This window comes from Streptomyces sp. NBC_01092, assembly GCF_045039535.1.
GTDB lineage: Bacteria > Actinomycetota > Actinomycetes > Streptomycetales > Streptomycetaceae > Streptomyces.
On the sequence record NZ_CP108659.1, the window covers coordinates 4,270,655 to 4,732,027 of the forward strand.

Annotated in this window: 379 protein-coding genes, 5 tRNA genes, 3 rRNA genes, 1 other RNA gene, 7 pseudogenes and 1 riboswitch (2 of these 396 only partly in view); of the genes and pseudogenes, 156 read left to right on the forward strand and 239 right to left on the reverse strand. The window is 70.3% G+C overall.

The features are described from left to right. The 9 genes from OG254_RS19265 to OG254_RS19305 form a co-directional block, all read right to left on the reverse strand. A protein-coding gene (locus OG254_RS19265) for a xanthine dehydrogenase family protein molybdopterin-binding subunit (RefSeq protein WP_405583351.1) crosses the window boundary here: on the reverse strand, positions 1 to 1,789 show its 5' portion. 521 nt of this gene lie to the left of the window's left edge; only the first 1,789 of its 2,310 coding nucleotides appear in the window; its start codon is at positions 1,787 to 1,789; its stop codon lies beyond the left edge, outside the window. After that, positions 1,786 to 3,465, reverse strand: a complete 1,680-nt coding sequence (locus tag OG254_RS19270) for a 2Fe-2S iron-sulfur cluster-binding protein (RefSeq protein ID WP_405583353.1) — start codon at positions 3,463 to 3,465, stop codon at positions 1,786 to 1,788. The genes OG254_RS19265 and OG254_RS19270 overlap by 4 nt, the downstream gene beginning before the upstream one ends. After that, positions 3,462 to 4,355, reverse strand: a complete 894-nt coding sequence (locus OG254_RS19275) for an FAD binding domain-containing protein (protein WP_405583355.1) — start codon at positions 4,353 to 4,355, stop codon at positions 3,462 to 3,464. The genes OG254_RS19270 and OG254_RS19275 overlap by 4 nt, the downstream gene beginning before the upstream one ends. 237 nt (positions 4,356 to 4,592) lie before the next feature. Then, positions 4,593 to 6,218, reverse strand: a complete 1,626-nt coding sequence (locus tag OG254_RS19280; protein ID WP_405583357.1) for a beta-N-acetylhexosaminidase — start codon at positions 6,216 to 6,218, stop codon at positions 4,593 to 4,595. A 1-nt stretch (position 6,219) separates the two neighbouring features. After that, positions 6,220 to 7,071, reverse strand: a complete 852-nt coding sequence (locus OG254_RS19285) for a carbohydrate ABC transporter permease (RefSeq protein ID WP_405583359.1) — start codon at positions 7,069 to 7,071, stop codon at positions 6,220 to 6,222. Between the two features lie 5 nt (positions 7,072 to 7,076). After that, positions 7,077 to 8,030, reverse strand: coding sequence for a carbohydrate ABC transporter permease (locus OG254_RS19290; RefSeq protein WP_405595075.1), 954 nt, complete (start codon positions 8,028 to 8,030; stop codon positions 7,077 to 7,079). Between the two features lie 41 nt (positions 8,031 to 8,071). Further along, on the reverse strand, positions 8,072 to 9,364 hold the full coding sequence (locus tag OG254_RS19295) for an extracellular solute-binding protein (RefSeq protein WP_405583361.1): 1,293 nt from the start codon (positions 9,362 to 9,364) through the stop codon (positions 8,072 to 8,074). A 205-nt stretch (positions 9,365 to 9,569) separates the two neighbouring features. Then, positions 9,570 to 9,857 (reverse strand): DUF3039 domain-containing protein, encoded by a 288-nt coding sequence (locus OG254_RS19300; protein ID WP_030054422.1) that lies wholly within the window; start codon positions 9,855 to 9,857, stop codon positions 9,570 to 9,572. A 29-nt stretch (positions 9,858 to 9,886) separates the two neighbouring features. Then, entirely contained in the window at positions 9,887 to 10,459 is a 573-nt protein-coding gene (locus OG254_RS19305; RefSeq protein ID WP_351190194.1) for a YqgE/AlgH family protein, read from the reverse strand. Positions 10,460 to 10,712: 253 nt separating this feature from the next. On the opposite strand from OG254_RS19305, the gene murA reads away from it, so the two are divergent. Continuing rightward, complete coding sequence (gene murA, locus OG254_RS19310; protein WP_351190197.1) at positions 10,713 to 12,053, forward strand: UDP-N-acetylglucosamine 1-carboxyvinyltransferase; 1,341 nt, start codon at positions 10,713 to 10,715, stop codon at positions 12,051 to 12,053. A gap of 262 nt (positions 12,054 to 12,315) precedes the next feature. Here murA and OG254_RS19315 read toward each other — a convergent pair whose 3' ends face one another. The 6 genes from OG254_RS19315 to OG254_RS19340 all read right to left on the reverse strand — a co-directional run bounded on the left by OG254_RS19315 (position 12,316) and on the right by OG254_RS19340 (position 19,448). Continuing rightward, positions 12,316 to 12,597: an HU family DNA-binding protein gene (locus tag OG254_RS19315; RefSeq protein ID WP_007382399.1), complete on the reverse strand. Its 282-nt coding sequence runs from the start codon at positions 12,595 to 12,597 to the stop codon at positions 12,316 to 12,318. 359 nt (positions 12,598 to 12,956) lie between these two features. After that, positions 12,957 to 14,381: an NAD-dependent malic enzyme gene (locus OG254_RS19320; protein ID WP_351190201.1), complete on the reverse strand. Its 1,425-nt coding sequence runs from the start codon at positions 14,379 to 14,381 to the stop codon at positions 12,957 to 12,959. Between the two features lie 344 nt (positions 14,382 to 14,725). Further along, positions 14,726 to 17,098, reverse strand: coding sequence for a HelD family protein (locus OG254_RS19325; RefSeq protein WP_405583365.1), 2,373 nt, complete (start codon positions 17,096 to 17,098; stop codon positions 14,726 to 14,728). A gap of 70 nt (positions 17,099 to 17,168) precedes the next feature. Then, a complete protein-coding gene (locus OG254_RS19330) occupies positions 17,169 to 17,951 on the reverse strand; it encodes a zf-HC2 domain-containing protein (protein ID WP_351190207.1) in 783 nt (260 codons plus the stop codon). Between the two features lie 59 nt (positions 17,952 to 18,010). Next, positions 18,011 to 18,532, reverse strand: coding sequence for a sigma-70 family RNA polymerase sigma factor (locus tag OG254_RS19335; protein WP_010039908.1), 522 nt, complete (start codon positions 18,530 to 18,532; stop codon positions 18,011 to 18,013). A gap of 319 nt (positions 18,533 to 18,851) precedes the next feature. After that, positions 18,852 to 19,448, reverse strand: a complete 597-nt coding sequence (locus OG254_RS19340; protein ID WP_405583367.1) for a CGNR zinc finger domain-containing protein — start codon at positions 19,446 to 19,448, stop codon at positions 18,852 to 18,854. Between the two features lie 175 nt (positions 19,449 to 19,623). Between OG254_RS19340 and OG254_RS19345 the strand changes: the two genes are divergently transcribed. Continuing rightward, on the forward strand, positions 19,624 to 20,154 hold the full coding sequence (locus tag OG254_RS19345; protein WP_405583369.1) for a DUF1772 domain-containing protein: 531 nt from the start codon (positions 19,624 to 19,626) through the stop codon (positions 20,152 to 20,154). A 109-nt stretch (positions 20,155 to 20,263) separates the two neighbouring features. Here OG254_RS19345 and OG254_RS19350 read toward each other — a convergent pair whose 3' ends face one another. The 3 genes from OG254_RS19350 to OG254_RS19360 all read right to left on the reverse strand — a co-directional run bounded on the left by OG254_RS19350 (position 20,264) and on the right by OG254_RS19360 (position 24,192). Further along, complete coding sequence (locus OG254_RS19350; RefSeq protein ID WP_405583371.1) at positions 20,264 to 21,412, reverse strand: uroporphyrinogen-III synthase; 1,149 nt, start codon at positions 21,410 to 21,412, stop codon at positions 20,264 to 20,266. Between the two features lie 155 nt (positions 21,413 to 21,567). Next, on the reverse strand, positions 21,568 to 22,950 hold the full coding sequence (locus tag OG254_RS19355; RefSeq protein ID WP_405583373.1) for a nitrate/nitrite transporter: 1,383 nt from the start codon (positions 22,948 to 22,950) through the stop codon (positions 21,568 to 21,570). A 213-nt stretch (positions 22,951 to 23,163) separates the two neighbouring features. Further along, a complete protein-coding gene (locus OG254_RS19360) occupies positions 23,164 to 24,192 on the reverse strand; it encodes a hypothetical protein (RefSeq protein WP_405583375.1) in 1,029 nt (342 codons plus the stop codon). Between the two features lie 208 nt (positions 24,193 to 24,400). Here OG254_RS19360 and OG254_RS19365 point away from each other — a divergent pair, with 208 nt between their 5' ends. After that, a complete protein-coding gene (locus OG254_RS19365; protein WP_405583377.1) occupies positions 24,401 to 24,616 on the forward strand; it encodes a hypothetical protein in 216 nt (71 codons plus the stop codon). Positions 24,617 to 25,558: 942 nt separating this feature from the next. On the opposite strand, the gene OG254_RS19370 is transcribed toward OG254_RS19365, so the two are convergent. The 5 genes from OG254_RS19370 to OG254_RS19390 all read right to left on the reverse strand — a co-directional run bounded on the left by OG254_RS19370 (position 25,559) and on the right by OG254_RS19390 (position 29,428). Further along, positions 25,559 to 25,999: a hypothetical protein gene (locus tag OG254_RS19370; RefSeq protein WP_405583379.1), complete on the reverse strand. Its 441-nt coding sequence runs from the start codon at positions 25,997 to 25,999 to the stop codon at positions 25,559 to 25,561. 14 nt (positions 26,000 to 26,013) lie between these two features. Further along, on the reverse strand, positions 26,014 to 26,343 hold the full coding sequence (locus OG254_RS19375; RefSeq protein WP_405583381.1) for a hypothetical protein: 330 nt from the start codon (positions 26,341 to 26,343) through the stop codon (positions 26,014 to 26,016). 168 nt (positions 26,344 to 26,511) lie between these two features. Then, positions 26,512 to 27,258: a class I SAM-dependent methyltransferase gene (locus OG254_RS19380; protein ID WP_405583383.1), complete on the reverse strand. Its 747-nt coding sequence runs from the start codon at positions 27,256 to 27,258 to the stop codon at positions 26,512 to 26,514. After that, a complete protein-coding gene (locus OG254_RS19385; RefSeq protein ID WP_405583385.1) occupies positions 27,255 to 28,727 on the reverse strand; it encodes an asparagine synthase-related protein in 1,473 nt (490 codons plus the stop codon). Before OG254_RS19385 ends, OG254_RS19380 begins: the two co-directional genes overlap by 4 nt. A 473-nt stretch (positions 28,728 to 29,200) precedes the next feature. Further along, on the reverse strand, positions 29,201 to 29,428 hold the full coding sequence (locus OG254_RS19390; protein WP_405583387.1) for a hypothetical protein: 228 nt from the start codon (positions 29,426 to 29,428) through the stop codon (positions 29,201 to 29,203). A gap of 150 nt (positions 29,429 to 29,578) precedes the next feature. Here OG254_RS19390 and OG254_RS19395 point away from each other — a divergent pair, with 150 nt between their 5' ends. After that, a complete protein-coding gene (locus tag OG254_RS19395; protein WP_405583389.1) occupies positions 29,579 to 30,919 on the forward strand; it encodes a tetratricopeptide repeat protein in 1,341 nt (446 codons plus the stop codon). Between the two features lie 445 nt (positions 30,920 to 31,364). Further along, positions 31,365 to 31,907: pseudogene (locus tag OG254_RS19400) on the forward strand (site-specific integrase); the annotation flags it as partial. Between the two features lie 150 nt (positions 31,908 to 32,057). Here the strand turns inward: OG254_RS19400 and OG254_RS19405 are convergent. Both OG254_RS19405 and OG254_RS19410 read right to left on the reverse strand, forming a co-directional pair. Continuing rightward, complete coding sequence (locus OG254_RS19405; RefSeq protein ID WP_405583391.1) at positions 32,058 to 32,429, reverse strand: DUF6188 family protein; 372 nt, start codon at positions 32,427 to 32,429, stop codon at positions 32,058 to 32,060. A gap of 2 nt (positions 32,430 to 32,431) precedes the next feature. After that, the gene (locus tag OG254_RS19410; RefSeq protein WP_405583393.1) at positions 32,432 to 39,664 is read right to left on the reverse strand and encodes a polymorphic toxin-type HINT domain-containing protein; all 7,233 of its coding nucleotides are present in this window, start codon (positions 39,662 to 39,664) and stop codon (positions 32,432 to 32,434) included. A 483-nt stretch (positions 39,665 to 40,147) separates the two neighbouring features. Between OG254_RS19410 and OG254_RS19415 the strand changes: the two genes are divergently transcribed. Beyond that, positions 40,148 to 43,636 carry a DNRLRE domain-containing protein gene (locus OG254_RS19415; RefSeq protein WP_405583395.1) on the forward strand — a complete coding sequence of 1,163 codons (3,489 nt, stop codon included), beginning with the start codon at positions 40,148 to 40,150 and terminating at the stop codon, positions 43,634 to 43,636. Positions 43,637 to 43,684: 48 nt separating this feature from the next. Here the strand turns inward: OG254_RS19415 and OG254_RS19420 are convergent, their stop codons facing one another. The 4 genes from OG254_RS19420 to OG254_RS19435 all read right to left on the reverse strand — a co-directional run bounded on the left by OG254_RS19420 (position 43,685) and on the right by OG254_RS19435 (position 49,548). Further along, a complete protein-coding gene (locus OG254_RS19420; protein WP_405583397.1) occupies positions 43,685 to 44,998 on the reverse strand; it encodes an acyltransferase in 1,314 nt (437 codons plus the stop codon). Beyond that, a complete protein-coding gene (locus tag OG254_RS19425) occupies positions 44,995 to 47,199 on the reverse strand; it encodes a glycosyltransferase (RefSeq protein ID WP_405583399.1) in 2,205 nt (734 codons plus the stop codon). Before OG254_RS19425 ends, OG254_RS19420 begins: the two co-directional genes overlap by 4 nt. Then, complete coding sequence (locus tag OG254_RS19430) at positions 47,199 to 48,284, reverse strand: hypothetical protein (RefSeq protein WP_405583401.1); 1,086 nt, start codon at positions 48,282 to 48,284, stop codon at positions 47,199 to 47,201. The genes OG254_RS19425 and OG254_RS19430 overlap by 1 nt, the downstream gene beginning before the upstream one ends. Before the next feature lie 298 nt (positions 48,285 to 48,582). Further along, positions 48,583 to 49,548 carry a LysR family transcriptional regulator gene (locus tag OG254_RS19435; protein ID WP_405583403.1) on the reverse strand — a complete coding sequence of 322 codons (966 nt, stop codon included), beginning with the start codon at positions 49,546 to 49,548 and terminating at the stop codon, positions 48,583 to 48,585. Positions 49,549 to 49,631: 83 nt separating this feature from the next. On the opposite strand from OG254_RS19435, the gene OG254_RS19440 reads away from it, so the two are divergent. Next, positions 49,632 to 50,945, forward strand: a complete 1,314-nt coding sequence (locus OG254_RS19440; protein ID WP_405583405.1) for an MFS transporter — start codon at positions 49,632 to 49,634, stop codon at positions 50,943 to 50,945. Positions 50,946 to 50,963: 18 nt separating this feature from the next. On the opposite strand, the gene OG254_RS19445 is transcribed toward OG254_RS19440, so the two are convergent. The 10 genes from OG254_RS19445 to ftsE all read right to left on the reverse strand — a co-directional run bounded on the left by OG254_RS19445 (position 50,964) and on the right by ftsE (position 61,598). Further along, positions 50,964 to 52,337 (reverse strand): cytochrome P450, encoded by a 1,374-nt coding sequence (locus OG254_RS19445; protein WP_405583407.1) that lies wholly within the window; start codon positions 52,335 to 52,337, stop codon positions 50,964 to 50,966. A gap of 83 nt (positions 52,338 to 52,420) precedes the next feature. Next, complete coding sequence (dacB, locus tag OG254_RS19450) at positions 52,421 to 54,013, reverse strand: D-alanyl-D-alanine carboxypeptidase/D-alanyl-D-alanine-endopeptidase (RefSeq protein ID WP_405583409.1); 1,593 nt, start codon at positions 54,011 to 54,013, stop codon at positions 52,421 to 52,423. Positions 54,014 to 54,062: 49 nt separating this feature from the next. Beyond that, positions 54,063 to 55,070, reverse strand: coding sequence for an alpha/beta hydrolase family esterase (locus OG254_RS19455; protein WP_405583411.1), 1,008 nt, complete (start codon positions 55,068 to 55,070; stop codon positions 54,063 to 54,065). Between the two features lie 84 nt (positions 55,071 to 55,154). Next, positions 55,155 to 56,177 (reverse strand): DUF4232 domain-containing protein, encoded by a 1,023-nt coding sequence (locus OG254_RS19460; protein ID WP_405583413.1) that lies wholly within the window; start codon positions 56,175 to 56,177, stop codon positions 55,155 to 55,157. Between the two features lie 67 nt (positions 56,178 to 56,244). Further along, positions 56,245 to 57,531 carry a hypothetical protein gene (locus tag OG254_RS19465; RefSeq protein ID WP_405583415.1) on the reverse strand — a complete coding sequence of 429 codons (1,287 nt, stop codon included), beginning with the start codon at positions 57,529 to 57,531 and terminating at the stop codon, positions 56,245 to 56,247. 101 nt (positions 57,532 to 57,632) lie between these two features. Beyond that, positions 57,633 to 58,001: a transfer-messenger RNA gene (gene ssrA, locus OG254_RS19470) on the reverse strand. Positions 58,002 to 58,118: 117 nt separating this feature from the next. Beyond that, positions 58,119 to 58,661 carry an SsrA-binding protein SmpB gene (smpB, locus tag OG254_RS19475; protein ID WP_351190349.1) on the reverse strand — a complete coding sequence of 181 codons (543 nt, stop codon included), beginning with the start codon at positions 58,659 to 58,661 and terminating at the stop codon, positions 58,119 to 58,121. Positions 58,662 to 58,720: 59 nt separating this feature from the next. Beyond that, entirely contained in the window at positions 58,721 to 59,887 is a 1,167-nt protein-coding gene (locus OG254_RS19480) for a S41 family peptidase (RefSeq protein ID WP_405583417.1), read from the reverse strand. A 68-nt stretch (positions 59,888 to 59,955) separates the two neighbouring features. Next, positions 59,956 to 60,873: a permease-like cell division protein FtsX gene (gene ftsX / locus OG254_RS19485; RefSeq protein WP_351190259.1), complete on the reverse strand. Its 918-nt coding sequence runs from the start codon at positions 60,871 to 60,873 to the stop codon at positions 59,956 to 59,958. 35 nt (positions 60,874 to 60,908) lie between these two features. Then, positions 60,909 to 61,598, reverse strand: a complete 690-nt coding sequence (gene ftsE, locus OG254_RS19490; RefSeq protein WP_405583420.1) for a cell division ATP-binding protein FtsE — start codon at positions 61,596 to 61,598, stop codon at positions 60,909 to 60,911. 252 nt (positions 61,599 to 61,850) lie between these two features. Here ftsE and OG254_RS19495 point away from each other — a divergent pair, with 252 nt between their 5' ends. After that, on the forward strand, positions 61,851 to 62,042 hold the full coding sequence (locus OG254_RS19495) for a hypothetical protein (protein ID WP_405583422.1): 192 nt from the start codon (positions 61,851 to 61,853) through the stop codon (positions 62,040 to 62,042). Positions 62,043 to 62,150: 108 nt separating this feature from the next. On the opposite strand, the gene OG254_RS19500 is transcribed toward OG254_RS19495, so the two are convergent. The 4 genes from OG254_RS19500 to OG254_RS19515 form a co-directional block, all read right to left on the reverse strand. Further along, positions 62,151 to 62,774, reverse strand: a complete 624-nt coding sequence (locus OG254_RS19500; protein WP_405583424.1) for an LPXTG cell wall anchor domain-containing protein — start codon at positions 62,772 to 62,774, stop codon at positions 62,151 to 62,153. 294 nt (positions 62,775 to 63,068) lie between these two features. Further along, positions 63,069 to 64,175 (reverse strand): peptide chain release factor 2, encoded by a 1,107-nt coding sequence (gene prfB, locus OG254_RS19505; RefSeq protein WP_405583426.1) that lies wholly within the window; start codon positions 64,173 to 64,175, stop codon positions 63,069 to 63,071. Between the two features lie 57 nt (positions 64,176 to 64,232). After that, positions 64,233 to 65,474, reverse strand: a complete 1,242-nt coding sequence (locus OG254_RS19510; RefSeq protein WP_405583428.1) for a serine/threonine-protein kinase — start codon at positions 65,472 to 65,474, stop codon at positions 64,233 to 64,235. A gap of 130 nt (positions 65,475 to 65,604) precedes the next feature. Then, on the reverse strand, positions 65,605 to 67,287 hold the full coding sequence (locus tag OG254_RS19515) for a protein kinase domain-containing protein (RefSeq protein ID WP_405583430.1): 1,683 nt from the start codon (positions 67,285 to 67,287) through the stop codon (positions 65,605 to 65,607). A 374-nt stretch (positions 67,288 to 67,661) separates the two neighbouring features. Here OG254_RS19515 and OG254_RS19520 point away from each other — a divergent pair, with 374 nt between their 5' ends. The 8 genes from OG254_RS19520 (at position 67,662) to OG254_RS19555 (ending at position 83,919) form a co-directional block, all read left to right on the forward strand. Next, positions 67,662 to 71,162: an FHA domain-containing protein gene (locus OG254_RS19520; RefSeq protein ID WP_405583432.1), complete on the forward strand. Its 3,501-nt coding sequence runs from the start codon at positions 67,662 to 67,664 to the stop codon at positions 71,160 to 71,162. 207 nt (positions 71,163 to 71,369) lie between these two features. Then, the gene (locus OG254_RS19525; RefSeq protein WP_405583434.1) at positions 71,370 to 72,752 is read left to right on the forward strand and encodes an ABC transporter substrate-binding protein; all 1,383 of its coding nucleotides are present in this window, start codon (positions 71,370 to 71,372) and stop codon (positions 72,750 to 72,752) included. Positions 72,753 to 72,756: 4 nt separating this feature from the next. Next, positions 72,757 to 74,103: a carbohydrate ABC transporter permease gene (locus OG254_RS19530; RefSeq protein ID WP_405583436.1), complete on the forward strand. Its 1,347-nt coding sequence runs from the start codon at positions 72,757 to 72,759 to the stop codon at positions 74,101 to 74,103. Positions 74,104 to 74,311: 208 nt separating this feature from the next. Continuing rightward, the gene (locus tag OG254_RS19535; RefSeq protein ID WP_405583438.1) at positions 74,312 to 75,217 is read left to right on the forward strand and encodes a carbohydrate ABC transporter permease; all 906 of its coding nucleotides are present in this window, start codon (positions 74,312 to 74,314) and stop codon (positions 75,215 to 75,217) included. A gap of 170 nt (positions 75,218 to 75,387) precedes the next feature. Beyond that, complete coding sequence (locus tag OG254_RS19540; protein ID WP_405583440.1) at positions 75,388 to 77,649, forward strand: CDP-glycerol glycerophosphotransferase family protein; 2,262 nt, start codon at positions 75,388 to 75,390, stop codon at positions 77,647 to 77,649. 194 nt (positions 77,650 to 77,843) lie between these two features. After that, positions 77,844 to 80,084 (forward strand): CDP-glycerol glycerophosphotransferase family protein, encoded by a 2,241-nt coding sequence (locus OG254_RS19545; RefSeq protein ID WP_405583442.1) that lies wholly within the window; start codon positions 77,844 to 77,846, stop codon positions 80,082 to 80,084. A 1-nt stretch (position 80,085) separates the two neighbouring features. Then, the gene (locus OG254_RS19550; RefSeq protein WP_405583444.1) at positions 80,086 to 82,248 is read left to right on the forward strand and encodes a CDP-glycerol glycerophosphotransferase family protein; all 2,163 of its coding nucleotides are present in this window, start codon (positions 80,086 to 80,088) and stop codon (positions 82,246 to 82,248) included. A 72-nt stretch (positions 82,249 to 82,320) separates the two neighbouring features. Then, positions 82,321 to 83,919, forward strand: a complete 1,599-nt coding sequence (locus OG254_RS19555; RefSeq protein WP_405583446.1) for a hypothetical protein — start codon at positions 82,321 to 82,323, stop codon at positions 83,917 to 83,919. Positions 83,920 to 83,942: 23 nt separating this feature from the next. On the opposite strand, the gene OG254_RS19560 is transcribed toward OG254_RS19555, so the two are convergent. After that, positions 83,943 to 84,356 (reverse strand): organic hydroperoxide resistance protein, encoded by a 414-nt coding sequence (locus OG254_RS19560; protein WP_405583448.1) that lies wholly within the window; start codon positions 84,354 to 84,356, stop codon positions 83,943 to 83,945. 119 nt (positions 84,357 to 84,475) lie between these two features. Between OG254_RS19560 and OG254_RS19565 the strand changes: the two genes are divergently transcribed. The 3 genes from OG254_RS19565 to galE (OG254_RS19575) all read left to right on the forward strand — a co-directional run bounded on the left by OG254_RS19565 (position 84,476) and on the right by galE (OG254_RS19575) (position 87,831). After that, positions 84,476 to 84,967, forward strand: a complete 492-nt coding sequence (locus OG254_RS19565) for a MarR family winged helix-turn-helix transcriptional regulator (protein ID WP_405583450.1) — start codon at positions 84,476 to 84,478, stop codon at positions 84,965 to 84,967. A gap of 192 nt (positions 84,968 to 85,159) precedes the next feature. Continuing rightward, positions 85,160 to 86,821, forward strand: coding sequence for a glycosyltransferase family 2 protein (locus OG254_RS19570; protein WP_405583452.1), 1,662 nt, complete (start codon positions 85,160 to 85,162; stop codon positions 86,819 to 86,821). A 29-nt stretch (positions 86,822 to 86,850) separates the two neighbouring features. Further along, a complete protein-coding gene (gene galE, locus OG254_RS19575; protein WP_351190288.1) occupies positions 86,851 to 87,831 on the forward strand; it encodes a UDP-glucose 4-epimerase GalE in 981 nt (326 codons plus the stop codon). A gap of 58 nt (positions 87,832 to 87,889) precedes the next feature. Here the strand turns inward: galE (OG254_RS19575) and OG254_RS19580 are convergent, their stop codons facing one another. Continuing rightward, positions 87,890 to 88,534 carry a response regulator transcription factor gene (locus OG254_RS19580; protein ID WP_405583454.1) on the reverse strand — a complete coding sequence of 215 codons (645 nt, stop codon included), beginning with the start codon at positions 88,532 to 88,534 and terminating at the stop codon, positions 87,890 to 87,892. Between the two features lie 13 nt (positions 88,535 to 88,547). Further along, positions 88,548 to 89,186 carry a TetR/AcrR family transcriptional regulator gene (locus OG254_RS19585; protein ID WP_351190292.1) on the reverse strand — a complete coding sequence of 213 codons (639 nt, stop codon included), beginning with the start codon at positions 89,184 to 89,186 and terminating at the stop codon, positions 88,548 to 88,550. Between the two features lie 252 nt (positions 89,187 to 89,438). On the opposite strand from OG254_RS19585, the gene OG254_RS19590 reads away from it, so the two are divergent. Both OG254_RS19590 and OG254_RS19595 read left to right on the forward strand, forming a co-directional pair. Next, positions 89,439 to 90,359, forward strand: coding sequence for an ABC transporter permease (locus OG254_RS19590; protein WP_405583456.1), 921 nt, complete (start codon positions 89,439 to 89,441; stop codon positions 90,357 to 90,359). Next, positions 90,352 to 91,191 (forward strand): ABC transporter ATP-binding protein, encoded by an 840-nt coding sequence (locus tag OG254_RS19595; protein WP_351190296.1) that lies wholly within the window; start codon positions 90,352 to 90,354, stop codon positions 91,189 to 91,191. Before OG254_RS19590 ends, OG254_RS19595 begins: the two co-directional genes overlap by 8 nt. A gap of 98 nt (positions 91,192 to 91,289) precedes the next feature. Here the strand turns inward: OG254_RS19595 and OG254_RS19600 are convergent, their stop codons facing one another. Continuing rightward, positions 91,290 to 96,221, reverse strand: coding sequence for an NAD-glutamate dehydrogenase (locus OG254_RS19600; protein ID WP_405583458.1), 4,932 nt, complete (start codon positions 96,219 to 96,221; stop codon positions 91,290 to 91,292). 783 nt (positions 96,222 to 97,004) lie between these two features. On the opposite strand from OG254_RS19600, the gene OG254_RS19605 reads away from it, so the two are divergent. Further along, positions 97,005 to 97,571 carry a DJ-1/PfpI family protein gene (locus OG254_RS19605; protein ID WP_405583460.1) on the forward strand — a complete coding sequence of 189 codons (567 nt, stop codon included), beginning with the start codon at positions 97,005 to 97,007 and terminating at the stop codon, positions 97,569 to 97,571. A 149-nt stretch (positions 97,572 to 97,720) separates the two neighbouring features. Here OG254_RS19605 and OG254_RS19610 read toward each other — a convergent pair whose 3' ends face one another. Together OG254_RS19610 and OG254_RS19615 are read right to left on the reverse strand one after the other, a co-directional pair. Further along, positions 97,721 to 98,386, reverse strand: a complete 666-nt coding sequence (locus OG254_RS19610) for an HAD family hydrolase (RefSeq protein ID WP_351190302.1) — start codon at positions 98,384 to 98,386, stop codon at positions 97,721 to 97,723. Positions 98,387 to 98,463: 77 nt separating this feature from the next. Continuing rightward, a complete protein-coding gene (locus OG254_RS19615) occupies positions 98,464 to 98,979 on the reverse strand; it encodes a DUF6912 family protein (RefSeq protein WP_405583463.1) in 516 nt (171 codons plus the stop codon). 327 nt (positions 98,980 to 99,306) lie between these two features. Here OG254_RS19615 and OG254_RS19620 point away from each other — a divergent pair, with 327 nt between their 5' ends. Continuing rightward, entirely contained in the window at positions 99,307 to 99,900 is a 594-nt protein-coding gene (locus OG254_RS19620; RefSeq protein WP_405583465.1) for an Rv3235 family protein, read from the forward strand. Positions 99,901 to 100,090: 190 nt separating this feature from the next. Here the strand turns inward: OG254_RS19620 and secA are convergent, their stop codons facing one another. Beyond that, positions 100,091 to 102,940, reverse strand: a complete 2,850-nt coding sequence (secA, locus tag OG254_RS19625) for a preprotein translocase subunit SecA (protein WP_405583467.1) — start codon at positions 102,938 to 102,940, stop codon at positions 100,091 to 100,093. A 271-nt stretch (positions 102,941 to 103,211) separates the two neighbouring features. Here secA and OG254_RS19630 point away from each other — a divergent pair, with 271 nt between their 5' ends. Together OG254_RS19630 and OG254_RS19635 are read left to right on the forward strand one after the other, a co-directional pair. Beyond that, positions 103,212 to 103,793, forward strand: a complete 582-nt coding sequence (locus tag OG254_RS19630; RefSeq protein WP_351190310.1) for a GNAT family N-acetyltransferase — start codon at positions 103,212 to 103,214, stop codon at positions 103,791 to 103,793. 87 nt (positions 103,794 to 103,880) lie between these two features. Beyond that, a complete protein-coding gene (locus OG254_RS19635) occupies positions 103,881 to 105,080 on the forward strand; it encodes a winged helix-turn-helix domain-containing protein (RefSeq protein WP_405583470.1) in 1,200 nt (399 codons plus the stop codon). A 2-nt stretch (positions 105,081 to 105,082) separates the two neighbouring features. Here the strand turns inward: OG254_RS19635 and OG254_RS19640 are convergent, their stop codons facing one another. The 7 genes from OG254_RS19640 to mtnA all read right to left on the reverse strand — a co-directional run bounded on the left by OG254_RS19640 (position 105,083) and on the right by mtnA (position 114,111). Then, positions 105,083 to 105,829: a response regulator gene (locus tag OG254_RS19640; protein WP_405583472.1), complete on the reverse strand. Its 747-nt coding sequence runs from the start codon at positions 105,827 to 105,829 to the stop codon at positions 105,083 to 105,085. 201 nt (positions 105,830 to 106,030) lie between these two features. Then, positions 106,031 to 106,723 carry a ribosome hibernation-promoting factor, HPF/YfiA family gene (gene hpf / locus OG254_RS19645; protein ID WP_405595078.1) on the reverse strand — a complete coding sequence of 231 codons (693 nt, stop codon included), beginning with the start codon at positions 106,721 to 106,723 and terminating at the stop codon, positions 106,031 to 106,033. Between the two features lie 315 nt (positions 106,724 to 107,038). After that, entirely contained in the window at positions 107,039 to 107,965 is a 927-nt protein-coding gene (locus tag OG254_RS19650) for a ComF family protein (RefSeq protein ID WP_405583474.1), read from the reverse strand. A 237-nt stretch (positions 107,966 to 108,202) separates the two neighbouring features. Next, entirely contained in the window at positions 108,203 to 110,041 is a 1,839-nt protein-coding gene (locus OG254_RS19655) for an LpqB family beta-propeller domain-containing protein (protein WP_405595080.1), read from the reverse strand. Continuing rightward, the gene (mtrB, locus tag OG254_RS19660) at positions 110,031 to 112,109 is read right to left on the reverse strand and encodes an MtrAB system histidine kinase MtrB (RefSeq protein ID WP_405583476.1); all 2,079 of its coding nucleotides are present in this window, start codon (positions 112,107 to 112,109) and stop codon (positions 110,031 to 110,033) included. Before mtrB ends, OG254_RS19655 begins: the two co-directional genes overlap by 11 nt. A gap of 1 nt (position 112,110) precedes the next feature. Beyond that, positions 112,111 to 112,800: a two-component system response regulator MtrA gene (mtrA, locus tag OG254_RS19665; RefSeq protein ID WP_015659998.1), complete on the reverse strand. Its 690-nt coding sequence runs from the start codon at positions 112,798 to 112,800 to the stop codon at positions 112,111 to 112,113. Between the two features lie 156 nt (positions 112,801 to 112,956). Beyond that, the gene (gene mtnA, locus OG254_RS19670) at positions 112,957 to 114,111 is read right to left on the reverse strand and encodes an S-methyl-5-thioribose-1-phosphate isomerase (RefSeq protein WP_405583479.1); all 1,155 of its coding nucleotides are present in this window, start codon (positions 114,109 to 114,111) and stop codon (positions 112,957 to 112,959) included. Between the two features lie 140 nt (positions 114,112 to 114,251). Between mtnA and OG254_RS19675 the strand changes: the two genes are divergently transcribed. The 5 genes from OG254_RS19675 to OG254_RS19695 are packed head-to-tail and all read left to right on the forward strand — an operon-like array spanning position 114,252 to position 119,898. Next, entirely contained in the window at positions 114,252 to 115,580 is a 1,329-nt protein-coding gene (locus OG254_RS19675; protein ID WP_405583481.1) for a hypothetical protein, read from the forward strand. A 4-nt stretch (positions 115,581 to 115,584) separates the two neighbouring features. Then, the gene (locus tag OG254_RS19680; RefSeq protein ID WP_405583483.1) at positions 115,585 to 116,394 is read left to right on the forward strand and encodes a DUF4129 domain-containing protein; all 810 of its coding nucleotides are present in this window, start codon (positions 115,585 to 115,587) and stop codon (positions 116,392 to 116,394) included. Further along, on the forward strand, positions 116,391 to 117,599 hold the full coding sequence (locus tag OG254_RS19685; RefSeq protein WP_405583485.1) for a DUF4350 domain-containing protein: 1,209 nt from the start codon (positions 116,391 to 116,393) through the stop codon (positions 117,597 to 117,599). The genes OG254_RS19680 and OG254_RS19685 overlap by 4 nt, the downstream gene beginning before the upstream one ends. Then, positions 117,599 to 118,588, forward strand: a complete 990-nt coding sequence (locus OG254_RS19690; protein WP_405595082.1) for an AAA family ATPase — start codon at positions 117,599 to 117,601, stop codon at positions 118,586 to 118,588. Before OG254_RS19685 ends, OG254_RS19690 begins: the two co-directional genes overlap by 1 nt. Then, complete coding sequence (locus OG254_RS19695) at positions 118,588 to 119,898, forward strand: DUF58 domain-containing protein (RefSeq protein WP_405583487.1); 1,311 nt, start codon at positions 118,588 to 118,590, stop codon at positions 119,896 to 119,898. Before OG254_RS19690 ends, OG254_RS19695 begins: the two co-directional genes overlap by 1 nt. 100 nt (positions 119,899 to 119,998) lie before the next feature. Here OG254_RS19695 and rrf read toward each other — a convergent pair. The 4 genes from rrf to OG254_RS19715 all read right to left on the reverse strand — a co-directional run bounded on the left by rrf (position 119,999) and on the right by OG254_RS19715 (position 126,734). Continuing rightward, positions 119,999 to 120,115 (reverse strand): 5S ribosomal RNA (rrf, locus tag OG254_RS19700). 85 nt (positions 120,116 to 120,200) lie between these two features. Then, positions 120,201 to 123,321, reverse strand: a 23S ribosomal RNA gene (locus tag OG254_RS19705). Between the two features lie 314 nt (positions 123,322 to 123,635). Continuing rightward, positions 123,636 to 125,161: ribosomal RNA gene (locus OG254_RS19710) — 16S ribosomal RNA — on the reverse strand. The 16S, 23S and 5S rRNA genes sit together here, the layout of an rRNA operon. A gap of 565 nt (positions 125,162 to 125,726) precedes the next feature. Next, the gene (locus OG254_RS19715) at positions 125,727 to 126,734 is read right to left on the reverse strand and encodes a stage II sporulation protein M (RefSeq protein ID WP_405583489.1); all 1,008 of its coding nucleotides are present in this window, start codon (positions 126,732 to 126,734) and stop codon (positions 125,727 to 125,729) included. A 130-nt stretch (positions 126,735 to 126,864) separates the two neighbouring features. Between OG254_RS19715 and OG254_RS19720 the strand changes: the two genes are divergently transcribed. After that, the gene (locus OG254_RS19720) at positions 126,865 to 127,830 is read left to right on the forward strand and encodes an RDD family protein (protein ID WP_405583491.1); all 966 of its coding nucleotides are present in this window, start codon (positions 126,865 to 126,867) and stop codon (positions 127,828 to 127,830) included. A gap of 91 nt (positions 127,831 to 127,921) precedes the next feature. Here OG254_RS19720 and OG254_RS19725 read toward each other — a convergent pair whose 3' ends face one another. Together OG254_RS19725 and ahcY are read right to left on the reverse strand one after the other, a co-directional pair. After that, entirely contained in the window at positions 127,922 to 128,536 is a 615-nt protein-coding gene (locus tag OG254_RS19725) for a hypothetical protein (RefSeq protein ID WP_405583493.1), read from the reverse strand. A 238-nt stretch (positions 128,537 to 128,774) separates the two neighbouring features. Beyond that, positions 128,775 to 130,232, reverse strand: a complete 1,458-nt coding sequence (gene ahcY, locus OG254_RS19730; protein ID WP_405583495.1) for an adenosylhomocysteinase — start codon at positions 130,230 to 130,232, stop codon at positions 128,775 to 128,777. A gap of 516 nt (positions 130,233 to 130,748) precedes the next feature. Between ahcY and OG254_RS19735 the strand changes: the two genes are divergently transcribed. After that, entirely contained in the window at positions 130,749 to 132,836 is a 2,088-nt protein-coding gene (locus OG254_RS19735) for a fructose-specific PTS transporter subunit EIIC (RefSeq protein WP_405583497.1), read from the forward strand. Positions 132,837 to 132,964: 128 nt separating this feature from the next. Continuing rightward, positions 132,965 to 133,630 (forward strand): signal peptidase I, encoded by a 666-nt coding sequence (lepB, locus tag OG254_RS19740; protein WP_405583499.1) that lies wholly within the window; start codon positions 132,965 to 132,967, stop codon positions 133,628 to 133,630. Between the two features lie 161 nt (positions 133,631 to 133,791). Here the strand turns inward: lepB and OG254_RS19745 are convergent, their stop codons facing one another. The 7 genes from OG254_RS19745 to OG254_RS19775 all read right to left on the reverse strand — a co-directional run bounded on the left by OG254_RS19745 (position 133,792) and on the right by OG254_RS19775 (position 141,720). After that, complete coding sequence (locus OG254_RS19745; protein WP_405583501.1) at positions 133,792 to 134,775, reverse strand: cation diffusion facilitator family transporter; 984 nt, start codon at positions 134,773 to 134,775, stop codon at positions 133,792 to 133,794. Positions 134,776 to 134,946: 171 nt separating this feature from the next. Further along, positions 134,947 to 136,098 (reverse strand): mannose-6-phosphate isomerase, class I, encoded by a 1,152-nt coding sequence (manA, locus tag OG254_RS19750; protein WP_405583503.1) that lies wholly within the window; start codon positions 136,096 to 136,098, stop codon positions 134,947 to 134,949. A 118-nt stretch (positions 136,099 to 136,216) separates the two neighbouring features. Beyond that, entirely contained in the window at positions 136,217 to 137,344 is a 1,128-nt protein-coding gene (locus tag OG254_RS19755; RefSeq protein ID WP_405583505.1) for an SIS domain-containing protein, read from the reverse strand. Positions 137,345 to 137,465: 121 nt separating this feature from the next. Beyond that, the gene (locus OG254_RS19760; RefSeq protein WP_351201417.1) at positions 137,466 to 137,636 is read right to left on the reverse strand and encodes a Trm112 family protein; all 171 of its coding nucleotides are present in this window, start codon (positions 137,634 to 137,636) and stop codon (positions 137,466 to 137,468) included. A 441-nt stretch (positions 137,637 to 138,077) separates the two neighbouring features. Continuing rightward, positions 138,078 to 139,442 carry a phosphomannomutase/phosphoglucomutase gene (locus tag OG254_RS19765; RefSeq protein ID WP_405583508.1) on the reverse strand — a complete coding sequence of 455 codons (1,365 nt, stop codon included), beginning with the start codon at positions 139,440 to 139,442 and terminating at the stop codon, positions 138,078 to 138,080. A 113-nt stretch (positions 139,443 to 139,555) separates the two neighbouring features. Beyond that, entirely contained in the window at positions 139,556 to 141,172 is a 1,617-nt protein-coding gene (locus tag OG254_RS19770) for an L-lactate permease (RefSeq protein ID WP_405595084.1), read from the reverse strand. 170 nt (positions 141,173 to 141,342) lie between these two features. Then, positions 141,343 to 141,720 carry a DUF3499 domain-containing protein gene (locus OG254_RS19775; protein WP_256333189.1) on the reverse strand — a complete coding sequence of 126 codons (378 nt, stop codon included), beginning with the start codon at positions 141,718 to 141,720 and terminating at the stop codon, positions 141,343 to 141,345. Between the two features lie 342 nt (positions 141,721 to 142,062). Here OG254_RS19775 and OG254_RS19780 point away from each other — a divergent pair, with 342 nt between their 5' ends. Further along, positions 142,063 to 142,506, forward strand: a complete 444-nt coding sequence (locus tag OG254_RS19780) for a metallopeptidase family protein (protein ID WP_093746253.1) — start codon at positions 142,063 to 142,065, stop codon at positions 142,504 to 142,506. Positions 142,507 to 142,542: 36 nt separating this feature from the next. On the opposite strand, the gene OG254_RS19785 is transcribed toward OG254_RS19780, so the two are convergent. The 3 genes from OG254_RS19785 to OG254_RS19795 form a co-directional block, all read right to left on the reverse strand. Further along, the gene (locus OG254_RS19785; RefSeq protein WP_405583510.1) at positions 142,543 to 144,069 is read right to left on the reverse strand and encodes a DUF5719 family protein; all 1,527 of its coding nucleotides are present in this window, start codon (positions 144,067 to 144,069) and stop codon (positions 142,543 to 142,545) included. Then, entirely contained in the window at positions 144,066 to 147,737 is a 3,672-nt protein-coding gene (locus OG254_RS19790; protein ID WP_405583512.1) for a glycosyltransferase family 2 protein, read from the reverse strand. Before OG254_RS19790 ends, OG254_RS19785 begins: the two co-directional genes overlap by 4 nt. 205 nt (positions 147,738 to 147,942) lie before the next feature. After that, the gene (locus tag OG254_RS19795; RefSeq protein WP_003975777.1) at positions 147,943 to 148,206 is read right to left on the reverse strand and encodes a WhiB family transcriptional regulator; all 264 of its coding nucleotides are present in this window, start codon (positions 148,204 to 148,206) and stop codon (positions 147,943 to 147,945) included. A 718-nt stretch (positions 148,207 to 148,924) separates the two neighbouring features. On the opposite strand from OG254_RS19795, the gene OG254_RS19800 reads away from it, so the two are divergent. The 4 genes from OG254_RS19800 (at position 148,925) to OG254_RS19815 (ending at position 152,969) form a co-directional block, all read left to right on the forward strand. Then, entirely contained in the window at positions 148,925 to 149,422 is a 498-nt protein-coding gene (locus OG254_RS19800; RefSeq protein ID WP_405583514.1) for a cysteine dioxygenase, read from the forward strand. A gap of 91 nt (positions 149,423 to 149,513) precedes the next feature. Continuing rightward, complete coding sequence (gene cofD, locus OG254_RS19805; RefSeq protein WP_405583516.1) at positions 149,514 to 150,473, forward strand: 2-phospho-L-lactate transferase; 960 nt, start codon at positions 149,514 to 149,516, stop codon at positions 150,471 to 150,473. A gap of 11 nt (positions 150,474 to 150,484) precedes the next feature. Continuing rightward, positions 150,485 to 151,807 carry a coenzyme F420-0:L-glutamate ligase gene (locus OG254_RS19810; RefSeq protein ID WP_405595087.1) on the forward strand — a complete coding sequence of 441 codons (1,323 nt, stop codon included), beginning with the start codon at positions 150,485 to 150,487 and terminating at the stop codon, positions 151,805 to 151,807. A gap of 160 nt (positions 151,808 to 151,967) precedes the next feature. Beyond that, positions 151,968 to 152,969 (forward strand): DNA-3-methyladenine glycosylase family protein, encoded by a 1,002-nt coding sequence (locus tag OG254_RS19815; protein WP_405583518.1) that lies wholly within the window; start codon positions 151,968 to 151,970, stop codon positions 152,967 to 152,969. Between the two features lie 232 nt (positions 152,970 to 153,201). Here the strand turns inward: OG254_RS19815 and OG254_RS19820 are convergent, their stop codons facing one another. Then, positions 153,202 to 154,284: a sugar phosphate nucleotidyltransferase gene (locus tag OG254_RS19820; protein ID WP_405583520.1), complete on the reverse strand. Its 1,083-nt coding sequence runs from the start codon at positions 154,282 to 154,284 to the stop codon at positions 153,202 to 153,204. Positions 154,285 to 154,474: 190 nt separating this feature from the next. Next, on the reverse strand, positions 154,475 to 155,947 hold the full coding sequence (locus OG254_RS19825) for an N-acetylmuramoyl-L-alanine amidase (protein WP_405583522.1): 1,473 nt from the start codon (positions 155,945 to 155,947) through the stop codon (positions 154,475 to 154,477). A gap of 140 nt (positions 155,948 to 156,087) precedes the next feature. Between OG254_RS19825 and OG254_RS19830 the strand changes: the two genes are divergently transcribed. From OG254_RS19830 to OG254_RS19845, 4 genes are all read left to right on the forward strand, one after another. Further along, a complete protein-coding gene (locus OG254_RS19830) occupies positions 156,088 to 156,849 on the forward strand; it encodes a TIGR03089 family protein (protein ID WP_405583524.1) in 762 nt (253 codons plus the stop codon). A 332-nt stretch (positions 156,850 to 157,181) separates the two neighbouring features. Then, positions 157,182 to 158,336: an LCP family protein gene (locus OG254_RS19835; protein ID WP_405583526.1), complete on the forward strand. Its 1,155-nt coding sequence runs from the start codon at positions 157,182 to 157,184 to the stop codon at positions 158,334 to 158,336. Positions 158,337 to 158,559: 223 nt separating this feature from the next. After that, entirely contained in the window at positions 158,560 to 160,365 is a 1,806-nt protein-coding gene (locus OG254_RS19840) for an LCP family protein (protein ID WP_405583528.1), read from the forward strand. Positions 160,366 to 160,785: 420 nt separating this feature from the next. Then, positions 160,786 to 162,363 (forward strand): LCP family protein, encoded by a 1,578-nt coding sequence (locus OG254_RS19845; protein ID WP_405595089.1) that lies wholly within the window; start codon positions 160,786 to 160,788, stop codon positions 162,361 to 162,363. Positions 162,364 to 162,384: 21 nt separating this feature from the next. Here OG254_RS19845 and OG254_RS19850 read toward each other — a convergent pair whose 3' ends face one another. Next, positions 162,385 to 163,413, reverse strand: coding sequence for a glycosyltransferase family 2 protein (locus tag OG254_RS19850; protein WP_405583530.1), 1,029 nt, complete (start codon positions 163,411 to 163,413; stop codon positions 162,385 to 162,387). Positions 163,414 to 163,555: 142 nt separating this feature from the next. Here OG254_RS19850 and OG254_RS19855 point away from each other — a divergent pair, with 142 nt between their 5' ends. Beyond that, positions 163,556 to 165,010: an LCP family protein gene (locus tag OG254_RS19855; RefSeq protein ID WP_405583532.1), complete on the forward strand. Its 1,455-nt coding sequence runs from the start codon at positions 163,556 to 163,558 to the stop codon at positions 165,008 to 165,010. Positions 165,011 to 165,022: 12 nt separating this feature from the next. Here OG254_RS19855 and OG254_RS19860 read toward each other — a convergent pair whose 3' ends face one another. Then, positions 165,023 to 165,580, reverse strand: coding sequence for an acyl-CoA thioesterase (locus tag OG254_RS19860; protein ID WP_405583534.1), 558 nt, complete (start codon positions 165,578 to 165,580; stop codon positions 165,023 to 165,025). A 119-nt stretch (positions 165,581 to 165,699) separates the two neighbouring features. Here OG254_RS19860 and OG254_RS19865 point away from each other — a divergent pair, with 119 nt between their 5' ends. Continuing rightward, positions 165,700 to 166,974, forward strand: a complete 1,275-nt coding sequence (locus tag OG254_RS19865; protein WP_405583536.1) for an LCP family protein — start codon at positions 165,700 to 165,702, stop codon at positions 166,972 to 166,974. Positions 166,975 to 167,038: 64 nt separating this feature from the next. Here OG254_RS19865 and OG254_RS19870 read toward each other — a convergent pair whose 3' ends face one another. Both OG254_RS19870 and OG254_RS19875 read right to left on the reverse strand, forming a co-directional pair. Beyond that, on the reverse strand, positions 167,039 to 167,401 hold the full coding sequence (locus OG254_RS19870) for a four-helix bundle copper-binding protein (RefSeq protein WP_351194392.1): 363 nt from the start codon (positions 167,399 to 167,401) through the stop codon (positions 167,039 to 167,041). A 217-nt stretch (positions 167,402 to 167,618) separates the two neighbouring features. Beyond that, the gene (locus tag OG254_RS19875; protein ID WP_351194394.1) at positions 167,619 to 168,776 is read right to left on the reverse strand and encodes an acyl-CoA dehydrogenase; all 1,158 of its coding nucleotides are present in this window, start codon (positions 168,774 to 168,776) and stop codon (positions 167,619 to 167,621) included. A gap of 188 nt (positions 168,777 to 168,964) precedes the next feature. On the opposite strand from OG254_RS19875, the gene OG254_RS19880 reads away from it, so the two are divergent. After that, entirely contained in the window at positions 168,965 to 170,308 is a 1,344-nt protein-coding gene (locus tag OG254_RS19880; protein ID WP_405583539.1) for a UDP-glucose dehydrogenase family protein, read from the forward strand. 170 nt (positions 170,309 to 170,478) lie between these two features. On the opposite strand, the gene OG254_RS19885 is transcribed toward OG254_RS19880, so the two are convergent. Further along, positions 170,479 to 170,979 carry a CGNR zinc finger domain-containing protein gene (locus OG254_RS19885; RefSeq protein WP_405583541.1) on the reverse strand — a complete coding sequence of 167 codons (501 nt, stop codon included), beginning with the start codon at positions 170,977 to 170,979 and terminating at the stop codon, positions 170,479 to 170,481. A 114-nt stretch (positions 170,980 to 171,093) separates the two neighbouring features. On the opposite strand from OG254_RS19885, the gene OG254_RS19890 reads away from it, so the two are divergent. Together OG254_RS19890 and OG254_RS19895 are read left to right on the forward strand one after the other, a co-directional pair. After that, positions 171,094 to 171,453 carry a VOC family protein gene (locus OG254_RS19890; RefSeq protein WP_405583543.1) on the forward strand — a complete coding sequence of 120 codons (360 nt, stop codon included), beginning with the start codon at positions 171,094 to 171,096 and terminating at the stop codon, positions 171,451 to 171,453. A 28-nt stretch (positions 171,454 to 171,481) separates the two neighbouring features. Continuing rightward, entirely contained in the window at positions 171,482 to 171,868 is a 387-nt protein-coding gene (locus OG254_RS19895) for a VOC family protein (RefSeq protein WP_405583545.1), read from the forward strand. A 17-nt stretch (positions 171,869 to 171,885) separates the two neighbouring features. On the opposite strand, the gene OG254_RS19900 is transcribed toward OG254_RS19895, so the two are convergent. Both OG254_RS19900 and OG254_RS19905 read right to left on the reverse strand, forming a co-directional pair. Then, positions 171,886 to 173,004 (reverse strand): dipeptidase, encoded by a 1,119-nt coding sequence (locus tag OG254_RS19900; RefSeq protein ID WP_405583547.1) that lies wholly within the window; start codon positions 173,002 to 173,004, stop codon positions 171,886 to 171,888. Between the two features lie 150 nt (positions 173,005 to 173,154). Then, a complete protein-coding gene (locus OG254_RS19905; RefSeq protein ID WP_351194407.1) occupies positions 173,155 to 173,514 on the reverse strand; it encodes a MerR family transcriptional regulator in 360 nt (119 codons plus the stop codon). A 76-nt stretch (positions 173,515 to 173,590) separates the two neighbouring features. Between OG254_RS19905 and OG254_RS19910 the strand changes: the two genes are divergently transcribed. Continuing rightward, entirely contained in the window at positions 173,591 to 174,745 is a 1,155-nt protein-coding gene (locus OG254_RS19910; protein ID WP_405583549.1) for an alkene reductase, read from the forward strand. Here the strand turns inward: OG254_RS19910 and OG254_RS19915 are convergent. From OG254_RS19915 to OG254_RS19925, 3 genes are read right to left on the reverse strand one after another with little or no spacing between them, the layout of a single operon-like run. Beyond that, positions 174,694 to 175,878: a dipeptidase gene (locus OG254_RS19915; protein ID WP_351194410.1), complete on the reverse strand. Its 1,185-nt coding sequence runs from the start codon at positions 175,876 to 175,878 to the stop codon at positions 174,694 to 174,696. The genes OG254_RS19910 and OG254_RS19915 overlap by 52 nt on opposite strands. 5 nt (positions 175,879 to 175,883) lie before the next feature. After that, positions 175,884 to 176,411, reverse strand: a complete 528-nt coding sequence (gene purE / locus OG254_RS19920; protein WP_351194412.1) for a 5-(carboxyamino)imidazole ribonucleotide mutase — start codon at positions 176,409 to 176,411, stop codon at positions 175,884 to 175,886. Next, a complete protein-coding gene (locus tag OG254_RS19925; protein WP_405583552.1) occupies positions 176,408 to 177,547 on the reverse strand; it encodes a 5-(carboxyamino)imidazole ribonucleotide synthase in 1,140 nt (379 codons plus the stop codon). Before OG254_RS19925 ends, purE begins: the two co-directional genes overlap by 4 nt. Positions 177,548 to 177,710: 163 nt before the next feature. Here OG254_RS19925 and OG254_RS19930 point away from each other — a divergent pair, with 163 nt between their 5' ends. Continuing rightward, a complete protein-coding gene (locus OG254_RS19930; RefSeq protein ID WP_405583554.1) occupies positions 177,711 to 178,268 on the forward strand; it encodes a GtrA family protein in 558 nt (185 codons plus the stop codon). Between the two features lie 66 nt (positions 178,269 to 178,334). Here the strand turns inward: OG254_RS19930 and OG254_RS19935 are convergent, their stop codons facing one another. Together OG254_RS19935 and OG254_RS19940 are read right to left on the reverse strand one after the other, a co-directional pair. Further along, positions 178,335 to 179,606: an ATP-binding protein gene (locus OG254_RS19935; RefSeq protein ID WP_405583556.1), complete on the reverse strand. Its 1,272-nt coding sequence runs from the start codon at positions 179,604 to 179,606 to the stop codon at positions 178,335 to 178,337. Between the two features lie 41 nt (positions 179,607 to 179,647). Next, positions 179,648 to 180,325: a response regulator transcription factor gene (locus tag OG254_RS19940; RefSeq protein WP_107905766.1), complete on the reverse strand. Its 678-nt coding sequence runs from the start codon at positions 180,323 to 180,325 to the stop codon at positions 179,648 to 179,650. 504 nt (positions 180,326 to 180,829) lie between these two features. Between OG254_RS19940 and OG254_RS19945 the strand changes: the two genes are divergently transcribed. Continuing rightward, complete coding sequence (locus tag OG254_RS19945) at positions 180,830 to 182,326, forward strand: oligopeptide:H+ symporter (RefSeq protein ID WP_405583558.1); 1,497 nt, start codon at positions 180,830 to 180,832, stop codon at positions 182,324 to 182,326. Positions 182,327 to 182,450: 124 nt separating this feature from the next. On the opposite strand, the gene OG254_RS19950 is transcribed toward OG254_RS19945, so the two are convergent. The 7 genes from OG254_RS19950 to OG254_RS19980 all read right to left on the reverse strand — a co-directional run bounded on the left by OG254_RS19950 (position 182,451) and on the right by OG254_RS19980 (position 189,539). Next, positions 182,451 to 183,758, reverse strand: coding sequence for a hypothetical protein (locus tag OG254_RS19950; RefSeq protein WP_405595091.1), 1,308 nt, complete (start codon positions 183,756 to 183,758; stop codon positions 182,451 to 182,453). Positions 183,759 to 183,820: 62 nt separating this feature from the next. Then, positions 183,821 to 184,906, reverse strand: coding sequence for a hypothetical protein (locus tag OG254_RS19955; RefSeq protein ID WP_405583560.1), 1,086 nt, complete (start codon positions 184,904 to 184,906; stop codon positions 183,821 to 183,823). After that, positions 184,903 to 185,760: a hypothetical protein gene (locus OG254_RS19960; protein WP_405583562.1), complete on the reverse strand. Its 858-nt coding sequence runs from the start codon at positions 185,758 to 185,760 to the stop codon at positions 184,903 to 184,905. The genes OG254_RS19955 and OG254_RS19960 overlap by 4 nt, the downstream gene beginning before the upstream one ends. Positions 185,761 to 185,791: 31 nt before the next feature. Further along, entirely contained in the window at positions 185,792 to 186,478 is a 687-nt protein-coding gene (locus OG254_RS19965; RefSeq protein WP_405583564.1) for an LPXTG cell wall anchor domain-containing protein, read from the reverse strand. A 232-nt stretch (positions 186,479 to 186,710) separates the two neighbouring features. After that, on the reverse strand, positions 186,711 to 188,075 hold the full coding sequence (gene serS, locus OG254_RS19970) for a serine--tRNA ligase (protein ID WP_405583566.1): 1,365 nt from the start codon (positions 188,073 to 188,075) through the stop codon (positions 186,711 to 186,713). 248 nt (positions 188,076 to 188,323) lie between these two features. After that, positions 188,324 to 188,917, reverse strand: a complete 594-nt coding sequence (locus OG254_RS19975) for an ATP-binding protein (protein WP_405583568.1) — start codon at positions 188,915 to 188,917, stop codon at positions 188,324 to 188,326. Between the two features lie 235 nt (positions 188,918 to 189,152). Next, positions 189,153 to 189,539, reverse strand: a complete 387-nt coding sequence (locus OG254_RS19980) for an STAS domain-containing protein (RefSeq protein ID WP_405583570.1) — start codon at positions 189,537 to 189,539, stop codon at positions 189,153 to 189,155. Positions 189,540 to 189,777: 238 nt separating this feature from the next. Between OG254_RS19980 and OG254_RS19985 the strand changes: the two genes are divergently transcribed. Beyond that, a complete protein-coding gene (locus tag OG254_RS19985) occupies positions 189,778 to 190,731 on the forward strand; it encodes an RNA polymerase sigma factor SigF (RefSeq protein WP_351194429.1) in 954 nt (317 codons plus the stop codon). A gap of 227 nt (positions 190,732 to 190,958) precedes the next feature. After that, positions 190,959 to 192,539, forward strand: a complete 1,581-nt coding sequence (locus tag OG254_RS19990; protein WP_405583573.1) for an RICIN domain-containing protein — start codon at positions 190,959 to 190,961, stop codon at positions 192,537 to 192,539. Here OG254_RS19990 and hutI read toward each other — a convergent pair whose 3' ends face one another. From hutI to hutU, 4 genes are all read right to left on the reverse strand, one after another. Next, positions 192,540 to 193,835 carry an imidazolonepropionase gene (gene hutI, locus OG254_RS19995; protein WP_405583575.1) on the reverse strand — a complete coding sequence of 432 codons (1,296 nt, stop codon included), beginning with the start codon at positions 193,833 to 193,835 and terminating at the stop codon, positions 192,540 to 192,542. After that, entirely contained in the window at positions 193,832 to 195,169 is a 1,338-nt protein-coding gene (locus tag OG254_RS20000; RefSeq protein ID WP_405583577.1) for a formimidoylglutamate deiminase, read from the reverse strand. Before OG254_RS20000 ends, hutI begins: the two co-directional genes overlap by 4 nt. Further along, positions 195,166 to 196,368 (reverse strand): allantoate amidohydrolase, encoded by a 1,203-nt coding sequence (locus OG254_RS20005; protein WP_351194640.1) that lies wholly within the window; start codon positions 196,366 to 196,368, stop codon positions 195,166 to 195,168. The genes OG254_RS20000 and OG254_RS20005 overlap by 4 nt, the downstream gene beginning before the upstream one ends. Before the next feature lie 74 nt (positions 196,369 to 196,442). Next, positions 196,443 to 198,107 (reverse strand): urocanate hydratase, encoded by a 1,665-nt coding sequence (gene hutU / locus OG254_RS20010; RefSeq protein WP_351194435.1) that lies wholly within the window; start codon positions 198,105 to 198,107, stop codon positions 196,443 to 196,445. A gap of 146 nt (positions 198,108 to 198,253) precedes the next feature. Between hutU and OG254_RS20015 the strand changes: the two genes are divergently transcribed. From OG254_RS20015 to OG254_RS20035, 5 genes are all read left to right on the forward strand, one after another. Next, positions 198,254 to 199,660 carry a diaminopimelate decarboxylase gene (locus tag OG254_RS20015; protein ID WP_405595093.1) on the forward strand — a complete coding sequence of 469 codons (1,407 nt, stop codon included), beginning with the start codon at positions 198,254 to 198,256 and terminating at the stop codon, positions 199,658 to 199,660. 181 nt (positions 199,661 to 199,841) lie between these two features. After that, positions 199,842 to 200,234, forward strand: coding sequence for a hypothetical protein (locus OG254_RS20020; RefSeq protein ID WP_147999679.1), 393 nt, complete (start codon positions 199,842 to 199,844; stop codon positions 200,232 to 200,234). Then, a complete protein-coding gene (locus OG254_RS20025) occupies positions 200,231 to 201,025 on the forward strand; it encodes a transcriptional regulator (protein WP_405583580.1) in 795 nt (264 codons plus the stop codon). Before OG254_RS20020 ends, OG254_RS20025 begins: the two co-directional genes overlap by 4 nt. A gap of 79 nt (positions 201,026 to 201,104) precedes the next feature. After that, complete coding sequence (locus tag OG254_RS20030) at positions 201,105 to 201,602, forward strand: roadblock/LC7 domain-containing protein (protein WP_405583582.1); 498 nt, start codon at positions 201,105 to 201,107, stop codon at positions 201,600 to 201,602. Between the two features lie 14 nt (positions 201,603 to 201,616). Continuing rightward, positions 201,617 to 201,991, forward strand: a complete 375-nt coding sequence (locus OG254_RS20035; RefSeq protein ID WP_147999682.1) for a hypothetical protein — start codon at positions 201,617 to 201,619, stop codon at positions 201,989 to 201,991. A 9-nt stretch (positions 201,992 to 202,000) separates the two neighbouring features. On the opposite strand, the gene OG254_RS20040 is transcribed toward OG254_RS20035, so the two are convergent. From OG254_RS20040 to OG254_RS20050, 3 genes are all read right to left on the reverse strand, one after another. Continuing rightward, positions 202,001 to 202,588, reverse strand: a complete 588-nt coding sequence (locus OG254_RS20040) for a hypothetical protein (protein ID WP_405583584.1) — start codon at positions 202,586 to 202,588, stop codon at positions 202,001 to 202,003. Between the two features lie 90 nt (positions 202,589 to 202,678). Beyond that, complete coding sequence (locus tag OG254_RS20045; RefSeq protein ID WP_405583586.1) at positions 202,679 to 203,611, reverse strand: MurR/RpiR family transcriptional regulator; 933 nt, start codon at positions 203,609 to 203,611, stop codon at positions 202,679 to 202,681. Beyond that, positions 203,608 to 205,128 carry an aromatic amino acid ammonia-lyase gene (locus OG254_RS20050; RefSeq protein WP_351194443.1) on the reverse strand — a complete coding sequence of 507 codons (1,521 nt, stop codon included), beginning with the start codon at positions 205,126 to 205,128 and terminating at the stop codon, positions 203,608 to 203,610. Before OG254_RS20050 ends, OG254_RS20045 begins: the two co-directional genes overlap by 4 nt. Before the next feature lie 141 nt (positions 205,129 to 205,269). Between OG254_RS20050 and OG254_RS20055 the strand changes: the two genes are divergently transcribed. The 5 genes from OG254_RS20055 to OG254_RS20075 all read left to right on the forward strand — a co-directional run bounded on the left by OG254_RS20055 (position 205,270) and on the right by OG254_RS20075 (position 209,087). Beyond that, positions 205,270 to 206,304: an ABC transporter ATP-binding protein gene (locus OG254_RS20055; RefSeq protein WP_405583588.1), complete on the forward strand. Its 1,035-nt coding sequence runs from the start codon at positions 205,270 to 205,272 to the stop codon at positions 206,302 to 206,304. Next, a complete protein-coding gene (locus tag OG254_RS20060) occupies positions 206,301 to 206,942 on the forward strand; it encodes an ABC transporter permease (protein ID WP_405583590.1) in 642 nt (213 codons plus the stop codon). The genes OG254_RS20055 and OG254_RS20060 overlap by 4 nt, the downstream gene beginning before the upstream one ends. Position 206,943: 1 nt before the next feature. After that, positions 206,944 to 207,606, forward strand: coding sequence for an ABC transporter permease (locus tag OG254_RS20065; protein ID WP_405583592.1), 663 nt, complete (start codon positions 206,944 to 206,946; stop codon positions 207,604 to 207,606). Positions 207,607 to 207,632: 26 nt separating this feature from the next. Further along, entirely contained in the window at positions 207,633 to 208,565 is a 933-nt protein-coding gene (locus OG254_RS20070; protein ID WP_405583594.1) for an ABC transporter substrate-binding protein, read from the forward strand. Positions 208,566 to 208,646: 81 nt separating this feature from the next. Continuing rightward, positions 208,647 to 209,087, forward strand: coding sequence for a hypothetical protein (locus OG254_RS20075; RefSeq protein ID WP_405583596.1), 441 nt, complete (start codon positions 208,647 to 208,649; stop codon positions 209,085 to 209,087). A gap of 450 nt (positions 209,088 to 209,537) precedes the next feature. Here the strand turns inward: OG254_RS20075 and OG254_RS20080 are convergent, their stop codons facing one another. After that, on the reverse strand, positions 209,538 to 210,926 hold the full coding sequence (locus tag OG254_RS20080; protein WP_405583598.1) for a cystathionine beta-synthase: 1,389 nt from the start codon (positions 210,924 to 210,926) through the stop codon (positions 209,538 to 209,540). 167 nt (positions 210,927 to 211,093) lie between these two features. On the opposite strand from OG254_RS20080, the gene OG254_RS20085 reads away from it, so the two are divergent. The 3 genes from OG254_RS20085 (at position 211,094) to OG254_RS20095 (ending at position 214,763) form a co-directional block, all read left to right on the forward strand. Continuing rightward, on the forward strand, positions 211,094 to 212,119 hold the full coding sequence (locus tag OG254_RS20085; RefSeq protein WP_351194456.1) for an SGNH/GDSL hydrolase family protein: 1,026 nt from the start codon (positions 211,094 to 211,096) through the stop codon (positions 212,117 to 212,119). A gap of 344 nt (positions 212,120 to 212,463) precedes the next feature. Next, complete coding sequence (locus OG254_RS20090) at positions 212,464 to 213,684, forward strand: acetyl-CoA C-acetyltransferase (RefSeq protein WP_405583600.1); 1,221 nt, start codon at positions 212,464 to 212,466, stop codon at positions 213,682 to 213,684. A gap of 296 nt (positions 213,685 to 213,980) precedes the next feature. Beyond that, the gene (locus OG254_RS20095; protein ID WP_405595095.1) at positions 213,981 to 214,763 is read left to right on the forward strand and encodes a hypothetical protein; all 783 of its coding nucleotides are present in this window, start codon (positions 213,981 to 213,983) and stop codon (positions 214,761 to 214,763) included. Between the two features lie 35 nt (positions 214,764 to 214,798). Here OG254_RS20095 and OG254_RS20100 read toward each other — a convergent pair whose 3' ends face one another. Continuing rightward, the gene (locus OG254_RS20100) at positions 214,799 to 215,110 is read right to left on the reverse strand and encodes a hypothetical protein (protein ID WP_405583602.1); all 312 of its coding nucleotides are present in this window, start codon (positions 215,108 to 215,110) and stop codon (positions 214,799 to 214,801) included. 94 nt (positions 215,111 to 215,204) lie between these two features. On the opposite strand from OG254_RS20100, the gene OG254_RS20105 reads away from it, so the two are divergent. Further along, positions 215,205 to 215,435, forward strand: coding sequence for a DUF4287 domain-containing protein (locus OG254_RS20105; protein ID WP_030049879.1), 231 nt, complete (start codon positions 215,205 to 215,207; stop codon positions 215,433 to 215,435). A 77-nt stretch (positions 215,436 to 215,512) separates the two neighbouring features. Here OG254_RS20105 and OG254_RS20110 read toward each other — a convergent pair whose 3' ends face one another. The 3 genes from OG254_RS20110 to OG254_RS20120 all read right to left on the reverse strand — a co-directional run bounded on the left by OG254_RS20110 (position 215,513) and on the right by OG254_RS20120 (position 218,002). After that, positions 215,513 to 216,409, reverse strand: coding sequence for a Bax inhibitor-1/YccA family protein (locus OG254_RS20110; protein ID WP_405583604.1), 897 nt, complete (start codon positions 216,407 to 216,409; stop codon positions 215,513 to 215,515). A gap of 203 nt (positions 216,410 to 216,612) precedes the next feature. Beyond that, a complete protein-coding gene (locus OG254_RS20115) occupies positions 216,613 to 217,788 on the reverse strand; it encodes a 4-hydroxybenzoate 3-monooxygenase (RefSeq protein ID WP_405583606.1) in 1,176 nt (391 codons plus the stop codon). 130 nt (positions 217,789 to 217,918) lie between these two features. Next, positions 217,919 to 218,002, reverse strand: a tRNA-Leu gene (locus OG254_RS20120). 393 nt (positions 218,003 to 218,395) lie between these two features. On the opposite strand from OG254_RS20120, the gene OG254_RS20125 reads away from it, so the two are divergent. Continuing rightward, positions 218,396 to 219,166, forward strand: coding sequence for an ABC transporter ATP-binding protein (locus OG254_RS20125; RefSeq protein WP_351194464.1), 771 nt, complete (start codon positions 218,396 to 218,398; stop codon positions 219,164 to 219,166). Continuing rightward, positions 219,166 to 221,697, forward strand: coding sequence for an ABC transporter permease (locus OG254_RS20130; RefSeq protein ID WP_405583608.1), 2,532 nt, complete (start codon positions 219,166 to 219,168; stop codon positions 221,695 to 221,697). Before OG254_RS20125 ends, OG254_RS20130 begins: the two co-directional genes overlap by 1 nt. A 72-nt stretch (positions 221,698 to 221,769) precedes the next feature. Here the strand turns inward: OG254_RS20130 and OG254_RS20135 are convergent, their stop codons facing one another. Beyond that, positions 221,770 to 223,062, reverse strand: coding sequence for a class I SAM-dependent methyltransferase (locus OG254_RS20135; protein ID WP_405583610.1), 1,293 nt, complete (start codon positions 223,060 to 223,062; stop codon positions 221,770 to 221,772). A 240-nt stretch (positions 223,063 to 223,302) separates the two neighbouring features. Further along, positions 223,303 to 224,691, reverse strand: coding sequence for an NAD(P)/FAD-dependent oxidoreductase (locus OG254_RS20140; protein WP_405583612.1), 1,389 nt, complete (start codon positions 224,689 to 224,691; stop codon positions 223,303 to 223,305). A 547-nt stretch (positions 224,692 to 225,238) separates the two neighbouring features. On the opposite strand from OG254_RS20140, the gene OG254_RS20145 reads away from it, so the two are divergent. Then, entirely contained in the window at positions 225,239 to 225,457 is a 219-nt protein-coding gene (locus OG254_RS20145) for a hypothetical protein (protein WP_405583614.1), read from the forward strand. A 97-nt stretch (positions 225,458 to 225,554) separates the two neighbouring features. Here the strand turns inward: OG254_RS20145 and OG254_RS20150 are convergent, their stop codons facing one another. The 13 genes and pseudogenes from OG254_RS20150 to OG254_RS20210 all read right to left on the reverse strand — a co-directional run. Then, the gene (locus OG254_RS20150; protein WP_405583616.1) at positions 225,555 to 226,508 is read right to left on the reverse strand and encodes an exopolyphosphatase; all 954 of its coding nucleotides are present in this window, start codon (positions 226,506 to 226,508) and stop codon (positions 225,555 to 225,557) included. Next, positions 226,505 to 227,107 carry a DUF501 domain-containing protein gene (locus OG254_RS20155; protein ID WP_405583618.1) on the reverse strand — a complete coding sequence of 201 codons (603 nt, stop codon included), beginning with the start codon at positions 227,105 to 227,107 and terminating at the stop codon, positions 226,505 to 226,507. The genes OG254_RS20150 and OG254_RS20155 overlap by 4 nt, the downstream gene beginning before the upstream one ends. Before the next feature lie 10 nt (positions 227,108 to 227,117). Beyond that, positions 227,118 to 227,609 carry a septum formation initiator family protein gene (locus OG254_RS20160; RefSeq protein WP_351194474.1) on the reverse strand — a complete coding sequence of 164 codons (492 nt, stop codon included), beginning with the start codon at positions 227,607 to 227,609 and terminating at the stop codon, positions 227,118 to 227,120. A 107-nt stretch (positions 227,610 to 227,716) separates the two neighbouring features. Continuing rightward, entirely contained in the window at positions 227,717 to 229,003 is a 1,287-nt protein-coding gene (eno, locus tag OG254_RS20165) for a phosphopyruvate hydratase (RefSeq protein ID WP_351194476.1), read from the reverse strand. Between the two features lie 327 nt (positions 229,004 to 229,330). Next, positions 229,331 to 230,020, reverse strand: coding sequence for a transglycosylase family protein (locus OG254_RS20170; RefSeq protein WP_405583620.1), 690 nt, complete (start codon positions 230,018 to 230,020; stop codon positions 229,331 to 229,333). 4 nt (positions 230,021 to 230,024) lie between these two features. After that, positions 230,025 to 230,224, reverse strand: a riboswitch (cyclic di-AMP (ydaO/yuaA leader). A 208-nt stretch (positions 230,225 to 230,432) separates the two neighbouring features. Next, complete coding sequence (locus OG254_RS20175; protein WP_405583622.1) at positions 230,433 to 231,497, reverse strand: transglycosylase family protein; 1,065 nt, start codon at positions 231,495 to 231,497, stop codon at positions 230,433 to 230,435. 166 nt (positions 231,498 to 231,663) lie between these two features. Beyond that, complete coding sequence (locus OG254_RS20180; RefSeq protein WP_405583624.1) at positions 231,664 to 232,944, reverse strand: cytochrome P450; 1,281 nt, start codon at positions 232,942 to 232,944, stop codon at positions 231,664 to 231,666. 106 nt (positions 232,945 to 233,050) lie between these two features. After that, entirely contained in the window at positions 233,051 to 234,043 is a 993-nt protein-coding gene (locus OG254_RS20185; protein ID WP_405583626.1) for a nucleoside triphosphate pyrophosphohydrolase, read from the reverse strand. A gap of 155 nt (positions 234,044 to 234,198) precedes the next feature. Continuing rightward, positions 234,199 to 234,843 (reverse strand): SurA N-terminal domain-containing protein, encoded by a 645-nt coding sequence (locus OG254_RS20190; protein WP_405583628.1) that lies wholly within the window; start codon positions 234,841 to 234,843, stop codon positions 234,199 to 234,201. Between the two features lie 236 nt (positions 234,844 to 235,079). Continuing rightward, positions 235,080 to 236,573 carry a protein kinase domain-containing protein gene (locus OG254_RS20195; RefSeq protein WP_405595097.1) on the reverse strand — a complete coding sequence of 498 codons (1,494 nt, stop codon included), beginning with the start codon at positions 236,571 to 236,573 and terminating at the stop codon, positions 235,080 to 235,082. Between the two features lie 38 nt (positions 236,574 to 236,611). Continuing rightward, complete coding sequence (locus OG254_RS20200) at positions 236,612 to 237,250, reverse strand: hypothetical protein (RefSeq protein WP_405583630.1); 639 nt, start codon at positions 237,248 to 237,250, stop codon at positions 236,612 to 236,614. Positions 237,251 to 237,484: 234 nt separating this feature from the next. Beyond that, positions 237,485 to 238,228, reverse strand: a complete 744-nt coding sequence (locus OG254_RS20205; RefSeq protein WP_405583632.1) for an N-acetyltransferase — start codon at positions 238,226 to 238,228, stop codon at positions 237,485 to 237,487. Between the two features lie 53 nt (positions 238,229 to 238,281). Then, a pseudogene (locus OG254_RS20210) lies at positions 238,282 to 238,704 on the reverse strand (HNH endonuclease family protein); the annotation flags it as partial. Positions 238,705 to 238,826: 122 nt separating this feature from the next. Here OG254_RS20210 and OG254_RS20215 point away from each other — a divergent pair. From OG254_RS20215 to OG254_RS20225, 3 genes are all read left to right on the forward strand, one after another. Further along, complete coding sequence (locus OG254_RS20215; protein ID WP_405583633.1) at positions 238,827 to 239,957, forward strand: tyrosine-type recombinase/integrase; 1,131 nt, start codon at positions 238,827 to 238,829, stop codon at positions 239,955 to 239,957. 359 nt (positions 239,958 to 240,316) lie between these two features. Then, positions 240,317 to 242,158, forward strand: a complete 1,842-nt coding sequence (locus tag OG254_RS20220) for a tyrosine-type recombinase/integrase (protein WP_405583635.1) — start codon at positions 240,317 to 240,319, stop codon at positions 242,156 to 242,158. Further along, positions 242,155 to 242,754: a DUF6262 family protein gene (locus tag OG254_RS20225; RefSeq protein WP_405583637.1), complete on the forward strand. Its 600-nt coding sequence runs from the start codon at positions 242,155 to 242,157 to the stop codon at positions 242,752 to 242,754. Before OG254_RS20220 ends, OG254_RS20225 begins: the two co-directional genes overlap by 4 nt. A gap of 115 nt (positions 242,755 to 242,869) precedes the next feature. Here OG254_RS20225 and OG254_RS20230 read toward each other — a convergent pair whose 3' ends face one another. The 3 genes and pseudogenes from OG254_RS20230 to OG254_RS20240 form a co-directional block, all read right to left on the reverse strand. Continuing rightward, positions 242,870 to 243,997, reverse strand: coding sequence for a DUF6183 family protein (locus OG254_RS20230; protein ID WP_405583639.1), 1,128 nt, complete (start codon positions 243,995 to 243,997; stop codon positions 242,870 to 242,872). A gap of 65 nt (positions 243,998 to 244,062) precedes the next feature. Next, a complete protein-coding gene (locus OG254_RS20235; protein ID WP_405583641.1) occupies positions 244,063 to 244,833 on the reverse strand; it encodes an HNH endonuclease family protein in 771 nt (256 codons plus the stop codon). Positions 244,834 to 244,915: 82 nt separating this feature from the next. Beyond that, positions 244,916 to 245,230, reverse strand: a pseudogene (locus tag OG254_RS20240) (HNH endonuclease); the annotation flags it as partial. Positions 245,231 to 245,528: 298 nt separating this feature from the next. Here OG254_RS20240 and OG254_RS20245 point away from each other — a divergent pair. Next, positions 245,529 to 245,711: an Rv0909 family putative TA system antitoxin gene (locus tag OG254_RS20245; RefSeq protein WP_405583643.1), complete on the forward strand. Its 183-nt coding sequence runs from the start codon at positions 245,529 to 245,531 to the stop codon at positions 245,709 to 245,711. 203 nt (positions 245,712 to 245,914) lie between these two features. On the opposite strand, the gene OG254_RS20250 is transcribed toward OG254_RS20245, so the two are convergent. Then, complete coding sequence (locus OG254_RS20250) at positions 245,915 to 246,796, reverse strand: SCO6745 family protein (RefSeq protein ID WP_405583645.1); 882 nt, start codon at positions 246,794 to 246,796, stop codon at positions 245,915 to 245,917. Between the two features lie 219 nt (positions 246,797 to 247,015). On the opposite strand from OG254_RS20250, the gene OG254_RS20255 reads away from it, so the two are divergent. Continuing rightward, positions 247,016 to 247,597, forward strand: coding sequence for a TetR/AcrR family transcriptional regulator (locus OG254_RS20255; protein WP_405583647.1), 582 nt, complete (start codon positions 247,016 to 247,018; stop codon positions 247,595 to 247,597). Positions 247,598 to 247,704: 107 nt separating this feature from the next. Continuing rightward, the gene (locus tag OG254_RS20260) at positions 247,705 to 248,130 is read left to right on the forward strand and encodes an SgcJ/EcaC family oxidoreductase (protein ID WP_405583649.1); all 426 of its coding nucleotides are present in this window, start codon (positions 247,705 to 247,707) and stop codon (positions 248,128 to 248,130) included. Between the two features lie 90 nt (positions 248,131 to 248,220). Here OG254_RS20260 and mfd read toward each other — a convergent pair whose 3' ends face one another. After that, entirely contained in the window at positions 248,221 to 251,751 is a 3,531-nt protein-coding gene (gene mfd, locus OG254_RS20265) for a transcription-repair coupling factor (RefSeq protein WP_405583651.1), read from the reverse strand. A gap of 411 nt (positions 251,752 to 252,162) precedes the next feature. Here mfd and OG254_RS20270 point away from each other — a divergent pair, with 411 nt between their 5' ends. Next, on the forward strand, positions 252,163 to 253,614 hold the full coding sequence (locus tag OG254_RS20270) for a DUF2079 domain-containing protein (RefSeq protein WP_405583653.1): 1,452 nt from the start codon (positions 252,163 to 252,165) through the stop codon (positions 253,612 to 253,614). A 111-nt stretch (positions 253,615 to 253,725) separates the two neighbouring features. Here the strand turns inward: OG254_RS20270 and OG254_RS20275 are convergent, their stop codons facing one another. Both OG254_RS20275 and OG254_RS20280 read right to left on the reverse strand, forming a co-directional pair. After that, positions 253,726 to 256,296 carry an ABC transporter permease gene (locus tag OG254_RS20275; RefSeq protein WP_405583655.1) on the reverse strand — a complete coding sequence of 857 codons (2,571 nt, stop codon included), beginning with the start codon at positions 256,294 to 256,296 and terminating at the stop codon, positions 253,726 to 253,728. Further along, entirely contained in the window at positions 256,293 to 257,081 is a 789-nt protein-coding gene (locus OG254_RS20280) for an ABC transporter ATP-binding protein (RefSeq protein WP_405583657.1), read from the reverse strand. The genes OG254_RS20275 and OG254_RS20280 overlap by 4 nt, the downstream gene beginning before the upstream one ends. 391 nt (positions 257,082 to 257,472) lie before the next feature. Between OG254_RS20280 and OG254_RS20285 the strand changes: the two genes are divergently transcribed. Continuing rightward, positions 257,473 to 259,050 (forward strand): MFS transporter, encoded by a 1,578-nt coding sequence (locus OG254_RS20285; RefSeq protein ID WP_405583659.1) that lies wholly within the window; start codon positions 257,473 to 257,475, stop codon positions 259,048 to 259,050. Here the strand turns inward: OG254_RS20285 and OG254_RS20290 are convergent. Beyond that, positions 259,012 to 260,169: an alpha/beta hydrolase family protein gene (locus OG254_RS20290; protein WP_405583661.1), complete on the reverse strand. Its 1,158-nt coding sequence runs from the start codon at positions 260,167 to 260,169 to the stop codon at positions 259,012 to 259,014. The genes OG254_RS20285 and OG254_RS20290 overlap by 39 nt on opposite strands. Positions 260,170 to 260,301: 132 nt before the next feature. On the opposite strand from OG254_RS20290, the gene OG254_RS20295 reads away from it, so the two are divergent. Beyond that, the gene (locus OG254_RS20295; protein ID WP_405583663.1) at positions 260,302 to 260,796 is read left to right on the forward strand and encodes a GNAT family N-acetyltransferase; all 495 of its coding nucleotides are present in this window, start codon (positions 260,302 to 260,304) and stop codon (positions 260,794 to 260,796) included. 33 nt (positions 260,797 to 260,829) lie between these two features. Here the strand turns inward: OG254_RS20295 and OG254_RS20300 are convergent, their stop codons facing one another. From OG254_RS20300 to OG254_RS20315, 4 genes are read right to left on the reverse strand one after another with little or no spacing between them, the layout of a single operon-like run. Beyond that, the gene (locus OG254_RS20300; RefSeq protein WP_405583665.1) at positions 260,830 to 264,573 is read right to left on the reverse strand and encodes a TIR-like protein FxsC; all 3,744 of its coding nucleotides are present in this window, start codon (positions 264,571 to 264,573) and stop codon (positions 260,830 to 260,832) included. A gap of 49 nt (positions 264,574 to 264,622) precedes the next feature. After that, on the reverse strand, positions 264,623 to 265,678 hold the full coding sequence (locus OG254_RS20305) for an AAA family ATPase (protein WP_405583667.1): 1,056 nt from the start codon (positions 265,676 to 265,678) through the stop codon (positions 264,623 to 264,625). Next, positions 265,675 to 267,324, reverse strand: coding sequence for a hypothetical protein (locus OG254_RS20310; protein ID WP_405583669.1), 1,650 nt, complete (start codon positions 267,322 to 267,324; stop codon positions 265,675 to 265,677). Before OG254_RS20310 ends, OG254_RS20305 begins: the two co-directional genes overlap by 4 nt. Continuing rightward, positions 267,325 to 268,266, reverse strand: a complete 942-nt coding sequence (locus OG254_RS20315; protein WP_405583671.1) for a TIR domain-containing protein — start codon at positions 268,264 to 268,266, stop codon at positions 267,325 to 267,327. Positions 268,267 to 268,552: 286 nt separating this feature from the next. Here OG254_RS20315 and OG254_RS20320 point away from each other — a divergent pair, with 286 nt between their 5' ends. From OG254_RS20320 to OG254_RS20330, 3 genes are all read left to right on the forward strand, one after another. Continuing rightward, positions 268,553 to 271,018 carry a hypothetical protein gene (locus OG254_RS20320; protein ID WP_405583673.1) on the forward strand — a complete coding sequence of 822 codons (2,466 nt, stop codon included), beginning with the start codon at positions 268,553 to 268,555 and terminating at the stop codon, positions 271,016 to 271,018. A gap of 225 nt (positions 271,019 to 271,243) precedes the next feature. Continuing rightward, the gene (locus OG254_RS20325; RefSeq protein WP_351194512.1) at positions 271,244 to 271,735 is read left to right on the forward strand and encodes a DUF485 domain-containing protein; all 492 of its coding nucleotides are present in this window, start codon (positions 271,244 to 271,246) and stop codon (positions 271,733 to 271,735) included. After that, a complete protein-coding gene (locus OG254_RS20330) occupies positions 271,732 to 273,342 on the forward strand; it encodes a cation acetate symporter (protein ID WP_405583675.1) in 1,611 nt (536 codons plus the stop codon). Before OG254_RS20325 ends, OG254_RS20330 begins: the two co-directional genes overlap by 4 nt. 49 nt (positions 273,343 to 273,391) lie before the next feature. On the opposite strand, the gene OG254_RS20335 is transcribed toward OG254_RS20330, so the two are convergent. From OG254_RS20335 to OG254_RS20345, 3 genes are all read right to left on the reverse strand, one after another. Next, positions 273,392 to 274,279: a cellulose-binding protein gene (locus OG254_RS20335; protein WP_405583677.1), complete on the reverse strand. Its 888-nt coding sequence runs from the start codon at positions 274,277 to 274,279 to the stop codon at positions 273,392 to 273,394. A 239-nt stretch (positions 274,280 to 274,518) separates the two neighbouring features. Continuing rightward, entirely contained in the window at positions 274,519 to 277,611 is a 3,093-nt protein-coding gene (locus tag OG254_RS20340) for an SUKH-4 family immunity protein (RefSeq protein WP_405583679.1), read from the reverse strand. Positions 277,612 to 277,619: 8 nt separating this feature from the next. Next, a complete protein-coding gene (locus OG254_RS20345) occupies positions 277,620 to 278,645 on the reverse strand; it encodes an SMI1/KNR4 family protein (RefSeq protein WP_405583681.1) in 1,026 nt (341 codons plus the stop codon). Positions 278,646 to 278,954: 309 nt separating this feature from the next. Between OG254_RS20345 and OG254_RS20350 the strand changes: the two genes are divergently transcribed. Both OG254_RS20350 and OG254_RS20355 read left to right on the forward strand, forming a co-directional pair. Beyond that, on the forward strand, positions 278,955 to 279,479 hold the full coding sequence (locus OG254_RS20350; protein WP_405583683.1) for a YwqJ-related putative deaminase: 525 nt from the start codon (positions 278,955 to 278,957) through the stop codon (positions 279,477 to 279,479). Between the two features lie 125 nt (positions 279,480 to 279,604). Next, complete coding sequence (locus OG254_RS20355) at positions 279,605 to 280,099, forward strand: SUKH-3 domain-containing protein (RefSeq protein ID WP_405583685.1); 495 nt, start codon at positions 279,605 to 279,607, stop codon at positions 280,097 to 280,099. A gap of 39 nt (positions 280,100 to 280,138) precedes the next feature. On the opposite strand, the gene OG254_RS20360 is transcribed toward OG254_RS20355, so the two are convergent. Next, the gene (locus OG254_RS20360) at positions 280,139 to 281,467 is read right to left on the reverse strand and encodes a histidine kinase (protein WP_351194520.1); all 1,329 of its coding nucleotides are present in this window, start codon (positions 281,465 to 281,467) and stop codon (positions 280,139 to 280,141) included. A gap of 263 nt (positions 281,468 to 281,730) precedes the next feature. Here OG254_RS20360 and OG254_RS20365 point away from each other — a divergent pair. The 7 genes from OG254_RS20365 to OG254_RS20395 all read left to right on the forward strand — a co-directional run bounded on the left by OG254_RS20365 (position 281,731) and on the right by OG254_RS20395 (position 287,255). Further along, positions 281,731 to 281,802, forward strand: a tRNA-Gln gene (locus OG254_RS20365). 123 nt (positions 281,803 to 281,925) lie between these two features. Further along, positions 281,926 to 283,374, forward strand: coding sequence for a bifunctional UDP-N-acetylglucosamine diphosphorylase/glucosamine-1-phosphate N-acetyltransferase GlmU (gene glmU / locus OG254_RS20370; RefSeq protein WP_405583687.1), 1,449 nt, complete (start codon positions 281,926 to 281,928; stop codon positions 283,372 to 283,374). Positions 283,375 to 283,449: 75 nt separating this feature from the next. Continuing rightward, positions 283,450 to 284,430, forward strand: a complete 981-nt coding sequence (locus OG254_RS20375; protein WP_405583689.1) for a ribose-phosphate diphosphokinase — start codon at positions 283,450 to 283,452, stop codon at positions 284,428 to 284,430. 170 nt (positions 284,431 to 284,600) lie between these two features. After that, positions 284,601 to 285,197, forward strand: coding sequence for a 50S ribosomal protein L25/general stress protein Ctc (locus tag OG254_RS20380; RefSeq protein ID WP_351194525.1), 597 nt, complete (start codon positions 284,601 to 284,603; stop codon positions 285,195 to 285,197). 97 nt (positions 285,198 to 285,294) lie between these two features. Then, positions 285,295 to 285,897 carry an aminoacyl-tRNA hydrolase gene (pth, locus tag OG254_RS20385; RefSeq protein ID WP_351194527.1) on the forward strand — a complete coding sequence of 201 codons (603 nt, stop codon included), beginning with the start codon at positions 285,295 to 285,297 and terminating at the stop codon, positions 285,895 to 285,897. Positions 285,898 to 285,962: 65 nt separating this feature from the next. Beyond that, positions 285,963 to 286,451: a hypothetical protein gene (locus OG254_RS20390; protein ID WP_405583692.1), complete on the forward strand. Its 489-nt coding sequence runs from the start codon at positions 285,963 to 285,965 to the stop codon at positions 286,449 to 286,451. A gap of 147 nt (positions 286,452 to 286,598) precedes the next feature. Continuing rightward, positions 286,599 to 287,255, forward strand: coding sequence for an LPXTG cell wall anchor domain-containing protein (locus tag OG254_RS20395; protein WP_405583693.1), 657 nt, complete (start codon positions 286,599 to 286,601; stop codon positions 287,253 to 287,255). A gap of 70 nt (positions 287,256 to 287,325) precedes the next feature. On the opposite strand, the gene ppc is transcribed toward OG254_RS20395, so the two are convergent. Next, the gene (gene ppc, locus OG254_RS20400) at positions 287,326 to 290,067 is read right to left on the reverse strand and encodes a phosphoenolpyruvate carboxylase (RefSeq protein ID WP_405583695.1); all 2,742 of its coding nucleotides are present in this window, start codon (positions 290,065 to 290,067) and stop codon (positions 287,326 to 287,328) included. 307 nt (positions 290,068 to 290,374) lie between these two features. Between ppc and OG254_RS20405 the strand changes: the two genes are divergently transcribed. Both OG254_RS20405 and OG254_RS20410 read left to right on the forward strand, forming a co-directional pair. Continuing rightward, positions 290,375 to 291,385: a fatty acid desaturase gene (locus tag OG254_RS20405; protein ID WP_351194532.1), complete on the forward strand. Its 1,011-nt coding sequence runs from the start codon at positions 290,375 to 290,377 to the stop codon at positions 291,383 to 291,385. After that, positions 291,382 to 292,059 (forward strand): TetR/AcrR family transcriptional regulator, encoded by a 678-nt coding sequence (locus OG254_RS20410; RefSeq protein ID WP_147999737.1) that lies wholly within the window; start codon positions 291,382 to 291,384, stop codon positions 292,057 to 292,059. The genes OG254_RS20405 and OG254_RS20410 overlap by 4 nt, the downstream gene beginning before the upstream one ends. A gap of 8 nt (positions 292,060 to 292,067) precedes the next feature. Here the strand turns inward: OG254_RS20410 and OG254_RS20415 are convergent, their stop codons facing one another. Both OG254_RS20415 and OG254_RS20420 read right to left on the reverse strand, forming a co-directional pair. Then, complete coding sequence (locus OG254_RS20415; protein WP_405583698.1) at positions 292,068 to 292,451, reverse strand: VOC family protein; 384 nt, start codon at positions 292,449 to 292,451, stop codon at positions 292,068 to 292,070. Next, the gene (locus tag OG254_RS20420) at positions 292,451 to 293,260 is read right to left on the reverse strand and encodes a trans-aconitate 2-methyltransferase (protein ID WP_405583700.1); all 810 of its coding nucleotides are present in this window, start codon (positions 293,258 to 293,260) and stop codon (positions 292,451 to 292,453) included. The genes OG254_RS20415 and OG254_RS20420 overlap by 1 nt, the downstream gene beginning before the upstream one ends. A 103-nt stretch (positions 293,261 to 293,363) precedes the next feature. Between OG254_RS20420 and tamR the strand changes: the two genes are divergently transcribed. Then, entirely contained in the window at positions 293,364 to 293,861 is a 498-nt protein-coding gene (tamR, locus tag OG254_RS20425; protein ID WP_059196100.1) for a MarR family transcriptional regulator TamR, read from the forward strand. Positions 293,862 to 293,969: 108 nt separating this feature from the next. Here tamR and OG254_RS20430 read toward each other — a convergent pair whose 3' ends face one another. Further along, the gene (locus OG254_RS20430; protein WP_405583702.1) at positions 293,970 to 294,743 is read right to left on the reverse strand and encodes a LuxR C-terminal-related transcriptional regulator; all 774 of its coding nucleotides are present in this window, start codon (positions 294,741 to 294,743) and stop codon (positions 293,970 to 293,972) included. A 271-nt stretch (positions 294,744 to 295,014) separates the two neighbouring features. Between OG254_RS20430 and OG254_RS20435 the strand changes: the two genes are divergently transcribed. Both OG254_RS20435 and OG254_RS20440 read left to right on the forward strand, forming a co-directional pair. After that, positions 295,015 to 295,476 (forward strand): GNAT family N-acetyltransferase, encoded by a 462-nt coding sequence (locus OG254_RS20435; protein ID WP_405595099.1) that lies wholly within the window; start codon positions 295,015 to 295,017, stop codon positions 295,474 to 295,476. A 41-nt stretch (positions 295,477 to 295,517) separates the two neighbouring features. Then, the gene (locus tag OG254_RS20440; RefSeq protein WP_405583704.1) at positions 295,518 to 296,420 is read left to right on the forward strand and encodes a sulfotransferase family protein; all 903 of its coding nucleotides are present in this window, start codon (positions 295,518 to 295,520) and stop codon (positions 296,418 to 296,420) included. A 46-nt stretch (positions 296,421 to 296,466) separates the two neighbouring features. Here the strand turns inward: OG254_RS20440 and galK are convergent, their stop codons facing one another. The 3 genes from galK to galT form a co-directional block, all read right to left on the reverse strand. Further along, positions 296,467 to 297,630, reverse strand: a complete 1,164-nt coding sequence (gene galK / locus OG254_RS20445) for a galactokinase (RefSeq protein ID WP_405583706.1) — start codon at positions 297,628 to 297,630, stop codon at positions 296,467 to 296,469. Positions 297,631 to 297,703: 73 nt separating this feature from the next. Further along, positions 297,704 to 298,666 carry a UDP-glucose 4-epimerase GalE gene (gene galE, locus OG254_RS20450; protein WP_147999745.1) on the reverse strand — a complete coding sequence of 321 codons (963 nt, stop codon included), beginning with the start codon at positions 298,664 to 298,666 and terminating at the stop codon, positions 297,704 to 297,706. Beyond that, a complete protein-coding gene (gene galT / locus OG254_RS20455) occupies positions 298,663 to 299,724 on the reverse strand; it encodes a galactose-1-phosphate uridylyltransferase (protein WP_405583709.1) in 1,062 nt (353 codons plus the stop codon). Before galT ends, galE (OG254_RS20450) begins: the two co-directional genes overlap by 4 nt. A 177-nt stretch (positions 299,725 to 299,901) precedes the next feature. On the opposite strand from galT, the gene OG254_RS20460 reads away from it, so the two are divergent. Together OG254_RS20460 and OG254_RS20465 are read left to right on the forward strand one after the other, a co-directional pair. After that, positions 299,902 to 301,593 (forward strand): sodium:solute symporter family protein, encoded by a 1,692-nt coding sequence (locus OG254_RS20460; RefSeq protein WP_405583711.1) that lies wholly within the window; start codon positions 299,902 to 299,904, stop codon positions 301,591 to 301,593. 20 nt (positions 301,594 to 301,613) lie between these two features. Beyond that, positions 301,614 to 301,958: a hypothetical protein gene (locus OG254_RS20465; protein WP_405583713.1), complete on the forward strand. Its 345-nt coding sequence runs from the start codon at positions 301,614 to 301,616 to the stop codon at positions 301,956 to 301,958. Positions 301,959 to 302,022: 64 nt separating this feature from the next. Here OG254_RS20465 and OG254_RS20470 read toward each other — a convergent pair whose 3' ends face one another. From OG254_RS20470 to OG254_RS20485, 4 genes are all read right to left on the reverse strand, one after another. Then, positions 302,023 to 302,733: a response regulator transcription factor gene (locus OG254_RS20470; protein WP_147999749.1), complete on the reverse strand. Its 711-nt coding sequence runs from the start codon at positions 302,731 to 302,733 to the stop codon at positions 302,023 to 302,025. Between the two features lie 305 nt (positions 302,734 to 303,038). Further along, positions 303,039 to 304,853 (reverse strand): PQQ-binding-like beta-propeller repeat protein, encoded by a 1,815-nt coding sequence (locus OG254_RS20475; RefSeq protein ID WP_405583715.1) that lies wholly within the window; start codon positions 304,851 to 304,853, stop codon positions 303,039 to 303,041. 83 nt (positions 304,854 to 304,936) lie between these two features. After that, positions 304,937 to 306,784: a hypothetical protein gene (locus OG254_RS20480; protein WP_405583717.1), complete on the reverse strand. Its 1,848-nt coding sequence runs from the start codon at positions 306,782 to 306,784 to the stop codon at positions 304,937 to 304,939. Between the two features lie 320 nt (positions 306,785 to 307,104). Next, the gene (locus OG254_RS20485; RefSeq protein WP_405583719.1) at positions 307,105 to 308,913 is read right to left on the reverse strand and encodes an ABC-F family ATP-binding cassette domain-containing protein; all 1,809 of its coding nucleotides are present in this window, start codon (positions 308,911 to 308,913) and stop codon (positions 307,105 to 307,107) included. A 202-nt stretch (positions 308,914 to 309,115) separates the two neighbouring features. Here OG254_RS20485 and OG254_RS20490 point away from each other — a divergent pair, with 202 nt between their 5' ends. Continuing rightward, the gene (locus tag OG254_RS20490) at positions 309,116 to 310,708 is read left to right on the forward strand and encodes a S8 family peptidase (protein WP_405583721.1); all 1,593 of its coding nucleotides are present in this window, start codon (positions 309,116 to 309,118) and stop codon (positions 310,706 to 310,708) included. A gap of 76 nt (positions 310,709 to 310,784) precedes the next feature. Here the strand turns inward: OG254_RS20490 and OG254_RS20495 are convergent, their stop codons facing one another. The 7 genes from OG254_RS20495 to rsmI form a co-directional block, all read right to left on the reverse strand. Continuing rightward, positions 310,785 to 311,906 carry a peptidoglycan recognition family protein gene (locus OG254_RS20495; protein ID WP_405583723.1) on the reverse strand — a complete coding sequence of 374 codons (1,122 nt, stop codon included), beginning with the start codon at positions 311,904 to 311,906 and terminating at the stop codon, positions 310,785 to 310,787. Between the two features lie 167 nt (positions 311,907 to 312,073). Beyond that, positions 312,074 to 312,991: a 4-(cytidine 5'-diphospho)-2-C-methyl-D-erythritol kinase gene (locus tag OG254_RS20500; RefSeq protein WP_405583725.1), complete on the reverse strand. Its 918-nt coding sequence runs from the start codon at positions 312,989 to 312,991 to the stop codon at positions 312,074 to 312,076. Then, positions 312,992 to 313,867, reverse strand: coding sequence for a 16S rRNA (adenine(1518)-N(6)/adenine(1519)-N(6))-dimethyltransferase RsmA (gene rsmA / locus OG254_RS20505; RefSeq protein ID WP_405583727.1), 876 nt, complete (start codon positions 313,865 to 313,867; stop codon positions 312,992 to 312,994). A 51-nt stretch (positions 313,868 to 313,918) separates the two neighbouring features. Further along, the gene (locus OG254_RS20510; protein ID WP_405583729.1) at positions 313,919 to 315,316 is read right to left on the reverse strand and encodes a ubiquitin-like domain-containing protein; all 1,398 of its coding nucleotides are present in this window, start codon (positions 315,314 to 315,316) and stop codon (positions 313,919 to 313,921) included. Positions 315,317 to 315,456: 140 nt separating this feature from the next. Continuing rightward, positions 315,457 to 316,338 carry a TatD family hydrolase gene (locus OG254_RS20515; protein ID WP_405583731.1) on the reverse strand — a complete coding sequence of 294 codons (882 nt, stop codon included), beginning with the start codon at positions 316,336 to 316,338 and terminating at the stop codon, positions 315,457 to 315,459. A gap of 47 nt (positions 316,339 to 316,385) precedes the next feature. Further along, positions 316,386 to 316,808, reverse strand: a complete 423-nt coding sequence (locus OG254_RS20520; RefSeq protein ID WP_405583733.1) for a hypothetical protein — start codon at positions 316,806 to 316,808, stop codon at positions 316,386 to 316,388. A 191-nt stretch (positions 316,809 to 316,999) separates the two neighbouring features. Continuing rightward, positions 317,000 to 317,848, reverse strand: coding sequence for a 16S rRNA (cytidine(1402)-2'-O)-methyltransferase (gene rsmI, locus OG254_RS20525; protein ID WP_351194567.1), 849 nt, complete (start codon positions 317,846 to 317,848; stop codon positions 317,000 to 317,002). A 62-nt stretch (positions 317,849 to 317,910) separates the two neighbouring features. Here rsmI and OG254_RS20530 point away from each other — a divergent pair, with 62 nt between their 5' ends. Further along, complete coding sequence (locus OG254_RS20530; RefSeq protein ID WP_405583735.1) at positions 317,911 to 319,662, forward strand: dolichyl-phosphate-mannose--protein mannosyltransferase; 1,752 nt, start codon at positions 317,911 to 317,913, stop codon at positions 319,660 to 319,662. 7 nt (positions 319,663 to 319,669) lie between these two features. On the opposite strand, the gene OG254_RS20535 is transcribed toward OG254_RS20530, so the two are convergent. Next, positions 319,670 to 320,620 (reverse strand): calcium-binding protein, encoded by a 951-nt coding sequence (locus OG254_RS20535; RefSeq protein ID WP_405583737.1) that lies wholly within the window; start codon positions 320,618 to 320,620, stop codon positions 319,670 to 319,672. 196 nt (positions 320,621 to 320,816) lie between these two features. Between OG254_RS20535 and OG254_RS20540 the strand changes: the two genes are divergently transcribed. Both OG254_RS20540 and OG254_RS20545 read left to right on the forward strand, forming a co-directional pair. After that, positions 320,817 to 322,454 (forward strand): penicillin-binding transpeptidase domain-containing protein, encoded by a 1,638-nt coding sequence (locus OG254_RS20540; protein ID WP_405583739.1) that lies wholly within the window; start codon positions 320,817 to 320,819, stop codon positions 322,452 to 322,454. 106 nt (positions 322,455 to 322,560) lie between these two features. Next, a complete protein-coding gene (locus OG254_RS20545) occupies positions 322,561 to 324,234 on the forward strand; it encodes a penicillin-binding transpeptidase domain-containing protein (RefSeq protein WP_405583741.1) in 1,674 nt (557 codons plus the stop codon). A 3-nt stretch (positions 324,235 to 324,237) separates the two neighbouring features. Here OG254_RS20545 and OG254_RS20550 read toward each other — a convergent pair whose 3' ends face one another. Next, the gene (locus OG254_RS20550; RefSeq protein ID WP_405583743.1) at positions 324,238 to 324,618 is read right to left on the reverse strand and encodes an SsgA family sporulation/cell division regulator; all 381 of its coding nucleotides are present in this window, start codon (positions 324,616 to 324,618) and stop codon (positions 324,238 to 324,240) included. Positions 324,619 to 324,784: 166 nt separating this feature from the next. Here OG254_RS20550 and OG254_RS20555 point away from each other — a divergent pair, with 166 nt between their 5' ends. From OG254_RS20555 to OG254_RS20575, 5 genes are all read left to right on the forward strand, one after another. Beyond that, positions 324,785 to 325,852, forward strand: coding sequence for an energy-coupling factor ABC transporter permease (locus OG254_RS20555; protein WP_405583745.1), 1,068 nt, complete (start codon positions 324,785 to 324,787; stop codon positions 325,850 to 325,852). Between the two features lies 1 nt (position 325,853). Further along, on the forward strand, positions 325,854 to 326,615 hold the full coding sequence (cbiQ, locus tag OG254_RS20560; RefSeq protein WP_405583747.1) for a cobalt ECF transporter T component CbiQ: 762 nt from the start codon (positions 325,854 to 325,856) through the stop codon (positions 326,613 to 326,615). Next, positions 326,603 to 327,364, forward strand: coding sequence for an energy-coupling factor ABC transporter ATP-binding protein (locus OG254_RS20565; protein ID WP_405583749.1), 762 nt, complete (start codon positions 326,603 to 326,605; stop codon positions 327,362 to 327,364). Before cbiQ ends, OG254_RS20565 begins: the two co-directional genes overlap by 13 nt. A gap of 187 nt (positions 327,365 to 327,551) precedes the next feature. Further along, the gene (locus OG254_RS20570) at positions 327,552 to 328,001 is read left to right on the forward strand and encodes an organic hydroperoxide resistance protein (protein ID WP_351194583.1); all 450 of its coding nucleotides are present in this window, start codon (positions 327,552 to 327,554) and stop codon (positions 327,999 to 328,001) included. Positions 328,002 to 328,037: 36 nt separating this feature from the next. After that, positions 328,038 to 329,210 (forward strand): serine hydrolase domain-containing protein, encoded by a 1,173-nt coding sequence (locus OG254_RS20575; RefSeq protein ID WP_405583751.1) that lies wholly within the window; start codon positions 328,038 to 328,040, stop codon positions 329,208 to 329,210. Between the two features lie 133 nt (positions 329,211 to 329,343). Here OG254_RS20575 and OG254_RS20580 read toward each other — a convergent pair whose 3' ends face one another. From OG254_RS20580 to OG254_RS20590, 3 genes and pseudogenes are all read right to left on the reverse strand, one after another. Then, a complete protein-coding gene (locus OG254_RS20580; protein ID WP_405583753.1) occupies positions 329,344 to 329,619 on the reverse strand; it encodes a DUF1876 domain-containing protein in 276 nt (91 codons plus the stop codon). 110 nt (positions 329,620 to 329,729) lie between these two features. Next, positions 329,730 to 330,029 (reverse strand): cytochrome P450, encoded by a 300-nt coding sequence (locus tag OG254_RS20585; RefSeq protein ID WP_405595101.1) that lies wholly within the window; start codon positions 330,027 to 330,029, stop codon positions 329,730 to 329,732. Beyond that, positions 329,941 to 330,303: pseudogene (locus OG254_RS20590) on the reverse strand (cytochrome P450); the annotation flags it as partial. The pseudogene OG254_RS20590 and the gene OG254_RS20585, both read right to left, overlap by 89 nt. A gap of 9 nt (positions 330,304 to 330,312) precedes the next feature. Here OG254_RS20590 and OG254_RS20595 point away from each other — a divergent pair. Beyond that, positions 330,313 to 331,782 (forward strand): metallophosphoesterase, encoded by a 1,470-nt coding sequence (locus OG254_RS20595; RefSeq protein WP_405583755.1) that lies wholly within the window; start codon positions 330,313 to 330,315, stop codon positions 331,780 to 331,782. Positions 331,783 to 331,814: 32 nt separating this feature from the next. Further along, positions 331,815 to 332,519, forward strand: a complete 705-nt coding sequence (locus tag OG254_RS20600; RefSeq protein ID WP_405583757.1) for a class I SAM-dependent methyltransferase — start codon at positions 331,815 to 331,817, stop codon at positions 332,517 to 332,519. Positions 332,520 to 332,628: 109 nt separating this feature from the next. Here OG254_RS20600 and OG254_RS20605 read toward each other — a convergent pair whose 3' ends face one another. Both OG254_RS20605 and OG254_RS20610 read right to left on the reverse strand, forming a co-directional pair. Beyond that, positions 332,629 to 333,474 (reverse strand): EamA family transporter, encoded by an 846-nt coding sequence (locus OG254_RS20605; protein ID WP_405583759.1) that lies wholly within the window; start codon positions 333,472 to 333,474, stop codon positions 332,629 to 332,631. Then, on the reverse strand, positions 333,471 to 334,016 hold the full coding sequence (locus OG254_RS20610) for a YbaK/EbsC family protein (protein WP_405583761.1): 546 nt from the start codon (positions 334,014 to 334,016) through the stop codon (positions 333,471 to 333,473). Before OG254_RS20610 ends, OG254_RS20605 begins: the two co-directional genes overlap by 4 nt. Before the next feature lie 159 nt (positions 334,017 to 334,175). Between OG254_RS20610 and OG254_RS20615 the strand changes: the two genes are divergently transcribed. Next, positions 334,176 to 334,967 carry a class I SAM-dependent methyltransferase gene (locus OG254_RS20615; protein ID WP_405583763.1) on the forward strand — a complete coding sequence of 264 codons (792 nt, stop codon included), beginning with the start codon at positions 334,176 to 334,178 and terminating at the stop codon, positions 334,965 to 334,967. Between the two features lie 88 nt (positions 334,968 to 335,055). Continuing rightward, positions 335,056 to 335,448 (forward strand): DUF3592 domain-containing protein, encoded by a 393-nt coding sequence (locus OG254_RS20620; RefSeq protein WP_405583765.1) that lies wholly within the window; start codon positions 335,056 to 335,058, stop codon positions 335,446 to 335,448. Positions 335,449 to 335,479: 31 nt separating this feature from the next. On the opposite strand, the gene OG254_RS20625 is transcribed toward OG254_RS20620, so the two are convergent. Then, the gene (locus OG254_RS20625) at positions 335,480 to 335,908 is read right to left on the reverse strand and encodes a MarR family winged helix-turn-helix transcriptional regulator (RefSeq protein ID WP_405583767.1); all 429 of its coding nucleotides are present in this window, start codon (positions 335,906 to 335,908) and stop codon (positions 335,480 to 335,482) included. Between the two features lie 62 nt (positions 335,909 to 335,970). Here OG254_RS20625 and OG254_RS20630 point away from each other — a divergent pair, with 62 nt between their 5' ends. Continuing rightward, positions 335,971 to 336,783: an alpha/beta fold hydrolase gene (locus tag OG254_RS20630; RefSeq protein WP_405583771.1), complete on the forward strand. Its 813-nt coding sequence runs from the start codon at positions 335,971 to 335,973 to the stop codon at positions 336,781 to 336,783. A gap of 67 nt (positions 336,784 to 336,850) precedes the next feature. Here OG254_RS20630 and OG254_RS20635 read toward each other — a convergent pair whose 3' ends face one another. Next, positions 336,851 to 339,085 (reverse strand): MMPL family transporter, encoded by a 2,235-nt coding sequence (locus OG254_RS20635; protein WP_405583773.1) that lies wholly within the window; start codon positions 339,083 to 339,085, stop codon positions 336,851 to 336,853. A gap of 130 nt (positions 339,086 to 339,215) precedes the next feature. Next, positions 339,216 to 339,815 carry a TetR/AcrR family transcriptional regulator gene (locus OG254_RS20640; protein WP_405583775.1) on the reverse strand — a complete coding sequence of 200 codons (600 nt, stop codon included), beginning with the start codon at positions 339,813 to 339,815 and terminating at the stop codon, positions 339,216 to 339,218. 165 nt (positions 339,816 to 339,980) lie between these two features. Between OG254_RS20640 and OG254_RS20645 the strand changes: the two genes are divergently transcribed. After that, positions 339,981 to 343,265, forward strand: coding sequence for a S41 family peptidase (locus OG254_RS20645; protein ID WP_405583776.1), 3,285 nt, complete (start codon positions 339,981 to 339,983; stop codon positions 343,263 to 343,265). 107 nt (positions 343,266 to 343,372) lie between these two features. On the opposite strand, the gene OG254_RS20650 is transcribed toward OG254_RS20645, so the two are convergent. The 4 genes from OG254_RS20650 to OG254_RS20665 form a co-directional block, all read right to left on the reverse strand. Further along, positions 343,373 to 343,528 (reverse strand): hypothetical protein, encoded by a 156-nt coding sequence (locus OG254_RS20650; protein ID WP_405583778.1) that lies wholly within the window; start codon positions 343,526 to 343,528, stop codon positions 343,373 to 343,375. A 92-nt stretch (positions 343,529 to 343,620) separates the two neighbouring features. After that, on the reverse strand, positions 343,621 to 344,505 hold the full coding sequence (locus OG254_RS20655) for an SDR family oxidoreductase (RefSeq protein ID WP_405583780.1): 885 nt from the start codon (positions 344,503 to 344,505) through the stop codon (positions 343,621 to 343,623). Continuing rightward, positions 344,502 to 345,446 carry an alpha/beta fold hydrolase gene (locus OG254_RS20660; RefSeq protein ID WP_405583782.1) on the reverse strand — a complete coding sequence of 315 codons (945 nt, stop codon included), beginning with the start codon at positions 345,444 to 345,446 and terminating at the stop codon, positions 344,502 to 344,504. Before OG254_RS20660 ends, OG254_RS20655 begins: the two co-directional genes overlap by 4 nt. Then, positions 345,443 to 346,948: a flavin-containing monooxygenase gene (locus OG254_RS20665; protein ID WP_405583784.1), complete on the reverse strand. Its 1,506-nt coding sequence runs from the start codon at positions 346,946 to 346,948 to the stop codon at positions 345,443 to 345,445. The genes OG254_RS20660 and OG254_RS20665 overlap by 4 nt, the downstream gene beginning before the upstream one ends. Positions 346,949 to 347,122: 174 nt before the next feature. Between OG254_RS20665 and OG254_RS20670 the strand changes: the two genes are divergently transcribed. Then, a complete protein-coding gene (locus OG254_RS20670) occupies positions 347,123 to 347,749 on the forward strand; it encodes a MerR family transcriptional regulator (RefSeq protein WP_351194644.1) in 627 nt (208 codons plus the stop codon). Here the strand turns inward: OG254_RS20670 and OG254_RS20675 are convergent. Further along, a complete protein-coding gene (locus OG254_RS20675) occupies positions 347,746 to 348,549 on the reverse strand; it encodes an exodeoxyribonuclease III (protein WP_351194602.1) in 804 nt (267 codons plus the stop codon). The two genes, OG254_RS20670 and OG254_RS20675, sit on opposite strands and share 4 nt — an antisense overlap. Before the next feature lie 77 nt (positions 348,550 to 348,626). Between OG254_RS20675 and OG254_RS20680 the strand changes: the two genes are divergently transcribed. Then, positions 348,627 to 349,103 (forward strand): GNAT family N-acetyltransferase, encoded by a 477-nt coding sequence (locus OG254_RS20680; protein WP_405583787.1) that lies wholly within the window; start codon positions 348,627 to 348,629, stop codon positions 349,101 to 349,103. A 3-nt stretch (positions 349,104 to 349,106) separates the two neighbouring features. On the opposite strand, the gene OG254_RS20685 is transcribed toward OG254_RS20680, so the two are convergent. The 8 genes from OG254_RS20685 to galU form a co-directional block, all read right to left on the reverse strand. Then, positions 349,107 to 350,339, reverse strand: a complete 1,233-nt coding sequence (locus tag OG254_RS20685) for an MFS transporter (RefSeq protein WP_405583789.1) — start codon at positions 350,337 to 350,339, stop codon at positions 349,107 to 349,109. A gap of 103 nt (positions 350,340 to 350,442) precedes the next feature. Next, positions 350,443 to 350,516: transfer RNA gene (locus OG254_RS20690), tRNA-Ala, on the reverse strand. A gap of 72 nt (positions 350,517 to 350,588) precedes the next feature. Beyond that, the gene (glpR, locus tag OG254_RS20695) at positions 350,589 to 351,842 is read right to left on the reverse strand and encodes a gephyrin-like molybdotransferase receptor GlpR (protein WP_405583791.1); all 1,254 of its coding nucleotides are present in this window, start codon (positions 351,840 to 351,842) and stop codon (positions 350,589 to 350,591) included. A 194-nt stretch (positions 351,843 to 352,036) separates the two neighbouring features. Beyond that, the gene (locus tag OG254_RS20700; RefSeq protein ID WP_351194609.1) at positions 352,037 to 352,684 is read right to left on the reverse strand and encodes a GNAT family protein; all 648 of its coding nucleotides are present in this window, start codon (positions 352,682 to 352,684) and stop codon (positions 352,037 to 352,039) included. A gap of 20 nt (positions 352,685 to 352,704) precedes the next feature. Beyond that, complete coding sequence (locus tag OG254_RS20705; RefSeq protein WP_405583794.1) at positions 352,705 to 353,241, reverse strand: molybdenum cofactor biosynthesis protein B; 537 nt, start codon at positions 353,239 to 353,241, stop codon at positions 352,705 to 352,707. After that, positions 353,238 to 353,732: a cyclic pyranopterin monophosphate synthase MoaC gene (gene moaC, locus OG254_RS20710; RefSeq protein ID WP_148000538.1), complete on the reverse strand. Its 495-nt coding sequence runs from the start codon at positions 353,730 to 353,732 to the stop codon at positions 353,238 to 353,240. The genes OG254_RS20705 and moaC overlap by 4 nt, the downstream gene beginning before the upstream one ends. 86 nt (positions 353,733 to 353,818) lie before the next feature. After that, the gene (glp, locus tag OG254_RS20715; protein ID WP_405583796.1) at positions 353,819 to 355,141 is read right to left on the reverse strand and encodes a gephyrin-like molybdotransferase Glp; all 1,323 of its coding nucleotides are present in this window, start codon (positions 355,139 to 355,141) and stop codon (positions 353,819 to 353,821) included. A 4-nt stretch (positions 355,142 to 355,145) separates the two neighbouring features. Continuing rightward, the gene (gene galU / locus OG254_RS20720) at positions 355,146 to 356,048 is read right to left on the reverse strand and encodes a UTP--glucose-1-phosphate uridylyltransferase GalU (protein ID WP_147999788.1); all 903 of its coding nucleotides are present in this window, start codon (positions 356,046 to 356,048) and stop codon (positions 355,146 to 355,148) included. Positions 356,049 to 356,109: 61 nt separating this feature from the next. Between galU and OG254_RS20725 the strand changes: the two genes are divergently transcribed. Next, positions 356,110 to 356,763 (forward strand): 5-formyltetrahydrofolate cyclo-ligase, encoded by a 654-nt coding sequence (locus OG254_RS20725; protein ID WP_405583798.1) that lies wholly within the window; start codon positions 356,110 to 356,112, stop codon positions 356,761 to 356,763. A gap of 73 nt (positions 356,764 to 356,836) precedes the next feature. On the opposite strand, the gene OG254_RS20730 is transcribed toward OG254_RS20725, so the two are convergent. After that, complete coding sequence (locus OG254_RS20730; protein WP_405583800.1) at positions 356,837 to 359,599, reverse strand: penicillin acylase family protein; 2,763 nt, start codon at positions 359,597 to 359,599, stop codon at positions 356,837 to 356,839. A gap of 255 nt (positions 359,600 to 359,854) precedes the next feature. On the opposite strand from OG254_RS20730, the gene OG254_RS20735 reads away from it, so the two are divergent. The 6 genes from OG254_RS20735 to mscL all read left to right on the forward strand — a co-directional run bounded on the left by OG254_RS20735 (position 359,855) and on the right by mscL (position 365,654). After that, a complete protein-coding gene (locus OG254_RS20735) occupies positions 359,855 to 361,351 on the forward strand; it encodes a potassium/proton antiporter (RefSeq protein ID WP_405595104.1) in 1,497 nt (498 codons plus the stop codon). Positions 361,352 to 361,678: 327 nt separating this feature from the next. Next, complete coding sequence (locus tag OG254_RS20740) at positions 361,679 to 362,971, forward strand: MFS transporter (RefSeq protein ID WP_405583802.1); 1,293 nt, start codon at positions 361,679 to 361,681, stop codon at positions 362,969 to 362,971. A gap of 67 nt (positions 362,972 to 363,038) precedes the next feature. Then, positions 363,039 to 363,362 carry an FmdB family zinc ribbon protein gene (locus tag OG254_RS20745; protein WP_351194617.1) on the forward strand — a complete coding sequence of 108 codons (324 nt, stop codon included), beginning with the start codon at positions 363,039 to 363,041 and terminating at the stop codon, positions 363,360 to 363,362. 109 nt (positions 363,363 to 363,471) lie between these two features. Then, positions 363,472 to 364,314 carry an S-methyl-5'-thioadenosine phosphorylase gene (locus OG254_RS20750; RefSeq protein ID WP_405583804.1) on the forward strand — a complete coding sequence of 281 codons (843 nt, stop codon included), beginning with the start codon at positions 363,472 to 363,474 and terminating at the stop codon, positions 364,312 to 364,314. Between the two features lie 197 nt (positions 364,315 to 364,511). Next, entirely contained in the window at positions 364,512 to 365,066 is a 555-nt protein-coding gene (locus OG254_RS20755; RefSeq protein WP_405583806.1) for a hypothetical protein, read from the forward strand. Positions 365,067 to 365,195: 129 nt separating this feature from the next. After that, complete coding sequence (mscL, locus tag OG254_RS20760) at positions 365,196 to 365,654, forward strand: large conductance mechanosensitive channel protein MscL (RefSeq protein ID WP_405583808.1); 459 nt, start codon at positions 365,196 to 365,198, stop codon at positions 365,652 to 365,654. Positions 365,655 to 365,658: 4 nt separating this feature from the next. Here the strand turns inward: mscL and OG254_RS20765 are convergent, their stop codons facing one another. Continuing rightward, entirely contained in the window at positions 365,659 to 365,841 is a 183-nt protein-coding gene (locus tag OG254_RS20765; protein WP_147999796.1) for a hypothetical protein, read from the reverse strand. A 190-nt stretch (positions 365,842 to 366,031) separates the two neighbouring features. Between OG254_RS20765 and OG254_RS20770 the strand changes: the two genes are divergently transcribed. From OG254_RS20770 to OG254_RS20785, 4 genes are all read left to right on the forward strand, one after another. Further along, entirely contained in the window at positions 366,032 to 367,270 is a 1,239-nt protein-coding gene (locus OG254_RS20770; protein ID WP_405583810.1) for a low temperature requirement protein A, read from the forward strand. Positions 367,271 to 367,650: 380 nt separating this feature from the next. Further along, complete coding sequence (locus OG254_RS20775) at positions 367,651 to 368,688, forward strand: P1 family peptidase (RefSeq protein ID WP_405583812.1); 1,038 nt, start codon at positions 367,651 to 367,653, stop codon at positions 368,686 to 368,688. A 158-nt stretch (positions 368,689 to 368,846) separates the two neighbouring features. After that, the gene (locus OG254_RS20780) at positions 368,847 to 370,061 is read left to right on the forward strand and encodes an Ig-like domain-containing protein (RefSeq protein WP_405583814.1); all 1,215 of its coding nucleotides are present in this window, start codon (positions 368,847 to 368,849) and stop codon (positions 370,059 to 370,061) included. 189 nt (positions 370,062 to 370,250) lie between these two features. Beyond that, entirely contained in the window at positions 370,251 to 370,997 is a 747-nt protein-coding gene (locus tag OG254_RS20785) for a DUF6227 family protein (protein WP_405583816.1), read from the forward strand. A 15-nt stretch (positions 370,998 to 371,012) separates the two neighbouring features. Here OG254_RS20785 and OG254_RS20790 read toward each other — a convergent pair whose 3' ends face one another. The 5 genes from OG254_RS20790 to OG254_RS20810 form a co-directional block, all read right to left on the reverse strand. Further along, positions 371,013 to 371,267, reverse strand: coding sequence for a hypothetical protein (locus OG254_RS20790; protein WP_405583818.1), 255 nt, complete (start codon positions 371,265 to 371,267; stop codon positions 371,013 to 371,015). 104 nt (positions 371,268 to 371,371) lie between these two features. After that, positions 371,372 to 373,432, reverse strand: coding sequence for a fructose-specific PTS transporter subunit EIIC (locus OG254_RS20795; protein WP_405583820.1), 2,061 nt, complete (start codon positions 373,430 to 373,432; stop codon positions 371,372 to 371,374). A 169-nt stretch (positions 373,433 to 373,601) separates the two neighbouring features. Further along, positions 373,602 to 374,549 (reverse strand): 1-phosphofructokinase, encoded by a 948-nt coding sequence (pfkB, locus tag OG254_RS20800; RefSeq protein ID WP_405583822.1) that lies wholly within the window; start codon positions 374,547 to 374,549, stop codon positions 373,602 to 373,604. After that, positions 374,546 to 375,307 (reverse strand): DeoR/GlpR family DNA-binding transcription regulator, encoded by a 762-nt coding sequence (locus tag OG254_RS20805; protein ID WP_351194633.1) that lies wholly within the window; start codon positions 375,305 to 375,307, stop codon positions 374,546 to 374,548. The genes pfkB and OG254_RS20805 overlap by 4 nt, the downstream gene beginning before the upstream one ends. A 187-nt stretch (positions 375,308 to 375,494) precedes the next feature. Then, positions 375,495 to 377,066 (reverse strand): MFS transporter, encoded by a 1,572-nt coding sequence (locus OG254_RS20810; RefSeq protein ID WP_405583824.1) that lies wholly within the window; start codon positions 377,064 to 377,066, stop codon positions 375,495 to 375,497. Positions 377,067 to 377,128: 62 nt separating this feature from the next. Between OG254_RS20810 and OG254_RS20815 the strand changes: the two genes are divergently transcribed. Continuing rightward, the gene (locus OG254_RS20815; RefSeq protein ID WP_405583826.1) at positions 377,129 to 378,094 is read left to right on the forward strand and encodes a helix-turn-helix transcriptional regulator; all 966 of its coding nucleotides are present in this window, start codon (positions 377,129 to 377,131) and stop codon (positions 378,092 to 378,094) included. A gap of 282 nt (positions 378,095 to 378,376) precedes the next feature. Here the strand turns inward: OG254_RS20815 and OG254_RS20820 are convergent, their stop codons facing one another. Both OG254_RS20820 and OG254_RS20825 read right to left on the reverse strand, forming a co-directional pair. Next, on the reverse strand, positions 378,377 to 378,955 hold the full coding sequence (locus OG254_RS20820) for a TetR/AcrR family transcriptional regulator (RefSeq protein WP_405595106.1): 579 nt from the start codon (positions 378,953 to 378,955) through the stop codon (positions 378,377 to 378,379). A gap of 461 nt (positions 378,956 to 379,416) precedes the next feature. Then, positions 379,417 to 380,415 carry an RNA polymerase sigma factor RpoD/SigA gene (locus OG254_RS20825; protein WP_405583828.1) on the reverse strand — a complete coding sequence of 333 codons (999 nt, stop codon included), beginning with the start codon at positions 380,413 to 380,415 and terminating at the stop codon, positions 379,417 to 379,419. 170 nt (positions 380,416 to 380,585) lie between these two features. Here OG254_RS20825 and OG254_RS20830 point away from each other — a divergent pair, with 170 nt between their 5' ends. After that, positions 380,586 to 381,116 (forward strand): N-acetyltransferase family protein, encoded by a 531-nt coding sequence (locus tag OG254_RS20830; RefSeq protein WP_351191386.1) that lies wholly within the window; start codon positions 380,586 to 380,588, stop codon positions 381,114 to 381,116. A 13-nt stretch (positions 381,117 to 381,129) separates the two neighbouring features. On the opposite strand, the gene OG254_RS20835 is transcribed toward OG254_RS20830, so the two are convergent. Beyond that, a complete protein-coding gene (locus OG254_RS20835; RefSeq protein WP_351191384.1) occupies positions 381,130 to 381,921 on the reverse strand; it encodes a class III extradiol ring-cleavage dioxygenase in 792 nt (263 codons plus the stop codon). A 119-nt stretch (positions 381,922 to 382,040) separates the two neighbouring features. On the opposite strand from OG254_RS20835, the gene OG254_RS20840 reads away from it, so the two are divergent. After that, a complete protein-coding gene (locus tag OG254_RS20840; protein WP_405583831.1) occupies positions 382,041 to 382,592 on the forward strand; it encodes a MarR family winged helix-turn-helix transcriptional regulator in 552 nt (183 codons plus the stop codon). A 116-nt stretch (positions 382,593 to 382,708) separates the two neighbouring features. On the opposite strand, the gene OG254_RS20845 is transcribed toward OG254_RS20840, so the two are convergent. Both OG254_RS20845 and OG254_RS20850 read right to left on the reverse strand, forming a co-directional pair. Then, positions 382,709 to 384,250 (reverse strand): MFS transporter, encoded by a 1,542-nt coding sequence (locus tag OG254_RS20845; RefSeq protein WP_405583833.1) that lies wholly within the window; start codon positions 384,248 to 384,250, stop codon positions 382,709 to 382,711. Positions 384,251 to 384,428: 178 nt separating this feature from the next. Then, on the reverse strand, positions 384,429 to 385,073 hold the full coding sequence (locus OG254_RS20850) for a TetR/AcrR family transcriptional regulator (RefSeq protein WP_147999811.1): 645 nt from the start codon (positions 385,071 to 385,073) through the stop codon (positions 384,429 to 384,431). Between the two features lie 303 nt (positions 385,074 to 385,376). On the opposite strand from OG254_RS20850, the gene OG254_RS20855 reads away from it, so the two are divergent. Further along, positions 385,377 to 386,657 carry a M6 family metalloprotease domain-containing protein gene (locus OG254_RS20855; protein ID WP_405583835.1) on the forward strand — a complete coding sequence of 427 codons (1,281 nt, stop codon included), beginning with the start codon at positions 385,377 to 385,379 and terminating at the stop codon, positions 386,655 to 386,657. A gap of 97 nt (positions 386,658 to 386,754) precedes the next feature. Continuing rightward, positions 386,755 to 388,437 (forward strand): IclR family transcriptional regulator C-terminal domain-containing protein, encoded by a 1,683-nt coding sequence (locus tag OG254_RS20860; RefSeq protein ID WP_405583837.1) that lies wholly within the window; start codon positions 386,755 to 386,757, stop codon positions 388,435 to 388,437. Between the two features lie 15 nt (positions 388,438 to 388,452). Here the strand turns inward: OG254_RS20860 and OG254_RS20865 are convergent, their stop codons facing one another. Next, positions 388,453 to 389,040, reverse strand: coding sequence for an NADPH-dependent FMN reductase (locus tag OG254_RS20865; protein ID WP_405583839.1), 588 nt, complete (start codon positions 389,038 to 389,040; stop codon positions 388,453 to 388,455). A gap of 235 nt (positions 389,041 to 389,275) precedes the next feature. Between OG254_RS20865 and OG254_RS20870 the strand changes: the two genes are divergently transcribed. From OG254_RS20870 to OG254_RS20880, 3 genes are read left to right on the forward strand one after another with little or no spacing between them, the layout of a single operon-like run. Continuing rightward, entirely contained in the window at positions 389,276 to 390,112 is an 837-nt protein-coding gene (locus OG254_RS20870) for a CPBP family intramembrane glutamic endopeptidase (protein ID WP_405583841.1), read from the forward strand. Beyond that, entirely contained in the window at positions 390,109 to 391,257 is a 1,149-nt protein-coding gene (locus OG254_RS20875) for a sensor histidine kinase (RefSeq protein WP_405583843.1), read from the forward strand. The genes OG254_RS20870 and OG254_RS20875 overlap by 4 nt, the downstream gene beginning before the upstream one ends. After that, on the forward strand, positions 391,254 to 391,913 hold the full coding sequence (locus OG254_RS20880; RefSeq protein WP_405583845.1) for a response regulator: 660 nt from the start codon (positions 391,254 to 391,256) through the stop codon (positions 391,911 to 391,913). The genes OG254_RS20875 and OG254_RS20880 overlap by 4 nt, the downstream gene beginning before the upstream one ends. A gap of 22 nt (positions 391,914 to 391,935) precedes the next feature. Here OG254_RS20880 and OG254_RS20885 read toward each other — a convergent pair whose 3' ends face one another. Next, positions 391,936 to 395,064, reverse strand: coding sequence for an AfsR/SARP family transcriptional regulator (locus OG254_RS20885; protein WP_405583847.1), 3,129 nt, complete (start codon positions 395,062 to 395,064; stop codon positions 391,936 to 391,938). 277 nt (positions 395,065 to 395,341) lie between these two features. Then, positions 395,342 to 395,675: pseudogene (locus OG254_RS20890) on the reverse strand (aspartate aminotransferase family protein); the annotation flags it as partial. Positions 395,676 to 395,761: 86 nt separating this feature from the next. On the opposite strand from OG254_RS20890, the gene OG254_RS20895 reads away from it, so the two are divergent. Further along, on the forward strand, positions 395,762 to 396,673 hold the full coding sequence (locus OG254_RS20895; RefSeq protein ID WP_405583849.1) for a LysR family transcriptional regulator: 912 nt from the start codon (positions 395,762 to 395,764) through the stop codon (positions 396,671 to 396,673). A gap of 134 nt (positions 396,674 to 396,807) precedes the next feature. On the opposite strand, the gene OG254_RS20900 is transcribed toward OG254_RS20895, so the two are convergent. The 8 genes and pseudogenes from OG254_RS20900 to OG254_RS20935 all read right to left on the reverse strand — a co-directional run. Beyond that, on the reverse strand, positions 396,808 to 397,503 hold the full coding sequence (locus tag OG254_RS20900) for a thioesterase II family protein (RefSeq protein ID WP_405583851.1): 696 nt from the start codon (positions 397,501 to 397,503) through the stop codon (positions 396,808 to 396,810). Positions 397,504 to 397,744: 241 nt separating this feature from the next. Further along, a complete protein-coding gene (locus OG254_RS20905; RefSeq protein ID WP_405583853.1) occupies positions 397,745 to 398,788 on the reverse strand; it encodes a GNAT family N-acetyltransferase in 1,044 nt (347 codons plus the stop codon). A gap of 81 nt (positions 398,789 to 398,869) precedes the next feature. Beyond that, the gene (locus OG254_RS20910; RefSeq protein WP_405583855.1) at positions 398,870 to 399,040 is read right to left on the reverse strand and encodes a hypothetical protein; all 171 of its coding nucleotides are present in this window, start codon (positions 399,038 to 399,040) and stop codon (positions 398,870 to 398,872) included. Positions 399,041 to 399,230: 190 nt separating this feature from the next. Next, positions 399,231 to 400,451 carry an ATP-dependent carboxylate-amine ligase gene (locus tag OG254_RS20915; protein ID WP_405583857.1) on the reverse strand — a complete coding sequence of 407 codons (1,221 nt, stop codon included), beginning with the start codon at positions 400,449 to 400,451 and terminating at the stop codon, positions 399,231 to 399,233. Beyond that, positions 400,391 to 400,972, reverse strand: coding sequence for a DegT/DnrJ/EryC1/StrS family aminotransferase (locus tag OG254_RS20920; RefSeq protein WP_405583859.1), 582 nt, complete (start codon positions 400,970 to 400,972; stop codon positions 400,391 to 400,393). The genes OG254_RS20915 and OG254_RS20920 overlap by 61 nt, the downstream gene beginning before the upstream one ends. A gap of 327 nt (positions 400,973 to 401,299) precedes the next feature. Further along, positions 401,300 to 402,307, reverse strand: a complete 1,008-nt coding sequence (gene gntD / locus OG254_RS20925; RefSeq protein WP_405583861.1) for a guanitoxin biosynthesis L-enduracididine beta-hydroxylase GntD — start codon at positions 402,305 to 402,307, stop codon at positions 401,300 to 401,302. Between the two features lie 17 nt (positions 402,308 to 402,324). After that, a complete protein-coding gene (locus OG254_RS20930) occupies positions 402,325 to 404,925 on the reverse strand; it encodes an amino acid adenylation domain-containing protein (RefSeq protein ID WP_405583863.1) in 2,601 nt (866 codons plus the stop codon). Positions 404,926 to 405,151: 226 nt separating this feature from the next. Beyond that, a pseudogene (locus tag OG254_RS20935) lies at positions 405,152 to 405,425 on the reverse strand (IS6 family transposase); the annotation flags it as partial. Between the two features lie 246 nt (positions 405,426 to 405,671). Between OG254_RS20935 and OG254_RS20940 the strand changes: the two are divergent. Next, positions 405,672 to 406,892, forward strand: a complete 1,221-nt coding sequence (locus OG254_RS20940) for a helix-turn-helix domain-containing protein (RefSeq protein ID WP_405583865.1) — start codon at positions 405,672 to 405,674, stop codon at positions 406,890 to 406,892. A 72-nt stretch (positions 406,893 to 406,964) separates the two neighbouring features. Here OG254_RS20940 and OG254_RS20945 read toward each other — a convergent pair. The 4 genes and pseudogenes from OG254_RS20945 to OG254_RS20960 all read right to left on the reverse strand — a co-directional run. Then, positions 406,965 to 407,084, reverse strand: a pseudogene (locus OG254_RS20945) (transposase); the annotation flags it as partial. 138 nt (positions 407,085 to 407,222) lie between these two features. Next, positions 407,223 to 409,295 (reverse strand): hypothetical protein, encoded by a 2,073-nt coding sequence (locus tag OG254_RS20950; RefSeq protein ID WP_405583867.1) that lies wholly within the window; start codon positions 409,293 to 409,295, stop codon positions 407,223 to 407,225. Beyond that, positions 409,273 to 410,559 (reverse strand): helix-turn-helix domain-containing protein, encoded by a 1,287-nt coding sequence (locus OG254_RS20955; protein WP_405583869.1) that lies wholly within the window; start codon positions 410,557 to 410,559, stop codon positions 409,273 to 409,275. Before OG254_RS20955 ends, OG254_RS20950 begins: the two co-directional genes overlap by 23 nt. Positions 410,560 to 411,002: 443 nt before the next feature. After that, positions 411,003 to 411,206 carry a hypothetical protein gene (locus OG254_RS20960; protein WP_405583871.1) on the reverse strand — a complete coding sequence of 68 codons (204 nt, stop codon included), beginning with the start codon at positions 411,204 to 411,206 and terminating at the stop codon, positions 411,003 to 411,005. Between the two features lie 466 nt (positions 411,207 to 411,672). Between OG254_RS20960 and OG254_RS20965 the strand changes: the two genes are divergently transcribed. From OG254_RS20965 to OG254_RS21010, 10 genes are all read left to right on the forward strand, one after another. Beyond that, entirely contained in the window at positions 411,673 to 412,773 is a 1,101-nt protein-coding gene (locus OG254_RS20965; RefSeq protein ID WP_405583873.1) for a GNAT family N-acetyltransferase, read from the forward strand. Continuing rightward, the gene (locus OG254_RS20970) at positions 412,766 to 413,143 is read left to right on the forward strand and encodes a nucleotide pyrophosphohydrolase (protein WP_405583875.1); all 378 of its coding nucleotides are present in this window, start codon (positions 412,766 to 412,768) and stop codon (positions 413,141 to 413,143) included. Before OG254_RS20965 ends, OG254_RS20970 begins: the two co-directional genes overlap by 8 nt. After that, positions 413,140 to 413,814, forward strand: a complete 675-nt coding sequence (locus tag OG254_RS20975) for a hypothetical protein (protein WP_405583877.1) — start codon at positions 413,140 to 413,142, stop codon at positions 413,812 to 413,814. Before OG254_RS20970 ends, OG254_RS20975 begins: the two co-directional genes overlap by 4 nt. Next, positions 413,811 to 415,097, forward strand: coding sequence for a hydroxymethylcytosylglucuronate/cytosylglucuronate synthase (locus tag OG254_RS20980; protein WP_405583879.1), 1,287 nt, complete (start codon positions 413,811 to 413,813; stop codon positions 415,095 to 415,097). The genes OG254_RS20975 and OG254_RS20980 overlap by 4 nt, the downstream gene beginning before the upstream one ends. A gap of 14 nt (positions 415,098 to 415,111) precedes the next feature. Next, the gene (gene blsE / locus OG254_RS20985) at positions 415,112 to 416,104 is read left to right on the forward strand and encodes a cytosylglucuronate decarboxylase (RefSeq protein ID WP_405583881.1); all 993 of its coding nucleotides are present in this window, start codon (positions 415,112 to 415,114) and stop codon (positions 416,102 to 416,104) included. A gap of 57 nt (positions 416,105 to 416,161) precedes the next feature. Beyond that, on the forward strand, positions 416,162 to 417,100 hold the full coding sequence (gene blsF / locus OG254_RS20990; RefSeq protein ID WP_405583883.1) for a CGA synthase-related protein: 939 nt from the start codon (positions 416,162 to 416,164) through the stop codon (positions 417,098 to 417,100). A 51-nt stretch (positions 417,101 to 417,151) separates the two neighbouring features. After that, a complete protein-coding gene (locus tag OG254_RS20995; RefSeq protein WP_405583885.1) occupies positions 417,152 to 418,315 on the forward strand; it encodes a DegT/DnrJ/EryC1/StrS family aminotransferase in 1,164 nt (387 codons plus the stop codon). Between the two features lie 35 nt (positions 418,316 to 418,350). Beyond that, the gene (locus OG254_RS21000; RefSeq protein WP_405583887.1) at positions 418,351 to 419,706 is read left to right on the forward strand and encodes an MFS transporter; all 1,356 of its coding nucleotides are present in this window, start codon (positions 418,351 to 418,353) and stop codon (positions 419,704 to 419,706) included. Positions 419,707 to 419,919: 213 nt separating this feature from the next. Further along, positions 419,920 to 420,243 (forward strand): hypothetical protein, encoded by a 324-nt coding sequence (locus OG254_RS21005; protein WP_405583889.1) that lies wholly within the window; start codon positions 419,920 to 419,922, stop codon positions 420,241 to 420,243. Positions 420,244 to 420,245: 2 nt separating this feature from the next. After that, positions 420,246 to 421,865: an ABC-F family ATP-binding cassette domain-containing protein gene (locus OG254_RS21010; RefSeq protein ID WP_405583891.1), complete on the forward strand. Its 1,620-nt coding sequence runs from the start codon at positions 420,246 to 420,248 to the stop codon at positions 421,863 to 421,865. 448 nt (positions 421,866 to 422,313) lie between these two features. Here the strand turns inward: OG254_RS21010 and OG254_RS21015 are convergent, their stop codons facing one another. Together OG254_RS21015 and OG254_RS21020 are read right to left on the reverse strand one after the other, a co-directional pair. Continuing rightward, a complete protein-coding gene (locus OG254_RS21015) occupies positions 422,314 to 422,700 on the reverse strand; it encodes a hypothetical protein (RefSeq protein WP_405583894.1) in 387 nt (128 codons plus the stop codon). A 118-nt stretch (positions 422,701 to 422,818) separates the two neighbouring features. Beyond that, a complete protein-coding gene (locus OG254_RS21020) occupies positions 422,819 to 423,265 on the reverse strand; it encodes a hypothetical protein (RefSeq protein ID WP_405583897.1) in 447 nt (148 codons plus the stop codon). Between the two features lie 510 nt (positions 423,266 to 423,775). Here OG254_RS21020 and OG254_RS21025 point away from each other — a divergent pair. After that, positions 423,776 to 423,848 (forward strand) — tRNA-Arg (locus OG254_RS21025). A 90-nt stretch (positions 423,849 to 423,938) separates the two neighbouring features. Here OG254_RS21025 and OG254_RS21030 read toward each other — a convergent pair. The 11 genes from OG254_RS21030 to OG254_RS21080 all read right to left on the reverse strand — a co-directional run bounded on the left by OG254_RS21030 (position 423,939) and on the right by OG254_RS21080 (position 430,401). Next, the gene (locus tag OG254_RS21030; protein ID WP_405583899.1) at positions 423,939 to 425,063 is read right to left on the reverse strand and encodes a tyrosine-type recombinase/integrase; all 1,125 of its coding nucleotides are present in this window, start codon (positions 425,061 to 425,063) and stop codon (positions 423,939 to 423,941) included. Beyond that, the gene (locus tag OG254_RS21035; RefSeq protein WP_405583901.1) at positions 425,063 to 425,275 is read right to left on the reverse strand and encodes an excisionase family DNA-binding protein; all 213 of its coding nucleotides are present in this window, start codon (positions 425,273 to 425,275) and stop codon (positions 425,063 to 425,065) included. The genes OG254_RS21030 and OG254_RS21035 overlap by 1 nt, the downstream gene beginning before the upstream one ends. Then, on the reverse strand, positions 425,275 to 426,669 hold the full coding sequence (gene repSA, locus OG254_RS21040; RefSeq protein ID WP_405583903.1) for a replication initiator protein RepSA: 1,395 nt from the start codon (positions 426,667 to 426,669) through the stop codon (positions 425,275 to 425,277). The genes OG254_RS21035 and repSA overlap by 1 nt, the downstream gene beginning before the upstream one ends. Before the next feature lie 4 nt (positions 426,670 to 426,673). Continuing rightward, positions 426,674 to 426,883, reverse strand: coding sequence for a hypothetical protein (locus tag OG254_RS21045; protein WP_405583906.1), 210 nt, complete (start codon positions 426,881 to 426,883; stop codon positions 426,674 to 426,676). Between the two features lie 5 nt (positions 426,884 to 426,888). Continuing rightward, positions 426,889 to 427,068: a hypothetical protein gene (locus OG254_RS21050; protein ID WP_405583908.1), complete on the reverse strand. Its 180-nt coding sequence runs from the start codon at positions 427,066 to 427,068 to the stop codon at positions 426,889 to 426,891. 93 nt (positions 427,069 to 427,161) lie between these two features. Further along, complete coding sequence (locus OG254_RS21055; RefSeq protein WP_405583911.1) at positions 427,162 to 427,527, reverse strand: hypothetical protein; 366 nt, start codon at positions 427,525 to 427,527, stop codon at positions 427,162 to 427,164. A gap of 16 nt (positions 427,528 to 427,543) precedes the next feature. Continuing rightward, positions 427,544 to 427,726, reverse strand: coding sequence for a mobile element transfer protein (locus OG254_RS21060; RefSeq protein WP_405583914.1), 183 nt, complete (start codon positions 427,724 to 427,726; stop codon positions 427,544 to 427,546). Between the two features lie 20 nt (positions 427,727 to 427,746). Beyond that, a complete protein-coding gene (locus OG254_RS21065; RefSeq protein WP_405583916.1) occupies positions 427,747 to 428,391 on the reverse strand; it encodes a DUF2637 domain-containing protein in 645 nt (214 codons plus the stop codon). Between the two features lie 79 nt (positions 428,392 to 428,470). Next, a complete protein-coding gene (locus tag OG254_RS21070; protein ID WP_405583919.1) occupies positions 428,471 to 428,638 on the reverse strand; it encodes a hypothetical protein in 168 nt (55 codons plus the stop codon). Positions 428,639 to 428,722: 84 nt separating this feature from the next. Further along, positions 428,723 to 430,069, reverse strand: a complete 1,347-nt coding sequence (locus OG254_RS21075; RefSeq protein WP_405583921.1) for an FtsK/SpoIIIE domain-containing protein — start codon at positions 430,067 to 430,069, stop codon at positions 428,723 to 428,725. 2 nt (positions 430,070 to 430,071) lie between these two features. After that, a complete protein-coding gene (locus OG254_RS21080) occupies positions 430,072 to 430,401 on the reverse strand; it encodes a hypothetical protein (protein ID WP_030966907.1) in 330 nt (109 codons plus the stop codon). Positions 430,402 to 430,590: 189 nt separating this feature from the next. On the opposite strand from OG254_RS21080, the gene OG254_RS21085 reads away from it, so the two are divergent. Continuing rightward, the gene (locus tag OG254_RS21085) at positions 430,591 to 431,349 is read left to right on the forward strand and encodes a GntR family transcriptional regulator (RefSeq protein ID WP_405583924.1); all 759 of its coding nucleotides are present in this window, start codon (positions 430,591 to 430,593) and stop codon (positions 431,347 to 431,349) included. A gap of 6 nt (positions 431,350 to 431,355) precedes the next feature. On the opposite strand, the gene OG254_RS21090 is transcribed toward OG254_RS21085, so the two are convergent. Next, entirely contained in the window at positions 431,356 to 431,976 is a 621-nt protein-coding gene (locus OG254_RS21090) for a nuclease-related domain-containing protein (protein ID WP_405583927.1), read from the reverse strand. A 1,213-nt stretch (positions 431,977 to 433,189) separates the two neighbouring features. Here OG254_RS21090 and OG254_RS21095 point away from each other — a divergent pair. The 7 genes from OG254_RS21095 (at position 433,190) to OG254_RS21125 (ending at position 440,317) form a co-directional block, all read left to right on the forward strand. Next, positions 433,190 to 433,657 (forward strand): hypothetical protein, encoded by a 468-nt coding sequence (locus OG254_RS21095; protein ID WP_405583930.1) that lies wholly within the window; start codon positions 433,190 to 433,192, stop codon positions 433,655 to 433,657. A 409-nt stretch (positions 433,658 to 434,066) separates the two neighbouring features. Beyond that, positions 434,067 to 434,255, forward strand: a complete 189-nt coding sequence (locus OG254_RS21100) for a hypothetical protein (RefSeq protein WP_405583932.1) — start codon at positions 434,067 to 434,069, stop codon at positions 434,253 to 434,255. Positions 434,256 to 434,557: 302 nt separating this feature from the next. Continuing rightward, positions 434,558 to 435,532: a hypothetical protein gene (locus OG254_RS21105; protein ID WP_405583935.1), complete on the forward strand. Its 975-nt coding sequence runs from the start codon at positions 434,558 to 434,560 to the stop codon at positions 435,530 to 435,532. A gap of 69 nt (positions 435,533 to 435,601) precedes the next feature. Beyond that, positions 435,602 to 437,659 carry an ATP-binding protein gene (locus tag OG254_RS21110; protein ID WP_405583938.1) on the forward strand — a complete coding sequence of 686 codons (2,058 nt, stop codon included), beginning with the start codon at positions 435,602 to 435,604 and terminating at the stop codon, positions 437,657 to 437,659. A gap of 5 nt (positions 437,660 to 437,664) precedes the next feature. Next, the gene (locus OG254_RS21115) at positions 437,665 to 439,293 is read left to right on the forward strand and encodes a hypothetical protein (RefSeq protein ID WP_405583941.1); all 1,629 of its coding nucleotides are present in this window, start codon (positions 437,665 to 437,667) and stop codon (positions 439,291 to 439,293) included. Between the two features lie 252 nt (positions 439,294 to 439,545). Further along, the gene (locus OG254_RS21120) at positions 439,546 to 440,112 is read left to right on the forward strand and encodes a Uma2 family endonuclease (RefSeq protein ID WP_405583944.1); all 567 of its coding nucleotides are present in this window, start codon (positions 439,546 to 439,548) and stop codon (positions 440,110 to 440,112) included. Between the two features lie 139 nt (positions 440,113 to 440,251). Beyond that, positions 440,252 to 440,317: transfer RNA gene (locus OG254_RS21125), tRNA-OTHER, on the forward strand. 545 nt (positions 440,318 to 440,862) lie between these two features. Here the strand turns inward: OG254_RS21125 and OG254_RS21130 are convergent. Beyond that, positions 440,863 to 441,702, reverse strand: coding sequence for an NAD(P)H-binding protein (locus tag OG254_RS21130; RefSeq protein WP_405583947.1), 840 nt, complete (start codon positions 441,700 to 441,702; stop codon positions 440,863 to 440,865). 92 nt (positions 441,703 to 441,794) lie between these two features. On the opposite strand from OG254_RS21130, the gene OG254_RS21135 reads away from it, so the two are divergent. Then, on the forward strand, positions 441,795 to 442,166 hold the full coding sequence (locus OG254_RS21135) for a winged helix-turn-helix transcriptional regulator (protein ID WP_405583950.1): 372 nt from the start codon (positions 441,795 to 441,797) through the stop codon (positions 442,164 to 442,166). A gap of 443 nt (positions 442,167 to 442,609) precedes the next feature. Here the strand turns inward: OG254_RS21135 and OG254_RS21140 are convergent, their stop codons facing one another. The 6 genes from OG254_RS21140 to OG254_RS21165 form a co-directional block, all read right to left on the reverse strand. Beyond that, a complete protein-coding gene (locus tag OG254_RS21140; RefSeq protein ID WP_405583953.1) occupies positions 442,610 to 443,221 on the reverse strand; it encodes a hypothetical protein in 612 nt (203 codons plus the stop codon). Next, a complete protein-coding gene (locus OG254_RS21145) occupies positions 443,218 to 443,793 on the reverse strand; it encodes an RNA polymerase sigma factor (RefSeq protein WP_405595108.1) in 576 nt (191 codons plus the stop codon). The genes OG254_RS21140 and OG254_RS21145 overlap by 4 nt, the downstream gene beginning before the upstream one ends. 200 nt (positions 443,794 to 443,993) lie before the next feature. Continuing rightward, entirely contained in the window at positions 443,994 to 444,515 is a 522-nt protein-coding gene (locus tag OG254_RS21150; protein ID WP_405583956.1) for a hypothetical protein, read from the reverse strand. Positions 444,516 to 444,587: 72 nt separating this feature from the next. Then, a complete protein-coding gene (locus OG254_RS21155; RefSeq protein ID WP_405583958.1) occupies positions 444,588 to 445,430 on the reverse strand; it encodes a hypothetical protein in 843 nt (280 codons plus the stop codon). A gap of 211 nt (positions 445,431 to 445,641) precedes the next feature. Next, on the reverse strand, positions 445,642 to 446,562 hold the full coding sequence (locus OG254_RS21160) for a hypothetical protein (protein ID WP_405583960.1): 921 nt from the start codon (positions 446,560 to 446,562) through the stop codon (positions 445,642 to 445,644). Positions 446,563 to 446,657: 95 nt separating this feature from the next. Then, on the reverse strand, positions 446,658 to 447,530 hold the full coding sequence (locus OG254_RS21165; protein ID WP_405583963.1) for an alpha/beta fold hydrolase: 873 nt from the start codon (positions 447,528 to 447,530) through the stop codon (positions 446,658 to 446,660). A gap of 108 nt (positions 447,531 to 447,638) precedes the next feature. On the opposite strand from OG254_RS21165, the gene OG254_RS21170 reads away from it, so the two are divergent. After that, the gene (locus OG254_RS21170; protein ID WP_405583965.1) at positions 447,639 to 448,196 is read left to right on the forward strand and encodes a CGNR zinc finger domain-containing protein; all 558 of its coding nucleotides are present in this window, start codon (positions 447,639 to 447,641) and stop codon (positions 448,194 to 448,196) included. A gap of 33 nt (positions 448,197 to 448,229) precedes the next feature. On the opposite strand, the gene OG254_RS21175 is transcribed toward OG254_RS21170, so the two are convergent. The 13 genes from OG254_RS21175 to OG254_RS21235 all read right to left on the reverse strand — a co-directional run. Further along, entirely contained in the window at positions 448,230 to 448,874 is a 645-nt protein-coding gene (locus OG254_RS21175) for a LuxR C-terminal-related transcriptional regulator (protein WP_405583968.1), read from the reverse strand. After that, positions 448,838 to 450,157 carry a sensor histidine kinase gene (locus OG254_RS21180; protein ID WP_405583971.1) on the reverse strand — a complete coding sequence of 440 codons (1,320 nt, stop codon included), beginning with the start codon at positions 450,155 to 450,157 and terminating at the stop codon, positions 448,838 to 448,840. The genes OG254_RS21175 and OG254_RS21180 overlap by 37 nt, the downstream gene beginning before the upstream one ends. Before the next feature lie 142 nt (positions 450,158 to 450,299). Next, positions 450,300 to 450,785 carry a MaoC family dehydratase gene (locus OG254_RS21185; RefSeq protein WP_405595111.1) on the reverse strand — a complete coding sequence of 162 codons (486 nt, stop codon included), beginning with the start codon at positions 450,783 to 450,785 and terminating at the stop codon, positions 450,300 to 450,302. 78 nt (positions 450,786 to 450,863) lie between these two features. After that, positions 450,864 to 451,895 carry a 2,3-diaminopropionate biosynthesis protein SbnB gene (gene sbnB / locus OG254_RS21190; RefSeq protein ID WP_405583974.1) on the reverse strand — a complete coding sequence of 344 codons (1,032 nt, stop codon included), beginning with the start codon at positions 451,893 to 451,895 and terminating at the stop codon, positions 450,864 to 450,866. A 54-nt stretch (positions 451,896 to 451,949) separates the two neighbouring features. After that, complete coding sequence (locus OG254_RS21195; protein WP_405583977.1) at positions 451,950 to 453,677, reverse strand: phytoene desaturase family protein; 1,728 nt, start codon at positions 453,675 to 453,677, stop codon at positions 451,950 to 451,952. Continuing rightward, complete coding sequence (fabG, locus tag OG254_RS21200; protein WP_405583979.1) at positions 453,677 to 454,405, reverse strand: 3-oxoacyl-ACP reductase FabG; 729 nt, start codon at positions 454,403 to 454,405, stop codon at positions 453,677 to 453,679. Before fabG ends, OG254_RS21195 begins: the two co-directional genes overlap by 1 nt. Then, positions 454,402 to 455,529 carry a beta-ketoacyl synthase N-terminal-like domain-containing protein gene (locus tag OG254_RS21205; protein WP_405583982.1) on the reverse strand — a complete coding sequence of 376 codons (1,128 nt, stop codon included), beginning with the start codon at positions 455,527 to 455,529 and terminating at the stop codon, positions 454,402 to 454,404. Before OG254_RS21205 ends, fabG begins: the two co-directional genes overlap by 4 nt. 9 nt (positions 455,530 to 455,538) lie before the next feature. Next, a complete protein-coding gene (locus OG254_RS21210) occupies positions 455,539 to 456,768 on the reverse strand; it encodes a beta-ketoacyl-[acyl-carrier-protein] synthase family protein (protein WP_405583985.1) in 1,230 nt (409 codons plus the stop codon). Positions 456,769 to 456,779: 11 nt separating this feature from the next. Further along, on the reverse strand, positions 456,780 to 457,031 hold the full coding sequence (locus tag OG254_RS21215; protein ID WP_147995324.1) for an acyl carrier protein: 252 nt from the start codon (positions 457,029 to 457,031) through the stop codon (positions 456,780 to 456,782). A 137-nt stretch (positions 457,032 to 457,168) separates the two neighbouring features. Continuing rightward, entirely contained in the window at positions 457,169 to 458,008 is an 840-nt protein-coding gene (locus OG254_RS21220; protein WP_405583988.1) for an ABC transporter permease, read from the reverse strand. Next, a complete protein-coding gene (locus OG254_RS21225) occupies positions 458,008 to 458,973 on the reverse strand; it encodes an ATP-binding cassette domain-containing protein (RefSeq protein ID WP_405583990.1) in 966 nt (321 codons plus the stop codon). Before OG254_RS21225 ends, OG254_RS21220 begins: the two co-directional genes overlap by 1 nt. A 1-nt stretch (position 458,974) precedes the next feature. Then, a complete protein-coding gene (locus OG254_RS21230; protein WP_147995321.1) occupies positions 458,975 to 459,181 on the reverse strand; it encodes an MbtH family protein in 207 nt (68 codons plus the stop codon). Between the two features lie 50 nt (positions 459,182 to 459,231). Next, positions 459,232 to 461,373: the 3' end of an amino acid adenylation domain-containing protein gene (locus tag OG254_RS21235; RefSeq protein WP_405583992.1), read on the reverse strand. Its footprint extends 5,217 nt past the window's final position; only the last 2,142 of its 7,359 coding nucleotides appear in the window; its start codon lies beyond the right edge, outside the window; it ends in the stop codon at positions 459,232 to 459,234.

A 461,373-nucleotide genomic window follows, 5' to 3' on the forward strand; every position in this document is an offset into this window, starting at 1 on the left:
CGTCCAACGCCTCCGTGACGGTGGTCGACAGGACACCGTCGTACGACGTGATCTTGCCGTCGGTGATCTGGAGCAGCTCGGTGGACATGCCGAACTTGTGCGCCAGGGGCTGGAGCAGCTGCGTACGGACCATCTTGGCGGCCCGCTCCACCGCACCGCCGGACACCCAGGTGTGGCGGCCGCGGCAGCCCGCGCCCGCCGGGGGCTGGTCGGTGTCGACGGGCGCCACGTGCACCTCGTCGATGCCCAGGGTGTCCTGGACGATCTGCCGGGCGAGCGTGGTGAAGCCCTGGCCGGTCTCGACGGCCGCGCACAGCACGGTCGCGATCCCGTCGTGGACCTTCACGGTCGCCGTGGAGACCTCGTCCGCCCCCTCGGCGCCGAGCATGTGCACCATGCCCAGGCCGTAGCCCACGCCACGCCGTACGGCGCCCGGTTCGCCGGCGCCCTCGGGGCCGCCGGGCAGCAGCCACTCGTCCTCGGGGGTGTCCTTGGGCAGGGCCGGGAGGGGGTAGTCGCGGACGGCCTGCAACAGCTCCGCCACCGGAGCCGGGCAGGTCACCGTCTGGCCGGTCGGCAGGACGTCACCCGTGGCCAGCGCGTTGCGCAGGCGCAGCTCCGCCGGGTCCACGCCGAGCTTCTTGGCGAGCTTGTCCATCTGCGCCTCGTAGGCGGCGCACACCTGCATGGCGCCCTCGCCGCGTACATGGCCGGAGGGCGGGTTGTTGGTGCGTACGGCCCAGCCCTCGATGAAGGCGTTCGGGACGACGTACGGGCCGCAGGCGAAGCCGACCGCGGCGGCGAGGGCCTCGGCGGACGTGTCGGCGTAGGCGCCGGCGTCCAGCAGGATCTGCGCCTCGACCTTGACCAGCTTGCCCTCGGCGTCCGCGTGGTGGCGGTAGCGCAGCAGGGTCGGGTGCCGGTGGGTGTGGCCGAGGAAGGACTCCTCGCGCGTGGCCGTCAGCTTCACCGGGCAGCCGGTCTTCAGCGCGAGCAGGCCGAGCGGGAGTTGGAAGCCCTGGTCCTCGCGGTCGGCGGTGGCGCCGGGGACGCCGGTGACGACGACCTTGACGCGCTCGGGCTCCAGGCCGTAGCAGGCGGCTGCCCGGTCGCGGTCGGTGTGCGGGTCGGTCGAGGCCAGGTAGAGCTCCACGCCGCCGTCGGGGCGCGGCACGGCGAGGCCCGCCTCGGCGCCGATGGGGGCCGGGTCCTGGCGGCCGATGCGGTACAGGCCCTCGACGACGATGTCGCCGGCCGCGTCCGGGTCGCCGTGGCGCAGCGGGATGTGCCGGATCAGGTTGCCGTCGGGGTGCAGCGGCTCGGCCTCGAAGGCCTGCTCGGGGTCGGTCACCGGGTCGAGCGTCTCGTACTCGACGATGACGGCCGCGGCGGCCAGGCGTGCGGTGTCCGGGTGGTCGGCGGCGACGGCGGCGATGGGTTCGCCGTGGTGGCGCACGACCTCGGAGGCGAAGACCGGGCGGTCGGCCTTGCCGCGGCCGAACAGCGGGCTGCCGGGCACGTCCTCGTGCGTGACGACGGCCCGTACTCCGGGCATCTCCCGCGCGTGGGTGGTGTCGATGGACTTGATGCGCGCGTGCGGGTGCGGCGAGCGCAGTACGGCCGCCCACAGCAGGCCCTCGGCCCACAGATCGGCCGCGTACGGGAACGTGCCCTCGGTCTTGGCGCGGGCGTCGGCGGCCGGAAGGGACGCGCCGAGGCCGTGCGGGATCGGCTCGGGGGCGGGTGCTGCCTCCGCGGCTGTGGTCGCGGTGGCGGCTTCGTTGCTCACGCCTGGCCTCCGTCCTGGCCGTAACCCTGGTCATGCGGTCCCATGGCACCGGGGGCCTCGAACGCCGAGCGGTGGATCCCGCCGGCTCCCGGGCCTGCCTGGTGAGGGATACGCGGCTCGTCCCCGTCCTGTTCGCCGTCGTCGGCGCCGGTGTACGCCTCGCGCTCGGCGACGACCTCCTTGACGGCCTCCACCACGCCCCGGTAGCCGGAGCAGCGGCACAGGTTGCCGCACAGGGCCTGGCGGGTCTCCAGCTCGGTCGGCGCCGGGTTGCCCTCCAGCAGGTCGTGCACGGTCATCGCCATGCCCGGCACGCAGAAGCCGCACTGCACTGCGCCGCATCGCGCGAGCGCGCGCTGCACGTCCGAGGGCTGCCCGTCCTCGGCGAGGCCCTCGACCGTACGGACCTCGGCGCCGGCCGCGGTCACGGCCGGCACCAGGCAGGACGCGACGAGCCGTCCGTCGACCTGGACGTTGCAGGCCCCGCACTCGCCCTGCGAGCAGCCGTCCTTGGCGCCCGCGAGGCCGAGCCGCTCGCGCAGCACGTAGAGCAGCGACTCGCCGATCCAGGCGTCCGAGACGGGCCGGTCGGCGCCGTTGACGCGCAGGACGTAGGAGGCCAGGGGGTGTTCCTCGCCGGAGGGTGGCGGCGCGTCGTCGTCGGCGCCGGCCCGCTCGGGCTCCTCGGCTCCGGCGTCGGCCTGCCCGCGCTCGGCGGCGGGTGCCGCGGGGCCCTGGGCGGCCTCTGTGGCGCCTTGGACGTCCGCGGAGTCCCTTGCGGGCTCACGGGTCCCGGGAGCGGCCTGTGCGGCCCCTGAAGCGCTTTCGGTGGAGTCCTCGACGGACGGCTCGGCGTGCTCCGGGGCGAACGCGGGCCGCTGCACGCGCGCGTGGGCTTCCGGGCCGCGCGCCGCGGACGGGTCCCCGTCCCGGCCGAACCCGGGCCGGGCTCCGGCGGGCCGTTCGCCGGCGCGTGCGGCGTGCGGGTCGTCCGCGTGAGGTCCGGCCTGTCCCGGGCGTCCGGGAACGTGCCCGGCACCCGCGGGCCGCCCGGGCGCGGGCGCGGTGGCGGGCGCCTCGCCGGCTGCCGCCGCGGCCTCCGCCTGCTGCCCCCAGGGCTGTCCGGTCGGCTGGGTCGCCCACGGCGCGGGCGCGCCGCCCGGCAGGGTGGTCGGCGGGGTGCCGCCCCACTGCTCGACGAGCGACGACGTGGTGAACTCGCCGGATTCGTCCGGAAGGTCACCGTCGGCGACGGGGATCGACCACTGCCCGGTGACGTCGTGACCGGGCGTGGCGGCGTCCTGGCCCGCCGCGGTCTCCGAGAAGTTCCACTGCTGGGTGGCCCCGGGGTTGTACGCGAACCGGTCGCCGCCCGCGCCCTGCGCGGCGGCGTTCGGGTCGGGCCACTGGGTGCCCTCGGCGGGCGCGCCCGCGGCCGGCCAGCCGCCGGGTGCCGCGGGGTCGGTGCCCGCGCCCGGCGTGACCGTTATCTGCGGCGGGACGTACCCGTGGCCGGGCGCGGCGAGCGGGCTGTCGGATGAGGCCAGGAGGGCGTCGATGCCCCCTTCGGGGAGCTTGACGAAGGCGGTGGCGCCGTCGTCGTACTCGCCCTGGGGCAGCGGGTCCCAGCGGCCCGCGCCCTGGGGCGTGCCCTCTCCGTGCCGGTCGTCGGTCACGACAGCGCCCTCCCCAGTGCTCGTCGGGCCAGCGCGGCGACGGTGCGCCGCAGGTGCAGTACGGCGGGCGGATGCTGGGTCACGGACCCGTCCTCGGCCGGGGCCGGGTCGGGGATGCAGGCCGCGGCGACGTACTCCCCGAAGGCGTTGAGCGCCTCGGGGACGATCGCGCGGCTGTTGTCCCAGTCGATCAGCTGGGCGACCCACTGCTCGGCCTCCAGGGGCCGCAGCGGCATCGGCGCTATGGCGCCGACGGCGCACCTGACTCCGCGCCGGGCGGGGTCGAGCACGACCGCGACGGACGCCATCGCGCGTCCCGGGCCGGTGCGGCCGGTGGCCTTGAGGAAGACCTGCGGGGCGTGCAGCAGCGGCACGCGCACGAAGCCGATGAGTTCACCGGGGCGCAGCATCTCCATGCCCGCCAGCAGGTGCGAGACCGGGATCTCCCTGCGGGCTCCGCCGGGGCCCGCGACGATCAGGGTCGCTTCGAGGGCGGCGAGGACCGGCAGCGCGTCACCGGTCGGGGACGCCGAGGCGATGTTGCCGCCGAGGGTGCCCGCGTTACGGATCTGCGGCGGGCCCGCGGCGCGTGCCGAGGCGGCCAGCGCCGGGATGAGGGCCGCGAAGTCGGGGCGGCCCATGCGCGCATGCGTGAGGCCGGCGCCGAGCAGCGCGTGGCCGTCCTGGTACTGCCAGCCGCGGATCTCGCTGATCCGGCCGAGACCGACCAGTGCGGCGGGCCTGAGCTGCCCGGAGTTGACGGCGGCCATGAGGTCGGTGCCGCCCGCGACGGGCACGGCGGCGGGCATGGTCGCGAGTGCCGCCACGGCCTCGTCCAGCGTCGTGGGCAGCGTGACGGCCTGCGCCGCCTGCGGTGCGTGCGTGGTCAAACCGGCTGCCCCTTCCCGCTGCCCCACCTGGTCCCACCTGTTGCTGCCGTACGGTACGTGCTGACAGGGCGGACGTGGCAACTCTGGCACATCTTCGCAGGGCACGAAGACAGGGGTCCGCTAGGCGGCATTCGCCCACCTGATCAGGGAGATGGTCCGTTTTCGCACGGCATCACCCGGCATCACCAGTGCGTACCGATTGACACTCTTCGGTGACCCCTTGCCGGTTTTTTTCCATTATCTGTTCGGGGGCGGCCCGTCGATCGGCCGGCCGAGCACTCCGGGGCGCCGCTGCCAGGGCCGCGGTCCCGTCGGTGGCCGGTAGGCGACCCCGAGGGCGTCAAGTCGCCCGTAGTGGGCGGCCAGTCGGCGTTCGAAGTCGGCGAAGTCCCGCCGCTCCGGGGCAGGCAGGCCGCTCCAGGCCACCTCGGCGAAGGCGGCGAGGCGCGGAAAGGTCTGGTAGTCCACGCGTGCCGGGTCCTCCATCACCTCGGTCCACACGTTGGCCTGCGCACCGAGCACGTGCCGGGCCTCGTCCGGCGTCAACTCCGGGGGCACCGGCTCGAACCGATAGACGTCCTCCAGGGTGCGCACATAGCCGATCGGCACCGGCTCGTCGGCGCCCGCGTCCTGACGGTGGTCCAGGTACACCTGCTGCTCGGGGCACATGACGACGTCGTGGCCCGCGCGGGCCGCCGCGATACCGCCCGCATACCCGCGCCAGGACGACACCGCCGCGCCTTTCGCGAGACCGCCCTCCAGAATCTCGTCCCAGCCGATGAGCCGGCGCCCGCGCGCGGAGAGCCAGCTGTCGAAGTGGCCGATGAACCACGCCTGGAGCTCGTCCTCGTCCTTCAGCCCGAGTTCCCTGATGCGCGCCTGCGCGGTCGGCGACTGCCGCCACTGGTCCTTGGGGCATTCGTCGCCCCCGACGTGAATGAACTCCGACGGGAACAGCTCCAGGACTTCCTCGAACACCCCCTCGTAGAAGCGCAGGGTGTTGTCAGTGGGGGCGAGTACGTTCGGATTGATCCCCCAGGTGTCCCAGACGGAGAGCGCGGAGGTGTCGATGACGTCGGTGTTGCCGAGTTCCGGGTACGCGGCGATGGCGGCCTGCGAGTGTCCCGGTACGTCGATTTCCGGGACGACGGTGATATGCCGCTCGGCGGCGTACGCGACGATCTCGCGGATGTCGTCCTGGGTGTAGTGACCACCGTGCGGCTTCTCCTCCCACAGCGGGGAGGCACGATGGCCGAATTTCGTGCGCGCCCGCCAGGAGCCGGCCTCGGTGAGCCGGGGGTACTTCCTGATCTCGACGCGCCAGCCCTGGTCGTCCGTCAGATGGAAGTGGAAGACGTTCAGTTTGTGGGCGGCCAGCAGGTCGAGGTAGCGCAGGACACCGTCCTTGGGCATGAAGTGCCGGGCCACGTCGAGCATGAGGCCGCGCCAGCGGAATCGGGGGGCGTCCTCGATCGTCACGTGCGGTACGGCCCAGGTGCGGTCGCGGCCGATCGGGGCGCTGCGGTACGCGTCGGGGCCGAGGAGCTGACGCAGGGTCTGGGCGCCCCAGAAGACACCGGCCGCGCTGCCGCCCTCGATCAGGACGCCGGTCGAGCCGCTGACGAGGCGATATTCCTCGGGGCGCAGCCCGGGGTCGAGCCGGAGCCCGATGCCGTCGCCGTCGGTGTCGTCGAGTTCCCACCCCTCGCGCAGGGGCAGCCCGGTGGCCTGGCGCAGCACGGCGCTCAGCCAGTGACCGACCCTCTCCGTCTCCGGGCCGGCATAGATCTGGGAGTACGCCGTCAGCCTGACCTCGCCGGAATCGGCGACGACAGCGCGGGGCATCGGAATCAGTTCAGTCACGTCAGTCCTTTACCGCTCCGCCCAGCCCCGACACCAGCCGTCGCTGCACGAGCACGAAGAAGATCAGTACCGGAATCGTCATCACCGTCGAGGCCGCCATCACCCCGCCCCAGTCCGGCTCGTCCGGCTTGTAGAAGACGAGCAGGGCCATCGGCAGGGTGGACTGCGAAGTGTCGCTGATGATGAAGGACTTGGCGAAGAGGAAGTCGTTCCAGGCGGAGATGAAGGAGAAAACGCTGGTGGCCACGAGCCCGGGGAAGACCAGCGGGAAAAGGATCTGCCACAGGAATCGCGACCGGCTCGCCCCGTCGATGTAGGCGGCCTCCTCCAGAGCCTCCGGGACGGCCTTCACAAACCCCCGCAGCATCCAGATCGCGAACGGCAGCGAGAAGGCGATGTGCGGCAGGATCAGCGAGCCGAGCGTGTTCAGTTGGCCGAAGTCCCGCATGAGGAAGAACAGGGGGATGGTGAGGGCCTCCACCGGCACCATCTGGGCCACCAGAAACATGATCAGCAAGGTGGTCCGGAAGCGGAACCGGAATCGTGTCACCGCGGTCGCCGCGAGAAACGCGATCAGCGCGGAGGCGATCACCACGGTGCACGCGACGACGAGGCTGTTGACGAAGTAACGGCCGAATTGGTTCTGCTCGAAGACCCGCCGGAAGGAATCCAGGGAAGGGTCCAGCGTCCACGGCCGCGGCTCGCTCGACTCGATCTCCCCGGCCGGTTTGAAGGCGCTGAGCACCATCCAGTACAGCGGAAAGGCCACCACCACGGCGATCAGCAGCGCGGACGCCTCGGCGAGCAGCCGCCAGGGCCGCCGTATGAAACCCAGGGAACCCGCGGAACGCACGGAACTCACAGCTCCTCCCCTTGCCTGCGCAGCAACCGCAGATAGACCAGCGTGACCGCCAGCAGGATCAGCAGCATCACCACGCCGATCGCCGAACCCAGGCTGTACTGCGAGGACGCGAACGCCTTCTGGTAGGCGTACACGTTCAGCACGAGGTTCTGACCGGCGATGCCGCCGCCGTTCGTCATCACATAGATCTGGGTGAACACCTTGAAGTCCCAGATGACCGACTGGATGGTGACGACCACCAGGATCGGCCGCAGCATCGGCGCCAGCACCGACCGCCAGATCCGCCACTGCGAGGCACCGTCCAGCTCGGCGGCCTCCAGCACCTCGGCCGGGACGGCGCGAATGCCGGCGTACACCGTCACCATCACGAACGGGAAGGAGCACCACACCACTTCGAGCAGCACGAGGAGGAAGGCGCTGAGCCGCCCGTACGTCCACGAGTGGTCGCCGAGCCCCAGCACCCGGTTCACCGGCCCGAAGTCAGGGTCGAACAGGAGCAGCCACACCGTCGACCCGGTGATGGCGGGCGTCGCCCACGCCCCGAGCGCGGCCAGCATCAACGCCAGCCGTGGCACGGCACGCACCCGCGTGAGCAGCACGGCGAGCGCACACCCGACGGCCAGCGTCGACACGACACACGCCGCCGCGAAGACGACGGTGGCCAGCAGCACCTGCCAGAACTGAGGGTCCGAGAACAGCTCCGAGTAGTTCCCGAGCCCCTCGAAGGTCGTCGGCTCCCCGCCACTGACCTGCGCCTGGGTGTACTGCAGGAACGAGATCAGCCCGAGCTGATAGATGGGGTAGACGAGCAGCCCACCGAGGACGACGAGGGCGGGGGCGAGATAGAGCCAGGGTGTCTTCTGACTCCGCCCACGAGGACCCCGGTAGGGGCGCGGGGCTGTGTTGAATTTGCGGCTACCGCCGCGTGAGCGCGAGAAACCACGATCCACCCGCACCCGCCGACGCTCCACAACCCCCGAGCTACTGGGCGTCACCCGACAGAGCCGAACGCGTCGTCCATCTTCTTCGCCGCATCCCCCGAAGCCCCGGCGACATCCTTCTTACCGCTGATGACCTCCTGGAACATCGTCGGCAGCACCGTCGCCGCGTCGATCTCCGACCACGCCGGCGACGCGGGCACGAACTTCGTCCCCGACCCCAGCGTCTCGACGAACGGCTCCACAAAGGGCTCCTCCTTCGCGGCAGCGTCCCGCACGTCCCCGAAGGTCGGCAGGAAGCCCATCGCCTCGAACATCGACGCCTGCGTCTTCTTCGAGGTGAGCTGCTCCATCAGATCGACGGCCAGCGTCCGGTGCGACGTGCTCTTCAGAACGCCGATGTTGTTGCCCCCGGCGAACGCCGGCGCGATGGACCCGGCCTTCACCCCCGGCAGCGGCACGACCGCGTACTTGCCCTTCACCTTCCCGGCCTCCACGGCCGCGTGGCTGAAGTCGCCGCCGATCGCCATGCCCGCCTTGCCGGCCGCGAACGCGGTGACCGTGTCGTTGCCGCCCATGCCCGCGCACTTGGCGGCGGGACAGTTGTCGTCGGAGAAGAGGGACGTGTACTCCTTGATGCCCTTCTGGGCGTCCGTGCTGTCGATCGCCGAGGCGTACGAGCCGCCCTTGCCCGTGGCGAGCTCACCGCCGTTGGCCCACACGAACGGCATCGCGCCGTAGGTGTACGCACCGCCCACCACCAGCCCGTACAGCTCGGGCTCGGCGGCGCGGATCTTGCGGGCCGTCGTCGCCAACTCGGTCATCGTCTTCGGCACTTCGAGGCCGAGTCGCTCGAAGACGTCCGTGCGGTAGTACAGGGCGCGGACACCGACGTAGAAGGGCGCGCCGTAGATCTTGCCGTCCACGGTGACGGACTGCTTGGCGGTGGGGTCGGTGTCCTTCGCCTCGCTCCAGTCGCCGAACTCCTGCGTGACGTCGAGGAGTCCGCCGTCCTTCACATAGCCGGCGGTGTCGGTGTTGCCGTACTCCATGACGTCGGGGGCGGACTTCGGGTCGTTGAAGGCGGCCTTGACGCGCTGGGCGCGGGTCTCGATCGGTATGTACTCGACCTCGACCTTGGCGCCCTTGTGCTCCTTCTCGAAGGCGTTGACGACGGAGTCGACGACCTTCTCCTTCGGCTTGTTGCCGACCTCCTGGAAGAGCCACACCCGCAGGGTGCCGGTCTTCTCGTCCTTGTCGGAGGAGGAGTTGTCGGAAGTCTGGGGGGCGCAGGCAGTGACGACCAGGGCCGCGAGCAGGAGAGCGAGGGGTGGGGACAGCTTCATGGAGTGATCCTCCGGGAGTGCGTTGCAACATATGCAATGACTGTTTCGCGCTGCACAACGGAGGCTATGGAGTACATGAACATGCCGACAAGAGGTCTCAACCACTTCGTGACACAACAAGGCCCCCGGGGCGCACTGGAACGCGCCCCGGGGGCCTCGAAAAGAACCTCAGGCCACTCGAAAGAACCTCAGGCCAAAGGCAGGGCTACTTCTTGTCGCCGCCCTTGCCCTTGTCGTCGCCGCCGGCGCCCATGGACTCGTAGATCTCCTTGCACATGGGGCACACGGGGTACTTCTTCGGGTCGCGGCCGGGCACCCAGACCTTGCCGCAGAGCGCCACGACGGGGGTGCCGTCGAGGGCGCTCGCCATGATCTTGTCCTTCTGGACGTAGTGCGCGAAGCGCTCGTGATCGCCGTCGCCGTGGGAAGTCTGCGGCGTGGGCTCGACGAGGGTCCCCGTACCAGTCCCGCGCTCGGGCTCGAGAGTGCTCATACCGCCAAGAGTACTGAAGCTCACATGCATCAGTTGAGCGACGGGTCGTCCGGATACGTGGCCACCATCGCGAGCTCGTTGCGCTGGCGCCGCAGCACCGAGCGCCAGAGTCTTTCCGGGGACGGCGAGGACACATCACCCGGTTCGGACTCCACGACGTACCAGGCGCCCTCCACCAGCTCGTCCTCCAGCTGGCCGGGGCCCCAGCCGGCGTACCCGGCGAAGATGCGCAGACTGCCGACGGCCGAGGCGAGCAGCTCCGGCGGGGCCTCCAGGTCCACGAGCCCGATCGCGCCGTGCACCCGGCGCCAGCCCAGCGGGGCGCTCTCGCCGTTCGCGTCGCCGGGGATGACCGCGACGCCGAGCGCCGAGTCCAGCGACACCGGACCGCCCTGGAAGACGACGCCGGGCTCGCCGGCCAGTTCCGCCCAGCCCTCCAGGATGTCGCCCACGTCCACGGGGGTCGGACGATTGAGGACCACACCGAGGGAGCCCTCCTCGTCGTGGTCGAGAAGGAGCACCACCGCGCGGTCGAAGTTCGGGTCCGCCAGGGCGGGCGTTGCCACGAGCAACCGCCCTGTGAGCGAGGACACCTCGGTCATGCCAGACATGATCCCGCATCTTCCCTCCATGTGGGGAGGCAATGCCGGTTCGCCAGTGAATGCAGCTCAGGGCGGAAAGTAGCGTCCCCCGGCGCACGGCAGGAGCGGTGACCGCTTGTGCCCGACGGCCAACCGTTCGTGTTGTGACAGAGCTATGACGTTCCTGAGCCCTCCTTGGGCTTACTGAAGGGGGGGCGGCGGCGATTACCCTTTCTCTTCCGGCCCCTGCCCAACTCATCGGAACGCGAGATACATGACCGTCAACGACGATGTCCTGCTTGTCCACGGCGGAACCCCGCTGGAGGGCGAGATCCGTGTCCGCGGTGCGAAGAACCTCGTACCGAAGGCAATGGTCGCCGCCCTGCTGGGCAGCGCGCCAAGTCGACTTCGCAACGTTCCGGACATCCGTGACGTGCGGGTCGTACGCGGCCTGCTGCAGCTGCACGGGGTCACGGTGCGTCCGGGTGAGGAACCGGGCGAGTTGGTGATGGACCCGTCGCACGTGGAGAGCGCGAACGTCGCTGACATCGATGCCCACGCGGGTTCGAGCCGCATCCCGATCCTGTTCTGCGGCCCGCTGCTGCACCGCCTCGGCCACGCCTTCATCCCGGGCCTCGGCGGCTGCGACATCGGCGGCCGGCCCATCGACTTCCACTTCGAGGTGCTGCGGCAGTTCGGCGCGACCATCGAGAAGCGGGCGGACGGGCAGTACCTGGAGGCTCCGCAGCGGCTGCGCGGCACGAAGATCCGGCTGCCGTACCCGTCCGTCGGCGCGACCGAGCAGGTGCTGCTGACGGCCGTGCTCGCCGAAGGCGTCACCGAGCTCTCGAACGCGGCCGTGGAGCCGGAGATCGAGGACCTCATCTGCGTGCTGCAGAAGATGGGCGCCATCATCGCGATGGACACCGACCGCACCATCCGCATCACCGGTGTGGACAGTCTCGGCGGCTACAACCACCGCGCCCTGCCGGACCGTCTGGAGGCGGCCTCCTGGGCGTCCGCGGCACTGGCGACCGAAGGCAACATCTACGTCCACGGCGCCCAGCAGCGCTCGATGATGACGTTCCTGAACACCTACCGGAAGGTCGGCGGCGCCTTCGAGATCGACGACCAGGGCATCCGGTTCTGGCACCCCGGCGGCCAGTTGAAGTCGATCGCGCTCGAAACGGACGTGCACCCGGGCTTCCAGACGGACTGGCAGCAGCCGCTGGTGGTGGCCCTGACGCAGGCCACGGGCCTGTCCATCATCCACGAGACGGTCTACGAGTCCCGCCTCGGCTTCACCTCCGCGCTGAACCAGATGGGCGCGCACATCCAGCTCTACCGCGAGTGCCTCGGCGGCTCCGACTGCCGCTTCGGCCAGCGCAACTTCCTGCACTCGGCGGTCGTGTCGGGCCCGACGAAGCTCCAGGGCGCCGACCTGATCATCCCCGACCTCCGCGGCGGCTTCTCGTACCTCATCGCGGCGCTGGCGGCCCAGGGCACGTCCCGCGTCCACGGCATCGACCTCATTAACCGCGGCTACGAGAACTTCATGGAGAAGCTTGTGGAGCTGGGCGCGAAGGTGGAGTTGCCGGGCAAGGCGCTCGGCTAGGCATCCCGGCTCCGGCCCCCGCGACGCCGGTCCCGGCCGGGGGTCCGGGGGTTGCCCCCCGGATGAGCACAGCATGGAGAAGCTCGTGGAACTGGGCGCGAAGGTCGAGTTGCCGGGCAAGGCGCTCGGCTAGGTCCAGCCCGGCCGGCGTTTGAGGCCATGGGTCAGGGAAACCACGATGGGGCGGCACCCGAGTAACGGGCGCCGCCCCATTGGCGTTTCTACAAGCCGCACACCGTCTCGTGGTGTACAGACGGCAAGATCACTTGCCCTTCGCGGCTTCCTTGAGCTTGCTGCCCGCGGAGACCTTCACGCTGTAACCGGCGGGGATCTGGATCGGGTCGCCGGTCTGCGGGTTGCGGGCGGTGCGAGCGGCACGGTGGGTGCGCTCGAAGGTCAGGAAGCCGGGGATGGTGACCTTCTCGTCGCCCTTGGCGACGATCTCGCCGACGGTCTCGGCGAACGCGGCCAGCACGGCGTCGGCGTCCTTGCGGGTCACCTCGGCGCGGTCGGCCAGCGCGGCCACCAGCTCACTGCGGTTCATGTTGTTACTCCCGTGTTCATTTGCCTTGAGGCGTGCCACGCGGCGGAGCCGCATGTCGGGCACAGCGATGTCGATGCTGCCAGGGTCCTCGTTGCGTCCCCGGACCCGGGTCCGTGTCAGACCCTCGCGCCCAGAGACGCATCCTGCCCCTACCTGCGGCGGGAAAGCCAATCCGGCGCCCGGAGGAGTCGTGAGAACACCCTTGGGAGTCACACGAAGAGAGGGCCCGAGCTTGGCCGTCACCATAAACGGCTCCCAGAGGCCCCAGGTTCCACGACGCGCCGTTACAAGGGCTTGCCGTGGCGATCCTCACAGCCCACGCACACTTTTCGGGGCTGTGAGGCACCGAACCCGTATGTTTACTCGCCCGACGCCACCGCGGACCCCGCCTTCGCGGCCTCCCGCACCGCGCCGGCGACCGCGCCCGCGACCTTGTCGTTGAACACGCTCGGGATGATGTAGTTCGGGTTCAGCTCGTCCTCGGTCACCACATCCGCCAGCGCCTTCGCGGCCGCGAGCATCATGTCGGTGTTGACCGTGCGGGAATGAGCGTCCAGCAGACCGCGGAAGACACCCGGGAAGACCAGCACGTTGTTGATCTGGTTCGGGAAGTCGGAACGGCCCGTGGCCACAACTGCGGCCGTCTGACGGGCGATTGCCGGGTCGACCTCGGGGTCCGGGTTCGCGAGCGCGAACACGATCGAGTTCTCGGCCATGGCGGCCACGTCGTCGCCGTCGAGCACGTTCGGGGCGGAGACGCCGATGAAGACGTCCGCGCCGCGCACGGCCTCCTTCAGCGTGCCGGTCAGGCCCTCGGGGTTGGTGTTGTCGGCGATCCAGCGCAGCGGCGAGTCGGCGGAGGCTTCACGCAGGTCATCGCGCCCGGCGTGCACGACGCCGTGGATGTCGGCGACGACGGCGTTCTTCACGCCCGCCGCGAGCAGCAGCTTCAGGATGGCCGTACCGGCCGCGCCCGCGCCGGACATGACGACGCGGATGTTCTCGATCGCCTTGCCCGCGACACGAAGTGCGTTGGTCAGGGCGGCGAGGACGACGATCGCGGTGCCGTGCTGGTCGTCGTGGAAGACGGGGATGTCCAGGGCCTCACGCAGCCGCGCCTCGATCTCGAAGCAGCGGGGCGCGGAGATGTCCTCGAGGTTGATGCCGGCGAACCCGGGGGCGATGGCCTTGACGATCTCGACGATCGCGTCGGTGTCCTGGGTGTCCAGGCAGATCGGCCAGGCGTCGATACCGGCGAAACGCTTGAAGAGCGCCGCCTTGCCCTCCATCACGGGCAGCGCGGCCATCGGGCCGATGTTGCCCAGGCCCAGCACGGCCGAGCCGTCCGTCACGACCGCAACGGAGTTGCGCTTGATGGTCAGCCGGCGCGCGTCCTCGGGGTTCTCGGCGATCGCCATGCAGACGCGGGCCACGCCCGGCGTGTAGATCATGGACAGGTCGTCACGGTTGCGGATGGGGTGCTTGGACTGCATCTCGATCTTGCCGCCGAGGTGCATGAGGAACGTACGGTCCGAGACCTTGCCCAGGGTGACGCCCTCGATGCCGCGGAGCTGCTCGACGATCTCGTCGGCGTGCGCGGTGGAGGTGGCGGCGATGGTGACGTCGATCCGGAGCTTCTCGTGACCGGATGCGGTCACGTCGAGGCCGGTCACCGAGCCTCCGTGGGACTCGACGGCTCCGGTGAGCTGGGAGACCGCGGTTCCGCTCGCGGGCACCTCCAGCCGGACCGTCATCGAGTAGGAGACGCTGGGCGCCGTTGCCATGGCCGACTTCCTCTGCTTTCACCGTGTGTCGCTGTATGCCGTCCGATCGTCGCACCTACCGCTGAGTAGGAGTTAGCCGGGCATGGATTGCGAACGTATTGTTCGCCACGCCCGCGCATGAAAAGAGACCCGCGTCACATCGTGACGCGGGTCTCTTCTACGTTCATGACACCGACCCGCCATGCTCGCCTCGCGGCAAGTGGTCGCTCGTAGCGACGAAGGTTGGGCCCGGGGGCTTGGATCGAGCCGGTGTCACACCCAGGCTAACAAACAGATCCCGTAAGGCCATTCCCGTACCGCGAGTTCATTTCCCGGCCGCCGGCAAAGCGCCCGTTCGGCCCCGCTCAGTCCCTCAGCAGGTCGGGCACGCCGGACGCGTCCGGCTCGTCCCGCTCCGCCGAGACCACCGTCAGCTGCTGGGTCGCCCGGGTCAGCGCGACGTACAGCACCCGCAGTCCGGCCGGTGACTCGTCCGCGATTTCCGCCGGGGAGACGACGACCGTGGCGTCGTACTCCAGACCCTTCGCCTCCAGGCTGCCGAGCGCGACAACGCGGTCGCCGAGCCCGGTGAGCCACTTGGCCGCCTCCTCGCGCCGCCGCATGGCGACCACGACGCCGACGGTCCCGTCGACCTGGTCGAGCAGCCGGGCGGCCTCCTCGCGGACGGTCTGGGCGAGGGAGTCCCGTACGACCGCGAAGCGCGGCCGTACGCCGGTGGAGCGCACCGCCGACGGGGACGTCGAGCCCGGCATGGCGAGGGCCAGTACCTTCGCGGCGAGCTCGGCGATCTCGGCCGGGTTGCGGTAGTTCACCGTGAGCTGGAAACGGCGGCGCGGGCGGGTGCCGAGGGCCTCGTCGCGTGCCTCGGCCGCCTCGTCCACGTCGGACCACGACGACTGGGCCGGGTCGCCGACGACAGTCCAGGTCGCGTGGCGGCCGCGGCGGCCCACCATCCGCCACTGCATCGGCGTGAGGTCCTGGGCCTCGTCGACGATGACGTGGGCGTACTCGACGCGCTCGGCCGCGAGGCGTTCGGCGCGCTCGCGCTGCGACTCCTCGCGCACCGGCATCAGCTCCTCCAGGCCGGTGAGCTGGTCGAGCGGGTCGAGATCGCGTCTCTTCCTCGGGCGGGCCGGAACGCCGAGGACCGCTTGGAGCTCGTCCAGCATGGCGATGTCGTGCACGGAGAGGCCGTCCCGCTTGAGCGAGCGGGCCACCTTGCGCGCCTCGCCGGGGTTGAGGATCCGGCGGGCCCAGCGGCCGAGGCGGCGCTCGTCGGCCATCGCCGCGAGGACCGCCTTCGGGGTGAGCTCCGGCCACCAGGCGTCGAGGAAGGCGATGAAGCTGTCCTCCGAGGCCACGTCCTCGTCGAAGGAGGAGCGCAGCTCGGCGACGAGTTCGGGGTCGGTGTGCCGGGAGGCGCCGCCGGACTGCGCCCACAGGGCGTCCAGCAGCAGCTTGCGGGCGCGCGGGCGCAGCAGGTTCACGGGCGCCGTGCCGCTCAGCGCGGTGTGGCGGATACGTTCCAGCGCGTCGGCCTCCAGCTCCAGGCGGCGCCCGAAGGCGACCACGCGCAGCCGGCTGGGCGGTCCGGCGGGCGTCGGCGCCTCTGCATCGGCGTCGTCGTCACCGAAGGCGAGCTGCCCCGCTCGATCCGCGCCGGCGCCCCCGCCACCCGACCCCAGCTCCAGCGCGCCCCGCGCCGCCTTCCGCAGCACCTTGAGCATGCGGTACGAGCCCTTGGCGCGGGCCGTGGCCGGGGAGTCGTACACGGTGGCCTCGACGCCGTCGACGAGCGAGCCGATCGCCCGGATGGCGACCTGGCCCTCCTCGCCGAGCGACGGCAGCACGCCCTCGGTGTACGCCACCAGCAGCGGGGTCGGCGAGACGATCAGGATGCCGCCCGCGTACCGGCGCCGGTCCTGGTAGAGCAGGTAGGCGGCGCGGTGCAGGGCGACGGCGGTCTTGCCCGTGCCGGGGCCGCCCTCGACGTACGTCACCGAGGCGGCGGGGGCGCGGATGACCAGGTCCTGCTCGGCCTGGATGGACGCCACGATGTCCCGCATGGTGTGGGTTCGGGCCTGGCCGAGGGCGGCCATCAGGGCGCCGTCGCCGATGACGGGCAGTTCGTGGCCGCCGAGGAAGGCCTTGAGCTCGGGGCGCATCAGGTCGTCCTCGACGCCGAGCACCTTGCGGCCCTTGGAGCGGATGACCCGGCGCCGTACGACCCGCCCGGGGTCGACCGGGGTCGAGCGGTAGAAGGGCGCCGCGGCCGGGGCCCGCCAGTCGATGACCAGTGGGGAGTAGTCCTGGTCGAGCACACCGATGCGGCCGATGTGCAGGGTCTCGGCGATGTCGGCGGTGTTGTCGTCGCGGACCGCGCCCTCGGCGGGCTCGACGGCGGTGTAGGCACCGTCCGGGCCCTTCTTGCCGTCCTTGCCGGTCAGCAGGTCGATCCTGCCGAAGAGGAAGTCCTCGAACTCGTTGTTGAGGCGGTTGAGGTGAACGCCCGCCCGGAAGACCTGCGCGTCCCGCTCCGCGAGCGCTCCGGGCGTGCCGACCTGGCCGCGCTTGGCCGCGTCGTTCATGAGGAACTCCGCCTCGTGGATCTTCTCCTCAAGACGGCGGTACACCTGATCCAGGTGTTCCTGTTCGACACCGATCTCTCGGTCCCGCAGGGAATCGAGCTCGGATTCCTGTTGAGCCTGAGCGGCCACCCGGGCCCCCTTCTGACGTGCTGGGCAGCCGTCAACCGTACGCGAAGGGGACCCGGAAAAGCTACGTCGACTACACGTCGACCTGGACGAGCTTCTTTCCGTCGAAGGTCATGACCTCGACGTGATCGACGTCTTCGGGGGCCATGGACACGCCACCGCTGACGTAGAGCGGGTTCCTGGCCTGCTCGGTCTCGGCATCCGGGATGCCGTAGCCCCACTTCGGGACGGACCAGGAGGCGGCCGTCTCACGCTCGCCGTCCTTGCTGACGAAGATCATGGAACACTTGAGCGGTCCCTTGACGCCCTTGAGCTCAAGGGCCGTCTCGGTGCCCCACAGCTTCTTCGACAGGGCGACGGTCGCGCTGGCACCGCTCGTCGAGTCGGTCCCCGAGACCTTGTTCTCGATGCCCGTGAACAGGTCCTTGGCGGGGTTGGCCGCCTGCACGGTCCGGTTGCCCTCGGTGTCTCCACCGCCGTCGCCGCCGGTCGCTGCCACGGCCGCGAACGGACCACCGACCATCAGCGCGACCGCCGCGGCGACCATGTAGAAGCTGCGCCGGCGCTTCTGGGCGCGGCGCTCGGCGACCTCGTCCACGAGGTTGTTCACCATGCGCGGGCTGGGCTTCGCCGACAGGGACTCGCCGATCGCGGGCGAACCGGAACCCGGCAGGTCCGCGAGAGCGGCCAGCATCGGCTCCATCCCGGCGAGTTCGTCCAGTTGCTGGGCGCACCATTCGCAGGTCGCGAGGTGAATCTCGAAAGCGGTTGCCTCGGCGTCGTCGAGAATCCCGAGGGCGTAGGCGCCGACGGTTTCATGCTCGTTCGGGCCCGGCTGTCCCTGCGTGGGGCTCATGGACCCAGACATACCCGAACCGCCCATCCCGAATCCCTGGTTTCCCCCGTAAACACTCATCACGCCGTCACCCCCCGCTCCTCCAGTGCCAGCTTCATCGACCGCAGGGCATAGAAAACCCTTGAGCGAACGGTGCCACTGGGTATGCCCAGTGTCTCGGCCGCCTCATTGACCGTACGTCCCTTGAAGTACGTCTCGACAAGAACCTCCCGGTGGGCGGGGGTCAGGTCGTCGAGTGCGTCCGACAGCGTCATCAGCCACAGCGCCTTGTCGATCTCGTCCTCCGCGGGGATGACCTCCAGCGGCGACGGATCGACCTCCTGCGGCCGGGCCTGCCGGCTGCGGTGGCCGTCGATGACGATGCGCCGGGCGACCGTCACCAGCCAGGGGCGTACCGATCCGGTCGCTCGATTGAGCTGTCCGGCGTTCTTCCAGGCACGGATGAGCGTCTCCTGCACAACGTCCTCTGCTCGTTGCCGGTCACCGGCGACCAGTCGAAGGACATACGCAAGGAGGGGTCCGGCGTGCTCTCTGTACAGCGCACGCATCAGCTCCTCATCAGGTTCCGAGGGCTGGGACATGCGATGTCGGGCCCTCGATCCACGTTCATTGGCCACGACGGAATCCTTGCGCACGCCCACCTCCGATGTCCGGGGGTTCCCCCAGTCGGTCGCTCGACTACCGGTACGGAAGCGGCCCGTTGAGTGTTCAAAGTGAGGCGACACTTTTCTTCGGAGTGACGTGACGAGCTGGACATGGCAGCACATTCCCACCGCGCGATCTTTACATTTCCGTCACATCGGCAAGATCACCTCCACGCTTCCCTACGGTCGCGTAGGTAAACGGCATGTAATCGAAATCACTTCGACAGCCGTTCCGCAGAAGCCGCATAACGGACAGTCAGGCTCGAGTGAGGGCCGCGCGACGACGATGCCGGGCCACCCTTTCGCGGTTCCCACAGACCTCACTGGAGCACCAACGCCTCCTGCGACCCCGTGATGTGTCGAGATAGACGATGGGGCAGTTGTCCCCTTCGCACTCCCTGAGCGCGGCCCGCGCGACGGGGTCGGTGAGCAGCTCCAGGGCGTCGCGCGCGACGGCCCCGAGCAACCCGGCGCACTCCGGCGGATGATCCAACTCCCTCACGAGCGTCCCGTCTTCCCCCAGTACGGCACGCGGGGCCGGGGGCGCGGCGCGGGCGACGTCGTTCACGCGGGCGAGAGCGAGGTCGTACGACGGCCAGGGCGCGGGGTTGAGGCCGCCTCGCACCAACTGTCCGATACGTCCGCGCACTTCACGAAAGCCGACGACCCAGGAGCCGTCGGCGTGAGCGAGCGGGGTGCCCGGTGGGACGAGACCGGCGCCGACGATCCAGGCGCGCAACACGTCGAGTGAGTCCAGGTGTTCCTCGGGGTGCGTGGTCGCGAGGAGATCCAGACAGATCCGCCCGGCGTCGAACCGCAGCTCGTACGCGTCCGTGGCCGTACCCAGTGCCATGTGCCTGTCACCGCCTAGGACTGGGGGGAGAGCTAGGGGAACCGTTCCCTCATACAGTGCCTGCCCCATCGCGGCGCCGGAACCCCTCGTACCGGCGGTTGGCGCTGGACGACCGCGTATGCGGATGCGCGTGACGGCCATGTTCGCCGGGCCTTCACGGCCGTTGACTGAGGGCATGACACGACGAAGCAACGCACTCGCCGGAACCGTACTGGGCGCGGCCATGGTCGCGACGGGCCTGATCGCCGGGGCCTTCTACATCTTCGCCTGCGCCGTGATGCCGGCGCTGGCGCGCACCGACGACAGGGTGTTCGTCGAGGTCATGCGCGACATCAACGACGTGATCCAGAACCCGGTGTTCCTGCTGAGCTTCCTCGGGGCGCTGGCGCTGACGGGGGTGTCGGCGTGGCAGCTGCGCGGGGAGCCGTACCGGTGGTGGGTGTGGGGAGGGCTCGTGGCGTACGGGTTGGCGTTCCTGGTGACGGTCGCCTTCAACATTCCGCTGAACGACGGGCTTGAGGAAGCCGGTGATCCGGGTGCCCTGCGGGAGGAGTTCGAGGGGGCGTGGGTGGCGTGGAACGTGGTGCGGGCGGTGTTGTCGACGGTGGCGTTGGGGTGTTTGGGGCGGGCGTTGGTGCTGTACGGCCGGGTCACGAGCGGTGCTGGTGGTCGCCGGCCGGCACCATCCAGCCCGTCCGGCGTTTGAGGACGAGGCCGTTCAGGCCGAAGCGGGGGTCCGGGGGCGGCAGCCCCCGGGGACGGCGACACCGACGCCGGGTGCCGCGTGTCAACGCCGGGCGCCCCACTACCCCCGCTCACGCGTCCGCGTACTTCGTATCGGCCGCCGGATCCAACGCCAGCCGATACCCCCGCTTCACCACGGTCTGGATCAGCTTCGGCGCCCCAAGAGCCGTCCGCAGCCGCGCCATCGCCGTCTCCACCGCGTGCTCGTCACGCCCGGCGCCCGGCAGCGCGCGCAGCAGCTCGGCGCGGGCCACCACCCAGCCCGGCCGGCGCGACAGGGCCCGCAGCAGGGACATCCCCGCAGGCGGCACGGGTCGCAGCGCGCCGTCCACCAGGACCGCGTGCCCCCGGATCTCCACCCGGTGACCGGCGATCGGCAACGAGCGGGCCCGGCCGGGAAGTTCCTGGCAGAGCAGCTGGACGAGCGGCCCGAGCCGGAAGCGATCGGGCTGGACCGTGTCGACGCCGAGCGCCTGGAGGGGCAGCGCGGTGACCGGCCCGACACAGGCGGGAACGACGTCGTGGGCGAAGGCGGCGAGCAGTTCGGGCAGCAGTCCCCGCTTCTCCGCCCGGGACAGCAGCGACGCGGCGGCGGGCGCGCTGGTGAAGGTGACGGTGTCGAGACCACGGGAGACCGCGGCGTCCAGCAGCCGGTCGACCGGGCCGATGTCCTCCGGCGGCAGCCACCGGTAGACCGGCACCCCGAGCACCTCCGCGCCCGCGGCTCTGAGCGCCTCCACGAACCCGGGCAACGGCTCACCGTGCAGCTGTATGGCGATGAGGCGTCCCTCGACGCCCTCCTCCAGCAGCCGGTCCAGCACCTCGGCCATGGACTCGCTCGACGGCGACCAGTCCTCCGTCAGCCCGGCGGCCCGTACCGCGCCCTTGACCTTGGGCCCGCGCGCGAGCAGTTCCACCTCGCGCAGCCGGGCCAGCAGGTCCTCGCCGAGCCCCCAGCCGTCGGCGGCCTCTATCCAGCCCCGGAAGCCGATCGCGGTCGTGGCGACCACGATGTCCGGGGTGCGCTGGATGATCTCCTTCGTCGCGGCGAGCAGCTCGCTGTCGTCGGCGAGCGGCACGATCCGCAGGGCAGGGGCGTGCAGGACTGCGGCGCCGCGCCGCTGGAGCAACGCTCCGAGCTCGTCGGCGCGGCGCGCGGCGGTCACGCCCACGGTGAACCCCGCGAGGGGCCCGTGGTCGGGTTGCTGCTGTTCGTACATAGGACTCGTCCCGCGCTCGAGTTGTCTTGCTTGCCTCAGGTGAGCCCACCGTCGGTGTTCCTGACCGCACCGATGGTGGTGACACCCTGCATGCCGATCGAGCCTGTCAACGGTGCGTGACAGGCTCGGTTCGGCTTGATGTCGGCGGTGTTACGTCACACCTCGGCGTAGCTGAGCTGCGGCTTTGCCTCCGTGGCCGCTGTGGCGTGGGTCTCCGAGGCGGCCGGGCGGCGAAGGTATACGGCCCAGGTGACCAAGAAGCAGAGGCCGTAGAAGGCGAGGAAGGCGACGAACGCGCCGGTGCCGGAGCCGACCGTCAGGAAGGACTGGCGGAAGGCGAGGTTGATGCCGAGTCCGCCGAGCGCGCCCACCGCGCCGATGAGGCCCATCGAGGCACCGGACAGGCGACGACCGTAGGACGCGGCCTCCTCACCAGTGAGCCCCTTGACGGCGGCCTTCGCCTGGAAGATGCCGGGGATCATCTTGTACGTCGAGCCGTTGCCGAGGCCGGTCAGGACGAACAGAGCGATGAACGCGGTGGTGAACAGTGGCAGCGACTTCTGCATCGAGGCCACGATGATGATCGAGGTCGCGGCGGCCATGGCTACGAAGTTCCACAGCGTGATCTTCGCGCCTCCGTACCGGTCGGCGAGCCAGCCGCCCACGGGGCGGATCAGGGAGCCGAGCAGCGGGCCGATGAAGGTGACGTAGGCGGACTGGAGCGGCGTACGGCCGAACTGGGTCTGAAGGACCAGTCCGAACGCGAAGCTGTAGCCGATGAACGAACCGAAGGTGCCGATGTAGAGGAAGGACATGATCCAGGTGTGGGCGTCCTTCACAGCCTCCTTGGCGGCGCCGGTGTCGTTCTTCACGGACGAGATGCTGTCCATCTTCAGCCACGCGAGGACTGCGGCGATCACGATGAACGGGATGTAGATCCCCAGGAGGACGCGCGGGCCGGCGCTGGCGCCGATCACCGCGAGACCGACGAGCTGCACCACGGGCACGCCGATGTTGCCACCGCCGGCGTTCAGACCGAGCGCCCAGCCCTTCTTGCGCAGGGGGAAGAAGGCGTTGATGTTGGTCATGGAGGAGGCGAAGTTACCGCCGCCGACGCCGGCCAGCATCGCGCACAGCAAGAACGTGTTGAACGAGGTCCCCGGCTCCATCACGACGAACGCGGCGATCGTCGGCAAGAGCAGCAGGCTCGCCGAGACGACCGTCCACATCCGGCCACCGAAGACGGCGACGGCGAAGGTGTAGGGCACCCGGACGATGGCGCCGACCAGCGTGGCCATCGAGACGATGAAGAACTTGTCGGCGGGGGTGAGCCCGTACTCCGGCCCCATGAAGAGCACCATCACCGACCACAGGGTCCAGATCGAGAACCCGATGTGCTCGGAGAGTACGGAGAAGAACAGGTTCCGGCGGGCGACCTTCTCCCCGGTCTCGTTCCAGAAGGTCTCGTCCTCGGGATCCCAGTGGTCGATCCAGCGGCCTCCCCTGCTCGCAGCGGGGGCTGTACTAGGGGCTGTCATGACGCCTCCACGATCTTCGGGGTTCGGTCGCGCTCTGAGCGGCTGATCCGAAGGTAGGGAGGGCGCGTTTCCTGCCTGTGGCGACGAGTGACCGGAAAGGAACTTTGCTCTCACCGGGTGAGGAAGGGGGATGAGAGGTTGGTAGACCGTGCCCCGATGTACGGGCCCTATATAGGAGCCCATACGAGCCCCTATATAGGGGAGAGCCAGGCGTCAGTGCTGCTGCGGGGGCTGCCAGTGGGGGTTCTGCTGGGGGTACGGCGGCTGCGGGGCGCCCTGCTGGGGGTAGGGCTGCGGGTTGGCGTACGGCTGCTGCGGGGGCTGCTGGGGGTACGGGCCGGGGGCAGGGGCGGGCTGGTTGCCGTACGGGGCTGCGGGCTGGGCCGGGTATGCGGGCTGGTGGTCGTAGGGACCGGCCGGGGGCTGGGCGCCGTAGGGGCCGGCCGGGGCGGGCTGATGGCCGTGCCCGTAGGAACCCGGAGCCTGCTGGTTGCCATAGGCGGCCGGGGCCGGCTGTTGCCCGACGTGGCCGGGGGCCGGCTGATGGCCATAGGAGCCCGGGGTGGCCTGATGGCCGTAAGGGCCCGGCGCGGGCTGGTGGCCGTAGGGACCGGTGGCGCCCCCGAACGGATTCCCATGCCCCGGCAGCTGCCCACCCGGCGGCAGATACCGCACCCGCCCGCTCTCGTCGGTGACCGGCATGAAGCCGGCGGCCTGGAGCCGGGCCGCGAATTTCGCGTTCCGCTTCCGCGTCACGACGAGCCCGATCCCGAGCAGGGCGATGAGCCCGGCCCACCCGAGACCGGCGAAGAGGATGGCATCGCCGTCCCCGCCGGTCTGCGCGACAGCGACCACGAACCCGAGGGTGATGCCGCCCGCCGCCCAGTACATCTTCTTCTCGGCGTGCTTGCCAGTGAGGTCGAAGTTAATGCGGGCCTTGAGGAGTTCGTGCGCATCGGGCACGAGGGGCGGCACCGAGACCCCGTCACTGGCGTTCGGGTACTGCGCCCAGTTCTGCGCGGCGCGGGCACGGGCCTGGGGGCTGGGGTCGGGCGCGATCAGCATCACGAGCGCGTTGTTCCGCCCGCCGCTCTGCCGCACGTCAACGTACTCGTACCCGAACTGCTGGGCGATGAAGGCGAGCTTGGCGAGCTTCTTCACGGAAGCCATGGGACTGGTGAGCTCGACGGGCTCCCCGGTCGCGATCAACCGCAGCATCTTCTGCACTTGCCGCTTGCTCATCAACACCAGCTCCCCACCGGCCCCCAGCCCCTGGGGCCACCCCGTTCACGTCCGCAACCCGGCCAGTGTTCCACGGGCCTCTGACATCGGGGAAACCTAGGCCACGGGGTTCCGGGAAAGATCGACCCGAACAACCGCACCCGTACCGTCACCACGCTCCTCCGCCGCGCCAGCCTCCACCGCTTGCGCTTCCACGACTTCCGCCACCTTGCTCCTGGAGCAGGGCGTCGAACTCGTCGTGATCAAGGAACTGTTGGGCCATGCCCACATTGGCGTCACCGCCACCGTCTACGCCCACGTCCGACTCCGCCTCCAGCGCGACGCCATCGACCTCCTCAGTAGCGCCCTCCGCACCCCCGCCGAGACAGCAAGTCAGCCCGACGACGGCGACGACTCGCCGCTCTGCGCAGCCCCCGTCCGCTGACGTTGCCGTCAACCGTTGCCGTCAAGATGCTCAAGAGGTCCCACCGGAAGGGTTCCGGTGGGACCTCTGGCGCCTTATTCACCTATGACGGGCCGCGTCTGCGATAGGAATTTAAGAATCCCCTTGAGAGGTGCAGTAAGATCCCTGCGATCAATCCCAGCCGCCTCCAGGTGCACGAGGATCTTCGAGCTTTCCTCGCACCCGGGAAAGGCATTCAAAAACTCAGCCACGCACGAGTCGAGGACATGGAATACGTGCCTCTCGATCTCGGAATCCCTACCACTACTCGCCAAGGTTTGCGGAGGAGCGGGAGGGGTTGCCATGATTATGCTTGGTGCACCATCCCCTCGCGTGTTCACCAGGGCCTGCGCAACCCCAATGCGCGGGGTTCCGCCATAGCGTTCATGAGCAAGCGGGAAGCTCAAGATCGCAGCGTCACAGTCCACTCCGGCCTCAGGAACTGATCCTACCCGGAACTCAACTCCCGACAGGCCGTGCAAGGCTTCCCTGCATGCCTCCACGATTCGTACAGTGGATGCCGCAACTACGTACCTCATCCGCAGCTCAAGCCGGTCATAATTGAAGGCCGGTGGTGCGAATCATGGTATACGGACCTTCTTTGGGATAGGCCGCATACGCCCTGCGAGAATATTCAGCAGCCCCTTTTTCCGTGAAGGAGAAACTTGACGCCCTGCGGGCTATTCCAAGTCTGATTTGCCGATATGTCTGCGAGTTCAGTAGCGGTGACGCCGCGCCAGAGATATATCCGACCCGGGGCCCGGATCGCCGCCAGCATTGTGAACCAGGACCGGCGTGTCACCGGCGAGTACATAGCACGTATGGATATCGCCGATTGCGAGGTCGAACGTGCACTGCCGCTCGACGAACTCGCGGGTTTCCAGCACAGACACCGCGGATCCGTCGGCCGTGCGTCGCGCCGTATTATTTGCCTTCCCCCTCGGAGGGCTCTTTGCGCTTCAATGTAACAGGATCAACCCCAAGGCGCCTGCTGACGATAACGCGATTGATAGCGCGAAGCCTACTCCCAATCCCCTTATCGCGACCAATCGCAGCGACAACTTCACCTAGCCTGCCGTAAACGAAATCCAACTGCTCCTCAAGTGTATCCGGGCGCAGAAATTGATCGGGGTTAATACTATCGAGATAGTGCCGCCAGACATACGGCCCCATCGATGGGGTTCCCCCCGGAGGGGTCAACGAAATAAACCATTCCCCTCGCTCACGCAAAGCATGAACTTCACAATCTGCCCGTTTGAATTGGACGAGAATATTGCCGAACCCCTCGTCCTCTCGCTCGCCGGATCGCACAAAGTCCTTACTCTCGAGCCAATCCGATAGAGCCCCGAGCCAGTCTTCGTTCATCTAGTAAATCACCCTCACGGAATCAACGTATCACCGGCATCGTTGAATTTGTATCCACGCCCAAGCAAGTAGTTCACCTCCCACTCGTAGGCAGACCCTGGTCTAATCTCATCAAAAGGGGTTTCCAACTTAAATGCATCGCCATTTCGAATTCCTCGATCCAGAAATTTCCTATTGGCCTCCATTTCCTGAGCGTCAGTAATTCGCCCCCTGGGACCTGAAGGAATCTCGAAGTATTGCCCTCCCTCTTTTTCGGCAACCTTCTTGTAATCTGGGTGATGACCAATTACTCGCGTGCAGTTATTTGCATTGTGTTCCAGTACCGGGGTCTCCCCCGCCAGCACATAGTACGTGTGCTACGCGACCCCTCTCTACCTGCTTCTTCGCAGGTCAGCGCGTGATTTGCGTTCCGCTGGTGTCCGTGGTTGTGCGGGGGAATCCGTGGGTGTTGCCGTCACTACTGCCGTCAGGAGTCGGGCGGCAGGCACTGGTGCCATTTCTCGCCCCGCCGGTCACCGCGGAGTTTGTCGGGCCACCGTGTACGCGGTTGGGCCGGTGAGTCCTCCAGTTGCGCCGTCGCTGATGTCCAGGACATCGAAGCCGGCACCCTCCGCGTAGCGTTCCAGCTCTCGGGGGAACAGGACGCGCCTGCGGATCTCGTCTCGCGCCTCGTCGCCTGAGGGGAGCGCCCAGTGCCGATGCATGGTGTTGATCTGGGTACGCAGGTCCCACGTGTGGCGGATGGTGACGGTGGCGGGGCCTCTCGGGGTGTCCACCGTGGCAGTGGTCGGCTCGGTCCGGGTGATCGGGGCGACGGGGGAACACAGCACGAGCAGCGCTCTTGGCCGGGCGTGGGCGGCGAAGGTGGCGAAGACCTGGCTGATCGCCTTGTTGTCGTGCACGTAGGCGAGGCTGTTGCCCATGCAGGTCACCACGTCCATGCGGATGCCGAGTCGTGCGGTGCGCATGTCGCCGGTGCGGATGTCCAGCCCGGGCCGGGCCTGGTGGGCGTAGTCGACCATGCCGGGCTGGAGGTCCACGCCGATGCACTCGAAGCGCTCGGCGAGGATCTCCAGGTCGCGGCCGGTACCGCATCCGAAGTCGACCAGGGTCCGGGCGTCCGGCCTGTGCAACTCGATCAGGGTCTGGCACATCTGCGCGCTCGTGCTGTCGGACTGGACCACGTCGTAGAGTGCCGGATCGCGGTACAGGAGGTTGGTGGCTTTCACGTGCTCGGCTTCCGTGTTGGGGCTGGTCACATGAGGCTTCGCAGTCCGACCTCCAGGGCGAGCACATCGCACAGCAGATGGGGGACGACCGGCGTGGAGTCGGCGTTCCTCCGCGCCTTGGCGAGAGCCTGGCCGTCAACGTAGCCGAGGTCCACCAGGATGGACTCCTTCAGCATGTCGTCCAGGACCGGCAAGCCGTAGGAACGTAAACCCTTCTCCAGGACGGCCAGGAAGTTCTCCGGTTCGGTCGGCGCGGCCACCCGCTCGGGCAGCCCGGCCCGCCGGATCCGCTCGCGGAACAACGCCTTGCCGCGCTTGTGCTCGTGCGGTAGCTGCTCCATGAACCGCACGATCCGCGGGTGCGCGAGCGGACTCACCGGCCAGATTCGGGCCCGGAGGAATCCGGGGTTGTGCATCCCGAACGCCATCAGGGCCGGTACGGGCAGCACCGGGATGGGGGCCAGGTGCTCGTTGACTTCGGCGAGCGCTCGGATTGCTTTGTCGCCGAGCCACGGAACAGGTTCCGGCGTCGGCAGTTCGGCCTGTGTCCTGGAGTGGTGGGCGTTGATCTCGTCCCCGCCGTTGCCCGTGAACATGACCTCGCACCGCCGGGCGGCTGCCCGCTCGCGCACGACATCGAACGCCTCCTGGTAGAAGGCTCCCGCCGGATCGTGCGGCTTGCACAGAGCGCGCACGCCTCCGGGGCAGAAGGGTGGGTGCCGCATGGCGGGGGTGGCCGTGTCCCGGAAGCCGCAGTGCTCCACAAAGGCCCGGCGCCGCTCGCCCTGTTGCCTGCCGGTGCTTCCTCCCACCAGCAGGCCGAAGCTGTGCACCTCGGGGAAGCGGGCTGCTTTCACGGCCAGGGCGACGTTCCCGGAGTCCGCGCCGCCGGACAGTTCGACGCCCACGCATCCGGATGCCGTCGGCGCCTGACGGATCACGTCGGTCAGCAACTCGTCCAGAGCGGCGAGTGGATCGACTCCGAGCCGCAGCGTACGTGGCTCAAGTACGTGTTCGGCGGGTTCGGGGTAGTGAATGCTGAATCCGTGAGGGGTGAGGGTGGCCGCTGCCCGTTCAGTGAGGCGGTAGACGCCTTCGAAGAGCGTCTCGGACGTGTAGCGGTGCTGCCGCGTCAGCGTTCGGGCGACGACGCGCGGCACCAGGCGGTCGGCCTGTATATACGGTCGCAGCAGTGTCAGGTCCCACGAGGCGTGCAGCTCGCCGGCCCTCTCGGTCAGATAGAGCGGGGCTGTGCCAAAGACACCCGCTGCCAGGCGGGCTTGTCCGGGCTCCATGGTCAGTGAGACGAAGTCGGCCTCGTCCCGCTTGCACTCCTTCACGCGGACCCGTACGCGCGGCGCTTGGGCGTCGTTGACCTCCATGACCAGAGTGGACACGTTCGCGGGCTCGATCCAGCTCTCGCCGTTGATCCAACGGCCGCCCTGTGATCTCCACTTGGGCTCCTGGAGATCGGCCAGGCGCAGACGCATCGACAGCATGTAGTCCCCTTCCGATGTCGTGCGGCGGGGCGGGGCCGCGAACGGCCCCGCCCCGCCTGGCGTCAGCCCTGGCTCACTTGCTGCAGTGGTCGCCGTTGTTGTCGCCGCCGCCCGGCATCTTGTCGAGCAGCGCGGCCTCGACGGCCGGGACGCCGGTGATCAGGTCGCCGGTGAACAGCTCGTCCACGTTCATCGTTTTCTCCCTTACGGTTTTCAGTGGACTCCGCGGCGGATGCTGCGGAGTTGGACCCGTCCGGCTGCCGGACCCTTGCGAAGAAGGCAGCCGGGCGGGGTGCCCACCGCTTCCGGCGGCGGGCCCTCCCTCGTCACAGGTGGGGAGCCTGGATGCGTGACGGGGAGGAGTCAGGTGGGTGGGGATGCGGCGGCCACGCCCAGGACGAAGCCGACCGATACAGAGATGGTGGTGATCACGAGCGGTCCGGCGTAGCTGCCGACGACTACAGCCAACCGATTCACAGCCGCTCTCCACGGCTGCGCTCGTTGACCTCGCGTACTGCGGCGCTCAGCCTCGCCGCCCCGTCCTCCGGCGTGGCACTGCGGTGCTGCGGGCAGCGACACGGCGAGAATCGATTCGAACCCGGCGGCATGTCTGCGCCCTCGTAGGTGTCGATCCTTAGCACCCCGTCCACGCCTCGCTCCTCGGTCATCCGGGAGAGACGGGCCCGTGCTTCGCTTCTCATCCATTGAGTCCCTCAGACGACGGCTGCGGCGAGGTCTCGCCGTTCCCTGCTGTCTCTACGCAACCGCACGACCACGCTCAGCGGTACCGTTGCCGCAGCACCAGGGCTTGAAAGCCTTGAAAGTTCGCAAGGTCACGGGGAGTTGAGGGCATGGCCAAGCGTGAACCGAACGTGACCCTCGGGCGCCTGCTCACCGAAAGCCGTTGGACTCAACGCCAGTTCGCCCGGGCGGTGAACCGCGTCGGCACTGAGACCGGAGTCCCTCTGCGTTACGACGAGTCGGCGGTGAGCCACTGGCTTGGAGGCACAGTCCCCCGCGGTGCGGTGCGCGCATGCATCCTCGAAGCCCTCTCCCGCCGCCTCGGCCGCCCCGTCACCCATGCCGAAGCCGGACTGCCCGTTCCACGCGATTACTCCTGCGCGGCTGCGGATACCGTGGAAGGGGTGATCGACCTGGGGAGGCTGGATATGGACCCGTCCCGCCGCAGTGTCCTGGGTGTCGGCCTGTTCTCCGTGGCTGTCACCATTCCCGGCTGGCCTGATGTGGTCGGGCGGGCCGATGCCATTCGGTCCGGCCGCACGACCCGCATCGGCATGAACGAAGTGGACATGGTCATCGCCATGACCGAGCGTGTCTCAGAACTGGACGACGAGTTCGGCGGCCGTCACGCACGACCCATGGCGGCCTCGTTCATGGTCAACACTGTGGCCTCTTACCTGCGCGCCGACGCATCCGAGGACGTACGCAAAGCAATGATGTCCGCCGCCTCGGACCTGCTCTACCTGACCGGCTACATGGCCGTGGACGAAGGGCTGCACGGTCTCGCACAGCGCTACTACGTAAAGGCCATGGAGCTGGCGGGCGCAGCCGAGGACCATCTGACGTACTGCACCACTCTGCGGGGCATGAGCGTCCAGGCAGTTGACCTCCGCCACGGAGCGAAGGCCATGGAGCTGGCCGACGCCGCTGCCGCCGCCTCCCCGAAAGCCGGCCCTCGGATGCTGGCCTTCCTCGTCGGCCAGCAGGCGCACGCCGCTGCGCAGACCGGCGACCGTACAGGCGCGCTGCGGTACATCCGGGAGGCCGAGGCGGCCATGGACCGTGCCGAGTCACGCGGAAAGGCGTTCGGCTCGTACGACCCCTCTTCGCTCAACTACCATGTCAGTCAGGTGCGTTACGAACTCGGCGACAAGGCCGGAGCTGTCGAAGCCATGCAACAGGCGGACCGGCTCCGCCCCAGCGTGTACCAGCGCACACGCGTACACCGTCGTGGCCTGTTGGCAGAGCGACAGTTGGAACTCGGCCACCTGGAAGCGGCCTGCGCCACCTGGCACCAGGCCCTCGACGACTACCCCAAGGTGCAGTCCGGCCGCGCCGACGACCGCGTGAAGGCGATGTTCGGCCTCTTGCGCCCTCATCTGAAGAACGCGACGGCGCTCGACCTGTACGACCGAGCACGGACGCTCGCACCACCGTCGCTGGTCACCTGATCCCTGTCGCACCTTCAAGCTCAGCCACAGAAAGTCAGCCACGACGGCGGGTGCGCCGAGAGATCACCCGCCACGTGTGCTTCTAGCACCCCCGCGCCGGCCTCAACCACGCCCCTTCGTTCCGTTACGGCATCCGCCCTGGTCCGGCATGGCCGTTTGGCAGCGGGCTGGGGCTGCTCGATCTGTGGCCTCGCCTGTGAACGCACGCCGACGACGATCGCGGCTTTCGGCTGCCGCGGCCTGACGTGGTGCTGTGCGGCGTTCGGCGGAGTCGGCCTGGCGGCGCCGCTGCGGGCCAATGCGGTTGCTTCCGGGATCAGGTTCGGCTCGCTTGCCTGCCCTGCGCGCCGAGTGGCCGGGTGGCGTCGCCAGTGGGGCGGCAGACAGGAGCGGGCGGCGATCACCGGCCGGCACGCGGCGACCCCGCGCAAGCGGGACGCCCCTCTTGGAACTCGGAGCGGGCACCGCCGCGATCCGCCGCACACTCCAGCGCACCAGCGCAGGTGGCCTCACCACACTGCCCACCAAGACCCGAGCCTCCGAACGCCGAATCGCCCTCCCCGCCTGCTGCATCCAGTCGCTGAACCGCCACCACGAACAGCAGCAGCGTGAGCGCGAGGCAGCAGGCACCGCGTGGCAGCCCAAGGGGCACGTCATCACCACTGCGCAGGGCGGATCGATCGACCCGACCAACCTCAGCCGTACCTTCATCACGCTCCTCCGCAAGGCCGGCCTCCGCCGCATCCGCTTCCACGACCTCAGGCACTCGACCGCCACCCTGCTCCTGGAACAAGGCGTCGAACTCGTCGTGATCAAAGAACTCCTCGGCCACGCCCACATCGGCGTCACCGCCACCGTCTACGCCCACATCCGACTCCGACTCCGACTCCGCCTCCAACGCCAGGCCATCGACGCCCTGAGCACCGCCCTCGACGGCCGGGCGAGCAGCCATGCGGCCCGGGGCGAAGGCGACGAACCACGAGCCTGAGCCGCCCTCGTCCGTTGACGTTGCCGTCAACTACTGCCGTCAGACACCTTTGTGGCCCCGCTGGGAGCTTCCCGGCGGGGCCACAAATTTGTTCTTGCATGCACCAGGAGAGGAGGTGCGAAGGTCAAGCTTTCCGGCTACCGCCGAATGTCATTCCCCACTCCACACTGCAATCTCCCCTCCAGGCATGCAGGCCACTCGCCTTCCCTTCGGCCCGACAAGCCCCCAGGCCTCATAATCGTCATCCGGTCGAACAGTCAGTTTCGTGCCGCTCTCGAATTCGATCACGAGATCCCCGACTCTTCCCACCTCAGCCTCAGTAATCACGTCACGGGCCAGTCGGACGAGATGGGGAGCAGCAACGTCCGGGGATTCTGGATCGAAAGACACATGGCCCCCGGCCGAGACTTGAAGAACCGCCTCGGTCTCGACGCGCAGTTCGCAATCCCCACTGGTCAGGACTGTGAGAGCCGCGTCAAAGCAGACACGGGTAACTGCTTGACCCCGAAGGTTCAGGTTCATTCCTACCACCCCACCGGAAGCGGATAAGTGCCGTCAGGATTCATCGGGATATGCGTATCCGCTTTCGAGCCGGGCTTTCCGTCGAGTCCGATCGGCTGGCCATGCTTGTTGGTGAAACGCACATAGCCATCCGGGTACCTTCCGGTCGGATTCATCACGCGAAGCATGTCAGCATTTCCGGTAGACCCAGGCTTCTGCCACACACTTCCCTTTCCGTTATCAGCTGCCCGTGCCACCCAGTCGTCACCCACTCCAGTGGGACGCTGAGGGCCGATGGCCGGAGTGCATGGTGTCGAATTGTGAACGAGAACCGGCGTCCCGCCCGCCAGCACATAGTACGTATGCAGGTCGTCAACCGTGAGGTTGTACGTGACGGCGTGCTTGCTGAAGGAACGGTTGGCGGTGACGACGACGGTGTCGCTCTCGTCGGTGAGCAGGGTCATTCCCGGCTCGAGGTCTCCCGCTTCGACCCACTCCTCCTCGGACGGGGACCAGAACGGATGCTCGTACGTGGCCGTCAGCTTCTCGACGCCGTCCGCTGTTGCGATGGACAGCTCGTTGAAGTGTTTGTCGTCCTCGGTGACGATGAGGCGGGTGACTCTCCTGGGCCCCGACTCTCCGGTTTCCGGGTCAGTGGCCAGGACCTTGTCGCCGGCTTCGACGTCCTCGATGTCCTTGGTGGTGCCGTCGGCCATGAGGACATCCGTGCCGGCCAGGAAGCACTTGCCACAGCCCCACTTCAGCTTCCCGACCCCGCGTGCACCAACATAAGTCATGATCGACTGGAAGCCCACGTTTCCGCAGATCGGGCAGGTGTCAACGGTGTCGATCTCGTCGACGTGCTTCCAGCCGTCGTAGAAATTACGGAGGGCGCTGCACTCATCGATCGCGCTGGTGCCGGCGGTGCATCGCTCTCGGAAATACAGCTCCACCAGCAGCTCATAGCTGAGATCACTGAAGTAGACGTTGTTCCGCTGGAGCTGGCCAATGCTCGGAAGCTTCTTCTGGAACTCCTGGTAGATCTTCGCCGGAGGCAGAGTCGGCTTGCCGTTTCCGAGGTCGACGACAACGGCCTGTCCCCCACCGCCACTGGTGCCGCCACCGCCGCCGCTGCTGCCGGGGCGAGAGCAGCTTCCGTTGTGGCAGCTACCCGCGCTGGGGTTTCCCGGGTCGATGGGGCCGTTGGTGATGATGTCGCCGGATCCGTCTCCCTTCGGGACACCGACGCCGCACTGGTCGGCGCGGCACAGGCCGGTGGGGTCGGAATGGGAAACCGGGCTGTTACCGGCGTACGCGTAGCCGTTCATCTGGAGCGGCTGTGTGAAGTCGATGACCGGGTCTGCGGACAGGAAGCGGCCGGAGTTCTGGTCGTACTCGCGGGCTCCGATGTGGGTCAGGCCGGTGGCCGCATCGTCGATGCCCACGCCCAGGTAGCCACGCTTGTTGGGCCAGTTCGTCGGCTTGGGGCCCCGGGCATCGCCGTACGGCTTGGACTCGCGGCGGGTGACGGGCTGGCCGCTCGACACCTCCACAGATGTGTTTGCCGTGCCGAGGTGGTCCGCGAGCAGGACGTTCAGCTTGTGGCCCGTCGTCGCACCGTTGGTCGTGGTGCGGGTCACCGTAGGTGCACCGGGTTGGGCGTAGGCGCGCGAAGCCTTGGTGATCGCGCCCGTGGAGTTCGTCGTCACCTCGGTGCCGCCCAGGTAGAGCGTCGAGCCCGACGGTGAGTTCTCCAGGAGGCGGTTGCCGGCCGCGTCGTAGACGTACGTCGTCTTCTTGCCGTCGTCCGTGATCGTGTCGAGCCTGTTCTCGGACGTCCAGGTGAGCTGCTGTGTAGTGGCAGGCAGGGAACGACTCTCGGTGTTGCCCACAACGTCGTACGTGTAACTGCTGCCCTTGCCCGACGGGTTGGAACTGATCGACTTCATCGTGTGCGGCTGCGCGGTGGTGCCGTAGCCGTATGTGTAGGTGACGTTCTTGGTCGTGTCCGCCGAGTCCTTTTCCGTCAGCGTGGCCCGATTGCCGAGCCAGTCGAAAGTGAAGGACTGGTGGTATGCCGTCGTGCCCGTGGCCACGGTCGCCGCGTCGGGAGCCGCGGCCGCCAGGGTCGACGACAAGGAAGCGTCCGGGCTCGACTTGTCGCTGGCCGTGTCCGCGGCGTGGGCGACGGGGCCGGAAGAATTCCGGTAGTCGGTGCGATAGCCCCACGTCGTGCCGTTCGACGCCTTGCATCCGGTGGCGTTGCCGGCCGGGGTGATGTCCGACGTCCAGGCGTTCACCAGCTCGCCCATGACGTCGTAGGTGAAGCACTGGGTGTCCCAGGTGGCGTCCGACAGCTCGCGGGCGTTCGACGTGATGGTGCCCGACGCGTCGTAGGAGTAGTGGCTGTCCGTGATGCGGTGCGGTCCGGAGGTCTCGCGGTCCGTGACCGTGCGCTGGAGGGTGCCGGTGTGCGGGTCGACGAAGTTGGTGGTCCAGACCCGGTAGGGCTGGGAGCTGGAGACCGTCCGCAGGACCTCGCCGAACGGCGAGTAGGTGGCGTCGGACGTGTACCAGGCGAGGCCCGAGGTCGACTCGGCCAGGCCGTCGCTGTCGTAGCGGGTGACTACCTTCTCCTTGGCCAGTCCGCCCACGGCAGGCAGGGTGACCGACTGCGGCTTACCTGTCTGGGTGTAGGTGTACGCGGACGCGTACGTGCCGGCCAGGCCCGTTGTCAGTGTGTTCGACGGGATCACCGTCTCGCTGCCCGTGGGCCGGTAATCGGTGTCGTAACCGGTGACCCGGTTGATGTAGTCGCCGCCCGACGAGTGCCGGGTCGAGGCGACCGGCTGGCCCAGCGCGCCCGGCAGGCTGTCGTACGTGAACGACTTGAGCGGAGAGGCGGTTGCCGAGCCCTCACGGACGAACCTGACCCGGCCGAGTTCGTCGTAATCCGTGTACGTCGTCCGCGACTTGGCGTCCGTCGTCTTGACCGGGCGGTCGGCGTCGTCGTACCAGACGTCCGTCCTGCCGGTGTCGGGGTCGGTGGTCGACGTCACGCGGCCCCGGGCGTCGTAGGTGTAGGTCCAGGCGTTCCCTGCCGGGTCGGTGACCTTGGTGCGATAGCCGCGGGCGTCGTACTCGTACGTCGTCTTGCGGCCACTGTTCTCGGAAGTGGCGGGGTTCCAGTTGCTACCGGCTGCGTTGTCCTTGTAGTGGCGGATCGCGGTGACCCGGCCGAGGGCGTCGCTGTACGTGCGTGTCTGAGGGGCGGTCGAACCCGACGGGTCCGTGAAGGCGCTCGTGTCGTCGTAAAAGGTGTACGAAACGTAGTCGGCCCTGTAGGTGTCGCCGTGATACGTGAGCTGAATCGACGGCCGTTCCAGACCGTCGTAGAGGTGTACGACCCGGCTCGGAATCAGCGCCTTCGATCTCGGTGCGAACAACTCGGACGTCGGCTCGCCCTTCGCGAGATAGCCGCTCGTCTGCTCAGCGACCAGGCCATGGTCGTCGTACTTCGTGTCGGTGATGATCCGACCGGGACCATGTGCCTCGGACTGGGTCTGGACCGGGCGCATCAGGCCGTCGTAGATCGTCACCTGACGGCTGTAAGTGCCGTCGTCCTTCAGCGTCTTCATGGTGACGGCAGCGGGCCTGGTCTCGGCCGACGTAGCCACCGCCGCCTGGTACGCGATCTCCACGTCCGGGGACTTGCCGCCCGAGGAACGCGACGGCGACCAGCCCTTCACCAGGCGGCCGAGTGCGTCGTACTCGCTGCGAGTGACCCGGCCGTTGGCGTCGGTGATCGTCAGTGGCAGACTGCGCCCCGGGTCGAAGGTCGTGGTGACGGCATGCCCCTTGGCATTGATCGTCTTCACCGAGGTGACCGGCCCGCCCGTGTCCGCAGGCGTGTACTGAGTCTCTGTGGTGCCGGCGTCCGGCTTGGTGACGGTGCGGATGCGGCCCAGCGGGTCGTACGTGGTTCTGGTGACGACCGAGTACGAGGTTCCGGCGCCGTTGACGCCGGCAGCGGAGGTGACCCGCCCCTTCGCCGGTGTCTCGCCGTACCCCAGGTCGTCGTAACTGTTCCGCACTGCAGTGATGAGCTTGGTCGCCGGATCCGCCGTGTCGTGGGCCGCGCAGGACGTGCCCGTAGTGCGCTGCTCCTTCAGCAGACCGATCAGCCAGGCGGATGTGTTGTGCACATACGACGTCTTGGTGCAGGTCTGGTCGGAGAGGGTCTCACCGGCGCTGCCGTTCGGTTTGACCACGGCGGTCTCGACCTGGGTCGGCAGGCCGTAGGTGTCGTCGACGGTCGTCAGGGTCCGGACGGCCCGCCAGCTTTTGTCGACCTGCTGGATCTGCTCCGTACGCTGGATCCCGCTGCGGTGCGCAAGCAGCGGTTCCATGTCCGTGCCGTTCTCGGTCTCACGTGGGCGGGACGCGGTCTGCTTCGACCAGGGGTAGTTGAGCGTGCGGCTGTGGATCCGCTTGTCGGCGTCCCGATACGTGATCGTCTCCGCGGTCATTCCCGCGTACTGCGGAGCGTCGTCGGCAAGCAGCGTGTGCGTGTCTGTGGAGTCCTTGACCGGGCCGCCCACTCCCAGGAAGTACCGGGTCTCGGAGTACGACTGGGCCTGCGGGATGTTCGGCTGGTTGCTGGTTCTGCTGCCCTTGGTGACGGCCACCTGGCCGTAGCCGCGCCAGACGCTGTGTGTACGCAGGGACGGGCGGGTGAACTCGTCGTCGCTCTTGGCCCAGGCGGGGTCCGTGTACCGGTAGGTGGTATGGATGGACTTGCCTTGGGGGGTGACCTTGTCGGTCTCGGTCACGGAGTCGACGACGTACTTGTTGAACCAGGACTTCGCGGGTGTCTTCTCATCGCCGTCGGGCGACCAGCGGACCGGGTAACAGGGGCCGTTCGACTCGCCCTTGTCCTCGGACGGCTCGGTGGCACAGCCGCCCTTGTACTCGACCTCGATGTCACCGCCGTACTCCGTGGCGACCGTGCCGATGCGCGGGCGTGTGAACGCGGGGCGTTGGTCGTTCGGGCCGCTGTGCACAAGGTTGGGCAGTTGGCGATCCTTCAAGCGATCGTGCAGGGGCGAGGTGGAACCGACGGAGTACTCGGCGAAGCTGACGCCGTCCTCGTGCTGGAGGGTGCCTGTGGTGTCGCCAGGGGCGAAGCCGCGACGAGTGATCGAGTTCAGCCAGAGGCCGGGAGAGGTGTCGTACCAGTTTTCGGGGAAGGACTGGTGAAGCTGGTACGTGTCGACCTTGCCGGGACTGGCCTGACCTGCGCGGGCGGCCTTCGTCGTCACCGAGTCCAGGCGCATCTGCGTCCAGAAGGACGGGAACGCCGGGCACATCTTCGACGTCGATTTGCAGTTGAGGTTGCCGGGCGTGTCCCACCAGGGCCGGTACGCGCCCGGGTCATCGGTCTTTGCGAAGTTGGTGGCAGTGCAGGCCGTCTCCGACTTCAGACAGCGCTGCTTGACGCCGAACTCGACCGTGGCGGACGGCTTGGTCAAGTCCGAGCGCATGCCGTACTCGATCAACGTCGGGTACGCATAGCGGTCGTACTGTTCGGGAGTCGTGAGCTTCTTCTTGACGGCGTAGTAGTTCGTCTCCTGCTTCCAGTTGACGACCATCGTGTTGCCGTGCACGTCGACGACCTTGTCAAGGCCCCAGCGCCAAGCCTGCTTCTTGCCGGTACCGCAGCGGGAGGCGGCGAAGGTGGTGGCGTGGCAGGGTTCTTCGGGATGGTTGCCGAAGACGGGCACCGTGGAGACGGAGTCGGTGTCGGCGTGGCCTCCGCCGACCTGGTTGAGGCCGAAGTAGTACTTCGTCCCGTCCCGGTGCGTGACGATCCAGTACTCGCCGTTGTTGTCTCCGTTGGTGCCGCCGGTCCGGCGCTCCACGCGGGTTCCGTCGTCGCTCTGGGGGCGGTAGATCTCCGTGTCGGTCTCGGGGTTGCTGCCCGCCGGTGCGTCTCGCACCAGTTCTACGCTCCGGCCGCCCAGCGACATCACGGCGTTGTACGACACCCAGCACAGATCGGACGTCTTGTCCTTCCCGGCCGTGTTGTTGGGTGTGCCGGACTTCATCGCCTTGCGGTCGTCCTGGCAGGTGCGATGGCTCCGCTCGATATGGCCGGGGTCGTAGTCCCAGCCCTCTCCGATCCAGGAAGCCTGGGGGGAGGACACGGCGACACGTCCATCCACCGTCTGGGAGTTGTAGTTCAAGGAGACGGTGGGGGCCGGGCCTGCCGGAGCCGCAGGCACCATCAGCGGGTACGACCAAGTGAACGCGCCGGAGGAACCGCCCGCCTCCCACTTGCCGTTGGAGCCCAGAGGCGTGGCCTTGAAGCTGCCTCCCGCGCCACCGCCGGAGTCGAGCGCACCGAGAACCGCGGCATCTCCGGTCGCGCCAACCGGCGTGGCCGAAGTGAGGTAGGCGGCCTGGGCGATGGAGGTGCCGGCAGCGTCGGTTGTTGCCGCCGAGGCCGGGGTCACGGTGCCGTCGGCTGCCGGGTCGACCGTCGCTGTGATCGACTCGGCCTTGGCGTCGTTGACCGTCTCCAGCTCTTCGTACTCCTGACACGCCTCCACGTCGGGCGACGTCAGATAGCACTCAGGGAACTGGACGAAGCGCAGGCGGGACGCCCAGTCGGCACCGTAGAGGTTCTTGAACCCGGTGTAGTCGAGTCTGACCGAGATCGGGACCGAACCGGAGTCAGGGGCCTGAACCTTGACGATGGCGCCGTCGACACCCTGGGAGACGGTCGCGGCGCGGTCATAGACCTGCACGGACCATGTGCCGGTGGGGGCCGGCTGCTCCGGTGCCTGGCCGAGACTGACGGGGAGATCCTCGGCAGGGGTCAGGGCGACCTGCCGGGCGGTCGTGCCCACGCGAGCCGACGCCTGGGTGGTGGCCGACGCCGGCGAATCGAAGTCGACCGGCGCGGAGTCCGCGGCCGGAGGGGTGGCCGTGCCGGCCGGAGCCGCTTGGCGGTCTTTCGGGATCTTGACCTTCAGAGTCTCCAAGTCCCGCTCGAAGGTGTCACCGACGACCGGTTCATCCTGGTCCAGCGCCACCAGGTCCAGGGTCTCGCGGCCCTTCTCCTCGACCGCCGGATCGGGAGGCAGCGCCAGCGACTGCGTGGGCAGCAGGCCCACCAACAGGGCGGCGCCGAGGGCGGGTACGACGGCCGTGCGCAGACGGCGGCGACGGACATGCGAAGAGCGACCGAACACGGCGAGGTCCCCCCGGACCACTGAGGCGGGACCAGGATCGGACCACGCGTGATGGCGTATCAGATAGCGCAGATTTTGTGACGATGCCATGAAGTTCCGCTAGATCAGCCGTGTAGATGTGATGACCGTCACGGTGTGTAGTGATCCATAGCGGTACGTGACACCCGGGTCTGGCATCTATCCGAGATAGCGAGAGGTATTACGCCTTCTCGATCATTCACGCTATTCGCCAATCTCATGGCAAATGGCGATCGAATCACATGCGCTAATGGCTAATTCGCCATGCTTTGCGCACAAGTCTGTGGTGGCGCAGTTGAGTTGATGCCCTTCGCGCACAACCACGGTTACGGCCACCGAGGTTGATCGACTCAAACCCGTCGCCGCTCGCAAAGCGTGACGACGGCCCGCTCATGGGTCATCATCGGCTCGCCCGGCCGCGCCCTGTTCCGCGCCGGTTCCAAGGGGGGAAGGGGAGCTCGCCCGATGACGCGCAAAACGCGCAACTGGCGTCGTATGCCCGGACGTCGGACCACCGCAGCCATAGTGACTGCGGCGCTCGCCGCTACCGGCATCACCTTGATCGGCTTCGGACTGGACGACCCTGGATCGCGCAGCGGGTCGGACCGAGCGGAGAAGGCGAAGTCGGTGACCGAGGCCGTCGCGAGCGCGCAGGCGGCGAAGACGGGCAAGTCCGTCGAGGTCACGGCGCTGCACACCGCGCGCTCCACCACGTGGGCACGGCCGGACGGCCTGATGGCCAAGAAGCTGTACTCGTCGCCGATCCGGGCCAAGGTGGGCGGTGAATGGAGGGACATCGACTACGACCTCCACCGAACGAAGGCTGGTTGGGAGCCCAGGGCCACGAACACGCGGATGGTGTTCTCGGCCGGATCCGGGCCACGTCATGGGAAAGAGCGCGCCTCGCGTTCCACCGTGCGCCGGGTCTCCCTGGTCCAAGGTCTGAAGCGCGCCGCTGACGACACCACAAGCCCTCTGGTCACACTGACCGTCGGCAGTCACGAAATCCAGCTCACCTGGCCGGGCACTGTCCCCGCCCCGATCATCGACGGTTCGCGGGCCCTGTATCCCGAGATCTTCCCGGGCGCCGACCTGGTGTTGACGGCCGACGACGACGGGTTCGCCCAGTTGCTGGTCCTTAAGAACCGCCAGGCCGCCGCCGATCCGCGGGCCCGGCAGATCTCGTACGGCATCACCTCTACCACCCTGAACTTCCGGCTGGACCCGGTCACGGGTGTCCTCACCGCGGAGGACGTCTTCGCCAACGAGGTGGCCATGTCACCGACCCCGCTGATGTGGGACAGCAGCGGCCAGCCGGCCGTCACCGACGGGTCGGTCGGCGCCACCGCCCAGCCGACCGCCTCGGAGACACCCGAACCGACCGAGTCGGCCGGCGAGGAGCCGACCGAGAGCCCGAGCCCCACCGAGGAGCTCATCGAGACCGACGAGCAGGCGGACACCAACCCCGAGACCCTGCCGGTTGCGACCGACGGGCCCGAGGCCTCGGTGTCCGAGTTCCCCCTGCCGTCGGCCCCTGCCGAGCCGACGCCGGCGCCCTCGCAGACCGGCTCGGCGGCTACGCTCAGTCTTCCCGGCCTCGACGGGCCCTCGCCCGACTCGCGCGGCGAACTGGTCGAGTCCGCCCTGACCGCGGCGAACTGGGCCCTCACCCCCGAGTCGGCGTTCCTCGACGACCCTGCCACCACGTACCCGGTCTTCATCGACCCGTCGGTCAAGAAGCACACGCAGAACTGGACCACCGCCTACAGCCGCCACCCCAATGCCACGTTCTACAACGGCAAGGGCTTCAACAAGGGCGGCACGCACGAGGCCCGCGTCGGCTTCGAGTCGGACACCTGGGGCACCTCGCGCTCGTACTTCAACATCGCCTTCGACAAAGACCTCAAAGGCACGAAGATCACAAGCGCGAAGCTGCGCATGCTGGAGACCTACTCGTGGTCGTGCAGCGCCCGTTCGATGAGCGTGCACCTCACCGGCCCGGTCAACGGGAAGACCAACTGGAAGAACGCCCCCAAGCTCCACGACGGCAACAAGTTCGCGACCAAGGCCTTCGCGCACGGCTACAAGTCCGGTTGCCGGGATGCGTACGAGACTTTCGACGTGCGCACGGCCGCGCAGAAGCGGGCCGACCAGGGCAAGGACACCATCACCTTCGGCCTGCGAGCCCGGGACGAGCACTCGCAGTACGCATGGAAGAAGTTCCAGGCCAACGGCGACAACGCCCCCGTCCTGGAACTCGTCTACAACCGCAGACCCACCATCGACTCCAAGTCGCTCGATCTCGGTCCGGACGCGAAGTGCACCACCACCGAGCCGTACGTCCGGATGGGCTCGGGCGACCTGACCTTCACCGCGCGGGCTTCCGACAAGGACAGCAATCTCGACTACATCGATTTCGACCTGTGGCCCACCGGCAAGTGGGAGGCGACGGGCGATCTGCTGGGCTCCACCGGCAAGCGCTCCGTCGGCGGTGACAAAGACACCGCTCTGCGGATGACACCGGGCTTCTCCACCAGCAAACTCAGCAACGGAACCCTCTACTCATGGCGGGTACGCGCCGTCGACGACGCCGGTGCCGGCTCGAGCTACGCGCCGGCCAAGACACCGTGCCGCTTCGTCCTCGACACCACCGTGCCCAAGCCGCCGAAGGTCAGCTCCACCGACTTCCCCAACGCCGACGGCAGCAACAACGGCTTCGGCAACGACGCCGAGGACGCCAACTGGTCCACCAAGAAGTTCGGCACACCCGGCTCCTTCACCTTCCGCGCCCTGAACACCGATGTCGTGCGCTATGAGTACGGCTTCAACTCAGCCAGCTACACCGGCAGCCTCCCGCGCACCAACGGCACGGCCACAAGCGTCAGCGCCCCGTTCGACAACGCCAAACCACCGAGCGCCGGCCCCAACGTGCTCTACGTCCGCGTCGTCGACGGCGCCGGCAACCCCTCAGAGGCGACCAAGTACTTCTTCTACGTCACGCCGCGCGACCAGGCCGACGCACCCGGCGACTTCACCGGCGACAAGTTGCCCGACATGATGGTGGTCACCCAGGCCGGCAATCTCGGCCTCTATCCCTCCCAGGCGACGGCGACCGACCTGAACAAGGGCTCCGGCGATCTGGTGAACCACTCGATGCCCGCTGCCTACCGCGACAACCCCGCGAAGGACCCCAACGGCGATGACCTACCGCCCTACGAGTCCGCCCCCAGCGGCCACTTCAAGGGCGCCCTGATCACTCACAACGGCGACATCTACGGCGGCGACGGCCTCCAGGACCTGGTCGTCCGGCTCGGGAGCAAACTGTGGGTGTACCCCGGCGACGGCTACGGCGCCGTCAACATCGACAAGCGCCGCGAGATCCTGCTGCCTGACGGCGCCCCCGACCCCGCCGCCCTGACCCAGTTCGTGTCGGCGGGCGATGTCACCGGAGAGGGGCGGACCGACTTCTTCGCCACCATCGGCGATGAGTTGTGGGTATTCACCGGCTACCACGGAGCGACCAACGACCAGGCCACCCGGCTGTCGACCTCAGGTTGGACCAGTCGCGACATCGTGACCGCGCAGGACATCAGCGGCGACGGCGTCACCGACCTCCTCTACCGCTCCGACACATCGGGCAAGCTCCAGCTCCGCAAGGGCATCGCCGCCTCCGGAGGCGGAGTCAGCCTCACCTCTCTTGGCAGCGCGGGGAGTTCGGCCGGAGGCGTGGACACCGAGTACGGCGCCGCCGGCTGGGCGGTCAGCAGCTTCCCACTGCTGATGGGCACCCCCGACACGAACGGCGACGCGGACACCACTCCCGACATCTGGGGTGTGAGGTCCGACGGATCGGTGCGCTTGTACGCGGGCGGCCCGAGCGCGGTCGTGCCGGGGTCCGGCACGGAAATCATCGCTCCGGCGAGCTACTGGAAGACACGCATCGCGATCGGGTAGCACGAGTCGCCGGCCGCCAGTGCACCGCACTGGCGGCCGGCCGTCCCCCTACCTGGCGTGTGTACGCCTCTTCCGGCTCCCGTTCGGCCACAGCCGCGGGCTTCGCTTCGCCGCGATGTCCTCGATCCAGCCGAGCGCCAGGATCGTGAGTCCGATCAGGGGCCAGACCAGGAAGAACATCCAGATCATGTACGTCGAGTCGAGTGCTGCCGTCGCTCGTTCGTCCTGCATGAAGGGGAGTTCGTACAGGCGGTCCAGGATGGGGACCGTGGCCATGATCAGGAGGTTGTGCCAGAGGTAGATCGTGACGGCGCGGTTGTTGGACAGCGTCACCAGCTTGTCCCACTTGGCGAGTCTGCCCGGCAGTTCCTGCCATGAGGGGGAGTACTGGAGCAGGATCACGACGAAGCCGAAGGACCAGGTCGCCTGGGCCAGCGGGATGTCGTTGAGGTCCCAGCCGTCCGGGCCCAGGTGGCCCGAGGCCCACCACAGACCGAAGGCCATCACGAGGACCGCGCAGGAGACGGCGACATAGCGCGGGATCTTCGCCAGGAAGCCCTCGTGGTGGGCGAAGCCCAGGACCCAGCAGCTGCCGTAGACGGCGAAGTCGGTGACCGCGTTGCCCGTTTCGCCGGGGATCGAGACAAGTCCCGTGCCCACGACGGCCGTCAGGCCCAGCGGGGCGAGCAGCGTCGGCCACGGCGCCCGGCGGAACGCCCACAGCAGCAGGGGGGACGCCACGACGAACCACAGGTAGGCACGCAGGTACCAGAGCGGACCCGCCGCCTGTACCGCCCAGGTGTCCTCCAGCAGGCCCGACTGGGAGCCGATGTGCCAGGGGAACGGCGGTGCGCCGATGGGGATGACGTAGTTGATCATCTCGACCAGGACCCATGAGCCGCCGTGGTCCGGGTCCTTCGTCGGGTTCCAGCCGCCGCCGAACATCAGCGCCAGCGCCACCGCGCTGAACGCCCACAGCGGAGGCAGGAGGCGACGGACACGACCCCTGATCACGCCCCACGCGGGACGGTTCAGGGAGCGGGCCATCAGCGCGCCGGCCAGCGCGAACATCACGCCCATGGACGGGAACAGCACCGTCAGCCAGGCCCAGCCGAAGAGGTGGTAGACGACCACGCGGACCAGGGCTATGGAGCGCAGCACGTCCAGGTAGCGGTCCCGGCCCGGCTTCTTGGGCGCGGGCGCGGCGGGTTCGGCGGGAGCAGGGGGTTCAGCCGGGCCGGCGCCCGGTTCCGGCTCCGTCAGGCGCTGCTGCGGGACGGCGGCGTACTGCGCGGTCGGCCACGCGGGCTCCGACGGCCGGGCCCCCGCGCCGGTGTCCGTCGGCTGGTATCCGTGCGTCATCCGACCGGCCTCCGATCACCGTCACGCGTGCCTGCCGTCCGCTGCCGCGGTACGGGTCCGCCGGGCGCCTCCACGACTCCGGTGCGGCGCAGCTTCTGCCAGCGCAGGCGGCCGCCGGTGAGGGCGGTGATCCAGGACTGGAGCAGGACGACGTACATGAGCTGGCGATAGAGGATCTGCTGGAGCGGGAGGGAGATGAGGTGGGTCATGCGTTCCTTGTCCAGGCGGAAGGCGTACGCGGCGCAGACCACCTGGATCGCCAGGACGCCCAGCCAGGCACCGATGGTCTTCTGCGTCGGCCCGAAGATCAGGCCGTAGAGGAGGAAGACGTCGATGAGCGGGGCCAGCAGCGGGGCCAGCACCATGAACAGGGACACCAGCGGCAGGCCGACCCGACCGAAGCGGCCGGACGGGCCCTTCTCCACCAGGGCCTTGCGGTGCTTCCAGATCGCCTGCATCGTGCCGTACGACCACCGGTAGCGCTGCGACCACAGCTGCTGCACCGACTCCGGGGCCTCGGTCCAGGCCCGGGCGTTCTCGGCGTAGACCACGCGCCAGCCGTCCCGGTGCATCGCCATGGTGATGTCGGTGTCCTCGGCGAGCGTGTCGTCGCTCATGCCGCCGACCCGTTCCAGCGCGGAGCGGCGGAAGGCTCCCACCGCGCCGGGGATCGTCGGCATGCAGCGCAGCATGTCGTACATCCGGCGGTCGAGGTTGAAGCCCATCACGTACTCGATGTGCTGCCAGGCGCCGATCAGCGAGTCCCGGTTGCCCACCTTCGCGTTACCGGCCACCGCGCCCACGCGCGGGTCGCCGAAGGGCTGCACCAGCTCGCGGACCGTGGCCGGTTCGAAGACGGTGTCGCCGTCCATCATCACGATGATCTCGTGACGGGCGTTCGCCAGGCCGCGGTTGAGGGCGGCGGGCTTGCCCGCGTTCATCTGGCGCACGACGCGGACGTTGGGCAGGCCCATCGACTCGACGATCCGTGCCGTGCCGTCGCTCGACCCGTCGTCGATGACGATCACCTCGACCGGGTGCTCGCTCGCCATCAGCGACCGGACGGTGTTCTCGATGCACTTGGCCTCGTTGTACGCCGGGACCAGCACCGACACCGGTTCGGTGACCGGCGATCCCCAGCGGAAGCCCTTGCGGCGCACCCGGCGTGCATGGACGGCCGACAGCAGCAGCATCAGGAGGAACCGGCTGATGACCAGGAAGCCGATCACCGCCAGGCCGACCACCAGCACGCCGGTGATGTTGTCCGACGCCTGGACCAGGAAGATCCAGGCCTTGCCCTTCCACCGGTCGAGGCCGGTGACCTCGGTGTGCGCGCTGGGGGCGCCGAGGGCCTCGGTGAGGTTGTCGAACTCGTAGCCCTCGGCCTTCATGTCCGGCAGGAACCGGTCCAGCGCCTGGACGGTCTGGTGCCGGTCGCCGCCGGAGTCGTGCATCAGGACGATCGCGCCCTTGCCGCCCTTGGGCGTGGCCCGGCGGATGATCTCGTCGACGCCGGGCTTGCGCCAGTCCTCGCTGTCGGTGTTGTTGACGACCGTGATGTAGCCGCGCTTGCCGATGTACTCGGTCACCGGCCAGGACTTGTTGTCCATGGAGTCGGCGAAGGACGAGTACGGCGGACGGAACAGGGAGGTGCGGATGCCGGCCGCGCCGCTGATCGCCAGCTGGTTCTGGGACAGCTCCCAGTCGATGCGCTTCTTCGACTGGAAGGACAGGTCGGGGTGGTTGAAGGTGTGCAGGCCGACCTCGTGGCCCTCCTCGACCATGCGCCGGACCAGGTCCGGGTGGCGCGAGGCCATGGTGCCGGTGACGAAGAAGACCGCGTGCGCGTCGTGCTTCTTGAGCATGTCCAGGACCTTGGGGGTCCAGGCCGGGTCCGGGCCGTCGTCGAAGGTGAGGACGAGCCGGTGGTCCTGCAGGCTGAGGCTCTCGGTGCGGCCGCTGCGGGTGTCGATGACGGGGCCGCCCTTGAGGATCTCCTCGGGCACCTGGTCGGAGGAGGCGGGCGGCCGCACGCGATGGTCCGCCAGAATCTCGCTGTGCACATACCCCCGCAGCATCAGCATCGCCATCAACGCGACGAGAACGAGCGAGGGCAGCAGCAGGCGCATGGGCACACGGCGGCGCCGGGAGCCGTCGGGGGCCGGTGTCGCGGGCCGGTGACGGCGGGTGCGGGATGCCATCAGAGGGTGTACTCCGGGGACGGGGCGGCGGGCGCGGCGGCGTTGGTGTCTGGCTCCTGCGCGATGGGCGTCGGGTCGCTGGGACCCTCCGCGACCGTGCCGGCTGCGGGATCGTCGGTGGTGGGGGTGTCGGTCGGCTCCTCGGTGGGGCCGCCGCCGTCCGTCGGGGTCGGGTCGGGGTCGCTGGTGGTGGGCAACGAGGTCGGATCGGGATCCGGCGTGGGGTTCGTGCCCGGGTTCGCGGCGGACTTCGAGGCGCTCGGCTTCGGGTCGGCGGAGGTACCGGGGTCGGCAGCGGTGGCCGAGGCGCCGGGCGCGGTGGCGTCGGCGTCCGGGGACGCGGTCGTACCGGTGCCGGCCGTCGGCGAGGTGCCCGGCGAGACGCTGCCGGTGGCGGACGGCTGCGGTGCCGACTCCGCGGGCAGCGGCGGGGTGTCGACCTGGCCGGCCGGCTTCTCCTTGGGGTTCTCGACGGGCAGCCACGGCGCGTCGGAGTTACCGGACAGCAGGGTGGCGACGATGACGACGGCGTAGACCGCGCAGGCGAGGCCCACCGCCATGCCGATCCGGCGGAAACGGCGGCTGCGGCGGCCGGACTCGTCGACGAACACCGGTCCGTCGGAGCCGTCGCCGCCACGCGGGGCGTCCTTGGCCGCGCGCAGCATGTTGTCCAGGTGGAGGCCGACGCCGTCGAGTTGGACGGTGACCTCGTGCGGGTCGTGGGTCGCGCCTGGGCCGCCGGTCCGCGCGGACCGCTCGGACTCACCGGGCCCGTCGCCCCACGGGTCGCGCACGGCGGGCGCCGGGAAGGCGTCGCCGCGGCGGGCCGACGGGCGGTCGAAGGCGGACCAGCCGTCCGCTCCGGCGCCGGCCCGGCCCGCGTCGGTCGCGGTGCCGGCGGTCCGGCGTACGTCCGCCGACCCGGCCGACGGAAGGACCGCGGTCTCGTCGGCGTCGGACGCGGACGGCCCCGAGCCGCCGCGCAGGACCTGTGTTTCGTCGGCGCCCGAAGAGGCACGCCTGCCACCGTGGAGGATCTCCGTCTCCCTTGCCTCGGATCGGGAGTGACGGCTCTGCCCGGGCACGCCTGCTACCTGGGTCTCCCCGGTAGCCGCAAACGCCTGGGTGTCACCTCTCGAACCCCCCACGGAAGAACCGCCGCCGGACCCGGACCCTGATGAGACATCGGGCCACTCCGGTTGGGCGTCTTCTCGCCACTTCTTCACATGCACGCACATCCCCCCACGGGACCGTTCCGGGTGCGCGCACGACACTGAGCACCCGTCGCCGTACCGAGCCCCCACCCGGCCGAGCGCCCCCCATTACCACAACGTGCTCAGGGCAAGAATGTAGCGCACGCGGAGGTTTCGTGGTTCCCACGTGTCAATTGAGACCATTCATCATGGCCGCATCGATGGCCGGAATCCATCCATCGGCGGGTGTGCGCAGCCACCCCTCCTCGGCCGAGACCTCGGCCGCGGCCCGTCGAAGGGCGTCGAACGCGGGGTGCACCAGCCCCTTCCGCCACACCAGTGACACCGGTGACAGCGGGACGGGATCGACGAGCGGGCGCCGCACCGTCGAGGGCATGGCCGGAAAGTCCACCACGGCGAGTATCGGGTTACGTGTCTTGGCCATGATCCGCTGGAACTCCTCGTCCCCGACGGCGAGGGGCGCGGGCGCGGCGACCTCGATGCCCCGCCCTTCGAACAGCCGGCGCGCGAGGTCGGTCCACTCCGGCGTACGGGGATTTCCGGCGCCCGCGTACACGACCTCGCCCGCCAGCGCGGCCAACGGCACCTGTGGCATTTCGGCCAGCGGATGGTCCTCGGGCAGCAGGATCGCCATCGGCTCGAAACGGACGGGCTGGTGGTCGAGGCCCGCCCTCAGCGCCGGTTCCAGGCCCGCGTACCGCCCGAAGGACGCGTCCAGCCGACCCGCCACCATCTCGGCTGCCGCGCCGGTGAGGCCGCTCTCGTAGCGGGCCATGAGTTCCTGTTCGGGGGCAAGCGCGCGGGCCCGGTGCAGCACCCTGCGAGGGGTGGCCAGGCCCGCTGAGTTCAGGTCCACCAGCAGGGGGCGGGCCTGGCCGAAGGCGGCGAGCAGGTCGTCCTGTGCCTGGAGGGCGCGGCGGGCGTACGGCACCAGCCGCTCGCCGTCGGCGCTCAGCGTGACCTGCCGGGTCGTCCGCACGAACAGCTCGGTGCCCAACTCCCGCTCCAGCCGCCGTACGTCCCGGCTCAGCGCCTGCTGGGCGACGTACAGACGCGCCGCGGCGCGCGTGAAGTGCAGTTCCTCCGCCACGGCGAGGAAGGCGCGCAGCAGGCGCGGGTCGAGATGAGCGGGCATGCCGGGAACTTACAACCCAGGTGCGTGAATGCCCACCCAGCAGGTGTTGGACCCCTTGATCGATCTCCGGCGACGGTGGATCCATGCCGCAACAGCCCTCGCCCCGACACCCCGACGCACGAGCCCCCCTGCTCACGGTCACCGCCGACACCCTCGTCGCCGTCGACTTCGGCCCTCGCACGAGGCGCCGCCCGCCCGGCCCGTACGGCCGCCTCTTCGCCCTCCCCGGCACCCGGGCCTTCACCCTCGCGAACCTGATCGCCCGCCTCCCCATGGGCATGTTCAGCGTGAGCGCGGTCGTGATGATCGCCGGGACGAGGGGGTCGTACGCCCTCGCCGGCGCGGTCACCGCGACCGGCCTCGCGGCGACCGCGCTTCTCGCCCCGTGGATCGCGCGGCTCGTCGACCGCTGCGGCCAGGCACGGGTGGCCGTACCGGCCACGCTGTGCGCTGCGCTGGGGAGCCTCGCGCTGCTCTTGTGCGTGCGGTACGACGCCCCCGCCTGGACCCTCTTCGCCGCCTACGCCGCCACCGCGACCACCCCCAACACAGGCGGCATGTCCCGCGCCCGCTGGGCCCGTCTGCTCAAGGGCGACCCCGACTCCCTGCACACCGCGAACTCCTTCGAACAGGCCGCCGACGAGCTGTGCTTCATGCTGGGCCCGGTGCTCGCGGCCTTCCTGTGCGGGGCGTTCTTCCCGGAGGCGGGGACGCTGGTCGCCGTGGTGCTCCTCGTGACGGGCGTCCTGGCCTTCGCGGCCCAGCGCTCGACCGAGCCGCCGCCGTCGGGCCGTACCGTCACCCGGGCCACGGCGGCCCCGACGTCCCCCTTCCGCTCCCCCGGCATGCCCCCGCTCCTGGCCGTCTGCCTCGCCCTGGGCGCCGTGTTCGGCTCGACGGAGGTCGTCACCCTCGCGTTCGCGGACGCACAGGGCCAGCGCACGGCGGCGGGCGTCGTGCTCGCCCTCCAGGCGGCCGGGTCCTGCGCGGCGGGCCTGCTGTACGGCCGGCTCCGGTTCGCCGGTCCCGCCGAGGACCGCTACCCGTGGTGCGTGGCCGCGATGACCGCGCTGCTGACGCTCCCCCTGCTCGCCGCGTCCCTCACCGGCTCGCTCCCCCTGCTGTCCGCCGCGCTGCTGATCGCCGGCATGGCCACGGCGCCGACCATGATCACCAACATGACGCTGGTCCAGCGCCGCACTCCGGACGGCCGCCTCAACGAGGGCATGACCCTCGCGGTGACCGCCCTGCTCGGCGGCATCGCGTGCGGCAGCGCGGCCGGAGGATGGGTGGTGGAACACCTCGCGCCGACGGCCGGTTACGGCGTACCGGTCACGGCGGCGGCGGTGGCCCTGCTCGTCGCCCTGGCGATGCCGGGAACCCGGAAGGCGGCCTGAGACCCGCCCGCGCGGCCCTCAGGAACGCGCCGTCACCCGCACCCGCGCGGGCCCCTTGGCCATCAGCGTGATCCCCGCCCCCAGCGGCACCTCGCCCTCCTGCGCGTCCGCCAGCTCGAACTCCCGCAGCAGCACCGCCAGCCCCAGCACCGACTCCAGCATCGACAGGTGCTGACCGATGCAGGCCCGCGGACCGCCCCCGAAGGGGAACCAGGCATAGCGCGGGCGTCCCGCCTCGGCCTCCGGCGTGAAGCGGGCGGGGTCGAAGCGCTCGGGGTCCGGCCAGTGGTCGGGGTGGCGCTGGGTGACCCAGGGGCTGACCAGGATGTCGGCGCCCGCGGGTATGCGTATGCCCTCGATCTCCGCGTCGGCGACCGAGCGGCGGCCGACCACGGGCGCGGACGGATACAGCCGCATGGCCTCCTTCAGCACCATGGTCAGATACGGCAGCTCCTCCATGTCCGCGGCCGTGGGCGGCCGTCCGCCGGGGCCGCCGAGCACCCGGTCCACCTCCTCGCGCACCCGTCCCTGCTCCTCGGGATGCCGGGCGAGGAGGTGCAGGGCGAAGGCGAGTGCGGTGGCGGTGGTCTCGTGGCCGGCGAGCAGGAAGATCAGTACCTGCTCGCGCAGTTCGTCGGCGTCCAGGCTGCCGTCCTCGACGTTCTCGGCGTGCACGAGGAGGGTCACCAGGTCGTCCCCGTCCTCCCGGTCCCGGCGGCTGGCGATGATCGCGTCGCACAGCGCGAACAGCTCCGACTGGAGGCGTGCGGCCCGGCGGTTGGCGGGGGTGGGCCAGGTGCGGGGCGCCTTGAAGGGGGAGAAGCCCCGCTTCAGGGAGTACTCCTGGAGCGGGGGCAGGGTGCGCTCGATGGTCTCGAACGCCTGCTTCACATCCGTGCCGAACAGGATCCGGCCGACGATGTGGAGTGCGAGGCGGTGCATCTCACCGACCAGCTCGACGGTTCCGCCGGGTGCCGCGCGCCAGGCGTCGGCCAGCGCTGCCGCCTCCTCGGCGACCTGCTGCCCGTATCCGTTGACGCGGCGCCGGGTGAACAGCGGCTGCACCAGCCGCCGTTGGCGAAGGTAGGTGTCGTCCTGGCTGGTGAGCAGGCCGTTGCCGACCGACTGGCGCAGTTCCTCGTAGAAGACGTTGTCCTTGCGGAAGTTGGCCGCCTGGGTCGCAAGGACCTGCTGGGCGCCCTCGGGTGAGAACACCGCGTAGATGTCGGAGCGCAGCCCGGGCGGGCCGGCCCGGAAGCGCACCACGTCACCGTGGTCGCGGCGGGCCCGCAGATACGCGGCGAGGGGGTCGTTCAGAAGGTCGCTCATCGAGCCCAGCAAGGGGCTCCCCGTCACGATCGGCGCCTGGGCGGCCGTCGTCGTCATCGCCATGGTTCCCCATCCCCTCGCCGTCCCACGGACTCACCCCGAGGTCGCAGCCACCTTCGCCCGCCGAAGTGGCCGACGGTCGGTGATCAGCAGACGTCCGGCTTGCGCCAGGCGCACTCGACGTCGGTGTTCGCGCCGCCACCCCGGATCGACGCCGAACCGGCCGCCTCGGCGGTCGACTTGGCCAGCGTAACCACGATGGCGTCCTCCAGCGGCTTCACGGACGAGGCGAGGTAGTTGTTGAGGACGATGCCGTAGACGAGTTCACGTCCGCCGGCGTCCGTGACGTACCCGGACAGGGCCGAGGCGCCCGTCAGCGACCCCGTCTTCGCACGGGCGTTGAGCGCGGCGGCCGTACCGCACATCCGCGAGCGCAGCGTGCCCCCGACGAACCGGTCCGGGGCGCAGGCGACGGGCAGGGAGCGGTACCAGTCGGCGTACCAGGGCTCCGAGCGCACGGCGAGAAGGAGCTCGACGAGCTGTCCGGCCGGGAAGTTGTCCATCCGCGAGAGCCCGGAGCCGTCGACCTGCCGCAGCTTGCCGGGGTCGACGCCGACGCCCTTGAGGTAGCCGCCGATCGCCGCGAGTCCGGCCTCCCAGCTCCCCTCCCCCGAGATCTTGACGCCCATGGCCTTGGTGAGGATCTCGGCGTGCATGTTGTTGGAGAGCTTCATGAACGGGATGAGCAGGTCCTTGAGCGGCATGGAGTCGTGCGAGGCCAGCCGCCGTGCCGCCGCGGGCGTCCGCAGCCCCGTCCGGGTGGGCCCGGCGACCTTGACGCCGTGCTCGGCGAGCGCGTCACGGAAGACGGCGGCGGCGTATCCGGTGGGGTCCCACACGGTCACCCATTCCGTGGCGCCGGTGCCGCCGACGGGTGTCGTGCCGCTGACGACGACGGTGTTCGTACCGTGCTCCCGCTCGACGGTGAGGTCGTTCGCCCCGCCGGCGGCGACCGTGGTGGCGTCCACCTCGATGTCGACGTAGTCGGTGTCGGGCGTGACGGTGACGACGGGTGCGTCGCCCGCCGAGGCGCCCGGCCGCACCGTCACGATCACGGTGCCGGTGTCGTAGTCGGTGTCCGGCGCCACGCTGAGGGCGCTGATCTGGGCGGAGTAGTAGGAGGACTCGTCGTCGGCGGCCCAGGAACGGCCCAGCCGGTGGTCGTCGAACCGGGTGTCGTCGGCGACGAGCCGCCCGTCGACCCGGGTGATGCCGGCGGCCGCGATCCGCTGGGCGAGCGCGTCGTAGTCGCCGGCGAGCAGGGTGGGGTCCCCGGTGCCGCGCAGATACAGATCGCCCTTGAGCCGGGAGCCGGACTGCCGCCCGGTGGCCAGTACGTCCGTGCCGAACCGGTGGTCGGGGCCGAGGATCTCCATCGCGGCGGCCGAGGTGGTGAGCTTGGTGTTGGAGGCGGGCATGAGCCGGGTGGAGGGCAGGTGCTGGTAGAGGAGCTCACCGCTGTCGGCGTCGGCGACCACGACGCCCGCCACGCCGCCCTCCATCCGCGGGTCGCCCAGAATGGTGTCGATGGCCTCCGGCAGGCCGGTCCGGTCGGAGTCCGCACCGGCCTGCGCGCCGGGGCCCAGGACGGCGGCGACGAGCGCCACGGCGGCGGGCCAGATCCACAGTCTGCTACGGGAGTTGGGGCGTCTCCCGGAATCTCTCACGGGTCTGCTCATGCCTCAGGAGCATCCCGGAGAACCGCCCGCGGCGACAGAGCGCCTCGGCTCAGCCCAGCCCCCAGGCCCGCCCCATCCGATACGCCCCGCACAGATTCACGTCGAGGACGTACGCCCCGGCGCTCCCGCACTGCTCGCTCCCGGTGCCCGGATCGACGGGCTGCCCGTGCCCCATCCCGGTGATGCCGTACGTCTCGACGACCGCTCGCCCGGCCGCGTCCCGGAAGACCTGGTGCGGATACCCGGCGACGGTGTCGCTGACGTCGGCGCTCTGGTCGGCGCCGTGCACATCGGTCCACTGCCGCATCAGGTCGGTCATGTTGACGGGCTTCACGGTGTAGTCGGCCGTGCCCTGGAAGGCGACGAGCGTGGGCCAGGGGCCGCCGTGGCCGGGCCGGGCGGCGCGCACCCGGTCCCCCCACTGCTTCGGGGTCTGCGTGGCGCCGACGTACATGCACACATACGGCGACCCGGCGGCCTGCGCACACCCGTACGGCAGTCCGGCCACGATCCCGCCGGACGCGAACTTCTCCGGGTACGCCGCCATCATCACGGCGGTCATCCCGCCCCCGGCGGAGAGCCCCGTGACGTACACGCGGGACGCGTCACCGGCGGTGTCGGCGATCTGCCGGTCGACCATCTGGGCGACGGAAGCGGCCTCGCCCTGGCCGCGCGCGATGTCGCCGCTCTGGAACCAGTTGAAGCAGGACGAGGCGTTGTTGGCGCTCTGCTGCTGCGGCAGCACTACCGAGAAGCCCCAGCGGTCGGCGAGCTGGAGCCATCCGCTGCCGGTGCCGTAGCCGGCGGCGTTCTGCGTGCAGCCGTGCAGCGCGACGACCACGGGCCGGCCGGCGGGCAGCCCGTCGGGGACGTAGCGGAACATGCGCAGGGCACCGGGGTTGGTCCCGAACCCGGTCACCTCCTGGAGCGAGGCGGCCGCGGCTCGGCCCGGGGTGAGGAAGGCGGCGATCAGGGCGACCAGGAGGGTCGCCAGGACGGAAACACGGACGGAAACACGGACGGGGATACGGCTGCTTGCGGCTCTGGTGGGTGTCATGCCGAGGGACCGTAGAAGCGTGAACCACCCGCCGATATGGGCTGGGACACCACAACAGCCGCCTCCGCCATGGTGGTTGGGGGTTCATCGGGGTGAGGGAGCTCCTCGCGGGGCGGTGGCGGCGGGGTCCCGGTAGGTGTCGTCCTTCTTCCACGGCCCGACGCCGAGCTTCCCCGTCGTCCCTAGGTCGAGTTCCGGCACCACCATCACGGGGTCGGCTCCGGGCTTCGCCCACACGCGGAGATAGGGCGCGTTCACCGGATCGCCGACCTGAGTGGTGTTGCGCCAGGCCAGCCCGGCGCGCGCGGCCTCACCCGGACGCAGCACGATGGGCTGCGGGCTGCCGCCCCCGCCGGTGCCGGTGCTGATCCGGTCGGTCCCGTCAAGGATCCGTACGCCGTCCACGGTGTCGTGGTCCTCGTCGTGGAGTTCGAGCTTCGGGTAGCCGTTGACCCGGTAGGGCTCGCTGCCGCAGTTGACCAGGTGCAGGCCGACCACGCGCAGCCCCATGGCCGCGTCCCCTTGGTCGGCGTAGAGGCGCACCCCGGACGCGGGGCACGGCCCGGAGGCGGACGAGGCCTCGTCGGCGGGAATTCCGCGCACCTTGACCACCTGTGCACCCGTCACCTCGGGTGCCGTCATCGCTGTCTGCGCCATGACGGCGGTCCCCTTGACGGTCCGCCCCGGCCCGACCGTCTCGACGGTCTTCTCGACGTTGTCGACCGCGCCCCCGGTCGGCGAGAGGAACCCGATGGTCACCGTGTAGGTGACCGTCTCCGTCTCCCGGTTGGTGACCTCGAAGTCCGCGCTGTAGTCGACGCCCGCACAGCCGCTCTCCGGCCCCCAGGCGAACAGCCGGGTGATCTTCACGCCGTCCTCGACGCCCTCGTAGGAAGAGGGCAGAGGCAGCGAGGTCGGCTTACCGGACGCGGTGACGGACGGCTCGGCGGGAGGCGCGCTTTCGTACCGCTGGAAATCCGACGGACACAGCGTCTCGGCCCGCACCCGTCCGTCGCCGTCGCCCGGTGAGGCGCTCTGGGAACCACACGCGGCGAGCAGCAGAACACCGGCCAGGACGGCGGGAGCGGTGCGGGAGGCGGTAGGCATCCGCTTACCTCACCAAGGCCGGACGCCACAGGCTGTGGCGGAACCCACACCTCCGGTCACAGGGGTGTCACAGATCACTTTGGACGAACCCATCGACCTGGGAGACGAGGTACTCGCCGTAGCCGAACCGCTCCCCAAGTGCCTGGTAGCGGGCGTACCGCTCCTGCGTGAGCGGCACCCCGAGCGCGAGCAGCACCCGCAGGAACAGGCGGTAGCCGAGGTCGGGATCCACCCGGGAGACGACCTGTTCCAGCGCCCGCGCCGCGGCGGCGCCCGGTACGCCCTGCCAGTGGGGCTGTACGGTCCTGGACCCCATCTCCGGCGCGAGGTCGCCGAGTTCCCGCAGCACCTCGTCCGCCAGGTCCGCGCGCACCGGCGCCGGTTCGGGGCGGTAGGCCGGCGCGGCCTCGCGCAGCCGCTCCCGGCAGACCTCGGCGATCCGCTCCAGCCATTGCCGTACGTCGATGCCGAAACGGTCGGGCCGGTAGCCGCAGTCGCCGGCGGCCAGCCACAGGGTGGTGAGCGTGTCGGTGGACAGGGGCGAGGCGTGCAGTCTCGTCACGTCGTCCAGCAGAACGGCGGCGGCACTGCCCGGCGTCTGCCGGATGTCGTCGGCGGCCGCCGACCCGCGCAGGACCTCGTCGACAGTGCCGTCGTGCCAGTGCGCGAACCGCACGGCGAGCTCCGAGAGACCGAAGTCCCAGTCGCTGTCGCGCCGGGCCGGGTCGAGGGGCGGCCAGTCGACCTCCAGGCCGTCATGGACGACCCCGTAGTGGTACTCGAAGGGCTCGCCGAGCTCCAGGAACCGGTCGTAGCGCGCCTTGTCGACCCGCACGGAACACGCCTTGAGGATCCGCAGCAACAGCCGGAACCCGAGATCCGCACCGGCCTCGACGACGGCCCGCCGCAGCGCCGGGACGACGCCGGGCAGCGGCACCGCCCGCACCAGGTCGGCCTCGACGGCCGCGATCTCGGCGAGTACGGCGTCCCGGATCTCCTCCTCCTCCACCAGCACGGGCCGAGGGGGTTCGCAGGACATGGTGCTCCGGTACTTCGCGGAACTCCTCGGGCGCTTCGGCGCCGGCGGCGGATACGCCTGCGACCATCCGCGCAGCCAGGAACGCACGGTCATGCCCTGACCGGCCGGATCGAACCGTCCCCGGTCGGCGGCCAGCCACAGGCTCCGGATCACCTCGTCCGGCAGGGCCGACTCCAGCAGGCTCCTGGCGTCCTCGCCGACCTGCCCGTCCCCCTCGGCCGGCGGCAGCTGCCCGTCCCCCGGCCTCCCGGCGAGCCCGCTCAGCCCGAAGTCCCCGTCGTACATCACGTAGTACGGCTCGTCCGGCCGCGTCATGGTCCCCCGTCCTGCGTGCTCTCGGCATGACAAAGGCCCCGCTGCCCGGAGGCGGCGGGGCCTTTGCCCACATGGGTTAGGAAGGTTCGGAAACCTCCCGATCGTGGAGATGGCGGGAATCGAACCCGCGTCCAACGGTGCAGAATCAGGGCTTCTCCGTGTGCAGTTCGCTGTGATTTTCTCGGCCCCGGCGATCACGCGAACAAGTCGCCGACGGGCCCAGTCACTGTTAGATTTCCCTCTTCACCCCGTGACCGGGATCAAGGTTTAGTTCCCTAGCTGATGCCAGGATCCGGGTCGGGAACAGCCCCGGGCTGACACTTCGCAAGTCGCTACTTAGGCAGCGAGGGCGAAGGAATCGCGCTTGGTGTTGGCGATTATTTTTTGCGACATATGGTTTACGAGATCATTGCCGCTTCCTCGACACGCTTCCCCTGTTTCAACAGCCGCTGTCGAAACCGATCATCCCCATGTTGTTTTTTCAATCCTCTCCGGAGACCGGAGAGAGGCGCACCCTCTGTGAGGTGCAGTGCCATCGTACGTGACCAGCGCACGCCGATGCCACCGTATTCCCAGGCCGCCGAGCCCTACGCGTCCCGCTGCTTGCGCTTGGCCGCCGCGATCGCCCGGTCCGACTCCCGCCGGTCCTGCTTCTCGCGCAGGGTCTGGCGCTTGTCGTACTCCTTCTTGCCTCGGGCCAGAGCGATCTCGGCCTTCGCCCGGCCGTCCTTGAAGTACAGGGCGAGGGGCACGATGGTGTGACCCGTCTCCTGGGACTTGGCCTCCAGCTTGTCGATCTCCTCGCGGTGCAGGAGAAGCTTGCGCTTGCGGCGCGCGGAGTGGTTGGTCCAGCTGCCCTGGTGGTACTCCGGGATGTGGGCGTTGTGCAGCCACGCCTCGCCCCGGTCGATCTGGACGAAGCCGTCGGTCAGCGACGTCCGACCCTCGCGCAGCGACTTGACCTCGGTGCCCATGAGCACCAGGCCGGCCTCGAAGGTGTCGATGATCGCGTAGTCGTGCCGGGCCTTCTTGTTCTGGGCGACGATCTTGCGCTTGCCGCCCTTCTCACCGTCCCTGCCCTGCGCGGCGGTGCCACCCTGCTTGGGCTGGGACTCCTTGGGTACGTACATTCCCTTGCTCATAGTGCCGTCCATTTTCGCACTAGGGAGGGGGTGCGTGGAAAGCCGATTTACGACTCGCCCAGCCCGCTGAGGACCGTCTCGGCCCGCCCGAGGACGCCCCGGTCGGCCTCCAGGTCGGGTGTGATGCCCCGGCCGTCGACGGCCCGCCCTGAGGGGGTGCGGTAGTGGCCGACGGTCAGCTCGGCGACGGAGCCGTCGGGCAGGCGGCTCGGCATCTGGACCGAGCCCTTGCCGAAGGTGCGGGAGCCCACGACGACCGCGCGGCCGCGGTCCTGGAGAGCTCCGGTGAGCAGCTCGGCGGCGCTCATGGTGCCGCCGTCGACGACCGCCACGAGGGGCCTGCCGGTGTCTCCGCCGGGCTCGGCGTGCAGGGCACGCTGGTCGCCGTCGACGTCGTAGGTGGCGACGAGGCCGCCGTCGAGGAAGGCGGAGGCGGCGGTGACGGCCTCGGTGACCAGGCCGCCGGAGTTGCCTCGCAGGTCGAGGACGATGCCGGTGGCGGCCGGGGCCCGGCGTACGGCGTCGCGGACCTCGGCGCCGGCGCCCTTGGTGAAGGAGGCGATCCTGATGACGGTGATCCCGCCGGGGAGTTCTCGAACCGTGACCGGGTCGACGGACAGCCGGGCGCGTCGCAGTGTGAGGTCCCACGCGTGCGTGCCGCGCTGCAGCCCCAGTTTCACGGCCGTACCGGCGGCCGCGTCCGTCGTGTCGCCCCTCAGTAAGGCGACGACCTCGGTGACCGGGCGCCCGTCGACCTTCGCGCCGTCGACGCTGCTCAGCCGGTCGCCCGCGCGGATCCCGGCGGTGGCGGCGGGCGACCCCGCCCGCACCTTCGTGACCTCGATACGGCCGTCGCGCTCGCGTCGCGCCCACAGCCCGACGCCGGTGTAGGCGCCGTCGAGGGCCTCTTCGAACTCCTCGTACTCGCCCTGGGAGTAGACGGCGCCCCAGCGGTCCCCGCTGCGGCTGACCGCCCGTTCGGCGGCCTCCACGGGGGACTGGCCGGCGGCCATGGCCTCGGCGGCCGCCTCGGCGACGTCCTCGTGCCGGCCCGCGGAGGCTGCCGAACGGGCCGTACCCGCCGGGGATTTCCGGTCAGGGCCGGGCAGCGAGCCGGTCGCGGCACCGGCGACCAGGACGCTGGCGAAGACCAATGTCAGGGCGGCCCCGCGGCCGAAGCGGCGGGGCTGACAGAACAGGTCACGACCTGACATGCCGGTGAGTCTAGGACAACGCAATGGGGCCGTACGGCGCCTTGCCCGTACGGCCCCATTGGCGTTGGTCACACCTTCAGGTACTTGCGCAGCGCGAAGAACGCCGCCAACGCCGGCATCAGCAGGCTTGTCGCGAGGATGAGCGGCAGCTTCGTCAACACCGCGTCCCAGCCGATGAAGTTGATCAGATTCAGCTTCTCCGACAGGGCCAGGCCGTGGTCGATGATGAAGTACCGCGCGACCACCAGGAACCCGCAGGCGACGGTTCCGCCGATGAGTCCGGCGACCGCGGCCTCCATGATGAACGGTGCCTGGATGTAGAAGCCCGAGGCGCCGACCAGCCGCATGATGCCGGTCTCGCGGCGCCGGCTGAAGGCGGAGACGCGCACGGTGTTCACGATCAGCATCAGCGCGACGACCAGCATCAGCGCCATCACCGCCCGCGCGGCCCAGTTCATGCCGTTCAGCAGCCCGAAGAGGTTGTCCAGGATGCCCTTCTGGTCCTGCACGGACTGCACGCCGTCGCGCCCGTCGAAGGCGGTCGCGATGACCTGGTACTTCTCCGGGTCCTCCAGCTTGATCCGGTACGACTCCTGCATCTGGTCCGGCGTGAGCGAGGCGGCCAGCGGCGAGTCGCCGAACTGCTCCTTGTAGTGCTTGTAGGCCTGGTCCTGCGACTCGTACGTCACCTTCTCGACGACCGACATCTTGTCCAGGTCGGAGAGGATCTCCTTCTTCTGGTCCTCGGTGACCGCGCCCTTGGCGCAGTTGGGGTCGGACTCGGCATCGCTCTTGTTGCAGAGGAAGACCGAGACGTTGACCTTGTCGTACCAGTAGCCCTTCATCGTGTTGACCTGGTCGCTCATCAGGAGCGACCCGCCGAACAGGGCGAGCGACAGGGCGACGGAGACGATGACGGCGAAGGTCATCGTCAGATTGCGGCGGAGACCGACACCGATCTCGGACAGTACGAACTGGGCGCGCATGGCGTCTCTTTCAGGCCTTTCCGGGACGGGTCGGGTCAGTGCTGGTAGCCGTAGACGCCGCGTGCCTGGTCGCGGACGAGGCGGCCCTTCTCCAGCTCGATGACGCGCTTGCGCATCTGGTCCACGATGTTCTGATCGTGCGTGGCCATCACGACCGTCGTACCCGTCCGGTTGATCCGGTCGAGCAGCTTCATGATGCCGACGGAGGTCTGCGGGTCGAGGTTGCCGGTGGGCTCGTCGCAGATGAGCAGCTTGGGCCGGTTCACGAAGGCGCGGGCGATGGCCACCCGCTGCTGCTCACCGCCCGACAGCTCGCCCGGCATCCGGTCCTCCTTGCCGCCGAGCCCGACGAGGTCGAGCACCTGGGGCACGGACTTGCGGATCTCGCCGCGCGACTTGCCGATGACCTCCTGCGCGAAGGCGACGTTCTCGCCGACCGTCTTGTTCGGCAGGAGCCGGAAGTCCTGGAACACCGTCCCCAGCTGGCGGCGCATCTGCGGCACCTTCCAGTTGGAGAGGCGCGCGAGGTCCTTGCCCAGAATGTGCACCTGTCCATGGCTGGCCCGCTCCTCGCGGAGGACCAGCCGCAGGAAGGTGGACTTGCCGGAGCCGGAGGACCCCACGAGGAACACGAACTCACCCTTCTCCACTTCCAGGGACACATCCCTGAGTGCGGGGTGGCTCTGCTTGGGGTAGACCTTGGAGACGTTGTCGAATCGGATCACGGATGCACCACGGGTCGCCGGGGGTAGATGAGCGTGACCATACGCGAACCGGGGGTGGGGGCGCAGTCGCCGAGAGGGGTTGCGGGAGGGTTGTGCGTTTTTGTCGCTGGTTGCCAGTTGATGGCCGGCGGTGCAGCGCCCCCGCGGGAGCGACCCGGCGCAGCATCCGCAGGAACCTGGCAGAGTGGAGGGGGGAACGTTCTCGGGGCTGAACCCGTTGAACCCCCGGAGGACTCGCAAGGAGGGTGGCGCATGACGTACGACCGATTGGTGTGCGCGAACTGTGCCGCGCCCGTGAGTGAGGGCCGCTGCCCTGTGTGCCGGGCGAACCGAGAGCGGCTTCAGCAGGACAACCAGTTCGCGGGCCTGAACCCGATGACGCTGATCGCCCTGCTGGCGGTACTGATCGCGGCGGTCGCCCTGCTGGCGCACCAGACCGCATAGGGCGGCGCACAGACCGTACGCGGACATGCCGAGGGGCCCGGAGCGAAGCACGCTCCGGGCCCCTCGGCCGTACGACGTCAGTCACACGGCGTAGACGTTCGGCTACCGTCAGGCAGCCGCACCGCCACGGCCACCGGCGAGGCGCGGCAGCACGCGGAAGCCGATGCCACCGGCGATCATGGTGGCGGCGCCGACCAGCAGGAACGTGGTCTGCGCGGCACCCGTCTCGGCGAGCTCGTCGCCGCCGCCCTGGGCAGCGGCGCTGCCGCCGGTACCCGTGCTGTCCGTGTTGGTGTCGGTCAGGGAGGAGGAACCCTCCTCCTGGGTGGAGGCGCCACCGTCGGGGTCGGTGTTGTTGCCCCCGCCGTTGTTCCCGTTCCCGTTCCCGTTGCCGTTCCCGTTACCGTTGCCGTTCCCGTTGCCCGGGTCGGTCGGCTCCGTGGTCGGGTCCTCGGTGGGCTCCTGCGGCTCCGTCGGCTCCTCGGTCGGCTCCGTCGGGTCCGTGGGCACGTCGGTCGGGACGTCCGTCGGGATGTCCGTGGGAATGTCCGTCGGCGGGTCGGTGGGAACCGGCGGCTCGGTCGGGTCCTCGTCCGCGCAGAGGATGCCGAGCAGGCAGTTGTCCTCGGCCTCCGCGGCAGAAGCGGCACCCGCAGCGGTCAGCGATGCGCCGGCCGCGATCACGGCACCGGCCGCGAGGCGCGCGATACGGATCCGCGTCTTCTTCGTCATTTGGTTGCTACCCCCAGTAGCCGATTCGTCAGTGAGGCATCGCTCCGGGGCAGGCCGTGATCGACGGAGGTAGTAGAACAAGAGCCCCCCGGTTCACATGCGCCCCAGAGATACGCATGCCACGCTTTACCCTTCCCATTTTTCAAGACAACGTCAAGGCCGTTGCGTGCGCGATGTCCAAGTACGGGTTCTTTGCTATGGGTTGGAAGCTGTGAGTGTGATGTAAAACCCAGACATGCAGGTACACAAAAGGCAACTGCCGCCGGGACGGCGACAGTTGCCTTGTCGACAAACTTACTTCTCCTGCTGCTTGCGCCAGCGAATTCCGGCCTCGAGGAAACCGTCGATCTCACCGTTGAAAACGGCCTCGGGGTTGCCGACCTCGAACTCGGTCCTCAGGTCCTTGACCATCTGGTAGGGGTGCAGCACGTACGAACGCATCTGGTTGCCCCAGGAGTTGCCGCCGTCGCCCTTGAGGGCGTCCATCGCGGCCTGCTCCTCCTGGCGACGCCGCTCGAGCAGCTTGGCCTGGAGCACGTTCATCGCGCTCGCCTTGTTCTGGATCTGCGAGCGCTCGTTCTGGCAGGAGACGACGATGCCGGTGGGGAGGTGGGTCAGCCGCACCGCGGAGTCGGTGGTGTTGACGCCCTGGCCGCCGGGGCCCGAGGACCGGTACACGTCCACACGCAGCTCGGACTCGTCGATCTCGATGTGGTCGGTCTGCTCGACCACGGGAAGGATCTCGACGCCCGCGAAGGAGGTCTGGCGGCGGCCCTGGTTGTCGAAGGGCGAGATGCGCACGAGGCGGTGGGTGCCCTGCTCGACCGAGAGGGTGCCGTAGGCGTACGGAACCTGCACGGCGAAGGTGGTCGACTTGATGCCGGCCTCTTCCGCGTACGACGTCTCGTAGACCTCGGTCTTGTAGCCCTTCTGCTCCGCCCAGCGCAGGTACATCCGCTGCAGCTTCTCGGCGAAGTCGGCGGCGTCGACACCGCCGGCCTCGGCGCGGATGTTGACGAGCGCCTCACGGGCGTCGTACTCACCGCTGAGCAGGGTGCGGACCTCCATCTCGTCCAGCGCCTTGCGGACGGTGGCGAGCTCGGACTCGGCCTCGGCACGGGTGTCCGGGTCGTCCTCCTCCTCGGCCATCTCGAAAAGCACGGCGAGATCGTCGATCCGCCCGCGCAGGGCCTCGGCCTTCCTCACCTCGGCCTGGAGGTGGGACAGCTTGCTGGTGATCTTCTGCGCCTCGTCCGGGTTGTCCCACAGGGACGGCGCGGCCGCCTGCTCCTCGAGCACGGCGATGTCTGCCCTCAGCTTGTCGAGGTCCAGAACGGCCTCGATCGACTCCATGGTCGAGGAGAGGGACTTGAGCTCTTCGGATACATCGACGACTGCCACGCCTCCAGCGTAACGGCTCCGCCAAGCGGCGAGGTCCGGGCGGCAGGGGCGAGGAGGCTACGGGTTTGCCGGGGCCGTGTTGTTCGTGTCCTGGGGCGTTGCGCCGGCGTCGTCCTCCGAGGTGGCCAGCCACGCGCCCACGCCCGCCGCGGCCACCAGCGCCACCGCCGCCGCGCCCAGCGCGACCCGGCGTCTGCGGGTGGCGGCCCGATGGCGGGCCGAGCCCGGCCGCGGGGCTCCGGCCGCCCTCGGCACCCGGGCCGTACCGCGCGCACCGCCGGCCAGCTCGTCGGGCGCCGGCACCCTCATCGACGTATGGGTGTCCCGGTTGGAGTCGGCGGGCTTGGCGCCCGGCACGAGCGGCACCGCGCCCCTGCGCCGCACCCGCTCCCCCTGCGGCGCCGCTTCCTCGGCGGCCGGGGCCTCGTCCTCCTCGGGCTCGGCGTCGGGCTCGTCCACGTCCAGCGGAGGCATCCCGGCGACCAGCGGCAGCAGCTCGCGCAGCCGCGCGCCCAGCTCGGACGCCCGCAGCCGCGAGGCCGGCGCCTTCGCCAGGCACTGCACGAGCAGCTGCCAGAGCTCGTCGGGGATGCCGGGCAGGGGGGCGACAGTCTCGGTGACGTGGCGCCGGAGCACCGCGCCCGGGTGGCCGCCGCCGAACGGCGTGAAGCCCGCCAGCAGCTCGTACAGGACCGTGGCGAGCGCGTAGATGTCGACCGCCGCCCGAGGGGGCAGGCCCTCCACGATCTCCGGCGCCAGGTAGTCCGGCGTGCCGATGATCTTCGTGGCGCGGGTACGACGCGGTGAGTCGATGAGTTTCGCCACACCGAAGTCCGTCAGCAGGGCCGGGTGGGAGCCGCCCGGCCCCAGCGGGCCCTGCATGTCCAGCAGGACGTTCTCCGGCTTGACGTCCCGGTGCACGACCCCGGCCGCGTGCGCCGCCGCGAGCCCGTCCGCGACGTCCGCGACGATCGCCACGGCAGCCTCCGGCGCCAGCCGCCGGTCCCGGTCGAGCCGGGTGCGCAGGTCCGTGCCGCGGACCAGGTCCATGACGAGCGCGAGGTCGTTTCCGTCGACCACCAGGTCGCGTACGGAGACCACGTTCGGGTGCTCCAGGCCGAGCAGCGCCGTCCGCTCCTGCACGAAGCGTCCGACGAGTTCCTGGTCGGACGCGAGATCCTCGCGCAGCAGCTTGACGGCGACGGGCCCCTCGGGCCCCTCACCCAGCCACACCGTGCCGGCGCTGCCCCGCCCCAGGATCTGGTTGGCGGTGTACCGGCTGCCGATCTTCCGTGCCAAGACTGCTCCTACCGACGCGTGTGTCGCTAAAACTACGCGTCCGAGGAGCCAACCTTCACCGCCCGGGCGGAAATCACCCGCCAGGTGTCGACAAATAACCAAACCAGCCGACGCCTACGGGTGCCTCCGGTCAGTTCGTGCCCGTGCCTCCGCCCGAACCCCCGCCCAGGTCCCCGATCCACCCGCTCACGGTGGAGACCCAGTCGCTCAGCTGCTCCCAGTAGCCCTTGCCGGTGCCGATCCACTCCTGCAGCGGGCTCAGCTCCCAGACCAGCCAGCCCGCGACGAAGAGGATGATGATCGTGAACAGGCATCCCTTGAGGCAGCCGAGCCCCGGGATCCGCATCGGGTTGGAGCTGCGCTGGCGCGGCTGACGCGGCTCGCGCTGGGGGCGCTGCGGCTCCGGCGCGGGCGGCGGCGGTGCGTACCGCTGGGGCTGCTGCTGCGGCTGGCGCGGCGGGGCGTACGGCTGCGGCTGGTGCTGCTGCGGATGGCCGTAGCCGCCCTGCTGCCCGTGCTGCGGCGGCCGCTGCTGGGGCTGCTGCGGGCGGGACACCTGGCGCTGGGGCCGGCGGCGCAGCGGGTCCTGGCTGGGGTCGAGGTACTGGACCTGCGTCTGCTCGTTGCGGTCCCGGGCCGCGCGCAGCTGGTTCTGCCAGGGGTGCGGGTCCTCGGGGCCGGGCTGCCCCGGCTGTCCCGGTGGCATCGGGGGCATGACGGCCGTCGGGTCGGCGGCGCCTCGGCCACCCGGACCGCCCGTGTTCGGCAGGACGGCGGTGGGGTCGGCTGCGCCGGGGGCGCCGGTGTGCGGCAGGACGCTGGTCGCGCCGTTCGGGTCGAACGAGCCCGCGCCGTGCTGCAGCACCTGGGTCGGGTCGGCCGAGCCCGGCACAGGGGCCGGCGTGGGGTCGGGGGCGAGCAGCGCGGCGACACCCTCGGCCGCCGCGATCTGCGCGGAGTTCGCGTGCACGCCGATGCCCTCGGCGACGACGCGCAGGCCGCGGGCGAGGTTCTCGGCGCTGGGCCGTTCGTCGGGGTTCTTGCGCAGGCAGCGTTCTATGACCGTCCACAGCGGGTCGGGGACCGTGGACGGGCGGCGCGGCTCGGCGCTCAGGTGCTGGTGCAGGACCTCCAGGGCGGAGCCGCCGCCGAACGGCGGGCGTCCGGTGAGCAGTTCGTAGAGGAGGATGCCGGCGCCGTAGATGTCGACGGCGGACGTCTGCGGGCGGCCCTCGGCGGACTCGGGCGCGATGTACGCGGGCGTGCCGACGAACTCGTGGGTGCGGGTCAGGCCCGGGGAGTCGGCGAGGCGGGCGATGCCGAAGTCGGTCAGCATCGGGTGCATCTGGCCGTTGTTCTGCTGGAGCAGGACGTTGGCGGGCTTCAGGTCGCGGTGGACGACGCCGTCGGCGTGGCTGGCGGCGAGTGCGTCGGCGATCTGGGCGGTGAGCAGGGACGCGGCGACCGGGGTCAGGGGGCCGTTCTCGCGCAGGTAGCGGTGCAGGTCGGGGCCGTCGATGAGGTCCATGACCAGGGCCAGCAGCTCACCCTCGACGACCAGGTCACGGACCCGGACGATGTTCGGGTGGGTCAGCCGCAGCAGGACGGACCGCTCCCGCAGGAACCGCATGACGATGTCGGCGTCACTGGCAAGCTCCTCCTTGAGGACCTTGATCGCGACGGTCTCGCCCGGCTGCCCCTGCACGGCCGCCTCGGCGCCCGCGCTCTCCCGCTGGCGGGCTCGCCAGACGGTCCCCGTGGCGCCACGGCCCAGCGGCTCCTCGAGGATGTACTTGCTGCCTACCGGCCGCACGTCGCGCTCCCTGCTGCTTGCCTACGTTCCGACCCACTGTAGTGCCGTGCCCCGGGGCACCGGCCTGTCCTCTTTCTGTGCGTCTTACGTACGGCGTCCCGTACATGTTCGAAGGAAAGACGCTCGGCTCTGTCTTGTGGTTGCCGCAAGCGGACGTGACCGATCTCAAGCGATCGCCCGCGGGTCAACTGTCAGGCACTTTTGCGGGCAGAGCCGACCAATCAAGATCACTTGCCTTCGGGCGGGGGGCGCGTTGTCAGTGGCAGGTGCGAGGATGCCTGACGTACTGGCCGATGTGCTCGTGTGGGGTGGGGAGGGCCCGTCCATCCGACGGGCGCTGGTCCGCGCCCGCGCAGAAGGGACCGCTGACGCCGATGCAGATCCGGCTGACCGTCGTAGACCCGCTGGCCCTGCCTTCCCCGGCGCGGGGCCGCGCCGCGAGCTGCGACGTGCTGGTCACGGCGCCCGCGGGCACGGCCCTGGCCGCGGTGGCGTCGGCGCTCGCCTCGGCGGTGTCCGCCGACGGGGGCACCTCCCGTCCGGGCGAGGCCGAGCGCGGGGGCGGCCCGGTCGTGCTGTACGCGGGCGCGGAGCGGCTCGACGACCGGCGCAGCACACTCGGCGAGCCCCCGCTGACGGACGGCGCGGTGCTGTCCCTGGGCGCCCCGGCGGCCCCCGAGCCCCACCCCGAGCTGGACGACGCCCCGACCCAGCTCCATGTGGTGGCGGGCCCGGACGCGGGCGGTGTCCATCTGCTGCACGGCGGCGAGATCCGCATCGGCCGCTCCGCCGACGCGGACGTCCCGCTCGACGACCCGGACGTCTCCCGGCTGCACTGCGCGGTCACGGTCGCCGCCGACGGCCGGGTCTCGGTCGCCGACCTCGGCTCGACGAACGGCACGACGCTGGACGGCGCCCGTCTGACCACCCGCCCGGTGCGCTTCGCGCCGGGCGCGCTGCTGCGGATCGGCGAGTCGGCCCTGCGGCTGACTCCGGCCGGCGGTCCGGGCGCCCGGGTGCGGACGGAGCCGGATGGGGAGGGGCATGTCCGCGTCCCCGGCGGGGGCGACCATCAGGACGACGTCCGCCCGCGGGTGCCGGACGACTCGGCCGTGCTCCACGCGCGCGTGGCGGACGGCGGCGACCCGGCCGCGCACTCGGCGGACCGGTCGGCCGCTCAGGAACACGATCCCGTCGAGCCGCCGATCGTGCCGGTCCAGGGCGGGGCTCCGCGGATCGAACGGCAATCCGGCGGGGCCGGGAGGCGGCTCCCGGGACCGCGCGGCGGCGACACCCATGGCGCGGGCTTCGGAATGGGCCCGCTCGGCGCGGGACACGGCGGCGAAGGCACCGGTGAGCCGTCCTCCACGGCCGCCGGGAGCGACCTCTCCGAAGGCGGCGCGGGCGGCAGCAGCCGTAAGGGCACCCCGCTGCGGGGCACCGACGTACCGCAGGGGGTGCGCAGGCGGGGCGGGCTCACGGCGTGGGCGCGGCGACTGGCCGGCGGGCGCGCGGAGCAGGACGAGGCCCCGGACGGGGCGTACGACGAGGACGAACCGCCGCAGGAGTCCGGGCAGCTCACGGCGGCTCGCGGCCCCCGGATGCCCGAGACCTGGCCGGACGCGGCGTCGCTGCTGCTGACGGCCCTGGGTCCCGGTCCCCGGCTGTGGGAGCGCGCCCCCGGTCATGCGGAGGCGCTCACGGTGCGGCTCGGCACGGCCGACCGGGCGACACCCGACGGCTCGGGGCTGCTGCCCTCCGTGCCGGTGACCGCCGATCTGCGGGAGGTCGGGGCTCTGGGCCTGGCCGGTCCGCGCGAGCGGCTCACCGGGCTGGCCCGCGCGGTGCTCGCCCAGCTCGCCGCACTGCACTCGCCCGACGCCCTGGACGTGGTCCTGCTCAGCGTGGACCGCGCGCGTCCCCTTCAGGAGCGCACCGCCGAGTGGGCGTGGCTGGGCTGGCTCCCGCATGTCCGCCCCGGGCACGGCCAGGACTGCCGCCTGCTGGTGGCCTACGACCGCGAACAGGCGACGGCCCGTACGCAGGAGCTGCTGCGGCGGCTGGAGGACCTGACGGCGGAGACGGCGCCGCGCGGCGGGGGCGCGGCGGGCCACGGCACGGCCGAGGTCGTGGCGGACGGCCAGGTCCCGGCTCAGCGCGCCGCTCGGCGCCCCTCGTGGGCGCGGGACGACGACCCGGCCGCGGCGGCGTTCGGGTTCCCGGGGCCGTACACCGTGGTCGTCGTGGACGGCGACCCCGGCGGCGCCGACGTGCGCGAGGCGGTGGCACGGCTGGCGCTGGAGGGGCCGCGGGCCGGGATACACGTCGTGTGCCTCGCGGAGACGGCCGCGGCGTCGCCCGCGTCGCCGGTGACGGACACGTACGAGGCGGCGTGCACGGTCTCGCCGACGTTCCGGGAGTGCGGTGCGGTCGCGCTGCTCAGCGGTGATGTGGCGACGGCGCTGCGGCTGATGCGGGTGGCGCGCGGCGGGGCCGCCGACCAGGGCGCCGTCGGCCGTGAGCGGCCGACGGACGGCACCGCCTGGGACGGCGCCGCTCAGCTGCTCGATCCCGCCGCTCCCGCCCATGGACCCGTCGGGCACGGCACGGTCGCCGCGGTGGACGCCGTTTCGCTCGCCTGGTCGGAGCGGTTCGCACGGGCTCTGGCGCCGTTGCGCACGGAGGGCGGCGCCGGCGAGCGGCACGCGCGCGTGTCCGTGCCGTTGCCCCAGGCGGCGCGGCTGCTCGACGAGTTGGGGCTGGCCCGGGCCACGCCCGCGTCGCTGATGGCGCGGTGGGCCGACGCGGCCGACGACCCCCAGGCCCTCGGCGGGCGCGCCTGCGCCGTGCTCGGGGCCGGGCCGCGCGGACCGGTGAGCGCCGACCTCGGCGTGGACGGGCCGCATCTGCTGATCGAGGGCCCGCCCGGCAGCGGGCGTACGGAGCTGCTGCGGGCCGTCGTCGCCTCGCTCGCGGCGGCCGAGCGGCCGGACCGGCTGGGCGTCGTGCTGATCGACGGCCGGGACAGCGTCGGCACGGGCGGCGCGCACGCCGAGGGACTGCGGGCGTGCACCGACATACCGCATGTGACCACGCACCTGGCCGCCAACGACCCCGTCCGCATGCGGGAGTTCGCCCAGTCGCTGAGCGCCGAGCTGAAGCGGCGGGCCGAGTTGCTCGGGCGGTCCGGTTTCGCCGAGTGGCACACGGGGCGTGAGCTGTCGGGCCGGATGGTCGCGCAGCGCGCGGCGGCGGCCGGCAGCGGCACGGCCGGTGACCTCACGGGCGATCTGGACACCCCGCCCAGTTCCACACTGCGGCTACGGCCGGGGGCGGGGCGACGGCAGGCCGAGGCCGTACCCCCGCTGCCCCGGCTGGTCGTGGTCGTGGACGACCTGGACGCCCTGATCTCCCCCGCGTTGGGGTCGACGGGCAGGCCGGCGGCCGGCTCGGTGATACGAGCACTGGAAGCCGTGGCGCGCGAGGGCGAGCGGCTCGGGGTGCATCTGGTGGCCGCCACCGCGGGCGGTGGCCGTACGGCGGACTCGGAGCCGGCGCGTCGGGCGACCCTGCGGGTGACCCTGGACGCGGTGGCCGCGGGCCCGGACGAACCGGCGCCGGGGCGCGGGCGGTTGACCTGGGCGGACGGCAGAGCGGTGCCGTTCCAGGGCGGCCGGGTCACCGGGCGCATCCCCCGCACGGCGACGCTGCGGCCGACGGTCGTGCCGTTGGAGTGGCACCGGATGGGCGATCCGCCGGCCCGGCGTCAGGTGCGCGAGCTCGGGAACGGTCCTACGGATCTGGCGCTGCTGGCCAGTGCGGTGGAGCGGGCGGCGCGGGAGGTGGCGGCGGCTGAGGTGCCGTCACTGCTTTAACGCCCGTGCGCATTTCAGCCGATGGTGGGGGTCTGGGGGCGCGGCCCCCGGCGACGCTCACCCCAACGCTGGGCACCTGGTCACGAGGCGGTCACGATCTCCTGCTTGACAGCGGACGCGGTCTTGCCGCCCCCAAACCCAGGGCGTAGACCAGATCACACGGGACAGCGCTCGAACGTTCGACGAGGCACGAAGAACGGGGCAGTGATGCGCAGCACGAGCAGCAAGAACCGGACACGCAGGGCCGCCAGAACCGCAGCAGCCGTCTTCGCGGGCGCCCTCGCACTCTCGCTCACCGCATGCGGTGGCGACGACGACAACGGCAGTGGAAACGAACCGGGCGGATCCGGCCAGGAGTCCGCCGACACCGTCACCCTTCCCAAGCTGGACGGCGAATCCCTCGAGGTCGCCGCCGTATGGACCGGTGCCGAGCAGGCAAACTTCAAGAAGGTCCTCGCGGAGTTCGAGAAGCGCACCGGCGCCAAGATCACCTTCGTGCCCGCCCAGGACCCGATCATCAACTTCCTCGGCTCGAAGGTCGCGGGCGGCCAGCCGCCGGACATCGCGATGCTCCCGCAGCCCGGCGCCATCAAGCAGGCCGTGGACAAGAAGTGGGCCAAGCCGCTGGGCGCCGACGCGGTCAAGGAGCTCCAGGAGAACTACTCGCCGGGCTGGCAGGACATCGGCAAGGTCGACGACAAGCAGTACGGCGTCTACTACAAGGCCGCCAACAAGTCCCTGATCTGGTACAACGCCCAGGTCTTCGAGAACGCGGGGGCCACCGAACCCAAGACGTGGGACGAGCTGCTCACCGCCGCCCAGACCGTCTACGACTCCGGTGTCACGCCGTTCTCCGTGGGCGGCGCGGAGGGCTGGACCCTCACCGACTGGTTCGAGAACGTCTACCTCTCCCAGGCCGGTCCCGAGAAGTACGACCAGCTCGCCAAGCACGAGATCAAGTGGACCGACCCGTCCGTGAAGGACGCGCTCACCACGCTCGCCCAGGTGTGGGGCAAGAAGGACTATGTGGCGGGCGGCGCGTCCGGCGCGCTGCAGACGGACTTCCCGGCGTCCGTCACCCAGGTCTTCACCGGCGGCGACCAGCCGAAGGCCGCCATGGTCTACGAGGGCGACTTCGCGCAGGTCAACATCGTCCAGGCCAAGGCGGCGGTCGGCACGGACGCGAAGGTGTTCCCGTTCCCGACCGTCGGTGACACCGCGCCGGTGGTCTCCGGCGGCGACGCGGCCGTCATCCTCCAGGACTCCGAGGCGGCACAGGCCCTGGCGACCTTCCTGGCCTCCCCGGACGCGGCGACGATCCAGGCGAAGCTCGGCGGCTATCTCTCGCCGAACAAGAACGTGGACAACTCGGCGTATCCGAACGAGGTGCAGCGCAAGATCGCCAAGGCGCTCATCGACTCCGGCGACGACTTCCGCTTCGACATGTCCGACCAGGCCCCGCAGGCCTTCGGCGGCACCCCCGGCAAGGGCGAGTGGAAGGCCCTGCAGGACTTCCTGAAGGACCCGTCCGACATCGCGGGCACCCAGCAGCAGCTGGAGTCCGACGCGGCCGCGGCGTACGGAAACTGACGCCATGGCGTCCGCGGAAGCGGCGGGGGGCACCGCGCCCCCTGCCGCACCCAAGTCGCGCAAGAGTGTGACCGGGACCCGCAGGTCCGTGGCGGCGCTGTTCCTGCTGCCCGCCCTGGTGCTGCTCGGCGCGCTCGTGGTGTACCCGATCGGGTACTCGCTGATCCGCAGCTTCTACGACCAGTCCGGCGAGGGCTTCGCCGGACTCGACAACTACGAGGCCCTGTTCACGGACGACGGCATCCGTACCGCCCTGAAGAACAACATCATCTGGGTGGTGTTCGCCCCGACCGTCGCGACCGCGCTCGGTCTGATCTTCGCGGTGCTGACCGAACGGGTGCGCTGGGGCACGGCGTTCAAGCTGGTCGTCTTCATGCCGATGGCGATCTCGATGCTGGCCGCCGGCATCATCTTCCGGCTCGTGTACGACCAGGACCCGGACAAGGGCTTTGCGAACGCGGTGTGGGTGGGCGTCCACGACACGTTCGCGCAGGCGTCCGCGTTCCCGAAGGCCCACCCGGGCCGGGAGTCGCCCCTGGAAGCGGCGCCGGGCGGCGGTTTCCTCACCAAGGCCACCGTCAGCGCCGGCACCCCGGTCGCCCTGCCCCTGGTCGGCGTCGCCCCCGACCAGATGCCGGACGACGCGCACAAGGCCGTACCGCCGAAGGCGGAGTCCGGCAAGGTCACCGGCACGACCTGGCAGGACTTCACGCGCGGCAAGGGCGTCGGCACGCTCGGCGGGGTCGACGCGGCCGAGCTGGGCTATGCCGGGATGAAGATCGAGGCGGTCAAGGACGGCAAGGTCGTGGCGTCGACGAAGGCGGCCGACGACGGCACGTTCACCCTGCCGGCCGCCGCCGACGGGGCCCGGCTCAAGCTCCCCGCTGACAACTTCAAGGAGCCGTACAACGGCCTGGACTGGCTCGGCCCGTCCCTCGTCACACCGTCCATCATCGGGTCGTACATCTGGATGTGGGCCGGATTCGCGATGGTGCTGATAGCCGCCGGCCTCGCGGCCATCCCGCGCGATCTGCTGGAGGCGGCCCGGGTCGACGGCGCCAACGAGTGGCAGGTGTTCCGCAAGGTCACGGTGCCGCTGCTCGCGCCCGTCCTCGCGGTCGTCACCGTCACCCTGATGATCAACGTCCTGAAGATCTTCGACCTGGTCTTCATCATCGCCCCGGGCTCCTCCCAGGACGACGCGAACGTCCTCGCGCTGGAGCTGTACCGCAAGGGCTTCTCCGAGGACCAGCCGGGCATCGCGAGCGCGATCTCGGTGTTCCTGCTGCTGCTCGTGATCCCGGTGATGTGGTTCAACGTCCGCAGGCTCAGGCGGGAGGGACGGCGATGAACGCGCACCTGACCGTCTTCTGGGGGTCCGGGGGCCGCGCGGCGGCAACCGCATATCACCTGCAACCCTCGGACGAATGGGGCACTCGGGCTTGCCTCGCGACGCCCCCGCCGGTCATCGGGACCGCCTTGCTTTTCTGCTGGGGGTCCGGGGGTTATCCCCCGGAAATGAGCAGTAACGTCCGCAGGCTCAGGCGGGAGGGACGGCGATGAGTACGGATGCCAGTGGGGTCAAACCCCCGCCGCTCACCGTCGTCAAGGGTGAGCAGTCCCTCGGCGGTCGGCTTGCCTCCTTCGTCAGCGGCGGGCTGGTGCGGGTGTTCCTGATCCTCGTCGGCCTGTTCTGGCTGGTCCCGACGATCGGGCTGCTGATCTCCTCACTGCGGCCGCCGCAGGAGATGACCGCGAGCGGCTGGTGGGAGGTCTTCAGCAAGCCCTCCCAACTCACCTTCGAGAGCTACGACAAGCTGCTCGGCAACAGCGACATCACCGACTCGATCCTCAACACGGTGCTGATCACGGTCCCGGCGACGGTCCTCGTCGTCGTCATCGGCTCGCTCGCGGGATACGCGTTCGCGTGGATGGAGTTCCCGGGCCGCGACTGGTGGTTCCTGGGCGTGGTCGGCCTGTTGGTGGTGCCGGTGCAGGTGGCGCTGATCCCGATCGCCGAACTCTTCGGCAGCATCGGCATCTTCGGGTCCCTGATCGGCGTGATCCTCTTCCACGTCGGCTTCGGGCTGCCCTTCGCGGTGTTCCTGCTGCGGAACTTCTTCGCGGAGATCCCGAGAGAGCTGCTGGAGGCGGCACGGCTGGACGGCGCCGGTGAACTGCGCCTGTTCTTCCGTGTCGTGATGCCGCTCGGCGGTCCGGCGATCGCCGCGCTCGGCATCTTCCAGTTCCTGTGGGTGTGGAACGACATGCTGGTCGCGTTGATCTTCACGGACGCCGACAGCCAGCCGATCACGGTCGCGTTGCAGACCCAGGTACGCCAGTTCGGCAACAACGTCGACGTCCTGGCGCCCGGCGCGTTCATCTCCATGGTGATCCCGCTGGTCGTGTTCTTCGCGTTCCAGCGGCAGTTCGTGTCCGGCGTGATGGCGGGCGCGGTCAAGTAGCCGCAGATCACGGGACGCTTGCGCGAGAGCGGCACGCCCGAGGGGGCGGGACGACACCGGCCCGCCCCCTGCCGGTCACTCACGGTCCCCCGTATGCCTGAGGACCCGTAACCAAGTCACTCCATCGGCCGTTCCCGGGCCGAACGCCCGCACCGATCGATGGATGTCCCTTGCCCAGGTTCAGTGTCATTGTCCCCGTGTACAAGGTGCAGGCGTACCTGCACGAGTGCCTGGAATCGGTGCTCACACAGTCGTACCCCGATCTCGAACTGATCGCCGTCGACGACTGCTCGCCGGACGCCTGCGGCACGATCATCGACGAGTTCGCGGCCCGCGACCCGCGCGTACACCCGGTGCACCTCACTCAGAACCAGGGCCTGGGCCCTGCCCGCAACGCCGGTATGGCCGAGGCGACCGGCGACTACCTGATCTTCCTGGACAGCGACGACAGCCTCACCCCCGACTCCCTGCAGGCGATCGCCGACCGGCTGAAGGAGACCGGCGAGCCGGACGTCCTGGTCCACGACTACGCGCGCACCTACTGGACCGGCGAGACGGTCCGCGACCAGCCCGCCGGCCGGCTCACCGAGGAGGGACCGGCGCCCTTCCGGCTGGCGGACCGCCCGAGTCTGCTGCAGCTGCTGATGGTCGCCTGGAACAAGGCCTACCGGCGGGAGTTCGTCGAGCAGGAGGGCTTCGCCTTCCCCGAGGGCTACTACGAGGACACGCCCTGGACGTACCCGGTCCTGATGACGGCCCGGTCGATCGCGACCCTGGACCGGGTGTGCGTGCACTACCGGCAGCGGCGCGGCGGCGGCATCCTCGGCACGGTCAGCCCGCGGCACTTCGACATCTTCGAGCAGTACGACCGCGTCTTCGCCTACGTCGACGCCCACCCGGAACTCGCCCGCTGGCGCCCGCTGCTGTTCCGGCGGATGGTGGACCATCTGCTGGTGGTGTTCGCCCGGCGCGACCGCCTCCCGCGCCGCAGCCGCGCCGCGTTCCTGCGCAGGGCCCGGACGTACTACCGCCGCTACCACTCCCCCGGCGTCCCGGTGCCGGCGCGCACCCGCGTCCACTACACCCTCGTCCGCCTGGGCCTGCACCGCGTCTATCACGCGCTGCAACTGACGGCGGCCCTGGTCCGCCGGACCGCCAAGGTCACCGGCCGGCTGCTGAAGCGGCTGCGCGCCGGTGCGCTGCGGCTGCACTACCGCCTCCAGCGCTGCCTTCCGGTGCGCGCGAGCCGCGCCGTCTTCGCCGCGCACGGCGTCCGTGGGCACGGCTGCCACCCGGGCGCCCTGGAGGAGGCGTTCCGCGCGCACGCCCCGCACATCCGCACGGCCTGGATCGCCGACGCCGAGCAGGACACCGTCCCCGACGGCACCCGGCGGCTGCGCCCCGGCACGGCCGCCTACTGGACGGCGCTCGCCCGCTCCAAGTACCTCGTGCACAACACCGGCTTCGACCACCGCCTGGTCAAGCGCCCCGGCCAGGTCCTGCTGCGCACCCAGCAGGGCACCCCGCTCAAGCACATGGGCCTTGACCTGCTTGAACGCCCGGCGGCAGGCGGGCACATGGACGCCGACGAGCTCCTCGACGACGTCGACAAGTGGGACTACGTCCTGTCCGGCAACCGCCATTCCACCCTGGTCTGGGAGCGGGTGTACCCGGGCCGGTACACGACGCTCGAATACGGCGGCCCGCGCAACGACGTGTTCCAGCAGGCCACTTCGGCGGACGTGACCCGGGTCCGCGAGCAGCTCGGCATCCCCGAGGGCGCGGTGGTGCTCCTCTACGCTCCCACCCATCGCGACTACCGCCGCACCCAGCACGTCACCCTCGACCTGCACCGCGTCGCGCGTCGCCTCGGCCCGCGCTACGTCGTCCTGGCCCGCGCCCACCCCCATCGCCACGGCGGCCCGCTCGTCGCCGGCGCGGGCCGGGTCATCGACGTCACCGGACACCCGAGCGTCGAGTCGCTGTGCCTCGCCTCGGACGCCCTGGTCACCGACTACTCGTCGATCATGTTCGACTACGCCAACCTGGACCGGCCGATCGTGATCCACGCCGACGACTGGGAGGCGTACGGGGCGGCCCGCGGCACCTACTTCGACCTGCGGTCCTCCCCGCCGGGCGCGGTGTCGCGCGGTGAGGACGAGCTGATCGACATCTTCGCCACCGGCCACTGGCGCGGCTCGCGCTCCGCCCAGCTGAGGGCGGCGTTCCGGGAGCGCTTCTGCCCGTACGACGACGGCCGCGCCGCCGAGCGGGTCGTCCGTCATGTGGTGCTGGGCGAGACCGGCAAGCCGTCCGTCGTACCGCTCGACAAGCGCCACCCCGTGCCGTCGCCGGCCGCGTCGCTCACGCACCTCCCGCTCGCGACCGTGCCGCACCCCGCGGGGCCCGTGACCGTCACCGAGAGACGCTGACCGGCGTATCCACCGAAGAGGAGTCCGTATGCCCTCCAGCCCGTCACGGCCCACACCGAGCCGACCGCCCACCGTGCGGCCCGCCGGGCGGCCCGGCCGAGGTCGCGCAGGCTGAGGCCCGCCCCGGCCTCCTCCCGCATCCGGCCGTCAGAACATCGCCGGAACATCGACAGAGCATCGACAGAAAGAGCAGTATGCCCCGCTTCAGCATCGTTGTTCCGTCCCATGGGGTCGCGGGGCGGCTGTCCCAGGCACTGGATTCGGTCCTGGCCCAGTCCTTCGGCGAGTTCGAGCTGATCCCGGTCTGCGACGGCCCGGACGCACCGGCGGCGGATGTCGCCACCGGGTACGCCGAGCGGGACTGCCGGGTGGCGCCCGTGCACTCGCCGCCGGCGGCGATGGGGGTACCTCCCTGCTCGAGCGCAGTCGAGAGCTTGGGGGAAGCCGGGGCGCGGGACGCCGGGTTGCGGGCCGCGACCGGTGACTGGCTGCTGTTCCTGGACGGCGACGACGTGCTGGTGCCGGGCGCCCTGGCGGCGCTGGACGCCCGGCTGGGCGAGACCGGTGACGTGGACGTCCTGTACTTCGAGCACGAGCGGACCCCGTGGTGGGTGGGCGAGCCGACCAACCCGGCCGCGCCGGTGCTCGCGGGCACGCCGGACGGGGTCTTCCCGCCCGAGCGGGCCCCGGAGCTGACGGGGGTGCGGCTGCCGGCGTGGAGTGCGGCCTACCGGCGTGCCTTCCTCACCGAGCGGCACCTCACCTTCCCAGGCGGCCACTTCACCGACATCGGCTTCGGCGGCCTGGTCGTGCTGAGCGCCGAGCGCGTGGCGGTGCTGCGCCAGGTCGTCGTACGGCATCTGCTGCGGCGGCAGGGCAGTCGGCTGGGCCTGCCCGGGGAGCATCACTTCGAGCTGCTCGACCAGGCCGAGCTGGTGCTCGCGCGAGCCGCCGAGCAGGGGCTGTCCGGGGAGCGGTTCGGGCCGCTGTTCGAGCAGCTCTTCGCGGCGGTGCTGAAGACGGCCGCCCATCCGCGCCGGCTGCCGGGCCGGCGCCGTGCCTTCTTCCGCCGGGCGAGCGAGCTGTACCGGCGCTACCGGCCCGCCGGGTTCCGGACTCCGGGCGGCAGCCTCGGGGTGCAGCACCGGCTGCTGGCGAGCGGGTCCTACCTGGCGTTCCGGGCGTTGCGCGGGGCCAACCGGGCGGTGACGAGGGCCGCTTCGGGTGTGCCGCGCCCGCGCGGGCTGCGCACCCGGCTACGCTACCGGCGTCAGCTGCGGCGCCGGCTGGACGGGAACCTCGCCGTGTACTGCGCCTACTGGGGCCGCGGCTATGTCTGCAACCCGGCGGCGATCCACGCCAAGGCGCGCGAGCTCGCGCCCCACATCCGCTCGGTGTTCCTGGTCGAGGCGGACCGGGCGCACACCGTGCCGAAGGACGTGGAGTACGCGGTCATCGGCAGCCGTGAGTACTGGGACGTCCTCGCCCGCGCCAAGTACCTGATCAACAACGCCGACTTCGCGGACGCCGTGGTCAAGCGCAGGGGCAGTGTCCATCTGTCGACCCAGCACGGCACCCCGCTGAAGAAGATGGGCACCGACCGGGCGACGTACCCGGTGGTGGCCGCGGCGACCGGCAGCCTCGCCGGGCTGCTGGCCCGCGTCGACCGCTGGGACTACAACCTGTCCGCCAACCGGCGCTCCACCGAGATGTGGGAGCGGGCCTTCCCCGCCGCGCACGAGACCTTGGAGTACGGCTGTCCGCGCAACGACGTCTACTGCACGGCGACCGCGGCCGACGTCGCGCGGGTGCGCGGCGAACTCGGTGTCCCCGAGGGCAAGAAGGCGCTGCTCTACGCGCCCACGCACCGCGACCACGCCACCGGCTTCGAGCCGGCCCTCGATCTTCAGGCCCTGTGCGAGGAGATCGGCGACGAGTACGTCGTGCTGCTGCGCGCCCACCACTTCTACGACCGGGGCGGCGCGCGCGGCACCGGCCGGGTCATCGACGTCACCGGACACCGCTCGTCCGAGGACGTGTGCCTGGCCGCCGACGCGCTGATCACCGACTACTCGTCGATCATGTTCGACTACGCCAACCTGGACCGGCCGATCGTCGTGTACGCCGACGACTGGGACGTCTACCGGGAGCTGCGGGGCGTCTACTTCGACCTGATGGAGGCGCCGCCGGGCCGGGTGGCGCGCACACCGGGCGAGCTGGCGGCCCTCCTGCGCGACGGGTCGTACGCGGACGAGGAGGCCGGGGCCCTGCGCGCCGCGTTCCGGGAGCGCTTCTGCGAGTTCGACGACGGGCGCGCCGCCGAGCGGGTCGTGCGCCGGGTGCTGCTGGGCGAGCCGCCCGAGGCGCTGCCGCCGGTGGTCCCGCTCGCCGAGCGCAGCCCCGCCCCCGCCGCGACGACCCTCGTGAGGAGCTGACGTGCCCCGCTTCAGCATCATCGTCCCCGTGTTCGAGGTGCAGGGCTTCCTGCGGGAGTGCCTGGACTCGGTGCTCGGGCAGTCGTACACCGACTTCGAGGTGATCGCCGTCGACGACCGCTCTCCCGACGGCTGCCCGGCCGTCCTGGACGGCTACGCCGCCCGCGACGCCCGGGTGCGCGTGCTGCATCTGGCGGAGAACGTCGGTCCCGGCCGGGCCCGCAACGCCGGTCTGGTGGAGGCGAGCGGCGACTACGTCCTGTTCCTCGACGGCGACGACCACTACACGCCGGGCCTGCTGGAGGCGGTCGCCGCGCGTCTGGAGGCGGCCGACGACCCGGACATCCTGGTCTTCGACCATGTGCGCACGCACTGGTGGGGCCGCGGCGGGCGCAGTTCGGCGGCGGACCTGCTGGCGGCGGCCGGCACGGGCACGGTCGGTGTCCGCGAGAACCCGGAGTATCTGCACCTGTTGCCGGTGGCCTGGAACAAGGCCTACCGGCGTGACTTCTTCCTCAAGCACGAGCTGGCCTACGCCCCCGGTCTCTACGAGGACGCGCCCGTCACCTACCGCTCGATGGTGCTGGCCGACCGCGTCGCCTGTCTGGAGCGGATCGGGGTCGAGCACCGGCAGCGCCGGCAGGGCGCGATCACCAGGACGCCGAGGCGGCGGCACTTCGACATCTTCCCGCAGTACGAGGGCCTGTTCACGTTCCTCGAAGAGCGCCCGGATCTCGCGTGGGCCCGCCCGCCGCTGTTCGAACGGGCCCTGGACCACATGCTGTTCGTGCTCGCGCGCGAGGACCGGGTGCGGCTCGGTCACCGGCCGGACTTCTACCGCGCGATCCGCTCCTTCCACGCCCGCCACCTGCCCGGCGGCTTCACCCCGCCCGACGGCCGGCGCGGCGAGGAGATGCGGCTCCTGGCGACGGCGTCGTACACGGGGTACGCCATGGCGCGCGGTCTGCGCGAGATGCGTGCGGTGGCCGGCGAGGGCGGGCGGCGGGTGGCGGGGGCGGCGACGCAGCGAACCCTGCGCGCCCGGTACGCCAGCCGGTCCAAGCCGCCGCTCGATCCGCGGCTGGCCGTGTACTCGGCGTTCTCGCACCGGGGCGTGCTCGGCGATCCGGCGGCGATCCATGCCAAGGCCGGTGAGATCGCCCCGCACCTCAGGGGTGTGTGGGTGGTCCGGGAGGACGCGGTGGACACCCTTGAGCCCGGCATCGACTTCGTGACGCCCGGCTCACGGCGCTATCACGAGGTCATGGCGCGGGCCACGTACTGGGTGAACAACGTCACCTGGCCCGGCGCCCTCGCCAAGCGCCCCGGCAGCGTCCACATCCACACCCACCAGGGCACCCCGCTCAAGTACATGGCGGCCGACCTGCTGACCAGGCCCGGCGCCCGGCACGGCGTCGACGTGCCGCAGATGCTGTCGCGGGCCGACCGCTGGGACCACAGCCTGGTGGCCAACCGGCACTCGGAGCTGGTGTGGGAGCGGGCGTACCCGTGTCACTTCGCGTCGGCCCGGACGGGCAGCCCGCGCAACGACGTGCTGGTGAACGCGGGTGCCGAGGCCGGTGAGGCCGCTCGTGCGCGGCTCGGCGTCCCGGCCGGGCACACCGTGGTGCTGTACGCGCCGACGCGCCGCGAGTACCGCCGGGGCGGCCATGTCGACCGGATCGACCTGGCCCGGTTCGCCCGGGACCTCGGCTCGGGGCACACGCTCGTCGTCCGGCTGCATCCGTCGCTGGCGAAGGGCATCGCGCGGGGGTTCGGCCTGGCCGATCTGCACGGGCGGGGCGTGCTGATCGACGCGACGGACGAGCCGCACGTCGAGGACGTCATGCTCGCCGCCGACGTCCTGGTCACCGACTACTCCGCCCTGATGTTCGACTACGCCAACCTGGACCGGCCGATCGTGATCCATGCCGACGACTGGGGGGCGTACACGGCGAGCCGGGGCGCCTACTTCGACATCACGGCCGACGCGCCGGGTCATGTGTCGCGCTCGTACCGGGAGTTGGCGTGGCTGTTCGCGTCCGGGACCTGGCAGGACGGGGAGTCGGCGCGGCTGCGGAAGGGGTTTAGGGAGCGGTTCTGCGAGTTCGACGACGGGCGCGCCGCCGAGCGGGTCGTACGGACGCTGATGCAGGGTTCTTGACGCCCGCCGCCAGGCTCACCCGATGAGGTGATGCGAGGCAATGCCGTTGACCCGACCGGGAACATACGACAAATGCCCCGAACCGATGCAACCTCCCACGTCGGAAAGGCGGCCGTCAGCACTCTCGTCCGGGGGACGGTGCGCGGTGCGACCGCGCTGCGCGGCTGCCGCGGCCCGCGTCCGACGCCGTACCAGGTCTTCGGCTTTGCGTTCTTCCTGGTGATGCTGCTGGCGTACTGGGCCGTGCCGCTGTGCTGCGACGCGGGCCAACACGCGGCGGTCGTGGAGCGTCTGAGGGCGGATCTGCTCCATCCGCGCCATCCGACGGCGGACCTGCCGGGCGCGGGCAGCCCGTCCTACTCGCCGTACGCGTTCGCGCAGGGCGTGTTCGCCCGGCTGACCGGGCTGGGCGGCTGGGAGGTGGTGCGGCTGGCCGGTGTGCTGAACCTGGTGGTGCTGCTGACCGGCATCGGCCGCTTCGTGCGGGTGCTGACGCCGCGGCCGTGGGCGCCGGTGCTCGCGCTGGGGACGATGACCCTGCTGTGGGGGACCGGGCGGGCCTGGTGGAGCGGATCCCTCAGCCTGATGTCGATGACCGGCAACCTCGGCTACCCGTCGGCGTTCGCCATCGGGCTCACCTTCTGGGCCTGGGCCTGGACGGGGGCGCGGGCCCGGGGGCAGGGGCCGGTGCGGTACGTCGGGCCGAGCGGACTGCCCGCGGTCGCCGGGTACGCCGGGCTGGGCGCGCTGTACGGGCTGGTCCTGCTGATCCATCCGGTCACCGCGGCGGCCGCGGCGTCGGGGGCGGTGGCGTTCGTCGCCGGGTGGCAGCGGGGGTGGGGGGCCGCCGTGGTCGTGCGGTGGGGGGTGACGGCGGGGACGGCGGTGCTCATCGCCTGGGCCTGGCCGTACTTCGATGTGTTCGCACTGGCCCGGGACCACAGCGTGGACTGGATGGACCGGCGGCCGTACGAGCAGCTCCCCGGGCAGTTCTGGCTGGCGCTGCTCGGGCTGCCGGCGCTGTGGCTGCGGTGGCGGGACTCCCGGCGCGATCCGCTGGTGCTGCTGTTCGGCCTCGACTGTCTGCTCGTGGCGTACGGCTGGATCAGCGGCCACTACTCCTACGACTCCTACGGCGGGATCCTCGGACTCACCCTGGTGCCGCTCCAGTTCGCGCTGGCGGTGGAGCTGGCGGCGCCCCGGCCGTGGAACAGGGCGCGCCGGGTGCTGGGCGGGGCCGCGGCGGCCGGGGCCTGTGTCGGGTTCCTCACCGTGCAGGGCGGGGCGGTGGTGCCGCGGGCGCTGGATCCGCTGGGGCTGGAGCAGCCGTCGCGCTGGCCGTCGTACGCCTGGGTGGCACGGCATGTGGGGAAGGGCGAGGTGGTGATCACCGACGGGCACTACGCCCCGCGCTCCGTCCCCGGGTACGGGCCGGACCTCGCCGCGCCGATCCGGCCCGATCCCGCCCTGGACGAGCGGGACCGGGAGCGTCGGATCGCCGATGTCCGCGCCTACCTCTCCCCTACGTCGACCCGCGCCGAGCGCACGGCCGTCGCCCGCCGCTACCACGCGCGCTGGCTGCTGCTGACGCGGTGGAAGCGGGTGCCGGGGGAGGCGGTGGTGGTGGCGTGGAGCCGGGAGACGGGGGAGGTGCTGGCGCGGATCGGATGACGGGCGCCGGGGTGGCGGGGGTCCTACTCGATGACGAGGTCGACCTCGATGTTGCCGCGGGTGGCGTTCGAGTAGGGGCAGACCTGGTGGGCCTGCTCGACCAGCTTGCGGCCGGTCTCCTCGTCCAGGGTGTCGGGAAGCTCCACGCGCAGCGTCACCTTCAGGCCGAAGCCCTCACCCTGCTTGCCTATGCCGACCTCGGCGGTGACGGCGGCGTCCGAGACGTCGACCTTGGCCTGGCGGCCGACGAGGCCGAGCGCGCTGCCGAAGCAGGCGGCGTAACCGGCGGCGAACAGCTGCTCCGGGTTCGTGCCCTGGCCGTTGCCGCCCAGCTCCACCGGCGCGGCCAGCTGCAGGTCGATCTTGCCGTCGTTGGAGACGGCGCGACCCTCGCGGCCGTGGGTGGCGGTGGCGACAGCGGTGTAGAGCGCGTCCATGGAAACCATCCCTCTCAAGTCACTTCCGGCGGCTCCGTTGACGGCCGCCGACGACGACAAGTAGAGCACACAATTCAATTGCGCACAACTAAGTGGCGGGCGCGAGCTACCCTGGAGTCATGACGACCACGCCCACGGCGGACTGGCTCCGCCTCGACCAGCAGATCTGCTTCTCCCTGAACGCCGCCTCACGCGCCTTCGGCGGCGTCTACCGCGTGGTCCTCAAGGACCTCGGGCTCACGTATCCGCAGTACCTGGTGATGCTGGTCCTGTGGGAGCACGGCGACCAGCCCGTGAAGAAGCTGGGCGAACACCTGCGCCTGGACTCCGGCACGCTGTCGCCGCTGCTCAAGCGGCTGGAGACGGCCGGCCTGGTACGCCGGGAGCGCAGCGCCCGAGACGAGCGCTCGGTGGAGGTGCGGCTGACGGAGGAGGGCGTCGCGTTGCGCGAGCGGGCGTTGCAGGTGCCGCGCCGGATCGCCGCGGCGACGGGCTTCGACGAGGACGCGATCGGCGAACTGCGGGAACGGCTGGATCTGCTCACCGCGGCACTGGACTCGGCGGCACTGGACTCGGCCGCGCTGGAGGAGCCGCGGGGGCGGGAGGCGTGACGGGCGACGCTGTAGGGGCCGCGCGGGCGGGAAGCTGATCGGCGCTCGGCGGACGCCCCAGCTCCCGTTCCCCGTTCCCCGGTGAACCGGAGCAGTGAACCGGAGCCCTGATGCCGCCGTCTTCCGGACCGGGCCGCAAGTCCCCTCAGCGGGCGGTCACCCGCCATTCCTACGACTCCGGAACGCGGCCCCATGCCCCCTCACTCCCCGCGCCCCGCGCCCGCACCGCAGGTCGGCGTCGTGGTCATCGGTCACAACGACGCCGCGCATGTGACGACCGCCGTGCGCTCGGCGCTGGCCCAGGGTCCCGTCGTCCGCGAGGTCGTCGCCGTCGACGACTGCTCGACGGACGACAGCGCGGAACTGCTCGCGCGTCTGGCCGTGGCCGAACCGCGCGTACGGCTGGTCCGGCGCCGGGTCGACAGCGGCGGCTGCGGCAGCCCGCGCAACACCGGTCTGGACCGGGTGACCTCGCCGTATGTGATGTTCCTGGACGGCACCGACGTACTGCCGCCGGGCGCGGTGGACGCGCTGCTCACGGCGGCGGCCGGGGCGGGTTCGCAGGTGGCGGGCGGACTGTGCGTGCGACGGGAACTGCCGGAGGGGCGCGAGGTGCCGTGGGAGGCGACCCTCTACGCCGCGCGCGCCGTGTACGAGCGCCCGGCACAGCGCCCGCGCCTGGTCCACGACACGCTCTGCGTGAACAAGCTGTACCGCACCGAGTTCCTGCGCGAGCACGGCATCCGCTTCCCCGAGGGCCGCTTCCCCTACGAGGACCTCGTCTTCAGCGCGCGCGTGCTGGCCGCCGGGCCGCGCGTCGCCCTCGTCCCGGACCCGGTGTACGTCCGGCACGTACGCCACTGCGCCGACCGGCCGTCGACCTCCCTCGACCGGGCCGGCATCGCCGACTGGCGGGCGCGCATGGAGGCGAGCCGGGCGGCGTACGAGATCCTGCTGGGAGCCGGGCGCAAGGAGCTCGCGCGGGAGGCGCGGGCGAGGTTCCTGGACCACGAGCTGCGGATGTACGCGCGCGAGCTGGGGCTGCACGAGGCCCCCTACCAGCGCGCGTGGTGGGCGCTCACGCGGGCGCATCTCGCCGAGTACGACGCGCCCGACTGGGAGCACCACCCCACCGCGCCCGGCTGTCTCGTCGGCCGTGTCGTCCTGGCCTCCCCCGAGCCGCGCGACCTGCCCCGCATCCGGGACCTCGCCTCCCGCCCGGCCCGCCTGCTCCCGCCCTACGCCCACGCCCCCGACGGCACCCCCGTCTGGTCGGCCGCCCTCCCCCAGGTCACCCTCGAACCCCTGCTGACCCGCCCCGTCCGCCTCCTCCCCCTCGCCGTCGACGCCGAACTACGGCCACGCGCGCGTGCCGCCCTCCTCCGGCTGCGTCTGCACGAGCTGTACGGCCGGGTGGCGCAGGCGGGACCGGAGGCGCTGGAGGTGGAGTGGCGGTGCCGGGTGACGGGGCGGACGGCGGGACCGCGTACGACGGTGGGGCTCGTGGCGTCGGCCGGTGAAGGCGAGGGCGCGGCCCGCGTGTGGGCGGCCGAAGTAACCGTTCGGTGGGCCGCGTTCGGGGCCGGCGGGGCGGGCGCGCCGAGGGCGCGTGCGTGGGATCTGCGGGTGCGGGTGCGCTTCCGGGGCGGTGCGTGTCGCGAGGTCACGGCGCAGGCACGCGCGGGCGCCGGTCTGCCGCGCCGTCGCGCCGTGATGAGCGCCCGGCACGCCGTCGTACTCGTCCAGCCGTACACCACACACTCCGGCGCGCTGGCCCTGCGCGTGACCCCCGGTTTGCCGCGGGCCATGTCAGTGGCCCGCGACAGGCTCCGCCGCCTGCTTCACTGTCACTGACACGCACCATGACGAGGGGACGGCCGTACATGACCTGGCTGATCACCGGCGGCGCCGGCTACATCGGAGCGCACGTCGTACGGGCGATGACCGAGGCGGGTGAGCACGCCGTGGTCTACGACGACCTGTCCACCGGCATCGCCGACCGCGTGCCGGACGCCGTACCCCTCGTCGTCGGCTCGACCCTGGACCGCGAGCGCGTCGCCCGCGCCATCGCCGCCCACCGCATCACCGGTGTCGTGCATCTCGCGGCGAAGAAGCAGGTCGGCGAGTCGGTCGAGCTGCCCCTGCAGTACTACCGGGAGAACGTCGAGGGCCTGCGCGTCCTCCTGGAGGCCGTGACGGCGGCGAACGTGACGTCCTTCGTCTTCTCCTCCTCGGCGGCGGTGTACGGCATGCCGGACGTCGACCTGGTGACGGAGGAGACGCCGTGCGTGCCCATGTCGCCGTACGGCGAGACCAAGCTGGCGGGCGAGTGGCTGGTGCGGGCGACCGGCCGGGCGACGGGCCTGTCCACGGCGTCTCTGCGCTACTTCAACGTGGCCGGCGCCGCCACCCCCGAGCTCGCCGACCTCGGTGTCTTCAACCTCGTCCCCATGGTCTTCGAGAAGCTGACGGAGAACGCGCCGCCGCGCATCTTCGGCGACGACTACCCGACCCCCGACGGCACCTGCATCCGCGACTACATCCACGTGGTCGACCTGGCGGAGGCCCACGTGGCCGCCGCCCGCGCCCTCCAGGCCTCGCCGGGCCATGACCTCACCCTCAACATCGGCCGGGGGGAAGGCGTTTCGGTGCGCGAGATGATCGACCGGATCAACGCCGTCACCGGCTACGACCGCCCGCCGACCGTCACCCCGCGCCGCCCCGGCGACCCGGCCCGCGTCGTCGCCTCCGCCGACCGCATCGCCACCGAACTGGACTGGAAGGCCAAGCACGACGTCCAGGACATGATCGTGTCGGCGTGGGCGGGATGGGTACGGCAGCATCCGGAGGCCGCACGCAGCTGACGCGACCTGACCGGCCACGGCCCGGGCCCCGGCCCCCTAGGCACCGGTCCGCCGTCGGCTACGCGTTGTTCAGATACGTCAGCACCGCCAGCACCCTGCGATGCCCGCTGTCGCTCTGCGGCAGGCCGAGCTTGAGGAAGACGTTGCCGATGTGCTTGTGGACGGCGCGTTCGGTGACGACGAGGGTCTTGGCGATGGTCGCGTTGTCGTGGCCCTCGGCCATGAGGGCCAGGACCTCGCGCTCGCGCGGGGTGAGGGAGTCGAGGGGCGACTCGGCGCGGCGGGTGAGGAGTTCGGTGACGACCTCGGGGTCCAGGGCGGTGCCGCCGGCCGCGACCCGCTCCAGGGCGTCGAGGAACTCGTCCACCCGGCCGACGCGGTCCTTGAGCAGATAGCCGACGCCGCCCGCGCCGCCCGCGAGGAGTTCGGCGGCGTACGACTCCTCGACGTACTGGGAGAGCACCAGGACCGGCAGCCCGGGCAGTTCCCCCCGCGCGGCGAGGGCGGCGCGCAGCCCCTCGTCGCGGAAGTCCGGCGGCATCCGTACGTCGAGCACGGCCGCGTCGGGTCGGTGCTCCAGCAGCGCGGGCAGGATCTCGGGGCCGGTACCGGCGACGGCCACGACCTCGTGCCCGGCCGACGTCAGCAGCAGGACGAGGCCCTCGCGCAACAGGGCGTTGTCCTCGGCGATCACGACTCTCACGGCACTTCCGCCTCTACAGAGCTCTGAGGGCATGTGCGGTGGCACGGGCCAGGGCGTCCAGGTAACCCTTGGGCACCTTGGGGCTGCGGATCACCACGGAACGCCAGTACAGCGGACCCGAGATCAGATCGAGGGCCAGCTCCTCGTCGATGCCCGCACGCACCTCGCCGCGCTTCTCCGCGGCCATCACGATGCCGCTGGCCACGCTCGCCTGCCCGTCCCGCAGCGCCTTCTGCACCGCCTCCGCGATCTCGGGGCTGCGGGCGGCCTCGGCCTGGAGGTCCGGGAGGATCTGCGACGCCAGCGGGTGCCGCAGGGCGCGCGCGGTCACCTGGTAGAGCATCCGCAGATCCCCTTCCAGGGAGCCGGCGTCGGGGACGGGCAGCCCCATCACCGCCACCGCCGACACCACGTCCAGCACCAGGTGCAGCTTGGAGGGCCAGCGCCGGTACACCGCGGTCTTGCCGACGCCCGCCCGGCGCGCGATGCCCTCGATCGACATGCGCGCGTAGCCGACGGCCGCCAGTTCCTCGAAGACGGCCGCCCGGATCGCCTCCGTCACGTCCTCCCGGAGCACGGCCGCCCCGGCGGGGGCCCGGCGGCGCGCAGGCGTCTGGGGCTGGTCGGCATTGGTCGTCATACGGACCAGCATAGGGCGTTACGACGATACGGTCCCGTCCCCACGTGACCGTCCTCCCCCGGCCGTCCCCACCCAGCCGTCCCCACGTGACCGTCCCTCCGTAGCCGTAACCTCGCTCACGTCACGACGAAACGGTTGCGTTCCGACGCCCCGTGGACCTACGCTCACGTTGCGACGATACGGTCCCGTCCCGACGTAAGAAAACGTGAAGAGTCACGTAAGAGAACGTCGCCGCACCCCTCCCCCCGAGCGAAAGCAGCGGATGTGAGCCAGGTCCTCGACACACCGCCCCCGACGACACCCGCCCCGGCCCACGCCGACCTCTCCGGCCTCGCGGCCCGGCACGGCCTCGCGGTCAGCGGTGCCCGCCCCTCCCTGCCCGAGTACGTCCGCCAGCTGTGGGAGCGCCGCCACTTCATCAGCGCCTTCGCCACCGCCAAGCTCACCGCCCAGTACAGCCAGGCGAAGCTCGGCCAGGTCTGGCAGGTGATGACGCCGTTGCTGAACGCGGCGGTGTACTACTTCATCTTCGGCATGCTCCTGGGCACCAGCCACGGCGTGCCGGACTACATCCCGTTCCTGGTGACGGGCGTGTTCGTGTGGACGTTCACCCAGAGCTCGATCATGGCGGGCACCCGCGCCATCTCCGGGAACCTGGGCCTGGTGCGGGCCCTGCACTTCCCGCGGGCCGCGCTGCCGATCTCCTTCGCGCTCCAGCAGCTCCAGCAGCTGCTGTTCTCGATGGCGGCCCTGTTCGTGATCCTGCTCTGCTTCGGCATTCCGGTCGCCGCGTCCTGGGTGCTGGTGCTCCCGGCGCTGTTCCTGCAGTTCACCTTCAACGCGGGCGTCGCGATGGTCATGGCGCGCATGGGCGCGAAGACTCCGGACATCGCCCAGCTGATGCCGTTCGTGCTGCGCACGTGGATGTACGCGTCCGGCGTGATGTTCAGCATCAGCCACGTCACGGGCGGCCACAAAGGCCTGCCGTCCTGGGTGCCCGAGGTCCTTCAGGCCAACCCGGCCGCCGTGTACATCGACCTGATGCGCTTCGCACTGATCGACAGCTTCCACGGGAGCCAGCTCCCGCCGCACGTGTGGGCCCTCGCGACGGGCTGGGCCCTGCTCGCCGGGGTCGGCGGCTTCATCTACTTCTGGAAGGCTGAGGAGACGTACGGCCGTGGCTGAGAACACGAACGGGAACATCCCCACCGTCGTCGCGGACGGCGTCGACATCGTCTACCGCGTCAACGGCACGGGGGCAGGCCGCGGCTCCGCCACCGCCGCCCTCAACCGGATCCTGCGCCGGGGGCAGGCCGAGAAGGCGGCGGGCGTGCGCACGGTGCACGCCGTCAAGAACGTCTCCTTCGTGGCGTACCGGGGCGAGGCCATCGGCCTCATCGGCACCAACGGCTCCGGCAAGTCGACGCTGCTCAAGGCCGTCGCGGGCCTGCTCCCGGTGGAGAACGGCCACATCTACACCGACGGCCAGCCCTCCCTCCTCGGCGTGAACGCGGCCCTGATGAACGACCTCACCGGCGAGCGCAACGTCTTCCTCGGCGGCCTCGCCATGGGCATGACCCGAGAGCAGGTCAAGCAGCGCTACCAGGAGATCGTCGACTTCTCCGGCATCAACGAGAAGGGCGACTTCATCACCCTGCCCATGCGTACGTACTCCTCCGGCATGGCGGCCCGTCTGCGCTTCTCCATCGCCGCCGCCAAGGACCACGACGTCCTGCTGATCGACGAGGCCCTCGCCACCGGCGACCGCTCCTTCCAGAAGCGCTCCGAGGCCCGGATCCGCGAGCTGCGCAAGCACGCCGGCACGGTGTTCCTGGTCAGCCACAACAACAAGTCGATCCGCGACACCTGCGACCGCGTGCTGTGGCTGGAGCGCGGCGAGCTGCGCATGGACGGTCCGACGGACGACGTCCTGAAGGAGTACGAGGCGTTCACCGGCGACAAGGCCGCCAAGCCGAAACCGCAGCCCAAGGCAGCGCCCGCCGCTGTTCCTTCCTGAGGCACGGCCCCAGATCACTTCCCAGAAACGTCAGGGCGCCCCGGACCGTCACGGTCCGGGGCGCCCTGACGCACGTAAGGCTCAGGAACTCATGCGGCTCACGTGTGCGTCCGCAGCAGCGTCCGCATGGTGCGCATCGCCACCGACAGGTTGGCCAGGTCGAAGGCGTCCGACCCGCGGATCTCCTCCAGCGTCGTGCGCGCCCGGCCGAGGATCGCGCCGTTCTTCTTCTCCCACAAGTTGAAGCGCTGCTCGGGCGTCGCGGTGCCGTTGCCGGCCGCCAGGACGTCCGAGGTCAGGGCCGCGTGGGCGGCGTAGAGGTCCTCGCGGATGGAGGCACGGGCCATGGACTGCCAGCGGTCGGCACGCGGCAGCTCGATGATGCGGTCCATGAGCTGGGCGATGTGCAGCCGGTCGGCGAGGTCGTAGTAGACCTCGGCGACATCCATCGGGTCCTTGCCCGTGCGGTCGGCCACCGAGACGATGTCGAGCGTCGGGAAGGCGGACGAGAACCCGGCGACCCGCGTGGCGACTTCGGCGGGGACACCGGCGGCGGTCAGCTCGTCGTAGATCTGCTGGTACCACTCCAGGTCCGCGCCGCGCAGCAGCTTCGGCAGCTGCGACCACACCTGCTCGACGCGGTCGGCGAAGAAGTCGACCGTCTCGGCGAGCTGGAGCGGCTGCTGGCGGTTGTTGAGCAGCCAGCGCGTGCCGCGCTCGACGAGCCGGCGCGAGTGCAGCCGGATCCGGGTCTGCACGTCGGCCTCGACCTTGTTGTCGAGCCCCTCGACCGCGTCCCACACCTCCGCCGAGCGGAAGATCGCGCGGGCCACGGTCTGCGCCCGGACGATCTCCTCCAGCGAGGCACCGGTCTCCTCGCGCAGCCGGTGCAGATACGTCGTACCGCCCGTGTTGACCGTGTCGTTGACCAGCACGGTCGTGGTGATCTCACGGCGCAGCGGGTGGCTGACGAGGTACTCGGGGAACTGCTCGCGCAGCTCGGTCGGGAAGTACGCGTGCAGCAGCGTGCTCAGGTACGGGTCGTCCGGCAGCGTGGTGTGCAGCAGCTCCTCGGCGACCGTGATCTTCGTGTACGCCATCAGCACGGCCGTCTCCGGGCCGGTCAGGCCGTGGCCGGTGCCGAGGCGTTCGCGGATCTGGCGGTCGGTGGGCAGGAACTCCAGCGCCCGGTTCAGGTGCCCCGCCCTGACCATGTGCTTCATGAAGCGCTGCTGGGCGTGGAGCATGGCGCTGGACTGGGCGAGGGCGTTGGCGATCGCCGTGTTCTGGGCGTAGTTGTTGCGCAGGACCAGACGGCCGACCTCGTCGGTCATCTCGGCGAGCAGCTTGTTGCGCTGCTTGACGGTCATGTCGCCCTCGGAGACCAGACCGTTGAGCAGGATCTTGATGTTCACCTCGTGGTCGGAGGTGTCCACGCCCGCGCTGTTGTCGATGGCATCGGTGTTGATCTTGCCGCCCTGCCGCGCGAACTCGATCCGGCCGAGCTGCGTCAGCCCCAGGTTGCCGCCCTCGCCGACGGCCTTGACCCTGAGGTCGGCGCCGTCGACGCGAATGGCGTCGTTGGCCTTGTCGCCGACGTCCGCGTGGGTCTCGGTCGAGGCCTTCACATACGTACCGATGCCGCCGTTCCACAGCAGGTCCACCGGCGCCTTGAGGATGGCCTTCATCAGCTCGGCCGGGGTCATCTTGGCGACCTTGCCCTCGATGCCCAGGGCCTCGCGGATGTGCGCGTTGACCGGGATGGCCTTGGCGCTGCGCGGGAAGACGCCGCCTCCGGCCGAGATCAGCTCGGTGTCGTAGTCCTCCCAGCTGGAGCGGGGCAGCTCGAAGACGCGGCGGCGCTCGGCGTAGGAGGTGGCCGCGTCCGGGGTCGGGTCGATGAAGATGTGCCGGTGGTCGAATGCGGCGACCAGGCGGATGTGCTCGCTGAGCAGCATGCCGTTGCCGAACACGTCACCGGACATGTCGCCGATGCCGACGACCGTGAAGTCCTCGCTCTGCGTGTCCACGCCCAGCTCACGGAAGTGCCGCTTGACGGACTCCCAGGCGCCGCGGGCGGTGATGCCCATGCCCTTGTGGTCGTAGCCGGCCGAGCCGCCGGAGGCGAAGGCGTCACCGAGCCAGAAGTTGTACTGCTCGGCGACCCCGTTGGCGATGTCGGAGAAGGTCGCGGTGCCCTTGTCGGCGGCGACGACGAGGTAGGTGTCGTCCTCGTCGTGCCGTACGACGTCCGCGGGCGGGACGACGTCGCCGGCCACCATGTTGTCGGTGATGTCGAGCAGCGCCGAGATGAAGGTCTTATAGCTCGCCACGCCCTCGGCCAGCCACGCGTCACGATCCACCGACGGGTCCGGCAGCTGCTTGGCGACGAAGCCGCCCTTGGCGCCGACCGGCACGATGACGGTGTTCTTCACCATCTGCGCCTTGACCAGGCCGAGGATCTCGGTACGGAAGTCCTCACGCCGGTCGGACCAGCGCAGGCCGCCTCGCGCGACCTTGCCGAAGCGCAGGTGCACGCCCTCGACGCGCGGCGAGTAGACCCAGATCTCGTACGCCGGGCGCGGCGCGGGCAGGTCGGGGATGGCCTGCGGGTCGAACTTCATGGAGACGTAGTCGTGCGGGTGACCGCCCGCCGCCTCCTGGAAGAAGTTCGTCCGCAGCGTCGCCTTGATCACGGTGAGGAAGGACCGCAGGATCCGGTCCTCGTCGAGGCTCGCCACCTGGTCGAGCGCCGCGTCGACCTCTTCGAGGAGCGCGTCCACGATCTCGTGGCCCGCACGCTGGCGGTCCGGCGACATCCGCGCCTCGAACAGGGAGACGAGCAGGCGGGTGGTGTGGACGTTGTTTCGGAGGGTGTCCTCCATGTAGTCCTGGCTGAAGGTGGAGCCGGCCTGGCGCAGGTACTTCGCGTACGCCCGCAGCACCATCGCCTGCCGCCAGGTGAGCCCGGCGCCCAGCACGAGGGCGTTGAAGCCGTCGTTCTCCGCCTTGCCGGTCCAGGTGGCGGCGAACGCCTCGGAGAACCGTTCACGCGCGTCGTCGCCGAGGTACTCGCCGCCGGCCGTCTGCGCCATACGCAGGCCGAAGTCGTAGATCCAGGCGACGCTGCGGTCGGAGCAGCGCAGCTCGTAGGGCCGCTCGTCGACGACCTCGACGCCGAGCCGGCTGAGGACGGGCAGGACGGCGGACAGGGAGACGGCCGCGCCCTTGCGGTAGATCTTGAACCGGCGCTCGTCGGGGGCGGCGCCGACCGGCTCGTACAGGCTCAGCGAGAAGTCGTTCTCCTCGGTGAGCTGCTCGATGTGCACCAGGTCGGAAACCGCGGAGCGCGGGGAGTGGTCGGCCTTGTAGCCCTCGGGGAAGGCGTTGCCGTAGCGGCGCAGCAGCTCGGCGGCGCGCTCCTCGCCGAGTTCGGCGTTGAGCGCGTCGGCGAAGCCGTCGGCCCAGGAACGCGCGGCCTCGACCAGGCGGGCCTCGATGCGCTCCTTGTCGGCCTCGGACAGCTCCGGCAGCTCGGTGCCCTGCGGGACCCGGACGACGAAGTGCAGCCGGGAGAGGATCGACTCGGTGTTCCAGGCGGTGAAGTCGACGCTGGTGCCGTCGAGCTCCTCCTTCAGGATGTCGATGATCCGCAGGCGCACGCCGGTGGTGTAGCGGTCGCGCGGGAGGTAGACGAGGGCCGAGTAGTAGCGGCCGTACTCGTCCTGGCGCAGGTAGAGCCGCAGCCTGCGGCGTTCCTGGAGGTAGAGGACGGAGGTCGCGATGCGCTGGAGCTCGGGGACCGGGGTCTGGAAGAGCTCGTCGCGCGGGTAGGTCTCCAGGATCTGGAGCAGGTCGCGCCCGTCGTGGCTGTTGGGCGAGAAGCCGGCGACCCGCAGCACGTCGTCGACCTTGCGCCGGACGACGGGCACGCGGCGGACCGACTCGGTGTAAGCGGCGGAGGAGAACAGTCCCAGGAAGCGGCGCTCGCCGACGACCTCGCCGTTCTCGTCGAACTTCTTCACCCCGACGTAGTCGAGGTACGACGGCCGGTGCACGGTCGCCCGGCTGTTGGCCTTGGTGAGGATGAGCAGCTTGTGCTCGCGGGCCTTGGCGCGCGCGTCGGCGGGCAGCCGCTCGAAGGACGGGCTGACGGGGTGGCTGTCGGTCTCGGAGTGCTGCGGGTCGGAGCGCAGGATGCCGAGGCCGGTGCCCGGCACGGCGGCCAGCGAGTCGTCCTCGCGCAGCTCGTACTCGCGGAAGCCGAGGAAGGTGAAGTGGTCGTCGGCCAGCCAGCGCAGCAGCTCGCGGGCCTCCTCGAACTCCTGGTCGCGCAGATCGGAGTGGGGCTCCCGGGGCAGCTCGTCGGCCATGCGCATGGCCAGATCCCGCATCTTGCTCCAGTCCTCGACGGCCTCGCGGACATCGGACAGGACGCGCAGCAGGTCGGCGGTGATCTGCTTCAGGTCGCCGCGGTCGGTCTCGCGGTCGATCTCGACGTGGATCCAGGACTCGGTGTGGGTGTCGTGCGGCAGCTCGCCGGAGGGCGGCGTGCTGAGCACCTCGATGAGCTTGCCGGTGAGGTCGCGGCGGACGAAGACCTGCGGGTGGATGACCACATGGATGCCCCGCCCCTGCCGCGTCAGCTCATTGGTGACGGAGTCGACGAGGAAGGGCATGTCGTCGGTGACGACCTCCACGACGGAGTGGCTGCACGTCCACCCGTTCTCTTCCACGGTGGGCGTGTGCACCCGCACGTTGGCCGTGCCCTGGGGGCGGTTCTCGGCCAGGCGGTAGTGCGAGAAAGCGGCACCGAAGATGTCGACCGGGTCGCGGTCGGTGAGGTCCTCCGGGGCGGTGTGCAGGTAGTAGCGCTGGAGGAACGAGAGCACGGTGTCGTGGTCCGGGGTGCCGGGGCTGCTCTCGTCCGTGGTCCCAGTCGGTAGGTACCCCCCGACCGGGCTGTTCTCAGCTACCCGGGCGGCCCTCTCGAGCAGCTCGGCCTTGGCTTCGTCCAGCTTGGTCTGCATTGTCCTCTGGCTCCTGTCGCGCGCCGTTGCGTGACGTTGAAGGAAGTACGGTCTCTTCCCCTCCGGTGTAACGCCGCGACGCGGGGTGTCCGGTCTGCTTCGACGCTATGCCGCGAGGTGAGATATGCGGGGGCATATGAGCCAATCTTGAGCTGCCCCGGGGGTGTGACGCTGCTCTCTGCGACGCCTGCGCCCGAGGTGTACATGGCTGCTTCCAGGGAGCCCTTCCGGCTCCCTCCCGCCCGCGAGGACCAGCGACCGCCGCCCGGTCACGGATGTCGTCCGTGCTCTCCGGGCGCAGGGCAGGGGCAACAATGCCCCCGCGAGCTATCGCGCTGATCACGCCACTAAGGCTATCGCTCCTTACAGGGCCCCCGTCATGAGCCGTATGTGTACAAAACCAGGGGGAGAACTTTGACGTTCTGCACAGGGTCAAACGGTGCGGGGAGGGCGTAACTGGCGGGGTCGGACAGCAAGGGGGAGCCTGAGATGTACGGCGGAGGCGGCGGCCGCGACCGGGAACGGTCCGGAATCACGCCACCCCATGGCAGCCCGTGTCCGAAAACAGCCGTGGGTCGAAGCCTGCCCGGGCGGCGAGCCGCGCTATGTGCCCACGAGCCGCGCTAAGTGCCCACGGCAGGGGCGTTCCCGACGGCACCCCGAACCGCACGCCCCCTTGGCAATCCCCCCGCCCGGAGGCACGTTGCCCAAGAGGCCGGTCCGACGGAGCCGCCGACCACGGCCGCGAAGCAGACCACGGCCGAGCAGAGGAGCGCACCCGACATGACAGCGAAGATCCTCATCGTCACCGGCGACGCAGCGGAGTCCCTGGAGGTCCTCTACCCCTACCAGCGCCTCCGCGAGGAGGGCTACGACGTCCACATCGCGGCCCCCACCCGCAAGAAGCTCCAGTTCGTCGTGCACGACTTCGAGCCGGGCTTCGACACCTACACCGAGAAACCCGGCTACACCTGGCCCGCCGACCTCGCCTTCTCCGAGGTCGACCCCGGCGACTACGTGGCCGTCGTCATCCCCGGCGGCCGGGCCCCCGAGTACCTCCGCAACGACCCCGAGCTCCGCAAGATCCTCAAGTCGTTCTTCGACTCCGACAAGCCGGTCGCGCAGATCTGCCACGGTCCCCTGCTCACCGCGGCGATCGACAGCCTCCGCGGCCGCCGCGTCACGGCGTACCCGGCCCTGGAGCTGGACATGCAGGCCGCCGGCGCCACCTTCCAGGACGCCGAGGCGGTCGTCGACGGCACCCTGGTCTCCGCACGCGCCTGGCCGGACCACTCCGGCTGGATGCGCGAGTTCCTGACCGTCCTGCGCTCGAAGGCACCGGTGAGCTGAGGACGGGGTCTCGCGGCGCGCGGGGCGCCGGGGACCGCGCGGGGCGACGAGGAACCGCAGGGCGCGGCGCTGGTACCGCCTCCGGGGCGTCGCGCACCCGCCGTGCCATGCCGCGCCACTGCGCGCTCACACAGCGAGCGGCCCCACGCTCACGCGGCCAGCCGCTCGGCCTCCGCGACGGCCTCCCTCAGTGTGTCCACCACCGGGACCCCGACCTCCTCCAGGCTCGCCCGGCTGTGCGACCCGCCGGTGTAGAGCACGGCCCGCGCCCCCACGTGCAGCGCCGCCACACCATCGTCGGCGGCGTCCCCGATCACCACCGTGCGAGCGGGATCCACGCTCGCGAGCGCCTTGATGTGCCGCACCATGTGCTCGGCCTTGCTGCCCCCGGACGGCCCGGTCCGGCCGTCGACCCGTATGAAGTGCTCCTCGATCCCGAACCCCCGCACGAGCGGGACGAGTTCGTCATGCCCGTACATGCTGAGGATCGACTGGCTGCGCCCCGCCGAGCGCCACCCCACGAGCAGGTCCGCGACGCCCTCGGTGAGCCCGCACCTCACCCGGTGCTCGTCGTAGTACCGGTGGAAGGTCTCGTCCATGACCAGCCACTCGGCATCGGTCGGCAGCCGCCCGAGCAACCGCTCGTAGAACTTCGGCACCGGCACGCAGTACAGCGTCCGGTACTGCTCCATCGTGATCGGCTCCAGCCCCAGCTCGGCGAACGCCGCGTTCGTCGCCCCGATGATCGCGTCATTGTCGTGGAACAGCGTCCCGTTCCAGTCCCAGACAATGTGCGCGTCTACGTGCTTCCCCATGTCCAAAACCGTACCCGCCACCACTGACAATCAAGAGAACAGCAGGTCAACGGGCCACCAGGACGCCGAGAGCCGACTCAGTCCCCCAGCCCGACCAGGTTCGGGATCTCCTGGGTCGCGTACCACAGCAGCTCATGGTCCTCGGCCCCGTCCACGACGAACTGCGCGTCGTCGTCCCCGCCGTCCGCCGCCTCCAGCACCCCGGCGGCCGCCGTCACGTCCGCCTCGGCGTCGCCTGCGTCGACGTGCACAGCCGCCGCCTTGGCGAGCGCCACGCCCGCGGCGATCCGCACCTCGCCCAGCGCCGCGGGGTCCAGCCCCCGGTCGGGGTCCGCGACGGCCGCCCCGTCGGGCACGTCGACGGCGACCACGACCCGGCGCCGCGGCGCCCCCGCGTCCGCCGCGAGCAGCCGCAGCGAGGCGAGCGCGGCCCGGTTCAGCGCCGCGTACTCCAACTCCTCGATGTCGTCGGAGAGATACCACTCGCGCAATGCGGGCGTGACGGCGTAGGCGACGAGCGGTCCGGTCCCCAGCTCTCCCGTCTTGTACGCCTCGGCGAGACCGGGGAGCGTCAGGGGGACGTAGGCGCGCATGGCTGACCGCTTTCGTGTTCGTAGGCTCCGCGAGCACCCGGAGAGGGCGATCCCGCGCCTCCCGGAGGGCCTTCAGGATACGTGCGCGTGTCCCCTTTCGAGTCCCCGCCGCCACCCTCCGCGGCGTCCACTCCGGTCCGGAAACTCACCCGGGGCGCCCTTGCCACTACTGGCTTCCGCGCCCGTTCATCACCCGGATAAGTGAAGATTCCTGCCGCCCTGAGCGGGGCCCCGCTTTCTTGCCGTCGGCCCCCTCGGCCCCGTACAAGATCACCAGCCAACGAAGTTACCGCCCGGTATTTCCCGGGCCCGTCGAACGGGGACTCCATGCACAAGGTCATGACCAGGACGCAGCACCGCCCCGGCACCCGCCCACCGACCCGCCGCGACACCCGCCGCCCCGCGGGCTCCCCGCCACGTACGCCGAGCGGCGGCATGCCCCGTACGGCGTCCCCCGGAGGCCGCCCACCCGGTTCCCCGGGCACGACGGGCCTGCGCGCCCGCACCAGGCCCACGGACACCCGCCCACCGACCGCGCCGACGTCAGCTCCGGCTCCCGACACGTTGCACACCGTCCCCCAGCCCCGCCCCACCGACGTCTTCGCCGACCGTCTGCTCCTGGTCCTGAGCGGCCAGCGCCCCGTCCACTCGATGCTCCGCCACACCGCCGGCCGCGCCTACGACGAACTCGCCTGGCTCGCCGAACGCGGCCCCCTGCGCACCCGCGGCGCCCGCCCCGTCGTTCGCGACATCGGCTACTTCGAGCCCCGCGAGGGCGCCATCGAGGCCTTCGCCCGCATCGGCGCCGGCGACCAACTGCGCGCCATGGCCTTCCGACTGGAGCAGGGCGGAGACCTCCGCTGGCGCTGCACAGCGGTGGAACTGGGCGGCCAACGCAGGCCGGGCGCAACCGACGCCTGACGGCCGCTGTAGGCCGCCGGAGGGGACGCGGGAGGGCGCGGGACGGCGGCCATCGGAGGGCGGCGCCGGAGGGCGCGCACAGGCGAAGGGCCGGGCTCCCAGAGGAGACCCGGCCCTTTCAGCCGCTGTGCCGACGCCGCACTCACCGTCGCCGTCTTCTCAACGGCGGCGCTGCGGCGTCCCGCCCGCGCTACTTCTTGCGGCGACGCCCGCCCCGCGACTGCTTGCGCCGCTCCGCGCGCGTGAGGCCGTCGGCCTCGGAGCGCACCGGCTCGTCGCCGTTGTCGAAGTCGCCCTCGACGATGTCACCCTCGCCGTCCACCTTGGGCGCGGTGTAGTGCAGCCGGTCCGGACGGCGCGGGGCCTCCAGGCCCTTGGCGCGGATCTCGGGACGCGCGCCCGCCTGCGCCGGCACCGCGTCCTTCTTCTCCAGGTCGGCCACCGGCTTGGTGTCCTCGACCGGGACCTCCTCGACCTGCTGCTCGACCTGGACCTCCAGGTTGAACAGGTAGCCGACGGACTCCTCCTTGATGCCCTCCATCATGGCGGTGAACATGTCGAAGCCCTCGCGCTGGTACTCGACCAGCGGGTCCTTCTGCGCCATCGCGCGCAGGCCGATGCCTTCCTGGAGGTAGTCCATCTCGTAGAGGTGCTCGCGCCACTTGCGGTCCAGGACCGACAGCACGACGCGGCGCTCCAGCTCACGCATGATCTCGGAGCCGAGCTGCGCCTCGCGCTGCGCGTACTGCTCGCTGACGTCGTCCTTGATGGACTCCGCGATGAACTCGGCGGTGAGACCGGCCCGGTCGCCGGCCGCCTCCTCCAGCTCCTCGATGGTGACCTTCACCGGGTAGAGCTGCTTGAAGGCGCCCCACAACCGGTCCAGATCCCACTCCTCGGCGAAGCCCTCGGCGGTCTCCGCGCTGATGTAGGCGTCGATCGTGTCGTTCGTGAAGTGCTGCACCTGCTCGTGCAGGTCCTCGCCCTCCAGGACGCGGCGCCGCTCGCCGTAGATGACCTCGCGCTGGCGGTTGAGGACCTCGTCGTACTTCAGGACGTTCTTACGGGTCTCGAAGTTCTGCTGCTCGACCTGCGACTGGGCGGACGCGATCGCGCGCGTGACCATCTTGTTCTCGATCGGCACGTCGTCCGGGACGTTCGCCATCGACATCACGCGCTCGACCATCTGGGCCTTGAACAGGCGCATCAGGTCGTCGCCGAGGGACAGGTAGAAGCGGGACTCGCCCGGGTCGCCCTGACGGCCGGAACGACCGCGCAGCTGGTTGTCGATACGACGCGACTCGTGCCGCTCGGTGCCGAGGACATAGAGGCCGCCGAGGTCCTTGACCTCCTCGAACTCCGCCTTGACCGCCTGCTCGGCCCGCTCCAGGGCGGCCGGCAGGTACTGGGCCCACTCCTCGATGTGCTCCTCGGGGTCGAGGCCCTGCTGACGCAGCTCCGCCTCGGCGAGGTCCTCGGGGTTGCCGCCGAGCTTGATGTCCGTACCGCGGCCGGCCATGTTCGTGGCGACGGTGACGGCGCCCTTGCGGCCGGCCTGGGCGACGATGATCGCCTCACGGTCGTGCTGCTTGGCGTTCAGCACCTCGTGCTGGACGCCGCGCTTGGACAGTTGCTGCGACAGGTACTCGGACTTCTCGACCGACGTCGTACCGACGAGGATCGGCTGGCCCTTCTCGTGCTTCTCGACGATGTCGTCGACGACCGCCTCGAACTTCGCGACCTCGGTGCGGTAGATCAGGTCCGACTGGTCCTTGCGGACCATCGGCCGGTTCGTCGGGATCGGGACCACGCCGAGCTTGTAGATCTGGTGGAACTCGGCGGCCTCGGTCATCGCCGTACCGGTCATGCCGCACAGACCGGGCTGTTCCTTGTCGTTGTGGTCGCGGCGCTTGTAGAGGCGGAAGAAGTTCTGCAGGGTGATCGTGGCGAGGGTCTGGTTCTCGTCCTTGATGTCCACCCCTTCCTTCGCCTCGATCGCCTGGTGCATGCCCTCGTTGTAGCGGCGGCCGGCGAGGATACGGCCGGTGTGCTCGTCGACGATCATGACCTCGCCGTCGATGACGACGTAGTCCTTGTCGTTCTTGAAGAGCTCCTTCGCCTTGATGGCGTTGTTCAGGTAGCCCACCAGAGGCGTGTTCACCGACTCGTAGAGGTTGTCGATGCCCAGCCAGTCCTCGACCTTGGCGACACCGGACTCGTGGATGGCGACCGTGCGCTTCTTCTCGTCGACGTCGTAGTCGCCGGTCTCCTCGAGGCCCTTGAGCGGGTTGCCGGCCTCGCCCTTCTTCAGGCGGGTGACCAGCTTGGCGAAGTCGCCGTACCACTTGGTGGCCTGGTCGGCGGGGCCGGAGATGATCAGCGGCGTACGGGCCTCGTCGACGAGGATGGAGTCGACCTCGTCGACGATGGCGAAGTTGTGGCCGCGCTGGACGAGTTCGTCCTTGGACCACGCCATGTTGTCGCGCAGGTAGTCGAAGCCGAACTCGTTGTTCGTGCCGTAGGTGATGTCGCACGCGTACTGCTCGCGGCGCTGGGCCGGTGTCATGTTGGCGAGGATGCAGCCGACGTTGAGGCCCAGGAACTTGTGAACGCGGCCCATCATCTCGGAGTCGCGCTCGGCCAGATAGTCGTTGACCGTGATCAGGTGGACGCCCTTGCCCGACAGCGCGTTCAGATACGCGGGCAGCGTGCCGACGAGCGTCTTTCCCTCACCGGTCTTCATCTCGGCCACGTAGCCGAGGTGGAGGGCCGCGCCGCCCATGATCTGGACGTCGTAGTGACGCTGTCCGAGTACGCGCTTGGCGGCCTCTCGGACGGTGGCGAAGGCCTCGGGCAGCAGGTCGTCCAGGCTCTCACCATCGGCATAGCGCTGCTTGTACTCATCGGTGAGAGCCCGCAGCTCGGCGTCGGAGAGGTCGACGAAGTCCTCTTCGATGGAGTTGACCTGGTCCGCGATGCGGTGCAGCTTGCGCAGGATCTTGCCTTCGCCTGCACGCATGATCTTCGAGAGGACGGACACGGGGGTTGGTCTCCTTGCCGGTCGGGCCTGGGACGGTCGGTTTCCATTTGACTTGGCTGAGCAACGGCCATCGTATGCGAGGACCCCGCCGCGCCGGGAGCCTGCCGGGGGTGACGAGCGTCCGCTGCTTCAAATCTCCGTCAAAGGGGACAACGGACGGGGGTCGTGGATGGTGCCGCGTTCCACCCATGAATTGTGCGAAATGCGATCGCGTGCTCACCCACCGCATATGCGTTGGCGCTTGCGACGAACCCGCGAGGAGAATCGGCCGATGGAACCCGTCACGCTCACCACCGACCGCCTGCTGATGCGCGCGGTAGGGCCGAAGGACACCGCCGCGGTGTACGAGGCCGCGCAGGATCCCGACATCCAGCGCTGGACCACGATCCCCTCGCCCTATTTGCGCGAGCACGCCCACAGCTTCACGGAAGAACTCGTCCCCGAGGGCTGGAAGAACGGCTCGATGTTCACCTGGGGCCTCTTCCTCCCCGAAGGGGAGGACCTGGTGGGCATGCTCGGCCTCACGATGCGTTCCATGAGCGAGGCCGAGATCGGCTTCTGGGGCACGAAGGAGCACCGCGGCCGCGGCTATGTCACCGAGGCCGTCCTGGCCGCGGCGCGCTGGGCCTTCGTCCAGCTGTCGATCGACCGCGTGGAATGGCGCGCGGAGGTGGGCAACAGGCCCTCCCGCGCGGTGGCCGAACGGGCCGGCTTCACCCTGGAGGGCACCCTCCGCTCCGCCATCGTCCAGGAAGGCGTACGCCGGGACTGCTGGGTCGGCTCCCTGCTGCCGTCGGACCTGGCGCTGCCGTCGACGGCCCCTTATCTGCCGCCGCGGAACCAGCCGGCCTAGCCGCTCCCGCCCGGGCCGCAAACGGCTCCCGCATGCAAATCCCCAGCTCACCCCGCGTTGTCAGTCCCAGCATCTAGGGTGCCGAGCATGACCACCCTGCGCCCCATCACCGACCTCTCGGCCGACGAGGCCCGCCGCATCGCGCTGCGCGCTCAGGGCTTCCTGGGTGCCCTCGACCGCAGGTCGGGCGTCCGCGGCATCCTCCGTCATCTCGGCGCGGTGCAGCTCGACACCATCTCGGTCCTGGCCCGCTCCCACGAGCTCATCCCGTACGCCCGCCTGGGCGCGGTGGGCCGCAAGACGGTCGAGAGGGCGTACTGGACCACTGCATCCGCCGGCGCGCCTCCAGCCCCACCTCACGCCTTCGAGTACTGGTCCCACGCGGCCTGCATCCTCCCCGTCGAGGAGTGGCCCCACTTCGCGTTCCGCCGCCGCGCCTACCGCAACCGGCCGCAGTGGAACCACGACCTCCCCGACGGCACCTACGACCAGGTGATCAAGCAGCTGCGCGCCGAGGGCCCCCTCACCGCGACGGAGCTGGGCGGGGCGAAGCGGACCAGCGAGTGGTGGGACTGGTCGGGCGCGAAGGTCGCCGTCGAGCGCGCCCTGATGTACGGCGAGGTGGTCTGCGTCGAGCGCCGCGGCTGGAAGCGCGTCTACGACCTCGCCGAGCGCGCCATCCCGCAGGCACTGCTGCACGACGAGCTCGACGACACCGAGTGCCTGCGCCGCCTGGTCCGCCTGGCAGGCCAGTCCCTCGGCGTCGGCACGCGTGCGGACATCGCCGACTACCACCGCCTCAAGGGCGAGCAGGTCGACGCGGTGATCGCCGACTCGGGTCTGGTCCCGGTCACGGTCGAGGGCTGGGGCAAGCCGGCCTGGGCCGACCCGGCGGCCCTGGAGACACCTCCGCGCGGCCGCCACCGGACGACGCTGCTGTCCCCGTTCGACTCCCTGATCTGGGAGCGGGCGCGCACGGAGCGGATCTTCGGCTTCACACACCGCCTGGAGGCGTACGTACCGAAGCAGAAGCGGGTCTACGGCTACTTCGCGATGCCGGTCCTGGCCGGCGGCCGTCTCGTCGGCCGTGTGGACCCGGCCCGCGAGGGCAGCACCCTGGTCGCCAAGCAGGCCACTCTGGACGGCCCGAAGGCGGTCCCGGCGGTGGCCCAGGCCCTGGTCGAGGCGGCGAGCTGGGTGGACTGCACGGACGTACGGGTGGAGCGGGTCGACGCACCCGACCTGCGCGAGCCGCTCGCCAAGGAGCTGGCCCGCCTGGTGGGCTGATCTCAGCGGATCTCGAGGATCTTCTCCCGCATCGCGTACACCACGGCCTCCATCCTGGAGTGCAGCTGCAGCTTCTCCAGGATGTTGCGCACGTGGTTCTTCACGGTGTTCTCGGAGATGAACAACTCCTTGGCGATATCGCGGTTGTTCATCCCGGTCGCGACGAGCTTGAGGACCTCCAGCTCGCGGTCCGTCAGCCGCGGCGCGGGCACGAGCCGGCGCTCGTCCGTCCGCTGGATCATCGACTTGAACTCGGTGAGCAGCTTCGACGCCATGGACGGGCTGATCTGCGACTGCCCGTCGGCCACCGCGCGAATGGCCGTGGCCACCTCGTCCGTGGAGATCTCCTTGAGGAGATAGCCGGTGGCGCCTGCCTTGATCGCGTCGTAGAGGTCGGCCTCCTCGTCGCTGATCGTCAGCATGATGATCTTCGCGCTGGGGGCCACCTCCTTGATGGAGGTGCAGGCCTCGATCCCGCCCCGCTTGGGCATCCGCACGTCCATCAGGATGATGTCCGGCAGCAGGTCGGCGGCCTTGTCGACGGCTTCCGCACCGTCTCCCGCCTCCCCGACGACCTGGATGTCCTCCTCGGCCGCGAGCACGATCTCCAGTCCACGGCGGAACAGGGCGTGGTCGTCGACGACGAGGACTCTGATCGGCTCCTTGCGTGGCGAGCCCGTGTCCTGGCCCATGCCGACGACATCGCCGTCGGCATCCTCGTCCCGCATCGGTCCGAAGCTGTCCGCCATCGTTCCTCCCCCTGAAGGCTGCGGCTGGTCGCGTGCCATCGCCAACCCAAGGCAGCGGCCCAACGGTTGGACCGGTACGGCCATGATTTCATGCCCGACCGGCACTGCGGTGACGTGCGGGGCGCGAAGTGGTCGCACACCGGTGCCCCTGGGGGCGCACACGCGCTCCAGGGGCACCGGCTCAGCTGTCAGCCGGGTGGGTCAGCCGCCCAGCGTGCCACCAGCCGCGGGCGATTGCCCCTGGGTGACCATCGGATCCGTGTTGAGGTGGATGACCCCGTAGTCATAGGCGTGCCGCCGGTAGACGACACTCGGTTCCTTCGTCTCGGAGTCGACGAAGAGATAGAAGTCGTGTCCGACCAGTTCCATCTCGTAGAGGGCCTGGTCGAGGGTCATCGGGGAGGCGACGTGCGTCTTCTCGCGTACGACGAGGGGCCCTTCGCCCTTCACTTCCAGCGAGCCGATCTTCTTGGTGGGAACGCCGTCCGGCTCGTCTTCCTGGAAGGTGTGGCCGTTGCCGTTGAGCGTCGCCGCGCCCGGAACGTGGTCGGGGACCTCGGCCGCCGTGAGTCGGCGTGCGCCTCGGCGCGAGTAACGCTTGTCGTGCTGCTTGCGAAGCCGGGCATCCAGCTTCTCGGCCGCCAGATCGAGTGCCGCGTACGGGTCGCTGGCCGCTGCCTCCGCCCGGATCACCGGACCGCGGGAGCGGAGCGTGATCTCCACTCGATCGCTGCGGTCGGCCTGTCGCGGGTTGGGCTCCTTGGACACCTCGACGTCGAGGCTGATCACCTTGGCATCGAGCCGCTGGATCTTCTCCAGCTTCAGCTTCTCGGCCACGTGCTTGCGGAACCGCTCGGGCACCTCGGTCTTGCGGCCTTTGACGACGATGTCCACGCAGAACTCCGTTCCCGGATCGCTCCGCTCCATCGGCGGAGCATCTCCCTTTTGCACCAGGTTCCGGGGAACCCCGGAACCTCGGACTCGGTGACTTCCACCTCCTCCTCCCCCATGGGCAAGATCTCCACCCCATGGCCGCGGTCGATTGCGCAAAACCCGCGGCACGGCATTCGGATATGACGGGGATGGCCTGCGCCTTTCCCTCACAACCGAACATATCTCGCCTGGACGGATGTCGTCACCCTCTACTGCGGCGTACCTCCGTTCAGGTGAATTGACCCTCTCGTTACCTGCAACGATGCAAGTTCTCAGTCAGTTCCGGTTTATTTCGAAGGAATCCGGAGGCGCGGCGACCACGGCCGCGCAGATCAGGTCATCAGGGCGTCCGGCGGCCATGATTCCCGGCACCCCACGCGTCCGCCGCACAGCGCCCTCCGTCGATCCGGCCTTCCGTTCCCCTGTGCTTTCCCGACTTCCCGCTCGATACACAACGGTTGCCCTGTCACCACACCCACCGGGCGCCTCGGTCCCCCATCCATACGCGTCCACCTCCTCCGCCGTTGCACCGTCCGGATCGCCAGGGCCCTCCTCCTCGGCCAGAGCGGCCCGCACGGCGCGCGCCGCCTCCGCCAGGGACGCACCCGTCGTCATGAGGTCGTCGACGAGCACGACCGCACCACCACCGGCGAGCAACCGGCCCCCGCCGGAAGCGACCGTCAGCGCGCCCGCGAGATTGTCCAGCCGCTGCCGGGAGTTGAGCCCCGACTGGTCCGCCACCGCACGCCCCTGCCGCAGCACGGCGAGCACCCGGGCCGGCGTCCCGGCCCGCCGCAGCTCACCCGCCGCCGCGAGCGCGATCCGTCGCGCCGGATCATGGCCCCGGGCCCGCACCGCACCCCGCGCGGACGGAACAGGCACGAGCAGCATGGGCGCACCCGCCTCCCCGGACGCCCGCCCCGCCCGCACGGCCCCGGCCAGGGCCGTCCCGAGCGGCGCCGCGAGTGCCAGCGCGCCGCGTTCCTTGTGGGCCAGCAGCATGGCCCGTACCTCGTCCGCGTACCGGGCCGCCGCGTGCACAACCGGCAGCCCGCACGGCTCCGGCACCGGTCGCACCCGGCTCGGTGCGGTCCCGCTCAGGACGGCACGGCACTTCGGACAGAGCACCGTGCGAGGCCTCCCACAGCCTCCGCACTCGGCCGGCAGCACCAGATCGGTGAGGTCCTGCCACCACCCCCGCATGCCCACCACTGTGCCAACGCCGGAGCCGACCGACCACCCCTGTGGATAACTCCCTGTGGAAAACTCCGGCCCCACTGCGCAGAGCTCTCCTACGGAATGGCACCGGCTTGCCCCCGAGATGCGGCTGCTGCCGCCGGGCAAAAGAATCGGCCGCTTTCGGCCGGAGTCCCACTCCGGCCGAAAGCGGCCGCCACGCTCACCGCCGTCGCACTTCGACGGCAGTCCTCGGACAAAACCTCACCCGGGATAAACCGGCGCGGTCCCGTCCGTCAGCACCTTCTGCCACTGGGCCCCGGACGGCAGCCGCACGATCCCGTCCTCCGAGTAGCCGACCAGCGGCAGCCGTGCGTCCTCGGACGCGGTGATCTCCTTCACCCCGCTGAGGGCTGCGGGCGCCGGTCCCTCCGGGGTGGATCCGTCGACCTGCACGTACCGCATGGTCTGCACGCCGCCCTTCTCCCGCCCGACCACGACGAGCCGGCTGTCACCGGCCCAGGACATGGCCGAGACCTCCTCCAACGCAGGCGTCGCGGACCGCAGTTCGCGCACCGAGACGGCCGAATGATCGCCCGCCTTCGCGTCGTCGCTCCGCTCGATCCGCCCGATCAGCAGCGACGACTTCTCACCCTGCTTCACCACGAGCGCGATCCGTACGCCGTCGGCGGCCACCCGCACGGACTCGATCCGTCCCTCCAGCCCAGGCGGCATGTTCACGGCCAGCGGGTCGCCCACGCCCTCCTTCAGCAGGAGCAGCCGGGGGTTGTCGGGATCCCGGTCGGCGACCCACAGATCACCCTGTGCGTCCCAGCTGGGCGCCGAGAGTCGCTCCTCCGGCGTCCGGCCCGCGCTGGTCAGCTCGGGCTCGCCGAGCGGGCCGTCCGGCACCAGTGCCCCGACGTAGAGGTTCTTGCCGTCAAGGCCGACGCCGGCCGCCATGTCCTCGTCACGCGACACCGCCACCGACTTCAGCTCCGCGTCGCCGTCGCCCAGCGCACCCGGCACGGGGTCGGGCTTCGTACCGTTGTACGCGGCGGCCAGCCTGACGAGCCGGTGTTCGGCGTCGAGGAAGTACAGATAGTCGGCGCGCTCCATCGACCCGCGCATGGCGACGGCCTCCGCGTCTTCCTCGGTCAGCGAGCACAGCTGCCGGCCGGCCGCCCGCAGCACGACCTCGTCCACGGTGGGCGTGAGGTTCTGCAGGGTGAACAGCAGCTGGGCCGCCATCTCCTTGCACTTGGTCAGCCCGACGCGTGCGGCCTTGTCGTTCAGGGGCACGGTCAGCCGGTTCTGGTCGTCGGTCGTCAGCGTCGTGACGTCCTTCAGCGCCGTACCGGTCGGAAAACTCGACCTGGCCACCGGATCGAGCCAGCTCGTGGGCCCCTTGAGCAGGGAGCGCACCGTCTGGGTCATGGGATCGACGTTCCGGCGCACGAAGACCGGATCGGCGACGGCCGCCGTGTGCGGGGACGTCCCGAGCGTGGTGTTCGTGGCGAAGTAGTACTTGTCGACGGACATGTAGTTGCGCTGGAAGTCCGTCCTGCCCATGACGACACCGCGCGGCGGCACGTCGATACGCCACTGCTTGGTCTTCTTGTCCCGCGTGAGGTGCATCGCCTCGCTGTAGTCCCCGCCGGCGGGCGCGTACGACTGCTGCGCGTCGACCGTGGCGACCTTGGCGCCGGTCAGCCGGTACGAGAGGTTCTCGGTCTCCTCCCGGCCGCCCACACGGTCGACGTCGGCGGCCGGTCCGTCGGCGAGCACCGTCGTGGACAGCAGGGGCCGCCAATTGTCCGACGCTTCTTTCGTCAGGTACTTGCGCGCGATCTCGTAGTCGGGATCGTCGCTGGTCAGCGCCTCCAGGAAGCCCGAAACGATCTCCGAGGACGAAGCGTCCTCGTGCGGCGGCATGGCGAAGACCCGCACCTGCGTGTCCTGGCGCGGCGTGGACTCCACGCCCCTCAGATCGCCGCTGTCGGGCATCGAGGCACACCCCGCCAGCAGTACGGCGCCACAGGCGACGTACGCCACCGCGCGCCCCGGCGTGCGCCGGGCGCCCCCCTCGCGGTCAGCGCCCACGAGATGCCTCCCCATGCTTGCTCGACTCCTCGCTGTGCCCTGCTTGCTCGCTCGGCGGCCCTTCCGCCTCGGGTTCGTCGTCCTGGCGCCGCGCGCCCGACGTCGGCCGCGGAACCACACGCGCGCCGTTGCCGGGCAGCGCCGTCGGATCGGCCTTGGGGACCGGGGAGGCTCCCGGGCGGGGCCCGATCGGGTCCCTCGACGGCATCGTGGACGCCTGGTCACCGTTGTGCTGCGCGGGCACTGTCGCGGCCTTGTCGGAGCCGCCGCGCGGCAGACCGGCGTCATTGAGTCCACGGTTGCGCCGCGAGTCCTTGGGCTCCAGGGGTATCGGCGAGCCCCGCAGCGGCTCGTCCGCCGTCCGCGGCAGCGTCAGCCGGAACTGCGAACCGCCACCCGGCTCACCCCACGCCTGGAGCCAGCCGCCGTGCAGGCGCGCGTCCTCCAGCGCGATGGACAGCCCCAGACCCGTACCGCCCGTCGTACGCGCGCGTGCCGGGTCGGCCCGCCAGAAGCGGCTGAAGACGCGTGTCGCCTCGCCGGGCTTGAGCCCGACGCCGTAGTCGCGCACGGCGACCGCGACCGCCCCGCCCGCCGACGCGAGCTTGACGACGACGTCCTTGCCCTCGCCGTGCTCGACGGCGTTCACGACGAGATTGCGCAGCACGCGCTCGACGCGCCGGGCGTCGGCCTCGGCCACGATGGGCTGCTGGTCGCCGACGACGCGTATCTGCGTGCCCTTGCGCTCGGCGAGCGGCTCGGCCCCGCTGACGACGCGCCGTACGACTTCCCTGAGGTCGATCGGCTCGGCCTCCAGCGCCGCCGCTCCCGCGTCGAAGCGGCTGATCTCCAGCAGATCGGCGAGCAGCGACTCGAACCGGTCCAACTGGTCGGCCAACAGCTCGGCCGACCGCGCGGTCACCGGGTCGAAGTCCTCCCGCGCCTCATGGATGACGTCGGCCGCCATGCGTACGGTCGTCAGCGGCGTCCGCAGCTCGTGCGACACGTCGGACACGAACCGCCGCTGCATCCGTGACAGGTCCTCCAGCTGCTGGATCTTCAGCTGAAGGTTCTGCGCCATCTTGTTGAAGGCCTCGCCGAGCCGCGCGATGTCGTCCTCGCCGGTGACCTTCATCCGTTCCTGCAGCCGCCCGGCCGACAGCCGCTCGGCGATCCCGGCCGCCATCCGCACGGGCGTGACGACCTGGCGCACCACGAGCCAGGCGATGGCCCCGAGCAGTACGACGACGAAGAGCCCGGCCGTGGCAAGCGTCCCCTTGACCAGGCTCAGCGACTTCTCCTCCTGGGTGAGCGGGAAGAGGTAGTAGAGCTGGTACGGGTCGCCGTTGGGGTCGTTGACCTGCTTGCCGATGACCAGAGCCGGCTGGGACTCCTTGTCGGCGGTGGGGTTGTAGATGATGCGGGTGTAGCTCTGGAACGCTCCTGTACTGCTGTCGATCCGCTCACGCAGGTCCTCGGGCACGCTGCCCGTCGGATTGACGTCACCGGAGGCTCGCGGCCCGCGCCCACCGGTGTCTCCGCCCGCGGAGGCCGGCAGGGTCACGACGTCGAAGGCGCCCTGGCCGCCACTGGAGAGCGAGGAGACGAGGTCGCTCATCCACTGGATGACGTTCTGCTCGGAGCGCTCGCCCGCAGCCGCGCCGTCGTCGACGGTGCCGGCCGCGGCCTCGTCGGCGCTCTTCTTGGCCGCCGCGAACCCACCCGTGGCCTGGCTCTGAGAGGCCTTCACCTTGGCGTCCAGCAGGCCGTTGCGCACCTGCCCGATGACGACGAAGCCCAGCAGCAGGACGACGCCGAGCGACATCAGCAGCGTAGTGACGACGACCTTGAGCTGGATGTTGCGCCGCCACAGCCGCATGACGGGCAGCAACGGCCGACGCATCCAGCGCAGCACGAGACGCAGGACCGGGCTGCCCTGGACTCCGCCCTGAAGCAGCCCACCCTCGAGAAACCGTCCCCAGCGGGAGCCCGCCGACTTCCGGCCGACAGGCCGCTCCGGACGGGCCCCGGTCTGTCCGGGGGCCGCAGCGGCACTGTCCCCGGACATGTCAGCTCGGCCCTGCCTTGTAGCCGACACCACGGACGGTCACCACGATCTCCGGCCGCTCCGGGTCCTTCTCGACCTTGGAGCGCAGCCGCTGCACATGCACGTTGACCAGCCGGGTGTCCGCCGCGTGCCGGTAGCCCCACACCTGCTCGAGGAGCACCTCACGCGTGAACACCTGCCACGGCTTACGGGCCAGCGCGACCAGCAGGTCGAACTCCAGCGGCGTCAGCGCGATCGACTGCCCGTCCCGCTTCACGGAGTGCCCGGCCACGTCGATGACCAGGTCGCCGATGGCGAGCTGCTCCGGCGCAGGCTCCTCCGACCTCCTGAGCCGCGCCCGGATCCGGGCGACCAGCTCCTTCGGCTTGAACGGCTTCACGATGTAGTCGTCGGCGCCGGACTCCAGGCCCACGACGACATCGACGGTGTCGCTCTTGGCCGTGAGCATCACGATCGGCACCCCGGACTCCGCCCTGATCAGACGGCACACCTCGATCCCGTCCCGCCCGGGGAGCATCAGATCGAGCAGCACCAGATCAGGCTTGGTCTCCCGGAATGCGGCCAGCGCCTTGTCGCCGTCAGCTACGAAAGACGGCTCAAAACCTTCACCACGCAGCACAATGCCGAGCATCTCGGCCAGTGCGGTGTCGTCGTCGACGACAAGGACTCGTCCCTTCATAAACGACATCATCCCATTCTCATAACAGTGGCGAAGGCAGTGGTGAGATAGGTCACCGGCCAGTGACCTTAGTCGTAGGTGGTCGCCACTGTCTGCCCTTGCCCCGACCACAGGGCGTGACCTTTGGGCAGGTCTGCCCCACTCTGCCCGCCCGACCGGTTCCCGCCTCTACTTCACAACGTCTGTCACCTGCTGCGACCGGGCACACAGCTCGGCCAGCGCCTCGGCCGTCACCGGCGACACCACTCCCTCCTCGGTGACGATCGCGGTCACCAACTCGGGCGGCGTCACGTCAAACGCCGGGTTGTACGCCTGCGTCCCCAGCGGCGCCACCGGAATCCCGCCTCCCGGCTCCCCGCCCGCCACCGGCGCCTGAGGCGCGGCGATCTCGGTCACCTCGAACCCGGGGCGCTGCTCGACCTCGATGGACGCCCCGTCCGACGTGTCCGGATCCACCGTCGTCAGCGGCGCCACCACGATGAACGGAACATGGTGATAGCGCGCGAGCACCGCGAGCGGATAGCTCCCCACCTTGTTCGCGACCGAGCCGTCCGCCGCGATGCGGTCCGCCCCGATCAGCACCGCGTCCACCTCTCCGGAGGCGAACAGCGAGCCCGCCGCGTTGTCCGTGAGCAGGGTGTACGCCATCCCGTTGCGCGCCGCCTCGTACGCCGTCAGACGCGCCCCCTGCAACAACGGACGCGTCTCGTCCACCCACAGCCTCCTGAGCTGCCCGACCCGATGAGCCGCGAGCGCCACCGCGAACGCCGTGCCCTCCCCACCCGACACCAGCGCTCCGGTGTTGCAATGCGTGAGGATGCGGTGCCCACCGCCGGGCAACAGCTCGTCCAGCAGCGCCAGCCCCCACTCAGCCATCCGCGCGCTGGCCTCGGCGTCCTCCTTGTGCAGCTCCCTCGCCGCACTCAGCGCCGCAGCGGCTGCCTGCTCGACGTCCCCACTGCCGACGAGCTCGGCCCGGTACGCGGCCTGGGCCCGACGCACACCGACGGCAAGGTTCACCGCGGTGGGCCGGGCGCCCGCCAGCGACTCCGCGGCGGCGTCCACGTCGTAGCCCCGCGCGGCGGCGAGCGCGACGCCGTACGCCCCGGCGATCCCGAGCAGCGGCGCCCCGCGCACGGCGAGCGACCGGATCGCCTCCACCAGCGCGGACGCGTCCGTACAGACCAGCTCGACCTCCTCGGCCGGCAGCCTCGTCTGGTCGAGAAGGACCAGTACGGGACCTTCGGGTGGTTCGTCCCATCGGATCGCCGGAATCTCGATCGGCCTGCTGTCCTCGCCGGATTGCGCGTGCTGATCAGCCATGTGGCCAGTCTGCCCCTTGTACGGCGGACAATTGAAGGTGCGCAGCCCATACCGCGGCCGGGACCCATCCGACCACCCCATGGCACGATGGCTGCCAACCTGCCACCGCGCCCGCGGACGGGCATCGTGAAGGAGCGACGATGAAAGACACTCCGGGCTGGGCCTCGCCCGGATCCGCCCCGTCCGACGGACAGGAACCCGGCGCGACCGGCCCTGCCGAGCCCGAAGACCGCCCCGACCCCGCGCAGCAGCCCGGAGCGGAGCCGCAGGGCCCCGGCCCGAAGTGGTCCAAGGAGCAGCCGCCACCCGCCCAGTGGTCCGCCCCGACCGGTGCTCCGGCGCCCGGCCAGACCCCACCGCCCCCACCGCCCGGCCCTGGCTGGGGCGCCCCTCCCGCCGGGCCCGGCGGTTACGGCGGCGGCCACCCCGGGGGCTACGGTCCCCCGGGCGGACACGGCGCTTGGGGAGGCGGCTGGGGCGGACCTCCGCCCGCGGCCAAGCCCGGCGTGATCCCGCTGCGCCCGCTCGGCGTCGGCGAGATCCTCGACGGCGCGGTCTCCACCATGCGCACCTACTGGCGCACGGTCCTCGGCATCTCCCTGACCGTCGCGATCGTGACGGAGATCCTCGTCATCCTCGTCCAGGGCTTCGTCCTCAACGACCGCACCAGCACCGAGGCCCTCAACGACCCGAGCGCCAGCCTCGACGAGCTGTCCCGCGCCATGGGCGACGCCATGCTGAACTCCAGCGTGATCTTCCTGATCTCGATGATCGGAGCGATCGTGGCGACCGCCCTGCTGACGACGGTCACCAGCCGCGCGGTGCTGGGCAAGTCCGTGACCACCGGCGAGGCCTGGCGCGACGCCCGCCCTCAAGTGGCGCGCCTCTTCGGCCTGCTCTTCCTGCTGCTGCTCATGACCTTCGGCGTGGTCTTCGTGGGTGCCCTGCCCGGCATCCTCGTGGCCGCCGCCGGCTCCGGTGACGCGGGCGTGGCACTCACCATCCTGGGCGTCATCGGCGGCTTCATCGTCGCGCTGTGGCTGTGGTTCCGCTTCTCCCTCGCCTCCCCCGCGTTGATGCTGGAGAAGCAGGGCATCGTCAAGTCGCTGAGCCGTTCCGCCAAGCTGGTCCGCGGCTCCTGGTGGCGGGTCTTCGGCATCCAGCTGCTGGCCACGATCATCGCGAACATCGTCGCGGCGATCGTCGTCATCCCCTTCACCTTCCTCGCCGCCGCGCTCAGCGGCGACGCCGGCGCCAACATCCTCGAAGGCACCACCGACCTCGGCTGGACGTTCCTCATCGTCAGCGGCGTCGGCTCGGTGATCGGCTCCATGATCACCTTCCCGATCACGGCCGGCGTCACCGTCCTGCTCTACATCGACCAGCGCATCCGCCGCGAGGCCCTCGACCTCGAACTGGCCCGCGCAGCCGGCGTCCAGGGCTACGGCACCGACACTCCGGGGAGCTGAACGGGTGAGCTTCGCGGGGGGAGTTCTCACAGCGGCGTCAGCGTTGCCGGAAACGGCCGTTCGCACGTTGCTCGGCGTAAGTGACACATCGGTCCGTGCACTGTCGCGCTCGGCCGACACGTCCGTGCTGTCGCTGCTGGCGCGCTCGGACGACGAGCCACCGCTGACGATCCCTCGCGACCCCGCACGGGAAGCGGCCCGGCGCGAGCTGTCCAAGGGCATGTACCACGAGAACGAACCCAGTTGGTTCCAGCGCACCCTGGACGCCTTCTGGGACTGGGTCGAGGACCTGTTCAGCAGCGCCTCGACCGTGACGCCCGGAGGACCGCTCGGCCTGGTCGTCGTCATCCTGGTCATCGTCGCGGTCCTCGGCGCCCTGTGGTGGCGCCTGGGCACCCCACGCCGCCAACCCACCTCCTCCGCCGCCCTGTTCGACGACCGCCCCCGCAGCGCCGCAGAACACCGCGCCGCCGCCGAGGCACACGCCGCCCAGGGCCACTGGAACCAGGCCGTCCAGGAACGCATGCGCGCCATCGTCCGCTCCCTGGAGGAACGCGCACTCCTCGACGTCCGCCCCGGCCGCACCGCGGACGAGGCCGCCGCCGACGCGGGCCGCTCACTGCCCGCCCACTCGGACCGACTGCGCGCCGCCGCCCGGGACTTCGACGACGTGACATACGGCGGCCGGACGGCAACCCAGCAGGCGTACGAACGCTTGGCTGAACTCGACCGCGACCTGAAGAACACCAAGCCCCAACTCGCGAGCAGCGCCCCCAGCACGACGCACAACGCCCGCCAGGGAGCCGCCGAATGACCACCGAGGCCACGCTCCCCTCGACCTCGACCTCGGCTTCGCCCACCACACGCCAGGTATGGACCCGCGCGCGAGGCATCGCCCTCGCCGTCGTACTTCTGCTGGCGGCGGCCGTCGTCATCGCCACGATCCGCTCGGACGCCCGGCACGGCGCCCTCGACCCACGCTCCGCCGACCCCAAGGGCAGCCGGGCCGTCGCCGAACTCCTCGCCGACCGCGGCGTGGACACGCGCGTGGTCACCACCCTGGACGAGGCACGCGACGCGTACGCCGCGGAAACGACCCTCCTGGTCGCCGCCCCCGACCTGCTGACCCACCGTCAACAGTCCTGGCTGCGCTCGGCCATCGCCGGCTCCGGCGGTCGCACGGTCTTCGTCGCCCCCGGCAGCTCGTCCGTCGAACGACTCGTCCCCGGAGTCACCGCGGACCCCGCCACCAGCCTCGACTCGGAGCTCGCCCCCGACTGCGCCCTGCCCGCCGCCCAGCGCGCCGGCTCCGCCGACCTGGGCGGCATCCGCTACACCACGACCCACCTCAACGCCGACGAGTGCTACCCCAGCGAGCGCCTGGCCACCCTCCTGCGCGTCCCCGACACCACCGGGAACGGCGACACGGTCGTCCTCGGCGCACCCGACATCCTCTACAACGAACGCCTCGACGAGCAGGGCAACGCCTCCCTCGCCCTCCAACTCCTCGGCTCCCGCCCCCATTTGGTCTGGTACCTCCCCTCACTCTCCGACACGTCGGCCGCCGACGAAGACGGCGAACGCAGCTTCCTCGACCTGCTCCCCTCGGGCTGGCTCTGGGGCACACTCCAGCTCTTCATCGCCGCAGCCCTGGCCGCCCTCTGGCGGGCACGCCGACTCGGCCCCCTGGTGCCCGAGAAACTCCCCGTCGCGATCCGCGCCTCCGAAACCGTTGAAGGCCGCGCCCGCCTCTACCGCAAGGCGAACGCCCGCGACCGCGCGGCCGCCGCTCTTCGCTCCACCACCCGCACGCGCCTCGCCCCCCTCGTAGGTGTCCCCGTCTCCCAGGCGCACGCGCCCGAGGCCCTGCTCCCCGCGCTGTCCGCCCACCTCCACAACCACGGAGACGGTCAGTCCCTGCACACTCTCCTCTTCGGCCCGCCGCCCGGCGACGACGCGGCACTCATCTCCCTCGCCGACCAACTCGACGCCCTCGAAAGAGAGGTACGCCGTCCATGATGGACCCGACCACTGACAACGCCGGGAACACCGGGGACCCGGGCACCGCCCGCGCATCCCTGGAGGCCCTGCGCGCCGAGATCGCCAAAGCCGTGGTCGGCCAGGACCCCGCCGTGACCGGCCTCGTCGTCGCCCTCCTCTGCCGCGGACACGTACTACTAGAAGGAGTCCCCGGGGTCGCCAAAACGTTGCTCGTCCGCGCGCTCGCATCCGCACTCGAACTCGACACCAAGCGCGTCCAGTTCACCCCCGACCTCATGCCGAGCGACGTGACGGGCTCCCTCGTCTACGACACCCGCACCGCCGAGTTCTCCTTCCAGCCCGGCCCGGTCTTCACCAACCTCCTCCTCGCGGACGAGATCAACCGCACCCCGCCGAAGACCCAGTCGTCCCTCCTGGAAGCCATGGAGGAACGCCAGGTCACGGTCGACGGCACACCCCGCCTGCTTCCCGACCCGTTCCTGGTCGCCGCGACCCAGAACCCGGTGGAGTACGAGGGCACCTACCCCCTCCCCGAAGCCCAGCTGGACCGTTTCCTCCTCAAACTCACGATCCCCCTCCCCTCCCGCCAGGACGAGATCAGCGTCCTCACCCGCCACGCCGAGGGCTTCAACCCACGCGACCTGCGCGCCGCCGGCGTACGCCCCGTGGCAGGCCCGGCAGACCTCGAGGCCGCACGCGCGGCCGTGGCCAAGACGACGGTCTCCCCCGAGATCACGGGCTACGTCGTCGACATCTGCCGAGCCACCCGCGAGTCGCCCTCACTCACCCTGGGCGTCTCCCCACGCGGCGCCACGGCCCTTCTCGCCACCGCCCGCGCCTGGGCCTGGCTGACCGGCCGCGACTACGTCATCCCCGACGACGTGAAAGCCCTTGCCCTGCCCACCCTCCGCCACCGCGTACAGCTCCGCCCGGAGGCCGAGATGGAAGGCGTCACCGCGGACTCCGTGATCAACGCGATCCTCGCCCACGTCCCCGTCCCCCGCTGATGGCACTCACCGGACGCGCCGCCCTACTAGCGGCCCTGGGCTCCCTCCCCGTAGGCATCTGGGACCCCAGCTGGACAGGCATCCTCGCGGTCAACGCCCCCTTGCTCGCGGCATGCGCCTGCGACTTCGCCCTGGCGGCACCCGTACGACAACTGCGCCTGACCCGCTCCGGCGACACGTCCGCACGCCTGGGCGAAACGGCCGACGTCACCCTCACAATCACCAACCCGTCCGGCCGCCCTCTCCGCGCCCATCTCCGCGACGCCTGGCCCCCCAGCAGCTGGCAGCCCGGCACGGAAATGGCGGCATCCCGCCAACGGGTGAACATCCCCGCAGGCGAACGCCGCCGCATCACCACCCGTCTACGCCCCACCCGCAGAGGCGACCGCCAGGCCGACCGCGTCACGATCCGCTCATACGGCCCCCTGGGCCTCTTCTCCCGCCAGGGCACCCACAAGGTCCCCTGGACGGTCCGCGTCCTCCCCCCGTTCACAAGCCGCAAGCACCTGCCGTCCAAGCTGGCCCGCCTGCGCGAACTCGACGGCCGCACCAGCGTTCTCACCCGCGGCGAGGGCACAGAATTCGACAGCCTGCGTGAGTACGTCCCCGGCGACGACACCCGCTCCATCGACTGGCGCGCTACGGCGCGACAGACCACGGTCGCAGTACGCACCTGGCGCCCCGAACGCGATCGCCACATCCTCCTGGTCCTGGACACCGGCCGCACCTCAGCAGGACGAGTCGGCGACGCCCCACGCCTCGACGCCTCGATGGACGCGGCCCTTCTCCTGGCCGCCCTCGCCTCCCGAGCCGGCGACCGCGTGGACCTCCTCGCCTACGACCGCCGAGTACGCGCCCTCGTCCAGGGCCGCACAGCGGGCGACGTTCTCCCTTCCCTGGTCAACGCGATGGCCACCCTCGAACCCGAGCTGATCGAAACGGACGCCCGAGGCCTTACGGCCACAGCTCTCCGTACGGCACCCCGCCACTCCCTGATCGTGCTGCTCACCACCCTCGACGCGGCGCCGATCGAGGAAGGCCTGCTCCCCGTCCTCTCCCAGCTCACCCAACGCGCCACAGTTCTGCTCGCATCGGTAGCGGACCCCCACATCGCCCGCATGGCAACGGCACGCGGAGACACGGACTCGGTCTACGAGGCCGCAGCCGCCGCCCAAGCCCAAAACGAACGCCACCGCACAGCGGACCAACTCCGCCGCCGCGGCGTCACGGTCGTCGACGCAACGCCGGAAGAACTCGCGCCGGCCCTGGCAGACGCATATCTGGCCCTCAAGACAACGGGGCGCCTGTAATTGGACCGCATTGCAATGGCCCTCCGCGGGAAGGGCTCATTGCGCGGCGCTTAAACGCAGAAAGGCCCACGCCATATGGCGTGGGCCTTTCCCAAAATTTGTTCGGCGGCGTCCTACTCTCCCACAGGGTCCCCCCTGCAGTACCATCGGCGCTGTAAGGCTTAGCTTCCGGGTTCGGAATGTAACCGGGCGTTTCCCTCACGCTATAACCACCGAAACACTATGAAACTGTGACCGGAAACCCCCAACCTGGGGGGACGTCGGTCGTTGCTTCAGAACCAACACAGTGGACGCGAGCCTCTATGGACAAGCCCTCGGCCTATTAGTACCGGTCACCTCCACACGTTACCGTGCTTCCAGATCCGGCCTATCAACCCAGTCGTCTACTGGGAGCCTTACCCCATCTAGTGGGTGGGAATACTCATCTCGAAGCAGGCTTCCCGCTTAGATGCTTTCAGCGGTTATCCCTCCCGAACGTAGCCAACCAGCCATGCCCTTGGCAGAACAACTGGCACACCAGAGGTTCGTCCGTCCCGGTCCTCTCGTACTAGGGACAGCCCTTCTCAATATTCCTGCGCGCGCAGCGGATAGGGACCGAACTGTCTCACGACGTTCTAAACCCAGCTCGCGTACCGCTTTAATGGGCGAACAGCCCAACCCTTGGGACCGACTCCAGCCCCAGGATGCGACGAGCCGACATCGAGGTGCCAAACCATCCCGTCGATATGGACTCTTGGGGAAGATCAGCCTGTTATCCCCGGGGTACCTTTTATCCGTTGAGCGACGGCGCTTCCACAAGCCACCGCCGGATCACTAGTCCCGACTTTCGTCCCTGCTCGACCCGTCGGTCTCACAGTCAAGCTCCCTTGTGCACTTACACTCAACACCTGATTGCCAACCAGGCTGAGGGAACCTTTGGGCGCCTCCGTTACTCTTTAGGAGGCAACCGCCCCAGTTAAACTACCCATCAGACACTGTCCCTGATCCGGATCACGGACCCAGGTTAGACATCCAGCACGACCAGACTGGTATTTCAACGACGACTCCCCCTGAACTGGCGTCCAGAGTTCACAGTCTCCCAGCTATCCTACACAAGCCGAACCGAACACCAATATCAAACTGTAGTAAAGGTCCCGGGGTCTTTCCGTCCTGCTGCGCGAAACGAGCATCTTTACTCGTAGTGCAATTTCACCGGGCCTATGGTTGAGACAGTCGAGAAGTCGTTACGCCATTCGTGCAGGTCGGAACTTACCCGACAAGGAATTTCGCTACCTTAGGATGGTTATAGTTACCACCGCCGTTTACTGGCGCTTAAGTTCTCAGCTTCGCCATGACGAATCATGACTAACCGGTCCCCTTAACGTTCCAGCACCGGGCAGGCGTCAGTCCGTATACATCGCCTTACGGCTTCGCACGGACCTGTGTTTTTAGTAAACAGTCGCTTCTCGCTGGTCTCTGCGGCCACCCCCAGCTCACCGAGTAAATCGGATCACCGGACATGGCCCCCCTTCTCCCGAAGTTACGGGGGCATTTTGCCGAGTTCCTTAACCATAGTTCACCCGAACGCCTCGGTATTCTCTACCTGACCACCTGAGTCGGTTTAGGGTACGGGCCGCCATGAAACTCGCTAGAGGCTTTTCTCGACAGCATAGGATCATCCACTTCACCACAATCGGCTCGGCATCAGGTCTCAGCCTCATGTGCGACGGATTTACCTATCGCACGGCCTACACCCTTACCCCGGGACAACCACCGCCCGGGCTGGACTACCTTCCTGCGTCACCCCATCACTCACCTACTACAGGTCTGGTCCGTCGGCTCCACCACTCCCCTTTGCCCGAAGGCTCCAGGGCGGCTTCACGGACTTAGCATCGCCTGGTTCAATGTTTGACGCTTCACAGCGGGTACCGGAATATCAACCGGTTATCCATCGACTACGCCTGTCGGCCTCGCCTTAGGTCCCGACTTACCCTGGGCAGATCAGCTTGACCCAGGAACCCTTAGTCAATCGGCGCACACGTTTCTCACGTGTGTATCGCTACTCATGCCTGCATTCTCACTCGTGAACCGTCCACAACTCGCTTCCGCGGCTGCTTCACCCGGCACACGACGCTCCCCTACCCATCACGATCCCCGTTGGGGGTATATATCGCAATGACACGACTTCGGCGGTACGCTTGAGCCCCGCTACATTGTCGGCGCGGAATCACTAGACCAGTGAGCTATTACGCACTCTTTCAAGGGTGGCTGCTTCTAAGCCAACCTCCTGGTTGTCTGTGCGACTCCACATCCTTTCCCACTTAGCGTACGCTTAGGGGCCTTAGTCGATGCTCTGGGCTGTTTCCCTCTCGACCATGGAGCTTATCCCCCACAGTCTCACTGCCGCGCTCTCACTTACCGGCATTCGGAGTTTGGCTAAGGTCAGTAACCCGGTAGGGCCCATCGCCTATCCAGTGCTCTACCTCCGGCAAGAAACACACGACGCTGCACCTAAATGCATTTCGGGGAGAACCAGCTATCACGGAGTTTGATTGGCCTTTCACCCCTAACCACAGGTCATCCCCCAGGTTTTCAACCCTGGTGGGTTCGGTCCTCCACGAAGTCTTACCTCCGCTTCAACCTGCCCATGGCTAGATCACTCCGCTTCGGGTCTTGAGCGCGCTACTATGTCGCCCTATTCGGACTCGCTTTCGCTACGGCTTCCCCACACGGGTTAACCTCGCAACACACCGCAAACTCGCAGGCTCATTCTTCAAAAGGCACGCAGTCACGAGATACGTGCAAACACGTATCCGACGCTCCCACGGCTTGTAGGCACACGGTTTCAGGTACTATTTCACTCCGCTCCCGCGGTACTTTTCACCATTCCCTCACGGTACTATCCGCTATCGGTCACCAGGGAATATTTAGGCTTAGCGGGTGGTCCCGCCAGATTCACACGGGATTTCTCGGGCCCCGTGCTACTTGGGTGTCTCTCAAACGAGCCGCTGATGTTTCGACTACGGGGGTCTTACCCTCTACGCCGGACCTTTCGCATGTCCTTCGCCTACATCAACGGTTTCTGACTCGTCTCACAGCCGGCAGACTGTGAAAGAGAGATCCCACAACCCCGCACACGCAACCCCTGCCGGGTCTCACACGTATACGGTTTGGCCTCATCCAGTTTCGCTCGCCACTACTCCCGGAATCACGGTTGTTTTCTCTTCCTGCGGGTACTGAGATGTTTCACTTCCCCGCGTTCCCTCCACTTGCCCTATGTGTTCAGGCAAGGGTGACAGCCCATGACGACTGCCGGGTTTCCCCATTCGGACACCCCCGGATCAAAGCCTGGTTGACGACTCCCCGGGGCCTATCGTGGCCTCCCACGTCCTTCATCGGTTCCTGGTGCCAAGGCATCCACCGTGCGCCCTTAAAAACTTGGCCACAGATGCTCGCGTCCACTGTGCAGTTCTCAAACAACGACCAGTCACCCATCACCCCCAACCTGAGCTGGAGTTCACTGGGACCGGCAACTGAAGGCAGCCATAACGGCCGTGCCCTCAGACACCCAACAGCGTGCCCGGCACACTCCCCGCTCCCCTCAACATTCCACGCTCCGAAGAGCAGTACTAGAAGGAGAAGACGATCAAGTGTGCCGAATAATCAACGTTCCACCCATGAGCAACCACCGTCGGACGTTTGCCGACGTAGTGGCCTCTGACCTCGTCCCGAAGGACTCGGTAAGAAGTGCTCCTTAGAAAGGAGGTGATCCAGCCGCACCTTCCGGTACGGCTACCTTGTTACGACTTCGTCCCAATCGCCAGTCCCACCTTCGACAGCTCCCTCCCACAAGGGGTTGGGCCACCGGCTTCGGGTGTTACCGACTTTCGTGACGTGACGGGCGGTGTGTACAAGGCCCGGGAACGTATTCACCGCAGCAATGCTGATCTGCGATTACTAGCAACTCCGACTTCATGGGGTCGAGTTGCAGACCCCAATCCGAACTGAGACCGGCTTTTTGAGATTCGCTCCACCTCACGGTATCGCAGCTCATTGTACCGGCCATTGTAGCACGTGTGCAGCCCAAGACATAAGGGGCATGATGACTTGACGTCGTCCCCACCTTCCTCCGAGTTGACCCCGGCGGTCTCCTGTGAGTCCCCATCACCCCGAAGGGCATGCTGGCAACACAGAACAAGGGTTGCGCTCGTTGCGGGACTTAACCCAACATCTCACGACACGAGCTGACGACAGCCATGCACCACCTGTACACCGACCACAAGGGGGGCACTATCTCTAATGCTTTCCGGTGTATGTCAAGCCTTGGTAAGGTTCTTCGCGTTGCGTCGAATTAAGCCACATGCTCCGCTGCTTGTGCGGGCCCCCGTCAATTCCTTTGAGTTTTAGCCTTGCGGCCGTACTCCCCAGGCGGGGAACTTAATGCGTTAGCTGCGGCACCGACGACGTGGAATGTCGCCAACACCTAGTTCCCACCGTTTACGGCGTGGACTACCAGGGTATCTAATCCTGTTCGCTCCCCACGCTTTCGCTCCTCAGCGTCAGTAATGGCCCAGAGATCCGCCTTCGCCACCGGTGTTCCTCCTGATATCTGCGCATTTCACCGCTACACCAGGAATTCCGATCTCCCCTACCACACTCTAGCTAGCCCGTATCGAATGCAGACCCGGGGTTAAGCCCCGGGCTTTCACACCCGACGTGACAAGCCGCCTACGAGCTCTTTACGCCCAATAATTCCGGACAACGCTTGCGCCCTACGTATTACCGCGGCTGCTGGCACGTAGTTAGCCGGCGCTTCTTCTGCAGGTACCGTCACTTTCGCTTCTTCCCTGCTGAAAGAGGTTTACAACCCGAAGGCCGTCATCCCTCACGCGGCGTCGCTGCATCAGGCTTTCGCCCATTGTGCAATATTCCCCACTGCTGCCTCCCGTAGGAGTCTGGGCCGTGTCTCAGTCCCAGTGTGGCCGGTCGCCCTCTCAGGCCGGCTACCCGTCGTCGCCTTGGTGAGCCATTACCTCACCAACAAGCTGATAGGCCGCGGGCTCATCCTTCACCGCCGGAGCTTTTAACCTCCACCCAGGAGAGTGGAAGTGTTATCCGGTATTAGACCCCGTTTCCAGGGCTTGTCCCAGAGTGAAGGGCAGATTGCCCACGTGTTACTCACCCGTTCGCCACTAATCCCCACCGAAGTGGTTCATCGTTCGACTTGCATGTGTTAAGCACGCCGCCAGCGTTCGTCCTGAGCCAGGATCAAACTCTCCGTGAATGTTTACCCGTAATCGGGTGCACACATCACGAGAGCGGAACAGTCAGGCGGAATAGGCCCGACCGTTCACAGCGTCCTCGCTGTGTTTATTTCAAAGGAACCTCGTCCCAACCGGAAGACCGGCCGGAGACGGGGTATCAACATATCTGGCGTTGATTTTTGGCACGCTGTTGAGTTCTCAAGGAACGGACGCTTCCTTTGTACTCACCCTCTCGGGCTTTCCTCCGGGCGCTTCCCTTCGGTCTTGCGTTTCCGACTCTATCAGACCGTTTCCCGATCCGATTTCCTCGGTGCTTTCCAGGTTCCCGCTTTCGCGTTTCCCTTTCCGGCGGTTCCGACTTTATCAGAAGTTCCGGGCCGGATTGACCAGCCACTCATTTTCCGATTCATCGGGAGAGGCTTCTCGGGAATCGAAGTTCCACTGAAGCAGATAGACACTCACTCTGCCAGGCGGGACTGTATCCACTTCCAGGCAACTGTTCGAATCTACCTCCCCACGAGCTCCGTGTCAACGGCTCTTGTGGGGCGAAGAGGAGACTAGCAGCTCAACAGGCGTGCCCGCACATCAAGCCGCCGTCGGAACGGTCGCGCTGCGTTCGGCCGCCTCGAGGTCACCCGTGTCTCCGGCACGCGCGGCACGGCCGCCAAGGACATAGACGTATGCGAGGAAGGCCAGTTCAGCGACGACGCCGATGGATATGCGCGCCCAGGTGGGCAGGCCCGACGGAGTGACGAAGCCTTCGATGGCGCCGGAGACGAAGAGGACCAGGGTGAGGCCTATCGCCATGCCGATCGCGGCTCGGCCTTCCTCGGCGAGAGCTGAGCGTCGGGTTCGCGGACCCGGGTCGATGAGCGTCCAGCCGAGGCGCAGGCCTGTGCCGGCGGCTACGAAGACCGCGGTCAGTTCGAGGAGACCGTGCGGCAGGACGAGGCCGAGGAAGGTGTCGAGGCGTCCGGCTGAGGACATCAGGCCGAAGCCGACACCGAGATTGAGCATGTTCTGGAACAGGATCCAGAGCACCGGGAGGCCCAGGAAGACGCCGAGGATCAGGCAGAGTGCGGCCGCCCAGGCGTTGTTCGTCCAGACCTGGGCGGCGAAGGAGGCCGCAGGATGGCTGGAGTAGTACGTCTCGTACTGGCCGCCGGGGCGGGTGAGCTCGCGTAGTTCGCTGGGGGCCGCGATGGTGGCCTGGACTTCGGGATGGGTGCCTATCCACCAGCCCAGGAGAACCGCCACCAGGGTGGACAGGAGGGCTGTGGGTACCCACCAGTGGCGCGAACGGTAGACCGCGGCCGGGAAGCCGTATGCGAGGAAGCGTGTGACGTCGCGCCAGGAGGCGCGTCGTGTGCCTGTCACGGCGCTACGCGCGCGTGCCACGAGCTGGCTGAGCCGGCCGGTCAGCTGGGGGTCGGGCGCGCTGGACTGGATCAGGGAGAGGTGGGTGGCGGTGCGCTGGTAGAGCGTGACGAGTTCGTCGGCCTCGGCACCGGTGAGGCGGCGCTGCCGCCCGAGCAGGGTGTCGAGGCGGTCCCACTCGGCGCGGTGGGCGGTGACGAAGACGTCGAGGTCCATCTGCTTTCCTGCTCCCCGGCTGTTCGTCAGCGACTCGTCGTGGACGTCAGCTTGTCGTACTGCGGCGCGATGCGCCCTCAGCTTGGCAGACTGGCCATTCCGGGGGCAGGTCAGGGGAAGGACGGATGGCGTGAGTGAGCTGGTGACGGGCGAGGCCGTGGCGCTGGAGTTGCGCCCTGCGAAGCTGCCCAGCAGGGCGCTGGCCGTGCTGCTCGATCTGGCCGTGGCCTTTGTCGCCTACCTTGTCGTGACCTTCGGCGTCTTGGCCGCCACCACTTCTTTGGATGAGGCGGCGCAAACCGCTCTGTCGATCGCGATGTTCGTGCTGCTGCTGGTCGGCGGGCCGATCGCGGTCGAGACGCTCAGCCATGGGCGGTCGCTCGGGAAGATGGCGTGTGGGCTTCGGGTGGTGCGTGACGACGGGGGGCCGATCCGGTTCCGGCACTCGCTGGTGCGGGGCCTCATCGGCGTGATCGAGATTCTGATGACGCTCGGTGTCGTCGCCGTCATCGCTTCGCTGGTGTCCGCGCGCGGGCGGCGGCTCGGTGATGTGTTCGCCGGCACTCTCGTCGTACGGGAGCGAGTGCCCCTCACGCGGACGGGCTTCGTTCCGCCGCCTCCGCCGTGGTTGGCCGGGCGGTTCTCGGGGCTCGACCTCTCAGCGGTTCCTGATGGCCTGTGGCTCGCCGTTCGTCAGTACCTGACGCGGATGCAGCAACTCGACCCACAGGTCGCATGGACTATGGGCGAGCGCCTCGCGGCGGACCTCGCGGGGCGTACGGGTGCTCCGGCTCCGCAGGGTGTGCCGCCGGCCGCCTATCTGGCCGCGGTTCTTCAGGAGCGGCAGGCGCGGGAAGCGCGGCGCGCCTTCGGCAATGGGTCGGCCGGGGCGTCTGCAGCCGCACCGCATCCGTGGGCACCTGCTGCTGCCGGGCCCGGCGCGGGCCTTACGCCGGTCGGTGGTCCGTACGCGGCTCCGGCTGGTGGGGATCATTCGCCCGCGGCGCGAGACGCCGTACGGCAGCCCTCTGCTCCGGTGCCGCAGGACGCGCCGCCGGACGACCGGCCTGCCACCGGATTCGCTCCCCCTGCCTGATCTCCCCAGCCGCGCGAGGGCTGGTTCCGGCAGCGGGCCCTACGGCTCCGCGAGCCCCGTCGCTCTGCCGCGTGCCTCTGACCCCTCTCGCTCAAGTGAACGTCGACGGCGGTGAGTCCAGGTCCTCCAGTTCGATGCCGGGGGCCGCCAGGACCACGTCGCCGGCGATGTGTACGGCGTGCTGCTCGCCCGTGTCCAGGGCTGTGACCTGGTATTCGTCCACGGCCAGGGGGGCGTTGTCAGTGGCGTGTGTTTCTCTTTTCACCAAGGCCCAGGACTGGTCCACGGTGCGGGGGGCGAGGACCGGATCCGTGAAGGTCACGAGGCGGACGCGGGTTGCCGAGGCGGAAGGGGTGAGGCGCAGGAGACGGGTGGTGGCGATGAGGAACGCCGGGGACGTGCCGGTGAAGGCGTGGGCGCGGACATTGCCTTCCGTGGCGTGAGTTCCGGTGGGGTCGGTGCGGACCCAGGTGACGCCGTCCAGGGCGGCGCCGCGTACCTGCCAGCCGCCGGCGTGGAGTTCGAGACGGATGGGTCGGCCGAGTTCGTCCAGGGTGAGGTCGACGGAGCCGCTGTGATCGCCCGCGGGGGTGGTCAGCTGGGAGACATAGCGCCAGCCGGAAGGGCCGGGGGCGCAGTGGAAGTGCTCTTCTGCGAGGGGGGTGTGATCGTGCGGATCGTGGAGCGAATAACGGCCGCGGGGCATCGGGGTCCTGGGGCTTGACGGACGGGCTGGTCCCGGCCACTCGATCGAGCCGATGAGGCTGCGTGGGCCGGCCATGTGGGCCAACGGGGCAGGCCCCCGGCACGGGGGTGCGGGGGCCTGCCTCGGAGGAACTGCCGCTGCGAAGCTCGCCGGTGCTGGTTCCCTGCGCGGGCGCGGGCCGTGAAGTGGTGCTCAGCGGCACCGCGTCTGCGAGGAACCGGCTCGGCGGTGGCTCGGCTCAGTAGCGGTAGTGGTCCGACTTGTACGGGCCCTCGACCTCGACGCCGATGTAGGCGGCCTGCTCGGGGCGGAGCGTCGTCAGCTTCACGCCGAGCGAGTCCAGGTGGAGGCGGGCGACCTTCTCGTCCAGGTGCTTGGGCAGCGTGTACACACCGGTCGGGTAGGCGTCCGGCTTGGTGAACAGCTCGATCTGCGCCAGCGTCTGGTCGGCGAAGGAGTTGGACATCACGAAGGACGGGTGACCGGTCGCGTTGCCCAGGTTCAGCAGGCGGCCCTCCGACAGCACGATGAGGACCTTGCCGTCGGAGAACTTCCAGGTGTGGACCTGCGGCTTGACCTCGTCCTTGACGATGCCCGGGATCTTCGCCAGGCCGGCCATGTCGATCTCGTTGTCGAAGTGACCGATGTTGCCGACGATCGCCTGGTGCTTCATCTTGGCCATGTCCGAGGCCATGATGATGTCCTTGTTGCCGGTCGTGGTGATGAAGATGTCGGCCTTGTCGACGACCTCGTCGAGGGTCGTGACCTGGTAGCCGTCCATCGCCGCCTGCAGAGCGCAGATCGGGTCGATCTCGGTGATGATCACGCGGGCGCCCTGGCCGCGCAGGGATTCCGCGCAGCCCTTGCCGACGTCGCCGTAGCCGCAGACGACCGCGGTCTTGCCGCCGATGAGGACGTCGGTGGCGCGGTTGATGCCGTCGATCAGGGAGTGGCGGCAGCCGTACTTGTTGTCGAACTTCGACTTGGTGACGGCGTCGTTCACGTTGATCGCCGGGAACAGGAGGTCGCCGTCGCGCTGCATCTCGTACAGGCGGTGGACGCCGGTCGTGGTCTCCTCGGTCACGCCGCGGATCTCGGAGGCGAGCTGGGTCCACTTCTGGGAGCCGTCGGTGATGGTGCGGTTCAGGAGTTCGAGGATGACGCGGTGTTCGTCGTTCTCGGCGGTGTCGACGGACGGGACCTTGCCGTCCTTCTCGTACTCGACGCCCTTGTGGACGAGGAGGGTGGCGTCACCGCCGTCGTCCAGGATCATGTTCGGGCCGCCGGTGGGGGTGTTCGGCCAGGTCAGGGCCTGCTCCGTGCACCACCAGTACTCCTCCAGGGTCTCGCCCTTCCAGGCGAAGACCGGGACGCCCTGGGGGTTGTCGGGCGTGCCGTTCGGGCCGACGGCGACGGCGGCGGCCGCGTGGTCCTGGGTGGAGAAGATGTTGCAGGACACCCAACGGACCTGGGCGCCCAGGGCGACCAGGGTCTCGATCAGGACGGCGGTCTGCACGGTCATGTGCAGCGAGCCCATGATGCGGGCGCCGGCCAGCGGCTGGGTGGCGGCGAACTCCTTGCGGATCGCCATCAGGCCGGGCATCTCGTGCTCGGCGAGGGTGATCTCCTTGCGGCCGAAGTCGGCCAGGGAGAGATCGGCGACCTTGAAGTCCTGTCGGTTCTCGACAGTCGTCATTACGAGCTGCTCCTCGGGGTTGGGGCGAGGGTGGGTACGGCTGGTCTGCGCGGCGGCGGACACAGGAGTGCCCGAAGAGGACACAGGCATGCCCGCGTACACGCAGCGCAGTCCGTCGGAGGCCCTCTCTCCCTCGGCCGGTCCACATCGGGACCGCCCGACCGCCATCAGCAGCGACGTCTGGCTCTGTCCCAAGCTACACCGGGACGCCCGGCCGCCCCCAGTCCGCCTCCGGACAGATCGCGCCATCGGGGTGGTCGGGAAGGGGGCGTCGAGGCGAGTCTCAGGGGTGGGTGGCAGGTCCGGTGACGGTCGGGTGGGGGAGCGATAACAGGACACCAACGAACGGTTCACAGGTGGCGACAGACCGGGACACTGCGGACTCTTTGCCCCTTTGAGCCTGCGGCGGGGTGGTGCAGGATGCCTGGAGATCGGAACGAGATCGGGAAGATCTGATCGATCTTGCGGGGCGCCCGGGAGGGCGTTTGCGCACGACAATGGCGTTAGGAGATCGACGTGACCAGTCCGGCCGGCCGTCCCCCCACGGGCAGCGGCAGTGGCGAGCAGAAGCGGTTGAAGCTGCTCGCGGTGACCGCGTGCCCGACCGGCATCGCCCACACGTACATGGCGGCTGAGAAGCTCGCGCAGGCTGCCGAGAGCCGCGGCATCGACATGAAAGTGGAGACCCAGGGATCCATCGGGGCTGAAAACGTCCTCGATGACAACGATGTCAAGCATGCCGACGGCGTCATCATCGCCGCGGACAAGGACGTGGACCTGAGCCGTTTCGCGGGTAAGCGGGTGCTGACCGTGGGAGTGGCGGAGGGTATTCGCCACCCCGAGCAGCTGATCGAGCGGGTGATGTCGGCGCCCGTGCACGCGGCAGGGAGCGCCCCCACGGCTCCCGCGGCGGGCGGTGGCAAGGAGCGGAGCGTCGGGTACAAGGCGCTGATGAACGGGGTCAGCTACATGATCCCGTTCGTCGTGGTCGGCGGGCTGCTGATCGCGATATCGCTCTCGCTCGGCGGGCACACGGACCCGTCGGGCGGTCTGGTCATCCCGAAGGACTCCTTCTGGATGGACGTGAACAACATCGGCGTCATCGGCTTCACGCTGATGGTGCCGATCCTGTCCGGTTACATCGCGTACGCCATCGGGGACCGGCCCGCTCTCGTGCCCGGCATGGTCGGTGGCTGGATCGCCAACACCGGTGAGCTGTACGACTCCAAGGCGGGTGCCGGGTTCATCGGGGCGATCGTGACCGGGTTCCTCGCCGGCTATCTGGTCTTGTGGATCAAGAAGGTGAAGGTCCCGAAGTTCGCGCGGCCGATCATGCCGATCATCGTGATCCCGATCGTGGCGACCACGGCGCTCGGCATGTTCTTCATCTACGTCATCGGCAAGCCGATCTCCTGGGTGTTCGAGAACCTGACCGACTGGCTCAGCGGGATGACCGGTACGAGCGCGATCCTGCTCGGGGCGATTCTGGGCCTCATGATCGCGTTCGACATGGGCGGGCCGGTCAACAAGACGGCGTTCCTGTTCGGCGCCGGGCTCATCGCGACCGGCAACCAGACGGTCATGGGCATGTGCGCGGCCGCGATCCCGGTCATGCCGCTCGGCCAGGGCCTGGCCACGCTGATACGCAAGCGGCTGTACACCGAGCAGGAGCGGGAGACCGGGCTCGCCTCGCTGTTCATGGGCTGCTTCGGCATCTCCGAGGGCGCGATCCCGTTCGCGGCGGCGCGCCCCGCGCAGGTCATCCCCGCCAACATGCTGGGCGGCGCGGTCGCCGGCGCGATCGCCGGAGTGGCCGGCGTCGAGGACGCGGTGCCGCACGGCGGGCCGATCGTGGCGGTGCTGGGCGCGGTGAGCGGTGTGCCGATGTTCTTCGTGGCCGTGGTGATCGGGTCGGTCGTCACCGCGTTGACGACGGTCGCCCTTGTCGACCTGCGTGAGCGCGGGCGGCGCGAGGACGCGGGAGTCGGGGCGGGTGTGCCCGAGGTTGCGCTGGTCGGGGCGGGCGTCGGAGCAGCGGGCGCTGGTGGTGGCGTAGAGGTCGTGAAGCGGGGGGCCGTACCCGAGCAGGGCGGTCCGGCCGAAGCGGTCGCAGAGGTCGACTCGGCCGAAAGCGACGACGTCTCGGGGGAGGTTCTCTCCGGGTATCTCACCGCGCAGACCCTGAAGGTCCGGATCGACGCCGGTGACAAGGAGGCCGCCATCCGCGAGATGGCGGAGTTGCTGGCGCGCAGCGGCAAGGTCGCGGATGTGGACGAGTTGGTGGCCACCGCGCTGCGGCGGGAGGCGCAGGGCACGACCGGGCTCGGGGAGGAGATCGCGATTCCGCATGCCAAGACGGATGCGGTGAGCGCGCCTGTCGTCGGGTTCGCGCGGTCCGCGCAGGGCGTCGAGTGGGACTCGCTGGACGGTACGAAGGCGAGGCTCGTGTTCATGATCGCCGTACCGGAGGCGGCAGCGGGCGATGAGCATCTGCGGATTCTGGCGCTGCTGTCGCGGAAGTTGATGGACGCGGAGTTCCGGGAGCGGCTGCTGGCGGCCGGGGACGAGTCCGCGGTGCTCGGTGTGCTGGGCGAGATCCGGTAGCCGGGGGTCGGAGCTAGGAGCGTCGTGTGCGGGCCCGCCGGCCATGGGGCTGTGGGCCCGCATGGACGGTTCACTGCTGACCGCTACCCTCAGCCGCCGCGGAGGTTCCGCCTGGGGAGGGAGTGCTGATGGGGCAGGCGCGAAGACTCGCGGTCTCGGCGTGGGTAGTGGGTCCGTTGGGGCTGGCGCTCGTGATTGCGTCCGTGCTGTGGCTGCGGACGGGCTATGTGCTGTCCAGCGTGTCGAGCGAGAGCATGCGGCCCACGTACGACATCGGCGACCGGATCGTCGCCGAGCGCGTCGGCGACGAGGTGAAGCGGGGCGACCTGGTGCTGTACACGGCGCCGGAGCGCTACGGCGAACCTGCCGTCATGCAGCGCGTCATCGGCGTCGGCGGCGACCGCGTCGTCTGCTGCGAAGGTATGGACACCGCGCGGGAGCGGATCACCGTCAACGGGAAGCCGCTCAGCGAGCCGTACGTGAAGGACGGCATCGCCGACGGGATGCACCGCCCGTACGAAGTGACGGTGCCCGAGGGGCGGCTGTTCCTGCTCGGCGACCACCGTCAGAACTCGCGCGACTCCCGTTTCTTCACCGAGGACCACGGCGGGACGGTGCCCGCCGGCGCGGTCATCGGCCGGGTGACCGACAGCCATGTGATGCCGCTGCTGCTTGCGGCGGCCACCCTGCTCGGGCTCCTTCTCGCGCTCGCCGGCCTCGGCCTCGGGGTCGCGGCACGCAACATTCGGCGGCGGCCGGCGGCGCAGGTTGCGTTGTGGCCGGAGCGGTGGTGACGATCCCGGTTCAGCGGTGGTGACGGTCCCGGTCCAAGGGATACGGGGGTACGGGGGGGTACGAGGGATACGTCGAGATACACGATGGGGCCCGCCGATCGACTCGGCGGGCCCGATCGCCGTACGGACAAATGCCCTACGGCGAGCAGTCGTACGGAACGTCAGTGCTCGGCGTCGCCGTGCTGTGCCGGTCCCCCGGGTGTCGCCTCGCGGTCGGCGCCCTTGGCGGCCTCGGTCTCGCTGTAGATGTCGGGCTCCAGGTAGATGACGCGGGCGATCGGGACGGCCTCGCGGATGCGGGCCTCGGCGGCGTTGATGGCGGAGGCGATCTCGGCGCCCGTGTCGCCCTGCGGGACGGCGATCTTGGCGGCGACCAGGAGCTCCTCGGGGCCGAGGTGGAGCGTGCGCATGTGGATGATGCGGGTGACCACGTCGCCATCGACGATGGCGGCCTCGATCTTCTCTTCGTCCTCGGCGCCCGCGGCCTCGCCGAGCAGCAGCGACTTGGTTTCGATGGCCAGGACCACCGCGATCAGGACGAGCAGGACGCCGATGCAGATGGTGCCGATGCCGTCCCAGACGCCGTCGCCGGTGAGCAGGGCCAGGCCGACGCCGCCGAGGGCGAGGACCAGACCGACGAGCGCGCCGAGGTCCTCGAGGAGGACGACAGGCAGCTCGGGGGCCTTGGCGTGGCGGACGAACTCCTTCCAGGACTTCTTGCCCCGCAGGACGTTGGACTCCTTGATGGCCGTCCGGAAGGAGAAGGTCTCGGCGATGATCGCGAAGACGAGGACGCCGACCGGCCAGTACCAGTGCTCGATCTCGTGCGGGTGCTTGATCTTCTCGTAGCCCTCGTAGAGGGCGAACATGCCGCCGACCGAGAACAGGATGATCGAGACGAGGAAGGCGTAGATGTAGCGCTCGCGGCCGTAGCCGAAGGGGTGCTGCGGGGTCGCCTCGCGCTTGGCCTTCTTGCCGCCGACCAGCAGCAGGGCCTGGTTGCCGGAGTCGGCGAGCGAGTGCACGCCCTCGGCGAGCATCGACGACGAGCCGCTGAACGCGAACGCAACGAACTTCGCTGCCGCGATCGCGAGGTTGGCGGCGAGTGCCGCCACGATCGCCTTGGTACCGCCTGACGCGCTCATGTGTCGCGTTGTCCCTTCGCCTTCGTCTTCGTACGCCCATGCGTCCGTACGCCGTCCAGGGCGTCGCCGAGGGAGCGCGCGGCCCCGCTCGGCTTTGCCCGTCCTTTGCCCGGTGGGCCATTGTTGCAGCCCGGTCCGACAATGGTGCGCCGGGTCGTGAGATGCCCTCGGTCAGGCGACGACCGTGGCCCGGAAGACCGTACCGGCTCCGGACACTTCGGCCTTTTCGCCCGCCGGCACGAAGACGGACTGACCGGGCGTCAGCTCGTGCTCCCCGACACGGACGGCACCCGCCGTGCAGAGCAGGATCTGCGGGGTCGCGCGCGTGAGGTCGTGCGCGACGGTGCCCTCCGGGAGGACGTAGCGGGACAGGCGGAACTCGTCGATCGGCGTCTCGTAGACCTCTTCGCCGTCCGGGGACGCCTCGGGGCGCAGCACGCCCGGGTCACCCGCCTCGAAGCGGACGACGCGCAGGAGTTCGGGGACGTCGACGTGCTTGGGGGTCAGGCCGCAGCGCAGGACGTTGTCGGAGTTGGCCATGATCTCGACGCCGAGGCCGCTGATGTAGGCGTGCGGGATGCCGGCCCCGAGGTAAAGGGCCTCGCCGGGCTGCAGGCGGACGTGGTTGAGGAGCATGGCGGCGATGACGCCGGGGTCGCCCGGGAAGTGGTGGGCGATGTCGGCGTACGGGGCGTACTCGCCCCCGAGGCGGGCGCAGGCGGCCGCGGCCTCGGCGACCGTGCGGGCCATCTCTTCGCGGTCGGCGCTGAGGATCGCGGTGAGCACCTCGCGCAGGGCCGCTTCCTCGGGGTGGGCGTGCAGCAGGTCGACGTACGGCTTGAGGGAGTCGACGCCGAGGCCGTCCAGCGCGTCGGCGGCCTCGATGGGGTCGCGGAAGCCGCACAGGCCGTCGAACTCGGTGAGCGCGCAGATCAGTTCGGGCTTGTGGTTGGCGTCCTTGTAGTTGCGGTGGCCCGCGTCCACCGGGATGCCGCGGCGCTCCTCGTCCTCGTAACCCTCCTTCGCCTGCTCCAGGTTGGGGTGCACCTGGAGGGAGAGGGGGGCGCCGGCGGCAAGGATCTTGAGGAGGAAAGGCAGGCGGGGGCCGAACTTCGCCACGGCCGCAGCGCCCAGCTCGCGCTCCGGGTCGGCCTCGATCGCCTCGACGAGCGTGCCGCGTTCGGTGCGCGAGGGTGCGCCCGGGTGCGCGCCCATCCACATCTCCGCCTGCGGTTCGCCGGTCGGCTCGACGCCGAGGAGCTTCGCGATCGCGGTGGTGGAACCCCAGGCGTAGGGGCGGATGGTGTTGTCGAGGCGGTCCATGCGGCTGTCTGCCTGCTCTCTTCGGGTAGGCGGGTTCTCTTCGTGCAGGACGCCTGTTCGCCTTGTATATGCCTGCCGGTTGCTGCGGCGTACGGCTGTCAGGGCGCCCTGAGACAGATCAGGCTCCCGAAGCGAGCGCCAGGTAAACGGCGGCGAAATCCGTGATGGCGATCAGTTCCGCGAGGGCCTCCAGCTCGCCGCCGGCCTCCGGCTCCAGTTCGCTGATCGGCGTGTCGTGGCTGAGAGCCAGCTCGCGAGCGGCGGGCGCGGCGGTGAGGCCGCCGATCGGACGGTCGCGCAGCAGGACCACGCGCGCGTGCAGGGCCGGTGTCTCCTCCACGCGGTCGCGGAAGAAGTCGTCGGGGTCCGCGCTCCCCGCGAGCCGGCCGGCGAGCAGGGCGTGGTACGAGGCGAGCGCCTCGGGCAGTTCGGCAACCAGGGCGGGGCGGCCGGAGAGCTCGGCGAGCGCGGCGGCGAAACGGCGGCCGGCCGGGCCCGCGGAGACGCCCTCGGTCCAGATCAGGGGGAGCGAGTCGGCGAGTTCGGTGGCGAGGGTCTTGGCGGGGTTGCTGTACGTCGCGATGGCGGGGCCGCAGCGCTCGGCGATGTGGTCGAGGCGGTCGGCGATCTTCTCGACCGCGTCGGGCGGGGCGGTGAGCATGCCGGTGCGGTCGAGGAGCGCCAGGAGCGGGGTGAGCAGCGCCCACAGGACGCCGGGGGCGGAGGCGGCGAGGGCCTCGTCCTCGTCGTACGGGGCGGTCGCCATCGGTACGAAGAGGCCGTGGTTGCCGTGCATCGCCTCGGTGAGCGGGGTGGCGGCGGGGGCCACGGCGACGACCGTGCAGCCGCGGCGGTACGCCTGCTCGGCGAGCAGGGCCAGGCCGGGCTCGGTGCCGTCGGGGGTGGTGATCAGCAGCAGGTCCACGGAGCTGGCCCAGCCGGGCAGCTCCCAGCGCAGGGCGCCCGCGGCGGGGGCGACGCCGGCCGGGGCCAGTCGGGTGACCGGGCTGGTGGCGCCGGCGAGAGTGCCGAGGAGGTCGGCGACGCAGGTGGCGGCGGCGCCGGGGCCCGCGATGAGGATGGCTCGGGGGCGGCCGTCCGGCTTCAGGTCGTGGACGCCGGCCTCGGCGGCGTGCCGGGCGGCGGTGCGGACGCGGGCGCCGGCTTCGGCCGCGCCGCGCAGCAGGGCACGGCGGTCGGCCTCGGCGAGTGCCTCCGGCGTGTCGAGCAGCGATTCGTCGAGCATGGGCGACAGCCTCCGATCGCCGGGGCGGGTTTGGGCGCTGGTGTGGCGGGGCGTTGTGCCGGGGCGGCGTCTGTACGGAGTCAGGTCGTCGTGCTCTTTGGCCCCGTGGCCGTGGGCCCGGTTACGCGGGGCGGCGGGCCTCGTCCACGAGCAGGACGGGGATGCCGTCGCGGACCGGGTATGCCAGGCCGCAGTCCTGGCCTGTGCAGATCAGCTCTGCGTCCTGCTCCTTGAGAGAGGCGTGGCAGGCCGGGCAGGCGAGGATCTCCAGGAGGCCGGCTTCCAGCGGCATGGCGGGTCCCTTCTGGGGCGGGGTGGGTGGTGCGTGCGGGTGTGCGGATGTGCCTGGTCAGCGTACCGCCGGTGGGGGCGGGGTGTCGGGGTTGGGCGGGGCTGTGTGGTTGCCGCCGGGTTTCTCGCCCCCGCCGCCCCTACCCGTCCCTCCCCCAAGCTCTCGGCTTCGCTCGAGCAGGGGGGACCCCCATCCAGGGGCTCTGCCCCTTCGACCCCGGCCGGTATCTTGCCGGCATCTGGGGGCTGCCGCCCCCAGGCCCCCGCTTCGGCCCTGAAAGGGCCTTGTCCTCGAACGCCGGACGGGCTGACATTGCCCGGACCGGCGTTGAAGGATGACGCCCCTGTGGGCGGGTGGGGGCTGGGGATGGCGTGGCCTCGGCCTCGGACGCCGGACCGGCCGAGAGATGCCGCCGGCGTCAAGATGCACCGCCTACGCCGCTCAACCCCTGATGATCGCCAATGCCTCGTCCCGTACCTTCGTCATCGTCCCCTCGTCCCGCGCCTCCGCGTTCAGGCGGAGGAGGGGCTCCGTGTTGGAGGGGCGGACGTTGAACCACCAGTCGGCTGTCGTTACCGTCAGGCCGTCCAGCTCGTCCAGTTCCACGCCCTCGCGGCCCTCGTACGCGGCCCTGATCGCGGCGAGGCGGTCTTGCTGGTCGGCGACCGTGGAGTTGATCTCGCCGGAGCCGGCGTAGCGGTCGTACTGGGCGACCAGGTCGGACAGGGGGCCCTCCTGGCCGCCGAGGGCGGCCAGGACGTGGAGGGCGGCCAGCATGCCCGTGTCGGCGTTCCAGAAGTCCTTGAAGTAGTAGTGGGCGGAGTGCTCGCCGCCGAAGATCGCGCCGGACTTCGCCATCTCGGCCTTGATGAAGGAGTGGCCGACGCGGGTGCGGACCGGGGTGCCGCCGTGCTCCTCGACGACCTCGGGGACCGACCAGGACGTGATCAGGTTGTGGATGATCGTGCCCTTGCCGCCGTGTCTGGCGAGTTCGCGCGAGGCCACCAGGGCGGTGACGGCGGACGGGGACACGGGCTCGCCGCGCTCGTCGACGACGAAGCAGCGGTCGGCGTCGCCGTCGAAGGCGAGGCCCAGGTCGGCCGACTCGTCGCGGACCCGCTTCTGGAGGTCGACGAGGTTCGCCGGGTCCAGCGGGTTCGCCTCGTGGTTCGGGAACGTGCCGTCGAGCTCGAAGTACATCGGGACCACGTCCAGCGGGAGGCCCTCGAACACGGTCGGCACGGTGTGGCCACCCATGCCGTTACCCGCGTCGACAACGACCTTGAGGGGGCGGATCGCGGTCAGGTCGACCAGGGAGCGAAGGTAGGCCGCGTAGTCCTCCAACGTGTCCCGCTGGGTGATCGTGCCCGGCGTCGCGGTCGTCTCCGGGGCGCCCGACTCGGTCCAGCCCTCGACCAGTTCGCGGATCTCGGCGAGGCCGGTGTCCTGGCCGACCGGGGCGGCGCCCGCACGGCACAGCTTGATGCCGTTGTACTGGGCCGGGTTGTGCGAGGCCGTGAACATCGCGCCCGGCAGGTTCAGGGCGCCCGAGGCGTAGTAGAGCTGGTCCGTGGAGCACAGGCCGATCTCGGTGACGTCGACACCCCGGGCCACCGCTCCGCGTGCGAACGCGCGGGACAGGCCGGGCGACGAGGGGCGCATGTCGTGACCGATCACGATCGCGCTCGCGCCCGTCACCTGGACGAAGGCTGCGCCGAAGAGCTCGGCCAGTGACTCGTCCCACTGGTCCGGGACGACCCCGCGCACGTCATACGCCTTCACGAGCTGTGACAGATCAGCAGCCACGGCCAACCCTTCTGAAAGTCCTGTCGGTCACCCCAAACTACCCGCCCGCACTGACACTGCGGCGGGTGCCCGGTGAGTGGACCCCGAGCCGTAACCTCAGGTCAGCGCGGACGTCAGGGCAGCATCCAGCCGAGGACCGGCGAACTCTGTCCGACCACGATCAGGCACATCACCAGCAGCAGTCCGAGGCTCCACGGCAGCACCCGCCGCAGCAGGTCCCCTTCCTTGCCCGCGAGACCCACGGCCGCGCACGCGATGGTGAGGTTCTGCGGCGAGATCATCTTGCCGAGCACACCTCCTGAACTGTTGGCGGCGGCCAGGAGTTCCGGCGACAGTCCCGACTCCCGCGCCGCCGTCACCTGCAACGCCCCGAACAGAGCGTTGGCCGAGGTGTCCGACCCGGACACCGCCACCCCGAACCAGCCCAGGACCGGCGAGAGGAACGCGAGCCCGGCCCCGGCCGCCGCCACGAAGTAGCCGATGGTGGCGGCCTGCCCGGACAGGTTCATGACGTACGCGAGCGCCAGCACGGACGTCACGGTCAGGATGGCGAACCTCAACTCGTGCACGGTGGCGGCCCACTCCCGGACGGCCACGCGCGCGTGCACCCCCAGAACGACGGCCGTGCACACCCCGGCGAGCAGCACGAGCGTGCCGCCGGTGGACACGATCGGCCAGCTGAAGACATTGCCGCTGACCGCTTCGCCGTCCGGGTTCACGACGTTCAGGAAGGGCCAGTCGTAGGTCTGGGTCGCGTCGGCCAGCCAGTCCTTGACCACGGGGATCTGGGCGATGGAGAAGATCACGACGATCAGCGCGTACGGCGCGTAGGCCCGCACGACCTCCCCGCGCGGATCGTCCTCGTCCAGCTCCTCGCTGCGCGACCCGGTCAGCACGGACGCGCGTACCGCCTCGGTGGCGGGCACGCGCGCGTGCGGCACGGCGACCAGGGCGCCCGCGCCGGCCAAGGCGGCCCCGATGTCGGCGAGTTGGGCGGAGACGTAGTTCGAGGCGGCGAACTGGGCGACGGCGAAGGCGAGGCCGCACACCACGGCGGGCACCCAGGTCTCCCGCAGCCCGCGCCGCCCGTCGACGAGCCCGACCAGCACGAGCGGCACGACGAGCGCCAGCAGGGGCGTCTGACGCCCGACCACGGAGGCGACGTCGTCCAGCGGCAGCCCGGTGACCTGGGCCAGGGTCACCACGGGCGTCCCCATCGCACCGAAGGCGACGGGCGCCGTGTTGGCGACCAGCGCGACCACCGCCGCGCGCACCGGCTCGAACCCGAGCGCCACCAGCATGACCGAGCAGATCGCGACGGGCGCCCCGAAGCCGGCGAGGGCCTCCAGCAGGGCCCCGAAGCAGAAGGCGACGACGAGTGCCTGGATGCGCGGGTCGTCCGACAGCCGCCCGAACGACCGCCGAAGGATGTCGAAGTGCCGCGTCCGGACGGTCATCCGGTACACCCACAGGGCGTTGACGACGATCCACAGGATGGGAAAGAGCCCGAAGACGGCTCCCTGGGCGCCGCTGGAGAGCGTCTGCCCGAGCGGCATGCCGTACGCGAGCCAGGCGACCAGGACGGCCGCCAGCAGCCCTGTGAGCCCGGCGAGATGGGCCTTCATCCGGACCCCGCCGAGCAGGACGAGCACGATCACCAGCGGCAGGGCCGCCACCAGGGCGGACAGTCCCAGTGAGCCTGCTACGGGCTCCAGTTCCTGGACGTACACGGGCGCCTCCCCGGATTCCGTCATACGGAAAGCGATTTCTCGTTCCGGCATACGGAATGGTCGTGTCCGCGACAACGGCCCGTCAATGCCCGTGCATCACTCAACGAAACGAGGCGTCAGGACAAGGGGGCAAAACCAAGAAGGGCGGGGAGGCGAAGAGGAATCAATCGTCAGTTGTCGGGCGAACGGAGCACCCTGAGGTGGCCGCGCCGCGCGACCTCCATTGGGTCGGCCCCACGGCCGCCGCCCCCGCCGGCCTGCGCCGCCCGCTCCTGCGGACGGGCCGCCTCACGCACCGCGTTGGCAAGCGCTTCCAGGTCGTCCCCGCTCGGGCGGGCCGGAGCGGAACTGTCCAGCAGGCGCACGACCTCCCACCCGCGAGGGGCGGTGAGGCGCTCGGAGTGCTCGGCGCACAGGTCGTAGCAGTGGGGTTCGGCGTAGGTGGCGAGCGGGCCGAGGACCGCGGTCGAGTCGGCGTAGACGTACGTCAGCGTCGCAACGGCGGGACGGCCGCAAGCGGTGCGCGAACAGCGACGTACAGGGCTCACGACGTTGGACGGTACCGCACTCTTGAGCGGGCCGCGACGACTCTCCCCCAGGTCACCCCACCGTGTCGTGCCGTGGAGCGCCCCACGCACCCCTCCCGTCCCAGCCTTCTGACCTGCATAAAAGCCGCGTTGCGAGATACCGGTGACTTGCAGAACCGGTCACCACTCGCCACAAAACCTAACAATTACCTCGACTTCGACGGTCTCGGAGAGAAGCGGAATCGAGCCCAAGCTTGGCTGGAATGGTCATCTGCCGACATGCCGTACGGGTGAGGGGACACCGCTCCCACCACCCGCCGCGATCGGACACGCACCGGCGGCGAGGACTACGCTTCATCAGTGATGGACACCCCTGTACCGCCCCGTGCCGCAGGCCCCGGGCCCCGCCGACGTGATCGACACGGACGGGGCATGCGCGGCCCTATCGCACCACCCCAGGTCCCGCTCGCCGCCAGCCGCGCCGACGTCTTCGCCGACCTGGTCCAGGACTCGGTGGAACGTCTGGAGCGCCGCTGGCCCCAGCTGACCGACATCGATTTCCTGGTCCTGGAGGTCCCCCGCCTGGACGGCCGCACCTGGAACGACGAGGCGGTCCCCCTGGGCGGCACGATCCCCGCCCGCGAGGGACGCCCCGCACGCGTCGTCATCTACCGGCGCCCGGTGGAGATCCGCACCAAGGGCCGGGACGAGCGAGCGGCCCTGGTCCACGAGGTGGTCGTGGAACAGGTCGCCGAGCTGCTGGGCCTCACGCCGGAGACGGTGGATCCCCGCTACGGCGAGGACTGACGACCGTCGGCAGTCGCCGCCCGGCGGGGCCGGGTGCTACTTCTGCAGCACCGACAGATCCTCATCCGCCTGGGGCACGGCCACCATGCCCCGGTCGTCCGGCAGCGCCTGCACGGTGAAGCCGGACACCCCGTCCTCCGTCACCGCCAGCGTGCGCGACGCGTACACCGGCCCGCCCGACACCGTCTCGACCGTCAGCGCGTACGTGCCCTTCAGGCCGCTCGGCACCGGGATCTCCACCTCCTGGGTGGTACCGCTCTTGACCGTGTACGTCTTCGACGCGGCCGTACCGCCCTCGCTGCCCGCCGACGCGGTCACCTTGACCTTCGCCGTACCGAACGGCGCCGTCACGGACAGCGTCGTGCCCTTCTCGCGGTTGTCGACCACCGTCGCGCGCGTACCGACGGCCCGGCTGGCCGGGATGAACGCCGTCTCCTGCTTGGCCCCCTTGCCACGCATCACGCGCAGCGCCGCGACCACCGGCACGGAGTGATCGGTGGGGGTCAGCACGAGCGACCCCGCCTCCCCGCGCATCACGTCACCGAGGTCCACCGCGCTGGTCATCCCGCCCTTGACGTGCAACGTCTCATTCCCGGCAGGCGTGATCGACCCGGACGGCGCAGCGAGCCGCACCTTCAGATCCGCGTCCGCCTCCCCCGGCGCGAACGCGACCAGCCGCACCGCCGTGGCGTCCTTGGGAATGCCGGGCAGCACCAGGCTCCCCGAGGGATCGGTCGACGCCGCCAGCCAGTCACCGCCGAGCTTGTCGTCCAGGGCCTGCACCGAGGCGCCCACGCGACCGCTGCGCACAGTCACGTGCACGGTCACGTTGTCCTGCTTCTCGCTGGTGAGCGTGGACAGGAGTATCGGCTCGCCGGAGTGCGGCTGAACCGTGATCCCCTCCCCCACCGTGGTCTCCAGGGCGCCGTCCTTGCCATGGAGCTCGATGTCGACGACGGCGGCGGAGTCGTCGGGGTTCGTCAGATGCACGTAGTCCGTGCGGTCGGGAGCCGTGCTGGCCCCCGGAAACCAGAACTCCGTGTCCGGCGCGGTGCAGTTGACGCCCTGGAGCCCACGCCCCGTGCCCGCCGCGACCTGCGTGGTCTGCTGCACGGTCCAGCCGGGCGCGAACTTCCCGTCGGCGGTCCCGACGAGCGCCGGTGAGTCGGCCCCGGAGGCGTCCTCGCTCACCGGCGTCCCCGGCTCCTTGGCCGCCAGGACGGGCTTGTCGGCCTCCGCGGGCTTGCCGCCCTTGTCCGTCTTCTCGTCCTTGCCGCCCTTGCCGTCGGCCGCGGGTCCCGACCCCTCCCCCGCGGACAGCAGTGCGGCCTTCCCACCGCTCGCCGTCCCCTTGGTAACCGGCGTGAACGAGGTGTACGTCGTCTCCGCGAGGTCCGAGGTGCTCGGCGCCGGACACACCAGGCTCGTGCGCTCCACCGGCAGCTCGGCAGCCGCCTTCGCGGTGTTCGCGCCCGACACGTCCGGCGACGTCAGCGCCGCGAGCCCGGTGACGGCGGCCAGGGCGCCGACGCCGGCGATCAGGGACAGGGTGGTGCGGTTCACTGCTGGCTCCCGTCGGAACGCTCGCTGCCGTGCTGCTGCTGTTGCTGCGCCGGGTCGTATGCGGCGTCGTAGCCCTGCTGGTAGGTCTGGTCGTACGAGGGGTCGTACGTCCCGCCCTGCGACTGACCGCCGTACGCGTACGGGTCGTACTGGCCGCCCTGATACGGATCCGCCTGATACGCCTGGTCATAGCCGTCGCCGGCCGGATACTGCTGCTGGCCGGCCTGGTACTGCTCGCCGCCGTAGTTGCCGTACTCGGCGCTCGCGTAGTGGGGTGTGTCCCACTCTCCGTAAGGGGTCTGCTGCGGAATCGCCGTGGACGGCTCCTGAGTCGGAGGGGGCGGGAACTCCTCGCCCTGGCCGCCCTCTTCGGCCTCGGCCTGGGCGCGCAGCCGGCGGGCCCGGCGTCCCTCGCCCGCCATGGCCTCGGCCGGGACGGGCGCCTCCTCGGGCAGGTCGTCGTCGATGTCACGACTGCGTCCGGGCAGCGCCATCACGACGAGCACGAGGGCGAGGAAGCCCTGGGCCCACAGCCAGGCGGTGTGGCCGATCGGGTCGTCGTAGGTGACGTCCAGCCTGCCGCCCTCGACGGGCAGTTCGAAGCCCTGGGCCCAACCGTCGACCGTGGTCGGGGTGAGCTCCTTGCCGTCCAGGGTGGCCGTCCACCCGTCGTCGGTGCTGTCGGCGAGACGCAGGACCCGCCCGTCGGCGCCGGCCGGAATCGTGGTGTGGATCTCGACGGGCCCGGCGGCGACCGGCGCGGGCTCACCGGCACCGGCCGCCCCCGATCCGGCACCCGCGACGATGGCCGCCCGGGACACCTGCCGGTCGATCCGCCACAGCGCGCTGCCGTTCTGCTCGCTCAGCCGGGACAGCCCCGGCGTGGCGTCCAGCACGCGCGTGACGTCGCGCGGCGCCCCCTTGTGGACGAGGACGTAGCGCACCGCGAACGCGCCCAACTGGTCCGCCTGGTCCGCGCCGGATCCGGCGACGAGGTTGGCGACGATCTTGTCGAGCTTGGCGTTCTCCCCGTCGGCCACGGCGAGTTCGGCGTCGCCGAGGCGGGCGCCGGAGCCGCGCACCAGCATGTAGCCGACGTGGGCCGAGGAGTCGCTGTCGAGGACGAGGGTGCGGGCCTGGTCGCGGGTGCCGCTCTCCTCGGCGACGAACGCGGGGACCTGCACGGGATCACGCCGCTCCAGCGGCCCGTCGGCGCCGCCGATCATCCAGCCGGCGGCGACGAGCAGCGGGCCCGCCGCCGCGGTGAAGGCGATCAGCGCGGCGACCGGCTGACGCCAGCCGAAGCTCTGCTCGGCCACGCGCGAGCGTGCCCCGTCGGCGCCGAGCAGCGCGGCGGCCAGGAGGGCGATGCCGTAGACGAGGGTCGCAGGACCGGCCCAGGTGGAGCTGTTGGACAGGACCGCGAAGACGAAGCCCAGCAGGGCGACCGCCCAGGCCGTCCGGATGCCCAACTGGCGCTCGGAGCGCAGCAGGGCGGCCAGCGCGGCCAGCACGACGCCGATGAGCATCAGCCCGCTGACGGTGCCGGGCCCGCCGGGGCTGGCGCCGAGGAGGTCCAGGGCGGAGGCGGCCGAGGAGCCGTACTCCAGACCGGCCTCGCGGAAGAAACCGAACGGAAGCAGCGACAGCGACCAGGGCGCGAGCACCAGCAGAGGCACGCCGAACTGGGCCAGGAAGCGCAGTCCGTACGCGGTGATCTCGGTGCGCCGCACCGCCAGCAGTCCGATGCCGAGGAGCAGCGCGATCGGCCACACGATCGGCGTGAAGGCCGTGGCGATCGTCAGCAGCAGTGCGTACGCCCAGGTCGCGCGCCAGCTGCCGCGCGCGCCGGAGCTGCTCGCCAGGCCGCTGGCCGCGATGCCCGCGCGGGCGATCAGCGGCAGCAGGACGGCGAGTACGGCGGTGCCGATGCGGCCGCCGGCGAGGGCGCCGGTGGCGGCGGGCAGGAAGGCGTAGACGACGGCCGCCCACGCGCGCAGCAGCCGCGACTCGACGAGCGGGCGGGAGGCGAAGTAGGCGGTGAATCCGGCCAGCGGCACCGAGCAGACCAGCAGCAGGGTGACCGCGAATCCGGTCGAGCCCAGCAGGGCGGAGGCGAGCATCGCCACGAGCGCGAGGTACGGCGGCGCGGACGGGGTGCCGCCGGCGCCCACCGGATGCCAGGCGTCGAGGTAACGGGACCACAGCTCGCCGGATTCGGCCGGGGCGGGCAGCAGGGCGCCGCCCGCGAGGGCACCGCTGCCGAGGAGTTGGCGGCAGGCGATCAGCGAGACGAACAGCAGCACCAGGAAGAGCACCGGGCCCGGCTTGCGGGCGATGCGCTTGAGGCGTGCGAACTGTTCTATCTCCAGGAAGTCGGCGTCGTCGCCGCCGGGTCCGGACTCGACCGCGCTGCCGTGCCGTCCCGCTCCGGAGGCCACTTCGGGGTCGGAGCTGCCGGTGAGGTTGCTCGCGACCTGCTCGACGGTGGCCCGCACGGTCGCGCCGGGCGGCGGGAACAGGGCCCGCAGCTCGCCCTTGTCGATGACGGGACTCCCGCGCCTGCGCCGTCCGGCGATGATCCGCTCGGGGCGCAGGAGGGTGCCCATGAGGCCGCGGATCTCGTCGAGGGCCTGTCCGGGGACCTTGCCGACGAGGTAGGCGAGGGTGCGCAGGACCGTGCCGAACACCAGGCGCAGGAGCACCCAGGGCAGCACGGCCGTACGCGTGTTGACGAGCAGGGTGTAGACGGCGCCCGCCTTGTCGACCTTGTGCGGTGAGGCGGCGGTGCGGCCCACGCAGTCGACGGTGCGGCGCTCACGGGAGGACGCCTCGGCGTGTCGTACGACCGCCTCCGGGGCGACGAGGACGCGGTGCCCGGCGGCCGTGGCACGCCAGCACAGGTCGACGTCGTCGCGCATGAGGGGCAGTCGCCGGTCGAAGCCGCCGAGCTCCTCGAAGACGTCGCGCCGGACGAGCATGCCGGCGGTGGAGACGGACAGCACGGGGCGCACGTGGTCGTGCTGGCCCTGGTCCTGTTCGCGGCGGTCCAGGCCGGTCCAGCGGCGGCCGGAGTTGGCGATGGTGACGCCGACCTCGAGGAGCTGGCGGCGGTCGTACCAGCCGCGCAGCTTCGGGCCGACGACGGCGACGTCGTCGCGCCCCAGCTCGTGTTCGTTCTCCACGACGCGCAGCAGCTGGGCCAGGGCGTCGGGTTCGGGGGCGCAGTCGTCATGCAGCAGCCACAGCCACTGGACCGGTTCCCCGTGCGGCAGTTCGGGCATGTCGTAGGCGTCGTCGCGCCAGCTGCGCGTGACCGGGTCCCAGCCGCTGGGCCGTTTCAGATACGGCAGCTCGTCCGGGGTGAGGTGGGGCGCGGTGCGGTGGGCCTCCTCGACGGCCTGGCCGAATCCGGTGCGCCTGGCGAGGTGCAGCACTCGGTCGGCGCCGAGGGCGTCGGTGACCAGCTGCGCGGACGGGTCCGCGCTGCCGGTGTCGGCCGCGACGGCGAACTGGACGGGGCGCTCCTGGCCGAGCAGCCCGGCGAGCACGTCGGGCAGCCAGCGGGCGCCGTCGTGGGAGACGAGCACCGCCGTCACCACATGACGCGGGAACTCAGGTGTGGCAGCGGCGTCGTGATGGGCTGCCGTGTGGCTGTGCACGGACATCGAGGTACGGGCCCCGGTTCGATGGACTGCGGTGGACGCCTGTGTCCCTGGGGGACAGCGGGGCGTCTCGGACGAGCGACCACACTATCGGCTGGGCATCACGGCGGCCCGCCGCCTGTGGATAACCCACCTGCGACGGGCCGTTCGAGACCTGTTCGAGACGTATATATGTGCGGATGCGGCCGAGGCAGGGCCCGCGCTGCCGTCAGACGGCCGCCTTCTTCAGCCGGCGGCGCTCCCGCTCGGACAGACCGCCCCAGATGCCGAAGCGCTCGTCGTTGGCGAGGGCGTATTCGAGGCACTCGGAGCGGACCTCACAGGCGAGGCAGACCTTCTTGGCCTCGCGGGTGGAGCCGCCCTTCTCGGGGAAGAAGGACTCGGGGTCGGTCTGGGCGCACAGCGCGCGCTCCTGCCAGCCGAGTTCCTCGTCCGCGTCGTCGACCAGCAGTTGCTGCACCAGCTCGGTCATGTGCGCCCCTCGTCTGTCTTTCGCGTCCCCGTGATGCGGCCGTTACCGATTCCGGCTGAACGACACGAGTGAAATTACAAGTGTGCTGCTCCGGGCGAGTCAAGCCGAGATCTGCTATTGAGCCCCTTATTCACTCTGCGGAACCAAGGCCTAGCGGAAAGTGTTCAAATCGGCATAAACCTTGACAGGCAGACAAGACCCCGGAGGGCGTACGCCTCTCCGCAGAGCCTGTACGGAAAAGGACGCCCAGAAGTTCGATCTCGTTGCACACACACGCAGAAGCGAACCGGATCACAGTCGGATCACAGGATCACAACGACGCTCGTGCGCCCGGTTGTGCGCCATGTGTCCCGACCGCCCCATGAACAAACCTTTCGCCACGGAGATGCACCGGATGAGGTGAAACCTGTCCCACAGGGCGGGCGCCGAGTTGACACCGAAGGGGCGAACCGATGTCCTTGTGGGCATGCTCGCGAACTCGGTACTCACCTCGACCCGCACCGCCGGGTCCCACGGTGCTGCCCGCGCTCGCTGTAGCTGTTGTTGCTGTTCCAGCTGTTGAGCCTCCCCGACCGCTCCGGCTGCCTCTGAGTCCACCGCGACTCGGCTGCTTGTTCCCACGCCCCGACCAGGGCCGCTGCGTCCCCCGCGATCCGGGCGGACGGCAACCGACACCCAGCCACCCCCCACTTCTTCCGCCAAGGAACCCACGCACCTCATGAACAGCGACAGCGACCTCCAGATCGCGGGAGACATCCTCGAAGTCCCGCACCTCCTCCAGCCGCCGCGCGAGCACCCGGCCACCGTCGCCGAGTTCGTCGGCCTTGCCCGCTCCATCGCCGCCGACCGCTCGCAGTGGGAGCACCTCGTCCGGTACGACGCCACCACGCGCTGGTACCACCGGCTGCGCACCGGCCCGGGCTACGAGGTGTGGCTGCTGTCCTGGGTCCCCGGGCAGGGCAGCGGCCTGCACGACCACGGCGACTCCTCCGGCGTCCTGACCGTCCTGGACGGCGCGCTGACCGAGCGCACGGAGCGCGGCACGCGCGCGTTGGCGGCCGGAGCGCAGCGGGTGTTCGCGCCGGGGTACACCCACGAGGTCGTCAACGACGCGCTGGAGCCGGCGGTGAGCCTGCACGTGTACTACCCGGGCCTGACCGAGATGCCGATGCACACGACCACCCCGGCGTGCGAGGCGCGTCCGGTGACTGCCTGACGCGTTGTCGTACCCGCCTGCAAGACTTGCCCTCCCGTCACCCGACCACCACCCCTCAACGAGTCAGCCTGGCGGCTGACACACTGTTTGAATGCGCATTGTGGTTCTGGCAGGCGGCATCGGTGGTGCCCGGTTCCTGCGTGGTCTGAAGCGGGCCGTGCCGGACGCGGACATCACGGTCATCGGCAACACCGGGGACGACATCCACCTCTTCGGGCTGAAGGTCTGCCCGGACCTCGACACGGTGATGTACACGCTCGGCGGCGGTATCAACGAGGAACAGGGCTGGGGCCGGGCCGACGAGACCTTCCACCTCAAGGAGGAGCTCGCGGCCTACGGCGTGGGCCCCGAGTGGTTCGGGCTCGGCGACCGGGACTTCGCCACGCACATCGTGCGGACGCAGATGATCGGCGCCGGATATCCGCTGAGCGCGGTGACCGAGGCCCTGTGCGACCGGTGGAAGCCAGGAGTCCGTCTCATCCCCATGACCGACGACCGCGTCGAGACGCATGTCGCGGTCGAGGTGGAGGGCGAGCGCAAGGCCGTCCACTTCCAGGAGTACTGGGTACGGCTGCGGGCCTCGGTGCCGGCGGAGGCGATCGTGCCGGTCGGGGCCGAGCAGGCCAAGCCCGCGCCCGGGGTCCTGGAGGCCCTCGCGCAGGCCGACGTCATCCTCTTCCCGCCGTCCAACCCGGTCGTCTCGGTCGGCACGATCCTCGCCGTGCCCGGCATCCGCGAGGCGATCGCCGACGCGGGCGTGCCGGTCGTCGGCCTCTCCCCGATCGTCGGGGACGCGCCCGTGCGCGGGATGGCCGACAAGGTGCTCGCGGCGGTGGGTGTGGAGTCGACGGCCGCGGCAGTCGCCGAGCACTACGGCTCCGGGCTCCTCGACGGCTGGCTCGTCGACACCGTGGACGCGGGCTCCGTGGAGCGGGTCGAGTCGGCCGGGATCCGCTGCCGGGCCGTACCGCTGATGATGACCGACCTCGACGCCACGGCGCAGATGGCCCGTGAGGCGCTGACGCTGGCGGAGGAGGTGCGGGCGGTTTGAGCGGCGAGGAGCTGAGCGGGGCGCCCGCGGCCGACGGCGCGCCCGGCTTCCGGGTGTGGGCCGTCCCCGGCATCCCCGAGGTCGCGCAGGGCGACGATCTGGCCAAGCTGATCGCGGCCGCCGAGCCCGGTCTCGTCGACGGGGACGTGCTGCTCGTCACCTCGAAGATCGTGTCCAAGGCCGAGGGCCGGATCGTGGAGGCGGGCGACCGGGAGTCCGCGATCGACGCGGAGACGGTACGGGTCGTGGCGCGCCGCGGCCCCCTGCGCATCGTCGAGAACCGGCAGGGCCTGGTCATGGCCGCCGCCGGGGTCGACGCCTCCAACACTCCCGCCGGGACCGTGCTGTTGCTGCCCGAGGATCCGGACGCGTCCGCGCGGGCGATCCGGGACGGGCTGCGGGACGCCCTCGGTGTCCGGGTGGGTGTCGTGGTGACGGACACGTTCGGGCGTCCCTGGCGCGCCGGGCTCACCGACGTCGCGATCGGCGCGGCCGGCATCCGCGTACTGGACGATCTGCGCGGCGGCGCGGACGCGCACGGCAATCCGCTCAGCGCGACCGTCGTGGCGACCGCGGACGAACTCGCCGCCGCCGGTGACCTGGTCAAGGGCAAGGCCGAGGGCCTGCCCGTCGCCGTCGTGCGCGGGCTGGCGCACACGGTGGCCGAGGACCACGGGGAGGGGGCGCGGGCCCTGGTGCGCTCCGCGCGGGACGACATGTTCCGGCTGGGGACGTCGGAGGCGGTACGAGAGGCGGTGACCCAGCGCCGTACGGTACGGGCGTTCACGGACGAGCCCGTCGACCCCGAGGCCGTACGAAGAGCGGTCGCTGCGGCGGTCACCGCGCCGGCGCCGCACCACACCACTCCGTGGCGGTTCGTGCTGCTGGAGTCGCAGGAGTCGCGGACGCGGCTGCTCGACGCGATGCGGGACGCCTGGATCGCCGATCTGCGGCGGGACGGCAAGAGCGAGGAGTCCATCGCCAAGCGGGTGCGGCGCGGGGACGTGCTGCGCAATGCGCCGTATCTGGTGGTGCCGTGCCTGGTCATGGACGGGTCGCACACCTACGGCGACGCGCGGCGGGACGGGGCCGAGCGGGAGATGTTCGTCGTCGCCACCGGGGCCGGGGTGCAGAACTTCCTGGTCGCGCTGGCCGGGGAGCGGCTGGGCTCGGCGTGGGTGTCGTCGACGATGTTCTGCCGGGATGTGGTGCGCGAGGTGCTCGGGCTGCCGGAGGACTGGGATCCGATGGGGGCGGTGGCGGTCGGGCATCCGGGGGAGGAGCCTCGGGCGCGGGCCGAGCGGGATGCGGGGGCGTTCGTTGAGGTGCGCTGATGTGGGCGGTGGGCTGATGTGGGTGGTGGGCTGATGTGGGTGGTGGGCTGATGCCGGCCATGGGGGCCATACGTTCGTAGGGCGCTTTCGGTACCGGCACTCGTAGGCGCTTTCCGGCGCTTACGCTCGTAGGACCTCCCGTACCCCTAGGACCTCATCCGTGGCAGGACGTTTCGACCCGCGACCCACGCGTACGACCGTGCGCGGTGGGCATGTCGGGGTGCCCGCGGGGATACCGCGTCAGGCCCCGGCTCCAGCGCGCATGCGTACCTGGGTGCCGGACTGGCCGCTCGATCTCGGGCTGGTGCTGGGGCCCTTGCGGCGCGGGCCTGGGGATCCGACGTTCCGGGCCATGCCGGACGGGTCCGTGTGGCGGGCCTGCCGCACGCCTGCCGGGGCCGGGACGCTGCGGGTCGTCGTGCGCGGGGCCGAGGTGCGGGGTGAGGCGTGGGGGCCGGGGGCCGAGTGGCTGCTGGAGCAGTTGCCCGAGTTGCTCGGGGCCGCCGACGATCCGGCCGTCTTCGTGCCGCGGCACCGGGTGGTGGCGATGGCACGGCATCGGCGGCCGGGGCTCAGGCTGACGCGGACCGGGCTGGTGATGGAGTCGTTGATTCCGTCGGTTCTGGAGCAGAAGGTCACGACCGATGAGGCGTATCGGGCGTGGCGGTTGCTGGTGCGGAAGTACGGGGAGCCGGCGCCGGGGCCTGCGCCCGGGCGGATGTGTGTGATGCCGGATGCGCGGACCTGGGCGCTGATTCCGTCCTGGGAGTGGCATCGGGCCGGGGTCGACAACAAGCGGGCGTCGACGATTTTGCGGGCTGTGCGGGTTGCTTCGCGGATGGAGGAGGCGGTGCGGATGCCTCCGGCTCAGGCGCAGGGGCGGTTGGAGGTCGTGGCGGGGATCGGGCCGTGGACGTCTGCGGAGGTTGTGCAGCGCAGTCATGGGGCGGCGGATGCGGTGACTGTGGGGGATCTGCATCTGCCGGGGATTGTGGGGTTTGCGTTGGCCGGGGATCGGGATGCGGATGACTCCGTGATGTTGGAGTTGTTGGAGCCGTATGCGGGGCAGCGGCATCGGGCGGCTCGGTTGATCTTGTTGAGTGGGCGGGTTCCGGGGCGGCGGGCGCCGCGGATGCCTCGGGGGGACATCGGGCTGTTGTGACGGTCTGTTGCCGCCGGGTTTCTCGCCCCCGCCGCCCCTACCCGTCCCTCCCCCAAGCTCTCGGCTTCGCTCGAGCAGGGGGGACCCCCACGGGCTGAAGGATGGCGGCCGGCGCTGAGAGATGACGCCCCCACGGGTGGGTGGGGGCTCGGGACGGCCAGGCCTTGTCCTCGAACGCCGGACCGGCTGACATTGCCCGGACCAGTGGGCGGGTGGGGTTCGGCCGGCCCCGTTACTGGTCCGGGGAGAATCTCAGGGCGCCTGCTGGTATGCGGGCGTCGCACCACACCCTTGCGCCGTCTCTCAGTTCGTTGTCGGCGCCGATGACCGCGCCGTCACCGATGACCGTGTCCGTGAGGATGGAGCGTTCGCCCACGCGGGCGCGGGTGCCGATGAGGGAGTCGGTGATGATGGCGCCGGGCTCGATGACGGCGCCCGGGAGGATCGTGCTGCCGAAGACGCGCGCGCCCTCGGCCACGAACGCGCCCTCGCCCACCACCGTGCCGCCCGTCAGCTTGGCGTCGGGGGCCACCCTGGCCGTGGGAAGGATGAGGCGGTCGCCGCAGCGGCCGGGGACCGCGGGGGACGGGGCCCGGCCCAGGACCAGGTCCGCCGAGCCGCGGACGAAGGCCGCCGGTGTGCCGAGGTCGAGCCAGTACGTCGAGTCGACCATGCCCTGGAGGTGGGCGCCTGCCGAGAGGAGGTCCGGGAACGTCTCGCGTTCGACCGAGACCGGGCGGCCCGACGGGATCGTGTCGATGACGGAGCGGCGGAAGACGTACGCCCCCGCATTGATCTGGTCGGTGACGATCTCCTCGGGGGTCTGCGGCTTCTCCAGGAAGGCGGTCACCCGGCCCGTGTCGTCCGTGGGGACCAGGCCGTACGCCCTCGGGTCCGTCACCTTGGTGAGGTGGAGGGAGACGTCCGCTCCCGTCGTCTCGTGCGTCCGCACCAGGGCCCGGATGTCCAGTCCCGTCAGGATGTCGCCGTTGAAGATCAGGACCGGGTCGTCAGGGCCGGAGTGGAGCCGGGACGCCACGTTGCGGATCGCGCCGCCCGTGCCGAGGGGTTCCTCCTCCGTCACGTACTCCAGACGCAGGCCCAGCGCGGAGCCGTCGCCGAAGTACGGCTCGAACACCTCGGCCAGATAGGACGTGGCCAGGACGATGTGGTCGACGCCCGCCGCTCTCGCTCTCGCCAACTGGTGCGTGAGGAACGGCACCCCGGCCGCGCGGACCATGGGCTTCGGCGTGTGCACGGTGAGCGGACGCAACCGAGTGCCCTTGCCGCCGACCAGGAGGATCGCTTCTGTCACCTGTCGTCTCTGCTTCCTGCCGGGACCGGCCGAACTGTCTTTCGGCCGGCCAGTTTATGCAGACCGTTGTGCGGCGCCCTCGACGGCAGTGCGGTATGACGACGCATCCCGCCTTCCTCCCCCGACGGCGGTGAATGCGCCCCCCGCGCCCGCCCGGTACATCCCCACATCCCCCGTGAAGCCCCCGGCCTCAGCGCCCCTGGAAGCGGGCCGCCGAGGCGCGGGCCGAGCCGAGCTTGAGATAGAGCAGCCGGCCGGGGCACTCCGTGGAGAAGCCGTCCCGGTGGCCGGAGATCGCATTCAGTCGTACGTTCTTTCCCTTTCGGTACAGATTGCCACCGCCGGACGTCAGGTATGTCTTTCCGCGCGGATTGGCGCCGTAGAGCCCCAGCTTCCAGGCGGTGAGCCGGGCGATGGCCTTCACCGAGGCCGCGGTCGGCTTGCTGGAGCCGAAGCTGCCGAGGACGGCGATCCCCATGCTGTTGGTGTTGAAACCGCGGGTGTGTGCGCCGAGGACCGCCTTCGCCACGCCCCCGGCGCGCCCCTCGTAGATGTTTCCGCACTTGTCGACGAGGAAGTTGTAGCCGATGTCGCGCCAGCCCATGCTCAGGACGTGGTAGCGGTAGATACCGCGAATGAGCGAGGGAGTCTGGGTGCACCAGTACTTGCCGCCGGAGGCGGTGTGGTGCACCCAGGCCACCTTCACCTTCTTCGTGTAGGCGAACTGCCGCTCCCGCCACTTCTCGTTGGCTCCCCAGCCGCGCCGGGTGACGATGCGCGGCCGCGGCCCGATGTAGGGCTTCGCCCGCTGCTCCTGCGTCAATTCGTTGCCGCGCAGCGCCAGCAGCTCCCGCTCGGTCTCGGCGCGCCCCAGCGCGGGGATCTCGGCGGCGCCCAGGGGCGCGAGTTCGGCGTTGGCGGCGGAGGCGGCGAGGGAGTCGGCGGCGCCGACCGTGTCGGGGTTCAGTGAGCCGGGGCGCGGGCCGGGCTCACCCAGCGCGGGGCCCGGCTCGCCCTGCGCCGGGGCCGGGCCGCCGGGGTCGACGAGTTCGAGGTGCAGGCCGGCCGGCAGCGCCGTGACGGCCGCGGGGTCGACCGCCGAGTCGTCACCGCCCTCGGGACCCTCCTCGGGCCTGGGCTCGGCGGACTCGGGGGTGACGCGCACCTGGACGCCGTCCGACTCCCCGACCCACAGGGGCGCGGTGGAGCCGCGTACGCCGGAGCCGCTTTCGGCGGTGCCCGGGTCGGCCGCGTGCTCGGCGTTGTGCGTCTCCACGTCCTGCCAGCCGGACCAGGTGCCGGTCGCGACCGCGCGGGTGCGGACCTGGACGCGGCCGTGGAGTTCGATGGCCGGGTCGTCCCAGATGACGCCGACCAGGGAGAAGTGACGTACGTCCCGTCGGGGCAGGCCCTGTTCATCGGGGTCGCCGACGGCACGGTCACGGGTGAGGGGGACTAGGGGCAGTGACTGGGTGCTGCCGGGGACGTAGGCCCCGGCGTCCGCACGCCGCACCGCCGATCCGACGGCCACCGCCTCCGCACTCCTGGCGGTTTCCGCTCCGAGCGCCGGGCGCGCGGACGCGGCGGCGGCGGGTGGGGTGAGCGGTAGGGCGAGAGCGGCCGCGCACGTGACACCGATCGAGGAAGCAAGGAATCCACGCATGCTCCTGATGTTGGACATAGTCATACAAAGCTGTCCATTGGGGAACTGACGGCGCGTCGGCCCGCGGCTCCGCCGAACCGGTGGCGGCCGGACGACCCGCAAGGGGGTGCGCGGGTACGCCTGCGCGTACCCTTGCGCGGGTGAACGCCACCGATCGCACCCCCGCCGACCTGCTGCGTTCCGCGCTCGCCGCGGATGCCGGACGCCCCCTGGTGACCTTCTACGACGACGCCACCGGGGAACGCGTGGAATTGTCCGTGGCCACCTTCGCCAATTGGGTGGCCAAGACCGCGAATCTGCTTCAGGGCGACCTCGGCGCCGGGCCGGGTGACCGGGTCACGCTGCTGCTGCCCACGCACTGGCAGACGGCGGTGTGGCTGCTGGCGTGTTCGTCGGTGGGCGCCGTCGCGGACGTGGGCGGGGACCCGGCGACGGCCGACGTGGTGGTGAGCGGGCCGGAGAGCCTGGAGGCCGCGCGGGCGTGCCGGGGAGAGCGGGTCGCGTTGGCGCTACGGCCGCTCGGGGGGCGCTTCCCGCAGCCGCCGGCCGGCTTCGCGGACTACGCGGTCGAGGTGCCGAGCCAAGGCGACCGGTTCGCCCCGTTTGCCCCGATCGACCCCGAGGACCCGGCCCTGATCGTGGCCGGGCGGGAGTTCAGCGCCGCCGAGTTGGTCGAACGCGCCCGGGCGGAGGCGCCGGCGCTGGGCCTCGCGGGTCCGGGCTCGCGGATCCTGTCGGCGTTGCCGTACGACACCTGGGAGGGCCTGAACGCCGGGCTGTACGCGGCGCTGGCCACGGATGGCTCGGTGGTGCTGTGCCGGCACGTCGACTCACTGAGCGAGGAGGCGCTGGACAAGCGGATCGAGGCGGAGCGGGTGACGGCGACGGCGACGGCCAGGTAGCTCTCGCCCGCCCCTGCCACTCCATCGCCCTCGGCACCGGCGCCTGCCCCGCTGGGGGCTGCCGCCCCCAGACCCCCGCTTCGGCCCTGAACGGGCCTCGTCCTCAATCGCCGGACAGGCTGAAAGATGCCGGCCGCGCCGAGAAGGGACGCCCCCCACCGCCGGAGGCCCCGTCACCCATTCAGCCCACCACCACCCACCCCCCACCCCTCATCCGCGCCATGGTCGTAGGAGCAGCCCACACCACACGCAGTAGGCAATGAGGGGTGGACCCAGCCGTGACCGACACCGCAGATGCGCACCGGGGGGCGTCGGCCGGCAGGAAGGGGCCTGTGCGGCGTTGGGTTCGGCGGGGGGCCATCGGGGTCGGGCTCGTGGTCGTCGTCGCGGGGGGAGTCGCCTGGGGCGTGTACGCCAAGCTCGACTCCAACATCACCCCGGACGAGGCCGCCGCCGCGGAGCTCGCCCGGTACGAGAAGGAGCGCCCCACCTCGCTCGTGCGCGGCGCCCAGAACATCCTCGTCATCGGGTCGGACTCCCGCGCCGGCAGCAAGAACCGCCGCTACGGCAAGGACTCCGGCACCGAGCGCTCCGACACCACCATCCTGCTGCACCTGTCCTCCGGCCGCCGCAGCGCCACCGCCGTCTCGATACCCCGCGACCTCATGGTCGACGTCCCCGGCTGCCGCCGCGCCGACGGCCGTCGTAGCGAGCCGATGTTCGCGATGTTCAACTACGCCTTCCAGGTGGGCGGTTCGGCCTGCACCGTCCGGACCGTGGAACGACTCACGAACATCCGCATGGACCATCACATGGTCGTCGACTTCCACGGCTTCAAGGAGATGGTCGACGCCCTCGACGGCGTCCGGATCTGCCTCGCGAAACCCATCAACGACAAGGCCGCCAAGCTCCGCCTCCCCGCCGGGAAGGTGACCCTCAACGGCGAGCAGGCCCTCGGCTACGTCCGTGCCCGCAAGTCCCTCGGCAACGGCAGCGACACCGATCGCATGGACCGCCAGCAGCGCTTCCTGGCCGCACTCGTGCACAAGGTGCAGAGCAATGACGTCCTGCTGAATCCGGTCCGGCTCTATCCGGTCCTGGACGCCGCCACATCCTCCCTGACCACGGACCCGGACCTGGCCAGCTTGCGTGGTTTGTACGAACTCGCGCGGGGGGTGCGCGACATCCCCACCGAACGCGTGCAATTCCTCACGGTTCCGAGGGAGTCGTACGTCTACAACTCCAATCGCGACCAGCTCGTGGAACGCGAGGCCGAGCGGCTCTTCGAGCGACTGCGGATCGACGCGCCGCTGGAAGTGGCGAATTCGTCCGAAAAGTCCCAGGGCCCGCCGCGCGATTCCTCGCACAACCGTTCCCGTGGCGACGGCGGGAAGTCCGATTCCAAGCGCCCTGACGAGCCCGCGGGACCCACTCCCCCGGCGCCCACTTTCCGGGGCAGCACCGCCGCCGAGAACCCCTGCGGGTAAAGCGCTCACCAAGTCCGCGAACCCCACTTCAAAGAAATGGGGCGGATTGCCCAGTTGTAGGGACGTGGAATTTGTCACCGTCGTCGCTCCACGCTGAACTGGGCGGATAGTGTGAGCGATCCGGTGCGCCCGCCCGTAGTTAGGCTTGCGCACTGTTTGACCGAGACCCGAGCGCCTTGGAGGGGTAGGCGCCGCGTGGCCCCGACGGAGGATTCTGACAACCGTGGACGCGCAAGGCCGTGGGCGGGCGGACGATATCGATCCCGCAGACCAATGGGTGCTCAATCCGAACACCGGTGAATACGAACTGCGACTGGCTCCTTCCGCTCCGCAGTCACCGGTCCCGGGACCCCGCAGAGCCGCTTCCCGCGCAGGCGCCGCCTCACGTTCGGCCGGCACCGCCGCCCAGGGCGCGGGGGGCGCCGGCGGCGGGGGCGGTGCGAATGGCGCCGTACGCAACAGGGCCGCAGCGCCTGGACGTGAGACGCGCCAGGCGCCGGGCCGTGAGGTCCCGCCGCAGCGCAGGCACAGGGGGGCACCGGAGGAACCGCTTCCGGGGCGGCGCAGTCGCCGGCCGGTGAAGAAGAAGAGCAAGGCGAAGAGGGCCGTGCTCTGGACCGGCGGCATCATGGCGTTCGTGGTCGTCGCCGCCGCTGCCGGTGCGTATCTCTACATCGAGCACCTCAACGACAACATCAACTCCGTCTCCGACGACGGCGCGAGCACCGGTGGCTTCTCGAAGGACAAGGCCATCAACATCCTGCTCATCGGCACGGACAAGCGCACGGGTGCGGGCAACGAGAAGTACGGCGACTCGGGCAGCGCCGGGCACGCCGACACCACGATCCTGCTGCACGTCTCCAAGGACCGCTCGAACGCGACCGCGCTGAGCATCCCGCGTGACCTGATCGTCGACATCCCGGACTGCCCGACCACGCAGGAGGACGGCTCCCAGAAGGTCATCGCGGGCGAGACCGGCGTCCGCTTCAACACCAGCCTCGGCCAGGAGGAGCGCACCCCCAGCTGCACCATGCGCACGGTCACCGAGCTGACCGGGATCAAGCCGGACAACTTCATGGTGGCCGACTTCAACGCGGTGAAGACGCTGACGTCGGCGGTCGGCGGTGTCGAGGTGTGCCTCGCCAAGGACATCGACGACCCCGACTCCAAGCTCAAGCTCTCCGAGGGCAAGCATGTGATCGAGGGGGAGCAGGCGCTGGCCTTCGTCCGCACCCGGCACTCCGTCGGCTTCGGCGGCGACCTGAGCCGGATCGGGCTCCAGCAGCAGTTCCTCAGCGCGCTGATGCGCAAGCTGAAGTCGAACGACACGCTCACCAGCCCGACCAAGATGATCAAGCTGGCCGAGGCGGGCACGAAGGCGCTGACCGTCGACTCCCAGCTCGACACCATCGACAAGCTGAAGGACCTCGGTCTGGAGCTGGGCAAGCTCGACACCAAGAACCTCACCTTCACGACGGTTCCGGTGATCGACAACCCGGCGGAGAAGGTGAAGACGACCGTCGTCCTGAACGATTCGACGGCGCCCCAGGTCTTCGAGGCGATCCAGAACGACGTCTCCTTCACCGAGGTCAAGCAGCAGAAGCAGAAGGAGGCCGCCGCCGTGGCCGCCCGGCTCAAGGGCACCAAGGCGGACGCCTCCGAGGTGCGGGTGCAGGTCATGAACGGCGGTGCGCCGGCCGGCAGCGCCCAGGAGACCCTCACCTGGCTGCAGACCGAGGAGGGCGTGGACAAGTCCGAGAACGCGGGCAACGCCCCGGCGTCGCTCGCGAAGACGACGCTGGAGTACGCGCCCGACCAGGCGGACCAGGCACGCCGGCTCGCCGACATCATGGGGCTGTCCGGCTCCGCGATGAAGCCCGGCAAGAGCGTGACCAACTCGCAGGGCCTGCCCACGATGACGCTGACGCTGGGCAAGGACTTCAAGGGCGCGGGTGTGTCGCTCACTCCATCGACGAAGGCGCCCGACGTGGAGAAGTCCACGGCGGACAAGGTCGAGTGCGCGAAGTAACCGGCCGGTAGCGGCTCAACGGGCCCGTCCCATCGCCCACTTGGGGTGGGAGGGGCCCGTTCCCGCACCCCCGGTCCGGGGGCCGGGGAGTCCGTCGTACGGAAACTGCGGCGCGGAACGCAACTGTCTTCGTCGCTCGTTGGTCTGATACACGACACGGGTGTGTCAGCCGGCGTTGGCCGGCAGCGCCGGGCGGCCGGATCCGGCCGGATTTTGCCGACGCGTGGCCAACCCGGCTCGGGCCCACAGAGGTCTGACAGGTAGCGAACCGGTGTCGGACAGGATGGCCTGACATGGTTCGCTCCGCACCGGACAGGGAGGTCCGACGCGGAGCGCGGCCATGCCGGGCACAGGGTGGGGAAGGGCGGAGAGTTGGCGCAGAGCAGTGTGCGAGGGGAGGCCCCCGCGGTGGACGACACCATGTCGCTCACCCCACAGGCCGACCAGGACACGCCGGCCGACGCGAGCGGCCGGCACAGTGGCGGGGGTGCCAAAGGCGGCCGGGGAACCGCCGGCAGGCCCCGCAAACGGCGCGTGCTGCGCTGGTCGGCGACGGTTGTGGCGGTGGTGATACTGGGCACCGCGGGTGCCGGCTATCTCTACTACCAGCACCTCAACGGCAATCTGAAGAAGGACGACCTCAACATCGGCGACGCGAAGGACCGCGCCGCCCAGAGCGAGGCGAACGCGGCCGGTCAGACGCCGCTGAACATCCTGCTGATCGGCTCGGACGCGCGCGACACCGAGGAGAACCAGAAACTCGGCGGCGCCAAGGAGACGTTCGGCGGCACACCGCTCGCCGACGTCCAGATGCTGCTGCACGTCTCCGCCGACCGCACCAACATGTCGGTCGTCAGCATGCCCCGCGACACGCTCGTCGACATCCCCAAGTGCACGGACCCGGACAGCGGGGACGTCCACGACGCCCGTGAGCGCGCGATGACGAACCAGACTCTCGGGCGCGGCGGACCGGGCTGCACGGTGGCCACGTGGGAGAAGCTCACCGACATCCACATCGACCACTTCATGATGATCGACTTCTCGGGTGTGGTGTCGATGGCGGACGCGATCGGCGGTGTCCCGGTCTGCGTCGACAAGAACATCCACTCCAAGAACAGCGAGGGCAAGGGCTCCGGGCTGAAGCTGGAGAAGGGCACCACGTACATCAAGGGCGAGCAGGCCCTGCAGTGGCTGCGCACGCGCTACGGCTTCGAGGACGGCAGCGACCTGGCCCGCGCCAAGGCGCAGCACCAGTACATGAACTCGATGGTGCGTGAGCTGCGCAAGAACGCCAAGCTGAGCAACCCGAACAAGCTGCGCAGGCTCGCCGAGGCCGCCACCAACGCGCTCACCGTCGATGACGGCCTGGGCACGGTCGCCAAGCTCTACGACCTGGCGGGCGAGCTCAAGAAGGTGCCGACGTCGCGCATCACCATGACGACGATGCCCAACCAGTACGTCGGTTCGCGCGTCGAGCCCACCGAGGACGCGACGAAGCTGTTCCGGCTGGTGCGTGAGGACATCGCGCTGGACGGCAAGGACAAGAAGAAGACCACCGAGGAGAAGGCGTCCACCGACCCGGCCGCGGCGGACGGCGAGATCGCCGTGCAGGTGCAGAACGGCACCCGGACCGACGTCCTCGCCCCGGTCTCCGGCCGTGCGACCACCGTCGCCGGACTGCTCGTCGACAAGGGCTTCACGCAGGCCGTGGCGGACTCCTCGACGACGCCGGTCGCGGACACCACCGTCGTGCGCTACCCGAGCGCCGAACTCGAAGGCGACGCCCGGCGGCTCGCCAAGGCCCTCGGCATCCCGACCAGTGCCGTGAAGAAGTCCACGGACGTCTCCGGCGTCACGCTCGTCGTGGGCGCCGACTGGCGGGAGGGCACGGCGTACAAGGCACCCAAGCAGGACGACAAGACGCCGGACACGGCCGAGGCCCTGAACGCCTCCGACACCAACGCGTGCATGAAGGTGGACCCGGACTTCACCTGGTGACGGGCGCCGCGCCCGGCGGGCTCAGCCGGCGCTGAGGACCGCCGGGCGGCGGGAGGCGATGACCTTCCGCGCCAGCGAACGCGGGCTGGTCAGAAAGCCGTAGCCCCAGGACATGTGCATGGTCGCGAGGGCGACGGGGATCTGCAGGCGTGCCTTCAGCGGCAGGCCCTTGCCGGCCGGGACCGAGCCCGCGACGATCGCCGCGAGATAGCCGCCGGGGATCACCAGGGCCCACGAGGTGACCAGCGCGCCCAGCACGAGGCTCGCCGCGATCGCGCAGACCGCCGTCGGCGGGGCGAGATAGCGCAGGTTGATGGATCCGGCGTGGTAGCGGGCGACGACATGACGCCAGCGGCCGTAGTCCTTGTACTGCTTGGCGAGGGCCTTCACGCTCGGCCTCGGGCGGTACGACACCTTCAGCTCCGGCGAGAACCAGATCAGCCCGCCGGCCTCCCGGATGCGGAAGTTGAGCTCCCAGTCCTGGGCGCGGATGAACTCCTCGTTGTAGCCGCCCTGCTGCTCCAGCGCCTCGCGCCGGAAGACGCCGAGGTAGACGGTCTCGGCCTGCTGCGCCTCGCCCCCCGTGTGGAAGGCGGCGTTGCCGACGCCGATCTTCGAGGTCATCGCGGCGGCGACGGCGTGCTCCCAGTCGTTCTCGCCCTCGGCGTGCATGATGCCGCCGACGTTCTGCGCGCCGGTCTCCTCCAGGAGCCGTACGGCGGTGGCGATGTAGTTCGGCGAGAGAATGCCGTGGCCGTCGACGCGGACGACGATCGGATGGCGGGAGGCCTTGATCGCGGCGTTGAGGGCGGCGGGCGTGCGGCCGGTCGGGTTCGGGACGGTGTGCACACGAGGGTCTTCCGCCACGAGCTCGGCGGCGATCTCGTCCGTGCGGTCCGAGGACGGACCGAGGGCGATCACGACCTCCATCTCGCCGGCGTACTCCTGCGCGAGGATCGCTTGGACGGCTCCGCGCAGATGCCGCTCCTCGTTCAGGACGGGCATGATGACGGACACGGCGGGGAGCTGCAGGTCGGGATTGGCGTTCATAGGGGCCTCACGTTACCGCGAACGGGGGACACCGGTGCGCCCCGCCGGGGCCGGTGCTCCGGGCAGCAGATCGTATGGCCCTACGGTGCTCACGGATCCCACGTTCGGCCCCCAGGGCAAGCCCCAGCGGAGGTATCGCCACATGCCCACGCCGCCCCGCCGCTCCTCAGCCCCCGCGCAGCGACGTCCGCAGCCGTCCCGCGGCAGCGAGCGGCCGGTCGTCCCAGTGCGGCGCAAGCGGCCGCGCTGGGCCATGCGGGCGGTGACGACGCTGTCCGTCATGGTGCTCGCCTCCGCCGGGATCGGGCACGCGGTGGTGTCCAGCCTGGACGCGAAGATCGAGCGCGTGGACCCGTTCAAGGACATGAAGAACCGGCCGCCGACCGGGCACGGGATGAACGTCCTGCTCGTGGGCACCGACGGCCGCGACCGCATCAGCGACGAGGAGCGGCGCAAGTACAAGCTGGGCGGCGCCCCCTGTCACTGCACCGACACGATCATGATCGTGCACATCTCGGCGGACCGGGAGCGGGCGAGCGTGGTGAGCCTGCCGCGCGACTCGTACGCCGAGGTGCCCGAGGGCGAGGGGCGCGAGGCGCATCCCATCAAGATCAACGCGGCGTACGCGGAGGGCGGTCCGAACCTCACCGTGCGCACGGTCGAGCACATGACCCACGTCAAGATCGACCACTATCTGGAGGTCGACTTCACCAGCTTCATGAAGACGGTGGACGTGCTCGGCGGCGTGCGGATCTGCACGGCCGAGCCGCTGGAGGACTCCTACACCGGCCTGGACCTGCCGGCCGGCTCGCACCGGCTGATGGGCGGTGAGGCGCTGCAGTTCGTGCGCGCGCGGCATGTCGACAGCGACTCCGACCTGGGGCGGGTACAGCGTCAGCAGCGGTTCATGGCGGCGCTGGTCGAGCGGGCGACGTCGTCGGGGATCCTGCTGAACCCGATGCGGTTCCGGGACGTGACGCGGGCGGTGCTGGGGTCGGTGCGGGCCGACAAGGAGTTCGGCACGGGCGAGCTGCTGGATCTCGGGCGGGCGATGCGGAACTTCTCGCCGTCGTCGTCGGAGTTCACGACCGTGCCGATCGGACAGCTGGGATACAACGTCAAGGGCCTGGGTTCCACGGTGAAGTGGGACACCGAGCGGGCCGAGCGCCTGTTCCGGGCCCTGCGCGAGGACGAGCCGCTGTCCGCGCGCCGGCCGGGGCGCAGGGCCGTCCCGGTGGAGGTCGCCCCGCAGCAGATCCACGTCCAGGTGGAGAACGGCACGAAGGACACCGGTCTCGGCAAGCGCGTCGACGCGGCGCTGGCGGGGATCGGGTTCCGTACGACGGGACGCCCGGAGGTGTCGGAGGACCGCTCGCTGAAGCGGACGGTCGTCGCCCACGATCCCGGCTGGGACCGCTCGGCGAAGTCCCTGGCCGCCGCGCTGCCCGGCAGCGAGCTGCGCGCGGTGAAGGGGCTCGGGCCGACGCTGAAGGTGATCGCGGGCGCGGACTTCAAGCAGGTGCGCAAGGTCCGCGCCGAGGACCCGTTGCAGGGCCATTCCGCGGTGGTGCGGGGGGACGAGACGGGGTGTTCCTAGACCCGGGACCGCTCAGTCCTCGTACCCCTCCGCGGCCCGCTTCTCGCGCAGTTCCTTGATCGCGCGGCGCCGGGCCAGGCGGTGGGTGCGGCGGATCTGGGCCTCCTGGTAACGGCGGTTGTCGCGCTCGGTCTCCGGTATCACCGCAGGCACCCGGCGCGGCTTGCCGTCGGCGTCGACGGCCGCGAACACGAGGTACGCCGAACCGACCTGGGTGGGCGGCGTCGACTCGTTCCAGCGCTCGGCCAGGACCCGTACGCCGACCTCCATCGAGGTCCGGCCGGTCCAGTTGACCTGGGCCTTCACATGGACGAGGTCACCGACGCGGACCGGTTCGAGGAACGCCATCTCGTCCATGGACGCGGTGACGGCGGGGCCGCCGGAGTGCCGGCCGGCCACGGCTCCCGCGGCGTCGTCGACGAGCTTCATGATCACACCGCCGTGCACCGTCCCCAGCAGGTTGGTGTCGCTGTGGGTCATGATGTGGCTGAGGGTGGTGCGGGACGCGGAGATCAGCTTGCCCGGTATCTCCGAATTGTCCGACTCCACTGCGGTGACCTGGTCTGTCATGACGTCCACCTTATGCCTCGTCGACATTCGCGGACTTTGTGTTGGGTTCGCAACAGCAGTGCCTCTATTTTCCGCCGAACCTTGTAAGACACCTGGGCGTGCCCTGCACACTGGGGCGCATGAATGACTGGCCCCAGGCATGGTCCGACGACAACCGCGGCAACCGCTACGGACGCGGCAGCGCAGGCGCACAGCCCGAGGGCGCGCGCGTCATGCGGCAGGTCCGCCGCGGCCAGACGGCGCCGCCCGGCCAGGGCTACGGCGGGGTGCCTCAGCAGCAGTCCTACGTCAACGGCCAGGGCCACGGGGGCTACGACGACGACGGCTACGACAGCGGCTACAACACCGGCCAGGTCTACGGCGGCGGTCCGGGCGACCCCGGCGGCCGGGGGACGCGAGAGCCGCGGCCCGCGCCGAACTGGCGGCGCCGTTTCAAGTGGACCGCGATAACCCTGGTGACCGTGCTGGTCGTGACGACCGTCGCCACCTACTTCTGGGCCGACTCCAAGCTCAACCGCGAGGTCGACCTGTCCAAGGTCATCGAGCGCCCCGAGGCGGGCGAGGGCACCAACTACCTCATCGTCGGCTCCGACAGCCGTGCGGGCATGACGGACGAGCAGAAGAAGGAACTGCACACCGGGTCCGCCGAGGGCAAGCGCACGGACTCGATGATGATCCTGCACGTCGGCAGCAACGGCGACACCCTGGTCTCCCTGCCCCGCGACTCGAACGTCAAGATCCCGTCCTACAAGGGCTCCGACTCCGGCAAGCTCTACGAGAGCACCGGCCGCGAGACGAAGCTGAACGCGGCGTACGCGGAGGACGGTCCCGAACTGCTGGTCCGTACCGTCGAGGCCAACACCGGTCTGCACATCGACCACTACGTCGAGATCGGCTTCGCGGGCTTCGCGAACATCGTGGACTCGGTCGGCGGCGTCGAGATCGACATCCCGCAGGACATCAAGGACTCCAAGTCCGGCGCGGACTTCAAGAAGGGGACGCAGACCCTGAACGGTCAGGAGGCGCTCGCCTTCGTCCGCACCCGGTACGCGCTGGCCGGCTCCGACCTGGACCGTACGAAGAACCAGCAGAAGTTCCTCTCGGCCCTGGCCAACCAGGTGGCGACCCCGAGCACCGTCCTCAACCCGTTCAAGCTGTACCCGACGATGGGCGCCGGCCTGGACACCCTGATCGTCGACAAGGACATGAGCCTGTGGGACCTGGCGTCCATGTTCTGGGCGATGAAGGGCGTCAGCGGCGGTGAGGGCAAGTCCATGAACATGCCGATCTCGGGCAACTCCGCGAACGGCAACCTCCAGTGGGACACCGCGAAGGTGAAGCAGCTGGTGGAGCAGCTGAAGAACGACGAGACGGTGACCGTCACCAGCAAGTGAGCGCACCCGCGACAGCGGTCGAGGGCACCCGGTGCGGGTGCCCTCGAGTGCTGTCAGGCGGTCGTCACATCGTGGCGCCCGCCATCGTGCGGCAGGTCGTGGCACAGCGGCGACACGCCTCGGCACATCGCATCATCTGGGGATCGTCCGGCATGGACATACACGCCTCGGCGCACATCTCACAGGCCTTGGCGCACATCGCGCACATCTCGGCCGACATCGGCGAGCGGCGCATCATCATGTCCGCGCACATCCGGGTCGTCTCGGCGCAGTCCATGAGCGCGCGCATGATCTGCATCTGAGCCTCGCCGCCCATCTGCATGACGGAGCTCATGGTCTCCTCGCAGATGCTGTGGCAGGTCATGCACGCGTCGACGCAGTCCTGCATCTCCTTGCTCATCGCAGGCATGGTCCGGGACTGGGTCATGGCTCCTCCTGGGGGGTGCGGGAGCCCAGGGCGGGCCCCGTGCCCTTCCGTCCTACGCCCGCCCACCGCGCCGCGCCATCGGGGGGACATGAACAATTCCCACCAGATGCCGCACAGGACACGATCCACCAGGTTCCACCGCAGGATCGGTCACAGGGGCCATACGAGTGAAGGGCGCCCGGAGTTCCGAGCGCCCTTCACGTCAAGTCCCGGGGGGTTACGGCAGGTTGCGCGCCATCACGATCCGCTGAACCTGATTCGTGCCCTCATAAATCTGCGTGATCTTGGCGTCGCGCATCATGCGCTCGACCGGGTAGTCACGGGTGTAGCCGTAGCCGCCGAGGAGCTGGACGGCGTCCGTGGTGACCTCCATGGCCACGTCCGAGGCGAAGCACTTGGCTGCGGCGCCCAGGTAGGTGAGGTCGGCGTCGCCGCGCTCGGAGGCCGCGGCGGCCTGGTAGGTCAGGGCGCGGGCGGCCGAGATCTTCATGGCCATGTCGGCGAGCATGAACTGGATGCCCTGGAAGTCGGCGATCGGCTTGCCGAACTGCTTGCGCTCCTGGACGTAGCCCTTGGCGTAGTCGAGGGCGCCCTGGGCGATGCCGAGGGCCTGGGCGGCGATGGTGATGCGGGTGTGGTCCAGCGTCTTCATCGCGGTGGCGAAGCCGGTGCCCTCCTCGCCGATCATGCGGTCCGCCGGAATGCGGACATTGTCCAGGTAGACCTCGCGGGTCGGGGAGCCCTTGATGCCGAGCTTCTTCTCCGGGGCGCCGAAGGAGACGCCCTCGTCGGACTTCTCCACGACGAACGCCGAAATGCCCTTGGAGCGCTTGGAGGGGTCGGTGACCGCCATCACCGTGTAGTACTCGGAGACGCCGGCGTTGGTGATCCAGCGCTTCACGCCGTTCAGGACGTAGTGGTCGCCGTCGCGGACCGCCTTCGTCTTCATGCCGGCCGCGTCGGAGCCGGCGTCGGGCTCGGACAGGCAGTAGGAGAACATGCCGTCGCCCTTGGCGAGCGGGGTCATGTACCGCTTCTTCAGGTCCTCGGAGCCGGAGATGATCACGGGCAGGGAGCCCAGCTTGTTCACGGCCGGGATGAGGGAGGAGCTCGCGCAGACGCGGGAGACCTCCTCGATCACGATCACCGTGGCAAGAGCGTCCGCACCCGCGCCGCCGTACTCCTCGGGGACATGGACGGCATGCAGGTCGTTGGCCACCAGCGCGTCCAGCGCCTCCTGCGGGAAGCGGGCCTCCTCGTCCACCGCGGCGGCGTGCGGCGCGATCTTCGCCTCGGCCAGGGAGCGGATGACGTCACGGAGCATGTCGTGCTCCTCGGACGGGCGGTACAGGTCGAAATCAGCCGATCCGGCCAAGGTCTCTCACGCTCCAAGGACGCTGAGTGGCAAGTGTGATGCTGGTGCTAATTACCGTTAAGTAACTCAAATTTTAGGGGGCGGTCCACGGGAGTGATACGTGAGCTTGGCGACAGCGGGAAGGTTGCCCTTCAGACCCTCCGACTATGCTCGGGCCCGCACGCCCCCGTCCCCCTTCTGGAGTACCCATGGCCCTCAAGATCACCGTGATCGGTACCGGCTATCTCGGCGCCACCCACGCTGCCGCCATGGCCGAGCTCGGTTTCGAGGTGCTGGGGCTCGATGTCGTGCCCGAGAAGATCGAGATGCTCGGCCGGGGCCAGGTCCCGATGTTCGAGCCGGGCCTGGAGGAGCTGCTGCGCAAGCACGTCGCCGGCATCGAGGGCTCGACCGGCCGGCTGCGCTTCACGATGGACTGGGCGGAGGTCGCCGAGTTCGGCGATGTGCACTTCGTCTGTGTGAACACTCCGCAGAAGCACGGCGAGTACGCGTGCGACATGAGCTACGTCGACTCCGCGGTCGAGTCCCTCGCCAAGCACCTGCGCGGGCCCAACCTGGTCGTCGGCAAGTCGACCGTGCCGGTGGGCAGCGCGGACCGGCTCGCGGCCCGCATCCTGGAGCTCGCGCCCGGCGGCGGCGAGGTGGAGCTGGCCTGGAACCCGGAGTTCCTGCGCGAGGGCTTCGCCGTCGACGACACCCTGCACCCGGACCGGATCGTGGTCGGTGTGCGCAGCGAGCGGGCCGAGGAGCTGCTGCGTGAGGTGTACGCGACGCCGATCGCCGACGGCTCCCCCTTCGTCGTCACCGACTTCCCCACCGCCGAGCTGGTGAAGACCTCCGCCAACTCCTTCCTCGCCACCAAGATCTCCTTCATCAACGCGATGGCGGAGGTGTGCGAGGCGGCCGGCGGCGACGTGGCCAAGCTCGCGGAGGCCATCGGGCACGACGACCGGATCGGCAAGAAGTTCCTGCGGGCCGGCATCGGCTTCGGCGGCGGGTGTCTGCCCAAGGACATCCGCGCCTTCATGGCCCGCGCCGGTGAGCTGGGCGCCGACCAGGCGCTGACGTTCCTGCGTGAGATCGACTCGATCAACATGCGCCAGCGCGGGCAGATGGTGGAGCTCACCCGGCAGGCGCTGGGCGGCGGGTCCTTCCTGGGCAAGCGGGTCGCGGTGCTCGGCGCCACCTTCAAGCCCGACTCGGACGACGTACGGGACTCGCCCGCGCTGAACGTCGCCGGGCAGATCCACCTCCAGGGCGGCCAGGTCACGGTCTACGACCCCAAGGGCATGGCCAACGCCCGCCGCCTCTTCCCGACCCTCGGCTACGCCGACAGCGCGACGGACGCGGTGCGGGGCGCCGATGTCGTCCTGCACCTGACGGAGTGGCGCGAGTTCCGCGAGCTGGACCCGAAGACCCTCGGCGAGGCCGCCGCGGCCCGCGTCATCCTGGACGGCCGCAACGCCCTCGACCCGCAGCTGTGGCGCAAGGCGGGCTGGAGCTACCGGGCGATGGGGCGGCCGACGGCCTAGCAGGCCGCCTGGTCAGGGGTACGGCACACCACTGACACCGGATCAGACGGCACCGGACACGGGTGACGCCGCTTCGGCCGAGGCTCAGTCGGCCGAAACGGCGTCCTTCGCATTCTGCCGCACACCGGCGCAGCACGCCGAATGAATCTTCAACGACCTTTCGAAAAGACTCACTTCGCTCGGTAGCGCCGCATCTTCGCGCGCGCCCCGCACACCTGCATCGAGCACCAGCGCCCGCGCCCCGCCGGGCTGCGGTCGTAGTACGCCCAGTGGCAGTCGGCCGCCTCGCATGCCTTGAGCCGGATCCAGGTGCCCTCGACCAGGGCGCGGGCGATGGCCGCCGCCACCCGGGAGCGCAGCGGCCCCTCGTCGGCGGGGGCGAGGGTGGCCGACCCGTCGGCGGCGTCGACCGCGACCACCAGCGGGCTCGCCGCCAGCAGGGCGCCCAGCGGGGTCGCCTCGTGGTGCGGCGGATGGCCGGCATGGGCCAGCAGGACCACGCGCAGGGACTCCCGCAGCTCCCGCGCCCCGGGCACGTCCGCCTCGGCCAGCCCGAAGCGCGCCCGGCCCTCCGCCGTGTCCAGCGAGTCGGCCCCCGACTCGATGTCCAGCGTGTTGACCAGGGACTCGACCAGCTCCAGGCCCCCCGGCGCGGGCGATCTCTCACTCATGGCTGCACGCTACCTCCCGATTCCCCTTGCGACGTTACCTCCAATGCGGGAGTATGCGGTAACGCGGTTACCTCTTGCCGACCGGTATGGGTAACAACCTTCAAGGAGGAAGTCATGGCCATCGCCGAACTGGGCGCCGTCGTCCTGGACTGTCCCGACCCCCGCGCCCTCGCCGACTTCTACGCGAGCGTGCTCGGCGGCAGCGTGGAGGGCGACGAGGAGTGGGTGGACCTGAAGGTGCCCGGCGGGCGGACACTGGCGTTCCAGGCCGCCCCCGGGTTCGTACCGCCGCAGTGGCCCGCGCCCGATCACTCGCAGCAGTTCCACCTCGACCTGACCGTCCGGGACCTGGACGCGGCCGAGGAAAAGGTGGTCGCCCTCGGCGCGAAGCCGCTGGACACTGAGGACCGCTCGCGCACGTTCCGCGTGTACGCGGATCCGGCAGGGCACCCGTTCTGTCTTTGCGCCTGCTGATCAAGTCCCCACAGCCGGGAGGATCCCCATGGCACCCTTGGCACGCCTGCGCAACGTCGTCATCGACTGCCCCGACGCGCGCGCCCTCGCCCGTTTCTACGCCGCTGTCGGCGGCGGCACACCGCAGGACGACGACCCCGAGTGGGTCGTGCTCCAGGTCCCCGGCGGGCCGCGGCTCGCCTTCCAGCCGGCGCCGGGGTACACCCCGCCGGAGTGGCCGCGGGCCGACCGCAACTCCCAGCAGTTCCACCTCGACTTCGACGCCGGGTCCACCTGGGAGGAGATGGAGGCGGCCCAGGAGAGGGTGCTGGAACTGGGCGCGCGGTTGCTGCACGCCGAGGACAAGGAGGACTTCCGGGTGTACGCCGATCCGGCCGGCCATCCCTTCTGCCTGTGCCGGATCGATGAGCCGTGAGCAGGCGACCCTGACGGCTATCCGTCCAGCTCCGCGATCTTCATCGTCGAGGGCGCTCGCCGCCGCTGCGCCTCCCGGGCCGTGAAGTCCGCCTCGCGCAGGACCCGTTGGACGTTGCCCCAGGTCAGCAGGGCGATATCGGCCTCCGACCAGCCACGGCGCAGCAACTCGGCGACGAGGTGCGGATAGCAGGAGGCGTCGGTGAGGTCCTGCGGATGGGCGGCCCCGGCATCGTAGGTGCCGGACAGGCCGACGCACTCTGGGCCTGCCACCTCACGCACGTGGTCGAGGTGGTCGGCGACGTCGCGGACGGATGGGCCGGTCTGCTCGGCGGTGAGCGGCACCATGCACAGGCCCCTGGCGGCGCGGAGCTCGGCGAGCAGGTCGTCGGGGAGGTTCGCCGGATGCGGGCGCAGGGCACGCGCGGCGGAGCGGGCGCACAGGACCGGCGCCTTGGAGACCGCGCACGCCCGGCGCATGGTGTCCTCGGAGGCGCCGGAGAGGTCGGCCAGCACACCGAGCCGGTTCATCTCCCGCAGCACCTCCTCGCCGAACCGGGTCAGCCCCGCCTCACTCGCCCAGGACACACCGGAGAGGGTGAGGGCCCGCAGCCCTAGCCCGTGCAGCGAGCGCAGGATGCCGAGCGAGTCACCGAGCGCGGCGGCTCCGGCCGGGCCCGGCAGGACGGCGACGCGGCCGCTGTGCCGGGCATCGGTGACCGGCCCCGGGGTGTCGGCGAGACGCAGGCCCTCGGGGTGGGCCCGTACGACGGTCTTCACCAGGTCCAGCTGCTCCAGCGTGGCACCGACGGCCCGGTCCCCGGCCAGTCCCTCGGGCAGGTGCAGCGCCCAGAACAGTGCGCCGACGTGGCCCTCGCGCATCCGCGGCACGTCGGTGTCGACGGCGCTCTCGCCGAGCTCCAGGTCGAACCAGGGCAGTCGGCGCAAGGCCCACGGCAGCCCGCTGTAGCCGTCGGCGACGGGATGCTCCGCGAGGACGGCATGGGCGAGGGCGAGCAGATCGGCGTCGGAGTCGGTGACGCTGCTGTCGTACGGCTTCCCGGCGAACGGGTCGGGCAGGTCACCGAGTTCGTCGACCTCTATGCCGGTGTCCAGGTCGTCCTTGAGGTCTGCCATGACGGTCTCCGTACGTGATCGGCGTCCCTGATCAAGCAGTACGGTTCACCGTCGCACGGACCCGAAAGGGCGTCCTGGTGGGCGATCCGTTCGGGGGTACCGCGCGGCGGCCGACATGGAACGGCGGGTCCGGGGGTAGAGGCGGCGCGGTCAGCGCTCCCGCGCCGCCTCGATGACCTCGTCCAGCGTGTCGCGGGACCGGACCAGGTCGGCGATCGTGCGGTCGATGCGCTCGCGCTCGGCGGTGAGGTCCTCGACCAGCCGGGGCGTGGCGATGGCGGAGGGGCCGCCGTCGGCGTCCCGCATGCAGGGCAGCAACTGGCCGATCCGGCTGCTGTGCAGCCCGGCGGCGAACAGCTCCTGGATCCGGATGACCCGGTCGACGGCCGCCTCCGCATAGTCGCGATGCCCGCCGGGGGTGCGCTCGGCGCGCAGCAGCCCCTGGGTCTCGTAGTAGCGCAGCGACCGCTCACTCACGCCGGTGCGCCGGGCCAGTTCACCGATCCGCATTCCGCGCCGCCCCCCTTGGTTCCCTGGTCCGTCCGGGCTTGAATCTGACATTGATGTCAACTTCTACGGTACGGCCATGACGCACACGACAGACAGGAACGCAGCCGCCCGATCCCTCCTCGCCCCGGCCCGCCTGGGCCCCCTCCCTCTGCCGAACCACCTCGTCATGGCCCCGCTGACCAGGAACCGAGCGGAACCCGACGGCACCCCCACTCCGCTCATGGCCACCTACTACGCCCAGCGCGCCTCCGCCGGCCTGATCATCGCCGAGGCCTCGACGCCGAACGCGACCGGGCAGACGTATCCGAACATCACGGCGATCCACTCGCCCTCACACGTGGCCGGCTGGCGGCAGGTCACGGATGCCGTGCGGGCGGCCGGCGGCGGCCCGATGTTCCTGCAGCTCCAGCACGGCGGCCGGGTCGGCCACCCCACGACCAGCGGGCTGACGCCTCTCTCGCCCTCTCCCCTGCCGCTCCCGGAGACGATCTTCACGCCCGACGGGCACCGCCCCGCCGTGGTCCCCCGGGAGATGACGGCCGACGACATCCGCGCCACCGTCGCCGACTTCGCGACCGCCGCCCGCAATGCCGTGGACGCCGGCTTCGAGGGTGTCGAGGTGCACTCCGCGAACGGCCATCTCCTGCACCAGTTCCTGGCCGGCAACACCAACCGCCGCACGGATGGCTACGGCGGCTCGGTGGGCGGACGGATCCGGTTCGTGCGGGAGGTCGTCGAGGCGGTCGCGGCCGCGATCGGACCGGAGAAGGTGGGCGTACGGATCTCACCCCGCAACACCGTCAACGGCATCGAGGAGACCGACACCGACACGCTCTACCCGGCGCTCGTGGAAGCGCTGGGCGGGCTCGGGCTCGCCTATCTGCACCTCGTGTACGCCGACCCGGCGGACCCGCTGTTCGGGCGGATCCGGGCCGGCTGGCCGGGCACCCTGATCGCCAACCCGGTGCTCCCCGAGCTGACCACGGACGCGATCGGCGAGGCGTCGGCCCGGCTGCTGGTGGCCGGGGCCGACCTGATCGCCCTCGGCCGTCCGTTCCTGGCCAACCCCGACGTGGTGCGGCGGCTCGCGCTCGGGGCGCCGCTCAACCCGGTGCGGGACCGGTATCTGATGTACACGGGCGGGGCGACCGGCTACACCGACTACCCCGCCCTCGACGATCAGCCGTCCAGTTCCTCGATGGTCGCGTTGGACGGACCCCGCGTCGCCTGAAGGTCCCGGGCCACGTCCTCGGCGGCGCCCAGCACCCGTACCGCGTTCTGCCAGGTCAGCTTGGCCAGGTCGGGCTTCGACCAGCCGCGGTCCAGCAGCTCGGCGATCAGGTTGGGGTAGCCGGAGACGTCGTTCAGGCCGTCCGGGGTGAAGGCGGTGCCGTCGTAGTCGCCGCCGATGCCGAGGTGGTCGACGCCGACGACCTCGCGCATGTGGTCCAGGTGGTCGGCGACGGTGGACACCGTGGCGATCGGGCGCGGGTTGGTCTCCTCGAAGGCGCGGTGCACCTTCATCGCCTCGGCGGTCGTGTCGAGGTGGTGGAAGCCGTGGGCGCGCATGTTCTCGTCGGCGGCGAGCGTCCAGTCGACCGCCGCCTGGAGCACGAACTTCGGCACGAACGTCACCATCGCGACGCCGCCGTTGCCGGGCAGCCGCTCCAGCACGTCGTCCGGGATGTTGCGCGGGTGGTCGCACACCGCGCGGGAGGAGGAGTGGGAGAAGATCACCGGGGCGGTGGAAGCGTCGAGCGCGTCGCGCATCGTCGTGGCCGCCACGTGCGAGAGGTCCACCAGCATGCCCTCGCGGTTCATCTCCCGGACCACCTCGCGGCCGAAGGCGGACAGGCCGCCCACGCCGGGGTCGTCCGTCGCGGAGTCGGCCCACGCGATGTTGTCGTTGTGCGTGAGCGTCATGTAGCGGACACCCAGCGCGTACAACGCGCGTAGCGTGGCAAGGGAGTTGGCGATGGAGTGCCCGCCCTCCGCGCCCATCAGGGAGGCGATACGGCCCTCCGCGCGCGCCGCCTCCATGTCCGCGGCCGTCAGCGCCGGGCGCAGGTCCTGCGGGTAGCGCGCCAGCAACTGCCGTACGCAGTCGATCTGTTCGAGGGTGGCGCTGACCGCCTTGTCACCGGCGTAGTCCGAGCGGACGTACACGGACCAGAACTGCGCGCCGACGCCGCCCTCGCGCAGGCGGGGGATGTCGGTGTGCAGATGGGCGTCCTGGTGGCCGGCGATGTCGCGGGCGTCGAGGTCGTAGCGGACCTGTTCGCGCAGCGCCCAGGGCAGGTCGTTGTGGCCGTCGACGACCGGGAAGTCGCGCAGGAGTTCCCGGGCTGCCTCCAGGGAGGTCATCGGCGTCACTTCCCCGAGCCGAAGCCGAAGCCGCTCGCGCCCTCTACCTTGGCGCGCAGGCGCTTGCCCTTCTCGGTGGCCTGGTCGTTCAGGTCCTGCTGGAACTCCCGCATCCGCTGGAGCAGGTCCTCGTCGTGGGCGGCGAGGATACGGGCGGCGAGCAGTCCGGCGTTGCGGGCGCCGGCGACGGAGACGGTGGCCACGGGCACGCCGGCCGGCATCTGCACGATGGACAGGAGGCTGTCCATGCCGTCGAGGTACTTCAGCGGGACGGGGACGCCGATGACCGGCAGCGGCGTGACGGACGCGAGCATGCCGGGCAGGTGGGCGGCACCTCCCGCGCCGGCGATGATCACCTTCAGCCCGCGCTCGGCCGCCTGCTCGCCGTACGTGACCATCTCGCGCGGCATGCGGTGCGCGGACACGACGTCGACCTCGAATTCGATCTCGAACTCGTCGAGGGCCTGGGCGGCCGCCTCCATGACGGGCCAGTCGGAGTCCGACCCCATGACGATGCCTACAACCGGGCTCATTCGGTAATGGTCCCTCTCAGGTAGCCGGCAGCGTGACGGGCGCGCTCCAGCACGTCGTCCAGGTCGTCGCCGTAGGTGTTGACGTGGCCGACCTTACGGCCGGGTTTTACGTCCTTGCCGTACATGTGGATCTTCAGCTGCGGGTCGCGGGCCATGCAGTGCAGGTACGCGGAGTACATGTCCGGGTAGTCGCCGCCGAGGACGTTGACCATCACGGTCCACCTGGCGCGCGGGCGCGGGTCGCCGAGGGGGAGGTCGAGGACGGCCCGGACGTGGTTGGCGAACTGGGACGTGCTCGCGCCGTCCTGGGTCCAGTGGCCCGAGTTGTGCGGGCGCATCGCCAGCTCGTTGACGAGGATGCGGCCGTCGCGGGTCTGGAACAGCTCGACCGCGAGGTGGCCGACGACGCCGAGTTCCTTGGCGATGGTCAGGGCCATCTCCTCGGCCCTGAGGGCGAGGGCCGCGTCGAGGTCGGGCGCCGGGGCGATCACGGTGTCGCAGACGCCGTTCACCTGCCGGGACTCGACCACCGGGTAGGCGACGGCCTGGCCGTGCGGCGACCGTACGACGTTGGCGGCGAGCTCGCGGACGTAGTCGACCTTCTCCTCGGCGAGGACGGGGACGCCGGCGCGGAACGGGTCGGCGGCCTCCTCGACGGAGTCGACGACCCACACGCCCTTGCCGTCGTAGCCACCGCGGACCGTCTTGAGGACGACCGGGAAGCCGTCGCCCTCTTCCGCGAACGCGGCGACGTCCTGCGGGTCGCTCACGATGCGGTGCCGGGGGCACGGCACACCGATCGCATCGAGCCTCGCGCGCATCACGCCCTTGTCCTGGGCGTGCACAAGCGCGTCGGGGCCGGGGCGGACGGGGATGCCGTCCGCCTCCAGGGCCCTGAGGTGCTCGGTGGGTACATGTTCGTGATCGAAGGTGATCACATCGCACCCGCGGGCGAACTCGCGCAGCGTGTCGAGGTCGCGATAGTCGCCGATGACGACATCGCTGACGACTTGCGCCGCGGAATCCTGCGGGGTGTCACTGAGGAGCTTGAACCTGATGCCCAGCGGGATGCCTGACTCGTGCGTCATACGCGCGAGCTGGCCCCCGCCGACCATGCCGACTACCGGGAACGTCACGCCCCTAGGGTATCGGCCGCTCGGGGGCGACCCTCTTACCGGACTTTTCCGCGTCTCTTCCCGGGCCTGTGAGGACACGCACAGGCAATCGCGAAGGGGGGTGGTTAGCATGGCTGGGTTGACGAAACCGACGACACATCGACCGACAGGAGCCTTCACGACCATGGGACGTGGTTCCTCGGGGCTTCATGCGTCGCCTCCGGTATCCGGCAGTTCAGTACGGCAACGACTCGACCGGCTGGTGCGTGAGGTCGCCAAGTTCGGTGCGGTGGGTGGCGCGGGGCTGCTGGTCAATCTCCTCGTGTTCAACCTGGTGCGGCATGTCACCGACCTCCAGGTGGTGCGGGCGAGCGTCATCGCGACGGTCGTCGCGATCATCTTCAACTACGTCGGCTTCCGGTACTTCACGTACCGCGACCGCGCCAAGAGCCGCCGTACGAAGGAACTGACTCTGTTCCTGCTGTTCAGCGCCGTCGGTCTGGTGATCGAGAACGGTGTCCTGTACGCGGCGACGTACGGCTTCGACTGGGACAGCCCGCTGCAGAGCAACGTCTTCAAGTTCCTCGGCATCGGTATCGCGACGCTGTTCCGCTTCTGGTCGTATCGCACGTGGGTGTTCCGTGCGATGCCCGTGGAGGAGTCGGCGGCTGCAGCGGAATCGTTCCTGGAGCCGCGGGAGCCTGCGGCGCAGGAGCGGCGAGTGGGGCAGCGGGTCGCCTGACACGGCTGTCGCCGTCTGCGGGCGCCGGGAGATCCTCCGGCTGCCCGATGTCTACTCGACCGACGTCTACCTGACCGTCGACCCCGAGTCCTGTGCCTTCTTCGGGGGCTGCGTGCGGGACAGGAACAGGGCTATCACCGGGGGCTTCGTCTGGAGCATTTCCAGGCGGCCGCCGTCGGCCTCTGCCAGGTCCCGGGCGACCGCGAGGCCGATGCCCGTGGAGTTGCGGCCGCTGATGGCGCGCTCGAAGATGCGGGCGCCGAGGTCGGCGGGGACGCCGGGGCCCTCGTCCGTGACCTCGATGACGGCCTGGTTGCCGGTGACACGGGTGCGCAGTGCCACCGTGCCGCCGCCGTGCATGAGGGAGTTCTCGATCAGGGCGGCCAGGACCTGCGCGACGGCGCCCGGTGTGCCGACCGCCTGGAGGTGGCGCTTGCCGGAGCTCACGATGGCCCGGCCCACGCTGCTGTAGGCCGGGCGCCACTCCGCCAGCTGCTGCTGGATGACCTCGTCGAGGTCGAAGGTGACGGCCGAGCCGGTGCGCGGATCGCGGGAGTTGGTCAGGAGCCGTTGGACGACGTCCGTGAGGCGCTCCACCTGCGTCAGTGCGATGGTCGCCTCGTCCTTCACCGTGTCGGGATCGTCGGTGAGGGTGATCTCCTCCAGGCGCATGGAGAGGGCCGTGAGGGGGGTGCGGAGCTGGTGCGAGGCGTCCGCGGCCAGGCGGCGTTCCGCCGTCAGCATGCGGGCGATGCGCTCGGCGGAGGAGTCGAGGACGTCTGCCACTCGGTCCAGCTCCGGGACGCCGTAGCGCTTGTGGCGGGGGCGGGGGTCGCCCGAGCCCAGGCGTTCGGCCGTTTCCGCGAGGTCGGTCAGGGGGGAGGCGAGGCGGTTCGCCTGGCGCACGGCCAGCAGCACCGCCGCGATCACGGCCAGGAACGCCACCGCCCCGATGATCAGCAACGTACGGCCGACCTCCCGCGTCACCGACGAGCGCGGCTCCTGCACGGTGACCGTCTCGCCCTCCTCGCCGGTCTCCGTGGCGCTGATGACGTCACCGGTGGGCTTGGTGCCCACCTCGATCACCGGCTTCTGCGGGATCCGGATCTCGGCGTAGCGGTCGCCCTGGATCTGGTCCCGCAGCACCTTGGCGTCCACGGTCTCTTCCCCGAGCAGCCGGCTGTCCACGATGCTGGCGAGCCGTACGGCCTCGGTGTCCACCCGCTCCTGTGCGGTGCTGGTGATCGTCCGCGTCTCGACGATCACGAGTGACACGCCGAAGACGGCGATCACGACGAGAACGACGGCGAGGGTGGACTGGATCAGTCGGCGGCGCATGTCCTGTTACTTGTCCGTAGGGCCGGTGGGCTCGGCTGGGCTCAGCTCTTCTCGAAGCGGAAGCCCACGCCTCGCACCGTCGCGATGTAGCGGGGGTTCGCCGCGTCGTCGCCCAGCTTCTTGCGCAGCCAGGAGATGTGCATGTCGAGCGTCTTGGTCGACGACCACCAGGTCGTGTCCCAGACCTCCCGCATCAGCTGGTCCCGGGTCACCACCCGGCCGGCGTCCCGCACCAGCACCCGCAGCAGGTCGAACTCCTTCGCCGTGAGCTGGAGCTCCTCGTCCCCCATCCACGCCCGGTGCGACTCGACGTCGATCCGGACGCCGTGGGTGGCCGGCGGCTGCTGGGGCTCGGCGGCGCCGCGGCGGAGCAGGGCCCGGACCCGGGCGAGCAGCTCGGCCAGGCGGAACGGCTTGGTGACGTAGTCGTCGGCGCCCGCGTCCAGGCCCACGACGGTGTCCACCTCGTCGGCGCGCGCGGTCAGGATGAGGACCGGCACGGTGTGGCCCTCGGCACGCAGTCGCCGGGCCACCTCCAGGCCGTCCATGCCGGGCAGGCCGAGGTCCAGCACGACCAGATCGATACCGCCCTGCATTCCCGCGTCGAGCGCGGTGGGGCCGTCCTCGCGCACCTCGACCTCGTACCCTTCCCGGCGCAGTGCGCGGGCCAGCGGCTCCGAAATGGACGCGTCGTCCTCGGCGAGCAGTACTCGGGTCATGAGGTGATGGTAGTCCGCCCATGACAAGAGCTGGAGTGTGATCGGCCGCCCGGATTCTCACCGGCCCCTGGCGTGACTCTTACCTTCGCCTGCTCTGGTACAGACCTATGCCGATGAAGTGCGATCCTGGAGAGGACCTTGGAAAGGGTGTCCGCGGTTCCATCGACACCTGTGATCCCAGTCTCAAGTCCTTCCATTTCAGGCAGTGTCCTGACGTATGGTGAATCTACGCCCGTAGCACTACGGGGACCTTCGGCGCACTTGACGCTGAGGGTCTCTTTTGTGTGCGGGACCGGCGCTCACCGGTCCCGAATGGAATGACCTGTGGCCGGGCCCCCGAAGGCGGGGGCGTGGATCCCGACGGTCGCCGTCATCCCCTCCGTGATCCGGAGCGGACTGCCCCTGGGCGTGGGGTGGACGGACGTGTCCGCCGGTGCCGGCCGCCCCCCACCGGGCGCGTGAACGTTCTACGTCGGTGCGCGTCCCGACCAGCAAGGATCGACCATGGCGTCAAGCCTGACGAAGGACTCGGCCCGCCCGGGCACCCCCGGCTCCGAGAAGACCTTCTTCGGCCACCCCCGCGGCCTGGCCACTCTCTTCATGACCGAGATGTGGGAGCGTTTCTCCTACTACGGCATGAGGGCACTGCTCCCGCTGTACCTGGTCGCTCCGGGCGGCCTGCACCTCAACCCGGCGACGGCCACCGCGATCTACTCGGTCTACGTGTCGATGGTGTACCTGCTCGCCATGCCCGGCGGCTGGTTCGGCGACCGGGTCTGGGGCCCGCGCAAGACCGTCACCGTGGCCGGCTGCATCATCATGCTCGGCCACCTCACACTGGCCCTGCCGTCCTCCGGCACGTTCTACGCCGGCCTCGGCCTGGTCGCGATCGGTTCGGGTCTGCTGAAGGCCAACATCTCCACGATGGTCGGCCAGCTCTACGACGGGCCGTCCGACGCCCGCCGCGACGGTGGCTTCACGGTCTTCTACATGGGCATCAACCTCGGTGCCTTCGCCGCGCCGCTGATCATCGGCACCATCGGTGAGAGCGTCAACTGGCACCTGGGCTTCGCGCTCGCCGCGCTCGGCATGGCGCTCGGCCTCGTCCAGTTCCTGATCGGCTCGCGCCACCTGGCGGAGCGCTCCAGCGTCGTCCCCACTCCGCTGTCCGCCGAGGAGAAGTCCTCGACCCTGCGCAAGGCGGCCATCTGGGCCGGTATCGCGGTCGTCTTCTACGCGATCGTCGGCATCTCCGGCAGCTACACGCTGAACTGGGTCCTCGTCCCGCTGACCCTGCTCGGCGTGATCATCCCGACGATGGTCCTGGTCCGCATCAAGCGCGACAAGGACCTGGACCGTGCCGAGCAGTCGAAGATGTCCGCGTACATCTGGTTCTTCGTGGCCGCGGCCGTGTTCTGGATGATCTACGACCAGGGCGGCTCGACCCTGTCGATCTTCGCCGACGGTTCCGCCGAGAACAGCGTCCTCGGCTGGGACTTCCCGGTCTCCTGGTACCAGTCGGTCAACCCGGTCCTGATCATGGCGCTGGCCCCGGTCTTCGCCTGGTTCTGGCTGGCGCTGAACCGGCGCGGCAAGGAGCCGAGCACGATCGTGAAGTTCGGCTCGGGTCTGGTCCTGGTCGGCGCGTCCTTCTTCCTCTTCCTGGCCCCGCTGTCGATCGCCGAGGGCGGTCACAAGGCGGCCGCGATGTGGCTGGTGGCGATCTACTTCACGCAGACCGTCGGTGAGCTGCTGCTCTCCCCGGTGGGCCTGTCGGTCACGACGAAGATGGCGCCCGCGAAGTACGCCTCGCAGATGATGGGCGTCTGGTTCCTGGCCGTCACCGCGGGTGACGCCACGACGGGTCTGCTCTCCATCGCCGGTGTCGACCTGAACAAGACGAACATCGTGGCCCTGGAGGCGACGCTCGCCGTCCTCGCCGGTGTCGCGGTGTGGATGTACCGCAAGAAGGTCAAGGAGCTCATGGGCGACGTCCGCTAGCGCGGGGCTTGAGCCGAACGGGGCCGCTGCAACCTCCCCGGGTTGCGGCGGCCCCGTCGGTTTTCCGACCGTGCGCCCGCGCGGCGGAGCCGCAGATTGATACAGCCCCGCGCCCCTGAAGATCTCAGCGCGTCCTGCGCCTCGGCATGAACGTGAACACCGCTCCCCCGAGCAGCAGTGCCGTGCCCGCCACCAGGCCCAAGGCCTTCAGGGCGTCATGCTCCTCCGCGCCCGTCGCCGCCAGCCCGCCGTTCGTCGACGAGCCGCCGGCGGAGCCTCCCGCCGAACCGCCGCCGGACGCCCCGCTCGCCTGCTCGCTCGTGTCCAGGGTCAGGGAGACCTCCGACTTGGCGGGGGTGCAGGTCGTCGTCGTGCCCAGAGCCTTGATCGTCAGGACGCCCGGGGAGAGGGTCGACTCGCCGCTCGCGCCCGGCTTGTACGTGCCCGTGAGGTCGGGGATCTCGATCGGCTCGCCCGCCTTGATGTCCTCGGAGTTGGTCGGGCCCTCGACATGGACGGTGCCCTTGTCGGCGCCGCCGAGGGCGACCTCCATGGACGGCTTGACCGAGTCCTTGGGGATGTCGGCGGGGCTGTCCATCACCGACTTCTTGAACTGGACCGTCAGGTCGAAGCTCCCGCCGTTCTTCTTGGCGTTGATCTGGACCGGCGAGGTCGCCTCCTTGTCGCCGATGGGCGTCTTGCACTTGTAGGGGACCTGGACCTCCTTGCCGGTGAAGTCGCTCTGGCCGCCGCCACCGCCCCCGGCCGCGCCACCGGTGCTCGTACCGCCGTCGTCCCCGCCCGTCTCGCTCTCACTCGGCGTCGGGCCGGAGGATCCGGTCGGCAGGCCGGTCGGCACGCTCGTCGGGAGCGTCGGGATCACCGTCGGCAGGCCGCCCGTCGTACCGCCCGAGCTTCCGCCGGCGTCCGTCACCTTGATCGTCGCCGCCTGCTTCACCGTCTCCTTGGGCGTGCACTTGGTGTCCGTGGAGATCGGCTTGTTGACGTTGATGTTGTACGCGTCCGGCGTCAGCGTCACCTCGCCCGGCGCCGTCAGCTTCAGCTTGCCCTTCATGTCGGACAGCTTCATGTCGCTGTTCTTGGGGATCGGCGGGTTCTCCCGCGGGCCCTGCATGGCGATGTCCCCGGTCTGCGCGCCGGCCGCCTTCAAGGTGCCCGTCGGCTGGACCGTGTTCGCCTCCAGGTCGAGGATGTTCGGGTTCTTCGACGCCGCCTGGACGAACTTCCAGACGACCTCCACCTCGTCGCCGACCTTCGCCTCGGCGGGCGCGGTGATCTCCACCTTCGTCGTGCCCTGGACCGGCGGCAGCCCGGAGATGGCGGGCGGGATGCACTCGGTCGCGTACGCCACCTCCGCCGCCTGGGCGGTCCCGGCGGACACGCCGAGCAGGACGCCCGCACCGCCGAGCATCAGGGCGACGCCCGCCGCACTCACTCTGCGGGGGCGGGCCGGTGTGACTCTCCTTCGCTTGCTCACGTGGATCCCTTCCAGGTCTGAGTCGGGGGACTCGTCGGGCTGTCGTCGTGCGGTGCGGAGAGCCGACCGGCCGTGCCCGGATCGCTGTCCGGTGCGAACCACGGCAGGGTCGATGAGGGGGAGGCCGCGTGCCTCGCCTCTTCCCGGGGCCGCAGCCCCGGCAGGCGCAGGGCGACCTCGGGCAGGCGCAGGCCCCTGCGGCGGGCCGACTTTCGCGGCCGTACCCGGTCCACCACCGCCATCCCGACCCGGAACAGCGCCGCCGGTACGACCAGACAGACCAGGATCCAGAACAGCGTCACGCCCCAGGGCCGGCCCACGCCCCAGGGCTGCTCGGCCATCACCTTGCCGCCGTACTTCAGGGAGACGGTGTAGTCGCCGTGCGCCCCGGCGGCGAGCTCCACCGGCAGCTCGATGCGTGCCTTGCGGCCCGGCTGGATCGTGCCGCGCCACTGCTGTTCCTCCCACTGCGGGGCGAACACGCCGTGGGAGGTGCCGACCTGGAAGACCGGGTTCTTGACGGCGGAGGTGCCGACGTTGCCGACCGTGAAGACGAGCGTGCGGGCCGGCGGGGCGCCGAACCAGGTGAGCAGGCCGCCGGAGCCGTCCAGCCGGGTGTCCGTGAGGACCGACAGGCGTCCGCCCGCCGACTCCGCGGGCAGCGGCTCGACCGCGTGTCCGGCGACCTGGAAGATCGCGTCGGCCTCGGCCTTCGCCCCGGTCACCGTCGCCACGTGCACGACGCACGGGCACGGCACGGGCGGCTCGGCCACGGGCAGCTTGCGGCTGAAGCGGCCCGCGGCGTCCGTCGTCACGGCCCTGCCGTCCGCGTTGGCACAGGAGTTGGTGCCGCCGGTCACCCCGGTCGACGGCACGGACTGGCCGCAGATCAGGAGCATCAGCAGCGCGCGGGGCCGCCAGCCGCTGCCGGTCACGGTGACCGAGCCGCCCGTCCCCGCCTGGGACTTGGACAGCTTCACGGCGGGCGGGCCGTCGGCCGCCGACGCGCTCACGGCCGCCATCGGCGGCAACAGCAGCGCCAGTACCGCCACCAGCGCCGGAATCCGCACCCTGCCGCTCACGTCCCCACTCCCGTCAACTCCGGCTGCCGCCAAGGCCGTTCGGCTTCGCTCGCCTCGCCGCCGTTCGGCCCCCGCCGCCTTCGGCGTCGTACGGCGAAGAGGGCGCCCGCCGCCGCGAGCGCCCCCGCGGCCCCCGCCACCGCGCCCCACGGCACGAACCGCACCGACGCCTGCGCGGTGTCGGCCGCCCCGCCCGCCGCCGTCACCGTCAGCCGCAGGTCGGCCGCGTCGAGCGCGGGCCGGTCGGGCCAGGGCTCGGTGAGCCGGGTGCGGCTGCCCGGGGGCAGGTCGACGGGCAGGGGGCGCGGGGCGCGGTCGAGGAGGCGGCCGAAGACACCGTCGGCGCGCACCGCGAGGCTCGGAGCGATGGCGGTCGTACCCCTGTTGACCAGCTCGTATGTGATGCCGTCGGCATTCACCGCCACATGCTCGACGGTCAGCGCGGACAGCTCCGGGCCGGTGACGCGCAGGCGGAGCGGGACGGTCTGCGCGCGGCCGTCGGTGTCCCGGGCGACGATCCCGCCCGCGCGGTCACCGGGGGCCGTGCCCGTCGGGACGCTCACCGTGAACGGGACCTCGGCACGGGTGCGGGCCGGGATCCGCACCCGGCTCTCGGCGAAGGCGATCGGCACGCCGGTGCCGGTCAGCCGTACGGTGACCGGCTCGGCGCCGCGGTTCGTCACGGACACCGTGTCCTGCTGGACCGTCCCGGGCCCGCCCTCGGTGTAGAAGGACGGGCGCCCGCCCCCGGAGGGCGCGACGAGCCAGGCATCGGCGGCGGTCGCCGTGGGGGCCACCGCCAGCAGGGACACAAGCAGCAGGGGCAGACACAGGACACGGGCGGCTGACGACATCGGCGGCTCCAGCGCTGTCATACGGGGGCGTTCAGCGGCGTGCTGTCTGCCCCCTGCGCGTCAGCCACAGCGCGCCCGCCGCACCCGCGAGCAGGACCGTGCCGCCCAGGGTGCCGAGGGCGATCGCCGAGTCCTCGGGGCCGGTCTGCGGGAGCTCGTCGCCCGAGCCGGAGCCGCTCTGGGGTCCGCCGTCGGCCCCGCCGCCGCCCGCCGCCGTCACGTCAAGGCTCAGCGACGGCTTGGGGCTGTTGGCCGGCGTGCAGGTGGTGGTCGTGCCGAGGGCCTTGATGGTGAGGATGCCCGCAGTGAAGGTGACCTTGCCGGTCTTCTTCGGGGTGTACGTGCCCGTCAAGTCGTTGATCTTGATGGGGGTGTTGGCGGGAATGGCCTCCTGGTTGGCGGGGCCGGTCACGTTCATGGTGCCGCTGTCGGCGCCGCCCAGCTTGATGGTGGCGCTCGGGCTCATCGCACCTTTGCCCAGCTCGACCGGGCTGGACGAGACGCCCTTCTGCCACGACATGGTGATCTTGTACCCGCTGCCGCTCTTGACGCCCTTGATGTCGATGGGCGAGACGGCGCTCTTGTCGCCGATCGGCGTCTTGCAGGCGTAGTTGACGTCGACGACCTCGGCCCTGGCCGCGGGGGCGGCCATCAGCACCGCCGAGCCGGCCAGGGCCGCGACGGTCGCGAGCGCGGCGGTTCGCTTCTGCTTCGACACGGTCCCCTCATTCCTGACGGCATATCAGATCGGCCGTCAAGGTACGCCCGGGGCCCCGAGGAAGGAAGACACGGTGCACACCGGAGTTGTGGCGATCCGGCGTGCACCGAGTGGAGGGGGTGACCCCCGGTACTGCATGCTCCCGGGGGACAACCCCCGGACCCCCAGCAGAAAAACAGGTCGGCCGACGTGACCGGTGCGGTCATCGCGAGGCAACCCGAGTAACTCAAGGTCAGGCCGCACCCAGCACCTCGGGCAACCCCCACCGCCACAGCGCCTCCGGCACGGCCACGGTCCCGTCCGCCCGCTGGTGCTGCTCCAGGATCGCGGGCACGAGCCGGCTGGTGGCGAGGCCCGAGGCGTTGAGGGTGTGGACGTACGCCGCCTTGCCGCCGCCGGCCGGGCGGTACCGGATGGCGCCGCGTCTCGCCTGGTACTCACGGGCGTTCGACACCGAGCTGACCTCGGCATACGCGCCGAGGCTCGGCAGCCAGACCTCCACGTCGTAGGTCTTGGCCTGCGCGGGGCTGGTGTCCCCGGCGGCGAGCTTGGTGACCCGGTGGTGGAGCCCGAGCCCGGCGACCAGCTCCTCGGCGCGGGCGAGCAGTTCGAGGTGCGCGGCGTCCGAATCCCCGGGCTTCGCGAACTGGAACAGCTCCACCTTGTTGAACTGGTGCCCCCGCAGCGTCCCGCGGTCCGCCGTCCGGTGGCTGCCGCTCTCCCTGCGGTAGCAGGGCGTGTAGGCGACGTACCGGCGCGGCAGGTCCCGCTCGTCGAGCGTCTCGCCGCGATGGAGGTTCACCAGGGCGGTCTCGGCGGTGGGCAACAGGAAGCGGTCGTCCACGCGGTAGACCTCGTCGGCGAACTTCGGGAACTGCCCGGCCGTGTACCCGGCCTCGTACGTCAGCAGATGCGGGGGCAGCACGAACTCGTAGCCTGCCCGGCGATGGGCGTCCAGGAAGTGGTTGAGCAGCGCCCACTCCAGGGCGGCGCCCTCGCCGCAGTAGATCCAGTGGCCGTTCCCGGCGAGGGCCGTGCCCCGCTGGTAGTCGATCAGGCCGAGCTCCTGGGCGAGGCGGACGTGGTCGCGGGCCGGGAAGGCGAAGGCGGGCGGGGCGCCCACGCTCCGCAGGACCTCGTTGTGCTCCTTGCCGCCCGCCGCCACGTCGTCGTCCGGGAGGTTGGGCAGGGCGTCGAGGAACTCCTGATGGCGGGCGGCGAGCCCGGCGAGGCCCGCCTCGGCCTCGGCGAGCCGCTCGGCCTGGGCCTTGGCCTCGGCCCGCAGCTCGTCCGCGGGGTCGTCGGTACGGCGTCGTACGTCGATCCCGGCCGAGATCCGCCGCCGCTCGCCGCGCAGCCGCTCCACGGCGGCGCGCGCCTCACGGAACTCGTCGTCGAGGGCGAGGAAGGCCGGGATGTCGGCGTCGGCGCCGCGTTTACGCAGGCCGGCGCGGACCTGGTCGGGGTGCTGTCGAATGAGGGTGACGTCGAGCATGGCGCTCTGCTCCGTCCGGTCGACCGGAGCGGCAGGGTCCGCCCCGGGGTGGTCCCTCGGGGCGTGGGCGAGAGGGTGCTCGCGGTGCCACCACGCCTTCATCGCCGTACGACGACCGTAGGGGCCGTACGACGATCTCGTCGGGCCCGATGACGGGGGCCGGCCGGCGGGGCATTTCCTCCCCGCACTCGGGAGTGGATTCACCAGGGACGCGAGGCCGCCTTCACAGCGATGGGCGGCTCTCTCGGCTCGCGGACCCGGCTACTTGTCTCCGTCAGCGCGTTGCAGGGAGCGTAGAGCAGCCTCTCGGCAGGGCGGAACCGATTTTCCACCGTGTCGGGAGGGGCGCCCTACGCCGGAGCGCCCAGCTCCGCCCACACCGTCTTGCCCGCGACGCCGGGCGTCCGCATGACGCCCCAGTCCAGGCACAGCCGCTGCACGATGAACATGCCGTGGCCGCCGGGACGCCCCGCGCGGTGCGGGGTGCGGGGTGCGGGCTGGCCGGTGCCCTTGTCGGTGACCTCGATGCGGATCACCTTGTTGTCGCAGGCGATCCACATCTCGTCCGGTCCCTCGGCATGCAGGCAGGCGTTGGTGACCAGCTCGGAGACCACGAGCAGCACGTCCTCGGCGGCGGCCCGCTGGTCCGCGGTGGCCGCGGGCATCCAGCCCCAGGCGTACAGCGCCTGCCGGGCGAAGTCGCGGGCGAGCGGGACGACCCCGCTGCGGCCCTCGAAGTCCAGCCGGCGGACCTGACGCCCCGCGGACGCCTCTGCGGACTCCTCGGGCCCCAGGGACGGCACGGCGCCCCCGTCGGACGCTCCCGCCGCCGACGCGTCCCGCTCGGCGGCCCCCGTCCCCGGCACGCCCCCCTCGGACGCCCCGGAAGCGCCGCTGGGCTCACGGCCGCGGTCGCCCGGCGAGAAAGGCCGGGTGGTGCTCATCAGCGCTTCACCTCACCGATTCACCAGTTCAACATTCACACGATTCACAAATCAGTACGCAGAGTCAGTACGTAGGTACATGCCCTTGCCTGATACGTCGGTCACAATCCCCACCCCCGGTGGCCGACATCACAGCCGACAGGTTCAGGGTGTCTCCTGCCCGAGCCTGCCGAGGGAACACCCCTGTATTCGGGCCGAATGATGTGACGTCTGATGCAGCGCCGGACGCCAGGGGTCAGCCCGAGCCGTCGGCCCCGTCCGCCAGGGCGTCTGCCAGCGAGTCGTGGACCGTGAAGACCGCCTCGGCCCCCGTGATCTCGAACACGCGGGCGACTACGGGCAGCATGCCCGCGAGATGCACCCCGCCACCGGCGGCTTCCGCCTTCAGCCGCGCCCCGAGCAGCACGTTCAGCCCTGTGGAGTCACAGAACTCGAGCCGCGAGCAGTCGACGACCAGTCGGCTGAAGCCTTTGTCGAGGCAGTCCTCAAGTGGCTCACGCAACAAATCGGCGGTGTGGTGATCCAACTCACCCGCCGGGGTCACGACGGCACTGGAGCCCTCTTCCCGCACCTCGACCAGAAGTCGGCCAGACTGTGCGCTGCCGACGGTCCCGCGGTCCATGCCGTCTCTCACTCCCGACGTCGTGGCTGCTGACTGACGCTCTCGAACACTACGCCTTCCCTACGTCCCCCAACACCCGAACATCCACACAGAATCGGACATTTCGGACCAGAGCGCACTTGCGGTGGGCTCCGGAAAGCGGGTAGGGCTAGTAGAGACACGTAACCGACTCGGCCGGCTTGGAGGCGCCGCACACCGCAGTGCACCGACAGGCTTCGGCAGCCATATGCCGAGAACGATGGAGGACATCATGTCACCCCGGCTCGACGCATCGCATACCCAGAACGCGACGTCGGCATCCCTACCGGAACATCTGGATCCCATCGAGCGCAGCAGCGACATGGTTCCCGAACAAGGCTTCGAACAGGGCCTCGATCAGGACGACGCACTCGCCGGACTTCCGGACATCCCGCCGTACGACGAGGTGGGGCCGGTGGACGCGCGGGCCCTGTCCAAGACCCTCTTCGAGCGGCTGGAGTCGCTGGAGGAAGGGACCCACGAGTACTCGTACGTCCGCAACACGCTCGTCGAACTCAACCTCGCGCTGGTCAAGTTCGCCGCCTCCCGCTTCCGCTCGCGCAGCGAGCCGATGGAGGACATCATCCAGGTCGGCACCATCGGCCTGATCAAGGCGATCGACCGCTTCGAGCTCAGCCGCGGCGTGGAGTTCCCCACCTTCGCGATGCCCACCATCATCGGCGAGATCAAGCGCTTCTTCCGCGACACGTCGTGGTCGGTGCGAGTGCCGCGCCGGCTTCAGGAGCTCCGGCTCGACCTGGCCAAGGCCGGTGACGAGCTGGCCCAGAAGCTGGACCGCGCCCCGACGGTGGCGGAACTGGCCGAGCGGCTGGAGCTGACCAGGGACGAGGTCGTCGAGGGCATGGCGGCGTCGAACGCCTACACCGCCTCCTCGCTGGACGCCCAGCCGGAGGAGGACGACGCCGAGGGCGCGCTGGCCGACCGGATCGGCTACGAGGACCACGGCATCGAGGGCATCGAGTACGTCGAGTCCCTGAAGCCGCTCATCGCCGAACTCCCGCCCCGGGACCGGAAGATCCTCTCCCTGAGGTTCGTCGCGGGCCTGACGCAGTCGGAGATCGGCGAGGAACTGGGCATCTCCCAGATGCATGTGTCGCGCCTGTTGTCGCGGACGCTGATCCGGCTCAGAAAGGGCCTGACGGTCGAGGAATGACCGGCCGGGGGCCTCTCCTCCCCCGTGCTGACGTGCACTGTGCCCGGTGCCCCGCCGAATTCGTCGGCGGGGCACCGGGCACAGTGCGTACGGATCTTTCACCGACAGCTCACGGGTTACCCACAGAAACCCTTTCCCCACGGCTTCCCTTCCTCCACTATGAGCCGTCATACCCGCCGGTAGGTCAGGACTCCGAGCGGGTCGCAAGGCTGCGAGGAGGCGGCGCAATGGCTCGGGCCGACGACGACAGGGATCGTGGCCGTGAGGAGGGTGGTCACGGGGTCCACGCGGGCGCGTCCGACGCACGGCTCACCGAACTGCTGCGCGCCGACACGGCCACCGCGTACACGGCGCTCCAGGAGCTGCGCGCCCGCCATCACGCGCATGTCCTCGCCTACGCCCGGCTGTGCACCCCGAACGACTCCACGGCACGGCAGTTGGCGGCCCAGGCGTTTGCCCTGGCGGCCCGTCAGACGGCGCGCGGCATCGACCCCGGCGTGCCCTGGCGGCACCAACTCCTGCTGCTGACCGCCCGGCTGGCCGGAACCTGGGCGATGGACGAGCGGGCTGCGGGCCTGGACCCGGGACTGCTGCTCGTGCTGAACACGGCCGGCCCCGCGGGCCCGGTGCCGCCCATGCTCACGGCGTTCCAGTCCCTGCCGCCGCGCACCCAGGGCCTGATCTGGTACGGCGTCGTGGAGGGGGAGCCGGTGGAACGGACCGCTTCCCTGCTCGGCCTCACCCGCGAGGACGTCACGTACGGCACGGACCCGGCGCTCCAGCAGCTGTCCCGGGCCTGCCTGCGGGCCCGCCTCGCCGCCTCCGACGACCCGGACTGCCCCGACTTCGGCCGCCTCATCGAGGAGTCCGTACGGCCGGACAGCCCCCGCGGCAGCGCCGACCTGCACGCCCACATGGCGCGTTGCGCGCACTGCACGACGGCGTACGAGGAGCTGTCGGCGCTGCGGGACACACCGCGCACGGCGCTGGCGGAGGGGCTGCTGCCGTGGGGCGGGACGGGGTATGCGGCGCGGGGCGCGGCTGAACGGGAGGCCACGGGCCGTACGGCGCAAGGGCGTTGGCCGCAGCAGCATCGGCCGGCGGATCGCCGCCGGGTCGTGCTGGTGTCGGCGGCGCTCGGGGTGGCGCTGCTGCCGCTGGTGGCGTTCCTGGTGGCGCAGGGCGGATCGCCTGCGCAGGATCCGGTGGGAGCGGCGAGCTCGCCGGTGAGCGTGCCACCGGTGGCGGTGACCGTGACGGCCACCGTCTCGGCGACGCCGTCGGCCTCCCCCTCGCCGTCACCGTCGCCGTCGCGCAGTTCCAAGTCCCCGTCCCCCACGAAGAGTGCGACGCCGACGAAGACGGCACGTCCGAAGCCGACGCCCTCCCCCACCCGGCCGCCGGGCGGCACGTTCGCCCAGGTGGTGAACGTCGGCTCGGGGCTCTGCCTGGATGTGGGGGGCGCCTTCTTCAACGGGTCCGATGTGGTCACGGCTCCCTGCGGTTCGTCCGCGACGCAACGCTGGCGCGTCGACACGTCCCGCGACGTCCTCCAGTCGGCCGCCGATCCCGACTTCTGCCTGGACAGCCGGGGTTCGACGGACCGCGGCGTCGGAATCTGGACGTGCGACTCCGTTCATGGGTCCAACGGGCAGAACCTGATGTTCCTGGTGGACGACTACGGGATGATCCGGCCCGCCATCGCCATCGACACGGTCGTGACACCGGCCGGCGGCGCCGGGGACGGGCTGTCGCTGGAGTCGGTGAGCGGGAGTGCGGGGCAGCGCTGGCGGGCCGGGGCCGCCTGATCAGACCTCGCGCACGCCGCTCCGCCACACCTCGCTGACCAGCGGGACGCCCGGCCGGTAGGCCAGGTGGACATGGCTCGGTGCGTCGAGCAGGAGCAGGTCCGCGCGGGCGCCCGGGGTGAGGCGGCCGATGTCGGCGCGGCGCAGGGCCGCCGCGCCGCCCGCCGTGGCGGACCAGACCGCCTCGTCCGGGGTCATCCCCATGTCCCGTACCGCGAGCGCGACGCAGAACGGGACGGAGGAGGTGAACGACGAGCCCGGGTTGCAGTCGGTGGACAGGGCGACCGTGACGCCCGCGTCCAGCAGGCGGCGGGCGTTCGGCCACTCGGCGCGGGTGGAGAACTCGGCGCCGGGGAGCAGGGTGGCGACCGTGTTGCCGCTGGCCAGGGCGTCGACGTCCGCGTCCGTGAGGTGGGTGCAGTGGTCGGCGCTGGCGGCGTCGAGTTCGACCGCGAGCTGGACGCCGGGGCCGTAGGAGAGCTGGTTGGCGTGGATGCGCGGGTGCAGCCCCTTCGCCTTGCCCGCCGTGAGGATCGCGCGGGCCTGGTCGCCGTCGAAGGCGCCCTTCTCGCAGAAGACGTCGATCCAACGGGCGTACGGGGCACAGGCGTCGAGCATCTCGCCGGTGACGAGGGCGACATAGGCCGCCGGGTCCTCGGCATAGTCCGGCGAGACGATGTGGGCGCCGAGGTAGGTGACCTCGTCGGTGTGGGCGGCGGCGATGCGCAGGGCGCGGGCCTCGTCCTCGACCGTCAAGCCGTAGCCGGACTTGGTCTCGAAGGTGGTGGTGCCCTGGCGCAGGGCCTCGCGGAGATAACGGGTGAGGTTGGCTTCGAGGTCCTCGTCGCTCGCCGCCCGGGTGGCCGCGACCGTCGTGCGGATGCCGCCCGCGCTGTACGCCCGCCCCGACATCCGGGCGTTGAACTCCTGCGTCCGGTCGCCCGCGAAGACGATGTGCGAGTGGGAGTCCACGAAGCCCGGGATCACCGCCCTGCCACCGGCGTCGACCCGATTGTCAGTGGCGGGTGCTTTGCTTTGATCACCGGTCCACGCGATGCGGTCGCCCTCGATGACGACGGCCGCGTCCTGGACCAGTCCGAGGGGGGATCCGTCACCGGAGGAGGGGTCGTTGGTGACCAGGGCGGCGATGTTGGTGATGAGCGTGCTGGCGGTGCTCGCGGAGTGGGCGGGGCTGACGGTCGTCGCGTTGCTCATGGCGTCCTTGGTTGCCTGGTCGGCGGTGGGGTCGGGTTCGGGGGCGGAGGCGGGCCGCGCGGGTGGGCGGCCCCTTGTCATCCGCGCAGGGCTGCGACGGCGTCCGCGAGGGCCTTCGGCACATCCGGTACGAGGGTGTGGACCCCGTCCCGTACGACGTGCCGACCTCCCACGACCGTATGCGACACGTCTGCTGCCGACGCGGCGAATACGGCCGTCTCGGCCCCGAGCCGCGCGAGCGGCCCTGCCGTCCTGACCGAGTCGAGCGCGATCGTGGTGAAGTCGGCGAGCGCACCGGCCTCCAGGGTGCCCGCGTCCTCCCAGCCGAGGGCCGCGTGGCCGTCGGCCGAGGCCGCCCGCAGCAGGGCCGCGGCCGTCCAGTGACCCCGGGTGCGGGTGCGCAGGCGCTCGTTGAGCTCCATCGCGCGCGCCTCTTCGAGCAGGTCGATCACGGCGTGGCTGTCGGAGCCGAGGGAGAGCGGTGAGCCCTCGTTCTGCAGGGCGACGGCCGGCCCGATGCCGTCCGCGAGGTCCCGCTCGGTGGTCGGGCACATACAGGTGCCGGTGCCGCTGCCGCCGATGAGGGAGATGTCCTCGGCGGTGAGGTGGGTGTTGTGGACGCCGGTGGTGCGCGGTCCGAGGATGCCGTGCAGGGCGAGGAGCTGGGTCGGGGTGCAGCCGTGGACCTCCAGGCACGCCTCGTTCTCGGCGGTCTGCTCGGACAGGTGCACATGGAGCGGGGCGCGCCGCTCCTCGGCCCACCGCGCCACGGTCTCCAACTGGTCGGCGGGCACGGCCCGTACGGAGTGGACCGCCGCGCCGATCCGTGCGTGATCCCGTTCCTTGAGAAGTGAAGAGCGTTCGGCCCAGGCCTCGGCGTCGCCGTCGGAGAAGCGGAGCTGGTGGCTGGTGGGCGCCTGCCCGAAGCCGGAGGAGAGGTAGGCGGTGTCGAGGAGGGTGATGCGGATACCGGCTTCGGCGGCGGCCGCGATGAGGGCCTCGCCCATCGCGTTGGGGTCGGCGTAGGGGATGCCACCCGGCGCGTGGTGGAGGTAGTGGAACTCGCCCACCGAGGTGATGCCCGCCAGCGCCATCTCTGCGTACACGGCGCGGGCGAGGGCGTGGTAGGTCTCGGGGGTGAGCCGGCCGGCCGTGGCGTACATGACCTCGCGCCAGGTCCAGAAGGTGCCGGAGCCGACCTGGACGGTGCCGCGCAGGGCGCGGTGGAAGGCATGGCTGTGCGCGTTCGCCAGACCGGGGAGGGTGAGACCGCGCAGGATCTCGGCGCCGGGGGGCGGGGTGGGGACGTCGGTGCGTACGGCGGCGATGCGGCCTTCGCGTACGTCCAGGGCGACGCCCGGCTCGACGTAGGTGTCGAGCCAGGCGTGCTCCAGCCAGTAGGTCTTCGATGTCACCTGCGGGCCAGCCCTTCCAGTACGTCGGCGAGTGCGAGGACCCCGGCCACGCAGTCGTCCTCGGCGGCGAACTCGGCCGGGGAGTGCGAGACACCCGTGGGGTTGCGTACGAACAGCATGGCGGTCGGGATGCGCCCGGAGAGGATTCCGGCGTCGTGTCCGGCCCCGGTCCCCAGGACGGGCACGGTGAGGTCGGTGGCCTTGCCCAGGATGCGGCCCAGTTCGTCGCGCAGGGCGTGGTCGAACTCGACGACGGGCGTGAAGGACTCGCGCACGATGTCGAGGTCGATGCCGTGCGCGTCCGCGTACTGGCGGGCCGCCTTCTCGATGCCGCCGACGACGGTGTCGAGACTCGTCTGGTCCTCGGCCCGGGAGTCGAGCCAGCCGCGCACCAGGGAGGGGATGGCGTTGACGCCGTTGGGCTCGACGGCGATCTTGCCGAAGGTGGCGACGGCGCCGGCGAGTTCGGCCTCGCGTCGGGCGGCGAGCACGGTCTCGGCGTAGGTCAGCATGGGGTCGCGCCGGTCCACGAGACGGGTGGTGCCCGCGTGGTTGGCCTCGCCCCGGAAGTCGAACCGCCACCGGCCGTGCGGCCAGATGGCGCTGGCGATGCCGACCCGGTCACCGGACAGGTCCAGCGCCCGGCCCTGCTCGACGTGCAGCTCGACGAAGGCACCGATGCGGTCGAGCCGCTCGGGGTCGGCGCCGATGGTGTCGGGGTCGTATCCGGCGGCCTCCATGGCCCGGGGCAGGCTGACGCCGTCGCCGTCGGTCAGCTTGTGGGCGCCCTCGACGGTGAGCTGTCCTGCGGTGAGCCGCGACCCGACGCAGGCGAGCCCGAACCGGGCGCCCTCCTCGTCGCCGAAGTTGACGATGGCGAGGGGCCTCGCGAGGTCCGCGCCCCGGCCGCGCAGTTCGTCGAGCGCGGCGAAGGAGGAGACGACACCCAGGGGCCCGTCGAAGGCGCCCCCGTCCGGCACGGAGTCGAGATGCGACCCGGTGACGACGGCGTCCCCGGCGGCGGGGTCCCCGAGCCAGGCCCACTGGTTGCCGTTGCGGTCGACCTCGTAGCCGAGCCCGCGGCTCTCGGCCTGGTCCTTGAACCAGGCCCGGCAGTCGAGGTCGGCGCCGGTCCAGGCGAAGCGCCGGTAGCCGTGGGAGTCGGGGTGCCGGCCGATGGGGAGGAGCTCGCGCCACATCTCGTGGAACGAGCTGCCGGTCGGGCCGGCGGTCCGCACGGACTGTGGACCGCCGGGCTCACCTTGGTGCTGGGTCACGCGTCGTCACCCTCGCGCATCGGAACCCGCACGCCGCGCTCGTCCGCAACCGACTCCGCGATGTCGTAGCCCGCGTCCACGTGCCGGATGACACCCATCCCGGGGTCGTTCGTCAGCACCCGCCGGATCTTCTCCCCGGCCAGCTTCGTGCCGTCGGCCACCGTCACCTGCCCGGCGTGGATGGACCGCCCCATCCCGACGCCGCCACCGTGGTGGAGGGACACCCACGACGCACCGGACGCCACGTTCACCATGGCGTTCAGCAGCGGCCAGTCGGCGATCGCGTCCGACCCGTCGAGCATCGCCTCGGTCTCGCGGTAGGGAGACGCCACCGAACCGCAGTCGAGGTGGTCGCGCCCGATCGCCAGCGGCGCGGCCAGCTCTCCGCTCGCCACCATGTCGTTGAAGCGCTCGCCCGCCTTGTCCCGCTCGCCGTAGCCGAGCCAGCAGATGCGCGCGGGCAGGCCCTGGAAGTGGACCCGCTCGCCGGCCAGCTTGATCCAGCGGGCGAGGGACTCGTTCTCCGGGAAGAGGTCGAGGATCGCCTTGTCGGTCTTGGCGATGTCGGCCGGGTCGCCGGAGAGGGCGGCCCAGCGGAAGGGGCCCTTGCCCTCGCAGAAGAGGGGGCGGATGTAGGCGGGGACGAACCCGGGGAAGGCGAACGCCCGGTCGTATCCGGCGAGTTGGGCCTCGCCGCGGATAGAGTTGCCGTAGTCGAAGACCTCGGCGCCGGCGTCCATGAAGCCGACCATGGCCTCGACGTGCGTGGCCATCGCCTCGCGGGCCCTGGTGGTGAAGCCCGCCGGGTCCTTGGCGGCGGCATCGGCCATGTCCTCGAAGGCGACGCCCAGCGGCAGATACGCCAGCGGGTCGTGGGCGGACGTCTGGTCCGTCACGATGTCGATGGGCGCGCCCATCGCGAGGAGCTGCGGGACCAGCTCGGCGGCGTTGCCGAGGACGCCGATGGACAGCGGGCGGCGGGCGTCGCGGGCCTCGGTGGCCAGCTGGAGCGCGTGGTCGAGCGAGTCGGCCTTCACGTCCAGGTAGCGGTGCTCGATGCGGCGCTCGATGGCGCGCGGGTCGCAGTCGATGCAGATCGCGACGCCGTCGTTCATGGTCACGGCGAGCGGCTGGGCGCCGCCCATGCCGCCGAGGCCGGCGGTGAGGGTGATCGTCCCGGCGAGGGTGCCGTTGAACTTCTTCGCGGCGACGGCGGCGAAGGTCTCGTAGGTGCCCTGGAGGATGCCCTGGGTGCCGATGTAGATCCAGGAGCCGGCCGTCATCTGGCCGTACATGGTGAGGCCGAGGGCCTCCAGGCGGCGGAACTCCTCCCAGTTGGCCCAGTCGCCGACCAGGTTGGAGTTGGCGATGAGGACGCGCGGGGCCCACTCGTGGGTCTGCATGACGCCGACGGGGCGGCCGGACTGGACGAGCATCGTCTCGTCCTGCTTCAGGGTCCGCAGCGTACGGACCATGGCGTCGAAGGAGCGCCAGTCGCGGGCGGCCTTGCCGGTGCCGCCGTAGACGACGAGCTTGTCGGGGTGCTCGGCGACCTCGGGGTCGAGGTTGTTCTGGAGCATCCGCAGGGCGGCTTCCTGCTGCCATCCCAGGGCACTCAGTTCCGTACCGCGCGGCGCTCGGACGGGGCGGGGTCCTGACATGGTCTGCCTCCCAGCGGACTGTGACTGCGAACTGTTGAGGTTGATATTCACATCCTGGCCGCCTGAATAGAGCTAGTCAATACATTGGTGCGCCAGCACCGCCGCGCCCCGGGTGTTTGGCTGGATGCATGGGCTCGTACAACGACATGACGGGGGATGTTGTGGGCAACGGAATCGAGATCCCGGCGTACGACGCGGACCGGGCGGCCCGGCGCGACGAGGCGGTGCGGGCGGCCGTGGAGCAGGGGCTCCTCGGGCCCGGCACCCCCATCGTCGGCCTGCTCGACGTCACCGGCATCCGGGAGTCGGCGGCGGCGCTGCGGGCGGCGTTCGACGCGGTGGCGGCGCCGGGCACACCCGTGCTGCACGCCTTCGCGGTGAAGGCGACCCCGCTGGTGCCGGTGCTGCGGCTGCTGCGCGAGGAGGGCATCGGCGCGGAGGTGGCCAGCCCGGGTGAGCTGGCTCTGGCGCGGGCGGCGGGGGTGGGCCCGGAGGCGACGGTCCTGGACTCGCCCGCCAAGACTCCGGCCGAGCTGCGCGAGGCGCTGGCGCTGGGCATCGCCGTCAACGCCGACAACCCGCAGGAGCTGGACCGCATCGACGCTCTGATGAGGTCGGCGGCCAGCCGCTCGCCGCTCGGGATCCGGGTGAATCCGCAGGTCGGCGCGGGTTCGATCGGGGCGACGTCCACGGCCACGGCGACCTCGAAGTTCGGGGTGGCGCTGCGCGACGAGGGGGCGTGGGAGTGGGTCGTACGGGCGTACCAGGACCGCCCGTGGCTGACCCGACTGCACGCGCACACCGGCTCGCAGGGCATCCCGCTGTCACTGCTGGCCCAGGGGGTCGCGGAGGCGTACGCGCTCGCCGAGGAGATCAACCGGCGGATCGGGCGGCGCCAGATCGACACGCTCGACATCGGCGGCGGACTGCCGGTGAACTTCGCCTCGGACGCGACCACGCCGACCTACGCGCAGTACGCGCGGCTGCTGAGCGAGGCGGTGCCCGGACTGTTCGACGGGCGGTACGGGCTGGTGACCGAGTTCGGCCGGTCCCTGCTGGCCAAGCACGGGACGATCGTGGCGCGGGTCGAGTACGCCAAGAGCGCGGGCGGGCGGGCGGTGGCGGTCACGCACGCGGGCGTGCAGGTGGCCACGCGAACGGTGTACGCGCCGGGGAGCTGGCCGCTGCGGATCGCCGTGTACGACGGCAAGGGACACCCGAAGGAAGGGCTGGCGGTGGTTCAGGACGTGGCCGGGCCGGCGTGCTTCTCGGGGGATCTGCTGGCCGAGGGGGCCGCGCTGCCGTTGCTGGAGCAAGGGGACTTCGCGGCCGCGCTGGACACGGGGGCGTACTACTTCGCGCACCACTACGCGTACAACTCCCTTGCCCGGCCGGGCGTTTACGGCTTCGTACCGAAGGACGCCGGGGACGGCGCCGGGGGCATCACCTTCGCGACCGTGCGTGAGCCGCAGTCGCTCGACGAGATCGTGGCCGAATCGGGAGGGGCGCACGCCTCCTCGCTCACCACCCTGCGGGCGCCGAGGAGCCGTTGACGCACCCGCCGCGCAGCGGTAGGCCATAGGTGATCAACTGGACGTAAAACAGGGCCAGTTGACCCACCTTAGTCACTGCGGGCATGTTCCACTGGAAAATGCCCGAACGCTCACTCGCCGCACACACGTTGCGTAGTTTGGCCGTCACTCAGCCGAACCCCGAGGCGGGAGGGGAGCGACGGTGCCCGGAATCGACGAGTGCTTGTTGGAGACGATGCGGCTGCCCGGTGCGCGAGGCGCCGCGCTGGTCGACTGGACCAGCGGGCTGGCCCTGGGCACCGTGGGCGATCCCCCCGGCGGCGATCACGAGACGGCGGCGGCCGAGGCGGCCGAGCTGGCGCGGCTGGCCGCCGAGCAGGGGGCGTTCGGACCCGAGGACGGCACGGGCACGGTGGATCCGCCGGTCGAGGACCTGATCCTCAGCAACCGGGACAGCTACCACGTGCTGCGGTTCGTGCCGACGTCGTTCGACAGCAGCGTGTTCCTGTACCTGTGGCTGGCCCGCGCGGACGGCAATCTCGCGCTGGCCCGCATCCGGCTCGGTGAGATGGCCGAACGGCTGGTGCTGGGATGACCGTGGTCGAAGCCACCCCGCCGCCGCGTCTGCCGGTCCGGGACCGGCAGACGGCTCTGAAGCAGGCCGGGGGCGGTGTCTCACCGATGCTGACCCGGCTCGCCGAGGAGCGGGCCACCGGCGTCCTGGACCGCGAGCACGGCACGCTCCACCTGGCCGAGGGCCGGGTCGTGCACGCCGAGAGCCCGCTCGCGCCCAGCCTCGGCATGCTCCTGACGGCACACGGCGCCCTCGACGCCGAGTCCTGGCAGGAGATCGAGGACAGCGCCGACGAGGGGCGGCTCCTGCGGTACGGCATCACGCCGGGCTCGCTGGAGCTGGCCCAGGTGAGCGCCCTGTACGACGCCGCGTACTTCGCGCTCGCCCCCAGCAGCACGCCCGGTCGCTTCCGCTACGGCGTCGCGCACTGGCTCGCCTCGGTGCATCCGGTGCCGGTCGCCGAGCTGGAGCGCGAGACGCTGCGCCGGCGCGCGCTGCTGCGCCGTATCTGGCCCGACCCGGCGACCGACGGCGCTCCCCTGATCCGGGCCGACCCGGTCGCGGCACCGATGGTGCCGTCCCGGCAGGCGGCCGTACTGGAGCGGGTGGACGGCGTTCGCCGGGCCGCGGACATCGCGCGGGTGCTGGGCCGGCCCGCGTTCCACACGCTGGTGCACATAAGGCGGCTGGCCGCGGCGGGGCTCGTGTCTCCGCAGCCACCGCCCGCTCCGGATCCCGTGCCCGACGACGCCGCCGCCGACCCTTACGTCGCGCTGCTGAAGAGGGTCAGGGATGCGCTGGAGGCCCTTTGACCGCAAACCCTTCGAGGACCGCGAGCCGGACGGGGTGCCTCGCCCACCGCAGCGGTCCCGCGCCGAGAGGAGAAACCTGATGGCGGCCGAGGCCCCGATCCTCGACGAGTTCCGCCGGCTCAGAGCCCGTGTGCCTCAGCTGACCGGGGCGCTCGCGGCCGGCGTGGACGGCCTCGTCCTCGCCCATGACACACCCGGCGTCGAACCGGACGGCCTCGCCGCGCTGACCGCCGCCGCACTCGGCGTCGCGGTGCGGGTGGCGGACGCGACCGGCCGGGGCGACTTCCGGGAACTGCTCATCCGCGGCACCGACGGCTATGTCGCGACGTACGCGGCGGGCCGCACCGCCGTGCTGACGCTGCTCGCCACGGACGGCGTCAATGTCGGCCGGCTGCATCTGGAGGGCCGGCGGGCCGGTGCCCGCATCGGGGAGCTCGTCGACGCGGAGGCGACGCCCGTGCGCAGAAGCCCTGCCAAGAGCTCCGCCAAGGACGCCGCCAAACCCATGCCCACCCGCACGAAAACCGCGCGTTCGGCACGCACCACCGCCAACGCGCGCACCACTACCGAAAGTTGAGAGGAAGACACGTCATGGCCAACACCGAGACCACGCTGAAGGAATGCCTCGCATCGATCGAGGGCGCGACCGGGGTCGCGCTCGTCGACTACACCAGCGGGATGGCGCTCGGCACGCTGGGCGGCAGCAAGAGCTTCGACCTCAATGTCGCCGCCGCCGGCAACACCGACGTCGTCCGCGCCAAGATGCGCACGATGGAGCACCTCGGCCTCAAGGGCGGCATCGAGGACATCCTGATCACCCTCAGCGACGCCTACCACCTCATCCGGCTGATCACCGGGCGCGGCGGCAACGGCCTCTTCCTCTACCTGGTCCTCGACGCCAAGCGCGCCAACCTGGCGATGGCCCGGCACCAGTTGAAGAAGATCGAGGAGGACCTGGAGGTCTGACGCAGGCCGCTACACCAGCGCCGCGGCGCGGCGGCGGGCCCCGCCAGGGGCCGCGTCGCCCGCGGCGATGCCCGTACTGCGGTAGCCCTTCACACCCTTGCCCACGGGGCGGCCGCCCCGGCCGTCGAGCCAGTCGACCCGCACCCACAGCAGGGCACCGTCGGCCCGCTCCCGCCGCCCGAGCCACGCCGCCTTGAGCCGGAGCCCCGCTCCGCACCCCGCCAGCAGCATCCCGCCGGCCGCCGGCGCCGCGAACGCGCTGCCCAGCGCGGCGAGGAAGGCCAGGACCAGCCACCAGCGGTGCCCCCGGCGCCAGTTGCGGACGGCCACCGCGCGGTCCTGGAGCACGTCGTGCTTGCCGGCGCGGGTGGCCGAGCGGATCAGCTCGGCGTACCGCTTGCGGCGCACGGACGCCACCACGACCGTCGTCACCATGAACAGCACGGCGCCCGCCATGACGCCGATCCTTCGGCCGGTGATGCCCGGCACCAGTACGCCGATGCCCGCCGCGAACACCCCGAGCCACCAAAGCGGCGCCGCCCCGGCCCGTACGACGACGGCCACCCGGGCCAGGCCCTGCCCTCCACCGCGTGTCACGTCCAGCCTCCCGTCCCACATCTGTCCAGCTGCTGTGCGCGCACGCTAGCCAGCCAACGTGAGACGAGCCTTAAGAACGCGGTCGAGAGGTCACTCGACGAACAGCCCCCGCGCCGCCGCCCCCGCGTCGAACTCCTCCAGTCGCGCCTGCGCGTCCGGCAGGTCGTCGCACATCGCCTCCAGCAGGACCCGGCCCAGCAGCATCGGCGCGCAGGCCGTGTCGAAGGCGAGGCCCGTGCCGACGGCGGCGGGCAGCAGCAGGTCGGACACCTTGGCGACCGGCGCGAACGCGGAGTCGGCCACCGTCACGACCGTCAGCCCGGCCTCCTTGGCGTACGCCAGGGTGTCCACGACCTCGCGCGGATGCCGGGGCAGGGCGAAGCAGAGCAGGGCGCTCGCGCCGGCGCGTACGGCGGCGTCGATACGGTCCTGGATCATCGTGCCGCCCTCGTGCAGCAGTCGTACGTCCGGGTGCACCTTGGCGGCGAAGTACGAGAAGCCGTACGCCTGGGAGGCGGCGGCGCGCAGGCCGAGCACCGGCAGGGGGCGCGAGGCGGCGAGCAGCCGCCCCGCCTTCTGCACCGGGCGCGGGTCGGCGAGCACCTCGGCCAGGTGCCGGAGGTTCTCGATCTCGGCCTCGACGGCCTGCTGGTACTCGTTGTAGGAGCCCGCGTCGGCCGCCTGCTCCACGGGCGCGACCTCGCGCAGGTGCCTGCGCAGCGCCGGGTAGCCGTCGAAGCCGAGGGCGACGGCGAAGCGGGTCACGGACGGCTGGCTGACGCCCGCCAGCTCGGCCAGCTCCACGCTGGACAGGAACGGCACGTCGGCGGCCCGCCGCACCATGCTGTGCGCGATGCGCCGCTGGGTCGGGGTGAGCCGGTGCCCCTCGAAGAGCGCCTGGAGCCGCGCGGCGGGGCTGTCCACCCCGTGGGACGCCCCCTGGGGCGCCTCATGGGACGCCCCGTCCGACGTCCCGCTCGACGTCCCGTCGGACGTCACGCTCGTGTCCCTGTCCGCGCTCATGCGGCGCTCCCCCTCCAGATCTCCGTGAACCGGTCCAGCAGTGCGGCCGCCGCCGTCACGTCGTCGGTGAGCGGCCGGTCGGCCAGGTCGTCGTCGAGCACCGACTCGGCCAGCGCCATCGCCCGGCCGACCGGAAGCTCAGGGTCGGGCTTGAGGCCGCGCAGCCGCAACGCCCGTACGGCGGCCACGAGTTCACAGCCGACGACGAGACGGTACGCCCGGCACGCACGCAGTGTCTGCCGCGCGGCGAGCGAGGCGAAGCTGGCCTGCTCCTCCACGCCCCGGGAGAGTACAGCGTGGCCGAGCGAGGCGGGAGCGGAGAAGGCACGCAGGTCACCGAGGGCGGCCGCGGCGGCGTACTCCAGGATCATCACGCCGGACGAGGCGGGCTCGTTGTCGGCGAGGAAGGGCTTCAGGCGGGTGTAGCCGGGCTCGTTCAGGGTCGACAGCCGGGACGTCGACAGCCGGGCCACCTGGGTCAGGGCCAGCCTGAAGTGGTCCAGGGCGAGGGCGAGTTGGGCCTGGTAGAAGCCGCCGTGATGGTAGGCGGCCATGTCCTCGGGGGAGATGAACGGGTTCTCGGCGGCCGCGTTGATCTCGACCGCGAGCACCTCCTCCAGGCCGTCGGCGGCGTCGTGCGCGGGCCCGTGGATCTGGGGCAGACAGCGGAAGCCGTAGGGGTCCTGGATGCGGCCGAGCGGCGGGGTCGGCCGGTCCTCGGCGCCGATCAGCTCCCGCATCCGGCGGGCGACCTCGGTGCTGCCCCGGTGCGGCCGGGCGGTGTGCACGGGGGCGGCGTACGCCTCGTGGGACCCGTCGACGGCGAGCAGGGACAGGGCGGCGACGACCTGGGTGGCGGCGACGAGCCCGCGCAGCTCGTGCAGGGCGAGGGCGGCCTGGCCGAGGGTGAGGGCGTTGCTGCTGATGAACGCGAGGGCGTCGTTGTTGTCGAGCGGCTGCGGCTGCGGGGCCCCGGAGCCGCGCCAGGGATGCTCGCCGGCCAGCGCGAGGCCGGTCTGGGCCAGCGCCGCGAGGTCGCCGGTGCCGACCGAGCCGAACTCGTTCACGACCGGGTGGGCGCCGCTCTCCAGCGCCTCGCACATCGCCGTGATGACGGTGGGGCGCAGACCGGCGCCGCCGGCCAGCAGCTGGTTGGCGCGTACGGCGAGCATGGCCCGCACCTGCCGGGCCGGCAGCTCCTCGCCGATGGCGCCGGCGTGGCTGCGCAGCAGGCGCAGGCCGTGTTCGGCGGCGGCGTCGGTGGGCACGTCCTCGTTCCGGTTGGCGCCCACACCGGTGGAGCGGCCGTAGACACGGCCGGTCGCGGCGATGAGGCGGGCGGCGTCCCAGGACTCCTCGGCCCGCTTCATCGCGTCGGTCGCGGGGACCGGCCGCGCGGTTCCGTCGGCGAGGCGCGCGACGTCCTCGACGCCGAGCCCGATCCCGTCGAGGACGACCAGGCCGGTGTGCCCAGCGGAAGACACCACTCCCAGCGTGTCCACGATCCGAGACGACATAAGGCCCAAACTCCCCTCAATCCGGACATCTGATCTTGCTCTTCGGTCATCCGTTACTTCGGATTTACACCAACCCGTTGACAACCTATTCAGCTACCGAGAACTCTGCATGACGTTATACAGCCGGGCAAGGGACATCTCATGATCCAGTTCGACGCGGTCCACAAGCGCTTCCCCAACGGCACGACAGCTGTCCACGATCTCTCCCTGGAGATGCCGGAGGGCGGCGTGACCGTCCTGGTCGGATCCTCCGGTTGTGGCAAGACGACCACATTGCGGATGATCAACCGGATGGTGGAACCGACCTCGGGCACCATCCGGGTCGGTGGCAAGGACGTCACCCGGCAGGACGCCGCCGAGCTGCGCCGCTCCATCGGGTACGTCATCCAGCAGGCGGGCCTGTTCCCGCACCGCACGGTGCTCGACAACGTCGCCACGGTGCCGCTGCTGCTGGGCCACGGCCGCAAGAAGGCCCGGGCCCGCGCGGCCGAGCTGCTGGAGACGGTGGGCCTCGCGCCCGACGCCGGCAAGCGCTACCCGCACCAGCTCTCCGGCGGCCAGCAGCAGCGCGTCGGCGTCGCCCGCGCGCTCGCCGCCGACCCGCCCGTGCTGCTGATGGACGAGCCGTTCGGCGCGGTCGACCCCGTCGTGCGCACCCAGCTCCAGGACGAACTGCTCAGACTCCAGAAGGAGCTGAACAAAACCATCGTCTTCGTCACGCACGACGTCGACGAGGCCGTACGGCTCGGCGACCAGATCGCGATCTTCCGCACCGGCGGCCATCTCGTGCAGTGCGCCTCCCCCGCCGAGCTGCTCGCCCGCCCCGCCGACGACTTCGTGGCCGACTTCCTCGGCGCCGAGCGCGGCCTGAAGCTCCTGAGCCTGAGGACCCTCGCGGACGTGCCGCAGGGCCCGGCACCGGAGGGCGGCGCCTGGAGCCTGGTGCTCGACGAGGCGAACAAGCCGCTGCACTGGGCGTCGAAGGACACCGAGATCCCCGTACGGCCGCTCCGGGACGGCGACTCCCTGCTCGCGGCCCTCGACGAGTCCATCGCCTCCCCCACCGGCCTGATAGCCCGCGTCGACGCCGACGGCATCCTCACCGGTGTCTCGTCCCGCGACGACATCCACGAGCACGCGGGCCAGGCGCACACGGAAGCCAGGGTGAGGGCATGACCATCGACTGGTCGTGGATAGGCGACCACACGGACGACCTCACCACCCTGACGATCTCCCACCTCCAGGCCGCGCTCACCGCCGTCTTCCTCGGCGTCCTGATCTCCCTCCCGCTCGCCGTGATCGCCCACCGGATCCGCCCCCTGCGCGGCTTCCTGCTGGGCCTGTCGAACGTCCTGTTCACGATCCCGTCGATCGCGATCTTCGTGCTCCTGCTCCCGGTCTCGGGCCTCACCCGCACCACGACCGTGATCGGCCTGACGGTCTACACCCTGGTCGTCCTGCTGCGGAACACGGTCGAGGGCCTGGACTCGGTGCCCGTGAAGGCGAAGGAGGCCGCGAAGGCGATGGGCACGCGCCCCCTGCGCACGCTCCTGACGGTCGAGTTCCCGCTGGCGCTCCCCGTGATCATGGCCGGCGTGCGGATCGCGACCGTCATGTCCATCTCCCTGGTCTCGGTCGCGACCTACATCGGCGACGGCGGCCTCGGCCAGCTCTTCACCGACGGCTTCCAGCGCAACTTCCCCACCCCGGTGATCGTAGGAGTGGTCCTCACACTGCTCCTGGCCGTGGTCGCGGACGCTCTGCTGGTCGCCCTGCAGTACGTACTCACCCCCTGGCGGAGGCGGCGAGCCTGACATGTACGAACTCTTCAAGAACCTCGGCGTATGGCTGACCAGCGGCGAGCAGTGGGCCGGCCCCGACGGCATCGCGCACCGCCTGGCCGAGCACCTCCAGTACTCCCTGCTCGCCACGCTCATCGCGGCGGCGATCGGCCTCCCCCTCGGCCTGCTGATCGGCCACACCGGCAAGGGCGCCTTCCTCGCGATCAACCTCGCGTCGTTCGGCCGCGCCCTGCCGACCGTCGGTCTGGTCGTGCTGGTCTTCCTGGCCAGCGGCCTGTCCATGACCCCGGTCTACGTCGCGCTGGTCGCCCTCGCGGTCCCCGCGATCGTCACCAACACCTACGCCGGGATAACGGCCGTAGACCCGGACGTGAAGGACGCGGCACGCGGCCAGGGCATGCGCGCCCACCAGGTCCTCTTCCAGGTGGAACTCCCGCTCGCCCTCCCCCTGATCATGACGGGCCTGCGCCTGGCACTGATCCAGGTCGTGGCCACGGCCACCATTGCCGCGTACGTCTCCTTCGGCGGCCTGGGCCGCTACGTCTTCGACGGCCTCGCCCAGCGCGACCTCGTGCAGGTGCTCGGCGGCGCGGTGCTGGTGGCCGTGATCGCCGTAGCCCTGGATCTACTCCTCGCCGCCCTCCAGCGCTTCCTCTTCCGCCACCGCACTGCCTAGGGACCCCCTCGATGAACCGACGTTCGATGAATCGACGCACTCTCCTCGGCGGCCTCTTCGCAGCGGCCTCCGTCCCCGCCCTCGCTGCCTGCTCCGGCGGCATCACCTCCCTGGACAACCAGGGCTCGACCTCCGGCGGCGGCGGCTCCAGCAAGGGCGGCCTCACCATCGGCACGGCCAACTTCACCGAGAACCAGGTGCTCGGCTACCTGTACGCGGCCGTCCTGGAATCGGCCGGCGTGAAGGTCACCGTCCGCCCCAACCTCGGCACCCGCGAGATCCTGATCCCGGCCCTCAAGGGCGGCGACATCGACCTGCTCCCCGAGTACCAGGGCGCCCTGCTGCACTACGTCGCACCCAAGGCGACCGCGACGGAGGAGGGCGAGATGCAGAACGCCCTCACCATCGCCCTCCCGAGCGGCCTCCAGGTGCTGCCGTACGGCATGGCCGAGGACTCGGACGCCTTCGCCGTCACCCGCGAGACGGCCGAGAAGTACGGCCTGACGTCGCTGGCCGACCTGAAGAAGCAGAACGGCAAGCTGGTGATCGGCGCGGCGCCCGAGGTGAAGAAGCGGGAGGTCGGCGCGGTGGGCCTCAAGGAGGTCTACGGGGTGGAGTTCAAGGAATTCAAGTCCCTCGACTCCTCCGGTCCGCTGGTCAAGGGCGCCCTGAAGAAGGGCGACGTGGACGTGGCGAACCTCTTCACCACCGACACCGACATCCAGGCCAACGACTGGGTGGTGCTGACCGACCCCAAGAACCTCATCCCCGGCCAGCACATCGTCCCGCTCATCGCCGACCGCAAGGCCGACTCCACCGTCCGCAAGGCCCTCGCCGCACTCGGCAACGCCCTGACCACCGCCCAGCTGACCGAGCTGAACCGGCAGGTCGACAAGGACAAGAAGGACCCGGAAGACGTGGCGAACGCCTACGCGAAGGAGCAGGGGCTGGTGAAGTAGCGGCGCAGTGCCGTACACCCCCTGACCAACAGGGGGGCTAACCCCAGTGCGGTCCACTCCCGGGCTGCTTACCTTTGGCTTATGACCGGAATGGACGCGCGGGACACCGAGCTCAAGAAGGAACTCAACGCCACCCTGCACGCACGCAGGGAACTGGGCGACGACTACGAGTCCGCGCTGGTCGACTCGTTCATGGAGAAGGTCGACCAGCGTATCGACGGGGCGGTCGAGCGCCGTATGCGGCGGCAGATGGCCGAGCAGCAGATGGTGGTGGCCCGCGGCTCGCGGTCACCGAAGCCGACGGACTCCTTCGGTGAGCGCTTCGGCTTCGGCATCGTCTCGCTGGTGCTGGCGATCCCGCTGTCGGCGATCGGCGGCGGCGTAGCCGACATCTCCGGGTTGCTGGTCGCCTGGGCAGGCATCGTCGGCGTGAACGTCGTCCAGGCGGCGCGCACCAACCCCGGCCTGTTCCGGGGCTGGCGCCGCAAGTCGGCCAAGCACGAGGACCGCTGGGAGGACTGAACTTCCCGGGATGGTGCAACGTCCCAAGCCCGTCCGGCGTTTGAGGACGAGGCCGTTCAGGCCGACACGGGGGTCTGGGGGCGTAGCCCCCGGACGGCGTCCGCAACGTCGGGTGCTCAGAAAGATGTGCGCGGGGACCGCCGCACCCCCGTTTCCGGGGGGCGGGACGACGGCGGTCCCCGCGAGGGACGCGGGCCGGGTCAGGGCCGGGCTTGCGCGTCCTTGGCGTCCATGGAGGTCCGGGAGCCGCTCCGGAGGTCCTTGGCGCCGTTCGGCGTCGGCTAGGGCGGGGAGCCGCTCCCGCCCTGCCGACACCCACTAATGTGCCGGACCCGTGTTAAGCCGGTGCTGCGCGGACGTGACGCGCTCGTACCAGTTCCGCGTCGCTCCGAGCGGCCCCTGTCACCGCAAGTTCGCCGCGGACACGGCTCGTTCACCGCAGGTTCGCCGCTACTTCCCGCCCTTGGCCAGGAAGGCCAGCAGGTCCTGCCGGCTGACCACACCGGTCGGCTTGCCCTCGACCAGCACGATCGCCGCGTCCGCCTCGCCCAGCACCTTCATCAGGTCCTCGACCGGCTCACCGGAGCCGACCTGCGGCAGCGGCGCCGACATGTGCTTCTCCAACGGGTCCTCCAGGGAGGCCCGCTTGGTGAACAGGGCGTCGAGCAGCTCCCGTTCGACGACGGACCCCACGACCTCGGCGGCCATGACGTCCGGGTGACCGGCGCCCGGCTTCACGATCGGCATCTGCGAGACGCCGTACTCGCGCAGCACCTCGATGGCCTCGCCGACCGTCTCGTCCGGGTGCATGTGGACGAGGGAGGGGATGGCGCCGTGCTCCTTGTCGTTGAGGACGTCGGCGACGCGCGCGCTCGGGCCCTCGTCCTCCAGGAAGCCGTAGTCGGCCATCCACTCGTCGTTGAAGATCTTGCTGAGGTAGCCACGGCCGCTGTCGGGCAGCAGCACGACCACGACATCGTCCGGGCCCAGCCGCTCGGCGACCCGCAGCGCGCCCACGACCGCCATCCCGCACGACCCGCCCACGAGCAGCCCTTCCTCACGGGCCAGGCGCCGGGTCATCTGGAAGGAGTCCTTGTCGGACACGGCGACGATCTCGTCGGCGACGGTCCGGTCGTAGGCGGTCGGCCAGAAGTCCTCACCGACGCCCTCGACGAGATACGGCCGCCCGGAGCCGCCCGAGTAGACGGAGCCCTCGGGGTCGGCGCCGATGACCTTCACCTTGCCGTCGCTGACGTCCTTCAGATAGCGCCCGGTACCGGAGATGGTCCCGCCGGTCCCCACGCCCGCCACGAAGTGGGTGATCTTCCCTTCCGTCTGCTCCCACAGCTCGGGGCCGGTGGAGTGGTAGTGGGAGAGCGGGTTGTTGGGGTTGGAGTACTGGTCCGGCTTCCAGGCACCGGGCGTCTCCCGCACCAGCCGGTCCGAGACGTTGTAGTACGAGTCCGGGTGCTCGGGATCCACGGCGGTCGGGCAGACGACCACCTCGGCTCCATAGGCCCGCAGCACATTGATCTTGTCCGTGCTGACCTTGTCGGGGCACACGAAGATGCACTTGTACCCCTTCTGCTGGGCGACGATCGCGAGCCCGACCCCGGTGTTGCCGCTGGTCGGCTCGACGATGGTGCCGCCGGGCTTGAGCGCGCCGCTCTCCTCCGCGGCCTCGATCATCCGCAGGGCGATGCGGTCCTTCACGGAACCGCCCGGGTTGAAGTACTCGACCTTGGCCAGGACTGTGGCCTGGATGCCCTTGGTCACGTTGTTGAGCCTCACCAGCGGGGTGTTGCCGACGAGACTGATCATCGAGTCGTGGAAATGCACCGTTGTCTCCGGATGCTGCAAAAAGGGTGGTCGTAGTGGTTACGCCAGCCTAGGCCCTGTGGCCGGACCGGGGCTGGTGAAGCCCAGTTCACTCGCCGTTGGGATTGGGCCACGGTCGGTGCGGGGCAAGCAGTTGATGTACGGCTATGAGGAGGTGGCGTCGACGCATGACGAGGATGTCGAGGGCAAGGGTTGCCCGACGGATCGCGGCGGGCGCCGCGTACGGCGGAGGCGGCATCGGTCTGGCCGGCGCCGCGGCCGTCGGTCTGGTGCTGGCCGAGGTGCGGATGGCGAGGCGGCACGTCGGCAACGGCACCAGCAACCACGTGCCGAACGCCGACGGCCGGTACGGCCACCTCTACGAGACCCCCGGCGAAGGGCCGCTGCGGCTGACGATGCTGGGTGACTCGACGGCCGCGGGCCAGGGCGTGCACCGGGCGGGCCAGACGCCGGGCGCGCTGCTGGCCTCGGGGCTGGCGGCGGTGGCGGAACGCCCGGTGCTCCTGCGCAACGCGGCCCTGCCGGGTGCCCGCTCGGACGACCTGGACCGCCAGGTGGCCCTGGTGCTGGCCGACCCCGCCCTCGTGCCCGACGTCTGCGTGATCATGATCGGCGCGAACGACGTCACGAACCGGATGCCCGCCACGCGCTCGGTCCGCCACCTGTCCTCGGCGGTACGACGCCTGCGTACGGCGGGCGCGGAGGTGGTGGTCGGCACCTGCCCCGACCTGGGCACGATCGAACCGGTCCAGCAGCCCTTGCGCTGGCTGGCTCGCCGGGCCTCGCGCCAACTGGCGGCCGCCCAGACGATCGGCGCGATCGAGCAGGGCGGCCGCACGGTGTCGCTGGGCGACCTCCTCGGCCCGGAATTCGAGGCGAACCCGAGGGAACTCTTCGGCCCCGACAACTACCACCCCTCGGCGGAGGGCTACGCCACGGCGGCGATGGCAGTCCTCCCGACGGTCTGCGCCACGCTGGGCCTGTGGCCGGCGGAAGAGGAACGCCCCGACGCCACCCGCCGCGAGGGCTTCCTCCCGGTGGCCCGGGCAGCGGCCGAGGCGGCCTCGGAGGCGGGCACGGAGGTCACGGCCGCCATGCCGACGGGCCCCAAGGGCCCCTGGGCCCTCTTGAAACGCCGCCGACGCCGCCGGGTACCGGAACCGGAGAGGGCCCCGGCGACGCCGTCACCATGAACCAGGATCTCGCCCCCGCCGCCCCTACCCGTCCCATCCTTCTGGGGCTCCGCCCCAGACCCCGCTCCTCAAACTCCCCCAAGCTCTTCGAGCAGGGGGGACCCCCAGAGGGGCTGACTTCAGCCCGTCCGGCGTTTGAGGACGAGGCCCCTTCAGGGCCGAAGCGGGGGTCCGGGGGCGGCAGCCCCCGGGGACGGGACGGGTAGGGGCGGCGGGGGCGAGGAAAGCAAGCGCTTAGAAAATTGCGGTCAGGGTCACACCCCCACGGCAGTGACCTCGCCCATACGTACGGGTAACTTCCATCACAGCCCCTGCCCGACCCCCGGTATGCCACTGGAGCCGTGATGCCCGAAGCCGTGATCGTCTCGACCGCCCGCTCCCCCATCGGCCGCGCCTTCAAGGGCTCCCTCAAAGACCTGCGCCCCGACGACCTCACCGCCACGATCATCCAGGCCGCCCTCGCCAAGGTCCCCGAGCTGGACCCGCGCGACATCGACGACCTGATGCTCGGCTGCGGCCTCCCCGGCGGCGAACAGGGCAACAACCTCGGCCGCATCGTCGCCGTACAGATGGGCATGGACCACCTCCCGGGCTGCACGGTCACCCGCTACTGCTCCTCGTCCCTCCAGACGAGCCGCATGGCCCTGCACGCCATCAAGGCCGGCGAGGGCGACGTCTTCATCTCGGCGGGCGTGGAGACGGTCTCCCGGTTCGCCAAGGGCAACTCCGACAGCATCCCGGACACGCACAACCCCCTCTTCGCCGACGCCGAGGCCCGCACGGCTGACGTCGCCCAGCAGGAGGGCACGACCTGGCACGACCCGCGCGAGGACGGCCTCGTCCCGGACGCGTACATCGCCATGGGCCAGACCGCCGAGAACCTCGCCCGCATGAAGGGCATCACCCGCCAGGAACTGGACGAGTTCGGAGTCCGCTCGCAGAACCTCGCCGAGGAAGCCATCAAGAACGGCTTCTGGGAGCGCGAGATCACCCCGGTGACCCTCCCCGACGGCACCGTCGTCAGCAAGGACGACGGCCCCCGCGCAGGCGTCACCATCGAGGGCGTGGCGGGCCTGAAGCCGGTCTTCCGCCCCGACGGCCTCGTCACCGCCGGCAACTGCTGCCCCCTCAACGACGGCGCCGCCGCACTCGTGATCATGTCCGACACCAAGGCCCGCGAGCTCGGCCTCACCCCGCTCGCCCGCATCGTCTCCACCGGCGTCTCCGGCCTGTCCCCGGAGATCATGGGCCTCGGCCCGGTGGAGGCCAGCCAGCAGGCCCTGCGCCGTGCCGGCCTCACCATCGACGACATCGACCTGGTCGAGATCAACGAGGCGTTCGCCGCCCAGGTGATCCCCTCCTACCGCGACCTGGGCATCGACATCGACAAGCTGAACGTCAACGGCGGCGCCATCGCCGTCGGCCACCCCTTCGGCATGACCGGCGCCCGCATCACCACCACGCTCATCAACTCCCTCCAGCACCACGACAAGCAGTTCGGTCTGGAGACGATGTGCGTCGGCGGCGGCCAGGGCATGGCGATGGTCATCGAGCGCCTGAGCTGAAACGGGCCGATTCGAGCCCCTAGGTAGTCAACTCACGACCCAGCGTGAGCGTTCGGCCCAGAACCCGGGAAACTCCAAGGTTCTGGGCCGTTTTGTGATCCAATCTCCCCCAGGATGTGACCTATCTCCCTTCGCGGAGGGATATACGCAGGTCAGAGCTGTTTCAGCACCAAACCCCAGGCCCAAAACCCTGCCCGTTTCGTGACGTTACGCACTGACAGCTGGATAGTCCGCCCTTCAAGCTGATGTAGGAAGTCGGGGGTCGACTTTGAACCGGGAGTACGTCAGTGAGCGCCATGCCGATCGCCTTGCTGCTCACCACGGCCGCCACCGGCGCCGTGGGCGTCGCCGTCCTGCGCACCGTCCTGGTGCTGCGCCGGCAGGTCGCGGCCCTGCACGCCGAGCTGGCACAGAAGAACGCCGCCGCGGCCCGCGGCCTCGTCCCGCAGGCCCGCCTCGCCGCGGAGGCCGATGAGATACGCGCCGCCGTGGCCGAGGCGCTCGCCGAGGAACGCGAGCGGGAGCTGGCCGAGGCGCGCGCCTTCTGGGCCGCCCAGGAGGCCCGTGACGCCTCGGACGCGCCCACGCTGCTGGGGCTGTCGGACAGCGAGCTGTTCCTGCCCCGCCAGGCCGACTTCGCGGGCCTGGAGCACCTGGAGCCGGTGACCGAGCCGACCGCGGAGCCCGACGAGTTCGCCGGGGAGTCCCCCGAACTGGCCGCGGCCCGCCGCCGTCACCCCTCCCACCCGGACTTCGTCCCGACGTCGTCACCGGTGGTGAACGACCACGAGCGCACGGTGGCCACCCTGGAGGACCTGGCCTCCTCCGCCACCGAACTGACCGACGTCCGCCCCGGCCCCCTGGGCACCCTCGACGTCTACGTCTTCGCCGACGGCACCACCCTGTGCATGACCCCGGGCCACCGCGAGACGGCGGAACGCCTGGCGGCGGCCCTGCGCGCCGGCGAGACGCCGGTACTGCTGGGCGGTTCGGGCATCTCGGGCGCGTACACGCTGACCTTCGCGTGCGGCGAGGAGAACGTCTACATCCTGGCCGACCGGGTCATAGCGTCCCTCTAGAAATCACGCCGGCCAGGGAGCGCACTCCCGGGGGATCACACCCCCGCCCGCTTCTGCGCCTCCTCCACCAGCCTCACCGCGTCCTCGACCTCACCCTCGCTCGTCAGTACGACCGCCAAGTCGTGGGCGGCGACGGTGATCTGGTCGGCCGCCGCGAACATCCCGGCATCGGGCATGACCCGGGGCTCGGCCCCCGGCGCCTCCAGGACCTGGGCCCGACGTGCCAACTCTCTGGCCAGCGCCAGCGCCTCGGCGGCCCCGTTCCGCTGCAGCCGGCTCTGCGGCGCCGCCCTCAACCGGTCGGCGAAGTGATCCACGGCTCTGGTCAGACGCGTCGTATCAACCACGCCGCGAGCGTACGCGACTGTTGCCAACGGGCGAACGCTCAGGCACGGTGACCTGAAGGACCGGCTTACATCCCCTTTGCGTCCGGAGGCGCCGATGTCCCACGTCCTCTCCGAGGAGACCCACCGCAACATGCTCGCCCGCATCCCCCACTGCACCGGTCGTGAAGTCTCCGACTGGCTGCGCACCGTAGAAGAAGGCCCGGCCCTCGTCCGCTTCGAGGAGAAGGTCAGCTGGCTTCGGCACGAATACGACCTCGCGTACGGCCACGCGAAGGCGATCGTCCACGAGTACGACCTGAGGAGGGCGGCGCGCAAATTCCTCTAGCGCGCATACGACGAAGGGCCCCGGTACGTACCCGGGGCCCTTTGCTGCAAAGCCGTCTTGCCGCAAACCGTCGCAGACTAGTCGCTGCTGTTGAGGATCGAGATGAGCCTCAGGAACTCCATGTAGATCCACACCAGCGTCAGGGTGAGACCGAAGGCCGCCAGCCATGCCTCCTCGCGCGGAGCGCCGTAGGCGAGTCCGTCCTCGACCTGCTTGAAGTCCAGGGCGAGGAAGCAGGCGCCGAGCAGGATGCCGATGACGCCGAACAGGATGCCCATCGGGCCGCTGCGGAAGCCGAGTCCGTCACCGCCGCCGAAGACGGCGAACAGCAGGTTGATCGCCATCAGCATGATGAAGCCGAGCGCGGCCGCCATCACGAAGCCGACGAAGCGGCGGTTGACGCGGATCCAGCCTGCCTTGTACGCCACCAGCACCGCGGCGAAGACCGCCATCGTGCCGAGCACCGCCTGCATGGCCGCACCGCTGGCGATGCGGTTGTCGACGACGCTGGAGACCACGCCGAGGAACACGCCCTCGAACGCGGCGTACGCCAGGATCAGCGCGGGTGTCGCCTTGCGCTTGAAGGACTGGACGAGCGCCAGGACCATGCCGATCAGACCGGCGCCGATGGCGATGCCGTAGGACCGGCTGATGTTCGCGTCGTCGACCGGCAGCAGCGCCCAGGCGAGGGCGGCCGTGACGATCAGGGTGCCGAGCGTGGTGCCGGTGCGCAGGATGACGTCGTCCAACGTCATCCGGCCGGTGGTGGCCGGGGCCTGCGGCGGTGCGCCGTACTGAAGGTCCTGCTGGGCGTAAGGGTTCTGCGCGTACGGGTTGCCGGCCTGCGGCTGGGCGTACGGGCCGCCCTGCGTGCCGACAGCGGTGCCCCCGGCCTGCGGCGCGGTGTTGAAGCCCGCGTAGCCGTTGTCGCGGCTGAACCCCCGTCGCGAGAAGACCGGGTTGCTGCTCCTCATTTCACTCCTCCATGGCCGCCATGCGCGGGCCTTGGCTCAAGAGTAATAGGTTGGCAAAGGATTGACCCTAGTACTTGGGGAGGATCTTTCCCTCGTCGTGCTGGCCAACACGCTACGCGGCCGGGTGATTCCCGGCCACGACGGGGCTCATTCATGACCAAGCTGCGACGTGGCCGGAACCGGCCGGAGATCATCCGTTTGCCTCACCCGAACGGGAACCCGGTGTACCCCTCCGCCAGATCCGTCTCGGCCGCCCTCGACGAGGCGATCCGCTCCAGCCGCGCCCGCTGGATCCGGTCCTCGAACGGCGTGGCACCTGGGGCACGGTGCAGCAGCGTCGTCATGTCGTAGGAGAACCGCTCGGCCTGCCAGACGCGGCGCAGACAGGTCTCGGAGTAGGCGTCGAGGAGCTCCGCCGAACGGGTCTCCCTCTCGTGCGTCAGCGCCCGCGCGAAAGTGACGACGTCACCAATGGCCAGATTCAGCCCCTTCGCGCCCGTGGGCGGCACGATGTGCGCCGCGTCACCGGCCAGGAAGAGGCGGCCGTGCCGCATGGGTTCGTGGACGTAGGAGCGCATGGGCGTGACCGACTTCTGGGTGATGGGGCCGCGCTCCAGGCGCCAGTCGTCGGCGGTCTCGAAGCGGCGCTCCAGCTCGTCCCAGATCCCGTCGTCGCTCCACGCCCCGGCGTCCGTGCCCTCCGGGACCTGGAGGTAGAGGCGGGAGACGGACGGGGACCGCATGGACAGAAGGGCGAAGCCGCGGTCGTGGCGGGCGTAGACCAACTCGTCGTGCGAGGGGGCGACGTCGGCGAGGATGCCGAGCCAGCCGAAGGGGTACGTCCGCTCGAAGACGCGGACCAGCTCCGCGGGGATCGCCTTGCGGGACACACCCCAGAAGCCGTCGCAGCCGACGACGTAGTCGCACTCCAGGACGTCCTCGACGCCCTCGTGACGGAACCGCACGCGCGGGCTGTCGGTGTCGGCGTCCTCCACCGCGAGCGCCTCGGCCTCGAACAGCAGCGGGCCGCCCTCCTTGAGTTGGAGGGCGATGAGGTCCTTGCAGACCTCGGTCTGGGCGTAGACCATCACGGACCGGCCGCCGGTGAGGGCGGGGAAGTCGACGCGATGGCGCTTACGGTCGTGGCGCAGTTCTATACCGTCGTGGCGCAGCCCCTCGCGGTCCATCCGCTCCCCGGCGCCGGCCGCGCGCAGCACGTCCACCGTGCCCTGCTCCAGGATTCCGGCGCGCTGGCGGTGCTCGACGTAGGCGCGGTCGCGGCTCTCCAGGACGACCGAGTCGATGCCGACGCCGTGCAGCAGCCGCGCGAGGAGGAGTCCGGCGGGGCCCGCTCCGATGATGCCGACGGTGGTGCGCATCGGTCGCTTCCCTTCTCAGCGTTCGCATGGTGAAGTTTCATTCACCACATCTCGATGCGAGTCTCCGGCCGCACCCGCCCGCTGTCAACGGGTGCGGTGAACTCTTGAAGCAAGAGAGGGGTCTCGGAAGTGCCCAGAGCCGGACTTGAACCGGCACGCCCGCGAAGGGGCAGCGAGGTTTAAGCTCGCCGTGTCTGCATTCCACCATCTGGGCAGGCCATGGGCTCCGCATCGAGGTCCCGAGCCTATCGGGATACATCCCCCGAACAGCGGACGGGCGGACCGATGTTGTCTTATTTTATTGACGTCTGAGGGTGCATCAGCCCACGGAACACGCCATCCGCACTTGCCAATAGCCTTCCGTGCGGCAGTCGGCGGCGCATACGGAATGACGGAATTTCACCGTCCAAACAAGGACGCTCCACCTGTTCCCGAACCGAACAGGTGTCAGGGGTGCCCGTCATCCTCAGGTATGACACGACCGCCTCCGGTCCATCCGCAGTCTGCCTTCGGAACCAGAACAGGGACGGACTACACGGCGTCCTCCGGCCGGGACGATGGACACGTCCTTCGAACACACCGCCGTCCCTTCAGGAGCGTTCTACTCGTGACCACCGCACCCATCGCAGACCGGGCCACCTCCGTGGCCGCGCGTGCCACGGATCTGTCGAAGATCTACGGACAGGGTGAGACCCAGGTGGTCGCCCTGGACCGGGTCTCCGTCGACTTCCGGCAGGCCGAGTTCACCGCGATCATGGGCCCCTCCGGCTCCGGCAAGTCCACGCTGATGCACTGTGTGGCCGGACTGGACACCTTCTCCTCCGGTTCGGTCCGCATCGGCGACACCGAGCTCGGCTCCCTGAAGGACAAGCAGCTCACCCAGTTGCGCCGGGACAAGATCGGCTTTATCTTCCAGGCGTTCAACCTGCTGCCGACACTGACCGCGCTCGAGAACATCACCCTTCCGATGGACATCGCGGGCCGTAAGCCGGACAAGCAGTGGCTGGACACGGTGATCCAGATGGTCGGTCTGCGGGACCGGCTCAAGCACCGCCCCGCCCAGCTCTCCGGCGGCCAGCAGCAGCGCGTCGCCGTGGCCCGTGCGCTCGCCTCCCGGCCCGACATCATGTTCGGCGACGAGCCGACCGGAAACCTCGACTCGCGCTCGGGCGCCGAGGTGCTGGGCTTCCTGCGCAACTCCGTACGGGAGTTGGGGCAGACGGTCGTGATGGTGACCCACGACGCGGTGGCCGCCGCGTACGCGGACCGCGTGATCTTCCTCGCCGACGGACGGATCGTCGACGAGATGTACCGGCCGACGGCGGACAACGTGCTCGACTTCATGAAGCAGTTCGACGCGAAGGGCCGGACCAGCTGATGTTCCGTACAGCCCTGCGCAACGTGTTCGCGCACAAGGCCCGGCTCCTGATGACCGTGCTCGCCGTGATGCTCGGCGTCGCGTTCGTCTCCGGCACCCTTGTCTTCGCGGACACCCTCTCCAACGCCTTCCGCAACCAGTCGGCGAAGAACTACGACGACACCGCCGTCGCCATCACCTCGTACGCGAACCCGGACGAAGCCAAGGAAGAGCCCGGCCTCTCCCGGAAGACCCTCGACAAGATCTCCGCGGTGGACGGCGTCGACGCCGTGTACGGCCGCGTCAGCGGCTTCGCCGGGGTCGCCGACCCCGACGGGAAACTGATCGGCGTCGGCTGGTCCAACAAGGGCTCCAACTTCACCCCCGGCAAGGACGGCAAGGACCCCGCCTACACGTTCACCGACGGCTCCGGCCCGGTGAAGGACGATCAGATCGCCCTGGACAAGGACTCCGCGACCAAGGGCGAGTACAAGGTGGGCGACCGGGTCCGGGTCGCCACGAACGGGCCGGTGCAGGAGTTCACCCTCAGCGGCGTGTTCACCACCGAGGACGGCGCCGTGAACGCCGGCGGCAGCCTCGTCCTCTTCGACACCGCGGTCGCCCAGAAGCAGTACCTCAAGGTGGGCTACTTCGAGGAGGCCACCGTCAGCGCCGCCCCCGGCGCGGACGACGCGAAGGTCCTGAGCGCGGTCAAGCCGCTGCTGCCGGACACCGCCGAGGCCAAGACCGGCCAGGCGCTCGCCGACGAGCAGGCCAAGCAGATCGAACAGGGCATGGGCAGTCTCAAGCAGGTGCTGCTCGGCTTCGCGGGCATCGCGTTGTTCGTCGGGATCTTCCTGATCTCCAACACCTTCACGATGCTGGTCGCCCAGCGCACGAAGGAGATCGCCCTGATGCGCGCCGTCGGTGCGTCGCGCAAGCAGATCACCCGCTCGGTGCTCGCCGAGGCCGCGGTGGTGGGCCTGGTCGCGTCGGTGATCGGCTTCGTCCTCGGCATCGGGCTTGCGGTGGGTCTGCGGTCCGGCATGGCCGCGTTCGAGATGAAGATTCCGGACGGCCCGCTGGTCCTGTCCGCCACACCGGTGCTCGCCGCGATCGGCGTCGGTGTGCTGATCACGATGCTCGCCGCCTGGCTGCCCGGCCGCCGGGCCGCGAAGATCCCGCCGGTGGCGGCCATGAACAGCGTCCACGCGGCGGCCACCACCAAGTCGCTGGTGGTGCGCAACTCGATCGGCGCGGCCATCACCGCCCTCGGTGCGGTCGGGATCGTGCTGGGTGCCTCGTCCGGCGGCGACGACGGCCGGATGCTCATCGGGGCGGGCGCGTTCTTCGCGCTGATCGGTGTGATCGTCCTGATCCCGCTGCTGTCCCGGCCCGTGATCGCGCTCGTCCGTCCGCTGCTCGTCGGTCCCTTCGGGGTGGCCGGGAAGCTGGCCGGCCTCAACGCGGTCCGCAATCCGCGCCGTACCGGAGCCACCGCCTCGGCGCTGGCGATCGGTCTGACGCTGGTGACCGGCCTGTCGGTGCTCGGTATCACGGTCGGCACGGCCATCGACAAGATGACCACGGACAACATCAAGGCCGACTACATGGTCTCGATGGCGAACGGCGGGGACCTCGACCAGTCCGCACTGACCGCGCTGGAGAAGGCCAAGGGCGTCTCCGCGGTCTCGCCGCAGCAGGACGCCTACTTCCAGGTCAAGGACGACTACGTGTCCGCCTCCGCGGTCACCCCGGGCGACATCCAGCAGGTCCTGAACGTCGACGTCGTCAGCGGCAACGTCGACTCGCTCGCCAAGGGTCAGATCGCGGTCGCAGAGAAGACGGCCAAGAGCAAGGGCTGGAAGACCGGCGACAGCGTCCACGTCACCTTCGACGACGAGAAGAAGGCCACGCTCACGGTCGGCGCCATCTACAAGGACAGCGAGTTCCTCTCCCCCGTCCTCGTCGACACCAAGGTGGTGAACGAGCACGAGACGAAGCCGTACATCCGGCAGATCTTCGTGAAGACGGAGGGCGGCGAGTCCGCGGCGAGCGAGAAGGTCCTCATCGACGCGCTGGGCGACAACCCCGCGATCAAGGTCATGGACCAGCAGGACATCCGCAGCGAGTTCGGCGGCGCCATCAACACCCTGCTGAACATCATGTACGGCCTGCTGGCGATGGCCCTGATCATCGCGGTGCTGGGCGTCGTCAACACCCTCGCGATGTCGGTCTTCGAACGGCAGCAGGAGATCGGCATGCTGCGGGCGATCGGTCTCGACCGCCGCCGCGTGAAGCGGATGGTCCGGCTGGAGGCCGTGGTCATCTCGGTGTTCGGCGCGGTGGTCGGCATCGGCCTCGGCTCGTTCCTCGGCTGGGCGATCGGCGAGACCATCGCCGAGCAGATCCCGGGCTACCGGCTGGTCCTGCCCTGGGACCGGATCGGCATCTTCCTGGTGCTGGCCGCACTGGTCGGCGTCCTGGCCGCGCTGTGGCCGGCCCGCAACGCGGCGAGGCTGAACATGCTGAACGCGATCAAGGCCGAGTAACCGGGCCCCGGCACACCGAAGGGCCGGGCTTCCCCACGACGGGGGAGCCCGGCCCTTGTCCGTGCCGACCTCCTACGTCCTCCACTCGCGGGCCCGCAGCGGCATCCCGGAAGCACCGGAATCGGGTGTCCGCAGGGCCAGCACCTGGTTGACGCCGATGCGGTTGCGCTCGAAGGCGAGCGCACAGGCCGCCATGTACAGCCGCCAGACGCGGGCGCGCCCGCCGCTGGTGAGCTTGACCGCCCGAGCCCACTCCGTCTCCAGGTTGGCGACCCAGCGGCGCAGGGTCAGGGCGTAGTGCTCCCGGATCGACTCGACGTCGCGCACCTCGAAGCCGGCGCGTTCGAGCTGGGCGACGGTGACGCCGATGGGCTGGAGCTCACCGTCGGGGAAGACGTAGGAGTCGATGAACTCGTCGACCTCGTAGGAGGATTCGTCGCGCTGCGGCCGCCGGCCGATCTGGTGGTTGAGCAGCCGCCCGCCGGGCTTCAGGAGCCGGTGCAGCACATCGGCGTACTCCAGATACCGCTCGGCGCCGACGTGCTCGGCCATGCCGATGGAGGAGATGGCGTCGTACGGCCCGTCCTCGACGTCCCGGTAGTCCTGTACGCGGATCTCCGCCTTGTCGGTGAGCCCCTCGTCGGCGATGCGCTTACGGGCGTAGGCCGCCTGCTCCTGGGAGAGGGTGATGCCGACGACGCTCACGCCGTACTCGCGGGCGGCGTGCAGGGCCATGGAGCCCCAGCCACAGCCGACGTCGAGCAGCCGCTGACCGGGCCTCAGGCCGAGCTTGCGGCAGATGAGGTCCAGCTTGTCGCGCTGGGCGGTCTCCAGGGTGCTGTCCGGGGCGGGCCAGTAGGCGCAGGAGTACACCATGGACGGGCCGAGGACGATCTCGTAGAAATCGTTGCCGACGTCGTAGTGGTGGCTGATGGCGCGCCTGTCGGTGCGCTTGGTGTGCAGATGGCCGTGCCGGCGCACCTCCTCGGGCGGCGGCGCGGGCGGAAACGGCAGTCCGCCGAGCTTGACGAGGCCGCGGACGGCGGCGCGCACCTCGGGGTCCCGAAGCGCCTGCGCCAGGCTCCGGGCGTCCTCGCCCCGCTCCCACACGAGCCCCGCGAGCAGATCGAGAGCCGTGTAGAGATCCCCCTCGATCTCCAGGTCCCCGGCGACCCAGGCCCGGGCGAGCCCCAGTTCGCCGGGCTTGAACAACAGCCGCCGCACGGCACGGCGGTTGCGTACGACGAGGGTCGGCGCGCCCGGCGGACCCGCCTGGGAACCGTCCCAGGCGCGGATGCGCACCGGGAGCGGCACTCCCAGCACCTGTTCGAGAAGCCCCTTCAGCCGCACCGCGGCGTCTGCCATGGCGAGCACCTCCGTGAAAAAGGATCCCGGAATGTCCAACACCACGTAAACACCTGCGGGGCCCGATGACAGTCCCCCACGCGCGTTACGGATGGGCAAAAAAGGTGCAGGAGCCACTCAGTTGGCCCGTCCGATGGCTCGTCCGACGCATGCGTCCGAGAACGCCGAAGGACCTCCCGCACCACGGATGGCGGGAGGTCCTTCGGTTGGTTCGGCGACCGGCGGGGCCGGCCGGCAGGGTCAGGAGGCCTTGGCCTTCTCGCCCTTGTCGGCGCTGCTCGCGGCGGCGACCGGGGCCGGCTTGGCGGCCTCGTAGAACTCCTCGCGCGGAGTCTCCAGCGCGCCGAGCGCCACGACCTCGCGCTTGAGGAACATGCCGAGGGTCCAGTCGGCGAAGACGCGGATCTTGCGGTTCCAGGTCGGCATCGCCATGCCGTGGTAGCCACGGTGCATGTACCAGGCGAGACGGCCCTTGAGCTTGATCTTCATCTTGCCCATGACGATCATCGCCACGCCCTTGTGGAGGCCGAGGCCGGCCACCGCGCCCTTGTTGGCGTGCGAGTAGTCCTTCTGCGGGAAGCCCCGCATACCGGAGATCACGTTGTCGCCGAGGGTGCGGGCCTGGCGCAGCGCGTGCTGGGCGTTCGGCGGGCACCAGGCGTTCTCGTTGCCCGCCTTGCGGCCGACGAGGTCCGGGACCTGGGCGTTGTCGCCGGCGGCCCAGATGTAGTCGGTGCCCTTGACCTGGAGGGACGGCTCGCAGTCGACGTGACCGCGGGGGCCGAGGGGCAGACCGAAGCGGCTGAGGGCCGGGTTCGGCTTGACGCCGGCGGTCCAGACGATCGTGTTGGAGTCGACCTCGAGGCCGTTCTTCAGCACGACGTGGCCGTCGACGCAGGACTCCATGGAGGTGGAGAGGTAGACCTCGACGCCACGGGCCTCGAGGTGCTCCTTGCCGTACTGGCCGAGCTTCGGGCCGACCTCGGGAAGGATCTTGTCGGCAGCGTCGACGAGCACGAACCGCATGTCCTCACGGGACACGCTGGTGTAGTACTTGGCCGCGTCGCGGGCCATGTCCTCGACCTCACCGATGGTCTCCGCACCGGCGAAGCCGCCGCCGATGAAGACGAAGGTGAGCGCCTTGCGGCGGATCTCGTCGTCGGTGGTGGAGTCGGCCTTGTCGAGCTGCTCGAGGACGTGGTTGCGCAGGCCGATGGCCTCCTCGATGCCCTTCATACCGATGCCCTGCTCGGCGAGGCCGGGGATCGGGAAGGTGCGGGAGACCGCGCCCATCGCGATGACCAGGTAGTCGAAGGGCAGCTCGTACGCCTCGCCGACCAGCGGGGCGATCGTCGCGACCTTGCGGTCCTGATCGATGGTGGTGACCCGGCCGGTGAGGACCTCCGCCTTGGGCAGCACGCGTCGCAGCGGGACGACGACGTGGCGCGGGGAGATGCTGCCGGCGGCGGTTTCGGGGAGGAAGGGCTGGTAGGTCATGTACGACCGGGGGTCGACGACCGTGACGGTCGCCTCTCCGTAGCGCATCTTCTTGAGAATGCGCCGAGCTGCGTACAGGCCTACGTACCCACCGCCTACTACGAGGATCCTGGGACGCTCCGTGGTGCTCATGCCATCGAGTATCCACCTGCCTCAGGGGGGTCGCTCGTGCGCCCCTTCACAAGCTCTTGCAGCCCCTGTGCTACACTCCCCGGCCCGCGTGACACAGGTCATGGTCACGATGGGGAACCGGGAAGCGCTATGCCCCGTTGTCAATGCCGCGTGAGCTGCCTCTCTGGGTCTTCGGGCCTCGCGTGAGCGGACCGCGACACCCTCCGGAGAGAGACTCCCGAAGCCTCTTTACACGGTCCATCTGAACATGTTCAAGGGGCCGTTCACCCCTCGGAAGGGTCAACCGACACCTATCCGTGGTCCGACAGGGCCGAATTCCTTGTGAAGAACTTCACGAACTTTCTTCGGCGGGTACCCGTGGCGGGTTGATCGGGGCCCCGAAAGCCCCCTCGGAGGCGCTCATACGCTAGCCGACCTGCTCAGCCGAAAGCTACCCACCGGTAGGGAAACGAGACCCGAACCACCCCGAGACGGCAATCTGAGGCACCGTCACCCGGTCGGCCACACTCCGCGCGAAATTGATCAGAAGGGCACATAACGTGCAGCCATGATCACCTCACAGAAGGCCCCCAAGCGGGCCGTCAAGCGAATAGTCTCGGTCGGCGCTGCCCTCGGCATCGCCCTTGCGCTGGGGACGGCGGTCGCATCCACCGCGGCAGCGACACCCGCCACCATGAACACCTCGGCCGTACAGTCCGCTCCGGCCTACGGCGGCCATGGTGACGACGGAGGGTGCAGCGGCCTCCTCGTCATCCTCTGCAACTGACGGACGGCTCGTACGGGCTCGACGCGGGCGGCCCCGGTCCCTCTTCACGAGGTACCGGGGCCGTTCCGCGTCCGCGCAAGTGCGTTGCCCGCTCGCCCTACTGGGGCGCCTGCGCCACCTCGAAGGCGATGCCGTCGAGGATGTCGTGCTCGCTGACGACGACCTCCTCGGCGCGGGTCCGCTCCATGATCGCGAGCAGCACCAGCGCGCCGGCCGCGATGACGTCGACCCGCCCCGGGTGCATGGAGGGAACGGCCGCACGCTCGGCGTGGGTGGAGTGCAGCAGCCAGTCGGTGATCTCGCGGACCCGGTCGACGGTGACCCGGGAGTGGTGGATGCGCGTGGAGTCGTACTCCGGCAGGTCCTGCGCGATCGCCGACACCGTGGTGACCGAACCGGCCAGCCCCACCAGCGTCTTCGCCTCGCGCAGCGGCACGCTCTCCTCGGCGAGGTCGAGGGCCGCCTCGATGTCGGCCCGCATCGCCGCGATCTGCTCCGCGGAGGGCGGGTCGGAGACGACGCCGTCGCGTACGAGATGACGCTCGGTCATCCGCACACAGCCGACGTCCACGGAGCGCGCGGCGCGCATGTGCTCCTCGCCGACGACGAACTCCGTCGAGCCGCCGCCGATGTCCACGACGAGGTAGGGCCGGTGCAGGTCCGCACGCCCCGTCAGCTCCTTCGTCGCGCCCGTGAAGGAGAACTCGGCCTCCTGGTCGCCGGTGACGACCTCGGGCGCGACGCCCAGGATGTCCACGACGCCGCGCACGAACTCGTCCCGGTTCCCGGCGTCCCGCGTGGCGGAGGTGGCGACGAAGCGCAGCCGCTCGGCGCCGTGCTCCTTGATGATCGCCGCGTAGTCACGGCACGCGGCGAAGGTACGCTCCAGCGCCTCGGGCGCCAGCCGACCCGTGCGGTCCACGCCCTGGCCGAGGCGCACGATGGTCATACGCCGGTCCAGATCGACGAGTTCACCACTGTCCGGATCGACGTCGGCGACGAGAAGCCGGATGGAGTTGGTACCGCAGTCGACGGCGGCGACGCGGGTCACTTGCTGTCCCCCTCGTTCGTGTCGTCCGCACCGAAGAAGCCGCCGCCGTTGGCGCCGAGCTCCGTGCTGAGGTCCTGCTGCGACGCGAACGGGGGCACGCACGATCCCTTGAGCCACCACTGAGGCAGCATCTCGATCGCCTCGTCGCCCAGAGGGTTGACCCCGGGCCCGGCGGCCAGCGAGTGCGCGACCAGGACATGCAGGCACTTCACCCGGTCCGGCATGCCGCCCGCGCTCGGGAAGCCCGTCAGCTCCTCGATCTCGTCACGGCGCCGGATGTAGTCCTCGTGCGCGGAGCGATACGCGGCGGCCAGCTCCGGGTCGGTCTCCAGCCGCGCCGACATCTCCTTCATCACGCCGTTCGCCTCCAGCGTGCCGATCGCCGAAGAGGCCTTCGGGCACGTCAGGTAGTACAGCGTCGGGAAGGGCGTGCCGTCGGGCAGCCGAGGCGCCGTCTCGACCACGTCGGGCTGCCCGCACGGGCACCAGTGAGCGATCGCGCGCAGCCCGCGCGGAGGACGGCCGAGCTGCTGCTTGAAGGCCTCGACGTCCGCGTCGGTGGGTTCGGTGCGCGGGGTGGGCGGCGGGGGCGTTTCCATGCCTGTCTTTCTATCGGTTCGGTTCTCGCTGGGCGGCGGCGTCGGCCTTGTCGACCCCGCTCCAGATCTTCGCGTACCAGGGAAGGGCGGCCGCGCTCTGGTCGGTCCGCGCCTTCTTGGCCGCGTCCGGGTCGACCACGATGTAACCGGTCTCCCCGGGCATCACATAGTGCAGCCGCTGCCGGATCTGCTGCTCGGCGTACTTGTCGTCCTGCCAGCGTGCCTTGATGTCACGCAGGTCCTCGACGCGCTGGGCGGCCTCCTCCTTCTGCCGCTGGAGGTCGGCGATCTCGGCGCGCTGGGAGACGTACTGCCTTATGGGGTAGGCCAGCGCCACGACGAGGGAGCAGACCACCAGCGCGAGCAGCGCGGCGCGCGAGGTGAGCCTGGAGCGCCGGGCCTGCCGCTTGGTCTGGGAGCGGTAGACGCGGGCCGCCGTCTGCTCGCCGAGCAACCGGATCCTGGTCGCGGTGGAGAAACGGTCCCGGTCCTTGACGGCCATCGGCTCTCCGCCTCCCCTTTCACGTGCGTACGTCCCCGCACACGGTACGGGACCGAGTACGGGGACGTACGTACGACGCTGCTCTGGGGCCTGTGTCAGCCCTTCGGTCAGCCCTTGAAGCGCGGGAAGGCCGAGCGGCCGGCGTACACCGCGGCGTCGTCGAGGATCTCCTCGATGCGCAGCAGCTGGTTGTACTTGGCGACGCGCTCGGAGCGGGCCGGGGCGCCGGTCTTGATCTGGCCGCAGTTGGTGGCGACGGCCAGGTCGGCGATGGTGACGTCCTCGGTCTCGCCGGAGCGGTGGGACATCATGCACTTGAAGCCGCTGCGCTGGGCGAGCTCGACGGCGTCCAGGGTCTCGGTGAGCGAGCCGATCTGGTTGACCTTGACGAGCAGCGCGTTGGCGGCGCCGTCGTCGATGCCGCGGGCCAGGCGCTCCGGGTTGGTGACGAAGAGGTCGTCGCCGACGATCTGGACCTTGTCGCCCAGCTTGTCGGTGAGGACCTTCCAGCCGGCCCAGTCGTCCTCGAACAGCGGGTCCTCGATGGAGACGAGCGGGTAGGCCGCCACGAGCTCCTCGTAGTACTCCGTCATCTCGGCGGCGGAGCGCTCCTTGCCCTCGAAGAGGTACTTGCCGTCCTTGTAGAACTCGGAGGCGGCGACGTCGAGCGCGAGGGCGATCTGCTCACCGGGGGCGTAGCCGGCTTCCTTGATGGCCTCGAGGATGAGGTCGAGGGCCTCGCGGTTGGAGCCGAGGTTCGGGGCGAAGCCGCCCTCGTCGCCGAGGCCGGTGGCCAGGCCCTTGCTCTTCAGGACCTTCTTGAGGGTGTGGTAGACCTCGGTGCCCCAGCGCAGCGCCTCGGAGAAGGACTCCGCGCCGATCGGCGCGATCATGAACTCCTGGATGTCCACGTTGGAGTCGGCGTGCGAGCCGCCGTTCAGGATGTTCATCATCGGCACCGGCAGCAGGTGCGCGTTCGGGCCGCCCAGGTAGCGGAACAGCGGCAGGTCGCTGGCCTCGGAGGCGGCGTGGGCGACGGCGAGCGAGACGCCGAGGATGGCGTTGGCGCCGAGGGAGCCCTTGTTGTCGGTGGCGTCCAGGTCGAACATGGCCTGGTCGATCAGGCGCTGCTCGGTGGCGTCGTAGCCGACCAGCTCGGGGCCGATCTGCTCGATGACGGCGAGGACGGCCTTCTCGACGCCCTTGCCCTGGTAACGGTTGGGGTCACCGTCGCGGAGCTCGATGGCCTCGAAGGCACCGGTCGAGGCGCCGGACGGAACGGCGGCACGACCCGTGCTGCCGTCGTCGAGGCCGACCTCGACCTCGACCGTGGGGTTGCCTCGGGAGTCCAGGATTTCCCGGGCTACGACGACGTCGATGGACGGCACGAGCATCTCCTTCTTCGGATGTGACGCGGGTACGCAGACCGCGGAGGGTGCTGCGAGACGAGCCTAACCGGCCCGGGGGCTTCGGCCAGTGGTCGACCGCCCCGTGGACAGAACCGAGAGCGAATTGTTTCCGAACGGAACAAAAACCCGCGGTGGCGGACACCGTGCCGGACGGCGGTCCGGGAGCCGGCGCAAAAGAAAGCCCCGCCCCGGTGCGTACGGGGGAAAACGCACCGAGGCGGGGAGCTCGCGGGGACGGGGGTGACCCTCACGACGCCTTCACTATCAGCACCACGGATATGAAGGCGCTGTGGTTCAACTGTCGCGCAGGTATTACTTCAGGTGCAGCTGCTGACCGGGGTAGATCAGGTTGGCGTCCTCGACGATGTCCTTGTTCAGCTTGAAGAGCTTCTCCCAGCCGCCCTTGACGTCGTGGTCCGCGGCGATCGAGCTGAGGGTGTCACCCTTGACGACCTTGTACTCGCCGTCGCCCTTCTTGACCTTCTTGCCGGTCGGGGTGGTGACGGTCTTGGTGCTCTTCTTCGCGGCCGGACGGTCGGCGGAGCGGGAGGCCGACTGCTGCTCGGTGGAGCGGGTGGTCGACTCGGTGCTCTGCGAGGAGCCGCCGGTGGAGGAGCCGGAGTACGCGGCGCTCGACAGGCCGACGCCGCAGTTCGGCCAGGCACCCTTGCCCTGGCCCGCGAGGACCTTCTCGCCTATCTCGATCTGCTGGGCCTTGGTGGCCTGGTCGGCGGTGGAGGCGTACTGGGTGCCGCCGTACGCGGCCCAGGTGGAGGCGGAGAACTGCAGACCGCCGTAGTAGCCGTTGCCGGTGTTGATCGACCAGTTGCCGCCGGCCTCGCACTGGGCGACGGCGTCCCACTCGGAGGCGGTGGCGGCCGAGGCGCTGCCGGCCGCCATCAGCGGGGCGGCGACGGCGGCGGCACCGGTGACGCCGACGACGGCGATGGCGCGAGCGGTCTTGGACGGACGACGGTGCTTGCCCTTGCTGGAAAACAGCATGGAGAGATCCCCTCACCGACGCCTGCGAGGTGAGCTGTCGGGTTCGGGCCGGTTGAGTTGCCCGGCCGCGCACGTCCGCCTTTCGGCTCGCGTTGCGCGGCTCCACCCCAAGCCGGCTCCGGCTGCGCGGCCCCGAAGGGCCTCAACTACCGGACCCGGCGCAAACCTTGGGTCCCCCGCTCCTGCCTACGGCGCTTTACGCGACGACTGTTCCCGTACGGCCGCCGGCAGGATTCGGCGTGACGGCTGTCGGGGCTCACTCTGGTGGCGAGCGGTCCCGACCGTAGACACGCGATTCGCGGAATGACAAAGACGATCAGGGCTTCTGAGATCTATCTCTCACTACATTCAAAACGGACATTCATCGCGAAATGTGACGCGAACTCCCGCTGTTTTTCGCCCTGTTCGACCGCTATTTGACAGGGACGTCCAGGGTCTGACCGGGGGCGATGTGGTTCGCGTCGACCCCTATGGCCTTCTGGTTCGCCTTGTACAGCGCACGCCACCCGCCGTCGAGGTCAAGGGAGTCGGCGATGGAGGCGAGAGTGTCGCCCTCGCGGACCTCGTACGAGGCGTGGCGACCGGTGGACTTGGTGGCCACCTCGGAGGTGTTCTCGTCGGCGCTGGGGCCGCGGTGCCGACCGGCGCCGGCCGTCACTCCCTCGACCGCGCCTTCGGTCGCGCCGTCGACCGAACTGGTGTCGACGAGACCCCAGGAGCCCGCATCCTGCGACCAGTTGTCCTGATTGTCCGCCTTGGGCGTCTCGACGGGCGAGCTCTTCGGCGACTGCAAGTCCGTCGCCTCGGGGGACGCATCGGGCTTCGAGGACTTGTCGGACTTGGAGGATGAAGACGGCGAAGAAGAGGACTTCCCGGGCGATTCGGACGAAGCGTCGGGAGTGCCGCTGGCCGACTTCGAGGGGTCGCCGGACGGCGTCGATGCGTCGGGGGAACCGCTGGAGTCGGAGGAGTCAGAGGAGTCGGACTCCGGCGACGCATCAGACGAATTCGACGAGCCGGACGAATCAAGCAATCCGGAGGATCCGGACACCTCGGAGGGCGAGTCGTCGTCCACTCCGGTGTCGAGGTCGATCGATCCGGACTTCTTGGTGAGCCCGTTGAGCACGGCGCACGTGCCCCAGGGGCTGGTCCCCTGGTCCGCGAGGATGTCCTGGGCCACGGCTATCTGCTGGGAGCGGCTGGCCAGGTCGGGGCTGGAGGCGTAGTCGAGACCGCCGTACTGCTCCCAGTCCTCCTGGGTCAACTGGAGTCCGCCGTAGTGTCCGTTGCCGCTGTCGGCGCTCCACGAGCCGCCGCTCTCGCACTCGGCCACCTTGTCCCACACGGTGCCGTCGGCGGCGCTCGCGCCACTGGCGCCGAGGAGCGGGATGGCGATTGCGGACCCGGTCACTCCGGCCGCGACGAGGAGAGCCGGAGCCTGACGGGGGCGACGGTGACGACCGTTCCCGGAGAGCATGCGGGGACCTTTCACGAGACAGCAGAGAACGCGGCGCTTGAAACCTGGGCGCCTTGTTGATCCGTGAACGTATAGGCAGACGATCACTTGTCACAAGTTAATGCCGCGTAGATCACGTGAAGATCACAGAATTGAGCGCGATTCACGTTTTCGGCGGTGGACACACTCACCCAACTGGGGTGAACTCCACCGGAAGCGTGCGCAGTCCGCGCATGATGAGGCCGCCGCGCCATCTCAACTCCCCTGGGTCCACTGCGAGTCGGAGGTCCGGGAGGCGGGTGAGGAGCGTGGCGAGGGCGGTCTGGCCCTCCAGCCGGGCGAGCGGGGCGCCGAGGCAGTAGTGGATGCCGTGGCCGTAACCGAGGTGCTGGTTGTCGCGGCGGCTGAGATCGAGCACCTCCGGGTCGGCGAACCGCTCCGGGTCACGGTCGGCCGCGGCCAGGACGACGAGGACGGGGTCGCCGGCCGCGATGTCCTGCCCGCCGAGGCTGAGCGGTTCGGTCGCGAAGCGCCAGGTGGCGAGCTCGACGGGGCCGTCGTAGCGCAGGAGTTCCTCGACGCCGGTCTCGAGGAGGTCGGTTTCCCGGGCGGCGAGGGAGGTCTGGAGGCGGGCGCGCTGCTCGGGGTGGGTGAGCAGGGCGTAGGTGCCGTTGCCGATGAGGTTGACGGTCGTCTCGAAGCCGGCGAACAGCAGGATGAAGGCCATGGCCGCGGCCTCGTTCTCGGTGAGGTGCTCACCGTGGTCGGAGGCGCGGATGAGGCCCGAGATGAGGTCCTCGCCGGGGTCGGGGGTGGCGGGAAGTGCCTCGCGCTTGCGGTGGATGAGGTCGGCCAGATACCCGCGCATCTTCTTCACGGACCGCGCGACCCCGCCCCTGGGGCCGCCCTGGTGCCGGATCATCATGCCCGCCCAGTCCCGGAAGTCGTCCTGGTCCTCGCGGGGGACCCCGAGCAGGTCGCAGATGGCGTAAATGGGGAGGGGGAAGGCGAAATCGTGGATGAGGTCGGCGCTCCCCTCCGCCGCGAACCGGTCGATGAGCTGATCGGTGAGCTCCTGCACCCGGGGCGCGAACTCGGCGACCCTGCGGGGCGTGAAGGCCTTGGAGACGAGCCGGCGCAGCCTGGTGTGGTCCGGTGGATCGATGTTGAGCAGATGCGTCATCAGCTCGGCCTTGCGCTCCCCCGGGATACCGGTCTTTCCCTTGGCGTGCGCGGGCTCGTCGTGGTGGGCCGGGTTCTTGGAGAGCCTGCTGTCGGCGAGGGCCTGCTTGGCGTCGGCGTACCGGGTGACCAGCCAGGCCTCCACCCCGCTGGGGAGCCGCGTCCGGCGCACGGGGGCGTGGTCCCGGAGCCAGGCGTAGGCGGGGTAGGGGTCCGTCGCGAACTCCCAGGTGAAGAGTTCGGGGGCCTCGGTGAGGGGGGTCGGGGGGTGGGGCTGGTTGGTCACTCCTTGACGGTATCCGGAGGGGGGAGGGGTGCGGCCGGGTGGTGGGCGAGCGTGCTCGGCCCGCAGGCCCCCGGCGTGCCGCCGCCGAGCCCCCGCCGTGCCGCTGTTAGGAGGACACCCCTTCCACCGCCCGTACCGCGTCCCGGTACGTCCGTGCCGCCACCCGCAGGGCCGCCTCCGGGTCCACGCCTGCCGCCTCGGCGCGGACCGCCATCGCGAGCAGTTCGTAGCCGAGGCCCTCGCCGGTGGGCAGCGGGACGTCCAGGCCCGCCGTGCGGACCCGGGACGCCAGCTTGGCCGCGAGGGCCAGGCCGGGCTGGCCGAGCGGGATGCCGTCCGTCACCGACTCGCGCTGCTTCTCGGCCGCCTTCGTGCGCAGCCAGTGCTCCTTGACCTCCTCGGGGGTCGTAGCCGTCTCGTCGCCGAAGACATGGGGGTGGCGGTGGATGAGCTTGGTGACGATGCCGGCGGCCACGTCGTCGATGGAGAAGGGGGCCTCCCCGTCTTCGGCGCGGCCTTCCTCGGCGATGCGGGCGTGGAAGACGACCTGGAGGAGGACGTCGCCCAGTTCCTCGCGGAGTTCGTCGCGGTCGCCGTCCTCGATCGCCTCGACGAGTTCGTAGGCCTCCTCAATGCCGTACTTCGCCAGGCCCTTGTGGGTCTGCTGGGAGGACCACGGGCACTCGACGCGGATGCGGTCCATGACCTGGACGAGGTCGAGGAGGCGGGCGCCTGGCAGGTCGTAGGAGGCGGGGAGCAGTTCCAGATCCGGCATGGACACACGGCCGCTGCCGGCGAGGCGGGCGAGGCCGTCGGTGAGCGCGGGCTCGCCCTCGCCGGTCGCCACGACCACGACTGTGCGGCCGCCGGCGCAGGCGTCGATCAGTTCCTCGGCGGTCGGGGCGGCCTCGTCGAGACGTATCCCGGCCTCGCGCAGATACGGCAGCTGCGGATGGGCGCCGTCCGCGCACAGCACTCGGTCGGCGGAGCGCAGTGCCTGCCAGGCGGGCCAGGAGAGCAGACCGGGGGCGACGCGGTGGCTGGTGGTGAGCAGGACGATGCGGCCGGGGGCTGCGGCTTCGGGACTGGTTGCGTTCACGATCCGAACGTAACCCAAGCGACCGACGACCCCCTGAGTTATCCACAGGCCGGGCGGCGGCTCCGGGATTGTCCACAGGGGGTGGGGTCCGGGCGGTGTCGCCGTCCCTTACGGCCGGGGCCGGGGGCGGGGGCGGCCCCGGCCCCGGCCGGTCGTCACATCGCCTGCGGTGTCCCCGCCGCCGTCACCTCGCGCACCCACGGCGTCTTCGCGTCCGCCCGGCTGCTCTTTTGGACGTCCCAGGTGCCGTAGCGCGGGTTGACGTCGATGGAGAGCTTCTTGGACGCCGCGGCCAGGGCGTTCCAGAAGGCCGGCTTGCCGGTGTCGGTGCCGAGGCTGGTGGCGAGCTTCTGCGCCTCCAGCTGGAGGCGGAGGTTGTCGTCGAGGCGCTGCGGCGGGATGCCGTACTGCTGGAGCCAGGCGGTCTCCAGGGCCTTGGATCCGCCGACCTGGCCCTCCAGGTCGGCGCGCATCTGCTGGATCTCCTTGCGGGTGACGCTCACCCCGGCGTCCTTTGCGGCCTCGTGCAGCACCTCGTCGAGGACCATGTTGTGCAGGACGTCGCGCGGGAGGCTGCCGGACTTGGCGATGACCTGCGCGTATGCGGCCTCGTCCGGTACGGCCGCGCGCTGGGCCTCACGTACCTCGCTCACCCTGTTCTCCAGCTGCGAGACGGTGATCCGCTGGCCGCCGACGACGGCTGCCGCACCGGGGTGCGCGTCGCTTCCGCAGGCGGTGAGCAAAGGCGCCGCGACGATCGCGGCGGAGAGGAGGAGCGCGGTGCGACGGCGGCGGTGCAAGGAGACCTCCCGAGGAAGAGCTTGTGCGACGGTGCACAAAGTCTTGCGGTGATCGATGGTAGGCAGTGGGCAAGCTCTGGCCAACCCATTGGACCAACGATTCACCAGGACTTCGGGCACCGCGCACGCCGCCATGCGGGGGTCAGCCCGTGGGGTTGGAGCCGCTCTGGCAGGGCGGCTGGGCGGGCAACGCGAACCCGAAAGGGCCACAAAGATCCTTCAACCCGCGGCAAAAACTAGCCGCGCACCTGCCCCAGCCACTGCAGGGTGCGCCGCACCTCCGCCGCGACGGGGTGGCCGGGGCCGTGCAGGCGCTCGACGTCCATCAGCAGGCGGGCCAGGGTGTCATGGGCGGCGGGACGGTCGCCCACGGCGAGCAGGAGGTGGCCGATGCGGCGGCGGACGTCGTGGGCGAGCTCGGGGTCGCCGGAGACGTACTGGTTCTCGTAGTACGGCAGCAGCGCGCGGTACTCGGTGAGCGCGGCGGCGGGCTGGCCGAGCTGTTCCAGGCACTGGGCGACGTCGTAGCGGAAGCGCAGGGCCTGCGGGTCGGCCTGACCGGCCTCGCCGGCGCGCTCGTCGGCGAGGCGGCGCAGTTCGGGCAGTGCGCGCCGGTACTGGCCGTCGTCCATGAGCGTGGCCGCGTACTGCTTGCGCAGGGTGCGCACGACCGGGGAGTGCTCGCCGTGCTGTTCGGCCGCGGTGGGCAGGATCGAACCCAGGATGTCGACGGCCTGGGTGATACGGCCCTCGCCGAGCAGGCGCTTGACCTCGTCGACGGCGCGCGCGACGTCCGGCTTCTCGGTGGCCGGAGGGACGGGGGTGGCGGGCGCGGGCTGCGGTGCGGGGGTGCGTGCACGGTCCGGCCAGGGGGCGTGCGGGCGCAGGAAGGGGCGGGTGGGGTCGAGCGGCGCTCCGGAGGGGGTGCCGCGCGCGGGCAGCAGCGGCGCCAGGTCCTCGTACACCTCCTGCGCGGAGGCGGGGCGGTGCTGCGGGTCCTTCGCGAGCAGCCGCAGGACCAGCGCTTCGAGTGCCTCGGGGACCTCGGGGCGGGCGCGGCGCACGGGCAGCGGCGGCTCGTACAGGTGCCGGTGCAGCACGCCGAGGGCGGTGGAGCCGGAGAACGGCACGTCTCCGCTGAGGAGTTCGTGCATGAGCACGCCCAGTGCGTACAGGTCGGTGTACGGGCCGACCGCGCCGCCCATCGCCTGCTCGGGGGCCATGTAGGCGGGCGAGCCGATGGGCGTGCCGGTGTGGGTGAGGCGGGTGGTGTCGGCGTCCATGACGGAGGCGACGCCGAGGTCGAGGACGGTGACCGTGCCGTCCTGCTTGACCATCAGATTGCGCGGCTTGAGGTCGCGGTGCACGATCGGCACCGCGTGCACGGCGCTCAGCACGGCGCACAGCTGCGCGGCGACGGCCACCGCCCACTCCCAGGGGTACTGGTCACGCCCGGCGAGATGAGCGGCGAGGTCGACGCCGTCGACGTACTGCATGACGAGGAACAGCTCCTCGCCCTCGCTGCCCGCGTCGTGCACCGTGACCAGCCCGGGGTGGTCGACCTGCGCGGTCACCCGGCACTCGCGCACGAACCGGCGGCGCAGTTCGTCCGCCTCCTGCCCGGCCACCTTGTCGGGGCGCAGCAGCTTCACCGCCACGCGCCGGTCGAGCCGGTCGTCGTAGGCCGTCCAGACCTGGCCCATGCCGCCCTGTCCGATGAGCGCGGACAGTGCGTAGCGGCCGGCGACGACACGTCCTGTCGTCACGGTCACCTTCCGCCCTCGTGGTCGCCGTCCTGGCGGGTGTCGTGCTTGCGCAGGTAGTCACTGAGCTCGTCGAGCTCGGCGCGCACCTGGTCGATGCGCGCGGGCGCGGGGCGCTGCGGCGGCGTGGGCGGCGCTGCGGGCGTCCGGGGCATCGGTGTCTGGGACATCGGCGTCTGGGGCATCGGCGTCCGGGGTATCGACGGCGACTGCGGAACCGTCGTGGCGGTGTACGGCGACTGGGGCTGCGGGTAGCCGTAGGCGGGGGACGGCGGCCGCTGCCCGGTGTTGCCGGAGAAGCGGAGCCGGTGGAAGTGGCGTATGTCCGCGGCGAGGTAGTACGCGATCGAGACCACGAGGCCGCCCAGAACGAGGATGAGGCCCAGCCAGCCGCCCGCGGTGTGTATCTCGTCGCCGGGCTCGGAACCCATCAGGTAGAGGCCGAGGAACTCCACCACGATCGACGCCGCGAACAGCCACCAGTCGAGCGCCTTGCGGGTCACGATGGCCAGGCGCAGCATCATCGTCCACATCAGCAGGCCGAAGCTCAGCACCGAGATCACGACGAAGACCACGCGCAGGAAGACCAGCCAACCGGTCGGCGGCGGCTGGATCACCGGCTGCGTGTAGCCGTGGCCTTGCATGGCTGCTCCTGGTACCTGAGGTGGTTGTACGGGGCCGACCGACCCTGCCCGGTGCGGGGCAACCTCGGTCGTGCGATTGTCGCTTCGAGCGTATAGGTCCACACCGACATAGGGTCACGGTTGTACCGAACCGTTGTCGTGCTGATCACTTCGTACGACGACGCAGGTCGCGCGGAGGCTCCGCTTCCGGCCCGGTCGCGCGCACCCGCTCGAACCCCGCCCGCCCCGGTCGCCTCAGAGCGGGTGCCGCATCCACACGTTGGGCTCGACGTACACCGCGTGGCCCCGCTCCGGCTCGCAGCGCACCGGCACCAGCGCGCCAGGCACCTCGACGTCGCCCGGGGTGTCGAAGGGCAGCCCGGTCCAGCGGCGCCACTGCTCCAGCGATCCGGCGACGGTCATGGAGGCCGGGGCGATGGAGTCGATCGTGGCTCCGGCTCGGGCGTGCACGCGCAGCCACGGGTCGTGGGGCAGGCCGTCGGTGCGTACCCGGTGGGCGTACTCCTCGATCGGGGTGTGCGGTTCGAGGTGCTTGGCGTTGGGCCGGACCGGTGCGACGACCTCGCGGAAGCCATGGGCGCGGGCGTTCTCCCGCATCGCGCGAAGCATCACGGCCGACAGGCCGCCGCCCAGCGCGTGCGGGGCGATGACGACGGAGATCGCGCTGACGGTGTCGGGGCGGACGCCGCCGCGCAGGTCGGCGAAGGCCCACACCAGGACCTCGTCCCAGCCCCGGGCGGGCAGCAGGCCGCGGCCCTCGGCGTTCAGGGCGAACGGAACGCTGAAGGCATGGGCGACCACCTCGCCCCGCTCGTCCTGCGCGAACAGCGCGTACTCGGGGAACTCACCCGGGATCCTGGCGTAGTGGGCGTTGCCCACGGGGTCGTGGACGACGAACTCCGGCCATGTGTCCGGCATTTCCAGGACCCGGTCGAGCATCTCCGGGCGTTCTGCGAGGCTCGCCACCGTCAGTTCCATGCCGGAACCGTATGTGCGCGGCGCCGGTGCCGGAAAGCCGTTTTCGGCCCGCGTCAGCCTCCGCACTGACGCAGCATCGTCTCCTTGTCGGCGGTGGTCACCGGAAGGTCGTACTTCAGCGACACCTGGGCGAAGCGCACCGCGTACGAGCAGCGGATCCCCTTGTTCGGGGGCAGCCAGGACGCGGGTCCGGAGTCGCCCTTGGAGCTGTTGGTCGGGCCGTCGACCGGTATGAGGTTGAGGGGGTCGTTGGCGATGTCCTGGCGCTTGCCCTTCGGCCAGCGGGAGGCGCCCATCTGCCAGTCGTACGACAGCGGCATCACATGGTCGATCTGCACGGTCGTGGCACGGGACTTGGCCCAGTCGATCGTCCGGCCCGTGTACGGGTCGTGCAGCGTCATGGAGGCCACGACGCAGTCGGAGCCGGAGCGGTGGCGGACGTCCTCGCCGTCGCGCTTGAGGAGGTCGTTGCGGGTTATCTGCAGCCACTTCATCGATGCGATGCACATGAGGCACAGCCGTAACCCATTCCTGTCCCTCGCCGTTATCGGTCATGCCGTGAGGCACATGAGCGACTTCGGAGACAGGAAGCAGATCCATGACGTTATGCACAGAGAAGGCCGTCTCGCCCACCACCGGCGAGACCACCTGGCTCCTGATCGACGAAGAAACGTACGCACCTCACCCCGAAGCCCGTGAGTTCTCCCTGTATCTGCGCGGAGCCGGGCGGTCACCGCAGACACAGCGCGCGTACATCCCCAGAATCGGCCGCTTCCTCAATTGGTGCGCAGAGCGGGGCACCGACTGGAGGACCGTCCGGCTCGGGGACATGAGTCTGTTCAAATTCCACATCGAACGGACACCGACCCAGTACGGACGGCCTCCGTCCGGCAAGACCGTCAACGCCACGCTCACGGCGGTGTGTGAGTTCCTCCGCTTCTGCGCCGTCCAGGGGTACGTGGATCACGAAGTCGCCGCGCGTCTCAGCGAGCCGCGCTTCCTCGCCCGCGCCCCGGCCGGCTTCGATCCCGGCGAGGGCGGCCAGCACCTGATGGTCAAAGCCCGCGTCCTGAAGGCGCCGGAGATCGAGCGGGCACCACAGACGCTCACTGGCGTCCAGACGGAGCAGGTCATCAACGCCGCTCGCACTGCGCGTGACCGGCTGCTGCTGACCGTCCTGGTGGAAGCGGGCCTTCGCATCGGCGAAGCCCTTGGACTGCGGCGTGAGGACATGCATCTGCTCCCCGACTCCACGCACCTGGGCTGCCGAACCGGTGGCGCGCACCTGCACGTCAGGCCCCGTCAGGACAACGTCAACGGGACGCGGGCTAAGGCCGGGCGCCCTCGCATGGTCCCACTCACACCGGAAGTGGTGCACCGATACCGCGATCATCTCGCCGAGCGTGAGCAGGTAGTCGGCGCCGCCGACTGCGACTACGTCTTCCTCAACCTCGTCGGCGTCCACGCGGGGCGTCCGCTCTCGTACTCCAATACCAAGCAAGTGATTGAACGGATCGGGAGGCGCTGTGGTCTGACCGCCCGGCCGCACATGATGCGGCACACAGCCGCCACCCGCTGGATCCGCAACGGGGTCTCCCCGGACGTCGTACAGACCCTCCTGGGGCACGCCTCCTCGGCGAGCACGGCCGTGTACCTGCACGCCCAAGACGAGGATCTGCGCGCAGCCGTCGCGGCCGTCGAAAGTCTCGCGCCGGAGCTGTTGCGATGACCATTGCGCTCCTCCGCTCCGCTGCCGTTTCCTCCGTCCCCGGCGTCCCGGAGTGGCCGTCATGGCTCGCGGCACGCCTCCCCTCGGGCTGGCGCACGGGTGAATGGGACCCCGTTCAGGCACTGTTCACTGCCGATCCCCGCAACCCGACGACCAGCGTGTTCGTCTGCTCCGTGGTCACCTGTGCCACTCATGTGGCGAGCAACGGATCCCGTTGCGATGCCTGCCGGAAAGCCCGATATCTCCTGGGGAACCCTGCGGGCTTCGACACCACGCACACCCCAGATCCAGCGCGCCGCAGGCCGAACACCTCCGCGAACTGGGCGATGCCGGGCGTCTCCCAGTTCTCGCTCGCGGATGTGAGCCCTGCAGTCCGCCAGGAACTCCTGTACGGGCTCCAACAACGAGACGACGCCGGGATCAGCCTGGTTCCCCAACGGGTACGCCGCATTGTGGCCGGCCTCCCCGCCGGACTCGGCTCGCTCCTCGACCTGGACGCCTCCTTCTCCTCCGGGCTTCCGGCTGCGACCTCCGGCGTCCTGAACGGTGTTCTCCTGCACGTCCGACGCGCACGCGTCGAGTTCGAGGGCACCGATCCGACCTCGGACGACGTATGGGAGTGCGCCCTCATCGGGCTGACGGCCGGGCGCGGTCGCAAGTACGCCGCTGTCCACGGCGACATCGACTTCCGTCCGGTACGTCAGCGCTGGCTGCGGGAACTGGTCAAGGAGTACGGCCGCACGGCACGCCCCAACGTCATGGACCTACGGCAGACCGTCTACGCGGCGACCATCGCGTCCTCCGCGCTGGCAGGCCGCCCCCACGGGGATGAGCCGGGGCTCCTCGCCATGGCTGACATGAACGCCGTAGTGGACACGTTCCGAATCACCAAGCGTCCCGAGGACGGACACGACTACTCCACCAGCCACCGCAGAGCCCTGCTCCGCCACTGGCGTACGTTCCTGGAATACGCCCGTCAGGCCGGGATGATGGACCACGTGCCCGGCGGGTTCGCGCTCAACCCCCGCTTCCACAGCATCGCCGCCGTGGAAGTGACCGAGGACGATCTCGGCCGTGCGATCCCCGAGCACGTCATCGCCCAGCTCGACGTGCACCTCGGTCTGCTGGGGACCTCGACGGGGTACGCGAGCGGCGGCTGGACGGCCGCCGACTTCGCGCGGATGTACCAGGTGGTCTACGCGGTCCTCCGGGACACCGGCCGACGTCCGGGCGAGGTCACCAGCCTGCACCGCGACTGCCTGGAGCGGGTCGACGGCAAGCCGACGCTGATCTACGACAACCACAAACGGCGACGCCACGGCCGTCGGCTGCCGATCTCGGAGAGCACCGCCCAGCTGGTCGAAACCTGGCAGAAAGAGCTCGATGCGCTACCGGCCGTACCAGCCTGCGCCCAGTGGCTTTTTCCCTCACCGGGACAGCGCAACCGTCCACGCCGGGGGCATCTGAACACTTCGCATTTCTGCAACCGGATCTTCCGGAACTGGGTCGACGAACTGATCCCTGACCTTGTGGACGACCGGCTCGACGAGGACGGCGCCCCGCTCGCGTACGACCGCACCCAGGTCGTTCCGTACGGCTTTCGCCATGCGTACGCCCAGCGCCATGCGGACGCGGGCACCCGCCCCGACGTTCTGCGGGAACTCATGGACCACCGTTCACTGGACGTGACCATGGGCTACTACAAGGTCTCACTCACCCGGAAACAGGAGGCCGTACGAACGGTCGCGGCGCTCGCCGTCGATCGGCACGGCACAGCCCACGGCTTCAGCGATCCTCTCGCCTACGAGGTGGAGAGCGTCGGGGTGCCGTACGGCGGGTGCACCGAACCGAGCAACGTCAAGGCCGGCGGCGGGCACTGCCGCATCCGCTTCCAGTGCGCCGGATGCGACTTCTACCGGCCTGATCCCTCCTACCTGCCTGCTCTGGAACAGCAGATCGCGGACCTGCGAGCCGACAAGGAGGCCGCCCTCGCGATGGAGGCCGCCGACTGGGTCGTGTGCAATCTCGACGACCAGATCCGCGCCTACTCGAAGTCGGCCGACGAGATGCGGCGGAAACTCGACGCGCTGCCCGCCGAGGAGCGGGCCGCCGTCGAATCCGCCTCACGCGAGCTGCGCAAGGCACGTTCGGCAGCGGCCTTCATCCCTCTGCAGGCGCTGACGACACGGAGCTCCGAATGAAAATCCCTGCTGCTTCCGGCGGCAACGACCGGAACGCCCGGGTCGAGCGCCTGCGCGTCAGCCGTGCCAAGGACAGCGAAGCCAAGACCAGGCGTGCACTCGACGCCGTGGACGGCCTTCTCCGCTCGGGACGACGGATCACCGTCACCCAAGTGGCACGGGAAGCCTCGGTGTCCACGTGGTTCGTCTACAACCAGCCTCAGGTGCACCAGGCCGTTCAGGACGGCATCACCGCCCAGCGAGCGCGGGGGCGCCAGAACTCCCTCACTCCGGAGGCATCTCAGGTGTCTCAGGCTGGGTTGCGGACGGATCTTGCACTGGCCCGCGAAGAGATCAAGGACCTCAAGAAGGAGCGCGATCGGCTCCGTAACCGGGTCAGGCTGTCTCTCGGCGCCGAGTTGGAGGGCGTGAACCGGAGTGAGCTGATCGAGCGGGTACAGCAGATCGAGCAGCGAAATACCGCGCTGGAGCAAGCGTTGTCAGAGGCCAGGGATCAGATCTCCACCCTGGAGAGCCAACTTCGTGAGGCGGAGGACGACCTCACCGCCGCGCGTGCCAGTCTCCGCCGTGCCATGCGGTCCGTTCCGTCCCCGTAACCCGTGCTGCATGGCCACACTTTGTGGTTGTCCGGTTCTCACGCCGTTAACCGGACAGCCACAAGGCACGTCGTCCCCACGGTCAGAACTTCACCGAAGCGGGTTCCGGGCATGCTCAATCGGTGTCCGTCGCGGCCAACACCGCCAGTCGTCGGCGTCCTGGAGAGACCGAGGCCAGGCCGATATCCCAGGCCACGCGCTCGAACCACTTGGTGTCGGCGCCGAAGCCGTACCAGGCGCACTCCCGTGCACATGCCTCGGACTCCTCCGCGGGGGCACCCTCGGCAGTACCGGAGAGGCCGGCCAGGGACTGCCACGCGGCCAGCCGTCCGTAAGCACCGCGTGCGCCGGAGTTATAGGCACCTCCCGTGGACGCGGCGGCGAAGAGGACCCTCCATGCCTGGTCCGGTGGGCAGGCCGCGACCGAGAAGGTGGTCCTCTTCCCTGCACCCTTCAGGCATTCCAGGCCCAGTCCCAGCAACATGCTCGGTACCGACTCGGCTGCCAGAGGGGCTGCCAGGTCGAAGACCCGCGCCTCGATCCGGCCGTTCGACTCCTCAGCCCAGTTCGCCACAGCGGTGCCGATGCCCTTGGTGGCGGCTTCGGTCGTTGTTTCCTCGACCGACGGCACATGCGCCCCGGCATCAGCCCGCATCTCGCGATTCGCCGACGAGCCGAACGGCATCGAGTGGCTGCCGCCGCGAGCGCTGTAGCTCGGCAAATCCGGCTGCCCTTCCACATCGGACAGCGTCAAGGCCAGCCATCCCAGCGGGTGGTGTCTCCAGTGTGGCGACGTCGCCCACCCTGCGATCCCCGGAGTCTCCGTGACGTCAGCGCCCCTGAGCACCAGTTCGTGGACGAGGCAAGCGCGCAGCTCCTCCGAGGCGTTCCCGCTGAACGCCACGGCTAGTTCCTCCACCGGTTGGCTGGAGGCCAGCAGGGAGGCCGCATAGCGGTCAAGCTTCCTGTCGGCGGTCTCCGTCGAGGAAGCCAGCCGCAGCGCCTCGGCGACATGTCCAGGGCCGGGCGTGGTGGCCAGCAGCCGGAACAGGTAGTCGAAGACGCTCCGGTACTGCCATATCCGCCCGGCGTCAGAGCCGTAAGCCCCAGCGAGAGCGATGCCGAGGTCCGTAAGGAAGGCAGAGTCCCCCAGCGCCAGCTTGCGGTCAGCCGTCTTCCACACGTCGGTGACACTCTTCAAGCCTGGCAGCTTCTTCACGATCTTCTGTATGTGGTCAGCCACGGTAGGCAGCGTATGTGTCCTGCAGTCCGGAAGCGATGGCATTTTCCCAGGTCACTGCTGCTCGATCAGCCTTCGCACTGCTTCAGCATCATCGCCTTGTCCGCCGTCGTCACCGGGAGTTCGTACTTGTCTGCGACCTGCGCGAACCGCACCGCGTACGAGCACCGAATCTGCTTGTTCGGTGGCAGCCAGGACGCGGGCCCCGAGTCCCCCTTCGCCGAGTTGGCGCGCCCTTCGACAGGAAGCAAATTGAGCACGTCGTTCGCCAGTTGCTTGCGCTTACTCTCCGGCCATCGGGCGGCGCCCATCTGCCAGCTGTAGGACAGCGGGACCACGTGGTCGATCTGCACCTCGGTGGCCTTCGCCTTCTTCCAGTCGATGTCCTTGCCGGTGTACGGGTCGTACAGGTCCATCGCAACGACCACGCAGTCGGAACCATCCCGGAACCGGACATCCCGGCCGTGGAGCTTTAGCAAGTCGTTCCGCGTGTCACAACCATTCCTCGCCAGCGGTACCCCGTCCGCCGTATCCATCCACGCATAGCCGAACTCATCCCGCTCGTAGCCCGTCTTCGGCCCACGCCCCTTTGTGGTGAGTCCTTGGATGAGCGTGCGTGCGTCGGCCTTGTCCGCTTCCGACGTGAGCGCGGCGAGCCCCGGCTTCGTCCCGTCGGGATTCATCAGCGGGTTCACCGCTTGGCCGGCAGCTACGTCCGGTCCGGATCTTGCGGAGCTTCCGCCCGGCTCCAGGCCATCACAGCCCGCGACGAGCACGGCGGCAACGGCGACCGTAAGCACGGCCCTCTTCCCGCGAGTACACAGCAGCCTGTGACCCATGTGCCTCTGACTACGCACAGCCGACCACACCCTGCATACGCTGCGAGAACAGATCCATCACGGCGCGAAGCATAGAGATAATGCGGGTGTCGCAGCCGTTGCGGGAGAACGGGATGCCGCCCGGGGCCGAGTCCATCCACGCGTAGCCGAACTCGTCCCGGTCGTAGCCCGTCTTGGGGCCGCGGCCCTTGGTCGCCACCTTCTCGATGAGGGCCAGTGCCTCGTCCCGGTCGGCGTCCGAAGTGAGCGGCGCGAGCCCCGGCTTCGTGCCGTCGGGGTTGTCCAGCGGGCTCACGGCGCGGCCGGAACCAGTGTCCGGGACGGAGCCGGAAGGCTCCTCGTCCACGGGTAGATCGACGTTCTCGCAGCCGGCCAGTACCAGCACCATGCCGAGCATCGCCGCGGCGCTGGCCGCCCCGCCCCTCAGACGCTTCACGGTGCGTCCCCCCTTGCTGCCCGTTCCGCCCCGCACAGGCGGCTTTCCCTGGTACACCGTCGCGCACACGGTAGCGACCCGGCGCACGGCGGCATTCAGGAGGCCTCAGGAGGCCCAGGTGGGTGGAGGTCGGAGGTCGGGGCAGAGGGTTCGGGCAGAAGGTCCGGGACGGAGGTCCAGACCACAGCAGGATCAATCGCGCACACCTCGCAAGCCGGGCGTATCGTCGGTGGTGAATCACCTCTGGAAGGAGCTCTGAATGGGCATCTTCGACAGGTTCAAGAACCGCCAGGCGCAGGACAAGGCCAGGGACATGTCCGACACCGCGGAGCAGAAGGCCAACGAGAAGACGGGCAACAAGTACGAGCGGCAGGTCGACGACGCGCAGCAACGGATGGAGCGCGAACTCGGCGTGGACCGCGACAGGCCCGACCAGCAGTAAGGCCCCAGCCCCGCGGAGGACCACGAGACCCGGCGGGGACTGCGCCGGCGTCGCGGCCAGGCTGTCACCGAACCACCTGGAGAACAGAGGCCGTCCGCGGAGACCCACCTCCCGCGGGCGGCTTCGTGCGGGCGGGTTCGCGTGGGCGGCTTCGTGCGGCCGGGCTCGCACTGCGGGTGAGCCCTCTCCCCCCCCGCCCGCCCTCAGACCTTCCCGATCCCCAACGTCGTCTCCGACGGCAGCAGTCCGGAGGACAGCACCGCCACCCAGAACTCGCCGAGCAGTTCCACGAGACGGTCGACCTCCTCCCCGGTGAGCGACTGCCAGGGCGCGGCGGCGAGTTGGTCGGTGTGCTCCTCGACGGTGCGGCGCAGTTCGCGGCCCGCCTCCGTGGCCGTACCGTCCGCGTCGACCAGCCCGCGGGCGATCAGACGGGCACGAGCCGACTCCCATTCCCCGGCGCTCCAGCCGCGGCTTTCGAAGCGCTCGACGGACGCTGCACCTATCGCGGCGAAGGACACGAGCGACTCGACGGGGTCCAGGCCGGCCACCATGAGGGCCGCTATGTGACCGTCGCCGCGATGCTCCCGCAGAATCGTCGCCGCGTGCCAGAGCTGGAGGTGTGGGGCACCCGGCCAGTCCAGCGCGGCGTTGGCCGCGGCGAGCGGGCGGCCGGCCGTGTTCACCGCCTCGGCCGCGCGACGGACGAGGGCGGCGACCTCCGCCAGCTCGGGGCTGCCCGTCCGGTCACCGAATATCGCGCGGTAGGCCCGGTCGACCCCGCGCTCCCGCGCCCTCAGTACGACCTCGGGGCTCGCGATCTTCCAAGCGGGGTCGATGTGTTCGGCGACCATGCGCGGACTGAAGCTGTAGAACGCCGACGCGACGCTCCGCGCACCGACCGGCCCCAACGGCGCGGCCCGGTACGGGAAGTAGCTCGGCCAGCGCTCCTCGGTGCCGTAACCGAGCGCGGCGGCCTCCTCGAAGACCTCCGGCGCGTAATACAGCACCGCGTGCAGCGGCTCCAGCAGATGCCAGAGCTGTCGCACCCGACCTGACTCCATACCGCCGTCGTGCTCCACCATGACGCGACTCCCCCTTTTCGAGACCTCGGGATCGATCCCCCCGACCCGCACAACCGCCCGCTGCCAACCGTCAACCGTCAACTGCCCAGTGCCAACCACCGAGCGGCAACCCCACAACCCACAACTTGACACTGACAAGATTGCCCGACCCCACCAGAACTTGTCGACGCCTAAATCCCAAAAACTTGTCGCCGCCTAGATTGCGCGTACCCTGCTCCCATGACGCAGCAGACCTCTCCTCGCCGCCCGTACCACCACGGCGACCTGCGCCGAGCCATCCTCACCACCGCACTGGACGTCATCGCCACCGACGGCCCGTCCGCACTCAGCCTGCGTGACCTGGCCCGCCGTGCCGGTGTCTCGCACGCGGCGCCGGCCCATCACTTCCGGGATCGCACCGGACTGCTCACGTCGATCGCCGCCGAGGGGTTCGGGCTGCTGGCGACCGCGCTCATCGAGGCCGCGGACCTGAAGGACGCGGGCGTTCGCTACGTCCGCTTCGCGCGCGAACACCCCGCGCACTTCCAGGTGATGTTCACGCCCGAACTGCTGCGCACCGACGACCTGGAGCTGACCACGGCCCGCGCCCTCGCGGGCGACGCCCTGCGCGGCGCCGTCTCTCTCGTACGCCCCGAGGAACTCGGCATCGACACCCGCATGGCCGGAGTCGCCGCCTGGTCCCTGGCGCACGGCTTCGCCACGCTGCTCCTCAGCCACAACCTGGACGGCCCGGTCGGCGACCAGGACGCCGAGGCGGTGTTCCGGACGCTGGCGACGACGCTGTTCCGCAACACCGCCTGAAAGAGACTCCCGGCGAAAGCACCGCCTGAACGAGCCTCCGGCGCACCCGGAACGGACAGCCGCCGACGCTTGACCTCAAGTCCGCTTGAGGTCCCAGAGTGATCAGCATGACCACCGAAACCGCGCACACGGCCGCCGCACAGTCGGACCTCCGGGCCATCGCCGAGGTCGTCGCCACCGTCGAGCGCACCCAGCGGGCCAAGGACCCCGACGGCTTCCTCGCCCTCTTCCACCCCGACGCCCTGTGGACCACCGGCCACGGCAAGGTCCTCATCGGCCTCGACGCCATCGCCGAGTTCACCCGCGCCGTGCTGCCCAACGCGACCTGGGACGGCGATGTCACCTACGAGGTGGTGCACACGCAGTTCCTGCGGCCCGATGTGGCAGCCGTCAAGGTCCGGCAGGTCTACCACTCACCGCAGGGCGACACGGAGGACGACACGGAGGGCGCCCCGCTGTACGTCATGACCAAGCAGGACGACGGCAGATGGCTGCTGCACGCCTGCCAGAACACCGAGGTACACGTCGACTAGACCGACCGGCGGCCAGGCCCGGGCTTGGCCCGGTCTGGCCCGGCCCGGTCTGGCCCGCCCCGGCCCGGAATCAAGACCCCAGATTCGACATCAAGACCCCAGAATCGACGCCAGGAACTCCCCCACCCACCCGAGCAACTCCCGCCCGACCAACGGCTTCCCGCCCACCTTCGCGGTCTTCGGGCGCGGCACCAGCACCTGGTGCGCCGCCGGCTTGATGACAGTGCCCGGGTACAGGCGCTTGAGCCTGAGCTCCTGGGACTCCCGCAACTCCACCGGCGCGAAGCGGATGTTGTTGCCCTGCAGGACGATCTCGCCGACTCCGCACGCGCGTGCCAGCATGCGCAGGCCGGCCACCAGGAGGAGGTTCTCGACCGGCTCGGGCAACTTGCCGTAGCGGTCGACGAGTTCCTCGCGGACGGACTTGACGTCCTCCTCCGTGTTGGCGGAGGCGATGGCGCGGTAGGCCTGCAACCGGAGCCGCTCGCCGGGCGCGTAGTCGTGCGGGACGTGCGCGTCGACCGGGAGCTCGATCTTGACCTCCAGCGGCGGCTCCTCCTCGACACCGCCCTCCAGCGAGGCCCGGTAGTCCGCGACCGCCTCGCCGACCATACGGACGTACAGGTCGAAGCCGACCCCCGCGATGTGGCCGGACTGCTCACCGCCCAGCAGATTGCCGGCGCCGCGGATCTCCAGGTCCTTCATCGCCACGTACATGCCCGCGCCCATCTCCGTGTGCTGGGCGATGGTGGCGAGGCGCTCGTGGGCCGTCTCGGTCAGCGGCTTCTCCGGCGGGTACAGGAAGTACGCGTACCCACGCTCGCGCCCACGCCCCACCCGGCCGCGCAGCTGGTGCAGCTGGGACAGGCCGAAGTTGTCGCCGCGCTCGACGATCAGGGTGTTGGCGTTGGAGATGTCGATGCCGGACTCGACGATCGTCGTCGAGACGATCACGTCGAACTTCTTCTCCCAGAAGTCGACGACGACCTGCTCCAGCGCCGTCTCCGACATCTGGCCGTGCGCCGTCGCGATGCGTGCCTCGGGGACGATCTCGCGCAGGCGCGCGGCCGCGCGGTCGATCGACTCGACGCGGTTGTGGATGTAGAAGACCTGGCCCTCGCGCAGCAGTTCGCGGCGGATCGCGGCGCCGATCTGCTTCTCCTCGTACGGGCCGACGAAGGTCAGGACCGGATGCCGCTCCTCCGGCGGGGTCGTGATCGTCGACATCTCACGGATGCCGGTGACCGCCATCTCCAGGGTTCTGGGGATCGGGGTGGCGGACATCGTCAGTACGTCGACGTTGGCGCGCAGCTTCTTCAGCTGTTCCTTGTGCTCGACGCCGAAGCGCTGCTCCTCGTCGACGATGACCAGGCCCAGGTCCTTGAACTTGGTCTCCGACGAGAACAGGCGGTGCGTGCCGATCACGATGTCCACCGAGCCTTCGCGCAGGCCCTCCAGGGCCGCCTTCGCCTCGGTGTCGGTCTGGAACCGGGACAGGGCGCGCACGTTGACGGGGAACTGCGAGTAGCGCTCGGAGAACGTCCCGAAGTGCTGCTGCACCAGCAGCGTCGTGGGGACCAGGACCGCGACCTGCTTGCCGTCCTGGACCGCCTTGAAGGCGGCCCGCACCGCGATCTCCGTCTTGCCGTAACCGACGTCGCCGCAGATCAGGCGGTCCATCGGGACCGACTTCTCCATGTCCTCCTTGACCTCGGCGATGGTCGTCAGCTGGTCGGGGGTCTCGGCGTACGGGAAGGCGTCCTCCAGCTCGCGCTGCCAGGGGGTGTCCGAGCCGAAGGCATGCCCCGGCGCCGCCATGCGCGCGCTGTACAGCTTGATCAGGTCGGCCGCGATCTCCTTGACGGCCTTCTTGGCGCGCGCCTTGGTCTTCGTCCAGTCGGCGCCGCCCAGGCGGTGCAGCGTGGGCGCCTCGCCACCGACGTACTTGGTGATCTGCTCCAGCTGGTCGGTGGGGATGTACAGCCGGTCGCCCGGCTGGCCGCGCTTGGCGGGGGCGTACTCGACGACGAGGTACTCGCGCGTGGCGCCCTGGACGGTGCGCTGCACCATCTCGATGTAGCGGCCGACGCCGTGCTGCTCGTGGACGATGTAGTCGCCCGTCTCCAGGCTGAGCGGGTCGATGGTCTTGCGGCGGCGGGCCGGCATCCGGGCGCCGTCCTTGCCGGCCGCCTTCTGCCCGGACAGGTCGGTCTCGGTCAGCACGGCCAGCCTGAGCGCCGGATCCACGAAGCCGTAGTCGATCGAGCCGCAGGCGACATGGACGACGGCCGGGGAGATCTCCCCGAGGTCCGCTTCCAGGCGGGCCGCCACGCCCTCGGTGCCGAGCACCTCGACCGTGCGGGCCGCGGGGCCGTGCGCCTCGGTCACGAAGACCGTGCGCCAGCCGTCGGCGAGCCAGCCCTTGGTGTCGGCGAGGGCCTTGGCGGTGTCGCCGCGGTACGACTCGGGGGCGTGCATGCCGAGCTTGAGGGTGTCCGCGTCGAGCGTCTCGTCAGCGGCGAACGGCGACACCGACCACCACATCATGTCCAGCTCGCGCGCCCGGTCACGGACGTCCGCGATGGACCACAGGGAGGCCGCGCCGACGTCGATGGGTGCCTCGCCGCCGCCGGCCGTGGCGGCCCAGGACGCCTGGAGGAACTCCTGCGAGGTCGCGACGAGATCGGAGGCACGCGTGCGTACCCGTTCTGGATCGCATACGACCGTCATGGCGCCCTTGGGCAGGACGTCGAGCAGCAGCTCCATGTCGTCGACGAGGACCGGCGCCAGGGACTCCATGCCCTCGACCGCGATGCCCTCGGCGATCTTGCCGAGCAGTTCGCCGAGCTCGGGGTGCTCCTCGGCGAGGGCACGCGCGCGTGCGCGGACGTCGTCGGTGAGCAGCAGCTCGCGGCAGGGCGGCGCCCACAGGCCGTGCTCGGCGACTTCGAGGGAGCGCTGGTCGGCGACCTTGAAGTAGCGGATCTCCTCGATGTCGTCACCCCAGAACTCGATGCGCAGGGGGTGTTCCTCGGTGGGCGGGAAGACGTCGAGGATGCCGCCTCGCACGGCGAACTCACCGCGCTTCTCGACGAGCTCCACGCGCGCGTACGCGGCGGCCGCCAGGGCGTCCACGACGGCGTTGAGGTCGGCGGTCCGGCCGGTGCGCAGGGCCACCGGTTCCAGATCGCCGAGGCCCTTGACCTGGGGCTGAAGGACGGAACGTACCGGCGCGACGACGACGGAGATGGGGCCGGTCTCGGGGTCGTCGGAGCTGGGGTGGGCGAGGCGGCGCAGGACGGCGAGGCGGCGGCCCACGGTGTCGCTGCGCGGGCTGAGGCGCTCGTGCGGGAGGGTCTCCCAGGACGGGTACTCCACCACGCCCTCCGAGGGGAGGAGGGAGCGCAGGGCCGCCGCCAGGTCCTCCGCCTCACGGCCGGTCGCCGTCACCGCCAGGAGCGGGCGGTCGGCCTCGCGGGCGAGGGCGGCGATCGCGAACGGGCGCGCCGCCGGGGGGCCGACCAGGTCGACGTGCATGCGGTTGCCGTCTGCGGCCGCCGTGATCGCTTCCGCGAGGGCGGTGTCCTTGACTACGGCGTCGAGCAGACCGTGCAGACTCATGGAGGGCGCTTCCGTCCGAGGAGGTGGGCAACACGAAGGGCCCGACACGCATGACGGGCCGGGTGTTCCAGCGTACGTCGCTGCGCGGGCAGGCGCCGGGGCCTGTGGATAACGTCCGTTCTCCCGGTGTCCGGCGTTGACGGCACCGCCGCGTGGGACCACCGCGTGGGACCGCCGTGGGAAGCCGGCCGCCGACGCAGAGCGGCCGACGATGCAGAGGGGCCGACGATGCAGACCGGCCGACGTCGCAGAGCCGCCGACGATGCAGAGCGGCCGACGTCACAGACCGGCCCACGGCGCAGAGCCGCAAGCAACGGCGCAGAGCCGCCACCAACGGCACAGAGCCGCCGGCAACGGCGAGCGGCCAGGGCCGCGACCGGTCGCCCCGCCGCCCCCACGTAAAGTCCCCCCATGCCCACCCCCGCCGCCTCCACGACTCCTGACGCGTCCCCGGACCCCCACATACCGGCCTCCGCCCCGCACGCCTCGGGGGACGACCGGCCCGGTCCCGGTCGGCGTGACCCCTGGCTGCTGGCCGTCGCGCTGTTCGTCGGGTACGCGATCGTCTCCGTGGGCCGTTACCGGCATCTGGGACAGAAGTCGTGGGATCTCGGGATATTCGAGCAGGTCATCCGGTCGTACGCACACCTGCAGGCGCCGGTCGCCGACCTGAAGGGGCCCGGGTTCAACATCCTGGGGGATCACTTCAGCCCGGTGACGGTGCTGCTGGCGCCGGTGTACCGGCTCTTTCCCTCGTCCATCACCCTGCTTCTCGCGCAGGCCGCGCTGTTCGCTCTCTCCGCCGTCCCGGTCACGAGGGCCGCGGCCCGGCTGCTCGGGCGGCGGCGCGGGCTCGCGATCGGTGTCGCGTACGGGCTGTCGTGGGGGCTTCAGCAGGCGGTCGACTTCGACTTCCACGAGATCTGCTTCGCCGTACCGCTGATCGCCTTCAGCCTGGAAGCGCTGCTCGCCCGGCGGTGGCGGGCCGCCCTGCTCTGGGCGCTTCCGCTGGTCCTGGTGAAGGAGGACCTGGGCTTCACCTTGACGGCGCTCGCCCTGGTCGTCGCCTGGCGGGCGCGCCAGGAATCCCCGCGCGCGGCCCGGTACGCGCTCGGCGTCGCCGTGTTCGGTGTGGTGGCCCTCGCGGCGACCCTGCTGCTGCTCATACCGAGCTTCAACTCCGCCGGCAGCTACGACTACTGGAACAAGGTGAGCGAGTCGGGCGGCGGCGGTCCCTTCGACGGCCTCGACACCAAGCTCCGCACAGTGGGCTGGCTCCTCATCCCCACCTCCGGACTGCTCGCCCTGCGCTCCCCCGTCCTGCTCGTCGCCCTGCCCACCATCGGCTGGCGTTTCGTCTCCTCGTATCCGCAGTACTGGGGCACCGACTGGCACTACAACGCCGTCCTGATGCCCATCGTCACCTTCGCGCTCGTCGACGCCCTCGTCAGCACCCGGCACAGCACGCGCGCGTGGCTGCGCTCGTACGTCCAGCACCTGCCCGCCGCCGTCGCGGCCGCCTCCCTCGCGCTGACCACCTCGCTGCCGCTGGCCGCGCTGACCGAGAGCGAGATCTACCGCAAGCCCGCGCGCGTGAGCGCCATCGAGCGGCTCCTCGCCGAGGTGCCCGACCACGCCTCCGTCGAGGCGAACATCGCCCCGATCAGCCGGCTCACCTCGCGCTGCCGGGTCTTCTGGGTGAGCAATACGCAAGGCATTAACCCCGACTTCATCGCCCTCGACAACTCCCGCAAGCGCTATCGCGACGTCGAGGCCTACGCCCGGACCCTTCACCCGCGCGCCCAGTACGCCATCACCGGCACCGCCTACGGAGTCGTACTGCTGGAGCGCCGGACGGGATAGCAGCAGGGCCCCGCATACGTCCGGGCCCGGTCCGGAAGGTGACACCTCCCGGACCGGGCCCGTCCCCCGCAACCCCCGTGTGCGGTGGCTACTCGGCGGCTCCTCGCCCGGCTACTCGGTCGCGATCGCGTTCAGTACGTTCATCCGGCCCGCCCTGAACGCCGGCACCAGCGCCGCGAACAGGCCCACGAAGGCCGAGCCGATGAAGACCGCGATGATCGTCGGCCACGGGATGTCGAGGACGTTCAGGCCCTCCAGAGCCAGCAGCTTCTGGGCCGTCGCGCCCCAGCCCATGCCCAGCCCCAGGCCCAGCAGGGCGCCGAAGAGGGCGATGACCACCGACTCCATGCGGATCATGCGGCGCAGCTGGCGGCGGGAGAGACCGATCGCGCGCAGCAGGCCGATCTCCCTCGTCCGCTCGACCACCGACAGCGCCAGGGTGTTCACCACGCCCAGGACCGCCACGATGATCGCCAGGGCCAGCAGGCCGTAGACCATGTTCAGGAGCTGGCCGACCTGGTCCTTCAACTCCTGCTTGTAGTCGGTCTGGTCGCGGACCTGGTACTGCGGGTAGGCGTCGAGGGACTTCTTCAGGGCCGCGTACGCCGCCTCCTCCTGGCCCTCCTTCGCCTTGCCGAACATCATCACGTTCTGCGGGATCCGGTCGGCGGGGAGGTACTTCGACAGGGTCTCGATGCTCAGGTAGCGAGCGCCCTGGTCGATGGCGGTGTCGTCGTCCGTGATGGCCGCGACCTTCAGCTTCGCCGTCTCGCCGCCCTTGAAGGCGACGTCAATGGTGTCTCCGACGTGCACGCCGTGCTTCTTGGCGTAGTCGGAGCCGACCGACATGGCGTCCTTGCCATAGGCGGCGGAGAGGGTGCCCGCTGTGGTCGTACGGCGCAGGTCCTCGGCGTACGTCGGGTCGGCGGCCGTGATGCCGCTGTCGTCGGTCTTGCCGTCCGGCGAGGTCAGGGTGGCGTCGACGTCCTTGTAGCGGGTGACATGGGCGAGGCCGGGCGTCTGCTGCATGGCCTTCTCGGCCTGCGGCACGAAATCCTGCTGCTCGCTCATGACGATGAAGTCCGCGCCCACCGACTTGTCCAGCTCGCTCGTCGCCGAGGCGACCATCGAGGAGCCGACGACCGACAGGCAGGCCACCAGCGCGAGGCCGATCATCAGGGCGGCGCCCGTGGCACCGGTACGGCGCGGGTTGCGCAGGGCGTTGCGCTCGGCCATGCGGCCGACCGGGCCGAAGGCGCGCAGCAGGACCGCGCTGATCACCCGGACCACCGCTCCCGCGAGGAGCGGGCCGATGACCACGAAGCCGATCAGGGACAGCACCACACCGCCGCCCAGCATCAGCGCGCCGTCGCTCGCCTTGTCGGCGGTGGCGGCCGCGTACAGCGCGAAGGCGCCCGCGCCCGTCAGGACGAGTCCGACCAGGGCGCGCACCCAGCCCGCCTTGCCGTCGGCCGGTGTGCCGGCGTCGCGCAGGGCGGCCATCGGGGAGACCTTGCCGGCGCGGCGGGCCGGGAGGTAGGCGGCCAGCACCGTCACCACGACGCCGAGGATCAGGCCGACGACCGGGGTCGTCACCTTCACGGTGAGGTCGGCGGTGGAGAGGTTCATGCCGGCCATCGACATGAGCTTCATCAGGCCGATCGCGATGCCGACACCGGCACCGACACCCAGGACGGAGCCGATGAAGCCGAGCAGCAGGGCCTCCACCAGCACGGACCGGTTGACCTGCCGGCGCGAGGAGCCGATCGCCCGCATCAGGCCGATCTCACGGGTGCGCTGGGCGACCAGCATCGAGAAGGTGTTGATGATCAGGAAGATGCCGACCAGGAACGCGATCCCGGCGAAGCCGAGCATGGCGTACTTGATGACGTCCATGAACGCGCCGACGTCCTTGCGGTTCTCGTCGGCGGCCTCCTTGGCCGTCTGGATCTTGTACGCGCCGTCCAGGGCACCGGCGACGTTCGCCTTGAGCTGCGCGTCGCTCACGCCGTCCGCCGCGGTGACGGAGACCTGCGTGAAGCGGCCGGTGGCGCCGAGCAGGGTGCGCTGGGCGGTCTCGGTGTCGAAGTAGACGACGGCCGCGCCCGGGTTGGTCACCTTCCAGGAGGCGATGCCGACGATCCGCGCGCGGATGTCGCCGGTGGCGGCGATGGTGCGCAACTGGTCGCCGAGCGTCAGGTCGTGCTTGTCGGCGGTGTCCGCGTCGACCATGACCTCGGTGGGCCCGCGCGGGGCGTGCCCGGAGGTGATCTCCATGGACTTCAGGTCGTTCTTGGTCCAGTTGCCGGCGATGGTGGGCGCGCCGGTGGAGGAACCCATGTTCTTGTTCTCGGAGTTGACGACGGTCACGCTCATCGAGCCGACCGAGCCCTCCGCCTTCTGGACGCCGTCGACGGCCGCGACCTGCTCGACGGTCGAGGCGGGCAGCGAGGCGGGCTTGCCGGTGCCGGCACCGTCGTCCTCGTCCTTGGCCTCCTTGGGGCTGACGGTGACGTCGGAGGAGGTGACGGCGAAGAGCTTGTCGAAGGTGGTGTTCATCGTGTCGGTGAACACCAGGGTCCCCGAGACGAAGGCCACCGACAGCAGGACGGCCACGGCCGACAGGGCCATCCGCCCCTTGTGCGCGAAGAAGTTGCGCATCGAGGTCTTCAGGACGGTCATGACGTACGCCCCCGGGCGTCGAAGTCCTTCATGCGGTCCAGGACGGCGTCGGCGGTCGGCTTGTACATCTCGTCGACGATGCGTCCGTCGGCGAGGTACAGCACCCGGTCCGCGTACGAGGCGGCGACCGGGTCGTGCGTGACCATCACGATGGTCTGCCCGAGCTCGGTGACGGACCTGCGCAGGAAGCCGAGGACCTCGGCGCCGGCGCGGGAGTCGAGGTTTCCGGTCGGCTCGTCACCGAAGATGATCTCCGGGCGGGCGGCCAGGGCGCGGGCGACGGCGACGCGCTGCTGCTGGCCGCCGGAGAGCTGGGTCGGCCGGTGCTTGAGCCGGTCGGAGAGCCCCACGGTGTCGACGACGCGCCCGAGCCACGCGCGGTCGGGCTTGCGGCCCGCTATGTCCATCGGCAGCGTGATGTTCTCGAGGGCGTCGAGCGTCGGCAGCAGGTTGAACGCCTGGAAGATGAAACCGATCCGGTCCCGGCGCAGTTGTGTGAGCTTCTTGTCCTTCAGCCCGGTGATCTCGGTCTCGTCGAGGTAGATCTGGCCGCTGGTGACGGTGTCGAGCCCGGCGAGGCAGTGCATGAGCGTGGACTTGCCGGATCCCGAGGGACCCATGATCGCGGTGAACTGGCCCCGCGCGATGTCCACGTCGACGTGGTCGAGGGCGTCGACCCGGGTCTCCCCCGACCCGTACGCCTTGACGACCTGCCGCGCCCGCGCGGCAACGGCCGTAGTCCTTCCAGTGCCCCCGTGCCTGGGAATGGTCACAGCCGATGTCACGGTATGTCTCCTAAGTCGGTCAGCAGGTGAATCACGAGTACTGCTACGTCGTTCAGTCTCGTGGCGGGACAGGGTCCGGCGCGCTGGTGCCCGGCCCCCTCTTGTGCGGGGGAAAACCCCACCCCCGCTGGTTCGGTCAGCCGCCCCCCAGCGGCGTAAAGCCAGGTTAAGGACGGCACCGGTGCCGTCTCGTCGTCCGGCGGTACCAACCCTCCCCGAGACGTAGTACGGAGGTCCCCCTAGGGGCTCTCCGCCCTTCGGCGGAGGACGGCTCGGGGTTGCCTCCCCCCTCCGGCCCATCGAGCCTCCACCCTCCCGCGGCGTGAGGGTCAAGTGGGAAGCTGTTCGGCGGCGGATAGGTGCAAGGGGAAAGCAAAAGGAGAGGGACCCGGTGGGCAGTACGAGACCCGCGATACGCGACACCGCACAGCGCACCGGAACCGACAGACGCACGGCCGTGGTCGCGGCCCTGATGCTCGCGATGGCGCTGGTCGCGATCGACTCCACCATCGTCTCCACGGCCGTACCGCAGATCGTCGGCGACCTCGGTGGCTTCTCCGTCTTCTCCTGGCTGTTCTCGGGATACCTGCTCGCGGTGACGGTGACCCTCCCCGTCTACGGCAAGCTCTCCGACACCTTCGGCCGCAAGCCGGTGCTGATCGCGGGCGCGGCGGTGTTCCTGCTGGGGTCGCTGCTGTGCGCGGTGGCCTGGAACATGGCGGCGCTGATCGCGTTCCGGATCGTGCAGGGGCTGGGCGGCGGCGCTCTTCAGGGCACGGTCCAGACGCTGGCCGCCGACCTGTACCCGCTGAAGGAACGCCCGAAGATCCAGTCCAAGCTGTCCTCGGTGTGGGCGCTGTCGGCGGTGACCGGGCCGGGCCTCGGCGGGGTCCTGGCGGCCTACGCGGACTGGCGCTGGATCTTCCTCATCAACCTGCCCATAGGGGCGGTGGCGTTGTGGCTGATCGCCCGCCACCTGCACGAGCCGCAGCGCGAGTCGACGGGCACGCGCGCGCGTGTCGACTGGGCAGGCGCGCTGGCGGTGTTCGCGTGCGGGGGCGTCCTGCTGACGGCACTGGTCCAGGGCGGTGTGGCCTGGCCTTGGCTGTCGGCCCCGTCCCTGGCCCTGTTCGCCACGGGACTGGCGCTCGCGGCGGTCGTGGTGCTGGTGGAGCGCCGGGCGGCCGAACCCATCATCCCCGGGTGGGTGTGGCGGCGCCGGACGATCGCGGCGGTGAACCTGGCGCTCGGCGCGCTGGGTCTGCTGATGGTGGCGCCGACGGTGTTCCTGCCCCTCTACGCACAGGCGGTCCTGGGCCTCGCCCCGGTGGCGGCCGGATTCGTGCTGTCCGTCTGGACGTTGAGCTGGCCGGTGTCGGCGGCGCTGAGCCAGCACGTGTACCGAAGGATCGGCTTCCGCAACACGGCGATGCTGGGCATCGCGACGGCCTCGCTGATCCTGCTGGCGTTCCTGTTCCTGCCGTATCCCGGGGCGGCCTGGCAGCCGACGCTGCTGATGCTGCTGCTGGGGGCGGCGCTGGGGCTGTTCCAACTGCCGCTGATCGTGGGCGTGCAGTCGACGGTCGGCTGGTCGGAGCGAGGGACGACGACGGCGTCGGTGCTGTTCTGCCGGCAGACGGGCCAGACGCTGGGCGCGGCGCTCTTCGGCGCGGTGGCCAACGGTGTGCTGGCGTCACGGCTCGGCGGGGCGAGCGACCTGGACTCGGTGACCCGGGCGCTGGATTCCGGCGGCAGGGCCCCAGAGGCCACCGGGCGGGCCATCGCCGACGCGGTGCACGCCGTGTATCTGGGGGCGTCGTGCGCGGCGGCGCTGGCCTTTCTGGTGCTGTTGCTGCTGGCGCCGAAGCGGTTCCCGGTCCTGAAGGAGGACGACTCAGGGAAGCCGGACGGCTCACGGAAGCCGGACGACTCAGGGAAGCCGGACGACGACCTCGGGGTTGTCCGGTGACGGTCCGTCCAGCAGCGGCTGCGGGACGCCCTTGAGGTGCAGGTCGAAGAAGGCGGCGACGTACGCGCGCGTGAGGGCCAGTGAACGCTCGTAGGGCATTGGAGCGGTGTCCGGTATCCCGGCCAGGCCCGCGAGGAGGGGTACGTCGGTGAAGGAGCCGTGGTCGGCGCCGGTGACGGTCAGCCAGCGCTTCCAGCCGTCCAGGTCGGCCCAGCTCTGGTGCCAGGTCTTGTCGTCGTGCCGGTCCTTGGCCCCGAACATCAGGAAGGGACGCCCGTGGAGCCCGTCGGCGGGGACCGGGGCGAAGAACGTGCCGTCCATGTTCACGCCGGCCCGCACGCGCGCGTCACCGGCCATCGTCGCTGCGGTGGAGGCGCCGCCGATGGAGTGCCCGGCCATGCCGATCCGCTTGGTGTCGATCACGCGCGCGTACCGCCACGCCGGGTGGCGCCCGGTCAGCCGGTCGAGCACGAAGGAGACGTCCTGGGCCCGGCTCCCGGCGACCGTCGAGCCGCCGATCGAGGAGAACTTGTCGCAGATGGCGCAGGGCAGGGTCTGCCCGTCGGGGAGGGTCGTACCGGCGTTCTCGTACGGATGGTCGACCAGCGCGACAACGTATCCGCGACTGGCGATGTCCTCGGCGAGTCCGGTGAGGGTGGACCGGGGGAACGTGAACCCGGGCGAGAGCACGACGAGCGGGAACCTGCCGTTCGCGGGGCGGGCGTCGGGGTGCGCCCAAGTACGGACGCCGCTGATCGTCTCGGGCGGGACGGTGGCGTCCGGCGCCCTCAGCTCAAGAAGATGGCGGGCCTCTTCGGTGGTCATGTAGGGAGCGGTCGGTCCGCTCGTGCCGGGGCGCGCCGGGTAGTACATGGACACCATGAGCTGACGGGGCCCTGCGGACGGAACCCAGGGGTCCGGACGGTCGGCGTCGACAAGGTGGAGGGTGCTGCGGCCGACGGTGTACGGGCCGGTGGGACGGGGCAGTTGGGCCGATGCCGCGGCAGCGACGACGGAGGCCGAAAAGTCCGGCCCCGCGGCCACCGCGGGCAGGGTCAGGGCCGGTCCGAGCACGAGCGCGGCGGACACCGCCAGCGCTGAGAAGCGTGGTCTGTTCATGCCGAGGACGTTAGGCCGCGGGCCCCTGACCTGGCGTCAGTCCGCGGTCGTAGGACGTGGGTGCCGAGCGGCGGTACCGGTGACCTACCACGGTCGGACAGCCGTACGGTCGTAGGCGCATACCCTGTCCTCATGCTGACCTTGGAGCGCCTGCGCGCCGACCACGCGGACGCCGTGCTGGCCTTCGAGCGGGAGAACCGTGAGTACTTCGCCCGCACGGTGCCGGACCGCGGGGACGAGTACTTCACCCCCACGGGATTCGCGGCCAGGCACAAGGCACTGCTGGCCGAACAGGACGCCGGGGTCTGCCATTTCCACGTCGTGCTGAACGATGAGGGGCGCCTGGTCGGCCGTATCAACCTGCTCGACGCCGAGGACGGCTCCGCCGAACTCGGCTACCGCATAGGCGAGCGCGCGGCGGGCAAAGGTGTCGCGACGGCGGCGGTGGCTCAGGTGTGCCGGATGGCCGCAGCGACGTACGGACTGACCTCCCTGGTGGCGGTCACCACGCTCGACAACCTGGGGTCCCGGACCGTCCTGGAGAGGAACGCGTTCGTCGTCGTGGGGGACACGACGATCGACGGTCAGCCCGGGGTCCGCTATCGACGCGAGCATCTCGGGCACTGACAGGGCGGAAAGCGGCCGGCGAGGTCCGCGCGTTCACACCTGGGGCTCCTCATCCTCGAAGGCGTTGCGCAGGCCGTCGAAGAGGTGGGGGTCACAAGGTGCCAGATGGGTCGCCTGAGCCGTGTGGACGATCGTCTCGGCGATGTGTCGGACCCCGCGTTCGTACTCACCGCGCCTGCCGAACTCCATCAGCCCCAGCATGCCTCTGTCGGCGTAGACGTCACCGAGCTCATGGTCGGCGTACTGGATGCCCCAGCTCACCGATGGCAGGTGCCTGGGCTCCGTGGAAGCCCAGAGCACGGGTACGATCGCGGAACTCTGGCGGCCGCGGAGGCCGTTGTCCCGCTGCTGGCGCCGACCGAAGGCGTCCCATTCCATGCCGCACCAGGCGGTCTTGAAATAGCGAGGCGAGTAGAGGGGAACGAACACCCTGGCCGTGGCCAGCGCTCCCTTCATCGCCTGCTGCCACTCCATACCCGGCGGCAGCGTCACGTCGATGAAGCCGAGGCCCTCCTGCGGGGTGTGGGTCAGCTCCGCGAGTTGCCGGGTCAGATCGACGAAGAACCGGTGCTCGCGGCTGCGGGACCCCGTGCGAGCACCGGGTGTCCGGGCATAGCTCAGATAGAACAGCGGCCCTTGTTGCAGCTCCATGAAGGGCGTGGTCTCGGGCTCCCTGTCCCGAACCTGGATCACCGCTCCCGGCGTGATCTCCGCCATGAACGCGTCGATGAGTCCCGACGTGACAACGTGCTTCGACACGGTCTCGCGGTCCGACACGACGATGGAGTGCAGCCTTCCGTCGTTGTCGAACAATGCCGCGCTCTTGAGGCCGCGGCCTGCCGCCGAACGGGCCGCAAGGGACACCGTGCACACCGGCTCCTTCGAGGAGCGCCTGCTCGCGTACCAGGCGGCACCCACCTCCCGGCTACCGAAGGGAGAGAGCGGCGCCGCCGACAGCACGGAGTTCTCCAGCCGCATCATGATCAGCCCTGACCTGCTGTCACGCGTCATCACGTCGCGCACGCGGAAGGCCCGACCGTCCAGACGATGGATGTGGAACGGGCCGGAGGTCACCTCGAAGCCGGCGGTCAGGACGGCGTCGGATCGCACAGCGACGCCAGTGGCGAGGAATTCGCCGGCGCGGGTGATCCAGACCAGTGAGCCCATGAATTCACGGACCTCCTCACGGCCCACCAGCGTTTCCACCGCAAGACTGCCGGCCGTCTGACTACCCTCCTGGAGCTTCGAGGCGAAGTGCGCCAGCACCGACAGTCGCGTTCCCACGACGTCGACGAGGTCGGCCAGTTCCTCGCTCCATTTCCACGCCTTGCCCCGATGTCCGGCAAGCATCTCCCGGAGGTACTCCACGGCTGACGCACCGTCGGGGTCCCGCAGCTCCGTGCGGTACGCCGCCGGCCACCGTGTCCGCTCGGCGCGAGTCATCAACAGGCTGCCGTACCCCTCGGGCGGAAGACACAACTTGCCGGATTCCTCAGGATCGTCAGGAGCGGACGCGAAGGTCGCCGAGCTGACACCGTCATAGATCAGCAGCCAGCCGGGATGTCGGGTCAGGTGGTCACGCAGGTCGGCCAGGCGCCGGGCCGGGAAGGAGCGGTGCTCCTCTTTTGTACGGGGGATTCCCAGGTCGTCAGCGAGCGCCGTCAGGTCTCCCAGCAGAGTCTTGCGACTGCCCGCACGGATCCACCTGACCAAGGTGAAATCCGGGGCCAGCGCCTCGGCACAGTCGGCTGCCAGCGCGGTCTTGCCCACCCCCGCGGCCCCTTCGATCACACACGTCGCCATTGCACGGATGGGATAGCGCCTGTGCTCCGCAGGGTGCCCCCTGAGGAGCACCTGCACGACCTCCGCGGCCTCACCCCGGCGGACGTAGAACGGTGGCCGCTCGGGCACCCGGCTGGGTAGCGGCCCTCCGGCCCGGCCGCCCTTCAGGTCACTGCCGACGCCGACGCTCACCTGGACGTTCCCCACGGTCATCGTGAGGCTCTTCTTCGACCGGAGCCACGGAACCAGCCGCCTCCCGCGCCGCCGTTTCTCTCGCTCCTCCGGCACCGCCTCGGCCGGTGCCGACTCGGTCCGGGGCGCCGCCTCGGTCCGCCTTCTCGCCAGCTTCGCGGCCACTTCCCGGTAGTCCCCGCCGACTCCGCCGATGACCGCCAGCGCCACTTCCGCAAACGCGCGGCTTCCTTCCGGCAGTTCGAGGCCGTCCAGCCCGCCGTTCTCCTTCACGGCGATCACCAGCGCACCGAAGTCGGTGACTCCGCCGAACGTCGCAGCCACCCGCTCGCTCACGCCGTCGATGACCTGCTCCAGCACAAGCAACGACTCCGTGCGGGTCAGCCGTTCGAGCAGGGTGTCGCGCACACCGTCGCGGAAGTCGTACAGCACACCGTCCGGGTCCTCTCCCGGCTCGGCCGGAGTACGGCGGACCAGCAGCCCGGACACGAAGATCTCGGCGAGATGCATGGGCGTGGAGGACGGGACCATGGTGCGCTGGACCAACCGCATCACCGGCAGGCTCAGCGGAGCAGCGGCCAGCAACCGCAGCAGACCGAACGCCTCCGGCGAGTAGCCCTCCTCGAAGCGCGAGATCCACCCCGCCGGGGTGTTCGGCTCGTCCGTCGGATCAGCCGGACCCGGACGTTGCGCGACGGTCAGCGGTACGGCCTGCAACGGCACGCGCTCCACCGTCCGACCGGACACCAGCCGCGCCCACGGCCCCAGCCAGTCGCCCGAGACCTCCAGAGTGGGCAGCCAGCGGATCTGCGCCCGGTCCGCCGCCCCCGCCCGCCCGCGCGCGATGCCCGGCAGCGGTCCCGTCGACCGGACCTCGATCGCGGCCCGGTGGGTTTCCGCGCCTCGCGCCCGCACGGGCAGGGCGCGTAGCGCAGTACGGTGCCACAGGCGGCTGGGCAGCACCTGGAGCGCGGCGACGGGGCGGCGGACCGACCAGTCGGCGAGGGCGGCGGGCAGCTCCGTGCCGTGCCAGGCGGGGCCCACACCGTCCGTCAGGACCAGTACCGCGCGTCGCCCGGCCGGGTCCGCCAGGGACTGCTTCCAGTGTCGCGTCGGCGAAACGGCCTGCGCGCCCCTGCGGAACGGTGCCAGTGTGGGCTCCGGGCCGTCCGTGTTCAGCGCCCAGGCGCGGACGTCGGCGAAGGCGCCGTGCCGGGCCAGGAGGGTGCGCAACTCGTCGGCCAGGCGATGCCACACCGACATCGTCGTGCCCGTGTCGATCAACAGGTCCACGGAGAAGCGGCGTTCGGTGGCCGGGCGCAGGATCGGCAGGAGCAGGCCGGTGTCGCCGGAAGCCGCGGCGGTGGCCGCCACGTCGAGCGTGCGGGCCCGCGCAGAGGGCACTTGCTGGCGCAGCGGGCGCAGGGCCCGGGTCAGGGCGAGGGCATCGGGGAGCGCCGAGGGCTGCGCGACGCGGATGACGTGCGCACCGCCGGGACGGCCGGGGGCCGCGCCGTCGGCGCCGGGAAGGTGAATGCCGGCCAGGGGAGGCTCGGGGTCGGGGAGCGGAGCAGATGGCTTCTCCTCCGGCGGCGGTGAGGCGAGGTCGGCGGAGGGCGCGGGTGCCGTGGGGTCGGCGCCGCTGCCCAGGAGCGACCAGTCGACCGGGTCGAGGCCGCTGAGCCGGGCGATCCACAGCACATCGAGTGCGTCGGTGGCGTCCGGCGCGCCTCCGGCGTCGAGGAGACGTGCGAGCTCTTCGCGCAGCACATCGCCCTGCCCGGCGGACTCGCCCCCCGTCACGGCTTCCTCGTCCCCTGACACAGCTCCCGTGGCCCCCGTCACGATCCGCTCAGCCTCGATCCAGTGGCCGCAACAGGTCGTCACCGAGCAAGGACTGTCCCTCCTCGGTGTCCCACAGTCCTCGTTCCGCCATGAGCAACGCATTGAGCAACTGGTCGTTGGCCAGTGTGCCCATCTCCCGTTGCTTGGCCAGGAACTGGGCGATGATCTTCCCCCGCACCTCGGCGGATCCGTTGTTCCCGCCGACGCCCGGCTCGCCGAGATGCGCCGCGACCATGCCGGTCAGTTGCTCCTGATCCGCCGGCCCGATCTCCAGCCGGATGCAGCGGCGCAGGAACGCCATGGGGAACTCCCGCTCCTCGTTGCTGGTCAGCACCACGAACGGGAACTCCGCACAGGCCACCTCACCCCCGTGGACATCCACCACCTCACGATCGGCGGTCATCACCGATTGCCTCCCCTTCCCGAGGCGGGCCAGTTCGGGGATGACGAACTCGCCCTCCTCGAAGACATTCAGCAGGTCGTTGGGGAAGTCCATGTCACTCTTGTCGATCTCGTCGATCAGCAGCACCCGGGGCCGCTTCCATGGCAGCAACGCCGTCCCGAGCGGTCCGAGCCACAGGTACTTGCCGATGTCCGGTGGCTTGGGCCGCTCGCCTCCGGGGCTGCGCAGTGCGCCGGCATTGCCGAGCCCGGCGTCGTAGAGGCGGCCCACGGCGTCGTATTCGTACTGCCCGTCCTTGAGGGTGGACCGGCTGGTGATCGCCCACCGCAGCACCGGCCCGAGCTTCAGTTCGTGCGCGACGGCGTAGGCGAGCGTGGACTTGCCGGTCCCGGGCTTGCCGGTGAGCAGCAGGGGGCGGCGCAGGTGCAGTGCGAGGTTGACGAGGTGTTTCGCGCGGGCGCCCGCCTGATAGGCCTCTCCCTGGCCCTTGCGGCCCAGATGCCGGAGGTGGGCGTCGTCGTCCGGCACCTGCGGTGACTCCAGCAGCTCGGCGCCACCGTGTCGGAAGGCCCGCCACGGGGGTGCCTCGGGCAGGCGTTCAATGCCGTCGTGGGGGGTGCCGGTCCCCTCGTAGACCCACCAGTCCTGCGTCTGCGTCATGCTGCTCCTTCGCCGGCGCCGCGGGTGCCGGACATCGGGCTGTCCTGTTTCCTGAAGACACACGTCGGGTCGTCCCACAGCAGAGTGATCTGCTTACCGACGCTCGCCGGGTCATGACGCTTGCGTTTGCGCACTTCCAGGACGCTGTCCGGCAGTTCGGCCAGTAGGGCGGGTGGCTTGGCGTTGCGCAGCTCGTCCAGGAGGTGGGCGGGGTCGCCCGCGTCGCGTCGCCAGACCATGACGGGAATGCCGTCCTCCAGCAGGGCGTCGAGCACGGCGTCCCGGATCAGGGGATCGTGATGGTCGTACGGCTTGCCGAGCCCCAGGCAGGCGAGGTCGGCATTGTGCCGCAGCCAGTCCTCCACGTCGGCGCGGTCCGTCAGGCGCAGCGACTGATACTTGCTGTCCGGGCAACGCCGGCCCTCGGACGCGGAGTGCGAGTCTCCGCAGGTCTCCCCGCCGGCGGCATCAGGGCTCATCCAGCCGATGCGCTCGAGTGGGTCACCGCTCACGCCGTCCCGGTCGAGGGCCTCCCAGCGCCGAAGCCACTCGTCGTGCGGGAAACCGTCCTTGTACCGTCTGAGGGACCGTACGACGACCTGGCATCTGCGGCTGAGGGGTTTGTCGCCCGCGCCACTGGACCACAGCTCGGCCGGATAGCCGAGCAGCGAGTCCGGAAGCAGGAACTCCACCCGCTTGTTCGCGTCCCAGTCCACCTGTTCCCGTGCCCGCCAGGCAGCGAGGAACTCGTGGCCACGGAGCATCAGTTCGTCGCCGTTGAACAGTCCCGGTGCGGGCCACGAACAGTGGAAGTCCGGCCTGGCGCCCGCGATTCCCTCGTAGTGGAATCCGCGCAGCGAGTAGCGACGCTGGGTGTAGGGCAGGTCGCTCGGCGCGTCCTCCTCCTCGACCCGTATCTGGATGATGACCTGGCGCTCGCCGCTCGCCCGCGCTCCTGCGACGACGGGTGCCAATTGGTCGGTGGGACGTGCGTCCAGGACGGAGACGACGAGTGCTTCGAGTCGGCTACTGCGGTCCTGCTCGGCGGCGAGCAGCCGCAGAAAGCCGAGAAGGTCCCTCCGAGGGGCATCCGGGTCGGCGATCGGCTCCCGGGCGTCGTAGAGCTGGAACAGCACGTCCGGGAGCACAGAGCGGCAGTCCAGCGACCGACCCCCGGCACGGCGTTCGTTCATGTAGTGGATCACAGCGGTGCGCCCGAACTCCGGGGGATGAGCGCGCAGCTCACCGACGATGCTCAGCACACAGGCGCCCGGCAGCGGACCGTCCGGCCTGGTCAGCACCGTGACCGCGAGCCTGAACCAAGCTGTGCCGATGTCGTTCTGCCTGACGACCGACAGCGCGGCCAGCAGCGCGCCCAACGCCTCGGCGCGGCGGGCGGTGCGGACGATGGCGCGCAGATGCGTCGCAGGGTCCGGGGACTCGCGCACGAGAAGCGGCGAATCAAGGCCCATGCGTTCGCCCGTCAGCAGCAGCAGCTCCTGCCGTACGGCGAGCTCGTGCAGCCCGTCAGTACTGAGCAGGATCGCCTCAAGTTGACGGTCGGCCTTCCAGTACCGGCCATGGCGCAGGTGTTTGACCCGGCCCGCTCGGAGTGCCCCGGCGAGCCAGCGGCGCCGGAAGGACACTCATGCCTCCCTGAGCGCCAGTCCGGAGGCGACGAGCAGCTCCCGCACGCGCTGCGTGCCGACGTCGTCCGGCGCGATCTCCTCCAGCGCGAGGTACATCGCCTTCAGCGCCGCGTCGGCGGTCAGCGTCGTACGTCTGATACGGCGGTCCAGCGCGCGCAGATGCGTCCGCGTGTCCGGGGACTCGGTCACGTCGAAGACGTGACCGAGTCCGAGGAACTCGCCCATCAGCTCCAGGAGTTCGTGCCGGGTGTCGAGCCGGTGGAGTGCCGGGCAGGCGGTAAGGGCGTCGAGGAGTGCCTTCTGCTCGGGGAGTACGAATGTCGCGGGCGGCGGCTGCGGTGCCGGTACCGACGTCGGCGCGACGACAGGCGCGGGCAACATCAACGGCTGAGTGGCGGTCCCGACGGGTTCACGTGGGGGCAGCACGGGCACCGGTCCCAGCTCCGGCGTGGTCTCGTACGGCTGATCGGTCAGCAGCCGCAGCAGCGCCTCCGCTCCCGCGACGGTGAACTCCTCGACGCTGTAGCGGGTATGGGTGCTGCCGCCCAGCCATACCGGCAGATCTGCGGGCGAGCCCTCGGGCAGGACAACGGGAACGATCTTCTTCAGCGCGGCGTCGGGATTCTCGTACACGAGACTCCGCAGCAACTGCGCCTCCCACTGCACGCCCGCGCCGTCACCGGGCCCGGCATCGCCCTCCGCCCGCCGTTTGTATTCCGGCGAGGCGACAACGATCACTTGCCGGCTGTCCCGGATACCGCGCAGCATCCACAGCGCCCAGTCCTGGCGGCGTTCCCCCGCAGGCAGATCCAGGTCGGCAGCGATCCCGCACGACCGGAGGAAGTGGCAGAACTCCCTGACACGCTCGCTGTGCTTGTCGTCGTCATGGGCGTACGAGATGAACACCGGGTCCGAGGACCGGTGTGCCCCCTCACTCATGTGGCCTCCCCCTTGCTTACCCGCGAACCACGTCGAGTGGATACATGATGGCCCAACCGGGGCGGTGGCGAACGGTGTTTGACGATGTGTCACCACTCCGGGACAGAGACGCGTGGGGCGCATGGGCTTGGTGTGTCCTGTGCGGCTCGAGAGCGGCCTGAGCACCAACCGGAGCAGGCTCTTGCGAAGCCGTCGCCCCCCTAGGGTCAACCCCGCACCTCATCTCCGGGACCGTCCGCCCTCTCGTAGGACGCCCGGCCGTGGAACCTCCGCGTCTGCTGGAGTCATGGACCTCAACAGGCGTACCGCAATGGCGGCAGGACTGGGCGCGGCAGCGACCGCCGCGGTGGGCGTCGGTTCGGCCTCCGCCCGCGCGGCCGTCCCCGCCACGATCACGATCCCCGGCGAGTCCCCCGCCCGCACGAACATCCCCGTCGCCCGCGACCGCCGCGCCTCCGGTGGTCACTACCTCGCCCTGCTGACCGCCGAGCAACCCCCGCCGGACACGGGCTGGTACGCCACCTATCGTGTCCGCGTCCCGCACAAGCGCGTGTACGCGCTGTCCGCCGTGGCCATCGCCCCCGTGGAGACCCCGCACACGGAGGCGGTTGGCTCTTACCTCCAACTCTCCGTCAACGATGGCCCGTTCCGCGAGGTCGCCCGCTCGCAGCCGGACTGGTACGGGTCGCCGGCCGCGTGGGGCGATCTGTCCGTGCTGAATCTCGGAGAGGTGGAACTTCGGGAGGGGGACAACGCGTTGGGCTTACGAGTCGTCGAACCGACGATCCTTGACAACAGCATCGTGTATGTCCTGTCGCTGGATCATCTCGTCCTGCGCCCCCTGCCCGGCGGCCCCGCTCTGCGCGCGGCCACCGTCCCCCGTCACAGCGTCGGCGAGCCCGCTCACCTGCGCCTGACCCTCAATGCCCGCACCACGCGCCCGCATCCCGTTCACTACGCCGTCATCGACTACCACGGCCAACGGGTTGCCGCCGGCCGTGCGGCCATCCCCGCAGGCCGCAGGACCACCACCGTCGCCCTCCCGGCCGACCTCCCGCCCGGCCACTACCGCATCCATGCCGACGACGGCGTGACCAGCACCTTCGCCCGCCTTCCCGCCCACCGCGCGACCGCTGTCACCGACGCGGCCGGCAACCGCTTCGGCGTCAACGTCTGGGCCTCCTCCCTCGTGCCACCGTCCCGCCTGGACGAATTCGCCGCCGCCCTGCGGGACATGGGGGCGGGCTGGGTCCGCGACGGGCAGTCCTGGCCGGCTGCCGAGCCCGCGCCCGGTGCGTACGACACCGCGCACCACGACCGGGTCACCCGCACCCTGCGTGCCCGCGGTCTCGCCGTCCTGGACGTGCTCTCCCCCGCGCCCGAGTGGGCGATGACCGACGCCTCGCTCCCCCTCCCGGCGGACCTGCGCCACGCCTACCGCTACGCCCGCCGCCTCGCCCTGGCCGCCCCCGAGGCGCTCCAGCTCTCCAACGAACCCGACGTCGACACCACCCGCAGTACCGGCGACGCCCACGCGGCCTTCGTGAAGGCGGCCGCGCTCGGGATCAAGGACGCCTGCCACGACGCCCGCGTCGGCGCGCCGCTCGTCGTCCTGCCGGGGATCGCCCAAACCGGCCCCTTCCAGGACCTGATGCTCGCGAACGACGTCGTCCGGTACGCCGATGTGTGGGCCTTCCACGGGTATCCGGATCCGGCGGAGCAGGACGATCCCGAGGTCCCCGGCGCCGCGGACGAGCAGCACGCGCTCGCCCGGCGGCAGGGGGTCGGCGACATGCCGCTGTGGATGACCGAGTGCGGGGCTTTCCTCACGACGCCCGCCGATCTCACTGCGGCGCAGGAGCGGGTGCAGGCGCGGTACCTGGTGCGTTCGATGGTGGAGGGGCTGGCCGCGGGGAACGCGCGGCAGTTCTGGTTCGCGGGGCCGCCCCTGCATGACGACGGCGTCTGGTTCGGGCTGTTCGACCGGGACTTCGGGCCCCTCCCCGCGTACAGCGCCTTCGCCGCGCTGACCTCGGTGCTCGGCGCGGCGCACTTCGTCGGGCCCCTGCGGCAACTGCCCGCGGGTGTCCGCGGGTTCGTCTTCGACGACGGGTGCGGGCAGCGCGTGACCGTCCTGTGGGCCGCGCGGCCCACGCGCGTAGCCGTGCCGGGGATGGCCGTGTCGGGGGTGGCCGTGTCGGGGGTGGCGTACGACATCATGGGGCGGCGGATCACTGAGGCGGGCTCGGCCGTCGTCGCCTCGCCGGATCCCGTCTACGTCGTCTCGCGCGCCGCGGACTCCACCGGGAGGGACGCGGACGCCGGTGCGGGACAACACCCCGGCCGGGCTTCCACCGCCGTCCCCCTCTCCCCCGCCGAGCACATCGTCCTGAGCCAGCGCTACGCCCCCCGCAACACCGCGCCCGGCAAGGACAACGGCGACGCGCCTGCGCCGTACGGATACCGGCTCGGCCGTCGTACGCGTATGAGCCTCGACGTCTACAACTTCGGCGGTCAGGGGCGGTACGTGACCGTCGCGGCGGAGCCGATGGGGGCGGGGTGGTCGGTGTGCCTCGTGGCAGCGGGCGCCGCGCGCGTGTGGGTGCCTGCCGGAGGGCGGGTCTCGGTGGACTTCGTGGTCGTGGCGGGGCGGTCGGTGCGTCGGCGGGTCGACCGTCGGCTGGTGTTCGGGGCGCGGCTCGACGGTGGGGGCGAGGTGCCCGGCAGTGTGGCGCTCGTGCACCTGAAGTAGTGCCGCGATTGCCCTCAGTTTCCGCACAGGCGCTTTAAAAGTCTGAGTTAACGGCGGTAACACCCCTGGTCAGACACGGTTCGGCATCAACAAGCGCATACCGACCACTCAGTCTGAGGAAACCCTCGCGCATGTGCCTACTCCGAAGTAACGTGCGTGGCTCGCCCGCCCCCCACCTCCCTGCGGTCCGCCGCGTCGGACCCGAGCCACGCAAGGAGTACCGGGATGTCCACCCCGTACGACCCGTACAACCGGCAAGACCCGTACGACCGGTTCCAGTCACCTCTCCCCCCATCACCCGCCCAGCCCCCCTCGTACGCCACCTACCCCTGGCAACCCCCCGTCCCACCCGAACCACCCACACCCCAGCGACACCGAACCCCCGACCACCCGCCCCTCGGACACCACAGCGACCTGCGGATCCTGCGCAGCGCCTACCGCTGGCAGCGGCGCGTGGCGACGCTGACCGCGCTCGGGTACTTCACGCTGTTCCTGATCCTGTCCGCCTTCGCGCCCGGGTTCATGACCGGCACGGTCACCGACGGGCTGCCCGCCGGCCTGCTGCTCGCGCTGCTGCAGCTGCCCGTCACCTGGCTGGCGATAGGCCTGTACGAGCACACCGCCCGGCGCTACCTCGACCCGATCGCGGACCGCATCCGCAAGGAGGCGGCCGTGGACGCCAAGCGTGAGGCCGGACAGCGGAGGGCGGGGCGATGACGGACTTCAGCTCGGACGCGCAGGCGATGTCGCTGGTGGCGTTCTGCGCCGTGGCCACCGTCACGCTGCTGCTGTGCGTGATGACCGGCCCGGACCGGGACGACCTCGACGAGTTCTACACGGGCTACAACTCGCTGTCCCCCATGGGCAACGGCCTGGCCATCGCGGGTGACTACATCAGCGCGGCGACCGTGCTCGGCACCACCGGTGTGGTCGCGCTGTGCGGCTACGACGGGATCGTGCTGGCGCTGAGCACCGCCCTGTCGCTGATGCTGCTGATGTTCCTGCTGGCGGAACCCCTGCGCAACGCGGGCCGGTTCACGATGGGCGACGCGCTGGCCCGCCGTATGCCGGGGCGGGGCGTGCGGATCGCCGCGTGCGCGGTGACGCTGGCCGCGCTGCTGCCGCTGATGCTGGTGCAGCTGGCCGGGACCGGGCAGCTGCTGGCGTTCATCCTCGGGTTCTCCAGCGACTCGCTGAAGACCGGATGCGTCATCGGACTGGGCGTGCTGATGATCAGCTACGCGGCCATCGGCGGGATGAAGGGCACCGCGCTCATCCAGATCCTGAAGATGGTGATGCTGCTCGGATCGGGCGCCGTGATCGCCGTACTGGTGCTGCGGCGGTTCGACTGGGACCCGGGCGCGCTGTTCAACGCCGCGGCCGAACAGAGCGGGGTCGGCTCGGCGTTCCTCCAGTCGGGGCTTCAGTTCGCGGGCAGTCCGTACCCCCGCCTGGACATGATCAGCTCGCAGCTCGCGGTCGTCCTCGGCGGCGGGGTGCTGCCGCACATCACCATGCGCATGTACACGGCCAGGGGCGCGCGTCAGGTGCGCAGGTCCATGTCCTGGGCGGTGTCGAGCGTCGCGCTGTTCGTGCTGGTGATCACGATCGTCGGCTTCGGGGCGACGGCCCTGATCGGGCGGCAGGTGATCGCCGGGGCGGACCCGCAGGGCAACACGGCGTATCTGCTGGGCTCCAGGGCCGCGTTCGGCGCCGACGTCTCGACCGCGGAGAGCCTGCTCTTCACGGCGGTCACCACGGCCATCTTCCTCACGGTGCTCGCCTCGGTCGCCGGCATGATCCTGGCCTGCGCGAACTCCCTCGCCCACGACCTGTTCGCCACGCGGATGCGGGAGCTGTCCGGACACCGCGAGATGGCGCTGGCGCGGCTGGGGGCGCTGGCGGTGGGCGTCCCGGCGATCGTGCTGGCGACGCTGGTCCAGCACCGCAGCCTGCAACCGCTGGTGACCCTGTCCTTCACTCTGGGCGCCTCGGCCATCGCCCCGGCCCTCATCTACAGCCTGTTCTGGCGCCGGTACACCCGGGCCGGCCTGCTGTGGACCCTGATCGGCGGCAGCGCGGTCGTCCTGGCGCTGATGCCGTGGACCAACCTGGTCTCGGGGTCACCGGTCTCGGCGTTCCCCGAGGCCGACTTCAACTGGTTCCCGTTCACGACGCCCGGACTGGTGTCCGTGCCGGCCGGGTTCCTGCTCGGCTGGCTCGGGACGGTCCTGTCGGGGCGGCGCGAGGTCGAGGAGGAGCGACGGCAGTACGAGGCCGTGGAGGGGTGGATTCTGGCGGGGGCGGTGCGCAGGGGGAACTGACAGGTCACCGGGGGCCCGGGGCACCCCGGGCAGCCGGGGTCCGCCCGGGTCATTCCATCGCGGCCTGGCCCGTCAGTGCCGTCAGGCTGTTGCGCATCTGGCCGATATGGGTCCGTACGTCGTCCCACATCTCGCCGTGCTCGCGCAGCACCCGTTCGGTCTCCCGGGCGATCTCCTCCGACTGCTGCCGGGCCTGCGCGACCAGTTCCGTCGCGCGGGCCTGTGCCTCCTCCTGCATCTTGCGGGCGCAGGCGTCCGCGTCCGCGAAGGCCTGCTTCGCCTCGACCGACGCCGTCTCGGCCCGCACCTGCCGGTCCTCCTCCGCCGCCACCTGCGCGGCCAGCTTCTCCTCGGCCTCCCGTTCGACGACGGCCCGCCGCTCGCCGTGGTCCCTGGTCTGCTCGGTGAGCATGCGGGTGGTGCGGTGCCGCAGCTCACGCAGCGCGAGGAGCTCCAGCCCGCGCTCGTCGCGCACCGTGCGCCGGGCGTCCACCCGGATCTCGTCGGCCTCGGCGCGCGCCGCGAGCATCCGCTCCTCGGCGTACGCGTCGGCTTCCGCGCCCAGGGCGTCGGCGTGCGCCTGCGCCGCGTCCCGCAAGCCGCTCGCCCACGTCTTCGCCTGCTCCACCAGGCTCTCCGCCTCCTGCCGCGCCCCCTCCCGCACGGCCTCTGCCTCCTCCTGCACCAGCTCGTACAGCCGCCGCGCCTGGTCCCCGAGCGACTCGTACGTCTGCGGGCCGAGCTGCGCCACCACCTCCCGCAGCCGCTCCGCCTCGGCCTCCATCTCCTTGGCCAGCACGGTGAGCCGGGCGGCCCGTTCCCAGGCGGCGTCCCGGTCGCGGAAGAGGGCGTCGACATAGGCGTCGACCTGGTCGGGACGGTAGCCACGCCCCTTGACGACCACGAAGTCGTGGAGCGAAACCGGTGCGCTGCTCATCCTGAGAACCCCTCTCCGCCGGGCGAATGCAAAAAATGATGATTTAGCGCACATCTTGATGTATCAGGCGGAAGCGTTCATAACGCGACACTCCGGGCGCAGGGCGGGGTGCGGGCCGGTTGCGGGAGGGCATACGAAAGGGCCGGCCCCGGTCGTACCACCGGGAGCCGGCCCTTTCACACCCCGCCCACCGCCGTCAGCGGCGGCCGGACGATGTCACGACAAACAGTCGACTGGCGTCACAGCAGACCGTCCCACATCTGCTCCAACAGCACCGACCACCAGCTCTCCGGCGAGCCGAGCGCCGCCGGGTCGAGGGAGGCGAGCTGCGCCTGGAAGTCGACGGTCCAGCGGCCCGCCTGCTCCTGGTTCAGGCCGAAGCGAAGCCGCCACATCCCGCCGAGCAGCGCCAGGCAGCGCTGGAACTCGGGCAGGCCCGTGTTCACGAACTGCGGCGGTACGGGTGCACCGCCCGGGCCCGCCTCCACCGGCACGGCGACGATGTTCGCCGTCCCGTACTGCACACAGATCGCCTTGCCGAAGTCGCTGCCCATGACGAGGTACGACCCCGCGTCCGACGCAGGCTGCACCCCGCGCTCCTGCGCCAGCTCCGCCAGCGTCGGAACCGGCCGCCCCGGCTGGGCCTGCGCCCAGAAGAACGGGCCCATGTCCATCGGCAGACCGCCGACGACCAGGCTGTGCGCCACGACGGGCGGCACGCCCTGCCGGGACACCGCGGCCTGCTCGAACCGGAAGATCCCCGGCCCGAACGCCCCCGCCAGCTCGTGCGCCACGCCCTCCGGCGGGATCGGCGGCGCCGCCTGTACCTGCGGCAGCGGCGCGCGCACCGGCGCCGGCCGGGCGGGCCCGTCGGCCACCTCGTGCAACTCGCCCTGGTGGGCGAGGAGTTGCTGCATGCCCTGCTGCCGGCTCGCGTGATCGGTGCCGTACGGCGCGATCGAGGTGATGCGCGCCTGCGGCCACTGCTCCCGGATCATCCGCGCGCAGTACGCACCCGGCAGCTCGCACGACTCCAACTCGGTGTGCAGCTCCAGGACCTGGTCCGGCGGCACGTTCATGCCCCGCAGCTCGTGGAAGATCTGCCACTCCGGGTGCGGCGTACCCGGCGCCGAACGCCGGATCAGCTGCTGCTCCGAGCCGTCCTGGGCACGGTAGCGAAGGACGGCCTGGTAGCCGGGTCCGACCGTCGGCTGACCGGTGGGCTGCGGCGGATACCCGTACGACGGCTGGGCCGGGCCGGGTTGCGCGGGTCCGGGGTGCGGCGGTCCCGGTTGCGCGGGCCCGGGTTGCCCCGGCATGGCATGCCCGGGCGGCGGCGCGACGGCACCCGGCGGCATGGGCGGCTGAGCTGCGCCGGGCATGCCTGGGGCACCGGGAGCACCGGGAGCACCGGGAGCACCGGGAGCACCGGGAGCACCGGGAGCACCGGGAGGCGGCATCCCCGGTCCCGCCGGCGGCATGCCGGGGGCGCCGGGTGGCATACCGGGAGCGCCCGGAGCCTGCGGCGCGCCGGGGGCCTGCGGCGGTGGCGGCATGCCCGGGCCGCCGACCGGTGGCCCGGCCAGCACGGTCTCCGCGTGGTGCACGGCACCGGGATGCTGGGGAGCACCGGGACCGGCGGCGCCAGGCGCGCCGGGGATCCCGGGAGCACCCGGAGGCTGGGGTGCGCCAGGCATGCCCGGGGCACCGGGAGTACCCGGCGCGTTGGGAATGCCGGGCGGGTTCGGAGGCCCGGGCGGATTCGGCACGCCAGGACCACCAGGAGCACCAGGAGCACCCGGCGGCTGCGGCGCACCCCCCATCCGACTCGGGTCGGCCAGCACCGTCGCGGCATGGTGCACCCCACCCGGGGGCGTACCGCCGGGCGTGCCTGGCGGGTTGGGGGCGCCCGGGGGCTGCGGCACGCCGGGCATACCGGGCGCACCCGGGGCGCCGGGCGGCTGCGGAAGGCCAGGCGGGTTCGGGGCACCCGGCCCCTGCGGAACCCCGGGCCCGGCGGCGCCCCCCGGCCCACCGGGCCCGAGCGACGACACAAGCTGCGTAGGCACATAGCCGCCACCCGACGCACCCGGAGCACCCGGAGCCGACGGCGGCGCAGGCGTACTGCCCGCCGACGCACCCGGCATCCCCGGCATCCCTGGCGCACCCGGCGGCGGAGGCGGCGTAGCCCCACCCCGCGCCCGCGGAGGCGCCGCCTTGCTCGTCGCGGCATCGGCGATGTCAGCGGCGTCCGGCACGGGCGGCTGCCCCGGCGCCCCGGGAGTACCCGGAGCATGCGGCACACCCGCACCACCAGCGGGTCCGCCCTGCGGATACCCGTACGACGGCGCACCCGGCGGAGGCGGAGGCGTCACACCCGGCGCAGGCGGCGTACCCGGCCCACCGGCACCCTGCGGGTAACCGTACGAAGGCGGAGGCGTCGCACCCGGCGGAGGCACCGCACCTGGCGGTGGCGTCGCCCCCGCCCCACCCGCACCCTGCGGATAGCCATACGACGGCGCCCCCGGCGCAGGCGGAGGCGTACTCCCCGCCCCACCCGCCGCGTTCGCACCATCCAACGCCGACGAGACCGCCGTAGGCGGAAGCTGGCTGCCACCCGACATCAATGCCGTCTGGGCATCCGGCTGCGCGGCCGACGGCACACTGTCGTCACCACTCAGCGGCGGCGCGAACACCGTCTCCGGCAGCGGCACCGAACGGTCCTCACCCGCATCGGCGTTGGTGTCCGTCCCGGCCCAGGGAGTCGCCCCGTCGGGCACACCGACCGAACCCGAGCCGACACCCACCGAGCCCGAGCCAACCCCCGCCGGAGGCCCACCCATCGTCTCCGGAAGCGCCCCCGCACCGGACGCTCCACCAGCGGACGCGGCACTCCCCGCCGCATCCCCACCGGCCCGCGAGCCCCCGTCCGAGTCCCCGGCGGAGTCCGCCTCCGGCGTCCCCAACCGGTCCGCCGCCTCCTGCAGCCACTCCGGCGGAGTCAGCAGGAACGACGTCTGGTTCAGGTCCACCCGGGCCGGAGCCGCCGGCGCCGGCGCGGCGGCCGCGCCACTGCGGCCGTACTCCTCCTCGTACCGGCGGATCACCTCACCCACCGGCAGCGCGGGCCACAACGTGGCCTCCCCGCTGTCCCGGGCGATCACGAGCCGCTGCGCGCCCCCGTCCGAACGCGGCCCGTCGGCGCGGTCCTCGGCCCACACCACGAACCCGCGCTCGAACTCCCGCACGCGCACCTCACGATGCTGGTACGACGGCACATCCCCGTTGATCCACTCCTCGGCGCGCTCCTGCGCCTGCGCGAACGTCACCATCGCGAAGCTCACTCCCCCACAGCCGTGGCCGCGACGGGCACCACACGCGCGAACCCACCGTCCACCATCAGATTCGCCACCGTCTCCAACTCCGGCGGAGAACCCGCCAACCGGGACAGAAACGTGTCGAAGTCCTCACCGCACGGCACCAGCAGCCGCTCCACCCGCTCCGGCGGCGACCACGAGGGATCCACGTCCCGGGCGTCGTCGTAGGCGCAGAACCACACCGAACCGATCCGGTCGCCCTTCACCTTCACGGCCAGCAACCCGCCCTGCACGAACCCGACCCCCAGGTAGTCCTTGGTCAGGTGATCACGCAGGCACTTGTTGACGTAGACCAGGTCGTTGACCGCGGCCTCGTCCCGCACCGTGAACAACGGCTGGTCGATCAGCAGCCCCAACTCCGCGTCCAGCGCGGTCCCGACCGGCGCACACCCGCCCGCGGCCTTCAGGAACGACCGGTACGCACCGGGCAGCCGGTAGCCGAGATCCTCCTCAACACCCAGCGCCTGCGCCTCCGTCACCGCCACACCCGACTTCGGCAACCGGAAGTGCGCCGGCCGGGTCTCCTGCAACGGGCGCGTCCCACGCTTGTGGTGGTCCACCGCCGACGTCGCGATCCCCGCGTGATGCCGCAGCAGCGCCTTCACCTCGACCGGAACCAACTCCAGCCGGCGCGTGCCCACCGCGTGATGCCACGTCCAGCCGTGCGGCGTCGCCACCGCGGGCACCGTGTCCCACAGCTCGTGCCCCGAAGCCGCCAGCGCCGCGTTGGCCGACACATAGTCCGTCAGCCGCAATTCGTCGACGCCGAAACCCTCCGGCGGCTCCGCGATCTCCACCGCCGCACGCGCGTACGGCGAGAAGTCGGGGTAACCACGGTCGTCCACCCGTACCCCTCTCGGGTGACGCGACGCCCGTACCGGATCCGGGAAATGCACGACCTGCCCGGCGTACGCCGCGTTCGGCGGCGCGGCTTGTCCCCCGGCCTGGCGGCCGGGAGGTGCCCCCAGCCCGAGCCGACCTGTCGTCATGGCGGTTGCCCCCTGCGGCGTTCTGATACGCCCCACCACGACCACTCTCGGTCACAACGGCACGTATCGACTGTCTCGTCTGCGTCCACGCGTCACCGCATGGAAAGCGGTGCCGACAGCCTATGCGGTACGACGACACCGGTCACCGGCGCCGGTCACCACCCCCCCGCGCCATCGTGACCAGCCGTCACCCCGCCGTGACAGCCTGCCCAAACCCGGGCGTGTCGCGTCGCCCCAGCTTCCGCACCCGCCACGGCATTTGGCACTCTGTGACGTCCGAGAGCATGCCCGGGGGATGCTCAGGAGGGGATGATGATCATGAACGCGACGCAAACAGGTCCACACGCCGCGAGGTCCGGCGACCCCCGCATCGGCTGGAGCGCCACCGAAACCGCGCACGCACCCGCCCTCCACCACCGCCGCGACGGCATACTCCCCACCGTCGCCGCCGCCCTCTCCGTCCGCGGCGCCACCCTCACCGGCACCGCCGCCCGCGGCGACCAGCCCCCGGACCTGCACCACCTGGTACAGGACTTCCTCGACACCCTCACCAGCTCGGAACGCGACCGCTTCACCGGCCGCTGCGCCGAGACCATCCTCATCTCGCGCCACATCACCACCGCCGACGCCACCCGCAGCAAACGCGCCGCCCGCAAACCCATGACCAACGGCGAAGCCCGCAAAGCCCTCAAACAGGCCAAGCTCACCGCCCGTCGCATCCGCGAGGACGGCGACCCCCTGCACGGCAGCTTCGCCGCCCCCTGCCGCGCCTGCACCGCCCTCAGCTCCCACTTCGGCGTCCGTATCGTCGACCCGACAGGGGCGGACGCCTGATCCGCCCACCCGCCGGCACCACCCGCACTCCACCAGCACGACCGCACACCGCACGCGTACGACCGCACACCGCCGGGCGGCCAGGCGCAGCCGTCACCCCGGCGCACTCGACGAACGAAGGGCAGATGCACACCGACCGCACCTCCAGCACCCGATTCCCCGTCCCCGTCGACGCCGCCCTGCGCGCCGCCGGCTGGCAGCCCGGACGCTGGGACATACAGCAGGCCGAAGTCTGGGCGGACACCCTGCGCGAGCACACCTCGCCCGCCGGCCACCGCCACGCCGTCTTCCCCGCCGCGGTCGAAGCCTGGGCCGAATTCGGCGGCCTGCACATCGCACCCACCGGCCCCGGCCGCCAGGTCGCCCCGGCGACCCTCCACTTCGACCCCCTGCACGGCCTCCACATGGCCCGCACCCTCGGCGACCTCGGCCGCGCCCTCGACACCGAGGTCTGCCCCCTCGGCGCCGAGCCCGACACCCAGGCGCTCCTCGCCATCGACTCCGAAGGCCGCGTCTACGCCCTGGACCACACCGGCGACTGGTACCTCGGCCCCGACATCGACCGGGCCCTCGCCGGGCTCGTCGCGGGAATAGAGCCGGTACGCCTCACAGCGGGCTGAGCCGACCACGGCACCACACCCGCGAACCGCGCACCGCGACTAAGCCGCCGGAATCACCGCAGACACCCGAAAACCGCCCGCATCCGTCGGCCCCGACACAAACACGCCGCCCAGCGCGACGACCCGCTCCTTCATGCCCACCAGGCCGTTGCCCCCCGACGGCAGCAGCGCCGACGACGCCGACTCCGGCGGCGGCTCGTTCTCCACCTGCATCGCGATCTCCGACGCCCGATGTGCGAGCCGCACATGCGTCTTCGCGCCCGCCGCGTGCTTGTGGACGTTCGTCAACGCCTCCTGCACCACGCGATACGCCGTTTGCTCGACCTCCGGCGCATACCCCCGCGTCTCACCCTCCACCGACAGGTCCACGGCCATCCCCGCGGCAGCCGACTGCCCGATCAGCTCCTCCAGCTCGGACAGACAGGGCCCGTCGGCGCCCCCCTCGTCCCCGCCGAATCGCCCCCGATCGGCCGCGGCAGCGGCAGCGGCGCCCACAGCCGCGAGCGGTACGACCGCCCCGCGCACCCGATCCACCTCGACGGCCCCGCTGCGCAGCACACCGAGCATCTCCCGCAGCTCGGTCAACGCCTGCCGCCCCATGTCCCCCACCAGCGCGGCGTTCTTCACGGCCTTCTCAGGGTCCTTGCGCGCGACCGCCTGAAGGGCAGCCGCATGCACCACCATCAGACTCACCCGATGCGCGACGACGTCATGCATCTCGCGCGCGATCCGGGTCCGCTCCTCGTTCCGCGCCCACTCGGCCCGCTCCTCCGCGCGCTCCGCGAGCAGCTGAAGCTCCCGCTCAAGACTGTCGGCCCGCTCCCGCAGGCTCTCCATCAGCCGGCGCCGGGCCCCCACATACAGCCCGAGCAGGAGAGGAGGCGCGGTCACCCCGAGAGCCGTGGTGACCGAGGCGAACGGCACCACCCAGTCCCCGAAGCTCAGGTCCCCGCGGTCCACGCCCTGGCGCACCCACACGAACGTCACGATCAGCGTGCCGACGAACGACATCCCGGCCAGCGAGGCGATGATCCGCCGCGGCAGCTCGGAAGCGGCGAGCGTGTACAGGCCGACGATGCCCAGCAGGAGTCCCATCTGGGCCGGCAGCACGGCGATCGACACGAGTACGACGGCGATGGGCCAGCGGCGCCGCAGCACCAGCACGGCTCCCGCCAGCAGGCCGAAGACGACCCCCGCGGCCACCGGGATCCCGGCATCCGCCGCGAACCGAACCCCCTCGACTCCGCACTCCAGCGCGGACACGATGCCGAGACTCACGTCCAGCACCGCACTGCGCAATCTGCCCCACCACCACAGCCCCGCCCCCGGTGGCGGGTCCCCGGCGCGGTATTCCCCCGTCGTGGTCATGCCTCCAGCCTACGGGCCGACCGACTCGCCTTTCCGGCGAGTTTCGCGGACTGGCCTACACCACATTCGGTAACCGAACCCATACGAAACAGCCCGATATCCCTCGAACTGCCGAACCATTCACCGTTCATTCCCGGAAGCGATCATTCCGCCCGGACGACTCCAGGGCGAGACCAACACCGTCGCGTCGAAGGCCGGCGGTACGGCATAGTAGGAGGCGCCACTCGGCGACCTGACCAAATGTCCGGTTCAGTCGAGTTCAATCCCCCGTGGTGTAATTGGCAGCACTGTGGCTTTTGGTGCCATCTGTCCGGGTTCGAGTCCTGGCGGGGGAGCAAGTGCACGGTTCGGGCCCTGACTGCTGACAGCTCAGTCGGGGCCCGCTCTCATATCCCTCACGAAACACCCCGGTATCCTGCGGATGTCACCCCACCCCCTCCACAGCCGAAGGGCATCCCGTGAGCGCCATTCGCCCGGCAGCCGTCGTCGTTCTCGCAGCGGGTGAGGGCACCCGTATGAAGTCGGCCACACCCAAGGTCCTGCACGAAATCTGCGGCCGCAGCCTCGTGGGCCATGTGCTCGCCGCCGCGCGTGAGTTGCAGCCCGAGCACCTGGTCGTGGTCGTGGGGCACGCCCGTGAGCAGGTCACCGCACATCTCGGCGAGATCGACCCGGGCGTACGCACCGCGGTGCAGGCCGAGCAGAACGGCACGGGGCACGCCGTACGCATGGCTCTGGAGGAGCTCGGCGGCGCGGTCGACGGGACCGTCGTCGTCGTCTGTGGCGACACTCCCCTTCTTACCGGCGAGACCCTGACCCACCTCGCCGCGACCCACTCCGCCGACGGCAATGCCGTGACGGTGCTGACGGCCGAGGTCCCGGACGCGACCGGGTACGGGCGGATCGTGCGCGACGGCGCCTCCGGGGCGGTCACGGCGATCGTCGAGCACAAGGACGCCAGCGAGTCGCAGCGGGCGATCCGGGAGATCAACTCGGGCGTCTTCGCGTTCGACGGGCAGTTGCTCGCCGACGCCCTGGGGAAGGTGCGTACGGACAACTCGCAGGGCGAGGAGTACCTGACCGACGTGCTCGGGATTCTGCGCGAGGCCGGTCACCGCGTCGGTGCCTCGGTCGCCGCCGATCATCATGAGATCGCGGGGATCAACAACCGTGTGCAGCTCTCGCAGGCCCGTCGGATCCTCAACGACCGGCTGCTGACGGCCGCGATGCTGTCCGGCGTCACGGTCGTCGACCCGGCCACGACGTGGGTCGATGTGACGGTCACCTTCGAGCAGGACGTGACCGTGCTGCCCGGCACGCAGCTTCAGGGCGCCACGCATCTCGGCGAGGGCGCGGAGGTCGGGCCCAACAGCCGGCTGAAGGACACGAAGGTCGGCGCGGGGGCACGGGTGGACAACACCGTGTCGGACGGGGCCGTCCTCGGGGCGCAGTCGAGTGTGGGGCCGTTCGCCTATCTGCGGCCGGGGACGCGGCTGGGCGTGAAGGGCAAGATCGGCACGTATGTCGAGACCAAGAACTCGTCGATCGGGGAGGGGACCAAGATCCCGCATCTCTCCTATGTCGGTGACGCGACGATCGGTGAGTACACGAACATCGGTGCCGCCAGTGTGTTCGTGAACTATGACGGACAGGACAAACACCACACGACGGTCGGCTCGCACTGCCGTACCGGGTCGGACAACATGTTTGTGGCTCCTGTCACGATCGGGGACGGTGCGTACACCGCCGCCGGGTCCGTGATCACGAAGGACGTGCCGCCCGGCTCGCTTGCTGTGGCCCGTGGTCAGCAGCGGAATATCGAGGGCTGGGTGGCTCGTAAGCGTCCGGGCAGTGCTGCAGCGAAGGCGGCGGAGACGGCGTCGCGGCAGGTCGAGAGCGAGGACTGACCGGAAACGGGCGCGTCAAACACGGCGTACCGTGATAAGTGCACACCCAGTTGAGACACCTCTGAGGAGACAGCTGTGACCGGGATCAAGACGACCGGCGAGAAGAAGTTGATGTTCTTCTCCGGCCGCGCCCACCCCGAGCTTGCCGAGGAGGTCGCCCAGCAGTTGGGGGTCGGGGTCGTTCCGACGAAGGCGTTCGACTTCGCCAACGGCGAGATCTACGTCCGCTACCAGGAATCGGCGCGTGGCGCGGACTGCTTCGTGATCCAGAGCCACACAGCTCCGATCAACCAGTGGATCATGGAGCAGCTGATCATGATCGACGCGCTGAAGCGTGCGTCGGCCCGCTCGATCACGGTCATCGTGCCGTTCTACGGTTACGCCCGCCAGGACAAGAAGCACCGTGGCCGTGAACCGATCTCGGCGCGCCTGATCGCGGATCTGATGAAGACCGCGGGCGCCGACCGCATTCTCACCGTGGATCTGCACACCGACCAGATCCAGGGCTTCTTCGACGGCCCCGTCGACCACCTCTTCGCGCTCCCTCTCCTCGCGGACTACGTGGGCAGGAAGGTCGACCGGCAGAAGCTGACGGTGGTCTCGCCGGACGCCGGCCGGGTGCGGGTGGCGGACCGCTGGTGCGACCGGCTGGGTGCGCCGCTGGCGATCGTGCACAAGCGGCGTGACAAGGACGTGGCGAACCAGGTGACCGTCCACGAGGTCGTGGGTGAGGTCAAGGGCCGGGTGTGTGTGCTGGTCGACGACATGATCGACACCGGTGGCACCATCTGCGCCGCCGCGGACGCGCTGTTCGCGCACGGCGCCGAGGACGTCATCGTGACCGCGACGCACGGTGTGCTGTCCGGCCCCGCGGCCGACCGGCTGAAGAACTCCCGAGTGAGCGAGTTCGTGTTCACCAACACGCTGCCGACGCCGGGCGAGCTGAGCCGGGACCTGGACAAGCTGACGGTGCTGTCGATCGCGCCGACGATCGGCAATGCGGTGCGTGAGGTGTTCGAGGACGGTTCGGTGACGAGCCTGTTCGACGAGCAGTAGAGATCCTTTTGGGTCCGGCCTCCCTCTCCGAGTAGACTGCTTCAGTTGCTCGGCGAGGGAGGCCGTTCCCGTTTCACAGGGGTACGGCGATCCGTTATCGACGCGCTCTTCGTAGCAGGCCGTTCGTGGCCGGGTGACCACGTCCGTTCCTATTTCTACGAGGAGTGATCATGTCCGAGGTCAAGATCTCCGCCGAGACCCGTACCGAGTTCGGCAAGGGCGCCGCCCGTCGCATCCGTCGTGACAGCAAGGTCCCCGGTGTCCTGTACGGCCACGGCTCGGACCCGCTGCACCTGACCCTCCCGGGCCACGAGCTGCTGCTCGCCCTGCGTACGTCGAACGTCCTGATCGCCCTGGACATCGACGGCAAGGCCAACGAGCTGGCGATCCCGAAGTCCGTGCAGCGTGACCCGATCAAGGGCTACCTGGAGCACGTCGACCTGCTGCTGGTCAAGCGCGGCGAGAAGGTCACCGTCGAGGTCCCGGTCCACGCCGAGGGCGAGCTGGCCGCCGGTGGCAACCTGCTGGAGCACGTCCTGAACGCGCTGCCGGTCGAGGCCGAGGCCACGCACATCCCCGAGTCCTTCACCGTGTCCGTCGAGGGCCTGGAGGCCGGTGCCTCCGTCCTCGCCAAGGACATCAAGCTGCCGAAGGGCACCACGCTGGCCGTCGAGGAGGACACGGTGGTTCTCCAGGTCCTGGCCGCGCAGGCCGAGGAGGCCCCGGAGGGCGAGGAGACCGTGGGCGAGGAAGTCGCCGAGGCCTGATCTTCGGCTCTGGCAGAGGCGTGATCCTCGGCTCTGTCACCGCTTCGTCAGCCGCTGTTCCCGCTGGGGGCAGCGGCTGGCGCGTATCAATGGAGAGATGGACGTGACGACCGATCCGAGTGCGCCGTGGCTGGTTGCCGGCCTCGGCAATCCGGGACCCGAGTACGCGATGAACCGGCACAACGTCGGGTTCATGGTGGCGGATCTGCTGGCCGAGCGCATCGGGGGGAAGTTCAAGCGGGCCGGGAAGGCCCAGGCGCAGGTCGTCGAGGGGCGGATCGGGCCGCCCGGGCCGCTGAACCGGCGGGTGATCCTGGTGAAGCCGATGTCGTACATGAACCTGTCCGGCGGGCCGCTGAACGCGCTGCGGGATTTCTACAAGGTGCCGCTCGGGAACATCGTCGCCGTCCATGACGAGCTGGACATCGACTACGGCACGCTGCGGCTGAAGCTCGGTGGCGGGGACAACGGGCACAACGGGCTGAAGTCGATGACGAAGGTGATGGGTGCGGACTATCACCGGGTGCGGTTCGGGATCGGGCGGCCTCCGGGTCGTATGCAGGTCGCGGACTTCGTGTTGAAGGACTTCGCTTCGGCGGAGCGCAAGGAGCTGGACTACCTCGTGGACCGTGCGGCCGACGCCGTGGAGGCTCTGGTGATCGAGGGGCTGGAGCGGGCGCAAAGCACGTACAACTCGTGACTTGTCCGCCCGCCGGACCGGGCCGAGGTTGACCGGGTGCAGGGGCATGGCCAAGGATCGCGGCCATGCCTTCTGCCGTTGTTTCCAGTCAGGGAGCTTTCACCGCGCTGCGGTTCGGGCGGCTCGCGGCGATGGGTGCGGTCGCGGTGCTGATCCTGATCGCGGGTGTGTGGGCGTCCTGGAGTACCGCTCATCACGTGATGCTCACCAAGGGCCGGGAGTCCGGCACGATCGCGGTGACGCGGTGTGGTGCGGACACGTGCAGCGGTCCGTACACGCCGGTCTCGCAGGGTTCGCAGCCGCGTAGGTCGGTCGTCATCGAGAAGAACGTGGCGGTGCGCAAGGGGCAGACGTACACGGTCGTGGTCAAGCCGGGCACGGGTGAGGTCGTGCGGTCCGGGCCGGCCGGTGTTCTGTATGCCTGGGTTCCGCTGGGTGGGGCGCTGTTGCTGGCCTCGGTGGTGGTTGCGGGCGGTCTGCGGCGGACGCGGCTGGCGTGGGTCATGGCGGGGTTGGGAACGGCCCTGCTCACGGCGGCTTTTGCGGTGATCTGAGGGGTCTCGTGGAGCCGACCGGGGCGCTGGATCTGTGGATTGTTTGTTCGTTCCCTGTTCGTGATTGACCCGGAGTCAGTCCTGGCAGGAAGCTGAGCCGCCCCCTCCACATCTTCCCGTTCCTTCTCGAAGATGGACTACTGCCCCATGCGTACCCTCAATCGCGTCGGTGCCCTGTCCGCCGTCGCCGCGGCAGCGCTCCTGTGCGCCCCGTCCGCCGCTCAGGCAACCGCTCCAGGTGACAACGGCACCGTAAAGATCCATGACGCCACCACAGGCGAGGAACTGCGCCGCAACGAACCGCACGTGTGCGCGTTCTACCTGGACGCGTTCGGTTTCGACGCCGTCCAGCAGGTTTCCTGGCACATCGAGGCCTGGGCCCCCACGGCCGCCGTCAAGGGCGAGACCGTGAAGTCCGGCGCGATCACGCTGGACGGTGAGGGCCACGGCCGCACCGACGACATGACGCTGCCCGACGGCCACTACAAGCTGTTCTGGAATTTCCAGGGCGAGAAGGGGTCCGCCAAGCACAAGGTGTTCTGGACGGACTGCGAGGACGAGGAGCCGGGCGGCGGCAGCTCGGCCTCGCCGTCGGCCACGCCGTCCGCCTCCGCGTCCGAGCCGGCCGCGAGCCCGTCGACGCCCGCCGAGGGCGCCCCGTCGTCGTCTCCGTCGGCGGCGGGCGGTGCCGAGGGCGATCTCGCCGAGACCGGCAACGGTGCCCCGGTGGGTCTGCTCTCCGCGGCGGCCGCTGCGCTGCTGGGCGCGGGCGGGTACCTGGTGTTCCGGCGTCGTCGAGCCTGACGCGCGGCGACAGAAGAACGGTGCCCCCGTGCTCGTACGAAGCACGGGGGCACTGCCATGTGCGGGGCGCTCAGCCGGTGTTGCGCAGGCCGGCGGCCACGCCGTTCACGGTGAGGAGCAGAGCGCGGGCGAGCAGCGGATCGGCCTCGGCGCCCGCCGCCGCGGCGTCGCGCTGGCGCTTGAGCAGGGTGACCTGGAGGTAGGAGATCGGGTCCAGGTAGGCGTCGCGGATGGTGAAGGTCTGCTTCAGGACGGGCTGGGCGTCGAGGAGTTCGGCCTCGCCGGTCACCTTCAGGACTTCCGCGACGGTCAGTTCGTGTTCGGCGCGGATGGCGTCGAAGACGTGCTTCAGCTCGTCCGGCACCAGGGTGTCGACGTAGTGCGTGGCGATCCGCAGGTCGGTCTTGGCGAGCGTCATCTCGACGTTGGAGATGAAGTTGCGGAAGAAGTGCCACTGCTCGTGCATCTCGTCGAGCACGGTGTCCAGACCCGATTCGCGCAGCGCCTTCAGACCGGAGCCGACGCCGAACCAGCCGGGGACGATCTGGCGGGACTGGGTCCAGCCGAACACCCACGGGATGGCCCGCAAGCCGTCGAGGGAGACGCCCGAGCCGGGGCGGCGGGAGGGCCGGGAGCCGAGGTGCAGGTCGGCGAGCTGGTCCACCGGCGTCGACGCGAGGAAGTACGACGGCAGGTCGGGGTCCTCGACCAGCTTGCGGTACGCGGTGTGCGCAGCGTCGGACACCACGTCCATGGCCGCGTCCCAGCGGGCGAGCGCCTCGCCGGACTGGCGGGGGGCGGTGTGCAGGGCGGAGGCCTGGAGGGTGGCTGCCACCGTCAGCTCCAGGTTCTCCCTGGCCAGGGAGGGCACGAGGTACTTGTCGGAGATGACCTCGCCCTGCTCGGTGACCTTGATCTCGCCTTCGAGGGTGCCCCAGGGCTGGGCGAGGATCGCGTCGTGCGAGGGGCCGCCACCGCGGCCGACGGTGCCGCCGCGGCCGTGGAAGAGGCGCAGGCGCACGCCGTAGCGGTGGGCGACGTCGCGCAGGCGGCGCTGGGCGCGGTGGATCTCCCACTGGCTGGTGGTGATGCCGCCGAACTTGGAGGAGTCGGAGTAGCCGAGCATGACCTCCTGGACGTCCCCGCGCAGAGCCACGAGCCTGCGGTACGACGGGTCGGAGAGCATGTCCTCCAGGATCGTGTCGGCGGCCTTCAGCTCGTCCGTCGTCTCCAGGAGCGGGACGATGCCGATCTTGGCCCAGCCGGCGTGCAGGTCGATCAGGCCGGCCTCGCGGGCGAGGACGGTCGCGGCGAACACGTCGTCGGCGCCCTGGCACATCGAGATGATGTACGACTCGATGACCTCGGGTCCGAAGACCTTGAGCGCCCGCTTGACGGTCTCGAACACGCCGAGGGTCTTCTCGCCGGCCGCGTCCACGGGTGCCGGGGTGGGCGCGAGGGGCCTGCGGGACCGCAGTTCCTTGGCGAGCAGCTTGCCGCGGTACTCGCGGGGCATGTCGGCGTAGCGCCAGGACTCCTCGCCGAGGCGGTCGAAGAGCTGGCCGAGGGCGTGGTGGTGGGCGTCGGCGTGTTCGCGTACGTCCATGGTGGCGAGCTGCAGGCCGAACGCGGACAGCGTGCGGATGGTGCGGTTCATGCGGCCGTCGGCGAAGAGGCCTCCGCGGTGCTCGCGCAGCGAGGTCTGGATCAGCTTCAGGTCGTGCAGCAGCTCGCCGGTGCCCAGGTAGTCGCGCCCGGCCTCGTGGGGGATGCCCTTGGCGAGGCGCAGCTTGGTGTTCTCCAGCTTCTGCCGGATGCAGGTGGCCTTGAGCCGGTAGGGCTCCTCGGCGTTGAGGCGCTTGTAGCGGGGGCTGATCTCGGGGAGGGCGTCGAGGTCGGCCTTGAGGGACTCCAGGAGTTCCTCGGTGGCGCCGGTGTAGCGGATGGAGTTCGACAGGAAGCCGCGCAGCTCGTCGATCAGCTCCAGGGCGTCGTTGATGCCGTGCTCGTGCTGGAGGATGAGGACATCCCAGGTCACCTGGGGGGTGACGTTGGGGTTGCCGTCGCGGTCGCCGCCGATCCAGGTGCCGAAGGTGAGCGGGCGGGTGGCGTCGGGGAGCTTGTGTCCGACGCGCTCCAGCTCCGCGGTCAGGTCCTCGAGGACGTCGCCGACGGCGCCGGCGTGCAGTTCGTCGAGGTAGTAGATGGCGTTGCGGGCCTCGTCGGCGGGCTCGGGGCGTACGACGCGCAGCTCGTCGGTCTGCCAGACGAGGTCGATGTTCTCGGCCAGTCGGGTGTCGTGCCGGCGGCGGTCGCCTTCGAGGACGGGGGCCTCAAGGAGCGCGGCGATGCGCCGGAGCTTGTTGAGGACCGAGCGGCGGGCGGCCTCGGTGGGGTGCGCGGTGAAGACCGGGCGGACGTTGAGGTGCTCGACCGTCTGGCGCAGGTGCTCGGGGTCGGCGTCCTTCAGGCGGTCGGCCGTCCGGGCGAGAAGGCCGCCCTCGGCGGCGCGCCGGGCGCGCAGCTCGCGGCCTCGGTGGACCTGCTCGGTGACGTTGGCCAGGTGGAAGTAGGTGGAGAAGGCGCGGACCAGCTTGGCCGCGGTGTCCAACTCCGTGCCCCGCAGGAGTTCGGCGGCGGCTTCGCCGTCCTCGCGGGTGAGACGGCGGACCTTCTCGACGAGTTCGAGCAGCTCGGGGCCCTCCTGGCGGACCAGGGTCTCGCCGAGGAGGTCACCCAGTCGGCGGATGTCGGCGCGCAGCTCGGTGCTGGTGGTCGTCTGAGACACGGTCTGGTCGTCGGCACTGCTCACAGGTGCGGCTCCTTGCAGTGTTGAAGCTCGTCCGGGAGGGAACCCGGAGGCAGGTGCCGCGCGGCGGGTGCCGCATACGGCTCCTGACATCCGGGAAGAATTCAGAGCGGACCGCGCTGTCCGACCGACTCCCAGGATAGGTGTCGACGCGGACGCGCAGTCTCTCGGGCTCTTGCTGCCGGGCGACGCACTGCCATACTTACGACGCCGTAGGTTACGGAGCCGTAGGGACCGTTGTAACGGAACCTGGGAACAGTTCCTGCGACCCCGGCACCTGCCAAAACCCTCGACCCCACAGGGGACGCCCATGACCACGAGCTCCGATGTGATCGAAGACGCCCCGAAGGCGAACGACGACACCACGACTTCCTCAGCCACGCTCGGCGGCGAGAAGAAGGGGTCGCTCGAGCAGTTCGCGCTTCTCCTCTTCATCGTCGTCCCGTTCCTGGCGCTGGCCGCCGCGGTGCCGCTGGCCTGGGGCTGGGGCGTGAGCTGGCTCGACCTCGGTCTGCTGGTCTTCTTCTACTACTTCGCCTGCCACGGCGTCACGATCGGCTACCACCGCTACTTCACCCACGGGTCCTTCAAGGCGAAGCGCCCGCTGCGCATCGCGCTCGCCATCGCGGGCTCGATGGCGGTGGAGGGCCCGCTGGTCCGCTGGGTCGCGGACCACCGCAAGCACCACAAGTTCTCCGACGCGGAGGGTGACCCGCACTCCCCGTGGCGTTACGGCGAGAGCGTTCCGGCGCTGATGAAGGGCCTGTGGTGGGCGCACATCGGCTGGATGTTCGACGAGGAGCGCACCCCGCAGGACAAGTACGCGCCGGATCTGATCAAGGACACGGCGATCCGGACGATCTCCCGTCAGTTCATCTACTGGACGATGCTGTCGCTGGCACTGCCCGCCCTGATCGGCGGTCTGGTGACGATGTCCTGGTGGGGCGCGTTCACGGGCTTCTTCTGGGGCTCGCTGGTGCGGGTGGCGCTGCTGCACCACGTGACGTGGTCGATCAACTCGATCTGCCACGCGGTGGGCAAGCGGCCGTTCAAGTCGCGTGACATGTCCGGCAACGTGTGGTGGCTGGCGGTCCTGTCCTGCGGCGAGTCCTGGCACAACCTGCACCACGCGGACCCGACGTCCGCGCGGCACGGTGTGGAGCGCGGGCAGATCGACTCCTCGGCGCGGATCATCCGTTGGTGCGAGCAGTTCGGCTGGGCGTATGACGTGCGCTGGCCGTCACGCTCGCGTATCGATTCGCGCCGGAACACCGAGGATGGCGGCTCCCGGCGCCGGAAGGAACCCGTAAAGGCGGCATGATTGACGCCGTGGCGACCGACTCCAGCAGCACCCCCGGCAATGAGAAGCAGCGGCGGACGCGCCGTACCCGGATGACCGGTGCGGAGCGCCGCCAGCAGCTGTTGGAGATCGGTCGCACCCTGTTCGCCGCGAAGGGCTTCGAGGGCACGTCGGTGGAGGAGATCGCGGCGAAGGCCGGGGTCTCCAAGCCGGTGGTGTACGAGCATTTCGGCGGCAAGGAGGGGCTGTACGCGGTCGTGGTGGACCGTGAGATGCGCCGCCTGCTGGACATGGTGACCGGCTCTCTCACCGCCGGCCACCCGCGTGAGCTGTGCGAACAGGCGGCTTTCGCCCTCCTGGACTACATCGAGGAGAACACGGACGGTTTCCGCATCCTGGTCCGTGACTCGCCCATCCCCCAGTCGACGGGTTCCTTCGCCTCGCTGATCTCGGACATCGCCACCCAGGTGGAGGACATCCTGGGCCGCGAGTTCAAGAGCCGCGGCTTCGACCCCAAGCTGGCCCCGCTGTACGCGCAGGCCCTGGTCGGCATGGTCGCCCTGACCGGCCAGTGGTGGCTGGACGTACGCCGCCCGAAGAAGGCGGAGGTGGCGGCCCATCTGGTGAATCTGGCCTGGCACGGGCTGGACGGGCTGGAGGCCAAGCCGCATCTGATAGGGCGCCGCAAGAGCTGACGCGCGCGTCAGCCCGTCATCCGCTCGGCCCTGCCGACCGGCTCCAGGAACTCCAGTCGGTTGCCGACGGGATCGCAGGAGTGGAAGCGCCGGTGTCCCGGCAGATTCTCGTCCCAGGTGACGGTGGCGCCACGGGCCGTGAGCCGGGCGGCGTAGGCCTCGATGCCGGTGACCCGCAGTCCGGGGTGTGCCTTCTTCGCCGGGCGGAAGTCGTTCTCGATGCCCAGGTGCAGTTGCACGGCCCCGGCCTGGAACCAGCAGCCACCTCGCGCGGCGAGCACGGGCGGCTTCGGGATCTCGGTCATGCCGAGGACGCCCACGTAATACGCCCGCAGCCGGTCCTCCGAGCCGGGCGGGGCCGCGAGCTGGACGTGGTCGACGGCCGTGATCATCACGCCTCCTTGTGGGCCACGGCGAAGATCCGGCGGAACGGGAAGGGCGTGCCGTGCGGGCCGGCGGGATAGGCCTCGCGCAGGGCGGCCCGGTAGTCGTCGAGGAAGGCTTCCCGCTGGTCGGGGTCGTCGGCCAGGGCCGTCAGGATCGGCCGCAGTCCCGTGCCCTTCACCCAGTCCAGCACCGGATCCTCGCCGGTCAGGAGATGGACGTACGTCGTCTCCCACACGTCCGCCGTGCAGCCCAGGTCGGCCAGCCTGCCCAGATACGCCTGCGGGGTGAGCACGGCGTCGTCGTGGCGCAGGGTGTCGGTGAGACCGTGCCGGGTCGCGAGGTCGCGCATGAGGCGGTGGCTGGGAGCGTCGAAGTTGCCGGGGACCTGGAAGGCGAAGGTGCCGCCGGGGCGCAGGCCCGCCACCCAGGCGCCGAAGCGTTCCGCGTGCCCCGGCACCCACTGGAGCGTGGCGTTGCTGATGATCAGGTCGTACGGCTCCTCGGGCGTCCACGTCCGTACGTCGGCGTGGGCGAAGTCGAGGTGCCCGCCGCCGGCCGTCGGCCCCTCGTGTTCGACGTGGGCCTTGTCGAGCATCTCGGTGGAGTTGTCGTGGCCGGTGATGTGCGCGGCGGCCCAGCGCTCGGCGAGCACGGCGGTGACATTGCCGGGGCCGCAGCCGAGGTCGGCGATGCGGGGGCGGTCCGCGGGGAGGCCGGGGACGCGGGCGAGGAGGTCGGTGAAGGGGCGGGCGCGGTGGTCGGCATGGCGCAGGTACTGGGCGGGGTCCCAGGTGGGGGCGGCGGCAGCGGACATGGCGGGGTCTCCTGTCTGTCGCTTCTGTCGCCGTCCAGCCTGCCCCGCAAGGTATCTTGACGTCAAGAGACTTCACGTCGACACAACCACTACACTGATCGTCATGGAGGACGAGGTCGATCGGCTGGTCGCAGCATGGCGCCGGGAGCGCCCGGACCTCGACGTGGAACCGCTCGAGGTGCTCAGCCGGGTCAGCAGACTCGCCCGGCATCTGGACCGCGCACGCCGGCTGGCCTTCTCCGAGCACAGCCTGGAGCCCTGGGAGTTCGACGTGCTGACCGCGCTCAGGCGTGCGGGAACGCCGTATCAGCTCTCCCCGGGACAGCTGCTGACCCAGACCCTGGTCACCTCGGGCACGATGACGAACCGCATCGACCGCCTGGCCAAGAAGGGCCTGGTGGAGCGCCTGCCCGACCCCAGCGACCGGCGCGGCGTCCTCGTCCGGCTCACGGACGAGGGCCGCGATCGTGCCGACCAGGCGCTGGCCGGGCTCCTGGACCAGGAGCGCGCGATCCTGGCGGAGCTGTCGCGTGCGCAGCGGGGGGAACTGGCCGGGTTGCTGCGGCAGTTGACCGCGCCGTTCGACAACATCCCAGGCTAGCGTCGTCGGCCAGGTGGCACCGTCGTGGCTGGTCGCGCCCACGCGGCGGTAGCCGCAAATCAACACAGCCCCGCGCCCCTTTCGGGGCGTGCCGCTCAGCCGCGTCCATCAGGCGCTGCTGCTCTCCTCCGGCAATATCCGGCCCGCCGGCCCCAGATCCGCCGGACCGACCCCGGCCCGCCGCGCGAGCGCTACCGCCGCGAGGGTCGAGTGGACGCCGAGCTTCCCGAGGACGTTCTGCATGTGGGTGCGGACGGTGTGCGGGGAGAGATACAGGCGCTCGGCGACTGCCTTGCGCCCCAGTCCCGCCACCATGCACCGAAGCACCTCGCGCTCGCGCGGGGTCAGCGACTCGACCAGGCGCTCGCTCTCGGTGCGGTGCTTGCGGGCCGCCGTCAGCTCCCGCAGTACCCCGGTGAGCAGGGCCGGCGGCAGATGCGTCTCGTCGCGCAGCACCCCCCGGATGACGGTGAGCAGCCGGGACAGCGAGCAGTCCTTGGCCACCCACCCGGACGCCCCGGCCTGCAGCGCGAGCGCGGCCCGGCGCGGATCGTCCTTCTCGGCGAGGACGACGATCCGTACCGCGGGCTGCCCGGAGCGGACCCCGGCGACCAGCGAGATACCGTCCACGAGCCCGTCCTCGCCCACCTCCTGCACGGGCACGGCGGGCCGGACACCAGGCACGTTGCCACCCAGGTCGGCGTCGACGAGCAGGACGTCGAACCGGCGCCCCTCGGCGGCCGCGCGCTCCAGGCTGCGCAGCGCCGCCGGACCGCTGCCGGCCGCGGAGACGTCGACGTCGGGCTCGGCTGCCAGGGCGGCGGCGAGCGACTCGGCGAAGATGCGATGGTCGTCGACGACCAGCACTCGGATGCGAACCACGAAACCCCCTTCCCCAAGCTCTCGAAGAGCAGGGGATACCCCATCGTCGTGAGGACGACACCGGGAGACGAACACCGTCGCAGGCACGACGCCCGAAGCGCGGATGGCGCACGGCCGCCGCCGTGCAGAAACTGCTACCCCCACTTCGGGCGTCGTACCCGAACTGTCTCGCCCCCTGATCAGCTCCGGCCCCCACCGGTGCTGCTCATCAGAGTACGGGCGGGGCGCAGGAGCGGAAGGTAATTTGCAGAACTGGTTGTCCAGCGCGTTTATGGTGAGCCGCATGTTTCGTCTGGAGACAGAAGTCGACAAATCCCGGCAGGATCTGCTTCGCCGCCGGCTGCGGGACACCAACACCACGCTCTCCCCGGTCCTGCGCGCCCTGCGCGGAACCCCAGGTGAACGCGAACTTCCGCTCCAGGTATGGGCGTTGGACGACTACGGCGCCCTGGCCGGCGGTCTCGTCGGGCACACCTGGACCACCTGGCTCCATGTCACGTACCTCTGGGTCGACGGACGCCACCGCGGCAGCGGGCTCGGTTCGCAGTTGCTCGCACACGCGGAGGACATGGCCCGCTTCGAGCGGGGCTGCACCGCGGCGCGCGTGGAGACATGGGACTTCCAGGCGCCGGGGTTCTACCGGAAGCGGGGATATGAAGTGGTGTGCGTGATCCCGGACTATCCGCCGGGGATCACGGAGTACACGCTGACCAAACATCTGGGATCAAGCTGAGTCTCAGTGTCGTCTCAGACACCACCCCTACCCTGCGCCCCATGAGCATGCTGCGGAAGCTGAACTCGAAGATCGGCGCGACGACCGGATACCAGGTGCGCAAGGTGCCGGCCGCGCAGCCGGCGCCCGGGAATCTCAACGCCGTACCGAAGCCGCGCGGTCCCCGCCCGCAGCGGCCCGCGGCCGAGGCGGTGCCCGAGCCGGTGGATCCGGCCGTGGACCGGCTGCTGGAGCGGCCGGTGTTCATCCTGACGTCGGTGCGCTCCGGATCGACCCTGCTGCGGATGATGCTGGGCGCGCACTCCCGGCTGCACGCCTCGCACGAGCTGCATCTGACCGGCCTGGAGGTGTACTTCAAGACCCACAGCCCGACCGAGAAGTCCATGCGCGCCCTCGGGCTCGGCCACGAGGCGCTCGAAGCGCTGCTGTGGGACCGCACCCTGCACCGGGAGCTCGTGAAGTCCGGCAAGTCGTTCGTCGTGGAGAAGACCCCGGGCAACGCGTTCGCGTGGCGGCGCATCGCCGAGGCCTGGCCCGACGCCCGCTTCGTCTTCCTGCGCCGGCACCCGGCCGCGGTGGCCCGGTCGTGGCACGAGGCCGTCCCGGACCGCACCGCCGATGACGCGGCCGGCCGTGTGCTGGCGTACATGGAGGCCATGGAGGAGGCGTACGCCGAGGTCGGCGGGCACATCCTGCGCTACGAGGACCTCACCGCCGACCCCGCCGCCGAACTCCGCGGCATCTGCCGCTTCCTGGAGCTGGAGTACGAGCCCGGCATGCTCGACTACGGCAGCAGCCTGGAGGGCGCGGTGCTGGGCGGCGGCTTCGGCGACTGGAACGACAAGATCCGCTCCGGCCGGGTGCAGCCGGACCGGCCCGCGCCGGCGCCGGACGAGATCGCCGACGCGCTGCTGCCGATGTGCCGTGCGTGGGGGTATCTCTAGGACAGGCCCTCGCGCGTGCGCGTGGGGTACCCCCAGGCCCTCCGGGTCAGCTCACCCGTCGCGCCCCGGCCGCCGGCACCGCCTCGAACGTGCGCGGCGCCGCGAAGCCGGCGGCGGCGAAGGCCTCCTCGACCGCCTTGGTGAGGGTCTCCACGTCCGCCGCCTCGGCCAGCACGATCGCCGAGCCGCCGAAGCCGCCGCCCGTCATCCGGGCGCCCAGGGCGCCACTGGCCAGGGCGGTGTCCACGACCAGGTCCAGCTCCGGGCAGGAGATGCGGAAGTCGTCCCGCAGCGAGGCGTGCCCCGCCGTCAGGACCGGGCCGATCGCGCGCGTCCCGCCCGACTCCAGCAGGGCGACGACCTGCTCGACGCGCTGGTCCTCGGTGACGACGTGCCGCACCAGGCGGCGCACCTCCTCGTCGTCGCCGAGCCGGTCGAGGGCCGCGTCCAGGTCGTCGTAGGCGATGTCCCGCAGCGCGTCCACGCCCAGCAGTGCGGCGCCCTTCTCGCAGCCCGCGCGCCGCTTGCCGTACTCGCCCTCGCTGTGGGAGTGCTTGACCCGGGTGTCGACGACCAGCAGCCGCAGCCCCAAGGCGGCCAGGTCGAAGGGGATCTGCTTCTGGGAGAGGTCGCGTGTGTCGAGGAACAGCGCGTGGCCGGCCTCGCAGCAGGCGGACGCCGTCTGGTCCATGATCCCGACCGGGGCGCCGACGTACACGTTCTCCGCGCGCTGGCACAGGCGGGCCAGCTGCCAGCCCTTCTGCCCCAGGTCGTGCAGGTCGTTCAGGGCGAGTGCGACCACGACCTCCAGCGCCGCCGACGACGACAGGCCCGCGCCCGCCGGGACAGTCGAGGCCAGGTGGATGTCGGCGCCGGTCACCGCGTGGCCGGCCTGGCGCAGCGCCCAGACCACACCCGACGGGTACGCCGTCCAGTCGCGGTCGGACTCGGGCTCCAGCGCGTCGACGCGCAGCTCCACGACGCCGCCCTCGACGTCCGCCGAGTGCAGCCGCAGGACGCCGTCGTCGCGCCGGGAGACCGCCGCGATCGCGGTGTGCGGCAGGGCGAACGGCATGACGAAGCCGTCGTTGTAGTCGGTGTGCTCGCCGATCAGGTTGACCCGGCCCGGCGCCGCCCACACCCCCTCCGGCTCGGTCCCGTACAGCTCCCTGAACCGCTCGGCGACCGTGGCTGCCGTGTCGACGCTCATCCCCTGCCCCTGACCTTCCGTGCTGAACCGGCCCTGTCGGCCGGTGAGTTGACCGGCCGAACAGCCGTAGAACTTAGCCTGCCCGCCGCTGCGCGAACTCCCACGCGTCCGCGACGATGCCCGCGAGGTCCGCGCGGGACGGGTTCCAGCCGAGCCGCTCGCGGGCGGTGTCGGCGGAGGCGACCAGGACCGCCGGGTCGCCGCCCCGGCGCGGGGCCGTGACCTCGGGGATCGGGTGCCCGGTGACCTGGCGGACGGTCTCGATGACCTGGCGGACGGAGAAGCCGTTGCCGTTGCCGAGGTTGCAGATGAGGTGCTCGCCCGGCTTGGCCGCCTTCAGCGCCAGCAGGTGGGCGTCGGCCAGGTCGGCGACGTGGATGTAGTCGCGCACGCAGGTGCCGTCCGGCGTCGGGTAGTCGTCGCCGAAGACGGAGATCGCCTCGCGCCGGCCCTGGGCGACCTGGAGGACGAGCGGGATCAGGTGTGACTCGGGGTCGTGGCGCTCGCCGCAGTCACCGTAGGCGCCCGCGACGTTGAAGTACCTGAGCGAGACGGCACCGAGGCCATGGGCCGCCGCCTCGCCGGTGATCATGTGGTCGACGGCGAGCTTGGAGGCGCCGTAGGGGTTCGTGGGCCGGGTGGGCGCCGACTCGACGATCGGGACCTCGGCCGGCTCGCCGTAGGTGGCGGCCGTGGAGGAGAAGACCAGCTTGCGCACGCCGGCCTCGCGCATGGCGCCGAGCAGCGCCATGGTGCCGCCGACGTTGTTGTCCCAGTACTTCTCCGGCTTCACGACCGACTCGCCGACCTGCGAGAACGCGGCGAAGTGCAGAACCGCGTCGAAGGAGGAGTCCAGCCACTTGGCGGCGTCGCGGATGTCGCCCTCGATGAAGGACGCCCCGGACGGCACCCCCTCTCGGAAGCCAGTGCTGAGGTTGTCGAGTACGACGACCTCCTCCCCCGCCTCGATCAGGTGCTGCGCGACCACGCTGCCCACGTAACCCGCGCCACCGGTGACCAGAAACTTCCCACTCATCTACTCGCTACCTCTCGCAGTCGCTCGGCCGCGTGCTCCGGCGGCACGTCGTTGATGAACACACTCATGCCGGACTCGGAACCCGCGAGGAACTTCAGCTTGCCGGAAGTGCGGCGGATGGTGAAAAGCTCGAGGTGAAGCGCGAAATCCTCACGCACCACGCCCTCGAAGTCCTCCAGCTGCCCGAACGGCGCCTGATGCCAGGCGGCGATGTACGGCGTCGGAGGCTCACCTTCCCCGAAGATCCGGTCGAAGCGCCTCAAGAGTTCCAGATAAACCTTGGGGAACTCTGAGCGCGCCTCTTCGTCGAGGGCGAGCAGATCGGGCACTCGGCGCTTCGGGTACAGGTGGACCTCGTACGGCCAGTGCGCGGCGTACGGCACGAAGGCCAGCCAGTGTTCACTCTCCAGGACGACCCGTCGGCCGGCGAGTTCACGCTGCAGGACCGTGTCGAAGAGGTTCTCCCCGCCGGTGGCGTCCTTGTGCGCGGCGACGGAGCGCAGCATCAGGGCGGTGCGCGGGGTGGTGAAGGGGTAGGCGTAGATCTGCCCGTGCGGGTGGCCGAGGGTGACACCGATCTCGGCGCCGCGGTTCTCGAAGCAGAACACCTGCTCGACGCAGGGCAGTGAGGACAGCTCGGACGTGCGGTCCGTCCACGCGTCCAGGACCAGCCGGGCCTGCTCCTCGGTCAGGCGGGCGAAGGACGCGTGGTGGTCGGAGGTGAAGCAGACGACCTCGCAGCGCCCGGAGTCGCCGGCGAGCGAGGGGAAGCGGTTCTCGAAGACGACGACGTCGTAGGACGAGTCCGGGATCTCGCTCAGCCGGTCGCCCTGCGAGGGGCACAGCGGGCACTGGTCGGCCGGCGGGTGATACGTACGACCCTGCCGGTGCGAGGCGATGGCGACCTGGTCGCCGAGCAGCACGTCGCGGCGGACCTCGGACGACGTGACGGTCCGCTCCAGGGGGCGGCGGTCGACCGCGTCCCGCACCTTGTCGTCACGCAGGTCGTAGTAGATGAGCTCACGACCGTCGGCCAATCGGGTCGAGGTCTTCTTCACGCCGGACTCCATTCGAGCCACTCATGTTCATCAAACAGAACTAAACACAGAGAAACACAACTCACCACCTCAGTCAACATCACAATCAAACAAAGAGCATCAACGGACGTGTTCAATTACTGAACACGTGGGCGTAGGTTCCGCTCTGTATCGGTTCGCCCAACGAAGCGAGTACGCATGCAAACCCCCACAGAATCCCCCACCTACCTCGCCGCCGAGCTACGGCTCCCCACGAACTGGCTCGACTACACGCTGCTCGGTATCTACTTCGTCGTCGTACTGGGAATCGGCTTCGCGGCCCGCCGCTCGGTGAAGACCACCCTCGACTTCTTCCTCTCCGGACGCTCCCTGCCCGCCTGGGTCACCGGCCTGGCGTTCATCTCCGCCAACCTCGCCGCCACCGAGATCCTCGGCATGGCCGCCAACAGTGCCCAGTACGGTGCCTACACCGTCCACTGGTACTGGATCGGCGCCATCCCGGCCATGGTCTTTCTGGGCCTTGTGATGATGCCCTTCTACTACGGCAGCAAGGTCCGCTCGGTCCCGGAATTCCTGCTCCTGCGCTTCGACAAAGGGGCACATCTGCTCAGTTCGATCCTGTTCGCCTTCGCCGCGATCCTGATCGCCGGGGTGAACCTGTACGCCCTGGCGATCGTCGTCGAGGCCCTGCTGGGCTGGCCGCAGTGGGTGGCCATCGTGGTCGCCGGCTTCTTCGTCCTCGCGTACATCACCCTCGGCGGCCTGTCCTCCGCGATCTACAACGAGGTCCTGCAGTTCTTCGTGATCCTGGCCGCGCTGATCCCGATCACCGTGCTGGCGCTGAAGAAGGTGGGCGGCTGGGACGGCCTGAGCGACAAGCTGACCCGGACCCACGGCGACGACTTCGTCACCGCCTGGGGCGGCACGGGCATCGGCGAGGCGAACCCGCTCGGCGCGAACTGGCTGACGATCGTCCTCGGCCTCGGCTTCGTGCTGTCCTTCGGCTACTGGACGACGAACTTCGCGGAGGTCCAGCGGGCGCTGTCCGCGAAGAATCTCTCGGCGGCCCAGCGCACCCCGCTGATCGCGGCGTTCCCCAAGATCTTCATCGTGTTCCTGGTGATGATCCCGGGGCTCGCGGCCGCCGCCCTGGTCCCCGGCTTCGGCACGCAGGAGTCGGGATACCAGTACAACGACGCCATCCCGTATCTGATGGAGGGACTGCTGCCCAACGGCGTGCTGGGGATCGCGGTGACCGGTCTGCTGGCCGCCTTCATGGCGGGCATGGCGGCGAACGTGTCGTCCTTCAACACGGTGTTCACCACCGACATCTGGGCGAAGTACGTGGTGACGGACCGCGAGGACTCCTACTACGTGCGCTTCGGGCGCCTGATCACGGCGGTCGGTGTGCTGGCGTCGATCGGCACGGCGTTCCTGGCCTCGTCGTTCTCGAACATCATGAGCTACCTCCAGACCCTGTTCTCCTTCTTCAACGTGCCGATGTTCGTGGTCTTCATCGTCGGCATGTTCTGGAAGCGGGCGTCGAGGAAGTCGGGCTTCTGGGGGCTGCTGGCCGGTACGGCGACCGCGATGATCAACTACTTCGTCCTCTACAAGCAGGACATCATCTCGATCCCCTCCGACCAGGGCGCCAACTTCGTCTCCGCGATCGCCGGGTTCGTGGCCGGTGCGGTCGTCATGTTCGCTGTCTCCCTCTTCACGGCTCCCAAGCCGGCGGAGGAACTCCAGGGGCTGGTGTACGGCACCCGGTCCCCGGGCATGGCCGAGCCGCCCGCCGAGGGGGACGACGCGTGGTATCGCAAGCCGGCGCTGCTGGGCTGGGGTGCGGTGGTGCTGGCTGCCGCCTGCTACATCCCGTTCTCGTTCTGACTTCGGAGGATTGACAGACCATGACCGACAACTCCGAACACTCCGAGCATTCCGGGTACTCCGAGCAGGACGTCCAGCGTGAGGTCAGTGCGCTTGAGGAGAAGTCCGCCACGGCTGCCCGTCTCTTCGACATCCGGCGCATCATCGGCGGACTCTTCGTGGTCTACGGCGTGATCGTCACGATCGCGGGGCTGACGGACGACCAGGCCGCGATCGACAAGGCCGAGGGCGTCAACATCAACCTCTGGACCGGGCTGGGGATGCTGCTGCTCGGCATCTTCTTCCTGGTCTGGCTGAAGCTGCGGCCTACGGCTCCGGCGCCGCCGGCGGTGGAGGGCGAGAGCGAGGGCGAGCGCGGGGAGTGACGGTGGTGGGGGCGGGCGATCGGTGTCTCGCCCCCACCGGACGGGCTGAATTTGGCGTGGCCCCCTACCCGGGCCCCGCCACCCCACCCTCCGCCGACGACGACTGCGGCACCGGTCCCGCGCGGTCCAGCAAGCCCGTGCGTGCTGCCAGTGCCGCTGCCTCCAGGCGGGAGCCGACGCCCAGTTTCATCAGGACTCGCTGGACGTGGGTGCGGGCCGTGGAGGGGGCGATGCCCATGCCGGCGGCGATCAGGCGGGTGTCCTCACCGTCGGCCACCCGGACCAGGACCTCTACCTCCCGGGGGGTCAGCATCTGGAGCAGGCGCTGGCCCTCGTCGTCCGGTTGGGCGGCGGGGTTGAGCAACTCGCTGAACGCGCCCTGGAGCAGTTGTGGCGCCACCGCCGCCTCGCCCGCCCGCGCCTTCATGATCGCCCGCTCCACGCCCTCTATGCGTTCGTCGTGCCGGACATAGCCGGAGGCCCCCGCCGCGAACGCCGCCGCTATGCCGCGCGGGCTCGGCACGGGGCCGAGGACGAGCACCGCCACCTGCGGGCGCTCCCTCTTGATCTTCACCACCGGGTCGAACATCCCCGGCTCCGCGGGCGTCGCCGTCCCCAGCAGGCACACCTCGGGCGCCCGCGTGATCACCAGCTCCGCCGCCCCCGCGGCGGGCGCCGCCGCGGCCAGCACCCGGTGCCCCCTGAGCTTCAGTGCCGAGGCCAGCGCCTCGGCGAGCAATCGGTGGTCGTCGACCACCATGAGCCGAACTCCCATCGAGCAACCCCCCAGTCCCCCCAATGGATCCCCATCAATACCCAGGACCGGTCGTGCCGGTCCGGACGCCCCACTATGGATGCCCACTGGTACGCGCGGACAGAAGCCCCCTCCCGGCTCCCCCGCCCTTCATGCCCCCGGAAGCTACACGCTTGTTCGACGTTGCGCTCCCCCTACCGGCGAGAAGTGCCCCGGAACGGCGGATTTTCTGGCTTTCCGTGCATTCGAGGGCGATGAGGCAGTACGCGGACGGCCCCGCCCCTGAGCAGGGGCGGGGCCGTGTGCGCGACCGGAGGCGGCGACCGTCAGCCGGTCGCGCCGAACCCGATCACATGGGACTTGCGGGTGTCCGAACTCCCCAGCTCGCTGGCGAACTTCGCGGACATGTACAGCCGCCCCTGCGCGTAGAGGATCTCGGAGTACTCCGGCGACATCCGCATCTCCACGTCCCGCACCGCGCGCGTGGACGGGTTCTCCAGCAGCTTCGTCTCCTTGAAGCTGCCGCCGTCGATGCTGACGATCTGCCCGCCCTTGTCGTACGGGGGACGCTTGTAGGCGATCACGTTGCCGCCGTCCATGCGCAGCGGGGTGATCGTGTACCGGTCGCCGGCATCCGCGCGCTGACCGGTCTGCTTGCCGGTGGCCAGGTCGAAGGCGACGATCTCGTTGGTCTGGCCGTACTCGCCGCCGCCGGAGTGCTGCTCGGTCTCCACGTAGAGCCGGTCGTTGCCCACCACGACGCCCGTGCACGCCTCGATCGTGGTGACGCCGGAGCAGCGGGCCCCGTACTGATCGCCCGGCACGGAGATGCGGATGCGCAGCTTGCCCGTCTTGTTGTCGATCGAGAAGGCGTCCGTGATGCCGATGGCGTCCTCGGACTGCCCGGCCTCGGCGGCCACGACCAGGGGGTCGGTGGAGATCACGCTGGCGTACTCGACGCCCTCGGCCATCTTGTACTCGGAGATCACCTTCCCGGTCTTCGGGTCGATGGTCTGGATGTTCAGCTGGGGCTGGTCGTAGGAGCCGCACTTGCGGACCGCGACCATCTTGGGGCCGCCCGCGTATCCGAGGTCGTAGCAGTTGTCGTTGGCCTTCGGGACCCACAGCGGTTTGCCGGACTCGATGTCGAAGGCGGCGCCGCCACTGGTGCCGCCGGCCGCGACCGTGCCCCCGCTGACGGTGATGTTGTCGTAGCGGATCACGCCGTCCTCGTTCTGGGCGGTCTTCGTCCAGAGCTTCTTGCCGGCGTCGAGGTCGATCGCGGCGACCTGGGTGCAGCCGTGCGAGGGCTTGTCCTTGGTCGGCATCGCGGGCTCGAAGGCGACGGCCGTGATGCCGTCTTCGTTGATGTGCTTGGCGGCCTGGCAGACCGGGCCGGGCAGCTTGACCGACCACAGCTTGGAGCCCTTGTCGGGGTCGTAGCCGACGATCTCCGCGACGCCGCTCTTGACGTACGCCTTGTCGGTCAGCCAGGAGCCGGACACGACGATGCTGGTGTCGTCGTCGACATCCGGCGACGGCACCTGGAAGAGGACCTGGGCGCCGGTGTTGCCGGGCACCTTCTCCGTGCCGTCGGGGGCGTCGAAACCGCCGCCTCCCGCGTCGTCGCCCCCGCCGCCGGTGCCGCCGCTGGAGCTGGCGGTGTCGTCCTTGCCGCCCTTGTCACCGGACTTCGCGTACCAGACGCCACCGCCGATGATCAGGGCGATCACCACGATGGACGCCGCCACGATGACGGCCAGCTGCGAGCTGGACCGCCCCCCGCCTGCGGGCTGTCCCGGCTGGGGGTGCACCGGCACGGTCGGCTGCTGGTAGCCGTAGCCGGGCGGCTGCGTGTACGGGTTCTGGGGCTGGCCGTAGGGGTTCTGCGGCTGGCCGTACTGAGCGGGCTGCTGGGCGGGGTAGCCGTAGCCGGGCGGAGTGGGCGGCTGGGGGGCTCCCGGAGGGGCCTGCGGGGGCTGCGGGTTCTGCGGGGCCTGGGGGGCCTGGGGGTAGCCGTACCCGGGTTGCGGTTGGCCGGCGGCCGGCGGCTGCGCTGGTGGCTGCTGCGGCGGCTGGGGCGGGCCGAAGCCCCCGCCCTGCGGGGGCTGGTTGGGCGGCGGAGGCGGCGGCTGGGTCATGGCGTGGGTACCTCAGGGGAGGGGGACGACGGGCGCGGCGGACACGAGCGGGACGACGGCGAGGGGCGGAAGGGGCGCACGCCTCACTTGCCGAAGGCGAGCATCAGCTTCTCCTTGGCTTCGTCCTGGCCGCTCAGCCGGGTGCTGGAGAGGTAGAAGCGGCCGTCGGCCCAGTCGTAGGCCTTGGAGAAGAAGCCGTTCTCGATGTCCGCGGCGCTCGCCGGGTTCTGGAGCACCTTCGCCGGCTGGTGGCTGCTGCCGGTGACCGGGATCGACACGACCTGGCCGCCCGCGTCGTACGACGCCTGGACGTAGGCGATGAGCTTGCCGTCCTCGACCTTGATCGGCAGCATCGTCTCCTCGGCCGGGGACTTCACGCGCCACTTCTCCTTGCCGTTGCCGAGGTCGATCGCGACGATCTCGTTGGCCCGGGCGGTCGCCTTGGTCGGCATGTAGAGCGTGTCGGCGTCGGCGACGACACCGGAGCAGCCCTGAAGGTCACGCTGGAGGATGGCCCAGCCGCACTCGGCGCCGATGTCGAGGTCGGCATCGACCTGCGAGCGGATCTTGCCGGCCGAGTCGAACGTGGAGATGTTCCACGCCTTCTTGTCCTCGTTGGTGCCGTAGACGACCAGCGGGTCGAGGGAGAAGACGCGCGCGACCCGCCAGCCCTTGTCGAAGCGCATGGTCCACTTCGCCTTGCCGGTCGCCGGGTCGAGCTCCTGCACCTCGTCGTGCTCGTCGCTGCTGGAGGCGGCGCAGGACGCGACGGCGATGATCTTGTCGCCGCCCGCGAACGCGTCGGGGAAGCACTTGTCGCCGAACCGCGTCTTGTCCCACATCTTCGTGCCGCTGTCGACGTCGTACGCGGTGCCCGACTGCGAGCGGCCCACCAGCAGCGTCTTGCCGGTGATGGACAGTTCGACGTCGAGGGTGCTGTCGAAGAGCTGGCCGTCGGCGACGCTGCCCTTCCAGCCCTTGTCGCCGGTGTTGAGGTCGACCTGCTGGAGCTGGTTGCACTTGGCGCGGTCGCTGCTGCCGCTCATGTACGCGACGACGATCTTGTCGCTGGTGGACTTCTGCGGGGTGACCGCACAGATCTTCTCCGGGAAGGCGATCGGGTCCCAGGCGTCCTCGCCGTCGGCCACCTTGAAGCCGAAGAGCTGCTTGTAGGCCGCCTTCACCGCGGTCTTCTCGGTGATCCACATGCCGGGCGCGTCGGCGCCGGACTTGGGCGCGTCGGGTGCCGGCTTGTACCAGAGCACCTTCGACTCGCCCGCCTGGCGGCCGTCGTTGAGGTTCTCCGGGTCGTCGCCGCCCTCGCCGCTGTCGCCGGAGTCGGTCGGGGAGTCGGAGCCCTTGGGGTCGTCGGTCTGCTGGGCGACGGGCTCGTCCTTCTTGTCGTCGCCGCTGGTCACCGCGTACACGGTGCCGCCGATGACGAGCAGCGCCGCGACGGCGGCACCGATGGCGAGGGCGGGCTTGCCCTTGAAGGGGTTGCGCGAGCCGCCGGGCGGTGTGCCGGGGGCGCCCGGGTACTGCGGCTGGGGCGGGTAGCCGTAACCCGGGGCGGGCTGCTGGCCGTAGGGGTCGGGCTGCTGCGGATAGCCGTACGGCCCCGGCTGCTGCGGGGGCTGGGCGTACGGGCCGGACTGGTACGGGCCCGGCTGGGCGGGCTGGCCCGGCTGCTGCGGGTAGCCGTAGCCGGGCTGCGGCGCGCCGGACGGCGGGGCCTGCGGGGGCGGCGGCGTCTGCGGCGGGCCCTGCGGCGGCGGGGGTGTCTGGGGGGCGCCCTGCGGCGGGGGCGGAGGCTGCGGCGCACCCTGCGGCGGCTGGCCCTGCTGCGGGGGTTGTGCCCCGAAGCCGCCCTGCCGTGGGTCCTGCGGTGCGCCGAAGCCGCCCTGCGGCGGTTGGTTGGGCGGCTGGCTCATGAGCGGTTCCCCCTTGAGACCGGTGTGGTGCCACGTTCGGTGCCGTCGCGTTCTTGCCACACCAGCTTTTCTCAGACTGTTCTCAGGCGGACCTTTCTATCACCCGCCACCGACAGCGCACCGAGCCGTCTCCTCCCCTGTTCCCAAGGGAGAACCGCCCTGTGATGCCGCCGTTATGCGCCTTCACGCCCCCTTCACACGGCGCAAGGAGACGCCCGCAAGGGGCGCGGGGAACTGCGCGACCAGCCACCACGGCGCCGCACCCGACAGCCAACACGAGCCCGGCACTTCCGTAGTCGCGCCCCTCCCCCGGCGGAGCCCTACGCGTCCTCGGCGAGTTCAAGCCAGTGCAGCTCCAACTCGTCGCGCTGACCGGCCAGATCGCGCAGCTCCGCGTCGAGTTCGGCGACCTTCGCGAAGTCGGTGGCGTGCTCGGCGATCTGCGCGTGCAGCTTGGTCTCCCGCTCGGAGAGCTTGTCGAGCTGCCGCTCGATCTTCTGCAACTCCTTCTTGGCGGCGCGCAGATCGGCCGCGCTCCGCTCCGGTACGGCCTTCTCGGCGGCCGGGGTGGAGGCCGCGGCGGCGACCTGGGCCTCCATGCGGTGGCGGCGCTCCAGGTACTCGTCGATACCGCGCGGCAGCATCCGCAAGGTGGCGTCGCCGAGCAGGGCGAACACGCGGTCCGTGGTGCGCTCGACGAAGAACCGGTCGTGGGAGATGACGATCATCGAACCCGGCCAGCCGTCGAGGAGGTCCTCCAGCTGGGTGAGGGTCTCGATGTCGAGGTCGTTGGTGGGCTCGTCGAGGAAGAGGACGTTGGGCTCGTCCATGAGCAGGCGCAGGAGTTGGAGCCTGCGGCGCTCACCACCGGACAGGTCGCCGACCGGCGTCCACTGCTTCTCCTTGCTGAAGCCGAACGTCTCGCACAGCTGCCCGGCGGTCATCTCCCGGCCCTTGCCCAGGTCGACGCGCTCGCGCACCTGCGACACGGCTTCCAGGACACGCAGGGCGGGGTTCAGCTCGGCGACTTCCTGGGACAGATAGGCGAGTTTGACGGTTCTTCCGACCGCGATCCGCCCGCCGGCCGGCTGCTCCTCGCCCTCGGTCCGCGCGGCCTGCGCCATCGCGCGCAGGAGCGAGGTCTTGCCCGCCCCGTTGACACCGACGAGACCGATCCGGTCGCCCGGCCCGAGCTGCCAGGTCACATGCTTGAGCAGCACCTTGGGGCCCGCCTGGACGGTGACGTCCTCCAGGTCGAACACCGTCTTGCCGAGCCGGGACGAGGCGAACTTCATCAGCTCACTGGTGTCCCGGGGCGGCGGCACGTCCGCGATCAGCTCGTTGGCGGCCTCGACCCTGAAGCGCGGCTTGGACGTCCGCGCGGGCGCGCCGCGCCGCAGCCAGGCCAGCTCCTTGCGGACCAGGTTCTGCCGCTTGACCTCCTCGGTGGCGGCGATGCGCTCGCGCTCGGCGCGGGCGAAGACGTAGTCGGAATAGCCGCCCTCGTACTCGTGGACGGCGCCGCGCTGGACATCCCACATGCGGGTGCAGACCTGGTCGAGGAACCAGCGGTCGTGGGTGACGCACACGAGCGCCGAGCGCCGCTCCCGCAGGTGCTGGGCGAGCCAGGAGATGCCCTCGACGTCGAGGTGGTTGGTGGGCTCGTCGAGGACGATCAGGTCCTGTTCCTCGATGAGCAGCTTGGCGAGCGCGATCCGGCGCCGCTCGCCGCCGGAGAGCGGGCCGATGACGGTGTCGAGGCCCTGCGGGAAGCCGGGCAGGTCGAGGCCGCCGAAGAGTCCCGTGAGCACGTCCCGGATCTTGGCGTTGCCGGCCCACTCGTGGTCGGCCATGTCCCGGATGACCTCGTGCCGGACGGTGGCCTCGGAGTCGAGCGAGTCGTGCTGGGTGAGCACGCCGAGCCGCAGCCCGCCGGAGTGCGTGACCCGGCCCGTGTCGGCCTCCTCCGCCTTGGCCAGCATCCGGATCAGGGTCGTCTTCCCGTCGCCGTTGCGCCCGACGACGCCGATGCGGTCGCCCTCGGAGACGCCGAGCGACACACCGTCGAGCAGGGCACGGGTGCCGTACACCTTGCTGACGTTCTCGACATTGACCAGGTTGACGGCCATTTCTCTCCTGCCCAGGGGGACGATCGACCCTCCAGGGTAGTCGCGCGCACCGACAGCCCCGCACCCAAGTCCAGGCCCTACCCGGACGTAGGGATTCCCCTCATTGACGTGAACTCTTCAAAAGCGTCACCGTATGCGCACAGGACAGGCCACCCCCCACCGCCCCGTCCGTGCACGTCTCCCGAGAAGGGGTCCCACCCCCATGTCGTCGTTCGTGCAGCACTCCCCCACGCCCCGCCGCAGACGCGGCGCCCTGACCGCTCTCGCCGCCGCCCTCCTGCTGGGCGGCGCCGCGGCCGCCCCCGCCGTCGCCGCGGCCCCCGCCGAGGGCGTCGTCCAGGGCGCCGACGCCCCCGGCGCCATCAAGGACAGCTACATCGTCGTCCTCAAGGACAACGCCGGATTCCGCGCCGCCTCCACCAAGGGCAGGGCGCTCGCCACCCGCTACGGCGCCGAGGTCGAGCGCACCTACAAGAAGGCCCTCAACGGCTACGCCACCGAGATGAGCGAGACCGAGGCCAAGCGGCTCGCCGCCGACCCGGCCGTCGAGCGGGTCGTCCAGAACAAGACGGTCCACGTCGAGGCCACCCAGACCGGCCCGACCTGGGGCCTGGACCGCATCGACCAGGCGGATCTGCCGCTGGACTCGTCGTACACCTACCCGGACAGCGCCGGCAGCGGCGTGACGGCGTACATCATCGACACCGGAGTCCGCATCACCCACAGCCAGTTCGGCGGCCGGGCCTCCTACGGCTACGACGCGGTCGACGGCGACTCCACCGCGCAGGACGGCAACGGCCACGGCACGCACGTGGCCGGTACGGTCGCGGGATCGACGTACGGCGTCGCCAAGAACGCGGACGTCGTCGCCGTGCGCGTCCTCGACGACGACGGCTCCGGCACGACCGACGGCGTGGTCGCGGGCATCGACTGGGTGACCGAGAACGCGCAGTTCCCGGCGGTCGCCAACATGTCGCTGGGCGGCGACGCCGACTCGGTGCTCGACGAGGCGGTCGAGAACTCCATCGCGGCCGGCATCACCTACGCGGTCGCGGCCGGCAACGACAACACCAACGCCTCCACCAACTCTCCGGCCCGCGTCTCGGCGGCGCTCACCGTGGGCGCCTCGACCAGCGCCGACGCCCGCTCCTCGTTCTCCAACTACGGCTCCGTACTGGACCTGTTCGCGCCGGGATCCAGCATCACGTCGGCGTCCAACGCCTCCGACTCGGGCACCGCGACCTACTCCGGTACGTCGATGGCGTCCCCGCACGTCGCCGGTGCGGCGGCCGTCCACCTCGGCGAGAACCCGGGCGCCTCGCCCTCCGCGGTCGCCTCGGCCCTGACCTCGGCGGCCTCCTCCGGCACGCTCACCGGTGTCGGCACCGGCAGTCCCAACCTGCTGCTCCAGGTCACCCCGGCCGGTGACGGGGACGGCGGCGGCGACACCGCCTTCGAGTCGACGACCGATGTCTCGATTCCCGACGCCGGGTCGGCCGTCTACTCGCCGGTCGCCGTCAGCGGCCTCACCGGCAGCGCGCCCAGCGACCTCTCGGTGTACGTCAACATCGTCCATACCTACCGCGGCGACCTGGTGATCGACCTGGTCGCGCCGGACGGCTCGACGTACCGCCTCAAGAGCAGCAGTTCCTCCGACTCCACGGACAACGTCGACGCGACGTACACGGTGGACGCTTCCAGCGAGACAACCGTCAACGGCACCTGGCAGCTGAAGGTCCAGGACGTCTACAGCGCGGACACCGGCTACATCAACAGCTGGAAGCTGACCTTCTGAGCGACATGAGGGTCTGAGACACGCGAGCGCCCCGGGGATCCCCTGCCGTCCCCGGGGCGCATCGGCGTGCGCGGCGTCAGCGCCGGGCGGCCGCCGCGCGGACCTCGGCCAGGAGGTCGTACATGACCTGGCCGGGGCACTCGGTGTCGAAGTAGTCGCGGTGCCCGCCGACCGTGTTGGTGTCCTTCTTGGTGCCGTTCACCGGGTTGGTGTACGTCACCCGCGCCTCGGGGTCGAGGCCCTTGAACCGGGATATGACCTTGATCAGCCGGACCAGGGAGGCCTTCGCCGCGTCCGTGGGGGCCTGCTGGTCGAGGTTGCCGATCAGGGCGATGCCGAGGGCGCCGGAGTTGTAGCCGACGGAGTGGAAGGCGGTGACGAGGTCGCCGGCCGGATTGAAGGCCGGGATGCCGTCGTCGCCGGAGTAGCGGCCCTCGTAGACGTTGCCCGCCTCGTCGATGAGGAAGTGGTAGCCGATGTCGCCCCAGTCATTGGTGATCGCGTGCATCTCGTACATCGCGCGCACCGTCGCGGCCGGGTCGGGATCGTTGTTCGGCGTCGCGGTGTGGTGGACCGTGATGACCTGCAACGGGTAATACGTCTCCGGCGAGTTGATCGTGCCGTCCGGCTTGAACCGCTTGGACTCGTCGGCGCCCCACGCCGGGCGGGACAGGTAGCGGACGCCGCGCACGCGCGTGGGCTCGCTCGGCACGCGGTAGGTGCGGTCCGGGCCGTCGGTGGTGTCGATCGCCAGGGAGCGCACACCGTCGATGTCGCTCGGGGCCTTCACCTCGTACGCGGTGGCGTTGCCGGCCGCGACCAGGGCCGATCCGCCGTCCTCGACGGCCGTGCAACCGCTCGTCAGGGTCTGCCAGTCGCCGTGTCCGAGCCGGATGGCGGCGCCGTCCTTCGCGCCGGACCAGCGCACCCCGACATAGGAGGCGGCGAAGGCGGTGGTGGCCTCGCCGGTGCCGGTGGCGGCCTCGGTGCGGGTGGCCGGGAACTTCTCGGGCGTCGTACCCGAATCGCCGGATGCGGAGGCGGAGTTGTCCGGCTCGTCGGAGTCGGTGGCGGCGAACACCATCGGCGTGAGGGCGGCTCCGGCGGCCACCGCCCCGCCCGAGGCGATCATGCCGCGACGGGACAGGGAGCGCTTTCTACGGTGGGACTGCTGGGCGGGTGTGGGGGATTCGGACACAGGAGTGTCCCCTTCCAGAAGTGCACTTGACGGTAGGCCGGGCCCACACGTGGCCCGACAGTTGAAAAGTCAAGCGACCCTAACCGCCTCAACTGCCCCGTGTGTACTGCGATCGCAGTACATCCGTGTGGAGATCGGGCGAAGAACGCCTACTAGCGAGTACAGCGTCAGGCTGAGGCGGACCGCACGACCGTGGCGCCCTGCGCGGGCCCGGACGCCGTGCGCACCGCGCGGCAAGTGCCGGACGTCCGCAGGGTGTCGGCCACCTTCACGGCCGACTCCGGGTCGCGGGCGAGGAACGCCGTGGTCGGACCCGAGCCGGAGACCAGCGCCGTCAGCGCGCCCGCCGCGAGACCGGCGGCGAGGGTGTCGGCGAGCTCCGGGAACAGAGAGAGGGCGGCGGGCTGGAGGTCGTTGGAGACGGCGGCGGCGAGCGCGTCCGGGTCGCCCTTGGCGAGGGCGTCCAGCAGCGGCTGGGAGGCGACGGGCTCGGGGATGTCGGTGCCCTCGCCGAGCCGGTCGAACTCACGGAAGACGGCGGGCGTCGACAGCCCGCGCTCGGCCATCGCGAACACCCACGGGAAGGTGCCGCCCACGTCGAGCGGGCGCAGCTTCTCGCCCCGCCCGGTGCCCAGGGCCGCGCCGCCGACCAGGCTGAACGGCACGTCGCTGCCCAACTCGGCGCAGATGTCGAGGAGTTCCTCGCGGGAGGCGTTCGTGCCCCACAACGCGTCGCAGGCCAGCAGCGCGCCCGCGCCGTCCGCGCTGCCGCCCGCCATGCCGCCGGCGACCGGGATGTCCTTGGCGATGTGCAGGTGCACGTCGGGGGCGAGGCCGTACCGCGCGGCCAGCGCCTCGGCCGCGCGGGCGGCGAGGTTCGTACGGTCCAGGGGGACCTGGTCGGCGTCGGTGCCGGCGCAGGTGACCCGCAGGCCGTCGGGCGAGGGGGTCACGGTGACCTCGTCGTACAGGCCGACGGCGAGGAAGACGTTCGCCAGGTCATGGAACCCGTCCGGACGGGCGGCGCCGACCGCGAGCTGGACGTTGACCTTGGCCGGGACACGTACGGTGACGCTCGCGCTCACTTACTCGGACTCCTTGTGCTGCTTGTTCTCGGCGATGGCCGCGAACTCCTCGACCGTCAGGGCCTCTCCGCGTGCCTGGGGGGAGACGCCGGCCGCGACCAGGGCGGCCTCGGCGGCGGCGGCCGAACCGGCCCAGCCGGCGAGGGCGGCGCGCAGCGTCTTGCGGCGCTGGGCGAAGGCGGCGTCGATGACGGCGAAGACCTCGCGCCGGGAGGCGGTGGTCTTCAGCGGCTCGGTGCGGCGGGTCAGGGACACCAGGCCGCTGTCGACGTTCGGCGCGGGCCAGAAGACGTTGCGGCCGATGGCGCCGGCCCGCTTGACCTCGGCGTACCAGTTGGCCTTCACCGACGGGACGCCGTAGACCTTCGAGCCGGGCGGGGCGGCGAGGCGGTCGGCCACCTCCGACTGGACCATGACGAGGGTGCGTTCGATGCTCGGGAAGGTTTCGAGCATGTGGAGCAGGACCGGCACGGCCACGTTGTAGGGGAGGTTCGCGACCAGCGCGGTCGGCGGCGGGCCGGGCAGCTCGGCGACGTGCATCGCGTCGGTGTGCACCAGCGCGAAACGGTCGGCGCGCTGCGGCATACGGGCCGCGATGGTCGCGGGCAGCGCGGCGGCCAGGACGTCGTCGATCTCCACGGCGATGACGCGGTCGGCCACCTCCAGCAGGCCGAGGGTGAGGGAGCCCAGTCCCGGGCCGACCTCGACGACCACGTCGTCGGGGCGTACCTCCGCGGTGCGGACGATACGGCGGACGGTGTTGGCGTCGATCACGAAGTTCTGGCCACGCTGCTTGGTGGGGCGCACGCCGAGGGCGCTCGCCAGCTCACGGACGTCGGCGGGGCCCAGAAGGGCGTCGGAGGTGGGGCTGCTCACCCGACAAGGGTACGGGTCGCCGCAGACCCGGCCCGCCGCGCGGAGCGGCGCTCACCCGTGCAGGCGCGCCCCGCAGTGCGGCCAGGGACTCGCCCCCTGGCGCACATACAGCTTCTTCGCGCGCATCGTCTGTTCCTCCGCCGACGCCTCCTGCGGCCGCCCCTTCCCGCCGAGGCCGTGCCAGGTCTGGGTGTCGAACTGGTACAGCCCGCCGTACGTCCCCGACGAGTCCACCGCGTTCGCCTGGCCGCCGGACTCGCACGCCGCCAGCCCCTCCCAGTTCAGCTGGCCGGCACCGCTGACGGACGTCGGCAGGGCCTTCGTGCCCACCTTCACCACCTGCGTCTGCGGCTCGCGCACCACCTCGGTCCTGATCCGGCGCGGCTTCTGCCGGACGCCGTTGACCGTGCGCAGCGTGTACGTCATCCGCCGAAGCCCCGCCTGGCCGGGCCGCTCGACGACCTCCGTGCCCTTGAAGACCGAGGGATCGTCGATCCGCTCCACCGCGTAGGGAATCGCCTCGTCCCGGATCTCCTTGCGGCCGGTGATCCGCAGCACGGTGACCGTCTGCCCGTCGCGCGGGAAGCTCTCCAGCGGGACCGAGGTGGTGTCCTGCCCGCGCAGGGTGATCCCGGCCTGCTCCACGACCTCGCTCACGCTCGCGGCGTTCGTCCTGATCGTGCGCGCGCGGCCGTCCGCCATCACCGTCACCGCCCGCTCGGTGCGCACATCCAGCGCGAGCCCCTCACGCCCGATCCGCCGGGAGCGCGACGTCGACAGATACGCGCCCTCCGCACGCACCCCGAGCTGACTGAGCGCCGCCTCCACCGTGCGCGCCGTCGTCCACACCTCGCGCCGCTGGCCGTCGAGGGTGAGCCGCACAGGGCGCCCGTAGTGCACCGCGACCTCGTCACCGTTGGAGAGCCCCTCGCCGGAAGCGGGCGCGACGACATCGTGCGCCCCCACGTCGACGCCCTCCTCGGTGAGCAGTTCGCTGACGTCGTCGGCGAAGGTGTGCAGGCTGCGCGGCTTGCCGCCGTCGAGGCTCAGCTCGACCGCCTTGTCCTTGGCGACGAAGGCGCTCGTTCCGCCCGCGAGGAACGCTACGACCAGCGCCTGCGGGACCAGTCGGCGCATGGTCCCGTCACCCCGCTCGGCCGCCCGCGCCCTGCGCCGGTGCGCGGCCCGCCGGCCACTCCTGGGGCGCACGACGGGAGCGTGCGCCGTATCGGAGATCTCGTACGCGGGCCGGTAGGTGTCCTCGTAGGAGGCGTACGACTCGTACGAGGCGTGCCTCTCGTATCCGGATCCGTAACTGTCCGTAGGCGTCGCGTAGGGCCCCGACACCCCGTACCCCAGCGTCTGCGCGCTGTGCGGGTCGAAGTCGCCGTACCCCGGGGGCTCATGGGTCAGGCTCGGGCCGTACGTCTCGAACTGCGCGTTGCTCACGACGACACGCTCCACCGGAGGGGTCCGTTTCGGGCCCCCAGAACCTAGCGGAGGGGTCGTCACTCGCCAAAGCGACGCGACTACACACAGTGGTGAGCCACTCGGCGTAAAGACGTGCGAGCGTCGCCCGGCGTTATCCGTCAGTAACCGAAGGCGTGTGCCGTGTTCGTCCCGAGGGCCGCCGCCAGCGCGTCCTCGCCGATGCCCCGTACGGCCGCCATGGCGCGCACCGTGATCGGAATGAGATACGGAGCGTTGGGCCGTCCGCGGTACGGCGCCGGCGTGAGGAAGGGCGCGTCCGTCTCCACCAGGAGCAGCTCCAGCGGGGCCACGGCCACCGAGTCCCGCAGATTCTGGGCGTTCTTGAAGGTGACGTTGCCGGCGAAGGACATGAAGTATCCGGCGCGGGCGCACACTTGCGCCATCTCCGCGTCGCCGGAGTAGCAGTGGAAGACGGTCCGCTCGGGCGCGCCCTCCTCCTTCAGCACCCGCAGCACATCCGCGTGGGCGTCGCGGTCGTGGATGACGAGGGCCTTGCCGTGCCGCTTGGCGATCTCGATGTGGGCGCGGAACGACGCCTCCTGCGCCTCCTTGCCCTCGGGCCCGGTGCGGAAGTAGTCGAGGCCGGTCTCGCCGACGCCCTTGACCTGCGGGAGTGCGGCCAGCCGGTCGATCTCCGCGAGCGCCTCGTCGAGCGCCCGCGTACCACCCGGCTCACGCGCTCCCTGCCGGGACCAGCCGTCGGGGTCGCCGTGCACGATGCGCGGCGCCTCGTTCGGGTGCAGGGCGACGGTCGCGTGCACGGCGTCGTACTGCGCCGCCGTCTCGGCCGCCCACCGCGAGCCGCGTACGTCGCAGCCCACCTGCACGACCGTCGTCACGCCCACCGAGGCCGCCTTGGCCAGCCCCTCCTCCACGGTGCCCGACTGCATGTCGAGATGGGTGTGCGAGTCGGCGACCGGCACCCGGAGCGGTTCCGGGAGGGGCGGGGCTGCGTGCTTGTCGGCGGCGTTCGAAGGCATGCCCCGATCCTACGAAAGGGGCATGCCCGGCCGGACGGCCGCTCGGCTCAGCTCGCCTTGCGGTGGAAGACGTGCAGGAGATCGGACAGATGCCAGTGGTGGTGCGGCTCGGCGGGCGCGGACTGCGCGTCCGGCTCGGCCTGCGTCTCGGGCCCCGCCTTCGGCCGGGTGGGGAGCGGGGCGGGGCGGTGCAGGGAGTTCTGCACGGAGGACACCTGCCCGGCGCGCATGATCCGTACGATGTGCCCGTCGCAGTTCTGGCACGCGGGACGGCTGAGCGGGGACGGTACGACCTGGCCGTTCGCCACGTACATCACGAACTCACGGCCGTCGCCGTCTATGTGGTGCTCTATCTCGTACGACTGCTCCCAGCCGTGCCCGCAGCGCATGCAGGCGAACGAATACGACTCGTGGACGACGGCGGTCGCGGCGCTGCGAAGGCCCGAGGTCTGCTGTGCGATCTCACTCATGCCAGCTCCTGTGGTCCGCTGGGTGGGACGGGTCGCGTCCCACAACCCAGTGGACTCCTCCGCAGGAGTGAACGCACGGGATCTGTCCAGTGTTGGCGCCGACTTGGACGTTCCTTGCCGAAAGGCCCGGGTCCCTTTACCCCGGCATGGGGCGCACGCTCATGCGATATACGCCCTGCTCACCCGGCGTTTCACGCCCCCGCGTTCTTGGCCGCCACAACGGCGTCGAAGACCTCCCGCTTGGGCACTCCTGCCTCTGTCGCCACAGCCGCGATGGCCTCCTTGCGCCGCTCCCCCGCCTCTTCGCGGACGCGAACCCTGCGCACGAGTTCCCCGGCGTCGAGCTCCTCGGCCCCCTTCTCGGGCGCCCCCTCGACGACGACGGTGATCTCCCCGCGCACCCCCTCGGCGGCCCACGCCGCCAGCTCCGCCAGAGCGCCGCGCCTGACCTCCTCGTACGTCTTCGTCAGCTCCCGGCACACGGCGGCCCGCCGCTCGGCGCCGAACACCTCGGCCATCGCGGCGAGCGTGTCGTCGAGCCGGTGCGGTGCCTCGAAGTAGACGAGCGTGCGGCGCTCCCCGGCCACCTCCCGCAGCCGCGACAGCCGCTCCCCGGCCTTGCGCGGCAGGAAGCCCTCGAAGCAGAACCGGTCGACGGGCAGCCCGGACAGCGCGAGCGCGGTGAGCACGGCGGACGGCCCGGGCACGGCGGTGACCCGGATGTCCTTCTCGACGGCCGCCGCGACCAGCCGGTACCCGGGGTCGGACACGGACGGCATGCCCGCGTCGGTCACCAGCAGCACCCGCGAGCCCGCGAGGAGCGCCTCGACCAGCTCCGGCGTACGGGCCGCCTCGTTGCCCTCGAAGTACGACACGACCCGCCCGGCCGGCTGCACGCCCAGCGCCTGGGTCAGGCGCTTGAGCCGCCGGGTGTCCTCGGCGGCGATCACCTCCGCGCCGGCCAGTTCCTCGACGAGCCGGGGCGGGGCGTCCTTGACGTCGCCGATCGGAGTGCCTGCCAAAACAAGGGTTCCTGTCACGTTTCCATCCTCGCAGGGCGCATCCACGCGACTGTCACAGACGTGTTCCCTACGATGGCGCGGTGACCAGTACAGCGTCGTCCATGGACTCCACGGACACCCGGCAGGGCCAGGCACCGCACGAGCAGCGGCCGTCGTGGCAGCAGCGCCTGCGCCGATTCGGCTATACGGCGGCGCCCAGAAGCGACGTACGCGAACAGCTCGTGCCGCCGTATGTCCAGCCCAGCCCGCGGATGTGGCAGTTCCTCGGCGTCTCGCGGCCGCTCGCCGAGCGGATCGCGCGCTGGTCGGCCTGGGGCGGTCCGCTGCTGGTGACGCTGCTGGCCGGGGTGCTGCGGTTCTGGAACCTGGGCAACCCGAAGAGGGTGATATTCGACGAGACGTACTACGCGAAGGACGCGTGGGCGCTCGTCCACCGCGGCTTCGAGGTCAACTGGGACAAGAACGCCAACGACCTGATCCTCAAGGTCGGCGACCAGGTCCAGATCCCGACGGACGCGGCGTACGTGGTGCATCCGCCGGTCGGCAAGTACGTCATCGGGCTCGGCGAGCTGATGTTCGGGTTCAACCCGTTCGGCTGGCGGTTCATGACGGCGCTGCTCGGCACGCTCGCGGTGCTGATGCTGTGCCGCATCGGCCGCCGTATCTTCCGCTCGACGTTCCTCGGCTGTCTCGCGGGCACGCTGATGGCGGTCGACGGGCTGGCCTTCGTGATGGCGCGCACCTCGCTGCTCGACGGGGTGCTGATGTTCTTCGTGCTGGCGGCGTTCGGCTGCCTGGTCGTCGACCGGGACCGGGCGCGCGCGAAACTCGCCGCGGCGCTGCCGGTGGACGCGGACGGGCGGGTCCGCCCCGACGCGCACATCGCCGAGACCCTGAGCCTGGGCCGGCGCCCCTACCGCCTGTTGGCGGGCCTGATGCTGGGCCTGGCCATCGGCACCAAGTGGAACGGCCTGTACTTCCTGGTCGCGTTCGGCCTGCTGACGGTGCTCTGGGACGTCGGCGCCCGCCGGGTCGCCGGCGCCCACCACCCGTACACGGCGGTGCTCAAGCACGACGTGGGCCTGGCGTTCCTCTCGACGGTCCCGGTGGCGGTCGTCACGTACCTCGTGTCGTGGACGGGCTGGATCCTCTCCCCGACCGACGGCAGCGGCGGCTACTACCGCGACTGGGCGAGCGCGAACGGCCGCAGCAGCAGCTGGTCGTGGCTGTTCCCCGACTGGTGGCTGAGCCTGTGGCACTACGAGCACCAGGTCTACGAGTTCCACGTGGGCCTGTCGTCCCCGCACACCTACCAGTCCAACCCGTGGAGCTGGATCGTCGCCGGCCGCCCGGTGTCGTACTTCTACGAGTCGCCCAAGCCCGGCAAGGACGGCTGCCCCATCGACGCCGGCGAGAAGTGCGCCCGCGAGGTCCTGGCCCTCGGCACCCCGCTCCTGTGGTGGGTGGCCGCCTTCGCGGTCCTGTACATCCTGTGGCGCTGGCTCTTCCGCCGTGACTGGCGCGCCGGTGCCATCGCCTGCGGTATCGCCGCCGGCTACCTCCCCTGGTTCCTCTACCAGGAACGCACGATCTTCTTCTTCTACGCCGTCGTCTTCCTCCCCTTCCTCTGCCTGGCCGTGGCCATGCTCCTCGGCGCGATCATCGGCCCACCGGGGTCGAGCGACACCCGGCGGGTGGCGGGGGCGACGGGGGCGGGGGTGCTGGTGCTGCTGATCGCCTGGAACTTCATCTACTTCTGGCCGATCTATACGGGGACGGCGATTCCGATCGACGACTGGCGGTCGCGGATGTGGCTGGATACGTGGGTCTAGCCGGGGGTCAGTCCTGGACGACGGTGTTCGGGCTGGTCCCGCCGTCCAGCTGATCGGTGCCGGGGCCGCCGTAGAGCGCGTCCGGGCCCGGGCCGCCGTACAGCTTGTCCGTGCCGGGGCCGCCGTAGAGCTTGTCGTCGCGTTTCTTGCCGAGCTTCTCGTCGCGGGACATTTGAAAGCCGTTGCCCACCTGGCTCTCGCCCCACATCAGGTCGTCGCCGTCGTCGCCGTACAGGACGTCGTTGCCCTCGTTGCCGGACAGTAGGTCGTCGCCGGGGCCGCCATGGATCGAGTCGTCGCCCTGCTGGCCGACGAGGGACTGGGTGCCCTCCCCGCCCTGGAGCACGTCGTCGCCGGCGCCGCCCAGGACGCTGACGTCACCGCTGCCGTGGAGGGTGTCGTCGCCGGCGCCACCATCGATCGTCGAGTAGCCGCTGGTTGTGATGGTGTCGTCGCCGGGGCCACCGAAGACGTGCAAGGCCTCGCGCCCTGTGCCGGTCCAGGTGTCATTGCCGGAGCCCAGGTTGATCTCGGTGTAGCCCAGTTTGTTCTGGTCGACGGCATGGCCCTCGGCGGTGTCCTCGCCATCGCCGAGCTGCAGCACCAGCGTGCGGACCGGGTCCGTGGTCATCTCCTCGTACCGGGCCGTGCAGGAGACCTTGGTTCGGTCGGCGTCGCTGGGGTAGGCACAGCCCTTCCCGGCGACGATGGGGACGACGTCGTCGATCACATACCTCATGGCGTAGTTGCCGACCGGCAACTCGGTGACGGTCACCCTGTTGTTCTGGCCCGGGGCCGCCCGGTACTCGACCTGTCCGCCCGCCACGGCCATGGCAGGCGCCGCCGGATCACCCCGCGTCGGACTCAGCGCCGCCGGAAGGGCGACGCCCGCGCCAAGCGCCAAGGCCAGTACGGACGCGGCGCGAACGGTTCGGCGGTCGGTGAGGAATGAGCGCACGGCAGGACCTCCGGAGGCGGTATCCGACGCCACATGCGACTCGCGGCCCCCACGCATGGTTGCCCACCCCGCCTTGTCGGAACGTGTCGACCGTTCGGCCAAGAATCGGTCACACATTCGGACAACAAAAAGAAACAACTCCCACTGGTTTCCCGCATGTCACTTACAGTGCGGAGGACATAACGGGGAGGGGACCATGCCCAAGGGGGTCAAGGTCGCTGTCATAGGCGGCGTGTTCGCGGTGATGGTGGGCGGGGCCGGCTACGGCGCCTACAACATCGTGTCGGCGTTGAACGGCGGTGGGGCTACGGGGGCCGGGGGGCCCGCGGACGAGAGGACGGGGCCGCCGAGTGCGGAGGAAGTCGAGGAGGCCTCGGCCAAGTTCTTCGCCGGCTGGGAGAAGGGCGAGGCCGCGCAGGCCTCGACGTCCACGAACAACAACGCGGCCGCCCAAGCCGTGCTGTCCTCCTTCGGCGAGGACGCCCACATCACCGGCGTGAAGATCACGCCCGGGGCCGCGCGCGGCACCACGGTGCCGTTCACGGTGAAGGCCAAGGTGTCCTACGGCGGGAAGTCCAAGCCGCTGACGTACAAGAGCGAACTCACCGTCGTCCGCGGCAAGACCACCGGGCGGGCCCTCGTCGACTGGCAGCCCACCGTGATCCACCCCCAGCTGAAGCGGGGCGACACCCTCGTCACCGGCGAGGCGGCGAACCCGCCCATCGAGGCCGTCGACCGCGACGACACCGTGCTGACGAAGGAGAAGTACCCCTCGCTCGGCCCGATCCTGGACGCGCTGCGCGCCAAGTACGGCGACAAGGCCGGCGGCGAGCCCGGCGTCGAGCTGTCGGTCCGGCACGCCGACGACTCGCCGGACACCTCACTGCTGACCCTGTCGAAGGGCAAGCCCGGCAGGCTGGAGACGACGCTCAGCGCGAGCGTTCAGGCGGCGGCCGAGAAGGCCGTGAAGAAGTACGCCCAGTCGTCGGTCGTCGCCGTCAAGCCGAGCACCGGCGAGGTGCTGGCCGTGGCGAACCACCGCGAGGACGGCTTCAACGCCGCCTTCGAGGGTCGCGTCGCCCCTGGCTCCACGATGAAGATCCTCACCTCGGCGATGCTCATCGACAACGGCGTCACCACGATGAACGGCCCGGCGCCCTGCCCGGCCACGGCCACCTGGCAGAGCCAGACCTTCAAGAACCTCGACGGTCTGAAGGCCGACGAGAGCGCGAGCGCCACGCTCGCCAACGGCTTCCTGCGCTCCTGCAACACCGCCTTCATCAAGCTCGTCGACGAGGACCCGCTCACGGATGCCTCGTTGACGAATGAGGCGCAGGAGCGGTTCGGGCTCGGGCGGGACGACTGGAAGACGGGCATCGTCTCCTTCGACGGCAGCGTCCCCGCCTCCTCCGGCCCGGACCGCGCGGCCAACGCCATCGGCCAGGGCCAGGTCCAGATGAGCCCGCTGAACCTGGCGTCGGTGACGGCCACCGCGATCACCGGCGACTTCCGGCAGCCGTATCTGATCTCGCCCGAGCTCGACGACCGCCAACTGGCCACCGCCAAGGGGCTGCCGTCGAGCACCGCTGCCCAGCTGAAGCAGATGATGCAGCTGACCGCGACGCAGGGCACCGCGGCGCCGGCCATGTCCGGCCTCGGCGGTGACATCGGCGCCAAGACCGGCTCCGCGGAGGTCGACGGGAAGGCCACCTCTGACAGCTGGTTCACCGGATTCCGTGATGATGTGGCGGCGGCGGCCATGTCCCAGCAGGGCGGCCACGGCGGCGACGCGGCCGGGCCGATTGTCGCAGCCGTGCTACGAGCGTCCGGCTGAACTTATCCCTCGCGGCACGGGACTCTAGGGTGGTCGTCGTCGTTGGTATGCGTGAGGTCGGCGGGGCAGGCGGGGGCCCCTGGGATACGCGAGGGAACGGAAAGCAGTGGGCAACAGAAGGCTCGTCGCCGAGCGACGGAAGACCAACCCCGCCGTGCTCGGCGGGATGATCGCCGTGGTTCTCGGCGGCGCCGGATTCGGCGTCTACGCCCTGCTGGGCAGCGGGGCCGCCGCCGAGAACGACACGCAGTCGACGTCGTCGAGCAAGGCAAAGGACGTCAAGACCGGGCCGCTGTCGGCGACCGAGGTCACGACCGCGGCCCAGGAATTCCTCACCGCCTGGCAGCAGGGCAAGGTGCCCCAGGCGGCCGCCGCAACGGACGACACGGCGGCCGCGAAGGCCCTGCTCACCGGCTACACCAAGGACGCCCACATCAAGGACGTCACCCTGACCGCCGGTACCCGCGCCGGCGCCAAGGTCCCCTTCTCCGTGAAGGGCACGGTGTCGTACAAGGGCACCGACAAGCCGCTCGCCTACGACAGCGCGCTGACCGTCGTCCGGCGCGCCGAGGACGGCAAGCCGCTCGTCGAGTGGCACTCCGCGGTCGTCCACCCCGACCTGAAGGACGGTGACACCCTCGTCACCGGCGCGTCCGGCACCCCGCCGGTCAAGGCGCTCGACCGGGACGGCGGCGAGCTGACGGAGAAGGAGTACCCGTCGCTGGGCTCGGTCCTGGACGGGCTGCGCGAGAAGTACGGGGAGAAGGCCGGCGGCAAGGCGGGCGTCGAGTTCCAGGTGATCCGCGGCAAGGAGTCCAAGAAGGCCGAGCTGTCCGACAAGACCCTGCTGGAGCTGAGCAAGGGCACGCCGGGCACGGTGAAGACGACGCTCAGCCCGAGCCTTCAGGCCGCCGCGGAGGAACAGGTGGCCTCGAAGGCGAAGGCCTCGGTGGTCCTCCTGCGCCCGTCGACCGGTGAGATCCTCGCGGTCGCCAACTCCTCGCACGGCTTCAACACCGCGTTCCAGGGCTCTCTCGCGCCCGGCTCCACGATGAAGGTCATCACCTCGTCGCTGCTGATCGAGAAGGACCTCGCGTCGGCGGACAAGGCGCACCCCTGCCCGAAGTTCTTCACGTACGGCCACTGGAAGTTCCAGAACGACGACAAGTTCGAGATCAAGGACGGCACGTTCAAGGCGAGCTTCGCCCGCTCCTGCAACACGGCCTTCATCAGCCAGGCGCCCGAACTGGACGACGACAGCCTCACCAAGCAGGCCCAGCAGGTCTTCGGCCTGTCCATGAACAGCTGGTCCGTCGGCGTCTCCACCTTCGACGGCGCCGTCCCGGTCCAGTCGCAGGCCCAGATGGCGGCCTCGCTCATCGGGCAGGGCGGGGTGCGGATGAACGCGCTGAACATGGCGTCGGTGTCAGCGACCGTGCGGACGGGCACCTTCAAGCAGCCGTACCTGGTCTCCCCCGACGTCGACGGACGGCAGCTGGCGACGGCCTCGCGCACCATGTCCGCGTCCACGCTGTCCCAGCTGCGCGAACTGATGGCCTACACGGCGGCCTACGGCACCGCGGCCGAGGCGATGTCCGGAGTCACCGGTGACGTCGGCGCGAAGACCGGCTCGGCGGAGGTCGACGGCCAGAAGAAGCCGAACGGCTGGTTCACCGCCTACCGCGGCGACCTGGCGGCGGCGGGCGTGGTCCAGCAGGGCGGGCACGGCGGCGACACGGCGGGCCCGATCGTGGCGGCGCTGCTGAAGGCGGGCGGCTGAGCCTCAGCGCCCCAGCTGAGCCTCACGGCCCACGGGTGCGGCGGCGGCCAGATAGGTGCGCCGCAGGAACCTCATCAGCGCCCGCGTCTCGAACTGCACCACCGACACCCCTTGCGCGGAGTGGAACTCGACCACGGCCTGCACCCGGCCGCACGGCCACACCCGGACCTCTCCACTCCCCGTGGGAGCTCGCAGCCCCTGTTCCAGCAGTGAGCGCGAGAAGGTCCACTCATGGGCATCGCGCCCGGGCAACCCGATCCGCACCGAGCGCGGATCGGAGTCCGGGTCGTAGCGCAGCACCACCGGTACCGCGTCCTGATCCTGCAACAGGATGTCCGCGTCCGTGACGATATGGGCCCGTGCGTACTGTTCGACTACAGACATCGGTCGGCCCCTTACGCTGCGCAACCTGTGCGAAAGCTGTGCTTCCGCTCCCCCTCCAATGTCGCATATTTCCGGGATTCTGCCCGTTCGGGCACAGGAAGTCCGTCCGTAGTTCCCACCTCCTCGCTCTTGCAAGAGGTTCGCAACAAGCCACTATCATCGAACGGTGCACGTACCTGACGGATTCATAGACGCCCCCACCTCCGCCGTGACCGGTGTGGTCGCCGCGGCCGCGGTCGCCGTGAGCCTGCGCGGCGCCCGCCGTGAGCTCGACGAGCGGACCGCGCCCCTGGCCGGCCTGGTGGCCGCGTTCATCTTCGCCGTGCAGATGCTGAACTTCCCCGTCGCCGCGGGCACCAGCGGCCATCTGCTGGGCGGCGCGCTCGCCGCCGTACTCGTCGGCCCGTACACGGGGATGCTGTGCATCTCCGTCGTCCTGCTCATGCAGGGCGTCCTCTTCGCGGACGGCGGCCTCACCGCGCTCGGCGTGAACATCACCAACATGGCGATCGTCGGCGTGGTCGTCGCCTACGCCGTCTTCCGCGCCCTGGTGAAGGTCCTGCCGAAGTCCCGGCGGTCGATCACGGCGGCCACCTTCGTCGCCGCGCTGGTGTCGGTGCCGACGGCGGCTCTCGCGTTCACGTTCCTGTTCTGGATCGGCGGCACCACCGACGTGTCGATCGGCAAGGTCGCAGCTGCCATGGGCGGCGTCCACCTCCTGATCGGCATCGGCGAGGCCGCGATCACCGCACTGACGGTCGGCGCGGTCATCGCCGTACGGCCGGATCTCGTCTACGGCGCCCGCGATCTGCATCAGCCGCTGAAGCTGCGGGTCGGCGGCGAACTCGTCGACGCTCCGGCGCCCGAGGCCGCACAGCCGGTCGCGGCCCGCACCTCCCGCCGCACCCTGTGGATCAGCGGCGTGGTCACCTCCCTCGTGCTCGCCGGGTTCGTCAGCTTCTACGCGTCCGCCAGCCCCGACGGCCTGGAGAAGGTCGCCGAGGACAAGGGCTTCGCCGAGTCGGCCGAGGAGCATGCCAACTCCGACTCACCGCTGGCCGACTACGGCGTCAAGGACATCGACAACGTCCGTCTGTCCGGCGGCCTCGCCGGCACGATCGGCGTCGGCGTCACGCTCGTCGCGGGCAGCGCGGTGTTCTGGGCGGTGCGCAGGCGCCGTACGGACGACGTCTCGCCGTCGAGCACGAGCACCACCGCGGGTTCGAGCGCCTGACATGGGGGCGGGGCACGCGCACAGGCTCTACCGGCACGGGCACTCGCCCGTGCACGGCCTGCCGCCGCACACCAAACTCGCGGCGGTCTTCGCCTTCGTCGTCGTGGTCGTGTCGACGCCGCGGGAGGCGATGTGGGCCTTCGGCCTGTACGCCGTGCTGCTCGCCCTCGTCGCGTCCGTCGCCCGCGTGCCGGCCGGCTTCCTGCTCAAGCGGCTGCTGATCGAGGTGCCGTTCGTCGCGTTCGCCGTGCTCATGCCGTTCGTGGCGGAGGGCGAGCGGGTCGAGGTGCTGGGGATGTCGCTGAGCGTCAGCGGGCTGTGGGGCGCCTGGAACGTGCTCGCCAAGGGCACCCTGGGCGTCGCCGCCTCCGTCCTGCTCGCCTCCACCACCGAGCTGCGTGAACTGCTGCTCGGCCTCCAGCGGTTGAAGCTGCCGCCGCTCCTCGTGCAGATCGCGTCCTTCATGATCCGCTACGGCGATGTCATCGCGGACGAGATGCGGCGGATGCGCATCGCGCGGGAGTCACGCGGCTTCGAGGCGAAGGGCGTGCGGCACTGGGGCGTGCTCGCGAAGTCGGCGGGCGCGCTGTTCATCCGGTCCTACGAGCGTGGCGAGCGGGTGCACCTGGCCATGGTCAGCCGGGGATACGCCGGTTCGATGCCGGTGATCGACGAGGTGACCGCGTCCCGGGCGCAGTGGTCGTACGCCCTCGCACTCCCCTTCGCCGCCCTCGTCGTCTGCGTGCTGGGATGGGCCCTGTGAGTACTGCTTCCCTGGAGGTCTCCGGCCTCGCGTTCGCCTACCCCGACGGCCACCAGGCCCTGTTCGGCGTGGACTTCTCGATCGCGCGCGGCGAGCGGGTCGCGCTGCTCGGTCCGAACGGCGCCGGCAAGACGACCCTCGTCCTGCACCTCAACGGCATCCTGACCGGCGGCACCGGCCGTGTGCAGGTCGCCGGGCTGCCCGTCGGCAAGCAGCACATGGCCGAGATCCGGCGCCGGGTCGGCATCGTGTTCCAGGACCCGGACGACCAGCTGTTCATGCCGACGGTCCGCGAGGACGTCGCGTTCGGGCCGGCGGCGGCCGGGCTGAAGGGGCCGGAACTGGAGGAGCGCGTCGACCGTGCGCTGGAGCAGGTCGGCATGGCGGAGTTCAAGCACCGCCCGCCGCACCACCTCTCCTTCGGCCAGCGGCGCCGGGTCGCGGTGGCGACGGTGCTCGCGATGCGGCCGGAGATCCTCGTCCTGGACGAGCCCTCCTCCAACCTCGACCCCGCCTCCCGCCGCGAACTGGCCGACATCCTGCGCTCGCTGGACGTCACCGTCCTGATGGTCACGCACGACCTGCCGTACGCGCTTGAGCTGTGCCCGCGCTCCCTCATCCTGAGCGAGGGTGTGATCGCGGCGGACGGCAGGACGGCCGAACTCCTCGCGGACGACGAGCTGATGCGCGCCCACCGCCTGGAGCTGCCGTTCGGCTTCGACCCGCGCTCCGTGACCACGGGCGCGTGAGCGGGGCGGGACGACGGTCAGCGAGCTGACGGTCAGGGAGCTGACGGCCCAGCGCACCCGCTGATCTCGGGTTACCCGCGGTTGCTACCCCCTGGTAACAGCAGGCTCCGTACCGACCAGTACCTTGTGCGCAATGTACTCGTGCGCGCTTTTTTGTAGTGCGCACTGTTCTGGGGGGAGGCCACCCATGACCGACGAGGGCACTGCCGTCGACACCCGTCCGACGAAGATCATGTACGTCGCCGAGGCCACCGCGCACGGCGGCCGGGACGGCTATGTGACCAGCCAGGACGGCGAGATCGAGCTGAAGGTCTCGATGCCGCCGCAGCTGGGCGGCGACGGCAACGGCACCAACCCCGAGCAGCTCTTCGCCGCCGGCTACAGCACCTGCTTCCACAGCGCGCTGATCCTCGTCGGCAACCGCGAGGGCTACGACCTGACCGGATCCACGGTCGCCGCGAAGGTCGGCATCGGCCCCAACAAGCACCGCGGCTACGGCCTCGCGGTCGCCCTCAGCGTCTCCCTGCCGGTGCTGGACGCGGACATCGCGGCCAAGCTGGTGGACGCCGCGCACGAGGTCTGCCCGTACTCCAACGCGACCCGCGGGAACATCGACGTCACCATCCTGCTTGGGTAGAAGGGCACCCGCACAAGGCAGGACGAGGAGACGGACGTGGACGTGAACGGCGCAGTGGCCGAGGGCTTCGAGCCGGTCCGGGAGGCGTTCGTCCGCAACTTCGAGACGCTGGGCGAGCGGGGCGCGGCGGTCGCCGTGTACCGGGACGGCCGCCAGGTGGTCGACCTGTGGGCCGGCACGAAGGACGTGGACGGGACCGAGCCCTGGCAGCGGGGCACCGCACAGATCGTGCGCTCGGCGACCAAGGGCGTCGCCGCCGCCGTACTCCTGCTGCTCCGCCAGCACGGAGAGCTGGACCTGGACGCGCCGGTGGCCGAGTACTGGCCGCAGTTCAAGGCCCGCGGCAAGGAGCGGGTGCTGGTCAGGCACGTGCTGAACCACCGGGCCGGGCTGCCGGTGCTGGAGCGCCCGCTCACTCCGCAGGAGTCGCTGGACCCCCTGCGGGGCCCGGAGGCCGTCGCCGCTCAGACCCCCGTGTGGGAGCCGGGCACCGCTCACGGCTACCACGCGCTGACATACGGCTGGATGCTCGACGGGATCGTGCGGCGGGTGACCGGGAAGGGCGCCGGCGAGTGGATCGCGGACCGGATCGCCGGGCCGCTGGGGGCGGAGTTGTGGCTGGGCCTGCCGGCCGAGGAGGAGGCTGCCGGGCGGGCGGGCCGGGTCGGGCGCGTCGAGGGGCCGGAGCCGGCGGCGGGGGCGGTGCTGCGGGCCCGACCGAAGCGTTCGGTCACCGACGCCTACCAGGACCCCGACTCCCTCACCCGCCGGGCTTTCGCCGCGATCACGCCGTTCCCCGACCAGAACGACCCGGCGTACCGTGCGTCGGCCCTGCCCGCCACCAACGGCATCGCGACCGCCGACGGTCTGGCCCGCGTCTACGCCGCGCTGATCGGCGAGGTCGACGGCGTGCGGCTCTTCGACCCCGCGACGGTGGAGCTGGCGCGGACCGAGGAGTCGTCGGGCCCCGACCGCGTCCTGGTCGTCAACACCCGCTTCGGCCTCGGCTACATGCTGCACGGCAGCGCGTCCCCGCTGCTGGGACCGGGCTCCTTCGGCCACCCCGGCCGCGGCGGCGCCCTCGGCTTCGCCGACCCGGAGACGGGGATCGCGCTCGGCTATGTGACGAACGGCTTCCGCAAGACGGTGACGGCGGATCCGAGGGCGCAGGGGCTGATCCGGGGGCTTCGGGCGTCCCTCGCGGGCTGAGCGGTCCGGACGACATCAGCTACGGTTCGGCAGCGCCCCTGGGGGCGCGGGGAACTGCGCGACCAGCCACGACGAGCGAGCCAGGCGATCGACTTCCTGAACCGGCACCTCCCGCGGAGCGTTCAGCGCCGGTTCACACGTGGATCGGGTGCGATGTACGCCCCGAAGCCGCGTCGATCTCGCCGTGCGCCTTCGTAAGCATCTGCATCGCGAGCTCGTTCAGCGCGCGGGCGCCGGCGATCTCCTCCCCGACGCGTGGCTGATTAGAGTCGGTGTGGTGCCGAGCGGCGTGCCCGTGGGCCCGTACCTCGGTGCCGTCGGGCAGCCGCACCATCGCGACCGCCCGCGTGTGCTCGTCGTCCTCCAGGAACTCCATCTCGACATGCCATCCCACTGTGGTGTGCATCATGACGATCACCTCCGGAAGTACTGCTTCCAGGGTGCGCCTCGCGGGGGCCGCAGACTAGTCGGCTTGCGCGAATCCCCTGGGGCCGCCCGCCCGGGGCCGGACGGTCATCCTCAGCGTGCGGGGCCGTACGGTGGCCCGCCGAGCCGGGTCTCGGTGGTGGTGCGCCGGGTGACGAGCCGGCCGGTGCGGTGCAGCCGCAGGGTTTCGGTGATGACCCGGTTCAGGTAGGGCAGCCGCGGCAGGTCGTCGAAGGTGACCGGCCGCTCTGGCGAGGACCTCGCCCAGCTCGGCCAGGACGCGGGCCTCGATGTCGGGACGCCGGGCGAGTTCGTACAGGATCCAGGACAGCACCGACGCGGTGGTCTCGGTGCCGGCCACGGCCAACGTGAGGATCTCGGAGCAGATCTGATGCGCGCTCAGCGGCCGGCCGGTCTCCTCGTCCACGGCACGCAGCAGCATGGACAGCATGTCCCCGGTGTCGTGCGGATGAACGTGTCCTGCGCCACTTGAGAGCGCGGCCGTCCCACCCGTCACACAGACGGGACGAAGGCCGCAACTCGGGATCAGGTGAGACTCGGCACACTCGCGTCGGCAGTCGCCCGCGGGCTGCTTCCATGGAGATGTCGCGCGCCGGACCTGGCCCCGCCGCCACCGCCACTTCCCCCGTTCACCGCACCGGGCCATATCGAGGACATGCGCTGCTGCTTCTCCGCCCACCTCCCCGCACTCGCAGCACTGTCGGCCTTCCCCGGCCCCTGCGAGGTGCTGCGCTCCGGTGCGCGCCTCGCCCCTGCCCTGGCGCGGTCGGCCTCCGCCGCCGTGCGCCGGGTCCGCTCCTGGCACCCCGACGATCTGACCGCCGTCAATCTTGAACTGGTCACCCTGACCGAGGACCGCGCCGTCATCACCTGGTACACCGGCATCCCCGGCACCGACGACGGCCTCGGCCACCCCCTCCCCGCGATCACGGAGGGCGAGGTCGTCTACGGCACCCACCCCGCGCGGCTGAACCGCACCGCCTCCGGGGACCTGCCGACCGCCCACCACCAGGTCGAGCTCACGGACCTGGAGCCGGGGCAGACGTACTACTACCAGGCCCGTTCCAGGGGCGTGGCCGCCACGCCCACCTCGCTGCATCTCGTGCGCGGCAACGCCGTCGGCACCTCGGCGTTCGGGCTCGGTTCGAGCGGCGGGCCGTACTCCTTCACCACGCCGCCGCCCCCGCCCGGCCGGCACCTGCTGTCGATCGCGCTCTGCAACGATCTGCACCTCGGCGAGACCACCGCCGGTCTCGTCGGCGGACTGCCCCTGCTGCGCGGGGTCGCCCAGCAGCCGGGACGCGCGCCCTACCCGGAGCTGATGAGCCGCGCCCTGGTCGCCGAGGCCCGGCGGCGCGGGGCAGACCTGCTGCTGGCCGGGGGTGACATCTCGGCCGGCGGTGCGGCCCACGACCTCGGTGAGGCCCGGCGGATCCTGGACGGTTTCGGCGCGCACGGGCAGGACTACTTCGTCGTACGCGGCAATCACGACCGCTCCCGGGACGGCGCCTTCCACACCACGTTCCCCGGCGGGAGCGAGGGGCCGGGGTACTTCGCCCGTGACCTCGGCGGGCTGCGGATCATCGGCCTGGACACGTATGCCAAGAGCGGCAACGGCGCCGACGCGGGCGGGCTCGGGGCCGAGCAGCTGTCGTGGTTCCGGGCGCGGCTGCGGGAGCAGCCGGACCAGCCGACGCTGGTGTTCGGCCACCATCCGCTGACCGTGCGCGACTCCCTCTTCCCGGTGACCCGCGGCCAGCAGCTGGACCGCCGCCAGGCCCGTGCCGTCGTCGACGCCTACGCCTCCGCGCCCGGCGTCTTCCTCCACCACGCCGGCCACACCCACCGCAACAAGCGCACCCTGCTGTCGCGGGCCCCGCACGTCACCCATCAGGAGGTGGCCGCCGCGAAGGAGTACCCGGGCGGCTTCACCCTCGTGCGCATCCACTCCGGCGGCTACGCCCTCAACCACTACAAGGCCGGCGACGTGGCGGCCCGGCAGTGGAGCGAGCGCAGCCGGCGGGTGGCCGCGGGTCTGTGGCCGCACCACGCGCTGGGCCGCTCGGTCACCGACCGCAACAGCGTGCGGGCCCATGACCTGTCCGGTGTCGCGGTGCGTGAATAGCGCGTCACCGTGCGCGTTCGTAGCATCGAGTCATGGCGACCCTCTGGGAACTCATGCGGGACTGCATCCCCGACGACCACGCCCGGCAGGTCACCTCGCGGTACTACGTCGACGAGGTGATGGCCGCCCCCGGCGCGCCCGGGCTGGTCCTCGACCTGGGGTGCGGTCGCGGCACCTCGGCCGCGCTGTTCCGCAAGCACGACCCCGAAGTGCGATGGATCGGCGTCGACATCCGTGACTCGCCAGAGGCGGGACAGCGCACGCCGAACGGTGACCCGGTCGTGCACTACGACGGCGTACGCCTCCCCCTCGGCTCCGGCACACTGCCGCTGGTCTACTCCCACCAGGTCTTCGAGCACGTCGCCCGGCCGCGCGAGCTGCTCACCGAGATCGCCCGGGTGCTCCGTCCCGGCGGCCGCTTCATCGGATCGACGTCCCAGTTCGAGCCGTACCACTCCTTCAGCCTGTGGAACTACACGCCGTACGGCTTCCGCAGGCTGGTCGAGGAGGCGGGGCTGGCGCTGGAGGAGATCCGGCCCTCGCTGGACGGGGTGGCGCTGATCATGCGGAGCTATCTCGGCCGGCCACCGGAGTACAGCCGCTACTGGGACGTGCAGTCCCCGCTGAACGACGAGATCGACCAGTGGGGGAGACACGAGCGCCGCCGGACGGCCCTGGTGAATCTGCGGAAGCTGACGTATTGCGGCCAGTTCGCGTTCCGGGTGGTGAAGCGGTAGGGCTCCGCCGGGGGCGGGTGCGACCACGGGGGTGCGGGGCTGGGTCGGTTGTCGTCTGCTGCACGTGTTGTGGCTGGTCGCGACGCGCCCGCAGATTTCGCAGCGGGCTTCAACCCGCGCGCAGCATCAAGGCGATCCCGGCGACCAACAACCCCGCCGCCGCGATCCGGGGCGCTCCGAACCGCTCCTTGAAGACGACGGCCCCGATCGCCGCCCCCACGATGATCGACGACTCCCGCAGCGCGGCGATCGGCGCCAGCTCCGCCTTCGTCTGGGCCCACAGGACGAGCGCATACGCGGCCACGGACAGCGCCGCGCCCACCAGCCCGAGCACGGCGAACGGCCGCAGCACGGCGACCGTCTCCCCACGCCGGCGCCAGACGGCGTACGCGGGGATGACGAGCCCCTCGACCACCATGAGCCAGGAGATGTAGCCGAGGGAGGACCCCGAGGCCCGCACGCCCAGCCCGTCGAGCAGGGTGTACGCGGCGATGCTCAGCCCGGTCGCCAGCGCGGCGCCGATCGCGGCCCAGTTGGGCCGGTTCCCGCGCAGGCCCCACAGCGCGACGCCGGTGAGCCCCGCACAGGACACGGCGATTCCGGCGGCCGCCCAGCCGTCCGGCACCTCGTGCGCGAACACGGCGGCGAGCACGGCGACCACGATCGGCGCGGTGCCGCGCGCGATGGGGTAGGCCTGCCCGAAGTCGCCCAGCCGGAAGGACTTCATGAGCAGCGCGAAGTAGACGATGTGGACGAAGGCGGAGGCGAGCAGATACGGCCATGCCCGCGCCGCCGGGAACGCCCCGAACGGCATCAGCGCCAGCCCGATCAGCACCCCTCCGCCCGAGATGAGCGTGAACCCCACCAGCTTGTCGGTGATCTTGTGGGCGATGGCGTTCCAGCCGGCGTGCGTGACGGCAGCGAGCAGGACGGCGGAGGTGACCAGCGGCGTCACGAAGTCTGCTCGCGCACGTCCACCAGGGTGGCACCGGCCTGGGCGACGAGCGCCCCCGGCTCCATGGGGAACACGGTGTACGGCGTGCCGGCGGCGGCCCACACCACGTCGTGCTCCAGCAGCGACCGATCGGCCAGCACCCGCGTCCTCGTACGGTGCCCGAAGGGCGGTACGCCCCCGATGGCGTACCCGGTGGTCTCCCGTACGACGTCCGCCTTGGCCCGCGTGACCTTCTCGACGCCGAGTTCCTGCCTCACCCGCTCCACATCCACGCGGGAGGCGCCATCCATGAGCACCAGCACGGGCACCTTTCCCCCAAGCTCTCGGCCTTGCTCGAGCAGGGGGGACCCCCATGCCGCGAAGATCAGCGACTTGCAGATCTGGCTGAGCTCACACCCGATCGCGGCGGCGGCCTCGGCGGCGGTGCGGGTGGCGTCCGGGAATCGGCGGATCTGCCCGTGGAGATGATCCAGCCCCAACTCCCGCAGGGCGTCGGCGAAACGGGGGTGGGCTCCGGAGCCTTCGGTTCCGATGGTCGTCATGTCGGCACACGCTAGTGGTGCGTGTACGAGCCACGCGACCGAATTCCACCGCTCGCGACCGGGGCTCCGGCACGCCCTGCAAACGCGCCGTCACGCTCCGCGATCATGGTGGCGGATGAGGCAATCCCACACTGACCGCCCACGCGCAGGGAGCAACGCATGTCCCACTACCTCTTCGACAACACCGACGCCCGCACCCCGTCCCGCTTCTCGACGCTCGAATCGTGCTACGACCCGGTCTCGCGCCGTCAGCTGGAACTGGCCGGCCTGGGCCCGGGCCTGAGGTGCCTGGAAGTCGGCGGAGGCAGCGGCTCGCTGGGGGCCTGGATGGGCGAGCGGGTCGGCCCCGAGGGTGAGGTCACGGTGACCGACCTCGACCCCCGCTGGGCGGAGTCCCGGCCCCGCCCGCCGCAGGTGCGCCTGCTGCGCCACGACATCGTCAACGACCCGCTGCCGGGCGACGGCTACGACGTGATCCACGCCCGTCTGGTCCTGCTGCACCTGCCGGAACGGCTCGCCGTACTGGACCGGCTCGTGGCGGCCCTGCACCCAGGCGGACGGCTCCTGCTGGAGGAGTTCGACTGCACCTGGATCCCTCTCCTCGCCACCCCCGACGAAGAGTCCGCCGCGCTCTTCGCCCACGTCCAGAGCGCGCTCATGGCCCGGCTGGAGAAGGCGGGCGCCGATGTGGCGTGGGGTCGCCGGGTGCCGGGCGCGATGATCCGGGCGGGCCTCACCGAGGTCACGGCGACGACGTACGCCGAGTCCTGGCAGGGCGGCGGCACGGGCGTCGACCTGCACCGCGTCAACATGGAACAGGCTTTGGAGGGGCTGCACGCCGAGGGCGTCACCGACGCCGAACTGGCGCGTTTCTTCACCCTCCTCAAGGACCCGTCCTTCGTCATCAACTCCTACCCTCTGATCAGCACGCGGGGTCGCCGCGCCGCGTGAGACCGGGGCGGCAGTCGCAACCGGGCGGCGGTGCGACACGTCCTTGTGCGCGAAGGCTCGAACAGTCTCACGAGGCAAGGGTGAGTTCATGGGCGTCATGTTGTGCTGGGCGGCTGCCGTGCTGCTTCTCGTGGTCGCCGTACGGGAGGGCTTCCAGGTGCGGCGGCTGCGGATCGAGGGAATCCGCACCCACGGCGTGGTCGTCGACAACGTTCGCACCAGCGACAGCGACGGGGGGCCCATGTGGGTCCCGGTCATCGCCTTCACCGACCAGAGTGGATACCGGGTGGAGTTCTCACCGAAGGTCCGCGGCAGCGGGATGGGGCTCGCGACCGGACGGCAGGTCCCCGTGATCTACTTCGCCCACAACCCCCAGAACGCCCGCGTGTTGATGCGCCGGCACATGCAGGGGACGGTGTGGTTCGCGCTGTTCGGCGGGCTGGCCTTCCTCGGCGCCGCGGTCTGGATCAGCCTGAGCTGACGGCCCGCAGAGACCAGAATCCGGGCACTCGTCAGAGTGGCTGTGCCCGACCGTCCCCGTTGAGCCGCTGAAGAAGGTCGAGCAGCGTCACCCGATCCTCGTCGGACAACCCGGCGAAGCACCCCGCGAGCGTCTCGTCGGCGACCCGCCGACCGGCCGCCAGCACCCGCTCGCCGGCCGGCGTGAGGTGGTGTTCGATGCGTCGGCCGTGACCCTGCCGGCGTTCGACGAGGCCCTGCGCGGTCAGGCGGCCGACCAGCGTTCCGAAGGCCTGCTCACTCTGGAAGGTCGCAGGAGCCAGGGCGCGGGCCGAGGACCCGGGAGTGCGGTCGATCGCCCGCAGGGCGTCCCACTGGGCGAGCGTCGTGCCGACGGTGGAGAGCGCGCTGTCGAGGGCGCGGTGGTGACGGTACTGGGCGTACTTGATCGCCCTGCCGAGATCTTGCAGGTCACTGGGCATGCGTCGAGTTTACGGCATGACTAAGCTAGCTTATATAAAGATGTTTAGTTACAGTGGCGGGCATGACGACGAACGGCACGACGAACGGCACGACGGACAGCACGACGGACATCACCGCGACCGTGTACGACGACCTGCCCCTCACCCTCTCCGAGGCCGGATCCGGCCGCCCCGTGCTCATCCTGCACGGCGGTGGCGGTCCCGCCACGGTCGCCGGGATCGCCCGGCACCTCGCCGGATCCGCGCACACCCTGACGCCCGTGCACCCCGGCTGGGACGGCACGCCGCGCCCCGCCCGGCTGACCGGCATCGACGACCTGGCCCTCGCCTACCTGCACTTCCTGCACGACCGAGGACTGCGCGACGTCATGGTCATCGGCTCCTCGCTCGGCGGCTGGACCGCCGCCGAGATGGCCGTACGCGACACGGCGGGCATCATCACCGGCCTCGTGCTGATCAACGCCGTGGGCGTGCACGTCGAGTCCGAACCGATCGCCGACATCTTCGCGCTGGACCCCCGCGCCATCGCCGAGCACACCTGGCACGACCCGGACCGCTTCTACGTCGACCCCGCCGACACACCGGCCGGGCAACTCGCCGCCCGGCAGGCCAACATGGCCACCATGCGCGTGATCGCCGGTGACCCATACATGCACGACCCCAAGCTGATGCGCCGGCTGGGACGTGTCCGGCAGCCCGCGCTCCTGCTCTGGGGGGAGAGCGATCGTGTCGTCACCCCGGCCTACGGCGCGGCGTACGCGGACGCGTTCGGCGACGGGCGGCTGGAGGTGATCCCCAAGGCCGGTCACCTCCCGCAGGTCGAGCAGCCGGAGGCCACCTTCGCCCTCATCGACGCCCATCTGCGAGAGGAATGAAGAAGCCGGTGAGAGCCACCCGTCCCCACGGGGCCCTCACCGGCCGGTCTACTTCAACGCCGGCCGCTCAGACGCGTGCCAGCGCGCGATCCTCGTCGGGATCGGCGTTCTTCCCGGACTCGGCGTCCGTGCGCAGGCCCTCGCCCTCCACGTCCACGTTCGGCAGGGCACGGTCCAGCCACTTCGGGAGCCACCAGGCCTTCTTCCCTAGCAGCGCCAGGACCGCCGGCACGATGGCCATCCGCACGACGAAGGCGTCGAAGAAGACCGCGATCGCCAGGCCGAAGCCGATCATCTTGACCATGGACTCGGACGAGCCGATGAAGCCCGCGAAGACCGCCATCATGATCACGGCCGCGGCCGTGACGACCCTCGCGCCGTGCTTGAACCCGGTCACCACCGCCTGGCTGGGCTTCTCCCCGTGGACGTACGCCTCGCGCATCCGCGTCACGAGGAACACCTCGTAGTCCATCGCCAGGCCGAAGACCACGCCGACCATGAAGATCGGCATCATCGACATGACCGGGCCGGTCTCCTCCACGCCCATGAGGCCCGCGAACCAGCCCCACTGGAAGACCGCGACCACGGCGCCGAGCGCCGCCATCACGCTCAGCAGGAAGCCGAGCGCCGCCTTCAGCGGGACCAGGATCGAGCGGAAGACCACGATCAGGAGCAGGAAGGCCAGGCCCACCACCAGCGCCAGGTACGGCAGCAGCGCGTCGTTCAGCTTCTGCGAGACGTCGATGTTCATCGCCGTCGAGCCGGTGACCAGCACGGTCGCGTCCGTGTCGGCCTTCACCTCCGCGCCCTTGTCGCGGATGGAGTGCACGAGGTCCTCGGTCGTCACCGACGACGGCTTCGACTTCGGGATGACGGTGATGGTCGCCGTGTCGCCCGCCTTGTTGGGCGCCGCCGGCGTCACCGTCACCACGTTCTTCAGACCCTTGATGTCATCGCCGACCTGCCGGAAGACCGCGTCCGGGTCCTCCTTGCCCTTGGCGTCGACCACGACCATCAGCGGGCCGTTGAAGCCCGGCCCGAAGCCGTCGGACAGCATGTCGTAGGCACGGCGCTGGGTCGTGGACGTCGGCTGCGTGCCGTCGTCGCCGAGGCCCAGTTCGAGGGAGCTCGCCGGGATGGCCGCCGCGCCGAGGCCGATGACACCGAGCAGCAGCACGGCGATCGGACGGCGTACGACGAAGCTGGCCCAGCGGGTGCCCATGTTCGGCTTGGCCTTGCCGGAGGCCGCCTTCTTCTCGGCGCGGTTGCCGCCCATCCAGCGGCTCTTGCTGCCCGTCGGGCGGACCTTCTTGCCCGCGTACCCGAGCAGCGCCGGGATCATCGTGAGCGCGATCAGCACCGCGATCACGACCGTGCCCGCCGCCGCGATGCCCATCTTGGTCAGCATCGGGATGTTCACGACCGACAGGCCGACCAGCGCGATGACGACGGTCAGACCGGCGAACACCACCGCCGAGCCCGCGGTGCCGACGGCCCGCCCGGCCGCCTCCTCGCGCTCGCGGCCCTCGGCGAGCTCGGCGCGGTAGCGGGAGACGATGAACAGGGCGTAGTCGATGCCGACCGCGAGGCCGATCATCATCGCCAGCGTCGAGGTCGTGGAGCCCAGCTCCAGCGCGCTGGCCAGGGCGGTGATCGTCGAGATGCCGATGCCGACGCCGATCAGGGCGGTGAGCAGCGGAAGCCCCGCCGCGATCAGCGAACCGAAGGTGATGACGAGGACGACCGCGGCGACCGCGATGCCGATGATCTCCGTGGCACCGGTCTCGGGTGTCGTCTGGAGCGCGTCACCGCCGACCTCGACGGTCAGCCCCGCGTCCCGCGCGTCCTGCGCGGCGTCCTCCAGTGCCTCCCGCGAGGAGTCCTGGAGTTCCATGCCGGAGACCTCGTACTTGACCGACGCGTACGCGATCGTGCCGTCCTTGCTGACGGCCTTCGCGGTGTACGGGTCGGCGACGGAGACCACCTCGGAGCCGTCGGACAGCTCCTTGACGGTGTCCTCGACGGTCGCCTTGTTGCCGGCGTCGGTCATCTTCTGCCCGTCGGGTGCCTTGAAGACGACCCGGGCGGTGGCGCCGTCGGCGCTCATGCCGGGGAAGCGCTGGTCCAGCAGGTCGAAGGCCTTCTGCGCCTCGGTGCCGGGGATCGAGAAGGACGTGGTGCCCGCCGCGGGCGCACTGGCCGCGCCCACACCGGCGAGGGTGAGCAGCGCGATCCATATCAGGGCGACGAAGTGCCGTCGCCTGAAGGCGAGTCGGCCGACTTTGTAGAGGAACGTGGCCACGAGGGCGACTCCCGGTCAGGTCGTGGGGTTGGGGCGCCCGGCCGGGGTTCCGACACAGGCCCAGGGCAGGAGTGATCAGCCCGACGACGTGAGCGGGTACGTCAGGAGGAGGGCTAGCTGAGGGGACTCGTCAGTTGACGTGAACGCCGAGGGCGGGGAGGACCACGGCGTCGATGTACGAGGTGAGGAACGTCTGCGTCGGAGGCTGGTCGTCGATCAGCGTGCGCGTGGCGAACGCGCCGACGAGCATGTGCACGACGTAGCCCAGTGCCGGGCAGTCGGCGCGGACCTCGCCGCGGTCGACGGCCCGCTGGACCAGCCGGTCGAACTCCGCCATCTCCGGCTCGATGAGCAGTTCCTTGAATGCCCGCAGGAGATCGGGGTTGCCGTGCACCGCCATGAACAGACCCCGCATCAGCGCGGCGTTCTGCTGCATGGCGCAGTCGTCCTCACGGCAGGTGAGGGCGTGCAGGTCGCCCCGCAAGGACCCGGTGTCGAGGTCGGCGGTGTGACCCGGCTTGTTGTGCCGGATCGCCTTCGCCACCAGCTCCGGCTTGCCGCCCCACTGGCGGTAGAGCGTCGCCTTGCTGGACCGGGTGCGGGCCGCCACGGCGTCCATGGTGAGGGCGTCGTAGCCGACCTCCCGGAGCAGGTCGAGCACGGCCTCGTACAACTCGGCCTCACGCTCGGGGGTGATGCGGGTGCGACGTGCGCTTGCGACCTCGCTCACCGACTTCACCTTCCCACTCCGAACGACACGGTTTCGTACACCCCGACGATAGCGCAATCTCCGAGCGAAACGAAACGGTTTCGTTCGTGTTCTGGCTCACGCCGGTCCGGATGACATGGAATGTCACGAGTTGCTCAGGTACGTCCGCGGGAAAAGCATGGGGAGGTGAGCTATCTGCGCCTGCCGCACCTCCATGACGACCTGCTGTGCTTCGTGGCCGAGGACGACCTGTGGCTCGCTCCCCTCGACGGACCGGGCCGCGCCTGGCGGCTCACCGTGGACCGCACCAAGATCGGCCACCCGCGCTTCGCCCCCGACGGCCGCCGCATCGCCTACACGAGCTGGCGCAGTCTGGTCCCCGAGATCCACCTGGTCCCGGTGGACGGCGGGCCGGGCCGGCAGCTCACCCACTGGGGCTCGGCGGACACCCAGGTGTGCGGCTGGACCCCCGACGGGGTGATCCTCGCCGTCGCCTCCCACGGCGAGCCCTTCTCCCACTACACCTGGGCCTACAAGGTCCGCCCCGACGGCGACCCCGGCCGCAAGCTCCCCTGGGGCCCCTGCTCCGACATCCAGGTCGCCGACCTCGACGGCGAGCGCAGGAGCCTGCTGCTGACCGGCACCCCGCCGCACGAACCGGCCGCCTGGAAGCGCTACCGGGGCGGGGCCATGGGCAGGCTGTGGCTGCACGGCGAACGCCTGCTCCCGGACATCGGCGGCCACCTCGCCTCCCCCATGTTCGTCGGCGGCCGTATCGCCTTCCTCTCCGACCACGAGGGCGTCGCCAACCTCTACTCCTGCGCCCACGACGGCTCCGACCTGCGCCGGCACACCGACCACGACGCCTTCTACGCCCGGCACGCCTCCAGTGACGGCACTCGGGTGGTGTACCAGTGCGCGGGCGACCTGTGGATGGTGGACGACCTCGCCGCGGACAGCGAGCCGCGCCGGCTCGACGTACGGCTGAGCGGGCCGCGCGCGGGCCGTCGCACGTACCAGGTGCCCGCCGCCCAGCACGTCGACGGCGTCTCCGTCGACGAGACGGGCCGCGCGAGCGCCGTCGTCGTACGCGGCAGCCTGTACTGGCTGACCCACCGCGACGGCCCCGCCCGCACGATCACCGACACCCCCGGCGTACGGGTCCGGCTCCCGGAGATGCTCGGCTCGGTCGGGCAGGTCGCGTATGTGACGGACGCGGAGGGCGAGGACGCGATCGAGATCGCCTACCTGCCCCGGGCGACCGGCGACCGCGAGCCGCGCCGGCTGGCCTCCGGCGAGGTGGGCCGGGTCCTGGAGATGGTCGCCGACCCGAAGGGCGAGCGCCTCGCCCTCGCCTCGCACGACGGACGGCTGCTCCTGCTCGACGCGACGGAGGACTCTGGGGGCACCTCCCGGACGAAGTCTGGGGGAGGGGAGGTCACGGAGCTCATCCAGTCGGTCAACGGACCCGTGCGGGACCTGGCCTTCTCGCCGGACGGCACCTGGCTGACGTGGTCGCACCCCGGCATCGGCCGGTCCCTGCGCCAGATCAAGCTGGCCCGCATAAAGGACCGCCTGATCGTCGACCTGACCAACGGCCGCTTCGAGGACGAGAATCCGGTGTTCACCCGGGACGGCCGCTACCTCGCCTTCCTCTCCTGGCGGGGCTTCGACCCGGTGTACGACGTCCACACCGGCGACCTGTCCTTCCCGCTCGGCTGCCGCCCCTATCTGGTGCCGCTGTCCTCCGCGACCCCCTCCCCCTTCGCCCTGAACCCCGAGGGCCGCCCGGCGGCCGGCGGTCTGGACCCGGTGGAGGACGAGGAGGGCGACGGCGGCGGCGCGACGACGATCGAGGTCGAGGGCCTGGAGAACAGGGTCACCCCCTTCCCGGTCACCGCCTCCAAGTACTCGGCGCTGTGCCCGGTCTCGGGCGGCGGGCTGGTGTGGCTGCGCTGGCCGATCTCGGGCGCGCTCGGCGAGACGTTCGCCAACCCGGACGACACGACCGGGCGGCCGACCCTGGAGCACTTCAACATCAGCAAGGCGAAGAAGTCCGAACTCGTCGACCATCTCGACTGGTTCACGGTGAGCGGCGACGGCACCCGGCTGGTCCTGGTCGACGAGGGCGACCTGAGGGCGGTCCCCGCCACCGAGTCCGGCGACAGCGACTCGACGGTGTGGATCGACGCCCGCCGCATCCTGCACGAGGTGGACCCGGCCGCGGAGTGGAGGCAGTCGTACGAGGAGGCGGGCCGGCTGATCCGGGCGTACTTCTGGGAGCCGCAGATGTGCGGCATCGACTGGGACGGGGTCCTCGACCAGTACCGTCCCCTCGTCGAACGGGTCGCCTCCCCCGACGACTTCGCGGACCTGCTCCGCGAGGTCCTCGGCGAGCTGGGCACCTCGCACGCCTACGTCTCCGCCGCCCGCCGCAACGAAGGCCCAGCCCACTACCAGCGCTGGCAGGGCCTGCTCGGCGCCAACCTCGTACGCCGCGACGACGGCTGGGCGGTCAGGCGCATCCTCCCCGGCGAGTCCTCCGACTCCAAGGCCCGCTCCCCGCTCGCGGGCACGGGAATCCGCGAGGGCGCGGTCCTCACCCACGTCGACGGCCGCCCCGTGGACCCGGACACCGGCCCCTCCGCCCTGCTGGCCGGCGCGGGCGGTACGACGGTGGAGCTGACGTTCACCCCGGCCGAGGGCGTCGCGGGCCGGGCACGCCGCGTGGCAGTGGTCCCGCTGATCGACGAGCGCCCCCTGCGCTACCAGGACTGGGTGGCCAAACGCCGGGCGGTCGTAAGGGAGTTGAGCGGCGGCCGGTGCGGCTATCTACACATCCCCGACATGGGCGGTTCGGGCTGGGCCCAGTTCAACCGGGACCTGCGGATGGAGATGTCCCGCCCCGCGCTGATCGTCGACGTACGCGGCAACGCGGGCGGCCACATCAGCGAGCTGGTGGTGGAGAAGCTGACCCGCACGATCCTGGGCTGGGACCTGACGAGAAACGCCCAGCCGGTGTCGTACGCCTCGAACGCCCCGCGCGGCCCGGTCGTCGCCCTCGCCGACGAGGCGACCTCCTCGGACGGCGACATGATCACGGCGGCCTTCAAACTCCTCAAGCTGGGCCCGGTGGTCGGTCAGCGCACCTGGGGCGGAGTGGTCGGCATGACCGGCCGCCACCGCCTCGGCGACGGCACGGTGATCACGGTCCCGATGAACGCGGCGTGGTTCGACGCGTACGGCTGGTCCATCGAGAACAAGGGCGTCACCCCCGACCTGGAGATCCTGCGCACCCCGCTGGACTGGGCGGAGGGCCGCCACGCCCAGCTGACGGACGCGGTGGAACTGGCGCTGGAGCTACTGGAGTCGAACCCTCCGGCAACGCCTCCGGATTACGCACACGTACCGGACCGGTCGAGACCAAAATTGCCGCCAAGGAATCAAGCAGGGGCAACGCCAACTCCTTAGGGGCGCGGGGAACTGCGCGACCAGCCCCCACCGGCCCCGCACCCAAATACGCAAACGCGGGGCACCCACCAGTCAGGGGGCACCCCGCGTCTCAGCGAACCGACTGACTACCGGTCGTAGTCCTCGTCGAACCGCTCCTCGTCCTCACGCGTCCGCTCGGACTCCTCGTCCCGCTGCGGCCGCTGACGCCCACGCTCCTGCTGACCGTGCTGACGCGCACGCTCCTGCAGCTGCTCGGACTTCTCCTTGAACTGGTCCTTCATGCCCATGTGGGTTCACTCCCGTAGTGGGTGGGGTTGGCCCCTCGCTGGGGCCTCGACCAGATTCACACGGGCCATAACCCTGCGCATGTCGATCAGTTACGGCGCGTAATACGCTCCTGCTCATCGGCCGCGCCGCCCGCTCCGACCAGCCCGGTCCGCACCCCCACCAGCCGGTCTCCGAACCGCCGCATCTCCCGTTGCCCCACCGTCCCGATGAGCCCCGGCAGATACCCGCGCACACCCTGCATCCCGCGCAGCCACCACTGCGCGTACACATGGCTGGAGCGCCGCTCGATCCCGGCCACGATCCGGTCGACCGCCGGCCCCAGCGGATAGGTCTTGTTGGACGGCCACGGCAGCCGCTTCCTCAACTCCCGCATGACGTCGTCCTGATCGGCGCCGCGCACCATGTCCGTGTCGGTCCAGGACAGATACCCGACCCCCACCCGCACGCCCTTGTAACCGACTTCGGCCCGCAGACTGTGCGCGTACGCCTCCACGCCCGACTTGGACGCGCAGTACGCGGTCATCATCGGCGCCGGGGTGATCGCCGCGAGCGAGGCGATCTGCAGCAGATAGCCCCGGCTCTCCATCAGCACCGGCAAGAACGCCCGGGCCGTCACCGCCGACCCGATGAGGTTGACCTCGATGACCCGCCGCCATGCCTCGGGGTCGGAGTCGACGAACGGCCCGCCGCTCGCGACACCCGCGTTGGCGACGACGATGTCGACCTTCCCGAACCGCTCCTTGACCTCCTGCGCCACGCGGGCCATCGCCTCGTGGTCGGTCACGTCGGCGTACCAGTGGCCGCTGTCGCCGTGCAGCCGCTCGGCGACCTGCTTGAGGGCGTCCGGCTCAAGGCCGACCAGCGCCACCGTGGCGCCGCGCGCGGAGAGCTTGCGGGCGAGCAGCTCCCCCACGCCCCGCGCCGCACCCGTGACGACGGCGACCTGTCCTTCGAGGCTCACCTTGCTCATGCGCCCTCCTTCACCTGCGTGTACGTCGTGGCCCTGGGGGTTGTCGGGACGAGTTCCCGTATCTTCGCGGTCACCAGCTCGGGTGCCTCGATCGGCGTCATGTGCCCGAGGCCGGGCAGTTCGGTGACGCCGAGGCAGTGCGGCAGCGCGGCGGCCAGGGAGCGCGCGTGCACGGGCGGGGTCAGCCGGTCGGCCGTGCCGACGATCACCGCGGTCGGCACCGCCAGCTCGCGGACGCCGTGGTCGAGATCGAGCAGGTCGAGCACCCGCGACCAGGCGTGGCGCACCTTGCGCGGGCACGCGTGCACGATCCGCGCGCATGCCTCGACCATCTGCGGGGCCGAACCGGGGCCCATCGTCGCGTACTTGAGGATGGCCCGGGCGATCGGCGTGACCGGCCCGAGCGGCGCCCGGGAGCCGAGGACGCGTCCGGTCAGCCAGGTGCGCAGCCGGCCCGCGCGTATCGGTATGACCGTCGACTCGGCGACCAGCCGCGAGGCTCCGGTGCTGCACAGCAGGGCGGCGGCGGCATGCTCACGAAAGCCCGGGCGCGCAGCGGCGGCCATCACCGTCATGCCGCCCATGGAGTGCCCGACGATCACGGCCTTCTCGCCGGGTGCGAGCGTCGCCCTCAGGACGGCTTCGAGGTCGTCGGCGAGGGCTTCGGTGCCGTAGTCCGGGCTCGCCGGGCTGCGTCCGTGGCCGCGCTGGTCGTAGGCGACGACCCGGTGGTCGACGGCCAGTTCGCGGATCTGCGCCGCCCAGAAGGCGGTCGAGCAGGACCAGCCGTGCGCGAGGACGACGGCGGGGGCGCTCGGGTCGTCGACCAGGCCGTGCAGCTCGACGTGCAGCCGGGCGCCGTCGGCGGACACGACCGCCAGCTCACGGGCGGGGGCGGGCGGGGCGTACGGCCCGGAGGCGACGTGCATCAGGCGGCTCACGCGGTCACCTCCGCGCTCTGCCTGGCGTCGGCGGACGCCCGCACGACTGTGTACTCCGCGAGATCCACGCTGCGCGTGGCCCGCCGGAACTCGCTCGTCGTACCGGGCCAGACGGTCGTGTTGCGGCCGGCGGCGTCGAGGTACCAGCTGGTGCAGCCGCCCGTGTTCCACACCGTCCGCTTCATACGCTCCTGCACCTGCCGGTTCCAGGTGTGCACGGCGCTGGGGCGGGCGTCGAGGGCGACCCGGCCGCCGAGGACGTCGAGCTGCCGTACGAAGTCGGCCATGTAGTTCAGCTGGGACTCGATCATGAGGATCATGGACGAGTTCCCGAGGCCGGTGTTGGGCCCGATGATGGTCATCCAGTTCGGGAACCCGGCGGCGGAGGCCCCCCGCAGCGCTTCCATCCCGTCCTTCCACGCCTCGGCGAGGCTCTTGCCATCGGCGCCCACCACCCGCTCGGCGATCGGCATGTCGGTGACGTGGAACCCGGTCCCGAACACGATCGCGTCGACCTCGGCCTCGGTGCCGTCGGCGGCGACGACCGTGGAGCCGCGGATCTCGCTGAGCCCGCTGGCGACCACGTCCACGTTGGGCCGGGCGAGCGCCGGGTAGTACGTGCTGCTCAGCAGGATCCGCTTGCAGCCGATGCGGTAGTCGGGGGTCAGCTTGGCGCGCAGGGCCGGGTCCTTGATCGCGCGGGCCATGTTCTGCTTGGCCAGCCGCTCGATGAAGCCCAGCTCATTGGGGTGCTTGGTGAACGCCTGGACCTGGAGCTCCCGGATGCCCCACAGCAGACCGCGGCGCAGCTGGGTGGTGAAGGGCAGGGCCCGGTGCAGGGAGCGCTCGGCGCCGCTGATGGCGCGGTCGACGCGGGGCATGACCCAGGGCGGGGTGCGCTGGAAGAGCGTGAGCCGCTCGACCTCGGGCTGGATGGACGGCACGATCTGGATGGCGGAGGCGCCGGTGCCGACCATGGCGACGCGCTTGCCGCGCAGGTCGTAGTCGTGGTCCCAGCGGGCGGAGTGGAAGACCTTGCCCGGGAAGGAGTCGAGCCCCGCGATGTCGGGGACCTTCGGGTCGGAGAGCGGCCCGGTGGCGGAGACGACGAGGTCGGCCGACAGACTCCCGCTGCTGGTCTCGATGTCCCAGCACAGCCGCTCACCGTTCCAGGTCATCCGCTTCACCTCCGAGTTGAGGCGGATGTGCGGCCGCAGCCGGAAGACGTCCGTGACGTGCTCCAGGTAGGCGCGGATGTGCTCCTGCCCGGAGAAGGTGCGCGGCCAGTCGGGGTTGGGCGCGAAGGAGAAGGAGTACAGATGGGACGGCACATCGCACGCACACCCCGGATAGCTGTTGTCCCGCCAGGTGCCGCCGACGCTGTCGGCGCGCTCCAGGACGACGAAGTCGGTGACGCCCTCGCGCCGCAGCCGTACGGCGGCCCCCAGTCCGCCGAACCCGGACCCGACCACCGCGACCCGCACATGTTCGCGTTCGGCCATGCCTGTGCCTCCACACTTCATTTGCTTCAACACCTCAACCGGAACCACGCCAGTGAACACTGGCGCAATGGGGAGAGTAGAGGAGGTCCGTACCGACCGGTAGGGGTCGGGACGAGGAAAGTTACCCGCGGTACGAATTAAGGTTCCGGGGTGACCGAGACGCGTGAATACCGCATGGAGGAGCTCGCCCGACTGGCCGGCATCACGGTGCGCACCCTGCGCTTCTACCGAGAACGCAAGCTGATCCCGCCACCACGGCGCGAGGGTCGCATCGCCTGGTACGACGACCACCACCTGGCCCGGCTGCGCACCATCGCGGCCCTGCTGGAGCGCGGCCACACCCTCACCGGCATCGCGGAACTGGCGGAGGCCCTCGACCACGGCCGCGACGTCGCCGACGTCCTCGGCGTCACCCCGACCGAGGAGGAGCCGGTCCGCCTCACCCCCGAGGAACTCGCCGCCCGCTTCGAGGGCCAGGTCACCCCGGACAACCTTGCCGCCGCGCTGGACCTCGGCTACCTGGGCACCGACGGCGACGAGATCGTCCACATCAGCCGCCGCCTGCTGGACGTCTCCTCGGCCCTGGTCCGCGAGGGCATCCCCCTCGCGGAGGTCCTGGCGGCCGGGAAACGGGTCCGCGAACACGTGGACGACCTCGCGGAGATGTTCGCCGCCCTGGTGCTCCGCTACGCGGAGGAGGACGACCTCCACCGCCTGCGGCCGCTCGCCCGGAGCGTGGTGGAGGCGGAGCTTTCCCTGGCGCTGGACCGGCGACTGCGTAAGCAGAGCGAGCGGGACTAACGCTCGTAGACCACCGTCACCGGGGCATGATCCGACCACCGCTCGGCATGCGTCGCCGCGCGCTCGACATGACCCTTGACCGCCCGCGCGGCGAGCCCGGGCGTCGCCACGTGGTAGTCGATGCGCCATCCGGTGTCGTTGTCGAAGGCCCGCCCCCGGTACGACCACCAGGAGTACGGCCCCTCCGCGTCCGGATGCAGCGACCGCACGACATCGACGTAGCCGCCGGCGGAGGGGTCGAAGACCTCGGTCAGCCACTCCCGCTCCTGAGGCAGGAACCCGGAGTTCTTGGTGTTGCCGCGCCAGTTCTTCAGGTCGGCCTGCTGGTGGGCGATGTTCCAGTCGCCGCAGACGAGGACCTCGCGCCCGTCGGCGGCGGCCCGCTCCCTGAGCCCCTTCAGATAGGCCAGGAACTCGTCCATGAAGCGGACCTTCTCGTCCTGGCGCTCGGTGCCGACCTCGCCGGAGGGGAGGTAGAGGGAGGCGACCGTCACACCCGGCAGGTCGGCCTCGACGTAGCGGCCGCTGCCGTCGAACTCCGCCGAGCCGAAACCGACCTGGATGCGGTCCGGCTCACGGCGGGTGTAGAGGGAGACGCCGGCGCGGCCCTTGGCGGCGGCGGGCGCGTGCACGACATGCCAGCCGTCCGGCGTGCGGACGTGCTCGGGCAGCTGCTGCGGCTCGGCGCGCACCTCCTGAAGACACAGCACGTCGGCCTCGGTACCGGCGAGCCACTCCACGAAGCCCTTCTTCGTGGCGGCCCGCAGCCCGTTCACATTCACAGAGGTCACAGTGAGCACCACGGCACCCTACCGGCACACTGGACGGTGTCCGGTTCTGGAACTTCTTGATCTTGAATTGATATACGGTACATAGAATGAATATACGTAGCGTCTCGTTCGACCACCCCGACGCGGTGAAGCTCAACAACCAGGTCCAAGGCGAGTACGCCGTCCGCTACGGCGACGAGGGCGACGCCACGCCCCTCGCCCCGACCGACTTCGATCCGCCGAACGGCCTGTACCTGATCGCGTACGACGAGCTGGGCACCCCCGTCGCGTCCGGCGGCTGGCGGGCCCAGGACGACAACGGCGAGGGCAACCAGGACGGGGACGCCGAGCTCAAGCGGATGTACGTGGTCGACTCGATGCGCGGCCGGGGCCTGGCGCGACGCATCCTGGCCGCGCTGGAGGACGACGCACGGGCGGCGGGCCGCATCCGCATGGTGCTGGAGACCGGCGCCAAGCAGCCGGAGGCGGTGGCGCTGTACGAGTCCAGCGGATACGAGCCGTGCGGGAAGTTCGGCTTCTACCGCTTCCACGAGCTGAGCCTGTGTTTCGCCAAGGCGCTGTAGCGGTCACTTCCCGGTGGCGTTGATGCGGTACACGTCCCGCACACACAGGTTGAGGGCGGCTGCGGCGACCGCGAGACCGCCGCACGCCACCAGCACCGTCCGGTTGTCCCACACGCCGACCGCGAGCGCGGTGATCAGATAGCCGAGCGGAATCGCCAACCGCTCCCCGACGCCGTTGAACGCGCTCAGCCGCCCCAACTCGCCCTGCGGCACATGCTGCTGACAGGCCGTCGCCCACGCGACGATGGCCACGTCGAGCCCGATGCCCGCGAGCAGCGTCGCCAACAGCACCCAGGGCAGCGGCAGTCCCCACCCCATGGCGAGCAGGGGCCCGGCGAGCGGCGCAGTGGCGGCGACGGCCACGAACAGGAGGCGGTACGGCCGCCAGCGCAGACACACCACCGTCCCGGCCAGCAGCCCCGCCGCGAACGCGCCCTGCACGAGCCCCCAGTCACGCGCCCCGCCGTACTGCTCCGCCGCGACGACCGGACCGAGCAGCTGGAACCCCGCCAGCCACGCGGCGACAAGGACGGCCCCGGCGGCCGTATAGGTCCACACCCAGGTCCGCGACCAGAAGCCGGTCCAGCCCTCCCGCAGGTCACTCAGCACAGTGGTGACGGGGACGGGCGCGTCCAGGCGCAGCCCGCGCAGCAGGACGGCGGCCACGGCGAAGGTGAGCGCGTCCCAGGCCAGCGCCCAGGCCGGGCCGCTGAAGGCGACGATGGCGCCGCCGACGGCCGGCCCGAGCACCTTGACGGCGTTGCTCGGCAGCCGGAGCAGGGCGTTGGCCTGCTGCAACTGCTCGGCGGGCACGATCTGGGCCACGGCCCCCTGAGCGGCGGGCAGTGTGAAGGCGACGGCCGTCCCCGAGAGGAAGCCGCAGACGGCGACAGTGGTCGTCGAGGCGTGCCCCGTGGCGACGATCACAGCGAGCGCCCCTTGGGCGGCGCCCGCCAGCAGATTGCCCACGAAGAGCATGCGGCTGCGGGACATACGGTCCGCGAGCACGCCGCCCATGAGGAGGAAGAAGATGGTCGGAACGGTGTTCGTGGCGAGCACCACACCAAGGTCCCCGGCCCCGCCGCCCTCCCCGATCACCGCGTAGGCGAGAGCGAGGGGCGCCATCGCGGACCCGGTCGCGGAGATCAGACTGGCGGTCACAAAGCGCCGGAAGGCCACGATCCGCAGCGGCGCCGTACGCCTTGCTGTCGGTAACGGTGCGGCGGTCTTGGCCACGCTCCCCCTCAGGGCTCGGCTCCGAGACAACAAAAATCCCGCCCGATCAACCGATCGGACGGGATCTCGCCAACTCCCAAGTTTCCTTGGGAAGTTGTTGCGGTGGACCTGAGGGGATTCGAACCCCTGGCCCCCTCGATGCGAACGAGGTGCGCTACCGGACTGCGCCACAGGCCCTTGCAACGAGTGAAACTTTAGCACCCCGATCGGCGTGCTTGGAAATCCGTTCCTGCCCGCCCCGGGGTGCGGCTACTCGTTCGCCGCGCGCGGCCGCTCGCCGTCCTCGTACTGGTCGAACAGCGGCGTACGGCCGCGCTCACGTGCACGGCGTGCGGAAGCGGCCCGGCGTGCGTCGCTACGACCGCCCCCCTCGCCCTTCTCCTCCTCGCGACCGGCGTCCCCCGAATCGGCACCCCGCGCGGACCCGTCAGCGGCCTCGGCGCCCGCCTCCCGGTCCCGGCCGACGGGGCTCGACCGTGCCGAGCTCCAGGCGTCCGGCGCACCGAGGTCCACGTCGGAGGAGGCGCGGGGCGCGACCGGCGCCGTCACGTACGTCGGCAGCGGCACCGGGACCGGGTCCCAGCTGTCCCCGTGGCCGGGGCGGCGCTGCCGCTCGCGCTGCTGGTCGACCCACTCGGCGTGATCGGTCTGCTCGACGAGGGCACGGCGGTCCGCGGCGAGGGCGGACAGCCCGGGATCGGTGCCTGGTTCGGGCCCCTCGTCGGACTCGTCGGCACCGGCCCCGGCGTCGGCGCTCCCGCGGCGGCGGGACTGGCGTGCGTGCTCGCGCAGCCGCTGTGCGGCGGCCTCGGCGCGGCGCCGGTCCATCTGGTAGGCGAAGCGGCGGCGCTCCTGCGACCGCAGATACGCGATGTACCCGCTGAGGAGCACGGCGGGAATGCCGGGCGCCCACAGGAACGCGAGCCCGCCGACCGCGGCGACGATCGCGCCGAGGGTGAAGGCCATGAAGAGGACGACGGTGGTGCGCCTGCGGCGTGCGAGCGCCTTCGTGCGCCGGGCCCGTGCCGCGGCAGCCTCGTCCGAGGGGGAACGCCGGGCCGCGGGCACACGCTTGCGCGCCTTGGCCGCCTGGCCGGAGCCCGGTTCGGCCGCGGGTCCGCCGGCGCGCTCGGACGCCGGCTTGGCCACCGGTTCGCGGGCGGGTTCTCTCGTCGGCTCCGGGCGCCCGGACGCCTGCGCCTGAACCGTCGCCTGGGTCTGCGGACGGGTCGGAGGCATGGCGAAGGCCCGGACGTCCACCGACTCGGTGGCATCGCCCGAGGTATCGGCGCTGGGCTCCCCCTCCTCGGTGGAGCGCGCGCGCAGGTCCTTGGCGTACCGACGCTCCATCCCCGCCCGTCCGGACAGCAACCGGATGGCCGTGCTGAAGCGTTCCGTCGGACGGGCCTCGTTCAGCTCGTCCTGCCTACGGAGCCACATCGGCACCAAGTAGGCGGCCCAGGCCCCGACAATGACTGCGTAGATGAGGCCGCTGCTGCTCACGCCTCACACGGTAGAGGGGTTTGCGTGAGGCCATCCGCCAATTGAGCCGGTGTGTCGCACGATCTGGCTGATATTTCGAACTTTTTTTGTGACCGATGCGATCAGCAGCCCGCTCGGGGCGCGAATTTAATGCCCGAGCCGGTCATCCGGCGATCAATTTCGAACACCTATTCAATTTCCAGGGTCCTTCCGTGCTACGCGGGATTCCCCTGCGAGTTCTGCCGGGTGCTCTGCGGGTTCGAGCGCGGCGCCTTCTGCGAGCGTGTCCGCTGCCAGCGGCTCAGCAGCCCCTCCGGGACCTCTTCCGCGGTGAGCGCGAACACGAGATGGTCGCGCCAGGCTCCGTCGATGTGGAGATATCGCGGACGCAGCCCCTCGTCGCGGAATCCGAGTTTCTCCACGACCCGGCGGCTGGGCCCGTTCTCGGGGCGAATGCAGACTTCGATGCGGTGCAGACCGACGGTCCGGAAACAGTGGTCCACGACAAGCGCCACGGCCGTCGGCATCACCCCGCGGCCCGCCACCGCCTCGTCCACCCAGTAGCCGACATGACCCGAACACATCGAGCCCCAGGTGATCCCGGCCACGGTCAACTGCCCGACCAGCCGCCCCTGGTACTCGATGACGAACGGCAGCATCCGGCCCGCGCCCGCCTCGGAGCGCAGGTGCCGGACCATCTGACGGTAGGTCGGCCGGTGCGCGATCGGCCCGCTGGGCGTGGGCGGCGGAATCGTCGCCTCCCACGGCCGCAGCCAGTCCCGGTTGCGCCGGTTGACCTCGCGCCAGGCCCGCTGGTCGCGCATCTTTATCGGCCGGAGGACGACGTCGCCGTCCCCCAGCACGACGGGCCAGGATGGGCTGTTCAGCTCGCACCCCCGCTGCTCGGTCTGGGGTGGTCGCCGCCGCGGATCTGGTCGACGGCGTGGATCAGGAGGGGCTCCAGGACGGCCAGTCCGTCCTTCACCCCGCCGCTGGAGCCGGGCAGGTTCACGATCAGGGTGCCCCGCGCCACTCCGGCCAGGCCCCGGGAGAGCGCGGCGGTCGGCACCTTGTCCCGGCCGAACGCCCGGATGGCCTCCGCGATGCCCGGCACCTCGTGGTCGATCACCTCGCGGGTGGCCTCGGGGGTGCGGTCGGTGGGCGAGATGCCGGTACCGCCGGTGGTGACGATGACGTCGTACCCGGCGTCCACGCCGGCGCGCAGCGCGGCCGTCACGGGGTCGCCGTCGGGCACGATCCGCGGTCCGTCGACGGCGAAGCCGAAGCCCCCCAGGCCGTCGGCGACCAGCGGGCCGCCCTTGTCCTCGTAGACCCCGGCGGCAGCCCGGTTGGAGGCGGTGATCACCAGGGCGCTGTACGGCGCGGGCAGTGCGCCGCCGGTTGATGCGTCCAGTGTCATGACCGGCTCCAGTCGCCCGACTTGCCGCCCGTCTTCTCCTCGACCCGTACGTCCGTGATGACCGCTCCCTTGTCGACCGCCTTCACCATGTCGATCACGGTGAGCGCGGCGACGGAGACCGCGGTGAGGGCCTCCATCTCGACGCCCGTGCGGTCCGTGGTCTTCACGGTGGCCAGGATCTCCACGGCGTCGTCCGCGACCGACAGATCCAGTTTCACACCGGAGAGCGCGAGCGGGTGGCAGAGCGGGATCAGGTCGGGGGTGCGTTTGGCGCCCATGATGCCCGCGATACGCGCGGTGGCCAGGGCGTCACCCTTGGGGACCCCCTCGCCGCGCAGCAGCTCGATCACGCGGGGCGAGACGAGGACGCGTCCGCTGGCGCGGGCGGTGCGCGCGGTCACGTCCTTCTCGGAGACGTCGACCATCCGGGCCGCGCCCGCGTCGTCGATGTGCGTCAGGCGGTCCTGGGTGGGTGGGTCCTGCGTGCTCATGCTGGTGTCGCGCTCCCGGTCCGGGCCCGCCGCGGTGCGGCGCACGGGCCTGCTGTGCGCGACACGGTACCGCCAACCTGGGCGGCTCAGCCGAGCAGGACCACCTCGACCTCGCTGCCGGGCTCGACGCTCTCCACGTCCTCGGGGACCACGATCAGCGCGTCCGCGTGCGCGAGGGCCGCGATGAGGTGCGATCCGGCGCCGCCGACCGGCCGGACTTCGCCGTCCGCGTACTTTCCGCGCAGGAACTGTCTGCGCCCCTTCGGCGAGGTCAGCGCCTTGTCGGCGGTGAGGGTCGCTGTCATGCGCGGCCGGTGGACGTCCTTCAGGCCCATCAGGGTGCGGATCGCGGGGCGCACGAAGATCTCGAAGGAGACGTACGACGACACCGGGTTGCCCGGCAGGGCGAGCAGCGGGGTGTGGTCGGGGCCGATGGAGCCGAAGCCCTGGGGCTTGCCGGGCTGCATGGCGAGCTTGCGGAAGTCGATGCCGCCGCCGGCTTCGTCCTCGTCGCCGACGTGCGACAGCGCCTCCTTGACGACGTCGTACGCCCCGACGCTGACGCCGCCCGTGGTGACCATGAGGTCGGCGCGCACGAGCTGGTCCTCGACGGTGGACCGGAGCGTCTCGGCGTCGTCGGCGACGGCGCCCACGCGGTAGGCGATGGCGCCGGCGTCGCGGGCGGCCGCGGTCAGGGAGAAGCTGTTGGAGTCGTAGATCTGGCCCTCGGCCAGTTGCTCGTCGGGCTGGACGAGTTCGCTGCCGGTGGACATCACGACCACGCGCGGGCGCGGGCGCACCCGAACGGTGCCCCGGCCGATGGCGGCGAGCAGGGCGATCTGGGACGGCCCGAGGACCGTGCCCGCTTCGAGCGCCTTGTCGCCGGCCTTGACGTCGCTGCCCTTCGCCCGCACGTGCGCGCGTGCTTCGGCCGGCCGGTAGATGTGCACCTGGCCGTGCGCGCCCTCCGGGGCGAGGCTGCGGGCGCGCATCCCGGTCACCGGGCCCTCGCCGAGCCCTCCGTCGGTCCACTCCACCGGAACGACGGTCTCGGCGCCGGGCGGCAGCGGGGCGCCGGTCATGATGCGGGCGGCCTGGCCGGGGCCCACCTGGGGCGGATCGGCCTGGCCCGCCGCGACGTCACCGACGACCTCCAGGACCGCCGGGAACTCCTCGCTCGCGCCCGCGACATCCGCGACCCGCACCGCGTACCCGTCCATGGAGCTGTTGTCGAACGGCGGCAGGGAGACCTGCACCGTGACGTCGTCGACCAGGACGCAGCCCTGGGCGTCGAGCAGTTGCAGCTCGATGGGTTCGAGGGGGCGGACGGTCGTGAGGATGTCCTCCAGGTGCTCGTCCACCGACCAGAGGTGGTCCTGACCGGCGGGGCGCGGCGCGGCGGTGCTCAACTCGCTACATCTCCTCGGCTACGTAACTGCGAAGCCAGGTCCGGAAGTCCGGGCCCAGGTCTTCACGTTCGCACGCGAGTCTGACAATGGCACGCAGGTAGTCGCCGCGGTCGCCGGTGTCATAGCGGCGGCCCTTGAAGACGACGCCGTGCACCGGGCCGCCGACCTTCTCGTCCTGCGAGAGCTGCTGGAGGGCGTCGGTGAGCTGGATCTCGCCGCCGCGACCCGGCTCGGTCTTGCGCAGTATGTCGAAGATGTGCGGGTCGAGGACGTAGCGGCCGATGATCGCGTAGTTCGACGGGGCGTCCGCCGCGGCCGGCTTCTCGACGAGGTCGTGCACCTTGACGACGTCGCTGTCCTCGGTGGCGTCCACGGCCGCACAGCCGTAGAGGTGGATCTGCTCGGGTGCGACCTCCATGAGCGCGATGACGCTGCCGCCGCGCTGCTCCTGCACCTCGACCATCCGCTTGAGCAGCGGGTCGCGCGGGTCGATCAGGTCGTCGCCGAGGAGGACGGCGAAGGGCTCGTTGCCGACGTGCGGGGCGGCGCACAGGACGGCGTGGCCGAGGCCCTTGGGGTCGCCCTGGCGGACGTAGTGCATGGTCGCGAGGTCGCTGGACTCCTGCACCTTGGCGAGCCGGCCGGCGTCGCCCTTCTTCTGAAGAGCGGATTCCAGCTCGTAGTTGCGGTCGAAGTGGTCCTCGAGGGGGCGCTTGTTGCGGCCCGTGATCATGAGGACGTCGTCGAGGCCCGCCGAGGCGGCCTCTTCGACCACGTACTGGATCGCCGGCTTGTCGACGACCGGCAGCATCTCCTTGGGAGTGGCTTTGGTGGCCGGCAGGAAGCGGGTGCCCAGACCCGCTGCGGGGATGACAGCCTTGCTGATCCGAGGGTGCGACTGAGTCATGCCCGACACCATATCCGGTGCCTTTGCAGGGAATCTGAGGCTCCGGTTAATTCACTCTCATATGAGCGCATTAGGAAGGGTACGAGTGCGACCAGTGACTCACTCCGGACGTCCGGTCGAGACTGACAAGCGAAGGTTGCGGCGAGAGTTCATCTCGGTAAGAAGCAGGTTGACGGCCGATGACCTGCGGGAAACGGCGACCGAGTTGGCGGGGCGAGCCCTGGAGCTGCCCGAGCTGGCGCACGCGCGCGTGGTGGCGGCGTACGTCTCCGTGGGGAGTGAACCCGGCACGCTCGCGCTCCTCGACGCGCTGCGCGCCCGGGGCGTCCGCGTGCTCCTGCCCGCCCTCCTGCCCGACAACGACCTCGACTGGGGCACCTACTTCGGGCAGGACTCCCTCGCCCGCGTCCAACACGGCGGGAAGATGGCCCTCTTCGAGCCCGGCGGCGAGCGCCTCGGCCCGGACGCGGTGACCGGCGCGGACGTCGTGCTGCTGCCCGGTCTGGCGGTCGACGCGCGCGGGATGCGTCTGGGGCGCGGCGGCGGGTCGTACGACCGCGTCCTCGCCCGTCTGGAGCGCGCGCAGGCCCGGCCCGCGCTGGTGGTGCTGCTGTACGACTCCGAGGTCGTCGAGCACGTCCCCGCGGAGCCGCACGACCGCCCGGTGCACGCGGTGGTGACGCCGTCGCGGGTGCGCCGGTTCCCGGAGTCCTGAGCCGCGCTCCGCATGCGAAGGGGCCCTCCACGCGCGCGTGGAGGGCCCCTCGTGCCGTTCGGGCGTCAGCGGGTCACGGCTTGAGTACGAGGGTGTCGCTCGTGCTCTCGTCGACCGCGCCGTCCGTGAAGGACCAGTCGAGCAGTTCGCCGTCGGCCCACTTGTCCGTCTGGTCGGTGTAGTGGGCGTTGTAGGCGTGCCCGGAGGCGCCGGTGAGGTTGATCCACTTCGACTTGTCGAGGTCGCCGAGGTTGACCACCATGCGCATCGACGGCACCCAGACGACGCCGTAGCCGCCGGCCGCGTTCCAGCCGCTGGCGTTGACCGTGGCCTCGCCGCCGCTGAGCTTCCAGGGGCCGCGGTTGAGGGCGTACTGGAGGAAACCGGGGCCCTCGGTGCCGAGAGTCTGGTTCTTCAGGAACAGGCGGTGCAGCCGGCCCCAGTTCCAGGTGTCGATGTCCTTGCCGAGCTTGGCGGTCAGCTCCCAGCGGGCGTCGATCATGGCGCGCCTGAACAGCTCGTCGCGGTTGTCGGCCGAGGGTCGGGCGCCCGAGGAGGGCGTCTTCCACCAGTCGCTGTCCTCGTCGTCCATCAGGCTGCGCACGACCTCGAACCAGCGGTCGCCGCCGTCCGGCTGCGCCTGGTCCGCGTCGCGCTCACCGCACTCGCGCACCTTGCTCTCGCCCTCGTCCACCGGGCCGGTGGTGTCGGCCTTCTCGACCCACAGGCACTGGCCCTCGACCCGCAGTTCCTTGGGCAGCTTGTTGCCGAAGGCGAGCTTGAGGATGTTGCGCCAGACCGAGTTGAAGTAGGCCGCGGCCGCCGAGTCGGCGGTCTGGGTGTAGTCCCAGCCCTCCAGCAGCTCCTGCGCCTCGCGGACGTCCTTGTCGTCGATGTCGATCTTGAGCAGCTTGGGCACCAGCAGCTTGGCGATCTCGCTGCTGTCGTCGAGCTGCATCTGGCGCATGTCGTCGGTGGAGATCTTGCCGCCGCCGTCGATCTTCGACTGGATCAGGTCGGTGATGCGCTGGCTGCGGGCGCCGTAGCCCCAGTCCGTGGTGAGCGTGTACGGGTACTTGGCCTTGTCGACCACGGCCTGGTTGGCGGTGACGATGTAACCGCGGGCCGGGTCGTACTCGTACGGCAGCTCGTCGTCGTCGATGTAGCCCGTCCAGCGCGACCTGGGTTCCCAGCCCGGCACCGGGACGGAGCCGTCGTAGCCCTGCGCGCGCGTGGGGATCTTTCCGGGCAGCGTGTAGCCGATGTGGTTCTCGGTGTCGGCGTAGATCAGGTTCTGCGAGGGCACGTCGAACAGGGCCGCCGCGGCGCGGAAGTCAGTCCAGTCCTTCGCCCTGTCCATGGCGAAGACGGCGTCCATGGTGGTGCCCGGGTCCAGCGCGGTCCAGCGCAGCGCGATGCCGTAGCCGTCGCCGCGGTCGGGGGCGGCGGCGTCGACGGTGGCCTTCCTGCCGACCTTCACGAGCTCGTCGCTGCGGTCGGACAGCAGGGGCATCCCGTCCTTGGTCTCCCGGACGACGATCTTCTTGGGCGAGTCACCGGCGACCTTGATGGTCTCCTCGCGCGAGGTGAAGGGCACCGTCTTGCCGCCGTACAGGTAGCCGTCGCCGGAGAGCTTCTCCAGGTAGAGGTCGGTGACGTCGGCGCCGGAGTTGGTCATGCCCCAGGAGATGTTCTGGTTGTGGCCGATGACCACGCCGGGCATGCCCGCGAAGGTGTAGCCGCTGACGTCGTACTGGCACTTGCTGGAGACCGAGCGGCAGTGCAGGCCCATCTGGTACCAGACCGACGGCAGCGAGGCCGACAGGTGCGGGTCGTTGGCCAGCAGCGGCTTGCCGGTGATCGTGTACTTCCCGGCGACCACCCAGGAGTTGGAGCCGATGCCGTTGCCGTTCACGCCGACGGCGGTCGGCAGGTCGTCCAGGACCTCCTGGAGGCCCGAAAGCTGGCTCTGCAGGCCCGCGGTGCCGGAGGAGGTGCCCGTGCCCGCCGTGCCGCCCGCGGACGAGCCCGCGGAGGACGCGGAGCCCGTCGGCCCGAAGGTCTTGGTGGCCTCGTCGTACTGGCCCGCCTGGACGATCGTCTTGTTGCGGTCGTACGGGTACTGCGGGTACAGGTCCGCGATCTCCTTGGGGCCGAGACGGCTGGTCATCAGGGCGCGGTCGATCTCGTCCTGCATGTTGCCGCGCAGGTCCCAGGCCATCGCCTTCAGCCAGGCGACCGAGTCGACCGGGGTCCACTTCTGCGGCTTGTAGTCGTTGGTGAAGCCGAGGGCCGCGTACTCCAGGGAGATGTCCTCGCCGTCCTTGCCGTCCAGGTAGGCGTTGACACCCGCGGCGTAGGCCTGGAGGTATTTCTTCGTGGACGCGGACAGCGTCTTGTCGTACTCCTGCTTCGCGATCCGGTCCCAGCCCAGGGTGCGCAGGAACTCGTCACTGTCGACCTGGCTCTTGCCGAACATCTCCGACAGGCGCCCGGAGGTCATGTGACGGCGGACGTCCATCTCCCAGAACCGGTCCTGGGCCTGGACGAAGCCCTGCGCCATGAACAGGTCCTCGTCGGAGGAGGCGTAGATCTGCGGGATGCCGTAGCCGTCGCGCTTCACGTCGACGGGCCCGGACAGGCCCTTGATCGTGATCGATCCCTTGGTCTGCGGGAACGAGGCGCGCACGGTACTGATGGACCAGTACGCCCCACCGGCGACGCCCGCGACGACGGCCAGCACCAGCACGAGAACTAGCAGGCGGAGTTTGCGCCCCTTCTTCCTGCCGGACTTGCCGGGCTGCTGACCCGTGGAGGCGGTGGTGTTGGGGGGCATCGCTGTCCTTGCTGTCCTAACGCGAGCGGCAGGCGGTCCTGGAGTGCTGGAGCAACCATAGGCGCAGGGTCCTGTCGGACTTGACGCGGACTGGTGAACCAGCACGGAAGGACGTTCGATCATGCACCCCGAAGCGTCAAGAAATCGTCAAGAGTTAGGTAAGGTAACGAAGTAGTTGGGTGCGGAGAACCGCCACTTCGTGTCCTATGTACATGAGCCCACGCGCGCGCGTGGGTCAGGGAAAGGGAACGGCCGCTGACTGTCCACGACCTCAACCAGCTCCTGCTCGTCTGCTCGCTCGTCCTGCTCCTCGCCGTCGCAGCGGTTCGGATCTCCTCGCGCAGCGGGCTCCCCAGCCTGCTCGTGTACCTGGGCATCGGCGTGCTCATGGGTCAGGACGGCATCGGCGGGATCCGCTTCGACGACGCCGAGCTGACCCAGGTCATCGGGTACGCGGCGCTGGTCGTGATCCTGGCCGAGGGCGGTCTGGGCACGAAGTGGAAGGAGGTCAAGCCGGCCCTGCCGGCCGCCTCCGCGCTGGCGCTGGTCGGGGTCACGGTGAGCGTCGGGGTCACGGCGACGGCCGCGCACTACCTGGTCGGCCTTGAGTGGCGGCAGGCGCTCATCATCGGGGCGGTCGTCTCCTCCACCGACGCCGCCGCGGTCTTCTCCGTACTGCGGAAGATCCCGCTGCCCTCACGTGTGACGGGCACCCTGGAGGCGGAGTCCGGCTTCAACGACGCCCCCGTGGTCATCCTGGTGGTCGCCTTCTCCGAGCACGGGCCGATCGAGCACTGGTACGTGCTGGCAGGCGAAATAGCCATGGAGCTGGCCATCGGCGCCGCCATCGGCATCGCGGTGGGCTTCCTGGGCTCCTGGGGGCTCAGGCACGTGGCGCTGCCCGCCTCCGGCCTCTACCCGATCGCCGTCATGGCCATCGCCGTCACCGCCTACGCGGCCGGCGCGATGGCGCACGGCAGCGGCTTCCTCGCCGTGTATCTCGCCTCGATGGTGATGGGCAACGCGAAGCTGCCGCACTGGCCTGCCACGCGCGGGTTCGCCGACGGGGTCGGCTGGATCGCCCAGATCGGCATGTTCGTCCTGCTCGGCCTGCTGGTCACCCCGCACGAGCTGGGCGACGACATCCTGCCCGCGCTGGTCATCGGGCTGGTGCTGACCATGGTGGCGCGACCGCTGAGCGTCATCGCGTGCCTGGTGCCGTTCCGCGTGCCCTGGCGGGAGCAGGCCCTGATGTCCTGGGCCGGGCTGCGCGGCGCCGTGCCCATCATCCTGGCGACGATCCCGATGGTGAGCGGCGTCGAGAGCAGCCGCACGATCTTCAACATCGTCTTCGTCCTGGTCGTCGTCTACACCCTGATCCAGGGGCCGACGCTGCCGTGGCTCGCCCGCAAGCTGGACCTCGGCCAGAGCCCCACGCCCGCCGACCTCGGCATCGAGTCGGCGCCGCTGGAGCGGCTGCGCGGACATCTGCTGTCCTTCGCGATCCCCGAGGGCTCGAAGATGCACGGCGTCGAGATCAACGAGCTGCGGCTGCCCGCGGGCGCCGCCGTCACCCTCGTCGTCCGCGGCGGAAAATCGTTCGTTCCGCTGCCGACGACGGTGCTGCGGCGCGGGGACGAACTGCTCGTCGTCGCCACGGACCCGGTGCGCGACGCCGCCGAGCGCCGGCTGCGTGCCGTGGGCGCCGGGGGCAAGCTGGCCGGGTGGCTGGGGACGAACGGGGCGAACTGAGGGGCCGGGCCCGAGGGGGCCGGAAGGGGTCTGAAGAGGGCTGAAAGAGCCTGAAGGGGTCTGAGGACGCCCTGGCTAATCGCAGGTGGAGCGCCGCGGAGTGCTCGTTTTCACAGGATCACCGGGCGCTTTCCCCTGTACTATGCAGGTGCACCCAGATCGAACCAACTCTGCCTGACGCAGAGCTGGCGCGACCGTATGGCGGCCGGGACGTCCTTCCTCGAAGTGGACGCCGGTATCTACCGCAGTTCCGCGCAAGAGGACAGCTCTCGGCGCCGCCCCCGACCCGTAGGGGCCGCGCTACCAGGTGGCAGAAAGGCACGGGCCGTGGCATCCACGGTCACCACCGAGCCGTCGAAGGACGCGCCCGCCTCCTCCCGCCCGGGATACGGACAGCTGCTGCGCACCCGCGGCGCCTGGACGTTCCTGCTCCCCGGCTTCGCGGCACGCCAGCCGTTCGCGATGCTGACCCTCTCCATCGTGCTGCTCGTGCAGCACACCACGGGTTCCTACGGTGCGGCGGGCGCCGTCGCCGCCGTCACCGGCGTCTCCATGGCGCTGTTCGCGCCCTACAGCGGCCGCCTCGCCGACCGCCACGGCCAGCGCGCCGTCCTGATCCCCGGCGTCCTGCTGCACACCCTGTCCGGCCTGACCCTGACGACGCTCGCCCTGACCGACGCGCCCCTGTGGGCGCTGTTCGTCGCCGCCGTGCCCACCGGCGCCTCGGTGCCGCAGGTCGGCCCCATGGTGCGGGCCCGCTGGGGCGTGAAGCTCCAGGGCTCACCCCTGATGACGACGGCGGCCGCCTTCGAGTCGGTCACCGACGAGCTGACCTTCGTCGTCGGCCCGCTGCTCGCCACCGCCCTGTGCACCGCCGTCGACCCGGCCGCCGGCCTGATCACGGAGGCATCCCTGACGCTGCTGGGCGGTCTGCTGTTCGCCGCGCAGAAGAGCACCCAGCCCTCGGTCACCCTCGCCGGGCACGCGCGCGTGGAGCACACTTCCGCGCTGCGCATCCCCGGCGTGCGCGTGCTGATCGTGGCCTTCCTCGGCATCGGTGCCGTCTTCGGCGGCATGCAGGTCTCGCTGGCCGCCTTCAGCGAGTCGATCGGCGAACCCGGACTTAATGGCGTGCTGTACGGCACCTTCGCCGCGGGCAACATGATCTCCGGCATCGTCTGCGGAGCCATCGCCTGGAAGGTGGCCCCGCAGCGCCGTCTCCTCGTCGGCTACGCCGCCCTGGCGCTGACCGCGTCCGGACTGTGGGCCGCACACTCGGTGCTCGTCCTGGCGGGCCTCGGTCTGCTCGTCGGCATGTGCATCGCGCCCGCGCTGATCACCGGCTACACGCTGGTCGACGGTCTGGTCCCGGCCGGTGCCCGCACCGAGGCCTTCACCTGGCTCACCGGTGCGGTGGCGCTCGGCCAGGCCGCCGCCGTGACGGTCGCCGGGCAGCTGGAGGATCGCTTCTGGGGTGGCGCCGGGTTCCTGGTGCCGATGGGCGGCACTTTGCTGGCCCTCGCGACCCTGGTGGCGCTGCGCTCGCGGCTGGAGACACGGTCCGGCAGCCGCACGGTCGCACGTGGCGTGGGTCACCGCGTGCCAGTGGCAGTGGACTGAGCGGCTGGAATACGTCACTATGGACCGTCGTTAGCACTCATCGAGTGAGAGTGCCAGGAGGAAGACAGTGCCCACCTATCAGTACCAGTGCACCGCGTGCGGCGAGGGCCTCGAGGCGGTGCAGAAGTTCACCGACGACGCCCTGACCGAGTGCCCCAACTGCCAGGGTCGCCTCAAGAAGGTGTTCTCCGCGGTCGGCATCGTCTTCAAGGGCTCCGGCTTCTACCGCAACGACAGCCGCGGCTCCTCGTCGAGCAGCTCGCCGGCGTCGTCGAAGTCGTCGTCCTCCTCGTCGGACTCGTCCTCGTCGACCTCCTCCTCTTCGTCTTCGTCCTCCTCGGACTCGAAGTCGTCGAGCACGGGCACCTCCTCCAGCAGCTCCGCCGCGTAAGGCCTACGCGCGCGTAGGGACCCTTTCTTACGGGACCCCGTCTTACAGGACCCTGTCGTCACCCGGCGACGGGGTCCTCGGCATATCCGGGTCCGGTTAGGGTGCGGGCATGGCGAACAAGGCGAACGCAGAACTCGGCGTGATCGGCGGCTCCGGCTTCTACTCGTTCCTCGACGACGTGACCGAGATACAGGTGGACACCCCCTACGGGCCGCCGAGCGACTCCCTCTTCCTCGGCGAGATCGCCGGCCGGCGGGTCGCCTTCCTGCCCCGGCACGGACGCGGCCACCATCTGCCGCCGCACCGGATCAACTACCGGGCCAACCTCTGGGCGCTGCGCTCGCTCGGCGCACGCCAGGTCCTCGGCCCGTGCGCGGTGGGCGGCCTGCGGCCCGAGTACGGACCGGGCACGCTGCTGGTGCCGGACCAGCTGGTCGACCGCACGAAGTCCCGGGTGGGCACCTACTTCGACGGGCTGCCACTGCCCGACGGCACCGTGCCGAACGTGGTGCACGTCTCGCTGGCCGACCCCTACTGCCCCACCGGGCGCGCGGCCGCGCTCAAGGCGGCGCGTGGGCGGGACTGGGAGCCGGTGGACGGCGGCACGCTGGTCGTGGTGGAGGGGCCTCGCTTCTCGACCCGCGCCGAGTCGTTGTGGCACCAGGCCCAGGGCTGGTCGGTGGTGGGCATGACGGGCCATCCCGAGGCGGCGCTCGCCCGTGAACTCGAACTTTGCTACACGTCGTTGACGCTGGTCACGGACCTGGACGCGGGCGCCGAGACGGGTGAGGGCGTCTCCCACGACGAGGTGCTGCAGGTGTTCGCGGCGAACGTCGACCGGCTGCGGGGGGTGCTGTTCGACGCGGTGGCGGGGCTGCCGGCGAACGGGGAGCGGGATTGCCTGTGCGCGAAGGCGCTGGGCGGGATGGATCCGGGGTTCGCTCTGCCGTAGCGGGTGAGGTGGGCGGTGGGGTGAGCGTGGGGAGGGTGGCGGAACTCCTCGTTCGGGTGGGGAGGGCGGCGGAACTCCTCGTTCGGGTGGGGGAGTTCTCCACAACCCGTGGGTAGTCCACGGGGCCCGGCGGGCGGCGGCGCGATGGCTCATCGTGGGCTCGCAAGCCGTTCCGTCGTCGCCAGGTGGTGCTCCTCATGTCCGTCGCTCCGTCGTTCCCGTTCTCGACCTCGTCCTCCCCCGCCGTTCCGCTTCCGCCGGGCACCGACGCCCCGGCCATCTGCGAGGTGCCGCACTTCGCTCCGGTGCGGGTGCGCGGCGGGCGATATCGGCTGCGCCGGCTGGTCCGGCATCGCAGGCGGGCCGTGGCGGCCGGGCTCGCCGTGACCGCTGCGGCGCTCGTCGCGGCGGGGCCCCAGGAAGCCGACCGGACGCGTGGACATCCGGTGGCGGAGCCGGTGCGCCAACACCGGGCCGTCGAGCGGGTGTCCGCGCCGGTGCGGATCGCGGACGGGGCCACCGTGCGGTTGCTGCGGCCCGGGGACCGCGTCGACGTGATCGCCGCGCAGGAGACGGCGACGGGCGGCGACGCCCGGGTGGTCGCGCGCGGGGCGCGGGTGACGAAGGTTCCGGAGCCGCTGGACGCCGCCCTGGAGAGCGGGGCGCTGGTCGTGCTGTCGGTGCCGCGTGGCACGGCGGCGCGTCTCGCGGGGGCCGGCGCGACGGCCCGCCTGGCGGTGACGCTGTGCTGAGCCGGATCAAGCGCGACCCGCTGTCAAGTCCCTCGATGGAGGGGTCCCATTGGACAGGACGGCCGAGCGCTGACGTAGGTTGCGGAGCGGTCTGTTCCACAAGCTGTGTGTGCGAGGGGTGGCTCCGAAGTGAGCGAGAACAAGGAACCGGGCGTCTGGGACGGCTTCAAGGCCTTCCTGATGCGCGGAAACGTCGTCGATCTGGCGGTGGCGGTGGTCATCGGTGCCGCCTTCACCAGCATCGTGAACGCGGTGGTGAAGGGCATCATCAACCCGCTCGTCGGAGCGATCGGCACCAAGAACCTCGATCACTACAGCTCGTGCCTGAGCTCGACGTGCAAGGGCGAGCAGGGGATCCAGATCCTGTGGGGCACGGTGCTCGGCGCCGCGCTCAGCTTCGTGATCACCGCTGCCGTCGTCTATTTCCTGATGGTCCTGCCCATGGCGAAGTACCTGGCCCGTGTGGAGGCCCGCCGCAAGGCGAAGGAGGGCACGCGCGAGATCATCGAGGTGACCGAGCTGGAGGTGCTCAAGGAGATCCGCGACGCGCTGGTCGCCCAGCGCGGGTCGGGGCACAACGAGCAGTAACGGCTCAGATGTGGTGGGGCGGCTTCTCGTCGAGGAACCGCTTCAGGTCGGCCGCGCTGTCGCCGCTGCCGCCCGGCCGCTCGCCCCACCCACGGTCCGTGTCGTCCGAGGACTGCTGGTCCAGCGGGTCGTCGAAGATCAGCGCGGCCTTCGGCTCGCGCGGCTCGGGGGCGGGGGCGGTGCTCATGCGTCCAGAGTACGGCCCCCACGGCCACCGCCCGCTCGGCGACGGCCGGCACCGCGACGGCCCCCGCTTCCACGACCCCCGTTTTCACGACCCCCGCTTCCGCGGCCCGCGCGAGGACGATCCCCGTCCGTCCCACGCGGGTGATCCCCTACGGAAGAAAATCCCCGCTCCATCTGCTGTGCTTGACCCCATGACGTCCAGTTCCACTCCCGCGCCGGGCTCTCCCCTTCCACCCGGACACCGTCGCCCGCTGCGCAGGCTCACCGCCCGTGGCCGGGGTGAGTCGCATCGGGTCGCCACTCCGCTGGAGCTCTTCTTCGACCTGTGTTTCGTCGTGGCCATCGCCCAGGCCGGCATCCAGTTGGTGCACGCGGTCGCCGAGGGCCACGCGGGCGAGGGGATCCTCAACTACGCGATGGTGTTCTTCGCCATCTGGTGGGCCTGGATGAACTTCACCTGGTTCGCCTCGGCCTACGACAACGACGACATCCTCTACCGGGTCGTCACCCTGATCCAGATCGCCGGTGTGCTGGTCCTGGCGGCCGGGGTGTCGCGGGCGTTCGAGGACCACGAGTACCAGGCGGTGGTGCTGGGCTATGTGATCATGCGGCTCGCCCTGGTGACGCAGTGGCTGCGGGTGGCCGGATCGAGCGAGGGGCCGGAACGAAACATGGCCCTGCGGTACGCCGGCGGCGTGCTGCTGTGCCAGATCGGCTGGGTGGGCCTGGTGGTCCTGCCCGAGGACGTCAGACCCTGGGTGTTCCTGGTGATGGCGACCCTGGAGTTGTGCGTGCCGCCGTTCGCCGAGAGGGCGCACCCCACGTCCTGGCACCCGCACCACATCGCCGAGCGGTACGGGCTCTTCACGATCATCGTGCTCGGCGAGACCATCGCGGCGGCCACGGTGGCCGTGAAGACCGGCATCGACGAGAACGACGCGCTGAGCGATGTGCTGCCGATCGCCGCGGGTGGGCTGCTGATCATCTTCGCGGCCTGGTGGATCTACTTCGTGGTGCCGATCCACGGGCATCTGCGTTCCAACAAGCAGGCGTTCCTCTGGGGTTACGGCCACTATGTGGTCTTCGCCTCGGCGGCCGCGATCGGCGCCGGCCTGGAGGTGGCGGTCGAGCAGACCGTCGGCAAGGCGCACATCTCGACGCTGGCCGCGTCGGCCGCGGTGACCTTGCCGACGGCGCTGTATCTGCTCACGGTCTGGCTGCTGCACTCGCGCCACTACAAGGTGGGCATTGCCCAGCAGCTGGTGCTGCCGACCACGGCCCTGCTGGTGATCTGCTGCACGTTCCTGGGCGAGTGGGCGGTGCTCGCGGCCGGCCTCGTCTCGGCGCTGGCGGTGGCGACCGGGGAGACGCTGACGGCGCGAATGGCCGGCCGAGGGCGCAGGACGGAGACGCGGACACCGGTGGCGTGATCGGCCCGGCGCTGCCTGCCTCGGTGGGCGCGGCTGGACGAGACTGGCCCCCGGGCAGTGCTCGCCGCCGACCTCGCCTCGCGCTGACGGTGGCGACCGGAGAGACGCTGACGGCACGGATGACTGCCCGAGGACGCAGACGCGGACACCGGTGGCGTGATCGGCCCGGCGCTGCCTGCCTCGGTGGGCCCGGCTGGACGAGACTGGCCCCCGGGCAGTGCTCGCCGCCGACCTCGTCTCCGCGCTGGGCCGTGGCGACCGGAGAGACGCTGACAGCGCAGATGGCCGGCCGAGGGCGCAGGACGCAGACGCGGACGCCCGTGGCGTGATCGGCCCAGCGGTGCCTGCCTCGGTGGGCCCGGCTGGACGAGACTGGGCCCATGACAGTTGACGCTCTGACAGATGTCGCCGGACTGCGGGTGGGGCACGAGACGCGCATCGGCGGCGGTTGGCTCACCGGCACCACCGTCGTCCTCGCGCCCGAGGGCGGGGCCGTCGCCGCCGTGGATGTGCGCGGTGGCGGGCCCGGCACCAAGGAGACGGACGCCCTCGATCCGCGCAACCTCGTGGAGAAGGTCGAGGCGATCGTGCTGACGGGCGGCAGCGCGTACGGGCTCGACGCGGCGTCCGGCGTGATGGCCTGGCTGGAGGAGCAGCGGCGCGGGGTGCGGGTCGGGGTGGATCCGGCGCATGTCGTGCCGGTGGTGCCCGCGGCCTGTGTCTTCGATCTCGGGCGCGGCGGCGATTTCCGGGCCCGGCCGGACGCGGCCTTCGGGCGGGCGGCGGTCGAGGCGGCCGCGGCGAGCGAACCCGGCGCGCCGGTGCCTCAGGGCTGCGTGGGCGCGGGCACGGGGGCCGCCGTCGGCCCGGTCAAGGGCGGGATCGGCACCGCGAGCACCGTCCTCGACTCGGGGATCACGGTCGCCGCGCTCGTCGTGGCCAACGCGGTGGGGTCGGCCTTGGATCCCGAAACAGGCGCGCTGTACGGGGAGTTGTGGCAGGGACGGGTGGACTACCCGCAGGAGAAGGCGCACCAAGCCGCACGGCTGCGGCTCGCCGAGATCGCGGCGAAGAGCGCGCCGCCCCCGCTGAACACCACGCTCGCCGTGGTCGCCACCGACGCGGACCTGTCGAAGGCACAGGCTCAGAAGCTGGCCGGGACCGCGCACGACGGCATCGCGCGCGCGGTGCGGCCGGTGCATCTGCTCAACGACGGGGACACCGTGTTCGCTCTGGCCACCGGGGAGCGGCCGCTCGCCGGGCATCCGCTCGCGCTGAACGAGATTCTCGCGGCGGGCGCCGACGCGGTGACACGGGCGATCGTGCGGGCCGTGCGCGCGGCCGAGTCGGTGGACGGGCCGGGTGGAGTGTGGCCGTCGTACGGGGAGTTGTACGGGAGCGCCGGGGACAAGGGCTGACACCCACCCCCTCCCCCGCTGCTTCGCTCCGACGATTGTCGCGGTTCTGTCACGTGATGGCATTCACCGCGAACGCGGGGAACCCGGTCCGGTGACGGGGGCCTCTTCCCCCGTGGAACGGAACGGATCCCGCAGACCGCATGAAGATGGAGCAGCTCGTGACAACGCCGGACATAGCAGCGCGGCGCGCACTGGGGGCCTGTGCCGCCCTGATGATCGGCGCCCTGACGCTCACCGCCTGCGGTGGCAGCGCCAACGCCGACAACGACGACAAGGGCAGCCAGGACTCCAAGTCGTCCGCCGCGACGATCGAGATCTCGGCGAAGGACGGCACGAACGGGGCGTCGATCAACTCGACCGGTGTGAAGGTCAGTGACGGCAAGCTGACCGAGGTGAAGATGACACTGGCGGACAGCGGGCAGGCCGTGCCCGGCGCCCTGTCCGCCGACGGGGGCAGCTGGAAGCCGAAGGAGCAGCTGGAGCGGGGGACGAAGTACCGCATAGCGGCCACCGCGAAGGACGGGGACGGGCGCAGCGCCGCCGCCGACTCCACCTTCACCACGGTCTCCAAGGCCAACAGCTTCATCGGGACGTACACGCCCGACGGCGGCGCCACGGTCGGCGTCGGGATGCCGGTGTCGTTCAAGTTCAACAAGGCGATCGGCGACAAGAAGGCCGTCCAGTCGCACATCACCGTCAGCTCCAGCAGCGGGCAGAAGGTGGTCGGGCACTGGTTCGGGGAGGACCGCCTCGACTTCCGGCCCGAGGAGTACTGGAAGGCCGGCTCCAAGGTCACGATGAAGATCGACCTGGACGGCGTCGAGGGCGCGAACGGCCTCTACGGGGTGCAGAAGAAGACCGTCAACTTCACCATCGGGCACTCGCAGGTCTCGACGGTCGACGTCAACACGCAGATGATGACGGTCGTGCGGGACGGCGCGACGATCAAGTCGGTGCCGATCTCGGCGGGCAGCTCGGAGTTCACCACGTACAACGGGCAGATGGTGATCACCGAGAAGTTCGAGAAGCTGCGGATGGACAGCAGGACCGTCGGCCTCGCCAACGCGTACGACATCCCGGACGTGCCGCACGCGATGCGGCTGACGCAGTCGGGGACCTTCATCCACGGCAACTACTGGTACAACAAGGGCAATCCGCCCTTCGGCAGCCAGGGCACCAGCCATGGCTGCGTCGGCCTGCAGGACGTGCAGGGCGGGCAGGGGGACACGCCTTCCAAGTGGTTCTTCGAGAACTCGACGGTCGGCGACGTCGTGATCGTCAAGAACTCCCCCGACAAGACCGTGACGCCGGACAACGGCCTCAACGGCTGGAACATGGCGTGGAGCGAGTGGGTCGCGGGCAGCGCCGTGTGATCTCCGTATGATCCACTGAAGTGGCGTCCGAGCAGGGATTCTTGACAGTTCGTCGGGCCGCGCGGGAACTTCTCGCGCGGTCCGCGCGTTTTACCGGACGTACGTTTTCTCGGTTCCCGGACATGATGTCCGACCGAGGGGCTACGGTATGCACCCACAAGGTGACATGCAGCAACGCCGGGAGAAACCTTGAGCGTTCCGTACGAGACGGCAGCGTACGAACCACCCGAGTCGGCGGAGTCTCCGGAGGAGCATCTCGCGCGACTCCTCGGCCGTGCCCTGAACTCCTTCGAATTGCCGGACGAAGTCATACGCCGACTCGACTGCGCGCTGGCGCACGACAGCTCGCTGCACTCCGCGCACCACAGCGCGGGGCTGCACCGCGAGACGTACCGGCACACCTGGCTGCTCGCCGACGGCTCGGCGCTCACCCTGTGGGAGCTCGTCCACAACACTGCCCGGGGCCACGACCCGCAGCACGAGGTGTACGCCGACGAGGAGGAGCTGCGCGCCGCGACCGCGCGGCTGCCGCTGCCGCCGGACGCGCCGGACTTCGAACTGCCGGTGACGGTGCAGCTGTCGCCGATCCCCTCGCCCCGGCACGCGTATGTGCCGGACGACTCGCCGGACCACGCGCGCCGGCTGCTGCGCCGGGCGGAGAACACCGACCGGCCGGACGCGGAGACGGCGGCGTTACTGACGACGGCGTGCGCGCACCAGATCACGCAGGCGTTCGGGCGCCCGTGCCGAGCGGGCCGCGTCGGACTTGGCTTCTCGCTCTACGAGCACGCCTTCCTGCTGTGCGACGGCGAGGAGGTCTCCCTCTGGGAGGTCGAGCACACGGCGACGCCGGACGGGCGGCACATGTGCGAGGTGTACGTCAGCGAGGACGCGGCGCGCGATGCGATGGAGCGGCGGGCGGCGCAGGTCTCGTAGCGCCGGCTTCGCCGGTCAGCGACGGTCGCCGAGCTGTCGGACCAGGCCCGCGAAGGCGTCCCGTTCGGCCGGGGTGAGTTCGACGGCCTCCATTTCGGGGGCGGTCTGCCGCTGGTACGGAAGGCCGGGGAGCCTCGGGTCCGAGCGCCATGAGGTCGCCTGAGGGCGGGTGCGGCGCAGGAGGCGGGCCAGTCCGACCACCCAGAGCGCCGCTGCCAGGGCGAGCACGACAGGGCCCAGCAGTTGGAGCATCGAGACGTTCTCAGGCATGCGCTCCAGTACACACCACGGTCCGGGCTTTTAGGCCCGGACCGTGACGTATCTCGCAGGTGCCGTGAACAACTCACAGCGCCCCAAAGGGACAAGCGGGAGGCTTACGCGGCGACCGGCTGCTTCGCCGCGGCGGCCTCCGTCGCCGGGGACACGGAGTCCGCGACGCCCTCCGGCGCCGTCCTGCGCATGCCCTTCAGCAGGATGACCAGGCCCGCCGTGACCGCCGTACCGGCCGCGATGGCCAGCAGGTAGAGGAACGGCTTGCCGATCAGGAAGGTGACCCAGATGCCGCCGTGCGGGGCGCGCAGGGTCGAGCCGAAGGCCATGGCCAGCGCGCCGGTGACCGCGCCGCCCGCCATGGAGGCGGGGATCACGCGCAGCGGGTCGGCCGCCGCGAACGGGATCGCGCCCTCGGAGATGAAGGAGGCGCCCAGCACCCAGGCGGCCTTGCCGTTCTCGCGCTCGGCGGTGGTGAACAGCCTCTTGCGGATCGTGGTGGCCAGGGCCATGCCGAGCGGCGGGACCATGCCGGCGGCCATCACCGCGGCCATGATCTTCATCGCCGAGTCGCTGGGCGCCGCGACCGAGATGCCGGCCGTCGCGAAGGTGTAGGCCACCTTGTTGACCGGGCCGCCGAGGTCGAAGCACATCATCAGGCCGAGCAGGACGCCGAGCAGGATGGCGTTGGTGCCGGAGAGGCTGTTCAGCCAGTCGGTGAGGCCCTTCTGCGCCTCGGAGATGGGCTTGCCGATCACCACGAACATCAGGAAGCCGACGACCGCCGAGGAGACCAGCGGGATCACCACCACCGGCATGATGCCGCGCAGCACCGGTGGGATGTCGATGCGCTGGATGCCGAGGACCACACCACCGGCGATCAGACCCGCGACCAGACCGCCGAGGAACCCGGCGCCGATCGTCACGGAGATCGCGCCGCCGACGAAGCCGGGCACGAGACCCGGCCGATCCGCCATGCCGTAGGCGATGTATCCGGCGAGGACCGGGACGAGGAAGCCGAAGGCCGCCGCGCCGATCTGGAACAGCAGCGCGCCCCAGCTGTCGACCTGGCCCCAGTCGAAGTGCTCGGTGACCGACTTGGCCTCGTTGATCTGGTAGCCGCCGATCGCGAAGCCGAGGGCGATCAGCAGACCGCCGGCCGCGACGAACGGGACCATGTAACTCACGCCCGACATCAGCCACTTGCGCAGCTTGCTGCCGTAGCCCTCGCCGGGCTCGCCCGTGCGCTCGACCGGGGTGCCGGGCCGGGCGGCGGCGGTGGCCTCGCCGCGCTCGGCCTTGGCGCGGACCTCGGCGATGAGTTCGGCGGGGCGGTTGATGCCCGCCTTCACACCGACGTCGACGGTCGGCTTGCCGGCGAACCGGTCCTTCTCCCGTACGGACACGTCGTGGGCGAAGATCACGCCGTCCGCCGCCGCGATGACCGCCGGGTCGAGCCGGGTGAAACCGGCCGAGCCCTGCGTTTCGACGACGAGCTCGACGCCGGCGTCGCGGCCGGCGTTCTCCAGCGACTCGGCCGCCATGTAGGTGTGGGCGATGCCGGTGGGGCAGGAGGTGACGGCGACGATACGGAAGGGGCGGTCGCCGCCGGGCGTCTCACCGGGGGCTTCGGTGGTGGTGCCCGTGGCGGCGTCGGCGGAGGCCGCCACCGACGACGCCACGGAGTCTTCGGAACCGGCGTCGGTGGCGCCGGCCGCAGGGGGCTCCTCGCCCCGGATCAGGGCCGCGGCCGACGCCGCGTCCCCCGCCGACCGCAGCGCGTCCGTGAACTCGGTGTTCATCAGCTGCCGGGCCAGCGACGACAGGATCGTCAGGTGGGCGTCGTCCGCGCCCGCCGGAGCGGCGATCAGGAAGATCAGGTCCGCGGGACCGTCCGCGGCGCCGAAGTCGATGCCGGCGGCGCTGCGCCCGAAGGCCAGCGTCGGCTCGGTGACGTGCTCGCTGCGGCAGTGCGGGATGCCGATGCCGCCGTCCAGGCCGGTGGGCATCTGTGCCTCACGGGCGGCCACGTCGGCGAGGAAGCCCTCCAGGTCGGTCACCCGGCCCAGGGCCACCATGCGCTCGGCGAGAGCGCGCGCCGCCGCTTCCTTGGTCTCGGCGGACAGGTCGAGATCGACCAGGTCCGAGGTGATCATGTCGCTCATCGCGGGCTCCTTCGCACGCGTATCGCCCGGGGAGTCTGGTGGGCGGGGAAGGGGACGGGGGTGCCATGGGGGGTGGCGTGGTCTTGGTGGGAGGCGACGGACATGACTAACGCCGAGCTTCGCCGCCTGCGAGCCGGATCGGCGACAACTGTGACAACCACGACATTCGTCATGACACCGGCTCCTTCAGTACGCGGTCCACCGGCACCTCGGCCGTCACCGTCACCGCCGCCGGGTCCAGGTCGGCCGGCGAGGGCATCACGCTGCCCGGCAGCCGGACGGCCGCCGCGCCGTGCGCGACCGCGGAGGCGAGCGCCTCGGGCCCGCTGCCCCCGGCGATCAGAAAGCCGGCGAGGGAGGAGTCGCCGGCCCCGACATTGCTGCGTACGGCGTCCACGCGCGCGCCGGCGAACCAGGCACCCGCGTCGTCCACGAGCAGCTGCCCGTCGGCGCCCAGGCTTGCGAGCACGGCGCGCGCGCCCATCTCGCGCAACTCCTCGGCGGCCTTCATCGCGTCGCCCACGGTGGCCAGGGGGCGCCCGACAGCCTCCGCGAGCTCCTCGGCGTTCGGCTTCACCACGTCGGGCCGGGCGCGCAGGGCTTCGAGGAGGGCGCGTCCGGAGGTGTCCAGCGCGATCCGGGAGCCCCCGTCGTGCGCCCGCGCGACGACATCGGCGTACCAGGACGGGGCGAGCCCGCGCGGCAGGCTGCCGCAGCAGGCGATCCAGTCCGCGTCGTGCGACTGCTCGCGGACCGTCTCCAGGAGGAGTTCCTGCTCGGCCGCGGAGAGCTCGGGGCCGGGCGCGTTGATCTTCGTGAGCACGCCGTCCGACTCCGCGAGCGCGATGTTGGAGCGGGTGGCGCCGGTGATCGGGACCGGCGCGACCTCGATGCCCTGTGCGTCGAGCAGGTCGGCGACGAGCGCGCCGGGCGCACCCCCCAGGGGCAGGACGGCGACCGTGCGCTGTCCGGCGGCCGCGACCGCGCGCGAGACGTTCACGCCCTTGCCGCCCGGGTCCATGCGCTCGCCGGTGGCGCGTATGACTTCGCCGCGGTCGAGGGAGGGCACCTCGTAGGTGCGGTCCAGGGACGGGTTCGGCGTGACGGTGAGGATCATGCGCGCACTACTTCCGTGCCACCGCGCTCGATGGCGATGGCGTCTTCGGGGCTCAGCCCGCTGTCGGTGATCAGCAGGTCCACGTCGCTCAAGGCACCGAAGCGGGCGAAGTGCTCCTGGCCGTGCTTGGAGGAGTCGGCGAGCAGCACCACCCGGCGGGCCGCGGCCACGGCCGCGCGCTTCACCGCCGCCTCCGCGAGGTCGGGGGTGGTCAGACCGTGCTCGGCGGAGAAGCCGTTGGCCGCGACGAACAGGACATCGGCCCGGATCTCGGCGTACGCGCGCAGCGCCCAGGCGTCCACGGCGGCGCGCGTACGGTGCCGTACGCGCCCTCCGACGAGGTGGAGCTGGATGCCGGGGTGGTCCGCGAGGCGGGCCGCGATGGGCAGGCTGTGCGTGACGACGGTGAGGGACGCCTCCAGCGGCAGCGCGGCGGCCATGCGGGCCACCGTCGTACCGGCGTCGAGGATCATCGTGCCCTCGGTGGGCAGCTCGGCGAGGGCCGCCTTCGCGATGCGGTCCTTCTCGTCGGCCGCCGTGCCCTCCCGCTCGGCGAGGTCCGGCTCGAAGTCCAGGCGCCCGGCGGGGATGGCACCGCCGTGCACCCGGCGCACGAGCCCGGCGCGGTCGAGGGCCTTCAGGTCCCGGCGGATCGTCTCCGCCGTCACCTGGAACTCCTCGGCCAGCGACAGGACGTCCACCCTGCCCCCATCACGGGCCAGCCGGAGAATCTCCTGCTGCCGCTCCGGTGCGTACATGTCCGTTCGCCTCCGAACTGTGCCCGAACTTGTGGTTTCAGCGGGAGGCTACGCCTGGATTTCCGGAAAGTAAACAGGTTCGGGCTCAATCGGGCATGAACGGAAATGGGTGAGGGGCCCGGCGCAAAATGAGTGAGGGACCCGGCACAAAGTGCCGGGCCCCTCATCCGCTCCCCCTCCCCCGCTCTCACGGCACCAGCGCGGGCTCCTTCTCCGGTTCCGGTTCCGCCGACGGCTCCTCGGTCGCTCCCTCGACATGCTGTGCCGGGCGCTTCGGCAGGGCGAACATCAGCAGGAAGATCGCTCCCATCACCGCGGCCACCCAGACCAGCGCGTGCTGGAAGCCGTCCACGAAGGCCGCGCCCGCCGCGCTCGCGGCACCCGCCGCGGAACGGTCCGTGATCTCCGCGAGCCGGTCGTCGACGACGCCGAAGAAGACCACCGAGACCAGGCCGAGCCCCAGCGCGTTGCCCATCTGCTGGACGGTGTTGATCAGGCCCGACGCCGAACCGGAGTGCTCGCGCGGCACCTCGGAGAGGATCGCGTCCGTCAGCGGGGCCACGATGAGGCCCATGCCGACGCCCATCACGACCAGGGGCAGCGCCATCTGCCAGGGGGCGATCGAAAGGCCGTAGTGGTTCGCCTCCCAGATGTAGATCAGGACACCGAGACCCATCACCAGCGCGCCCGCCTGGAGCACCTTGCGGCCGAAGCGCGGGACCAGCTGCTGGACGGACAGGCCGGCCGCCGTCGAGACGGCGATCGAGAACGGGATGCCGGTCAGGCCTGCCTTGAGCGGGCGCCAGCCCAGGCCGAACTGCATGTACAGCGTCCAGACCAGGAAGAAGATGCCGAGCGCCACACCGAAGACGGTCTGTACGGCGATGCCGGCCGCGAAGCTCTTCACCTTGAACAGCGACAGTTCGACGAGCGGGGAGCCGTCGCGGGCCGCCTTCCGCCTCTCGAACACCACCAGCGCCGCGAGGACGACGAGCGCGCCGGCCATCGACACGTACCCCCACAGCGGCCAGCCCAGCTCACGGCCACGGGTCAGCGGGTAGAGCAGCATCAGCAGACCGACGGTGACGAGCCCGACGCCGACAAGGTCCAGCTTCAGCGCCTTCGGCGCCTTGGACTCGGTGATGAAGCGGCTGCCGAGGATCAGGCCCGCGATGCCGACCGGGAGGTTGATCAGGAAGATCGGGCGCCATTCGAGGCCGAACAGGTTCCACTCCGTCAGCAGCGCGCCCAGCAGCGGGCCGGTGACGGCGCCGAGTCCGACGACCGCGCCGAACAGGCCGAAGACCTTGCCGCGTTCGTGAGCCGGGAACGTCGCGTGCACGATCGACAGGACCTGCGGGACCATCAGCGCCGCCATCGTGCCCTGGAGGATGCGGGAGGCGACCAGCATCTCGGGGTTAGCGGCGAAGCCGCACAGCGCCGAGGCCAGGGTGAAGCCGCCGATACCGACGAGGAACAGCCGCTTCCGGCCGTGTATGTCGCCGAGGCGGCCGCCGGTGATCAGGCCGGCGGCGAAGGCGAGCGCGTAGCCGGCGGTGATCCACTGGATCTGGCTGAACGACGCGCCGGCCTCCCGCTGGATCGACGGGATGGCGATGTTGACGATCGTGACGTCGACGAGGTCCATGAAGGCCGCGGTCATCACGATCGCCAGGGCGAACCATCGACGGCGGTCGCCTGCGGCGGGCGCCGCGCTGGAGTTGTTCACGAGTGCTGGTTCTGTCTCCGCTGAGGTCATGGCTTGAAGCTATTGCCTGAGTAGGTCAGATCGTGTCCTAGTTCTGCGGCATCCTCGGATTCATGACGACCGACACTCCGGCACGGCTGCTGACACTCCTCTCTCTGCTCCAGACACCCCGCGAATGGCCCGGCGGCGAGCTCTCCGAGCGGCTCGGGGTGTCCCGGCGTACGGTGCGGCGGGACATCGACCGGCTGCGGGAGCTGGGATATCCCGTGCAGGCGAGCAAGGGGGCCGAAGGTGGCTACCGGCTCGTCGCGGGCAAGGCGATGCCGCCGCTCGTGCTGGACGACGAGGAGGCGGTGGCCATCGCGGTCGGGCTGCGGGCCGGGGCCGGGCATGCGGTGGAGGGGGTGGAGGAGGCGTCCGTGCGGGCGCTGGCGAAGCTGGAGCAGGTGCTGCCGTCGCGGCTGCGGCACCGGGTGAGCACGCTTCAGGCCGCGACCATGCCGCTGATCAGTGGGGACGGGGCGAGTATCGCGCCCGAGACGCTGACCGTGATGGCGTCGAGTGTGGCGGGGCGGGAGCGGCTGCGGTTCGCGTACCGGGCGAAGGACGGGACGGAGTCGCGTCGGCTGACCGAGCCGTATCGGTTGGTGTCGACGGGGCGGCGCTGGTACCTCGTGGCGTACGACCTCGATCGGGGGGACTGGCGGACGTTTCGGGTGGACCGGGTGAGTGAGCCGTTCGCCACGGGGGTGCGGTTCGCTCCGCGGGAGTTGCCGACCGGGAATGCGGCGGAGTATCTGCGGCAGTCGATGTGGCGGCGGCAGGAGACGTACGAGTTCTCGGTGACGTTCGATGCGCCTGCGGAGTTCGTGGCGGGGCGGTTGCCGGGGTGGGTGGGGGTGCCGGAGGCCATTGACGGTGGGGAGCGGTGTCGGCTTCGGGGGGCCGTGGGGGACGCCGTGGAGTGGATGGCTGTGCGGCTGGCGATGGTGGACTGTGAGTTCGTGGTGGAGTCGCCGGAGGAACTGGTGCGGTGTGTGCGGGAGTTGGGGGGGCGGTTGAGTCGGGCTGCGAGGTGACGGGTGCCTGCGGCGGCTGTGCGGGGTCGGTGGGGTGCGCGTTGATGCCTGCGGCGGCTGTGCGGGCTCCGTGGGGTGCGCGTTGATGCCTGCGGCGCCTGTGCCGGTTCGGAGGGGGTGCGCGTAGCGCCAACGGTTGTGTGGTGGTCGGGGCCGTGCCGGGGGGTGTCCGTCCTCGGTCGGGCGGTTGCTGTGCCTCAGAGGGTGCTGTCTTTTGACGCCCGCCGCTGCGGGCGGACACCCCCCGGCACGTCCCCTTGCCGCCGTTTGCGGGTGCCGCGCTCAGCGGGTGATGTCGTCCCAGGGGAAGTTTCGCAGTGCCTCCAGGTTGCGCAGTGCCTGTGCTGCTGGGCCCTGGGGGCCCTCTGCCGGGGCCTCTCCTGTTGCCCAGGTTTCTACGGCTACTCGGATGGAGGCTGCGGCCACCGCGGCGGCGAAGTGGTGGGCGGCAACGTTGTCGGAGCCGGTTCTTTCCGCCAATGTCTGCGCCAGCTTTCCTTCCGCCTCGTGGCATACCTCGGCCCAGACCTTGCGTAGGGCGGGGTTGGTCGTGGCCTGGCGGACCAAGGTGCGGACCCATTGCCAGGAGGACTCCGAGACGGCAGCGCCGGGGGTCAAGGTGTGGCGGAGGGCGTGTTCCAGGGCCTCGGGGATGGAGAGGTCCGCGGGGGCGTTGCGGACCGCCTGGGTCCAGCGGTCGGCGCCGGCCGCGTAGAGCGGGGACACCGACTCCTCCTTGGTGGCGAAGTAGCGGTAGAAGGTGCGCGGCGCGATGCCCGCGGCCTGCGCGATGTCCTCGGCTCGGGTGGCCCGAATGCCCTGTCGCACGAAGAGGGCGGCCGCGGCGCGGGCGATCTCCATGCGGGTCGCCGCCTTGCGTCGCTCCGTCAGCGAGGGGGACTGTGCGGGGGTGGGGCTGCTCACGCTCGGCAGGCTATGCCCATGTGGCACAATCTGCCATCCGGGTGGGCCACCCCGTGGTTCAGGTACGGGGTGACCCGCCCGTCCGGCCTGTTCGGGTGGGGCCGGCAAAAGGAGCCGGGCCCCGGCACCCAGGGGGGTTGGGCGCCGAAGCCCGGCTCGGGGAAAGTCCCGGCGCCGGGGGGAGTGCGTCGGGACTTGGTCTGGTGGCGGTCGGTCGATCTGCGTCGGGGGGACCCGAGGCCGGTCGCCTCGGGATCCGAACTCCCTTGCCCGGAAGTCTTGTTCCCGGTGCCCTGTACATTGAAGCGGCGTTACATCGCCATGTTTGCGCGGTCTTTGGCCACCCGGCGTACGCGCCCGTGGCCGGTCGTACGCCCCCGCCCCTCCTGTCGGAGGGGTCAGGCGGCCGCGTCGAAGCCGGTGCTGCGCGCCAGCTTCTTCAGCTCCAGCAGGGCATGCTTCTCGATCTGGCGGATGCGCTCGCGGGTCAGGCCGTGCTCCTTGCCGACCTCCGTCAGGGTGCGCTCGCGGCCGTCGTCGATGCCGTACCGCATCTTGATGATGGACGCCGTGCGCTGGTCGAGGCGGCCGATCAGGTCGTCCAACTCCTCGCTGCGCAGGAGGGTGAGGACCGACTGCTCCGGGGAGACCGCTGACGTGTCTTCCAGCAGGTCGCCGAACTGGGTCTCGCCCTCGTCGTCCACCGGCATGTTCAGGGAGACCGGGTCGCGGGCCCAGTCCAGGACGTCCGTCACCCGGTCCGCGTTCGAACCGAGCTCGGCGGCGATCTCCGCGGGCTCCGGGTCGCGGCCGTGTTCGCGGTTGAACTCGCGCTGGACACGGCGGATTCGGCCGAGCTCCTCCACGAGGTGGACGGGGAGGCGGATGGTGCGGGACTGGTCGGCTATCGAGCGGGTGATGGCCTGACGGATCCACCACGTCGCGTACGTCGAGAACTTGAAGCCCTTGCGGTAGTCGAACTTCTCCACCGCGCGCACCAGGCCGGCGTTGCCCTCCTGGATCAGGTCGAGGAGGGGCAGGCCGCTGCGCGGGTAGCGGCGAGCCACCGCGACGACCAGGCGGAGGTTGGAGCGGATGAAGACGTCCTTGGCGCGCTCTCCGTCGGCGACCAGGGCCTCCAGCTCCTCGCGGGTGGCGTCCGCCCTGGCCTCCTCGAAGCCGTCGAGGACCTGCCTTGCGAACACACCCGCCTCGATGATCTGTGACAGCTCGACCTCTTTGGCGGCGTCGAGAAGCGGCGTGCGCGCGATCTCGTCGAGGTACATGCCGACCAGGTCGCGGTCCGCGATCTCGCCGCCATGGGCGCGAACACTGCGTGCCTTGTCGACGGTCTCGCCGGTGGCGGACTGACGACGGGCGACGGCACGGGTTGCCATGCGTGCTCCCTTGCGATGTGGGCGGGCGGATGGTTCTTGAACGCTTGGGACTCTTGTCGAGTGCCCTGCATCCGATGGAAACAACGACTGGAATCAGGACAGAATTCCCAACCCGCCCCCCTATTTTTCTGATCTTGCAGTACCCTGTCCGGCCACCGCGAGGAGGCCCGATGTCGTCGGAACGTACAGAGGTGCTGGTCAGGTCGGGAGTCGAGAGTGACCTCGATGCCCTCACCGACATCTACAACCACTATGTACGTGAGACGCCCATCACATTCGATACCGCGGTCTTTACGCCGGAAGAGCGCCGACCTTGGCTGCTCTCCCACCCTGAAGACGGCCCGTACCGGCTGAAGGTTGCCGAGGAGAGGGACCTCGAAGGGAACTCACATCGGATTCTTGGCTACGCCACTTCCAGCCCTCTTCGACCGAAGCCCGCCTACGCGACCTCCGTCGAGGTGACGGTCTACCTCGCACCGGACGCCGGCCGGCGCGGCATCGGCACCCTCCTGTACAACGCCCTGTTCGAGGCACTGGCCGAGGAGGATCTGCACCGCGCCTACGCGGGCGTCGCCCAGCCGAACGAGGCGTCCGCGCGGCTGCACGAGCGGTTCGGCTTCCGGCATGTCGGCACGTACCGCGAGGTGGGCCGCAAGTTCGGCCGGTACTGGGACGTGGCCTGGTACGAGAAGGAGCTGTGAGGCCCGCGAGGGCTCAGCCGAACTGCACCGACCGCTTCGCCATCCCCATCCAGAACCCGTCGATCACCGACTTCTGCGCGTCCAGCTCACCGGACACCTCCGCCGCGCCCATCGTCACGAAGAGCGGGGCGAAGTGCTCGGTGCGCGGGTGGGCGTAGCGGCCGGCCGGGGCCTTGGTGAGGAAGTCGAGCAGCGAGTCCCAGTCCCGGGCCTCCAGCGCGCTCCGGCCCCAGTCGTCGAACTCGGAGGACCAGCTGGGCACTCCCCCGCCGACATGGCGCAGGGCGGCCAGGTTGTGGGTGAAGAAGCCGGAGCCGACGATCAGCACGCCCTCGTCGCGCAGCGGCGCCAGCCTGCGGCCGATCTCCATGAGCCTGACGGGGTCGAGGGTCGGCATGGAGATCTGCAGGACCGGGATGTCGGCCGTGGGGAACATCTCGACGAGCGGGACGTAGCCGCCGTGGTCGAGGCCGCGGTCCGGGAAGTCCTGCACCGGTGTGCCGGGGGCGCGCAGCAGCTTGCGGACGGACTCGGCCAGCTCGGGCGCGCCGGGGGCCGGATAGGTCACCTGGTAGTAGTGCTCGGGGAAGCCCCAGAAGTCGTAGACGAGAGGGACGGCCTCCGTGGCACCGATGGCGAGGGGGGCCTCCTCCCAGTGGGCGGAGACCATGAGGATCGCCTTGGGGCGCGGCAGTCCGGCGGACCAGGCGGCGAGCTCGCCGGGCCAGACCGGGTCGTCCGCGAGCGGCGGGGCGCCGTGACTGAGATAGAGGGCGGGCATGCGCTCCTGCGTGGCGGCGGACATGACGGCTGCTCCCTCCGGAGACCTGAAGCCTCGGTTGCTTTAAGTCTAAACATTCCTCTCGGAAAACCGTACGTCCAGGTAATTAAAATTTCAAGGAGAGCTCTCGTACAGTGGAGTACATGAATACGGCATCGACCTCCGCGCCACCCGTGTCCGCGTCCGCGTCCACCCCCGCCGCACCCGCGCAGGAGCCCCGCTGGCTCACCGACGAGCAGCAGCGGGTCTGGCGCACCTACCTGGACGCGGTCACCCTGCTGGAGGACCACCTGGACCGCCAGCTCCAGCGGGACGCGGGCATGCCGCACATCTACTACGGCCTCCTGGTCAAGCTCGCCGAGTCCTCGCACCGCCGGCTGCGGATGACCGAGCTGGCGATGTACGCCAAGATCACCCGCTCGCGGCTGTCGCACGCCATCGCGCGGCTGGAGAAGAACGGCTGGGTGCGGCGCGAGGACTGCCCCGACGACAAGCGGGGCCAGTTCGCGGTGCTGACCGACGCGGGCGTGGAGGTGCTGAAGCAGACCGCGCCAGGCCATGTGGAGGCCGTGCGCCAGGCGATGTTCGACCGGCTCACCGAGGAACAGCAAAAGGCCCTCGGCGAGATCATGCGGATCGTCGCCGAGGGCCTGCAGCCGACGGAAGCGGGTGCGGACCTGCCCTGGCTCCGCTGAACCGCTCATTCAGCGAGCCGGGGCAGGTCCTTGATGGCCGTACGTACGGAGCGTCCCCATCCCCGTACGTACGCCCGGTCCCAAGGGGTACGACCTGACGGTCGTCGTCGTGCGGTTCAGTGCGCGACGACGGGTACCGGCACCTCGTCCTCGGCGTTCTCCTGCGAGGTCGCCACCGTCGAGCCGTCGGGACGGCCGGCGTTGACGAAGGTCACCACGATGACCGCGGCGAGGACCAGCATGCCGACGGCGAACCAGATCGCGTTGGTGTAGCCGTGCACCATGCCCTCCAGCTGGACCAGCTGCTGCTGGGACCGGGAGGTCGCGGAGCCGATGTGGTCCGCGATGTAGGTGGTCGTGGCCGACGCGGCGATCGTGTTCAGCAGGGCCGTACCGATCGCGCCGCCCACCTGCTGCGAGGTGTTGACCATCGCGGAGGCGACACCGGCGTCCCGGGGCTCGACGCCCAGGGTGGCCAGGGACATGGCCGGCATGAACGCCGTACCCATGCCGAGACCGAGCAGCAGCATCGCCGGCAGGATGATCGAGGCGTACGACGAGCCGATCTCCAGCTGCGTCATCAGGAGCATGCCGATCGCGGCGACCAGGAAGCCGGGGCCCATCAGCAGCCGCGCCGGGACGCGGGTCATCAGGCGGGTGCCGATCTGGGTCGAGCCGACCATCATGCCGACGATCATCGGCATGAAGGCGAAGCCGGTCTTGATCGGCGTGTAGCCCTTCACGATCTGCAGGTAGTAGGTCAGGAACAGGAACGTGCCGAACATCGCGATGATCGCGATACCGAGCGAGAGGTAGACGCCGCCGCGGTTGCGGTCGGTGACGACGCGCAGGGGCAGCAACGGGGCCTTGACCTTGGCCTCGGTGACGACGAACGCGACCAGCAGGACCACCGAGGCGGCGAACATGCCCACGGTCAGGGAGTCGCCCCAGCCGTTGGACTCGGCGCGGGTGAAGCCGTAGACCAGCGCGACCAGGCCGAGCGTGGACAGCAGGACGCCGGGGATGTCGAGCGGGTTGCGGTTGCGGCTGCCCTGCGGCTCACGGATGACGAAGTACGCACCGGCCGCGGCGACGATCGCGAACGGGATGTTGACGAAGAACGTCCAGCGCCAGTCCATGTACTCGGTCAGCACACCGCCGAGGATGAAGCCGACGGCGCCACCGCCACCGGCGATCGCACCGTAGATGCCGAACGCCTTGGCACGCTCCTTGGCGTCCGTGAACATCACGGCGAGCAGGGACAGCGCGGCGGGCGCGAGCAGGGCACCGAAGACACCCTGCAGGGCGCGGGCGCCGAACATCATCGCCTCGTTGGTGGCGGCGCCACCGAGCGCGGAGGCGCCGGCGAAGCCGATCAGGCCGACGACGAAGGCCCGCTTACGGCCCCACAGGTCGGCTATCCGGCCGCCGAACAGCAGCAGACCGCCGAAGGCGAGGGCGTAGGCCGTGACGACCCACTGCCGGTTGCCGTCGGAGATGCCCAGGTCCTGCTGGGCGGAGGGCAGGGCGATGTTCACGATTGTCGCGTCGAGCACGACCATGAGCTGGGCCAGCGCGATGAAGACGAGCGCTTTCCAGCGGTTGGGATCGACGGCGCCGAGGGCGCTGCCGGGTGCCTTTGCGGCAGTTTCGGACATGGGGGTACCCACTTCGGGACTTCGTAATGGACAAAGGACGTCTAAAGGGGACGGCTCGTCGGCTGTGACGGCCGGTGAGATTCGCTGTAGTGGCTGTGTGGTGACGGGTGCGGCTGTGTGGTGACCGGTGCCGTGCTCCGAAGTGATCGGTCGGAGCCGGTCGGTCAGAGCCGGTCGGTCAGGCCTGGCGCAGGTCCTCCATGGTCAGCGCCGTGCCCGGCAGGACCGAACGGGCCGGGGCCCGCAGTCCGTCCAGGAACAGCTGAAGGTGACGGTGGACGTAGCGGTCGGCGATGTCGCACCCGGTACCGGCAAAGGGCCGGCTGAGCTGGGCGGCGGCGATCATGACATCGCCGACGTCCACATCGGAGCGGAGCTGGCCGGCCGCCTTGGCGCGGTCCATGATCGCCCCGATGAGGCTCTCGGCCCGCTCGCGCGAGGCCTCCAGGTCCGGGTGGTTCTGGTCGAAGGTGCTCTGGACCATCGGGCACAGCGCGCTGATCCGTTCGTCAGCGGCGGCGTGCACGAAGCGCTCCAGGGCCTCGAAGGCATCCCCGGTCTGCGTGAGCGCGAGTTCGGCCGCCGCCACCGTACGGTCCATGACGGAGCAGACGACCTCGCGCACCAGCGCGTCGCGGTCGGGGAAGTTGCGGTACACCGTGGCATTGCCGACGCCGGCCCGGCGGGCGATCTCGTCGAGCGGCACGTCGGGGCCGAACTCCACGAACATCTCCCGGGCGGCGGTGACGATCCGCTCCCGGTTGCGCAGGGCGTCGGCGCGCGGCCGGGTCGCCTTGCGCGCTACGGGGGTCACGGTCTGCACGGTGTACTCCAAGGTTGCGGTGAATCCGTGTCTCACGGGTCGTGGTCTCACGGTCGTGGTCTCACGGATCGCGATCCGGGGAAGGTCTCCCCGTTTCGCGCGGACACATGGCTAAACGGGGAGAGGCTCCCCGGTTATTTCCCGACCTGGGAAACATTTCATGTGACCTGAGTCACACACTATTTGGCGGAAGAACCCACGTTCGGGCTCCTCCAACGCGCGCCCGCTCACCCCTCGACACAGGGTGATCGAGAGGGTGCAGCACGCAGTCGGGCGGGCTGCCATGGACTGAAGGGCCCATGCATGCAGCCCAGCCGTCGGATACGCCCCCGCCGTGTGGCCGCCCTCGCCTCCGTGACCGCCCTGACCTTCGCGGTCAGCACCTCCGCAGGCACCGGACACCTCACGGCGGGCACCTCGACGGTGGCCGGAGCGGGCCCCATCTCGCCCGAACACCCCTCCGCCCTGCGCCCCTGCATGATCAGCGGCCGGCCGACGGTCCAGATGTCGGAAGGGATGCCGACGGTACGCGGCTACTCCCGCTCCACCGGCGCCGTCCGCGCCCTCACGGTCATGGTCGACTTCCCCGACGCGCCCGGACCGGGCCGCGCGCTCGACCGCTTCGACGAGTTCTTCCCGCAGACCCAGGACTGGTTCCGCACCAGCTCCTACGGCCGCCTCGACTACCGCCCCCAGACCCCGATCCCCGGCTGGCTGCGGATGCCCAAGTCCTTCCGGGCGTACGGCATAGAGCGCGGCGCGCCCTTCGACCCCGGGTACCGGCAGCTCGTCCAGGACATCGTGGTCGCCGCCGATTCCCGGGTGGACTTCCGGTCGTACGACTTCCTGAATGTGCTGGTGGCCCCGGACGCCGGCCCGTCGGCCCTGGACACGGTCCTGTCGGTGACCTTCGCGGGCAACACCGAGGCCCCGGTCGCCGACGGCGTCTCGGTGGCCAATGCGTCCTTCGTCTACTCCCGCCAGGACGACGGCTCCGGCACCTACCACCGCACCGGCTACCGGGTGCTCCCCCACGAGAACGGCCATGTCTTCGGCCTGCCCGACCTCTACACCGCCGAGGGCGGGGGCGCGGTCGGCCACTGGGACATCATGAGCGAGGACTGGGGGGCCAACAACGACCTGCTCGGCTGGCACAAGTGGAAGCTGGGCTGGCTGGACGCCGCACAGATACGCTGCGCGGCCAAGCCCGGCGCGACCGAGTACGCCCTGACGCCGCTGGCCCGCGAGGGCGGCCCGAAGCTGGTGTTCGTCCCGCTGGACCGCCGCCACGGCTACGCCCTCGAACTACGCACCCGCGAGGGCAACGACGAGTCCGTGTGCCGCCCCGGTGTCCTGATCTACAAGGTCGACGCGGACATCGACACCGGGATGGGACCGGTGAAGGTCCAGGACTCCCACGAGGACAGCGGAGGGTGCACGCGCAGCCCGAACGTCCATGCCGAGCTGTCCGACGCGACGTTCGGACCCGGGGAGGAGTTCCGGGACGAGGAGCGGGGGGTGCGGGTGACGGTGCTGGGGACGGATCTGACGGGGAGTTATCGGGTGCGGGTGAGCCGGGGGTAAGGGTGGGGCTAGGGGTGGGGGCTGCGGCGGCCCGTTCGCCCTGCGCGCGCGTGACGCCGATTACGGTTAAGGCTGCCGAACGCCGTACGGAGAGCCGATGCCCGCGATGACGACCCTGGACGACGACCGTGCCGTGCCCGCGGAGGCGGTCACTCCGCTGATCCGGGGTGTGACGGTGCTGCGTCGGCTGACCGAGGCAGGCGGGACGCTGAGCGCGAGCGGGCTGGAGCGCGGCACCGGGCTGGCGCGCTCCACGGTGGACCGGATCACCTCCACGCTCGCGCGCATGGGGTACGTCCGCCTCGACGGCCGTGACATCGTCCTGGCGCCGCGCGTGATGGAACTGGGCAACGCCTACCTGGCGGCCCTCGCCCTGCCGGCCCTCCTCTCCTCCCACGCGGACGCGCTCGCCGACGAGCTCGACGAGTCCGTGTCGCTGGCGGTCGCCGACCGCGACGGCATCCGCTTCATCCACCAGGCGACCCGCCGCCGCGCGATGTCCCTCAGCTTCCGCATCGGCGACCTGCTCCCGGCCGAACGCACCGCGCCGGGCCCGCTGTTCGCGACGGAGTGGACGCAGGGCGAGTGGCAGACCTGGCGCGAGCGCCGGGCGGCGGACCCGGACGACCGGGGCTTTCCGGCCGTACCGTGGCGGTCGCACCCGTCCTCCGACAAGGACTTCGAACGCCGGACGGCGCGGGCGGCCAAGGACGGCTGGACGCTGGACGACCAGTTGATCGAGCCGGGGCTGGTCGCCGTGGCCGTACCGGTGAAGGACCTGCGGGCGGGCGGCCGTATCGCCTGTGTGGCGAGCGTGGTGAGCCACACGAGCCGGCACACCGCCGCGGACCTGCGCGACACGCTCCTGCCCCGCCTGCGGACGGCGGTGGCGGCGATGGAACGCGACCTGCGCGAGGCACCGGAGCCGCGCCCCGCGACCGCTCCGGCGGGCCTCGCGACCTGGACGGGCGCCTCCAAGCAGGAGCTGGGCAGGGAGTTCGTCGAGTCGCTGGCCCGCGGGCTGACCGTACTGACCGCGTTCGGCGAGGGCCGGGCCGAGCTCACCCTCACGGACGTGGCCCGCGCGACCGGGCTGGCCCGGGCCACGGCCCGCAGGGCACTCATCACGTACGAGCACCTGGGACTGGTACGCCCGTCGGGAAACCGCGCCTTCGCCCTCACCCCCCGTGTGCTGTCCCTCGGCTACCCGCCCCTGTCCCGCACGTCCCTCGCCCAGATCGCGACCCCGCACTTGGCCGAACTGGCCGACCGGGTCCATGAGTCGACGTCCCTGGCGGTGCTGACGCCGTCGGCCGACGAGATCCAGTACATCGCCCGCGCCGCCACCAGCCGCGTGATGAGCGTCAACATCACGATCGGCACACGACTGCCGGCGTACGCGACGTCGATGGGGCGGGTGCTGCTGGCCGATCTCCCGGAAGGCGACGGGCAGTTGACGACCGCCCTGGCCGACCTGCGCCCGCTGACCGCACACACCATCACGGACCCGGCGACGCTGACGACGACCCTGTCGGATGTCCGGGCCAACGGATACGCCCTGGTCGACGAAGAGTTGGAGGCGGGCCTGCGATCGGTGGCCGTACCGGTGAGAGACCGGACGGGCCGGGTGGTCGCCGCACTGAACGTGGCCATGCACGTGGCGCGACGCTCGGTGCAGGAGTGCGTGCGGGACGTTCTGCCGGAGCTGCTGGAGACGGCGGGACGGGTGGAGGGGGACCTGCGGGTGGCAGGGCGGTTCGGTGGGGTTGCCGTGGGGTGAGGGGGGCGGGTCGCGTCAGCCGTCGTACGGCCTGGTGGCTCGGCCCTCACGCAGGGTGAGACCCCACCAGGCGAGCTGGTCCAGGAGGACGGAAGCGGCCTTGGCGGTGCCGTCCCGGTCATGGGGCCGGCCCTCGTCGTCGAACTGCTCCCAGGCCATGTGGAAGCTGACGGTGTCGCGCAGGGTGACGGCGTGCAGCTCGGCGAAGACCTGACGCAGTTGCTCGACGGCCCGCTGCCCGCCGGCCATCCCGCCGTAGGAGACGAAGCCGACGGGCTTGGCCCGCCACTCCCGGTAGACGTAGTCGATGGCGAGCTTCAGGGACGCCGGGTAGCCGTGGTTGTACTCCGGCGTGACGACGACGAATCCGTCGAGCCCACCGATGCGCTGGGCCAGGGTCGGGGCGTCGCCGGGGGCGTCGGACCGCTCCAGGGTGAGCTTGAGCTCGTCGGCGAGGGCGGGCTCGGACAGGTCGATGACGTGCGTCTCCATGTCGTCGCGACGCTCGACCTCGGAGACGAACCACTGGGACACCTTGTCGGCGAAGCGACCCGGGCGGACGCTGCCGATGAGGACGCCGATCTTGAGCGGGGGCTGGGACATGAAGGGACCTCGGTTCCGGGAAGTTCGGGCGGGAGAGATCGCGAACCGCCTCTGATTGGGGCCCGCTCAAACAACGTAAAACCTCAAGTTAACTTGAGGTCAAGCCGGACACTCTGTCCCCCGCGCGAGCTACGCGGAAGTGTCCACCGGGTGGTGACGACTGGTCAGTCACCGGATCCATAGCGTTTCGGCAACGCCGCGGCGCTCCGGCTGCGGATTCGGACAAGGAGCTTTCATGAGACTGGTCTGGCAGTTCGTGGCCGTCGCGGTGGTCGCCTTCGTCGGCGGTCAGGGACTCGCCGCGGTGGAGGACACCCCCTTGCTCCAGCTGGCCATCGGCGTCCCGACGGCCGTGCTCGCGGTGCTCGTCTACGGATGGGTGGTACGGCGGACCGAGCGCCGCCCGGCCACGGAGGTGGCCCTGGAAGGTGCCCCGCTCGCGATAGGCCGCGGAACCCTGATCGGTGTCGCGCTGTTCGCGATGGTCATGACGAACCTCTTCGCCTCCGGGTACTACGAGGTCGACGGCCTGGGCTCGGTGACCGGCTCGCTCGGCCTGTTCGGCTTCATGGCCGCCGCCGCGGTGACGGAGGAGTTGATGTTCCGCGGCATCCTGTTCCGGATCGCCGAGGAACGCATCGGCACCTGGATCGCGCTGGCGCTGACCGGTGCGCTGTTCGGCCTGGTCCACCTGCTCAACCCGAACGCGAGCCTCTGGGGCGCCACCGCCATCGCCATCGAGGCCGGCGGCATGCTCACCGCCGCCTACGTCGCCACCCGCAAGCTGTGGGTGCCGATCGGCGTGCACTTCGGCTGGAACTTCGCCGCGGGCGGCATCTTCAGCACCGAGGTCTCGGGCAACAACACCGCCCAGGGACTGCTGGACTCCGCGACGTCGGGCCCGAAGCTCGTCACCGGCGGCGACTTCGGCCCGGAGGGCAGCGTGTACTCGGTGCTGTTCTGCGTACTGGCGACGATCGCGTTCATGTGGCTGGCCTACCGGCGCGGCCATGTGGTGCCCCGCGGTCGGCGCGCGGCGCGGATCGAGGGCACCGCTACACTCCCCCGATGATCGGTCTTGAGCCGGCCCGCGAGTTGTGGCGCCGGTCCGATGTCACGGTCCGCGATCTGCCGCTCGCCGTGCTGTGTCTCGCCCTGTCGTGCCTACCGTCGTTCCACGGGACGCAGATCGGCAACCTGCCGCACCGTCCCTTCGACGCGGTGACCATCGTGGTGATCGCCCTCGAATGCCTCCCGCTCGCCGTGCGCCGACGGTGGCCGGTCGTCTGCCTCGCCCTGGTGTCGGCCGGCTTCGCCCTGGACCAGCTCCGTGGCTACCACACCTTCGGGGGCACCGCGCTGCCGATCGCGCTGCTCAGCGTGGGAGCCCATCTGGAACGGAACCGGCGTGCCGCCGCGATCGGCTTCTCCGTGGCGTACGTGCCGCTGGCGGTCGCGCTCGCCCTGCGCGGTTTGGGCGAGCCGATCAGCGGGTTCGTGACGTTCTATCTGGCGCTGGCCCTCGCGTGGGGCCTCGGGGCGTGGCTGCGCTCCACCCGCATCGCGGAGGCCGAACGCCGCCGCCTGGTCGCGGAGGAGACACGCACCGCCGAACGCACCCGCATCGCCGGCGAACTCCACGACGTGGTGACCCACCACGTGACGGCGATGGTCGTCCAGGCCGAGGCGGCACGCTATCTGACGGCCGCTCCCGATCGCCTCGACGGGGCACTGACCGCCGTCACCGACACCGGCAGACGGGCCCTCACCGACCTGCGCCACCTGCTCGACCTACTCAACCCGGACCACCAGGCCGACGCCACCACACCGGCGGTCGGCCGGTTTCTCACCCTCGTGGAGCAGACGCGCCAGGCCGGGCAGCCGGTCGAGTTCACCGAGGAGGGCACACCGGCGGAGTCGACCGGCAGCGCCGACCTCGTGGCCTACCGGGTCGTGCAGGAGGCCCTGACGAACGCCCTCAAGTACGCTCACGGCAGCCGCACCTCGGTCCAAGTGCGGCACAGCCCGAGGGAGATCACCGTGGAGGTCAGCACGGACGGATCCGGCTCGCGGACCGGCTCCCCCGGCGGCAGCGGACGGGGCCTGACCGGGCTCCGTGAACGGGTGGACGTCCTGGGCGGCGACTTCGCCGCGGACCGGCTGACGGGCGGCGGCTTCGTCGTACGGGCCCGCATACCGGCCGGGAGCTCCGCGTGACCGCGCCGATCCGGGTCCTGATCTGCGACGACCAGGTACTGGTCCGCACCGGCCTGGTGACGATCATCGACGCTCAGCCCGACCTCGAAGTGGCGGGCGAGTGCGAGGACGGCAGGGCCGCGGTCGAACTCGCCCGGCAACTGCGCCCGGACATCGTGGTGATGGACGTACGCATGCCGGTGCTCGACGGCATCGAGGCCACCCGCCTGCTGGCCGGTGCCGGAGTGCAGGATCCCGTCAAGGTGCTCGTGGTGACCACGTTCAACCTGGACAAGTACGTCTACGAGGCACTGCGGGCCGGGGCGAGCGGGTTCCTGCTCAAGGATGCGCCGCCGGCCCAACTGCTGAACGGCATCCGGACCGTGGCCGCGGGCGCGGCCCTGCTGGACCCCGAGGTGACGCGCCAGCTCGTGGGCAGCTACGCCGCCCGCATCCGGCCCGCCGAGGGCACCGCGCACAACGGCACGCTCACCCCCCGCGAGCTGGAGGTACTGCGCCTCATGGCGGACGGCCGCTCCAACAGTGAGATCGCCGCGGCCCTCCAGCTGAGCCAGGAGACCGTCAAGACCTTCGTCTCCCGCATCCTCACCAAACTCGGCCTCCGCGACCGCGTCCAGGCGGTCGTCTACGCCTACCGCCAGGGCCTGGTGACCTGACGCATACGTGGGTTGAGTGTCCTCAAGGGTGCCTTCGGCAGGTGACGCACTGGGCACCGGGACGTGCTGTACGAGACGTACCACGTCGGCAGGTCGTCCCCCGGACACCCACGCCCGCAACGAGACCCGCAACCTGCCCCTGGACCAGGCTGCCGGTGGCCGGCGCCGCGGCTTCCACGTCGGTGAGGTGACCGAAGTCCGTCAGCGGCGTCGTGTTCATGGTCGTCAAAGGCAGCTCCGGATCAGCGACGACGGGCACCGCTTCCGGGTCCGGCGTACGTTCCTCCAGCCGGTGGAGGTTCCGCCGGATCTCCTCCGCGCCCGGATGGCCGAACTCCTCGAACACCGCAAGCGCCTGCCGCCAGTTGTCGCGGGCCGTCTCCGGTTCGCCCGCGGCCAGGCGGACGTCGGCGAGGTGGCCGAGGGTGTGGGCCTCGCCCCAGCGGTTGCCGGCAGCCCGGTGCGCTTCGAGTGCTCGGCGGTAGTGCCGGATCGCGTCGTCGTGGTGGTGGAGCAGGTGCCGGACGGTGCCGAGCCGGTCGAGTGCGATGCCTTCGAACCAGCTGTTCCCGGCGGCGCGCAGGACGACCAGCGCCCGCTGAAGGCAGTCGACGGCGTCGTCGAACCGGTGCAGGTGCCGGTAGGCGTCGCCCAGGTCGGCCAGGGCGATGCCCTCCCCCCAGGCGTGGCCGCGAACCCGGGAGACGGCCAGCGCACGGCGGGTGTACTCGACGGCCCGGTGCGGCCTGCCGCTGCGCAGGTGGGCAGGGCCCAGATCGGCCACGGCCTGGTGCCCGCCCTGCCTGTCCCCGAGCTCCCGGTGCCGGACAATCGCCTGCCGGAGGTGGTCGACGGCCTCGTCGGACCGGCCCGCCGCCGTCAGCGCGGCGGCCAGATCGCTGTGACTCCATGCCTCGCCCGTGCGGTCGTGGGCGGCGCGGGCGGCGTCATGGGCGGTCCGGGCGGTGTCGAGCCAGTCATGCGGATGGCCGCGCAGGTGGAAGTACCCCCACAGGGCGGAGGTCAGCCGCCATGCGATGCCGGCTCGGCGGGCCGCGGCGGCCCGGTGCACAGCAGCGACGAGGTTGCGGCGTTCGGTCTCGCACCACTCCAGGGCCTGGTCGTACCCGGTGAACACCGACGGGCGGCAGCCGGGGGGCAGGGGGTCGAGGGGGATCCGGCGGCGATGCGGGGCGAGGTGGGCGTGGGCGGCGTCCGCGGTGTGCAGGTACCAGCACAGAAGCCGCTCAAGGGCCCGGCCCCGCTCCCCCGGTGTCTCTTCCATGACGGCGCATTCGGCCGCGTGGACCCGCAGCAGGTCATGCAAGGCGTAGCGACCGGGTGCGTGTTCGGCGAGCAGGTGGGCGCGGGTGAGTTCCAGGAGCAGTGGGCGTGTCGCACGGAGCGGGAGTCCGGCGAGGGCGGCCGCGGCGGGCGCGCAGATGTCCGGGCCGGAGTGCAGGCCCACCAGGCGGAACAGCCGGGCGGCCGGGACGGACAACGCCGCGCACGACGAGGAGAAGGCGGCACGCAGGTCCGTGGCGAGGTCGCCGTCGGCGAACGCGTCGAGGCTGCCCGCGTCGGCCCGCAGTTCCTCGGCGATGGCGCGGAGCGGGAAGCCGGGGTGGGTGGCCGCACGGGCGGCGACAATGGCGAGAGCCAGCGGCAGCCGGGCGCAGCGCGCGATGATCTCTTCCGTCGCCTGCGGTTCCGCCGCCGGGCGTGCGGCGCCGACGCGGCGCACCAGGAAGGCGTGTGCCTCGGCGGGCGTCAACGGGTTCAGAGTCAGCGGATGCGCCCCGTCGCCCGCGATGAGGCCGGTGAGTTGGTTGCGGCTGGTGACGATGACCAGGCAGCCGGGAGAACCGGGCAGCAGAGGGCGGACATGCTCGGTGTCGCGTGCGTTGTCGAGGAGGATCAGCATCCGTCGGTCGGCGAGCAGGCTGCGGTACAGGGCCGCCTGGGCGTCGAAGCGGTGGGGTATGCGCCGCGGGGGGACGCCGAGCGCGTCGAGGAGAGCGCGGATCGCTTCGTCCGGCGGCACGACCGGGCCGGTCGGGTCGAAACCGCGCAGGTCGATGGAGAGCTGTCCGTCGGGGTAGCGGTGGGCGACCCGATGGGCCCAGTGCACGGCCAGGGCGGTCTTGCCGGTGCCCGCCATGCCGGTGATGGCGCTGATGACCACCGTGGCCGGATGCGTTCCGTCGTCGGGCAACAGAGCCTGGGCCTGCTCCAGTTCGACTCGACGGCCGGTGAAGGCGGGCAGATCGGCGGGAAGCTGCGCGGGGAGGGCCGAGTGATCGACGGCCGGCGACACCGGCTGGTGTGCCCCGTTCTGCCGAGGGGAGGGGTCCAGCGAAGCGTCGGCCGCCAGGATGCGGTCGTGCATCTCCCGCAGCGGCACACCGGGTTCCACGCCCAGTTCGTCCAGCAGGGTGCTCCGCGTCCGGCGGTACGCCGCCAGCGCCTCGGCCTGCCGTCCGGACCGGTACAGCGCCAGCATGAACAGCCGGCACAGCCGTTCGCGCAGCGGGTGCTCGCTGGTCAGCGCGGTCAACTCGGCGATCACCTCGCCGTGGCGCCCCAGCGAGACGTCGATGTCCAGCCGCAGCTCCAGCGTGGCCAGCCGCTCCTCGGTCAGCCGGGAGCGTTCGGCTTCGGCCAGCGGGCCGGGGAGTCCGGCCAGCGGCGTCTCCTCCCATCCGTCGAGCGCGCGGTGCAGGAGCTCCGCGGCGGCCGACACCTCGCCCGCGGCGCGCAGTCTCTTCGCCTCGGCGACCCGCCGCTCGAACAGGCCCAGATCCAGGGCGTGTTCCGGGGCTCGGGCCAGGTATCCGCCCGCCGCCGACTCGACCACCCGCGGCGACGCACTGGCGTCCCGCCCCGGTTCGAGCACCTTGCGCAACCGCGACACATAGCTCCGCAGCACGGCCACGGCCGTGGCCGGCGGTTCGTCACCCCATACGGCGTCGATGAGTTCGGCGATCGTGACGGGGCGCCCGCGTCGTAGCAACAGGGCTGCCAGCACCACTCGTTGCTGCGGCGGACCCAGGTCCAGTTCACCCTCGCCGTGCCATGCCCTGACCGGCCCCAGCACCGCGAAGCGCAGGGACTGTTCAGGCAGGGATTCTTCAGGTGCTGCTGTGTTCACGAATCTGTCCAGGTCGTCGGCGACGTCGAGGGGGCTGGCTGGTGGGCCGGTACGTCGTAGGTCAGAAGACACCGGGCCATAAGGGCACACTCAAGCCACGAATGTGTCCGCGCGGCGTGCGGCGCGTCAGGTCACCGGGCCCTGGCGGTAGGCGTGGACGACTGCCTGGACGCGGTCGCGGGGGCCGAGTTCGGCGAGGATGCGGGTGGCGTTCACCCTCAGACGAAGGTCTTGACGCTCTCCTGGCAAAACTGAAGGGCTGCGGCGATCTCGCAGAGACGATCTCGTGCCTGCCGGTGACGAGCTCGGCCATCGGGATCACAGCCTCGTTCGACTCGGCGCCGCCGCCGGCAACAGCGCCTTGTCCAGCGGTGCGGGCAGGGTGCCGGCCGACCGTCGAGCTAGGTCGACCACCGGGCGGCTGAGCATTCCGCTGAAGAGGGTCCAGGGGCGCGATCCGAGGATCCTCCGACAGTCCGCGGTGAACAGGAACTCGCGGCGGCACGGTCGATGATCTCGCGGGTGAACTCACCTCCATGGCGCACGAGGTGCCTGTCGCTATCGGCCCAGAAGGTTTCGACGGACGGAGCGGCGGCGGTCGAAGCAACCATGAATCGACGGTAGGTCGCGCCCGAGCGGCAGGTCCATCTCACAATTCCGGTCGCCCTGTTCGGAAAATCCGAACAACAATGGCGGCATGATGAACCCCTGGAGGCTGCGGCTTCTGAGCCAACTGGACACGCTGGGCACCATCCGGGCAGTCGCCCAAGCCGCCAACCTGAGCCCGTCCAGCGTGTCCCAACAGCTCGGCGTGCTCGAGGCCGAGACTCGCACCCAACTGCTGGAACGAACGGGACGCCGAGTGCGGCTGACCCCGGCCGGGCTGATCCTCGCACGGCGGGCGCGCGCGATCCTCGATCACATGGAGGGCGTGGAGGCGGAGCTGCGCGGGTTCGGAGAGGAGCCGGCCGGCCTGGTGCGGCTCGGGGCGTTCCAGAGCGCGATCCACACCATGACCGTGCCGGCGGTGACCCGGCTGGCGCGCCGGCATCCGCACCTCGACGTGGAACTGCTGCAGTTGGAACCGCACGAGAGCATTCCCGCGCTGCGGGTCGGCGACGCGGACATCATCATCACGACCACGGACTTCGACGAGCTGCCGTTGGGGCCGGACCTCGACCTCGTGCCGGTTGCCACGGACCCGATCCTGCTGGTGCTCCCGCCTGGGCATCCCGCGGCCGGGGGCGGCCCCGTGGATCTCGCGGCCTGCGCGGACGAACCATGGGCGTTCGACAAGCCCCAGTCGTACATGGCGAATCTGGCGCTACGGCTGTGCCGTCAATCGGGGTTCGAGCCCCGGGTGGTGTGCCGGTTCAGCAACTACATGATGACGCTGGAGCACATCGAGGCCGGGCTCTCGATCGCGCTGCTGCCCGGCCTCGCGGTCGAACGCAGCCGATACCGCGTCGCCACCAGGGAACTCGCGCCTCACGTGACCCGCACGATCACGGCGGCGATCCGCCACGGCTCACCGCCACGCGCGGCGGTGAGCGCGGTGTTGGAGGCCCTGCGAGACGAAGGGGACCTGCCGCTGCCGGGTGACGGGTGACGGTCTTGGCACGCCGCTGCCCGGCAGACAGGTCCTCCACGTTTCCGAGGGATTGACAAGGTGTCACATCACGGCTGGCCGGATCGGTCATGTTGAATGGGGGAGCCTCCCTTTGCCGCTCAGCCCCGGTCCTCCTACACACCCAGGGCGGCGCGGAGCGTGGCGAGCACCTCCTCCTGCCTCGGAACCAGATAAAAGTGGTCTCCGGCGAACCTCTCCGCCCGGAACCCGGCCTGCGTGGCCCCCGACCATCCGGCCATCTCCGCGCCGGTTACGTAAGGGTCGGCAACTGCGTTGAGCGCCAGAACCGGTGTCACTGCGAGTGGTTCCGCCAATGGCGCGTAAGCCTCAAACAGAGTGAAATCTGCACGGATATAGGGCAGGACCAGATCGCGCAGCTCCAGATCCTTCAGGACCAGAGCATCGGTGCCTCCCATCTTCATCAGTTCCGCGGCGAGGGCCGCGTCGTCCAGCCCTGCGATGGGTGGTCTGTTGTCGGCGACCTGCGGCGAACGGCACGCCGAGGCGAACAGATGAACGGGCGCCTGACCGATCTCCTCAAGATGACGAGCCGCCTCATAGGCGACCAGAGCGCCCAGGCTGTGACCGAACAGGGCCGTCGGGCGCTCGTCCAGCGTGGCGATCGCTTCGCCGACTTCGCGGCCGAGCTGCTCCAGATCCTCGGGAAATGGGTCTCCGAAACGATCGGCCCGACCCGGATACTGGACACCGACCACCTCGACGTCGGGTCCCATGGTCCAGGAGCGGAAGGCCGCAGCAGAGCCGCCCGCGTGCGCGAAACAGACGAGCCGCGCCTGGGCACCGGGCATGGGCCGGGGGCAGCGGAACCAGATCTCGGACGAGGTCCGCGGAGCGCGACGAGTTCTCAACTCCCCACCATCTCTTCCCTCTCCGAGTGAACCACCCGGCCTCTCGCGAGCACAGCGGTGACGGCCCCCAACCCGTGACAGGCGGCGGCGAATTCCAGGGACTCTTTGGCGAGCCGCAGCCACAGGAATTTTTCCCCGCTTCGGCGGACCGACCACCCCTGACTGATCACTGGTGAGGTTTTCACAAGCAGAGGCTCCACTGGACGGTGCACCAGTCCGGATGGTAGGCCGCGGGCATAAGCCCTTCGAGCCGCCATCCGCCCCCTTGCATGAGGGCAGTGGTCGCGGGCGACGCCGGAAGATGCGTATAGAGCTTCCGGCCCAGGGTTCCGAAGAGTCGGGGGATCTCGTCGAGCATGAAGCCGAACGCTTCGGGAGACTTCGCGCACAGCGGCATGAGCTTCACCGGGTCGCCCTTCTTGGGGCCGGCGGCGACGGTTCCCTGGATCGCCCCGGACGAGTCGACCGCCACATAAATGATCTTGTATTTCTGATTGAGGTCCCTGCCGAACCGGCGGTCGTGGCCATCGAACAGCGCCCGGACCCAGTCGTCGTCCACGCCCTGGAAGGCGCTGGGCATTGAATCCAGGATGAGATCGCGCACCACGGCCGCGTCGCCGTCCTCGAACAGGCGCATGTGCAGGTCACACCGTGACTCGCCGCCTGCCGCGACGAGCCCGCGGTAGAGAATCAGCTCGGTCATGCCGGGCTTGTACTGGCTCGGCGACTCCCCGGCGAGCCTGAACCCATGGCGCGTGAAGAACGTGATGGCCGGTGCGTTCTCCGCGGCGACCGTGCAGTAGAGCTGCCGAGCGCCCTGCTCCCAGGCGAAAGCCAGGGCGGTGCGCAGGAGCACGCTCCCGAAACCGTCGCGCCGGCGATGGCTCGGAATCAGGGTCAGCGGGCTGATCTTGACAGTCCCCTGCCGTTTGACCGCGAGGTGCAGGGCGCCCAGTCGCTGCGCATGCGGCGAGCCGTCCGACCAGAGAACGAAGGTTCGCTGCGCCACTGAGAAATGGCCGTAGCTGTCGGCTCCCGCGGCGAGATGAGCGTCGAGGACCCTGTCCGCGTGCGCCTCGTGATCTCCGTCGTAGAAGGGGTCGAGACTGGACGCGAAAAGGCTTCTCAAGAATTCCCGGTCGTCTTCGGTCGCGAGCGCTACGACGGGACCCGATGGACATCGTGAGGCTTCATCGCTGAATTTGTTATTTGTGAGGATTGTCATCGAACATCAGCCTTGTCTGGTCGGGTAATGTAAGACGAATTCGAGTGATCTCCGGGACGCGTGAGCAGCGCGTCAGGCGGGTCATTCGCCAGGCCGGGCCATGAGGTGACGGCGCCCGCCGAACCAGGCCACGAGTGCGGCCAGGGATCCGGCCACCGCGGCCGACGTGAGCACCGCGCCGACCCGGGAGCCCTCGATGACGAGCCCTCCGAGCTGTGTGCCGAGCGAACTGCCCGCGACGGTCCCCGTCATGACCCAGGTGAAAGCCTGCGCAGTGGTGCCGCTGGGCGCATGAGCTTCAGCATCCCGGCTCGGCCGCGGCGATCGACCTGCCGGGCAGCCAGCGGTCCGAGCGCTGCCCCGCCGAAGGTGTAAACGAACGACCAGAACATCGCGGCCCCGATCTCCGGTCTCGCGAAGAGACGGCCGTAGGCTGAGGCCTTCACGACGCGTCCTCCGTCACCAGTTCGAAGGTGTCCAAGACTTCGGTCATCCGGTCCTCCACGATCTGACGGGACGGGCCGACAATCTGCACGTAACCGGCGGAGGCGTGGGAGGCTCGCTGATCGGGCAGGTCGTCGCCGCTCGCGACGTTCATCCGGCCGCGAACCACCCCGGGCATGGAAAGCAGCGTCTCCAGGGGCGTGACCTTGACGACGCGACCGGGCTTGTAGGGGAGCAACAGGTCTCCGGCACAGCGCGGCGCCGAGTACTCCAGCGATGGCACGCGGCCCAGGTATGTGTCGAGCGTCGCAGCCATCATGTCGAAGTTCCGGGCGAGCCCATGGTTGGAGGGCAGCTCGCAGCCGGCGAGCCTGGCTCCCACCTCGCTCATGTGGATGCCACCGTCGTCTGATCGAAAGAACTCCATGTGCAGGTAGCCGTGGTCGATGCGCATACCGTCGACGATGCGCTGAACCAGTTCCTTCGCGTCGATGCCCAGTTCATCGTCGACGCCGAGGCTGATGGAGCCGTTGATGCCGCCGTAGACGGTCTCCAGCAGCGCGCACGGCGTCCACGAGACGTAGGTGTCGAGGACCCGTCCGTGAGCGGCGAGAGCGCACAACTGGTACTCGCGTCCGGTGAGGAACTCCTCCACCATCCACCGCCGTGAGGGAGGCAGTGGAAGGAGCCTCGCGAGATCGTGCTCGTCGTCGAGCTTGTAGGTGTCGAGGGATGACCAGCCATCGACCGGCTTGAGGATAAGCGGCCATCCGTGCACGGACGCGAAGCCGAGGACGTCGTCGCGATCCGCGACCTCAGCGAACTCCGCACAGGGGATGCCGATTTCCCGGAACCGCCGCTTCATTGCGGTCTTGTCCCGGACCCAGGCGACCTGCTCGGCGTCGAGGTGCGGCAGGCCAACGAGGCCGGCGAACCTCTGGGAGATCTCCTGTAGGGGCTCCTGTGGGTTGCAGAAGTGGGCCGGTCGTGCCGGGAGCCCCGCCACCCAAGTGAGGTAGCGCTCAGCCTCCCGCCAGATGTCGGCGTCGGCGGCGATGGTGAACGTGGGGATGTCCGCCGTGCGCAGGAGGTGGTCAGCGGGCAGTGAGGAGAGGTGCTCTTCGAACCTCAAGAGCACGAGGTCGAGATCGTCTCGGCTCAGGACGTGATCGGTGAAGGTGCCGGGCCGGCCATCGACGAGCAGGAGACAGGGACGCATGACTTCTCTCCGGAGAGGACGAAGCGGACGAGGTCGCTGAAGCGGATCTGTTCTTTGGACGAGTACTCGGGCGCGACCGGGATGCTGAACGTTCGGGCCGGCAGGTCCCCGGTCCGGGCGAATCCGTCACGGGAGATCGCGCATGAGTCGCCCTCGGCGGGGTTCCAGGGGAAGCCGTCGGAGTAGAGCGACTTGCGGTCTCTGAGGACAGGGTGGTCGAGGAGGAAATACCGATCGAGCGCAAATGTCGGAATGGATCGTTCTTCCAGGATCCGTAGGAATCTGTCGCGGTGTTCGGCGGTAGGCGTGACGATGCGCATGCCCAGCTTCGAGTCGCCCGGCCCCCGCGGTGCGAGCTCCATGCCCGGCAGATCGCTCAGGGCGTCCTGCAGGATCGCGTGGTTGCGTTCGAGGTCGGCACCGGTCTCCTCGAGTCGTCGCAGCTGCTGTAGCTGGATGGCGCAGACTGCCTCACTGACCCCGAGGTTCTCGCCGTAGAAGGAATTCTCCTGGCTGCGCATGGTCTTCCAGTCCGCGTTCTCACGGACATGCACCAGCCCGCCCTGTCCCGAAGTGAGCATCCCTCGGTGCCGACCATGGCACCGTCTGGGGGGACTGCGCCCATGGCCTGGGCGCAGTCCTCAATGACGAAGCGGACATGGGGACTGCCGACGTCCCTGCCGTCGAGATGGACGAGGATCACACGCTCGGCGTCGCCCGGGAGCAGGCTGGTATCCATCAGGAACCTGTCGTCGACATCGACGCAGACGGGAATCAGACCCGGCAGCGCGACCCCATAGGGCAGACACCGCATTTCATTCACCCGCTCGCAGCACAGATCCCCTACCTCAGCCGATCACTCGGCAGGAGGATGAGCGACGGAGACCGCGCGAAGCGCGAAGGTTCCTTGTCACCGTGAGCTTCTTGAGCCAGCGGTCACGTCCGTCGTACTTCGCGCGGAAAGGACGTCGGCCGTGCACCGCGGTGAAGTTGTCGACGTAGACGATGTCGCCTGGCTCGAGAACGACGTCGTACTCAGCGATCATGAGCTTCTCGCAGATCTCCTTGAGCGCCTCCTCGGCCTCGGGGTCGGTCCCGAAGGTCGTCATGTAGAAGGGGTCAAGCCGCAGGTAAGGCTCATCGGGGTGACCGAAGAGGACGGCCACGGGGTCCGGACTGTCCCGCAGCTTCTGGATCTCTGACAGTCCGAAATGGGTTCCGTCGTCGAGGGCCTGACCCAGATGCTCGGTGTCGGGATAGATCACGTAACGGGGCTCGGAGAGGATCTTCTTGGCATCTTCGCTGAGCTCGATGTCCCGAATCGAGGCGACCGTTGTGGGAACCCGGTCGAGGTTACGTATGCCGAGCAGGCCGACATAATCGCACCGATAGGGATGGAACGCGTCCTCGGTGTGCCATCCGAGCAGGACGTCACTGCTGTGGCCGCTCTGCTCGTGCTCGACGCCCTGCAGGGGCAGGACGTTCTGAATCAGACTGCCGTTCTGGATGGTCGACCAACCGTAGACCTCGCCGAGGCACATACCGGTGAGCGCGAGGAAGAGTTCCTCTCTCCGCAACGAGTCGGGTTCGGCCCAGCTCACCGGGGTTGGCTCGATCCCGTCCGGGTCCAGGCGGAAGCCTCGGATCGCGAACGCGCTACCGGTCTCCGCGTTGCGGAAACCGCTCAGCGCCTCGCGCAGACCCGCGGGGACGCCGGCCAGATACCGCCACGCAAGGTCGTACAGGTCACCGGCCCTCGGGTCGTGCCCCGCTCGCACAATGTCGTGGATGACAGAGTCGAGCGCCTCGACATCTTCTTCGCTCAGCACATAGGTCACGGGCGTCTTGGGGGGCATGCGTGTATCCGCCTCTCTCATTTAACGGCTTTGACGGCGACCATCGAGTCGGCCCACCAGTAGGTGCAGTCACTCGGCGGCGCGAGATCGCGCACCACCTCCACCGAGAACGAGGAGAAATGCTTGAGCAAGCTGCGCTGGTGGGAGCGTCCGACGGTGTCGATCTCGTTGGTGTAGTAGGAGAAGACGCCTCCGGTCCGAAGATGAGCGGCGGCCGCCTCGAAGAAGTTCTCCGCGTAGTTGGTGCTGTGCACGACCGTGTCGCGATACTCGCGCTCGTTGGTCGGATAGGTGTCGAAGAAGATCGCGTCGAACTGTCCGAGCTGGTCGATCGCCTCGTCCCAGAACCCGCGAACCAGCCGGATGTCGCGGTCCGGGTAGCCTTCGCGCCATCGTTCGAACGCGACGATGACGTCTTCGTTCGGCTCGATGACCGTGTAGGAAGCTGCTCCGAACTCCTGGATGAAGGTGGCCGAGATTCCCATGCCGAAGCCCACCTCCAGCACGTGCCCTCGGCTCTCGGTGACGTGGGCCGCCATCGCCCGCATCAGCGGGCGCTCCCAGTCCTGCATGACCTCCTGGCCCTCGATGACCAGCTGCGAGGGCGTGTATCGAGCTCCGCTCCGATCCCAGGACCCATTGATGACAGGTCGGTCGACGCCGCGTGTCTGCGACGCGACGAGCCGGTCCAGATGCTCCAGATCCGACTGGAATTCACTGAGAGAACGTTCCAGCATCCAGGTGCGACGGTGACCAATCGGCGTCCCGAGAAATTTTGGATCGCTGACCGAGACCGTCACGTCGAACGCTGCGGAACGCGTCTTGAAGGTCTCCTTGGCGGCGGGACGGGCAGAGTCGCGCCGTACCAGGTCCTCCACAAGCTCCGTGAGATCCGACAGACGGCTGTGCTCCATGAGTTGACGCAGCGCAACCCGGACTCCGAACACCGCGCCGATTCGCGCACTGAGACGTGCGATCTTCAGCGAATCGCCACCAAGATCGAAGAAATCATCTCTCCCAGTGGCCGGGGCAGTGCCCAGCAGCGACTCCCAGATGTCCGAGAGCTCGGCTTCGGTGCGAGAGAAGGACCGGGCCCCTTTCGGGTCGGTGACGATACGCCCGGCAGCGGGCAGCGCCGCCCGGTCGACCTTGCCCCCAGGCGTGAACGGCAGCGCGTCGAGCGTTGCCCACTTCGCCGGGACCATGTGGTCCGGGAGCCGCTTCCGGAGGTCCTCGGCGAGCTCCCGCACATTCACCTCTCCCACGACGTAAGCCGTGATCGCGACCTCGTCGCGGTCCTTTTCGGCCTGAGCGTGAGCTGCGCGGACGCTGGGATGAGTACGCAGAGCGTGCTCTACCTCGCCGAGCTCGACCCGGAAACCACGGATCTTGACCTGGCCGTCCCGTCTGCCGTGAAACTCAAGAACGCCATCTGACCGCCTGCGGACCATGTCCCCAGTCCGATACATGCGTGTACCGGAGTCACTCGCGAACGGGTCGTGCAGGAAGCGGTCGGCGGTCTCCTCGGCGCGGTTCAGATAGCCGGCGGCGACTCGCGGCCCGGAAATGAACAGTTCCCCGACAGCACCGTCCTCGACGGGGTGCAGCTGTTCGTCCAGGACATAGACACGGGTTCCGGGGAGCGGCGACCCGATCGGGACCGACACTGACGGGTTCTTCCCCTCAGCCATCGCCGGAGTGACCGGGTACACCGTGGCGGTGATCGTGCCCTCAGTGGGCCCGTAGCAGCAGATGACATCCGCCGGAACGTCCTTGGCGAACCACTCTTGGAGGTCCCCATAGCGGATGACGTCATTGCCGATGTTCAGCAGCCGCAGGGTGCGCAGCCGGGGATCGCGGCGTTCGACATGGGCGAGCGTCTCGCGGAGGTAGGCCGGAGAGATGTCAACCACCGTGATGCCCAGCTCCGCGATCTTGTCGGGGATCTCCTGCGGCATCCAGAAATCGGCGTCGGGCAGGACAAGCGTGGCCCCGCTGAGGACCGCGAGGCCGACCTGCTCGAGTGACACGTCGAAGACCGGGCCTGCCAGCATCAGGATCCGATCGCCGGAGCTGCACCCGTAGACGTCCCGGACCCTCGTCAGGTGGTGGAGGAACGCCTCGTGGCTGACCATCACGCCTTTGGGCGTACCGGTTGAGCCCGAAGTGTGGATGATGTAGGCGAGATCACGCGTATCAGGCGCCGCCGCCGCGAATGCCGACAGACGTTCAATGCTCAGGCCTCGACCAATGAGAACGTGGACCTGTGCGGCTTCAACGATCGACTGCCTGCGCTCGGCCGGCTGGTCCGGATCGATCGGGACATGGATCCCGCCGGCCCGGAAGATTGCCAGGAGCGCCACGAAGTGGTCGATCGAGCGCGGGATCTCCACCGCGACCCGCGCTCGGTGCGCGACGCCCAGGTCTCGCAAACGGATCGCGAGCTGCGTCGCCTGTTCGTCGAGCTCGGCGTAGGTCAGCACGGCATCGCCATGCTGGATGGCCGGCGCGTCGGGTGTGAGCAAAGCGTACTTCGCCAGGTGGTCGGCGAGGGCCCTGGGGACCGGCTGCCCCGGGCCGTCCAGGGGTGGTGCGCCACGCCGATCAGCGTCTGCCATCGTCCGGTGCTCCACGTGTGCATGAAGGGCTGACAATCGAGACCCTCCTCCGTATCTCCTGTGGTCCAGCGGCAGCGGTCGAGCCCTGCCACAGTTGCGCTTCAGCCGAAAGGAGCCCCGGCCGCATAGCTGGGAGATCCTCGGCACTGAGACGATGTTGCTGCAGTTGCCAAAACGATGTCAACTCTTGACAACTTCTCTTGCCTACGATTTGCCTGGAGGGCAACTTACCGTTGATCGTGACGAAGACCTCGTCCAGGTGCCATCCGTCCCCGGGCCACGGGCTGCGCCGGCGCAGCCGGCTCGCGTACTCCTGGCCGAACTTGGCGCACCAGCGGCGGACGGTCTCGCAGGAGACCTCGATGCCGCGCTCGGGCGTCAGCTCCTCGACCTCGCGACAGGAGAGCGGGAAGCGGAAGTCACAGCCACACGCAGTGGGAGATGATCTCCACCGGGTAGCGGTCGCCCTTGTGCGACGGCGCTACGGACTCCGTGGCCAGACGCTCCCGAGACGAAGCCTCGGCTCAGGTGGCGAAGTGCAGATCGCCCCCGGCAAGGAGGGTCACTGTGGCGAGCTTACGAAGCTTCATCACTGTGTGTCCTAAAGTAGTAGGCACAGACCCCTTAGCACGACTGTGGTGCCAGAAATTACCAACATCTTGCCAAAGCTGGCAATGATGGGGCGAGTTCTGAGTGATCTGACACAGCCGCCCTGCAAGTACGTGAATCGATCTGACGAGTGGAACGTGGAATCTCTGAAGCAGCCCGACTTCGGGCGCCGCCTCAAGCAACTGAGAACCGAGCGACACCTGTCGCAGGCAGCCCTTGCCGGTGAAGGCATGTCGCCGGGTTATCTCTCCCGCCTGGAATCCGGCGCCAGGCCGCCCACCGCGCAGGTGGTCGCCCACATCGCCCAGCGACTGAACATCACTGTGGAGGAGCTCTCAGGAGAGCCCAGTGAAGTCAGTTCGCTTGCACGGGCACTCATTTCCGCGACCTCTGCGGGGTCGGACGCGGCAGTGGAGGCATTGGCGGACCAGGGGGCCCTCGACCCCGAGGAGGACCCGCTACTTCGCGCCCAGGCTCTTTGGCTACTGGCTGATGTGTCAGGACGGACTGGATGCCGAGAAGAGGAACAGGACTATCTGGAACGCCTCGTCTCACTCAGTGATGACCTGGGGCTCGATGACCTGAGGTCCCGAGCCCGGTCCCGGCTGGGCCGCTCCCTCCGGGCGACAGGAGCGATGCGTCGGGCAAGGGAGATCGCAACAGGGGCCTTGGAGATCGCTCGCGGAACGCCGCTGGATGCGCCCGAGATCGCCGGTGCTCTGATTACGATGATCTCCATCGAGGCCGAGGACGGGCAGCTCACTACTGCCCTGTCCTACGCGGACGAATTGCGCAAGCTCGTCCCGAATGACAGGCCCGACCTGCGGGTCGAGGCACTGTGGGCGTCGGCAACCGTCCGGGTGCGGCTAGGCGACTACGCGACCGCGGAGCGGCACCTGGAAGAAGTGCTGCAGTTGCTCACCACTCACCACGATCCGAATCTCTGGCTCCGCGCCAGGCTCGCGACCGCCTCCCTGTTTCTGCAACTGTCTCCACCTGACACCGAGATGGCGCACCGCCGGCTTATTGAGGTCTCCAACGCGGTCGAGATCACCGGAAGCCCCCTGTACCGCCAGGAGATGGAGCTTCTCTTTGCCTACCTGGCCTACCACGAAGGCCGGTTGGCCGACGCCAGGGCGGGCTACCAAGCCCTGCACGACCTCACGCTGTTGCTTACATACCGTGATAAAGCGCGATTGGCGGCGCTCGACGGCCTGCTCCTCATCAGTGAAGGAAAGATCACAGAAGGTACAGAGACTCTCGAGCGAGTGGCGTCGAGCGCCCGTGACGAGGGCAGCTTGGATCTCGCCGCCGACATCTGGCGCCTCTTGGCCAAGGCACTGGTAGGACTCCGTTAGGTCGAGGTGGATCTTGCTGGGGGTGTCTGGCCCGGGGGCCGGCCGCTGCTCGGTGAGGAAGGCGAGCGTGCCCTCGTGCACCCCCAGGTCCCGCGCGACCTCCGCCGTCGGGTTTCCGGTCTTCATCACGAGCCGTACCGCACCCTCACGGAAGGGTGCGTCATACGACCGCCGCCCCCGCCATGCCCTCAACTTCCCCTTCAGTCACACCTCCACGCGACGAGGGGAAGGTCGCTTGCAAAATCACTGAGGTTCACGGCGACAGCATGGCGAGAAGACAAGGGCCGTCCCGCGAAGACGGGGGCACGCACGTCCGGGACGGCTCGGGGATCAGCTCGGCAGGACGCCGAAGTGGCGGCGGGCCATCGTCACGGCGAGGTCCTGCACGGCGTACGCGGTCAGGTAGTAGGCCTGGGGCGAGGTGTCGGCGGACAGACTCAAAATGAACTCGGCCTCACGGTCCTCATCGGGCGCGACGCGGATCCTGCGCAGGGCCGGCTCCACCGCGCAGTCGGCGCGCAGGTAGCGCGGAACGTAAACGCCGAGGCGCAGCGGGCCGGTGCGGGCGCCGCGAACCACCAGCCGTACCCGGAGGGTGCCGCCCTGGGGCGCCTCGTCGTCGGCGTAGATCAGCACCGTTGGCGCGCCGGGCAGGCGCAAGGAGACGTCCCCGCAGCGCGGGCACATGACGCACTCGGTGTCGAGCGCGGTGGGCACCAGGGCCCTGCGGGTGTACCGCTCGGCGGGCCGACCGCAGTGGCACAGCACCTGCGCCGCGGAGGACGTGTCGAGGCGACTGCGGTCGCCGAAGTGGGCCGGGTAGTCGCTGAGCTCGTTCTCCGGGTCCTCGGCGATCCGTGCGGCTATGGCCTGGTCCAGGGACTGCAGATCGTCCAGGAGGCTGCGCATCGTGCCAGTCTGGTCACGGACCGCCAGTGAGCGGCGGGTGACCAGTCCCTCGACCTTGGCGGCGAGCTTGCCCAGCCGGGGACGCAGCGGGTTGTTGGGGGGCAGCAGCCCGCCGGCGAGGTAGGCGGTGAGGCGGGCTGAGGTGGTGAGGAGCAGCGGCTCGGGGTCCACGGACGGCGGCTCGGGTATGGGGCCCGCGTCGTCGGCGGCCATGCCGAAGTGGAGATAAGCGGGGAAGGACTGGGCGGTGGAGATGCCGGCATTCAGGCTCGGGGCGGAGGGAGCTCCGGAGAGGGCGGCGTCCATCCAGACCCGGTTCTCCACGCGGTCGGAGTCATGGACGGTGACCGCGGCGACAACGTCCTTGGCGGTGCCGTCGATCGCGTTGAGCATCAGCTGGTACTTCGGGTCGTAGATGGCCGCGTCGGCGAAGGGAGCGTTGTTGCACGAGCTCAGGACGATCTCGGCGGCGCGGACCTCGCGCAGCTGGATCAGCTTGTCCATGGGCTTGTAGCAGGTGGGGCCGTAGGCGCAGGCCGGACCGAGAAGCCCTGGGGCACGCGGGGCGGTCTCGTTCAGGCCGCACACGGTGAAGTCGGCGAGGTTGAGCGAGTCGTCCTTGCCGTGGCCCTGGAAGAAGATGCGCCTCCAGCGGGCGCCGAGGATCTCGGTCTTGATGTCCTCGCTCTCCACGTCGCGTTCGTCGCGCAGGTGGATGCCCGCCGGGGCCAGGGGGCGGTCGGTGGAGGTGTACAGGCCCAGCTGCTGGACGTCCGCGGCGATGCGGGCGTACTGCTTGGCGGTGAACCAGGCGAGGGACGCAGCGTCACGGCCGGTGAGGAAGGTGATCGACACGTCGGCGCGGTGGGCGGCAGCCAGCAGGGCGGCCCACAGCGGGTCGAGGGTGAAGTGCTCGTACAGGCCGACGATCACCAGGGAACCCGCGGGGGCGGGTCCGACTGCGCCCGAAGTACCCCCGTCCCGGCTCACCTGGAGGGTGTCGCCGTCCTTCGCCGTGCCCCCGACGCCAGGCCCGTCCGCCGGGCCGACATCCAGACGGCTCTCCGCCACACCCGTGGACCGAGGCCCGTCCGTGATGGTGCCTTCGCCAGGACCCTCCCCTTCGTCCGGCGCTCGGCGTCGCGCGCCGGGTTCATCGAAGAGCGCGGCTGGGAGTTCCTTCTCGTCGAGCCACTCCTCGGCCAGCGGTGCGATCAGTGCCGCGAGCCCGGCGGGCAGGGAGCCGGGGCTCAGCAGGACGCCGCGTGCGTGGGGGGCCGGGCGGCGCACACCCGCGTACACCGTGGCCGCGCGCCCGACGGAGGCGACGAGGTCCGGGCGGCCACCGGTCCACACCGGGACGGTCGCGGGCGAGGGGTCGGTGAGGAACTGCTCGACGGCCGCGGTGTACGTGGCCGGGTCGTCCACCGCCAGGAAGGGGGAGGAGGCCGGGACCGCCGTCCCGTCGGCGTCAGCGTGGAGCGCGGACTGCATCAGGGGGTGACTCCTTCGTGGAGGTTTGAGGGCTCCCGGAGGCTGCGGCGGCCTGCCTCTCCGAGGCCCAGGCCAGAGTCTCGGCCAGCGTGCGCCAGATCTCAGAGGCCAGGTGGACGTTGGAGGCGTTCTGGGCCTCCTGGGCGAGTTCCTCGATACGGCGGACGCCGGCTTCGCGGTCGCCCTCGAGGATGCGGATTTGGTGGGCGAGGACCTCAAGCCGGATCCGGTCGCGGAAGGTCAGCTGCGGCAGGGCGTCTGTGAGCTGTTCGCACAGCATCTTAGCCAGCACCAAGTCCCGTTGGTAGAAGGCGAGATGGGCCTTGATGACGAGAAGCTCCTGGCGGTGCAGCGGGCCTCCGAAGAGACCCAAGGCGCGTTCGGCCTCGGCCAGCCACTGTTGGGCCTCGGTCACCCGGCGCGGGGTCATTTGCAGGTACAGGGAAGAGGCGGCCAGCCGCAGCCGCAGCACCAGGTCGACGTGGCTGGGCAGTTCGGTCAGGGCCCGCTGCAACAGCTCGACGGCACCCGGGTAGTCACCCTGGCGGATGCGTACGTTGGCGGCCGACCACAGGGCCTCGGCACGCAGCACGGGGGGCAGGGCGTCGATCGGTTCCAGCAGCTGGTCGGCGAGCCGGCGCGCCTCCGTGATCAGGCCCGACTCCGCCTCGACCGAGACGAGCACCAGTTGGGCGCGGATGGTGTCTGCCGCTGGGACGGCCCCGTTGTCGGCGGTAATGAGGGCGGCCTGGGCGACGGCGCGGGCCTCGTCGATGTCACCGATGGCACGCAAGCAGCGGGCGAGGAGAGTGCGGGAGCGCACCTGCAGGGTGGACACCTCCAGGCGGTCGCTGAGTTCAGTGAGTTCGCGTGCCGCGGCGAGTTCGCCCTGGCGCTTGCCTTGCTTGGCGTGCAGCTGGGCCAGCTTCCACAGGGACAGCCAGCGCAGGGAGAGATCCTCGCCGCTCTCCGCCTGGACGGCCTCGCCGAGCAGCCGTATGGCGTCGTCGGTGTCGTCCGAGGAACTGGCGGAGGCGAGGGCCTGACCCAGCAGCGAGGTGTGGGTGCCCTGGAAGACGGACGCGGGCACCCCCAGTCGCCGGGTGAGGTGGTCGAGCACCTTGGCGGTCGGGCGCCGGGCCCCGGACTCCAGGCGTGACAGATACGCGGTGGACATGCCCCCCTCGGCAACCTCGGCCTGGGACAGGCCCCGCTGCTGCCGGAGGGTCTTCAATAGCTGTCCGAACTCGGGTTGTTCGAGCACTTAGCCATCCCTCAGCCTGTGGGTCCCCGTGAACGGGACCATCTTCAGTGCGGGACACAGGGTTGTCAACTCTTGGCAACCCTGACCGGTGAGGTGACAGCGACCCGGCAAACCGGGCCGGGCACCGGGACTGCGGACTTCGCCAGCCCCGCCCGGACACCGCTTCCGCCCGGCGTGGGACGCCGCACGGCGGCCCGCCGGTTCCAGGCCGGAACGCAGAGCGGTCCCGTCGCGGCGAGCGGGGGCCGGCCACGGATGTCCAGCGCCCGCCGTCGGGTCACGAGCAGTAACCCCAGCCGCCCACCACGCAGGCCACAGCCCGCCGCACTGGACGCTCCGCGCAGGTCAGCCCGTCACTGCAGATGCCCTACAGGTCAAGGCCGGTCGCCGCGACCCGTACCGCACAGGGCGCAAACCCTCGCCGCAACCGGGCGCCCCGCAGGTTACGGCCAGTCGATGCGGTCCGCCACGGCGGCCGCGGCGGACTGCGCGCGGACGTCGTGCGCGCCGTGCAGCGGCCAGTCGATCCTCACGTCCGCGGCCTGGACCGTACGGCCCCCGGCGCCGGCGTCGACGGCAGCCACCCCGAGTACAAGGGCGGCGGCCGACAGAACGGCGGTGGTGGCGCGACGACGGGCGTTCTCCATGAGTCTTCCCCCTGGAAGTTGGGTGTGGTGGCGCCTGTAGGCCCACCGGGCAGGTGCGCGGTCGGACCGGCCCGGAACGGTCAGTCCCCGGAAGCCGGCGGCGGCCGCACGGTCAGCTTGAAGCTAGATCACTTGCCAAAGTTTGACAAGCCTCAATGAGTTATTGACAAACTTGTCCGGCCGCGCCTAGCGTCCTGTCACGAACGAGAGAGCCGCGGTGATGCCGAGGCCCTGTCCCGGATGTCTCGGCGCCCGCCGCAGCGGGCGCGCGGTGACGACAGGGCGTGTGGTCCCGCGGCGGAGGCGACCCACGATGCGGAGTCCCATGGCACCGACCACTGGCTGAAGAAGACCCCCGCCCACCCGGTACATGCTCAAGTCCCGCGCCATGCGGGACCTTTCGGCCGGACGGCACCTGGTGTGACCAGCGACAGCAGCCCAGCGCCCAGACCAAGGTGATCACACGGTGACAGCCCTGACACACACGCCCCTGCCCACGACTGAGCCGCCCCAGACCGGTTCCCCGCGCATCCGCGCGGCCGACGAGGACGACCGAGACTTCCTCAGGTCCCTCTTCACCAGCACGCTCAGCCCGTTCTACGACGGTGACCACGCCGCGCACGCCGATCGCGTCCTCGATGCGCACCTCGCCTCCGGACGCGACCCGTTCGGCCACTTCTCCCACTCCCAGCGCACCTTCATGCTGTGTTCGGACGACACACCCGACGCCGAGCGGCTGGGTGTGCTGCACCTGGTGGTCAAGCGCCAGGGCACGGTGAAGATCAGTCCGCTGATCCTCGTGCCGGAGCACCGCAGCCGCTCCAGACTCGGCACCACGCTGTTGCGCGCGGCGGAGGACTTCGCCCGCGAGGCCGGCGCCCGGCAGCTCTACTGCACGGTCGCCGCCGCCAACACCGCCGCGATCGACTTCTTCCTCTGGCATGGCTTCGTGCCGGCGGGCGGCGCGCCCGGCCAGTACAAGTCGGACAGCACCGAGCACATGCTCTACAAGGACCTGACCCTGCGCACGGAGCCCGCCGGGGACGACCACAGCGGCGCCGTGAGCGGCGCCCGCATCCGCCTGTTCCGGCCACAGGACGCGCCCGGGCTGCGTGAGCTCGTGCTGCGCGCGATGCAGCCCGCGTACCGGGGTGTGAACGCGGACTGGGTGGACGCGCTGATTGCCGGGCACAACCGGCGCAACCACGGTGATCTCAACCAGAAGTTCAAGATCATCCACGTGGCGGTGGACGAAACGAACACCGTGCGCGGAGTGGCCGCCGCCGGCCTGAAGAAGGGCCTGTCCGTCAAGCTGATGCCGCTGTGCGCGGACCATCCAGCCGTCCTCGCCCGGCTCCTGGACCAGCTGCCCGACTTGCACCGCGGGCTCGGTCGCAAGCTCTACACCCACCAGCCGCCGGATCCCGCCATCACCGCGCTCATGCAGAGCCGCGGCTGGTTCCTGGAGGGCCTGATGCCGGCCGCGTACCACCCCGACACCTGCATCGTTCAATGGGGCCTGATCCTGCCCGCAGCGCCACACCGCACCGGAGACGCACATGAGTGACCTGGACCAGTACGCCGTCGAACTGCACTCCTTCGTAGCCGCACGCGGCTGGGACGCCTTCCAGAACCCCAAGAACCTGGCGATGGCCCTCGGCGGCGAGAGCGGGGAACTGCTGGCGCTTCTGCAGTGGCTCACCCCGGAGGAGGCCGCGGCACGCCCCTTCGAGGACCCCGAGTTCCGCCGCGAACTCGCCCACGAGCTGGCCGACATCCTCAACTATCTGCTGCGGTTGTCCCGTTCGGCCGATATCGACCTGCTCGCGGCCGCCCGCGAGAAGCTCGCCCTCAACGAGCAGCGTTACCCGGTGGAGCTGGCACGCGGTAATGCCCTGAAGTATGACCGGCTGACCGAGTCGGGTGAGCAGGCATGAGCGGCACCACTCCCCTGCCCCCTACGTCCGCTGCCGCGGCGCACACCGCGGCCGGCCTACGCATCGGCGACGGCCTCACCGGTGGCCTGCGTGTCTTTCTCGCCGCGCCGTTCGTGCAGTTCATCGATCCGGCCGATGGCGTGGTCTGTCCGCAGTGGCGGCAGCGGCTGTCGGCCTTGCGTGAGGCACTTCTCGACGCCGGGCATGCAGTCTTCAACGCCCACCACAACGAGGGGTGGGGCGAGTGGGGTCTGCCCCCACAGGAGTGCGTCCCCTCCGACTTCCGCGCGATGCAGTGCGCCGACCTGGTGCTCGCCTACCCGGGGACCCCGCCCTCGACGGGCGTCGCGCTCGAACTGGGCTGGGCCTCCGCGCTGCGCAAGCCCGTCGCCCTGCTGCTCGACCCCGGCACCACCTACAGCCCGATGATTTCGGCACTCGGCGAGATCTCCCCGGTGCTGCAGCTGCCGTTCGACGGCAGCTGGTCCGCGCAGTGCCTCGACGGCGCGGTCCGCACCGCCCTGGACTGGGCGGCCGGTCTCGGCGTCCGGCCGGGGCCGTGGAGCGCACCGGAGCTGGACCCGGCCCTGGCCTACCACCGGCACGCGACGGACCGCCCCGACACACCCGCGACGGAGCCGGCCGCTGCGGAAACGGTGGTGCCGGCATGACGACCGCACTGCGGACACTCCCCGCGGCCGCCGGGCCCGGCCGGCCGCCCACCGCCGTGACCGTCGCCCTGTGCGGTGTCGAGTTCGGCTGGGGCAGCGCCGGAAAGCTCGGTGCGATCGTGCACGCGCTGCGGGCGGAGCTCGGCGACTGCGTGCGCTTCGTCGGGCTCGGCTCGCGGCTCGGCCGCGAGATCGTGCGCGGCCACGGTGTCGAAGAGTGGCACGACGTCGACCTCACGGATGCGCGGGCGCTGCGCGCCCTGGTGGACGAGCGGTCCCTGGACGCCGCCGTGTGCGTCCTGGACCGGGCCGCTGCAGTGGCGCTGGAGGACGCCGGCTGCCCCGTCGTGTTCGTCGACAGCCTGCCGTTCCTGTGGACGAAGGACGATCTGGACAGCCTGCCGCTGCGAGCCAGCGCCTACTGCGCGCAGCTGGTTCCCGGGCTGCCGGGTCCGGCCTGGCCCGTGCTGGCCCGTGTGGAGAACCTGCGCTGGGTCGAGTCGGTGGTCGTCCCCGGGCCGGTTCGGACAGGACGCGAGATGCGGCGGGCCGGCGAACGCCGCGCGGTGGTCAGCCTGGGCGGCCTGCTGTCACCGCTGCTGGACGATCCCTCCGCCTACCTGTCCCTGACGGTGCCGGCGGCGCTTGACGCTCTCGCCGCGTGGGGCACCCGGCAGGTCACGCTGTGCGGCAACGTGCCCGAGGGGGTGTTCGACGGCTTCACCGTTCCGGCGGGCCTCGACGTACGAAGCGGCGCCCTCGGCCACCAGGGCTTCCTGACCGAGATCGCTGAGGCCGACGTCCTGCTCACCTCCCCCGGTCTGACCACGCTGCTGGAGACCAGCACGCGCGGGGTGCCCGTGGTGTGCCTGCCCCCGCAGAACATCAGCCAGATCCTCAACGCCTCCTTCTACGCGCAGGCCACCGAGGCGCCGGTCGCCGAGTGGCCCGAGGAGGTGTTCCGCGCCCAGGAGGTGCTCGACGCCCGCCTGGTCACGGCACCCGGTGACGTCGCGGACGACAGTGGATCGCCCGGCGAAGATGCCGCCCTGGAACTGATCTACGGCGGGATCGCGCGCGCCGCCCGCACCCCCGCGCCGGCCCGCGCGGCCCTGACCGAGCGCATCGGCGCCTGCCTCGCCGCGGTCGAGCGGCAGCAAGGCCAATGGACGGCCCTGGCCCGGCTGGTCGGCACCGGCGGCGCGGCCCAGGTCGCCGACATCGTGCTGGCCACCGCGGCTCGCCGCGGCACCAGTCACCGCCCCGCCGACCTCCCTTCCTGAAAGGCTGACCGATCATGCAGGAACGACACCGGTATCTGTTCATCCGTGTGCTGGAGGCATGCAACGCCGACTGCTTCATGTGCGAGTTCGCCCTGTCCCGGGACACCTACCGGTTCAGCCCGGAGGACTTCGCCGAATTGCTGCCGGAGGCGGTGGCGAAGGGGGTGGGTTACGTCCGCTTCACCGGCGGCGAGCCGCTGATGCACCGGGACGTCGTCGATCTGGTGCGCATGGGCACGGAGCACGGCATGCGCATGTCACTGATCACGAATGGCATGTTCCTGCCCCGCTTCGTCGACCGGCTCGCCGACGCCGGGCTGGCCCAGGTGATCGTCAGCCTGGACGGCTCCTCCGCTGCCACCCACGACGTCTACCGCCGCTCTCCCGGCATGTTCGACAACGGTCTGGAAGGGCTGCGCCGAGCAAAGGAGTTGGGGATCATCCCGCGCGTCAACTCCGTCGTGGGACCGCACAACTTCGCGCAGATGCCCGAGCTGCAGCGGGTGCTGACCGACCTCGGCGTCCAGCAGTGGGAGCTGTCCGCGATCAAGCTGGACCGTGAGATCCGCTATCCGTCGGCGGAGGAGGTCACCGCCGCCTGTGAGCCCATCTACACCGCCGACCCGACCACCACGCTCGTACCGCTCGGCAAGCGCTTCTACGGCGACACACCCGAGGAGCAGAAGGCCTTCTTCGAGGAGTCCCTGCCGCCGCGCGCCTCGGAGCCGCTGTGTCTGGTCACCGACGACGTGATCTACCTGGACGGCAAGAACGGCCGGATGTTCTCGTGCAGTTGCCTTCCGCACAAGGAGGGGGACGAGGGCCCCGGCGGCGCGCCGCTGCGCACCGACGACGGCAAGGTCATGCTCGACAGCCCGGTCTTCCGCACCCACGCGGATCTCTTCAAGCAGCAGGGTCCGACGATGTGCGGCGGCTGCTCCACGACCGCCGCCGGCTACAGCGACGACCTCGCCCGCATGGGCGCCGTACCGGCCTGGAACTACTGACGGCCCCGCCTTCCCCTCTCACGCCCGCGTCTGGAACCGACCGCGCCCGGAGCCACCATGTCCTCACCCACCACCGCCCCGCATCCCGCCCCGCCGCGGCTGCGCGTGCTCGTCGCCGCCCGACCCGCGCTGGAGTCCCAGGCCGCGCTGCGCCATGTCAGCGCCCACCTCACCGAAATCGAGCTGACCGGTGAGCCGGACGCAGGCCCCGCCCCCGGCGCCGCCGTGGTGTGCGACGACGATGTTCTCGCCGCGCGCCTGAGCGCCTCCGGCGTGCCAGTTGTATTCGTCGCCTCCGGTGGCCCCCCGCCCGGCGGCATCTGGCCGCCGTCGGCCGTCCGCTGCCTGCACCGGCCCGGCTGGCTGGGCGGGCAGCGCGCCAAGGGCGTGCACACGGTCGGCACGATCGCCCCGCCCCGGGCCGCCCGGGCGCGTGCGGCGCGCGGCGCGGTCGTCCAGCTGTCCACACCGGATCTGCACCCCGCCGACCACGCGGCCGTCGCCCGGGCGGGCGCGGCCCTGCGCGCCGCCGCGGAAGCGGCACGGTACGACGGGAAACCGCTGCTCGGTGTGGTCCTGGACGCGCCGGTGCCCGCGCGGTCCGCCCTGCTGGCCGCGGCCGGAGAGGACACCGGCGCGCTGCCCGTCGTAGGGGTCGAGGAGGCCGTCACGGAGCGGCTGCTGGCCGAGGCGTCGCTGCTGGTCTCCTCGCCCCTGCTGACTGCCGTCAACCAGGCGCACGCCGCTCGGGTCCCGCTGCTGCTGCTCCCGGCACTGGACGCGGACCAGGCCAGTCGGCTGGCCGGGATCACGGAAGCAGCTGGCATCGAGGTGCTCGATGCGGCCGCACCGGACACCGCGGCCGACCGTGCCGTCCGAGGTGCCGACCCGCTCTGGAACTGCATCTCCCGGGCACTGGAGCACGCCGGCGACGACCGGCGCGGCGCCCAGCGCGTCGCCCGTCAGGTCCGGCAGCTCCTGCTCGCCCCGTTCTGACGCGACCTCTCCCCGCAGCCCCTGTCCCCCACCTCGAACGGAAGCCTGCTGATGCTGCGTCCCTTCCCCTACGGCGCCAACTACCTCTCCCTGGGGGACACCCCCGAACTGCAGCGGTCCCTCGACAACAAGGTCCTCTTCCGCTACAGCGCCCCTGCGCCGAGCAACGCCGACCTGCTCGAGGCGTACGCGGCCGAGCGGCTCGGCGCGGGGCGGGCGCTGACCGTGCCGAACGGCACACAGGCCCTGCGTGTGGCGCTGATGGGCACCCGACCGCGGGTCGGCGACCCCGTGTACATACCGGCGGTCACGTTCGTCGCGGTGGCCGGTGCCGTGCTGTCCTGCGGACTGGTTCCGGTTCTCGTCGACGTCGATGAACGGTTCGGCCTGGACGCCTCGCTGCTGCCCGCGGACGCGGAGCGAGTGGTGGTGGCGCACATGGAGGGCACCGTCGTCGACCTGCCCGAGCGGGTGCCGTACCTGATCGAGGACAGCGCGCAGGCCATGGGCGGACGCCACACGGACGGGCGGCACGCCGGCACCGTCGGCTATGCGGGCACGTTCAGCTTTCACCACGCCAAGATCCTCACCTCCGGCGAGGGCGGCCTGGTCGTGGTCCGCGACCCCGCCCATTGGGACGTCTTGCGCTCCTACACCGACCATGGCTCGGCCCGCGAGCAGGGCAAGTACCCGGGCTGGAACCCCGGCGCGTTCTACGGCGAGAACTTGTGTGCCAACGAGGCCGTGGCCGCCGTACAGCTCCAGCAGTTCCGGCGGCTGGACGAGATCCTCTCCTCTCTGGAGCGGCACTACGCCCTGACGCTGGAGGCGCTCGGCGAGCGCTCGGACGTCACAGTGATCCCCAAGCGCCCCGGTGACGTCAAGACCAGCGTGCGGCTTCTGCTGGAGTCGCGACAGCTGCGAGACCGGGCCATCGAGCGGCTGGAGGAACGGGGGCTGCCCTGCTGGAGCCTGGACAAATACCTTTTGCCCGAGCACCCGGTGGTGGCGGGCCGCGCCTCGCTGTACGCGGATGGGTTCCCGTGGAACCTGGCCGACGGCGACGACCGTTACGCGCCGTTGAGCCGGGACGGTTTCGCCGCAACGCGCGACGGGCTGAGCCGCACCCTGTGCGTACCGCTCACCCCGGAACTCGACGAGGCGGAACAGATCCTGCTGGCCAAGGAGATCGCCGCCGTCGTTGCCGCGCTCTGAACGGCACCTCCCTGCCCGGCGGACCATCCCTCCTCGTGGACCGTCCCCACGAGAACCGAGAGAAGACGATGACCCACGCCGCATCCGACAGCCGGACCGAAGACCCGTCCACCGAAACCGGCTCCAAGACCCCGCCCGCCGGGAACCGGTTCCTCACCGTCCTGAGCGACAAGGCCATGCGCGCCCCACTGCTGTGGAGCACCGTCGGCCGGTTCCCGCTGTACCTGGTCACGCTCGCCCTCGTAGTGTTCGCCACCTCGCGCGGCACGGGCTACGGCTCAGCGGGCCTGCTGCTGGCCTGCTACACGCTGGGCGGTGCGGTGCTTGCGCCGGTCGTCGCCCGCCGCGTCGACGTGCTCGGCCAGACTCCCCTGCTCCTCCTGACCGGTGTCGTCCACCCGCTGGCACTGATCGGCCTGGTGTGCACGGCGCCCGACGCCCGCATCCCGCAGCTGGTGTGCGCGAGCGTCGCGGGCGCCACGATCCCACCGGTCAGCGGCTGTGTCCGGTCGCTGTGGAGCGCGCTGCCCAGCGGCCGGGAGGCGGCATTCTCCCTGGAAGCGGTGCTCAGCGAGGTCTTCGTCATCGGCGGACCGCTGCTGCTCAGCGCCGTACTGTTCTGGGGGACCCCGGCCACGGCCCTGGTCGTCGGCGGGCTTCTGGCGGGCGTGGGGGCCATCGGTTTCGCCACCACGCAAGCCTCGCGCAACTGGCGCGCCGAGGAGTCCGAGAGCGACCTGCTGGGCGCGCTGCGCTCGCCGGGCCTGGTCCGGCTGCTGGCCATCCTGGTCTGCGCGGCCGTGTCCATGGGCGTGTTCAACCTGGTCCTGCCCGCCTTTGCCGAGGAACACGGCTCCGCGGACAGCATCGGCCTGATCTTCGGTGCCTGGGGCGTCGGAGGGCTCGTCGGCGGGCTCTGGTACGGCAGCCGTACCCGGGACTGGCCCGCCGAACGCACCTTCGTCATCGGCCTGCTCATCCTGTCCGCGTTCACCGCACTGCCCCTGCTCGCCTGGGACAACTGGTCGATGGCCGTGGCCCTCGCCCTGGGGGGCGTGGTCATCGCCCCGGTGACGGCCGTGGAGTACGAACTCGTCGCGCGCACGGCCCCGTCAGGCGCCATCACCGAGGCCTTCACCTGGGTCATCACCGTGAACGTCGTCGGCACCGCCGTCGGCGCTCAGCTCGGCGGTCTCCTCGTCGGCGCCTACGGCACCTGGGCGGCCTTCGTCGCCGCGGTCGCCGCCCTGCTCGCGGCCGCCGCCGTCGCCTTCGCCGTACGCCACCGGTTCACGGCCCCGGCCGGCACCCCCGGCTCTACCCACCCCGATCCAGCGGACCCGGAGCTGTACGACTCCACCGCGCTCCGCCCACCCAAGGATGGCGCATGACCGATCCCCGTCCCTCCCTGCTGCTGGTCGACGGACGTCCGGGCAGTTCCACTGACTACGTCATCGGCCGGCCGGACTCTGCGTCACCCTGCTCCGCTTCGAACGCTGGGCCTCGTACCGGGACTGGGCGGCGCGGCAGTCGTCACCGCCCCGGTACTTCTGCAATCCGCAGCAGCCGCTGCGGGAGATCTCGCAGGCCTTCGCCGCACTGACATGAGCGAGATCGGCGCCCGGCTCGCCGGCTGCGAGATCCCCACCAACCACGAGTTGTCGTACAGCTTCGACATCCATAGCGCGATCCTCGACACCTACCTGGGCCGCGTCCCCGAGCTGCGCTACACCCGACGCCGCTGGGTGGGCGACCTGTTGCTGCCTCCGCCCGGCGCCGGACGGGTCGTGGCGGTCACCCCGCTCGAGAAACTACTGCGGCTGCCCGGCGTGCTCGGCGGGCGCGTGCTGCTCGTGCCGGGCACGGAGGTCACACCGCAGCGCGCCTCACCCACGCCGTATCCGTACAGCAGACAAGGACACAGGTAAAGATGGGACATCTGGAGGCCTCTCACCTCGAGTACTACCTGCCCGACGGGCGGACACTGCTCGGCGACGTGTCGTTCCGGGTGGGCGAGGGAGCGGTGGCGGCCCTGGTCGGCGCGAACGGCGCCGGCAAGACGACCCTGCTGCGGCTGCTGTCCGGCGAGCTGAAGCCGCACGGCGGCACGGTCACGTCGAGCGGCGGTGTCGGGGTGATGCGGCAGTTCGTCGGTTCGGTGCGGGACGAGAGCACGGTCCGCGACCTGCTGGTGTCAGTGGCGCCGCCGGGCATCCGGCGAGCCGCGCAGGCCGTGGACGCGGCCGAACACCTGCTCGTGACGGTGGACGACGAGGCCGCTCAGATGAAGTACGCCCAGGCCCTGGCCGACTGGGCGGAGGTACGCGGCTACGAGGCGGAGACCCTGTGGGACATGTGCACCATGGCCGCGCTCGGCGTGCCGTACGAGAAGGCGCAGTGGCGTCAGATTCGCACGCTCTCGGGCGGTGAGCAGAAGCGGCTCGTCCTGGAGGCGCTGCTGCGCGGTCCCGATGAGGTGCTCCTGCTGGACGAGCCCGACAACTACCTGGACGTACCGGGCAAACGGTGGCTGGAGCACCGGCTCGGTGAGACCGGCAAGACCGTGCTGTTCGTCTCGCACGACCGGGAGCTGCTGGCGCGCGCCGCCGAGCGGATCATCGCGGTGGAGCCGAGCCCGGCCGGCTCCGACGTCTGGGTGCACGGCAGCGGTTTCGGCACCTTCCACGAGGCGCGGCAGGAGCGGTTCGCCCGGTTTCAGGAGCTGCGCCGCCGCTGGGACGAGAAGCACGCCCAACTCAAAAAGTTGGTGCGCGACCTGCAGCAGTACGCCGCGCGCAGCGACGACATGGCTTCTCGTTACCAGGCGGCGCGGACCCGGCTGCGCAAGTTCGAGGAGGCCGGTCCGCCGCCGGAGCCACCGCGCAAGCAGGAGATCCGGATGCGTCTGCACGGCGGGCGCACCGGGGTGCGGGCCGTCACCTGTGCGCAGTTGGAGCTGACTGGACTGATGAAGCCTTTTTCTCTGGAGATCTTCTACGGCGAGCGGGTGGCGGTGCTCGGCTCCAACGGGTCGGGCAAGTCGCACTTCCTGCGGCTGCTGGCCGGGGAGGGCGTGGCGCACACGGGCGCGGCGACACTGGGCGCACGGGTGGTACCGGGTCATTTCGCCCAGACACATGCGCATCCCGAACTGATGGGGCGCACCCTGGTGGACATCCTGTGGACCGAGCACGCCCAGGACCGGGGCGCGGCCATGTCGGCGCTCCGCCGCTACGAATTGGACCGGCAGGGTGACCAGGCTTTCGACCGGCTCTCCGGCGGGCAGCAGGCGCGCTTTCAGATCCTGCTGCTGGAACTGCAGGGAACCACCGCCCTGCTGCTGGACGAGCCGACCGACAACCTGGACTTGGAGTCGGCGGAGGCCCTGCAGGAGGGGCTGGAGGCGTACGAGGGGACGGTCCTGGCGGTCACCCACGACCGCTGGTTTGCACGGTCTTTCGACCGCTTCCTGGTGTTCGGCAGCGACGGCCGGGTACGCGAGACGCCGGAGCCGGTGTGGGACGAGCGCCGCGTGGAGCGGGCACGCTGACGGAGTGAAGCGTGTGCCGTTCAGAAATGCGCCGCTGCAGCTCATAGGGGGTCTGTCGGGAACTGCTGGGGTACTGGGACCATGCCGAGATGATCGTCTCGCTGGTGTATCGGGTGACGCGGAAGCTGTTGTCGGTCCCGGCGGTGCTGCTGCGCCGGCAGGCGGCCAAGGACACTGAATTGCTCGTGCTCCGGCACGAGAATGCAGTGCTGCGTAGGCAACTTGCGGGCCCGGTGCGGTACGAGCAGGCGGACCGGCTCTGGTTCGCAGCGCTGTCCTCGCTGATACCCAGATGGCGCTGGGCGCAGGTGCTTCCCGTGACGCCAGGGACGTTGCCCGGTTGGCACCGACGGCTTGTCGCACGCAGGTGGGACTACAGCGATCGCAGGGGCAAGCCGGGTCGGCCACCGACGTCGACGACGGTGAAGGAGCGTATCTCTCCGCAGCTTCACGGTTCAGTGCTCTGCGACTCCGCGCGTGATTGCGGGCTGCCGGTTCGGGACACGCCGAGGTACCGCTCCAGGGCCTGCTTGATTACTTCGTACGGTGAGCAGTCTCGCCGGTCGGATTCGGCGCGCAGCCACTCCTCGAGTTCGTCGGAGAGGTACTTGTAGCGGTTGGCCAGGTTCTCAAGCTTGGTTACCCAGCGGCAGTTTTCTGGGCTGTAGCCGCGGTTATTGTCCTTGCGGTCGATCTTCTTGCCGTCGGCGTAACCGTTGGCAAGGGCCCAGGTGCGGAAGGCCGTGAAGTCTTGCCAATCTTCACAGACGGTGATTCCGCGGCCCACGTGGCGGTGGGCGCTGCGAATATTGGGGCTGGAACAGCGAAAACGCATGTCAGTCCAGATTCCATAGAGCCGTGATGCGTACTGGCCGTGGGTGGTCGCCTGCTCCCTCCACAGGCAGCCGCAGCTCTTGCTCCGGCCGCTGCGCAGGTTGCTTAGGCGTACTTCCTCAGTGGTCTCGTCGTTGCATGAGCATCTCACCAGGGCGAAGCTGGCGCGGGTTCCGGACTGGCGCGACCCCGAACGCGAAGATGAAGGGACAGCCGTTGTCCGGCTCATTCACCTCCTCATGAGCAAGGCGCCCGGAATCCGCGCATTCACCTACGACACTGCCCTCCGCGGCGCCCACCGGGCACCACTTATCGCGGACGGAATCGTCGTCCCCCCCCAACACGGAGGCCTCGAACCACACCCTCTGGAGCGTTATGAGAAAGGCGGAAAGCGCAAATGCAGCCATGACTTGTACGCTGTTGAAGGGCGGGTCTGTGAGCGCCGCTTCACGGTGGACGGCGATACCTATTACATGCCTCTTCTCGTCGAAGAACTGGAACGCCGCAAGCAGAAGACGAGCCGCTTCTACCACCGCCTCGTAATCCCCTGCTCCCATGGTGACCACAAATTCCGCATTCGCGTAGATGAAACCCCTCTACCAAAAGGCAGCGTTTCAACAGGGCCGAACATCTGAGGCAGATTCCACCCGACACACCCGCCGGTCGCCGGCTCAAGGGATTCCGCCAGGACAGCGAGTCGAACCACTCCCGCTTCGACCAGTGCTACCCGCACAAGCGCGTCCCTGCCTACGGCGCCAACGCCGGCCTGCTGATCCACATCGGCTACGCCTGGGTCAACAACTCCATCACCCGTGGCCTGGCGCACAGGCACTACGACCTCGCGGCTTGACCCCCGTCATCCTCGCGGTCGATGCCCGGCCCTAGGCTCGCACACCGGGGCTGTCTGCCCGATCTGCCCTGCCACCCGGCAGCCAACAAGACCAACGCCCCAGCCGCTACACTGTGGGCGGTGGCACAGCTGCACGGCAGCCATGCCGTCGCAACCCTGCCGGGAGCACGTCTGACGCCCGCACCATCTGGGCAATAGCTTCAGACACGTTTTCCGACAGATCCCCGCCTTCGTAGCTCAGGGGATAGAGCACCGCTCTCCTAAAGCGGGTGTCGCAGGTTCGAATCCTGCCGGGGGCACACGACTAAGGGCCAGTTCAGAGGCTTGATCCTCTCGAACTGGCCCTTTGCCGTGATCACGGCCGTGCCACGCCCGTGCCACAAAGTCCACTAAGAGTCCACATCGCCCCGTTCCTTGCGGATCATCGAGCCGAGCCGATCGGCGATCTCACGGTCACGTCCGCTGACCACGTGCTGATAGATCAGGGCCGCGCGGGGCGTGCTGTGGCCCATCCTGGTCATCAGCTCACGCAGGCTCGCACCGGACGCGGCGAGGGTGTTTCCCGTGTGCCGAAGGTCGTGGAAATGCACGTCTACCGTGACCTTCGCCTTGGTGCGCGCATTGATCCAGTCGTCCCGGAAGTTGCTCCGCCGCAGCCGACCGCCCTGGGGACCAAGGAAGACATGACCGTCCCGGCCGGCCCCTGCGAAGCCGTCGAGATGCTGCTTCACATCCGGCAGGAGTTCGGTCGGGAAGGCCACCGGCCGAACCCCTGCATCGGACTTGGGCGCCTTGTCGAAGAGCGCGCCTGTCTGCATCTCAGCCTGTGATCGCCGGACAATGAGCGCAGCGTTCTCCGTGTCGACGTCCCGCCGGCGGAGCGAGGCCAGCTCCCCGAAGCGCAGTCCGGTGAACGCGGCCAGGAGGACGAGCAGCCGGTAGCGCGGCGCAATCGCATCGGCCACGGCGAACACCTCGGCCACCGTGAGGGTAGGACGCTCGGGTACGTCGTAGCGGTCGGCGCCCTTGATCCGGCACGGGTTGCGGCGGATCAGCTCGTCATCAACAGCCGTGTTCAGGATCGCCCTCATGATCTGGTACGCCTTGACCACGGTCGGCTCACCGGTCCGCGCGAGGCACGCCGTACGCCAGGCCCGGACCTGAGCTGTCGTGATCGAGGACAACGGCCGCTCACCGAAGGTAGGTAGCAGGTGCAGCCGAATCACCGACTCATGGCGCTCGTGTGAACGGGCGGCAAGCTTCCGGTCCTTGAGCCACGCCGTGGCGTACTCGCCGAAGTGGACCTTACCCGCGTCGGGGTCGCTCCACTGTCCCCGAGTGATGTCCGCCTCAATGTGGGTCAGTGCGACCTCGGCATCGGTCTTGGTGGCGTACGTCTCCTCTGCACTGCGGAGCTGACCCGTGCTCGGATCACGGTAACGAGCTTGCCAGCGGCCAGAGTTGAGCCTTCGGACCGAGCCGAAGCGGCGCCGCCTGCCCTGGTTGTTCGCCACTAGGCAACCCTCCTGAGGACGCCAGGCCGAACGGTGACCGGCTGCACGGTGTTCGCGGCGATGTACTCGTCCAGCACGCGCTCCGAGATCCGGACGTTGCGACCGACCTTGACGTAGGCGATGCGACGTTCCTCGATCAGCCGACGAGGGAAGCGGACGCCCGTGCCAAGGCGAGTGGCGACCTGCTTGACGTCCAGAAGTTGATCAGCCATCACCACTCCCCTTCCATCTCGTAATCCGGCATGTCGGCCAGGGCTTCGCGGGCGGTCTCGCGGTTGCGTTCGATGTCCCGGCGGATGTTGGCGGCGAACCAGGATTCGCCGGAGGTGTGGCCATGGCCGGCGTAGGCCCAGTGGGCGAGGGTCAGCGTGGTTGCCTCCACGTCGTCGGGGTCGGGCAGGCCGAGGGCTTCGCGCTGCTGGGAAGCGCGGTAGTCGGCGCGGACCTGGCGCAGGGCGCCGAGGGTGGTGGAGTAGCGGCGGGACTTGGTGGAGAAGTGGCCGCGGAAGCCGAGCATGTGAGCCCAGTCCCGCAACTTCCGGTCCGGGTAGAGCGCGTGCAGGTCGAGACAGGCCGCGATCAGACGGGCGGGGTGGTCGGGCACGTCAAGCAGAACCAGAGCCTCTTTGTTGCCGATGCGGCGATCCACGGTGCCGGTGGTCTCGGCCGCCTTGGTCGCGTACTTGGCCACGTAGGAAGCCACTGCCTGCTCGGTGATCTCCTCGTCGTGACCGAAGGCGCCGATCGGCTGCACGTCGAGCTGGGTGCCCCAGAGCAGCGTGCGGGCCGGCTCATCCCCGGCATGGGGCACGTCGACCGCGACCCGATTGGCAGCGGCATGGATCGAGTCGGTGAGCAGTTCGAGGGTGGCCCATGCCGGGGGCGGGGAGTCGGGTCCTTCGGGTCCGTCGAAGCGGATCACGGCGTGGAAGTGCACGGCCCCGCGCTTCTGGTACTCCGCGACTTTACCGAAGGACACCCGGGACTGCTCGCGAGCGGCCCTCTGGGTGAGGCCAGCCCGCTTGGCGATCTCGCGGCGGAGGTAGATCGTGAAGTAGCGCCACAGCTCGGAGGCGTGGTTGTTCCACAGCACCGCGCCGCGGTAGTCGTACGAGGCAGCATCGAGCGGGGTACCGAGTTCGGGCGAGTCCTCGGCATGCAGGGTCCCGCAGCGGCAGGGCCTCTTGCCGGGGCGGTTGTGGACCGGGCCGAACGAGGGGGCGGTGAGGGTGGCGAAGACGCGGGGATGATCCCGAACGGTCTCGGGGGTGCCCTTGTTCGGGTCGCCGGTGAGTCCGGCGCGGATGAGGTGGTAGGTGTCGCCGGCATAGGTCCAGGCGCAGGCCGGGCAGCGCGATGCACGGCGATTGCCGCAGGCCACCCGGAGCATGCCGCCCGGCTCAGTGTCCGTGGAGTACGCGTACAGCACGGTCTTCGTGGCGGGGTCGATCGTCTTCGTGCCGCCGATCAGCCGGATCGGGTCGGAGCATCCGCCAGTGCGCTTGATCTGTTCTTGCCAGCGGTCGAAGTCGGCCGATGCGGCCACCCTCAGCACATCGGAGAGGGTGGCCGCATCCAGGCCCGCCATGGTGGCGGCGTCGGTCACGCGATCACCGGCCCTTCGTGTGCGCGGGGCCGTGGTGGTCGGTGTAGTCCTGGACCAGGGCCTGGACGTCGTTGTCGCCGTTGGCGTGGTCCTCGGCGCCACAGCCGCCGCACACGTAGTCGCCCTGGGAGCGGGTGTAGCGGGTGCTGCCCTTGACCCGTAGGCCGGGGCTGTCCTCGGTGGGCGTCAGGTCGGAGGGGAGCTTGCGGAACATCCCGGTCACCTCCCAGCCCGAGCGGCGGGGGCGCGGTGGGTGTGGCCGGTGCCCTGGCAGGCGTTGCAGACGACGCGGAGCAGGACGCGGGAGCCGTCACGATGGCGGTCACCGGTAGTGATCGAGACGACCGGGAAGCCGTCGCAGTTGCGGCAGACCGGACGGTTCGAGGTGTGGGCAGGCATGATGAGTGGAGCCCTTTCGGGTCGAAAGATCAGGAAGAGGTGGAGCCGTCCGGGGCGGCAGTTCTTTGGCGAGAGAGGCCGCCCCGGAGGGCACTACTTGCGGTAGCGGTTCCTGGACCGGACGGTCCGAGAGCGTGACGAGCGGGAGCGCCGACGGGTGGCCGCCCGGGCTAACTCACGCTTCTTCTTGGACGAGCGGTTGATCGTGTAGCCCAGTCCGCCAGTCGCGGACAGGACCGCGACCGCCGATGCGGCAACGACCTGGGCGACGAAGGCGATCACCAGAAGCACCGCGATCGAGCCAGCGATGATCAACAGGGTGAGGACGATCGGGCCCGTGTAGTTGCGGGGAGCCTCTTGAACGATCACGACATTGCGCAGGTCGGTGCCGTCCGGAATCTGCCGGTAGATCTCTGCCGGGATGTGACCGGCGCGGAGCTGCTGGTCGGGTAACTGCACGGTTCAGCCCTCCGGATCAGGCGCAGCGGTGGGTACGGGCGGCGAGTTCGGCAGCCGAGCGGTCGCTGTGCTCGGTGGAGAAGCCGCACTTGGGGGCGGTGCAGGCAGCGGTGTGCTTGGTCTGGCCACGGCCGTTGTGGAACGTGGCGACCTTGACCGGGCCGATCCGGATCACGTCGTAGAAGCGGTTCGGACGCACGGGTGGAACCTCCTTGTCAGTCAGGCGAGTTGGGCGACGATCGCGCCGGCGAGGTCTTCCGGGACCCCGAGCCGGGCCCGCAGGGTGGCCGTGTCGATCTCGGTACCGGTACGGGTGCGGTGCTCGGTCGCGACCTTGCGCGCGTGGTCGACCAGAGCCGGAGGCACGCTCACGGCCGGAGCCGCCACGGGCAGCGCCTGAACGGGCTCAGGAGTGGCGATCTCCGAGGCCGGTTCAGGCTCCTCGGGGCGGTCGACCGCGACGACGGGCGGCCGGGAAGGCTCGGAGTCCGAGGCCGGTACAGGGCCGGCGGGTTGGTGAGCGAGCAGGGTTCCGCCGAGGAAGGCCAGCGCGGGCCAGCCGGCGACGAGGATGCGCAGCCAGGCCGGGACGTTCTCCAGGTCGAGCAGTCCGGCGGTGGCGATGTTGGCGCCGAGCGAGGCGACCAGGGCGACCAGGAACCAGAACCAGGCCAGCCGGGACCGCTCCGTACGGAGCCGGCGCCACACGGCGACCAAGAGCAGGTCGACCGAGACCGGGTAGGCCCAGGCCTTCCAGCCGGTCTGCCCGGCAGCTTCGGCTAGGTCGTGCAGGTGGGCGAAGGACAGGGCACCGGCGATCACGGCTTGCACGAGTACGGCGTCGATCCGGAACGAGCGGGGCATGGTCTTCACCTCCTTTGCGGGGGATCGGGCCAGGACCCGGGCGGGGAGCGTTGTCCGGCCGCCCAGTCCCGGCAGGTGTTCAGTCGTCGGCGGGGATCTCGCCCGCACCCAGGCAGCCCAGGCAGATGCCGGACTGTTCGCCGGCGTAGCGGCGCTTGCGGCCGACGCGGACGGGGCGGGAGACCTCACCGGTGCCCTTGCAGGGCGGGCACTGCTTGGTCGCGGGCTTGACGGTCTTGCGTGCCATGAGCGATCTCCGATCCGGTTTTCGGCATGGCTCGGGTAGGGACCTGACGCGAAGCGGTCGCGCCGACCGGAGAAAAGCGGGGGATTACTCGGTCACGGGCCGGGGCCGCACGAGCGGCGGAGTCGCAGGCATCGGCGGAGCAATCCCGACGCCAGCGGGTCGGAACGGGGCCAGGAACGGCAACGCCGGGGTCACGTGCGCGAACTCACGGCAGACCGCCGTTACCTGCGCCGGAGCGATCTCGGGCGTACGGATGCGGGACCAGTAGCCCGAGGCGTCACCCGCCACCGCGACACCGGGCCGGTCGGCGCGGATACCCAGAACGGACACCACTGCGTCGGGGGCGATGTCGCCCAGGCCCATCTCTGCCGTCTGCTTGTCGTTGACGCGGTGCACCACACGGCCGGTGAGCTGGGCACGCAGGGCGGTCGCGCCCTTGCCCAGGTCGGAGCCGAAGCGCTGCCCGCACACCTCCAGATAGATCCCGATCGCACGGGCCATCTGACCGAGACGGACCAGTTGCATGACCGTGTGGTCGCGGGCCGGCTCATCCTTCTTCGAGGTGACCAGGAACAGCTCCGCCACCTCATCGATCAGCACGATGAGTGGCACCGGGCGCAGCTCTTCGGGGAGCTCCCAGAGGTCGGAGACGCCGTAGAGGGCGAGCAGGTCGAAGCGGTCTTCCATCTCCGTGACCAGCACGTCAATCAACTGCCCGGCGATGGCCGGGGTGGTGGCCAGGGCCGACAGCCGGGGCGCGTAGCGGCTGTGCTCCACCCCGCGCTTGCAGTCGATCCCGATCAGCCCGACCGGCAGCTTCGCGAGCCCCTTGATCAGGTTGCGCTGATACATCGACTTACCCGAGGAGTTCGCCCCCAGCGTGAGCGCCATCGGGATCTTGCGGTAGTCCCGCTCGAAGACCGTGCCGTCCTCCCGCAGCGCGACCGGGACGACCAGGCCACGGGCTATGGCCTTGCGCGGCATCCGCACCCGGTTGAGGACGTCGTAGCCGGTCATCCGCAGCTCGACATAGCCGGGCTTGGTCTCCCGCACGGTCACCGAGTGCACACCCCAGGCGTGGCGCAGGCGCTCGGAGGACGCGGCGAGGTCGGCGGGCTCCAGGCCGGCCGGGAGCCGGAGGGTGACCCGCAGCCCGGTTGCGGTCGGGCGGACCCGACGGACCTTCGGCGGCACCGGCCGGACCTCCCGGCGAGCCACGCTGCGGGTCATGAACGCGCGGAAGCCGGACGGCTGCACCGTCAGCCCGCACACGTCCATGGTCGACCCATAGGTCCAGGTGAACCGGCCCCACGTGACAGGCAGGCCCACCAGCGACCAGTACACGCGCGGCGCACGGTACTTGGCGATGCCGAGTCCACCGGCGCCGGCGGCAGCACCGCCCAGCTCCAACCAGGTCGCGACGTCGGTCATGGTCAGGCCCCCGCCGTGACAGCGACCGCGCGGAACGAGATGCCATGGCGCTTCTGGCCGTTGAACTCGTTCTCCCAGTCACGGGCCTTGAGTCCAACCACCCGCACCGGCATCCCCGGCGTGAGGCCCTCGGGAAGACCGGTCTCCGGGACGGTCACCTGGTAGAGGTTCCCCTCCCCCTCGTCCGAGACCAACAGGCCCACCGTCGACAGACCCGCGTTGGTCTCTCGGTCCACGGCCCGCTCCCCGGTCTTCTTGTTGACCATCTTCGGCTCCGGGGCAGTCGCCACGAACACCACAGCGGTCGAAAGGTCGATCTTGAAGGACGGCATGCGTCATCTCCTCGTCTGTGAGGTCGCCCCTCTTGAGCAACCTCTCTAGAGATGACTCAAGTGAACATCTCTAGAGAGGAGAAGTCAACACGTCTCTAGAGATGTTTCAGGTCGGTCACCATGGCTAGTCGATTGGTTGCGTCCTGGGTGTGACGCCTAAGCTGTCTAGAGAAGGAAGGAGGGGATCACATGGCCACCCAGGGCAACGGGCGCCAGCCGAAGTACCAGCGCATCGCCGACGAGCTAAGGGAAGCGATCCAGGCCGGCGAATACGGCCCAGGTGATCGGCTGCCAGGAGAGAACGACCTCATGGCCACGTACGAGGTGGCCCGCATGACCGCACGTCAGGCACTCGGCGTTTTGCAGAACGAAGGCTTGGCCGAGTCCCGCAAGGGCGCCGGCGTCTTCGTCCGTGACTTCAAGCCGCTCAGGCGGCGCGGCATCCAGCGCCTCTCGCGCGATCAGTGGGGATCGGGCCGATCCATCTGGTCAGCAGACATCGATGACCGGACGCTGGTAGTGGATCAGGTACAGGTAACTGAGGTTGAGGCGCCGGAGCGCATCGCTCAGGTTCTCGATACGGAGCCAGGGGCAGCGACGTGCGTGCGCAGTCGACGGTTCGTGCTTGATGGGAAGCCCGTTCTCGTATCGACCTCGTACCTTCCGGCAGACCTAGTCGCGGGCTCACCGATCACTCAGGAAGACACGGGCCCCGGCGGCACGTATGCACGGCTTGCTGAACTCGGCTACAAGCCGGTCCACTTCCGCGAAGAGATTCGTTGCCGGATGCCGTCGCAGGAAGAGGCAACTCGGCTCAACCTGTCGCTTGGTACCCCAGTGATCATGATCTGCCGTACGGCATTCGCCGACGAGGGGCGCCCAGTCGAGATCAACGAAATGGTGCTCGACTCAGCGTCATACATCCTGGAGTACGACTTCGACGCCTAGGGCAGGTCAGACACCTGTCCACGTGCCCGGGTCGCGAGCCACCGCATAGACCCGGTCTACTTGGTCCTGCGTGAGCAGCGGAGACAGGCCGGACAGAGTCCGGTCGACCTCTTCAACTGCCAGGACAAGGACCGGGGGCGCGGCGTTCTTCACCTTCAATTTGGCAGCATGGACGACCGAGATCACCGGACGCACGGGTACCTCGAACCCGCAGCGACGTGAAAGCGCCTGAGCAACCCGTCGGGCCTCTCGTTGACTGATCACCACATGGCGGGTCGACGTGCCGTTGATAGTGATCGCGTGGTCGCCGTACCAGACTGACTTGCCCTTATGCCGCTTCGAGTTGATGGCGAAGACGCCGGCGCGGCCGATGGCCAGGTGATCTATGTCTGAACCGCTGTCCCACTGGACAGCGTGCAGGATGCGCCAGCCACGTCCTTTGAGCCGGTTGAGCCGCCGGCCGGTCACGCGCTCGCCGACCAAACCGTTGCACCAACTGTGGATCTCGGTACCGGGTAACCAGCGGCCGACAAGCCTCATAGGAGCACTCGGCTGCAACTCGATGATCTTCCGCCGTACAGCGTCACCGGGCCGGTTCAGAGCTAAGTCGTTCGGTGCAGCGGTCATGCCGTGTCCTCCCCCAAAGAGCCAGTCTGTCCAGGTCATCACGGAGGAGCGGCATGGCCAAGGTCGCTAACGAGCCAGCCGTTGTTACAGGTTTCTCTACCTCATCAAGCCCCCGCCGTTCCGGCGGGGGAGGGGGGATCCCGCCCACCACGGCCCGCATGATCCGGCTCAGCTCCAGCCGTCGCGCACTTGGGATAACAGGAGTCGACAGCACCCCTAAGGTTCCTCAGCTCTCCCATGCTTCACAGCCCCTCAGGGCTTGAGCCTCCATCCCCTTGGCCACCGGTCCTCCGGCGGCTCAGGTCCACAGTGGGGGCTCTTGGCCTTCGGCCATCCGGTCGCTGTGTCCCTATCGGCTTTCCGGCCGCCACTGCGTTGATCACACCCCACCGGCCCGCACTGCGGGCCGCCGCGGGCTCGTGGGCTCGGGGCTCCGCTCCTGCCTTCGGCCCGCGCCGCCCCGGCCCCCGGCCCCGCGGCACCATCGTTGCCCCGGGATGATCACGCTTTTCGCTCTGGCCCCGCCAAGGGCCGACGCACCGGACCGAGCCTGAACCCCAACCATGCCCCACACCACCAAGCCCAGCCCTGGGGGAGACGGCACTGCCCCACAGGCCCGCTCGCACAGTGCGCCACGGACCAACAGACGCTTTGGCCCCACAAGCAGGTGCGCGACGGCTGGAGCTGAGCCGGATCATGCGGGCCGTGGTGGGCGGGATCGGTGGGGGCTGGGGCAGTCGCTCCGAGACTTTAAGGTCTGCTGACCTGCGGGGCCCCTCCGAGAGCAAGAAAGGGGGCCGAGTGCCTGCTTCGCACGGTGAGGATCAATGACCCTCTCCATTGGATCAAGCTTAATGGCCCCCTTTCATGCTCTCGCCCCACAGATCACCAGACCTCAAACTCTCTCCCCCGACCGCGTGATCACCTGCAAGCCGACTGCGGTACAGCAAAGAAGTACAGCAACCCCCTGACTACAGGTGACCTTCCCCAACCGCTAACATCCTCGTGACCAGGACGGATGACCTCAGTGACCTACCCGCCCGTAGTTCGCACCGAGGGGCAGCTTGACGCAACTTCCGCCAGGGGCACCATGCTTAGCTCATGGACGACGCCCGCTGACTTGACTCGGCAGCTGAGACTCCGCCGCTTTTCGATCATCAGCGCAATTGGACCATCGGGGCCGAATGTCAGTCACAAGCCCTAAGGTGCTGTCATGTCTGAAAGCGCACCAGATTACGCACTGGCTCGACTCATCGATGTCGTCAACGGTTCGAGCCTTGAACTCGGCATCACAGTCACGGTCAGCGGCTCGACGATCACCGGCACCCTAATCTCCAACACGAAGTGGTTCGACCTTCAAGCTGAATCCTTCAAGACCGCGATGAAGGTCGAAGGGGATGAGATCGGATTGCACAGCCTTTTCGAGAACTGGAGCAGGCTCACGAGGGAAGCGCAGGAGGAAGAGGCGAAAGTACGAGAGGCCATTGAGGGCGTTGAGCTTCCTGATCGGTACTTGAGGGCGATCGATGAAGAGGACAGCTCAGTAGCCTTCATCCACCTTGCTGACGCTCGCATCGTCCACCCCCAGGGATTCGTGCCTGCTGAAGGCGCTGCGTGGCGTGGTCGGCTCGATGAGGTCAGTGGATGGTTCCTTGGCACTCTGAGTCAGTCGAGTAACTAAGCCAAGATCAAGGGTGTCGACAGGCGCCCCCAGCCTCCGTGCCACTCCCGTGCCAGAACGGACGGGGATTCACGGGGAACCGGGGTTCAACGGGTGAGCTCCGCTGGGATCTGCCCTTGCCAAGGAATCCGCAGATCACGCCCATGATCCCCCAACCTCGCTCCTAAAGCGGGTGTCGCAGGTTCGAATCCTGCCGGGGGCACAACGCGTTACGCCGCTGACCTGGGGTTTCTCCCCCCGGGGAGGCGTTCTATTCGGCCTCGGACTCCTCGTCCGGGGCCGTTTGCGTGAGCGTGCGTCAGCAGACAGGGAGTTGATCTCCCGCGTATCACCCACCGGATCGGCATCAACCTGCACGGGCTCCCGGCCGGGCTTCTCCGCACCGTCAGACCGCTCAGTACTGAACGGGGTGTCCGGCTACATCGCGGCCGCCGCCGCTCATCGGGACGCCATGGACCGACTGCGCGGGCTGGCTGAACGCCTCGAAGAAGAGCACGGCGTCGTGACGGACGACGAGCAGCAAGCAGCGCTGGACCGCATCGCCGCCATCGACGGCCGGCATGACGAGCAGCGATCGCATTCGGGCGAGGCCGCGTGAGTCGCACCGCCCGAGCGAAGCTGCACCGGCCGCGACAGCGCCTCTTCCTGTTCGACTCCGAGGTACAGCCTCGGGGAGTTCGTCCGCGGTGAATCGGTCCGTCATCCGGCGTATGGCTCTGGCGGTTTGATGGCTCCCGCCCAGGACCGCTCCCTACCGCTCATGGCCAACTTGGTGTGATTCAGGGGGCGTTGTACCTCTGCGCCAGGTGAGTCGACCTGATTACAGGAGTGAAAGCAGGGTAGGTGCCGCAGTCGAGCCTTCGGTGCGAAGACGAACAGGATCCGTCATTGTCAACCTCAGTGCCCGCGTTCAGGGACCACGACGACTTCGCCGCGTACGTCGAGAGGTACGGTCCCCGCCTCCTTCTGTGGATCTGGGACAGGGCGGAGGGGGAGCTGGGCCACCAGATCTCCTGCGCGGAGTTCGGCTCTCTGCAGAGCATTCCCATGAGCGCGGTCCGGGCCATCGTCGGCCATCTCAGCGCTGAGGAGCTGATCAGCTCCCACGGCGGACACGGCACGGACACGGGTGCTCCCGTGGTGACGCTCCGGACCGCCGGGGCGGAGCGGGCTCGTCGGCTGCAGGCCCTGCGCGCGAACTCGGTCCAGCGGGGCCGTCACGCGGCACGCGCCGTACTGCACTGGATTCACGCCAACCCGCACCGGCAGCCGCTGCGGATCAGCGGATTCCTCGATTCGCCGGACGTCTTCTTCCTCGGTGAACCCCTCTCCCGGAGCGAGGTCGCCCGGGCCCTCACCTATCTGGCCGAGGAGGACCTGATCACCTGTGAGGGGCCGCCGTTCCACAATGACGTCGGCTCACACGTGGCCCTCACCTCGCAGGGCGTGAGCGCCGTGCTCAGCGGCTCCTCCGACATCGTCGCGTTCGTGGCACAGCAGCGCGAGCACCGTCGGCCCGCCCAGCACACCCATATAGAGGCCGAGACGATAGGGCACATCACCCAGGGCGATTCCGACAACAGCGTGCACAACAGCATCGAGGTGCACACCGCGCTGGCACCCGCCGACCTCGCCCGGCTCATCGCGGAGCTGGCACCGGGACTGGACCTCGAACCGGAGTCCCGCGCGGCCCTGCTGCGCAGCGCGGATGCCCTGGCGCGCGGCGGCGACAGCGTCGGAAACCCTGGGCCGGACCGGCAACGCGGGCTGATGGAGGGGATGCGGCGCCTGCTGGGTGGCGCCCCCGACACGGTCGGCAGGCAGTTCCTGCTGGACGCTGTCGGCCAGGCGCTGGGGAGGCTGCTCGGAAGCTGAGCCACCCAGAGCACAGAGAAGGACGACGGCACCCGGAGACGGTGACAGAACGGGGGAAGGGCGATGCGGATGCCCTTGTATGCACGGGACTCCATCCTGCGCGCGTTGGTGCCCCGTCTGGTCGGCCTGGCCGCCGACCGACGGGAACTCGTCCCCCAGGAACACCGCGGCGACCTCCCCGTGACGCTGCTGACCGGCCGCCACGGCATGGGCAGGACAGCGGTCCTGGACTCCCTCGAAGAGGCCTACAGCGGGCGCGTTCCGCTCGGCAGGGTTGATGCCGCCCAGGTCGAGCAGGGGCGGTGGTCCGGTTCCACGGCGGCCAACACGTCGGCCGTGGTCGAGATCCTGGAGCAGCTGGTGTGCCGGCTGGCGCCCATGGTCCCGGGTGCCGGACGGCTCCGGTTCTCCCGTCTGCTGCCGGGACTGTTCGCGGTGTCCAGCTGGCACCGCGGCAGCGAGATCGAGCAGTCGCTGGCCCGCGACCGGATCGCGCGCCTCCTCGTGGCCTGCGGTCTCGAAAAGGGCACGGCCGACGCGGACGGCAGCCAATGGACGTACGACGTCAGCGAGCGCCTCGCCGACCCGGACCGGCGCCGGCACGACCTGGCTCCTGTCACCGAGGCGGTCGTCCAGCAGTACTTCAGCCGGCACACCCGTAGCCGCGCCGAGCGGTTTGTGCACCAGTGGTACCAGAGCCGTTTCTCGGGCTCCGAGGACGGTGAAGCCGCCCTGATCCGGCTGAGCCTGCGCTTCCACCAGGGCGGCGACTTCCAGCGCGCGGTCGAACACACCCTGATCGCCGCGTTCCTCGAAGACCTCACCGACGCCCACGGCCGGTGGCATCGGATCAACCGAACACCGCGCCCCTTGGTCCTGCTGGACAACGCGCACACCGCCGCCGGACAGCGCGTGCTCGGCCTGCTGCTCGAACACCGTGCCGCGCCCGAGTCCGGCACCCGCGACCCGCTGGTCGTCGTCGCGACCCGACTGGGCGACGGCGCGGACCTCTACCCGGACGCGACGCGCCGCGAGCTGCCCGAGCTGATCCACGCCTCCGGCTGGGAGCGCACCGTCCCCGGCTCGCCGTCGGCAGGACTGCTCGTGATCCCCTTGGCACCGCTGACCCACGACGACCTGTTGCTGATGCTCGACCCGGCCGAGGGCCCACTCCACCGCCATCTGCCGTCGGCACTGCACGCCCTGACCCAGGGGCACCCGCAGGGCAGCAGGATGCTGTGCGAGGCGGTCGTACGCGCCAGTGGACGACGCGCCGTCGCGCCGCAGGAGTTGCTCGACCTGCCGGCCGAGGAGGGACGCCCGGTCGCCGAGGTGCTGCTGGAGCAGCTGATTCCGCAGCCCCAGCTGCGCGCCCATCTGATACCGCTCGCCCTGGCCCGCGACCGGGAGGCCACACAGGCGCTGGTGCCGGCGTCCGCACCGGCCGGTGGCGGCTTCCCGGGCGCCGGGCTCTCGTCCGCCGCCCAGTACCTGGAGGAGGAGCACTGGACGGCCGGGACGGCCGGCGCCGCCCCCGCCACAAGTTTCGTCTCCGACCCGTTCCTGCGCGCCCTGCTGCTCCATGGGGCCCGTACGACCTCCGCGGCAGCCCCGCCGGGACGGCGCTGGGAGGATCTGCACGCTCTCCTGCGCGATCACCACGCGGCGCGGGGAGCCGGGCACGAGCCCGACGTGCTCCGGCACACCCTGGCGGCGGGGAGCGCGGATCCGGTGGTGAGCGCGCTGACCGAGTACTTCGGCACCTGGGAGGCGGGCCGCTGGCTGGACACCCTCCGGTACGCCGCCGAGGCCCCCCGGCCCCCGTCGGACGGATGGACCGACGAGCGCGCCGAGATCGCCCGCGGTGCCCATGACCACCGCTACGCCGAGACCGACGACGTACGCAGGTCCGTCAACAGGCTGCTGCACACGCTCTGGTACCTCTCCGAGACCTACGCGGAACCCCTGCCCGACCTGTGTGACGACCTCGGCTCCGAGCTGGCGTTCCTGTCGATGCGGCATCCCTCTGGGCGCGCCGTGCTCAACGAGGCCGCTCGGGCCTGGCCGGCCGCGGCACGCGAGCGAAGGCCCTACCCGAAGTACGGCTCTGCCCGAGACGAGGAGTGAGTACTGTGCTGAACCGCTTCAGGAACCGTGCTCTGGGACCGGCCGACAAGGCAGTCGTCCTCGCGGTGGGCGTCGTGCTGCTCGCGGCGGTCGCCTTCGTGATCGTACGGCTGCTGCCCGAGAAGTGCGGCGGCGGCCTGGAGGCAGCCGGGGACGAGTGCGTGGGCGTGACCGCCGGAGTCCTGCAGGGCGATCCGGAGCTGGAGGGCCTGATACGCGCCGTGGCGGACGAGAACGCCCGGGTGGAGAGGAGCTGGACGCACCCGGAGAACGGGCAGGCCAGCATCCCCTACGTGCGGATCGCCCTCATGATGCCGTTCACCACCGATGCCACCAGCACCATGAGTACGGAGCAGATCGCCCGCGCACTGGCGGGTGCCCACGCCGCCCAGCTGCGGGCCAACGCGCAGGCGGGGCCGCGCTACCAGCTGCTGCTGGCCAACGACGGGAAGGACCTGGACCAGTGGGAGCCCGTCGTCGACCGGCTCGCCGGGATGACCGACGACAAGGCGCCGCTGGTCGGTGTGTTCGGCATGCCGAGCAGCACTCCGGACACGCTCGCCGCGGCCAAGGCCCTCTCCGCTCACCGGATCCCGGCGATCGGCCCCATCCTCACCTCCACCACCATGGAGGCCGGGTACCTCTTCAAGACGTCCCCGTCGAACGAGCTCTTCGCCGAGGCGCTGCGGGAGTACCTCGACAAAAACCCGGGGAACGGTACGGGCTTCCTCGTCTCGGACCGGCGAGAGCGGGACAGCTACTCCGCCGACCTGCGGGAGGTCTTCCTGGCGCACTTCGGCAAGGAGTACGGGCTGAAGCAGCGGCAGGCGTCCTATCTCGGACTGACCGGCGACGACGAGGGCGTCCCCCAGCGCTTCTCTGACGCCGCCCGCAGCATCTGTCTGACCGAAGCGGACACGGTCTTCTTCGCGGGACGCGATCACGATCTGCCCCACCTGGTGGACCAGCTGGCGAACGAACCCTCCTGCGACCACGGGAAGCCGACACGCATCCTGAAGGTGGGGATCGGCATGGATCCCGAGTCCACCACGACGGACATCACCGAGCAGTTGCGGGAGGCCCGGATCACCCTCGTGGGCGCCGCCTCCGTCGACACCCGGTCCTGGGCGGGGAACGAGAAGCTCCCGGCCGGGCCTCGCGGCTTCCTGAAGCAGTTCGAGAAGCTGCGGGCGAAGCTGCGAAACGACCCGGCACACAAGCAGCCATGGGGGACCAAGCCTCTGGACGACGGCTACGCGGTCATGTACTACGACGCCTTCACCGTGCTCTCCCAGGCCACCGGCCGCGCGTACGACGACATCAACGGCGAGAGGATGGGGACGGAAGGAGAGGCAGAGACCAGCAGTGCCCCGATCCTGCCGAGGCATGACGACGTCTACAACACCGTGATCAACATGAACATCCTCGGCACCCAGTCGGGGGCAAGCTGCGTCAACTGCGTACCCGGAGCCAGCGGCACCTTCGGCTTCGACGACTCTCCGGACACACGGAAGTGGGCAGTCTGCAAACCTGTGCCCGTCATCGAGTACCCGGAACCGGCCCCCGGCGCGAAGACGAAGGCGGCCGGGATCTACCGCAGCTACGAGGACATCTTCAACGGCACCTGTCCCTGACGGAACCTGGACCGGGGTCAGGCCGCACGCGTCGCGTTAGGAGCATGCGGAGCGTGAGCCCGATCCGTTCACGCCAGAACCGTCGAATACAACCGCCGTTCGGCGTTCGGTGCGTCCTGCGGCCCAGGGTTCCGCAATGGTTCAGGTCGCGGGGTGGTGCAGCTCTCACCGGTGTGGCCGGCGCCGCGAACATCAGCATTACGCTGAGCCCAGCGGGATCGGGCCCACAGCACAGTGTCCGGGAGGCGCTTCATGACGGCCGAGATGGTGGCTCCGGCGTGGATGCATGAGCAGATCACGGCGGAGGAGTACGAGTCCTGGTCCGAGGAGCAGTGCGCCGGTATCGAGATCGTGGACGGGATGGTCGTCGTGGGTCCGAGTGCGTCCAAGCGGCACAACCGGCTGGCTCGGATTCTGGCGAACGCCCTTGATGCCGGCGCGGGCCCGGAGTGGAGTGCCGACACGGGCTTCGACGTCCGGCTTCAGGACGTCCCGCTCACCAATCGCCGCCCGGACGTCGTCGTGTACCGCGCAGACACGATCGACATCACCCCCACCCGCCCTGAGCACGTGCTGCTGGTCGCGGAGGTGGTGTCGCCGGGCTCGGAGACCACCGACCGGATCGTGAAGGTCGACCAGTACGCCAAGGCAGGCATCGGCTTCTACTGGCGGATCGAGCAGGCCGCCACAGGCGTTCCTCTCGTGTACACCTACGTTCTCGACCCCGCGACGAAGACCTACCGGGACGGAGACGTGTTCACCGGCGTCCTCAAGGCAGCGGCCCCCTTCCCGGTGGAGATCGACCTCGGCCAGGTCTGACCCACGCGCTGCCCAGCAGTCGGCAGCGCGTGAGCGATGCGTGAGCGGACCGCCCGATACAGGGCGGCACGAGCCGGATCAAGTGGCTCGCCGTGCGGTTCTGACCAAGGGAAACAGCACCGCGCGGCAGCGCCAGGCAGCCCCCGGCAAGGATTCGGCCCCACTCCTAAAGCGGGTGTCGCAGGTTCGAATCCTGCCGGGGGCACAGAAACGCCAGGTCAGAGCCTGGTTCGGCGTAACGAAGGCCCTCCGTGAAGATCGCGGAGGGCCTTTCTCACTCCGTTCGAGCGGAGAGCAGGTGGTGCCGAGGGGGCAACGTATGCCTTGCCCGGTCCACCTCAGCTCGAGCGGAGGTGAGTGGTCGAGGCCCTTCATGTCGCGCTCGCCAGTGCTCCGGAATGAATGATCCAGGGCATAGTCGGTCGAGTCCGAATGCGGCTCGTGAGCTCGCAGCGGGTGATGGATCGCCGTCACGACTGCGCTCAGCAGGAACGGCTCGGCCGCGATGCCGCATACCGCTTTACCGAAGTTGGCAGGCGCAGCCGTGCGAGGTCCGCTCCGGACGTGGTCTCGGTGCAGGCGACCGTGTGCGGCAGGCCGGCCCTGCGGCGGTCTGTTCTGTAGGGCCACCTGGCCTGGGGGCTGGCGCGGCCGAGCACCTCGCGCCGGTGACGGGGGCACTGCGGAGGTGGGCGCCTCGTGCAGCCGCAGCCGCACGAGGGTGCCCGGGCGGTTCAGTTGAGTTGGGTCTCAGCGGAAAACGGAGATGTTGCGGGCGACCCAGTCGTTGAAGGGGTGTGGCGCGCGGCCGAGGACTCGTTGCACGTCCGGGCTGATCCGCAGTTCGGCCGGGTTCGGGGCGGCGATGATGTCCAGGGTGTCGTCGGCGAGCTCCGCCGGCACGAACTGGGTCATTGCGGCCTTGGCCTCGTCACGGGTGAGTTCCTGGAACTGCACCGGTGAGCCGAGCGCGGTGGCGATGGTCTCCGCCTGCTGACGCGGCGTGATCACCTCCGGCCCGGTCAGCTCGTACACCCCGCCGATGTGGCGGTCGTCCAGCAGGCTGGCCGCCGCGACCTCGGCGATGTCGGCCGGGTCGACGACCGGCACCCCTACGTCGCCGAAGGGCGCGGCGACCGTCCCTTGCGTGCGGACGGACTCCGCCCAGCCCAGGGCGTTGGAGGCGAAGCCGCCCGGTCGCAGGATGGCCCAGTCCAGGCCGGACTCTCGCAACGCGTCCTCCACCGCGCGCATCGCGACCCGCGACGGGCCGAGCGGCCTGGTCGCCACGCCCTGCGAGGACAGCAGGACGACCCGGCGGACCCCACTGGCCGCGGCCAGGCCGATGATGTCGGCCGGCCTGGCTTCGGGAGCGTGCAGGTCGCCGGACAGCAGGAGGAACAGCGCCTTCGCCCCCTCCAGCACGGGCGTGAGGCCCGCGGGCTCGGCCAGGTCGGCCGCCACGTGCCGGGCGCCGTCCGGCACCGCCGCCGCGTTCCGCGACACCGCTGTCACCTGCTCGCCAGCCTCGGTCAGGGCGCGCGTCAAGGGTCGGCCCACATTGCCGGTAGCCCCGGTCACCACGATCATGTTCAGCTCCTAGTCCGTTGTGCACTGCGGTAATTGACGCTAGGAGCCGGACTTACTTTCCGTAAGAACATACCCAGAGGTAAGCTCCGGACATGAGGGAAGGCGCGCAGCTGACGCAGGCCGAGACGGGCAATCGGTATGACGTGTTTCACACCGACTGTCCCGCGCGCGACGTGGTCGACCACGTGACCAGCAGGTGGGGCATCTGGGTGCTGATCTCCTTGCGGAGCAACGACCTTCGGTTCTACGAGCTGCGCAACAGCATTCAGGGCATCAGCGAGAAGATGCTCACTCAGACCCTGCGCGCTCTGGTCCAGGACGGCCTGGTCTGGCGGGAGGTCGAGCCGACGACGCCACCCCAAGTCACCTACGGGTTGACCGAGTTCGGTCAGGACATTGGCGAGCCGCTGACAGACTTGTTCGATCGGATCACACAGCGGCTGCCGGCGCGCAGCGCGGGATAACGCGGCAGTGGTCGGCCCATCACCTCGCGTCGAACCACCGCAGTCATCCGGCGCAGCCCCGGGCCCTGCACACCCATCTACGCTGGGGTGGCAGACCACTACCGGCAGCGGCCTGACCACCCAACCCGGCCACGGCACTTTGAGCTGGCGCCCTCCGGGGGAGCTCAGCGCGTGAGGACGACCCCAACCGCGACGCCGAGGAAGATCTGCAGCTGCTCCATAGAGCTGGACACCTCGGAAGCCGGCCGCGCAACTGAGACCCTAGCCATGAGCACTGACACGAGGCTCCACGAGCGCGGCTTCTGCGCCTGTGCCCGGCTCGCACCACAAGCGCACCAGATTGAGCGGGGAACACGGTCACACCAGAAGCGCCGACTTCCCGGACCGGTCCGAGCCCGCCGCGGCCGTCGGTGGGCTCGGATCGTCCGTGCAGGTGCTTTCCGTTACTTCCCGAATGCCTGGCGGAACTCGTCGACGGTCTCGTCCGAGGCCGCGTTCGCGCCGCACGCCGGGACGACGCCGTTCTCGGCGGCCACGATGTAGCGCTCACCGTCCGCGAACGTCAGCACCTCCGGCCGGCTCGCGTCGCTGTCGAGCACGACCGTCTCCGTGTCGCCGCCCTTCAACCAGTAGTCGACGCGGAAAGTGACCGTGGAGCCCTTGATGGAGGTGACCGTTCCCAGGAACAGGGTCGGGTAGCCGCCCAGGGTGTCGGGACTGGGTGTCACACACTTCTGGCTGCCGAAGCCGCTGTCGGTGGTGAGTGTCAGTGGGCCCGCCGAGGCCGAGTGCCCGTTGTCGTTGTCGTTGTTCGCCATGACTCCTCCGGCGATGCCGCCGCCGAGCAGAAGCAGACCGGCCGCCGCCGCGAGTCCGAAGAGCTGACGGCGGCTTCGTCGCGCGGCGGTCTTCGCGGGGGCCGTACTGCCGGTCTGGTGCGCGGTGTCGGTGGTCAAGGTGTCCTCCACAAGTCGGTCGATGTCGGGCAGCGGAGCATGTGGGGTCAGCGCCGGGTCCGCGGACTTCAGCCGGGCCAGCAACTCGTCGTCATTCACTGACCGCTCCTTCCTTCATCCCTCTTGTGTCCGGACGGTTCGTCATGCTTTCGCTCTAGTTGTTCGGCTAGTTTCCTTTTCGCCCTGTGCAGCCGGATGCTCACTGCGTTGGGCGTCAGCCCGGTCGCCTCCGCGATCTGGCGGGGTGTCAGCTCCTCCCACGCCCACAGCCGCACCACCTCGCGGTCCAGCGCCCCTAGGGCGGCGAGCGCGGCGTGCAGACCGCTGTGGTCGGCGACCCCGGCCGGCTGCTGTTCCTGCGTCCGGATCAACCGCTCCACCAGGCGGAGCCGGCGCCCGTCGGCACGGCGGGCGTTCGCCAGGCAGCCCCGCGCCACCCCGTAGCACCACGGCAGCACGTCATCGGGGTCGGGCGGGGAACCTGGCGCCGGACCCAGGCCGGGGACGTCGTCAATACGGCGCCACAGCACCAGCATCGCCTCCGCCAGGATGTCGTCGACCATGTCGGCGCTCGTCCGTCGCAGCAGATACCGGTGCAACGGTTCCGCCACCATGTGCGCCAGTCCTTCGAAGCGCGCCTTCTGCCTCTGGCGCGACTCCTCTTCCGTCATGGATTCCACAACCCGTCCTGTCCGGCACCGGCCGGATCCTTTCAGGCGGGGGGGGTACGGCTGTGGCACCAGTTAAGGGCGTCGTCCAGGGTCTGCACCCGTACGAGTCCAAGGAGACCGCGAGGGACTTGGCCGTGCCGACGTTGGAGCCGCTGTCACGTGAGCGCGACAGCGTCCGCCCGCACTGTGGCGCAGCCTGGTCAGATGTCGGCGAGCAGTTCCAGTGAGAGGTTCCAGAGGCGTTCGGCGTTGGTGGGGTCCAGGGCGTAGGGGGCCACGCCGGTGCCGCGGGGGGCGGTGGGGTGGTCGGGGGTGACGATCGGCGCCTCGTTGCAGTCGACGAAGTAGCGGGCGCCGATGTCGTCGAGTTGGGGTGACGTGGCAACGAAGACGCTGGTGGCGGCGCCCTGTTCGGTGGTCTTGACGTCATAGCCGCCCGAGGAGAGGGCGGCGTCCACCACGCCGGGGTCCAGGTGCCGCCCGAGGTTGGTGGCCGCGATCGCGCCTGGGTGGACCGCGTTCGCGGTGATGCCGTCGGTCTGCCAGCGACGCGTCGCCTCGACGGCGAAGAGGACGTTGGCGGTCTTCGATTCTCCGTAGGCGAGCCACGGATCGTACGGGCGCCAGAGGAAGTTCACGTCGTCGAACACGACCGGTGCGCGCTCGCCCTCCTCGGCAGCCTCACCGCGACCGACGAGCCCCGGTCTGCCGACCGCCTCCAACGCTAGCCTCCTGGCCGCGGCGGCGCCGAAGGGTTCGTTACCTCCGCTGACCTGCTCTGTGGCTCTGGGCAGTCAGGGGCGTTCATAGAGCTGCAGAACCCCGCCGAGCGAGAAGCATGACGCGCCGATGAGCGTCGTCCAGTTCGCGATGTCCTCGTTGATCAGGCTCCCCGTCGAAGGGCGCGTGAAGGCGGCGAGGGCCGAGACCATGAAGAGGGCGGAGCCGAGCTGGTTCACCGCGACGATCCACCAGCCGAGGCTGCGGCGGCGCACGCAGAGCCGGCCGTGGCAGATCTCGGCGAAGGCGAGGTGGCCGGAGATCAGGAAGAGCGCGCAGCCGATGACGTCCGGGGCCCAGATCAGCCGGTTGGTCTGCTGGACGCTCAGGCCCCGGAGGAAGGAGTCCAGCAGGTCGACGGCGAACACCACGGTGCCGGCGAAGAGGACGAACACGCTCAGCCAGTCCACCCGCGACGGCTCGTAACTCCACCAGCGCCAGTCGTGGGTGACGAGTCGGCCCTCGCCGCCGGGTACGTGGCGGGGAGCGTTGACGACCTGGAGCAGTGAGACGTAGCCGCCGGTGTTGAAGAACAGGCCGCCGGCGAAGTAGATCGAGGCGCAGGTGGTGGCGTCGCCGGAGCCGAGCTGGGCGACGCCCGCGCCGGCCGCGAAGAGGGCTCCGCCGATGATGAAGGCGGTCGCGGCGGTGGCATTGAGCCTGCGCAAGCGGCGCAGGCCGACCTCGTCGGCGCTCGTGTGACGGCTGGTGGTCGCGCCCTCCGGGCGGACGGCGATGAGTCCGCGCCGGCGGGCGAGCCTTGACTCCCATACGGCGGTGCCGCCGCCGGCAAGGTGCCAGGTGAGCCGGGTGGTGAACGGTCCTGCGCCCTCGGCGCGTTGCTCGGGTTGTCCCACGGGCCGAGGGTAGGTGGCCTGCCGGGCCGTCACGCGAAGCGAAACGCTGCCGGCGCCGGCGCAAGGACTTCGACGTCTTCCCCCGATCACGATGGATCGCACGGTGCGCGGTGTTGCACGATGACGAGGGCGAGCCCCAAGGGATCTGTTTCTGGGGCCACTCGGGCGACTGAGGAGCGGGACCGCCTTCGCTCGCCGTCGCGGGAGAGTTTCACGGCTCCTGGGCCGTCAGTCGCTCGACGATCGCCGCGGCGGCGTCCGACCTCCGCCTCGCCTCGCGGAGCAGCCGGTCCGCCGTGCGGGCGTGGTCGCGGGCCGTCTCCTCCGCGGACCGTGCCTGCCGTTGCTCCTCCCTGGCGCGCTGGAGTTCGGCGGTCATGTCGGTGACGCGCTGCTGAGCCTCGTCCCAGCGCTTCTTGGCCGCGAAGGCCTCGCGGCTCGCCGTAGCCGCCTCGTCCTGACGGGTTCGCAGTTCCCGGGCGGCCTTGCCGGCGTCCTTGCGGGCCTGGGTGAGCCGTCGGCGCCGTTCCGCGGCGGCTTTGGCGTCAGGGGGAGGCCTCCGCGGGGGTTCGGTCGCAGGCGTACCCGTGGGGGCGCGGCGGGCGGCCGCCTTCTCAGCCATGGCCGAGAATCCGGTGCTGGCCGGGAATCCCGTGCCGGCCGGGAATCCCGTGCCTGCGGTGAGCGGCCTCACCAGTCTGCCGCTCGCCCACTCCCGGGCCGCCTCGGGGTCCGCCAGGACGGCGCGCAGGGTGTTCTCGACCTCGTGGCGCGCTGCTTCGCTGATCGGGTGGCCCGCAGCTGCGGCCAGTTGTCCGGCCTGCCGGGACAGCGCGCTGATCAGGACCCGCTGCTGCCGGCTCAACTCACGCAGCTGCTCTCCGTCCAGGTCGTGGTGGGCCTGCCGCAGGCCCTCGCCGAGGCGCAGGAGCGGTTCGACCTCGCTGTGCCGTTCACGGACCAGGAGATTGCTGGCCCAGGCCGACAGGCTCGGGCGTCGCAGCTTGGCGATACGGTCCGCGAGGGCACGGTCGCCGGCCGTGCGGGCCGCGGCGATGCGGGCGGCGCGGGTGGCGGTGAACTCCTCCGGCCGCAGGCTGTACAGCTCGTCGGCGACAGTGTCCAGGTCCATCGGCGTTCCCTCTCCGCGACAGCCTCACCGAGGTCCCCGCGCCACAGAGGTCCACGTCGATTTTCGCACCTTTTGCGCGGGGCGCGCAGGCCCGGCTACTTCCAGGCGCGGTCGAGGAAGTCGGCGATCAGCGCAGCGACCTGCGACAGGTGGGTCTCCAGGGCGAAGTGGCCGGTGTCGAGGAGGTGCAGTTCGGCGTCGGGCAGGTCGCGCAGGTAGGCACCCGCGCCGGGCTCGGTGAAGAAGGGGTCGTTGCGGCCCCAGGTGATGAGGGTGGGCGGGGTGTGGCGGCGCAGCCACGCCTGCCAGTCGGGGTACCGCTCGACGTTGGAGGGGTAGTCGAGGATCAGTGATCGCTGGGCTTCCTTGCGGCCCGGCAGGTCGAGGAAGTGCTGGTCGAGGGTCCAGCCGTCCGGGGCGATCAGGCCGGGGTCGGCGACGCCGGTCTCGTACTGGCTGCGGGTGCCGTCGAGCGTGAGGATCCCGTCGATGGTGTCGTCGGCGCCGGGGGTCTCGGGAGTGAGGCCGATCAGGGCCAGGGCCATGTCCGAGAGGCCCTCCTCGTAGGCGTTGCCGTTCTGGACGACCAGTCCGGCGATCCACTCGGGATGGCGTTCGGCGACACGGAAGCCGATGGGGGCGCCGAAGTCGAAGGCGTACATCACGAAGCGGTCGAGGCCCAGGCCCTGGACGAAGCCCTCGGTGATGTCGGCGAGCCGGTCGAACGTGTACGTGAAGCCGTCCGGGGCCTCCGTGTGGCCGAAGCCGGCGTGGTCCGGGGCGATCAGCCGGTACGTCGAGCCGAGCGTGTCGATGAGGGCGCGGAACTGGTGGGAGCCGGACGGGAAGCCGTGCAGGAGCAGCAGTACGGGCGCGTCGGGGCGGTCGGGGAGGGACTCCCGGTAGAAGACGCGGACGCCGTCGACGTCCAGGTGGCGGTGCACGGTGCGGGCTGTCGGAGCGAGCATGACCGGTCTCCTTCTGATGGAGCCTACTAATGGGTTGCAGATTGCTCTGCACATTAGGTCTACGTTGACCCGGGCTAACGTGTCAACCCACCCATGTACCATTAGCCCATGAGTGATCCCGCACCTCTGACCGGGGAACCCCTGGCCCTCGACCTGGTCAACACCCGGCCGGCCACCGGCGACCTGCTCACCACGACCGACAGCCTGCGGACCTGGTGGGTTCTGGAGGCCGACCGGCTCGCGGAGGACGTGCCCGGGGAGGTCGGCGCCGGCGATCTGGCCGCGGTGCTCGCCGTGCGGGAGCACATCGCGCGCGCCCTCGACCACGTCCGCCGCGGTGAGCGGCCCCCGGCGCAGGACATCGAGGCGCTCAACCGGGCGCAGCGTGCCGCGCCGGCGATCAGTGAGGTGGTGTGGGACGGGTCGGCGATAGCCGTCGCGCCGCGGCGCGAGGGCTCACCCGGTGTGCGGCTGGCCGCCGGTCTCGCTCAGGCCGCGGCCGAGTTGCTGGCCGATCCGGCGGTCACCGGGATCCGCAAGTGCGAGGCGGATGACTGCGTGATGCTCTTCCTGCCGACCAACCCGCGCCGCCGCTGGTGCTCGACCGCCCGCTGCGGCAACCGGATGCGGGTCGCCCGGCACTACCAGCGCCGCAAGGCCGGGTAGCCGCGGCCTCGGCGTCGACGCAGGGGCGGCGCCTCACTGGTCCAGATACGCCAGTACCGCCAGCACCCGCCGGTTGTCGCCGTCCCCCGGCAGCAGGCCCAGCTTGGTGAAGATGTTGCTGATGTGCTTGGCAACGGCCTTCTCCGAGATGAACAGGCCTTGTGCGATACCGGCGTTGGAGCGCCCCTGCGCCACCCACTCCAGGACCTCGCGCTCGCGTTCGGAGAGGCTGCCCACGGCCTCGTCGCGCTCCTTGCGGACCAGGAGCTTGGAGATGACCTCGGGGTCCATCGCGGTGCCGCCCTCGGCCACCCGGCGGATGGAGTCCAGGAACTGGCCGCCGTTGGTGACACGGTCCTTCAGCATGTAGCCGACCCCGCGGCCGCCGCTTCTCAGCAACTCCCGTGCGTAGAGCGGCTCGACGTACTGGGACAGGAGCAGCACCGGCAGGTCCGGCATCCGCTCGCGGGCCGCCAGCACCGCGCGCAGCCCCTCGTCGGTGAACGTCGGCGGCAGCCGGACGTCGACGACCGCGACGTCCGGCTGCTCCCTGATGAGCGCGTCCAGCAGTTCCGTGCCGTTGTCCACTGCGGCGACGACCTCGTGGCCGTGGGCGCCGAGCAGGCGGATGAGTCCGTCCCTCAGGAGGAAGTGGTCTTCGGCGAGGGCAATACGCACGGAAGCTCCATCGTCACCATGGTCGGACCGTTCACGGGGCTGCTCACGGCCAGCACCCCGTCGAAGGTGGCGAGCCGGCGTTCGATGCCCCGCAGACCGCTGCCGCGCGAGGCGTCCGCGCCGCCGTGGCCGTCATCGGTGACGGTGAGGCGGAGCATCCCGCGATCGTAACGGATGTCGATCCAGGCCCGGTCGGCGCCGGAGTGCTTGGCGACGTTGGTCAGGATCTCCGAGATCGCGAAGTAGGCCGCCGACTCGACCGGCATCTCCGGGCGGCCGGGAAGGTCGACCTGGACCTCGGTGCGGACCGGGCAGACCATGGCCAACGCCCTTACCGCGTCGGCGAGTCCGCGGTCGGCGAGGACCGGCGGGTGGATGCCGCGGACCAGGTTGCGCAGTTCCTCAAGCGCCTTGGAGGAGGACTCGCGCGCCTCGATGAGGAGGGCGCGCACGGCCTCCGGGTTGGTCTCCAGGAGGTGTTCGGCGGCGTCCAGGGTCATACCCATCGCGACCAGGCGGGCCTGGGCGCCGTCGTGCAGGTCGCGTTCGATACGGCGGATCTCCGCCATCTGCGTGTCGACGGCGTCCGAGCGGGTGGTGGCCAGGTGCTGGATGCGGCTGGCCATCATCTCGCTCTCGCTCGGCGCGAGCATCGAGCGGGTGTACAGGGCGTGCCGGCGCACGGCACGCGGCGCCGACCACAGGGCCAGCGGCAGCTGCAGGACACCGAGGACACCGGCGAGGACGGCGGTGGCCTGGCCCTCGATCGGGATGAACTGGTACCACAGGCCGTCCCATTCGACGGACAGCGGAACCCCGAAGAAGGCGAGGAAGATGCCCCACACGCCGCTGAGGACCAGGGCGAGCGGGAAGAACCCGAAGAACGCGCCGGCCAGCGGGTCGACGAGCACCCAGACCCACTCCCGCCGGGTCTGCGGGTCGCTCATGATCCACCGGTAGCGGGCCGTGGCCCCGGAGGCGCCCGCGGGCACCGGCGGCAGCGGGCCGGGCGGGCCGGGGATCTCCACCCCCGACCAGCGCAGCGCCAGTTGGCGCTGCTGGGCGGCGAGGTTGCGCACGCCCTCCATGGCGCGCGGCACCACACCGAGGCCGGGACCCACCAGCCAGATCGCGCCGGAGACCGCCAGGGACCGGCCGAAGGCCGCCATGGACATCCAGCACAGGGTCATCGCCCGCCGCAGTCCCACTATCCCGGCCGCGACCGAGAATCCCCTGATCCCGTCCGGCGGGCCATTCACCCCGAGCTGCATCGTGCGGTCCATACGACTCGCTCCTCTCTGCTACCTGTGCGGTACGTGGGCCGAAGCGCCCGTGCCCTCATTGTTGCGACGGTCGGGGTGCTGACGCGGTGGGAAAAACTCCCCTCTTGGGCGGCCGAAAAGGGGTGGTTCTACTACCCGGTGACTAGCCCTCGGCCGGTGCGGGGCCGATGAACAGCGACAGGGTGTCCGCCACGCAGGCCGACTGCGGCTGTCCGTCGATCTCCACCTCCACCGTCATACGTACGGCGGCGAGGTGGCCGGCGGGGGTCTCGCGCACGCCGGTGAGCTTGGCGCCGCCGCGGACGCGGGCGCCGACCGGTACGGGGCGCGGGAAACGCACCTTGTCCAGGCCGAAGTTGACGCCCATCTCGATCCTGTCGATGTCGAAGATCGCGCGCATCATCTCCGGCAGCAGCGCCAGGGTCATGTAGCCGTGCAGGATGGTCCCGCCGAACGGGCCGCTCGCCGCCCGCTCCGGGTCCACGTGGATCCACTGGAGGTCGCCGGTGGCCTCGGCGAACTGGTCCACCCTGTGCTGGGTGGTCTCCAGCCAATCGCTGTAGCCCAGGTGTTCACCGGTGGCGGCGGAGAAATCGGCCAGACTGGCGAAAGATCTCATGGCTCCGATTCTGTTCGGGGGTGGGAGAACAGGACAAGGCGCGCCTCGGCCACGGGTCCGTGGCGTCAGCGCGCCGTCAGCGAGGTGTCAGCCGTACCGCTTCATTTCGTGGAAGAAGCCGGGCACGGTGTGCAGTTCGCCGTCCTGCGCGACGCGGTCGTACACGTACTTGGCCACCGCCATGTCCAGGACGCCCAGGCCGAACGGCGAGAAGATCACCGGCCGGTCGGCCGGCGGGGTGACGGCCCCGGTGAGCACGTCGTACAGCGTGCCGGCGACGAAGTCCCGGTGGCCGACGCGCTGTTCGGCCAGGTGCGGTGAGGTGCCCGCCTTCATGCAGTGCTCGATGTCGTCGACGGCGTTCCACGAGTCGAGGACGATCTCGGGGGACAGGTCGCGCAGCGAGACGTGCAGCACCAGCGGGTTGTGCGTGAACCACTGGGGGTCCGTGACATGCGGTTCGCCCGCGACGGTGGCGAAGACGACCAGGTCGCAGCTGCGGATCAGGTCCTCGGCCTTGTCGTGGACGGTGATCTCCACGTCGTCGCCCGCGGCGCGCCGCAGATAGCCGGTGAAGCCCTCGGCGTGCTCGGCGGACAGGTCGTGCACGCCGATCGCCTCGAAGTCGAAGCCGCTCGCCGCGAGGTAGGTGTGCAGATAGCGGGCGATCAGGCCGACGCCGATGAAGCCGACCCGGGTGGGCCGGGTGCCGCGCGCCGCGCTGAGCCGGTCGGCCGCGAGGGCCGCCGAGGCCGCGGTGCGGGCGGCGCTGATGATGGAGCTCTCCAGGCAGGCGAAGGGGTAGCCGGTCTCGGCGTCGTTGAGGATCAGCACCGCCGAGGCGCGCGGGATGCCCGCGGCCACGTTCTCCGGGAAGCTGGAGATCCACTTGATGCCGTGCACGCCCACCTCGCCCTTGACCGAGGCGGGCAGCGCGATGATCCGGGACGAGGGGCGGTCCGGGAAGCGCAGGAAGTACGAGTCCGGGTTGACCGTCTGTCCCTCGCCGTGCAGCCGGTAGGCGGCCTCGACCGCCGCGACGACCTCGCTCTCGTGCCCGTCGAGCACCTCGTGCACCTGGGCGCCGGAGACCACGGCGAAGGGCGGGACCTGATTCATGGGAATGCTGCTCCTGAGAAGAGTGGGAAGGTCGTACGGAGGAGGGGGCCGGGGTCAGCCGATGCGCGCGAGCCCCTTCGCGCCCTGCCGTGCCCGCCCGCGGGACACCAGCAACGGGTCCCAGTCCGCGGTCCGTTCGGGCAGTCGCGCCGGATCGCCGAGGACGGTTCCGGCGTACACCTCGGCCAGCAGCGGGCGGCCCAGGACCTGGGACGCCACGGCCATGCCGCCGGTGGCGACGCCGCCGACCCCGCTGCCGTAGCGGACGTTCTGGCCGACGACGTAGAGGCCCTCGACGTCGGTGCGCACATCCGGGCGCCGGCCGTCGGAGCCCCAGCGGGCCATGCCGTACGGGGTGCCGCCGCTGGCGCGGATGTAGCGCTCGTTCGTGAGCGGGGTCGCCGTCTCGACGTGGGTGATGCGGTCCCGGATCGGGCCGAGGACCTTCTCGGCGGCGTCCAGGATCAGTTCGGTGACCTCGCGTTTGCGTGCCAGGTAGGCGGGATTGCGGCGGTAGGGCTCGCCGTCCACGGGGCCGCCGCGCACACCCCAGAAGTCGTAGCCGGGCGGGCAGCCCGTCATCAGCTGGAAGTTGCTGTGGCCGGGCGGGCACACGGCCGCGGATCCGGAGTCCTTCAAGGAGGCGAAGGAGAAGGCGAGTTGGGGCACGCGGTCGAAGACTCCGTCGCGTTCGTAGCGGTCGAGCACGGACGCGTGGGCGCGTTCCATGTCGTCGCTGTCGTGCCACCAGATGTTGGCGTTGGGCAGGTCGTCCAGCTCGGTGTCGAGGGCGACGTACACGGCGACGACCGCGCTGCGCATGGTCGCCTCGCGGGTGCGGGCGACCAGGTCGGCGGGGAAGGTCTCCTCGCCGCCGCACAGGTCGAGGACGGTGCGCCGGTAGTCGGCGTTGGAGACGACCAAGGGTGCGAACACCCGCTGTCCGTCGGCGAGTTCGACGCCGGTGGCGTGCCCGTCGTCGGTCAGGATGCGGCGTACCTCGCAGCGGGTGCGCAGCTCGCCGCCGTGGGACTCCAGGGCCTCGACGAACGCGGCGACGAGGGTCTGTCCGCCGCCCTCGGGGTAGTACGCGCCGCGCAGGTAGTGGTCCATGATGTTGACGTGCTCGGCGAAGCCGATCCCGTCGGGCATGGCGCCGTAGTTCCCGGCCTGGGCCGCGATCAGCGTGCGGCCCTTCGGGGAGAGTTCGCAGTGGTCGAGTGCCTGGCCGAGGGTGCGGCGGGTCCAGCGCATCGTCTGCGGGGAGCGGCGGAACAACTCGACCATCGACTCGCCCATCAGCCCGGCCCGGCTGGCGCCGGCCACGGCGGTGGCGAGGTCGATGAACCGGTCGATCCGGTCGGCCTCGGCGGGCAGGGCCCGCTTCAGGCGGGCGCGGTACTGCTCCCAGCCGGCGGGGACGTCCACGGTGGCCGTGGGCGTGATGATCCGGTCGAAGCCGCCCTCGTTGTCCATGGGCCGAAACCGCACCCGGTCGCGTACGCCGAGCCCGGACAGGACCGCGGGGAGCAGTCCGTCCTCGCCGCAGTCGCCGAGGTAGTGGGTGCCGACGTCGAACTCGTACTTGCGGCGCCGGCGGAACACATGCGCGTTGCCGCCCGCCACGTCGTGCTGTTCGAGGACCAGTACCCGGCGGCCGTCGGCGGCCAGATACCCGGCGCCGACGAGTCCGCCGATGCCGCTGCCGACGACGATCGCGTCGTAGTGCCGGCCGTCGAGGTCGTGTCCGCCCCGCTGCTGTGGTCGCGCTGCGCCGCTCATCAGAAGGTGCCGCCGCCGTGGATCTCGAAGACCGAGCCGGTGATGTACGCGGCCCGCTCGGAGACCAGGAAGGAGACCAGGTCGGCCACCTCCTCCGGCCGGCCGAGGCGGCCCAGCGCCACGTTCTTCAGCTGCTTCTGCAGCGCCGCCTCGGGCATGTCGCCGACCATGTCGGTCTCGATGAGGCCCGGCGCGACCACGTTGGCACGGATGCCGCGCGGCCCGCACTCCTTGGCGAGGGACTTGGTGAAGCCGATGATCCCGGCCTTGGAGGCGGCGTAGTTGGCCTGGCCCATGTTGCCGTAGATCCCGGCGACCGAGGACAGGTTGACGATGGCGCCGGTCTTTCGCTTGCTCATGGAGAACGCGGCGGCCCGGCACACGTGGTAGACGCCGTCGAGGTTGGTGCGCAGCACCTGGTTCCAGTCGTCCTCCGGCATCAGCACCAGCGGCCGGTCCCGGGTGATGCCGGCCGAGGTGACGGCCGCGTCGACGGGGCCGAGCTCGCGTTCGGTGCGGGCGTACCAGTCGCGTACGTCGTCCGCGTCGGCGACGTCGCAGCGGGTGGCCGTGACGCGGGTGCCGGACTCGGCCGCCTCCTTGGCGAGTTGTTCGGCGGCGTCGGTGTTGGAGCGGTAGCAGAAGGCGACGTCGTAGCCGTCCCGGGCCAGGCGCAGCACCGTCGCCCGCCCGATGCCCCGGGACCCGCCGCTGACCAGCGCGATCATCGCTGCTCCCCCATCAGTCGCAGAACCGCCACGGCCACGGCGCCGTCCCGGTCGACGGCGGAGACGAGAGCCGTACGGCCCCGGGAGTCCGGGTCGGCCTCGGCGACCGCGAGCACCGCGGCGATCTGGAAGGACGCGGAGGCGGCACTGGTGTCGCCGAGCAGCTCCATGGACGGCACGCGGGAGAGCGCGTCGGCGGGGACGAGGCCGGCGAGGGCCTCGTACTCGGCGCGTCCGGCGGCGGTGGGCGCGGCGCACGGCACGGCCGCCCACACGTCGGCGGCGTCGACACCGGCCCGCTGAAGGGCGCGGCGGGCGCAGGCGGTGACGGCCGCGCCGGGGTCGTCGTCGATGTCGACGCGGGTCTCGACGCTCAGCACGGCGGCCAGCGCAGGATGCTCGGCGGCCTCCGCGGACTCGATCAGGAACAGCCCGCAGCCCTCCCCCAGCAGCGGCGCGGGATCGCCGGACGCGGCGGCGGTGTGCTCGAACCAGGCGTGCGCGGCGGAGAACTCCTCGGCGGAGCCCACCAGGTACTTCGTCGCCCGGCCCTGACTCATCAGGCGGCGCGCGTAGTTGAGGGCGAGCAGTCCGCTGACCCGGCCGCCGGCGACCGTGGTGTTGGGGCCCTTCAGGTCATGCCGGATGGCGGTGGCGCCGGCCGCGTGGTTGAGGCTGCCGAAGGGAATGCGGCCCGCGTCGACGTAGAAGGGGCGGGCGTTGGTGTACGACTGGCGCAGGAAGTCGGTGACGTTCTCCAGGCTGCCCATGGTGATGCCGAGGACGACACCGGTCAGGTCGTCGGTCTGCACGGCCCGGTTGCCGTCGGCGTCCAGGAGCAGCCCGTCGGAGGCGACCAGGGCCAGCGCGGTGAGCCGGTCCATCTTGGCGGTGCCGCGCGGGCCGAGCAGCTCCTGGATGTCGAAGCCGGGCACCGTGCACACGTCGGACGACGGCAGCGGCCCGAGGCCCGCGTCCGCCTTCACGGCCGTCTTGGCTCCGGCGCGCACCCCGGCGGCGAACTCCTCACGGCCGATGCCGTACGGCGAGACCGCCGACCAGCCGGTGATGACGGGTGTGCCGGGCGGCAGCGTGGCCTCCGGTCTGGCTGTTGCGGTGCTCATGGTCGTCACTCACTCCCCGTACGTGCCGAGTATCAGAACGGCGTTGTTGCCGGCGAAGGCGCTGGAGTTGTTCTGCACGATCCGCACGTCCGCCTCGACGGCGTGGTTGGGCACGACGTCGAGCGGGCAGTCCGGGTCGGTCTCGCGGTGGTTGATGGTGGGCGGGATGAACCCGTGCTCGATGGCGAGGCCGCAGGCGATGGCGCCGAGCGCGCTGGCCGCGCCCATCGAGTGGCCGAGCATCGACTTCACGGCGACGGTGCGCGGCGCCGCGTCGCCGTACACGTCGACGATGGCGGCCGACTCGGTCTTGTCGTTGGCCTTGGTGCCGGTGCCGTGCGCGGAGATGAAGTCGATCTCCTCCCGCTTGACGCCGGCGTCGTCCAGGGCGAGCCGGATGCCGCGGGCGATGCCGTCGCGGTTGGGCGCGGTGGGGTGCGCGGCGTCGCAGGAGAGGCCGTAGCCGAGGACCTCGGCGTAGATCCGGGCACCGCGCGCGAGGGCGGACTCCAGGCTCTCCAGGACGAGGATGCCGGCGCCCTCGCCGGTGAGGATGCCCTGGCGGTCCTTGTCGAAGGGCCGCACCACGTCCGGGGTGAGCGCCCCGAACCGCTTGAACAGGGCGAACGCCTTGCGGCACACGGCATCCGCGCCGCCGCACAGCGCGATGTCGACCTCGCCGGAGCGGATCGAGTCCAGGCCGTAGCCGATGGAGTAGTTGCCGGCCGCGCAGGCCGTGGTGACGGTGGTGGCCTCCACGTTCGGCATGCGCAGCTCGCGGGCGATGACGGTGGACAGGCGGCCCGCGTTGATACGGCGGGACAGGACCGGGTCCATCGCCTCCGGGTCCCCGGCGGCCAGCTCCTGCTCCAGCAGCACGGCGATGTCGTGGGACTCCCCGTCGGTGGTGCCGACGGTGATGACGGCCTGCCGCTCACCGAGGTCGTCCTCGCTGAGCCCGGCGTCGTCGACGGCCATCCGCGCGGCGGCGACCGCGTACTGGCCGGCGCGGCCCATGTCGTCCAGGGGGACGTTGCGGATCCAGCGCTCGGGCTCGAAGTCGGGGACCTCGCAGGCGGTGTTCTGGCCGAAGCCCTCGGTGTCGAACCGGGTGATGGGCCGCGCCCCGGAGCGGCCGGCCCGCAGCCCCGCCGTGTACTCCTCGACGCCCGTGCCGATGCTGGAGATCACCCCGAAGCCGGTCAGGACGACCCGGCGGCGTGCGGTTGCGGTGGACATGTGGGTTCTCCTCACCAACCGGCGGCCACGGAGGTCACCTGGTAGGTGGCCTCCACGTTGATCATCTTGGGCAGTTCGTTCATGTCGATGACGATGGAGTACTCCATCTCCAGCGCGCTGAGGACGTCGATCAACTTCAGCGAGTCGGCGCCGAGTTCGTCGATGAACAGGGCCGTGTCGGAAAGGCCGTCGAGGTCGACGTCGATGTTCTCGGCGATGATTTCCCGGATACGGGTGAGGCGCTCGGGCGCGACCGTGGTCATTGCTTTGTCCCTCCGTTGAGAAAAAGGCGTGAGTGTGCCGGTGATCCGTCTTTCGCACGAAAGTAGTCAGCGCCGGTGACTGCGCGCTGACGTCCAACTGATGGACCGCTGACAGGCGTTGGCGGCCGGCTTCCGGCTCAGCGGCCGACGGCCCGCCGAAAGCCCCGCACGCTGCCCAGAACCGCCACGACCAGCAGCGCGGACAGGGTGATGGCGGTGACGAGGCCGGGGTGCTGGGCGGGGAATCCGCTGCCCGCGGCGCCGGCCGGGTCATTGCCCCACAGGCGCCGGCAGGTGGTGATGACGGACGTCACCGGATTCCATTCGGCGACCGGGCGCAGCCAGCCGGGCAGGCCGCTCACCGAGACGTAGGCGTTGGAAAGGAAACTGAACACGACGAGGACCAGCGCGCCGGTGCCGTCGATGGCCTCGATGTTCTTCTGGGTGGTGCCGAGCAGAATTCCGACCCAGAGCATCACGTAGACGAACGCGAGCAGGACGCCGAATCCGGCGGCGGTGCGCAGCACGCCCTCGTGCGGGCGCCAGCCGACGGCGAGGCCGACCAGCGACACCGCGGTGAGGCTGAACGCGCCGACGAACAGGTCGGACAGGGTGCGCCCGACGAGCACCGACACCGGGGAGATCGGCAGCGAACGGAACCGGTCCACCAGGCCGTGCCGCAGGTCGAGGGCGACGCCGATGGCGGTCGGGCCGACGCTGGTCAGGCCGACCTGGATGGCGATGCCGGCCATGATGAAGTCCTCGTAGGCGACATTCCCCGGCACCTGCATGGAGTTGCGGAAGAGGTAGCCGACGGCGATCAGCATCACCAGCGGGTTCATGGTGACGAGGATCAGCCGGCCGGGCGAGCGCCGCAGATGTGTGAGGTGCCGGCCGGCGAGGGCGAGGGTGTCACCGAGGTGCCCGGCGAACGCGCCGCGCGGTTGCAGGGGACGCGTGGTCGTGGCCGTGGCCATCACTGGGTGTCCTCTTTCCGGCCCGTGCCCGTGAGGTCGAAGAAGACGTCGTCGAGCGTGGGCCTGCGCAGTTCGAAGTCGGCTGTGGGGACGCCCTTCTCGCGTAGTGCGAGGGCGGCGCGGGCCACGTCGTCGAGGCCGTCCGGCCCCAGCTGGACCGTGACGCGGCGGGCGGTCTCGTCGACCGTCGGGGGACGGCCGCCGAGCGTGGCCAGGGCGGCCACCGCGTCGCCGAGGCTTTCCGGGCGGGCCACGGTGACCTCCAGCCGCTCGCTGCCGACCTGCCGCTTGAGGGACTGCGGGGTGCCCTCGGCGATGACGCGGCCCGCGTCGATCACGGCGATACGGTCGGCGAGTTCGTCGGCCTCCTCCAGGTACTGGGTGGTGAGCAGGATGGTCACCCCGTCGGCGACCAGGTCGCGCACCACGTCCCACAGCACGACCCGGCTCGTCGGATCGAGCCCCGTGGTCGGCTCGTCGAGGAACAGCACCTCCGGCTCCCCGATGACACAGGTGGCCAGGTCGAGCCGGCGGCGCATGCCGCCGGAGTAGGTGCCGACGGGACGGTCGGCGGCCTCGGACAGCTCGAAGCGCTCCAGCAGTTCGGTGGCGCGCCGGGCGGCCCCGCGCCGCCCGAACCGCAGCAGCCGGGCGAGCAGCACGATGTTCTCGCGGCCCGTCAGCAGCTCGTCGACGGCCGCGTACTGCCCGGCCAGGCCGATACGCCGGCGCACCTCACGGCTGTCGCGCACCACGTCGTGCCCGGCGACCGTGGCCCGCCCGGTGGACGGCTGCACGAGGGTGGCCAGGATCCGGACGGTGGTCGTCTTGCCCGCGCCGTTGGGCCCGAGCACCCCGAGGACGGTGCCGGCCGGCACCGACAGGTCGATGCCGTGCAGCGCCGTGTGCGAGCGGTACGTCTTGCCGAGCCCCTCGGCGAGGATGGCGATGTCGGACGAGGACACCTCAGCCCGCCAGCCGCTGGAGGCTGAGCGGACGCATGTCGGTCCAGTTGCTCTCCACGTACGCGACGGCGGTGGCCCGGTCGCTCGCGTCGAGCGCCACCCGCCAGCCCTCGGGCACGGCGGCGAAGGACGGCCACAGGGAGTGCTGCCCTTCGTCGTTGACGAGGACGAGGAAGGTGCCGTCTTCGTTGTCGAAGGGGTTGGCCATGACGGTTCTCCAGATCTGTGCGGATGGGTCGGACATTCGGGTACGTCGGTTCAGCGGGCGGCCGTCAGTGCCGCGAGGTCGCGCTCGACGCGACGGCCGATGACCGCCGCCGGGCCGGGGCCGAGCATCTGCTGATGGCCGCAGTCGACGTCGTGCACGTCGAGGGCCCCGGCGAGATGCGGCTCCCAGCTCTTGGTCCTCAGGGCGCGCTCCTCCCGGCCGAGGCCGCCTCCGGTCGCCAGGAACAGCGTCATGGGGCAGCCGTCGAACCGGCCGGGCGTGAACCGCTGGAACAGGGCGAGGTTGTTGCGCATGACGCCGATCAGCCGCTCCAGCGTGGGCTCGCCGAGACCGGCGAGCGGGCCGCCGGTGCGCGCGAGGTGCGCGGCGACCGCAGAGGGCGTCAGCCGGTCGAGACCGGCCGTGTCGACGCCCGCCTCGGTGAGGAAGTCGGCGAGGAACTCCTCGTCGGTCGGCGCCGCGCCCGTCGCGTCGTCGGGGAAGGCGTCCAGGTTGGCCAGATAGGCCACCTTCTCGCCGGCCGCGCGCAGCCGCCGCGCCATCTCGTGCGCGACGACTCCGCCGTAGGACCAGCCGAGCAGGTGGTACGGCCCGCTGGGCTGCACGGCCCGGATCCGGGCCACGTACTCCTCGGCGACCTCGGCGAGATCGCGGGGCAGCGGCTCGTCGGCGGCGAGGCCGCGGGCTTGGAGGGCGTACACGGGCTGGTCAGGATCGAGGTGCTCGGCAAGCGCGGCGAACGGGATGCCGAAGCCGAGCCCGCCGTGGACGCAGAACAGTGGCGGTCGATTGCCGGTGGGTCGTATCGGCAGCATGGGACCTAGGGCGCCGGTAGCGCCCTGAAGGGGCGCGGGGAACTGCGCGACCAGCCCCCACGGCGCCGCACCCGAACCTCCACCCATCTCGGCACTACCGGCGAGAGCCGACAGCGTCCGGTGCTCGAACACCGCCGCAAGACTGATCCGCAGCCCGGCCCGCGCGGCGGCGTTCACCAGCAGGATCGCCTTGAGACTGTCCCCACCGAGCGCGAAGAACCCGTCGTCCGGACCGACCGGCCCGCAGCCGAGCACCTCGCCGACGGCAGCGCACAGCACCCGTTCCGCATCGGTTCGCGGCGGCCGTACGACACGGTCGGCGGGAGCGGCCTCGGCGGCCGGCATGGCCCGGGCGTCGAGCTTGCCGTTCGGGGTGAGGGGCAGGTCGGGCAGCGCGACAAAGGCACCGGGAACCATGTAGCCGGGCAGGGTGCCCGCCAAGTGGGCGCGCAGCTCGGCTGGTTCGGGCGCCGGACGGCCCGGCGCGGGGACGACGTAGGCGACCAGGTGCCGCTGCCCGCCGGGTCCGGCGGGGGCGAGGACGGCGGCCCGCGCGACATCCGGGTGGGCCGTCAAGTGCCGTTCGATCTCCCCGGGTTCGATACGGAAGCCGCGGATCTTCACCTGCTGGTCGGCCCGGCCGACGTAGTCGATACGGCTCCGGGCGTCCCAGCGCACCAGGTCGCCCGTGCGGTACATGCGCTCGCCGGGCTCGCCGAACGGGCAGGCCACGAACCGCTCCGCGCTCGCTCCCGGCCGGCCCAGATACCCGAGGGCGAGACCCGGCCCGGCCAGATACAGCTCGCCGACCACGCCGCGCGGCACCGGGCGCAGCGCCTCGTCCAGGACGTAGGCCGAGGTGTCGCCGATGGGCAGCCCGATGGGGACGGTCGCCGGGGCGTCCTCGGCGTGGGCCAGGTCCTGGAGGGTGGCGAAGGTGGTGGTCTCGGTCGGGCCGTACACGTTGAACACGCGGGTGTCCGGCAGGGCGGCCCGCAGCCGTTCGAGGTGGTCGCGGGAGTGTGCCTCGCCGCCGGTGAGCAGCACCCGCAGCGGGGCGAGCGCGCCGGGCCGGGTGTCGGCGACCGCGTTGACGAACTGGGTGGTGAGGAAGGCGACGCTCACCCCCGCCCGGCCGCAGAACTCCCCCAGCGCCTCGGGGTCGGCGGGCCCCGGCGGGCAGATCGCGAGCCGGGCGCCCCGGGTCAGCGGACCCCAGATCTCGAAGGTGGACGCGTCGAAGGCGACCGGCGCGAAGTAGAGGAACGTGTCGTCCGGGGTGAACTCCAGCTCGGGCAGACCCTGGACGAGCCGTACGGCGGCGCGGTGCGTGACGGCGACGCCCTTGGGCCTGCC

Bases quoted from the DNA above. Each gene is read 5' to 3' on its own strand.
- OG254_RS20330 (WP_405583675.1), top strand. From the start codon at position 271,732: ATGACGGACTTCAGCTCGGACGCGCAGGCGATGTCGCTGGTGGCGTTC.
- OG254_RS20335 (WP_405583677.1), bottom strand. From the start codon at position 274,279: ATGAGCAGCGCACCGGTTTCGCTCCACGACTTCGTGGTCGTCAAGGGG.
- OG254_RS21045 (WP_405583906.1), bottom strand. From the start codon at position 426,883: ATGTTCCGCAAGCTCCCCTCCGACCTGACGCCCACCGAGGACAGCCCC.
- OG254_RS21065 (WP_405583916.1), bottom strand. From the start codon at position 428,391: ATGCCCCGCTCGTTCCGGATCGACGCCGTACTCGTGCAAGCCGTGATC.
- OG254_RS19605 (WP_405583460.1), top strand. From the start codon at position 97,005: ATGACAGCGAAGATCCTCATCGTCACCGGCGACGCAGCGGAGTCCCTG.
- OG254_RS20380 (WP_351194525.1), top strand. From the start codon at position 284,601: ATGTCCGAGGTCAAGATCTCCGCCGAGACCCGTACCGAGTTCGGCAAG.
- OG254_RS20790 (WP_405583818.1), bottom strand. From the start codon at position 371,267: ATGCCTGAGAACGTCTCGATGCTCCAACTGCTGGGCCCTGTCGTGCTC.
- OG254_RS20205 (WP_405583632.1), bottom strand. From the start codon at position 238,228: ATGGAACTGACGGTGGCGAGCCTCGCAGAACGCCCGGAGATGCTCGAC.
- OG254_RS20090 (WP_405583600.1), top strand. From the start codon at position 212,464: ATGCCCGAAGCCGTGATCGTCTCGACCGCCCGCTCCCCCATCGGCCGC.
- OG254_RS20920 (WP_405583859.1), bottom strand. From the start codon at position 400,972: ATGCGCAGCCAGGAGAATTCCTTCTACGGCGAGAACCTCGGGGTCAGT.
- OG254_RS20255 (WP_405583647.1), top strand. From the start codon at position 247,016: ATGACGCAGCAGACCTCTCCTCGCCGCCCGTACCACCACGGCGACCTG.
- OG254_RS20070 (WP_405583594.1), top strand. From the start codon at position 207,633: ATGAATCGACGCACTCTCCTCGGCGGCCTCTTCGCAGCGGCCTCCGTC.
- OG254_RS20520 (WP_405583733.1), bottom strand. From the start codon at position 316,808: ATGAGTGAGATCGCACAGCAGACCTCGGGCCTTCGCAGCGCCGCGACC.
- mtrA (WP_015659998.1), bottom strand. From the start codon at position 112,800: ATGATGTCGTTTATGAAGGGACGAGTCCTTGTCGTCGACGACGACACC.
- OG254_RS19315 (WP_007382399.1), bottom strand. From the start codon at position 12,597: ATGAACCGCAGTGAGCTGGTGGCCGCGCTGGCCGACCGCGCCGAGGTG.
- OG254_RS20305 (WP_405583667.1), bottom strand. From the start codon at position 265,678: ATGACGCAGACGCAGGACTGGTGGGTCTACGAGGGGACCGGCACCCCC.
- OG254_RS19905 (WP_351194407.1), bottom strand. From the start codon at position 173,514: ATGCGGATCGGTGAACTGGCCCGGCGCACCGGCGTGAGTGAGCGGTCG.
- OG254_RS20155 (WP_405583618.1), bottom strand. From the start codon at position 227,107: ATGGAAACGCCCCCGCCGCCCACCCCGCGCACCGAACCCACCGACGCG.
- OG254_RS19525 (WP_405583434.1), top strand. From the start codon at position 71,370: ATGCGCAGCACGAGCAGCAAGAACCGGACACGCAGGGCCGCCAGAACC.
- OG254_RS20910 (WP_405583855.1), bottom strand. From the start codon at position 399,040: ATGACGGGGACCGTCGCGGGCAGTTCGCTCGGCACACAGCTCGGAGGG.
- mtrB (WP_405583476.1), bottom strand. From the start codon at position 112,109: ATGTCCGGGGACAGTGCCGCTGCGGCCCCCGGACAGACCGGGGCCCGT.
- OG254_RS20835 (WP_351191384.1), bottom strand. From the start codon at position 381,921: ATGTCCGCCGCCACGCAGGAGCGCATGCCCGCCCTCTATCTCAGTCAC.
- OG254_RS19570 (WP_405583452.1), top strand. From the start codon at position 85,160: ATGCCCCCTCACTCCCCGCGCCCCGCGCCCGCACCGCAGGTCGGCGTC.
- OG254_RS20410 (WP_147999737.1), top strand. From the start codon at position 291,382: ATGATTGACGCCGTGGCGACCGACTCCAGCAGCACCCCCGGCAATGAG.
- OG254_RS19545 (WP_405583442.1), top strand. From the start codon at position 77,844: ATGCCCCGCTTCAGCATCGTTGTTCCGTCCCATGGGGTCGCGGGGCGG.
- OG254_RS21130 (WP_405583947.1), bottom strand. From the start codon at position 441,702: ATGATCGTGGTGACCGGGGCTACCGGCAATGTGGGCCGACCCTTGACG.
- OG254_RS19850 (WP_405583530.1), bottom strand. From the start codon at position 163,413: ATGAACGCCAATCCCGACCTGCAGCTCCCCGCCGTGTCCGTCATCATG.
- OG254_RS21145 (WP_405595108.1), bottom strand. From the start codon at position 443,793: ATGACGGAAGAGGAGTCGCGCCAGAGGCAGAAGGCGCGCTTCGAAGGA.
- OG254_RS19615 (WP_405583463.1), bottom strand. From the start codon at position 98,979: ATGCGCGCCTACGTCCCCCTGACGCTCCCCGGTCTCGCCGAGGCGTAC.
- OG254_RS20435 (WP_405595099.1), top strand. From the start codon at position 295,015: ATGGTGAGCCGCATGTTTCGTCTGGAGACAGAAGTCGACAAATCCCGG.
- OG254_RS20515 (WP_405583731.1), bottom strand. From the start codon at position 316,338: ATGCCTTCGAACGCCGCCGACAAGCACGCAGCCCCGCCCCTCCCGGAA.
- OG254_RS19825 (WP_405583522.1), bottom strand. From the start codon at position 155,947: ATGCGTGGATTCCTTGCTTCCTCGATCGGTGTCACGTGCGCGGCCGCT.
- OG254_RS20110 (WP_405583604.1), bottom strand. From the start codon at position 216,409: ATGAGGAGCAGCAACCCGGTCTTCTCGCGACGGGGGTTCAGCCGCGAC.
- OG254_RS20845 (WP_405583833.1), bottom strand. From the start codon at position 384,250: ATGTCCGAAACTGCCGCAAAGGCACCCGGCAGCGCCCTCGGCGCCGTC.
- OG254_RS19795 (WP_003975777.1), bottom strand. From the start codon at position 148,206: ATGACCGAGCTGGTGCAGCAACTGCTGGTCGACGACGCGGACGAGGAA.
- OG254_RS19725 (WP_405583493.1), bottom strand. From the start codon at position 128,536: ATGCCCCGCGGCCGTTATTCGCTCCACGATCCGCACGATCACACCCCC.
- OG254_RS20130 (WP_405583608.1), top strand. From the start codon at position 219,166: ATGTTCCGTACAGCCCTGCGCAACGTGTTCGCGCACAAGGCCCGGCTC.
- OG254_RS19960 (WP_405583562.1), bottom strand. From the start codon at position 185,760: ATGTCGTCAGCCGCCCGTGTCCTGTGTCTGCCCCTGCTGCTTGTGTCC.
- OG254_RS19675 (WP_405583481.1), top strand. From the start codon at position 114,252: ATGAAAGACACTCCGGGCTGGGCCTCGCCCGGATCCGCCCCGTCCGAC.
- OG254_RS20615 (WP_405583763.1), top strand. From the start codon at position 334,176: ATGTCCCACTACCTCTTCGACAACACCGACGCCCGCACCCCGTCCCGC.
- OG254_RS21010 (WP_405583891.1), top strand. From the start codon at position 420,246: ATGGGACATCTGGAGGCCTCTCACCTCGAGTACTACCTGCCCGACGGG.
- OG254_RS20855 (WP_405583835.1), top strand. From the start codon at position 385,377: ATGCAGCCCAGCCGTCGGATACGCCCCCGCCGTGTGGCCGCCCTCGCC.
- OG254_RS21110 (WP_405583938.1), top strand. From the start codon at position 435,602: ATGCCCTTGTATGCACGGGACTCCATCCTGCGCGCGTTGGTGCCCCGT.
- OG254_RS20325 (WP_351194512.1), top strand. From the start codon at position 271,244: ATGTCCACCCCGTACGACCCGTACAACCGGCAAGACCCGTACGACCGG.
- OG254_RS21015 (WP_405583894.1), bottom strand. From the start codon at position 422,700: ATGCGTTTTCGCTGTTCCAGCCCCAATATTCGCAGCGCCCACCGCCAC.
- OG254_RS19790 (WP_405583512.1), bottom strand. From the start codon at position 147,737: ATGTCCGTGCACAGCCACACGGCAGCCCATCACGACGCCGCTGCCACA.
- OG254_RS21135 (WP_405583950.1), top strand. From the start codon at position 441,795: ATGAGGGAAGGCGCGCAGCTGACGCAGGCCGAGACGGGCAATCGGTAT.
- OG254_RS19385 (WP_405583385.1), bottom strand. From the start codon at position 28,727: ATGCTGTCGATGCGTCTGCGCCTGGCCGATCTCCAGGAGCCCAAGTGG.
- OG254_RS20540 (WP_405583739.1), top strand. From the start codon at position 320,817: ATGCCCAAGGGGGTCAAGGTCGCTGTCATAGGCGGCGTGTTCGCGGTG.
- OG254_RS20480 (WP_405583717.1), bottom strand. From the start codon at position 306,784: ATGAGCCAGCCGCCCAACCAACCGCCGCAGGGCGGCTTCGGCGCACCG.
- OG254_RS19460 (WP_405583413.1), bottom strand. From the start codon at position 56,177: ATGCCTACCGCCTCCCGCACCGCTCCCGCCGTCCTGGCCGGTGTTCTG.
- mfd (WP_405583651.1), bottom strand. From the start codon at position 251,751: ATGAGTCTGCACGGTCTGCTCGACGCCGTAGTCAAGGACACCGCCCTC.
- OG254_RS19340 (WP_405583367.1), bottom strand. From the start codon at position 19,448: ATGGCACTGGGTACGGCCACGGACGCGTACGAGCTGCGGTTCGACGCC.
- OG254_RS20980 (WP_405583879.1), top strand. From the start codon at position 413,811: ATGACGACCGCACTGCGGACACTCCCCGCGGCCGCCGGGCCCGGCCGG.
- OG254_RS19330 (WP_351190207.1), bottom strand. From the start codon at position 17,951: ATGAGCCCCACGCAGGGACAGCCGGGCCCGAACGAGCATGAAACCGTC.
- OG254_RS20490 (WP_405583721.1), top strand. From the start codon at position 309,116: ATGTCGTCGTTCGTGCAGCACTCCCCCACGCCCCGCCGCAGACGCGGC.
- OG254_RS20460 (WP_405583711.1), top strand. From the start codon at position 299,902: ATGCAAACCCCCACAGAATCCCCCACCTACCTCGCCGCCGAGCTACGG.
- OG254_RS19370 (WP_405583379.1), bottom strand. From the start codon at position 25,999: ATGAACGAAGACTGGCTCGGGGCTCTATCGGATTGGCTCGAGAGTAAG.
- OG254_RS19635 (WP_405583470.1), top strand. From the start codon at position 103,881: ATGACCACCCTGCGCCCCATCACCGACCTCTCGGCCGACGAGGCCCGC.
- OG254_RS20870 (WP_405583841.1), top strand. From the start codon at position 389,276: ATGAGACTGGTCTGGCAGTTCGTGGCCGTCGCGGTGGTCGCCTTCGTC.
- OG254_RS19915 (WP_351194410.1), bottom strand. From the start codon at position 175,878: ATGACCTCCCTGGAGGCAGCCCGGGAACTCCTGCGCGACTTCCCGGTC.
- OG254_RS19950 (WP_405595091.1), bottom strand. From the start codon at position 183,758: ATGCTCGGCGGTGCGGGCGTCCTGCTCGGCGTGTCCGCCGGGACCGCC.
- lepB (WP_405583499.1), top strand. From the start codon at position 132,965: ATGGGGCAGGCGCGAAGACTCGCGGTCTCGGCGTGGGTAGTGGGTCCG.
- OG254_RS20030 (WP_405583582.1), top strand. From the start codon at position 201,105: ATGGCGGCCGAGGCCCCGATCCTCGACGAGTTCCGCCGGCTCAGAGCC.
- OG254_RS20060 (WP_405583590.1), top strand. From the start codon at position 206,301: ATGACCATCGACTGGTCGTGGATAGGCGACCACACGGACGACCTCACC.
- purE (WP_351194412.1), bottom strand. From the start codon at position 176,411: ATGAGCCCGGTTGTAGGCATCGTCATGGGGTCGGACTCCGACTGGCCC.
- OG254_RS21210 (WP_405583985.1), bottom strand. From the start codon at position 456,768: ATGTCCACCGCAACCGCACGCCGCCGGGTCGTCCTGACCGGCTTCGGG.
- cofD (WP_405583516.1), top strand. From the start codon at position 149,514: ATGCGCATTGTGGTTCTGGCAGGCGGCATCGGTGGTGCCCGGTTCCTG.
- murA (WP_351190197.1), top strand. From the start codon at position 10,713: ATGACCGTCAACGACGATGTCCTGCTTGTCCACGGCGGAACCCCGCTG.
- OG254_RS20215 (WP_405583633.1), top strand. From the start codon at position 238,827: ATGACGTTATGCACAGAGAAGGCCGTCTCGCCCACCACCGGCGAGACC.
- OG254_RS19555 (WP_405583446.1), top strand. From the start codon at position 82,321: ATGCCCCGAACCGATGCAACCTCCCACGTCGGAAAGGCGGCCGTCAGC.
- sbnB (WP_405583974.1), bottom strand. From the start codon at position 451,895: ATGAATCAGGTCCCGCCCTTCGCCGTGGTCTCCGGCGCCCAGGTGCAC.
- OG254_RS20345 (WP_405583681.1), bottom strand. From the start codon at position 278,645: ATGACGACAGGTCGGCTCGGGCTGGGGGCACCTCCCGGCCGCCAGGCC.
- OG254_RS20630 (WP_405583771.1), top strand. From the start codon at position 335,971: ATGACGACGAACGGCACGACGAACGGCACGACGGACAGCACGACGGAC.
- OG254_RS20670 (WP_351194644.1), top strand. From the start codon at position 347,123: ATGGAGGAGCTCGCCCGACTGGCCGGCATCACGGTGCGCACCCTGCGC.
- OG254_RS19535 (WP_405583438.1), top strand. From the start codon at position 74,312: ATGAGTACGGATGCCAGTGGGGTCAAACCCCCGCCGCTCACCGTCGTC.
- OG254_RS21090 (WP_405583927.1), bottom strand. From the start codon at position 431,976: ATGACCGCTGCACCGAACGACTTAGCTCTGAACCGGCCCGGTGACGCT.
- serS (WP_405583566.1), bottom strand. From the start codon at position 188,075: ATGAAGGCGTGGTGGCACCGCGAGCACCCTCTCGCCCACGCCCCGAGG.
- OG254_RS19910 (WP_405583549.1), top strand. From the start codon at position 173,591: ATGACGCACACGACAGACAGGAACGCAGCCGCCCGATCCCTCCTCGCC.
- OG254_RS20705 (WP_405583794.1), bottom strand. From the start codon at position 353,241: ATGACACTGGACGCATCAACCGGCGGCGCACTGCCCGCGCCGTACAGC.
- OG254_RS20975 (WP_405583877.1), top strand. From the start codon at position 413,140: ATGAGCGGCACCACTCCCCTGCCCCCTACGTCCGCTGCCGCGGCGCAC.
- galU (WP_147999788.1), bottom strand. From the start codon at position 356,048: ATGACTCAGTCGCACCCTCGGATCAGCAAGGCTGTCATCCCCGCAGCG.
- OG254_RS19945 (WP_405583558.1), top strand. From the start codon at position 180,830: ATGGCGTCAAGCCTGACGAAGGACTCGGCCCGCCCGGGCACCCCCGGC.
- ahcY (WP_405583495.1), bottom strand. From the start codon at position 130,232: ATGACGACTGTCGAGAACCGACAGGACTTCAAGGTCGCCGATCTCTCC.
- OG254_RS19880 (WP_405583539.1), top strand. From the start codon at position 168,965: ATGGCCCTCAAGATCACCGTGATCGGTACCGGCTATCTCGGCGCCACC.
- OG254_RS20960 (WP_405583871.1), bottom strand. From the start codon at position 411,206: ATGGAGAACGCCCGTCGTCGCGCCACCACCGCCGTTCTGTCGGCCGCC.
- OG254_RS19780 (WP_093746253.1), top strand. From the start codon at position 142,063: ATGGACACCCCTGTACCGCCCCGTGCCGCAGGCCCCGGGCCCCGCCGA.
- manA (WP_405583503.1), bottom strand. From the start codon at position 136,098: ATGGACCGCCTCGACAACACCATCCGCCCCTACGCCTGGGGTTCCACC.
- OG254_RS20995 (WP_405583885.1), top strand. From the start codon at position 417,152: ATGCTGCGTCCCTTCCCCTACGGCGCCAACTACCTCTCCCTGGGGGAC.
- OG254_RS20475 (WP_405583715.1), bottom strand. From the start codon at position 304,853: ATGACCCAGCCGCCGCCTCCGCCGCCCAACCAGCCCCCGCAGGGCGGG.
- OG254_RS19405 (WP_405583391.1), bottom strand. From the start codon at position 32,429: ATGAACCTGAACCTTCGGGGTCAAGCAGTTACCCGTGTCTGCTTTGAC.
- OG254_RS19980 (WP_405583570.1), bottom strand. From the start codon at position 189,539: ATGGACCGCGGGACCGTCGGCAGCGCACAGTCTGGCCGACTTCTGGTC.
- OG254_RS20580 (WP_405583753.1), bottom strand. From the start codon at position 329,619: ATGATGCACACCACAGTGGGATGGCATGTCGAGATGGAGTTCCTGGAG.
- OG254_RS20105 (WP_030049879.1), top strand. From the start codon at position 215,205: ATGTCCCACGTCCTCTCCGAGGAGACCCACCGCAACATGCTCGCCCGC.
- OG254_RS19860 (WP_405583534.1), bottom strand. From the start codon at position 165,580: ATGACAGACCAGGTCACCGCAGTGGAGTCGGACAATTCGGAGATACCG.
- OG254_RS20860 (WP_405583837.1), top strand. From the start codon at position 386,755: ATGCCCGCGATGACGACCCTGGACGACGACCGTGCCGTGCCCGCGGAG.
- OG254_RS20350 (WP_405583683.1), top strand. From the start codon at position 278,955: ATGATGATCATGAACGCGACGCAAACAGGTCCACACGCCGCGAGGTCC.
- OG254_RS20725 (WP_405583798.1), top strand. From the start codon at position 356,110: ATGAGCGCATTAGGAAGGGTACGAGTGCGACCAGTGACTCACTCCGGA.
- dacB (WP_405583409.1), bottom strand. From the start codon at position 54,013: ATGAGCAGACCCGTGAGAGATTCCGGGAGACGCCCCAACTCCCGTAGC.
- OG254_RS20970 (WP_405583875.1), top strand. From the start codon at position 412,766: ATGAGTGACCTGGACCAGTACGCCGTCGAACTGCACTCCTTCGTAGCC.
- OG254_RS21215 (WP_147995324.1), bottom strand. From the start codon at position 457,031: ATGACCACGGTCGCGCCCGAGCGCCTCACCCGTATCCGGGAAATCATC.
- OG254_RS20550 (WP_405583743.1), bottom strand. From the start codon at position 324,618: ATGTCTGTAGTCGAACAGTACGCACGGGCCCATATCGTCACGGACGCG.
- OG254_RS19870 (WP_351194392.1), bottom strand. From the start codon at position 167,401: ATGACCCAGTCCCGGACCATGCCTGCGATGAGCAAGGAGATGCAGGAC.
- OG254_RS20395 (WP_405583693.1), top strand. From the start codon at position 286,599: ATGCGTACCCTCAATCGCGTCGGTGCCCTGTCCGCCGTCGCCGCGGCA.
- OG254_RS21080 (WP_030966907.1), bottom strand. From the start codon at position 430,401: ATGCCGTCCTTCAAGATCGACCTTTCGACCGCTGTGGTGTTCGTGGCG.
- OG254_RS19455 (WP_405583411.1), bottom strand. From the start codon at position 55,070: ATGACACCCACCAGAGCCGCAAGCAGCCGTATCCCCGTCCGTGTTTCC.
- galK (WP_405583706.1), bottom strand. From the start codon at position 297,630: ATGAGCGTCGACACGGCAGCCACGGTCGCCGAGCGGTTCAGGGAGCTG.
- OG254_RS20405 (WP_351194532.1), top strand. From the start codon at position 290,375: ATGACCACGAGCTCCGATGTGATCGAAGACGCCCCGAAGGCGAACGAC.
- OG254_RS20025 (WP_405583580.1), top strand. From the start codon at position 200,231: ATGACCGTGGTCGAAGCCACCCCGCCGCCGCGTCTGCCGGTCCGGGAC.
- OG254_RS19435 (WP_405583403.1), bottom strand. From the start codon at position 49,548: ATGCCCGCTCATCTCGACCCGCGCCTGCTGCGCGCCTTCCTCGCCGTG.
- OG254_RS20565 (WP_405583749.1), top strand. From the start codon at position 326,603: ATGGGCCCTGTGAGTACTGCTTCCCTGGAGGTCTCCGGCCTCGCGTTC.
- OG254_RS19360 (WP_405583375.1), bottom strand. From the start codon at position 24,192: ATGAGCAAGCGGCAAGTGCAGAAGATGCTGCGGTTGATCGCGACCGGG.
- OG254_RS20775 (WP_405583812.1), top strand. From the start codon at position 367,651: ATGACAGTTGACGCTCTGACAGATGTCGCCGGACTGCGGGTGGGGCAC.
- OG254_RS20440 (WP_405583704.1), top strand. From the start codon at position 295,518: ATGAGCATGCTGCGGAAGCTGAACTCGAAGATCGGCGCGACGACCGGA.
- OG254_RS19585 (WP_351190292.1), bottom strand. From the start codon at position 89,186: ATGCTGGTCCGTATGACGACCAATGCCGACCAGCCCCAGACGCCTGCG.
- OG254_RS21165 (WP_405583963.1), bottom strand. From the start codon at position 447,530: ATGCTCGCTCCGACAGCCCGCACCGTGCACCGCCACCTGGACGTCGAC.
- OG254_RS20840 (WP_405583831.1), top strand. From the start codon at position 382,041: ATGAATACGGCATCGACCTCCGCGCCACCCGTGTCCGCGTCCGCGTCC.
- OG254_RS19900 (WP_405583547.1), bottom strand. From the start codon at position 173,004: ATGGCAGACCTCAAGGACGACCTGGACACCGGCATAGAGGTCGACGAA.
- OG254_RS21035 (WP_405583901.1), bottom strand. From the start codon at position 425,275: ATGGCTGATCAACTTCTGGACGTCAAGCAGGTCGCCACTCGCCTTGGC.
- OG254_RS19295 (WP_405583361.1), bottom strand. From the start codon at position 9,364: ATGAAGCTGTCCCCACCCCTCGCTCTCCTGCTCGCGGCCCTGGTCGTC.
- OG254_RS20595 (WP_405583755.1), top strand. From the start codon at position 330,313: ATGCGCTGCTGCTTCTCCGCCCACCTCCCCGCACTCGCAGCACTGTCG.
- hutU (WP_351194435.1), bottom strand. From the start codon at position 198,107: ATGTCAGGACCCCGCCCCGTCCGAGCGCCGCGCGGTACGGAACTGAGT.
- OG254_RS19565 (WP_405583450.1), top strand. From the start codon at position 84,476: ATGACGACCACGCCCACGGCGGACTGGCTCCGCCTCGACCAGCAGATC.
- OG254_RS19560 (WP_405583448.1), bottom strand. From the start codon at position 84,356: ATGGACGCGCTCTACACCGCTGTCGCCACCGCCACCCACGGCCGCGAG.
- OG254_RS19800 (WP_405583514.1), top strand. From the start codon at position 148,925: ATGAACAGCGACAGCGACCTCCAGATCGCGGGAGACATCCTCGAAGTC.
- OG254_RS20650 (WP_405583778.1), bottom strand. From the start codon at position 343,528: ATGAAGGACCAGTTCAAGGAGAAGTCCGAGCAGCTGCAGGAGCGTGCG.
- OG254_RS20680 (WP_405583787.1), top strand. From the start codon at position 348,627: ATGAATATACGTAGCGTCTCGTTCGACCACCCCGACGCGGTGAAGCTC.
- OG254_RS19355 (WP_405583373.1), bottom strand. From the start codon at position 22,950: ATGACAGCCCCTAGTACAGCCCCCGCTGCGAGCAGGGGAGGCCGCTGG.
- OG254_RS19390 (WP_405583387.1), bottom strand. From the start codon at position 29,428: ATGAGAAGCGAAGCACGGGCCCGTCTCTCCCGGATGACCGAGGAGCGA.
- galE (WP_147999745.1), bottom strand. From the start codon at position 298,666: ATGAGTGGGAAGTTTCTGGTCACCGGTGGCGCGGGTTACGTGGGCAGC.
- OG254_RS20355 (WP_405583685.1), top strand. From the start codon at position 279,605: ATGCACACCGACCGCACCTCCAGCACCCGATTCCCCGTCCCCGTCGAC.
- OG254_RS19985 (WP_351194429.1), top strand. From the start codon at position 189,778: ATGGAGGACATCATGTCACCCCGGCTCGACGCATCGCATACCCAGAAC.
- OG254_RS20765 (WP_147999796.1), bottom strand. From the start codon at position 365,841: ATGAGCACCGCCCCCGCCCCCGAGCCGCGCGAGCCGAAGGCCGCGCTG.
- OG254_RS19320 (WP_351190201.1), bottom strand. From the start codon at position 14,381: ATGGCAACGGCGCCCAGCGTCTCCTACTCGATGACGGTCCGGCTGGAG.
- OG254_RS19895 (WP_405583545.1), top strand. From the start codon at position 171,482: ATGGCACCCTTGGCACGCCTGCGCAACGTCGTCATCGACTGCCCCGAC.
- OG254_RS20145 (WP_405583614.1), top strand. From the start codon at position 225,239: ATGATCACCTCACAGAAGGCCCCCAAGCGGGCCGTCAAGCGAATAGTC.
- OG254_RS21160 (WP_405583960.1), bottom strand. From the start codon at position 446,562: ATGGACCTGGACACTGTCGCCGACGAGCTGTACAGCCTGCGGCCGGAG.
- OG254_RS20485 (WP_405583719.1), bottom strand. From the start codon at position 308,913: ATGGCCGTCAACCTGGTCAATGTCGAGAACGTCAGCAAGGTGTACGGC.
- OG254_RS20865 (WP_405583839.1), bottom strand. From the start codon at position 389,040: ATGTCCCAGCCCCCGCTCAAGATCGGCGTCCTCATCGGCAGCGTCCGC.
- OG254_RS19930 (WP_405583554.1), top strand. From the start codon at position 177,711: ATGGGACGTGGTTCCTCGGGGCTTCATGCGTCGCCTCCGGTATCCGGC.
- OG254_RS21050 (WP_405583908.1), bottom strand. From the start codon at position 427,068: ATGCCTGCCCACACCTCGAACCGTCCGGTCTGCCGCAACTGCGACGGC.
- OG254_RS20005 (WP_351194640.1), bottom strand. From the start codon at position 196,368: ATGTGGCGCGAGCTCCTCCCCATCGGCCGGCACCCCGACTCCCACGGC.
- OG254_RS19845 (WP_405595089.1), top strand. From the start codon at position 160,786: ATGTCGCTCACCCCACAGGCCGACCAGGACACGCCGGCCGACGCGAGC.
- mtnA (WP_405583479.1), bottom strand. From the start codon at position 114,111: ATGGCTGATCAGCACGCGCAATCCGGCGAGGACAGCAGGCCGATCGAG.
- OG254_RS21005 (WP_405583889.1), top strand. From the start codon at position 419,920: ATGAGCGAGATCGGCGCCCGGCTCGCCGGCTGCGAGATCCCCACCAAC.
- OG254_RS19610 (WP_351190302.1), bottom strand. From the start codon at position 98,386: ATGGGGAAGCACGTAGACGCGCACATTGTCTGGGACTGGAACGGGACG.
- OG254_RS19345 (WP_405583369.1), top strand. From the start codon at position 19,624: ATGACACGACGAAGCAACGCACTCGCCGGAACCGTACTGGGCGCGGCC.
- OG254_RS20795 (WP_405583820.1), bottom strand. From the start codon at position 373,432: ATGAGCGACATGATCACCTCGGACCTGGTCGATCTCGACCTGTCCGCC.
- cbiQ (WP_405583747.1), top strand. From the start codon at position 325,854: ATGGGGGCGGGGCACGCGCACAGGCTCTACCGGCACGGGCACTCGCCC.
- OG254_RS20620 (WP_405583765.1), top strand. From the start codon at position 335,056: ATGGGCGTCATGTTGTGCTGGGCGGCTGCCGTGCTGCTTCTCGTGGTC.
- OG254_RS20175 (WP_405583622.1), bottom strand. From the start codon at position 231,497: ATGCTCTCCGGGAACGGTCGTCACCGTCGCCCCCGTCAGGCTCCGGCT.
- OG254_RS20610 (WP_405583761.1), bottom strand. From the start codon at position 334,016: ATGACGACCATCGGAACCGAAGGCTCCGGAGCCCACCCCCGTTTCGCC.
- OG254_RS20320 (WP_405583673.1), top strand. From the start codon at position 268,553: ATGGACCTCAACAGGCGTACCGCAATGGCGGCAGGACTGGGCGCGGCA.
- OG254_RS20900 (WP_405583851.1), bottom strand. From the start codon at position 397,503: ATGCCCGGTGCCCAGGCGCGGCTCGTCTGTTTCGCGCACGCGGGCGGC.
- eno (WP_351194476.1), bottom strand. From the start codon at position 229,003: ATGCTCGTGCCGTCCATCGACGTCGTCGTAGCCCGGGAAATCCTGGAC.
- OG254_RS20315 (WP_405583671.1), bottom strand. From the start codon at position 268,266: ATGAGTGAGGGGGCACACCGGTCCTCGGACCCGGTGTTCATCTCGTAC.
- OG254_RS20930 (WP_405583863.1), bottom strand. From the start codon at position 404,925: ATGGCAGACGCTGATCGGCGTGGCGCACCACCCCTGGACGGCCCGGGG.
- OG254_RS19990 (WP_405583573.1), top strand. From the start codon at position 190,959: ATGGCTCGGGCCGACGACGACAGGGATCGTGGCCGTGAGGAGGGTGGT.
- OG254_RS19350 (WP_405583371.1), bottom strand. From the start codon at position 21,412: ATGTACGAACAGCAGCAACCCGACCACGGGCCCCTCGCGGGGTTCACC.
- OG254_RS19855 (WP_405583532.1), top strand. From the start codon at position 163,556: ATGCCCACGCCGCCCCGCCGCTCCTCAGCCCCCGCGCAGCGACGTCCG.
- pfkB (WP_405583822.1), bottom strand. From the start codon at position 374,549: ATGATCCTCACCGTCACGCCGAACCCGTCCCTGGACCGCACCTACGAG.
- OG254_RS19940 (WP_107905766.1), bottom strand. From the start codon at position 180,325: ATGACCCGAGTACTGCTCGCCGAGGACGACGCGTCCATTTCGGAGCCG.
- OG254_RS20815 (WP_405583826.1), top strand. From the start codon at position 377,129: ATGACGACCGACACTCCGGCACGGCTGCTGACACTCCTCTCTCTGCTC.
- OG254_RS19425 (WP_405583399.1), bottom strand. From the start codon at position 47,199: ATGGCATCCCGCACCCGCCGTCACCGGCCCGCGACACCGGCCCCCGAC.
- OG254_RS20830 (WP_351191386.1), top strand. From the start codon at position 380,586: ATGTCGTCGGAACGTACAGAGGTGCTGGTCAGGTCGGGAGTCGAGAGT.
- OG254_RS19415 (WP_405583395.1), top strand. From the start codon at position 40,148: ATGACGCGCAAAACGCGCAACTGGCGTCGTATGCCCGGACGTCGGACC.
- OG254_RS19640 (WP_405583472.1), bottom strand. From the start codon at position 105,829: ATGGCGGACAGCTTCGGACCGATGCGGGACGAGGATGCCGACGGCGAT.
- OG254_RS19300 (WP_030054422.1), bottom strand. From the start codon at position 9,857: ATGAGCACTCTCGAGCCCGAGCGCGGGACTGGTACGGGGACCCTCGTC.
- smpB (WP_351190349.1), bottom strand. From the start codon at position 58,661: ATGTACGTACCCAAGGAGTCCCAGCCCAAGCAGGGTGGCACCGCCGCG.
- blsE (WP_405583881.1), top strand. From the start codon at position 415,112: ATGCAGGAACGACACCGGTATCTGTTCATCCGTGTGCTGGAGGCATGC.
- OG254_RS20655 (WP_405583780.1), bottom strand. From the start codon at position 344,505: ATGAGCAAGGTGAGCCTCGAAGGACAGGTCGCCGTCGTCACGGGTGCG.
- OG254_RS19885 (WP_405583541.1), bottom strand. From the start codon at position 170,979: ATGAGTGAGAGATCGCCCGCGCCGGGGGGCCTGGAGCTGGTCGAGTCC.
- OG254_RS21180 (WP_405583971.1), bottom strand. From the start codon at position 450,157: ATGGACCGCACGATGCAGCTCGGGGTGAATGGCCCGCCGGACGGGATC.
- OG254_RS19395 (WP_405583389.1), top strand. From the start codon at position 29,579: ATGGCCAAGCGTGAACCGAACGTGACCCTCGGGCGCCTGCTCACCGAA.
- OG254_RS20875 (WP_405583843.1), top strand. From the start codon at position 390,109: ATGATCGGTCTTGAGCCGGCCCGCGAGTTGTGGCGCCGGTCCGATGTC.
- OG254_RS20270 (WP_405583653.1), top strand. From the start codon at position 252,163: ATGCCCACCCCCGCCGCCTCCACGACTCCTGACGCGTCCCCGGACCCC.
- OG254_RS19935 (WP_405583556.1), bottom strand. From the start codon at position 179,606: ATGCGCCGCCGACTGATCCAGTCCACCCTCGCCGTCGTTCTCGTCGTG.
- tamR (WP_059196100.1), top strand. From the start codon at position 293,364: ATGGAGGACGAGGTCGATCGGCTGGTCGCAGCATGGCGCCGGGAGCGC.
- gntD (WP_405583861.1), bottom strand. From the start codon at position 402,307: ATGCCCCCCAAGACGCCCGTGACCTATGTGCTGAGCGAAGAAGATGTC.
- OG254_RS19530 (WP_405583436.1), top strand. From the start codon at position 72,757: ATGGCGTCCGCGGAAGCGGCGGGGGGCACCGCGCCCCCTGCCGCACCC.
- OG254_RS20135 (WP_405583610.1), bottom strand. From the start codon at position 223,062: ATGGCAGACGCCGCGGTGCGGCTGAAGGGGCTTCTCGAACAGGTGCTG.
- OG254_RS20895 (WP_405583849.1), top strand. From the start codon at position 395,762: ATGATGAACCCCTGGAGGCTGCGGCTTCTGAGCCAACTGGACACGCTG.
- OG254_RS20600 (WP_405583757.1), top strand. From the start codon at position 331,815: ATGGCGACCCTCTGGGAACTCATGCGGGACTGCATCCCCGACGACCAC.
- pth (WP_351194527.1), top strand. From the start codon at position 285,295: ATGGACGTGACGACCGATCCGAGTGCGCCGTGGCTGGTTGCCGGCCTC.
- OG254_RS19440 (WP_405583405.1), top strand. From the start codon at position 49,632: ATGCCGCAACAGCCCTCGCCCCGACACCCCGACGCACGAGCCCCCCTG.
- OG254_RS20420 (WP_405583700.1), bottom strand. From the start codon at position 293,260: ATGTCCGCTGCCGCCGCCCCCACCTGGGACCCCGCCCAGTACCTGCGC.
- OG254_RS20905 (WP_405583853.1), bottom strand. From the start codon at position 398,788: ATGACAATCCTCACAAATAACAAATTCAGCGATGAAGCCTCACGATGT.
- OG254_RS20570 (WP_351194583.1), top strand. From the start codon at position 327,552: ATGACCGACGAGGGCACTGCCGTCGACACCCGTCCGACGAAGATCATG.
- OG254_RS20755 (WP_405583806.1), top strand. From the start codon at position 364,512: ATGTCCGTCGCTCCGTCGTTCCCGTTCTCGACCTCGTCCTCCCCCGCC.
- OG254_RS20200 (WP_405583630.1), bottom strand. From the start codon at position 237,250: ATGCAAGGCCACGGCTACACGCAGCCGGTGATCCAGCCGCCGCCGACC.
- ftsX (WP_351190259.1), bottom strand. From the start codon at position 60,873: ATGCGCGCCCAGTTCGTACTGTCCGAGATCGGTGTCGGTCTCCGCCGC.
- OG254_RS21170 (WP_405583965.1), top strand. From the start codon at position 447,639: ATGAGTGATCCCGCACCTCTGACCGGGGAACCCCTGGCCCTCGACCTG.
- OG254_RS19650 (WP_405583474.1), bottom strand. From the start codon at position 107,965: ATGCGGGGGTGGTGGCAGGACCTCACCGATCTGGTGCTGCCGGCCGAG.
- OG254_RS20115 (WP_405583606.1), bottom strand. From the start codon at position 217,788: ATGCGCACCACCGTCGGCATCATCGGAGCGGGCCCCGCCGGACTCCTC.
- OG254_RS20160 (WP_351194474.1), bottom strand. From the start codon at position 227,609: ATGGCCGTCAAGGACCGGGACCGTTTCTCCACCGCGACCAGGATCCGG.
- OG254_RS21085 (WP_405583924.1), top strand. From the start codon at position 430,591: ATGGCCACCCAGGGCAACGGGCGCCAGCCGAAGTACCAGCGCATCGCC.
- OG254_RS21120 (WP_405583944.1), top strand. From the start codon at position 439,546: ATGACGGCCGAGATGGTGGCTCCGGCGTGGATGCATGAGCAGATCACG.
- OG254_RS19760 (WP_351201417.1), bottom strand. From the start codon at position 137,636: ATGCCGCTGGAAGCCGGCCTCCTGGAGATCCTCGCCTGCCCGGCCTGC.
- OG254_RS20260 (WP_405583649.1), top strand. From the start codon at position 247,705: ATGACCACCGAAACCGCGCACACGGCCGCCGCACAGTCGGACCTCCGG.
- OG254_RS19975 (WP_405583568.1), bottom strand. From the start codon at position 188,917: ATGAGCACCACCCGGCCTTTCTCGCCGGGCGACCGCGGCCGTGAGCCC.
- OG254_RS20810 (WP_405583824.1), bottom strand. From the start codon at position 377,066: ATGACCTCAGCGGAGACAGAACCAGCACTCGTGAACAACTCCAGCGCG.
- OG254_RS19445 (WP_405583407.1), bottom strand. From the start codon at position 52,337: ATGGCGATGACGACGACGGCCGCCCAGGCGCCGATCGTGACGGGGAGC.
- OG254_RS19890 (WP_405583543.1), top strand. From the start codon at position 171,094: ATGGCCATCGCCGAACTGGGCGCCGTCGTCCTGGACTGTCCCGACCCC.
- OG254_RS20415 (WP_405583698.1), bottom strand. From the start codon at position 292,451: ATGATCACGGCCGTCGACCACGTCCAGCTCGCGGCCCCGCCCGGCTCG.
- OG254_RS19600 (WP_405583458.1), bottom strand. From the start codon at position 96,221: ATGCAGACCAAGCTGGACGAAGCCAAGGCCGAGCTGCTCGAGAGGGCC.
- OG254_RS19685 (WP_405583485.1), top strand. From the start codon at position 116,391: ATGACCACCGAGGCCACGCTCCCCTCGACCTCGACCTCGGCTTCGCCC.
- OG254_RS21075 (WP_405583921.1), bottom strand. From the start codon at position 430,069: ATGACCGACGTCGCGACCTGGTTGGAGCTGGGCGGTGCTGCCGCCGGC.
- OG254_RS19500 (WP_405583424.1), bottom strand. From the start codon at position 62,774: ATGACGAAGAAGACGCGGATCCGTATCGCGCGCCTCGCGGCCGGTGCC.
- OG254_RS20750 (WP_405583804.1), top strand. From the start codon at position 363,472: ATGGCGAACAAGGCGAACGCAGAACTCGGCGTGATCGGCGGCTCCGGC.
- OG254_RS19620 (WP_405583465.1), top strand. From the start codon at position 99,307: ATGCACAAGGTCATGACCAGGACGCAGCACCGCCCCGGCACCCGCCCA.
- OG254_RS21230 (WP_147995321.1), bottom strand. From the start codon at position 459,181: ATGGCCAACCCCTTCGACAACGAAGACGGCACCTTCCTCGTCCTCGTC.
- OG254_RS20045 (WP_405583586.1), bottom strand. From the start codon at position 203,611: ATGAGCGCGGACAGGGACACGAGCGTGACGTCCGACGGGACGTCGAGC.
- OG254_RS20825 (WP_405583828.1), bottom strand. From the start codon at position 380,415: ATGGCAACCCGTGCCGTCGCCCGTCGTCAGTCCGCCACCGGCGAGACC.
- OG254_RS20085 (WP_351194456.1), top strand. From the start codon at position 211,094: ATGACGAGGATGTCGAGGGCAAGGGTTGCCCGACGGATCGCGGCGGGC.
- OG254_RS20950 (WP_405583867.1), bottom strand. From the start codon at position 409,295: ATGCAGTCCGCGCTCCACGCTGACGCCGACGGGACGGCGGTCCCGGCC.
- OG254_RS21070 (WP_405583919.1), bottom strand. From the start codon at position 428,638: ATGGCACGCAAGACCGTCAAGCCCGCGACCAAGCAGTGCCCGCCCTGC.
- OG254_RS19465 (WP_405583415.1), bottom strand. From the start codon at position 57,531: ATGACGCGGCCGGACGAGCCGTACTACGTGATGTACGACGGGGACTTC.
- blsF (WP_405583883.1), top strand. From the start codon at position 416,162: ATGTCCTCACCCACCACCGCCCCGCATCCCGCCCCGCCGCGGCTGCGC.
- OG254_RS19695 (WP_405583487.1), top strand. From the start codon at position 118,588: ATGGCACTCACCGGACGCGCCGCCCTACTAGCGGCCCTGGGCTCCCTC.
- OG254_RS19715 (WP_405583489.1), bottom strand. From the start codon at position 126,734: ATGGACCTCGACGTCTTCGTCACCGCCCACCGCGCCGAGTGGGACCGC.
- OG254_RS20820 (WP_405595106.1), bottom strand. From the start codon at position 378,955: ATGGAGATCGCCCGCGCCGCGGCCGCCCTCTTCGTGCGACAGGGCATT.
- OG254_RS20915 (WP_405583857.1), bottom strand. From the start codon at position 400,451: ATGCGTCCCTGTCTCCTGCTCGTCGATGGCCGGCCCGGCACCTTCACC.
- OG254_RS20095 (WP_405595095.1), top strand. From the start codon at position 213,981: ATGCCGATCGCCTTGCTGCTCACCACGGCCGCCACCGGCGCCGTGGGC.
- OG254_RS21220 (WP_405583988.1), bottom strand. From the start codon at position 458,008: ATGGCCACGGCCACGACCACGCGTCCCCTGCAACCGCGCGGCGCGTTC.
- OG254_RS20170 (WP_405583620.1), bottom strand. From the start codon at position 230,020: ATGCTGTTTTCCAGCAAGGGCAAGCACCGTCGTCCGTCCAAGACCGCT.
- OG254_RS20805 (WP_351194633.1), bottom strand. From the start codon at position 375,307: ATGTACGCACCGGAGCGGCAGCAGGAGATTCTCCGGCTGGCCCGTGAT.
- OG254_RS19755 (WP_405583505.1), bottom strand. From the start codon at position 137,344: ATGCTCGACGAATCGCTGCTCGACACGCCGGAGGCACTCGCCGAGGCC.
- OG254_RS20225 (WP_405583637.1), top strand. From the start codon at position 242,155: ATGAAAATCCCTGCTGCTTCCGGCGGCAACGACCGGAACGCCCGGGTC.
- OG254_RS21095 (WP_405583930.1), top strand. From the start codon at position 433,190: ATGTCTGAAAGCGCACCAGATTACGCACTGGCTCGACTCATCGATGTC.
- OG254_RS20465 (WP_405583713.1), top strand. From the start codon at position 301,614: ATGACCGACAACTCCGAACACTCCGAGCATTCCGGGTACTCCGAGCAG.
- OG254_RS19335 (WP_010039908.1), bottom strand. From the start codon at position 18,532: ATGTCCCAGCCCTCGGAACCTGATGAGGAGCTGATGCGTGCGCTGTAC.
- OG254_RS20665 (WP_405583784.1), bottom strand. From the start codon at position 346,948: ATGGCCGAACGCGAACATGTGCGGGTCGCGGTGGTCGGGTCCGGGTTC.
- OG254_RS20140 (WP_405583612.1), bottom strand. From the start codon at position 224,691: ATGAGCACCACGGAGCGTCCCAGGATCCTCGTAGTAGGCGGTGGGTAC.
- OG254_RS21205 (WP_405583982.1), bottom strand. From the start codon at position 455,529: ATGAGCACCGCAACAGCCAGACCGGAGGCCACGCTGCCGCCCGGCACA.
- OG254_RS19305 (WP_351190194.1), bottom strand. From the start codon at position 10,459: ATGACCGAGGTGTCCTCGCTCACAGGGCGGTTGCTCGTGGCAACGCCC.
- OG254_RS20730 (WP_405583800.1), bottom strand. From the start codon at position 359,599: ATGCCCCCCAACACCACCGCCTCCACGGGTCAGCAGCCCGGCAAGTCC.
- OG254_RS20065 (WP_405583592.1), top strand. From the start codon at position 206,944: ATGTACGAACTCTTCAAGAACCTCGGCGTATGGCTGACCAGCGGCGAG.
- OG254_RS20340 (WP_405583679.1), bottom strand. From the start codon at position 277,611: ATGGTGACGTTCGCGCAGGCGCAGGAGCGCGCCGAGGAGTGGATCAAC.
- OG254_RS20250 (WP_405583645.1), bottom strand. From the start codon at position 246,796: ATGGTGGAGCACGACGGCGGTATGGAGTCAGGTCGGGTGCGACAGCTC.
- OG254_RS19495 (WP_405583422.1), top strand. From the start codon at position 61,851: ATGACGTACGACCGATTGGTGTGCGCGAACTGTGCCGCGCCCGTGAGT.
- OG254_RS20055 (WP_405583588.1), top strand. From the start codon at position 205,270: ATGATCCAGTTCGACGCGGTCCACAAGCGCTTCCCCAACGGCACGACA.
- OG254_RS20035 (WP_147999682.1), top strand. From the start codon at position 201,617: ATGGCCAACACCGAGACCACGCTGAAGGAATGCCTCGCATCGATCGAG.
- OG254_RS20625 (WP_405583767.1), bottom strand. From the start codon at position 335,908: ATGCCCAGTGACCTGCAAGATCTCGGCAGGGCGATCAAGTACGCCCAG.
- OG254_RS19745 (WP_405583501.1), bottom strand. From the start codon at position 134,775: ATGAGCGCGTCAGGCGGTACCAAGGCGATCGTGGCGGCACTCGCCGCC.
- OG254_RS20275 (WP_405583655.1), bottom strand. From the start codon at position 256,296: ATGACCGTCCTGAAGACCTCGATGCGCAACTTCTTCGCGCACAAGGGG.
- OG254_RS19420 (WP_405583397.1), bottom strand. From the start codon at position 44,998: ATGACGCACGGATACCAGCCGACGGACACCGGCGCGGGGGCCCGGCCG.
- fabG (WP_405583979.1), bottom strand. From the start codon at position 454,405: ATGATCGCGCTGGTCAGCGGCGGGTCCCGGGGCATCGGGCGGGCGACG.
- OG254_RS19480 (WP_405583417.1), bottom strand. From the start codon at position 59,887: ATGTCAGGTCGTGACCTGTTCTGTCAGCCCCGCCGCTTCGGCCGCGGG.
- OG254_RS20295 (WP_405583663.1), top strand. From the start codon at position 260,302: ATGCTGACCTTGGAGCGCCTGCGCGCCGACCACGCGGACGCCGTGCTG.
- OG254_RS19865 (WP_405583536.1), top strand. From the start codon at position 165,700: ATGAATGACTGGCCCCAGGCATGGTCCGACGACAACCGCGGCAACCGC.
- OG254_RS20235 (WP_405583641.1), bottom strand. From the start codon at position 244,833: ATGGGTCACAGGCTGCTGTGTACTCGCGGGAAGAGGGCCGTGCTTACG.
- OG254_RS20770 (WP_405583810.1), top strand. From the start codon at position 366,032: ATGACGTCCAGTTCCACTCCCGCGCCGGGCTCTCCCCTTCCACCCGGA.
- hutI (WP_405583575.1), bottom strand. From the start codon at position 193,835: ATGACAAGGGGCCGCCCACCCGCGCGGCCCGCCTCCGCCCCCGAACCC.
- OG254_RS20470 (WP_147999749.1), bottom strand. From the start codon at position 302,733: ATGGGAGTTCGGCTCATGGTGGTCGACGACCACCGATTGCTCGCCGAG.
- OG254_RS20075 (WP_405583596.1), top strand. From the start codon at position 208,647: ATGACCGGAATGGACGCGCGGGACACCGAGCTCAAGAAGGAACTCAAC.
- OG254_RS20290 (WP_405583661.1), bottom strand. From the start codon at position 260,169: ATGAACAGACCACGCTTCTCAGCGCTGGCGGTGTCCGCCGCGCTCGTG.
- OG254_RS19630 (WP_351190310.1), top strand. From the start codon at position 103,212: ATGGAACCCGTCACGCTCACCACCGACCGCCTGCTGATGCGCGCGGTA.
- OG254_RS21195 (WP_405583977.1), bottom strand. From the start codon at position 453,677: ATGAGCGGCGCAGCGCGACCACAGCAGCGGGGCGGACACGACCTCGAC.
- OG254_RS20360 (WP_351194520.1), bottom strand. From the start codon at position 281,467: ATGACCACGACGGGGGAATACCGCGCCGGGGACCCGCCACCGGGGGCG.
- OG254_RS19690 (WP_405595082.1), top strand. From the start codon at position 117,599: ATGGACCCGACCACTGACAACGCCGGGAACACCGGGGACCCGGGCACC.
- OG254_RS20390 (WP_405583692.1), top strand. From the start codon at position 285,963: ATGCCTTCTGCCGTTGTTTCCAGTCAGGGAGCTTTCACCGCGCTGCGG.
- galE (WP_351190288.1), top strand. From the start codon at position 86,851: ATGACCTGGCTGATCACCGGCGGCGCCGGCTACATCGGAGCGCACGTC.
- OG254_RS20050 (WP_351194443.1), bottom strand. From the start codon at position 205,128: ATGTCGTCTCGGATCGTGGACACGCTGGGAGTGGTGTCTTCCGCTGGG.
- OG254_RS20015 (WP_405595093.1), top strand. From the start codon at position 198,254: ATGACGGGGGATGTTGTGGGCAACGGAATCGAGATCCCGGCGTACGAC.
- moaC (WP_148000538.1), bottom strand. From the start codon at position 353,732: ATGAGCACGCAGGACCCACCCACCCAGGACCGCCTGACGCACATCGAC.
- OG254_RS19520 (WP_405583432.1), top strand. From the start codon at position 67,662: ATGCAGATCCGGCTGACCGTCGTAGACCCGCTGGCCCTGCCTTCCCCG.
- OG254_RS20245 (WP_405583643.1), top strand. From the start codon at position 245,529: ATGGGCATCTTCGACAGGTTCAAGAACCGCCAGGCGCAGGACAAGGCC.